This is a genomic window from Paenibacillus sp. GD4 (genome assembly GCF_030846225.1).
Taxonomy (GTDB): Bacteria; Bacillota; Bacilli; order Paenibacillales; family NBRC-103111; genus Paenibacillus_G; species Paenibacillus_G silviterrae.
Map to the genome: position 1 here is coordinate 1,614,801 of NZ_JAVCYK010000002.1, position 430,739 is coordinate 2,045,539.

320 protein-coding genes, 7 pseudogenes and 1 riboswitch are annotated in these 430,739 nt (G+C 49.7%); of the genes and pseudogenes, 251 read left to right on the plus strand and 76 right to left on the minus strand.

What is annotated here, in order from left to right; all coding sequences use genetic code 11:
- Window positions 1–254 precede the first annotated feature (254 nt).
- The 6 genes from RAC89_RS30005 (at window position 255) to RAC89_RS30030 (ending at window position 18,400) form a co-directional block, all read left to right on the plus strand.
- Window positions 255–1,772, plus strand: a complete 1,518-nt coding sequence (locus tag RAC89_RS30005; protein WP_306617328.1) for a malate:quinone oxidoreductase — start codon at window positions 255–257, stop codon at window positions 1,770–1,772.
- A 214-nt stretch (window positions 1,773–1,986) separates the two neighbouring features.
- On the plus strand, window positions 1,987–3,579 hold the full coding sequence (locus tag RAC89_RS30010) for a sensor domain-containing diguanylate cyclase (protein ID WP_306617329.1): 1,593 nt from the start codon (window positions 1,987–1,989) through the stop codon (window positions 3,577–3,579).
- A gap of 58 nt (window positions 3,580–3,637) precedes the next feature.
- Window positions 3,638–4,444: a LysM peptidoglycan-binding domain-containing protein gene (locus RAC89_RS30015; protein WP_306617330.1), complete on the plus strand. Its 807-nt coding sequence runs from the start codon at window positions 3,638–3,640 to the stop codon at window positions 4,442–4,444.
- Window positions 4,445–4,541: 97 nt separating this feature from the next.
- A complete protein-coding gene (locus tag RAC89_RS30020; RefSeq protein ID WP_306617331.1) occupies window positions 4,542–7,457 on the plus strand; it encodes a family 78 glycoside hydrolase catalytic domain in 2,916 nt (971 codons plus the stop codon).
- 205 nt (window positions 7,458–7,662) lie between these two features.
- Window positions 7,663–16,191: a fibronectin type III domain-containing protein gene (locus RAC89_RS30025; protein ID WP_306617332.1), complete on the plus strand. Its 8,529-nt coding sequence runs from the start codon at window positions 7,663–7,665 to the stop codon at window positions 16,189–16,191.
- Between the two features lie 169 nt (window positions 16,192–16,360).
- On the plus strand, window positions 16,361–18,400 hold the full coding sequence (locus tag RAC89_RS30030; RefSeq protein ID WP_306617333.1) for a LuxR C-terminal-related transcriptional regulator: 2,040 nt from the start codon (window positions 16,361–16,363) through the stop codon (window positions 18,398–18,400).
- A 461-nt stretch (window positions 18,401–18,861) separates the two neighbouring features.
- On the opposite strand, the gene RAC89_RS30035 is transcribed toward RAC89_RS30030, so the two are convergent.
- Genes RAC89_RS30035 through RAC89_RS30045 form a run of 3 tightly spaced genes read right to left on the minus strand, consistent with a single transcriptional unit; the run spans window position 18,862 to window position 20,265 of the window.
- Window positions 18,862–19,587, minus strand: coding sequence for a DUF4386 domain-containing protein (locus RAC89_RS30035; protein WP_306617334.1), 726 nt, complete (start codon window positions 19,585–19,587; stop codon window positions 18,862–18,864).
- 2 nt (window positions 19,588–19,589) lie between these two features.
- Entirely contained in the window at window positions 19,590–19,817 is a 228-nt protein-coding gene (locus RAC89_RS30040; protein ID WP_306617335.1) for a helix-turn-helix transcriptional regulator, read from the minus strand.
- A gap of 1 nt (window position 19,818) precedes the next feature.
- Window positions 19,819–20,265: a hypothetical protein gene (locus tag RAC89_RS30045; protein WP_306617336.1), complete on the minus strand. Its 447-nt coding sequence runs from the start codon at window positions 20,263–20,265 to the stop codon at window positions 19,819–19,821.
- A 236-nt stretch (window positions 20,266–20,501) separates the two neighbouring features.
- On the opposite strand from RAC89_RS30045, the gene RAC89_RS30050 reads away from it, so the two are divergent.
- The 6 genes from RAC89_RS30050 to RAC89_RS30075 all read left to right on the plus strand — a co-directional run bounded on the left by RAC89_RS30050 (window position 20,502) and on the right by RAC89_RS30075 (window position 28,380).
- Window positions 20,502–21,161: an ester cyclase gene (locus RAC89_RS30050; protein WP_306617337.1), complete on the plus strand. Its 660-nt coding sequence runs from the start codon at window positions 20,502–20,504 to the stop codon at window positions 21,159–21,161.
- A 128-nt stretch (window positions 21,162–21,289) separates the two neighbouring features.
- Complete coding sequence (locus RAC89_RS30055) at window positions 21,290–22,504, plus strand: lanthionine synthetase C family protein (RefSeq protein WP_306617866.1); 1,215 nt, start codon at window positions 21,290–21,292, stop codon at window positions 22,502–22,504.
- Between the two features lie 17 nt (window positions 22,505–22,521).
- Window positions 22,522–22,692, plus strand: coding sequence for a class I lanthipeptide (locus tag RAC89_RS30060; RefSeq protein ID WP_306617338.1), 171 nt, complete (start codon window positions 22,522–22,524; stop codon window positions 22,690–22,692).
- 88 nt (window positions 22,693–22,780) lie between these two features.
- Window positions 22,781–26,020: a lantibiotic dehydratase gene (locus RAC89_RS30065; RefSeq protein ID WP_306617339.1), complete on the plus strand. Its 3,240-nt coding sequence runs from the start codon at window positions 22,781–22,783 to the stop codon at window positions 26,018–26,020.
- Window positions 26,010–26,231, plus strand: coding sequence for a hypothetical protein (locus RAC89_RS30070; protein WP_306617340.1), 222 nt, complete (start codon window positions 26,010–26,012; stop codon window positions 26,229–26,231). The genes RAC89_RS30065 and RAC89_RS30070 overlap by 11 nt, the downstream gene beginning before the upstream one ends.
- The gene (locus tag RAC89_RS30075; protein WP_306617341.1) at window positions 26,224–28,380 is read left to right on the plus strand and encodes a peptidase domain-containing ABC transporter; all 2,157 of its coding nucleotides are present in this window, start codon (window positions 26,224–26,226) and stop codon (window positions 28,378–28,380) included. The genes RAC89_RS30070 and RAC89_RS30075 overlap by 8 nt, the downstream gene beginning before the upstream one ends.
- 247 nt (window positions 28,381–28,627) lie before the next feature.
- Here RAC89_RS30075 and RAC89_RS30080 read toward each other — a convergent pair whose 3' ends face one another.
- From RAC89_RS30080 to RAC89_RS30095, 4 genes are all read right to left on the minus strand, one after another.
- The gene (locus RAC89_RS30080; RefSeq protein ID WP_306617342.1) at window positions 28,628–29,053 is read right to left on the minus strand and encodes a hypothetical protein; all 426 of its coding nucleotides are present in this window, start codon (window positions 29,051–29,053) and stop codon (window positions 28,628–28,630) included.
- A gap of 281 nt (window positions 29,054–29,334) precedes the next feature.
- The gene (locus tag RAC89_RS30085) at window positions 29,335–29,514 is read right to left on the minus strand and encodes a small acid-soluble spore protein H (RefSeq protein WP_306617343.1); all 180 of its coding nucleotides are present in this window, start codon (window positions 29,512–29,514) and stop codon (window positions 29,335–29,337) included.
- 88 nt (window positions 29,515–29,602) lie between these two features.
- On the minus strand, window positions 29,603–30,055 hold the full coding sequence (locus RAC89_RS30090) for a DUF441 domain-containing protein (RefSeq protein ID WP_306617344.1): 453 nt from the start codon (window positions 30,053–30,055) through the stop codon (window positions 29,603–29,605).
- Window positions 30,056–30,074: 19 nt separating this feature from the next.
- Window positions 30,075–30,779, minus strand: a complete 705-nt coding sequence (locus RAC89_RS30095) for a PIG-L deacetylase family protein (protein WP_306617345.1) — start codon at window positions 30,777–30,779, stop codon at window positions 30,075–30,077.
- A gap of 234 nt (window positions 30,780–31,013) precedes the next feature.
- Between RAC89_RS30095 and RAC89_RS30100 the strand changes: the two genes are divergently transcribed.
- Window positions 31,014–31,883, plus strand: a complete 870-nt coding sequence (locus RAC89_RS30100) for a YitT family protein (protein WP_306617346.1) — start codon at window positions 31,014–31,016, stop codon at window positions 31,881–31,883.
- 182 nt (window positions 31,884–32,065) lie between these two features.
- On the opposite strand, the gene RAC89_RS30105 is transcribed toward RAC89_RS30100, so the two are convergent.
- Together RAC89_RS30105 and RAC89_RS30110 are read right to left on the minus strand one after the other, a co-directional pair.
- Complete coding sequence (locus RAC89_RS30105; protein WP_306617347.1) at window positions 32,066–33,136, minus strand: sensor histidine kinase; 1,071 nt, start codon at window positions 33,134–33,136, stop codon at window positions 32,066–32,068.
- Window positions 33,133–33,825: a response regulator transcription factor gene (locus RAC89_RS30110; RefSeq protein WP_306617348.1), complete on the minus strand. Its 693-nt coding sequence runs from the start codon at window positions 33,823–33,825 to the stop codon at window positions 33,133–33,135. Before RAC89_RS30110 ends, RAC89_RS30105 begins: the two co-directional genes overlap by 4 nt.
- Before the next feature lie 193 nt (window positions 33,826–34,018).
- Here RAC89_RS30110 and RAC89_RS30115 point away from each other — a divergent pair, with 193 nt between their 5' ends.
- From RAC89_RS30115 to RAC89_RS30140, 6 genes are all read left to right on the plus strand, one after another.
- Entirely contained in the window at window positions 34,019–34,660 is a 642-nt protein-coding gene (locus tag RAC89_RS30115; protein ID WP_306617349.1) for a DUF2306 domain-containing protein, read from the plus strand.
- A 59-nt stretch (window positions 34,661–34,719) separates the two neighbouring features.
- Window positions 34,720–35,316 carry a nitroreductase family protein gene (locus RAC89_RS30120; RefSeq protein WP_373430118.1) on the plus strand — a complete coding sequence of 199 codons (597 nt, stop codon included), beginning with the start codon at window positions 34,720–34,722 and terminating at the stop codon, window positions 35,314–35,316.
- Window positions 35,317–35,404: 88 nt separating this feature from the next.
- Entirely contained in the window at window positions 35,405–36,535 is a 1,131-nt protein-coding gene (locus tag RAC89_RS30125) for a low temperature requirement protein A (protein WP_306617350.1), read from the plus strand.
- A gap of 27 nt (window positions 36,536–36,562) precedes the next feature.
- Window positions 36,563–37,369: an AraC family transcriptional regulator gene (locus RAC89_RS30130; RefSeq protein ID WP_306617351.1), complete on the plus strand. Its 807-nt coding sequence runs from the start codon at window positions 36,563–36,565 to the stop codon at window positions 37,367–37,369.
- A gap of 81 nt (window positions 37,370–37,450) precedes the next feature.
- The gene (locus RAC89_RS30135) at window positions 37,451–38,419 is read left to right on the plus strand and encodes a proline dehydrogenase family protein (protein WP_306617870.1); all 969 of its coding nucleotides are present in this window, start codon (window positions 37,451–37,453) and stop codon (window positions 38,417–38,419) included.
- Between the two features lie 132 nt (window positions 38,420–38,551).
- A complete protein-coding gene (locus RAC89_RS30140; RefSeq protein WP_306617352.1) occupies window positions 38,552–39,229 on the plus strand; it encodes an SIMPL domain-containing protein in 678 nt (225 codons plus the stop codon).
- A 140-nt stretch (window positions 39,230–39,369) separates the two neighbouring features.
- Here RAC89_RS30140 and RAC89_RS30145 read toward each other — a convergent pair whose 3' ends face one another.
- Window positions 39,370–43,281 carry an S-layer homology domain-containing protein gene (locus tag RAC89_RS30145; protein ID WP_306617353.1) on the minus strand — a complete coding sequence of 1,304 codons (3,912 nt, stop codon included), beginning with the start codon at window positions 43,279–43,281 and terminating at the stop codon, window positions 39,370–39,372.
- 234 nt (window positions 43,282–43,515) lie between these two features.
- On the opposite strand from RAC89_RS30145, the gene RAC89_RS30150 reads away from it, so the two are divergent.
- The 14 genes from RAC89_RS30150 (at window position 43,516) to coaW (ending at window position 62,629) form a co-directional block, all read left to right on the plus strand.
- On the plus strand, window positions 43,516–45,357 hold the full coding sequence (locus tag RAC89_RS30150) for a sensor histidine kinase (RefSeq protein ID WP_306617354.1): 1,842 nt from the start codon (window positions 43,516–43,518) through the stop codon (window positions 45,355–45,357).
- Complete coding sequence (locus tag RAC89_RS30155) at window positions 45,329–46,801, plus strand: response regulator transcription factor (protein WP_306617355.1); 1,473 nt, start codon at window positions 45,329–45,331, stop codon at window positions 46,799–46,801. Before RAC89_RS30150 ends, RAC89_RS30155 begins: the two co-directional genes overlap by 29 nt.
- 269 nt (window positions 46,802–47,070) lie before the next feature.
- Complete coding sequence (locus tag RAC89_RS30160; RefSeq protein ID WP_306617872.1) at window positions 47,071–47,931, plus strand: ABC transporter permease; 861 nt, start codon at window positions 47,071–47,073, stop codon at window positions 47,929–47,931.
- Complete coding sequence (locus RAC89_RS30165) at window positions 47,925–48,785, plus strand: carbohydrate ABC transporter permease (RefSeq protein ID WP_306617356.1); 861 nt, start codon at window positions 47,925–47,927, stop codon at window positions 48,783–48,785. The genes RAC89_RS30160 and RAC89_RS30165 overlap by 7 nt, the downstream gene beginning before the upstream one ends.
- Before the next feature lie 33 nt (window positions 48,786–48,818).
- Window positions 48,819–50,348 (plus strand): type 2 periplasmic-binding domain-containing protein, encoded by a 1,530-nt coding sequence (locus RAC89_RS30170; RefSeq protein WP_306617357.1) that lies wholly within the window; start codon window positions 48,819–48,821, stop codon window positions 50,346–50,348.
- A gap of 11 nt (window positions 50,349–50,359) precedes the next feature.
- Window positions 50,360–52,306 carry an FAD-dependent oxidoreductase gene (locus RAC89_RS30175; RefSeq protein ID WP_306617358.1) on the plus strand — a complete coding sequence of 649 codons (1,947 nt, stop codon included), beginning with the start codon at window positions 50,360–50,362 and terminating at the stop codon, window positions 52,304–52,306.
- 17 nt (window positions 52,307–52,323) lie between these two features.
- Entirely contained in the window at window positions 52,324–53,568 is a 1,245-nt protein-coding gene (locus tag RAC89_RS30180) for an FAD-dependent oxidoreductase (RefSeq protein WP_306617359.1), read from the plus strand.
- Window positions 53,569–53,741: 173 nt separating this feature from the next.
- Window positions 53,742–54,314, plus strand: a complete 573-nt coding sequence (locus tag RAC89_RS30185) for an undecaprenyl-diphosphatase (protein ID WP_306617360.1) — start codon at window positions 53,742–53,744, stop codon at window positions 54,312–54,314.
- Window positions 54,315–54,532: 218 nt separating this feature from the next.
- Entirely contained in the window at window positions 54,533–56,338 is a 1,806-nt protein-coding gene (locus tag RAC89_RS30190) for a sensor histidine kinase (protein WP_306617361.1), read from the plus strand.
- Complete coding sequence (locus RAC89_RS30195) at window positions 56,328–57,848, plus strand: response regulator transcription factor (protein WP_306617362.1); 1,521 nt, start codon at window positions 56,328–56,330, stop codon at window positions 57,846–57,848. The genes RAC89_RS30190 and RAC89_RS30195 overlap by 11 nt, the downstream gene beginning before the upstream one ends.
- A gap of 283 nt (window positions 57,849–58,131) precedes the next feature.
- Window positions 58,132–59,007, plus strand: a complete 876-nt coding sequence (locus tag RAC89_RS30200; protein ID WP_306617874.1) for an ABC transporter permease — start codon at window positions 58,132–58,134, stop codon at window positions 59,005–59,007.
- Window positions 59,008–59,023: 16 nt separating this feature from the next.
- Window positions 59,024–59,908 (plus strand): carbohydrate ABC transporter permease, encoded by an 885-nt coding sequence (locus tag RAC89_RS30205; protein WP_306617363.1) that lies wholly within the window; start codon window positions 59,024–59,026, stop codon window positions 59,906–59,908.
- A gap of 113 nt (window positions 59,909–60,021) precedes the next feature.
- The gene (locus RAC89_RS30210) at window positions 60,022–61,671 is read left to right on the plus strand and encodes an extracellular solute-binding protein (RefSeq protein ID WP_306617364.1); all 1,650 of its coding nucleotides are present in this window, start codon (window positions 60,022–60,024) and stop codon (window positions 61,669–61,671) included.
- Window positions 61,672–61,828: 157 nt separating this feature from the next.
- On the plus strand, window positions 61,829–62,629 hold the full coding sequence (coaW, locus tag RAC89_RS30215) for a type II pantothenate kinase (protein WP_306617876.1): 801 nt from the start codon (window positions 61,829–61,831) through the stop codon (window positions 62,627–62,629).
- Here the strand turns inward: coaW and RAC89_RS30220 are convergent.
- Complete coding sequence (locus RAC89_RS30220; RefSeq protein WP_306617365.1) at window positions 62,622–63,068, minus strand: GNAT family N-acetyltransferase; 447 nt, start codon at window positions 63,066–63,068, stop codon at window positions 62,622–62,624. The two genes, coaW and RAC89_RS30220, sit on opposite strands and share 8 nt — an antisense overlap.
- Before the next feature lie 224 nt (window positions 63,069–63,292).
- Here RAC89_RS30220 and RAC89_RS30225 point away from each other — a divergent pair, with 224 nt between their 5' ends.
- Window positions 63,293–65,689: a YcdB/YcdC domain-containing protein gene (locus tag RAC89_RS30225; protein ID WP_306617366.1), complete on the plus strand. Its 2,397-nt coding sequence runs from the start codon at window positions 63,293–63,295 to the stop codon at window positions 65,687–65,689.
- Between the two features lie 58 nt (window positions 65,690–65,747).
- Here the strand turns inward: RAC89_RS30225 and RAC89_RS30230 are convergent, their stop codons facing one another.
- Window positions 65,748–67,001: an S-layer homology domain-containing protein gene (locus RAC89_RS30230; RefSeq protein ID WP_306617367.1), complete on the minus strand. Its 1,254-nt coding sequence runs from the start codon at window positions 66,999–67,001 to the stop codon at window positions 65,748–65,750.
- Between the two features lie 222 nt (window positions 67,002–67,223).
- On the opposite strand from RAC89_RS30230, the gene RAC89_RS30235 reads away from it, so the two are divergent.
- A complete protein-coding gene (locus tag RAC89_RS30235) occupies window positions 67,224–67,583 on the plus strand; it encodes an SHOCT domain-containing protein (RefSeq protein WP_306617368.1) in 360 nt (119 codons plus the stop codon).
- Window positions 67,584–67,654: 71 nt separating this feature from the next.
- Here RAC89_RS30235 and RAC89_RS30240 read toward each other — a convergent pair whose 3' ends face one another.
- From RAC89_RS30240 to RAC89_RS30250, 3 genes are all read right to left on the minus strand, one after another.
- A complete protein-coding gene (locus tag RAC89_RS30240) occupies window positions 67,655–68,431 on the minus strand; it encodes a hypothetical protein (protein WP_306617369.1) in 777 nt (258 codons plus the stop codon).
- An 82-nt stretch (window positions 68,432–68,513) separates the two neighbouring features.
- A complete protein-coding gene (locus RAC89_RS30245; RefSeq protein ID WP_306617370.1) occupies window positions 68,514–68,852 on the minus strand; it encodes a hypothetical protein in 339 nt (112 codons plus the stop codon).
- A gap of 15 nt (window positions 68,853–68,867) precedes the next feature.
- Window positions 68,868–69,221: a cold-shock protein gene (locus RAC89_RS30250; RefSeq protein WP_306617371.1), complete on the minus strand. Its 354-nt coding sequence runs from the start codon at window positions 69,219–69,221 to the stop codon at window positions 68,868–68,870.
- Between the two features lie 147 nt (window positions 69,222–69,368).
- On the opposite strand from RAC89_RS30250, the gene RAC89_RS30255 reads away from it, so the two are divergent.
- Window positions 69,369–70,118, plus strand: a complete 750-nt coding sequence (locus tag RAC89_RS30255; RefSeq protein WP_306617372.1) for a class I SAM-dependent methyltransferase — start codon at window positions 69,369–69,371, stop codon at window positions 70,116–70,118.
- An 80-nt stretch (window positions 70,119–70,198) separates the two neighbouring features.
- Here the strand turns inward: RAC89_RS30255 and RAC89_RS30260 are convergent, their stop codons facing one another.
- On the minus strand, window positions 70,199–70,357 hold the full coding sequence (locus RAC89_RS30260) for a hypothetical protein (RefSeq protein ID WP_284645038.1): 159 nt from the start codon (window positions 70,355–70,357) through the stop codon (window positions 70,199–70,201).
- A 193-nt stretch (window positions 70,358–70,550) separates the two neighbouring features.
- Between RAC89_RS30260 and RAC89_RS30265 the strand changes: the two genes are divergently transcribed.
- The 11 genes from RAC89_RS30265 to RAC89_RS30315 all read left to right on the plus strand — a co-directional run bounded on the left by RAC89_RS30265 (window position 70,551) and on the right by RAC89_RS30315 (window position 80,032).
- The gene (locus RAC89_RS30265) at window positions 70,551–71,258 is read left to right on the plus strand and encodes an AAA family ATPase (protein ID WP_306617373.1); all 708 of its coding nucleotides are present in this window, start codon (window positions 70,551–70,553) and stop codon (window positions 71,256–71,258) included.
- 49 nt (window positions 71,259–71,307) lie between these two features.
- A complete protein-coding gene (locus RAC89_RS30270) occupies window positions 71,308–71,808 on the plus strand; it encodes a GNAT family N-acetyltransferase (RefSeq protein ID WP_306617374.1) in 501 nt (166 codons plus the stop codon).
- 18 nt (window positions 71,809–71,826) lie between these two features.
- Window positions 71,827–72,810: a phosphotransferase enzyme family protein gene (locus tag RAC89_RS30275; RefSeq protein ID WP_306617375.1), complete on the plus strand. Its 984-nt coding sequence runs from the start codon at window positions 71,827–71,829 to the stop codon at window positions 72,808–72,810.
- A 50-nt stretch (window positions 72,811–72,860) separates the two neighbouring features.
- On the plus strand, window positions 72,861–73,313 hold the full coding sequence (locus RAC89_RS30280) for a GNAT family N-acetyltransferase (RefSeq protein ID WP_306617376.1): 453 nt from the start codon (window positions 72,861–72,863) through the stop codon (window positions 73,311–73,313).
- Window positions 73,314–73,339: 26 nt separating this feature from the next.
- Window positions 73,340–73,828, plus strand: a complete 489-nt coding sequence (locus RAC89_RS30285; RefSeq protein WP_306617377.1) for an 8-oxo-dGTP diphosphatase — start codon at window positions 73,340–73,342, stop codon at window positions 73,826–73,828.
- A gap of 221 nt (window positions 73,829–74,049) precedes the next feature.
- Window positions 74,050–75,219 (plus strand): sulfite reductase subunit alpha, encoded by a 1,170-nt coding sequence (locus tag RAC89_RS30290; RefSeq protein ID WP_306617378.1) that lies wholly within the window; start codon window positions 74,050–74,052, stop codon window positions 75,217–75,219.
- 156 nt (window positions 75,220–75,375) lie between these two features.
- Window positions 75,376–75,879, plus strand: coding sequence for a YoqH family protein (locus RAC89_RS30295; protein ID WP_306617379.1), 504 nt, complete (start codon window positions 75,376–75,378; stop codon window positions 75,877–75,879).
- Between the two features lie 245 nt (window positions 75,880–76,124).
- On the plus strand, window positions 76,125–76,550 hold the full coding sequence (locus tag RAC89_RS30300) for a DUF6843 domain-containing protein (RefSeq protein WP_306617380.1): 426 nt from the start codon (window positions 76,125–76,127) through the stop codon (window positions 76,548–76,550).
- A gap of 146 nt (window positions 76,551–76,696) precedes the next feature.
- A complete protein-coding gene (locus RAC89_RS30305; RefSeq protein WP_306617381.1) occupies window positions 76,697–78,394 on the plus strand; it encodes an alpha-L-rhamnosidase-related protein in 1,698 nt (565 codons plus the stop codon).
- A gap of 23 nt (window positions 78,395–78,417) precedes the next feature.
- The gene (locus RAC89_RS30310; RefSeq protein WP_306617382.1) at window positions 78,418–79,350 is read left to right on the plus strand and encodes a glycoside hydrolase family protein; all 933 of its coding nucleotides are present in this window, start codon (window positions 78,418–78,420) and stop codon (window positions 79,348–79,350) included.
- Between the two features lie 25 nt (window positions 79,351–79,375).
- Complete coding sequence (locus RAC89_RS30315; RefSeq protein ID WP_306617383.1) at window positions 79,376–80,032, plus strand: hypothetical protein; 657 nt, start codon at window positions 79,376–79,378, stop codon at window positions 80,030–80,032.
- 92 nt (window positions 80,033–80,124) lie between these two features.
- Here RAC89_RS30315 and RAC89_RS30320 read toward each other — a convergent pair whose 3' ends face one another.
- From RAC89_RS30320 to RAC89_RS30335, 4 genes are all read right to left on the minus strand, one after another.
- Complete coding sequence (locus tag RAC89_RS30320; protein ID WP_306617878.1) at window positions 80,125–80,313, minus strand: IS3 family transposase; 189 nt, start codon at window positions 80,311–80,313, stop codon at window positions 80,125–80,127.
- A 94-nt stretch (window positions 80,314–80,407) separates the two neighbouring features.
- Entirely contained in the window at window positions 80,408–80,767 is a 360-nt protein-coding gene (locus tag RAC89_RS30325; protein ID WP_306617384.1) for a helix-turn-helix domain-containing protein, read from the minus strand.
- Window positions 80,768–80,907: 140 nt separating this feature from the next.
- The gene (locus RAC89_RS30330) at window positions 80,908–82,797 is read right to left on the minus strand and encodes a cache domain-containing sensor histidine kinase (protein ID WP_306617385.1); all 1,890 of its coding nucleotides are present in this window, start codon (window positions 82,795–82,797) and stop codon (window positions 80,908–80,910) included.
- Window positions 82,724–83,476 carry a response regulator transcription factor gene (locus RAC89_RS30335; protein WP_306617386.1) on the minus strand — a complete coding sequence of 251 codons (753 nt, stop codon included), beginning with the start codon at window positions 83,474–83,476 and terminating at the stop codon, window positions 82,724–82,726. The genes RAC89_RS30330 and RAC89_RS30335 overlap by 74 nt, the downstream gene beginning before the upstream one ends.
- 278 nt (window positions 83,477–83,754) lie before the next feature.
- Here RAC89_RS30335 and RAC89_RS30340 point away from each other — a divergent pair, with 278 nt between their 5' ends.
- From RAC89_RS30340 to RAC89_RS30435, 20 genes are all read left to right on the plus strand, one after another.
- On the plus strand, window positions 83,755–85,098 hold the full coding sequence (locus RAC89_RS30340; protein WP_306617387.1) for an ABC transporter substrate-binding protein: 1,344 nt from the start codon (window positions 83,755–83,757) through the stop codon (window positions 85,096–85,098).
- Window positions 85,099–85,232: 134 nt separating this feature from the next.
- Window positions 85,233–86,117, plus strand: a complete 885-nt coding sequence (locus RAC89_RS30345; RefSeq protein WP_306617880.1) for a carbohydrate ABC transporter permease — start codon at window positions 85,233–85,235, stop codon at window positions 86,115–86,117.
- On the plus strand, window positions 86,117–87,007 hold the full coding sequence (locus tag RAC89_RS30350) for a carbohydrate ABC transporter permease (RefSeq protein ID WP_306617388.1): 891 nt from the start codon (window positions 86,117–86,119) through the stop codon (window positions 87,005–87,007). The genes RAC89_RS30345 and RAC89_RS30350 overlap by 1 nt, the downstream gene beginning before the upstream one ends.
- A gap of 541 nt (window positions 87,008–87,548) precedes the next feature.
- The gene (locus RAC89_RS30355; RefSeq protein ID WP_306617389.1) at window positions 87,549–87,776 is read left to right on the plus strand and encodes a hypothetical protein; all 228 of its coding nucleotides are present in this window, start codon (window positions 87,549–87,551) and stop codon (window positions 87,774–87,776) included.
- A 207-nt stretch (window positions 87,777–87,983) separates the two neighbouring features.
- On the plus strand, window positions 87,984–92,624 hold the full coding sequence (locus RAC89_RS30360; protein WP_306617390.1) for a family 43 glycosylhydrolase: 4,641 nt from the start codon (window positions 87,984–87,986) through the stop codon (window positions 92,622–92,624).
- Between the two features lie 201 nt (window positions 92,625–92,825).
- Window positions 92,826–93,782 (plus strand): ABC transporter permease, encoded by a 957-nt coding sequence (locus RAC89_RS30365; RefSeq protein ID WP_306617391.1) that lies wholly within the window; start codon window positions 92,826–92,828, stop codon window positions 93,780–93,782.
- A 19-nt stretch (window positions 93,783–93,801) separates the two neighbouring features.
- Window positions 93,802–94,674, plus strand: a complete 873-nt coding sequence (locus RAC89_RS30370) for a carbohydrate ABC transporter permease (protein ID WP_284645074.1) — start codon at window positions 93,802–93,804, stop codon at window positions 94,672–94,674.
- A gap of 41 nt (window positions 94,675–94,715) precedes the next feature.
- The gene (locus RAC89_RS30375; protein ID WP_306617392.1) at window positions 94,716–96,356 is read left to right on the plus strand and encodes an extracellular solute-binding protein; all 1,641 of its coding nucleotides are present in this window, start codon (window positions 94,716–94,718) and stop codon (window positions 96,354–96,356) included.
- 102 nt (window positions 96,357–96,458) lie between these two features.
- Window positions 96,459–97,583 carry a glycoside hydrolase family 88/105 protein gene (locus RAC89_RS30380; RefSeq protein WP_306617393.1) on the plus strand — a complete coding sequence of 375 codons (1,125 nt, stop codon included), beginning with the start codon at window positions 96,459–96,461 and terminating at the stop codon, window positions 97,581–97,583.
- A 198-nt stretch (window positions 97,584–97,781) separates the two neighbouring features.
- Complete coding sequence (locus RAC89_RS30385; RefSeq protein WP_306617394.1) at window positions 97,782–99,512, plus strand: cache domain-containing sensor histidine kinase; 1,731 nt, start codon at window positions 97,782–97,784, stop codon at window positions 99,510–99,512.
- A complete protein-coding gene (locus RAC89_RS30390; RefSeq protein ID WP_306617395.1) occupies window positions 99,509–101,041 on the plus strand; it encodes a response regulator transcription factor in 1,533 nt (510 codons plus the stop codon). The genes RAC89_RS30385 and RAC89_RS30390 overlap by 4 nt, the downstream gene beginning before the upstream one ends.
- A gap of 126 nt (window positions 101,042–101,167) precedes the next feature.
- A complete protein-coding gene (locus RAC89_RS30395; protein ID WP_306617396.1) occupies window positions 101,168–103,414 on the plus strand; it encodes a helix-turn-helix domain-containing protein in 2,247 nt (748 codons plus the stop codon).
- Window positions 103,415–103,680: 266 nt separating this feature from the next.
- Complete coding sequence (locus RAC89_RS30400) at window positions 103,681–104,643, plus strand: ABC transporter permease (protein WP_306617397.1); 963 nt, start codon at window positions 103,681–103,683, stop codon at window positions 104,641–104,643.
- 16 nt (window positions 104,644–104,659) lie between these two features.
- Complete coding sequence (locus RAC89_RS30405) at window positions 104,660–105,535, plus strand: carbohydrate ABC transporter permease (protein WP_306617398.1); 876 nt, start codon at window positions 104,660–104,662, stop codon at window positions 105,533–105,535.
- Between the two features lie 87 nt (window positions 105,536–105,622).
- Window positions 105,623–107,260, plus strand: a complete 1,638-nt coding sequence (locus RAC89_RS30410) for an extracellular solute-binding protein (protein ID WP_306617399.1) — start codon at window positions 105,623–105,625, stop codon at window positions 107,258–107,260.
- A 110-nt stretch (window positions 107,261–107,370) separates the two neighbouring features.
- Window positions 107,371–112,806: a glycosyl hydrolase family 28-related protein gene (locus RAC89_RS30415; protein WP_306617400.1), complete on the plus strand. Its 5,436-nt coding sequence runs from the start codon at window positions 107,371–107,373 to the stop codon at window positions 112,804–112,806.
- Window positions 112,807–112,843: 37 nt separating this feature from the next.
- Complete coding sequence (locus RAC89_RS30420) at window positions 112,844–114,418, plus strand: S-layer homology domain-containing protein (RefSeq protein WP_306617401.1); 1,575 nt, start codon at window positions 112,844–112,846, stop codon at window positions 114,416–114,418.
- A gap of 32 nt (window positions 114,419–114,450) precedes the next feature.
- Entirely contained in the window at window positions 114,451–116,688 is a 2,238-nt protein-coding gene (locus RAC89_RS30425; RefSeq protein WP_306617402.1) for a heparinase II/III family protein, read from the plus strand.
- A gap of 30 nt (window positions 116,689–116,718) precedes the next feature.
- Window positions 116,719–119,856, plus strand: coding sequence for an alpha-mannosidase (locus tag RAC89_RS30430; RefSeq protein ID WP_306617403.1), 3,138 nt, complete (start codon window positions 116,719–116,721; stop codon window positions 119,854–119,856).
- 226 nt (window positions 119,857–120,082) lie between these two features.
- Window positions 120,083–122,977 carry an FAD-dependent oxidoreductase gene (locus tag RAC89_RS30435; protein ID WP_306617404.1) on the plus strand — a complete coding sequence of 965 codons (2,895 nt, stop codon included), beginning with the start codon at window positions 120,083–120,085 and terminating at the stop codon, window positions 122,975–122,977.
- A gap of 367 nt (window positions 122,978–123,344) precedes the next feature.
- On the opposite strand, the pseudogene RAC89_RS30440 reads toward RAC89_RS30435, so the two are convergent.
- Window positions 123,345–123,547 (minus strand): annotated as a pseudogene (locus tag RAC89_RS30440) (transposase); the annotation flags it as partial.
- 247 nt (window positions 123,548–123,794) lie between these two features.
- Here RAC89_RS30440 and RAC89_RS31815 point away from each other — a divergent pair.
- The 4 genes from RAC89_RS31815 (at window position 123,795) to RAC89_RS30455 (ending at window position 128,020) form a co-directional block, all read left to right on the plus strand.
- Window positions 123,795–124,031 carry a DUF6199 family natural product biosynthesis protein gene (locus RAC89_RS31815; RefSeq protein WP_373430090.1) on the plus strand — a complete coding sequence of 79 codons (237 nt, stop codon included), beginning with the start codon at window positions 123,795–123,797 and terminating at the stop codon, window positions 124,029–124,031.
- Between the two features lie 814 nt (window positions 124,032–124,845).
- Window positions 124,846–125,655: a VOC family protein gene (locus RAC89_RS30445; RefSeq protein WP_306617405.1), complete on the plus strand. Its 810-nt coding sequence runs from the start codon at window positions 124,846–124,848 to the stop codon at window positions 125,653–125,655.
- A gap of 230 nt (window positions 125,656–125,885) precedes the next feature.
- Window positions 125,886–126,434 carry a GNAT family N-acetyltransferase gene (locus RAC89_RS30450; RefSeq protein ID WP_306617882.1) on the plus strand — a complete coding sequence of 183 codons (549 nt, stop codon included), beginning with the start codon at window positions 125,886–125,888 and terminating at the stop codon, window positions 126,432–126,434.
- 458 nt (window positions 126,435–126,892) lie between these two features.
- On the plus strand, window positions 126,893–128,020 hold the full coding sequence (locus RAC89_RS30455; RefSeq protein WP_306617406.1) for an IS110 family RNA-guided transposase: 1,128 nt from the start codon (window positions 126,893–126,895) through the stop codon (window positions 128,018–128,020).
- A 1,151-nt stretch (window positions 128,021–129,171) separates the two neighbouring features.
- On the opposite strand, the gene RAC89_RS31820 is transcribed toward RAC89_RS30455, so the two are convergent.
- On the minus strand, window positions 129,172–129,273 hold the full coding sequence (locus tag RAC89_RS31820) for a DUF6463 family protein (RefSeq protein ID WP_373430091.1): 102 nt from the start codon (window positions 129,271–129,273) through the stop codon (window positions 129,172–129,174).
- Window positions 129,274–129,385: 112 nt separating this feature from the next.
- Window positions 129,386–129,850, minus strand: coding sequence for a MarR family winged helix-turn-helix transcriptional regulator (locus tag RAC89_RS30460; RefSeq protein WP_306617407.1), 465 nt, complete (start codon window positions 129,848–129,850; stop codon window positions 129,386–129,388).
- A gap of 120 nt (window positions 129,851–129,970) precedes the next feature.
- Between RAC89_RS30460 and RAC89_RS30465 the strand changes: the two genes are divergently transcribed.
- From RAC89_RS30465 to RAC89_RS30475, 3 genes are all read left to right on the plus strand, one after another.
- Window positions 129,971–130,498, plus strand: coding sequence for a hypothetical protein (locus tag RAC89_RS30465; protein WP_306617408.1), 528 nt, complete (start codon window positions 129,971–129,973; stop codon window positions 130,496–130,498).
- A gap of 521 nt (window positions 130,499–131,019) precedes the next feature.
- Window positions 131,020–131,997, plus strand: coding sequence for a glycoside hydrolase family 43 protein (locus tag RAC89_RS30470; RefSeq protein ID WP_306617409.1), 978 nt, complete (start codon window positions 131,020–131,022; stop codon window positions 131,995–131,997).
- 415 nt (window positions 131,998–132,412) lie between these two features.
- Complete coding sequence (locus RAC89_RS30475) at window positions 132,413–135,265, plus strand: endo-1,4-beta-xylanase (RefSeq protein ID WP_306617410.1); 2,853 nt, start codon at window positions 132,413–132,415, stop codon at window positions 135,263–135,265.
- A 124-nt stretch (window positions 135,266–135,389) separates the two neighbouring features.
- Here the strand turns inward: RAC89_RS30475 and RAC89_RS30480 are convergent, their stop codons facing one another.
- The gene (locus RAC89_RS30480; protein WP_306617411.1) at window positions 135,390–136,697 is read right to left on the minus strand and encodes an ABC transporter substrate-binding protein; all 1,308 of its coding nucleotides are present in this window, start codon (window positions 136,695–136,697) and stop codon (window positions 135,390–135,392) included.
- Window positions 136,694–138,436, minus strand: a complete 1,743-nt coding sequence (locus tag RAC89_RS30485; RefSeq protein ID WP_306617412.1) for a sensor histidine kinase — start codon at window positions 138,434–138,436, stop codon at window positions 136,694–136,696. Before RAC89_RS30485 ends, RAC89_RS30480 begins: the two co-directional genes overlap by 4 nt.
- Before the next feature lie 463 nt (window positions 138,437–138,899).
- Here RAC89_RS30485 and RAC89_RS30490 point away from each other — a divergent pair, with 463 nt between their 5' ends.
- From RAC89_RS30490 to RAC89_RS30525, 8 genes are all read left to right on the plus strand, one after another.
- Window positions 138,900–144,053 (plus strand): cohesin domain-containing protein, encoded by a 5,154-nt coding sequence (locus RAC89_RS30490; RefSeq protein WP_306617413.1) that lies wholly within the window; start codon window positions 138,900–138,902, stop codon window positions 144,051–144,053.
- A gap of 74 nt (window positions 144,054–144,127) precedes the next feature.
- The gene (locus RAC89_RS30495; RefSeq protein ID WP_306617414.1) at window positions 144,128–145,783 is read left to right on the plus strand and encodes an S-layer homology domain-containing protein; all 1,656 of its coding nucleotides are present in this window, start codon (window positions 144,128–144,130) and stop codon (window positions 145,781–145,783) included.
- A gap of 345 nt (window positions 145,784–146,128) precedes the next feature.
- On the plus strand, window positions 146,129–147,445 hold the full coding sequence (locus RAC89_RS30500) for an ABC transporter substrate-binding protein (RefSeq protein ID WP_306617415.1): 1,317 nt from the start codon (window positions 146,129–146,131) through the stop codon (window positions 147,443–147,445).
- Window positions 147,446–147,507: 62 nt separating this feature from the next.
- Window positions 147,508–149,499, plus strand: a complete 1,992-nt coding sequence (locus RAC89_RS30505; RefSeq protein WP_306617416.1) for a hypothetical protein — start codon at window positions 147,508–147,510, stop codon at window positions 149,497–149,499.
- A 35-nt stretch (window positions 149,500–149,534) separates the two neighbouring features.
- Entirely contained in the window at window positions 149,535–151,601 is a 2,067-nt protein-coding gene (locus RAC89_RS30510; RefSeq protein ID WP_306617417.1) for an alpha-glucuronidase family glycosyl hydrolase, read from the plus strand.
- A gap of 180 nt (window positions 151,602–151,781) precedes the next feature.
- Window positions 151,782–152,741 carry a carbohydrate ABC transporter permease gene (locus tag RAC89_RS30515; RefSeq protein ID WP_306617418.1) on the plus strand — a complete coding sequence of 320 codons (960 nt, stop codon included), beginning with the start codon at window positions 151,782–151,784 and terminating at the stop codon, window positions 152,739–152,741.
- A complete protein-coding gene (locus tag RAC89_RS30520; protein ID WP_306617419.1) occupies window positions 152,738–153,580 on the plus strand; it encodes a carbohydrate ABC transporter permease in 843 nt (280 codons plus the stop codon). The genes RAC89_RS30515 and RAC89_RS30520 overlap by 4 nt, the downstream gene beginning before the upstream one ends.
- A gap of 100 nt (window positions 153,581–153,680) precedes the next feature.
- Entirely contained in the window at window positions 153,681–155,417 is a 1,737-nt protein-coding gene (locus RAC89_RS30525; protein ID WP_306617420.1) for a cache domain-containing sensor histidine kinase, read from the plus strand.
- Between the two features lie 24 nt (window positions 155,418–155,441).
- Here RAC89_RS30525 and RAC89_RS30530 read toward each other — a convergent pair whose 3' ends face one another.
- The gene (locus RAC89_RS30530) at window positions 155,442–156,731 is read right to left on the minus strand and encodes a molybdopterin-dependent oxidoreductase (RefSeq protein WP_306617421.1); all 1,290 of its coding nucleotides are present in this window, start codon (window positions 156,729–156,731) and stop codon (window positions 155,442–155,444) included.
- A gap of 271 nt (window positions 156,732–157,002) precedes the next feature.
- Here RAC89_RS30530 and RAC89_RS30535 point away from each other — a divergent pair, with 271 nt between their 5' ends.
- From RAC89_RS30535 to RAC89_RS30560, 6 genes are all read left to right on the plus strand, one after another.
- Window positions 157,003–158,622, plus strand: coding sequence for a response regulator transcription factor (locus tag RAC89_RS30535; RefSeq protein WP_306617884.1), 1,620 nt, complete (start codon window positions 157,003–157,005; stop codon window positions 158,620–158,622).
- Window positions 158,623–158,922: 300 nt separating this feature from the next.
- Window positions 158,923–159,330: a family 43 glycosylhydrolase gene (locus RAC89_RS30540; protein WP_306617886.1), complete on the plus strand. Its 408-nt coding sequence runs from the start codon at window positions 158,923–158,925 to the stop codon at window positions 159,328–159,330.
- A gap of 61 nt (window positions 159,331–159,391) precedes the next feature.
- Window positions 159,392–160,279 (plus strand): ABC transporter substrate-binding protein, encoded by an 888-nt coding sequence (locus RAC89_RS30545; protein WP_306617422.1) that lies wholly within the window; start codon window positions 159,392–159,394, stop codon window positions 160,277–160,279.
- A 179-nt stretch (window positions 160,280–160,458) separates the two neighbouring features.
- Complete coding sequence (locus RAC89_RS30550; RefSeq protein ID WP_306617423.1) at window positions 160,459–161,133, plus strand: class I SAM-dependent methyltransferase; 675 nt, start codon at window positions 160,459–160,461, stop codon at window positions 161,131–161,133.
- A gap of 19 nt (window positions 161,134–161,152) precedes the next feature.
- Window positions 161,153–161,647, plus strand: coding sequence for an NUDIX domain-containing protein (locus RAC89_RS30555; RefSeq protein ID WP_306617424.1), 495 nt, complete (start codon window positions 161,153–161,155; stop codon window positions 161,645–161,647).
- Window positions 161,648–161,660: 13 nt separating this feature from the next.
- Entirely contained in the window at window positions 161,661–162,287 is a 627-nt protein-coding gene (locus RAC89_RS30560; protein ID WP_306617425.1) for a copper amine oxidase N-terminal domain-containing protein, read from the plus strand.
- 93 nt (window positions 162,288–162,380) lie between these two features.
- Here RAC89_RS30560 and RAC89_RS30565 read toward each other — a convergent pair whose 3' ends face one another.
- On the minus strand, window positions 162,381–163,571 hold the full coding sequence (locus tag RAC89_RS30565; protein ID WP_284645119.1) for a cytochrome P450: 1,191 nt from the start codon (window positions 163,569–163,571) through the stop codon (window positions 162,381–162,383).
- Window positions 163,572–163,757: 186 nt separating this feature from the next.
- Here RAC89_RS30565 and RAC89_RS30570 point away from each other — a divergent pair, with 186 nt between their 5' ends.
- From RAC89_RS30570 to RAC89_RS30615, 10 genes are all read left to right on the plus strand, one after another.
- Window positions 163,758–164,564, plus strand: coding sequence for an NUDIX domain-containing protein (locus RAC89_RS30570; RefSeq protein WP_306617426.1), 807 nt, complete (start codon window positions 163,758–163,760; stop codon window positions 164,562–164,564).
- Between the two features lie 17 nt (window positions 164,565–164,581).
- Window positions 164,582–165,349, plus strand: a complete 768-nt coding sequence (locus RAC89_RS30575; protein ID WP_306617427.1) for a cysteine hydrolase family protein — start codon at window positions 164,582–164,584, stop codon at window positions 165,347–165,349.
- A gap of 24 nt (window positions 165,350–165,373) precedes the next feature.
- Entirely contained in the window at window positions 165,374–166,804 is a 1,431-nt protein-coding gene (locus RAC89_RS30580) for a nicotinate phosphoribosyltransferase (protein WP_306617428.1), read from the plus strand.
- Between the two features lie 19 nt (window positions 166,805–166,823).
- Complete coding sequence (locus tag RAC89_RS30585) at window positions 166,824–166,979, plus strand: hypothetical protein (protein ID WP_284645122.1); 156 nt, start codon at window positions 166,824–166,826, stop codon at window positions 166,977–166,979.
- Between the two features lie 94 nt (window positions 166,980–167,073).
- Window positions 167,074–168,201: a cytochrome P450 gene (locus RAC89_RS30590; RefSeq protein ID WP_306617429.1), complete on the plus strand. Its 1,128-nt coding sequence runs from the start codon at window positions 167,074–167,076 to the stop codon at window positions 168,199–168,201.
- Between the two features lie 171 nt (window positions 168,202–168,372).
- Complete coding sequence (locus RAC89_RS30595; RefSeq protein ID WP_306617430.1) at window positions 168,373–168,888, plus strand: GNAT family N-acetyltransferase; 516 nt, start codon at window positions 168,373–168,375, stop codon at window positions 168,886–168,888.
- 237 nt (window positions 168,889–169,125) lie between these two features.
- On the plus strand, window positions 169,126–169,452 hold the full coding sequence (locus tag RAC89_RS30600) for a PadR family transcriptional regulator (RefSeq protein WP_306617431.1): 327 nt from the start codon (window positions 169,126–169,128) through the stop codon (window positions 169,450–169,452).
- Between the two features lie 3 nt (window positions 169,453–169,455).
- Window positions 169,456–170,076: a DUF2812 domain-containing protein gene (locus tag RAC89_RS30605; protein ID WP_306617432.1), complete on the plus strand. Its 621-nt coding sequence runs from the start codon at window positions 169,456–169,458 to the stop codon at window positions 170,074–170,076.
- A gap of 16 nt (window positions 170,077–170,092) precedes the next feature.
- Entirely contained in the window at window positions 170,093–170,872 is a 780-nt protein-coding gene (locus tag RAC89_RS30610) for an ABC transporter ATP-binding protein (protein WP_306617433.1), read from the plus strand.
- Window positions 170,854–171,036 carry a hypothetical protein gene (locus tag RAC89_RS30615; RefSeq protein ID WP_306617434.1) on the plus strand — a complete coding sequence of 61 codons (183 nt, stop codon included), beginning with the start codon at window positions 170,854–170,856 and terminating at the stop codon, window positions 171,034–171,036. Before RAC89_RS30610 ends, RAC89_RS30615 begins: the two co-directional genes overlap by 19 nt.
- Window positions 171,037–171,564: 528 nt before the next feature.
- Here RAC89_RS30615 and RAC89_RS30620 read toward each other — a convergent pair.
- The 5 genes from RAC89_RS30620 to RAC89_RS30640 all read right to left on the minus strand — a co-directional run bounded on the left by RAC89_RS30620 (window position 171,565) and on the right by RAC89_RS30640 (window position 176,917).
- Entirely contained in the window at window positions 171,565–172,041 is a 477-nt protein-coding gene (locus RAC89_RS30620) for a NanQ anomerase/TabA/YiaL family protein (protein ID WP_306617435.1), read from the minus strand.
- 54 nt (window positions 172,042–172,095) lie between these two features.
- Window positions 172,096–173,187, minus strand: a complete 1,092-nt coding sequence (locus tag RAC89_RS30625) for a mandelate racemase/muconate lactonizing enzyme family protein (protein ID WP_306617436.1) — start codon at window positions 173,185–173,187, stop codon at window positions 172,096–172,098.
- Window positions 173,188–173,237: 50 nt separating this feature from the next.
- Window positions 173,238–174,749 carry an ABC transporter substrate-binding protein gene (locus RAC89_RS30630; protein ID WP_306617437.1) on the minus strand — a complete coding sequence of 504 codons (1,512 nt, stop codon included), beginning with the start codon at window positions 174,747–174,749 and terminating at the stop codon, window positions 173,238–173,240.
- Between the two features lie 118 nt (window positions 174,750–174,867).
- A complete protein-coding gene (locus RAC89_RS30635) occupies window positions 174,868–175,749 on the minus strand; it encodes a sugar phosphate isomerase/epimerase family protein (protein ID WP_306617438.1) in 882 nt (293 codons plus the stop codon).
- The gene (locus tag RAC89_RS30640; RefSeq protein WP_306617439.1) at window positions 175,742–176,917 is read right to left on the minus strand and encodes a Gfo/Idh/MocA family protein; all 1,176 of its coding nucleotides are present in this window, start codon (window positions 176,915–176,917) and stop codon (window positions 175,742–175,744) included. The genes RAC89_RS30635 and RAC89_RS30640 overlap by 8 nt, the downstream gene beginning before the upstream one ends.
- 300 nt (window positions 176,918–177,217) lie before the next feature.
- On the opposite strand from RAC89_RS30640, the gene RAC89_RS30645 reads away from it, so the two are divergent.
- The 11 genes from RAC89_RS30645 (at window position 177,218) to RAC89_RS30695 (ending at window position 195,801) form a co-directional block, all read left to right on the plus strand.
- The gene (locus tag RAC89_RS30645) at window positions 177,218–178,744 is read left to right on the plus strand and encodes an ABC transporter substrate-binding protein (protein ID WP_306617440.1); all 1,527 of its coding nucleotides are present in this window, start codon (window positions 177,218–177,220) and stop codon (window positions 178,742–178,744) included.
- Between the two features lie 351 nt (window positions 178,745–179,095).
- Window positions 179,096–181,399, plus strand: a complete 2,304-nt coding sequence (locus RAC89_RS30650; protein ID WP_306617441.1) for a glycoside hydrolase family 2 protein — start codon at window positions 179,096–179,098, stop codon at window positions 181,397–181,399.
- A 424-nt stretch (window positions 181,400–181,823) separates the two neighbouring features.
- Window positions 181,824–182,786 (plus strand): ABC transporter permease, encoded by a 963-nt coding sequence (locus tag RAC89_RS30655; RefSeq protein WP_306617442.1) that lies wholly within the window; start codon window positions 181,824–181,826, stop codon window positions 182,784–182,786.
- A gap of 14 nt (window positions 182,787–182,800) precedes the next feature.
- On the plus strand, window positions 182,801–183,682 hold the full coding sequence (locus RAC89_RS30660) for a carbohydrate ABC transporter permease (RefSeq protein WP_373430093.1): 882 nt from the start codon (window positions 182,801–182,803) through the stop codon (window positions 183,680–183,682).
- Between the two features lie 18 nt (window positions 183,683–183,700).
- The gene (locus RAC89_RS30665) at window positions 183,701–185,572 is read left to right on the plus strand and encodes a sensor histidine kinase (RefSeq protein WP_306617443.1); all 1,872 of its coding nucleotides are present in this window, start codon (window positions 183,701–183,703) and stop codon (window positions 185,570–185,572) included.
- Entirely contained in the window at window positions 185,569–187,173 is a 1,605-nt protein-coding gene (locus RAC89_RS30670; RefSeq protein WP_306617444.1) for a response regulator, read from the plus strand. The genes RAC89_RS30665 and RAC89_RS30670 overlap by 4 nt, the downstream gene beginning before the upstream one ends.
- 345 nt (window positions 187,174–187,518) lie before the next feature.
- Complete coding sequence (locus tag RAC89_RS30675) at window positions 187,519–188,523, plus strand: D-2-hydroxyacid dehydrogenase (protein WP_306617445.1); 1,005 nt, start codon at window positions 187,519–187,521, stop codon at window positions 188,521–188,523.
- Window positions 188,524–188,688: 165 nt separating this feature from the next.
- Window positions 188,689–190,881 carry a malate synthase G gene (locus RAC89_RS30680; RefSeq protein WP_306617446.1) on the plus strand — a complete coding sequence of 731 codons (2,193 nt, stop codon included), beginning with the start codon at window positions 188,689–188,691 and terminating at the stop codon, window positions 190,879–190,881.
- A 25-nt stretch (window positions 190,882–190,906) separates the two neighbouring features.
- Window positions 190,907–193,051, plus strand: a complete 2,145-nt coding sequence (locus RAC89_RS30685; protein WP_373430119.1) for an alpha-glucuronidase family glycosyl hydrolase — start codon at window positions 190,907–190,909, stop codon at window positions 193,049–193,051.
- A 374-nt stretch (window positions 193,052–193,425) separates the two neighbouring features.
- Entirely contained in the window at window positions 193,426–194,163 is a 738-nt protein-coding gene (locus RAC89_RS30690; RefSeq protein ID WP_306617890.1) for an SDR family NAD(P)-dependent oxidoreductase, read from the plus strand.
- Between the two features lie 201 nt (window positions 194,164–194,364).
- Window positions 194,365–195,801, plus strand: a complete 1,437-nt coding sequence (locus RAC89_RS30695; RefSeq protein ID WP_306617892.1) for a DHA2 family efflux MFS transporter permease subunit — start codon at window positions 194,365–194,367, stop codon at window positions 195,799–195,801.
- 23 nt (window positions 195,802–195,824) lie between these two features.
- Here the strand turns inward: RAC89_RS30695 and RAC89_RS30700 are convergent, their stop codons facing one another.
- A complete protein-coding gene (locus tag RAC89_RS30700) occupies window positions 195,825–196,484 on the minus strand; it encodes a Crp/Fnr family transcriptional regulator (protein ID WP_306617448.1) in 660 nt (219 codons plus the stop codon).
- A gap of 508 nt (window positions 196,485–196,992) precedes the next feature.
- Here RAC89_RS30700 and RAC89_RS30705 point away from each other — a divergent pair.
- The 4 genes and pseudogenes from RAC89_RS30705 to RAC89_RS30720 form a co-directional block, all read left to right on the plus strand.
- A complete protein-coding gene (locus RAC89_RS30705; protein ID WP_306617449.1) occupies window positions 196,993–197,709 on the plus strand; it encodes a DMT family transporter in 717 nt (238 codons plus the stop codon).
- A gap of 713 nt (window positions 197,710–198,422) precedes the next feature.
- Window positions 198,423–198,968 (plus strand): TniQ family protein, encoded by a 546-nt coding sequence (locus tag RAC89_RS30710; protein ID WP_306617450.1) that lies wholly within the window; start codon window positions 198,423–198,425, stop codon window positions 198,966–198,968.
- A gap of 28 nt (window positions 198,969–198,996) precedes the next feature.
- Window positions 198,997–200,364, plus strand: a complete 1,368-nt coding sequence (locus RAC89_RS30715; RefSeq protein WP_306617451.1) for a hypothetical protein — start codon at window positions 198,997–198,999, stop codon at window positions 200,362–200,364.
- Between the two features lie 642 nt (window positions 200,365–201,006).
- Window positions 201,007–201,380, plus strand: a pseudogene (locus RAC89_RS30720) (IS4 family transposase); the annotation flags it as partial.
- A gap of 59 nt (window positions 201,381–201,439) precedes the next feature.
- Here the strand turns inward: RAC89_RS30720 and RAC89_RS30725 are convergent.
- Window positions 201,440–201,910, minus strand: coding sequence for a GreA/GreB family elongation factor (locus tag RAC89_RS30725; protein WP_306617453.1), 471 nt, complete (start codon window positions 201,908–201,910; stop codon window positions 201,440–201,442).
- A gap of 206 nt (window positions 201,911–202,116) precedes the next feature.
- Window positions 202,117–204,102 (minus strand): beta-galactosidase, encoded by a 1,986-nt coding sequence (locus tag RAC89_RS30730; RefSeq protein WP_306617454.1) that lies wholly within the window; start codon window positions 204,100–204,102, stop codon window positions 202,117–202,119.
- Between the two features lie 122 nt (window positions 204,103–204,224).
- On the opposite strand from RAC89_RS30730, the gene RAC89_RS30735 reads away from it, so the two are divergent.
- The 15 genes from RAC89_RS30735 (at window position 204,225) to RAC89_RS30805 (ending at window position 226,280) form a co-directional block, all read left to right on the plus strand.
- Window positions 204,225–205,097, plus strand: a complete 873-nt coding sequence (locus RAC89_RS30735; protein ID WP_306617455.1) for a helix-turn-helix transcriptional regulator — start codon at window positions 204,225–204,227, stop codon at window positions 205,095–205,097.
- Window positions 205,098–205,145: 48 nt separating this feature from the next.
- On the plus strand, window positions 205,146–207,110 hold the full coding sequence (locus RAC89_RS30740; protein WP_306617456.1) for a beta-N-acetylhexosaminidase: 1,965 nt from the start codon (window positions 205,146–205,148) through the stop codon (window positions 207,108–207,110).
- A 225-nt stretch (window positions 207,111–207,335) separates the two neighbouring features.
- The gene (locus RAC89_RS30745) at window positions 207,336–208,184 is read left to right on the plus strand and encodes a helix-turn-helix domain-containing protein (protein WP_306617457.1); all 849 of its coding nucleotides are present in this window, start codon (window positions 207,336–207,338) and stop codon (window positions 208,182–208,184) included.
- A 121-nt stretch (window positions 208,185–208,305) separates the two neighbouring features.
- Window positions 208,306–209,808 carry an ABC transporter substrate-binding protein gene (locus RAC89_RS30750; protein WP_306617458.1) on the plus strand — a complete coding sequence of 501 codons (1,503 nt, stop codon included), beginning with the start codon at window positions 208,306–208,308 and terminating at the stop codon, window positions 209,806–209,808.
- Window positions 209,808–210,710 (plus strand): carbohydrate ABC transporter permease, encoded by a 903-nt coding sequence (locus RAC89_RS30755; protein WP_284645179.1) that lies wholly within the window; start codon window positions 209,808–209,810, stop codon window positions 210,708–210,710. Before RAC89_RS30750 ends, RAC89_RS30755 begins: the two co-directional genes overlap by 1 nt.
- Window positions 210,707–211,531 (plus strand): carbohydrate ABC transporter permease, encoded by an 825-nt coding sequence (locus tag RAC89_RS30760; protein ID WP_306617459.1) that lies wholly within the window; start codon window positions 210,707–210,709, stop codon window positions 211,529–211,531. Before RAC89_RS30755 ends, RAC89_RS30760 begins: the two co-directional genes overlap by 4 nt.
- Before the next feature lie 52 nt (window positions 211,532–211,583).
- Window positions 211,584–212,975 carry a sulfatase family protein gene (locus RAC89_RS30765; RefSeq protein ID WP_306617460.1) on the plus strand — a complete coding sequence of 464 codons (1,392 nt, stop codon included), beginning with the start codon at window positions 211,584–211,586 and terminating at the stop codon, window positions 212,973–212,975.
- A gap of 97 nt (window positions 212,976–213,072) precedes the next feature.
- Window positions 213,073–215,316: a helix-turn-helix domain-containing protein gene (locus RAC89_RS30770; protein WP_306617461.1), complete on the plus strand. Its 2,244-nt coding sequence runs from the start codon at window positions 213,073–213,075 to the stop codon at window positions 215,314–215,316.
- Window positions 215,317–215,555: 239 nt separating this feature from the next.
- Entirely contained in the window at window positions 215,556–217,175 is a 1,620-nt protein-coding gene (locus RAC89_RS30775) for an extracellular solute-binding protein (protein WP_306617462.1), read from the plus strand.
- 105 nt (window positions 217,176–217,280) lie between these two features.
- On the plus strand, window positions 217,281–218,240 hold the full coding sequence (locus RAC89_RS30780; RefSeq protein ID WP_306617463.1) for an ABC transporter permease: 960 nt from the start codon (window positions 217,281–217,283) through the stop codon (window positions 218,238–218,240).
- A 9-nt stretch (window positions 218,241–218,249) separates the two neighbouring features.
- Window positions 218,250–219,143 carry a carbohydrate ABC transporter permease gene (locus RAC89_RS30785; RefSeq protein WP_284645186.1) on the plus strand — a complete coding sequence of 298 codons (894 nt, stop codon included), beginning with the start codon at window positions 218,250–218,252 and terminating at the stop codon, window positions 219,141–219,143.
- Between the two features lie 174 nt (window positions 219,144–219,317).
- Complete coding sequence (locus RAC89_RS30790) at window positions 219,318–221,315, plus strand: carbohydrate binding domain-containing protein (protein ID WP_306617464.1); 1,998 nt, start codon at window positions 219,318–219,320, stop codon at window positions 221,313–221,315.
- Between the two features lie 135 nt (window positions 221,316–221,450).
- The gene (locus RAC89_RS30795) at window positions 221,451–222,722 is read left to right on the plus strand and encodes an ABC transporter substrate-binding protein (protein WP_306617465.1); all 1,272 of its coding nucleotides are present in this window, start codon (window positions 221,451–221,453) and stop codon (window positions 222,720–222,722) included.
- Window positions 222,723–222,749: 27 nt separating this feature from the next.
- A complete protein-coding gene (locus RAC89_RS30800; RefSeq protein WP_306617466.1) occupies window positions 222,750–223,982 on the plus strand; it encodes an alpha-L-fucosidase in 1,233 nt (410 codons plus the stop codon).
- A 78-nt stretch (window positions 223,983–224,060) separates the two neighbouring features.
- Complete coding sequence (locus tag RAC89_RS30805) at window positions 224,061–226,280, plus strand: alpha-L-fucosidase (protein ID WP_306617467.1); 2,220 nt, start codon at window positions 224,061–224,063, stop codon at window positions 226,278–226,280.
- Here RAC89_RS30805 and RAC89_RS30810 read toward each other — a convergent pair.
- Window positions 226,262–227,032, minus strand: coding sequence for an AraC family transcriptional regulator (locus tag RAC89_RS30810; RefSeq protein ID WP_306617468.1), 771 nt, complete (start codon window positions 227,030–227,032; stop codon window positions 226,262–226,264). The genes RAC89_RS30805 and RAC89_RS30810 overlap by 19 nt on opposite strands.
- Before the next feature lie 225 nt (window positions 227,033–227,257).
- Between RAC89_RS30810 and RAC89_RS30815 the strand changes: the two genes are divergently transcribed.
- Complete coding sequence (locus tag RAC89_RS30815) at window positions 227,258–228,610, plus strand: ABC transporter substrate-binding protein (protein WP_306617469.1); 1,353 nt, start codon at window positions 227,258–227,260, stop codon at window positions 228,608–228,610.
- A 60-nt stretch (window positions 228,611–228,670) separates the two neighbouring features.
- Here RAC89_RS30815 and RAC89_RS30820 read toward each other — a convergent pair whose 3' ends face one another.
- The gene (locus tag RAC89_RS30820) at window positions 228,671–230,482 is read right to left on the minus strand and encodes a cache domain-containing sensor histidine kinase (protein ID WP_306617470.1); all 1,812 of its coding nucleotides are present in this window, start codon (window positions 230,480–230,482) and stop codon (window positions 228,671–228,673) included.
- A gap of 4 nt (window positions 230,483–230,486) precedes the next feature.
- Window positions 230,487–232,094 (minus strand): response regulator transcription factor, encoded by a 1,608-nt coding sequence (locus RAC89_RS30825; RefSeq protein ID WP_306617471.1) that lies wholly within the window; start codon window positions 232,092–232,094, stop codon window positions 230,487–230,489.
- Window positions 232,095–232,323: 229 nt separating this feature from the next.
- On the opposite strand from RAC89_RS30825, the gene RAC89_RS30830 reads away from it, so the two are divergent.
- The 14 genes from RAC89_RS30830 (at window position 232,324) to RAC89_RS30895 (ending at window position 247,542) form a co-directional block, all read left to right on the plus strand.
- On the plus strand, window positions 232,324–233,691 hold the full coding sequence (locus tag RAC89_RS30830) for an ABC transporter substrate-binding protein (RefSeq protein ID WP_306617472.1): 1,368 nt from the start codon (window positions 232,324–232,326) through the stop codon (window positions 233,689–233,691).
- A 78-nt stretch (window positions 233,692–233,769) separates the two neighbouring features.
- Window positions 233,770–234,666, plus strand: coding sequence for a carbohydrate ABC transporter permease (locus RAC89_RS30835; protein WP_306617473.1), 897 nt, complete (start codon window positions 233,770–233,772; stop codon window positions 234,664–234,666).
- Between the two features lie 10 nt (window positions 234,667–234,676).
- A complete protein-coding gene (locus RAC89_RS30840; protein ID WP_306617475.1) occupies window positions 234,677–235,564 on the plus strand; it encodes a carbohydrate ABC transporter permease in 888 nt (295 codons plus the stop codon).
- Between the two features lie 207 nt (window positions 235,565–235,771).
- The gene (locus RAC89_RS30845; RefSeq protein ID WP_306617477.1) at window positions 235,772–237,550 is read left to right on the plus strand and encodes a sensor histidine kinase; all 1,779 of its coding nucleotides are present in this window, start codon (window positions 235,772–235,774) and stop codon (window positions 237,548–237,550) included.
- A complete protein-coding gene (locus tag RAC89_RS30850) occupies window positions 237,544–238,692 on the plus strand; it encodes a response regulator (RefSeq protein ID WP_306617479.1) in 1,149 nt (382 codons plus the stop codon). Before RAC89_RS30845 ends, RAC89_RS30850 begins: the two co-directional genes overlap by 7 nt.
- A 182-nt stretch (window positions 238,693–238,874) precedes the next feature.
- On the plus strand, window positions 238,875–239,762 hold the full coding sequence (locus tag RAC89_RS30855) for a carbohydrate ABC transporter permease (protein WP_306617481.1): 888 nt from the start codon (window positions 238,875–238,877) through the stop codon (window positions 239,760–239,762).
- 12 nt (window positions 239,763–239,774) lie between these two features.
- Window positions 239,775–240,605 (plus strand): carbohydrate ABC transporter permease, encoded by an 831-nt coding sequence (locus tag RAC89_RS30860; RefSeq protein WP_306617483.1) that lies wholly within the window; start codon window positions 239,775–239,777, stop codon window positions 240,603–240,605.
- 87 nt (window positions 240,606–240,692) lie between these two features.
- The gene (locus RAC89_RS30865; protein WP_306617485.1) at window positions 240,693–242,012 is read left to right on the plus strand and encodes an ABC transporter substrate-binding protein; all 1,320 of its coding nucleotides are present in this window, start codon (window positions 240,693–240,695) and stop codon (window positions 242,010–242,012) included.
- A gap of 14 nt (window positions 242,013–242,026) precedes the next feature.
- Window positions 242,027–242,509 (plus strand): NanQ anomerase/TabA/YiaL family protein, encoded by a 483-nt coding sequence (locus RAC89_RS30870; protein ID WP_306617487.1) that lies wholly within the window; start codon window positions 242,027–242,029, stop codon window positions 242,507–242,509.
- A 180-nt stretch (window positions 242,510–242,689) separates the two neighbouring features.
- Complete coding sequence (locus RAC89_RS30875) at window positions 242,690–243,610, plus strand: dihydrodipicolinate synthase family protein (RefSeq protein WP_306617489.1); 921 nt, start codon at window positions 242,690–242,692, stop codon at window positions 243,608–243,610.
- Window positions 243,611–243,639: 29 nt separating this feature from the next.
- Complete coding sequence (locus RAC89_RS30880; RefSeq protein ID WP_306617491.1) at window positions 243,640–244,320, plus strand: N-acetylmannosamine-6-phosphate 2-epimerase; 681 nt, start codon at window positions 243,640–243,642, stop codon at window positions 244,318–244,320.
- Window positions 244,321–244,342: 22 nt separating this feature from the next.
- On the plus strand, window positions 244,343–245,308 hold the full coding sequence (locus tag RAC89_RS30885; protein ID WP_306617493.1) for an ROK family protein: 966 nt from the start codon (window positions 244,343–244,345) through the stop codon (window positions 245,306–245,308).
- Window positions 245,271–246,026 (plus strand): SGNH/GDSL hydrolase family protein, encoded by a 756-nt coding sequence (locus RAC89_RS30890; protein WP_306617495.1) that lies wholly within the window; start codon window positions 245,271–245,273, stop codon window positions 246,024–246,026. Before RAC89_RS30885 ends, RAC89_RS30890 begins: the two co-directional genes overlap by 38 nt.
- Before the next feature lie 139 nt (window positions 246,027–246,165).
- Complete coding sequence (locus RAC89_RS30895; RefSeq protein ID WP_306617497.1) at window positions 246,166–247,542, plus strand: ABC transporter substrate-binding protein; 1,377 nt, start codon at window positions 246,166–246,168, stop codon at window positions 247,540–247,542.
- A gap of 94 nt (window positions 247,543–247,636) precedes the next feature.
- Here the strand turns inward: RAC89_RS30895 and RAC89_RS30900 are convergent, their stop codons facing one another.
- Window positions 247,637–248,542 (minus strand): ArsR/SmtB family transcription factor, encoded by a 906-nt coding sequence (locus RAC89_RS30900; RefSeq protein WP_306617499.1) that lies wholly within the window; start codon window positions 248,540–248,542, stop codon window positions 247,637–247,639.
- A gap of 149 nt (window positions 248,543–248,691) precedes the next feature.
- Here RAC89_RS30900 and RAC89_RS30905 point away from each other — a divergent pair, with 149 nt between their 5' ends.
- The gene (locus tag RAC89_RS30905) at window positions 248,692–250,458 is read left to right on the plus strand and encodes a glycoside hydrolase family 2 protein (RefSeq protein WP_306617501.1); all 1,767 of its coding nucleotides are present in this window, start codon (window positions 248,692–248,694) and stop codon (window positions 250,456–250,458) included.
- Between the two features lie 129 nt (window positions 250,459–250,587).
- Here RAC89_RS30905 and RAC89_RS30910 read toward each other — a convergent pair whose 3' ends face one another.
- Window positions 250,588–250,977 carry a DUF6223 family protein gene (locus tag RAC89_RS30910; protein WP_306617503.1) on the minus strand — a complete coding sequence of 130 codons (390 nt, stop codon included), beginning with the start codon at window positions 250,975–250,977 and terminating at the stop codon, window positions 250,588–250,590.
- A 263-nt stretch (window positions 250,978–251,240) separates the two neighbouring features.
- On the opposite strand from RAC89_RS30910, the gene RAC89_RS30915 reads away from it, so the two are divergent.
- Window positions 251,241–251,927, plus strand: coding sequence for a response regulator transcription factor (locus RAC89_RS30915; RefSeq protein WP_306617505.1), 687 nt, complete (start codon window positions 251,241–251,243; stop codon window positions 251,925–251,927).
- Window positions 251,924–253,075, plus strand: a complete 1,152-nt coding sequence (locus tag RAC89_RS30920) for a sensor histidine kinase (protein WP_306617507.1) — start codon at window positions 251,924–251,926, stop codon at window positions 253,073–253,075. Before RAC89_RS30915 ends, RAC89_RS30920 begins: the two co-directional genes overlap by 4 nt.
- Window positions 253,076–253,275: 200 nt before the next feature.
- Here the strand turns inward: RAC89_RS30920 and RAC89_RS30925 are convergent, their stop codons facing one another.
- Entirely contained in the window at window positions 253,276–253,836 is a 561-nt protein-coding gene (locus RAC89_RS30925) for a helix-turn-helix domain-containing protein (RefSeq protein WP_284645225.1), read from the minus strand.
- A 32-nt stretch (window positions 253,837–253,868) separates the two neighbouring features.
- A complete protein-coding gene (locus tag RAC89_RS30930; RefSeq protein WP_306617509.1) occupies window positions 253,869–254,885 on the minus strand; it encodes a homoserine dehydrogenase in 1,017 nt (338 codons plus the stop codon).
- Between the two features lie 61 nt (window positions 254,886–254,946).
- Window positions 254,947–255,052, minus strand: a riboswitch (SAM riboswitch).
- A gap of 226 nt (window positions 255,053–255,278) precedes the next feature.
- Between RAC89_RS30930 and RAC89_RS30935 the strand changes: the two genes are divergently transcribed.
- The 4 genes from RAC89_RS30935 (at window position 255,279) to RAC89_RS30950 (ending at window position 260,191) form a co-directional block, all read left to right on the plus strand.
- Window positions 255,279–256,469: a glycine C-acetyltransferase gene (locus RAC89_RS30935; protein WP_306617511.1), complete on the plus strand. Its 1,191-nt coding sequence runs from the start codon at window positions 255,279–255,281 to the stop codon at window positions 256,467–256,469.
- A 13-nt stretch (window positions 256,470–256,482) separates the two neighbouring features.
- Window positions 256,483–257,448, plus strand: coding sequence for an NAD-dependent epimerase/dehydratase family protein (locus tag RAC89_RS30940; protein WP_306617513.1), 966 nt, complete (start codon window positions 256,483–256,485; stop codon window positions 257,446–257,448).
- Between the two features lie 153 nt (window positions 257,449–257,601).
- Window positions 257,602–258,654 (plus strand): LacI family DNA-binding transcriptional regulator, encoded by a 1,053-nt coding sequence (locus tag RAC89_RS30945; RefSeq protein ID WP_306617515.1) that lies wholly within the window; start codon window positions 257,602–257,604, stop codon window positions 258,652–258,654.
- A 244-nt stretch (window positions 258,655–258,898) separates the two neighbouring features.
- Window positions 258,899–260,191 (plus strand): Gfo/Idh/MocA family oxidoreductase, encoded by a 1,293-nt coding sequence (locus RAC89_RS30950; protein WP_306617517.1) that lies wholly within the window; start codon window positions 258,899–258,901, stop codon window positions 260,189–260,191.
- Between the two features lie 69 nt (window positions 260,192–260,260).
- On the opposite strand, the gene RAC89_RS30955 is transcribed toward RAC89_RS30950, so the two are convergent.
- The 3 genes from RAC89_RS30955 to RAC89_RS30965 are packed head-to-tail and all read right to left on the minus strand — an operon-like array spanning window position 260,261 to window position 263,708.
- Entirely contained in the window at window positions 260,261–261,793 is a 1,533-nt protein-coding gene (locus RAC89_RS30955) for an extracellular solute-binding protein (RefSeq protein WP_306617519.1), read from the minus strand.
- Window positions 261,794–261,838: 45 nt separating this feature from the next.
- The gene (locus RAC89_RS30960) at window positions 261,839–262,714 is read right to left on the minus strand and encodes a carbohydrate ABC transporter permease (RefSeq protein ID WP_306617521.1); all 876 of its coding nucleotides are present in this window, start codon (window positions 262,712–262,714) and stop codon (window positions 261,839–261,841) included.
- A 34-nt stretch (window positions 262,715–262,748) separates the two neighbouring features.
- Entirely contained in the window at window positions 262,749–263,708 is a 960-nt protein-coding gene (locus RAC89_RS30965; RefSeq protein WP_306617523.1) for an ABC transporter permease, read from the minus strand.
- A 204-nt stretch (window positions 263,709–263,912) separates the two neighbouring features.
- Between RAC89_RS30965 and RAC89_RS30970 the strand changes: the two genes are divergently transcribed.
- Entirely contained in the window at window positions 263,913–266,228 is a 2,316-nt protein-coding gene (locus RAC89_RS30970) for an AraC family transcriptional regulator (protein ID WP_306617525.1), read from the plus strand.
- A 103-nt stretch (window positions 266,229–266,331) separates the two neighbouring features.
- Here RAC89_RS30970 and RAC89_RS30975 read toward each other — a convergent pair whose 3' ends face one another.
- The 4 genes from RAC89_RS30975 to RAC89_RS30990 all read right to left on the minus strand — a co-directional run bounded on the left by RAC89_RS30975 (window position 266,332) and on the right by RAC89_RS30990 (window position 272,369).
- Window positions 266,332–268,737, minus strand: a complete 2,406-nt coding sequence (locus RAC89_RS30975) for a helix-turn-helix domain-containing protein (RefSeq protein WP_306617527.1) — start codon at window positions 268,735–268,737, stop codon at window positions 266,332–266,334.
- Window positions 268,738–268,782: 45 nt separating this feature from the next.
- Window positions 268,783–269,658, minus strand: a complete 876-nt coding sequence (locus tag RAC89_RS30980; RefSeq protein ID WP_306617530.1) for a carbohydrate ABC transporter permease — start codon at window positions 269,656–269,658, stop codon at window positions 268,783–268,785.
- 13 nt (window positions 269,659–269,671) lie between these two features.
- Window positions 269,672–270,643: an ABC transporter permease gene (locus RAC89_RS30985; RefSeq protein ID WP_306617531.1), complete on the minus strand. Its 972-nt coding sequence runs from the start codon at window positions 270,641–270,643 to the stop codon at window positions 269,672–269,674.
- A gap of 82 nt (window positions 270,644–270,725) precedes the next feature.
- On the minus strand, window positions 270,726–272,369 hold the full coding sequence (locus tag RAC89_RS30990) for a type 2 periplasmic-binding domain-containing protein (RefSeq protein ID WP_373430097.1): 1,644 nt from the start codon (window positions 272,367–272,369) through the stop codon (window positions 270,726–270,728).
- Between the two features lie 340 nt (window positions 272,370–272,709).
- Between RAC89_RS30990 and RAC89_RS30995 the strand changes: the two genes are divergently transcribed.
- The 3 genes from RAC89_RS30995 (at window position 272,710) to RAC89_RS31005 (ending at window position 281,666) form a co-directional block, all read left to right on the plus strand.
- Entirely contained in the window at window positions 272,710–274,452 is a 1,743-nt protein-coding gene (locus tag RAC89_RS30995) for a DUF4091 domain-containing protein (RefSeq protein WP_306617533.1), read from the plus strand.
- Window positions 274,453–274,461: 9 nt separating this feature from the next.
- Window positions 274,462–277,563: a glycosyl hydrolase family 95 catalytic domain-containing protein gene (locus RAC89_RS31000; protein ID WP_306617535.1), complete on the plus strand. Its 3,102-nt coding sequence runs from the start codon at window positions 274,462–274,464 to the stop codon at window positions 277,561–277,563.
- A gap of 221 nt (window positions 277,564–277,784) precedes the next feature.
- Complete coding sequence (locus tag RAC89_RS31005) at window positions 277,785–281,666, plus strand: polysaccharide lyase family 8 super-sandwich domain-containing protein (RefSeq protein WP_306617537.1); 3,882 nt, start codon at window positions 277,785–277,787, stop codon at window positions 281,664–281,666.
- A 110-nt stretch (window positions 281,667–281,776) separates the two neighbouring features.
- Here RAC89_RS31005 and RAC89_RS31010 read toward each other — a convergent pair whose 3' ends face one another.
- The 5 genes from RAC89_RS31010 to RAC89_RS31030 are packed head-to-tail and all read right to left on the minus strand — an operon-like array spanning window position 281,777 to window position 287,081.
- The gene (locus tag RAC89_RS31010) at window positions 281,777–282,877 is read right to left on the minus strand and encodes a GerAB/ArcD/ProY family transporter (RefSeq protein ID WP_306617539.1); all 1,101 of its coding nucleotides are present in this window, start codon (window positions 282,875–282,877) and stop codon (window positions 281,777–281,779) included.
- A gap of 5 nt (window positions 282,878–282,882) precedes the next feature.
- Window positions 282,883–283,986, minus strand: coding sequence for a GerAB/ArcD/ProY family transporter (locus tag RAC89_RS31015; protein ID WP_306617541.1), 1,104 nt, complete (start codon window positions 283,984–283,986; stop codon window positions 282,883–282,885).
- Between the two features lie 26 nt (window positions 283,987–284,012).
- Window positions 284,013–284,246, minus strand: a complete 234-nt coding sequence (locus RAC89_RS31020; RefSeq protein ID WP_306617543.1) for a hypothetical protein — start codon at window positions 284,244–284,246, stop codon at window positions 284,013–284,015.
- A 16-nt stretch (window positions 284,247–284,262) separates the two neighbouring features.
- The gene (locus RAC89_RS31025; protein ID WP_306617545.1) at window positions 284,263–285,453 is read right to left on the minus strand and encodes a Ger(x)C family spore germination protein; all 1,191 of its coding nucleotides are present in this window, start codon (window positions 285,451–285,453) and stop codon (window positions 284,263–284,265) included.
- 17 nt (window positions 285,454–285,470) lie between these two features.
- A complete protein-coding gene (locus RAC89_RS31030; protein WP_306617547.1) occupies window positions 285,471–287,081 on the minus strand; it encodes a spore germination protein in 1,611 nt (536 codons plus the stop codon).
- A 316-nt stretch (window positions 287,082–287,397) separates the two neighbouring features.
- On the opposite strand from RAC89_RS31030, the gene RAC89_RS31035 reads away from it, so the two are divergent.
- The 11 genes from RAC89_RS31035 (at window position 287,398) to ilvD (ending at window position 299,316) form a co-directional block, all read left to right on the plus strand.
- Window positions 287,398–287,805, plus strand: coding sequence for a VOC family protein (locus RAC89_RS31035; protein WP_306617896.1), 408 nt, complete (start codon window positions 287,398–287,400; stop codon window positions 287,803–287,805).
- A gap of 41 nt (window positions 287,806–287,846) precedes the next feature.
- On the plus strand, window positions 287,847–288,725 hold the full coding sequence (locus RAC89_RS31040; RefSeq protein ID WP_306617549.1) for an aldo/keto reductase: 879 nt from the start codon (window positions 287,847–287,849) through the stop codon (window positions 288,723–288,725).
- A 615-nt stretch (window positions 288,726–289,340) separates the two neighbouring features.
- Window positions 289,341–290,102, plus strand: a complete 762-nt coding sequence (locus tag RAC89_RS31045) for a DeoR/GlpR family DNA-binding transcription regulator (protein ID WP_306617551.1) — start codon at window positions 289,341–289,343, stop codon at window positions 290,100–290,102.
- Between the two features lie 97 nt (window positions 290,103–290,199).
- Window positions 290,200–291,294, plus strand: a complete 1,095-nt coding sequence (locus RAC89_RS31050; protein ID WP_306617553.1) for a zinc-binding dehydrogenase — start codon at window positions 290,200–290,202, stop codon at window positions 291,292–291,294.
- A gap of 113 nt (window positions 291,295–291,407) precedes the next feature.
- Entirely contained in the window at window positions 291,408–292,460 is a 1,053-nt protein-coding gene (locus RAC89_RS31055) for an ABC transporter ATP-binding protein (protein ID WP_306617555.1), read from the plus strand.
- On the plus strand, window positions 292,453–293,331 hold the full coding sequence (locus RAC89_RS31060; protein WP_306617557.1) for a carbohydrate ABC transporter permease: 879 nt from the start codon (window positions 292,453–292,455) through the stop codon (window positions 293,329–293,331). Before RAC89_RS31055 ends, RAC89_RS31060 begins: the two co-directional genes overlap by 8 nt.
- A 57-nt stretch (window positions 293,332–293,388) precedes the next feature.
- The gene (locus RAC89_RS31065) at window positions 293,389–294,198 is read left to right on the plus strand and encodes a carbohydrate ABC transporter permease (RefSeq protein ID WP_306617898.1); all 810 of its coding nucleotides are present in this window, start codon (window positions 293,389–293,391) and stop codon (window positions 294,196–294,198) included.
- A gap of 52 nt (window positions 294,199–294,250) precedes the next feature.
- Window positions 294,251–295,588 (plus strand): ABC transporter substrate-binding protein, encoded by a 1,338-nt coding sequence (locus tag RAC89_RS31070; RefSeq protein WP_306617559.1) that lies wholly within the window; start codon window positions 294,251–294,253, stop codon window positions 295,586–295,588.
- Between the two features lie 30 nt (window positions 295,589–295,618).
- Complete coding sequence (locus RAC89_RS31075) at window positions 295,619–296,407, plus strand: glycerophosphodiester phosphodiesterase family protein (RefSeq protein WP_306617560.1); 789 nt, start codon at window positions 295,619–295,621, stop codon at window positions 296,405–296,407.
- Entirely contained in the window at window positions 296,404–297,477 is a 1,074-nt protein-coding gene (locus RAC89_RS31080) for a phage baseplate protein (protein ID WP_306617562.1), read from the plus strand. The genes RAC89_RS31075 and RAC89_RS31080 overlap by 4 nt, the downstream gene beginning before the upstream one ends.
- A gap of 147 nt (window positions 297,478–297,624) precedes the next feature.
- Window positions 297,625–299,316 carry a dihydroxy-acid dehydratase gene (gene ilvD / locus RAC89_RS31085; RefSeq protein WP_306617564.1) on the plus strand — a complete coding sequence of 564 codons (1,692 nt, stop codon included), beginning with the start codon at window positions 297,625–297,627 and terminating at the stop codon, window positions 299,314–299,316.
- 75 nt (window positions 299,317–299,391) lie between these two features.
- Here ilvD and RAC89_RS31090 read toward each other — a convergent pair whose 3' ends face one another.
- Window positions 299,392–300,738, minus strand: a complete 1,347-nt coding sequence (locus tag RAC89_RS31090; protein WP_306617566.1) for a hypothetical protein — start codon at window positions 300,736–300,738, stop codon at window positions 299,392–299,394.
- A 385-nt stretch (window positions 300,739–301,123) separates the two neighbouring features.
- On the opposite strand from RAC89_RS31090, the gene RAC89_RS31095 reads away from it, so the two are divergent.
- Both RAC89_RS31095 and RAC89_RS31100 read left to right on the plus strand, forming a co-directional pair.
- A complete protein-coding gene (locus tag RAC89_RS31095; RefSeq protein WP_306617568.1) occupies window positions 301,124–302,767 on the plus strand; it encodes a stalk domain-containing protein in 1,644 nt (547 codons plus the stop codon).
- Window positions 302,768–303,214: 447 nt separating this feature from the next.
- A complete protein-coding gene (locus RAC89_RS31100) occupies window positions 303,215–304,510 on the plus strand; it encodes an ABC transporter substrate-binding protein (protein ID WP_306617570.1) in 1,296 nt (431 codons plus the stop codon).
- Here RAC89_RS31100 and RAC89_RS31105 read toward each other — a convergent pair whose 3' ends face one another.
- The gene (locus tag RAC89_RS31105) at window positions 304,511–305,317 is read right to left on the minus strand and encodes an AraC family transcriptional regulator (protein ID WP_306617572.1); all 807 of its coding nucleotides are present in this window, start codon (window positions 305,315–305,317) and stop codon (window positions 304,511–304,513) included.
- 136 nt (window positions 305,318–305,453) lie between these two features.
- Between RAC89_RS31105 and RAC89_RS31110 the strand changes: the two genes are divergently transcribed.
- From RAC89_RS31110 to RAC89_RS31155, 10 genes are all read left to right on the plus strand, one after another.
- Window positions 305,454–307,736 (plus strand): TIM-barrel domain-containing protein, encoded by a 2,283-nt coding sequence (locus RAC89_RS31110; RefSeq protein WP_306617574.1) that lies wholly within the window; start codon window positions 305,454–305,456, stop codon window positions 307,734–307,736.
- A 392-nt stretch (window positions 307,737–308,128) separates the two neighbouring features.
- Entirely contained in the window at window positions 308,129–308,581 is a 453-nt protein-coding gene (locus tag RAC89_RS31115; RefSeq protein WP_306617576.1) for an acetyltransferase, read from the plus strand.
- Between the two features lie 31 nt (window positions 308,582–308,612).
- Window positions 308,613–309,203: a hypothetical protein gene (locus RAC89_RS31120; protein WP_306617578.1), complete on the plus strand. Its 591-nt coding sequence runs from the start codon at window positions 308,613–308,615 to the stop codon at window positions 309,201–309,203.
- Window positions 309,204–309,590: 387 nt separating this feature from the next.
- Window positions 309,591–311,024, plus strand: coding sequence for a DHA2 family efflux MFS transporter permease subunit (locus RAC89_RS31125; RefSeq protein ID WP_306617900.1), 1,434 nt, complete (start codon window positions 309,591–309,593; stop codon window positions 311,022–311,024).
- A 64-nt stretch (window positions 311,025–311,088) separates the two neighbouring features.
- Window positions 311,089–311,631 (plus strand): GNAT family N-acetyltransferase, encoded by a 543-nt coding sequence (locus RAC89_RS31130; protein WP_306617580.1) that lies wholly within the window; start codon window positions 311,089–311,091, stop codon window positions 311,629–311,631.
- 269 nt (window positions 311,632–311,900) lie between these two features.
- Window positions 311,901–313,166 (plus strand): hypothetical protein, encoded by a 1,266-nt coding sequence (locus RAC89_RS31135; protein WP_306617582.1) that lies wholly within the window; start codon window positions 311,901–311,903, stop codon window positions 313,164–313,166.
- Window positions 313,167–313,233: 67 nt separating this feature from the next.
- Window positions 313,234–313,956 carry an ABC transporter ATP-binding protein gene (locus RAC89_RS31140; protein WP_306617584.1) on the plus strand — a complete coding sequence of 241 codons (723 nt, stop codon included), beginning with the start codon at window positions 313,234–313,236 and terminating at the stop codon, window positions 313,954–313,956.
- Window positions 313,943–314,695: an ABC transporter permease gene (locus RAC89_RS31145; protein ID WP_284645261.1), complete on the plus strand. Its 753-nt coding sequence runs from the start codon at window positions 313,943–313,945 to the stop codon at window positions 314,693–314,695. The genes RAC89_RS31140 and RAC89_RS31145 overlap by 14 nt, the downstream gene beginning before the upstream one ends.
- A 23-nt stretch (window positions 314,696–314,718) precedes the next feature.
- Complete coding sequence (locus RAC89_RS31150; RefSeq protein WP_306617586.1) at window positions 314,719–316,152, plus strand: sensor histidine kinase; 1,434 nt, start codon at window positions 314,719–314,721, stop codon at window positions 316,150–316,152.
- Window positions 316,153–316,171: 19 nt separating this feature from the next.
- A complete protein-coding gene (locus RAC89_RS31155) occupies window positions 316,172–316,867 on the plus strand; it encodes a response regulator transcription factor (protein ID WP_306617588.1) in 696 nt (231 codons plus the stop codon).
- Window positions 316,868–316,981: 114 nt separating this feature from the next.
- On the opposite strand, the gene RAC89_RS31160 is transcribed toward RAC89_RS31155, so the two are convergent.
- The gene (locus tag RAC89_RS31160; protein ID WP_306617590.1) at window positions 316,982–317,854 is read right to left on the minus strand and encodes an AraC family transcriptional regulator; all 873 of its coding nucleotides are present in this window, start codon (window positions 317,852–317,854) and stop codon (window positions 316,982–316,984) included.
- A 117-nt stretch (window positions 317,855–317,971) separates the two neighbouring features.
- Between RAC89_RS31160 and RAC89_RS31165 the strand changes: the two genes are divergently transcribed.
- The 4 genes from RAC89_RS31165 (at window position 317,972) to RAC89_RS31180 (ending at window position 322,044) form a co-directional block, all read left to right on the plus strand.
- Complete coding sequence (locus tag RAC89_RS31165) at window positions 317,972–318,922, plus strand: DUF1861 family protein (protein WP_306617591.1); 951 nt, start codon at window positions 317,972–317,974, stop codon at window positions 318,920–318,922.
- A gap of 58 nt (window positions 318,923–318,980) precedes the next feature.
- Window positions 318,981–320,291: an ABC transporter substrate-binding protein gene (locus RAC89_RS31170; RefSeq protein WP_306617593.1), complete on the plus strand. Its 1,311-nt coding sequence runs from the start codon at window positions 318,981–318,983 to the stop codon at window positions 320,289–320,291.
- 457 nt (window positions 320,292–320,748) lie between these two features.
- A complete protein-coding gene (locus RAC89_RS31175; protein WP_306617595.1) occupies window positions 320,749–321,378 on the plus strand; it encodes a TetR/AcrR family transcriptional regulator in 630 nt (209 codons plus the stop codon).
- 231 nt (window positions 321,379–321,609) lie between these two features.
- On the plus strand, window positions 321,610–322,044 hold the full coding sequence (locus RAC89_RS31180; RefSeq protein WP_306617597.1) for a DoxX family protein: 435 nt from the start codon (window positions 321,610–321,612) through the stop codon (window positions 322,042–322,044).
- A 584-nt stretch (window positions 322,045–322,628) separates the two neighbouring features.
- On the opposite strand, the gene RAC89_RS31185 is transcribed toward RAC89_RS31180, so the two are convergent.
- Window positions 322,629–322,796 (minus strand): substrate-binding domain-containing protein, encoded by a 168-nt coding sequence (locus tag RAC89_RS31185; protein ID WP_306617902.1) that lies wholly within the window; start codon window positions 322,794–322,796, stop codon window positions 322,629–322,631.
- A complete protein-coding gene (locus RAC89_RS31190; RefSeq protein WP_306617599.1) occupies window positions 322,781–323,662 on the minus strand; it encodes a LacI family DNA-binding transcriptional regulator in 882 nt (293 codons plus the stop codon). Before RAC89_RS31190 ends, RAC89_RS31185 begins: the two co-directional genes overlap by 16 nt.
- Window positions 323,663–323,972: 310 nt before the next feature.
- On the opposite strand from RAC89_RS31190, the gene RAC89_RS31195 reads away from it, so the two are divergent.
- Both RAC89_RS31195 and RAC89_RS31200 read left to right on the plus strand, forming a co-directional pair.
- Window positions 323,973–325,226: a nucleoside hydrolase-like domain-containing protein gene (locus tag RAC89_RS31195; RefSeq protein WP_306617601.1), complete on the plus strand. Its 1,254-nt coding sequence runs from the start codon at window positions 323,973–323,975 to the stop codon at window positions 325,224–325,226.
- 72 nt (window positions 325,227–325,298) lie between these two features.
- Complete coding sequence (locus RAC89_RS31200) at window positions 325,299–326,699, plus strand: DUF1593 domain-containing protein (RefSeq protein WP_306617603.1); 1,401 nt, start codon at window positions 325,299–325,301, stop codon at window positions 326,697–326,699.
- Window positions 326,700–326,950: 251 nt separating this feature from the next.
- On the opposite strand, the gene RAC89_RS31205 is transcribed toward RAC89_RS31200, so the two are convergent.
- Complete coding sequence (locus RAC89_RS31205) at window positions 326,951–328,012, minus strand: LacI family DNA-binding transcriptional regulator (protein ID WP_306617605.1); 1,062 nt, start codon at window positions 328,010–328,012, stop codon at window positions 326,951–326,953.
- Between the two features lie 200 nt (window positions 328,013–328,212).
- Here RAC89_RS31205 and RAC89_RS31825 point away from each other — a divergent pair, with 200 nt between their 5' ends.
- The 13 genes from RAC89_RS31825 (at window position 328,213) to RAC89_RS31265 (ending at window position 345,710) form a co-directional block, all read left to right on the plus strand.
- Window positions 328,213–328,296, plus strand: a complete 84-nt coding sequence (locus RAC89_RS31825) for a DUF5060 domain-containing protein (RefSeq protein ID WP_373430121.1) — start codon at window positions 328,213–328,215, stop codon at window positions 328,294–328,296.
- 654 nt (window positions 328,297–328,950) lie between these two features.
- Entirely contained in the window at window positions 328,951–330,384 is a 1,434-nt protein-coding gene (locus RAC89_RS31210) for an L-fucose/L-arabinose isomerase family protein (protein WP_306617607.1), read from the plus strand.
- Window positions 330,385–330,398: 14 nt separating this feature from the next.
- Complete coding sequence (locus tag RAC89_RS31215; protein ID WP_306617610.1) at window positions 330,399–331,244, plus strand: transketolase; 846 nt, start codon at window positions 330,399–330,401, stop codon at window positions 331,242–331,244.
- 2 nt (window positions 331,245–331,246) lie between these two features.
- Window positions 331,247–332,182, plus strand: a complete 936-nt coding sequence (locus RAC89_RS31220; RefSeq protein WP_284645278.1) for a transketolase family protein — start codon at window positions 331,247–331,249, stop codon at window positions 332,180–332,182.
- A gap of 10 nt (window positions 332,183–332,192) precedes the next feature.
- Window positions 332,193–333,698, plus strand: coding sequence for a glycerol kinase GlpK (gene glpK, locus RAC89_RS31225; protein WP_306617613.1), 1,506 nt, complete (start codon window positions 332,193–332,195; stop codon window positions 333,696–333,698).
- Window positions 333,699–333,719: 21 nt separating this feature from the next.
- Complete coding sequence (locus RAC89_RS31230; protein ID WP_306617615.1) at window positions 333,720–335,219, plus strand: extracellular solute-binding protein; 1,500 nt, start codon at window positions 333,720–333,722, stop codon at window positions 335,217–335,219.
- A gap of 121 nt (window positions 335,220–335,340) precedes the next feature.
- Window positions 335,341–338,367, plus strand: a complete 3,027-nt coding sequence (locus tag RAC89_RS31235) for a family 78 glycoside hydrolase catalytic domain (RefSeq protein ID WP_306617617.1) — start codon at window positions 335,341–335,343, stop codon at window positions 338,365–338,367.
- 153 nt (window positions 338,368–338,520) lie between these two features.
- Complete coding sequence (locus RAC89_RS31240) at window positions 338,521–338,667, plus strand: hypothetical protein (RefSeq protein WP_306617619.1); 147 nt, start codon at window positions 338,521–338,523, stop codon at window positions 338,665–338,667.
- Window positions 338,633–340,975, plus strand: a complete 2,343-nt coding sequence (locus RAC89_RS31245; RefSeq protein WP_306617620.1) for a helix-turn-helix domain-containing protein — start codon at window positions 338,633–338,635, stop codon at window positions 340,973–340,975. The genes RAC89_RS31240 and RAC89_RS31245 overlap by 35 nt, the downstream gene beginning before the upstream one ends.
- Before the next feature lie 224 nt (window positions 340,976–341,199).
- Complete coding sequence (locus RAC89_RS31250; protein WP_306617622.1) at window positions 341,200–342,165, plus strand: ABC transporter permease; 966 nt, start codon at window positions 341,200–341,202, stop codon at window positions 342,163–342,165.
- Between the two features lie 13 nt (window positions 342,166–342,178).
- Window positions 342,179–343,057 carry a carbohydrate ABC transporter permease gene (locus RAC89_RS31255; RefSeq protein ID WP_306617624.1) on the plus strand — a complete coding sequence of 293 codons (879 nt, stop codon included), beginning with the start codon at window positions 342,179–342,181 and terminating at the stop codon, window positions 343,055–343,057.
- 20 nt (window positions 343,058–343,077) lie between these two features.
- Window positions 343,078–344,667, plus strand: coding sequence for an extracellular solute-binding protein (locus RAC89_RS31260; protein ID WP_306617626.1), 1,590 nt, complete (start codon window positions 343,078–343,080; stop codon window positions 344,665–344,667).
- 119 nt (window positions 344,668–344,786) lie between these two features.
- A complete protein-coding gene (locus RAC89_RS31265) occupies window positions 344,787–345,710 on the plus strand; it encodes an aldo/keto reductase (RefSeq protein WP_306617629.1) in 924 nt (307 codons plus the stop codon).
- Between the two features lie 186 nt (window positions 345,711–345,896).
- On the opposite strand, the gene RAC89_RS31270 is transcribed toward RAC89_RS31265, so the two are convergent.
- The gene (locus RAC89_RS31270) at window positions 345,897–346,514 is read right to left on the minus strand and encodes a helix-turn-helix transcriptional regulator (RefSeq protein ID WP_306617631.1); all 618 of its coding nucleotides are present in this window, start codon (window positions 346,512–346,514) and stop codon (window positions 345,897–345,899) included.
- A gap of 343 nt (window positions 346,515–346,857) precedes the next feature.
- On the opposite strand from RAC89_RS31270, the gene RAC89_RS31275 reads away from it, so the two are divergent.
- The 14 genes and pseudogenes from RAC89_RS31275 to RAC89_RS31335 all read left to right on the plus strand — a co-directional run bounded on the left by RAC89_RS31275 (window position 346,858) and on the right by RAC89_RS31335 (window position 358,840).
- Entirely contained in the window at window positions 346,858–348,144 is a 1,287-nt protein-coding gene (locus RAC89_RS31275; RefSeq protein ID WP_306617634.1) for an IS110 family RNA-guided transposase, read from the plus strand.
- A gap of 634 nt (window positions 348,145–348,778) precedes the next feature.
- Window positions 348,779–349,516: a UMP kinase gene (pyrH, locus tag RAC89_RS31280; protein ID WP_306617636.1), complete on the plus strand. Its 738-nt coding sequence runs from the start codon at window positions 348,779–348,781 to the stop codon at window positions 349,514–349,516.
- Window positions 349,517–349,707: 191 nt separating this feature from the next.
- Window positions 349,708–350,469: a GNAT family N-acetyltransferase gene (locus RAC89_RS31285; RefSeq protein ID WP_306617638.1), complete on the plus strand. Its 762-nt coding sequence runs from the start codon at window positions 349,708–349,710 to the stop codon at window positions 350,467–350,469.
- 222 nt (window positions 350,470–350,691) lie between these two features.
- On the plus strand, window positions 350,692–351,669 hold the full coding sequence (locus RAC89_RS31290) for a phosphotransferase enzyme family protein (protein WP_306617640.1): 978 nt from the start codon (window positions 350,692–350,694) through the stop codon (window positions 351,667–351,669).
- Window positions 351,670–351,975: 306 nt separating this feature from the next.
- On the plus strand, window positions 351,976–352,143 hold the full coding sequence (locus RAC89_RS31295) for a hypothetical protein (protein WP_306617642.1): 168 nt from the start codon (window positions 351,976–351,978) through the stop codon (window positions 352,141–352,143).
- 323 nt (window positions 352,144–352,466) lie between these two features.
- Complete coding sequence (locus RAC89_RS31300; protein WP_306617643.1) at window positions 352,467–352,889, plus strand: hypothetical protein; 423 nt, start codon at window positions 352,467–352,469, stop codon at window positions 352,887–352,889.
- 205 nt (window positions 352,890–353,094) lie between these two features.
- Window positions 353,095–354,081, plus strand: a complete 987-nt coding sequence (locus RAC89_RS31305) for a phosphotransferase (protein ID WP_306617645.1) — start codon at window positions 353,095–353,097, stop codon at window positions 354,079–354,081.
- 162 nt (window positions 354,082–354,243) lie between these two features.
- Window positions 354,244–355,263 (plus strand): serine hydrolase domain-containing protein, encoded by a 1,020-nt coding sequence (locus RAC89_RS31310; protein ID WP_306617647.1) that lies wholly within the window; start codon window positions 354,244–354,246, stop codon window positions 355,261–355,263.
- Between the two features lie 231 nt (window positions 355,264–355,494).
- Window positions 355,495–355,785 (plus strand): transposase, encoded by a 291-nt coding sequence (locus RAC89_RS31315; RefSeq protein WP_218094447.1) that lies wholly within the window; start codon window positions 355,495–355,497, stop codon window positions 355,783–355,785.
- On the plus strand, window positions 355,767–356,669 hold the full coding sequence (locus RAC89_RS31320) for an IS3 family transposase (RefSeq protein ID WP_306617904.1): 903 nt from the start codon (window positions 355,767–355,769) through the stop codon (window positions 356,667–356,669). Before RAC89_RS31315 ends, RAC89_RS31320 begins: the two co-directional genes overlap by 19 nt.
- Window positions 356,670–357,202: 533 nt before the next feature.
- Window positions 357,203–357,673 carry a pentapeptide repeat-containing protein gene (locus tag RAC89_RS31325; protein ID WP_306617649.1) on the plus strand — a complete coding sequence of 157 codons (471 nt, stop codon included), beginning with the start codon at window positions 357,203–357,205 and terminating at the stop codon, window positions 357,671–357,673.
- Between the two features lie 181 nt (window positions 357,674–357,854).
- Entirely contained in the window at window positions 357,855–358,091 is a 237-nt protein-coding gene (locus RAC89_RS31330) for a DUF3977 family protein (protein ID WP_306617906.1), read from the plus strand.
- Window positions 358,092–358,324: 233 nt separating this feature from the next.
- Window positions 358,325–358,408: pseudogene (locus RAC89_RS31830) on the plus strand (hypothetical protein); the annotation flags it as partial.
- Window positions 358,409–358,441: 33 nt separating this feature from the next.
- Complete coding sequence (locus RAC89_RS31335; RefSeq protein WP_306617651.1) at window positions 358,442–358,840, plus strand: NUDIX hydrolase; 399 nt, start codon at window positions 358,442–358,444, stop codon at window positions 358,838–358,840.
- Between the two features lie 392 nt (window positions 358,841–359,232).
- On the opposite strand, the gene RAC89_RS31340 is transcribed toward RAC89_RS31335, so the two are convergent.
- The 5 genes from RAC89_RS31340 to RAC89_RS31360 all read right to left on the minus strand — a co-directional run bounded on the left by RAC89_RS31340 (window position 359,233) and on the right by RAC89_RS31360 (window position 363,595).
- Window positions 359,233–359,382: a hypothetical protein gene (locus RAC89_RS31340; RefSeq protein ID WP_306617653.1), complete on the minus strand. Its 150-nt coding sequence runs from the start codon at window positions 359,380–359,382 to the stop codon at window positions 359,233–359,235.
- Between the two features lie 167 nt (window positions 359,383–359,549).
- Window positions 359,550–360,659 (minus strand): Ger(x)C family spore germination protein, encoded by a 1,110-nt coding sequence (locus tag RAC89_RS31345; RefSeq protein WP_306617655.1) that lies wholly within the window; start codon window positions 360,657–360,659, stop codon window positions 359,550–359,552.
- Window positions 360,656–361,756: a GerAB/ArcD/ProY family transporter gene (locus RAC89_RS31350; protein WP_306617657.1), complete on the minus strand. Its 1,101-nt coding sequence runs from the start codon at window positions 361,754–361,756 to the stop codon at window positions 360,656–360,658. The genes RAC89_RS31345 and RAC89_RS31350 overlap by 4 nt, the downstream gene beginning before the upstream one ends.
- Window positions 361,753–363,303, minus strand: coding sequence for a spore germination protein (locus RAC89_RS31355; protein WP_306617659.1), 1,551 nt, complete (start codon window positions 363,301–363,303; stop codon window positions 361,753–361,755). The genes RAC89_RS31350 and RAC89_RS31355 overlap by 4 nt, the downstream gene beginning before the upstream one ends.
- 136 nt (window positions 363,304–363,439) lie before the next feature.
- Window positions 363,440–363,595: a hypothetical protein gene (locus RAC89_RS31360; protein ID WP_306617661.1), complete on the minus strand. Its 156-nt coding sequence runs from the start codon at window positions 363,593–363,595 to the stop codon at window positions 363,440–363,442.
- A 725-nt stretch (window positions 363,596–364,320) separates the two neighbouring features.
- Here RAC89_RS31360 and RAC89_RS31365 point away from each other — a divergent pair.
- Complete coding sequence (locus RAC89_RS31365; RefSeq protein ID WP_306617663.1) at window positions 364,321–364,614, plus strand: Ger(x)C family spore germination C-terminal domain-containing protein; 294 nt, start codon at window positions 364,321–364,323, stop codon at window positions 364,612–364,614.
- A gap of 32 nt (window positions 364,615–364,646) precedes the next feature.
- On the opposite strand, the gene RAC89_RS31370 is transcribed toward RAC89_RS31365, so the two are convergent.
- Together RAC89_RS31370 and RAC89_RS31375 are read right to left on the minus strand one after the other, a co-directional pair.
- The gene (locus RAC89_RS31370; protein ID WP_306617665.1) at window positions 364,647–365,570 is read right to left on the minus strand and encodes a DNA-binding domain-containing protein; all 924 of its coding nucleotides are present in this window, start codon (window positions 365,568–365,570) and stop codon (window positions 364,647–364,649) included.
- A gap of 4 nt (window positions 365,571–365,574) precedes the next feature.
- Window positions 365,575–366,849: a sensor histidine kinase gene (locus RAC89_RS31375; protein ID WP_306617667.1), complete on the minus strand. Its 1,275-nt coding sequence runs from the start codon at window positions 366,847–366,849 to the stop codon at window positions 365,575–365,577.
- 210 nt (window positions 366,850–367,059) lie between these two features.
- Here RAC89_RS31375 and RAC89_RS31380 point away from each other — a divergent pair, with 210 nt between their 5' ends.
- The 15 genes and pseudogenes from RAC89_RS31380 to RAC89_RS31445 all read left to right on the plus strand — a co-directional run bounded on the left by RAC89_RS31380 (window position 367,060) and on the right by RAC89_RS31445 (window position 381,406).
- Window positions 367,060–368,325, plus strand: coding sequence for a cation:dicarboxylate symporter family transporter (locus RAC89_RS31380; RefSeq protein ID WP_284645310.1), 1,266 nt, complete (start codon window positions 367,060–367,062; stop codon window positions 368,323–368,325).
- Window positions 368,326–368,349: 24 nt separating this feature from the next.
- Complete coding sequence (gene aspA, locus RAC89_RS31385) at window positions 368,350–369,774, plus strand: aspartate ammonia-lyase (RefSeq protein ID WP_306617670.1); 1,425 nt, start codon at window positions 368,350–368,352, stop codon at window positions 369,772–369,774.
- Window positions 369,775–369,824: 50 nt separating this feature from the next.
- Window positions 369,825–371,240 carry an NAD-dependent malic enzyme gene (locus tag RAC89_RS31390; protein ID WP_306617672.1) on the plus strand — a complete coding sequence of 472 codons (1,416 nt, stop codon included), beginning with the start codon at window positions 369,825–369,827 and terminating at the stop codon, window positions 371,238–371,240.
- A gap of 566 nt (window positions 371,241–371,806) precedes the next feature.
- Window positions 371,807–372,612: pseudogene (locus tag RAC89_RS31395) on the plus strand (ABC transporter permease); the annotation flags it as partial.
- A 50-nt stretch (window positions 372,613–372,662) separates the two neighbouring features.
- A pseudogene (locus tag RAC89_RS31835) lies at window positions 372,663–372,788 on the plus strand (ABC transporter permease); the annotation flags it as partial.
- 22 nt (window positions 372,789–372,810) lie between these two features.
- Window positions 372,811–373,209 (plus strand): gamma-glutamyltransferase, encoded by a 399-nt coding sequence (locus RAC89_RS31400; protein ID WP_306617674.1) that lies wholly within the window; start codon window positions 372,811–372,813, stop codon window positions 373,207–373,209.
- Window positions 373,210–373,582: 373 nt separating this feature from the next.
- A complete protein-coding gene (gene gap / locus RAC89_RS31405; protein ID WP_306617676.1) occupies window positions 373,583–374,620 on the plus strand; it encodes a type I glyceraldehyde-3-phosphate dehydrogenase in 1,038 nt (345 codons plus the stop codon).
- On the plus strand, window positions 374,596–374,763 hold the full coding sequence (locus RAC89_RS31410; RefSeq protein WP_306617679.1) for a GapA-binding peptide SR1P: 168 nt from the start codon (window positions 374,596–374,598) through the stop codon (window positions 374,761–374,763). The genes gap and RAC89_RS31410 overlap by 25 nt, the downstream gene beginning before the upstream one ends.
- Window positions 374,757–376,361 carry a phosphoenolpyruvate carboxykinase (ATP) gene (gene pckA / locus RAC89_RS31415; RefSeq protein WP_373430101.1) on the plus strand — a complete coding sequence of 535 codons (1,605 nt, stop codon included), beginning with the start codon at window positions 374,757–374,759 and terminating at the stop codon, window positions 376,359–376,361. The genes RAC89_RS31410 and pckA overlap by 7 nt, the downstream gene beginning before the upstream one ends.
- A gap of 236 nt (window positions 376,362–376,597) precedes the next feature.
- Window positions 376,598–376,906, plus strand: coding sequence for a hypothetical protein (locus RAC89_RS31420; RefSeq protein WP_306617681.1), 309 nt, complete (start codon window positions 376,598–376,600; stop codon window positions 376,904–376,906).
- Window positions 376,907–377,302: 396 nt separating this feature from the next.
- Window positions 377,303–378,157, plus strand: coding sequence for an ABC transporter ATP-binding protein (locus RAC89_RS31425; RefSeq protein WP_306617683.1), 855 nt, complete (start codon window positions 377,303–377,305; stop codon window positions 378,155–378,157).
- Between the two features lie 25 nt (window positions 378,158–378,182).
- On the plus strand, window positions 378,183–379,151 hold the full coding sequence (locus tag RAC89_RS31430; RefSeq protein ID WP_306617685.1) for an ABC transporter substrate-binding protein: 969 nt from the start codon (window positions 378,183–378,185) through the stop codon (window positions 379,149–379,151).
- 53 nt (window positions 379,152–379,204) lie between these two features.
- Window positions 379,205–380,230, plus strand: a complete 1,026-nt coding sequence (locus RAC89_RS31435) for a FecCD family ABC transporter permease (protein WP_306617687.1) — start codon at window positions 379,205–379,207, stop codon at window positions 380,228–380,230.
- Window positions 380,227–381,204: a FecCD family ABC transporter permease gene (locus tag RAC89_RS31440; RefSeq protein WP_306617689.1), complete on the plus strand. Its 978-nt coding sequence runs from the start codon at window positions 380,227–380,229 to the stop codon at window positions 381,202–381,204. The genes RAC89_RS31435 and RAC89_RS31440 overlap by 4 nt, the downstream gene beginning before the upstream one ends.
- Window positions 381,205–381,250: 46 nt before the next feature.
- Window positions 381,251–381,406, plus strand: a complete 156-nt coding sequence (locus tag RAC89_RS31445) for a DUF1540 domain-containing protein (RefSeq protein ID WP_284645317.1) — start codon at window positions 381,251–381,253, stop codon at window positions 381,404–381,406.
- A gap of 98 nt (window positions 381,407–381,504) precedes the next feature.
- Here RAC89_RS31445 and RAC89_RS31450 read toward each other — a convergent pair whose 3' ends face one another.
- The gene (locus RAC89_RS31450; RefSeq protein WP_306617692.1) at window positions 381,505–383,577 is read right to left on the minus strand and encodes an iron ABC transporter permease; all 2,073 of its coding nucleotides are present in this window, start codon (window positions 383,575–383,577) and stop codon (window positions 381,505–381,507) included.
- Complete coding sequence (locus RAC89_RS31455) at window positions 383,574–384,587, minus strand: ABC transporter substrate-binding protein (RefSeq protein ID WP_306617694.1); 1,014 nt, start codon at window positions 384,585–384,587, stop codon at window positions 383,574–383,576. The genes RAC89_RS31450 and RAC89_RS31455 overlap by 4 nt, the downstream gene beginning before the upstream one ends.
- A gap of 228 nt (window positions 384,588–384,815) precedes the next feature.
- Between RAC89_RS31455 and RAC89_RS31460 the strand changes: the two genes are divergently transcribed.
- The 3 genes from RAC89_RS31460 to RAC89_RS31470 all read left to right on the plus strand — a co-directional run bounded on the left by RAC89_RS31460 (window position 384,816) and on the right by RAC89_RS31470 (window position 387,091).
- Window positions 384,816–385,634: a (2Fe-2S)-binding protein gene (locus tag RAC89_RS31460; RefSeq protein WP_306617696.1), complete on the plus strand. Its 819-nt coding sequence runs from the start codon at window positions 384,816–384,818 to the stop codon at window positions 385,632–385,634.
- Window positions 385,635–385,771: 137 nt separating this feature from the next.
- The gene (locus tag RAC89_RS31465; protein ID WP_306617698.1) at window positions 385,772–386,149 is read left to right on the plus strand and encodes a VOC family protein; all 378 of its coding nucleotides are present in this window, start codon (window positions 385,772–385,774) and stop codon (window positions 386,147–386,149) included.
- Between the two features lie 204 nt (window positions 386,150–386,353).
- On the plus strand, window positions 386,354–387,091 hold the full coding sequence (locus RAC89_RS31470; RefSeq protein WP_306617699.1) for an MBL fold metallo-hydrolase: 738 nt from the start codon (window positions 386,354–386,356) through the stop codon (window positions 387,089–387,091).
- A gap of 66 nt (window positions 387,092–387,157) precedes the next feature.
- Here the strand turns inward: RAC89_RS31470 and RAC89_RS31475 are convergent, their stop codons facing one another.
- The gene (locus RAC89_RS31475; protein WP_306617700.1) at window positions 387,158–388,276 is read right to left on the minus strand and encodes a GntR family transcriptional regulator; all 1,119 of its coding nucleotides are present in this window, start codon (window positions 388,274–388,276) and stop codon (window positions 387,158–387,160) included.
- 184 nt (window positions 388,277–388,460) lie between these two features.
- Between RAC89_RS31475 and RAC89_RS31480 the strand changes: the two genes are divergently transcribed.
- Window positions 388,461–391,610 (plus strand): alpha-mannosidase, encoded by a 3,150-nt coding sequence (locus RAC89_RS31480; RefSeq protein ID WP_306617701.1) that lies wholly within the window; start codon window positions 388,461–388,463, stop codon window positions 391,608–391,610.
- A 118-nt stretch (window positions 391,611–391,728) separates the two neighbouring features.
- Here RAC89_RS31480 and RAC89_RS31485 read toward each other — a convergent pair whose 3' ends face one another.
- Complete coding sequence (locus RAC89_RS31485; RefSeq protein ID WP_306617703.1) at window positions 391,729–392,595, minus strand: carbohydrate ABC transporter permease; 867 nt, start codon at window positions 392,593–392,595, stop codon at window positions 391,729–391,731.
- Between the two features lie 31 nt (window positions 392,596–392,626).
- Window positions 392,627–393,583, minus strand: a complete 957-nt coding sequence (locus tag RAC89_RS31490; protein ID WP_284645326.1) for an ABC transporter permease — start codon at window positions 393,581–393,583, stop codon at window positions 392,627–392,629.
- A gap of 210 nt (window positions 393,584–393,793) precedes the next feature.
- On the opposite strand from RAC89_RS31490, the gene RAC89_RS31495 reads away from it, so the two are divergent.
- From RAC89_RS31495 to RAC89_RS31545, 11 genes and pseudogenes are all read left to right on the plus strand, one after another.
- Window positions 393,794–395,941: a helix-turn-helix domain-containing protein gene (locus RAC89_RS31495; protein WP_306617705.1), complete on the plus strand. Its 2,148-nt coding sequence runs from the start codon at window positions 393,794–393,796 to the stop codon at window positions 395,939–395,941.
- Window positions 395,942–396,090: 149 nt separating this feature from the next.
- Window positions 396,091–397,599 carry an extracellular solute-binding protein gene (locus RAC89_RS31500; RefSeq protein ID WP_306617707.1) on the plus strand — a complete coding sequence of 503 codons (1,509 nt, stop codon included), beginning with the start codon at window positions 396,091–396,093 and terminating at the stop codon, window positions 397,597–397,599.
- A 25-nt stretch (window positions 397,600–397,624) separates the two neighbouring features.
- Window positions 397,625–399,610 (plus strand): rhamnogalacturonan lyase family protein, encoded by a 1,986-nt coding sequence (locus RAC89_RS31505; protein WP_306617709.1) that lies wholly within the window; start codon window positions 397,625–397,627, stop codon window positions 399,608–399,610.
- Between the two features lie 567 nt (window positions 399,611–400,177).
- Window positions 400,178–400,409: pseudogene (locus tag RAC89_RS31875) on the plus strand (transposase); the annotation flags it as partial.
- Between the two features lie 370 nt (window positions 400,410–400,779).
- Complete coding sequence (locus RAC89_RS31515) at window positions 400,780–402,492, plus strand: extracellular solute-binding protein (protein ID WP_306617711.1); 1,713 nt, start codon at window positions 400,780–400,782, stop codon at window positions 402,490–402,492.
- Window positions 402,493–402,562: 70 nt separating this feature from the next.
- A complete protein-coding gene (locus tag RAC89_RS31520; RefSeq protein ID WP_306617713.1) occupies window positions 402,563–403,465 on the plus strand; it encodes an ABC transporter permease in 903 nt (300 codons plus the stop codon).
- 51 nt (window positions 403,466–403,516) lie between these two features.
- A complete protein-coding gene (locus RAC89_RS31525; protein WP_306617911.1) occupies window positions 403,517–404,407 on the plus strand; it encodes a carbohydrate ABC transporter permease in 891 nt (296 codons plus the stop codon).
- 116 nt (window positions 404,408–404,523) lie between these two features.
- Window positions 404,524–406,257 carry a sensor histidine kinase gene (locus tag RAC89_RS31530; RefSeq protein ID WP_306617715.1) on the plus strand — a complete coding sequence of 578 codons (1,734 nt, stop codon included), beginning with the start codon at window positions 404,524–404,526 and terminating at the stop codon, window positions 406,255–406,257.
- A 1-nt stretch (window position 406,258) separates the two neighbouring features.
- Complete coding sequence (locus RAC89_RS31535) at window positions 406,259–407,875, plus strand: response regulator transcription factor (RefSeq protein ID WP_306617913.1); 1,617 nt, start codon at window positions 406,259–406,261, stop codon at window positions 407,873–407,875.
- Window positions 407,876–407,895: 20 nt separating this feature from the next.
- Window positions 407,896–409,416 carry an alpha-N-arabinofuranosidase gene (locus RAC89_RS31540; RefSeq protein WP_306617718.1) on the plus strand — a complete coding sequence of 507 codons (1,521 nt, stop codon included), beginning with the start codon at window positions 407,896–407,898 and terminating at the stop codon, window positions 409,414–409,416.
- A gap of 106 nt (window positions 409,417–409,522) precedes the next feature.
- Window positions 409,523–410,635, plus strand: coding sequence for an SGNH/GDSL hydrolase family protein (locus RAC89_RS31545; protein ID WP_306617720.1), 1,113 nt, complete (start codon window positions 409,523–409,525; stop codon window positions 410,633–410,635).
- Window positions 410,636–411,053: 418 nt separating this feature from the next.
- Here the strand turns inward: RAC89_RS31545 and RAC89_RS31550 are convergent, their stop codons facing one another.
- Complete coding sequence (locus RAC89_RS31550; RefSeq protein WP_306617722.1) at window positions 411,054–413,327, minus strand: helix-turn-helix domain-containing protein; 2,274 nt, start codon at window positions 413,325–413,327, stop codon at window positions 411,054–411,056.
- Between the two features lie 295 nt (window positions 413,328–413,622).
- On the opposite strand from RAC89_RS31550, the gene RAC89_RS31555 reads away from it, so the two are divergent.
- The 10 genes from RAC89_RS31555 to RAC89_RS31600 all read left to right on the plus strand — a co-directional run bounded on the left by RAC89_RS31555 (window position 413,623) and on the right by RAC89_RS31600 (window position 427,509).
- Window positions 413,623–414,555 (plus strand): ABC transporter permease, encoded by a 933-nt coding sequence (locus RAC89_RS31555; protein ID WP_284646676.1) that lies wholly within the window; start codon window positions 413,623–413,625, stop codon window positions 414,553–414,555.
- A gap of 15 nt (window positions 414,556–414,570) precedes the next feature.
- Window positions 414,571–415,458 (plus strand): carbohydrate ABC transporter permease, encoded by an 888-nt coding sequence (locus RAC89_RS31560; RefSeq protein WP_306617724.1) that lies wholly within the window; start codon window positions 414,571–414,573, stop codon window positions 415,456–415,458.
- Between the two features lie 40 nt (window positions 415,459–415,498).
- On the plus strand, window positions 415,499–417,133 hold the full coding sequence (locus RAC89_RS31565; protein WP_306617726.1) for an extracellular solute-binding protein: 1,635 nt from the start codon (window positions 415,499–415,501) through the stop codon (window positions 417,131–417,133).
- Window positions 417,134–417,211: 78 nt separating this feature from the next.
- Window positions 417,212–418,234: a ComEC/Rec2 family competence protein gene (locus tag RAC89_RS31570; protein WP_306617728.1), complete on the plus strand. Its 1,023-nt coding sequence runs from the start codon at window positions 417,212–417,214 to the stop codon at window positions 418,232–418,234.
- 29 nt (window positions 418,235–418,263) lie between these two features.
- Entirely contained in the window at window positions 418,264–422,331 is a 4,068-nt protein-coding gene (locus RAC89_RS31575) for an FIMAH domain-containing protein (RefSeq protein WP_306617730.1), read from the plus strand.
- A gap of 17 nt (window positions 422,332–422,348) precedes the next feature.
- Entirely contained in the window at window positions 422,349–423,323 is a 975-nt protein-coding gene (locus tag RAC89_RS31580) for a Gfo/Idh/MocA family protein (RefSeq protein ID WP_306617732.1), read from the plus strand.
- Between the two features lie 8 nt (window positions 423,324–423,331).
- On the plus strand, window positions 423,332–424,315 hold the full coding sequence (locus tag RAC89_RS31585) for a Gfo/Idh/MocA family protein (RefSeq protein ID WP_306617916.1): 984 nt from the start codon (window positions 423,332–423,334) through the stop codon (window positions 424,313–424,315).
- A gap of 785 nt (window positions 424,316–425,100) precedes the next feature.
- A complete protein-coding gene (locus RAC89_RS31590) occupies window positions 425,101–425,859 on the plus strand; it encodes a DUF2087 domain-containing protein (protein ID WP_306617734.1) in 759 nt (252 codons plus the stop codon).
- Window positions 425,860–425,879: 20 nt separating this feature from the next.
- Complete coding sequence (locus RAC89_RS31595; RefSeq protein WP_284645342.1) at window positions 425,880–426,227, plus strand: GIY-YIG nuclease family protein; 348 nt, start codon at window positions 425,880–425,882, stop codon at window positions 426,225–426,227.
- Window positions 426,228–426,282: 55 nt separating this feature from the next.
- A complete protein-coding gene (locus tag RAC89_RS31600) occupies window positions 426,283–427,509 on the plus strand; it encodes an MFS transporter (protein WP_306617736.1) in 1,227 nt (408 codons plus the stop codon).
- A gap of 62 nt (window positions 427,510–427,571) precedes the next feature.
- Here RAC89_RS31600 and RAC89_RS31605 read toward each other — a convergent pair whose 3' ends face one another.
- Together RAC89_RS31605 and RAC89_RS31610 are read right to left on the minus strand one after the other, a co-directional pair.
- A complete protein-coding gene (locus RAC89_RS31605) occupies window positions 427,572–429,089 on the minus strand; it encodes an extracellular solute-binding protein (protein ID WP_306617738.1) in 1,518 nt (505 codons plus the stop codon).
- Between the two features lie 503 nt (window positions 429,090–429,592).
- Window positions 429,593–430,737: pseudogene (locus RAC89_RS31610) on the minus strand (IS3 family transposase).
- Window positions 430,738–430,739: the final 2 nt, after the last annotated feature.

Below are 430,739 nucleotides of genomic sequence, written 5' to 3' on the forward strand. Positions count from 1 at the left end.
GCCCCGCAAGCGGCAAAACCGGTCTCGGACGAGGCCGTTTTTTTTATATAAGGGATAATAAGAGTGAAAACAGCCTGCCTGCGGACTTCACACTTTTTACTAGCTTTTAAATAGCTTCTAACTATCGTATAATAGTAAAATAAATATTAAAATGTATAGGGTTAATTGATCCAGAGAAGGCGTTTGACTAGGTCAAGCCTTGGCTGCCGGCTTACTCCTTTTCTGCAAATCTTAGGGTATAAGGACGGTTTAAAATGAGTAACAGACAAACTAGAACAGACGTTATCTTAATCGGTGCCGGAATTATGAGCGCGACTTTGGGGTCACTGCTGAAGGAACTAGTGCCGGACTGGAAAATCACTGTGTTCGAGAAACTCGGGGGCGCAGGAGAGGAAAGCTCTAACGAATGGAATAATGCGGGAACGGGACATGCTTCCCTGTGCGAGCTTAACTACACTAGCGAAAAACCGGACGGATCCGTCGATATTAGTAAAGCCATTAAAGTCAACGAAGAGTATCAGGTTTCCAAGCAGTTCTGGTCTTATCTTGTTAACAGCAAGCTGATCCAGAATCCGCGGGACTTTATCGTGCCTCTGCCTCATATGAGTTTAGTTCAAGGGGAAAAAAATGTATCGTTTTTGAAAAAACGTTTTGAAGCGATGTCCGCCAATCCCTTGTTCCAAGGGATGGAATTTTCCGATAATCCCGATAAATTAATGGAATGGATTCCGCTTATTATGAAAGACCGGGCACTGAATGAACCGATCGCGGCGACCAAAATCGATTCCGGAACGGATGTCAACTTTGGTGCTTTAACGCGCCTATTGTTTGATAACCTAAAGAACAAGAGCGTTGACATTCGTTTCAAACATCAGGTTGATGATATTAAACGTACCAGCGACGGTTTATGGGAATTGAAAGTACGCAATGTCGACAGCGGTTCTGTCGAGCGCCATACGTCCAAATTCGTCTTTATCGGCGGCGGCGGCGGAAGCCTCCATTTGCTTCAAAAGTCCGGTATTCCGGAAGGACGGGGTATCGGCGGATTCCCGGTAAGCGGCATTTTTATGGTTTGTCAGAAGCCGGAGATTGTAGCGCAGCATCATGCCAAGGTTTATGGCAAAGCTCCGGTGGGCGCTCCTCCTATGTCGGTTCCGCATCTTGATACAAGGGTGATCGACAAGAAGAAGCTGTTGTTTTTCGGTCCGTTTGCCGGCTTCTCGCCTAAGTTCTTGAAAACCGGCTCGATGTTTGACTTGATCACTTCCGTCAAGCCGGATAATCTTGTTACGATGTGCGCGGCAGGCCTGAACAACATGTCCTTGACGAAATACTTGATTAAGGAAGTCATGCAATCGAAGGAGCAACGCATGGAAGCGTTGCGTGAGTTCGTCCCGAACGCCAAGAGTGAGGATTGGGATTTAGTGGTGGCGGGCCAGCGTGTCCAAGTTATTAAAGATACGGCTGCCGGCAAAGGAACGCTTCAATTCGGCACGGAAGTAATCAGTGCTGCTGACGGCTCCATAGCCGCATTGCTCGGCGCTTCTCCTGGGGCTTCTACCGCTGTCTCCGTCATGCTGGAGGTCATCCAGAAATGCTTCCCTCAGCATATGAAAGCGTGGGAACCGAAGATCAAAGAGATGATTCCATCCTTTGGCGTATCCTTAATGAAGAATCCGGAGCTCATTCACGAAATTCATAACTCAACAGCACGGACGCTTGGCTTAAGCGATAATCAGCCGGTTCAGACGGCTAACCGGACGGTATCCTAAAATTTCGCTGTCTTGACTGGATAATCAAGCTTTGTCTTACATGATTTCCATAGATGCGGTTATGTATTCAATAAGGGGTTCGCAGAGATGCGACTCCTTTTTTTTAACATTAGAATTACGGAAAAAATGCATTTTCCCTTTCTACCCATTGTAAAACAATGTATAATTAAGTAGATTAACGTCGAATTTTGTTGTTTTATATAGGGGGCGGACCGTGAGGAATCGGCTGCATAAGCAAAAAATAAAATTAGCTACCTTACTTGCCGCTCTAGTAACCGCTTCCGTGGTAAGTACTCTTATTGTTTTATTGATTTCATCCTATCATTCGCAGAAAGAATCGTTGGTACATACGAGTCTTTCTTTAAATTACTCGAAGTCGAAAAATCTCAGCAGTACGATTGATTCCTTGTTCAAAAACATGCGAAGCAGCTTGGAGAATACAGCCAATTATCTCGGTACCGGCGAAGAACGGTCGGCTGAAGATATCCAATTACAATTAGAAATTTTACAATCGACGAGCCGATATTTTAATTCCCTTTCTTGGGTTGATGAAACAGGGGTGGTACAACATATCGCCCCGATTAGTGTTGGTCTGAAGGGCCAAACCGTTACTTCCGGTCCGACGAAAGAAGCACTGAGCTCAAGAAAGCCGTCTCTATCGCCGCCTTATTATGCTGCTTCCGGACGACTAATCGTACTAATGAGCCAGCCTATCTACGACAAGAATGGGAACTATAAAGGGATTATCGGGGGAAGCATTTATCTTCAAGAGAAAAATATATTAAATGAAATTGTTGGAAATAATGAGATTGACTCCATAGGCTCTTATTATTATGTGATAGGACCTAAAGGAGATTTATTATTTCACCCGGATAAACAGCGTCTGGGGGAAGTGGTAAGCGCAAATCCGATAGTGAGCAAACTCGCTAAAGGTAAGAGCGGCATGGAAATAATAGAGAACACAAAAGGGGTTCCCATGTTGGCTGCCTACACCACTGTCCCTGAAATCGGATGGGGAGTCGTACAGCAAACGCCGGTGTCATCAGTTAACGTTATGTTAATGGATCATACCAAAAAGCTAATCCTATATACGCTCGCTCCCTTCATAATGCTATTGCTATTTTCCGTATTTATTGCCCGCAAGCTTGCATCCCCTTTTATGAATTTAGCAAATCTTGTGAACCGGCTTTCAACAGGTGAAACCATCTCCATTCCGAAAAAGCACTCTCATTGGAACCGAGAGGTGGATTTACTCACGAAGTCCGTTATTATTGCTATTCAAACGGTTCAGAAGAACACTCATTTACTAAAACGTGACGCATATAATGATCAATTGACCGGTCTGGCGAATCGAAGGTCGTTAGATGAAACGCTTCAATCATGGTCTAAGGATAACAGAACATATTCCATTATTGTATTAGACATAGATCACTTTAAAAGTGTAAATGACACTTACGGACACCAAGCAGGTGATGAAGTACTAAAACACTTGGGGGTGATCGTAAGCGGCAAGGTAAGAAGCGAGGATCGTTGTTTCCGTTTCGGAGGAGAGGAGTTTGTTGTTCTCTTACCTAATACTACAGCGTCTGAAGCATTCATTATCGCAGAAGATATCCGGGCGGCTGTAGAACATACCATAAGTCCAATCGGTAAAGCAATTACGATTTCCCTAGGTATTGCCGAATTTCCGGTTCACGCAGAATCCCATGAGGAGCTTTTTCGTGCTGCCGACAGGGCTCTTTACGAATCGAAAACTAGTGGAAGAAATCGCACTACCTGCATTAGTGATAAAATAGATTCACATTAGCGGACAGAAACGGCATATGATGGGTATTAACCTACTTAAAAAGAGGAGTGGCGTACCCATGCCGATTTCACCAGGCACCCACTTGCTGTATACCGTTCGACCCGGTGACACCCTGTATACGATAGCAGAACAATTGGGCACCAACGTACCGTCGCTAGTGCAAATGAATGCATTATATCCGCCGATAATGGATCCCGATCGAATCTATCCGGGGCTGGTCCTGCTGGCAAGACTACCGGGTATGGCGGAGCAAAGCTCTGTGATATACCAGGTTCAGCCCGGAGATACGCTATATCGGATTGCCGAACGGTTCTCCGTAAGTGTCGACATGCTGGCCGGATTGAATCAAATACAGCAGCCGGACATTCTCCGTGTCGCTCAACTGCTTTACATTGCGAGCTTCGTATACGAAGTAGAGCAAGGAGACACATTGTACCGGATCTCCCGGCGCTTCGGCACATCGATGAGCGAATTGATTCGGGCTAACCGAAATCGGCCGGGTTTATCGTCTGATGTCATTTATCCCGGATTTCGCCTGGTTGTGCCGCTTCCGTCCTCGACCAATATCGTCGTATACCAGCCGTTGCCCGGAACGAGAGTTGCCCCCGGACAGCATTTGACAGGCAGCGCCCGTGCATTCGAAGCGACGATAAACTACCAAATTCTCGATTCGATGGGGCAGACTGTAACGCAAGAAAAGGCTGTCATGGCTTCCCAGGGTGCTCCGGCATTCGGAACATTCGACGTACCGCTCCAGTTCGATCAGCGTCCTACCGTCCCAAGCGGGGTAGTCATGGTGTACACACGCAGTGCTCGTGACGGCAGCATTCAGGATTTGGTGGAAATTCCTGTGATTTTCGTCTGATTTGACCTACTAATATGTCCGATCGAACACCCTATTCAACCTCATACCTCCTTTATAATAGGTTTCAGAAGATGTTAGACAAGGAGCTGAGTTGGAAATGGATACGATGGACGACAACATGACCTGGAAAGCCAGGTGGATATGGACCGGTGAAGAAGAAAGTCCCCGGAACGAATGGCGCTGTTTTCGCAAGCAGTTTCGCTATGCGGACGAATGTGCTTCGAGGCAGGCCAGGATCCGAATCACGGCGGACTCTCGGTACGTTCTCTATGTGAACGGTACGCTGATAGGACGGGGTCCTGTCCGATCCTGGCCGTTCGAGCTCCCTTACGACGAATTTGAAATCGGCCATTTGCTTACCGCCGGGGAGGACAATACGATCGCCGTGATGGTCATGCATTACGGAGCTCCGACGTTCCAATATTTGCGCGGCCGCGGCGGTCTTCTCGCCCAAGTCGAGAGTGCTTGCGGGGATCGGTGGGAAGTCATTGCCGCGACCGATTCCAGCTGGGCTACAGCTGTTCACGCCGGCTACGATAACCGTTCTTCCCGCATATCCTGCCAGCTGCCTTTTACCGAGGTGATCGATTCGAGACTCTGGGACGAGGCTTGGACACGGAACGGATCCGCAGGAGCGGGATGGGGGAGGGCAACCGAGATCGGCGAGGTCGGCATGGAGCCGTGGACCAAGCTTGTGCCGCGGGATATTCCGGCCTTAACCGAGGAACTCGTGTATCCTGTTCGTGTGGAATCTTTAAGCCGCGTTACGCCGAGATCGTGGGGCGTCGTGCTCGATCTGCGCAATCATTTCGTTCCCGGCAGCGAGTATCATGCGAACAACATTAGGCTTTACGGCTATTTGACCACTGTCATTCGAGCGTACGGCCCGGCCCGCGCGACCATCGGCATCGTGGACGGAGGCCGTTTGTCCGGACCGCTCAGCCTGAACGGCGCTTGGTTCGATGAGAACAGGGAGTACGGAGACAAGCCGGAGCGGTATTTGGACGTCGAGCTCGCAGAAGGGGACAACCTTCTCATGGTGGAGGTCAGGGGGGTTACCCATGGACACGGCTTCCATTTCGGCATCGATTGCAAGGAAGCTTTCGAGGTGGTTTCACCGCTCTACAATGGCGAGGGTAGCGGCTGTGGTACTCCTTTCGCGACGCTGGGACCGTTTGATGCGATCGAGCTCATCGATCACCAGCCCGAGCCGTCGTTTCAAGATAACCACCCGGACTATCTTCGGGCCAAACGGATAGCCGTGCCGGCTGATCTGGACGAATTCGCCTCGTGGCTGAAGCCGGTCGATCCGCGTCATGTAAGCCGTGATGATGTTTTCAGCCGATGTGTATGGAAAAGACAATCGCAGCCTTTGCCGATCCCCTATGCACTGCAAACTGCCGTCATTGCCAATGACGCAGCAGCCGTTGTACCCGTCTACCCTGGAGAGGACACGGAGCTGGTCATTGACTTCGGCAAAGAGTATTCCGGTTATCTCTCCTTCGAAGCGGAAGCGTCCGACGGAACGATCATCGACTTTTACGGATTGGAATACATGAGGGATGGCTGGAAGCAGATCACCTATGGTTTGGACAATACGCTGCGGTACGTATGCCGGGAAGGGCGCCAATCGTATACTTCACCCGTTCGCAGAGGATTCCGCTATGTCATGGTTGTCGTGCGAAACGCGGATAGGCCGCTCAAGCTTCACCGTGTGACCGTGCTGCAAAGCAATTACGCGGTTGCGGAAATCGGCAGGTTCCGCTGTTCCGACCCGCTGCTGAATGACGTCTGGGAGATCAGCAAGCATACGACGCGGCTGTGCATGGAAGATACGTTCGTCGATTGTCCGGCGTTCGAACAGGCATTCTGGGTAGGGGATGCCCGCAACGAGGCATTGGTGAACTACTATGTTTTCGGCGATGATGCGATCGTGAAACGGTGTCTGCGTCTTGTCCCCGGCTCGAAATTTCAATCTCCTTTATACTCGGATCAGGTTCCCAGCGGCTGGAGCAGCGTAATACCGAATTGGACCTTCTTTTGGGCGATTGCCTGCCTGGAGCTATATCGGTTCAGTGGGGACAGACAGTTTGCCGAGCAAATATGGCCGCATGTAAGTTATACGCTTGACCATTACATGCAGAAGCTTGACGAGAACGGGCTGCTGAACATGAAGGGATGGAATCTGCTCGACTGGGCGCCGATCGAGCAGCCGAATGACGGCATCGTTACTCATCAGAACCTATTTTTCGTTCAGGCGCTTCGCTCCGCCGCTTTCCTGGCGGACGAATTCGAGCCGGAATGCTCCGAGCGTTATGCTGCAAGTGCCGACCGTCTGCAGCTGGCAATCAACACCTTCCTTTGGTCGGAGGAGAACCAGGCTTATGTGGATTGCATCCACAGCAACGGCACGATTTCCCGTTCCTTCAGCATGCAGACGCAGGTAGTTGCCTATTTGTGCAATATTGCTGACGGAGAGCGATTACAAAGGCTGGAATCTTACATTGTGTCTCCGCCGCGGCATTTCGTACAGATCGGCAGCGCCTTCATGTCCTTCTTCTACCATGAATCGCTGGCCAAGCTCGGCCGGTTCGATATCATGCTGGACGATATTCGGGCACGATACGGGGAGATGCTCGAATATGATGCGACGACATGCTGGGAAATGTATCCAAACCCTCCGGAGAACAGAACGCATCCGAATATGCTGACACGCAGTCATTGTCACGCTTGGTCGGCAGGTCCGGGCTATTTCCTCGGTGCCTTTGTCTTGGGCGTGCGCGGCATGGACGCCGGCTGGTCAAAGGTTGCTATTGAGCCGCAGATCGCGGACCTTACGTGGGCCCGCGGGACGGTTCCGCTTCCCGGCCGAGGCAGAATCGACGTATCCTGGCGTGCCGACCGTCCTGGAGGCAAGCTGTATATAAGAATCGAGGCGCCTGCCGACTTGGAGCTTTCTATTGAACCTCCGGCGGGGCTCGAAGCCGTCGTCGAGCGAATCGTGCTCGGATGAATAAGAATGGACCGAAAGGTGCTATCCGCTGGCCGCTTGCACGGCCTCGGATAGCACCTTCTTTTTTCTCCGTTCTGACATTTGTTAAATTTTACACACTTTGGGGGATAAACCCTAAAAGTATCCTTTTGGATACTTATTCGCTCCTAAGGCGATGTGCTAAGCTGAACCTCGTGCATAATGAGCTGAAGGAGAGGAAGGAGAAATGATGAAATACGGCATGATGAGGAAGCCCCATCACAGGCGATGGCTGCATTCCCTGCTCGTGTGGGTGCTGGTCGTAACCTCGGTGCTGCCAGCCGCAACGGCAGGTGCTGCCGAACCCGTGACAGACTACGTAACCACCGTAGCCGCCTCGGAATCGCAGGTGCAGCCGGGGCAAGCGGTCGGTTTGACGGCTTCAATTACCGCGGCGGTCAGCCGATCGGTGCTGGTGGACCTGGAGGTATTCGGCCCGAACGGAGCGAGGGTTTTCCAGATGGTCGAGAATGGGCTGTCCCTTACAGCGGGTGAAACCAAAAGCATTCCCTTCGAGTGGAAGCTCGAGGAGACCCTCCCGGAAGGGAAGTATACCGTTAGCATCGGGATCTTTAAGCCCGATTGGGGGGTGCAGTATGCCTGGCATGCAGGCGCAGCCGTCATCACGGTAAGCAAAGCGGCAGGACCGAGCGTAAGCACTTCGGTTACCGTAACACCAAGTGCGGTTCGCGCGGGGGAGCCTGTGGAGATTTTGGCCAAAGCCAGCAGCTCTACCACGCTCGAGACGCTGGTTGAGATCCAGTTGCGCAGCGCGGAGGGTGCGGTTGTTGCACATCAGGAGTTTCCAAATCGGACACTCAACACAGGCATGGAAACCTTGTTCCCGTTAGCCTGGAATGTACCGGCAGCGGCTCCGGCAGGGCAATACGCTGTGGAAATGAGCGTCTTAAGTCCTGACCGCACCGTAACTTATGTCGATCGGTCGAAGCGGGCCGTGATTAACGTCCTGCCGGCCACGGCGAACGGCGAGCCGGGCGGAAAGGCGGAGTACACGTCTAGCGCGACGGCAACGCCTTCACAGGCGGCTCCCGGTGAGAAAGTCGATCTGAAGGTAGAGGTCAGCAGTACGAAGAAGGATACGGTGCTCGTGGATGCCGAGATTTATAGTCCTACAGGCGAGAAGGTGCATCAGCAGTTCCTGGACCTTCAGGAGCTACGCGCCAATCAAGTCCACACCTATCCGATGTCATGGCAGGTGCCTGCCGGAGCGGCGGAAGGCGACTATACGGTACGTATCGGCTTGTTTAAGCCGGGCTGGGGAAAGCTGTATCACTGGAATTCCCAAGCGGCGGTTATCAAGGTACAGGAGTCCGCGGATGTCACTCCGCCGGCAATTCCTGCCGGTTTATCTGCAGCAGCAGGCGATTCCAAGGTGTCGCTCACTTGGCAGCCGGTAGGTGACAGTGATCTGGAAGACTACAAGGTCTATATCTCCCACGACGGAGGAAGTACTTGGTCGTCCGCGAAACCAACGGGCAAGCTCACAAGCTATACCGCCGAGGGCTTGACGAACGGAGTCGCCTATACCTTTGCAGTGACAGCGACAGACGTGTCGGGGAATGAATCCGCCAAGTCTGTTCCCGTGCAGGCTACTCCGAGTGCTCCGGCCTCCTCCTTGCCGGCGCCGACAGGAATCCAGGTCCACTATGCCGGAGAGACCTCCCGCGTGGTCAGCTGGAGTGCGGTGGAGAATCCGGCGGTTGCAGGCTACAAAGTTTATGTATCGGAAGACAGAGGCATCACTTGGAGAGACCCCATTGACAATGGCTTAATGCAGTTTTATATGGTGAACGGACTGGTCAGCGGCCGCGGCTATACTTTTGCCGTAACGGCCTATGAGAGCAATGGCTCGGAGTCCGCCAAATCGGTGCTTTATCATGTATTCATCGGCAAGCCTCAAGCGCCCGAAGGACTAACGGCGCAGCCGCTCGAAGGAGCCGTGAAGCTAAGCTGGAATGCCGTGACGAATAACAGCGAAGTGACGAACTACCGGGTGTATGTCTCCATGGACGGGGGAGCCACTTGGGGCTACGGTCAGCAGGCCGGGAACGAAACGAGCTACACGATGACCGGTCTAACCAATGGCACCGTCTATGCCTTTGCCGTCACAGCCATGAACAACCGTGGAGAGGAATCGGATCGCTCGACGCCTGTTCAAGCGACGCCGCAAGGGACGCCTCCGGCCATTCCGCAGGGATTGACCGCGTCGGCTGGGGATGCGCTTATTAAGCTCCAATGGACGGCCGTGACCGATGCCGACCTCGCAGGGTATAAGCTGTACCTTTCCCAAGACAACGGCAATAGCTGGAGTCTCGGAGCCGAGACAGGGAAGGTTACGGAATATACGCTGACAGGACTTACGAACAACGTCGAATATGCTGTAGCCATCTCAGCGGTGGACGGAAACGGGAACGAGTCCGCGCGATCGGCTGTCGTGAAGGCTACGCCCAATAACGATGACATTGTGCCGCCGGCTGCGCCGACTAGTCTGAAGGCTACCGCCAAGGATTCAGCGGCCATCCTTCATTGGAAAGCGGGCACGGAACCGGACCTCTCCGGCTACCAAGTCTATATGTCGCAAGCTGCGGAGGGTCCGTGGTCGCTGCAGGCCTCCATTCAGGGAACGGCTTACTATGCCGGCGGCCTGACCAACGGGACGACGTATTATGTTGCAGTCAAAGCCGTCGACCAAAGCGGCAATGCCTCGGAGCTTTCGGCTCCTGTTGCAGTAAGCCCTAAAGCGCCGGTCATTCCGGCAGATCCTGCTGCCTCGGCGCCGCAGTTATCCGCCACCGGAACGACGAGCTTCGCCGATGCGACAGACTTCCTATATCAGGGAAGCAGTCCTGTTCAGTTTGGGGTGGAGCCTGGAGCTCTGGATGAAGCACGTATGTCCGTGCTTCGAGGTAAGGTACAGGATCGCGCAGGAGCGCCGCTATCCGGAGTGACGATTCAGGTGCTGAACGAGAGCAAGCTCGGTCATACGGTCAGCCGCGCAGACGGCGCCTTCGATCTTGTGATCAACGGCGGCGCAACGGTGACCCTTCAGTACGAGAAGCTTGGGTATTTGACGGTTCAGCGGAAGGCTACCGTGCCTTGGAACGATTATCTCACCGTACCGGACGTAGCAATGACTCCGTATGACAGTAACGTAACGGAGATTCAGCTAAGCGGTGCGGCAGGCATTCAAGTAGCGCAAGGCAGTCCCGTAACAGACGCAGACGGAAGCCGTCAGGCTACGCTGCTGTTTACGCCGGGAACGACAGCTCAGATGAAGCTGATCGATGGAACGCTGAAGGAGCTTCCGGCCCTTCACGTACGAGCTACCGAATACACCGTAGGCGAGAACGGGCTTAAAGCGATGCCGGGTGAGCTGCCGGCGAATGTCGGCTACACCTATGCCGTGGAGCTGTCTGTGGACGAAGCCGTAGCGGCAGGGGCGACAGAGGTCCGCTTCAATCAGCCGGTTCCCGTTTACGTAGATAACTTCCTTCAATTTCCTACGGGAACCGTTGTGCCCTTAGGTTACTACGACTATAAGGCCGGAGGATGGATCCCGTCTCAAGATGGGATAGTCATCAAGGTACTTTCCGTGAACGGCGGCGTAGCGTCTATCGATGCGAACGGTGACGAGCTGCCGGATTCGGAGGCGGACCTGGCCTCACTTGGCATTACGGCCGAAGAGCAGGCGAAGCTCGCTGCCCTATATCCCGCAGGCAAGAGTTTGTGGCGTGTGACAGTGAAGCATTTTACCCCGTGGGATGCAAACTGGCCTTACGGACCGCCGGAGGATTCGGAGAACCCGCCGCAGCAGGAGGATGAGTGGAAGGATAAGTTCAAGATGAAGCTCTGTAACAAACAGAACTCCATCATCGGCTGTCAGGATCAAACGCTCGGCGAAACGATTCCGATCGAAGGCAGTGCGCTTACTCTCAATTATCAAAGTAAGCGAACGCCGGGTTACATGGAGAAGAGCCGTATTACGGTGCCTGTCACCAAGCCGACGTTCAAGCCCAGCACGTTTATACGCAGTGTGGAAGTGAAGCTGCACCTTGCCGGCCGTACGATCGAGAAATCGTTCCCTGCTTTTCCGAATCAGACGTTTGAATACGATTGGGACGGCAAGGACGTATATGGTCGCGACATGATCGGAGATGTGAGGTACTCCGTTGATATCCGTTATGTATATCAAGCCCAGTATTATGCGATGCGAGCGAGCTCCGGCGGTTCGAGCAGCGGCGCAGCCAGCAGCTTCGGCCGGGTAGCGGGCGTCAAGCATGTGCTGATGAACCGCAGCTTAAACCAGATTACCCTTGGTGAGACATGGAGCGGCTCCGTGCTAAGTCCGATCAATCCGTATCAGGAGACGGGCATCGCCGGCTGGAGCTTGGATAACCACCATATGCTGCTCACCGACGAATTGCTGAAGGGAGACGGCACCTCCGAACGGAAGCGGGCAGCCGTCGGTCAAGAAATCAACTTCCGGGGCAGGGCCGATGTGCCGGGCAGTCTGGTGCTCGAGAACGGGAGAAACACCGAGACCGGAGTGATTGGTCCCGACGGGCAATACTATTTTGTCAAAAAGACCAATGACTGGCCTTGGGGGTATTCCAGCACCCATACCTTCTACCGCGTGGATCATGAAGGGGCGGTCCGGGAGCTGTTCAGCTACGAACCGAATACGTATCTGGAGGTTCCGAATTACCCTGACCGTCTTGCTGTAGGAACGGACGGAACCATCTACGCTGTGATCATCAAAGAGACGATCATGTACATTGTGCGCCGTTCGCCCGGCGACTCGGATTGGACGGTCATTGCGGGCGGTCAGCCGAGCAGCGGCATCTACGACCCGATACCTGACGGAACGCACGGTCTGCAGGCGAAGCTTCACAATCCTTACCGTTTGAGGGCCGGAGCGGACGGCAGTCTGTATTTCCTGGACGGCAATGCACTGCATAAGCTGAATGCAGACGGCTACATTATGACCTATAATCACCGGGGCAGCCGGTTTGAGGCGAATCCGACGGACGATGGCCGCGCTACGCCGGAGAATATCGGCCGGGTGAATGATTTTCAGGTAGGCTCGGACGGAAGCATTTATCTTCTGGATATCGGAGGCAGGAATAGCGATGAGAGCCGCATTCGCGTGATTCATCCTGACGGTACGATGTCGAAGCTGATCGGTAAGGCCTTCACCGATGCCCCAGGCGAAGTGAAGGTAACCAACATCATGACGGGAGTGAAGCCGGAGGAAGCGGTATTCCATACGGACCGCATCTACGTGAGCCCTGTCGGTGTTGTGTATTTTAAAGAGCTGGAGCAAGGCGTCTTCTACAAAATCAATCTTGACGGTTTTATTGAAGAGGCCGAGCCGCAAGTGTTTCTGGGTATGGCTAAGCGCGTGCGCGAAGAAGGGTACGATCAATCAGGGAGAGTTCCTATGCAGCTGTTCGGGATCGGTCCGAACGGAGAGCTGTACGTCAGAATTACGCTGAAGTCCACGTTGCCGACAGGAGAGAGCTTTTATCACTATAGGGTAAAAGAGGGCGTCAATGCCATCCTCCCGGACGAAACGGGGACGGTCGCTTACGAGCTCGATAAAAAGAACGGACGGCATTTGACGACACGAAGCGGATACACCGGTCAGGTGCTCATGAATATGGAATATGATCCTGCGGGAAGATTGATCGCGATGCGTGATCCTTTCGGCAATGTAACGACTATCGTTCGGGATAGCGCGGGTAAGCCTGAGGAGATCATCGCTCCGAACGGGCAGCGAACCCAGCTGAAGGTAGAGAATGGACAGCTGGTTACCGTAACGCATCCGGGCGGCAAGACGCACAAGATGGTTTATGACGATAAGGGACTATTAAAGCAGTTTACCGATACGAGCGATTATGTGCGCGACTATGGCTACACCCCGCGGGGAATGCTCATTCGTGCGGAAAATCCAAAGGACGGTGTAAAGCAGCTCGAGGCGATTCCGCTTGAGAACGGAGTCAGGGTGCAGTTTACGAACCCTGACGGTAAGGTCACTCAATACGAAACCTATCCGGGCGACAAGAGCATGACTACAGCGACCATTGAGCCTACCGGTGAGAAAACGTCGGTGGTACACAAGCTTCATGGACCGGAGGAGACTACGTTCCCGGACGGCTCCAAGCTGATCAAGCAGCTGGATGCGGATCCGCGCTGGGGAATGGATGTGCCGGTAGTCAGGCAGTTCCAATACACCACCCCGAAGGGGCAGGTGTCGCACTATTCCGAAACGAGGAAAGCCGTACTGGCGAACTCGCTTGATCCTTTCAGTCTGCAGTCGCTGACGATACAGAACAAGACGGGGAATGACGTATATACCGTGCATTATGACCGGGCGACGCACAGCATCCTGGAGACGAGTCCGGAAGGCTTGCAGCGACGCACGTACATGGACGCCTACGACCGTGTGACTAAGCAAGAAGAGGTCGGTCAGGCGATCGCGCCTGTATTATACGAGTATAATGAAAAAGGACTGCTCAAGCGCAAGTTGCAGGGGGATCAGTACCTCGACTATACGTATGATGCGTTCAATCGACTGGAGACCGTAACGGATGCCTATGGAGCTCAGAAGGTGTTCGGCTATGACGGATTAAACCGGATTACGAGCGTAAAATCACCGGAAGGCAAGCTGATTCGTCAGGAATATGACGACAACAGCAATCTTACCGGGGTGATCACGGCGAATGGAGACAGGTACCGGCAGGACTTTGACCAAGACGATCTCTACGTCGGCTTCCGCCAGGAGGGTGCTGCGACAGGGATCACGATTCAGCGCAGCCTGGACGGAGATATGCAGCAATCCACGCTCCGCAGCGGACGTGTCGTGCAGTACAAACAAGAGACCGACACGGGAAGAATTCATCAGGTGATCGATCCGGATGTAAGCCGCACTTATTCCTATTTTGACGGGGATTCTACGGACCGGGTAAGACTGATTGAAAGTGTGACCTCTTCTACTTACGGAGCAACGGTGACGGGGGCTGCGTACGGATTACGCCAGGCGATCGAATTCACGTACGACGGAGATCAGGTGCAGTCCGCTGCATGGTCCGGGCAAGCGAACGGACGATTCGGCTACCAGTATGACAGCCAGTTCCGTCTGACGAACATCTCGACCACGGTAACCGGAAGCGTCTATGGAGGCACATTCCAGGCAAATGCAGCTTTGAACTGGAACAAGGATAACCAGCTGATTCAGTATGGCAAGTTCTATTTTGACCGCACAGGTCCCGGTAAGCGTGTAGGTACGATTCGTGACGACCGCTTGCAGGTGGGCATGACTTACGATAACATGGGCCGTGTGAAGCAGATGCAATATACCTTGGCGGGCAAAGAGGTTTACCTTGTCGACCACGAGTATGATGTGAGAAGTTTGCTGATCCGGAAAACAGTGACGACATCAGAGGGTTCTGACGTGTATGTCTATGAGTATGATAAGGATCATCAGCTTCGCAAAGTCACTCGCAGCGGCGTAAGCGGTGTGTATGTGGAAGCGTACGATTACGATGACAACAAGAACCGCCGCAGCCGTGAAGTCACGGGCGCTGAACAGCAGATCAGCACCTATGGCAGCTACGACCTGCTGAAGCAGATCGGTCAGACGGAGTATCAGTTCGATATCGACGGCTATTTAACGCAAAGAGGCGGCGATACGTTCCGCTACGGCGTGAAGGGTGAGCTGCTGGAGGCAACCGTCCAGGGAGAAACGATCCGGTATGCTTATGACGGCATAGGAAGACGTACCTCCAGGGAGGATGCGAGCGGTAAAACGCAGTATCTCTATGGCGATGTGAACGCGCCGCTCACGGTAACCGCAACAGTGAATGCCGCAGGCGTCGTCACTCTTTACCAGTATGATGAGCGCGGCTTGCTGCTTGGTCTGGAGCGTGAAGGCAGCAGCTACTATATCGTTAGCGACCAGGTAGGCACTCCGCTGCAGGTGCTGGATGCTGAGGGCACCGTGGTGAAGGCTATGCGTTATGACAGCTTTGGCGTGCTGCTATCGGATTCGAACCCGGCGTTTGAGCTTGAAATCGGCTATGCCGGCGGCTTAAAGGATGAGAAGACGAAGCTGCTTCGCTTTGGCGCGCGGGATTACGATCCGGCCTCCGGCCGTTGGACGGCGATCGATCCGATCCTGTTCGAGGGACGCCAGGCGAACCTGTATGCCTATGTAGGGAATAATCCGGTCACCCTGCGCGATACCTGCGGACTGTTCTGTATCGGAGCCTCCTACTACCAGGGTGTTGGCGGCGGAGCCCGATTCTGTATTGACAAGGACGGCTTCGGCGCATGTGCGGAAGCGGGCTTTGGCGTCGGAGCAGGCGTTGAGGTCAGCCCAACCGAGAGCATACCGAATAGCGGGGTTACCCTAGAAGCTACGGTGAAAATCAAAGGCGGTCCTGCGTCCGTTACACTGGGCGTGCAAGGATTTGCACCGTTTGGGACCGGCTGCCGCGAGGTGAAGCTCGTGGATAAATTCAGCATCGGCTCCTATGAGGGGGACCTCACGGATCCGACGAAGTCGAAGGCGAAGACCAAGAAGCTTACAGACAAGAAGTTCCAATCTCCTGCGGATGCGATCCGCAACGGGAAGCCGGGCTTCGGGTTTGAAGCGGCATTGAAGGCAAAAGGCTGTTATTCTAAGAAATGGTAACGTAACGGCAAGCTGTCCTCTACGGAGGGCAGCTTTTGTTGTTTGGGAAGCGAGATCTGTTTCCCGCTCTCGGTCTATTTTCCTACCAATATGTGTAAAGTTTCACATTGTTATGAAAACAATCTTTGTATATGATGGAAGGAGGAAACCATAGGTCAATTTGGAGGATATGATGCCAATCGTGGATACGTTTGAGCAGCTGGAGGGACAGTCGCTCGTGGGACGCCGCGGGGAGATAGCAACCTTCGAGAGGCTTCTCCTTGGGCGCACCGGCATAGAGAAAATCATTTCCATACACGGCACGGGGGGAACAGGCAAAAGCACTCTTCTCGCCGAGCTCGGCCGCAGGGCAAGAGCGGAGGGTTGCATCACGCTATCGATCAACGGTTTGGGGCTTCACCCCGAGCCGTTCGAAATCTACTCCTCGATTTTGCAGCTCCTCCAGGATCAGTATTACATACAGCGGCTCACAGCGAAGCCGACCGAGGAACTGTGTACGGAGGCGCTGAATGAAATGGCCCGTCATGACCGCGTCGTGCTCTTTATCGACCATTACGAGCGGCTGGAGGCCCTGGACGATTGGTTCCGGTGCTCGTGGCTGCCGGGTTTGCACGAGAATCTGCTTGTTGTGATTGCGGGAAGAAGGCCTCTTGCCGAGCCATGGATGCTCTCCGGCTGGCGGCACCTGATTGTGTCGATGAGGCTGACGGAGCTTACGGCAGAGGACGTTCAGGAATATTTGCATCGCTGCGGTTATACGGATCGGGAACGTTTTGAGTACATATGGAGACATAGCAAGGGTCACCCGTTGATGATGTCCTTGCTATGTGCTTTACCATCTTCGGGTGCGGGGAGTCCTCAAGCCGGCTCCTGCAGCGATGCTTTTGCCTATGTTGTGCATCAATGGCTTCGAGAGGTGCCGGACGAACAGCTTGTTCCCTTCATCGAAGCGGCCTGTGTGCTTAGCCGGTTCAATCAGGACAGTCTCTCCTTTGTTGCAGGCCGGGAGATTAGCGCCGCTAAGTTTCGACAGCTCGTGCGCTGCTCTTTCGTTCGCAGGAGAACCCCCGGCTGGGAGGTGCACGAGCTGATGCGGGTGGCGGTTGTGCGGGAGCTGAGGGACAGATCACCGGAGCGCTTCGCGGGCTACATGAAGCAGGCTCTCCTTCACTATTATCATAAGGTACAGAGAAGCCCCAAAGGGTCGGTTGTATCCTGGGAAGCGGGAGAGCTGGCGTATTACCTGGGCGATGGCATCATTCGCGCTTTGCTTCATAGTGTCAATCCATGGACACGACCCTTCGTGCCGGTAGGAGCGGAGGCTTTGGCCGAGCTTGAGGCGTATGTGGAGCGAAGATGGCGGGAGGCGCGACCGGCGAAGCTGCTGCTTCAGGACCCCTTCACGGAAGAAGCCTATCGCTTTGAGCTGACGGCGGAGCAAACACTGGCCACGCTAAAGGGAATTGACTTCACAGTCCTACTACCCTTGGGAGATGACGTGATCCGGGTTGTAAGGGATGAGCAAGGGAGAATAGAGGCATTTGCCGCCGTCATCCCGATTCATGAAGGGACGCTCTCTTACCTAAGGACATCTCCAAGATATCAAGCCTATTTTGAGGCGTTGTCCAAGGAGGAATGGGAGCGCTTATCCGCCCCAGCAGCGGCTCCTGCAGGCTATTGCATTGAAACGATCGACTTTCAGGATCTGGGAGGCGTGCGGGATTCTTTGGGTCATTTCTTTCTCAGCTTGATGTTCTCGGACTACCTTGTGATCAATTCACCGCCGCCTCATCCGCTCTTTGAGCTGCCGCATCGGAGCATGGGGTTCGAGATAGCAGCTGAGGGCGAGCACACTTTCTATGATGGGGTCACTCCAGCGCCTGTGTTTGTGTTGGATCGCCGAGCCGGTTCTCTTGAAAGCTTCGTGCAGCGGATGCTGGAGAAGATCGGACAGCAAGAGATTCTTCTGACGCGGCCCGTCTCAACGACAACGGTAACGGAAGCGCCCGTCCTGACGGAACGTGAGCAGGAGGTATTGTCATTACTCCTTGAGGGACTGACCAACGGGCAAATGAGCGAAAGGCTGTTTCTCTCCGAGGTGACCGTGAAGAAACACCTGCGCTCGCTGTTTCACAAGTTCAACGTGAAGAGCCGTACCCAGCTGTTAAGCCGAACCATGGGTGCTCACGATTCCCATAGATTGTTGTAGGAGCAATGAAGCTTCGTAATAAGATAAACGGGGCTTGATGTGGATCCGATGAATAATAAGGTACGCGAAAAACAAAAAGCAGCATTACGGCCTTGATGTTATATTTTGAATGGTGTAGGATATAAATAAATAGAGGCCGTGCGGCAAACACGACCTCCAGTGCAACAACCGCTAAGCGGTCGGCTGTACTGCATTGGTGACACGGTAGACCGCGACCTTGCGAGGGTGGGCGGTCTATTTCCTATTCAGGAAAGACAAAATCACAATCAGCATTAACCCAAAGGCTAACATTTCTTGTGTTGTCATTGGCATCATCCTCCTTTCACAGAGGATTAGCCGACCGCCCTACAGCGTGCACGAACCATATTATAGCATAATTTACTAGAGTCTCCATATAGCGACTTTTCTTTTCTTATTGCGGGCGTAAAGCTAGAGGTCGATAAGGTCACTTCCTTAAAATCTTAGGTGTAGGTTTCTAGAGCACTTTGACCTGAATACTCCTCTTTCATTTTGGGGGCTGCATTGAAGCCTTTTACGAGCAGCCATACCGCCAGCGTCATTTCATACAAGGCTACCGGTATTGCCAACACGGCTCCCCATGCTGAGAGCTGCAGGATGACACCATACATTTCCAGCAAGGCTGCAATAAAAATGAGCACCGCTCCGGTTAATCCCATATAGGAGATGAATCGGGGCACAAGCCTAGATTTGTAGAGTAAATAGCTGCACATCATCGTATTGATGCCCAACATGAAATTAGGCCCAAGCATAAAGGTCCAGTCATGTATTGCTGTTAAAAGGGTCCCTGACGCTCGATAAGAGGAAGCGTCGGGGGCCGGCGCATTTACGAAATCCTGACTTAAGGTCAATAGGGCTAATACGCTCAGAACACCAACCGTGATAAGAACAGCCTCGAGAAATCGGAAGCAAACATACCCCAAAGCGATGGTTTCACTATGCTTTCTGAATAAGGGATACAACATAATCGAGGTGCCGATCGCCGAACAGACAAGAATTAACTCAAACAGCGCTCCACTGATCACTTGATTTTTATTGGCATACCCGTTCGTAAGGTAATCGGGATGATGTAGTATAGGATCGTATAAAAGCAGTCCTATAACCGACGTAACCGCCGCTAGTATGAATAAGACTCCCACAATCTTTGCGGTCGTTTGATTCGCACTCATCTTCATTCTCCTTTCTCTTCTTCCCCATAAAAAAATACCTCTTCCAACGGCAAATCGAAGGCGCGGGCAATGCGAAAAGCCAACTCCAGAGACGGAGAGTAGTTACCTTTCTCCAGAGCCACGATGGTTTGTCTTGTAACGCCTACCTTGTCAGCCAGTTGCTGCTGGGTCATTTCATCATGGTTGAAACGTAGTTTTCGAATGTGGTTGCCGACAAGATTTTTGCCCATCTTATACTCCTTTCCGGTAGTGATAAAGTTTGGTGACGGAGCCGGTAACCTCGGACATGAATCCGGAGGCGATCAGAATCATGAACATCGCTTGGGATGGCTGATCCACTACCAGCGAACCCATGGCAGCTAGAAAGCCTAGGACAAACACGTAGAAGGAATTGCGAGTCGCTTTCAGGTCAATAAGCTTATCCAGTTCATCCGCAAAGCCGGGCTCCTTCTCTCCTGTCGTAATTCGATAGACGATGTTGAAAACGATGCTGATCATGATATGCGCGACAATGGAGACCAAAACCAAGGTAAGCACGAAGGACCCCCAATAGCGAAAGGTTTCCGTTGACTCCAGCCCTCCTGCGGGTTGCTGCGGATACATGTACAAGCAATAAGTCCCAAAGATGAGTATGACGCTGATCAATGAAACGATGCTTTTCTTCTCTTGAAAGGTCATGGATACACTCTCCTATATATTAACTTTTACATAATGTAAAGTATTCTATACATAAATTATCCAATATTTATAATAATGTCAAGTTTAATTTACATTGATCGGTGCAATCAGACTGTTTACCTATACATGACCAACTAGTGACTAATACATGACTAATATGCTCCATATGAAGGTTGTGGGGAGGTAAAATTTTACATAAAGTAATACGTAAATGATCGTAGATAGGTGGGTTTCTAATGGTATGCAAAAATGCAATCGTAAATCGGTTTTGCAACGAATTATTCAGCCCCAATCATTCCGTTGTAAACGAAATTCTTCATTTCACCTTTACGGCCCAGCTCAATACCGGGCTAACGATGCAGCGCAGTGAGGTTTTACATTTCGTCGGCAAGGTAAGGAAAAGCTTCTCCAACTTGAAATTTCAGATAGAGGATAGCGTTTCGGATGGGGACAAGGTGGCGGTGCGGGGCACGTTATCCGGCGTACTTGAAGAAGGCTTTTACCGTTTCCCCGCAACCTTCAAATCGTTCTCCATGCCCATTCAGGCTTTTTTTGATTTTTTGGACGACCGGATTTCATCCTTGTGGTTTATGGTAGATCAGCAGCAATTTATGCGGCAGCTCGGATTATGGAAGGTTTCGGAAGCAGCTCCGATGGAATCCAATATACCGGCGACACAGGCTTTACAGGCCGATTGCACTCTGTTCACAGAACGTGAACTGGCTATTATTCGTTTCGTAAGCAATGGATATACTTCGAAAGAAATCGGTACCCATTTGCATTTGAGCCCAAGGACAATTGAAAAATATGAAGAGCATATTCGCCTGAAGCTTCACGTACCCAATCGGGCCGGGGTTATTGCATGGGCAGTCCGCAGCGGTCTCCTGGACGGATAAAATACGTATTTTTACTACGTAGGTTTGCCGTAGTGCAGCGATAAAGTACCCCATATAATTATATCTGTCAGTGGTCAATTCCGTAGCTTCACAATCAATCGTCTCGTACGAAGGGGGCTCAGCGCTTGATGTCTTGGGAACCGATAGTGGACGATGAGCTTCGCAAGAGCGCCTTGGGAACCGTGCAGGCCATCGCTGCTCGTCTAGAAAACCATGAAATGGATGATGCGACGATAAGCGGAGGCTTAGCCGGGGTAGCGGTATTGTTTCATTACCTTGACAGAGCCGGTCTTGGGGATGGGTATTCAGCCAAACGGTTTCTTGACCGCGCGATGGATGCAGTCGCTGAGACCCCGATGTCGGCTTCACTCTATGAGGGCTTCTTGGGCATTGCCTGGGCGATTGCGCATTTGAGCGAAAAGTCCGGAGACGACGATCTATTGTATGAAGTGGACTCATTGCTTCTGGAGCTTCTTCGCAAGCCTTGGTATGGAGACTTCGACCTTACCAACGGTTTGGTCGGCATCGGCGTGTACGCTCGTGAAAGATTTCCCTCCCCAGCGGCTGAAGAAATGCTTACGCTGGTGATTCGTCAGCTCGATGCGGTTGCAGAGAAAGGACCGCACGGTACCACTTGGTTCACACGTCCCGAGCTGCTGCCGCCCGACACAAGGAGCTACTACGCGCCGGATGGCTACTATAATCTGGGGATGGCGCACGGTGCCCCGGGTGTGATCGCCTTGCTGAGCCACGCCTTTGCACTTGGCGTGGAGAAGAGCAAGGTACGTCGGTTATTGGACGACGCGATTCCCTGGTTGCTCGCAAGGCGAATCGAAGATCATGGATTTGGTCAATTCCCCCGATGTATCGGACCGGGAATTGAGCCGTCCCCAGCCCTTGCCGCATGGTGTCATGGTGACCCCGGTGTTGCGGCAGCACTCTTGGCGGCCGCTAAGCATGTGGGTGAATCGAACTGGGCGGATACAGCCATGGCGATTTGCAAGCCTTCAGTTCTGCTGCAGGACGATGAATCTCGCGTAGCGGAAGCCGGCTTCTGTCATGGTGCCGCCGGTCTGGCACATCTCTATAATCGGTTCTACCAGGCTACTGGCGAAGAGCTTTTTAAGGAAGCAGCTTGTCATTGGGTGCGAAGGACTCTGGACATGAGACGAAGGGATCAAGGAATCGGCGGGTACTTGGCGCTGACAGGATCACACGGAAGGATGGTTTGGACACCCGAACCGGGCATGCTGATCGGTTCGGCAGGAATAGCCTTGACTCTACTGGCTGCGTCTACATCTATAGAACCGTTGTGGGACCGCATTTATTTACTTTCAAAATGAGATGGGAGAGATTGAGAATGGATGATTTCAAAAAAGAAAAGGCTCCAGAAACAAATGAAGTAAAGAAGCTTGTGCTGCACAAAGAAACCGTACGCGTTCTAAGCGACGAAGAGCTTAAGAATGCAGCAGGCGGAAGGCCTTATGTTACCAAGTGGTGGAGCGGCTGCGGCGGAACCTGCTGGATCTAAGCGGATTTGACCTGACTGTATGGTAAAAGTGCGCCCCCGGAAACATGCTGTCCGGGGGCCGCTTGATGTAATGTAGGAGGAGGGAATCATGAGGGGGCACAGCATTTCATCTATGTTTCAAAGCTCGGGATTCTTCGCCATACGAACGCCATTATTGCCAATAGAAGATCTCATCCATTGGAGTCAAGGGGCGGAGTCATCCGCTGCTCTTACCCCAAGCGAGTTAGAGGCGGCCGTGAAAGCGGATCGATTTCGTTTCCGAAGCCGGTTAGCCGCTATTTTTGAACGCCCCGCAGTACGCGAGGCATTATTCCTTGCGTCTCCCGATCTGGAAAGCAAGCTATCCGTATGGTTAGATAGCCCGGAGAGTGAGCAGGGGGAGAAAATCGAACGAGCACTGGTCCGATATTTTGAACGAATGACTGTACGACCGACACCTTTTGGTCTTTTTGCCGGTGGGTCCGTAGGAACCATCGGCGATCAAACGAAAATTCGTCTTGCGGATCCAACCTCGTACCGTCGCCATACCAGGCTCGACATGGATTATGTATTTGCATTGTGCGAAGTGATTACAAGTGAGAAATCTCTTAGGAAGGAACTCATATACCGGCCGAATTCGAGTCTCTATCAGATCGGAGAGCACATTCGTTACGTTGAAGCAAAGCAGCAGGAACAAATTCGAAGCCATCATCTGGTGTCTGTCGCAAGAACACATTATGTAGATCAAATTGTATCGAATGCCAAGTCGGGCGCCCACCTTACGGATCTAGCTCTAGCGCTGACAACAGAGGATCCGGAGATATCGTGGGAGGAGGCTGAAGCCTTTCTGCACGAATTAATTGACCATCAGCTGCTGGTTCCTGTATTGTCTTCCAGCGTGTCAGGGAGCGAAGCCGTCGTACATCTGCTGCAGCATTTGGAGGAATCGAAGCATGCCGAATCCGTAAGCGGGCAGCTGCGTGAGTTGAAGTCCGAACTGGAGCGTCTCGACAGGGAAGGGGTCGGCGTCAACACGGAACGTTATCGAGCCATCGGTCGTAAGCTGGAGCATTTACCTGCACAGGCTGAGCTTTCCAAGCTGTTTCAAGTGGATCTCATCAAGCCCTTGGATGAGGCTGCATTAGGGCATGAGGTGATAGAAGAAATCTTACAGGGCGTGGAGGCTCTGCACAAAACGGCTCGAAAAAAAACGCAATCCCACATGGATAGGTTTCGCAGAAATTTTCTGGAGCGGTACGAAGGCAGGCAGGTGCCCTTAACCGAGGTCCTCGACGATGAGGCGGGCATAGGCTATGGCGGTACGGATGTGTTCGTTGCTTCATCGCCTTTATTGGCCGGTTTGCCATTCCCTGCAGCGGAGGGGGAGGAGAAAACGTGGGGTAAGCGTGAGACGCTGCTGCTCCGCAAGCTGAATGATGCCATTTCAATCGGTACAATGGAAATTCACTTAACGGAGCAAGATCTAGTGGCTCTATCGCCCGACCCCATCCTGCCGCTGCCGGACACCTTCGCTGCAATGGTACGGGTTGCCGCCGGATCGGAGGAGGCTTTACACCGGGGCGACTTTCAAGTGCTGCTGCATGATGTTTCCGGTCCTTCCGGCGCTCGTCTGTTAGGCAGATTTTGTCATGCTGACGGTGATCTGCACGGTCATGTCACAAAACATTTGCGCTCGGAAGAGGCGCTTCACCCGGATGCTGTTTTTGCGGAGATCGTCCATCTCCCGGAAGGTCGGGTCGGTAATTTGGTCGCCCGTCCGGTGCTTCGCGATTACGAAATTCCGTTTCTGGGACAATCCGGGGCTCCGCTTGAGCAGCAAATTCCTATTGCCGACCTGTTAGTTTCTGTTGTCGGCAAGGAGGTCGTTTTGCGGTCGGCAACGCTGGGAAAGCGTGTAATTCCCCGCCTTACCACAGCCCATAATTATTTTCACGGTATCGGACTGTACCGTTTCTTGTGTGATTTACAGGGGGACGGGCGAGCCGATTATCTGGCCTGGGACTGGGGACCGCTATCAACCGCGTCATTTCTGCCCCGTGTGGTGTTCGGGCGTACTGTGCTGTCTCGGGCCGTTTGGCGCATTTCGAAGGAGGAGCTGACCGGCCTTGGCCGGATGAAGGGCGGTGACCGGTTTCGGTCTGTACAAGAGTGGCGCACGAGAAGAGGGCTTCCGCAGGTCTTTTTGTTTGCTGAAATGGATCGTGAGCTGCCTGTGGATTTAAATAATGTGTTAAGTATCGATACGTTTATTGAGATGGCCAAAAACCGCTCGGAGGTGCGGATTACCGAATTTTTCCCTTCTTTGGAAGAGCAGGTGGTCCGGGGACCGGAGGGGCGGTTCGTTCACGAGCTCATCGTGCCCTTCGAACGGACTCTTTCCGAGGAAAACACCGTGTCCCGGACTTCCGCAACGAGTGTAAAAAGCAAAAATACCCGAAGAGTCTATCCACCCGGGTCGGAGTGGTTGTATGCAAAGCTTTATGCAGGACCTGCTGCTGTCGATACCCTTCTTCGAACGGAGGTACGCCGCATCGTATCCCATGCCATGCGGTCTGGAGCTGCGGAACAGTGGTTTTATATTCGGTACGGGGATCCCGACTGGCATCTACGGCTTCGGCTGAAGGGTGTTCCCGAACGGCTTCTGGGGGAAGTACTTCCGGAGTTGAAAAATACCCTTCTGCCCAAGCTGCAGGACGGTACGATTTGGCGTTTCCAGGTCGATACTTATATGCCGGAATGGGAGCGCTACGGCGGATCGAAAGGTATGAGTCTCGCAGAGGGACTCTTTCATATAGACAGCGAAGCGGTAATGAACCTATTGGAGACGCTCGAAGGCGATGCCGGATTCGATGACCGCTGGCGGCTCTCTTTAATCGGGGTCGATCGGTTCCTATCGGATCTTAGGTTTCCTGCCGCAGTCAAGTACGACATCGTGAAAAAAGCCCGGGACGGGTTTGCCGCGGAATTTGGGGTCGATGGGGCATTCCGCCGTAGCTTGGGAGATCGGTTTCGGAGAGAGCGGGCTCGCCTAGAGAGTTATTTCCGCGCAATGCCGTCCGGCCAAGATCGGCTGGCCGCGGGGCATGCGATATTACAAAGGAGATCGGGCCGACTTGTACCGATGGTGGATGCCTTGTGGGAGGCGGAAGGGTCGGGGGAGCTTACCGTACCCCTGGAGCAGCTGGCGGCGAGTTATATCCATATGCATGTGAACCGAATGCTCCGGTCGTCGCATAGGGCCCATGAGCTCGTTATTTATGATTTTCTGGCCCGTCTTTATGACGCCGAAAGCGGCCGAACACGAAGAGGTGAACCAAATGACGAATAGGGAGCCTGATCTTTTTCGAAAAGAAGCGCTGGACAGCTTGTTGCCCGTAACCAACAAATCCTCCGTGCTCCGTCCTGTTCCTGTATGGCTTACGGTTGCCTTCTGGTTTCTTCTTGGCAGCTGCATCGTAGGGGGGCTCGCCGGACGCCAGTTTGTCTTCGTACTTGTTGAAGGGCTCTTCGGCACGTCAGGGGGCGGGGCGAATGGGTAAGCTGCTCCTTCAATCGCGCAAAATTGAAGTGATTCGGCAGATGGAGGTAGCCGACTGCGGCGCAGCTTGTCTGGCGATGGTCCTGGCCTATTACGGCAAGCGAATCCCTCTGGATGAAGTGCGACAGGTGACCGGGGGAGGGCGGAGTGGCTTGGACGCGCATGTTCTTCTGCAAGCGGCAAGATGGTTCGGCCTTGAGGGGCAAGGAGCCGCCTTTGATTTAGATCATCTGCCCCGCCTTCAAACCGGAGCGATCCTACATTGGAAGTTCACGCATTTTATTGTCTTCGAGCGCTGCTCCCGCAAGGGCGTATGGGTCGTTGATCCCGAATGGGGGCGGAGACATATTCCTTACCGGGAATTTAGTCAAAGCTTCACGGGGATCGGCCTCATCCTCACTCCAGGGCCGGCCTTCCAGCCTACTGCCGCTTCGGCAAACCGCCCTTCTCCCTGGAGGCATGTCAAACAGATGGTCCGGTTCCCAGGGATGCTGTCGAAAATATTCGTCACTTCCATTTTGATACAACTATTCTCCATGGGACTCCCTTTACTTACAGGAGCCTTGGTGGATCAAATATTACCCCAAGGTGACGTTTGGCTTTTATATTATTTTGGAATCGGCCTTATTGCGATGACATTATTTCATTTCCTCGGGTCGATGGTACGCTCTCATCTCTTGTTATATTTAAGGACGCATGTGGATCATAAAATGACCGTCCGATTCCTTACTCACCTGACACAGCTCCCCTATATGGTGATTCAAGCGCGATCCTCCGGAGATCTCCTTGCCAGAGTGAACAGCAACACGAAAATTCGCGATATGCTCACAACCGGGGTACTCTCGGGATTGCTTGACGGGGTGACGGTAGGTCTGTATCTCGTCCTGCTGTTACTTACCAATCCGTTCATTTGTGGAATTGCCGTGGGCCTCGGCCTGCTGCAGGCATGCATTTTTCTCTTGTTTCGCCATCGTTATTTGGTTCTCAATACACAAGGGCTGGAGGCGCAAGCCAAGTCGCAGGGATTTTTGGTGCAGGTGTTGTCCGGTTTGGAGACGTTGAAGTCCACGGGTGCCGAACAACGCGCTGTAGGACAGTGGACGGATTTATTTGTGCAAGAGCTTCACGCAGCTCTGCGTAAAGATCAGCTTGGCGCCACCATGGATGCTTTATTAACGGCCCTCCGCGTGGGCTCTCCGTTAGTGATCCTTTTTGTCGGAGGAATACAGGTTCTGAACGGAAGCGCAAGTCTAGGTGCGATGCTGGGACAATGTGCTTTGGCGGGCAGCTATCTCGTTTCCTTATCGGGGCTTCTCTCTACTGCTGTTCAGGTGCAGCAAATCTACGGTTTTCTCGACCGGATTAACGATATATTGGATAAGCCGGAAGAACAGGAGGGGGAGAAATATACTCCCGTTCCTCGTCTGCAGGGGCAGGTGGTCCTGGAGAATGTATCCTTCCAGTACTCACCGGTGTCTGCGTCTGCGGTAAAGAATGTTTTCGTCAGGATTGAACCGGGGGAATTTATTGCTATTGTCGGACCTTCCGGCTCTGGAAAGTCGACGCTTGCCGCACTCCTGGCGGGACTGTATGAGCCTAGCTCGGGGACTATTTTATATGACGGCTACGACTTTCGAAAGCTGGACCTGAAGTGGGTTCGCGGTCAAATCGGGGTCGTTCCTCAGCACCCCTATTTATTCGGTATCTCTATTCGCGAAAACTTGGCTCTCGCTGACCTGGAAGCCCCTCCAGAGAGGATAAAGCTTGCTGCTGAGCTCGCAAATATTCATGAGGATATTATGGCCATGCCCATGAAATATGCAACGATTCTGGGGGAGGATGGAGCATCGCTCTCCGGAGGGCAGAGACAAAGACTCGCCTTGGCGCGGGCGCTTGTGAACGATCCGGTGATCCTGATGCTGGACGAAGCCACAAGTGCCTTGGATACGGTGACCGAGCGTCGTGTACAGGAAGCACTCTCCAAGCTGGAATGTACGAAAATTATCATCGCCCAAAGACTAAGCACCATCATGGAAGCCGATCGCATCTTTGTAATGAACGGCGGCCGCATCGTCGAGCAGGGAAAGCATCATGACTTGCTGCGAACGGGAGGGGTGTACTCTGAACTGGTCAGAGCTCAAAGTTTATAAGAGCGAGTCAGGACTAGGATAGGTGTGTGTAGTGGCGGAATTGCGAGAAGGCGGGTGAGCCGGTCGGTATTTGGTGCGATTGGGATCGTGTAATGGCAGATGTGCCATTACTGGTGTCCTGAGGACCGGGATAGGTGTGTGTAGTGGCAGAAATGTGCTGATTGCAGATCGGTAAAGCCCTGTCCGCTGACGGGGTTTTCTAGTTCAAGAAGGGGACCTTCAGCAAAGTAAACCGGCGCTGGGGGATTCAATTTTTTCCTGGTGAAAAGCTTGTGCTATCAAATAATTCAGTTAGTATGGTGTTCAATCGATCATTACTGGAAAAAAACAGATGATTTACACTGTTATTGCTCAAATCCAATTTGAGTTCGCTATCCTCATACAATAATACTCTGTGGATATAACCGATTGTTTCCTCATTACTCGGCGTCAGCTCAATATCTTTCATGACCGAGACTATTCGCTTGACCTTGTCTTGACTCGTAATTGTCTTACGCGCCCCATTCCTTCCGTCCACCAACACAACCGATGTAGCCTTCATGATATCTCCGGGGTAGATTTGAGAGAGGGTGAAAGTTCTAGCTTCCTGCTGCTGAAGCTCTTCGTATGCTGAAAATTCAGTATGGCTGTACTGGCCTAAGACGATAAGCAAAATAAGAAGAATGTTTGCCACGATAATCACTCCCCGATATGACATCGACTTCACGTTATAGACAGCACTACGACCGGAAAAGTTCCACACTCCTGCAAACAAATTTTCGTATTTTGGGGATACCGCGGCCGTTCTAAAAAAATGCAGACTAACTCCGTGCTGGGGCAGTTATTTTATCCGCAGCCCGGAGAGGTTGAATTTACTGATGACAATGGATCCGCATGATCGCGCAAGATCAAATCAAGCCCAATAAAAAGCAAGCTGCCCACTAGCGACAGCCTGCTTTTATCAATGCCACGATTTCAATGTTCAACCAAGGCACGGACGGGAACCTCTTGCTCGTGCTCCGGTTGGTTGAGCGGATAAATTCTCGCCATTTCCGTCGTTTCATCGACATGCTGAATGTAAATGGCACTCCCGTCCCACGTGACGTTCGCCATCACGGGGGATTCCGAAATTTCCTTTGCACGCTGAATGTTCATTTTGAAATGGCCTCCTGTTTTTGGAATAACAATTCTAATGTGTTCATTCGCTTGGGCAATTATGTAATTGGGCGGAGGATGTGACAGTTTACGTTTTGCCGATGAGGAGGGACAATATCCCCGCGGCGATGAGCGGCCCTACAGGCACACCTTTCACAAAGGCGACTCCAAGAACGGTGCCCAGCATTAATCCGGCGACGACCGTAGGTTGATTCGTCATAAGCGTGACGCCTCTTCCGCCCAGATAAGCTACAAGTCCACCCACGGCGACAGCCGCCAGAGATTTCCAATGAAACATGGAGCCATACCATGCTTGTATATCGATCTTGCCACTTGCGATGGGGGCAAATATGCCGATCGTTAAAATAATAATGCCAAGGGAAAGTCCGTATTTTTCAAGCCAGGGAAATACCTGATGAAGCTGCATCACCCTTAGCAGCAGCAAGAAGACGGCGGCAATGGCAATTGAGGAATTACTTCCGAGGATTCCTAACGCCGCTAAGATTAGCAGCACAACGGATGGCAGATCAAGCTGTGGCATACGTTCTTCCTGTGCCCCCTTACTTTAATTTAAGATCTTTAAGAGCCTTCTCTTCCGAAATTACCGGCCAGTGCCTCCCTCGTTCCCAAGCCAAAACAAAGGCCTCATATCTTCTTTCTTCAGGAAATTCGTGAAGCTTACCGAAGTATCTTTCGATAGCAAGGATTTGAGAATCATGCGCTCTTAAAGCATCCGCTTTCACATTCCAAAGCGGCTTCGTATCAATCGTAAAAGTCGGACGGTGCCCCTCTTTCGCTAACGTATCCGATGACATATAGTATAGCTGCGCCACGCTAGGACAGCTTCCGCCCACGACAGCCTTTGTTGTCACCCGGGATATCGCCATATGATCCGGGTGAAAGTTTCCGCCGTTCGGAGGGAAGGTAAATACTGCCGCCGGTTGTAGGCGGTTAATAAAATTTACGACATGGTTCAGGAATAAAGTTTCATCCGCCTCTGACAGCTTCCCGTCAGGAAGCCCCAAATATTCCACTTTGCCCAGGTGCAAGACTCTTGCGGCAAGCTCCATTTCCTTTTCTCGCAGCTCTCCGAGCTCTGCCCTGGATAGATGTGTGTAAGCGCCGTTCTTGTTTCCCGCATCGCCTCTCGTGGCGAGCAACAGTGCAGGAGGATGGCCGCGGTCTGCCAGCATACGGATGAGGCAGCCGCTAAGAAAGGTCTCATCATCCGGATGGGCATAACAAAATACTACATGCGCATTCATGTTTATCCCTCTTTCACATTCGAATATCCTATTATTCCCTTGCAACGGGTGGCTATACCCAAGAAATGGCATGCCCTTCTTATTGTAATTCGTAAGTCATGGCGAAATAAAGTATCTTCTTACCCCCAGGACTTCTAGCGGCCGGGATGAACGCGGAATCATTGTACGTTATAATGGATGAATCGGGTCGTTCACGGGCCTGCCGTAATGTTATATAGGTGAAGGAGAAGAGAGATGAAGGAACACAAAGAAAACCATACCGTTGACCACATTCGCAGCATTGTCATGATCGTCATCGGCGCAGTCATTGCTGCGTACGGGCTGGAGGCCGTCCTGATTCCTAACGATGTCGTGGATGGCGGCGTTACCGGAATAGGCATGATGGGAGCCTATTTATTCGGAGTTCCATTAGGAGTACTGCTATTCGTCCTAAATATCCCTTTCGTATACTTGGGTTATAAACAAGTGGGGAAGACGTTCGCGATCCGAAGTACCATAGGGATCGCCGCCTTATCCGTTTCGACGTCCTTGCTGCACCACGTTGAGACCATTCTGGGGCGGGAAGACCCTCTGTTGATCGTGCTTGCGGGAGGAATCTTGCTTGGTGTCGGCATTGGAGTCGTGCTTCGGAACGGCGGAGCCTTGGACGGCTCTGAGGTATTGGCCATCCTGGTGTCTCGCAATATTCCTTTCTCGGTAGGTGACGTGATCCTTTTTATCAACGCGTTCATCTTCGTCGGAGCCAGCTTCATTTATGGGTTGGAGGGTGCGTTGTACTCCGCCATTACCTACTACATCGCGAAAAACGTTATCGATATCATCCAGGTGGGCTTGGAAAAATCGAAGTCCGTTCGCGTCGTCAGTCCGAAATCGGACCTGATCGGCGAGGCCATCCAAGCTCGTCTGGGCCGAAGCGTTACGTATATGCAAGGGCGCGGGGGCTTCTCGAATGAATCGACGGAGATCTTAAATTGCGTAATCAACCGGATGGAAGAAACCAAATTATTGTCCATTATTCGGGATATTGACGAAGGCGCGTTCGTTGTCATTTCGGATGTTTCCGAGGTGCGCGGAGGGAATTTCCGGAAACGTGACATTCACTGATGGACGGGCAAGAGCATACATACCTATATACATAAGCACAGAAGAAGGCTGCCGCGGGCAGCCTTCTTATAACATTAGAATCTATAAGTTTTGAGCGGAGCTCAAGGATTCTAATGTTTCAAGAAAAGCTTCCTCTTGATCACGAATGTACATCCTCGAGAGGTCTTCGATAGAAGCTTTTCTTACCGGTTAGCGGCAGGAATCCATCCTGACAGGATGGCACCCCCGTCCGGATGATTGCAAGCCGCAAGCTCGCCTCCATATTGGCGCAGGATTCGCTGCGATATCGTGAGCCCCAACCCGGCGCCCCCGGTCGAACGATTCCTCGACTGCTCTCCTCGATACAGCGGCTCGAAGATTCGCTTGAGCTCCTCCGGCGCAAAGCCCGGTCCCGAATCGTGAATGGTGAAGGCCACTCGCTCTCCTTCCCTGCGGCATTGGACGGCTATTCGACCATAAGCAGGTGTGTACCGCACGGCATTATCCAACAAATTGCTTATAGCACGCTCCACTAAATGCGAATCGGCTCGAATCACACAGTCATCCGCAGAGGAAAAAACAGCAATTGAGATGTGTTTTTGCTGCGCTTGCAGCTCCAGACTATCAATTGACTTCTGTACAATAACGGCAAAGTCATCCGTGTTATCACTTATCCCCGTTTCCAGGTACTCCATCCTCGTAAAAGTGAAAAGATCCTCGACCAACCGGTCCAATTGCGCCGATTTCTCCTTACAAACCGCCACATACTTTGCGACTTGGTCCGGTGTTCGTGCGATGCCTTGCTCAAGCCCGTCCAAATAACCGCGCAGAGCAAATAACGGGGTCCGCAAATCATGCGCGACGGCGGCGATAACGAATCTTCGTTCCTCCTCCAGCTCCGCCTGCTTCCGGTGAGAGCTTTGAAGTCCGTTCACCATGACTTCAAATCCGTCCCGAACCTCGGCGATCTCCCAGATGGCGGATTGGGGCAGCTGAACGTCCCAATCGCCTGCAGCAATGCGCCGCGCTGCCTGACCCATCCTCTCCAGGGGCACGAGAAGAAGTGTTCTCATTCGAACGCCTACAATCAGGAATGCAAGCAGCAGCCCTGCGGAGGCGGCAGCCCATTGAACCGTATACGAATTCGGCCGCTCGGCGCCAATATCCAATGATTGAGTTGTGATGAGATGTGCAGCCACAAAGAAAAGCCAAGGCATCAGCAGAAGGAGCACCAAGCTGAATACAAAATACGTTCGAATTGTAGGTTTCCTCATACGACAAGCCCCTCAAACCGATAACCGACGCCCCATACGTTGGTCAAATATTGCGGCTGATCCGGATCGAGCTCGATCTTCTCGCGAAGACGGCTCATATGGACGCGGATCGTATGCTTATCGCCGATGCCGTCCCAGAACCTCGCGAGCAGCTGGTCGTAGGTAAACACATGTCTCGGATGCTCCGCGAACCATCGCAGCAGCTCATATTCCTTCGGTGTGAGCGAAACGTTCGTTCCATCGACGAGTACCTCTCTTGTAGCCAGATCCAGCTTGATGCGGCCATAGTCCAACACTTTGACCGAGCTTGCTTGCTCCGTGCCGGTACGCCTCAAAACGGCCTTCACGCGGGCAACGATTTCGCCGGGTGAAGCGGTTTTGACGATATAATCATCGCCGCCAAGCGTCAGTCCGCGGATTTTATCCACATCATCGCCACGGGCACTTAAGAACAGGATGGGTACGTTGCTCTCCGTCCGAACGCGCCGGCATAAATCAAATCCGTTGTGTCCCGGCATCATAATGTCCAGGATCATACAATCAACCCTGCTTTGGCGAAACACAGTCCAGGCTTGGGTTGCGTCAGCAGCCGTTACGACCTGAAAATGATCATTCTCCAAAAAATCCCTCATAAGTTCAACGATGCTCGGATCATCGTCCACAACCAAGATCACAGGTCGTTCTTTCACTATATCCCGCCTTCCTACTTAGGATCCATCATATAAAGCCCATCTAACTGTAAGTGTATCATCTCTTTTGTAAAAACAAACGATTTCCTGCATATTGTGACGGATTGTTTATTGTTTTGTAACCTTTCTGCCACTTCATTTGAGAGCTTCTCCTGCTATTCTAATTATCAGAAAAAGAAAAAAGGAGAAAAGCATGGACAATCGCCAAGCCTTCTATAAGCTGATCGTATGTTTACTTTTGATTTACATGGGTTATGTCTTGGTCAGCAATTTCATTATTGATCCTGGCGCCGAGACATTTTTGAGTCGAAAAGCAGGTCTTGCGCGTGAGCTTAAGCCTTGGATCTGGTTAAAGGTCATGTACATTCACGTGGGGTTCGCCTGTATGGCGTTGGCATCGGGGCTCATCAACTTTTCAACGGGCAGTTATGAGAAGCGCCCTAGGCTTCATCGCATGAACGGCTACGTATATGTATCATCCGTGCTGATTGTCGTGTTGACTTCCGGATACATGGCGCCTTACGCAACGGGGGGAAAGATGAGCAGCATAGGATTTAATCTTCTCAATATCATCTGGCTAGCCGTGACGGCGATAGCTCTTATCCACATCTTCAAGAAACGGGTTCGCCTGCACCGTCAATGGATGATACGGAGCTATGCTTTCTGCTTTACGAACGTGCTGATCCATCTCTTTACCTTAGTGCTTCACAAAATGATCGGCATCCCTTACGCGACCAGCTACACCCTCGGGCTTTACGGCTCGATCGTGCTGCTGATGATTGCCCCGGAGGTGCTTATTCGAGGTAAAGGAAACACAAGGCCGTTTGTTAAATGATTTGATTCAATGACGATTCAATGGTAAATTTAGCCTATACCCTTGATGGAGGATCAACAATGATGAATATAACAGATATACGAAAACCGAGCTTCGAAGTATCCCCACAATTTATCGATCGGTGGTCACCGAGGTCTTTTTTGGAGAAGGAGGTCCCTGATGAGGTTCTTTACAGTGTGTTTGAGGCCTCGCGCTGGGCGCCGTCCGCTTCGAATCTTCAGCCTTGGAGATTCATTATCGCCCGGACAGAAGAAGATCGAGAAGCATTTTATTCCTTTATCGTACCGGGCAACCTTGTATGGTGTAAAAGCGCACCTGTCTTAGCGGTCGTCTTGTCCCAGACAACAACGGAACGCGGACCGAATGCTTGGCATGCTTTTGATGCGGGAACAGCTTGGGGTTATCTTGCTTTAGAGGCAAATCGGAAAGGTCTTATCACCCATGCGATGGGGGGATTCGACAAGGAGAAAGCGCGTGATGTATTGCATCTTCCCGACGAATATGAAGCTCATGCCGTCATTGCCATTGGATATCAAGGCGAACCCGAAGCTCTGCCGGAGAATCTGCGGGAGCGGGAACAACCGAGCAACCGACGTTTATTGAAAGAATCTCTTTTCGAGGGCGTTTTTGGTAAAAATACACTTGATGATCACTGAACCAGCTGACTAGGTCAAGGGAAGCACACCTTTCCATTAGCGATAGGTGTGTTTCTTCCTGTTCACTCTAAAGCAAAGGGGCACATTTGTGAGTAAACATGCAACGGGATTCCAGCACAATGCGGCATTTGCCGAGAAGAAAGTAACGTGGCTGGAGCTTTTTTACGATCTTCTGTTTGTAGCGGCGGTTTCCAAGGCAAGTCATGTCCTGCTACATGTACATGACGGCTTTATTCCGCTGGAATACTTAATGAAATTCGTTCTAATCTTTGTTCCGATTTGGTGGGCCTGGGTAGGGCAATCGCTCTTCGTCAACCGGTTCGGACGGGATAACCTTTCTCACCGTATATTTCTGATTCTGCAATTGTTTTTTGTCTTAATTATGACGGCAAGCCTGTCCGTTGATTTTGATCAATACTACATTCCATTTTTGACAGGCTATCTTGGGTTAAGGGCTATGACGGCCATTCAATACCTTGCGGTACAGAAGAGAGAAGAAGCGGACAGACGGAGCACTGCCCGGTTTTTGGGAAGCCGCTTTTGGATTGGTTTGGTGATATCCGCTTCATCGCTATTCTTTGACTCTTGGATTCGTTATGCCGTTTTGTATGCGGGAATTGCTGTGGACATCTTGCTCCCCTTACTAGGTCGGAAATATTTGGTGAAAAGCCCGATAAATACCCACCATTTATTAGAACGCTTCGCACTGTTTACGCTTATTCTACTTGGTGAATCCGTAATAAGCATACTAGCCGTTTTGCATTCCAGCCATTGGACGTGGCAATCGATTCTATTTGCATCCCTCACTTTTTTGCTGATTATCTTCATATGGTGGCAGTACTTTGACAATGTAGAAAAGAAAGTGGACAAAACGATAGCGACTGCCGGTCAAACGATCATTTACGGCCATTTATTCATTTATTTATCCATGTGTATGATCGCGGCTTCGATTCAATTGATATTCCTGGAACAATTGCATTACTCATTTATGATAAGCTTTACTCTCGGATCCGTACTGCTGTACTTTGCTTCAACGACGCTGGTATTCCACCAATACAGACATAAGCATCTAAGATTGGGTAAATCTCATCTGGCGTTGTTTATAGGATTACTTGGTGCTTTTTTTGCAGTGGATATGTTGTTCATCATGCCAAATTACATCATTATCGGGGAAGTGATGTTGTTCTTTGCTTTATATGCGAAAGTAACGACTTCATAAGCCATATTCGATTTCGGAGGTTTATCTATGGAGGAAGTGGCCTTTTACCGGGACGACTCGCTGCCTTTTCTGGAAGCGAAGCGATGCCGGAAGAACGACCTGGCGTATCAGAAGCATTTTCACGAAGAATACTCTATCGGTCTCATCGATGAAGGCGAAACGCAGGCATGGTGTGAAGGCGTCTTATGGCGTGTAGAAAAGGGGAGAATGATCAGCTTTCCTCCACATATGCTCCACGCTTGTCAGCCTGCGGATGCTGCTAAGTGGGCATACAAAATGCTGTTTCTGAAGGCGCAATGGTTCGATCATCTTGAACTGCCCGAGATGAATCGGCTAGAAATGCCTTTTTTGCTCGAAAAGGGGAGAAATGCCGCCTGCAGCATGCTGCTTAATCGTACCATGGAGGGGCTAACGGAAGGCGGCTCGCCGCTCGAAATCGAAACGGGGTTAATCGAATTGGTGCATACGCTCGTAACCAAGCATGTGTCCGATTTGGCGCATGAGCCTTACGGATCGCTGGAACAGAATTACGTTAAGCGAACCAAGGAGTATATCCATGCGCATTACACGGATCGGATCACACTTGACATGCTGGAGCGGCAAACCGGGATCAGCCGGTATCATCTCATTCGCATGTTCAAGAAAAGCACGCATCTGCCTCCTCACGCGTATCAAAATTTGCTTCGTATCAACCATGCCAAGAAGGAATTGAAAAATAGGCGACCCATTGCCGATATTGCCGTGGATACCGGTTACTATGATCAAAGTCATTTCTCAAAGGCCTTTGCCAAAATTGTCGGGGCGACACCTCAGGCTTACGCCATGTCCGTCTGACAAAGCGCAATTTTTTACAATCCATTCCTCTTGTCCGATTGTACACTGAATTTATAAGACAAGAGGAGGGACCAGTTGATGATGACTACGAAGAGTGTGGAGCAAACCTTTGCCGATGCGATGAAATCGATTGCCCGACGGGCCGATCTGAAGACTTATGTTGAGGAGACTCCGGCCATCTACCGGCTGCTGCAGCGTGCGGCGGCAAAGTATGTGACGGGAGAAGAGAGGCAGGATGGCCTTGAGGCCGGACACCGGCTGGCGGATAAAGGGTACGCTGTCTCGCTTGAATATATCGGGGAAAATACGGCGGATGTCCGTGCCTGCGAAGCCGCGGCACAGGAGCTGTCGATGCTCATTCAAACGCTAGCGGAGCGCGAGCTGCCGGCACGCGTCTCATTCGATCTTTCCCACATCGGCTTATCTCTGGACGGCGAGCTGGCGTATAAGCAGCTGACGGAGCTTGCCGCGCAAGCCCAGCGGCACGGCATCGAGCTGTTTATCAGTATGGAGGAATCGGCTAAGACCGATGCGATATTATCGATCTATGAAAGAGCGGCAGCTGTATATGAGAACATAGGCATCACGCTGCAGGCGCAGCTGAACCGGACGGCGCAGGACTTGAACGGCTTACAGAACAGTCCCGGTAGGGTCCGCATCGTTAAAGGGGCATACCAGGAGCCGGGGCACCTGGCGATACCGCGTTCGGCCGCCTTGAACGAGCGGTATTTGACTCAAGTAGAGAACGCCATCCGCAAGGGGCATCGGGTGTCGATTGCCACCCATGATGAGACCATCGTTGCTGAGGTAATCAAACGGGGATGGATCCATGAGCCGGGCGTTGAGTTCGAATTGCTGTATGGCATTCGGCCGGATTTGAGCAGCCGATTGAAGAAGGCGGGTTATCCGGTTCGCGTTTATTTAACCTATGGCCATGAATGGTATTTGTACCTTTGCCACCGGATCGCCGAGTATCCGCCCAATCTCTTTCAAGCGTTGATAGACATGACGGGCGCCGGAAAGGCAGATCCCGTGTTGGAGTATGAGTAAGTCTTGGGATTTGGACCATGTAGAATAGTCTACTTGGTTCTTTTTGTTTTTCGCCAGAGTGAGAACCCAATGAATCATGGACGAAGAGGTGAAATACATTAGTTGTAATACCAAATGAACAGGAGGCAGCCTATGTACTATCCGCCATGGTCTCCGCAGCCACACATGAATTCGGCCGTTATTTCCGGCAATGGGAATACTATTGAAGTCACCGGTGAAGGAACGGTTTCTGCAGCGCCCGACAAAGCGATTATCGTCCTTGGTGTCATTACGGAGCATGTAAGCTTAACGGCAGCCCAGAAGGATAATGCCGACGCGGTTGCTCGTATCGTTGAAGCTTTAGGAAGCCTGGGTATACCCAAGGAAAACATGCAGACGACGCAATACAGCATCAATATGCAATATAATTACGAAGACGGTAAACAAATCTTTCGCGGATACCAAGTAACTCATTTGCTCCAAGTCACAACGGAACAGATCGACTTGACCGGACTGATCGTGGACACGGCCGTCAAGAACGGTGCCAACACGGTGTCGAACATACAGTTCGCATTGAAAAACCCCGAAATCGCTTATAACCACGCTCTATCGAAAGCGATCCGAAATGGCCAAATCAAAGCCAAAACGATGGCTCAGACCTTAGGCGTAACACTCCATGACGTTCCTATTCTAGTACAAGAGCTCCCCCGCACACCGGAAGCCATTCCGTATCTTACCGCTTCAACGTATAGCAAAAGTGAAGCCACCCCTATTCAGAAGGGGGAACTGATGGTTTCGGCATCCATCAAGGCAAAGTTTACTTATCATTGATGAAGAACGGACGTTCAGCCGAGGGGCTGGACGTTTTTTTCTAAGCAGGCTGCCCTTAGGGTTTGCCTGCTTTGTTCTATTCCCGCTCATACTTACTATTGCATATGGAAAAGACCGCCAAGAGGCGGTCTTTGTGTAACTCAGTTGATAAATTGCAATGACTGCAGCACACGCTTCAAAATCACGGCAGCTTGTGCGCGGGTAGCAGGCTCATCCGCAGCGAAGACCGTATCCGTCATTCCTTGAATGAGCCCGCCAGCCAGTGCCTGTGATATGGCTGCCTTCGACCATTCCCCGATATCCGAACGGTCTATGAACCTGTTCAATACCGAGCTGTCGGCCTGGGCTTCCTTGCCTCCGACTTTCATAGCCCGTATCATCATCGCTACCATTTGTTCGCGGGTAATGACCGCGTTAGGCTTGAAGCTGCCGTCTTCATAGCCGTTAATCAATCCGGCCTTGTACGCCGAGTTTACAGCCCCGGCAAACCAATCGGCGGATTGGACGTCAGCGAACGCGTTATTATCCTTCGATTCGACCAAGCCAAGCGAGCGAACCAGCATAGCCGCAAACTCGGCACGCGTAACCCGGGCCTCCGGCGCGAATAGCTGATCGGTAATACCGTTAAGAATCCATTTATTCGCAAGCAGCTCGATATCCGTTTGGGCCCAATGGCCGGCTACATCGCTAAACGATTTTTCGGACTGAATAACGGTATATACGCTGTTGTGCGGTGAACGGATCCTGATTTCTGAAGTGCCGTCCTTTGTTGTTACTACGGCCGGTACAAAATGCAGCTGGTTGTTCGAATCGATCCATACTGCCGTCAGCTTGCCAGGGTCAATCGTTACTGTGTCCAAGGTAATAGTGCGGTCAACATATATTCCGCCGAAGTCCGTGATTTCCGTACCGTTAACCGTAATTGTAAATTCAATCGGGTTCGAAATCACTTGCTTCGCGTTAAGATGATTAACCGCTGCATTAACATCATCTCCCGCCTTGCCGGATACTTCGGAAATCGAGACGCCTACGGTCGAATCCTTCTGAATATGGGCAAACAAAATGACAGGCAGCTCATAGCTTATCCCGTTCGATCGAATCACCAAGCTGCTTCGCAGATCCATCGCATGGAGAATGGCATTGCCCGGAAGCTCCACATGGATGGCAGGGTCGTTGCCTTTAACTTCAATAACGACAACCGGATGGGCTAACGCTTTCTCCAGTTTTTCCGCATCTACAGCGACTTTGGTTATCGTCCTGCCGTCGGCTGCAGTTTCTTTCGTTACTTTGGCGTCTTGCTCAAGATGGATGATGCCCGGATTACCCGATGAACCGCCAGACGGTGTCGGTGCCGGAGCGGATCCCTCTACCGGTCCCGATGAAATTGGTGTTCCCGCAGAGTCCTCCGATCCATTGCCTTCATCCGGCAAAGTGATCGTACCCGGCGTAACGGTAACGTTAGCCAATGCCCTATACGTAGTGCCGGTAACCGTTCCGTTGACGGCAAAGTTTCCGGCAATCGCATACTGGGATGGGCTAATGGAATCCCATACCACAGGCAGCCTTTGAGTCGAGCTGTCGCTGTATACGGCGGTGACTACCGTAGGCATCATCGGCGCTGTTCCCGCTGTGGTAATGATGCTTTCAGGTGTAATGCTCACAATGACACGCAGCTCGGCATGGGGGCGGGAAGCTTGCCCGATAATGTTGAAGACATTGCTTTTGATTCCGCCGGCATTGCTGTCTAACGTGAGATCTGCAACAAGCAGCACATACTGGGCATCCACCGTATCGGCCAGCGTAAGATCGGCCTTCTCGTTGTTGCTGAGAGCTGTTGCTTTCCCTGCACCGGGGATCATGATCCAGGAGGACCCGTGGTCTGTTTCAAGCGGCTTCCTGGTTGCCTCCGAGGTTTCCGAGAGGGAGCCTCCCTCTTTCAGCTCGTCGTATGCCGCAGCATCGTTGGAATAATACAGCTGGAAATTTTTCAAAAACTTACTGTTGCTGGTCCATTCAAGCTGGATTCTGCTAACCTGAATTTTCTTTTCCAGTTTGACGGCCGCCCAGTATTGATAGCCTGGCGTCTTAGCCAGCGTGCTATGAGCCTGCCAGGAAGTATCCGATTTGTCGTCGATAAAATAGTTTTTGGAGCCTCCGCTTTGGGAGACTACCTTGATTTCCGCACCGGGAGCAACCGCCCAGTTTTTGATACCGGAAATGTTGACGTCTATATAAGGCTTCATATTTTTGCTGTTCGTAATGCCTGTACCCGTAAATTGTCCGTAAATCCGGTAAGTACCTGTAACATCCGGATGATAACCTTCCGGGCTCCAGGTCACGTCTACCTTTTCGATCTTGCCCGTACTCAAGGTTACATCCAACTGCGAAGGCAGCCCCAAGCTGTCGAAGGCTGTGCCTGGCGACTCCGAAACGACTGTAGGCCTTGCCCATGCCACAATATCCTTGGTCTGGCTGTTAGGATCCCAGCCGTCAGGGAACACATAGGTGTTGTTATCCCTTTTGATTAAGTAGATATCGGACAAATACATGGTTGCAGCCTGGAATTCATCCCCGTAGACCGATTCATTCACTGTGTTGTACATCCCGCGGTACAGACCCCATTTGGAACGGTTTTGCTGTCCCGGTACAGCCGGCAAATCGACTCGTTCCCTTTTGCCCGTTTCAGGATTCAGGACTTCCGGGCGTCTTAAGGTTTCTGCCGTCATGCCGCCGCTCGCAAGCACGGCGTTACTTTCCACGTCGACAAGCTTGCCGTAAACATAGCCCTTGTCGGCGGTCAAAATCGTCACTTCCATATCCAGCCAACGGTCCACAACCTGCTCCAATGGAATCGTAAACAGAGGCTTGATCCGGTCCGCAGCTTGCCCGTCCGGATTGTTTCTGAATTCCAAGTGGCCTTTTCCATTGACCGAGACTACCGTAAGGGTTGTGACCGGCTGACCGGCTTCATCCCCCTCTATAGCTTTCAATTGGAAGATATGGAAAAAGCGGCGGGGAGCAATCAGATCGCCGGCTTTCTTTTCCGAGGTATCCATCTGATACTTTAACGTTTCCGAAGGGAGCATCAGCTTCCAGTGATGGGTCATAATGTCGCCGCCCACACTGTTGGCATCGATATTGGACGAGCCGGTATTGCTCTTGATCTCGAGCCGCTGGCGATCGCTTCCCATTGCACCACGGTCACCGTCATCCCGGCTTACTCCGTCCGGTGTTTGGAACGGTAAAAATTCATGAAAACGCAAAATGTCGTTGCCCAGCTTACCGAGACCGGCGCTAGTCTCTATTCCGTACTTCGTAAGCGCATTCACATCGGATATGCCAATGGTCTGCAGGTACATATTATCCCCCAGCCAGGAGTCGGGGACCGTCTGAGCCGCCGGATAATCTCCGGATCGGTCGTAGATCGATTCAAACCAATCTTTACCGCTGTAGGATGACGCCTTTCCGGGTCCTTCAATAGAACCTGTGGTGCTGCCAAAGCCGATCTTGGAAGCGCCCAGAACATCCCATGCATGTTCGCCCGCTTTAATATTCAGCGGAGAATATTTGTCATTAGGTCCCACAGAGTCTGCTATAGAAGGCGGCAAATCCTTCTCAACAGTAACTGTAACGGTGTATTTCCGACTGGAGCTGCCGTCATTCTTATTGGTTAGCACCAAATAATACATTGTTGTTCCTGCCGGAGAAAACTGGTCCAGCTTGGCATCGCCCCGATTGATGCCGCTTGTGGCAAACGGAATTGCCGTCATTTCATCGCTTCTGTATACCGTCGCCGTAACTCCCGGATTCGTCGTTACGTTCAGCATTTGGTAAGAGGTGCCGTAAGGCAGCGAGATCCCAATGGCTGCATTAGGAACGTCAACTGCAGCGTTTACCGGCTTGTTCACTTTGACTTCAAACAAACCTAACTCATCTCCCTCTGCGGCATATGCCGCCGATAAAGGAAAACCAAGAGGATTCAAAAGCGAAAGTACGATGGCAAATGGTAGAACAAAGCTTATAACCTTCTTCAGAGCCTGTTGCGTGTGCATTCTGGAGCCTCCTTAATAGTTGTTTCGAAACATTATGCATGCGGTAACGATGAATCAAGACATTCCTCCTCTGTTTATATCCAAGCAACACCTTCACTCTATTGCCGATAGGGCAAAGAAACAATGGACTTTATTATGCTGGTATGTGTTTTTTTCCGTTTTTGCGTGTGGGAGGACTCCAAATATTGTATAATGTGGCATACATAACGTTAGTAACTCGAGGGGTGAAGTCCGTTGACCCGAATCCTGCGTTTCCTTCAGCCATCCACATTGAAAAATCGGCTGTTTCTAGCTTTTCTTCTTCTCATTATTCTACCATTCTTCGTTATGCAGCTTCGCAACCATTACCAAGTAAAGAACCTCTATGAGCAGCGGATTAGCGAGCAGAGCCATTACCAGCTGGATCAGGTGAAGCAGTCGTTCGAGGTCGTGAAGAGCGGGATGCTGATGACGGCGCTTCGGCTCGAGAAGGACCGTGACGTCTTATCCGCCTTAGCGTCTGACAAGCAAAGCACGACGATCGATGCATCCATTGTGAAGCCGGATGCGGCTGGTAAGCTGCATCCGATTGTAAGCGCATTCCAAAGTGTAAAGAACCAGCAGCTGCCCGACGGGGATTTCCTGCATTATACGTTAAGCGATCTGCAGAGCCGCTTGTATGCATCCTTCGAATCGACGAGGACGGGGAAGTTCACCTACACCGGCTTTATGGAACTGCCGGCTGTGCAGAAGCTTCTTCAGGGACAAGAGCCCTACGTTTGGACGACGGAGGATACGGATGCGGGCCTCACTTCCGGAGCCCAGCCGTCTAAGGCGGTAAATCTGTATTTGACACTGAAGGATACCGCCGGACAGCCGATAGGGCTGCTCCGAATCAGCTTTGATTATCAGCAATGGCTGTTGAAAAATATGAAAAGCTTCCTGATCCAGCAGCATTACTATGTGCTCGACGGATCAGGCAGCGTTCTCGTAACAAGCCCCGGAAGCGTAATGCCCGACGGGCTGCCTAAGATAGCGGAGAAGCTGCGGTATAGCGGTCCGCTGAGCTATGAGGTGGACGAAGCCACTTCCTCCATCATCAGCAGCACGTATTTGCCTTCCATGGGCTGGTTTTTAGCCGCGCAGTTCCCGCTTGAGGTATTCTTCGGCGATATTCGAGCGATGAACCGGCAATTTTTGATTACGTTCATCCTGTTCACACTGCTGTTCATTGTGATCACCTTCTTCATCCTGTCGGCCATCACCCGTCCATTGATGCTGCTTAAGAAGAAGATGTCGGAAATTATTGAGAAAAATTTCTTGACGTATATATCCACGGATTCCTATAAGGGAGAAATACTGGACATCGCCAATACCTTTAACAACATGGTTAAGGATCTTCTTCAATTAATCGATCGGCTTAAGATGGAGGAGCGGCAGAAGGAGGTAATCCGGTTTCAAATGCTGCTGCAGCAAATGAACCCCCATTTTCTGCTCAATACGCTCAATACGATCAAGTGGAACGCCCTGTCCAAGGGAGATCAAGCCAGTGCCGAGATCTGCATGTCCCTAGGCAAGCTGCTGGAATCGAGTCTTAATTCGGAGGCGGATTTGATCCACCTGTACGAGGAGCTGGAGTTGGTTCGCGCCTATGCCAGCATCCAGAATTACCGGTATGATCATCGTTTCGAGGTTCAGTATGACTTTGAGCCAAGACTGGGCTATGCCCTCGTGCCGAAGCTGTCGCTGCAGCCCTTGGTGGAAAATGCGATTCAGCACGGCTTTGCCAAAATGAAATCAGGGGGCACTATCATCATCCGCATCTATACGAACGGAACGAGTGTATTAATTTTGGAGGTCGAAGATAACGGCAGGGGATTGCAGCCGGTAGAAGCGGCCATCCCAAGAAGACGCAAGCCGATCGGTATGAAAAATTTGCGGGAGCGTCTGCATTTGCTGTTTAAGACAGGAGCTGGGCTGGAGCTTGAGGGTCTCCCCATTGGTGCGAGGGCTCGGATGCACCTGCCGCTGCTGCTGTCTCCGCCATATGAACAAGGAGGGGCTGCCGATGTGGAAAGCACTGCTCGTAGAGGATGAGCCGTTCGTCAGGCGAACCATCATACAGCTGCTCGATTGGGAAGCCATGGGCTACGAGATTGTAGGAGAAGCCGACGACGGCGAAACGGCGCTGGAGCAGATCGAGGCCCATCGGCCGGACTTGGTTATTACGGATATTATGATGCCGAATATGGACGGCCTCGAGCTGCTTCGCCGGGCCAAGAGCTCCGGTTTCGAGGGGGCATTCGTCATGCTGACCTGTATGAACGAATTTGAATATGCAAGGCAGGCACTGGAGTACGGTGCGAACGGCTATTTGCTGAAGCTGTCCATGAGCCCCGATTCGCTCAAACAGGTGCTCGACAAGGTCAAGGCGGAGCTCGTACGCAAGGAGCTTGAAAAATCAAGACTTGATTATCACAAGGGGTACGAGGAGGCGTGGAGCGCGTACGCGGCCGGTGTACCGGAAATTGCCGAGCAACGGGGTGCGCGGCCCTGGGTGAATAGCCGGCTTCCCTACGTCGGCATAGGCGCGATTCTTCATGGCTCGCAAGCTAAGGATATCCCGTCGTTCATCCAAAGCTGGTTTGGTTCGGCGGCCGATTCGAACGCCGTCATACATTCGTTCACTTCACATGGCGTGACGAGCATCTTCTGCTGGTCTACGAGTCTGCGTAATCTAACAGAACGGGGAGCGGCAGGCTTCGCGGTATTCACCGGGCCCGTGCCGGTGGATCGTTTTCCAGCCGTATGGTATGACATCCTGCAGCAGTTGACACCCTTTTGGTATGGGGAGAAGGATCTTCCTCGTACCCGACACCAGAACAAAGAGAATCCTGCGGGTGGTCTAAGCTGGAAGAAGGAGAAGGAGCTGTATCGGCTTGTAGAGGAATCCAAGGCGGATGCCGCCCTTACGCTTCTCAACGACGCGTTCGCCTTAATGGAGCAGGAGCAGACCGACTGGCTGACAGTGAAGGAAACAGCCGCCCGTATCGAGAGATGGCTTAACCAGCAGCTGCCCGAAGCATTGGAGGCGAGGCACTACAAGGCAATCGATACCGCATCACACCATGAACTGCTGGCCCTTATGACGGAAAAGGTCAACCGTGTAATCGAAAGGCAAATCCAAAGCAGCGGCGTGACTACCGACCACCCCGAGGTGAATGCGGCGATCGCCTACATTCACCGGAATTACGGGCAGCAGATCACTTTGAAAACCTTGGCGAAGCAGATCAATATCGATGAGAAATATTTGAGCGGCCTGTTTGTAAAGAAAACCGGTGAGCCGCTCATTCAATACCTGCAGCGTGTCAGGGTGGAGAAGGCGAAACGGCTCCTAATGGAAACGGACCTGACGGTCCAAGAGATCGGAGAGCAGGTGGGCTTTGTCAATGCGAATTATTTCTTTAAAATTTTTAAACGCTGGTCCGAGGTGACTCCAAACGATTTTCGAAGGCTTGGCGCACGCGGCACCAAGGAATAAGACATATGCCCAGCCCGGTCGGCTGTCCTCGTCGGACGGCTCCCGGGCTTTTCTAAGTAGAGAAGAAAATGGATTTTGTTCACTGAGATGCAGGATTATGTTCCTTTGATGTAAGCGGTTGCGACGGTAAAGTAGAGGTATACCGCAAACAAAGGAGGTGGCTTACCTTGGATCACCCGACAACACGCGCCGTACCGGCTGTTTCCACTTCATCCGTGAGGCTCAGAGGCTACTTCAGATTGTTATGGCGCTTCAAAGCCTTATATTTCATGCTGCTGCCGGGGGTCATCTACTATATCGTATACCGATATATCCCCATGTATGGCGTTGTGATTGCATTTAAGGATTACGACATCCTGGAGGGCATTCTGAACAGTCCTTGGGCGGACCCTTGGTACAAGCATTTTAAACAGTTTTATGATTCCCCTTATTTCGGAAGCCTGCTCACGAATACGATTCTCATCAGTGTATATAAGCTGATCTTCGGGATGCTGCCGCCGATCGCATTGGCGCTGCTGCTGAACGAGTGCCGGGTCTATTGGTTCAAATCGCTGGTGCAGACACTGAGCTACATGCCCCATTTTCTCTCGTGGGTCATCATCTATGGGATTGCGCTTGTGCTTTTCTCCGAGAGCTCGGGAATTATTAACTACTGGGTGGTAAACAACGGGGGGCGAGCCATCCCGTTCCTAACCTCTACGGAATGGTTCCGCGGGCTGCTGGTCGGCTCCGAGATCTGGCAAAACCTGGGCTGGGGGGCCATCATTTATTTGGCGGCGATGACGGGGATTGACCCTACGCTGTATGAAGCGGCACGCGTAGACGGCGCCTCACGGCTGCGGATGATCTGGCACGTGACGTTACCCGGCATCCGGCACGTTATCGTCATGCTTCTCATTCTGAAGCTGGGCCATGTCATGGATGCAGGCTTCGAGCAAATCTACATTTTCTACAATATTCACGTGTACCCTGTGGCCGATATTCTCGACACGTGGGTGTTCAGGACGGGACTCGAGCAGCTGAACTTCAGCCTCGCTTCAGCCGTCGGCTTATTCAAATCGGCGATCGGGCTGGTGCTGGTGCTGGGCTCGAATTGGCTGGCGAAGAAATGGGGGCAGGGCATATGGTAAGAGGCATCGAGGATCGGCTGTTTAACACGGTGATTTACGTCATTCTCGGGCTGGTAGGTTTGGCCGCCGTCGTCCCCATTCTTTATGTGGTGTCCGTCTCGTTAACCCCGTACGCCGAGGTGCTGAAGAACGGCGGCTACGTGCTGATCCCGAAGGAAATCACCTTCCAAGCCTATGCCAAAATCTTATCGTCGTCGAACATCTGGGGCTCGTTCAAAGTGACGCTATTCGTCACGGTCGTGGGAACAGCAATCAATCTACTGCTCACGATGCTGCTCGCTTATCCGATCAGCCGGAAGGGGCTCCCGCATCGCAGTATCTTTCTCTTCATGGTTGTCTTCACGCTGCTGTTCAGCGGAGGCATCATCCCGACCTACCTCGTGGTCAAAAGCACCGGGCTTCTCGACACGGTATGGGCGTTGATTTTGCCTAATGCCATTTGGAGCTTTAATGTGCTGATCATGAAGAGTTTTTTCGAGAATCTTCCGGAGGAGCTGTTCGAATCCGCCCGGATGGACGGAGCCGGAGAATTCCGTATTCTGTGGCAGCTCGTCGTGCCGCTCTCTCTGCCGTCGATTATGACCATCGGGCTGTTCTATGCGGTAGGGCATTGGAATCAATTTTTTCAAGCGATCATGTATATCACGGATCGAACGCTATTCCCTCTGCAGGTCATTGTCCGGGAGATGCTCATGCTCTCGCAGCAGACGATGGAAAGCGCCGAGAACATGGTACCCACCGTCACCATGCAGATGGCTGCAGTCATTGTAGCCAGCATCCCCATCATTGTGGTGTATCCGTTCCTGCAAAAGCATTTCACCAAAGGCATGCTGCTTGGCTCAATTAAGGGGTAATTTGAAATGACTTTAAGGGAAGAAGGGGTATGTATGCAAAAGAAGGTATGGCCCATGCTGCTCAGCAGCGTCATGTTAGCTACAGGTGTACTGGCGGGGTGTTCGTCCGGTGACGGTAAGCCGGCAGCGGGCGGGCAGGACGCTGCGAAGCCCGGTGAAAGCAAGCAACCGATGAAAATCAGCATCACCGTGGAGGGCTCGGGACTGCCGACGCCGGAAGAAGATTGGATCAAGAAGGAGCTGGATAAGCGCCTGAATATCGATGTTTCTCTAACGGCGATTCAAGGATCGAACGATTATCTGAATCAAATGAAGGTCCGCTCCGCCGCCGGCAATATGCCCGACTTGATGATGGTGGACCTGGTGACGTTGAATGATTTTGCCCAGAAGGGACTGCTGCTGGATCTGACGCCTCACTTGGATACGAAGCTGAAGCAGGCCAAGGATTTCATGGGAGCGAGCCTGCTGAAGAAGGGCATGGTGAACGGCAAATACTTTGCGATTACCCGGATTCCCGACGTTCCGTTCTCCTCCTTCTGGATTCGTCAGGATTGGCTGAATACGCTGGGCATGAAGGCGCCGACAACCTTGGATGAGCTTTACGCGGTAGCCAAGGCATTCACGGAGAAGGATCCGGACGGCAACGGCAAGAAGGATACGTACGGATTTACAGGAACGGAATTACCTGCCTTCGCGCCGATCTTTGGAGCTTATGGCATGGGTGCTCCGGGAGCGGGAAATTTCTATCTAAAGGACGGCAAGCTGTTCAACACCTACTACGATCCCAATATGACAGCGGCGCTGGAATATATCAAGAAGCTGATCGCCGAGGACCTTGTAGACCCTCAGTTCATGACGAATAAAGGCACGATGGCGCGGGATCAGGCGTTCCAGGGGAAAGCGGGGATCATCTTCAGCGGCTGGACGGATATCGGCAAGCAGGAGTTCATCCAGCAGTACAAAACCGTCAATGCGAAGGCCGATTGGGTGCCCATCGAGCCGCCGAAGGGTCCGGGAGGACAATACGACAGCGCCTTCGATGCGGAGAAACCTTCCCGTCTGTTCGTCATCCCGAAGTCGCTGGAGAAAAATCCCGAGAAGCTTCAGAAAATATTCGACCTGCTCAACTACATCTCCGGCAAGGAAGGGAATCAGCTCGTGATGTACGGGATTGAGGGCAGACATTATAACTTGAAAAACGGCAAAATCGAGCTGACCGATGCAATGACGAAGGAAGGGAACTATTTCCACTACTATCAAATGACCGGCCGTCCGAATGAGGAGTATTTGACGGCGAAGTTTCCTAAGGAAGAGCCTTATATCAAGTTTGCCCTGAAGCTTCCAAGGCTTACCAGCATGGACAGCGCCATCATTCCACCGGCCGGCTACAATGCCGCGGATGCGGACCGTTATGCCAAGGAGGAGCTGGTGAAATTCGTCTATGGCAAGCGTCCGCTCTCGGAATACCCGGCTTTCTTGAAAACCTTGGAGGATACGTTCAAATACAAGCTGCTGCTGGATGAAGCCCAGAAGCGGGCCAAAGAGCTGGAATTGATCAAATAGGGGGCGAGGACGTGAGTGTGGAGAGGAACTTTGATGTGGCGGTATACGGCGCAACCCCCGGAGGCATCGGTGCGGCTCTAGGCGCAGCCAGAAGGGGGCTGCGCACCCTCCTGGCCGAACCGACGGGCCATTTCGGCGGGCTCATGACGAGCGGACTCGGGCGAACGGACATTATATCCAGAGAAGCCTGCGGCGCTGTCTTTCGGGAGTTCGCCGACGCTGTGCTGGACTACTATGCCGGCACATATGGCTCGGATTCCGAACAGGTAAAGCAGTGTAATCGGGGGCTATTCTTCGAGCCCTCGGTCGCTATGCGCATCCTGAAGGAGATGGTTGCCCGGGAAGAGCTGATTGAGGTAAGGCTGCAATGTGAGCTCTCTCGGGCGCATGTTGAGCAGGGCTGTTTGCGGCGGATTGATCTCACCGATGCTTCAGGTAGCGGGCAGAGCTTTGCCGCAGGCGTCTTCATCGACGCGACCTATGAAGGCGATTTAGCCGCCATGGCCGGGGTGCCGTACCGGCTTGGCCGGGAATCCCGGGACGAGTGGAACGAGGAGTATGCCGGCCGCTTGTACATGAACTTTGATCCGACGAAGGAGGTGTTTCCGGGCAGCACCGGGGAAGGCGACGACCGGATTCAAGCCTATAACTTTCGTCTGTGCCTAACCCAAAATCCGGAGAACCTCGTGCCGATCAAGCGCCCGTCCTCCTACAACCGTGAGGATTACGTCAGCTTGCTCCGGGACGTGGCGGAAGGACGGGTGAAGTCGATTCGGGATGTCAGCAACATGCTTCCCGTTCCCAACGGCAAAACTGATTGCAACAACCATCATTACTGCATGTGCTCGACGGATTTGCCGGAGGAAAATACGGCCTACGCGGAAGGCAGCCGGGAGATGAGGGAGTCATTCATCGCGAGGCAGCGGTCGTATATTCAGGGGCTGCTCTGGTTTGTGCAGCACGATGAGGGGCTGCCGGCGGCCTTCCGGGAAGAGGCGCTAACCTGGGGTTATGCGGCGGATGAATTTCAAGACAGCGACCATTTTCCCCCGCAGATTTATGTTCGTGAAGCCCGGAGGATCGTGGGAGAATACACGTTCACGGAGAATGATGCCAGGCTGTCTCCCGGTCTGGAGCGGGCGCCTATTCATCACGACAGCATCGCCATCGGCGATTATCCAATCGATTCCCATGCGACCCGCAAGCGTGAGCCGGAAGGGCAGGACAAGGCGCTGGAGGGGTTCCTCGGCTTAGGGTGGCTGACGAAGGTGTACCAGATCCCTTACGGCGTTATCGTGCCTAAGGGTGTCGATGGACTGCTCGTTCCGGTAGCGGTATCCGCTTCCCACATGGGCTTCGGGACGATCCGCATGGAGCCTTGCTGGATGCAGATCGGTTTCGCGGCAGGTATCGCTGCGCAGCTTTCGATAGCGCGTGGGGTGACCGTGCGCGAGCTGTCCGTCGATGTGCTTCAAGATACCCTGCTCGCGGAGAACCAACGGATCACCTACTTCGACGACGTTGACTGGGCGGATCCCGCTAGGAAAGCGGCGGAGTACTTCGGCACCAAGGGCTTCTTCACCTCCTATCATGCCTTGTTGTCCGAGCCGGTAACGGTCACGGAAGCCTCGCTGCTGGCCGCACGGATTCGGTCGCTGCCGGGCTGCGGGGCAGTCCCTATGCTGCCCGCTTCCTCCCAAGTGCTGCCGGCCGGGGTTGATATGGGACCGAGGCTCCCTAAGCAGGAGGCGCCGCCGAATGAGTATTGGTCGGCGCAGCCCTACCTGCCGGCCGCCATGGCTGAGCGCTGGCTCCAAGCGGTGGCAAGAGCTTTGCATGTGCCGAGCGGAGCGGCAACGGTGGAACGCCCCGGTGACGAGGCATCGGCGGCGATGACGCGCGGAAAGCTTCTGCAAGGGCTATATGAATTGCTGAGTGCTGCACGATCCTATACTTAACAAGGGAGGCTAGACCCATGACCCGATATACTTTTCAAAGAGAGCTTAGCGTCTACGAAAGTACGGACATTCTTGTGATTGGGGGAGGGCCCGCCGGAGTAGCTGCGGCGATCGCGGCTTCGCGATGCGGGAAGAAGGTCATTCTGCTGGAGCATTCCGGTCAGCTTGGAGGCATGGGCACGCTAGGCAACGTGAGTGTATTCATGGGTGTCGGCAATGTGACCGGCATTTACCGTGAAATGATCGCTGAGACGATGCCGGATAAGCTGCCTAAGACGCATACGGAGTCAATTTGGCCGCAGTATAACCCTTTTGTCATCCGCCATTACTTAAACCAGAAGCTGGAGAAGGAAGGAGTCAGGGTATATTACCATGCCAACTGTGTCGGTGTCATCGGTCAAGAGAACGGCGTTCAGGCCGTTGCCGTAAACACGAGAGAGGGGCTGATTGCCCTCGAAACCCGAGTGCTGATTGACTGCACCGGCGATGCCAAGGTTGCAATCGATGCGGGGGCTGAGTATCACTCCGGACGCGATTCGGACGGTTTGACGCAACCGATGACCCTAATGTTCATGATGCAAAATACGGGCAAGCCTGTGAAGCCCTATTTACCTGAGGATGGCTACTATTACGAGAAGGTGTCGGATTTGCCGCAGGGACGCCATCTGTTCTGGGAACGCGGAGACGAGGGGACTCTGCTGGTGAACATGACCCGGGTTAAGGGAAACGGGGCGAAGATCGAGGACATCAACTATGCGGAGAAGGAAGCGCTGCGGCAAGTGTTTTCTGTTGCACATTATTTGCAGCGAAACGGCTTCGAGAACTATGCGTTGACCCACATTCCCGGGCAAATCGGTGTGAGAGAGACCAACCAAATCGTCGGTATGTACACGCTGACGGAAGAGGATGTCACCTCCGGGCGTCGATTCGACGATGTGGTTGCCCAGACCAACTACGAGATCGACATCCACAGCCCGGACGGCAAATCCGGCACCGATGAGCGGAAGGTCAGCGGCTATGACATTCCGTATCGCTGCCTGGTGCCGAAAGGTGTGGAGGGCATCCTCGTAGCGGGCCGTGCGATCTCGGCCACGCATGTAGCCATGTCGTCCATGCGCGTGCAGGCGACCTGTTACGGGTTGGGGCAATCTGCTGGCGTGGCTGCGGCGCTGGCCGTCGAAAGCGGCTGCAGGCTGGCTGAGGTGGATATGGCCCAAGTGCATGAACGTTTACGTGAGCAGGACGTTACGTTTTTGAAATAAGCAGAGGAACAGGCGCTTGGATAAACGCGTCTGTTCCTTTTTTTTATTGGACGTTTGCTCCCCAGTGACAAATTTGTAAGACGCAGTCCAACATTGTAAGAAGAATCGATGGGAAAATTCATGGCTGCTCTTTTATAATAACAACATATTAATTGACATAAGGGGAGTAAGCAATGGCATTATCTGAATGGAATATCCTGTTGTTTCGATGGATGAATGACCTAGGGAAGCATTACGAACACTTGAATCCTGCTATGATCTTCATTGCCGAGAGATTGGTGTTTTTCTTAGTTATCGGTATGATTGTACTGTGGTTTTCCAGAGACAAGCTCAACCGCATGATGGTGGTCTGCGGGGTCATGGCATTCGCTTTCGCTGAGCTTCTGGGGAAGGCTGCAGGCATGATTCACTCTCATCACCAGCCTTTCGCCGAGCTTCCGGATGTGAATCGGTTAATAGAGAAAGCGGTGGATAATTCCTTTCCCAGTGATCATACGATCTTGTTTTTTTCCTTTGCGATAACCTTTTGGCTGTTCAGAAGGAAGTCCGGTGTAATCTGGCTAAGCGTAGCTTTTCTTGTAGGGTTTTCCCGGATTTGGGTGGGGGTTCATTACCCGGTTGATGTACTTGCCGGGGCGATGATCAGTGTCGTCTCTGCTTTGATTGTATACTACGCTATTCCTAAGGTAAGCTGGGTAAATGGGTTGGTAATGAGTTATGAGAAGGGGGAATCCCCATCACGATAAACGATTGTACAAATAATAAAATTAATAAGATTATTATAAGTAGTAAAAATATTATTAATAGTACCCGCGGCTTCTCGGATTCCCGGTCATATGCCGCTGCAGAAATTACCGAACCGCATCTCTCACGAATGAACCTCTTGAACAAACCCGGAATCCGATGGTACGATTTACGCAAACAAGGTGTCTTACCCAGCTGACGAGGGAGGGGAGGCGTAGGAATGCTGCGTCCTTGGCATCGGCAAATCAGCTTTAGAAGCAAGCTGCTCATCGGGGTGTCGGCCATTATTTTTTTTACGGTGAATTTAACCGGCTTGATCTCGTATCAGACACATCTTCGGCTCTTCGAGAAGGAGGTTACGGGCCAATACGTGAAAGCAAGCGAGCAAGCGATGACCCAGCTGGAGCTGCGCATTCAAGAGCTGTATCGGATTTCCAACTACATTGTATTCCATCCGACCATCGAACGGATTATTACCAAGCTATCCAACTCATCCGAAGAACTGACGCCGGCGGACCGGCATTTTGAGCAGGAACTCATCTCCGAACAGCTGAGACAGGTCAAGTTCGATGCACCGCAGCTGCTTTCGCTCTACTTGTACGATTTGTCCGGGACGAACTACTACCACCATCTCATGAAGGAAGCGGTCGAGCCCTTAAGCCCGGCTATTTTCGAAGAGGTACGGGGTATGGTGGGCAACTCCAAGGGGGATCTTGTCTGGATGCGCAAGACCATTCCCAGTCAAATTGAGCAAAGCGGATTACGCAGCGTCATCATCGGCTCTCGTTGGATGCGCGGTACCCAATCGGGGGTGTACGGATTGATGGTCATGGTCATCGATGAGGAATTTCTGACACGATCGTTCCGGGAAATTGGCGGGGGCGATGGCGGTCGAGTCTACTTATATGACGCACTGCCCAAGCTTCTTTATACGAACGGCACGGAGCCGGGGACGCCGGAGCTCAGCCGCTACTTAAACGGCACGAACCAAAGCGGAATCGTGAAGGAAGGGGACAATACCTATTTTTACAGTGCCGTGTATTCCAAAAATATATGGTTCACGCTAATCAGCCGCGTCTCGTTGTCCGACATCCTGAGGGAAAGCCGGCAGATCCTCGGCACAAGCTTATGGCTCGGTCTGTTGAGTATAGGCCTTAGCGGCGTGATGATCGTGCTGCTGAGCGGAAGATTGCTTGCTCCGCTGAGAGAGCTGGTTCAAGCAATGAGGACGATGCGGGAGGGCAACTTCAGCATTCGAACCAGGCCCCGTACGCATGACGAGCTCGGCTTTCTGGGAGAAAGCTTCAATTCGATGGCGGCCAACGTACAGGAGCTGATTAAGAAGGTGTACTTGAGCCGGATTAGCGAGCGGGAAGCGGAGCTAAAGGCGCTTCAGGCTCAGCTACATCCTCATTTCCTGTACAATACGCTCAACGGCCTGTATTGGAAGCTGTATTTGCAGAACGATCTCGATTCGGCGAATCTGGTGTTCTCCTTATCCAGCCTGCTTAAGTATTCTCTCGTTCGGCTGAAGAAGAGGACTACATTGCGGGAAGAGCTGCAGCAGATCGACAACTACTTGCGTATCCAAGCAGCCTTTCTGGAGAATGGCGTTGAGGCACGAATCGAAGCGGATGACGATGTGCTCGATTGCAGCATGCAGCGGCTGCTGCTCCAGCCGCTGGTCGAGAATGCCTTCGTCCACGCATTCCGTGACCAGATGACTCCCAAGCGGCTTGTCATTCGCGCCTATCCCTTTAACGAGATGCTGAAAGTCGAAATTGAGGATAACGGCTGCGGCCTAACCCCGGAGCAGCTTGAGCGGGTTCTCAGTCCGGAGAGTGCAGCCGAAGGGGAACAGGAGAGGGAGTCGCTCGGGGTAAGAAGTGTTATCAAACGTATCGATCTCGTTTATGGTCCGCCGTACCGGCTTGGCATAACAAGCACACCGGGACAAGGGACGACGGTTCATCTTTATTTGCCGCTGGAGAAGGAAACCGACAAGGGGGACTACCATGAGGGGTAAGCTGCTGCTGGTAGAGGATCAAATATTTTTCCGTAAAGGGCTTCGCAAAATGATCGAGGATCATTCGCTGGGCTGGGAGGTCGTCGGCGAAGCGGAGAACGGGCTGGAGGCGTTGGACCTAATTGCGCAAATAAAGCCCCATCTCGTGCTTACCGACATTCGAATGCCGGGTATGGACGGGATTGAGCTGGCCGAAAGCATTCAGCGGCTGTACCCGGGCGTTGACGTCGTCATCTTGACCGGCTACGACGATTTCAAATACGCGCAGGCTGCCGTCCGCTTCGGAGTGATCGACTTCTTGCTGAAGCCCTGCAATGATCAAACCCTCATGGAAGTGCTGCAGAAGGCGCAGGAACGGCTGAAGTCCGCCGAACGGCAGCGAGAGGAGCTGGCCGCCAGTCAGCGCGTGAAGGAGGAGGCGCAGCTGCGCGGGATGCTGCTGAGACTTCCGGTTGCTCAGGCCGACGAGCTCCATTCGCAGCTGCTGGGCAAGAGGCTGCTGCTGATCGCGGTGGCGGATTTCTACCCGGCACATAAGTCGTATCGACCGGAGGATCTCAGTCTGCTCCAATTCGCGCTCTTTAACATCATCGCGGAGCTCCTACAGCAGCAATCCGTCCCTGGCCGACTCATTGCACTGGAATTCGATAGGTATGCCGTGGTGATCGGCGGGCAGAATGCCGACGGAATGGAGCGACAGCTGTCGGAGGCCGTTCGACAGTATCTCGGCATCGAGCTGTCGGCCACACTGACTCCGGCGATCTCGAGTTTGCACGAGGCTACCCGGATCTGCGATGCTTTCCTGAAGAGGCATGCGTCCAACCAAGCAACGCCTCCGACGGAGCCGGTAAGCGGTGCAGCGGGAGGGCAAAGGGTGAAGGAGCTGCAGACCCAGCTGACCGGCTGCATCCTCCTTGGCCAGAACAAGCTCGAGCAGAAGCTGGAGGCGCTGCTGTCCCCTATGGCTGGGCAATCGACGGAGGATGCCAAGATGGAGGCGCTGGCGTTGGCCTTCGCTCTGCACCAAGTCGCTAAGCAGCAGCTGGAAATCACCGCGGAGACGTCCGGGTTCGCCAATCAACTAGAGCAGCTCCAGTTGATTGCAACCGCGGAGGCAGCCCAGCTGTGGGCGCGACGGGAGGCCGAGAAGTTCCTATCGTCATACGAGGAGTGGAGGCAGCGCAATAACGAGAGCATTGTCAACCGGGCGCTCGATTACTTGGATCAGCACTACATGGAATCCTGCTCATTAACCGACACGGCAGAGATGTTCCACGTCAGTCCGGCATACTTCAGCAAGCTGTTCAAAAAGGTGACCGGCGATAACTACAGTGCTTACCTGACCAAGCTTCGGATGCAGAAGGCGGTGCTCCTCTTGGTTAACACCGATATGAAGATGTTCGAAATCGCGGCAGCGGTCGGCTATGACGACCCGAATTATTTTACCAATGTGTTCCGTATGCTGCATCAGATGTCCCCCAGCGATTACCGCAAGCAATACAAAGGCTAATTCAACGCTGAATACCGTTTCTAGAGAATCGCGTTCTAGAGACGGTATTTTTTTGTGCTGTAGTTCAAAAAATTACAGGTTTTGATCTTGAAATTCAAGGTGACGATCATGGAAAAACCTTAAGATAAAGTCATCAGGGCTCCACCGACAGAGACAGCGGCAGCGGCAGCTCAATTCCACAGATGAGGTGATAAACGTGACAGTACCATCGAGCCTGACGGACCCGGTGCACGAAGCGAGGGAGCGCAAACGGTTTAAAGCGAGCACCGTGAAGCTGATCAAAATGAACATCCCGCTCATGATTATGTTTTTGCCGGGACTGTTGTATTACATCATATTCAAGTACGCCCCGATGGGCGGCATCGTCATTGCCTTTAAGGACTTCAACCTGAGGGAAGGCATCTGGGGCAGTCCCTGGGTCGGCTTCGATCATTTCGCCATGCTGTTCAACCAAGCCCAATCTCTCCAAATTATTCGCAATACTTTCCTGATCAGTATTCTGGGGATTGTCGTCGGTTTCCCGGTGCCGATCATACTAGCCATCCTGCTTAACGAGGTACGGAAAATGTGGTTCAAGCGAGTGGTCCAAACGCTGGTCTATCTGCCGCATTTTCTATCTTGGGTTATCGTCGGAGGCATCGTGCTCTCCCTCTTCGCGCTGGAATCGGGGACGATCAACCGCTGGCTGGAAGGCATCCTGGGGGAGCCGTATCCGTTTATGTATGAGAAGACCTCCTGGCTGATCATCTACCTCGGCTCAGGCATCTGGAAGGAGATGGGCTTCGCCGCCATCATTTATTTGGCCGCCTTAGCGGGCATCGATCCGCATCTGTACGAGGCGGGAAGCATCGACGGGGCTAACAAATGGCAGCAGATGTGGCACATCACGCTTCCCGGCATCAGCACGACCGTCATCCTGCTGCTTATTCTATCGGTGGGCAAGGTCATGGACGTAGGCTTCGATCAAGTCTATAATCTGCAAAATGCCGTCGTCTCCGACGTGTCCAATGTCATCAGCCTGTACATTTACCAAATCGGGATTCAACGGGGACAATACAGCTTGACTGCAGCGATGGGGTTGTTCGAGAATTTGGTCGGCTTCGTGCTGGTTCTGACGGCAAACTACATCGCTCGCAAATTCAATCAGGGCTTGTGGTGAAGGAGGGGTATCACTCATGAAAGCATCCATAGGGGAAAAAATCTTTTACGGCATCAACTACTTCGTACTGCTCCTGCTGGGCTTAAGCTGCCTGCTGCCCTTGGTGCATATCCTGGCACTATCGCTCAGCGATGCGCATTCCATCCTGTCCGGTCACGTTTCCCTATGGCCTGTCGGCTGGACCTGGGAGTCCTACCAATCGCTGTTTCGGGGGACACGCATGGTCGATTCCTTCAAGAACAGCGTGATCATTACGGTTGTCGGGACGATGCTGGCGATGATCGCTACCGTGCTGACGGCTTATCCGTTGGCACGAAAATATTTTATCGGCAAACGGTTCTTCCTGCTGGCGTTTCTGTTCACGATGATGTTCGGCGGGGGCACCATCCCTTCGTATCTGGTGATGAAATCGCTCGGGATCATTAACACCTACTGGGCGCTCTGGCTGCCGGCTCTCGTCAATACGTACAATCTGCTCATTCTCCGTACGTTTTTCCTGGGGATTCCAGAGGAGATAGAGGACGCGGCCCGTATTGACGGATGTGGAGAGTGGAGGCTGCTCGGGATGATTATTTTGCCCCTGTCCCTCCCGGTGCTGGCTACTCTGACGCTCTTCAATGCCGTAGGGTTCTGGAATGCGTTCCTGTCGGTGCTCATCTACATTAATGATACCCACAAGTACAATCTGACGGTGCTTGTCCAGAACATGATTCAAAGCCAGACGGTGCTGCAGGAGGTGGTTGCCTCGCAGATGATTCAAGCGGACGACACCGCCCAAATTACGCCGGAGGGCATTAAAGCTGCGGGGATTATCACGCTGATGGCGCCGATGGTCATCGCGTATCCGTTCTTACAGAAGTATTTTGTCAAAGGTGCGCTGTTGGGTTCTGTAAAGGGATAGGCGCTCGTTACGGTATACCTTGAGCAGGAGGGATGCGAATGAGATAATAAGGAACAACCCGTTCTTGCCAGTGATTGAAAAAACAATAACTTGATCACAAGAGGGGAATGTCTATGACTAAAGGAACAATGAAACCGTGGATCACTGGAGGCGCTGCGCTGCTGCTGACCACCGGACTGGTGCTGGCCGGCTGCTCCAAGGAAGAAAAGCCGCAGGCCGGAGGAAACAGCAACACACCGGAAGCCAGGAAGGATATTACGGCGACGATCTACGATCGGGGCTCGGTGCCGGCTGCGGAAGGGACTATCGAAGAGAACCGCTGGACCAAGTGGCTGAATGAAAAGGGCCCTGTGAACGTCAAATTTACGGCGGTGCCCCGCTTCGAATCGCAGCAGAAGCTGAACGTCCTGTTTGCGTCGGCGAGCGCACCGGATCTGATTTTCGAATATGCGCCTCATATCAAAAATCCGCTCGTCGACCAGAAGCTGCTAATGCCGATCGATGAGATGGTCGAGAAATACAGCACGACCTACAAGCAGATGCTGAAGGAATACCCTTCCCTTAAGAAGGTAGGCATGAAAGCGGACGGGAAGCTCTACGAATTCGCGCGCTTGGCTGAGGTATACCCGATCCATGCGCTTCTGATAAGGGAGGACTGGTTGAAGAAGCTCAATCTGCAGGCGCCGCAAACGACAGAGGAGCTATATCAGGTGGCCAAAGCGTTCGCCGAGAACGATCCAGACGGCAACGGCAAGAAGGACACCTACGGGATGGCGATCAGCCTGCAGTCCGGTCAGGTCGTGGATCAGATCTTCCAAGCCACGCGCTGGGTGGTGAAGGATGGAGCCGTCGTGCGCAACTGGGACAGCTTCACAGCTGTGACGGATTTCAAGAAGAGATTGTTTGACGAAGGCATCATCGATAAGGATTTTCTCAATGATAAGAACGGAGCGAAGGCGCGCCAAGACTTTGTGAACGGCAAGATCGGTATTTATCCGCTTCAAATTAACTGGGTGAGCTTCGCTCAGAACGAGCTGACGTCGCTCAAGAAGAATGCGCCGGAGGCGGTCGTAACGCCGATTCCTTATCCGAAGAGCCCGGCGGGGCAGTTCAACCCGGCGTTCTCCAACCCGGTGCAGGCGACAGCCGTGGTGAATGCGAGTACGAAGAACCCCGATGCCGTAATGAAGTTCATTGATTTCCTGGTGAAGCCGGAGACTGCCAATACGCTGAAGAACGGAATCGAAGGCGAGCATTGGAAGCTAGGAGCAAACGGCTGCCCTGAGCCGATCAGCGCGGATAAGCGCAAGCAAGAGGTGTCCTGGAACATCGACTTCCAGATGATGAGCAGCAACGTGCTCGATGCGAAGTGCGGCAAGCTGGCGGTCTCCTTCAATCTGAATGATCCGATTCAGAAGGAAGGCTTCGAGATGTATAAGAAGGCCATGCAGATCTATACCGATCCGAACAAGCCTTATGTAGAAATTACACATCCCGAGCACATGCCTCAGCATCCGAAGGATATTGAAGCGTTGTCCAGCCCGATTACGAAACCGATCGACGACACGTATATCAAAGCGATCCTGGGCGGCAAAGCATATACTCCCGAGCAGGCGTCGAAGGAAGCGAAGGACATTTGGGACAAGGGCAATGGCAAGAAAATCGAGGAATGGTACAAGAACTGGTATGAAAAGGACAGCAAAAACGCTTTCCTGGCCAAGGACATCTATGAGGTTCTAAAGCAGCAGCTGTCGCAGAAATAAAACCATAAAGAGTATAGATACAGATAAGAGCGGCTGAGTTCTGGCGGCTCTTTTTTCTTTTTTTCGAAAAATAGCTTTATTTACGAAGGTATCATGATAAAATAGATAACGTTTGCATAAAACAGGTGAGCATTTTACAAGGTAGAGGCGATTATTGATGAACATAGGAATCGATGCCGGCGGCACATTGATCAAAATAGCTTACAGGAAGCAGGACCGGATTGAGTTCAAAAGCTTGCCTGTATCCAAGCTGGAGGAAGTCACGGCATGGATCAACCGTTTGGCTGAGGCGAAGCTTTGTATTACGGGCGGAAGAACAGCCCAGGTGAAGGCAGCTCTACATAAAGAGGCATCCGAGATTGTGGAATTCGAAGGGACCGTTCGAGGGGCGAAGTATCTCCTGCAAAGCGAACAAATCGACCCAGGCTCTTTCATATTGACGAATGTGGGAACAGGAACGTCCATCCACCGCGTTCAGGAGCAAGGGCATGCTCGAGTGGGAGGAACCGGGGTTGGCGGGGGCACGCTCATGGGGCTTTCGCAGCTGTTAACGGGAATTACGGATTATGAAGCTATTGTTTCCCTCGCCGCTTCGGGCGACCGGGATCGGATCGACCTGAAGGTGCGTCATATTTATGAAGGAACGGAGCCGCCCATCCCCGGGGATCTTACCGCCAGTAATTTCGGCAGGTTGACGGCTAATGTCCATCTGCTGACGAAGGAAGAGCTGTTGTCCTCCGTCGTCGGGTTGGTGGGAGAAACCGTAGCGACGGCCAGCGTACTGGCAGCCGGGCAGTGCGGATCCTCCTCGGTCGTATACATCGGATCCTCTTTCTTGAATAATGAGCCTTTGAAAGAAGTTGTCCGATATTACACGGACCTACGGGGGGCCCGCCCCATTTTTCTGGACAATGGCCAATATTGCGGTGCCATCGGCTCCCTGCTGAGTATTAACTGATCGAGTAGTTGATCCAATTCCCCTGAAGGCTGCCCATTTGAGCAAAGAATCGTTGAGCCCGTTCATTCTGGGCAGCCGTAATCCAAGACATGTAAGCAAAGCCATGGTCTTGCGTGTAGGTTTTGCAATGCATAAACAGTGCAGCTTCCACTTCCGTATCGCGGTAAGGCTCCAGGAGAAAGAAATCGTTCATGATCGTAATTTTGCCGGCCCTCATCGTACTGAATGTGAAATATAATGTGGCGAAGCCGATAAGGTGCGCATCCTGCTCTACGACGAATTGAATCCCGTCTTGCTTTTCCAGCAGGGTTTGGATTAGCAAGTGAATTTTCTCATCCGACGGCCAGGGATTCTTATAAAATCCAACGATGTATTCATGCATGAGTTCTGTAATCCGCGGGATGTCGGAAGGTGCGGCATTTCTAATGGTATAGGACAATGGCAGATGCCTCCTTGCAGTTATGATTGTATAAATATACATCAATAATTATATATATTCAATAAAGAGTACTGCTGTAAAGAAATATTTGCTGCAATCCCTTTGCCCCATGATGCCATCGGTCATCCGATTTTCCATGAAAAGGAAACCTTTCCGCCTATACGGCGTATTACCTATGGGACTTTTTGTCAGCCATGTAACTATAGGTATAGGGAGATGAAGATGTGAAGTATGATCGCATATGGAGAAGAGCCGGCGTAACCGTCATTGCGGCTGCCCTTGGAACGAGCTGGGTACCGGCAGTCTCAGCCAATTCCATCACGGTGCCGGTTGTATCTGTTGCTTCGGGCTCGGGGCCGGCCCAGTTGATGCCGGCAGGCAGCATGATGACTGCCAACCCGGAGGAGTCGCTTGAAGCGAAGTTCACGAAGGAACAGGCGATAGAAAAGACTAGAGCGCTGTTCCCGATGCTTAAGGAAGCGGAGGTGCAGAACGTTGAGCTCGGGAGCGGCAGGCAGTATCCTCCTGCGCAGACGGCTGCTGTGTGGTCCATCACGTGGCAGATGCAGTATGGAAGCGGCAGTTACGGTTTCCAAAGTCAGATGGATGCGACGAACGGAGATTTGCTGCAGATTCATATTGGGGGGCCGAGTCTATCAGAGGATGACGAGCCGTATTATCCGCCTAAGCTAACCCGGGAGCAAGCCGTAGAGGAAGCAAAGTCTTTTATTGCCAAGGCCGCAGGCTCGATGAGCGTTTCTGATTTGAAGCTAAACGAACAAAAGCAGCCGCGACGCACTTCCCTCTTTGGACCTATCGAGTACCAGTTCCTATTTACTCGCCATGTCAATGGGATTCCCTCCGGCTCCGAAAGCGTAGGAATCAGCTTGAACGGGAACGGCCAGGTCACCAGCTTTTACCTTCAAGGAGGTTCTGCCGTATACCCGTCGCCAGTTCCAGCCTATAGTGCAGAGGAAGCACTCAAGCGGTTTAAGGAGCAGTTCCAGCTGCAGCTCGCTTATATTCCCAAGGGCCGATGGGGAATGTCTCCGACAACCGAATACTTCCTGGGCTGGCAGCCGGTGAATAAGGAAATTTATACCCTGGATGCACAGACAGGAGATTTCCTTCAGATGACGGGAGAGGCGAAGCCGGCTTCGAGCGTGCAGGGCTTCCAAGCGGTTCCTAAGCAGGGAGCTGTCTACACGGCAGCGCCTGGAGAGCTGACCAAGGAGGAGGCCGAGGAACGCGTTCGTCAGCTGAAGCTGATTCCGGAAGAGATGCTTCTCTCGAAGGAAGCCTCCTCTGCGCAGGAGCACTATCCGACAGGCCGTAAGTCATGGCGGCTTCACTGGTCGGAGGACGGCAAGCCGGTCTTTGCGGATAACACATGGTCCGCCGTTGTTGATGCTACAAGCGGTCAAATTATGGAGCTGCGTAAAGAAATTTATTCTTCCTCCGTGATGATTCCAGGAGAGAAAGCAGTGGAGCAGCCGAAGACGCCATCCATTACAGAAGAAGCAGCCAAGAGCAAGGCTTTCGATCTGATTAATCAGCTGTATCCGAATGCCGCTGATGAATTGAAATGGATGAAAGGTTTCTCGTACGGGCCATCCTCCAATGACCACGCGTTTCAGTTTACGTTTCAGCGCTACGTTCATGATATCATGGTGGTCGGTAATCAAATTCATATGACTTTGAACGGCGACGGTCAACTGGCCAGCTATTTCGTGTCGGGTATGTCGGAGCCGAGCTCCGTACCGAAGCTGGAGCCTGTCGTTACGGAGGAGCAAGCCCGGAAGCAATACGAGGAGAAGCTGGAAATGGAGCTTCATTACCAAAGCTTCCATCCCGATATGGCTGCCGGCGTGCAGGCAAAGCCTATTGTGAAGCTCGTCTATAGTCCGAAGCTTCGCGGTCACGAGGACGGGATGGGGACTGTTATCGATGCGGTGACGGGGGTGTTCCGCAGCATGTGGGAGTCTTCATTATCAGAGGGAAGCTCAGACAGGAAGCCTGCCGATGTGGAAGGCCACTGGGCTGAGAAATCACTCCAAACGCTGGTGGAGTATCAACTTCTGAAGCTGGATGCGGAAGGCAATGTCGATCCGAGCGGTACTGTTCGCACAGGGGAATTTATGACCATGATGGCGCAGGCGCTCTCCCCCTACTTTGAGCCGATGTATGCTGCAGGCAATCCCAGAGACGCCAAGCTGGACGAGAAGCTGCAAAAGAGCCCCTATGCGGGAGCGATCAGCTATTTCCTCGAACAAAGACTGTTGAAGCGGGAGGAGCTTACCGCGGGATTCGATCCCGAAGGGCTGCTTACGCGGGAAGCCCTCGCCGGTTGGCTTACACGCCTTGCCGGCTATGAGAAGCTTTCCACACACTTGACTTCCGATTCATCGGTTATGAGCCTTAAGGACTATGATGACATCGCTGATCCGGGCTCCGTTGCCGTTGCTTTTAAGCTCGGTCTAATGAATGCGGCTGAGGAAACGTTCCGTCCGAAGGATACGATTACACGGGCTGAGGTGGCGGAGGTCATGATGCGGCTCGTATACCTTCAGGGGAAGACGGATAAGCGTATCGGCAGCGGTCCCGTGAACGGCTGGAGATAGGAGAGGATGGCGAAGAACCGTTCGGATCACCGAACGGTTCTTCTGTATTCGCACCCTTTTAGTGGGTTTTCTCAACAATGGAGAACGTGAGTGCCTTACCGGCCCCATCCAACCGCGTTTCCACGGAATAGCCGCCAATTTCGACAGTTGAGGTATCCAGCTTTCCGTTCTGCTCCACTGTACGGTAGGCTTCCAGGAGAGCTTGCCGGAACAGCTCCGCGTTATAGCCGAAGATGTGATTCGTGAACATACGGATCGGCTCTTCATTGCGTGCCCAAGTGTCGTTACCCACCTTCAGCGTTACGCCATAGGTCTTATAGGCCGGCTCAAGCCATAAGGCGGCCTCCTCATAACCGCTGAGCACTCCGGCCGTACCGCCTAGGGCGATCGCCTTGCCCTTGTCCTCTTTATCTTTATAAAGGCGGGCAAAGGTTTCCACCAAATCGTAATTCGTTCCGCGCAGCTTGGCGGCTTCCTGCATCACATCATAGGCATCGAGCATATGGCGGGACGGAAAAAGCACCGGCTTGTAGCTGCCGTCCTTCGCCGGAACAACCCTGGACAGCTCAGGCATGGAGGGGCTGTTCCTCTGAAGCGGAACCCGTTTCTCTTTGGCTGTAATACGATCCAGCATGGTAAGCGCCTCCGCGCGGGTAACCGTTCGTCCTACGCCAAAATAGCCGTTCGGGTAGCCATCCATAATCCCTTTGACATAGGCTTCCGCAATAAAACGCTGCTCCCGGGAGGAAGCGCTGAGCAAATCCCCGATGCCTGAAGCATAAGCCATGCTAAAGCCTTCATCTTCAACGTACTCCAGCTGCCGCAAAGTATAATAGATGATTTCAGCTGCATTCTCCCGCTTCAGCGGAGCCTTCACATCCGGAAATCGAGCCTTACTGATGAAGCTAAGGTCGCTGGCAAGGTCGATATAAGGCTTGGCCCAGTAGCCTACCGGACTTGCCTTAAAGGTGAAATTGCGGTAATCCTGGGCAAGAATATCCCGGTTTTCGGGACTTAATGCCTGGAGAAAGTCCTTCTTCCAGCTCCGCTCTCCATTCTGGTGCTGATTGGAATAGGAGAGCAGCAGCATTTTGATATACTGATCGATCTGAATCGGCTCATCCGGTCGGAAGGTTCCGTCGGGATAGCCGTCGAGAATTCCTTGCTCCGCTAAATGTTTAATGCTTGTCTCGGCCCAATGCCCTTGCACATCGGTGAAGGAAACCCCCGCGGCAGCCTGTCCTGTACCCGGCCCGGCGATCGAACCAGCGAGCAGCGCAGTAATGATCCCGGTAATTATCGTTCTTTTCATAGGTGACCTCCCATACGCCTGTCGATGACGTCGATATTTGTCCGTTATGACCATTATTTATCAAAACATATCGAACCCTCGTTTGAGTATTGTCCGAAATACCCAAATCGCCTGATAACTTCGACCTAATTATTCCGTACCTTGGTGCAAGGTCAGACCTAGTGCAACAATTTTCTTTGCATTACGTATATAGTTGTAACATAGGCAGGGAGGCGGATCCGCATGTTCATGAGAGGACGAGTCAAGCCGAGCAAGGGAGCCTCATTATTGGGGATGATCGTAGGCGCCGGTTTTGTTATCTTTGGAGTGACGAGCGTGATTCCAAGTGCGCCCGGATTCTTCGGTATTCTGTGGGTTTTGGTGGCACTCGGGATTACCATTACGAATGGGGTCAATTTCTTCACAGGCCGCGGGGTATCACAGTGGGAGGTAGATGTGGAGCCCATGCCGCGCGTGGACTCCACACAGGGGCCGGATTTTGAAACGAGGCTGCGGAAGCTGGAGAGATTGCGGCAGGACCGGCTGATTACTGAGGAGGAGTATCTTAAGAAAAGATCGGAAATTCTCAAGGATCAATGGTAACATATCGAAAAGCTCCGAGTGAACGGACGGGTTCAAGGCCAACCGTTTCACTTGGAGCTTTCTCTTTTGCCTCAATACTGTCTTCGAGTACTATGATAATCCTCCATAAAGGCGAGCTGCAGTCCGGCCATCGTCAGGTCATACGCAACCAGTAACACAAAGAACAGGAACGGCATCCACATCGCATTAATCAGCAGCCCGGCCACGACATTGATCACAAGTGCTACTGCGACAAGCGGCAGGGTGTAGGAGGTACGCCTGCGAAACGCTTCAAGCGAACGGGGGAAGGCTTCCCCTATAGAGCAATCCTCAGCCACCAGAGTGAATTCGAGATAAAGAAAAACAATCCTTACGCTGATAAAAATGAGCATGAACAGGATGACGCCGGGCATTCCCATAACACCGGTGAAAATGCCCCCGACCAGAAACAACAAGGCCATTACGAGAAGATTTAATAGGAAGAAGCGTCCGAAAAAGCGCCTCCCATAGGCGGCAAACCGTTCCAACGACAGCCCGCTCCCACCGGCCGTATCATGGAGCAGCCCGATATATCCGCCCTGCAGGAAGGCCTGTACCGTGAGAAATGCCGCGAGCAGCAGCAGCACACCGAGCATACTGCCCGCATGAATACCGCTGCCTACCTGAACCGATCCGAGCATGAACGTCTGCTCCGTCACGGCGGCGATCGAGGGTAAGCCCATCTGTATAGTGAGCTTGAACGTAACATGTGGATCTCCGTGAAAGCCCCGCAACAGCATCCCCAGCAGGACCGATATGCCGTCCACTGTCAAGGGAATCAGCGCAAGCAGCGGAAACATCGGCAGCCTGCGGTAAGCATCGAGTAACATAGAAGCTCCTCCTTCTTAGGTAGCGCTCCTTTCTATACGTGGAAGAACTTGGAATAGTTGCGGCCCGATCGTATATTTCTCCTTAATCCAACGCTCTGTCCGCAATAATCTCATAGGTCGAGATAAAATGATGAGGATGCGTCAGCTTGTTGATGGTAAGAGAAGGCAGTGAGCCCTCCACGCCATACTCCCGCATCAGATCGGACAGCCTCTGCTCTTCAAGGGAGAGCTCCTGCAGCCTTTTCTTGAGATCCGTAAGCGCATTGAAATAGGCGGTCTTCGCCGCCTCCATCTCCTCCAGCAGCTTCTGCAGCTCCGACGAGTTCGCCTCCGCAAGATACGCATGGTACTCCGTAACGGCTGCCGCGATCGAAGCCTTAGCGCTTTCCTCCGAGCGTTGATCGATGTTTGGTATAAACATGCTTCATCCTCCTGTTTAAGCGTTAATAAGCTCGACCTCCGCAGCGGAGAGCTTACCGCTTTTTCTCGTTACCGGCACGAAGGCCACACGGTCTCCTCGCCGCAGCCGTTCAATTCCCGAACGCTGTAATTCTATAATATGAACGAACACGTCCGAATCTTCCTGTAATCCGTCCGGCTTGAGAAATCCAAAGCCCCGGTCCTGGTTCCAGCGGATAACGGTCCCCGTTACTTTAGCTGGCGAATTCGATTCCGGCTTGCGCGTTATATGAAATCTTGGACTTCGGGCGATCGACGGACCGAGCCAAGTGATTTCGTCCCCCGTCCCGGCTCCGCCGCTCCAGACATTGGATTCTACAAATTTACTCATCGCAATCCCTCCCTGTTGTTGTGTTACTATTTACCCTGCTCCAATCCTTTTGCGGCTTGTCCTCGAAAAAATATTTTCAGAGGGCGGCAGAATTTGGTATAGTAGCCTAATCAGCTATCAGAAATCAATGATTAGGGGTAAATGGATGTGAACGAACGGGAATATCAGCATTTTTACGATCGGGTGGGTGCATGGAACGGTTGGGATTTCAGTAAAGTGAAATGTAAGTCCGAAGGGGCTGCATGGGAGCTTTTTCATGAGGTCGCTAAGCGGTGCACGAAATCGGATCTGCTTCTGGACATAGGTACCGGTGGCGGGGAAACATTGTTATCCGTTGCCGATGCGGTTTTGCTAGCCGTTGGAATCGATAATTCCGAGGGTATGATGAAAGTCGCACACGCTAATGCCGAGGCCTCCGGGAAAACCAATGTTCGAATGATGTTAATGGATACCGCCGACATCCGGTTTCCCGATAGCTTTTTTAATGTGGCATCTTGCCGTCACGCCCCGTTTCACGCTCAAGAGGTAGCAAGGGTTCTTGCCAAGGACGGCCTATTCCTTACACAGCAGGTAAGCGAGGAAGATAAGCTTAACCTCAAACAGGCCTTCCGAAGGGGACAGTCCTTCGGTACTCCGGACGGGACGCTCAAGCATCGATATATAACAGAATTAAGGGAAGCAGGATTCACGGAGATCCAATCCTTTGAATATGATTCGCAAGAGTATTACGAAACCTTCGAAGATCTCCTTTTCGTGTTGAAGCATACTCCGATCATCCCGGGCTTTGGGGAAGAGGAACAGGACTATTTGCTATTGGACCATTTTATTGCTAAGAACACGACAAGTAAGGGAATAATGACGAATTCCAAACGTTTCGCGATCATAGCAAGAAAATGAATGGGGCTGCGCAATGACAAGCGGCAGCTTTTTCAATTTGGACCGAGAGTGTTTCTTACAATTAAAAAAGCGACGAGGATTCACTCCTTGTCGCTTTTTATTGTAAACTTTGAGATAACCTTACGAGAGGCAAGCTCCTTCAAGGCCTTTTTGAGCTGGTCAGGGGAAGGATTATTAATCCCCAGCTGTTCCTTTAGAAAGGCCAGCTCCTTCTCGTTATCTTCTTTTTTCGAATTCATTCGGTTCACCTCACTGCGTCTATTATTCCCACAAATGTGACTTATCACAATCTCATATTCAGAGGGCCGAGGCCCTTGCATAGCAAGCGGCTTAATCATGTTGAACTCTTGCAATGGAATGGGTATATTTAGAAAAACACTCTAAACCGGGGATGCGCTCGCTTGTCCGGATACGGGAACAGGGGTTTGTCGTATGTACCTTAGAAGCGTTGAATTATTGTATGACACTGTGGAACACCAGAATCGATATCCCTTCGATATTCCCTCAGTGAAATCCCTTAGAAAGCTGGAATTCAAAAATAACATTACTTTTTTTGTAGGCGAGAACGGTTCGGGTAAATCGACACTGCTTGAAGGAATCGCTCATCAATGCGGGTTCAATACCGCCGGTGGCGGGAGGAACAATTACTACGAGGTGGATGCTTCGGGCTCCGCCCTTGGTAAGTATTTGCGGTTATCCTGGCTGCCCAAAATTTCGAACGGTTTTTTTATGCGATCCGAATCGTTCTACCAATTCGCATCCCATATTGACAATATCGGCGCCCAAGAGCATTATGGCGGTCGTTCCTTACATGAGCAATCCCATGGGGAATCTTTTTTGAATTTGTTTACGAACCGGTTCCATCGCAAAGGGCTCTATTTGCTCGATGAACCCGAAGCGGCTCTGTCTCCCGCCAGGCAGCTGTCTTTGCTCAGAATTCTTCACGACTTATCGGATACCTCGCAATTTATTATCGCGACCCATTCTCCCATTTTATTGGGCTACCCTGGCGCACACATATTGAGCTTCGATAACCAAACCATATCGGAGATTGCTTACGAGGATACGGATCATTATCAAATCACCAGAACCTTTCTGGAAAACAGGAAGCGTATCCTCAAAGAACTGTTTCAAGATTAATACAGCTCCCGGATGGGCAACTAGTCATAAAGGAAAGAGAGGAAGCAATATGCTGGAATCGGAAAGACTACTACTTCGGCAATACACTTGGGAGGACCTCCCGGTGCTGCACGCTTTATTATCGAACCCTGTCACCATGCAATTTTGGCCTGCACCCTTCACTCTTGAGCAGAGCCGCCAGTGGATACAGCGAAGCTTGGAGCAGTACCCGACAGGCTTCGGACGTTTCGCTCTCATTCATAAGCATACGAATGCTTTGATCGGGGACGCGGGTCTGCTGCTGCTGGAGGTCGATGGTCGGAAGGAGAACGACCTGGGATACATTATCGATTGCGAATACTGGAAAGGCGGGTACGGGACGGAAGCGGCCGGGGCCGTCATGCAGTATGGACTGGATCGTTTGCGCTTAAAACGGATTTGTGCCAGCATGCCCGTTGACCATGTCGGTTCGCGGAAAGTTGCGGAGAGGCTGGGCATGAAGCTGGAGAAGCAGTTTTTGAATAAGCGGAATCGGGATATCCCAACCTGTTTGTATGCAAAGGAAACATAGAAAAAGGAGTATGAGGATTTGGACAAACAGGCTGCAGAAATTCGAGGGCATCTGAACCAATTGTTCGGCCTGACCGTAATCGATATGGTGCCGATTGATAAAGGCTGGCTGAATGTGAAATGGAGAACGGATACGGACCGGGGGCCGCTCTTTGTTAAGTACTATCATCCGGATCGATACAAGCTGCATTCGCGTCCGGAAAGAAAAAACAGCATCGAACAAACACTCCGAATCCAGAATGGTCTGAATACGGCAGGGATCCCTTGTCCTAAGGTTCATAGCTACAAGGGTCAGCATATCCTTGAGACACCGTCGGGTTCATACTATACCGTATTGGATTGGGTGGATGGACATACCGCTCAGGCGGGATGCCTTACCCGTTCTCAAATGTATGAGTTGGGTCTCGCTACCGGCCGAATGCATCAGTGGCTGCGCTCGGTGCCGATGCCGGATCAGCCTGCCTGGAAGCCGGATCAGAATGCTTATTGGCAGGAATGGAAGGTCAATCAGGCCAAAGCTCAAGAGGCAGGAGATGAGGTTGTCCTGGAATGGCTAAGACGTTCGCAGGAGATTGTCAGGTCAATGGATATTCAGATGTTTGCTGCAGCCCCGACAGGTTGGCTGCATTGGGATTTATGGGTGGATAATATCGTGCTGCATGATCAGGGAGTGGCCGGTATCGTAGATTTCGACCGAATGACGGTGGCGTATCCTGAGATTGATGTGGCCAGGGCTATCTTATCCGGCTCACTGAAGGACGGCCAGCTCGTACAGGAGACTGCAAGCGCATTTATGGAAGGCTACCGAGTGTATTCGGTAACGCCTGACGGTTTGCTCTACCGGGCTATGAGTATGCTGTATCTTATTGAATCGCTCTGGTGGCTGCGGACGGAGGTGCGCGCAAAAAGCGAGCTGCGCGGATTGCTCGGCAGGTTTGTGGAGGAAATGCATTGGATTGAGAATCATTGGACGTCTTTACCCGACCGGTTGGCTTGTCTTTAAATGAGCTTTCCCATGGCAAGTAGGACATATCGGCATGAAGGGGTGATGGAATGGCTAACATTCGTATTGCTACATTAAACGATGTGGATGAACTGATTCGAATGCGCTGGGACTATACGTTAGAGGAGCAGCCGAATGCTGCTTTTGATGAGGTGGAGTTCCACCAAATATGCCGTAATTTTTTGGAGAGAGCCCTGTCCGGGGGAGATTGGCATATCTGGATTGCCGAAACGGAAGCTAAGATTGTATCCCACATGTACCTTCAGCTTATCCACAAGGTTCCGAGACCCGGAAAGTCTGCGGACCCTTATTTCGGCTATGTGACCAACGTCTATACTCGCCCTGCTTATAGAGGTCGGGGGATCGGAACAACAATCCATACGGCCATGGAGCAGTGGTCTAAAGAGAATCATGTAGAGTTTCTGGTTCTTTGGCCAAGCGCCGATAGTGTGCCGTTTTACTTGAGAAACGGCTTCTCTCCAAGGCTGGAAAAACATTGGTAATTTGGTTCGGGTAGAGGGGGATGACCATGCCGGTTAAAAACGACTGCGGTTTATATACGATGTGTATTGTGCAGGATCAAGACAAGATTTTATTACTAAATCGTCCGAATGAGCTGGGGTTCCCGGGATACTTGGGTCCAGGGGGCAAGATAGACTTTCCTGAGAGTATGACCGAGGGGGCTGCCCGGGAGCTTAGGGAGGAAACCGGCTTAATCGTGAAGCCGGAGAATCTTATTTTTAAAGGGATTGATGAGTATCTCGTTCCAAAAACGAAGTATCGGTACATCGTGTTTAATTATCTTGTCCGAGAGTTTGAGGGAGAACTGCTGTCCAACCCGCCGGAAGGAGAATTGCAATGGGTTACGATTGACGAAGCTTTCCGGTTACCTATGCAGCCATGGTTCCGACGCAGGCTTCCTCTCTTTTTTGAGAAGGGGACCTTCGAAATATCCGTTGTGTGGGATGAGGATAGTCAAAGCCCGTTGGAGGACAAGGTTAGAATGCTAGGCTCGTGAACGTTTTCCGGTGAAATGTTTCATCTTTTATGTGGTAATACAAGCAACTGAGCTCATACAATATTCAAAGAAAATTGATGTATCATGACGAAATAAAGCGGCAGGAAAGTTTCATTTTTGCAACAAATACGATATTATGTGGTATATGTGCGTGAAAAGACACATTTGATTGTTTCATCATGTGATATGCTAGATGTATACAACTTGTTGAGGTGAAGATTATGCTTACCGAGAATACAGTCGATAACTCAAAGGGGACACCATTATTCTCTAGAAACAATCCGTTTCAAGCGAAGGTACTTAAGAATGTCAATCTCAATGGTGCCGGGTCGAGTAAAGAAACGAGACATCTTGAGCTTTCGTTGCAGGGCTCGGAGCTCTCCTATGTGCCGGGCGATTGCCTTGGAATTTATCCAGAGAATGATCCGGAGCTAGTGGCTGCCCTTCTTGAAGAGATGAAGTGGGACCCGGAACTACAGGTTACGGTTAGTAAGCAGGGCGATACACTCCCGTTAAAGGAAGCTCTGTCATCTTACTTTGAGATTACCTTATTGACCAAAAAAATTATGCAGCAGGCAGCGCAATTATCGGATAACGAGGAGCTGCAAAAGCTGGTATTAAATGAAAACGCCAATCAGCTGAAGGAATATATCGACGGGCGCGATTTGCTTGATATGCTGCGTGATTTTGGCCCGTGGAAAGCGTCTGCCCAGGAGATTGTGTCTTTGCTGAGAAAAATGACTCCGCGGCTGTATTCCATTGCAAGCAGCTTCGCGGCGAATCCCGGCGAGGTGCATCTGACGATCGGTGCGGTTCGTTACACAGCTCATGGACGCGTACGCAAAGGGGTTTGCTCCGTGCAATGTGCGGAACGTCTTCCCGAGGGAGATACACTACCGGTTTTCATTCAGCAAAATAAACACTTTAACCTGCCGGAATCCCCTGAAAAGGACATTATCATGGTAGGTCCGGGTACCGGTATTGCTCCGTTCCGTTCCTTTATCCAAGAGCGTGCCGTGACCAAAGCGCCGGGCAGAGCATGGCTGTTCTTTGGTGACCAGCGATCCGCCACGGATTTCCTATATCAGGATGAGTTTGAACAATATCAAAAGGATGGCGTTCTTACCAAAGTAGATACGGCGTTCTCCCGTGATTCGGAGCAAAAGGTATACGTACAGCATAAAATGCTTGAAAGCAGCAAAGAATTGTTTGCATGGCTGGAAAAAGGGGCATACTTCTATGTTTGCGGAGATAAGCAGTACATGGCGAAGGATGTTCACAACACCTTGATCAGCATTATTGCAACAGAGGGCGGCATGACGCAGGAAGCAGCGGAAGCCTACTTGAACAACATGCAGGAGCAAGGGCGTTACCAACGCGACGTATATTAAAAGGAAAGAGCGTCTTATTCCGCTTATTGCGGGGGTAAGGCGCTTTTTGTCAGTATACACGGTTATCTAAGCTCCTCGGGCTTTTAACAGTTTGGCGGCGGATGCAAAAGGGAGAATCTGGATACACTATCCTCATCTTTGAGGAGGTGTTGCACCGTGAGAACATGGTTCGCGCTGGGGATCGTTCTGGCTTTGCTGGCTTCGAGCACGCATAGAGTGCAGGCACAGCCTCAGGCTTCTTACCCGTGCAGCGTGGTGCTTCGGGCTACGATGAAGGAAATTCCTAATGCGCAAGGAGTTGCACTAATTACCAAGGTGAGAAAACCTTATGCCGAGAGCGCGACGAGCCCGGTAAGGGAGAGACAAAGTGTGGGCATTTATGCGGATTGGCTTCCGTCACCCTCCGTCTTTGGCGAGTATGACCGGTACGAAGGCTTTGCCCAAGTCCCCGGTGAAATCAGCTGGCGCTTTACGATGCATCCAGTGAAGGAAAACACGCCTAGCTGGTTCGGCGGGACCCCTTGGGTAGGAAAGTTCGATGAAATATCTCAGGAGCTTCCCTTAATTACACGAGTAGAAGTACGGCTATCGAATACGGGGACGCAAGAGCTAGGACCGGTAGTTTTGCAAAATACGCTTCAGGCGTGCGGATCTAGCTGAAAGGGTGAGTGGCTTGCGTGATCATGTCCTGATAATGATCGTATTACTGCTTGTTGTAGGTAGTCTGTTGTTCAAGAAATCAAGGCGAGCTCCAAGAAAATCGTCCGTCGGGTGGACCGGCCTTGCTTTGATGTTTATGAGTGCTATTCTAGGTGTATTTGTCATCATCATGTATTTTGCTGAAGCATCTCATGGATATGGACACTAGCTTAGCGATAGACTGCATCTATTGGGGGTAGATTCCATTGAGAAATAAAACGGGCTTGCCGAAATCCGTTATCGTAGCCTTAGCGATTCTACTGCTTGCCATTCTTTTTCTCATCCTAACCGTCAACAGAAACCCGTTGCATATATACTTACTCCCCGAAAACTTCGTCGGACAGGTGCAAACGATATTTGAACAGCCGGATGCCCCGCCGCTGGCCAAGGAAAATAACAACACCTATATTTATCATGTTCCTGCGTCGGGTACATTGAAGACATCCTCCCGTATGGAGAGCGGACCGGTTGAAGTCTATTATATCGACAGTCAAGGCAACCGGAGGAAAGTGGAGCACGAAAGGTTTCACGGGGTATCTACCCGAAGCGGCGGTCCGGAAAACATAACCGTCTCGGAATTTTTCATCGGCAGTGAAGAACAGTACGATAGCTTTAGAAACAGCAACAAATGAATACTAAACAGAAGGCCATTCGGGGGACGGAGGGCCTTTCTTTGTTTCTTCAGGCCAAAATAGTGCAAATTCCATAAAAAAGTCTGATTGCCGGAAAACCGCGTATTCGTTACTCTTGTAGTAAAAAAGCGAAAGGAGCTTGCAGCATGTGGCAAGCCTGGCGTAACGCGCGGGTTCAGCAGGATCCACGAACCCGGTATTATATCGATCCGGTCAGGATCATTTGGCAATCGAAGGAAGACAGTTCCCGGCTGGAAAGAACAGAGCTGCTTCTCGCAGGTCGCGACGGACAATCCGTGTTAAGCTCACCGATGGAGAAGGCATGTATCCTCCGTCATGAAGGGAGTGCGCCGGGCTTCTTGCTTGACTTCGGTACGGAGCTGCATGGAGGTGTACAGATCTGTATTGCCGGAGGAAGCAATAAAACGACGAGAACGGCAAGGCTGCGCGTCCGCTTCGGGGAATCGGCGATGGAGGCGATGAGCGAGCTCGGAGGAACGACGAATGCAACGAATAATCATGCCGTGAGAGACGGTATGTTCGAGGTCAGCTTCATGGGAGCGGAGGAAATTGGAAACACCGGCTTCCGCTTCGTTCGGATCGATTTTCTGGATGAAGGCCACTTCGTACAGCTACTCAGCGTCCGTGCCGTTGCGCTTATGCAAGATGTGGAATATCAAGGCAGCTTTCGATGCAATGATGAACTGCTCAACCGGATCTGGGAGGCAGGAGCGTATACGGTTCATTTGAATATGCAGGACTATTTGTGGGATGGCATCAAGCGGGATCGATTGGTTTGGACGGGAGACATGCACCCGGAGATATCAACGCTTCAGGCGGTTTTCGGCTATCATGATGTCGTGCCTCGGAGTCTGGATTTCATCCGGGATCAGAGTCCGCTGCCGGGCTGGATGACGACCTTCCCTACCTATTCCATTTGGTGGGTTCTCGTGCATCACGATTGGTATATGCAGAACGGTGATTTGAGCTACCTGAAGGAGCAGAAGCCTTACATGACCGGCTTACTCCGTCAGCTTGCGGCATGTGTCCGCGAGGATGGCAGTGTGGATATTCCCAATCCCTTCCTTGATTGGCCTTCCTCCACGAATCCCGAAGGAGTAAGGGCGGGAGCGCATGCGCTGTTTATTTGGAGTATGGAGGCCGGGGGAAGACTCTGTGAGCTGATGGGGGATTCCGAAACCGGAGAGCTGTGCCGTCGTATCGAGGCCCAATTGCGCAAAGTAACGCCGGATCACAATGGCAGCAAGCAGGCTGCTTCTCTGCTGGCTCTTGTAGGGCTGCTTGATCCGCGGGAGGCGAATCAAGAGGTCATTGCTCCCGGTTCTCCGAAGGGGTATTCCACCTTTTACGGCTATTACATACTAAAGGCCCGCGGCGAAGCTGGAGATATCCTGGGAAGTCTGGACAGCATCCGTTCCTACTGGGGAGGCATGCTATCGCTTGGAGCAACGACGTTCTGGGAGGATTTCGATATCGACTGGCTAAACAATGCGGCTCGGATTGACGAGCTCACACCGGAAGGCAAAACCGATGTGCACGGCACTTACGGCGGCTATTGCTACCAGGGCTATCGTCACAGCCTGTGCCACGGCTGGGCGTCCGGTCCGACGGCTTGGCTGTCCGAATATGTGCTGGGCATTCGTCCTGTTGAGCCGGGATGCCGGGCCATCCGGGTCGCGCCTCAACTAGGTGATCTTGTGTGGGCGGAGGGTACTTACCCCACGCCGTACGGCATCGTGAAAGTAAAGCACACAAGAGAGGCGGACGGATCCGTGCATTCCGAGATAGAAGCACCTGAAGGTGTACGGGTAATAAGGAATTGATTACAGATGAGGAGACCATGAGCATGAAAGCACCTTTATTTCGTGATCCTATTTTTGATGGGGCTGCGGACCCGGTCGTTATTTGGAACAGAAAATGCCAAGAATGGTGGATGATTTACACGAACCGGAGAGCTACGGCGGAAGGTCCCGGCTTTGCCTGGGTGCACGGTACGGATCTGGGTGTAGCATCTTCCCGCGATGGAGGAGCTACCTGGGTGTACCGGGGGACGCTGACGGGTCTCGACATCGAATGGGGCCGCAATACGTTCTGGGCACCCGAGATCATTTGGCATGAAGGCTTGTACCATATGTACGTCAGCTACATTCAAGGGGTACCTGTTCAGTGGGCAGGTCATAAACGGGAGGTGCTGCATTATACCAGTCCGGATCTGCTTGCTTGGACATTTGGCAACAAGCTCGAACTCAGCTCCGATCGTGTGATTGATGCCTGCATTTATCCATTGCCGGACGGGGGATTCCGGATGTGGTACAAGGACGAGGCCCATGGGTCGCATACCTACGCGGCGGACAGCGTGAACTTGTACGATTGGCAAGTGGCGGGCCCGGTAATCACCGGACGTCCGCATGAGGGCCCTAATGTGTTCCGCCTGAAAGGATGCTATTGGATGATTGTGGACGAGTGGCATGGACAAGGGGTGTACCGGTCGGATAATCTGACGGACTGGGAGCGAAACGGTCTCATTCTCGATACCCCGGGGCAACGCGAGGATGACGGAACGATCGGCTTGCATGCGGATGTGGTTGTGCAGGAGGATGAGGCATTCATTTTTTATTTTACTCATCCGGACCGGGATGGCGCATTGAATCAAACCGGTCAAGAGCAGACTTATGCTGCGCGAAGATCCTCCATTCAGGTGGCCAGGCTGGATGTGGCGGACGGGAAGCTGGTATGCAACCGCGATGAGGACTTCGTATTACAGCTGAAGCCGGAATGATCTGAAGAAATGAGGTTGAACGGACATGATTCTAAGAATGATCTATAGAGCAGCTTGGCAAAAAGGGCAAGAGGAAGCGGGCCTACTCGCCTTGAAAGAGAGTGAACAGGCGAAGCAACTCGTTAAGCAAGGGCGCTTGATGACAGCGGCAGCCTTTACTTGGAGAAATAATTTGTTTCTCTACTACGAATGCATCGGACAGCCGGTTGAACCCGGTGAGGTGGCTGGAGCCGCGCTGCCTTACCTGGCGGATTGGCCGGGGCAGACCGAGTTGCGCAAGTGGATTCAGATGGTAGATGTATTTCACTTCAATGAGCCTGCCGGATATGAGCATTGGCTTCGAAAGCAGCCGGTGGAGAGGCGCGGGGGACGAGTCGCCCATCTGAAGCCGGAGATGATGAGCAGCTACATTTACTATCATTATCAGCTGCAGGAGGAGCGGGCCTTCGGGGGAGACAAGTACGAGATCATCGCCATGCATGAGAATCTTCTGTTCGGCTATCAGGAATTTCCGAAGGTCGTCGAAGATCCTGTGGTTCCAGGGCGTCTCTCCACGAAGGGAACCCCGGAGAACTGGACCGATTCGCGAATGGATCTCCATTTTCAGCCGTGGGACGATGACGGATACCTGTATTTCAAGCCGGTTGATCAGGTGTTTGCTTATTATATCGGTGAGATGTAGTATCATGAGTTTTATAAGCAGAAGCTGTAAATAAATTTAACGTTAAGTGAACTGCACCCCGTCAAGTAGACAGTACAAATAATAAAAATCAATTAAGCGGCCTTGGTCCTGTATTCCATAGGACTGAGGCCGTTTAGTTTTGCTTGTAACCGTTCGTTATTGTAAAAGTGGATGCAGGCCTCAATGTCCCTCTTACGCTCCTCAAAAGTATGGTACGTGTGCAAATAATACTTCTCACATTTTAAGGTCCCCCAGAAAGATTCCATTGGACCGTTCTCGATGTACCGCCCGCTGTCTTTTGGTAATCATGTTGATTGGTCAGGCAATACTGGACAATCTCGATCCGTTCTTGCAAAGACGTAGAACGACCTTTTGTCATAGCTTTTGCTCCCCTTTATAGGATTTTAAGCTGCTATGACCATTATACTTGTAAATCCAATTGAAACGCTGTCTCGTACTAGCAATCTTGTATTTATCGATGATCTGGTATTGGGACAATCCTCCCTCAAGGTAATATTTCACCGCTCGAAGCTTAAGCTCAGCACTGTAGCTTTGAAGATGCGTACGGCGCTCTAGCACTTCATAACCGTACGTTCTGTACCGACGCTGCCATTTCATTAAAGTCGTCTTGTTAATGCCATATTTCTTCGCAGCTGCCAGAAAACCAATTTCCCCATTAGATACTTCCTCAAGAATGGCGAATTTCTCCGAAGCATTATATTTTCCTTTAGACATGAAAAAGCTCCCCTCACAGTAGCAGGCTTTTTATTATTTCACCTGTCTACCGTATGGAGAGCATATCATTCTGTCCAAGACTGCTGCTGTTTGTTTTTTGGGGTCAGTCTAACACTTATTTTTAGAAATCTTGCTACCCCTCACTTCAATCCTTCCTGGGGAAAGGTCAGCGTAATCGCCGTCCCGAGCCCGGCCTTGCTCCGCACGCGCAGCAGCGGGCTGCGGCCATAATGAAGTGTGAGCCGCTTGCTCGTGCTCGCCAGCCCGAGATGCTTGCCGGGCGCAGCGTCGCTGTACAGCGACTCGTGGATCCTTGTGAGCCGTTCCTTGCTCATGCCGGGGCCATTATCGATGACGGTCACGAGCAGCTGATCTCCGCGCAAACGGCAACGGATCTTGATCATGAGCTCCTGCTGGGCTTCGAGACCGATGTGGATGCTGTTCTCGACGAGCGGCTGAAGGCTGATCTTTACTACGCGACATGCTTCGGCCCCTTCGTCTACCTCCCACAGCACCTGCAGCTTCTCAGCGAAGCGTGTGCGCTGGAGCTCGATGTAGCCGCGGACGTTCGCCAGTTCATCCTTGAGCTGCACGGCGTCGTCCGAGCCTCGCAGCGCATACTCAAGCAGATCGCTGAGCTGCTCGATCATGGCGCAGGCATCGTTCGGGGAACGCGTCAGCTGGAACGCTTTCCAGTAGATCGAATGCAGCGTGTTGGACATGAAATGCGGATTCATCTGAGATTGCAGTGCTTTGAGCTCAAGCAATTCCATCTTAACTTGCCGCTCGGAGAGCTGGATGCGCAGATACTTCTGTTCAAGGAAAGTATCGAGGATGTTTCGTACGATCAGCTCATACACATCTTGAATCGGACTAGGTCCAGGGCCAGGGGTGCTTGTCTCTTTATCCTCCGCCTGATCGGCCGCATCCAGAACATGGATGATCTGCGAGATTTGGTGGTAGTTTTTGCGCGTGATCCAGAGCGCATACATTGCGCTAAGCAGCAAGGAAAGCAGTGCAAGCCCTACAGTCATTAAGACAATCGTCCGAGGCAGGCTGTAGAGCGCAGCCGTTGGGATGATGGAGACGGCCTGCCACTGCAGCCGCGGCGTCTGCATAACGCTGACCCAATTGTCCTGATGGGCAAACCGTTGCAGGCTGCGGCTGCTATCCGTCATGGCAGCGTTCATTTCGGTCATAGGCAAGGGAACACCGCCTCCGAACGGATCCGAATGCATCAGCGGCATCCCCCCTGCGTCGGCGATGTAGTGATAGCTGCCTGTCCAGCTGCTCAGCTGCTGGAGCGTCTTTTTGAAATAAGCAGGCAGCACGTTCATCGCAATCAAACCGCGGTAGCCGCCCTCGACGGACAAGGCGAAAGGCATGTAAACCGTAAGGACCTCGACGGAATGATTAGTGCTAAGGTTCTGAGGAAGCATACGGCGCTCCGTCTTCAGCTCCTCCGGAGCAAAGCTCTGGGTGCGGAAGAGCTCGAACCAGTGCCGGTCCAGCGCAGTATCCAGCTGTGCCACGCCGTCGCGTGAGCTGAGAAAGCGACCGTACGGGTTATCGTAATAGACGTAGATCGAATGGATAAAAGGCTTGGAATTGGCCGGGACGTCAATGACGTTGCGAAGATAAAAAAGCGCTTCCAACTCCTCGAACGAGAAGGATTCTGTATTGAGAATAGCCTGCAGGCTTGTCTTGATCTTCGGATCCTTCTCGAAGCTCAAGCTTAGGGAATCCAGCTCCGCAGGAATCACCTGCGTCAGCTCGCTCAACTGGGTTAATTGACTTTCGCTGTTCTGCTCTACGGAGTGCCTTATGTACCGGTCGGCAATAAAGATGGAGAGCGAGCCTAGCACAGCCAGCGGAATCAAGGACAGAACGATGATGCGGCGCAGATTGTCCGAGAAAAATTTACGTGCCAGGGTACTGTCGCTCTGCTTGACATATCTAATGTTCGTGTTTGTACCTACCCGGCGTTGTCCCGTAATACTGCTTAAAAGCGCGGATAAAATTTTTCGCATTAGCGTATCCCACCATTTCACTTACCTCTAATGCCTTCCAGCGGTGCTCCTGCAGCAGTTCGGCAGCCTTGCGCATACGAATCGCATGGACGTAATCGGAGAACTTCTGGCCGGTGATTTTGCGGAAAAAGGAGCTGACATAGCTAGAATTCATGTGCACAAGCTGAGCGACATCTTCCAGCGTTACCGTCCGGTAGTCGGCTTCAATATAATTTAGTATGCGCTGAATGACCGGATGCTCGATACCTTGAATGTCCGGTCCAGAAGCTTCGGATTCGGTCGCAAGGCAGCTTCGTTTCGGGTCGGCATCAAGTTCCTGCTTCAGCGTCGACAGCACGGATTGCAGGTCGTTATATTTCGCCGGCTTGACGAGATAATGCCGCACGCCATAGCTCATTGCTTGTCGGGCCAGCTCGAAATCACGCAGCCCGCTCAGGAGGATAACATGAATCGGCAGCTTGCGCTCATAGATTTCCTTAGCCAGTTCAATGCCGTTCATGAGCGGCATCTTGATATCGCAAAGGATGGCGTCGGTCTCGTGCTGCAGTAAGTACTTAAGTGCTTCCTTGCCATTGCTGAGCTGTGCGGTGATCTGGAAGCCAGCCTGCTCCCACGGGTAACAACCGCAGAGCGTGTCGCGTGTGTGCGACTCATCGTCGATAACAGCGAGTCTATACATGAGCTTCACCCCCGGATCTATTATATCGCAGCCGCCGGAGCAATAGGAATAAAGATAGGCAAATCGTCAAAAATCGACTATTATCCAAAGAAATGATACTTTTTCAAAAGCAGGCAGGATGGAGATCCGAAAGCCCCAAAGTGAAGTACCTTTTTTGGTAAAGCGTTTTCATGTAACGTTGTTAGTGGGCGCCACGATAACAAAGTGAATGAAAGCTGCAACATAACCATGACATCAAGTCAGACGGCGTAAACAATATACACTTGAGGGGGATTTCTATGAAACAAAAACTACGTACTGCGGCGGGATTCGCAGTGATAAGTTCCATGCTGCTGGCCACGGCTTGCACCGGCGGCCAGGCGGGCTCGGAAAATCAAACGGCGGGAGGCAACTCTCCGGCAGGGAATGACAAGTCCGGCAAGCCGGTCACGCTCCGCTTCTCATGGTGGGGCAACGACCCGCGCCATAAGGCGACGCTGGCTGCCATCGACGCATATATGAAGCTGAATCCGAATGTGAAAATCGAGGCCGAGTATATGGGCTTTGACGGTTTCAATAAGAAACTGGCGACACAGTTCGCCGGGAAGACGGCACCGGATATTTTCCAGTTCTCGTACGAGTGGAGCGTCGACATGAATGAGTTCCTGCTCGACCTGAACACCGTGAAGGGTAAGCTGGATTTGTCGAAAGTGCCGGAAGGGGTGATGAAGGATTTTGGATCGTACAAGAGTACTCCGGTGCTGGCTCCAGCAGGGATGTTTGCGGCCGCGACCATTGTAAATCAAGACTTTATGGCAAAGTTCGGCATTCCGGCTGATACGGTATGGACATGGGATAAGCTCATCGAGGAAGGCAAGAAGATTCGCGACAAGGATAAGAGCTCCTACCTGCTGACAGCGGATATCGACGTGCTGAACAAGCTGATCCTACAGCCGTACATCATGCAGAAATCGGGCAAGGGCTGGGTGAACGACGACTTTACGCCGGGCTTCGATAAAGCGCAATTAACTGATGGCCTCACTTACTTGTCGAATCTATATAAAAGCGGCGCGGTCGAGCCGTTTGGCGAGAGCACGGCCTTCGTCGGCAAGATCGAGCAGAATCCGAAGTGGGTCAAGGGCGAAATCGGTTTGCTTATCGACTATGTGCAGGCGCTGGATAAATACAAGCAAGCGATTCCGAATGCAAAGATCGGCGTCAGCGCCTTCCCTGAGAATCCGGGCGCGAAGCAATCGGGCAACCCGGTCATCGCAGGGGTCGGCTTCTCGATTTGGAAGGAGTCTCCGAACAAGGAGGAAGCGGCGAAGTTCGTTAACTATCTGATTAATGACAAGGAAGCGGCAACCACCTTGAATACACAACGGGGCATCCCGGCTTCAACGCCGGCACGTCAGGCGCTGCAGGATGCCGGCAAGCTCAGCGCGGACATTTCCAAGGGACTGGATCTGGCTATCGCCAAGCCGACGGTCGCTCCGAACGTGATCAGCACGAACAGCGAGCTGGCGCAAATCGTCAAGGATATGGTTCAAAAGCTCATCTATAATCAAGCCACGCCGGAGAAGGCAGCGGATGATATACTAAAGGATTTCACTGCCAAGCTAAATGAATTGAAAGCGAAATAAACGCGAGATTTTTAAGCTACGCAATTGCAAGGGTGAATGCTCTTAAGCTGACGTCCATGTTCGCTTAGGCGGGCTGGGCGTCGCCTTTATCATCGCCCCTTCCCTACGGAAAGGAGCAGCTGACTTTGAAAAACATGTATCGACGTAACGCCTTATGGGGCTTGCTCTTCGTCTCTCCCTGGATTATTGGGTTTCTCTGGTTTCAGCTCTACCCGTTGGTGCTGTCGTTTTATTATTCGTTCACCGATTCGACCGTGGTGAAGCCCGGCAAGTTCATTGGCCTTGACAATTACGTGAAAATGATGACGAATGACAAGGATTTCTTCCAGTCGATCAAGGTCACGATTATTTATTCGCTCATTGCAGTACCGGCCAAGCTCGCGTTCGCGCTGTTCATTGCACTGGTGCTGAACATGAAGAGCAGAGCCGTAAACTTCTACCGGACGGTGTACTATTTGCCCTCGATTCTCGGTGGCAGCGTGGCCATTTCCATCCTGTGGCGCTTCCTGTTCATGAAGGAGGGCGTCGTTAATCAAGTGCTGTCGTCACTGTATATACCGCCGATTAACTGGCTGGGCAGTCCGCAGATCGCGCTTGGTACGATCAGTCTGCTCGTCGTCTGGCAGTTCGGCTCTTCCATGGTGCTGTTCCTGGCCGGCCTCAAGCAAATTCCGCATGAGCTGTACGAAGCGGCGATGGTAGACGGCGCAGGCCGGCTCCGTATGCTGTGGGCGATTACGATTCCGCTGCTAACGCCGATTATTTTCTTTAACCTGGTGATGCAAACCATCAATGCTCTTCAGGAATTCACCGCAGCCTTCGTTGTCACCAACGGCGGACCGCTCAAGTCGACATACCTCTTCGGTCTGAAGATCTACGACGAGGCGTTCCAGAACATGAAGATGGGCTACGCTTCGGCACTGTCCTGGCTCCTGTTTGCGATGATTCTGATTCTGACCCTGTTCATCTTCCGTTCGGCAAGATCGTGGGTTCACTATGAGGACGGGGGGAAAAACTAATGTCGCTGCCAGCATCCACATCCGCGCCTATGAGTGCAAGCACGAGAGCCTCATCGGCTTCGCTACGCCGAATCATCAAACATGCGGCGCTTCTGCTGCTCGGCTGGATCATGGTCTACCCGATGATTTGGCTGTTCTTCAGCTCCTTCAAAACGAATGCCGATCTGTTCGGCTCGGTCAGCCTGTGGCCAAGCGAATTCGTCTGGGACTCATATGTGAAGGGCTGGGGGGGGACAGGTCAATATTCATACCGTACGTTCTTTTTCAATACGTTCTTACTAGTGGTTCCTACGGTGCTGCTGACCGTGGCTTCGAGCGTACTCGTCGCCTACGGCTTCGCCCGATTCAAATTCCCGCTGCGTAACCTGATGTTCATTCTGATGATTTCGACATTGATGCTGCCGCACACTGTCGTCCTTATACCGCGGTATTTGATCTTCCGGAACCTCGGTTGGCTGGACAGTTACTGGCCGTTCATCGTGCCGGCGGCGTTCGGGTGCTTCCCGTTCTTTATCTTCATGCTGGTACAGTTCTTCCGGGGGTTGCCGCGCGAACTCGATGAATCCGCCGTGATGGACGGATGCAGTCCTCCGTCGATCTTGTTCCGCATCCTGCTGCCCCTCTGCTTACCGGCACTGATCTCGGCGGGGATTTTTCAGTTCATCTGGACGTGGAATGACTTTTTCAATCCTCTTATTTTTATCAATAGCGTGAAAAAGTTCCCGCTCTCCCTCGCGCTGCGCATGTCCATTGACTCGACCGGGGGCAATGTGGAGTGGAACCAAATTCTTGCCATGTCCATGCTCGCGATTCTGCCGCCGGTGCTGTTATTCTTCTTCTCCCAAAAATATTTCGTTGAAGGGATTGCTACGACAGGGATTAAGGGGTAAGGATTTTAAAGGACGCCCATGTAAGAGTTTAATTAAACAGCGGATGTCAAGGGCACTATTTGTCCAAGACTAGCGCTGTTTTTTTGTTAGGGCCAGTTCGCTTTTCCGAGCTTAGTCTGAAATTCTGCGCAAAACAAAAAGTACTCATTTCATATATCCTCCCTTCCTGTCGAACCGGAACGGGAGGGGGAGGCGTTCGATTAAAGGCCTTCTGGCCAATGATCAAGCCTGCTTCAACCTTCGCGCGACATGAAGTCTCCTACTCGATCACCCGCAGTTGGACAGTCCTTTTGAAGGCGGATTTAGGTAAATAACAAAAATAGTACAGAAAGACCTAAAGATTCTTAAGGCTAGGAATGGAGGGATAACAGTACAGTGTAAGCATCCATGGAGCGAAGTTTTTTGTGAGAAGGAAAGCGTTTTTTTTGCTAGAAATCATTTTCTTTCTGCCAAACAGCTCCAAATAAAATTCCCAAAGGAGGAATTGTTGTAATGGGGGGAGTTGATTTGTTTTGCTGTGTCCCTGGCGGTACTACTCGTAATGCTGCTGACCAATATCGCCTATGCTGTATCATCAGATTATCTTAACTCGCTGATGAAAGGAGCCAACCCTGCTTTGATCGGTAAGACAATGAGTAATGCTGAATTGATACGGCATGAAACCATTCTTAGCGAAAGTATGGAAGTTACCGGAGGATCGCCTGACTCCCTGGGCCAGTCAAGCGAAAGGGCTGCAACTGTAGGTTTGCGGAGACACGGCTATCCTTGACTTGCGAAGGGTGCCGATGGCGACCTAGAGCAAGTGGGTTATGCAGCCAAATTGGAAAACGGTTACAAATAAATTGAGGGAATGGGCTCATGAGGGCTGAGAGGCGGTGCTTCTTCATTTCGTACCGCGGGGAATCTATTGACTTCTGCAAGTGAACATGGACGCTATTAGGCAAACAGGGTGATATGATTCTAAGGAGGATTGCACATGGTAAGAAAAAAATTCAGACATCTGCTGCTTTGTCTCGCACTGCTGCTGATGCTGCCACAATGGAGCGTAGTGGCTGCAGCCGCAGAACCGTCGCCGGCTAAGCCAGACCCGGCGTCTGCACAGGAGGGGAAGAATGTGTCGGATTTTTACAATGTCATCATGCAGACAGGAGCCGATCCTTGGGTTTACAAGCACACGGACGGCTTCTATTACAATGTATTTGTCAACTCCAGCGGCATCATGATCCGCAGATCGAAGACCATCACAGGCATTGAGGCGGGCGAGAGGCGCCTGGCATGGACACCGGTTAAGGGCACCATGTACAGCTCCAATGTTTGGGCGCCGGAAATGCACTATCTCAAGGATACCGACGGCAAATTCAAGTGGTATATTTACTTCGCGGCTGACAACGGAACCAACGCAAACCACCGTATGTACGTGCTGGAGAACGCCAGTGAAAATCCGTTGACCGGCACTTGGGAGTTCAAAGGGAAGATAACCGATTCTACCGACCGTTGGGCGATCGACGGCACTGTGCTGACTGTAAATGAAAAACACTATTTCATTTGGTCCGGTTGGGAAGAAACGGACGGAAGCTTCCAGAACTTATATATTGCGCAGATGAGTGATCCTCGGACTATCAGCTCGGAGCGGGTATTGCTCTCAACGTCGGAACATGATTGGGAATCGTCCCCGGCCAGAATCAATGAAGGCCCGCAAGTCACGATAAAGGGCGATACGATTAATCTGGTCTATTCCGCAAACGGGAGCTGGACAGACAGTTATTGCCTCGGGCTGATCACGGCCAAGATTGGCGACGATTTGATGAATCCGGGCTCCTGGGTGAAAAGAGACACGCCGATCTTCTCAAGCGCCAATGGCGTTAACGGCCCGGGCCACCACAGCATCGTCACGTCTCCTGATGGCACGGAGGACTGGATCATCTACCATGCCGCCCGCTGGCCGGGATCGGGATGGACCCGTAAAGTCTACACGCAGAAATTCACCTGGAATACAGACAATACGCCGAACCTGGGAGCGCCCGCTGATCCGAACATTCCGATTGCCAAGCCTTCGGGCGAGCCGGTACGCAAGCGTTATGAAGCGGAGCACGCCCTGTTGGCGAAAGACCCCAGCGGCGCAGCCGGTCCCGCTGTCCGGCTGGAAAGCACCGCATCCGGCGGGATGAAGATCGCCAACGTCAAGAACGCCAAAGATTTTGTCCAGTTTACCATAAACGTGCCGGAGGCGGGATTTTATATGCTTTCCGTGCGCAATGCCAACGGTTCACCCAATGCGGCTGATGCCTCCCATATCTTGTCGGTCAACGGGGGCTCCGGATCTAATCTGAACATCGTCTATTCCGGCGAGAATCGTTGGGGACTCTCCACGGCGAAGGTCCATCTTAGGGCAGGCAGCAATATCCTCCGCTTCTCGAAGGGGAACAATTTTGCCGACATCGACAGCTTAGATCTATTTAAGCTGGATGCATCGGAATTGTTATTCGATGCCCCGGGGTACACGTTGGGGTTGGGTGAAATCCGCAGCTTGCCCCTGTATACCGTAACAGGCACTACCTATACCGCTGTTGACACAGGAGCAAGCTTCAGTTCTTCCGATACGAAGGTCGCCGTTATTGACGGAGGGGTTAGGGTGAAGGCCGTAGGTGCGGGCAATGCCACAATCACTGCCACATATAACGGGAGAACGGCCACAGCTGCAGTGACCGTTGCCGCGGAGCCTAAAGCAGTGCAGTCCGTTGCCATGGAAGGATTAAACCGCATCCTGACCAGCGGGCAGACAAGCGGGCCATTGCAGGTAACGGCACGCTATAACAACTATGAGGTTCAGAATGTCACATCGGCTGCCCAGTATACCAGCAGCGACCCCGGGGTGGTCGGGATTGATTCGGATTCTGTGACCCAATCCGTGTATGCCGTTAAACCGGGCACAGCTCTTATCACAGCCGAGTACAACGGTAAAAAGGCAGCACTCAACGTGACCGTTATTGCAGCTTCCGATGCGGTTCAGGTTGCTTCCGCAGTAAGGATTCCTTCCGGAGTAACCCCTAGGCAGCCCAGCGTTGTTGACGTTGTCTACAACCGCCAGTCAAAGAAGGCAGAGGTTGTCAGCTGGGAGCCGGAGGGACTTGACTTCAACTCCCTTGGTACGGTTCAGGTGCCTGTTACCCTGAAGCTGGATGGCCGTAACTTTCCTTCTACTATTGCCGTCAACGTGATTCCGGGATGGGGCCTTGATGAGATTGTGAATCAACTCCGCAGCAAGCTGGCGAGCTTCTCTTATCCATTGGGCGATGGGCTGGGCAACTATAGCCAATCCAAGTATGATGCCTTCGTGGCTGAAGTGAACAAGGCGGAAGAGATGGCCGCAAACGCCGATCTGAGCAAAGAGCAGTTTGACGAGGAACTGGATAAGCTTGCTCAAGCGGAAGCCGCATTGTTAGGTTCGCTGAACAGCATTCAGGACGGCGTAATCTATAACGCTTACCGTGATTTCTCCGGCGATACGGTCGGCAAGTACCCTTACGGCATCACCACCGAAGCTCTGACCAATGGCGCTACCGCCACTGTGCAGGAAGAGGCCGGGAATCAATTCCTACGGCTGACCACAACCGCTACTTCGGGCAAGGCCAACCTGTTCCTGCCGTATGCAGGCGAGGTAAAGTCTGAGTTGGATCAGAGCATTGTCATCGAATACCGCGCCAGATTAAACACCAGCTTCCAGTATGCCAATGGCGCTATGATGCGAAATGACAGCGGTACAGGCAATTATTCCATGGTCACGGCTTTTGATATGGGGAAAGTTGTAGTCCAGAATGCGTCAACTAAGATCAAAGTCAAAGACTTTCAGTACAATACATGGTACAACATCAAGATGGTGGCCAACTGGGTCGCCAAGACTTATACCGTCTATATAGACGATGTTGTGGTGGCCACTGACTACAACTTCCGCCACACAGGCGGCGACAAGCTGACCGGCCAGCTGTTCGGCATCGATGGCTATGCTAACGCCTCCATCGATTTTGACGATTTCAAAGCATTGGTTACCGGAGGACCGAAGGCTGCACCCGAGGGGCTCGAGATCACCAATGAAACAGCGGTTGGGGCCAATGATGGACGCATCACCGGGGTTAGCCCTTCCATGGAATGGTCCTCCAACATGGGGAGCACCTGGTTGAGGGTCGAAGGGGATACCATTGCAAATCTTTCTCCCGGGACTTACTGGGTCCGTTACCCTGAGACAGATACCCATAAAGCCAGTCCCCATGTGGAGTTGACCATTAAACCGGGGACTCCGCCGATCCATGTGACGGGTGTGAGCTTGAACCAGACCACCGCCCAACTTTATACCAACCATGGGGCTTCGACTGTCCGGCTTACCGCCCATGTGCAACCCGCTGGCGCAGCTAACAAGACGGTCGCCTGGAGCAGCTCCAAGCCGGCTGTAGCTACTGTGGATGGAAATGGGCTTGTGACGGTTCATGCCCCCGGAACAGCCGTTATTACGGTAACCACGGAAGACGGCGGCTTCACAGCTTCTTGTATTGTAACTGTGGGTGTATATGATAACGACAGCGGTGAAAGCGGCGGAGATTCTCAAAGTGGCGGCAGCAGTCCCCAGGGTGGCGGCAGCAATCCTGTCGTACCAACTACGCCGCCTACCGGGGTCAAGAATGGGGATGGCAGCACGACCACCAGCGCCACCGATCAGACAACCGGTACGGTGACGGAGACTACTGTCTGGCCGAATGGCGACCGTGAAGTGATAACGAAAGAACGCAATGGTACAATTACGGAGGTTGTCACCAAGCAGAATGGAAGCAAGCGCGAGACCGTGAGCAAGCCCGATGGAAGCAGCCGCTCTGTCACCACGGATACGCAGGGAGTCAAGGTTGAGGCAGCCACGAGTTCTCTGGGGGAAGTAACTGCCACTGTCCATTTGCCCGGAGGCGTAGCGCAAGCGAGGGTCACCATTCCGTTCAAGAATGCTTCTGCTTCCACAGTGGCCTATGCGGTTCGGGAAAACGGAACCAAGGAAGTGATCGGAACGGTTATCACCGAAGCGGGATTGAGCTTTACAGCCAAGGGCAATATGACGGTGAAGCTGATCGACAATAAGGTTGTTTTCCGGGATGTGCCTGGCAGTCATTGGGCTGCGGAGGCGATTGCCTTCACAGCAAGCCGCGAATGGCTGCTCGGAACGGAGCAGGGAGTCTTCGCTCCCGATGTATCCTTGAGCCGCGCTATGCTATTTACCGTGCTGGCCCGTTTCCATGGCGTTGAGACGGAAGGCGGGGAATATTGGTACAGCAAGGCGAAAGACTGGGCTATCGATTCCGGGATCAGCGATGGCAGTACCCCTGAAGCCTCCATTACCCGGGAACAATTGATTACTGTCCTGCACCGTTACGCCGGACAGCCTGCTGCAAGCAGCACTGGCAAGAGCTTTGCGGACAGCGGCGAGGTGTCCGTCTGGGCGAATGATGCCATCGATTGGGCGGTATCGGCAGGTATTCTTAACGGCAAATCGGGGAATCTTCTGGAGCCTGCCAGTGTTGTCTCCCGGGCGGAAGTATCCGCCATGCTCGCGCGCTTTATAGCGTGGCGCAGCAACTAAGGCGGCCCAAGTGGATTGCAGGTAAACAAACCAAGGAGCCAAGCGGGAATCCGCCCGGCTCCTTGTTTTTCTTGCGTCCCGCGTGAGAAACAAAAATCGCACAGAAAGACCTAAAGATTCTTAAGGCTCGGAATGTACGAACCGCGGTACATTATAAGCATCACAAATAACAAAACTTTCAGCAGGAAAGAAGGGGGAGCCATGAAAACAACGCCTGCCGCCGTAGGAACGGATAGAGCACCGGCGGCCAAAGAGGCTTTTTACCAGACAAAGCGGTTTCGGCAAAATATTCCGCTCTTTGTCATGCTTATACCGGGAGTGCTTTATTATCTGATATTCCGCTACTTGCCTATGGGCGGTCTTGTGATTGCTTTCAAGAACTACAATTTTCACGATGGCATATGGTCAAGTCCTTGGGTGGGGCTGAAATATTTCGAGGTTTTATTCCAGTCCAATGTCTCGCTGCAAATTATCTGGAATACCCTTACCCTGAGCGTTCTGAACCTGATCTTCGGGTTCCCTGCGCCGATTATTATTGCCATTGCCTTGAATGAGGTCCGGAAGAGCTGGGTGAAGCGCTGGATTCAAACCATTATTTATCTGCCGCATTTTTTGTCCTGGGTTATCGTTTCAGGCATTATCCTGACCGTGTTCTCCATCGACGGCGGTACCATCAACAAGCTGCTGGGGCAGTGGGGGATGGAGCCGGTGCCTTTTCTGTACCGCACAGACTCATGGACCGCTATCTTTATCGGCTCCGGCATGTGGAAGGAGATGGGCTTCAGCGCTATTATTTATCTCGCCGCTCTCGCCGGCATTGACCCCAGCCTTTACGAGTCCGCGGGAATGGACGGCGCAGGCAAGCTTAGGCAGATTTGGCATATCACCCTGCCGGGCATCCGTCCTACGATTATCCTGCTGCTGATTCTTGGTATGGGCCGTCTGATGGAAGTAGGGTTTGATCAGGTTTACAATTTGCAGAATCCCACGGTCCTGCAGAAAGCGGAGGTCATCAGCACCTACGTGTACAAAGTGGGGCTGCAGCAGGCCCAGTTTGGCCTGACTACAGCTATGGGCTTGTTTGAATCCTTTGTCGGATTGGTGCTTGTGCTGTCGGCAAATGCGCTGGCCCGTAAATTCGATCAGGGATTATTCTGAAGAAAGGAGGGAAATCCTCTTGAAGGAATCCACAGGCGGAAAGATATTTGTCATTTTTATTCATGTGGTATTGATCATCATAGCGCTCACCTGCATCCTGCCTTTCCTGCATCTGATGGCGCTGTCCGTAAGCTCGGGGCATGCGGTTGACCTGGGTCAAGTCTGGTTCTGGCCGGTAGGGCTTGATTTCACCGTGTATAAGTACTTTTTTGAGAATACGCCGGCCTTGCGCGCTTTTAACAACAGTGTGATCATTACCTTAGGCGGAACTTCCTTAAGCATGCTGGCCACGGTGTTGACGGCCTATCCTTTATCCCGCCGTTACCTTTACGCCCGCAAGCCGATCACAACGGCCGCATTGTTCACCATGCTCTTCAGCGGAGGCATGATCCCTACTTATCTGGTCATGAATAGCCTGCATTTGACCAATACTTACTGGTCCCTCTGGTTTGGCGGGCTGATCAGCACCTATAATATGCTGATTATGAAAAGCTACTTTGAGAGCATCCCGGGAGAAGTGGTGGATTCAGCCCAGATTGACGGCTGCGGAGAAGTCCAGCTGCTCATGCGCATCATCCTGCCCTTGTCTCTTCCCATGCTGGCTACGCTGACGTTATTCTACGGAGTGGGCTACTGGAACATGTTCATGAGTGTTATTCTTTACATTAATAAGACGAATTTGCAGAATCTTACGGTCATCGTTCAGGGGATGCTGCAAATTCAGGGGAACTTCAATATGTCGGCCATGGATATGGTGCAGCAGCAGGAAATGGTATCCGAAAAGCTGAAAGCGGTTGGGGTTATGGTTATGGTTGCGCCCATGCTTGCGGTATACCCGTTCCTGCAGAAGTATTTTGTCAAAGGCATTATGCTCGGCTCTATCAAAGGTTAGCGGCAATAATGAAATGAATCATAGATTGAGGGGGATTCCACATGTTTGGACAAACATCCGGAAAAAGAATGAAGATGATGCTGGCACTGGGATTGTCGACGGTTATGGCAGCAGGGGCAGCCGGCTGCAGTCAGAAGGAAGAGGGGTCAACGGGGCAAGCCGAAGGAAAAGCCACAATTACCGTTTCCAACTATGACAGGGGCAATATTCCCGCAGCGGAGGGGACGGTTGAGGAGAACCGTTGGACCAAGTGGATCAACGAGCATTCTCCCGTTACGGCCAAGTATGTGCCGGTGGCCCGGGCAGAGGCAGTTAAGAAGCTGAATGTGTTGTTCGCATCGGGCAGTGCGCCGGATATTGTCAATGATTATGATACGGGGTTCCGGAATTCCCTGTACCAGCAGAAGCAATTGATGCCTCTGGACGATTACTTGAAATATGCGCCTGAATACGAGAAGCTGCTGCAAAAGTACCCTCAGCTTCGCAAAATAGGCACCAAGCCGGACGGCAAGCTGTACGAAATCGGCAAAATTAATGAGCCCCATCTGCAGAGTGTAGCCTTTATCCGGATGGATTGGCTAAAGAAGCTGAAGCTGGAGGTTCCGAAAACCACCGACGAGTTGCTTGTCGTTCTGAAAGCATTCGTTGAACAGGATCCTGACGGCAACGGGAAGAAGGATACGTATGGAACCAATATGAGCTACACCTCGGATGGCATGGTGGATTCCATGTTCGGCTCGTACGGCTGGAAAATCTCCAGTGATGATAGGATTATCAGGACTTGGGATAATACGCTGGAGTCACTTAAATTCAAGAAAAGGTTATTTGAGGAAGGACTTATCGATAAGGATTACCTGGCCGATAAGAATGGAGCCAAAGCCAAGCAGGATTATCTGAACGGAAAAGTAGGCGTGTATCTCCCTCCTGCTATCACCAACTGGTTTGAGAGTACGGTAACGGACATCCAAACGCTCCGCAAGGTGGTTCCGGGGGCGGAAATTGCGCCGATGGCGCAGCCGAAGTCGCCCATGGGTCAATTCGTTCATCATGTGGTCAATCCGGTTCAAATGACGACGGTGATCAATGCCGCTGCCAAAAATCCGAAGGCTGCTATGGAGTATATTAACTTCATGATCAAGCCGGAGAACGGTTTGATTTTGAAAAAAGGAATGGAGGGAGAGCATTGGAAAAAAGGTGCGGACGGTTTCCCAAAAGTCATTGACCCTGCGAAGAATGCCAAGGAGCTGGATTGGGCCATGGACTACTCCATGTTCTACTCCATCCCGGAGAATCCGCTTCTGATTTCCACCACGGCGTTCGACGTGAATAATCCCGACCAGAAGGCAGGTCTCGACATGCTGAAGAAAGCCGACGAGTTTCTGCTGAATCCCGAGGCCCAGTATCCCGCTCTGAGTCACTATGAGCATATGCCTACCCTGCCGAGCGACCTGGTAGTGATCAATACCAATGTCGACAAGGAAATAAAGGACATTTATACCAAAGGCATTATCGGCGGGGCCCAATATACCCCTGAGCAGGCCGTTGCAGATGCCAAAGCTGCCTGGGAAAAAGGCGGCGGTAAGCAGATTGAGGAATTCATGAATACTTGGTACAAAGAAAACAAGAAGAATGCCTTCCTGGGTAAGGATATTCTGGAGCTGGTCCGTTCCCAACACAAGTAAGGGCTGAAGGGCCTGCAATACGATGAGTGCGGACTTGGTTCGGCAATGGCCGGGCCAAGTTTGCTTTCGGAACATTTTATAGGAATAGGAGTAGGTAGTATCATGACCAATGAAATGCTGCTTCAAAATATTGGATTGGTAGTGGACAAGCTTATGAATCTGGGCGGCAGCGACTATGAAAAGGATAAAACCGTGGTCCAGGCCGATACAAGAAAAGGGATTGTCCAGCGGGATTTCGGTATAGAAGAATGGGACTGGCCCCAGGGAGTAGGTCTTTATGGTCTGTACAAGCTGCAGACGTATTACAGCGATCACCGATTTCAGGAGTTTTTTCAGAGCTGGTACTCCCGCAATTTGGAGGTAGGTCTGCCGTCCAAAAACATCAATACGACCGCCCCATATCTGGCTATGGTTCTGCTCCTGGATCAGCTTGAGCCTTCCAGTCAGCTGGAACAGCTATGCCGAGATCACGCGGACTGGCTCGTTCAAGAGCTGCCCAAAACCAAAGAAGGCGGCTTCCAGCATACCGTCACTGCTATTGGCAACCGGGATGGAATCCACCTGCACAATGGGCAGTTATGGATTGATACGCTCTTTATGGCGGTTCTGTTTCTGAACCAGGCGGGGCGCAAGTTCAACCGGCCGGAGTGGGAGCAAGAAGCAGTACACCAGATTCTGCTCCATATCAAGTACTTGTACGACAAACATACCGGACTGTTCTTCCACGGCTGGAGTTTCGAGCGCAATGATAATTTCGGCAGCATCTTCTGGTGCCGCGGCAATTCCTGGTTCACCTACGGCCTCGTCGATTACCTGGAAACATGCCAGGATACGATGAATCCAGGCGTCCGTCAATTTCTGGTTGATACGTATAAGGCTCAGGTCAATGCTCTGGCTCCGCTCCAGGCCGATTCCGGTCTCTGGCACACAGTCCTGCTAGACCCTACCAGTTATGAAGAGGTATCCGGATCCGCTGCAATCGCCGCAGGTATCCTAAAAGGCATAAAAGCGGGTATTCTGGATTCCTCCTATCAGGCTGTTGCAGACAAGGCTATCCAGGCGGTTTGTCAAAATATCAGCGGGGATGGAACCGTGCTGAATGTGTCGGCCGGAACCGGTATGGGTATGGATAAAGACCATTATAAAAACATTGCCATCAAGCCGATGGCATACGGACAGTCCCTTGCACTTATTGCCTTGTATGAAGCCTTAACAATATACGGGTAAACCGGATCGGAACATGACGCGCTTCCTTCCTATGTAGACAGGTAAAATGAAAACCTTGTTTGCTTGGAAGGAAGCGTTTTATAATACATATGAAATTCAAGGGAGGGGAGCCGACTGCATCCGACAAGCTGGCCGGGTTATATAGCCGGAAAAATAAAGGGCAGCTTCAAGATCAAACTGATCGTGCTGCTCTCGTGTATGGTAACACTTGCCTTTGCCGTGGCAGGCTGGATGGTTTACCAGTCAAATATCCAGTTAATGGAGGATGAAATCAGCAAGCAGTTCTCCATTGCCAACGAACAGGCTTTGGCCAGACTGGAGATGTCCTTCCAGGAAATCAACCGGGTATCCCAATCCATTATCCTGAATCCGTCCATCGAACAGTTCCTTAGGGAGAACATCTTCCCTGTAAGCGATTCCTACACCGAATTCAAGAACCGCAAGTATGTGGAAGAGCAGTTGAATATGCTGCTCGTGGATGCGCCGTCCATCCGTTCCGTGTTCCTGTACAATGAGAACGGGGAAATGACGGTTCTCTCCAAAACCGGTGCTTCGGGAGAGCCGGGAACGGAAGACTTGAACAGGATGATGGAAAAGCTTAAGCCCCATCGGGGGAATATGGTCTGGGGCCGGGCCGAGGCGGCCAGCAGCATTGATCCGGACGGCCGCAGAACGGTTCTGGTTGCTGCCAGACGAATGCTTAATGAGAAGCTGATCCCGTACGGCACTATGGTGCTGGTGATGGAGGAAAGCCTGGTATCCAAGGTGCTGCGGGATCTTACAGAGAACGGCAGCGGCAAGGTGCTGCTGCTGGAGCCTATGGGCGGTATGCTCTACTCCAATACTGACCAGAGTGAGATGGAGCAGCTCTTGCAGCTGACAGGAGCCAATTATCCCCGTTATGTCAAAATGAATGGCATCACCTATCTGTTTGTCCGCCACGAGCTCATTCCGGCCGGTTTTACCCTATATGGAGGGGCTTCCTTGCAGGAGATACAGAGGAAAAATAAAGACATCATCCAGGTACTGGCCTTTGCCGGCATCGGTGTGATCCTGCTCAGTGCACTGTTGATTACGATTTCCACCCGGACGCTCCTGACTCCTCTGTCCCATCTGATGCAGGGACTGCGTATGCTGCGTTCCGGCGATTTCACAGTCCGTGTCAAAGTGGATTCCGGCGATGAGCTGGGCTACATCGGAGACAGCTTCAACAGCATGGCGGAGCAAGTGAGCGAGCTGATCAATAAGGTTTATTTGGCCCAGATCAGCCAGAGGGAATCAGAGCTGAAAGCCATCCAGGCCCAGCTGAACCCCCACTATCTGCACAACCTGTTCAATGAGCTGTATTGGAAGCTGTACAGCAACGACCAGGAGGAGACGGCGCTTCTGATCAACGCCATCTCGGAGATGCTGAAGTATTCCCTTAAATCTGTCCAGACGGACACGACTCTTGGTGAAGAGCTGCATCAGATCCGCAATTACATCAAGATCCAGACAGAGCTGTTCACCGGTGAGATTGAAACGATTATTCAAGCGGAGGAGTCCCTGCTGCATCTGCGGATGATGCGTTCCCTCCTGCTGCCGGTGGTGGAAAATGTTTTTGTACACGCTTTCCGTGATATGGAGAAAGATCGGGTGCTAAGGATTAAAGCGTTCCTGTTCCATGAGGCGCTGCATATCGAGGTGGCTGACAACGGATGCGGCATGGATAAGGAAACCCTAAAAATCTTGACGGAGGCGGAGAGTGTGCTGTCGGACGGCAATAAGACGGGAATCGGCTACAAAAGTGTGCTGCGGCGTATTCAACTGGTATACGGACCCGCATATGGCGTGGAAACTACAAGCAGTATAGGGAAAGGAACGGTTGTTCACATGACGCTTCCTATTCAATCCGGGACAATGGGGAGTCATGAGGAGGGGAACGAATGAAGGGCAAGCTGTTTATTGCAGAGGATCAGCCCAATTTCCGCAAGGGGCTGCTGAAGCTGGCGGGGAAGCGCTCCGCCGAGTGGGTGGTGACGGGGGAAGCGGCCAATGGCCGGGATGCCTTGCTCATGATGGAGAAATGTGTTCCGGATCTCTTGCTGACCGATATCCGGATGCCCCATATAGATGGGCTGCAGCTGGCAGAGGAAATCAGAAGCCGCGGCTGGTTGACGAAGATTGTGATTATAACCGGATTCAAGGATTTTTCGTATGCCCAGTCCGCCGTCAAGTTCGGGGTGCTGGACTTTATCACGAAGCCATGTGTGGAAACGGATATATTAAGCGTACTCGACCGGATTTATGTGCAGCTGATTGAAGAAAGCCAGTCCCAGCACTTGGTGGAGGGCTGGAAGCGCCAGCATGAAGACAGCGAGCTGCGCTCGGCTATTATGGGCATGCCCTGCAGCGGTGAAGAGGTGGAGGCTCTGCTGAAGCGGATGAAGCAATGCGAGCTGCATTTTCTCCGAATTCCTACCTATTTCCCCCCGGAGAAGCATTATTCCGCCCAGGATGTGCCGCTTTTGCAGTTTGCTTTCGCCAATATTGCAGGAGAGCACTTGAATAAATGGTTTCCCGGCGGCTTTCGCCTGTTTCCCTTGAACGCATCGGAGTGGGCTTTATTGGTGGACCGAAGTGCTTCCCGGCCGGATACATCCCCCTCATGGCCGCAGATCCTCACCGATTCGGTCCATCATTATCTGAAGCTGGCTCTTGAATGCAGCGGACAAGGACTATGCGCCAGCACGGAGGAGTTGCGCGAGAGCTACAGACGGTATCGCCGGGAAGGGGACAGGGACCACGGTATTGCCAATGAATCGCTGCTCAACCAGACGGCGCTTTACGAGAAGGAGAAGGAAATTGTAACCTGGCTGATGTCGGAGGATAACAGCAGGCTGAGCCGGGAGCTGCAGGAGCAAACCGTCCGGATCAGCCATTTGCCCCCGCAAACCGCCAAGATTGAAGCGCTGCTGCTGGCTGCCGCCATTCTCCGGCTGGTGCAGGTTCAGTTTCCCGAATGGCAAATGGCCGTGCGCCCCATAGAGTGGGATTCTGTCTACAAATGCGCGACACCGGAGGATATTGTGGCATGGCTGCAGGGATACATCCATGAATTCCTGCAATCCCACAATAACTGGCTTGCTAGTAAGAATGATAATCCGGTCAAGCAGGCCATCCGGTTTATTGAAGAATCCTACATGGGGGTATGCGGCTTGGCCGAGGTGGCAGCTCATGTTCATCTTAACCCCAGCTACTTCAGCAATCTGTTTAAAAAGGAAACCGGGGAAAGTGTAACCGGCTATATTCAGAACCTGCGCGTACAGAAAGCGAAGCTTCTTCTGAAAAGCACAGATATGAAAATATTCGAAGTTTCTGAGGCCACCGGCTTCAACGACTCCAATTATTTCACGCATATGTTCAACAAAATAGCGGGAGTCTCCCCCAAAGAATACCGCAAGCAGATGGGCCAGTGACACCTTTAAATCGGGCGCAATTGCATGTCGGCCAAGTCGTTGACGAGATAGCCCGGTTTTTCTAACGATTGCAGGAAACATCCAAAGTGGGTATGATGGGAATAGGACAGGAAGGAGTAGATGCTTGTGGCAACAAGCTGGTTCAACCGATTGCTGATCTCCTATATTCCCATCTTTATCTTCGTGCCTGCGATTCTTCTTGTCATCTTCATGCTTGGCTCTGCCGAGCTGTCTAAGAAGGAAACCGCCCGTGCCAACGAGGTGTTCTCCAGTCAGGCCCTGCAGTCACTGGACTTTTCTCTTCGTGCCATCAACGAGCTGATGAACCGTGAGATTATTTCCAATGAATTCGATCTCTTCTTCTCCAATGGAGGCAATCCGTATATTACTGCTAACGAAGCGGCGCTTCGTTTACACCAGCTGAAGCTCTCGAACCCCCTCATCGATTCGCTCTATCTATACCGAATTTCCGATCGTGTCGTCCTGAGTCATCAATCCATGCAGCCGCTGGAGCAGTTCTTCGATAGAAATTACATTGAGCAGGTGCTCAATGGGCCTATGAGACCCGGGTGGTCCGACCCGAGAGAGATTCGTGCTTTTAACGAGAATGCCCGAAATGTAGTAACCATCACCCGCAATATTCCCTTGATCACAGGTGAAAAGGGCATCATGGTTGTGAATGTGTCCGTCTCTTCCCTTCGCGAACTGTTGAAGAATATGATCGGAACCGAAATCAGCTTCATCCGTCTCTACGATAGATCAGGCGCTTTCTGGCTAGGCACAGAGGGAAGTATACAGGAGAGCACGGTAGAAGTGGACCAGAATGAAGAATTGTCAGGCGTTGTATCCACCTACACCGGCTGGGAGCTGCGAAGCGGCATGGTTGGTGGGAGCTTCCTCAATATTTTGGGGCGAACTTCTTATCTGTGGATCATACTTATGGTCGTAACGATTGCGTTAGGCCTCGCTTGGCTTATATTCGTATCCCGAAAAAACTACAAGCCGGTGGAAAGTATTATGCGACGGCTGAATGCTTATTCAGGTCAGAACGAGGGCTCCATGCAGGTCTCGTCACCCGGCAAAGATGAATTTTTGCTCATCGAATCGACCCTCAGCCAGATTATCCAAAAGTCTGACGAATACCGTAAGCTAAACAAAGAAGATATCGTGTTTAAGCGGAGGCATTTCTTCCACGAGCTCATTGAAGGAAGCCGCAGGATCGAGCGTGAGGAATGGGAGAGAGAGCTCGAACGCTTCGGCTTCGCTACCCACTACCGGCATTTCATCGTCGGACTTGTTGAGATTGACAAGCTTTCGGGCTTCAGCCAGATGTATACGCACCAGAGCCAAGAGCTATTGCGTTATGCATTAGGGAATGTCATAGAGGAGCTGGCACAGAAGCATCACTCGATTCCCGTCTGGCAGGAATGGGTAAGCAAGGGGCAGCTTGGAGTGTTGTTTATGTTTGAAGAAATCCCACTGCAGGATTCCGGTGAGAGCCAGGTGATCGACATCGGCAGGGATATGACCCGCTGGGTGGCCGCGAATCTGAAGTTTACAGTAACGATGGCGGTTGGCAGTGCCGCTTCTACGGTTGCGGACATATGCCGCAGCTACGATGATGCGATGGAAGCGATCAAGTACAAGTCCGTGCTAGGAGGCGATCGGGTCATCGCGCAAAGTGATCTGGCCGGCAAGGCAGAAACGGAGCTGTACCAAGGGCTTCAAATCATCCGTATGCTATCTCAATCGTATCGTCTCGGCGAGAAGGAGTGGCAAGAGCTGTTCGATGCGTTGTTCGAGGAGCTGCGAACCGGACTGCTATCAAGGGACGATATTATTAATTTGATGAACTACTTAATCTATTATCTATTCCGCGAAATGATGGAGCTGCCCACGGAGATTCAAGATCACTGGAAGCATGAAGTCGTACCGGCCTTGAATGAGCTGTTGGAAACCTTCGATACACTCGAAGAGCTTAGGAAAGATGTAAATCAACTCCTGGCGGATAACGCGATGAAGCTTAAACAGCTTCGTGAGAGCAGAAGCAACCATCAGATGATTCAAGAGGTAAGAAAATTCATCGCAGAGCACTTCGTTGACTCGAATATGTCGTTGTCACTGCTAAGCGAACGATTTCAGATGAGTCCTAGCTATGTGAGCCGTCTATTTAAGGACGAATTCGGAGAAAACTTTGTGGACTATGTAGCAAAGGTCCGAATCGAACATGCTAAGGGGCTGCTGCGAGAGACGAACGAATCCATACACGAGATCGCCACCCGGGTAGGGTACACCAACTATATGTCCTTCAATCGCGCCTTTAAGAAAATAACGTCAACTACGCCGGGGGAGTTTCGCAGCCAATCGACGTAGTCCAGGTCACCGAACACAGTCCGTTCTCATGGAGAACGGGCTTTTTACCATTTTCCGGGGGGATGATAAAAAACGCAAGTCGCTCAAAAAATGTTATACCCCTTGATAGAAGCGGGTTTCAGGCCTGTTGCAGCTTGGGATTCAAAATATGTTACAGGGCTCAAATCCTGAGAGTTGCCGGGAGGAGCACGAATCGGATACATTGTGGATGCAGCAGCCAAGCGAGCAGCAACCAAGCTTGGGTGACACAGACTGGAGGTGTAGGAATGAACACAACGGAAGGAGCTCAAACCAAAATCAACAACGTCCGCAAATCCGGTACATCCGTATTTTCCGGCAGAAGATGGAACTTGAATAAACCGCTGCTGCTCATGTTCGCACCGGGTCTTGTATTCTTTATCCTATTCAAATATATCCCGATGCTGGGAATTGTAATCGCCTTTAAGGATTACAACTTTGCAGACGGTATTCTAGGGAGTCCCTGGGTCGGTTTAAAGAATTACGAATTTTTATTTAACAACCCGCGAACCGTGGAAATTATAAGAAATACGTTTGTGCTGAGCGCGTTGAATGTTTTCGTCGGATTTCCATTTCCCATTATTTTGGCTATTTTGCTCAATGAAGTGAGAAAGTCATGGTTTAAACGGGGCGTGCAAACACTGCTGTACTTGCCGCATTTTCTCAACTGGGTTATTGTCGGCGGCCTTGCGATTATGGTATTTGCCATTGAAACCGGTGTCGTCAATCAATTTTTAACCAAAATCACCGGGGGAGAGCCCTATCCTTTTCTATTCAAGGAGGGCACGTGGATCGCAATTTTTGTAGGCTCCAGCATCTGGAAGGGTGCCGGCTGGGGGGCTATCATATACTTGGCCGCGTTAACAAGCATTGACCCGAGCCTATATGAAGCGGCCAACATCGATGGGGCCAACAAATGGCAGCAAATTCGCCACATTACTCTTCCCGGCTTACAGCCTACTATTGTTTTAATGTTTATCCTTAACATCGGGAACGTAATGGATGTCGGCTTCGACCAGGTGTATGTGCTGCAGAACGCCGTAGTCATCAATGTAGCGGAGACGATCAGCACCTGGAATTACAAGGTAGGATTAGGCTCAGGACAATTCAGTAATGCAACGGCAATGGGACTGTTCGAATCGTTGATCGGTCTGGTTCTGGTCCTTTCGGTTAACCAAATTGCCAGAAAATTCGACCGAGGTTTGTGGTAGGAGGTGAATCGAACCGATGAAGATGTCAATGGGTGAAAAATGGTTCTATGGCGTGAACTATATCATTCTGTCTCTCGCCGCACTTAGCTGCATTCTGCCGATCTTCCATATTGTGTCGCTATCGCTCAGCAGCAGTGAAGCCATTACCTTGGGGCAGGTAGGGTTATGGCCGGTACAATTTTCACTGGAAGCATACAACAAGCTGATCACGGGGACCGATGTGCTCGGTGCCTTTCAGAACAGCCTGGTCATTACCATTGTCGGTACAGCTTTGAACATGCTCTTTACCATTCTTACAGCGTATCCGCTGTCACGCAGTTATTTCTACGGAAGGCGCTTCTTCACTCTGGCGATTGTATTTACGATGCTGTTTACAGCGGGGTTGATTCCCAATTATTTGCTCATTAAGTCTCTGGGACTCCTGAACTCTTACTTTGCTCTTTGGCTTCCGGCGCTGATTAGCGCTTACAACCTCCTGATTCTGCGAACGTTCTTCGAGAGCGTCCCGGTCGAGATTGAGGAAGCGGCCCGTATAGACGGCTGCGGGGAATGGCGCATTATTATCCAAATCATTATGCCCTTATCTCTGCCAGTCATCGCAACCGTTTCGCTCTTCTACGGTGTCAATCATTGGAATGCTTTTTTCAATGTACTGATCTATATTAATGATCCAGCCAAGGCCAATTTATCTGTGCTTGTACAAAATATGATACGCAGTCAATCGCTGCTTGCCGAGATGGCGATGCTCGATCCCGATGCGTTCCGCAGCCTGACACCGGAATCAATCAAATCCGCAGGAATTATCGTTATGGTCCTTCCGATGCTCATCGTGTACCCGTTCCTCCAGAAATATTTCGTTAAGGGGGTGTTAATCGGCTCGGTGAAGGGATAGCTTGAGCTGCTCTTCTGGCAAGTGTATGCTAATCGAAAGAGAAATAGGCACGGCATTTGTATTTCACGACCATTTGGAGGGGATCGCATGTCTAACCAAAAACAAAGCAAGAAGGGCGTCGTACTGTCACTCGCCGCCGTTATGTCTCTCGCGACTGTTGTAACAGCCTGCTCCAGCACAGGCAATCAGAACAAAGCAGGCGAAAGCAATAACAATGCTTCGGAAGGGAAAAAGAGTAACATCACCGTATCCATCTATGACCGGGGCCAGATTCCGAAGGAAGAAGGTACATATGCAGAGAATCGCTGGACGAAATGGGTGAACGCGAACGGCCCGGTCAACGTCAAGTATATCCCTGTGCCGCGTAACGAGTCCCAGCAGAAGTACAGCATGATGTTCGCCGCCGGCGAAGCGCCGGATCTGATTCTGGAATTCGACAATGCTTTCGTGAACACCCTATGGGGCCAAAAGCAGCTGATGCCTCTAAACGATCTAATCGAGAAGCACAGCACGGAATACAAAAAGCAGCTGGAGAAATTCCCGCAGATCAAGAAGCTGGCTACCAAGCCGGACGGTAAGATGTACGAATTCAGCCGGATTACCAAACCGGAGGTTCTGGCAACGATGGTGATCCGGAAGGATTGGCTGGATAAGCTGAACTTGAAGGTGCCGGAAACGGTTGAGGAGCTGTATGCAGTAGCCGACGCCTTCGCCAACAAGGACCCGGATGGCAACGGAAAGAAGGATACGTTCGGAATCAACCTGAGCCAATCGGCCTCCTATTACGTTGATGCGATGTTCCAGAATGAAATGTTCATTATCGACAAGGGCGAGCTGATCCGCCAATTTGACCGGATTAAGCCTGCTTATGATTTTAAGAAGAAGCTGTTCGAAAACGGCATTGTGGACAAAGACTTCTTGACGGACAAAAACGGACAGAAGGCGGAGCAGGACTTTGCCAGCGGCAGACTGGGTATCTTCCTCGCTTACAATACTGTAGTGAGCAAGAACTTCGATACCTTGAAAAAGGCCGATCCGAACGCGCAGATCGTAGCCATGCCTTTCCCGAAGAGCCCATTCGGTCAATTCGGTCCTGAGATTAACCCGGCCTTGCAGCTGACGGCATCCGTTAATGCGCAAGCAAAGGATCCGGCTGCGGTGATGAAATATGTTGACTTCATGGTAAAGCAATCGACCGTCGAAGTATTCACGAACGGAATCGAGGGAGAGCATTACAAGAAGGACGCTAACGGCTGCGCACAGCCGATTGACCCGGCCAAGAACAAAACCGAGCTAAGCTACATTAATGACTACAAATTGTTCATGCCGTTGTATCTTGTGAAGAACTGCCTCGTGGGTGGAAGATCCGAATACTCCACGAACCCGCTCGATCAGGAATGGATCAAGATCGCTAAGGAAATGGATAAGATTTATCTTGATCCGGCACGCCCGCACCCTGGCTTCACTCATGCCAAATTCCGTCCATCCCTGGATAAAGAGTTAAACACGATTTTCAATGACGGATGGAACACGATGAACGATACGATGGCCAAAACGATTGTCAGCGGCAGCTCATACACGGTGGACCAAGGAGTTAAGGATGTAAAGGATGCCTGGGATAAGTCCGGAGGCAAGAAGCTGGAGGACTGGTACAAAAACTGGTACAAGGAAAACAAAAACAGCTGGCTCTTCATGGACGATGTCTACAAAATGAAGATGGAGTAGACGTTAAGATAAGCTCAGCTTGCATGTGTTTACGGACTACCCGGAATGACCGTCTGTCGTCGGCTCGTTCCGGGTAGCTTTCCAGTTCGATGAATGAAAGGGGTTTTGTTGTGAACAAAGGGAAGAAGAAGATTTCTCTGCTCCTCATCATCAGTATGCTGCTAACTTATCTGATCCCGGCAGGGGCCGCTTATGCGAATGAGACACCCACAAGTACAACGTACACCGCTTCAACCGGGTTCAGCGACGCTCAGGGAGGAAACGCCTGGAGCTATCAACGCCTGTTTGAAGGAAGCTATAACGATTTACCTCACTATGATGCGGTCAATAAGCGATGGCAGCAATCCGCTACTTCTCCTGTCTATCCTTGGGTCAAAGGGGGAGAGATGCATCCGGCCAATAACGGTGATGCCATTCGGAAGTGGACTGCGCCCGGGAACGGAACGATCGCAATTACAGGCGGCGTACGTAAAGGGGACAACAACGGGGACGGCGTGAATGCCTCGATCAAAAAGAATGGATTGCCTCTTTGGAGCTCCCTGATTCAATCGGCGACACCGGTGCAGCCTACGGAAGTAAACGCTGTCACTGTAGCGGCCGGCGATGCCATTACCTTCGAGGTGAATCGGGTCGGTTCGATCAACAACGACCATACCTTCTGGAACCCGGTCATCGTATTTACCCCGGCACCGGCAGTGCCTTCAACGTACCTGATCACGGCTGCCGAATCGGTGAATACGCGAGGTGGATCGAGCGGGGGGACGAACCACGCCGATACCAACCAGCTGCTGCGCGTTCCCGTACCCAGCCCGGATCCCGCAGCAGGCACCGAGTTTTGGGTGAAGGCACGAATGGTGAACGGCTCACCCGATCTGGTAAATACTCGTCAAGGCTACGTTAAAATCGACCTGACACAGCAGTATCCTCACTCCACGGCAAGCCGTGTTACGCTTAGTGTCTACCAGAGCGTCTATTTGGCCAAGGACGTCCCGGTAACCGTGAGAGGCATTACGGACAATACCTGGTCGGAATCGACCATAACCTGGAACAACGCACCGCAAGAAGAGGGAACCGTACTGGACACCGAAGTCGTTCGGGCAAGCGGCTGGTACTCGTTTGACGTTACGGATTATGTCAATAGCCGGCTCGGGCTTGGGGAGAAGATCGTTTCCTTCCGATTGACGGACGATAGTGCACAGGACTTAAACGTACAATTCAGCTCTACCCGGGCATCCCAGAATAAGCCTTATCTTGAGCTTAAGCCGGGCGTGCCCCGCATTGCAGCGGTAACTGCCCAACCAGGGCCAGGGAACGTCATTCCGGGCACTCACATTTCTTTGGCTACGGCTACCGCAGGTGCGGCGATATATTACACCGTTGACGGCAGTGATCCTGGCACGAACGGGATCCCCTATGCCGCTCCTTTTCCTTTGAATCAAGCGGGTACGGTGAAGGCTGTGGCCAAAAAGGCCGGCTACGAGGATAGTCTCCTTGCAAGCTATACTTACACCTTTGCCCAGCTGCCGGTTGGAACCGTTCCGAATCTGCCGGACAGCTTCTACCAGCGGCCTGGACTCGAGAGTATGCCCCGATTGGATTATGCCTCCATGCGCGTCGCGAACGTGAAGGACTTCGGCGCGAAGGGCGATGGAGTAACCGATGATAAAGCAGCCTTCGACCAGGCGGTTGACGCACTTCATGCCGTTGGAGGCGGGATCGTTTACATGCCGACCGGCCGTTATTACTTTGCTCCGCCGCCTCCGCCGGGCACTACGCCGGAGACTCGCCGCTTCTGGGACCGTACCGGGGACCGGTCGCTGAACAATATCCATTTCGTCGGTGACGGCGAGTCCACGGTGGTTGTGTTTCGTAATCCGGGTATTCATGCCCTTCAGGAGGGTCAGGCGTATCATAATGCTAACGGCGCGTATGCAGGCGGCCGCCCTTATGGCTGGAGGCTGCATGGGACGAATTACTCCCTGAGGGGGTTTAGTACATCCTGGTCTACGCGGATGGATATGCGTTCAATCAACGGCCCTTATAATTTGGGGCTTTCGGGAGAAGACATTCAAGTATCTCAGCTCAATATCGATCAGGGCGGCATCGGCGTCGTCTTCTGGCAAAACTCCAAGCGGATTTGGGCAGTAGATAACATCGTACGCAATACAGGCGCGGATGCTATTCATTTTGCTAATACCGTAGATGTAACTGCCGCTTATAATCTGGTAGAGAACAGCAATGATGATGCGATCGGCTTCGTGTCCGATGCGCCCGGCGCCAACAACTGGCCGATCTCCACCAATAACTTCGCCCTGCATAACACGATTATCAAGACGACCTGGGGCCGTGGGATCAGCGCCGGCGGTATCGGGCATCGGATCGAAAATAACTGGATCGAGAGCTCGCTGCTCTCCGGTATTTTCACCAATTCTCTGGGCCAAGGCGGGGTGTCCGGGGTTCCGGTCAAGGATGTGGCGATTCGTAACAACACGATCATTCGCTCGGATCAGAACAACCGTCAAGACAATAATCATTACCCTAGCTCCGTATATCGCGGCTCGATCGCAATGAATAATAATGCAACCAATGTAACTATTGAGAAAAATCGCATTTACGCTAACCCGGGCAACGGGATCCTGTTTAGCGCATGGAGCTCGGCATTGCAAGGCAGCCAGCTTGCCGTTAGAGATAATGAAATCTCCGCTTCCAAGGAGAGTGCCATTAAGGTCAACAGCAATGCGGTGATCGACGGTCTCGAAATGACAGGCAATACGCTGCTGGGCAATGCAAACAGCGTCTTGCTCGGAGGCACGTTAAGCGGCACCCAGACCTACAGCAACAACAAGGTCTCCCAGCCGACGGTTCCGGTGAAGGAAGGCTTTGCTGTCGTGACGGAGGAGCCAGCCTTCCGCGATGCATATGCTGGCATCGCCTCGGAGAACTCTGAGACGGATTGGACGCAGCGGCCGGAGGTCAACGTTCCGGCGAATGCGATCAATGTGAAGGATTTCGGAGCCAAGGGAGACGGGAGCGGCAACGACACCCAAGCGTTCCAGGATGCGCTGGCTGCGATTCCACCGACAGGCGGCGTTCTCTATGTTCCTTCCGGTGTGTATAAGCTCAGTCCGCTAGCAAACAAGGACTCTTATCCGTTCACCGCGATCAAGCACCACCTTTTGTTGACGGGAAAGAGCAACGTACACATCAAGGGTGATGGGGATTCAAGTGTGCTGAGGTTTACCTCTAAGCATCATCAGGGGCTGCGTCTTATGGACGTAACCGGAGCAAGGGTCACGGATCTGCAGCTGGAGCTCGAGGAGCAGCCGACGCAGCGGTATAACCGGGCATTGCTCGATATTTCCGCCAGCACAAATGTTGAGGTCTCCCAGGTGGCGGTTCGTAACGCCGGCGGTCCTGGTATTCTTGTGGATTCATCCACACGGGTAGCACTCGCCAATAATCGGATATTTCATGCAGGAACAGCGGGCATGGAGCTGCTCGCCAGTAGGCAGGTGTTTGTTGAGGCTAACCGAATCGAGGCTTCCAGAGACAGCGGCATCCATCTGAACAAGCTCGGGACGATTGCACGCGAGCCGCAATATATTCGAATTCAGAACAATCAGATCGAGGGCTCTCGCGACTATACAGGCATGGGTATTGCCAGCGGCACCCATGTCGAGGTCTTGAATAATACCATTAAGGATACGCACTTATCGGGAATTCATCTGTATTATTCAAGCGAAGCTTATTTTCTCGATAAAGTAAAGATCTCCGGAAATACGCTGCTTCGCACCAATCAAGGTCAGGACACCTACCACTACGGGGCCATTACGGTGCTGCGAAGCATGAAGGGGGATATCGAAATCTCCGGCAATACGATCGATACGACTCCTTTATCCGGAATCGCGATCGACCAGAGCACGCTCACGAAGCTGCAGCTTGGCCAAAACACGTTTAAGGCGGTATCCGGACCGCAGGTTCGCCAGGTAGGAACCACCATTGCCAGCTTCATTGACCTGGATCGGCTGGTCAATGTGATTTCGATGAAGCCGAAGCTTATGGAGCAGGGATGGGGCATTGATGTTGAGCTGGAAAACCGAAGCAGCAGTCCGATTCAAGGTACCGTGCGCTTGGTTGCACCGTCCGAATGGGCAAGTACCGCTCAGCCTGCAGCATTCAGCGAGCTTCCCGCAGGAATGAAACAAACCGTGACCATTGCCGTACCGCAGCCGCCGGCTACCGGGGCAGTACCCGTTGAGATTCGGGTAGAGCTGCCGAATGGAGTTACGGTTCCGATGAGCGCCTCACTTAATTTTATGGCGGCAGTCAAAGCAAGCACCCCGCCGGTGATCGACGGACAACTGAGTGAAGAATGGTCAGACGCCATGCCGTTCCTGCTGAATCTTGAAAATCAATATAAGCGGGTTAACGCAGGGACCGTTCCGTGGGGAGGTACGGAGGACCTTAGTGCGGTGGGATATACGAAGTGGGATGCAACGAATTTCTATCTTGCTGCTGTGGTCAACGATAATGTGCATAAACAAGCAAGCTCTGACGGCGCCGCATGGATGGGCGACAGCCTTCAGTTTATGATCGACCCGGGCCGATTGAAGGGTCCAGGCAGCGGAGGATACAGTGAGCTTCTGTTTGCCTTAAGCGATACGGGCCATACGGTGAAATGGAGATGGGCGGCATTATCCGGCAAACCGATCGGTGAACTGACGGCAAGTCAGGCAGGGATTGTACGCGATGAAGCACTGGGAACGACCACCTACGAGATCTCCATCCCTTGGTCGGAGCTGCTTCCGGGAACTGAGACGGTACCGCCTTCTCTGATCGGATTCTCCTTCCTTGTCAACGATGACGACGGTCCGGGCCGACACGGCTGGCTGGAATATATGAGCGGAATCGGCAACGGCAAGAATCCGTCCTTATTCGGTGAGCTGCTCCTATCGAATACGGCAGGGCAGAGTCATGCGGATCGAACACCTCCGACATTGACACTTAAAGGCGAGGCCACAATGGAAGTACACCGCGGCAGCGTATTCGCAGATCCGGGAGCGACTGCTCTGGACGATAAAGACGGTGATCTCACAGCACGAATCATCGTAACCGGAACGGTGAATACGATGGTTCCCGGCGAGTACATGCTCAAATACAACGTAAGCGACAATGCAGGCAATCCGGCCGTTGAGGTCGTTCGGACGGTGAAGGTAACGGAGCAGCCTGCAGCATTCACTCTGGAGAAGAAGGGGAAGCTGGACAGAACCTCCGGTATCTCTGCTTCGGCGGTGGTGAAGCCAACGGAAGGCGTGAGTCATGCTGGGAACGAGGTCGTTGTCTTCCAACTGATGAAGGGGAATATGCCCATCAGCTATGTTGCAATAACCAAGGATTTCACGGGTGCCGAGGAGGTTACCGGCCATTTCGATGTGGCGGATCCGGAAACGGCAACCTACAGGGTCAGCGTATTCGTGCTGGATCGATTGACATCAAGCGGAACCCAGCTGCCGACACCCTTATCCGATAAGGTGACGATTCATTAGCAACCAACCGTTGTATTGAAAGGGAGGAACAGCAACCTTGAGAACCTGGCTCGTAGGTTTCATAATGGGGGCGGCTCTTACCTTCGGCAGCATGCAAGCGCATGCTGCCGAAGCCGGAGTCTCGCTGAACACGGTCACATCGGCGGTACCCGGGGGGCAGCTGCTTGTGAAGGGAGACACGACGCTCGATCAGCTAGTTGTGCAAGTATTGCGCCCGAATCGGACCCTTCTTTGGACCGATGTCGTCACACAGTCCGAGTTGCGCGAGGGAGTATCGATCACGCTGCCACCGTCCTTGCCGGTGGGCACGTATACGCTGCTGGCAGGCGCTGGTACCGTACAGACGGCGACCGCGATCACAGTGGCTACCGTTTCAAGCGATGACAGCTCTGAGTCGCCGGCTCATCCCGCGCCGCCGAATCCTCCTGCCGGACCGTCTCAGGATAACCGGGTCGTGAAGGACGGTATTAAGCTGGATGCAGGTGTACCGGATGCCACGGGGGCTGTCAAGGCTTTCATAACGAAGGAGATGCTGGATACTGCCAGGCTCGCAAGCGGGAGCACGAGGCTAAAGATTGCGATCAGTGAAGCCTCCGGGGCACGTTCCTATGAGCAGGTTTTCCCTGCCGAAGCTTTCACCGCTTCCGCACCAGACGGTGTCTTTGAAATCATGACGCCCCTCGGTACCGTTCACCTTCCACAGAATGCCTTAGAAGGAATAAACATGAGTGAGGCTTCGGAGGTGTCTCTAGTCGTCCAGAAGGGCAACACGGATTCCATGCCTGGCGAGCTAAGAGCTTCATTAACGGAAAAGCCGGTCATTGATCTGCTTATTAAGGTTAATCAACGACCTATTCGTTGGAGAAATGAACGGATCTCAATAACGGTAGAGCTAGATTATCAGCCTCTGCCGCCAGAGCAGGCGAACCCCGAGCTGCTTACGGTATGGTACATCGACGATGCCAACCGGATAATTCCTGTGACGAACGGCCGGTATGATGCGGCGTCAGGAAAGATCACCTTTCGCACGAAGCATTTCAGCACCTTCGCCGCAGCATATTCCCCCAGAAGCTACCGGGACCTGAGCGGATATGAGTGGGCAAGAACGCCGATCGAGGTGCTTGCGGCCAAAGGAATCGTGCAGGGAACCGCATCGGACAGCTATTCGCCGGAACGAAGCATTACGCGTGCAGAGTTCACTACTTTGCTGATCCGGACTTTGGAGCTTACGGCCACTGCCGTGGAGCCTTTCGAAGACGTAAGGCCTACGGACTATTATTATGAGGCCGTGGGCATTGCAAGAAAGCTCGGTATCAGCGAGGGACTCCCCGGTAATCGCTTCGAGCCGGGCAGGCCCGTCAGCAGACAAGAGATGATGACACTCACGGCCCGAGCGCTATCGCTCACGGGCAAGCTGAAGAAGGATAAGGATGCGGCTGAGCTTGACAGCTTCACTGATGCAAGGGACATAGCCCCGTATGCAAGGGATAATGTCGCGGCCTTAACGGGCAGCGGATTGATTGAAGGCGCAGGCGGTCAGCTTCAGCCGCATCGCCAAGCCACAAGGGCGGAAGCTGCCGTTATTATGTACCGAATCTACAATATTCAATAATCCATTCGATAAAGGGACGGGAGAAGGAGCTAATGAGCTTTTATGACTCGGCATCGCTGAAGAAGTTGAGCCGGCTGATCCAAACGCAGCCGGAGGTAAGCCGGGGCTGGAATTGTATGGCGGCCGCCATGGGCTATATCAATCCGGCGTATCTGGAGGAAGTTAAGCAACAGCTGGAGCAGATGCGAGACCGGGTTAGAGAGTTTGGGGGAAACAAACGGTTTACGTTGGGAAATTATGTCCGCGAGAAGGCAAAGGAAGCGCATACTCTGGCTTTCTATTACCACATGAAGAAAAATCCTGAAACCGCCGAGCTTGTGAAAGAGCTCATCCTGCTGCTGTGCGAAGAGGAAGCCTGGGTATATCAGGGGGGACGCCGAAATTCGGATTTATGGACGGCGGATATCGGGTTCCAATTGGCTGTCGCCTATGACACGGTGCGTGAAGCACTCGATTCTACGACACGAGATATGGTAGAAAACCATCTTTATCAAAAAGCCTTCTTACCACTCTATGAGGATTGGCTTCACCCAGTCAAGAAGCTCCACGCGCTGGATACGATGGGTCACAATTGGTGGAGCGTTTGTGTAGCCGGTGCGGGGATGATCATGCTCGTGCTTGGTCAGAGGGTAAAGGATTACTCCCATTATCTTCATGCTGTGGTGGAAGGACTTCGGGAATGGTTCGACTATCCGGGCAACGTGCTGCAGAACAAGAAAGCGAACTTCGGGACTGACGGAGATTATATCGAGACCATGAGCTACCTCGATTATGCGCTGGCTAGCTTCGTTGCGTTCGAGGCCTATTATCGCAGGCAAACCGGTAGTAACGAGCTGCTGCAGCTTCCCGTACTCGAGCATATCCCTAATGCTTATCTGCGTACGGTATACCGTATGGACGGACGCCTTCATTCCTTCGGCTTCGGAGATGTTGGTGACAGGTACAGTCACTCCCACGTTTGGCTGATGCTGGCCGATCATTTCCGACGGGGGGATATGCTTACCTTCTTCCACGCATGGAAGGAGGAGCCCGTTTCGCCGCTTGAGCTTTACTTTTACCCGGAGCAGTTAGAGCGGGAGCCTATCCCTGCGAAGCCGGAGTTGGCCGTGCTGCACCATAGCGGCTATGCTGTCATTCGTTCCGATGCAGACACGGAGGAAGGCACCGTCTTCGCGATCAAAACGGGAGAAAGCTGGAATCATAATCACCTCGATGTGGGGTCCTTCCTGCTCTTTAGCGGTGGTCGGGAATTCATCATCGACTCTGGCTATTGTGTTTATTCCAAGCCTTTATATAACGCGTATTACCGCCAGTCTCACGCGCATAATGTGATCTTGCTGGACGGGGCCGGTCAGCCGCCAGACATGATTGAATTCGGGACCAAATTTCAAGGAGAAATCCCGGTACACTTGGACACGCCGAATTACAAATATGTACTCGCTGATTGCACAGGGCCTTACATGCACTTATATCACCGGTTTTACCGGCATATCATTATGCTCGACTCTCTCTTGGTCATGGTGGATGATTTGTTCGCGAATCGGGACGGGGCTTTCGAGTGGCTTCTGCACTATGACGGCGAAGCTGATGCTTCAGAAGGGACGATCACGATTTGCAATGAAGGCAAAGAGCTTCGCATCAGCCAGCTGTATCCTGAGACCAAGGAATATATCCTCGAGAAGGGCTTCAAGAGCTCCTTCCACCGCAGCACAGGGCGCGAGGATGAATTTCCGGAGGCGAGTTACTTAAAAATCCGTACGGAATCGGAGGGCCGGCGTACGAAATATATTACTCTCTTTGAGCTTCCGGGAGGGGGGGATCGTCCGTTATCGATTTCTAAGCTGCAGAATGAACAATTTCAAGGCTTACGGTTCATCGAGCCATCCGGCGGGTATACGGACCTCCTGTGTAATCTCCATGCTGACGGACGCGTGATGCATGACAATTCTCATGGCGGACTCGCCGGAATCGAGACAGACGCTTTCTTATGCACCGTTCAGTATGATACGGAAGGCAATGTAGAACGCGTCAGCATGCATAACGGCAGTTACTTGAGAGTGGGCGGAAGCTGCTTATTCAGCTCTCTCCTTAAGTCCGATGTGCTGATCGATTATTCTAGCGGGCTGGACTGCTGGACTTCCCTTTCGGCCGACGCTTGGTGTTCATTCGCCTATTCCGGTGCGGCACCCGACGGCTTGATGCTAGACCCGACCACGAATTTATGGAGAAAAAAGCTGGAGAAGGGCAATCGGCACTTCCACCTTATGTAACCTAAGTTAAGCAAATCGGAGGTAAACCACATGTTTTTTACAGAGGAAAAATTAAGGCAGCGCATTGAAGAAATCGGAAACCTGCGTTATCGCACGTTCCACACTTTCGAGCAGCTTGGCTTTCAACAGGACAACGGTGAGATTGGGGCTACCCCCCCGGTAAACGGTGAATGGGGAACGTTTAGGCTGGGAGATCATTGGAAGGGCCGGGATCTTTATATCTGGCTTCAGATCCGTGCAAACGTGCCGAAAGAGGTAAATGGGCACCGTATAGTGGGAAGGTTCGATTATGGATGCACCCACCACGGGAATAGTAAGGGCTTCGAGTCGCTCCTGTTTATTGACGGGAAGCCTTATCAGGGAGTGGATACGAACCATCAAGAGGTGTTCCTGGACCCTTGGTCCGACCGCTCGGTCACGCTGACATTTCGCTTGTGGTCCGGACTGGAAGGCGGAGGGGAGCCGCAGCATCAGGAGCATCAGATCAAACGTGCTGAGCTTTGCTTTCTGCATGCTGCGGCGGACGATCTCTATTACACGGGGCGTGCCGTTCTTCAAACGATTCAAGTGCTGTCTTCGGACTCCCCCGAGCGCCAGCGATTGCTGAGCGGTCTGAACCGGGCCTTCCGCTGTTTGGACTGGGCTAGTGTGGGTACGGATGACTTTTATGAATCCGTCGCATCGGCACTGAAGGTGCTGAAGATGGAGCTAAAGGACATTCCCGCTAATCATCCGGTGAAGGTTCGCTGTATCGGTCATACGCATATTGACGTCGCATGGCTATGGAGACTAAAGCATACCAGAGAGAAGGTTGCCCGATCCTTTTCTACCGTTCTGCGGCTGATGGAGCAATATCCGGATTATGTTTTTCTGCAAACACAGCCGCAGCTATACGAGTATATAAAGCAGGATTACCCGGAGATCTACGCTGAAATGAAGAAGCGTATCCAGGAGGGTGTCTGGGAGGCAGGGGGCGCTATGTGGCTTGAGTCCGACTGCAACCTCACCTCGGGGGAATCTCTCGTTCGCCAGCTGCTGTTCGGAACGCGGTTTTTCCGGGAGGAATTCGGCTCGGAATGCAGGTATCTCTGGCTTCCCGATGTATTTGGCTACAGCTGGGCGCTTCCGCAGATTCTGAGCAAGTCCGGCATTACCTCCTTCATGACGACCAAGATCAGCTGGAGTCAGTATAACCGGATGCCGAATGATACATTCCGTTGGCGCGGGATCGATGGCTCCGAGGTACTGACCCATTTCATCACGACGCCGGAGATTGAATTTCCGAAGGAAACCTACTATACCTATAACGGTTATGTCGTTCCCGAAACGGTGGAAGGCATATGGCGTACGTATCGGGATAAGTCGCTGAATCAAGAGCTCCTGCTCTGTTACGGCTATGGAGACGGCGGCGGCGGCGTCAACCGGGATATGCTGGAGATGCGCCGACGCCTGGAGAGCATGCCCGGACTTCCTCAAGCGGTGACAGGCCGAGCCGATGAATTTTTCGAAGCGCTGGAGAACCGGGTGGCGGCATCGGACGAATACGTCCATGTATGGGACGGCGAGCTGTACATGGAAAACCATAGGGGCACGTATACAAGCCAAGCTTTCATTAAGAAAATGAATCGGCGCCTTGAGCTTGCCTTGAGAGAGACTGAGCTATTGGCCGTCCTCGCCGGCTCACTTGGGGCCTATGACCTGAATCAAGGACAGTCGGCATTGAATGCCGCTTGGAAGATCGTCCTTCGCAACCAGTTCCATGATATTATACCGGGCTCCTCCATTGCGGAGGTTTACGAAGATGCGCGTGAGGAATACGCAGATGCGGAGCGAATGATTACGGAAACGCGTGAGGAAGCACTAGGGGAGATCGCATCCGCCGCTTCTCCGGACACGGCACAGTCGTATGTCATCGTGAACGGCGCAACCTGGTCGCAGAGAGGACTTGTTGAATTGCCGGTTGACCAACAGGCGGATGCAGGTACTTGGCGCGATGCGCAGGGCAATGAGCTGCGGGCTCAACGAAACGATGACCGTTGGCTCATTGAGCTCCCCCAGGCTCCGCCATTGGGCTTCACCTCGATAGCCTTCGAACCCGGAGCCGCCGCCGCAACAGCGGAAGAGGAAGCGTTCCAGTGGAACGGAAGCAGCATCATCACACCGCATTATGTGATCGAATGGAACGAAAGCGGACAGCTGACTCGTCTGTATGATCAATCGAATGAACGGGAGGTTCTCTCCCCGGACGGACTGGGAAACGTGCTGCAGGTATTCGAGGATAAGCCGATGCAATTTGATGCTTGGAATATTGATTTATTTTATCAGGAAACCATGCATCCCGTTACGGTCTTGAAGCAGGTGGCTCTGAAAGAGCTGGGACCGCTGCGGGCGGTAGTCGAACTGGAATGGACCTACCGGAATTCCGTGATCCTTCAGGAAATGATCGTTTATTCTCATAGTCGGCGCATCGATTTCCGCACAAAGGTGGATTGGCATGAGCAGCACCAGCTGCTGAAGGCTGCCTTCACCGTAGATATCCGTGCGACGGAGGCCACCTACGACATCCAATTTGGTAACGTTAAGCGGCCGACGCATTGGAATACGAGCTGGGATTATGCCCGTTTCGAAACGGTGGGACATCAGTGGGCTGATCTCTCCGAACGGGGATATGGCGTTAGCCTGCTGAATGATTGCAAATACGGCTATGACATCAAAGATAACGTCATGAGACTCAGTCTCATCAAATCCGCAACCTATCCTGATCCTCAGGCCGATCAAGGCCAGCATAGCTTCACCTACTCTTTGCTGCCGCATAGCGGCGATTGGTCCACGGGCGGTACGGTACAGGAGGCCTGGGAGCTGAATCAACCGATGCAAGCGATTCGCGGAGCGGCGGAGCGAAAGGAATGCTCCCTTCTCCATGTATCCGCGAAGCATATTACCGTAGACGCCGTCAAGAAGGCTGAGGATTCGGACGCGTGCATTGTACGCTTCCATGAGCATGAGGGCCGCAGAGGGAAAGTACGAATTACCTCGGATCTGGGGATACAGTCGTGGGAGGAAACCGATTTGATGGAAAGACCGATCGGTGAGGTTCGGGAAGGGGATTTAGCGTGTATGATGAAGCCGTACGAGATTAAGACCTTCCTCGTTCATTTTACTCAATAAGCATGAAGAAAGGGCTGTTTTTTGGGCTCTTTCTTTATTCAATCCACTTTAAATAGGATCAGAATGACCTATGCCGGAATGCAGCCAACCGCTTTCCTCGCCTGACGGGCGGCAGAACCGGTGTATCGGTTGATCGCAGTTAAGCGTAAGGGTAGGGGGTACAGGCGGGTGCGCCATAAGGATAGTGCCCAAAGAATAACCAAAGGATCGGCAAAGGGGAGGGCTTATGAATTACCGGGATAACGTAGTGGAAACCGACGTACTCGTTGTCGGTGGGGGAACGGCGGGCTGTATAGCCGCGCTTTCCGCCGCACGCGAGAGCGTGAAAGTGCTGATCGTCGAGAGCGAATCGGCCCTGGGGGGCGTGGCCACTAGGGCGGGAATTCATCGCTATTATTACGGCTCTCCCGGGGGAATGCAGGAGCAGATTGACCGGGAGACGACCGAATTGGCTCATATATTGGGGGGCCGAACCATGGGCTTCCACCCGGAAGCCAAAAAGCTTGTTTTGAGCAGGCTGTGCAAGGAAGCGGGTGTACGCGTTCTGCTCGACAGCACCGTCTATGAGGTGCTAAGGGAGGGACAAGAGGTTACGGGTGTCAGAGCCGCAACCCGCGAAGGCGTTATTACGATTCATGCTGCCGTCACCATCGATTCTACGGCTAACGGCAGTATCGTATATTTGGCCGGCGGCCGGATGAGGTTTGGCCGTGATCAGGACGGTGTGTATCATAACTATTCTCTAGTGCCCCGGAGATTGAGGGACGGCCTGATCGGCTATGATAATTTGGATGCGGGCTGGGTAGATCCCTACGATCCGCGAGATGTAACCAGAGCATTTTTGAAGGGCAGAGAGTGGATCTGGCAGGCCTATCAGGAAGGGCTGCACTATTATGGAATCTCTTCCTCTCTAGGTTATCGCGAGGGAGCCTTAATTGTGGGGGAGAAGCTCCTCACCATCCATGATTACATTGAGGACACCTCTATGCCGGACGTGATTGCAAGAAGCTATTCCCATCTGGATAACCATGGCTTCGACACCGGAAATGAGAGTGAGTTCAGTCAGCTATGGATCTCGATCTTGGGGCTGTTTGTGAAGGGGTTATGGTGTGATATCCCTTACGGCAGTTTATTGCCGGTTGAACTTGACCGAGTTCTTGTCGCTTGCCGCGCATTGTCCGTTGGTCGTGACGTTTCCATGGGAGTAAGAATGCAGAGGGATATGCACAAGGTCGGTGAGGCGGCTGGACTCGCGGCAGCGATGAGTGTAAGAAACGGGACGACTCCGAGAAGGCTTCCCGTTCCCGAACTGCAGCAGCGGCTTCTAGGGCGCGGTGTACTGGAGGAAGGCGACCTCCATCGAAAGCACTCACGCAACCTTAGCTTTCGGCACGGTGCGCTGGCAGGCGTAACCGTACTGCCGGAGCAAGCTTACATGTATGTGAAGGAACTCATCTCCTACTTTGGCAGTGAAGAGCAATGGAAGTCCATTTGGTTGTTGGCCAAAAGGGTAGATGCGGTCCATTCGGCAGAGCTGTTAAAACATGAATTAGCATCGTCATCGACCCCGAGAAGGCTCTGTACGGCTATTGTCCTGACGCTGCAAGGCGAGCAGGTGCAGGAACCGTTCCTGCTCAATCTGTTGCGGGAACGAGATCCGTCACGGTTTAACGACCACCCCAAATGTCAGCCCTTCTGGGTGGCTGCTCTTATCCTGCTGCGCATGATGCGCAGTACGGCTGCGACGGGGGAGGCGCTTCAACTTTTGAGCGAATCTCCCTCATCGGTAGAATCCGTGTTTATTCTCTCTTATCTCAGGGAGTCGATCGGCTTGCTGCCGGATCTACTTCGGGAGTCAACCGCTGAAGCCGTTATCCGTTTCGTGCGGAGACCTGAGCTGGGGGGCGACTACCGGATGCATGGTGAGCGAAACGAATCGCTGCGGTGGAGCCTGGAGCTTCATGCTGCGGAGGTACTGGCTCATAGCGGACACGAGATGCACGAAGCATGGATCCTACCGTACGAAGCCGATGCTCGAGGCTATGCACGAAGCGCTGCCCGAATGCTGAAGCAACGGCTGCAGGAGCAGGAGGGAGAATCACCGGTAAGGCCAGAGCCGTTTAAGGATGAAGAGTATGACGTAGTGGTCGTTGGCGGCGGAATTGCCGGTGTGGTGAGTGCCGTTGCACTTGCCCATCAAGGAAGACGTATTCTACTGGTAGAGAGCAGTGCTTGCTTGTTAAACGAGGTGACCCGTTCTCGAATGACCCGCTGGCAGGTACCGCCCGAGCTTAGTCAAGACAGTACGGCGGCGGAACTGACGAGCTGCTTGGAGCGAGTGGGGGCACTGCGTGAGGGCGAGGTGGAGCCAGTCCTGGCCCAGTTAGCTGTTGACCGGTTCATAATCGAGGCCGGAGTAACGGTGCTGTTCGAGGCACACTGTTTGGAATTACGTCAGGAGCCCCTTAGCGAGGGTCGCTCCGTACTCAAACTGGCCTTAAGGACGGGGAGCACCGAGGTACGCGCGCAAGCCTTCGTCGATTGTTCGCCGGAAGCGGTGCTGCTTCGCAAAGAGATACAACTTCGGTCAGACGACACTCGGGAGACCACATACACTTCAGTTCTTGTGCAATGCAGTCTCGAACAAGAAGTGCACCAACAGCTCGATTTCGGGACACATCAAGTATACGTCCGAATTCGTCCTACTCTCTACAGCTATGAGTCATACTTAGATGTAACATGGGTGAATATTTCTGATGAGAAAGAACGAGAGGATGGGTTATTCCTACTTGATGCTGTGCTCACTCAACTGAGGTCAGATGGGGTCCTGCCTGCTGAGGCTGCGTTAGCCTATATCGCCGATAGTCCATGGTCTCTTCCGGCATTCACCGTTGAGACGGGTGGTTCTGGCTCCAATGTCGTTTCGAATGGCGGGACGATCCTCGGCGCGGGGTTATGGAATGCTCCAGTGGTTGACATGGTGAAGCGTACTGAGCCGTGGAAGCGGGATGTTCTTGTTTCTGGCCAGCTTCTGCTCGCAGGAGAACAGGCCGCTAGGGCAATAAGCGATTTCACAACAGTGGGCAGTCCGGATCTTAATGGCCGCAAGAAGAGTAATTGAGGAAGCTGACTACTCGCTGTGAATGCATTAACTGTCTGGAAGTGCTGAACCTGAACGCAAACAAAGCTTTATAAAACTAGTTGGTTGTCATGAAGCGTAAACCTAAAAGAACTTACTGACTATAAGAAAGTGATATGAGCAGTTAGGGTACTGATACGGGACCATACAGTCGAGAAGAAAAACTACTAGGGATAAACAATTCGAAATACGGTAATTTTGGTATTACCCTTGTTGGAAAGGAGCTAGTCAAAAGTGACTGCTCCTTCTTTTTCATTTTTATTACGTAAGTCGAGCCGGCTAAGCATTTTGTACATGGTCATACATAAAACAACAAGAGGTGGATTAAGTGTTGCGTTTAATCGGTTTTTCTTAGACCGTACAGTACAGCCGGATATAAGGCATGACGAGGATTCTTAGAAACACGTTTCGTAATGCGTTGGTTGTCGCAGTGATCTTACCTGAAGAATACACACCAGGATCAATTCCCGTGAAAGCAATCAACTTTTTTGCATAATCAAACCGATGGATTTCCCCGATCTCAGACAGAGTTGCAGCGAGTTTGCTACCTAAAGACTTGTCCATCACTTTTTCCTTTCCGATTTGCCCCGGCTACCGAGAAAACACGCTGTAACCTAAAATGCTTCGTAGCTCTAAACACCACTAAAAATGAAAAGTGGTCAACCAGTAAACACTGGCTGACCTCATATTTCTGTCGTGGTAGCTGCTCCAATTTTTCATCGAACGGGCGGTTATGCTAAATGCATCCCAAATTCCCCCAAATACGTAGTATCTATAAACACGGAATATAGGAGGCGAAATGGGAGTGCCAACGGAAGTGAATATTATAACTTGGGTTATTTTTACATTTCTGTGCCTTTGGATTGGAATTGCATTGTTTGTAATGATAAATCCTTATTATTTATGGAAGCTAACACAAAGTTGGAAAGCTCTCAGAGAACCGTCAAGGTCTTATTTTATAATTCAAAGAATTGTTGCAGGTATATTCGCCCTTATTGGATTATCAATATTGTTGCTTCCACATTTATTACGCTAAAGGGACGTTAGCAGAATAATCAGGGAGAAGACCGCCGTAGCGACTGCCACCTGTTCTCGTTGAAGTATCTGAAGTTAAACGAAACTATAAGTTATTGGGGCCCGTCCTAATGGTTTGGGCTATAGTATACTTCAGAGTAAAGGGGGAAAGCGGTGATACGGACAAAGTTAGCAATAGGGTTATTAATAGTCATCATTGGGGCATTAGTTGTTAACCTAGCTTCTAATAAAAACGATCTTGAAAGAGATGAAATTATACTTCATCGATTCGACCGAGTGGAGATAGAACGTTTGAATGAGTTGGTAAAACGCCATCAGGATGGTAAAGGAGACTATCTTATGCTCATTCCCCCGATAATTGACGGAGGATACTGGATATATGATGTGCATTCAAACGGGAAAGAGATAACATGGACCATTGACAACACTCGGGATGGAATGAGTTCTGATCGTGGAAAGCAGGTTTACCGTTGTAATAGTATAAGAATGCACGAGACAACAGAGCACTTCGTTTATACACTCAATGAATGCGAGAATCAGGTTGATAAGAGTCTTCCAATTTTTAGTGTCCTCAAGGATAACACATTACTACGCTACGTTGAACAATAGTTCAATAACCACGACGGCAGCCGGCCAACTGAACGGCTGCCGTTTGCCGTTGAAATTACGGGCAGCAGTAATCTTCAATGCAGGTGAGGATTTGTCTATAGTTATTTCCTATAGATAATACGCTAAACATATATTGGACCTATATAATTTTATTATATACAATTAATTTACTAATAAATGTAATTTCTGAAAGGGGCGCAGAATTAATGATAACTCACTTCTCACAACTTCGGTTAAATACGGTTTCAGTGCAAGGTGTTAAACAATTTTATCATGACCAGTTGCGTTTCCCTATTGTTTACGAATCTGATAATGAAATATGTTTCCAGCCGACGGAACACTTTTCATTGTCTTTTATAGAAGCTTTAATACCTCTAGCTCCAGTCCATTTTGCCTTTGAAGTTCCTTATTCTGAATTTGAAAATGTAGTGACTTGGCTCCAAAGTGCAGGAGGTATTTCCCTTCTAAAATGGTCGGATGGCAGAATTATTGACGATTTCCAAACTGGAATGAATGTTTACTTCCGGGATGGAGATGGAAATTTATTAGAAATTATTACTCATCATTACATCAAGGAAGGAATTCTACCCCCTATTGGCGAGTTGAAACTATTGTATCTTAGAGAAATAGGGTTTCCAGTTGATAGTGTGACTCATTTCAGGGAGTTGTTAGTTGATATTTTTAATTTTAAACTTGATAAGGTATCCGACAACTTTACTTTTGCTATTAGCGGGACATCACACGCTGTTATTCCTTCCAAAAAACGAAAGTGGATTCCAATTGCAATGGCTGCTTTACCACCGACGATGGATGTAGTTTTTGGGGTAAGTAGTTCCAATTTTATTGAAAAGGTCAAAACAAAATTATCTTCAAAAGGCATAGATTATGATGAAAATAAACATGATTGTCAACTTCAGTTTAGAATAAATGAGTACAGCTTTTATTTAAGACTTACAAAGTTTCCTGAAGAAGTACCTAAGCTTTTAAATCTACCTTATTCAAGATTACAATCCTAAAGTTACTAAACTAACGAAGAACGATGACACAATTAGAGGTAGAAGGCAGCCGGCCTGTACAACGGTTGCCTTTTCTCAACTAAAGGGCAGTTGAGGACAATTGTGACAGGGATCAATTGCCGGTAAATTCTGGATTAAGTGAAATTCAGGTGCTATCATGGAGTTGCTTTAAAAAACTTAGCAGGTACACTAGTCGCGGAATGACCTAAACCATGGCTGAAGGAGAAAAAATGTCCCACTTCCCCGTATTAGAAACAGAAAGATTTGTACTTAGACAGATTAAACAGGATGATTCAAAAGACATATTTCGATATTTTTCTATGGATGAAGTTACGAGATACTATGATTTGGAGCGTTTTACGAATATTGAGCAAGCAGAAGAATTAATTCATAGATGGAATCAGAGATATGAAAATAATCAAGGATTTCGTTGGGGAATCACTTTGCGTTCGGAAAGTAGAGTAATTGGAACATGTGGATTTCATGGTTGGGCGAAACATCATTATAAAGCTGAGATTGGATATGAACTAACACCAGAATATTGGCAGCAAGGTTTTATGACTGAGGTGATTCCGAAAATAATTGAATTCGGATTTAACAACCTTGGATTAAACCGAATTGAAGCATTTGTAGAACCTGAGAATATTGGGTCAAGAAAGGTTCTCGAGAAAGTTGGATTTAGAGAAGAAGGGACGTTGAAGGAACATTTTTATTGGAGGAATCGGTTTGTTGATAATGTCCTGCTTGCCTTACTTAAGAAAGACTATAAAGTGCGTTAAGTAGGAATGGAATCATCGCATAAACCCGGATGATAACTGCCACTGTCGAACCTGATTCTTATGTCGGGAAGCAAGCAATAAATCATAGGAGAATGCAAATGACCATCACTTACGTAAAAGGCCTTGCCTCTTGCTCATGCTTGCTTTGATCAACATGCATGCGGGTAAAATTACGTATTCGTTCCTCATGGTGAATGAGTTCCCCGGAATCCTCATTCGTTTGGGTGAAGGAATTCAATATGTTTATTCTTTTGCTTATCGAGATCATAAGATCAAGCGATCTATAATGTCGCCAATCCGGATTAGTCGAGACATTTGAATGGTTGATTAGCGTGGGAACGTTAGTCATAATGAACGAGGCGGCCCCTATTCGCTTATCGTAGGTTACATTTGGTAACAATGTGTAGTGGATTCTACTAAAACCAAATGCAGAGCTACATTCGAAAGGAGCCGCTACTATGAAGGATTACACAAAATATGTAGGTTTAGACGTATCAAAAGATTCAATTTCTGTTGCTGTTGCAGATATAGGGCGTGGTGAGCCACGTTTTCTCGGTAACATTCCGCATACACCCGAAGCGATTCGTAAGTTGATGAAAAAAATAGGAACTCCTGAGCAATTGCATGTATGTTACGAGGCAGGACCAACAGGATATGGTCTTTTCAGATTTCTCATCTCCCTAGGAATTGACTGTGTCGTTGTAGCTCCAACACTTATTCCAAAGAGAGCTGGCGACCGGATTAAAACAGACCGCAGAGATTCCTTGAAGCTTGCAAAGTTGCTTCGATCTGGTGAACTTACACCGGTTTGGACTCCTGATGAAGATCATGAAGCATTAAGAGATCTCGTTCGCGCTCGTCATGATGCTAAGGAAGACTTGCAGCGAGCTCGCCTTCGTCTTGTCCAATTTTTGCTTCGTCATGATCTGCGTTCTCCACAAGGAACTCGAAATTGGTCGGTTAAACATCGCGAATGGTTGAACAGTCTGCATTTTGAAAAATCTTCATTACGGATTGTTTTTCAAGAGTATCTTCATGTTATTGATGAAGTGACTGACCGAATGAAGCGTATCGAAGCTGAAATACATGAGCAAGCCACGACCAGTGTTCATGCCCCTGTCATCCAAGCTCTTCAAACCATGCGTGGTGTCGCAGAAGTAACTGCGACCACTTTGGTAGCCGAAATAGGAAGGTTCTCTCGTTTCTCAAGCCCCAGGCAATTAATGTCTTACGCTGGGCTTGTTCCTAAAGAATATTCAAGCGGGGCTACCAGGTGGCAAGGGTCCATCACCAAGGTTGGAAATGCTCACATTCGTCATGTCATCGTAGAATCCGCCTGGGCCTATCGTCATTCCCCTTCCTTAAAAGGGCAACTCCTTGCTCGTCAGAAGGGACAAGATCCTGAAGCCCAACGCATTGCTTGGAAAGCTCAGCATCGCTTGCATAAGAAATATCAACAAATCACTTCTCGGGGTAATGCTGGAAAGAAGGCCGCTGTTGCTGTTGCTAGGGAACTCATGGGATTCATTTGGGCTATTGGTTGTGAAATTGAAAAGAAGCAATCGGAAGCTGTTTGGGCAGCTTAACCATCACACTACATCAGAAATCGCATGGGTTTAAAAGATAATTTGAGGTTTTGGCTCGGAGGCAAAGCTCCTGGTAAGGAGAACCCTCATGTTGAACTATGCACTAGGTCTGTTTGAATAACCGAATGTGCGCCGTTAGTCCGAGGCAGCTCCGCGACGGATGGATTGAAATGCGGTAACCAACCCGCGCATATCAGACTGTTAACCACCGTCAACTACTTTGCCTTCGTGCCAAGATCTTAAAGCATTCTCTTTTTCAGCGTGGCCCATTATATCCTTTCTCTCCGTTCGATTGTCAAGGCGCAAAGTCACCGTCCTTGACAATCACTTCGCGAAAGAATCTTTAGGTTTACTAGGCTGAAAAAAGGAATGTAAAGGCAAAAGAAAACCATCCAAAAAATCGGGTGTTGACCGCCTCGTTCATATCAGTTGAATGAAACAGCGACAGTCTCGGACTTTATGTTCTCGTCCTTAGCTGTCGCTGTTGTAATTTCTAGGGTCAGTCTAACAAGTATCCTTTAAAAAGCTGACGATTTTCCAACTCCAAAACCGCGTCAAATCAACAACTGTAGTCACTTTATTTTATTCGGACATCTCGCTGCACGCTCGTCTTTCCGGTCTGGGTTTTATTGCCCTCTAGTTTGGGTTGATGTGAGTCGTTGCCCGCGGGGCGCTTTTGCTGAGGATAAAAGGAATTTTACGTGATATGATGTTGTTAGTACGCTGAGCTGATCAGAAAGGACAGAAATGGATGTGGATTGATGAAACACAAAGTACTGAGTACACTGCTATTTGTCTTGGGCGGCCTACCGGTCTTGCTAACGCCGGTTGTCTTGATGGCGAACGTCATGTCACTTGCTGGACATCGTAGTGGGGATGAGAGTAAGTATATAATGCTCATTGTATATTTATTTGCTATGGTGTCGAGCAGCTACTTTATCACGTATCTCATTTGCTTGTTTTATAGATTTACGAAGAAGGGCAGCAACAAGGCAATGCTATTATCCATCCTGCCATTAATTCATCTGGCTGTGGCTGTCATCCTATTCAGTTTATGGTCGCGATACGAATAAAACTGAATCGATGAACCGGGAAGAGCCTGACTCCCTGCTGTCCGAATGATGGTGGGGGGCAAGGCTCTATGTCATTGACTAAGACCGCGATAGCATGATCCATACCTGCGGCAGGACTAACCAGAAGCCAGAGACAGGCATTAAGATAATGCCAAGGACAGATATAATCAGAATTTTCAATTAGGCCATCCTCTAGAGGATGGCCCGCCTTGATTGTCACAATGATTCGCATGGTGGCTGCCGCTTCACGCCAGGCAGCTAATGCACCTTATTGTAAAAATTGTTTCGTTTTTTATTTTTTGAGCTTCAAAGTCTCAGTCTGGATAATATCCCGACTCCTTTCGAAAAAGTTAAAGAGGAACTTGATTTGTTCGTTATCATACTGCTCGAGCATTGCTTTCATCGACTGTCCGAACGATTGCAAATGCGACATGATTTCGCTCTCAGCCTTTTTTGTGTGGACCCGGATAATCACTTTTCTGCGATCTTCCTGATCCTTTTCACGGAAAACATAACCCGTTTTTTCGAGGCGGTCTATGACTCCTGTAACAGTTCCTGTCGTCAGCCCTGTCAAATCTGAGAGCATCCCCGCCGTTATCGGTTGATTCCTCAATATAATATCCAAGCATTTATGGTCCGTCGAATTTAATCCGAGCCTTTCGGCCACAGCTTGATGAAACAAGATGGTATCCGTGCTAAAATGCCGCAACTGTTCATTGAAAATGTGGAGCAGATTTTCCCTTTCGCTTGTTGACACGAGAGAAACCTCCTGTATATAATTATCTTATCTCGCGAGATAAATTATTTATTTCGAGAGATAAATTTCATGGTCTTATTATAACACTTTTCGGCTGAGCCGAAAAAAGGAGTTTGAGACATGTCCAAAAAATTAACGCAAAATCAAAAAAGCTGGTGGCTCATTTTCCATCTGCTATTTACCGCAATGTGGATTGGAGGAGGCTTTACCCAAATTGTAATGATTGTTCTGATTTACTTGACTTCAAGCGGAGAGTTTCTGTATGCGGCTCATTCTTTCATGCATATTTTTGACCTGGCTCTCATTATTCCAGGCGCATTGGGAGTGGTTATTACGGGGATTGTCCTGTCCATGCGGACTCATTGGGGGTTAACGAAATATTATTGGATTATTTCTAAAGAAGTGATCGCGTTGATACTTATCGCATCAGGAGGTGTGCTCAATATTTGGGTTCAGGATGCAATTAATATTACGCTTACCGAACGTCTGGATGCTCTTAACAACTCTGTTTATTTGCATGATCGGCTTATGCTGCTACTTTTCGGTGCAGGCCAATTGATTTTATTGGTAACAGTAGTATTGATATCGGTCAAAAAACCATGGGGCAAGCGGAGAACAAACGGTTTCGCCGAAACTGCGAGCCAATAATCGAGCTTCATGACAACAGGCTGCCAACACACCATCGGCAGCCTGTTGAGCTATCTGGCAGGATAATGGAGTTAAAAATATATGTCTGAAATTTAACCGGGATGCCTACCTCTTGTACCGATAAAGACCAAAGCTGAGCCTGCTGACGTGCAAGCCATAACAGGAGGAGAGCTATCCCCCATCCAAAGGCCGTAAGCGCATGCCAGGCAAAATGCAATCACCCTTGGACTTAGATGGCGCGAGAGTCCTTTAACGCACCTCGAATTTATTCTCTTGCGATTTGAATTGGGAAGTCATTGGGGATTTTGACTTTGATATCATAGAAGAAGCAAGGAAGAGCGCGAGAATAAGTCAGAGAGGAAGAGAATAGACAGTCTTCAATAGGTTCCAGTTACATCCCTTGGAAATACGGATTATATTGAAACAAATCGTGCAATTGTCTTATATCGAAAACGTTAGGCAACTGTTACTATTAACTTGGTTTATAGAACCTAGAAAATTTTAGCTAAGGAGAATGAGTCATGAACAATGCGCTAAAGCCTAATGAACCGTTAGTATCCCATATATTCACCGCCGATCCGTCTGCGCATGTATTTGAAGGGAAAATATATATATATCCATCCCATGATCTTGATCATGACGGCCCGGATAATGATAACGGTGATCAATATGCCATGGAAGACTACCATGTTCTTTCGTTGGAAAATTTCAATTCTCCAGTCGTTGATCATGGTCAAGTCCTTCATTTAAACGACATCCCATGGGCATCCAAACAATTATGGGCACCGGATGCTGCCTTCAAGGATGGCATGTACTATTTATTTTTTCCAGCACGTGATCATGAGGGGATATTCCGAATCGGGATAGCTACAAGCGCATCGCCGGCAGGACCATTCACACCGTATGAGAATTACATTGAGGGAAGTTTTAGTATAGACCCTGCTGTGTATGTTGATGATGATAACAGCGTATATGTTTTTTTCGGCGGTCTTTGGGGAGGTCAGTTGGAAAAGTGGCAATCGGGAACGTTCAATCCCAATGCTGAAGGTCCAGCTCCCAATGAGCCTGCCTTAGGGCCGCGCATGGCTTTAATGAGCGATGATATGCTTTCGTTTCAAGCTACTTGGGAAATCTCTATTGTTGATGAGGAAGGAAAGACAATACTCGCTGGAGATGAGGAACGCAGGTACTTCGAAGGACCATGGGTACATAAGTATGAAGGTCTTTACTATTTATCATACTCAACAGGTACAACTCACAAGCTTGTGTATGCCGTAAGTCAGAATCTGAAGGGACCGTATACGTTCAAGGGCACGCTTTTAACCCCGGTCATCGGTTGGACTACTCATCACTCCATTGTTCAATTTGGGGATAAATGGTATCTATTCTATCATGATTGTTCCTTATCTGACGGCGTGAATCATAAGCGCTGCGTGAAATATGCGGAACTCAGCTATAACGAAGATGGGACTATTCGGACGATAGACCCCTATAAGTAAAGCAAATGGGGGGAGGTGAACAAAGGAGCCAATATGCCTCCCCTGCTTTGACTTCTCGCTGAAATATGCCAAAGAAGCTGTTGGTACCTTTGAGACTATAACCCCGCTCTTACCTCCGAAGTCCAGCCGAGTTTCACATATAATCGTTCTATTTTATAAAAAATCGTGCATCATTCATATATCAATCCTTTACCCTAGTTGTTACGATAATAAATGTAAACGCCATCATTGCTGCTGCTTTATGAAAATAAGGATGTGAGAAACGGAGGGATATTTGTTGGTCAATTCATCTTAAAAAAGCAAAATCTTCAGCCTAAACCACATTCTCATCAGTAAAGTTGTAAAAAATCCCCCCAATTGGGCGACTTTAAAACGAGATTTTAGAGGTTGCCTTAAGAAAAGGAGCAAAACTTAGATGAAAGGTGAAAAGCTCTTAATCAACGTTTCCCGCCTCCTCGCAGTCATCGTGCTGTTCTCCGTATTCGCGTTTGCCCCCGTCCCGGCTGCCGCGGCCGAAAGCGAACGGACACTTGTCTGGAATGGCGACGCCGACAAAGATGTAGCCCTGAAAGTCGAAGGTGATGCGAACTTAACCCGCGTCAACGCTTCCGGACCCAAGATTACATCTAACGCCAATAGCAGCGATTTCCCCGGCATCTATTTCATTTTTGATGCAAAACAGAAGGATAAAGGCTTCTTGAAAGTCGATGCCAAAGTATTTAAGAAATTTGTGAGCTTCACAGTAACCACAAAAGAAGGCAATGCTTACACGGATTACTTGATTGCCCCCGTATTTGGTCAGAAAAAAACCAGCGACGATTGCTATGTGTTCTTCCTTGATAACGTAGCGTCCGCCAGAAATATCAACATGGTTTTCATCGATGACGCCATTCTGACTCCTCTTGAGAGCGTTCCGTATCCCGAAATTATGGTTGAATTGAACAACCTCATTGCACAAGCCGAAGCTTTAAAAGCCGGCAACAAGGAATTCCCGCTCCAGATTAGCTATACTGACAACGGATCCGATGTGAACAAAGCTTTCCCTTGGGTGTACGCAAACGAACTCGAGGGTCTTGATAACGCGATTAAGTTCGCGCGCAATGCACTCATTCCCTGGGCCGGCGAGGCCATAGCCAGTCTTAAAGAAGCAATAGTGAATTTCACTGGAAAGATCAAAGCGGACGGTTCAAATCCCTATTTCCGTCTTGATCCGGGTCCTGGTAAACAGGCTATAGAAATTACCGCACCCACTAATGTCTGGACAGCAAGAACACCGCTAGACAACCGTGTCCCCGCCAACTTTGCTGGCGGCACATTCGCAATGATCCCGTATCCTTTTGCAGATTCCGCAGGTAAAGCTGATGTGCTCCAGATCAATTACGCCCATAACGGAACAAGCGTGTTCGGCGGAATCAGCCTTCAATCTCCGTTGTCCAAGACTGTAAATGTCCCCATCGGCTCAAATATTGAGTTTGATGTGTACTATCCCAAGAGCGCGCAGGGAAAATACATGAGGTGGAGAATCAGAAATGCCAACTCAGACATCGATACTTACCTCAGGGAATACGAGTACAACAACCTTAACCCCGACTGGGTTGGCAGCTACAACGGTGAAACCTGGTTGATGAAGCACACCAGCATTACCGCCACAGTAGGCACTTCCTCAAACTTCATTCTTGAGCTCCATGGCGAGAACGGCCGTCCCGCAGAAACCGGTATGCTTCTTGTGGCCAACATCAGAATAACCGCGCCCGATCCTAATGGAGTTGCGCTTCCCAACGTTGAAAACAAGGAACACCAGAGTGTCGTAGCGCCTTTAAAGAGTGTTTATAACAGGGAAAACGGCCTGTTCATGGTCGGCGCGATCGGTACCGGAGCAGTAACCGGAACCAGAGCCCGGCACTATGAAATCTTTGTCGACGGCAACAATCTCAAGGCCGACGGAACACATCCCCGCGGCCCGAACTGGCTGAAAAACGTTAGTGGCCAGGCCCTGAGCGGCGCAGCCACCACCCCTGGTTTAGGTGAATACAGTTTTCCGACTAACTCTTATCAAGCGATCAGGGATTCCGGAACTCCCGGACAATACAAGGCTCACGGCCATGTTTTGGCATGGTACAACCAAGCCCCTGCATGGATGAGACAGATTGCTCCCGCGACCCTTTCCTTGGGATATAACGGCACAACCGATTATTACGGATTGGGCAACGGTGTTACTACCACAGTTAAGGTAGATAAGGAAATGGCCAGAAGAGTGCAGTTTAACCACACCATGTATGTGATGCGGCACTTCCTGACCACAGATACGAAATATGGCTCAAGCGTATCCCGCGGAGTAATCCCCTTCAATTCATGGGACGTACTCAACGAAGAGGTTCACGAAAGCCGTCACAGCGAAACCATCCCTGCGAATCCGAACAGCTGGAGACAGACCCTCAAAAACACCAACTGGCTTGCTGCAATGTCCGATGATCTAATAGGCGGCGACATCTCCGAGCATTACATTTACTTGCTCTTCAAATACGCCCACATCGCGGCCCCCAACGCCCGGATGGCGGCGGCTTACAAAGCCAACTACGCAGGCCTTCCGGAATACATGAAGCGCGACGGACACGACAATGCCGGCAGCATTGATGCCTATATCGTTGACACTCCTCCGAAACTGACCTACAACGATTACGACATTTCTAATCGCACCAAAGCGAGGACTGTATACAACATGGTTCGCGCAATGAACACCGCCTGGCTCTCCGATCCGCTGTATGACGGAAGACCCCTTATCGAAGACATCGGTATACAGGGACACGATTCGATTGGAAAGACCCTTGCAAGCGATAACCAATATGCCATGGCCCTCTATGCCTCACTCGTTGACCAGGGCCTTCTATCGGGTATTGCCTACTCAGAACTTGACCTTAAGGTACCGACTACCACCCCCGGCGGCGGCGCGACCGCTCCCGCAGTGCTCAATGTCAGACAGTCTGACGCCCTTGGTTATCAGTACGCGCTGATGTACAAACTGTTCACCAAGTTCGCCCCGTACATCGATCACATCATCAGCTGGGGCGTATCCGGTTCAGGATGGCAGGGAAGCTATGTGCTGTTTGACAGTCAGAGCAATGCCAATGCCGGCTACTACGGCGCCATGAATCCGGACAGATTCGTTCTTGGACATTCATACCTAGATGATTACTTTAAAGGCGACTACGAGAAACTCCAGAACGGCTATCAAATCGACCTTGGCGATCTTGGAATCTATACACGCTGATTCCTATAATTTCAACTCGCTAAAACTTCGAGCAGCGCCGCTGTCTCAGGCTCCGGGGGATTACCCTCTTCCCGGAGCCGAGGCGGGCGGTCTCTGCATACTCACATTTAATCGCGGCCGCTCATCACCGAGGGGCTACGAAAGAGGCTTTCTTATAACCATTCGCCGCGGCTCTCAATTTTTCAAAGGCTTCCTCCGGTGTAATTTTGGAGAATATCAGTTGATCCCGAATCATTGTGTAATCTTTTTCAATATATTCCGCGAAGCCTTGGGGTTCCGGACTGTACATTTGTCCATCTTGTAAGGTCGCATAGTAAAGCTGCATCCCAATCTTATCCCCTCGGCTAAGATAAGCTTGAATTGAATCAGCAATCTCGGAGTTAGCAGGTACCCCCCTGGTGGTTCCAAGAATTTGCGCGGCTTCAGGATCGTTTAAGAACCAATTCAGAAACTTTATCGATTCCACCTTCTGATTAGAATGAGCTGAAACGCCGAAGTACATGGAAGGCTTGAACCATCCGCCCGCTTCGGTACTGCGAGGTGCCGTGACCAATTCAAACGTATTTGGATTGCCTCTGTCCCAGCTAATAAACTCGCTAGTATACGCATCACGGATAAGGATTTTACCGTTACCCAACAAGTCGGCAGCGCCTCTGTCGGTTAGGTTTAATGCCTCGGGGACGACAATGCCATCTTCTCGCAGCTCCTCGAATTGCTTCGTCCACTGAAGAAACGTCTGTTTGTCGATATTAAACAATCCGTCTTCGGTGATGATAGGACCTTTGCCTTGTGCATATTGATATGCACTGTACATGAAGTAATCACCGGCATAATACTTAGTGAAATATTGGCCTTCTTTGGCCACTTCCTTAAAGCTCCGCGCCAGTGCAAAGAAATCCTCCCAAGTCCATCCATTCCTAGGCAGAGGCAGGCCAAGATTCTCCATTGCCTTTTTGTTGTAAATCATTCCGTAGGCTACCGATCCCAAAGGAGCGGCATACGGTATATCATTACGTTTTCCGATGTCCAGAAGCTTAGGATCTACTTTGCTTAGGTTTACACTTGATAAATCGGCCAACAAGTTTTTTGATGTCCAATCGGCTATCCAACTCGGATCCAATTGAATAATATCCGGTGCACGTTTAGCCGCTTCAAGAGAAGAGAGTTTATCCAAATAACCTTCAATGCCCGAATACTCCGTTTCGAACGTAACGTTAGGATGAATCCTTTTGTACAACTCCAAAGCCTTTAAAGTAGCATTATGTCTAGGTTGAGAGCCCCACCACATAATTCGCAATTGAATAGGTTCAGACAGCGATGAAGGATTGTTTAAAGAGCCGGTATCTTCTATTGTTTTTTTGCAGCCAACCACTAATACCAACAGAGACGCAGAGATAAGAATATTTGTAAATCTTCTCAATAAAATAGTCATGATTGATCGCCTCCATTTGGGCGTTTACCCATCTTAGGCATTTGGATCATAACTAGGGTACCTCCACCTTCTCTAGGTGAAACGATAACCCCGCTCTTATCTCCGAAATAGGCGTTAAGCCGGTCTTTTACATTCCGTATCCCGTAACCACCGCCAATATGATGTTTCTTTGGTTTTTGTGCTTCAGGTGTAAGCCCGACCCCGTCGTCGCAAATCATAATTTGAAGAGCATCGTTATTGGATGTAAACGTAATATCTATACAGCCGCTGCTTCTGGAATACAAACCATGAATTACAGAATTCTCAACAAATGGCTGCAGGGTCATTTTCGGAACATACAGCATGTTCAACGCATCTTCTACTTGAATCGAATAATGTAGTCCGTTTTCCAATCGCAATTGCTGGATTTCCAGATAAGATTCGATATGCATAATCTCTTCTTGAACGGTTATGAAGCTTTCGCCATTAGATAAGCTTATTCGAAACATTCTTCCCATAAGCTCCAGAATTCGACTCATATTGTCTTGTCCGGCCGAAATAGCCATCCAGCTTAACTGGTTCAGAGTATTGTAAAGGAAATGGGGGTTAATATTAGCTTGTAGCGCCTCAAGCTCGGCTTTCCTCTGTTGATCGTATCTTATCTTCAAATCACGATATAGTTCTTCAATTCGTTCTTTCTGTCTCCGGTATCCGGCAAACAAGTAGCCAAACTCATTCTTATAGTCTTTAGGAAGTTCCGGTTGAGCTTGACCGACGGTATACGAATTCATTGCGTCTACTAATAGTTTGATCGGCTTTGTAAATAGCTTACTTAGCCAAAGAGTCAGGGCTACAGCCAGCAAAATAGCCACAACGCCAACGATGCCGATGTTAAAGGCCAGCTTCTTACTGCCTTCTGTTATTTGATCCCATGGGGTAATTTCTACGATCGCCCAGCTGGAATTCTGAGGCTTGGAATACACGATAAGCGGTTCGGCTTCTCCGCCGAATGCAGAGTTTCTGATAACGCCGGACTTCTGTTGCATAGAATTCAACCACTCTGTAAATCTCATATGATTGGGTACATTTCCTACAGACAAAATTTCTTCACCCGTTGAATTGAGCATCATCCTTGCCGCCGTACCGGAACGATCCGATAAAATAGTGCGAATTTCCTCTGCCTTGATGTGAATAACAATAACACCGCTGTATTGATCTCTATAGTTCATTTTTCGTGAAAAACTAATGACAGGTACGGGACCTTTAACGCTTATTATAGTATGCTCACCGGACCAGGCAAAATCGCTATGCTGTAATAATTCAAACCATTGCTCCTTGATCATGCTTTCGATGGGCCGAAAATGAATGTACTTAACCTTTTCTTCCAGGAAGGGGTCCTTACTATAAAGCGAAACCGCTTGAACCATGGACATGGAATAGGTTAGATTGGTCAGCATTTGCTCGATTTGTTTGGTTTTGCGGTACTTATCGTATGGCTCTTTGTCAGGCTCCAAAAAAGAGAGTATCTCAGGATCTCGCGAGATAGAAAGTGAAATTTGTTCAATCATACCGAGCCTTGTTGTAATTTGATTATTTAATTCGTCTAAAAGCCGTTGTTGGTAGCGAGAGCTAGTCTGTGCAATGACTGCGGATGAAGTTTGATAACTGACGAGAATCGTGATACCCAAAATCGTAACAATCAATAGTAAAAAAATGTAGAAGAAGAGACGCTCAATTCGGTAAGTTTTAATGAGTTTCACTGCCGCCTCCTCATGATAGGTAAGTAAATCAAGGATGATAGATGTGGAGCTTCTTACAATTTTAGCAGAAATTTGAGCCGTACACGATAGATTTATACAAAGCGATTCTGTATTCGCCATAAGCCTTTGGATATCGGATTGCTTATCCCCAGTTATGCTTCTATTGATTATTATATAATCGTTCTATTTTATAAAAAATCGTGCATCATTCATATATAAATCCTTTATCCGAGTTGTTACTATTAATAACAGGCAGGGCAATAAATTACAGTAGGGGGAAGGGATACGGCAAGCTATTGTCTACCAAGAGACTTGCTTAATCAAACCTTACCGGTTGAAAACTTTAGTTAAAAAGGGGAGGATAGCGGAATAAACAACAAATTCGCAGTTCTATGAAAGCGTATTCAAAAAGTGGGCAGTCAACGATGTTAAGTAGATGAAGGCTAAGGGAGGAAAGCGTAGAATGAGTAAAAAGATCTGGCGAAAGACCCTTGCGATTAAGATGGCCGGCGCGCTCTTGCTGTCTGTCGTCGCACCGGTTTCGATTTCAAGCCCGGTACAGGCCGCCAACCCAGCGGCTCCGGTAACGGCGAATTGGTACTCGACTTATCAAACTATGGATGGCGTAGGCGCTGCGTATGCATATACCGATTCCGTCCATATGCTGCAGCTGGCCAGTGCAGGCTATCAGGATAAAGTAAGACATCTCCTTGACCTGACGTTTAGCGAAAAGGACGGAACCGGCCACGATATCGTACGAGTCATTATCGGCGATAACGGCGGGCTTACCACGACCAACGCCAATGCAAACAGCCCGGGCTTTAACCCTGTTACCGGCTTACTTGCCGATGTCACCAACCCTGGTTTTGACGTCCAGGGGAATCCGATTCCCAAAAGAGGATCGGCGGGCCAATACGGCTATAAAATTGAAGCGGAAAATCGATACTATGACGGCAATACCGACAGTATCTGGCCTAACGAGCCGGAGCATGCCCCGGGGACACTGGTGCCTGTAGAGGGATTCGTGTGGGATTTCCCATCATGGAATCAACCGATTGCCAACGACGTGGGTGGACCTACCAACCTGCTTAGTGCAAAGGGCAGCGATCCCGTCGTAATCAAAAACGCTCCGCGCACCCGAAAAGAGCTGTTCGACGTGGATCAGGTGTGGACGATGCGTCAGGCAATGCAGTACGGGGTAACGCAATTCTATGCGTGCACATGGACAGTACCGTACTGGATGAGCAATTCATCCAACAATACCCCCAACAAGATTATTCGCGGCGACACAGCTACGATCGACGGTAAAATCGTAAAAATTTATTACCAGGCTTATGCCGATTATCTTGTCAATTATATTCGAGGCATGTGGGAGCAGTGGGGCATTCCGATCACCCATATCAACCCTTTTAATGAGGTTGACCTTGCCGGCGGAACCGCTGCTTATGTCACAGAGCTCATCAACGAGTATATTGGTCCGACTTTGAAGAAATCGATGCAGCCGGGCGGCGCGCTCTATGACATCCAGAACCCGGACGGTAAGACCATTGATTTTATCCCGCAGCTTGCAGCTGTAGACGGCACGAATCTGAGTGCATCCCTAAGCAGGGGCGGTCAAGCGTTCTCTCAAACCGACCCGGATAACGCGCTGGACAAAAATCCGTACCTCGACGTGTTTACGACTCACCTGTACGGCACCGTCGGCATCGGCACGGATGAAAACAAGCTGTACCATACCGGCGATTTTTCCCGGGCTCCTTTGGATTACACGAAGGATGGCTCCAAATATCCGGAATATTTGACAAAGTATAAGCTATGGCAGGCGGAATTCATGAATCAGGATACGGCTGACGGTTCCGCCGGGGCCTATACGCAGCGTTACGGCAATCAAAATATTAATGATTCCGTGCGCTGGTCCAACCTGCTGACAAACATGTTTACCAGTAATCCGGGCTTCAACGGCTTCGTTTGGTGGAGTATGTGGGACAGCAACGGTGCCGATGGCTCCGACCTGATTCGTTTCGTAACGACGAACTCTCAGCAGGAGCCTGGGCGCATCAGCACGTTAACCGGCGAATACCGGCTGTTCAAACGCTTCTATGGCTATGGACATTTCTCCCGCTTTATGAATCCGGGCGACGTACGCTTTGATGTAACGCGTGTGCCTGCAGAGGATATGAATGTCGTCGCCTTCAAAAATCCGAAAAATAACGATTTCGCTATCACGATTACGAACGCCAAAAATGATGACAGTGTTCAGCCTTTGGAATTTACGCTGAAGGACTTCCCGGCAGGTACTTCGAGCGTAACGGTGTTCCGTACATCGGGAAGCGAGAACCAGAAGAAGCTGGCTGCGATCCCAGTAAGCAACGGTAAGTTTGTAATTGATATTCCTTCGGCAAGCACCGTCACCGTCGTACCGTCCCAGGGAAGATTTGCTACCTTTAACGGTCTTGACGGAGAACGCGATATTTTCTCCACCCTTGAGGCGGAAGGCAATGACAACGGCGTGGCAGGAAACACAACAGGAAATGCAGGCCGTATGAATGAAGCTGTTACGCTCTCTAACGGTGGTTACCTCGCATACAAGAATGTTAACTTTGCCGATGGCTCCGCGAATGGCGGCGTTGTCCGCAGACACCTGTTATATTTGACCGCGCAGACCAAGTCGGCCAAAGGCGGATATCTTAACGCTTATGTGCTACCGGTGGGCACCCCTGTGAACGGCGCTGCCGATATCGTATCAAAGGGTACGCGTGTTGCGGATGTTTTCGTTCCAGCCAACGATAAATACGGCAAATATCAGGACATGGTAGATACGGGCGACCTTAGCGCATACGGCCATAAGGACTTCTATATCGTAGCTGAGACGAACGGGGCCGGCGAGACCATCACAGTCGACCGCTTCCTGTTTGGTGCAAACGATTCCGACTGGAGTACGGCAGCTAACAACTCGACGGTATCGATTCCGGGCAACATTTTGCTCAACGGTGACTTTGACACGACCACAGCAGCTAGTGCAAGCAATTGGTCTGCAGGTCGATACAACCAGGGAACCTTTGTGCAATCCGTTACTGGACCAACCTTAACGGCGGATACCATTCAAAGCTACTCGGGCATTTCCCGCTATTTGAAAAACAGCTCTACATCCAGGGTTGCCGGATCAGCTAAAATTTCCGGAAGGATCGATGCGGCCAACCAGTATGACGGAATGTGGCAGGATGTCACCGGCAAGCTCACGGTGGGCGAGAAATACAATTTCAAGGGATATTTCCTTGCCATGAAGAGCCGACCGGAGAGCTATGACTTAGCTGCCGAGAACCCTGGCGACGTGGAAGTCGCGCTTGTATATTACGACAGCAACGGAAATCAGCTTGGCATGACTCCGGTCAATGGCCGTGACATGCCTGAACCGTATGCAGCCCGCGAAGCAGGCGATCCAGCGTACTGGAACGCAAGCGGTCAGTTTATCGGACGCATCCTTGAGGGCGGACCGATGACGTTATCGTCTTTCCAGCCTGTTTCCGTTAAGGTAGCCGACTGGCATGAGACTCCGAACCAGCCGTTTACTTATAACGAACCGGCCGGCACGTCCAAGGTCGTCTTGGCGCTGTATGCTAAGGATTCCAACATTCTTTACGCAGACCAGCTATCGTTGACGCCTGAAGTCGTACCGTCTTACAGCATCTTCATTGACGGAAACCAGCCTTCCGATTTTGCTCCCGGAAAGACGGAGTATACTTATACGGTAACTGGTAACTCCATCCCTGTAGTAACGGCATCTTCGAGCGATAAGAATGAAATCGTAAGCATTTCCCAAGCGGATAGCATTCAAGGTACGGCTGTCGTGCGCTTTATTAAAGGCCAAAATGTAAAGACGTATAAAATTGCTTTCAGCACTACTGAGGTCATCAGCTTTGCAAACGGGCTTCCGGCCGGATGGCAGGTAGTTAACCCGACGGACCCTCAAAGCCCTGAAGGTGCTGTAACTTACAGTGCATCGGGCGCATCGGTTGCTACCAAAAAGGCGGGTACGGATTATCCTGGCAGTGATAATATCCTGCAATTCCCAGGCTCGGCTACTGGAAACTGGACGCTTTCAGCCAAGCTCACCGTGAACAAAGCTTTAAGCGATGCAACATTTGCTGAGAATACGCAAATCGGCCTCGGCATGAGTCGACCGTCCACCGGGGAGTTCTTTAGAATCAATGCAAGAAAAAATGGCACTACGATCAAAATCAATAACTCGGATAAGGTTGGCAGCACTCCGCATTCCAATACAACGGGTCAAACGACCTTAAGCGGAACCGATTATTATCTGCGTATTGTGAAGACCGGAAATGATGTGCAGGGGTATTATTCAAGGGATGCGGGCTTAAGCTACTCGCCTTTAGGCAATACTTCGTCTAACGTGGCAACGACTTTCCCGGCCGAGTTCTTTAATGAGGCAAAAATTCAATTATATGCTGTAAACTTTAGCCCTTCAACGGATTTGCAAGCTACATACTCTAATGTGACATTGGTGAAGACACTAGGAGAAGCAGGAGAGGTTGATGCGGACCAGCAGGCAGTAGAGCAGGCGGCAGCAGCCATCGGCGGCACGATTACAGTTCCGAATGCAGCGGGAGACGACGCAGCAACCCTGAGAACGAAGGCTCAAAATTTGTTGAATAACGATGCAAATCTAAGCTCGCTGGGGGTTACTGCAACGATTACCGGCACGGATGGTAACTATGGACTGAGCATTTCCAAGGGAGCTTCAACAGCTACTGTCCTTTCGGTATCCATTACTGGCCAAGCGGGCACAAACGAATTCTCAGCAACGTTAACGGGGACAGCTAGTATTACTTCCGGCCAGTCCTTTAACGTAAATTATGGCTTGGTTAACGTAACGCAAGGCGTATATGCCCAGGATCTGACCATAAATTATAATGCCTCCCAGCTCAATCTCGAAGATGTTCAATCCTTGAAAGCAGGATTTGCCGTTATTGACAAGCAAGTAGTGGCACCCGGTTTAGTGCGCATTCTGGCATATTCTCAAGGCGTACAAAACGTGGTGTATGGCAGCGGAGACCTTCTTCAGCTTCAGTTTAAGGCGCTTCCTACGTCCAGTACGGTCACCAGCTCCGTGTACTTGACGAATGTAAAGGTTTCTGACGGCAACGGGACCGTTTTGAATGTGAGTGCCGGCTCCGCCTACAACGTGGTCATAAGCGCTATCACAGTCGATAAAGCAGCTTTGAACAGTGCCATTCAAGCTGTAAACGCGATTCTCGCCGATGCTAGGGAGGGTACGCTGTGGGGGCAGTATGCCGCAGGCTCCAAGGCAGTCCTGCAAGCGGCGGTAAATGCCGCACAAGCGACGGCCTCGGATAACTCAGCGAGCCAATCACAAGTAGACCTCGCGGTTTCACAGTTGAATATTGCACTGCAAGCCTTCAATAACTCGATCCAAACTCAAGCTACCATCGGTGACTTGGGAGTCCTGGCCAACTATTACAACAAAACCTCGGCTTCACCGGATTGGAATCTCATTAAGCGTTACGACAGCAATCACAACGACCGGATCGATATCATCGATCTGGCGTACATCGCAAGACTGATTCTGAATTACTAAAGCGTACAACCATAACCGAAAGGAAGGTATGTCTTACCTTCCTTCCGGTGTTTGGTGGAGAGGACGATGCAGCTATGCCTAGAAAAAAAGGCTTGATGGGAAAATCGCTTGCTGTCATATGCTTAGCCACTATGAGTCTCGGTTTCCTGCCTTCAGCACATGCTGACGGCTTACCCCAAGTCATTTTGACGACAAGCACTGACACGACTGCCGTTGGCGGTGAACTCAAGGTAAGGATTAAAGGCTTACAGCTTGAGGATGTATACGCCAATGAAATAAACCTGGTTTACGACTCGACGAAGCTCAGGTTCAATAGCGCCGTTAGCGATTTATCCGGCGGCTTTACAGTAAGCCCGGTACTTAATGGGAATATGCTCCAGCTCGCGCATACAAGTGTAGGGGACAAACCGGGAGTGAGCGGGGACAAGGAACTGTTTACACTGAGCTTTACCGGAATCGCCTCCGGAACAGCCGATATCGGGCTTGACACCATTACCTTGGTCGATTCCCAATTGAACGCTGTGAATGCGACAGGCGGAGGACATAAAAGCGTTTCCGTTGTGAATAGCGGCTCCGGCAGCGGGAGTGGCAATCCCGGCGGTTCAGGCGGAGTCAATCCCGCCCCGCCCCCGCTCCCGTCTCCTGCTCCAATAAAGATTACGGATGACGGCAAGGGTAAGAAAACGGTTGAGCTTCCGCCTGCTGCAAGCGTGGTGAAGGTTGCGGTAAGTCAACTTGGCGTGGACTCGGGGAGCCGTCTAGAATTCAAAAAGGACAAATTTAGCGTGGAAATTCCTCCTGAAGTGTTGACGCAGCTGGTCGGAAGCCTATCCGGCGAAGAACGGAACCGCAGCGCGATCTCCTTCGCCATGAACCCGCTGTCCTCCAGCGATGCCAATACGCTGATCGATCGGGTCCAGAAGCTGCATAATGTCGGTCTTAAACCGTCCGGGGACGTATACGATTTCAACCTGCAATTGATCACAGGGGAAAATCAGACCGTTTCCTTGACTTCGTTCACAAAGCCGCTCACGTTGCGGATTAAAGTAGATCCTTCATTAAATGCCAAGCTGGTCTCTATTTATCATATAGCCGATAACGGAGTGCTCAATTTTATAGGCGGAACCTACGCCAATGGGGAGATTTCGGCCGACATCCATCAACCTGGCCGGTACGCAGCCTTGGAATATAGTAAAACGTTCGCAGATGTTCCAGCTCATCACTGGGCCAAAGATGTCATCACGGAGCTTGCTGCCAAACATATTGTCACAGGCACAAACCATTCGGACTTTGAGCCGGAACGGCAGGTCACCCGCGCTGAATTCACCGCTTTGCTGGTGAGAGCCCTGCAGCTTACTGACAAAGCAAGCGTTAGCTTCTCGGATGTATCGGTTTCGGACTGGTTCCACCCCGAAATTTCCATTGCGGTGCAAGCGGGAATCATTAATGGAAAGAGCGAGACGTCTTTCGCGCCGGAGGCATCGATTACGCGTGAAGAAATGGTCACCATGCTTGTGCGTGCTTATCCAATGCTGCACCCTGCAGCGGAACTACCTTTTGCAGATGCATTTGACGACGAAGACGCTGTATCGGCTTGGGCGGCAGCAAATGTCAAAAGCGCGAGAGCCCTCCGGCTCATCGAAGGTCGAGAAGCCAACCTATTTGTACCTCAAGGGCTCGGTACTAGAGCTGAGGCTTCGCAGCTTATTTATAACATCAGAATTCATTAGTTTTGAGCGGAGCTCAAGGATTCCGATGTTCAAGAAAAGCTTCCTTTGGGGCACGAATGCACTTCTCCGAAAGGGCTTCGATAGAAGCTTTTCTTATAACATCAGAATTCATAAGTTTTGAGCGGAGCTCAAGGATTCCGATGTTTCAAGAAAAGCTTCCTTTGGGGCACGAATGCACTTCTCCGAAAGGGCTTCGATAGAAGCTTTTCTTATAACTTCCGAGAGCTCTAAGATTCGGTCGATTTTATAACAAATCGTGCATCCTTCATATACTAATCTCATTCTTGAATTGTTACTATAATTACAGGCAAGTAAATAAAAAGGGGATATTCAGGAGGGGTAAACATGTCTAGTTGGAAACGTTCTCTGACTGTTTTGGCTACAACAACCGCATTGATGGGATCGCTGGTTGCATGCGCCGGCGGAGGCAGCAAGGAAACTGCAGGCAGTACCGCGCCTTCTGCCGCACCGTCGGCAGGGGCATCCAAGGAGCCGGTTAAGCTGCGCATCATGTGGTGGGGGGCGCAGAATCGTCACGATGCGACCTTGAAAGCACTTGAATTGTACACCAAGAACAACCCGCACGTAACCTTCGAGCCGGAATACTCCGGTATGGACGGTTATCTTGATAAATTGTCCACACAAGCGGCTGCTAATAATGCGCCGGATATTGTACAGCTTGATCCGGGCTGGACTCCCGATTGGGCTGCCCGTAAGCAGCTGGCCGAATTGACTCCGGCAGTCGATGTAAGCAAGTTCGATACGAAGCTGATGGCAGGCGGACAATCCGGCGGCAAGCTATATGGTATTCCCCTTGGCTCCGTTGCCTTCGGTATGATCTACGACAAAGCGGCGATGGATAAGCTTGGGATCAAGAACCCGGCAAACGGTTGGAGCTGGGATGAATTCTTTGCTCTAGCCAAAGAATCTAAGGCGAAGCTGCCTAGCGGAACTTATTTCACCAAGGATTACGGCGGCAATTACTTCGTATACTCCGCTTATCAATACGCTAAGGGGAAAGGGGCAGTAGTATCTCCGGAAGGTAAATTTAACGTAGATCAAGCGACCTTCCTGGAATGGACCAAAAATTTCGAGGAGCTTCGTAAGGAAGGGCTAGTTCCTCCGGCCGACGTGAACGCTTCCGACAAAGAAAACGACCCGAAATTGGACCTGATGGTTTCCGGCAAAATTCTGGTGCGCTATGCCTTCTCCAATGGCTACGGCACGTATGACAGCTTGAAGAAAGGCGCCTACGCTCTGGTAACGATGCCTCGTTCTTCCCAAGCGGGCGGCTGGCTTAAGCCTTCCATGTACCTCGCTGTCAGTGCGGGCTCCAAGAAGCAGGAAGAAGCCAAGAAGTTCGTAAACTGGTTCGTTAATGATACGGAGGCGGCCAAAATCTTGGGAACAGTACGCGGGCTGCCAGCGAATAAGGATATTGCGAGTCTCCTTCAAGCTAGCTTAAGCGATGCTGACAAGATTGGCCTTGAGCTTCTCCGCGCAACGGAGAAGGATGGCCAAACGTGGGATTCGACAAGCGGCTGGACCAATTTTGTCGACAAGGATTGGGCTCTAATCGGCGATCAGCTTGTCTTTGGCAAAATCAATCCGCAGCAAGCGTTTGACCAGTTGAAGTCCGCTTCGAAATCTTACGAAAAGTAATTCATGCCAGGTGCCCTGGAACAAGTCCTGTTCCGGGGTATCTTTTAATTTTGGAGGATGTTATGGAACTGATACTATCGGCGAGAAGCAAGACAGGGGAAAGCACGGATTATACCGGATTGGAGAAGCATGGCTTGAGCGCTTCGGTTCAATTGACAGGTGGAACCGGTGGTCCTAAGGAGCCTTTCCTGGCCACGGTTACAGTACGCAATGATGCCAGCACAGCATGGACGGGGGTGATCCATGTGGAAATGCCGTTTCCGAAAACAGCGCCTCGCTATTTCCTGCCGGCCTTCATGTACGGCACAAACCGCGGGGAGGCTCCACTCAACGTGTCTAAACAATTTCCGCGATTGAGAGACGGAAATCCTGCGCGCCCCGCTTCTCCATGGTGGATGGTAAGGAGCGATCGACTATCCCACCCGGCCGCATTTGTTTATGATAATGGAATCATATACGGACTAAGTGCCAGCCCCTACTTTATCCGTAAGGATGGAAGGAAGCAGCAGTGGAATCCTGACAACGAAGGGGTATTTTATCAGTATGGAGGCTATAGCTGCTCCCTATCCAAGGGGACTGTCGGCTATACGCTCGGCTATGAAAACGCCCCATGGTTGTTCATTAAGGCGACACTGGTTAAGGAGCGGGCGCCGCTTGAAGACAATTGCTTCGAGCTGGCTGCAGGAGAGGCTGTGTCGTTTGCGCTGGAGTTGTATGAATACGAAGCTGAATCGGAATTGGGCGTCAACGCCGCCATGCAAGAGATCTATTACCGATACCACCAAAGCCCGAGAAAAGCCGGCGATCCAAGAACGGCAGTGGCGGATTTATCTCAGGCCATCTATCGGTATGCGTGGCTCCCGAAGGAGCTCAGTTATTCCGGATTTGTCATTGAAGACAAAGCCAATGGCGGATATCGCTATAACAAAATTTTTTCCCTCTCCTGGACTAATGGACTATCGGTGGCGGTTCCGGTCCTGATGGCCGCTCTTCGACTTGAAGAAGAATCGATGCGCCAGCAGGCGCTCATCTGCATCGACAACATGGTTGAGCATTCCTTGAACCCCCAAACGGGGCTTCCCTTTGAAGCCTACGATAATGAAGGTATATGGTCCAACCGCGGATGGTGGTTTGACGGCATGCATACGCCGGGGCACAGTTCTTATCTGATCGGGCAGGCGGCATATTATATTCTCAAGGCTTACGATTATGAAAAAAGGCTGAAGCAATGCGTCCATGACGATTGGCTCGATTTTGTAACGAACATTCTTGTAAGGATGGAGGAAACCAAAAACACGGATGGCGAATATCCCTACATCTTATCGAATAAGACGGGCGCCGGCCTAGAATATGACGCATTCAGCGGTGCATGGTGCATGGCGGCCATGGCATATAGAAGCTGGCTGACCGGCGACAAAACTTATCTTGAAAGCTTGCGCCGAAGTGAGAAGCATTATCATGAGGCTTATATCCAACGGATGGAATGCTATGGAGCTCCTCTGGATGCAGACAAGGCCGTAGACTCCGAGGGGATTCTTGCTTATATAAAGGCCGTCCGGTACCTGCATGCTTTGACGGGCGACCAGCTTTATTTGTCCCATATGAGGGATGCGATCGATTACGAATTCACCTTCAAATTCTGCTATAACTCACCGGTCAAAATTCCACCGCTGAGCAAGGTCGGCTGGTCGAGCAGTGGGGGCAGTGTCACCTCTACCGCCAATCCTCATATCCATCCGATGTCCAGCAACATCGTTGATGAGCTGCTCTATTATGTAGAAAATACAGGCGACCCCTACGTACGCAGCCGAATGAAGGATACCGTCGACTGGGGATGCCAGACCTACAACAGATATGATAACGAATTCGATTATGGCAAAAAAGGCTGGATGTCCGAAAGATTTTGTCATTCGGAAGGGCTGGTTACGGAGGTCTACAGCGACGGGTCGCCGGCCAGTACGTGGTTTTGCCTGATGCCGTGGGCAAGCGGATGTATCATCGAAAGCTTGGCCGGCGACCTTTGGGAATACGAGCACCTTCCTTTAGAAGAATAGGACTTGAACGATTTCGCTAGGAGGACGATTCGAACATGGACAATGTATCTGCATCTCAGGCCGGCATAGGCTATCAGGCATGGCTGGGATACCGCCGATTGGCCTCAGGAGAGCGCCATAAACAGTATGCCGGCTTTAACCGCATTAACGTAAAGGAAAACGACGAGGTTATCCAAACCGCCGTACATGAATTGATCAGGGGACTGGAAGGGATCCTGAGTGTTGCGCCGGGCATAACGGACCAAGAAGAACGGGGCATTGCCCTTGGAACGTTCGGCAGCCATCCTCTAGTAGACCGAATCATTGGGGCGGAGAACATCCCACGGGTCGGGGCGGAAGGCTACGCGATCAAAACCGATAAAGATCGCGCTTGCATTGCTATCGGAGCCGCATCCGCCAGTGGCGTGCTGTACGGCGTCTTCCATCTGCTACGTCTGTTGAACACAGGCATGTCCGTGGACGAGCTGGATTTAATTGAAAATCCCGTCAATATGCTGCGAATGATCAACCAATGGGATAATATGGACGGCAGCGTGGAGCGGGGCTATGCCGGGAATTCGATCTTCTTCAAGGACAACCGGATTACTGAAGATTTGGACCGTATCCGGGACTACGCAAGAATGCTTGCATCCGTAGGGGTGAACGCAATCGCCATTAATAATGTGAATGTTCACCGGGAGGAAAGCAAGCTCATTACGGAGTTTTTGCAGGACGTGGCGAGGCTGGCCGCTATTTTCCGCCGTTACGCAATGAAGCTGTTTCTTTCCGTTAATTATGCCGCTCCGATCGAAATAGGCGGCCTGGAAACGGCCGACCCTCTCAACTCGGAGGTTTGTGAGTGGTGGAAGGAACAAACGGCTGGCGTTTATGCGCTTATTCCTGATTTCGGCGGATACCTCGTTAAGGCGGATTCGGAAAATCGTCCGGGACCGTTTACTTACGGCCGGGATCATGCAGACGGCGCCAACATGCTGGCTGAAGCGCTGAAGCCGTTTGGCGGCATCGTGATTTGGCGCTGCTTCGTATACAATTGCCAGCAGGATTGGCGCGACCGCAAAACGGACCGCGCGCGGGCCGCGTATGACCATTTCAAGCCCTTGGACGGCCGATTTTCGGAAAACGTCATATTGCAGATTAAGAACGGCCCCATGGATTTTCAAGTCCGGGAGCCTGTTTCGCCTTTGCTTGGCGCAATCCCGTCCACAAACCAGGTGCTCGAATTCCAGATTACGCAAGAATACACGGGACAACAGCGTCATCTGTTTTATTTAATTCCACATTGGAAGGAAATTCTTGAATTCGATACGTACGTCAAAGGGGAAGGCTCCACCATCAAACGTATTGCCTGCGGCAGCGTTCATGGTAAACGGCTTGCAGGCATTGCTGCGGTGTCCAATATCGGCGATGACACCAATTGGACGGGGCATCTGCTGGCGCAGGCAAACCTGTACGGTTATGGAAGATTAGTATGGAACCCGGACCTGACATCCGAGGAAATCGCCGAGGAATGGATCAGGCTCACCTTTGGCGAGAGCGAGGAACTGGTCGCAGTGATTCAGAGGATGCTGCTCAGTTCACCGGCCATTTACGAGTCTTATACGGCTCCGCTTGGAGTCGGATTTATGGTTACTCCCCACTATCACTATGGCCCTGATGTGGACGGCTACGAGTACTCCAAGTGGGGCACATATCATTATGCCGATTGGCAAGGGGTTGGTGTCGATCGAACGGTGGAAACGGGTACCGGATATACAGCCCAGTACAACACACCGAATTTCGAGCGCTATGAATCCGTCGCGGATTGCCCGGATGAATTGCTGCTCTTCTTCCATCATGTTCCTTATACCCACGTCCTTCATTCCGGCAAAACGGTTATACAGCATATTTACGACTCCCGGTTTGAAGGTGCGGAACAGGCTGTGCGATTAGCGGAGCTTTGGGACAGTCTGGCCGGAACAATGGACGAGGGCTTGCACAAGCAGGTCGCCGAACGTCTCGCAGAGCAAGCGGAGCACGCCAAGGAATGGCGGGACCGGATTAATACGTACTTCTATAGAAAAAGCGGGATTGCCGACATGCGGGGACGTATCATTTACTCTTAATCAGTTTTCCCGATCAGCATAATCTATCCGAATTTAACGAGGAAGCATCCAGCCGGCTTCTTCGTTTTTTCGTTATATTTTATAATAATTCGGTTATTTCCCTACTTTAGACCAAAGAATATGACTTATATAATAGAGCTATAATCTTAGACTATAAGGAAAGTGCAGAGGTGATCGTATTTGAACCATTCTACTGTTGTAGCTGCGAACGCCGCTGAAGCGAAAAAGAAGCGCAAGTTTCTCAGCCGTTGGGACGCCCCCGTAGCCGGGTATTTGTTCATTTCCCCTTGGTTGATCGGTTTCTTTGGGTTGACGGCGTATCCCATGTTCTTGTCGTTGTATTATTCGCTTACCAATTATACGCTGCTGGAGCCAATCAAATGGGTTGGTCTAAGGAACTATACCCGCATATTTACGGACGATACGAGATTTACCGAATCGGTCATTGTCACCTTTAAGTATGTCTTAGCGTCCGTTCCGTTGAAGCTGGTCGCGGCCTTGCTTGTAGCCGTGATCCTGAATAAGGCTTTAAGGGGAATCTCTCTTTACCGCACGGCTATTTATTTCCCTTCGCTTATCGGCGGGAGCATTGCCGTATCGATTTTGTGGCGCAATATTTTTGGCGTTGACGGAATCTTCAATGAAATTCTTTCCATGTTCGGTATTGTGGGAAAGGGCTGGATTACGAGCCCGGGTACTGCGCTATGGACACTGATTCTTCTGACGGTATGGCAATTCGGCTCAGCTATGGTTATTTTCCTTGCAGGCTTAAAGCAAATTCCGAACGACCTGTACGAAGCATCCTCCGTAGACGGTGCAAACAAGCTTGTACAGTTTTTCAAGGTTACGCTGCCGATGCTGTCTCCGATTATTTACTTTAATTTAATCATGGGTGTCATCAACTCCTTTCAAATGTTTACCTCCGCTTTCGTCATTACAAACGGCGGTCCGATGAATTCCACCTACGTATATGCGTTATATCTGTATGAACGGGCCTTCAGCCGTTATGAGCTCGGTTATGCATCCGCTCTGGCGTGGGTCATGCTCGTCATGATCGTCATTGTGGCGCTCATCATTGCCGGCACTTCGAAGTATTGGGTCTTCTACGAAACGGAAACAGGGGGGAAGAACGGAAAATGATCGTTAAATGGAACTCTATTGTCCGCCATATTCTTATGATCGTCTTCAGCTTCGTGATGGTCTATCCCTTGATCTGGTGGGTTGGCGCATCGCTTAAAACGAATGAGGAGCTCGGATCGCCAGGCATATTCCCTGCCACTCCGAAATGGAGCAACTACACGGACGGATGGAATGCAATTCCCGGGCGTACCTTCACCGACTTTTATTTGAATACGTTCACTCTTGAAGCTATGGTACTGATTGCAACGCTGCTATCCACCACTGTGGTGGCATTTGGGTTTGCACGGCTCGATTTCCCGTTAAAAAAATTCTGGTTCTCGATTCTCATGATGACTTTGATGATGCCCGGTCAAGTACTGATTATTCCGCAGTATGCCATGTTCCACCAGCTAGGCTGGGTAAACACCTATCTTCCGTTTGTCATCCCGCACTTGGTAGCGAGTGGTGCGGGAGGTACCTTTTTTGTCTTCCTGCTGATTCAATTTATTCGGGGGATCCCAAAGGATCTTGACGAGTCCGCCAAGATGGACGGCTGTTCCTGGTTCGGCATTTTCTGGAGAATGGTTCTGCCTCTGACCAAACCGGCGATCGTAACGACGATGATCTTCTGCTTCCTGTGGAACTGGGACGACTTCCTCGGCCATCTGCTGTACCTGAATTCGGTTGATAAGTACACCGTTGGCCTGGCGCTGCGGATGATTAACGATGCCCAATCCGCTCAGGAATGGGGCCAGCTGCTGGCCATGTCTCTGGTTTCCATATTCCCCGCAACCTTGGTGTTTATGTTCCTGCAGCGTTATTTTGTTGAGGGCATTGCAACGACAGGCATTAAAGGGTAAGATGATTTCGAATAAGCAAAATCGAAAACGGTAAAGCGACGAATTCCCTTCTCGCTTTACCGTTTCTTGCACACAAATCCAACATTAGGGGGCGCTCCGGATGACGAACCCTTTCAAAAAGTTCCGCATAGACAGCTTGTTTTTCCGCAGCTTTTTCGTTCTCATCGTGGTGGTACTCGCCTGCATAGCCTGGACAAGCTACAATATTTCCTCCAAAGCGTTAGTTAAGACGACCTCCCATTACCAGCAGCAATTACTCGACGAATTGAATAATGAAATTTCAACGCGGCTTACGCTGATCGAGCAAATTTCCTTGTCCACTTCACGCGACAACGAGTTGATCAGACTTCTTCGAAATCTTCAGGATGAATTCGATCGGCACCGGCAAGCCGACAATGTCCATAACGCAATGGCGAATTTGACTTATTCCATTCCGCTCATTCAGGGCATCGATTTATATATGGAGCGTCCTTTCCGGCAAGAAGAAAACAGCTATATTCAGTTTTGGGATATGAGAGACATTACGAGGGAGGGCTGGGACGCGCATTTAGCCAAAAATGATTATGCATGGATCGGAGAGCACGACATTCCCAGCTTTCAGGGCTATGTTCCTGTAATCAGCTTTGGACGGAAAATTTTGTTTAACGATACTTTAGTGGGCGTTGTAGTGATTCATGTGAAGGCTAAAGAAATCCGGGCTCTGCTGTCGGGGCATTCGGCCGAATCCAATCGGATCATGACGGACAGCAACGGCAGGGAGTTCGTAAAAATCGGAGAATCGCTTGATCAGCTTGAGCTGAGCCAATGGGTGAATATGAAAACCGAGCAATCCGGCTTTGTTCACATCCGCGGAAACTCGGAGTTGGAGGATTCGCTCCTGGTATATTCGAAGCTGGGGAATTCCAGCTGGACGCTAGTGGAAATGACATCATGGAATCAAATTATAGCCGACAGCTTACACTTGGCGGAAGTCATAGTAATCATCGGGATCGCAGCCGTTATACTGGTGCTGCTGCTGACCCTGTACTTAAGCAGACAATTTACAAAGCCGATCAACATGCTGGTCTCCGCTATGAGCACCTATTCCATAGGCGGCAAAAATATGCAGCTGCCGAGAGATTACGAGAACGAGTTTGGCTATTTATTTGCCGGCTACCGGAAGCAGAACGAGCGGATCGAAGAACTATACATGTCGCTCGAGCGTCGTTACGAACAGCAGCGTAAGGCTGAAATTGAGGCGCTTCAGGCAAATATTAACCCTCATTTTCTTTATAATATGCTGGATCAGTTGAACTGGATGGCTATTGAGGCAGGACATGACGAGCTGAGCCGTATTCTGGAGCTGATGGGACGCATGTTTCGGATCGGTTTATCCAATGGCGACAGCTTTATCACAATCGAGAAGGAATTGGAGCATATCCGCTGCTACCTGGAAATCCAGCAGATTCGCTGGGGGGATGGCCTATCTTATAGCATAGAGGCGCCGTCCGACGTCCTGGAATTATATATTCCCAAGCTGACCTTGCAGCCCTTCGTGGAAAATTCCATCGTACACGGGTTTAACGCAAGGCTTACCGGCAACGTCCAAATCCGGGTGAGCTGTATCGGGAACTTGCTTCGGATCATGATCGATGATGACGGCATCGGGCTCCGGCAGGTGGGGGAGAATCAGAAGAAGCGTCATACCGGAGGCTACGGCATTCGCAATGTGAAAGAAAGGATTTCCGGATATTTCCGCGACAGTTACGGCGTGGAGCTGTCCGAGCGGGAAGAGGGGGGGACTCGGGTTGACATCTGCCTGCCGTTGTTGACGGAACCTCCGGACAATGAACCTTGAAGCCTATCGAATGCGTTACTCGCATCACATAGGCTTCACCCAGATCCAGGCGTCCTTGGCATAGCCCCGCTGCTCCCAGTAGCCGGTATGGTCTTCGCCGATCAGCTCGATCCGGTTCAGCCATTTCACTGATTTGTAGGCATACATTTGCGGTACCACCAGCCGAACCGGCCCTCCCAGGTCTCGGGGAATCAGCTTGCCGTCCAGCATCAGCACGACCATCACATCCTCCATCCAGGTCTGCTCTATGGTGATGGAGTCTGTATATTCACCGTCCGCCGAATAAAACTTTACCATTTTCACCCCATCCTTAACACCTGCATGCTCCAGCAGCCGGTTCAAAGGAATTCCCTCCCAAGTGCATTTATATACGGACCAGCCTGTAACACAGTGAAAATCGCTGACCTGAACCTGACGGGGGAAAGCGAGGAATTCATTCCAGTTCCATTGGATAGGCCTTTCCACTAAGCCGTCGACGGTAAATGTCCATTGCTCAGGAGATAATTTAGGAATGTCGGTTACCGTATAGATCCGGAAGCTGCCCTCAGCCCCGCCACCTATTGGCGGCAAAGAATCCGACAGGGGCGCCGGTGTCGGAAAACGTGCGGCAATGGCTTCCTCGTCCTGTACCTTGGATAGATTGGAGCCGCCGGAAACCGAGCTTAGCCAACGGATAAACAAGGGGATGGCGGCAGCCGCCAAAACCACCCCAACACCCGCCCTGACGAAGGCTCTGCGGGAAACACTTCTGAATACTTTGCCGCTTGACGGCTCGTAAGTGCCGAGCTCCATGACTTGAGCAGGCTTGACCCGAAAGGAGGAGCGGGTATGGCCGACTCCTTCATGTATCGGCCGGATATATGCGGCTTCTCGACCTGCTTTGCTCATCCAGCGCATTCGTGTGATGGAATGGTACATTGCGTACGGAACGCCGAGCCAAGTGAGCAAATCATGAACCAGCAGAGCCGTGTTGTTCCAGGATGGAGGAAACATACGATACAACCATAAGACAAGGCCGGACCCAATCCAGCCTGTCGACAGGATAAGTACTGCCATCAAGTTACCCTTCCTGGCACTTCTTCCGGCCATCATTCGAAGATGCTTCAGCATGGAAGGAAGATACAGGATAAGCACTGCCAATGAGACAAGCCCGGCTAAAATATGCAGCTGCTTCAGCCAAACCCGGCCTTCGCCTAACCAAGCTCGCATCGGCGGAAGAAACAGCAAAATGCCGCTCAGCGTCAGAAGCAAGAAAATCCAAGCATTAGCGGTATGCAGCCTGCGGAGCCTTAGGCCTAATCCGATTTTTTTCATTTGTCTTCCCCCTCGTGAAATCGCTTTCTATAGGTATTATTATACAAGGTTTTTCGCTGGATTTATATTCAGAAAACAAGGATTTGATAACGTTTGCCGAGCCATGATGGCGGCTCAAAAAAATACGTTAAATTTTATAATAAATTGTGCATTGTTCCTATTTCTATTTTGTAAATGGGTAGGTAATATGTAGGTGATAGTAGCCTGGGATGCGTCCGGGCTTACGTTGATAGGGTCATCCATCTTGTTGTAGCTAATGGAGGTAAGTATGGTGTGGAAAATTGCCATTATTGACGATGAACGCCAGGTGCTTCAAGGAATGAAGCGTGCCATCCCTTGGGAGGAATTGGATGCGAAGTGGGTTGGAGAAGCCTTAAATGGAGCTGAGGGGCTAAATATGATCCGGACGGCAAGGCCGGATATTATCATTACAGATATTTATATGCCGATAATGAACGGCTTGGATATGATTGAACAGTTAAGAAAAGAAGGCTTTAACGGCAAAATTATCATACTGAGCGGATATTCCGATTTTGAGCATGCTAGGCAGGCTTTGAGGCACAACGTAAGTGATTATGTGTCCAAGCCGATTAGCCTTCCAACGCTGAAGGTGATTTTGAGCAAAGTGATTCAAGAGCTGGTGGATGAGGATGAAAGACGGATGAAGCAGGGCGAGCTCGAACAAAAGCTGATGCTCTACGAGCCGTTTATTGAAAAGGAATGGGTGCGTTCGGCAGCAATAGGTACATTGGACAGCTCTTACCGGAACGGGGAGCTTCTGCCCCAGCCGTTTCGATTCTGGTCTGATACGAGTCATGCAGTGATCGGGATCGAGCTGGTTCGCGATGAGCGGGCTCGTAAATACTCCGTGTCAGACTGGAATCTGTTCCGCTTTGCCGTGAGCAATATTGTTTATGAGCTGGCCAGCAAGGTATTTCCTTTCGTGGAATATACGGACCTTCACAGCACGCGAGCTGTATTGATTATACATCCGGAAGGGGACAACGAAGAACGGGTTTGTAAGGCGATGGAAGCCTTGGGCATCCGTATCATTGAAAGCGTTACGAAATACCTGAAGCTGGTGAGCCGTGTCGGAATCGGCGGCATTAAGTCCGATTGGACCCAAATTCCAGATTCGACGGAAGAAGCGTTCCGTGCGATCGATATGAGGCAGCTGCGCGTTTCCCCTCCCTTGGAGTTGTTTACTTATCAAGGGGAGGCGACGAACGAGGAGGAGCAGGTCGCCTTGTTTCCGGTCAAGTTTTCCTATGAGCTGGCGAACGCCATGAAGACGGTTCAAGAATCGAAGGCGCAGCAGCTAGTCGCCGATTATATCGGAGAGCTGGAGTCCCACACGGGAATAACGCCGGATTATGTTCAAATGCTTGGCAGCGAGCTATGGGGGATTATCTCATACTGCCTTTATGAAGCAGGGTATGTGCTGGACGATCTCTTTACGAACGACCAGATTGCCAAGGAGCTCAAGGGCTTGGTTCAGCCTGATCAGCTGAAGAGGTGGCTCATGGACAAAATTTCCATTATTTGTGTCAGCAGACAATGGAAGGGCAGCAGCAAGCATCGGCAAGTGGTGGATTTCATGACCAATTACATTCACGAGCATTATGCAGAGGATCTGACGCTGGCTGATTTGTCGGACAAGGTGTTCATTTCGCGGAATCATTTATCCATCATATTTAAGAATATGACAGGTGAAACCTTCAACACTTACTTGACCCGAGTTCGGATTGAAAAAGCCCGTGAGCTTCTCCTGGAGCGGAATATGCTGGTCTATGAGGTGGCAGAGAGCGTCGGCTATAAAAATATCCCTTACTTCAGCATCCTCTTCAAAAAAATGACCGGCATGAACCCAACGGATCTTATTAAACAGTGAGTGCCCGGACTTTGCGTAATTGGTTCTCGGAGTCTGATTGATTTGACAAAGCTCGCGGCGGCGGGGATAGGGGCTTTTAGGCGAAACCGCCGCCTGCAGCGTGTTAAGAAGCCTTTTAAAAAAGAAAGTACATCGAGATTTTACAGTAAGACGGATATAATAAAGGCAATATCAAACAGGGAGGAGTTATTAAAGCGCTAACATTAACATTAATGGCAGGTACACCCACGTCGAGATGCTGAAATTTACATTGAGCAAGAATGGGAGGAAGCCAAAAGCATGTGTAAAAGGTTAATGGTTATGGTATTGGTTTGGACATTATTAATCGGCAGTCTGCCGGGCAACTCTACCCATGCTGCCGAGACCACTGCCCAGAACCCCATTATATGGGCGGATGTACCGGATGTTGCCGTTACCAGGGTAAATGATACTTACTTTATGACCAGCACTACAATGCACATGAACCCCGGTGTCCCTATTATGAAATCCAAGGACCTCGTAAATTGGGAAATTGTCAATTATGTATATGATATTCTCGCGGCTAGTGACAAGCAAACTCTCACCAATGGGCAAAGCATATACGGGCAAGGCTCATGGGCCAGCAGCATTCGATACCATAACGGCAAGTTTTATGTGGTATTAATCTGTTTTACTCTCCGGAGTTTTTCTCGATTAAGATTCGCGATGGGCATTTATATGTACGGATGAGAAGCAGCGCCCGGCCAAACTATCGACGACAGAGCCTGATACTAAATTGCTATCCGCACCGGTGCAGAGAAAAATAACCATGGGCTTCTCACAGCTGGGCTCGGAAAGCGAGTGGAGGAAGGCGAACACCGCCTCGATTCAAGAGGCTGCCAGAGAAGCGGGTATCGATCTATTGTTCGCAAACGCAGAGCAGTCGCAAGTAAGCCAATTTGACGCGATAAGGTCCTTTGTCGAGCAGAAGGTAGACGTGATTGCGATTGCCCCGGTTGTTGAGAAAGGATGGGAGCCGATCCTTAGGGATGTGAAGCAGGCGGGAATCCCTGTCATCATCATCGACCGATTGGTCGAGGTGTCAGACCCAACGCTGTATGTTTCTTTTATCGGTTCCGATTTCTACGAAGAGGGCAAAAAGGCAGGCAAGTATGTGCTTGATAAAATTGCCAAGCTCCCGGGTACTGTCGGGATGGTTGAATTGAAGGGAACGGAAGGCTCGACGCCATCGATTGCCAGAGGCTTGGGCTTCAGGGATGTAATCGAGCAACGGACCGGCATCCATATTCTTCAGAGCGAATATGCAGGCTTTACCTTTGAAGAGGGAAAAACAGTCATGGCGTCACTATTGCAATCCCGCGGAAAAAAGATACAAGTACTTTACTCGCATAATGATGATATGGCCATCGGTGCCATCGAAGCCATCGAGGAATTCGGGTTAAGGCCGGGGAAGGATATTATTATCGTATCCGTTGACGGTACAAGAAGGGCGCTCGAGAAACTTCTGGAAGGAAAAATCAATAGTGTAGTCGAATGCAGTCCGCTGCTCGGACCTAACCTTGTTCAGGCGGTCAAGGAGCTTATGGATGGACGTATTTTGCCGAAACGAATCGTAACGCCAGAGACCATCTTTACGGGTGCAACTGCTGAGAAAGAGATTGCAACCCGAAAGTACTGATAAAGGCATGCATGCCAAGGGCCGGGTATCCCTTGATGAATTTAACAGCCTGTCTGCCCAATTCAATCAATCTCGTATCGAGAACGGTTTGTTCTAAACGATATATTTTTCATATGGATTCCAATCCTTTACACTAGCGTTATAAGGAAGTATATTCCATATAATGGGGGATGGATTCCATGCTGAATTACGATTCGTTTGCCGAACAGTACGATGCGATGGTCAAACAAGGCGGTCCGAGAAAAGTTCATAAGTACATTGTGGAACAGGTAAGCAAGGAGATGGATTTGAGCGGCAAAGAGCTCTGTGATTTGGGCTGCGGTCAAGGTGAGCTCGCAGATCGATTGCATCGTCTTGGCGCCAGGGTTACGGGTGTTGATTACAGCCATGCGATGCTCGACCTGGCGAGAAAGCTGACAGCAGAAGTGCTATGGGTCCGGGATGACGCCATGACCCTTCGGACGCTGCAGGATGAATCGTTCGATGTGGTCGTCTCGAGCATCATGCTGATGGACCTTCCGGACCATGAGGCGGTGTTTCGACAGAGTCACCGCATTCTGAAGCATGGAGGGATTATGATCTGGCTGGTTATGCATCCTTGCTTCCAGTCCCCCTTCAGTCATCCATTGGATGACGGTGCCAGAAAGGTATATCAATATGCTCCGCAGTTTTGGAAATCTCATGGGACCGGCACGCTGCGCTCAACGCTGGGCGCTTACCACCGGCCGGTTGCCGAATATCTCAACGGCTTCATGGGAGCAGGCTTTGCATTGAAGCGGGTGCTGGAGCCCGGATATGAGACAGCAAACGATTCCGTTATCCAGCATTTTGGCGCGATAGGTTACAAAGTATGAATACCGGAGGCGAATTCATTTGGAGAAAATCAGACTGCGTGCCTGTGCGCTCATCATTCAGAAGGGAGCTATTCTGCTTATCGAATATGCGAATGATGACGATGACGGCGTGCATTACAATTTGCCTGCCGGCGGGGTAGAGCCTGGAGAAACCTTGACTGAAGCAGCAATACGGGAGGCGCGGGAAGAGGCTTGCGCCGACATCGAGGTTGGCCGTGTCGCCTTTGTCTACGAATATCAACCGGTCAAAAGCGATTTCATCTACGGTGATACGCATTCCGTCGGGATTACCTTCGAGTGTAAGCTGAAGGCAGGCTCCCGCCCCCAGCTTCCGAAGAAGCCGGATCCGAATCAAATCGGAGTGAAGTGGATCCCTGTCTCCGATCTGGAAGGGATCCGGCTCTATCCCGAGATCAATCAAGACATTATCGATTATTATCACGGCAGAGCCTATCGCAATTATGTGGAAGAGCAGCAGATCCAGCAAAGCAAGAAGGCTGCCGGGCCTACATGAAGGAGGATCCTGGTTGAAAAAACACATCGTCGGGGTTGCGGGCGCGGTTGTCTTGTTAGCTGCGACAGCAGCATATGCGTCGGACACGATACAATCGGTTAGGCAGGTGCTGGTTCAAGGGGAACCGCTGAAAACCGATCTTCAGGTAACGGAAGACGGTACGACAATGGTATCGGCAAGAGCTCTTGCCGAGGCCCTCGGAGCCAAGGTGGAATGGAACGAGACTGATAACAAGGTCGATATTACGAATTCATATCGTGAATTCGTAGCTGCACTTCTGAATGGGAAATACAATCTTACTTATGAGGTTATTGCTAGTAAGCCGGATACGACGATCATCTACTCTAAGGGATACCAAGAGGTGCCTTCTAATACCGATTTTCAAAAGCTGTTTTTGTTGCTGCTTGTAGAACAGTTGGATCCACAGATACAAACGAAGCAAATCGAATTCTGGTCCGATAAGGAGCATGCTCTCTCGTTTGCCGCGGGGACTTTCGTAGAAGATGGTTTGGAAGGCTGGACCGGAATGAATTCACGATTTGCCGTGTTGGCGAAGAAAGGGGAGCGGGTGTCCCTCTCGCATATTCTTAGCGTACATGAGCGTGACTGGATCACCATTGGCAAATACAATCAGCCTTAGGGATTAGCAAGCTATACGTACATGGATGAAGAAGCTCTCGCTAAATCTCCCTAAGGAGCGAGAGCTTCTTCATAATGCTTACGGACATTGAGGCTAGCTACGTTGAAACGAGATCGGATACTGCTTCATCCCGAAGACGAACGAGCTTGGGATCGGGGGAGTGGGCTTGCCGGGAATTTGACGAATGTCTCGGATGTGCCGAAGCAGAAGCTCAAAGGCAATCCGGCCCTCCAACCGTGCGAGCGGCGCGCCTAAGCAGAAATGAATGCCAAAGCCGAAGGAGATGTGCGGATTCGGCTTGCGGTGAAGATTGAATTGCTCGGCTGCTGTAAACTTGGCTTCATCCCGGTTGGCTGCCCCGACCCAAGAGATGACCTGCTCTCCCGCCTTGATCGTATGTCCTCCAATCATCGTATCCTTGGCAGCAACGCGTCCGATGGCTACGATTGGTGGGTAGAATCTCAGTACTTCTTCGACGAACCCGGGGATCAATTCCAGGTTGTTCTCCAGCTCGGTTTGGAGCTCCGGCCGCTCTGCCAACAGCCTTACGCCGTTCGTAATGAGATTGGTGGTCGTCTCATTGCCCGCAGCCAGAAGCAGAATACAGAAGTGTATCAGCTCCCGCTCCGACAAACGCTCGCCCTCAATTTCCGCCTGAAGCAGGGCCGAGATTAGATCGTCCTGCAGCTGCTGACTACGCTGCTCCAAAATCCCCTTAAAATATTGGCTTAGCTCCATGACGACTTGAATTCGCTTCTCGTTCAGCCGCTGGAATGCCTCATCGGATACTCCCTCTGCGCTTTCAACCAGCGAATCGGACCAGCGCTTAAACAGCTGCCTGTCCTTCGACGGCACACCCAGCAGCTCGGCGATGACGATTACGGGCAATGGTGTTGCCAGCTCCGCAACGACATCCATCTCCTCTCCGGTTATCGCAGCCAGCAGCTCCTCGGTAACCGAGCGAATTCTTGGGGCCAAGCCCTCTATGACTCGGGGGGTAAAGGCTTTATTGACCAGATCGCGCATCTGGGTATGCTTGGGAGGATCCATGAACAGCAAATTTTGCCCGCCTGCATTGCTTCTCACAGAGGAGAAGGTAGCAGCATCCTTGAGAATTCGGTGAACCTCTTCGTAGGTGAATACGTCCCAGCAGCTTCTTACGGGATCGTAACGTACGGGCGTTTCTTTCCTGAGCTTGGACAGAAGCTCAAAGGGGTTGAGACGCTTTTCCAGCGTATCCAGCTCCGGCATGCTTAAGTTATTGGCATATTTAGTTGGATTCATCGGCTTGCTCCTTTTCAAACAATGGAATAAATTCACGGTTAGCATTTCCACTTTTGCTAACCAGTATTAGGAAAATAAAGCCCGTTTTCTTAAATGTCATAATGAAAGTATTGACTTGTTGTATCTGCTGGAATATAATCCAAGTAATTAGTGAAATACTAAATACAAAAAAAGGGAGGCGCTGCCTTGACCCATGTAGAATCGGAAACGAAATGTCCGGTGAACGACAAGATGAGAAAGTATAGGACACCGGACGGATATACGAGTGACATTGCCGTATTTACGATCGTATCGGATAAACAGGGAGAGCATAAGCCTCCAACGTATACATTAAAGCTGATGCTCATTCGAAGAGCCCAATCCGATCAGAACGGCAAGCCGAATATTGAAGGAGGCAAGTGGGCGCTGCCCGGCGGGTTTGTCCATGAATACGAAACGGCATTGGAAGCGGCGCACCGGGAGCTTGCTGAGGAAACAGGCGTGAACGGCATCTTTATGAAGCATTTCGCCGTTTACGACAAGCCGGGACGGGATCCTCGGGGATGGATTATTTCCAATGCATTTTATGCGATTGTAAGAGAAGAGGTACTGCAGAGACGCAGGGCAGCAGATGACGCCGAGGACGTGGAGCTGTTCACAGTTCATGAGCTTGACGAATCCAAGCTCGCCTTCGATCACGCGATGATCATTCAGGAGGCCGTGGAGGTTATTCGCCGCGAGCTGCTCCAAACGACGATGTTCAAGGAGTTTCTTCCCGAGGAGTTTACGCTTTCGGAGCTGCGCAATCTGTTGCTGCTGGTCGCTCCCGAGGACCCGGCCATCAAGATTGAGTCTACCTTCTCCGCTAACGCGAGAAAGAAATACAAGTTTTTGGAAAACGTAATGGAAGCAAAGGATGGCGTGCTGCGGCCGAAAACGACCAAACGAACCTCGCATCGTCCTGCAGAGCTGTTCCGATACAAGGAAACGAAAGTGAACGCCACGATTTTCTAGCCTAAAGGAGGGTTACCATGACGAATCCCCGAGTGTTTACTTTGCTCATCGATTGCCAGGAGGATTTTATGGAAGGCGGGGCGCTTCCGGTTACAGGCGCCAGGGCGGATATGGCTCGGCTGGCCGCATTTATTGCTAAGCACCGACATACGATAACGAGAATCGGCTATTCGCTGGATACGCATCAGCCCATCTCGATCTTCTTTCCTTGCTGGTGGCGGAATGCCTCCGGGGAGCATCCTGCTCCCTTCACCTTGATTACTAAGGAGGAGGTGCAGGAAGGCCTGTGGATGCCTATTTACGATAGGGAACAGTCTATGGCCTGCCTTCATCATCTCGGAGCCGTCATGATCTGGACGTACCACTGCCTTCAGGGGAGCGCCGGCGCGGCGCTGGAAGGAACCATTCAGCAAGCGGTGACGGAGCATGCCCTGGCCACGCAAACGAACCCGTATGTACTGACCAAGGGGTTGGACCGGGTCAGCGAAATGTACGGAATCGTCCATCCCGAGCACAATCCGCACGGGCTCACCCACCGAGAGCTGTTGGATGAGATTGCCCTTTATGACCGGACGATCATTGCCGGAGAGGCCGCCTCGCACTGTGTGCTTACATCAGTAAGACAAATATGCGAAGGCTTAGCCGACCTTGAGTTGACGAAACGGATTACCTTGCTGACCGACTGCATGAGTCCGATTGCCGGCTTCGAGGAGCAGATGACCGCCGGCTTTGCCGAGCTGGAACGGAAATACCGCATTCAACTTGTGAAGTCAACGGAAGTGTGACGGGAAAGAAGGAGGACGGAGCAAATGTACCAAGACGACGGTTATGCACTTCACACGGATTTATATCAGATTAATATGGCAGAGGTGTACTGGAACGAAGGAATGCAGGAGACGCCGGCCGTATTTGAGCTGTATTTCCGCAAAATTCCCTTCGGGAACGGCTTTGCCGTATTTGCAGGCTTACAGCGCGCAATCGAATACATTCAAGCGTTCCGGTTCAGCGAGAGTGACTTAGCCTACCTCGAAGAGCAAGGCTATGATCCTGCTTTCCTTTCCTACTTAGCCGGCGTGCGCTTTACGGGGACCCTTCGCGGAATGAAGGAAGGGGAGCTCGTTTTTGCCAACGAGCCTATCCTTCGGGTCGAGGCGCCGCTTGCGGAAGCACAGCTGATCGAGACCGCGCTTTTGAACATCATCAATCATCAGACGCTGATCGCAACCAAGGCCGCACGCATACGGCAGGCCGCCGGGGAGGATCCGCTGCTCGAGTTCGGGACTCGCCGCGCTCACGAAATGGATGCGGCTCTGTGGGGTGCCAGGGCGGCCATCATCGGCGGGTTTGACGCTACCTCCAACGTACGGGCCGGCAAGCTGTTCGGCGCCCGTATTGCGGGAACTCACGCGCACGCGATGGTGCAGTCGAAGCAAAGCGATTATGAAGCGATGCTAATGTACGCGAAGCGGATGAAGGAAGTGGACCGCAGCTGCGTATTCCTAGTGGATACGTTCGATACGTTAAAATCCGGTGTGCCCGCGGCCATTCGCGTAGCCCGGGAGCTGGAGCTCGGCCCCTTGTTTGACGGCATCCGTTTGGATAGCGGGGACCTGGCGTACTTGTCCAAGGAGGCCCGGAAGCTTCTTGACGCGGCTGGCTTCCCTCAAGCCAAAATTTATGCAAGCAACGATCTGGACAGCAATACGATCACCCATTTGAAAATGCAGGGAGCCTCGATCGATGCATGGGGCATAGGCACTAAGCTGATCACCGCCTACGATATGCCTGCCCTTGGCGGAGTTTACAAGATGGTGCAGATCGACGGACGGGACACGATCAAAATTTCCGGCAATCCGGAAAAGGTAACAACTCCCGGACTGAAGAAGGTATACCGGATCATTAACAAGGAGAACCACAGGGCTGAAGGCGATTATATTGCGCTTCAGGATGAGAATCCGCAAGATGAGGCCCGGCTCAAAATGTTCCATCCCGTTCATACCTACATCAGCAAATTCGTTACGAACTTTGAGGCCCGCGATCTGCATCACGATATCTTTGTAGAAGGGAAGCTTGTGTACACGCTGCCCCCGCTAAACGAGATTCAAGCCTTTGCTAAGCAAAATTTGGAGTTGTTATGGGATGAGTACAAAAGAAACAGCAATCCGGAAGAGTACCCGGTCGATCTGAGTCAAAAGTGCTGGGATAATAAGATGAGGCTGATTGAAGCAAGCCTCAAATAACCGTTAAGGAGCAAAGCGGATGAAAGTAATGATTACGGCCAATGAGGCGATGGAAAAAGGGATCTGGGCGGAAATCATGAGCATGTTCGGCCGCCGCGAGGAGGATGAAATTTGGCCGAATGAGGAATTTATTCTGACGGAAGCACAAGCTAGAGAAGTCGGGCTGCTGAAGTAACGTCCCGTTCCGCATAACCAAATCCTTCCTCACACATACTAAGGGATATGTCGTAATTGGGAGGATACTCTTGAACCCGCTATTATCACCAGATGTGTTACGAAACCCTTATCCGTTGTATCAAATGGTCCGAAGCTCCAACCAATCCGTTATCTTTCTGGAAGCTGTGGGGTTGTGGGGGGCCTTCGGTTATGATCAGGTCAAAACCGTTCTCTCCGATCATGCCCGTTTCTCCTCCGGCCAAGGCGGCGGATTCAGTCTGATCACAACGGACCCGCCGCGGCATACGCAGCTTCGCTCGCTGGTCAGCAAGGCGTTCACTCCCAAGGCAGTAGCCGCGCTAGAGCCTCGCATCGAGCGGATCGCAAACGAGCTGCTGAATCAAGTCTCCTCCGCCGGGCGGATGGATCTGATTCAGGATTTTGCCTACCCGCTGCCGGTTATCGTGATTGCCGAGCTTCTTGGAATTCCCTCGGAGGACCGGGAACAGTTCAAGCGATGGTCGGATCGGGTCGTCGCTTCCGCCGATGTCGTCATCGGAGGAGGAGCGCAGGGCTCCGGCACGGCATATATGGAGATGAGCGCCTACTTTCGGGATATTATTCAACGCCGCAGGTTGGAGCCGCTTGACGGTGATTTAATCAGTGCGCTGATCCATGCCGAAGAAGAGAATATCCACTTAAGCGAACAGGATATCCTGGGCTTCTGTATTTTGCTGCTTGTGGCGGGAAATGAGACGACAACCAACCTGATCGGCAATGCCGTATTATCGCTGCTGGAGCACCCTGAAGCCTATCAGGAATTGATGGATGACCCGGACCTGCTTCCTTCCGCGATCGAAGAGGTGCTTCGGTACCGGTCCCCCGTTCAGGCCATGTTCCGTACGACAACACAGGAGACGGAGCTTGGGGGGCAGAGGATCCCTGCCGGAAAACGCGTGATTGCCTTCATCGGTTCGGCGAACCGGGACGAAGACAAATTCGTCGATGCGCAGCGCTTCGATATTCATCGTAATCCGAATCCGCATATTGCCTTCGGGCACGGAGTCCACTTCTGTCTCGGTGCGCCGTTAGCCAGGCTGGAAGCCAAGATCGCCCTCTCGGCCGTGCTGAGCCGTCTGCGTCGGCTTGCCCGAGAGAACGATGAACCGCTGCCGCCGGCTGAAGGCTTCATCGTTCACGGTTATAAAAGCATGCCACTGCGGTTTGAGCCCGAAGTGTAAATTAGATAAGGCAGCTGACGTTAGTTAAGTCAGGCTGCCTTTTTGCATACAGGTAAATTTCATTATAATCAAACGATCTTATTGTCAAATGAGGCGGACGGACGTAAACTCGGAAGTAAATGAGCTGTCATCAACGGCGAAATAAATGCGAGTGAAAGCAGGTAGGTACCCATGATTACGATACATCAGGTAGAATATGAACAAAAGTCGATTCTAAGAAATCTCTTGGAGCTCTATAAATACGACTTTAGTAAGTTTGAACCGGATGACGTGAATGAGTACGGTTTATACGAGTACAAGTATCTGGACCATTACTGGACGGAGGCAGAGAGGCATCCCTTTTTCATCAAGGTAAACGGAAGGCTGGCCGGATTTGCCTTGGTGCGGGAGTTGGGCAGCACTGAGCAGAATGAGACAATCTATTCTATGGCCGAGTTTTTTGTGATGAAGAAATACAGAAGATCCGGGGTAGGCAGGCACGTCAGCATGGAATTGTTTACTCGCTTCAGCGGGCTCTGGAAGGTTGCACAGGTGGAAACGAACGAGCCGGCACAGCGATTCTGGAGAAAGACGATCGGAGAGTATACCCATAACCGCTTTCAGGAGCGGAGAGAGGAAGGGTGGGATGGACCTATCCAAGTCTTTTCTACAGGGAACAAGGACGAAGTACCCGAGCTGAACGGTTGATAATGAGCAGCTGGAAGAGATGGAATTCAAGTAGATGGAATCGGAAAGGTGCAAGAAAAAGACATAGGCTGCCGGATCATGTCCGGCGGCTTTTTTTTTGCGAAATTGGCAGATGTCGAAAAATAGATTCCAAAAGTGAGTTGCATTATTCAGTTTAACTGTATATAGTATAACTATATAGTGATTCTTTATATAACCGTGACCGTGATTCAAAATGCTTTATGCCTGGAGGAAACTATGGGAAGAGATAAACATTTGCCTTTGACCGAAACCGTGTATTACATTCTGCTCGCTCTGGTGGAGCCTGCGCATGGTTATCTGATTATGCAGAAGGTAGAGGAGCTCAGCGGAGGGCAGGTCCGCATGGCTGCAGGTACCCTGTACGGTGCAGTGGAGAATCTGGTGAAGCTGAAGCTCATTCAGCCCGTGGCCAGCGAGGATAGCCGCCGCAAGGTGTACGCCATTACCGACAAGGGATTGGAAGTTTTGCGTCTTGACTTTGAACGGATGAAGCACATGATGGACGTGACGAAAGAACGTCTGACCAAAACGGAGGAGGAATAAGGAATGAAGAAATACAAATTCTTTAGTAACTTCGACGAGGAGGAACGCTGGCTGCGTGAGATGGCGAGGCAGGGCTGCCGCTTTACACGCAAGACGGCGTTCGGCTACGAGTTTAAACCCAGTGAGCCGGAGAATACGACCATTAAGATAGATTACCGTACCTTCAAAAGGAAGGAAGATTTCGAGGATTACCGTGCCTTGTTTGAAGATAGCGGCTGGGAGCATCTCTCGGGAACGAAGAGCTCGGGCTATCAATACTTTAGGAAGATAGACAAACAAGGTAGTGAAGAGATCTTCTCCGACGTAGACTCCAAAGCGGGGAGGTATAAGAGGCAGTCGGAGATGTGGGCTGCGCTGGCTTGGGCGTTTATTCCCATCATGGTGGTGTTCATTACCAATGACACTATCCATCCGGAAGCAATCCTGGATCCCCAATCACTGTATTTGACCCCGGGACTTTGGGATAAGAGCGGCTCCGACTTCTGGAGAGCGTTTCTCTTTGAAACCCCTTTTGCCTTCTTTCGAGGCTTCTTCTGGCTGTTCTTTCCGGTCTTAATCGGGATCTATGCTTACTTCGCATCGAAGGCCAATAGGCAGTACAAAAAATTCAAAGAAAATGAATAAAGAAAGGATAAGCGACATGAAAGAAGTAATTCGCCTTGAGCAGGTTTCCTACCGAAGAGAACAGAAGGAGATCCTTAGAAACATCAACTGGACGGTAAACAAGGGAGAGCATTGGGCGTTACTCGGTTTGAACGGCTCGGGAAAGACGACCATTTTGAACATGATCAACGGATATTTATGGCCTACGCAAGGGCAGGTTTCCGTGCTCGGGGAGCTGTACGGGACGGTAGATTTGAGAGAGATGCGCAAGCAGATCGGCTGGGTCAGCTCGTCCTTGCAAGAGAAGCTGTACACCAATGACAAAACGCAAAATATCGTGATCAGCGGCAAACACGCCTCCATCGGTCTCTATGAGAAAACCTCAGAGGAAGAAATGGACAAAGCTTTATCGCTAATGGCACAGCTGGGCTGCAGCCACTTGGCGGATCGAACGTATCAATCCTGCTCTCAAGGGGAAAAGCAAAAGCTATTAATAGCGAGAGCGCTGATGGCTTCGCCTAAGCTGCTCATTTTGGATGAAGCGACCAATGGGCTTGATTTTATTTCCCGGGAGGCACTTCTATCCAGCGTACAACAGCTGGCGAATCAGTCTGACGCACCGACGATCCTATATGTAACACATCATATTGAGGAAATTGTGCCGGTCCTAAATCGGACCCTGCTCATTCGTCGAGGCGAGGTATTTGCTCAAGGTCCCAGTCAAGAGGTCTTGCAGAAGGAAACGTTATCGGATTTTTTTGAGATGCCGGTAGACGTGCAGTGGCAAAACAAGAGAGCGTGGTTAACGCTGTCTTAGGATTGCTCGAACCGGCATTGCAGCTGACCTTCTTCCTATTACTGAGAAGAATGAGAATCGGCTTCACCTTTGTGCAGCCGGCTACCCAAAGCTTACTGCGATTAACGGCGAGCACGAAGCTTGCCCTTGGACTGTTCATTTGCGGATTCTCTTTCTACTGCTGATCTTTCAATATATCGCGTATTAAAGAGAAGTGGTTGAAGATTAGACAAGACCCCTTGCACATCGTGTTGTGCTGCTGCGGGTCTTTATTTTTTGAACGCAAAATAGGGATCCCGCCGCTTCCGGTGAGATCCCTATCGTTCTGACGTATTCAATTGTAAACTCCTTCCCCGTTAGTTCGATATGTACCCGCGTTCTTCACGCTTCGCCTTACGCTACCCCATTGGACTATCCCCTTCCGGATCAAGTTCTCTGAGTACCTGTCCGTTCAGTCTTGAACGGCTTCGCCTTACGCTGCCCCATTGGAATCCTTCTCCCTTCGGTTTACGTTGATGGTTGATCTTGGCTAAGGTGGCATCGTGATTACCTCCGTTTCTTTTGATGTACCTATCATAACACATTGTCTATTAATTCGCAATATTCTGACAATTACTTTTTTGCTAGTAAGAGGATTATTATTTTATTTTAACTATTCAAAGGCGGCCATAGGAAAAGGCCTGTTCCCGAAAAAGGAACAGACCCTACAGAGCTTAGTAGAACAGCAGCGATTTATGAATTTTTATAACGACCTTGCGGAGCGGCTTATCTTCGGTCACGCTGCAAACCGGAAGATGAACATCACCGGGATAAAATACGGCAAACGAGCCAGGCTGAAGCAGGAGCGACGTTTCCGGGCCGACCTTGCTGTAGAAAGCGAGATCTCTTTCCTCGAAATAATCGTTACTGATCACTTCTTCACCAGTCAAATGAGCCACGCGGATCATCTCTTCGCCTTCGATCAAATACTGAATGTCGGTATACGTTTGATGCGATTCGGGCTGTCGCGTCTGCCAAGACGTCGTTGTACGCTCTTGAAGCATCGCGAACATTAGATTGCCTGCGATTTCATAGTTACCCGGCTTCATGGCGCTGAAGTCGGTATTTTGTATGTACTCTAATCCGCGGTTAATCGCTTTCGGATATACTTGCTTTTCACGCTGCCAATTTTTCAAATCGCTAAAAATCACGTTTTGACACCTCCAAGAAATGATTTCGACCTGCAATGCCTCTCTTACAATCGCCTATTGGAGTTGGCTAATCCGATAGTGAGCTTTCTCAAGCCATTCCGGCCGGACCGTTACGCCCCAACCCGGTCCGTCGGGAATCATGACCTTGCCATCACGAACCTCAAAACTCGAGGTAAACAACTCTTCCGCCCACGGAATGGATTCTACACAAAATTCCATGAATGGGCCAGCGTTCGGAATTGCCGCAACCATGTGCATCGTGAACACAGTTACCATCGATAAGTTGGCGGCATGCGGTGTACATGCCATACCCGCTTCCTCTGCCATTCGAGCGACTTCAAGTGCTCTACTGAGTCCGCCAATATAGCAAATATCAGGCTGCACAACGTCGACGGCCCGCATTGATATCATTCGCTGAAACTGAGCCAAATCCGTATCCTGCTCACCGCCTGCAACTGCAACATCAAGTGCATCGGCAACTTGTTTCGTCCACTCCAGCCACGGATAAGGACAGGGCTCCTCGTAATGCACAATACCATGCTGCTCCAGTAACCGTCCCACCTCAATAGCTCGAGCAGGCGTAAAGCCGCTGTTCGCGTCGGCATACAGCAGCGTGTTATCGCCGAGTGCCTTGCGTACCGCCGGTATAATCTGTTCCGTACGACCATTGAATACATCGACGTCGTTACCGAAGCTTTTACCGATTCGAAACTTGAAGGCATTATATCCGTGTTTATCTTGCAGCCGCTTCAATCGATCCGCTTCGTCTTCCGGACTGATATCCCGTTTCATACTGGAACCGTAGACATCAATTGGACGTCGATCCCCACCTAGTAATTCGCAGACGCTCTTGTTAAGCCGCTTTCCCTTCAAATCCCAGAGTGCCGTATCAAGCCCGCCTAGAGCTCTGCACACGTAAGAACCTGGATATTTATGTTCTGCCCGGATGATCAGCTCCCCAAGCTCTTCAATTAGGTCGGCATCCTTTCCGAGGGCATGACGAGATATCTGTTGATGAAGCACAAGAGCAGAAATGTTGGAATGATATGGAGCGATTTGTCCAATTCCCTCCTGTCCGTCATCCGTTTTCACGCGCACAATGCATACGTAACCAGAGTCGAACGTTTCAATACTTTTTATTTTCATATGATACCTCCGTAATTGAGTAAAGAGAGCAGATCATATCACTCAAATGACTATTTATTAGCGGCCGCCCACTCGTTGAGTTGTTTTTGCTTTTCCGCAATGACTTTATCTAAACCAGCCGCTTTCAGTTTAATATTAAATTCGGCAAGCTTTTGAGTCGGGTCCATGGTACCAGTATCCAGAGCCTTCTTATACTGCTCGATAACCGCATTGATCGCAGTAATTTCGTTCTTGACCGGTTCTGAATTGTAGGCAAAACCGAATGCTTTCGATTTTGTAACCTTCTGATTGAACTCGATAATTTGTTTGCGAAGATCTGGAGCATCTGTTTTAAATACGTAGATAATGGATGTATTGCCGCCCATATAATCTGAGATGCCATACTTTACGTTAGATTTGTCGACACCATCCGGATAGTCAACCTGAGTCTCCGATACCTTCACGTAATGCTTACCTTCGATTCCCCACACAAATAAGTTCGCCAGCTTCTCGTTCGTGTACAGCAGGTTAAGGAACATCATCGCGCGCTCCGGGTTTTCTGATTGGGCAGCAATCGACCACAATCCATTGAGGACATCACTTGTAGTGGAATAAGAATAAGGAAGCAACTTTGCGCTGACCAATTCCTTACCAGTTTGAAGCATTTGTGATCCCAGTTGACCTGGTTTGTCACTGTAGATGTAAGAAAATGCCTTGTTAGATTTGACCAGATCTTGAACTGGGGTCTTGCTTGTTGCTGCATCTTTGTTGATATAACCTGCCTTGAACCACTGGTGCATCAGACCAATATTTTTCTTATAGCTTTCCGTCTCAAACAGGTTCTCAACCTTGAGTCCATTATCAAATCCAGTCAGAATGCCTACACGATCCCCAAGACGGTCATAGTCGCGGTAATGATCTAGCGGAGTGGATAGACCACTTGCCAATGGAACGATCCCCGGTTCATTATTCTTGATCTTCTCAAATACAGGTCCCAAATCTTCAAGGGATTTGATCGAATTGATATCGATATTATGCTTCTCGACCAAATCCTTCCTCATCACAATTACGGATTGGGAACCATATGCGGTGTAGTAGGGTGCTCCATAAGTTTTTCCGTTAATTGAAGCCGCTTTCAAGTTTTTCTCACCTAGAGCCTTGGTGATACCCTGCCCATACTTATTAAGCAATTCGTCTAATGCTAGAATTTTCCCGGCTGCCACATCATTCGGGTAACCCGGACCAAACTCATATAACAGATCTAGTTTTTCGCCACTAGAGGCCATAAGATTCATTTGCTGAGCCCACGCACCAATGCTGATTGGCAGGATGTCGATAGTAGTATTAATCTCCGCCTGTGCAATTTTGTTCATCTCGGCTTCTACTAGTTCCAAATCCGCTGGAACAGCACCTAGAACAGGCAAAGCCATCTTCAGTTGATACGGCTTGCTGTTGCTCGCTTGGTCGCTATTACTTCCCGGAGTTGTGTTGCCATTGTTTGAGGAACATGCTGTAAGAATGACTGTGTTCAGAACTAAGCCGGTTATCGCTAGCTTCCTGATTTTTTTAAATGAAGATTTCATTCTTTACCCCCCATGTGGTAGTGTGTGACTCTATGTTAAATCTACCATGTAAAAAGTGGTTTGACTAATATTTACACGACTTATCCGGTAGCGTTTTCACGACTTTTCTGATTTCGTTTCACTCGTCGGCGTTATCTAATGAGAACCATTCCGAGTAACCCAATGCTCTTAGATGGTCGCCGGACACTCTCAAGCAGTCGAACGGATCGCGGCCATATAGGTCGTCTTGCTCTACAAAGAAATACTTTGCTCCGCTTTCAAGGCTGGCATCGATAATTTGCTTGAAATCCAAACTACCCTCGCCAAGTTCCGCAAACTGGATGATGTTGTGGAAGTTTTCTCTAAACTTACTCATATCGCCGGTTTGTAAAAAGTCCATGTTTACAGGTCCGATACGGTAGTCTTTTAAGTGAATCAACGACACACGGCCTGCGTATTTTCTAATCAACGCAGCAGGATTTAACCCACCCCTATAAATCCAATGTACATCCATCTCGAATCCAAGGTGTGTCGTATTGTCTTTAATGATATCCAATAAATACTTTCCATCATATTTTTGGAATTCCACATGATGATTATGGTAATACAAAGCAATATCGTTTTCTGCCAGCCTGCCCGCCAATTCGTCTGCTTTTTTTACGAAATCCAAGATTTTTCCTTTGTCCCCAAGGGAGGTGAATGGCAGTATGCCGATTCGTAAGAAGCGGCAGTTTAATGTTTTACAATCCTGTACGATTTTGTCAAAGTCGTTGGAAAGCGTCTCCCCCTGCATACGGGGAGTTACAGGTTCAACGGCAGCGGTTAAGGCGGCGATATGTATTCCGAAGTCCTCGGATGCCCGCTTTAATTCAGATACATTATCGCTACTCATCGCGAGTTGCGATACTTCTACGCTTCGGTACCCGAGTTTGCTCACTTCATGCAATGTCGCGTATATGCCGATCTCATCAATCTTTCCTTTGAGCATCATCATCTGAACACCGATTTGCCCTTTATTCATTCGTAGTTACGCCTCCCATCGAACCAGCCTTTTCCTCTTCAATCCGCTTGTTCAATTCAAACAGGAACAAGTCTTCATCGAACGGAATTTCGATCTCTTTTCCCAGCCAACTAGAAAGATGAATCGCATTGGCCAGTGTCACTCCATGAATACCCTCACTACCAGGCGCGATGAGTGGTGTTCCTTCCAGAATATTCGCCGCAAAATTTTCCAAGACCGCAATATGCTGGGTACCCCATTGGCTTCCAAATTCCAATACTTCTTCAGTGAAAAGAGCCGATGGATTGGATCCCATAAGTACCTGTCTGACTTCCTGCATACTCATTGTGGAGCTCAATTCGTTTTCGGTTTTCTGTAACCGCTTAATTGATACCTTCTTGCTATCTTCAACGATGATTTTACCCTTATCTCCTACAATTTCGAGCCGGTCCGTTCCAAGTACATCGTGCGTGCATGTGACGAATACGCCTGTTGCGCCGTTGCCATAATCGAGGATAGCGGTCACATCATCCTCTACGGCGATTTTCCTTTGATAGCCGTATTTCACATTCGAGTATACCTTTTTCGGCATGCCACAGAGCCACTGAAGTAAATCGAGCTGATGAGGCGCTTGATTCACAAGAACGCCGCCACCTTCTTCAGTCCACGTCGCTCTCCAAGCGCCTTGGTCATAGTATCCTTGTGGTCGCCACCATGTTGTGATGATCCAATTCGTGCGGCGAACAAGACCGATTTCACCATTAGTTATCAGTTGCTTAAGCTGCTGATACAACGGGTTCATACGCTGGTTGAAGAAGAGGCCGAAGGTCAAATGCGGCTTGGTGGCCGCGAATTCGTTCAGTTCGCGAACCTGTTGGGTGTAAACTCCGGCAGGTTTTTCAACCAATACGTGAATGTCACGCTGCAACGCATCCATACCCACCTTCGGGTGTAAGTAATGTGGAATGCAGGTCACGATGGCATCGACGTCGCCGCTTTCCATCATATCGATATAGTTGTCATAAAAGGGTACAGCTGGGTATTTCTGCGCCACCTCGATGCGCTTCGCAGAATCAGTATCACAGATGGCGCCGACCGTCATATTTTTCACTTTACCCTCGGTTAAAAATGTAGCGTAAAATCCACCCTGAGCCCCAAAACCTATGATTCCCAAACGTACTTGCTTCATCTTAGCACCCCTTATGAATGGTTTATAAGCTCCATGAGATGATTGCTCACAATTTTTTCCTTCTATACTACCTTGCTCTCGATCCTCCATTCCTTGTATACTTCCATTGCTTGCTTTTTTATTTTATAACAATGATGTTTCTAATCACTAATAGTCTGACGACTTCTTGACTAGCATAATTAAGACTTTTGAAATAGTCGAGATATCATTATTAAAAAAGTCGGCAAAGTGTTAGTTGCCCCATTAGCGGAGTTGATATGATTACTACGTAAGAGAAAATTATTTCTAGGGGAGAACAAAATGTCAGAGAAAACAAAATTCATCCGATTATCTCTTGCCTCTGTATTGATAACAGGACTATTAGCCTCGTGCGCGTCAACAGGGAAGGGAGGTAGTGATTCCGGAGCCCCTTCCGACGGGCAGACTGCGAATAATGCAACGAAAGATGCCTTTGAAGTTACTATGGCTATGCCGGCGCTCGGAGCTATCCCTAAAGATATGCAATTGGTTCAGGACGAGATCAACAAAATCACGAAAGAGAAGATTAACACAACAGTCAAAATTCTTCCGATTAGTATCGGTGCCTGGCAGCAACAGATGAATCTGATGAGCTCCAGCGGAGAGAAGCTGGATACGTATATCGCAATAGGCAGCACCTATCAGAACGATGTTGCAGCGGGAAAAGTGATTGCGCTCGACAGCTTGTTAGACAAGGAAGGTAAAGATGTGAAATCGCTGTTCGATGCTGATTACCTGAATAGTGCTAAAATTAATGGGAAAATCTATGGCGTGCCTCCTTTGAAGGATTATTCAACGGGGACTCCCGGGATTGCTATGAGAAAAGATTTGGTGGATAAGTATAAAATAGATGTGACTTCCATCAAGAACATAAACGATTTGGATAGAGTGTTCAAGACGATAAAGGATAATGAACCTACGATAACCCCACTTGGGGTAGGTATCGCCACAGCGTCCGAGCAGTATTTTACTTATGATAAGCTGGGAGACCGGTTTGGAGTCCTTCCTGGGTTTGATAACAACCTGAAGGTCGTCAACTATTATGAAACCAATGAATACGAGGATCTTTTGAAAAAGTTTAATTCTTGGTTTAAGGCAGGCTACATTAACAAGGACGCCGCTACAGTTCAGATAAACAGCCGTGAGCTTGTAAAAGCAGATAAAGCATTTTCATTTTTATTTTCGAATAGAATCGGAGCTTTAGAAGCTGAAAGTCGTTTGATTGGAAAAGAAATGGTGTTTGTACCGCTGATTCCAAACGCCTATGCAACATCCAGCGATGTTCTCTCAGGTCTATGGACCATTTCAGCCAATTCCACGAATCCGCAAAGAACGATGTTGTTCTTAAATCTGATGTACACCGATCCAAGAATTTCCAATCTGCTCCTGTGGGGGGTCGAGGGAAAACACTATGTACTGGGAGCAGACAACACTGTAGACTTCCCACCTGGTATAGACGCTAAGACGGTTGGCTATTCGAATGTGGAGTGGCTGATAGGCAATGGATTCATTACTTATCTTCACAAAACAAGTCTGGCCGATAGATGGAAGTTAACGCAAGAGTCGAATAAAAAGGTAATAAAATCAAAGGCGCTAGGCTTCACCTTTAATTCGGAGCCGGTCAAGAACGAAGTTACCTCCTTGAACAACGTGATATCGCAGTATAAACGAGCTTTGGAAACAGGCACGATTGATCCGGCCGAAAAACTTCCGGAGTTTAGAAGCAAACTAAAAGCAGCGGGGATCGATAAAGTGATTGCTGAGAAACAAAAGCAATTGGACGCATGGGCAGCTGCAAATAAAAAGTAATATTGCCGGCCGGGTCTACTCATAACCCGGCCGTTTCTATATGCTCCAAGAGCAGAAACATGTGAAAAAATGAACGAAGATATTCGCCGTTCCCCGAAAGGTTGATCATGCCATACTTGTCGTTAGTTTGCTCGTAAGCAAATACAGTGGATGAAGTCGGTAAAGTGCTATTCATATGGTCGGCATATTGGTAGTCCAGTTTGAGTTCTTAAGTTTACAATGAATTTGTATGAATGAACCGATGGGGGGGATCCAGCAAACTAAGGTTGCAATATCGTAGTAGGCAGTGCAAGAGCGTGCGTTGATGAAGGATAGGTAATGGGAGAGTCAATATATAGGAGGTAATTTCTAGTGAGGAACATTATAAATATAAATAGTGGATGGAAATTTACAAAGCAAGACGAAATACAAGCTTTACATAAGTCTTACAATGATGAGAGCTGGGAGAACATTCATTTACCCCACACTTGGAACGCAATCGATGGTACCAATGGATTTCACTATTATACGGGTGCCTGCTGGTATAGAAAAGAATTTATGGTTGATAGTTTAGCACAAGGAGACAAAGTATATATTGAGTTTAATGGTTCAAACAGCATTACTGATGTTTATGTAAACGGTAAACATATGGGACAGCACAAAGGGGGATATTCTACCTTTAGGTTCGATATTACCGAAGTAGTAGAGTTTGGTAAAACAAATCTATTAGCAGTTAAAGTTGATAATACAGTTGTCGACGATGTTTACCCTCAAAAAGCTGACTTCACCTTCTTCGGCGGTATTTACCGAGATGTGAATTTGGTTATTGTAAATCATGTGCATTTTGATCTTCTGGACTATGGCTCAAAAGGGGTTTATATCGTACAAGAGGAAGTAAATGAAGAAAAAGCTTCACTTAATATCAAAGCGAGAGTAACCAATACAAATGAAGAGGACTTCAAAGCGAGGGTTTGGCTTGAAATCTTTGACGCTGCAGGCCGTTTAACGACTTATCGTGCAAAAGAGGTGATTGTGTCCGCAGGTGGAACGACGGAGGTAGAACTACCTGCGATGATTGAAGCACCAACTCTTTGGAATGGGCCCCAAAATCCTTACTTATATGAAGCGAAGATATCACTTCAAAGCTTTAATGATACGATTGATGAGCTTTCGATTCCATTTGGGGTTAGATATTTTTCAGTTGACTCCGAAAGAGGCTTTTTCTTGAATGGAGAACGCGTGTTGGTAAAAGGTGTGGCGAGACATCAGGACAGTAAAGATTTAGGCTGGGCTATTACCGAAAAAGAGCAGATAAGAGATATGGAGCTAATCAAAGAGGTTGGAGCCAATTCGATCAGACTTGCTCACTACCAGCATGATCAATTTTTCTACGATTTGTGTGATCGGGAGGGCATGATTGTTTGGGCTGAAATCCCGTTCATTTCGCAGATGTCCCAATTTGAGCTGGAAGGGATCAACGCCAAACAACAAATGTTGGAGTTAATTAAGCAAAACTATAACCATCCATCGATTATGCTCTGGGGCGTACAGAATGAAATCCAAATTGGCGGGGAAAGACCCGAAGCGAGAAGACTGGTTAAGGAGCTGAATGAACTAACTAAAAAAGAAGACCCAACCCGCTTAACAACTATGGCTCATACATCATTCGTCGATATTGATGATCAATACAACTATATTTCCGATATCGTAGGATATAATAAGTACTATGGCTGGTATGGAGGTACACCTGAATATTTTTCCGAATGGATTGATGAGTTTCATCATACCAATCCTGGTGTTAGCCTCTGCATATCGGAATACGGTGCGGAGGGAATCGTACAATATCACAGCAACACGCCACAAGTAAAGGACTACACGGAAGAGTACCACGCTCTATTTCACGAAAAGCTATGGAAAATATTTGAGCAGAAAACGTTCTTAATGGGAACCTATGTCTGGAATATGTTCGATTTCGGAGCCAATGTTCGAGATGAAGGTGGAGTCAAGGGCAGGAATAACAAAGGTTTGGTGACCTACGACAGAAAGATAAAAAAGGACGCCTTTTATATGTATAAAGCTCATTGGAGTGATGAGAAGTTTGTACATATTACTAGCAAGCGTTTTGTCGATAGACCAGAGGAAACCATTACTGTAAAGATTTATTCCAACTGTCATGATGTCACCCTTTATGTGAACGGCCATGAGCTGGAATCTCAAACGAGTGATGATAAAGTCTTTATTTTCAAAAATGTGCAATTGCAAGAAGGAACAAATATTGTCAAAGCAGTGAGCCGTGAGACAAGTGGTCTGCTAGAGGATATTGCTGTGTTCAATAAAGTGGCTGAACCTAATCAAAGCTATGAATGCCCAGACGGTGGTGTAGGGCAGGCGGTAGCTAATTGGTTCACAATGCCTGATTTCAGTGATGTTGAGATCAAGGAAATCCACATTACGGATGATGTGTATTCGACAAGGTGCAGCTTCGGAGAACTTAAAGATAATAAAGAAGCCCATGCGGTGTTAAGAGAGTTTCTTGGTGCTTATGATGAGCACCCTATGTTTAATATGAAACGAAATATGACAATTAATCAGGTATCAAAAATTGCGAAAGATGTTTACCATGATAAATTGATGTATAAGCTGAATGAGAAATTAACCAAGATAAAGAAATCCTAAATGCAAGGTTAGAGGGGATGGGGTTGCCCCATCTCCCAATATCGTCTGGTCAGCATCATGAAAGCCGCTGTAATCGGCTTAATGATGCTATTTTTGCTGCTTTCAAAGCAAGTCGAAGCTCTTTCCAGACGACGTAGAAGCGCAATGGAGGGGCTTTTATTCTCATGTGTAAAAGCGTCATAAAAGTCGTAAAAGTTATATTCTATTAGTCGCCAAAACGTTAGTCGGCTTTTTCGTATTCATTTATTATGTAACTAAGGTCAGCAGTTATAATTACTTACCAAGCTTATGGGAGGGATCATCTTAACTCGCATTGGAAGGAAAGAAATGTAAGGGAAGATCGTTATGTGATTCATTGGCCACGGGTCTTATCTCTTTAGATAAGGTTAAGGAAAACAAGCACGATGACTAGGAGGATTTCCATATGGAGCAAACCGCAACGGCAGCCGCAGTGCAGGCCGGAGTTAAAAGCAAGAAAAAGAAAAGCAAATATCTCGTACATGCACCGCTTCTGATCATGATGATACCGGGACTCCTCTATTTGCTTCTCACCAAGTATCTTCCCATGATAGGTATTGTTATCGCCTTCAAGAAAGTGAATTTCGCTAAAGGCTTTCTGGCCAGCGAATGGGTCGGACTTGCCAATTTTGAATACCTATTCAAGACCACCGATGCATTCATCATTACGCGAAATACGATCCTCTATAATTTGGTTTTTATCGCGGTTGGTACCGTATTATCCTTGGCCTGCGCGATCCTGCTGAATGAGATCAAGAACAAAGTCTTAGCAAAGGCTTATCAAAGCATCATTACGCTGCCGCATCTTATATCCATGGTCATTGTTAGTTACCTAGTATACGCCGTGCTCAGTCCGGAAACGGGGTTCATGAACAATAAGGTGCTCCCGTGGTTAGGGATAAGTGACATTTCGTGGTACAGCGAAGATAAATATTGGCCTGTTATCCTCACCGTGGTGCATTTTTGGAAAGACGTTGGTTATTCGAGCATCGTGTTCTTCGCTGCGCTGCTGGGGATCGATGAGGAATACTATGAAGCGGCAAGGCTCGACGGAGCGAGCCGTCTGAAGCAGATTTTCCATATTACGTTACCGATTCTGACGCCGGTCATTATCATGTTAACCTTGCTCGCCGTTGGACGAATCTTCTATTCAGACTTCGGACTGTTCTACCAGATTCCGATGAATTCAGGGGCACTATTCAACACGACCGCTACAATCGATACTTATGTATTCAGAGGTCTGATGGGCAGCGGAGACATTGGAATGTCCACCGCCGCGGGCGTATACCAATCTATTGTCGGCTTCTTGCTCGTATTAGTGGCGAACTATTCAGTAAGGCTCTACAACAAAGACAACGCATTGTTCTAAGGGGGGGAATCAAATTGAAAAATGAAAGTAACGCCCTATCATGGTTTAGTAATATTTCGATGCTCCTATTCGCAGTGCTTTGTCTGCTGCCCTTCGTCCTGCTCATCTCTGCATCGCTGACATCGCAGGAATCCATCATTGCACATGGGTACTCATTCATCCCCGAAACATTCAGCACGGCCGCTTATACGTATCTGCTTGAAAGGGGTTCGGACATCGTCCGCGCCTACGGGGTAACGATATTCGTCACTGTTGTCGGTACGGTTGTTGGTTTGTCTATGTCGACATTGCTGGCCTATCCGCTGTCCCGGAGCGTGACACCGCACCGCAATCTGATTATGTTTATCGTCTTCTTCACCATGCTATTCCACGGAGGCCTTGTGCCTACGTACCTGGTATTTACGCAGCTCTTCCACATCAAGAATACGATATGGGCGTTAATCCTGCCCATGTTGATGAATGGGTTCTATATCATGCTGATGAGGACATTCTTCCAGACGACCATTCCCGCTGCATTGCTTGAATCCGCGCAGCTCGATGGGGCAGGCGAGTTCCGGACTTTATGGTCGATCGTACTTCCGCTTTCAACACCAATTCTAGCGACAATCGGTTTGTTTTCCTCAATATTGTATTGGAACGACTGGCAGTTAGGGATGATCTATATAACGGATCCTAAACTTTTCAGTATCCAAAATCTTTTGAACCGGATCATGCAGGACATTGATTTTATTCATACGAATATGAGCTCAGATGCAGGCGACGCTTTAGAGCAAATGCCTAGCGATTCGGTCAAGATGGCCATAGCCGTAATCGGAGTGCTGCCTATTCTTGTGGCGTATCCATTCTTCCAGAAGTATTTTATTAAAGGGATTATGATTGGTGCCGTAAAGGGGTAAGCCAATGAATCAAAGCAAATGATAAATCCGGGAGCGCCACAACTGTACGATAATAGTTGTGGCGCTTGCGCTTTCATTTCGTGTATGATGAAAGCATACAACCATGAAGAGCCCAAAGGAGCAGATGCCATGAACTTTCGTATAAGAAATTGGCGGCATAAGTCCTTGCGATTTAAGTTAATATCAAGTGTATTACTCATGACGCTTCCGCTTGTCGGCATGCTATTGTATAACAACTTTTATGCCATCCATACGGTCCGTGGACAAGTAGCCGAGTCCTATGAAAACCTTTTGAAACTATACATGGGCCAAATTGATGACGGTTTGAACGATGCGGATGCTTACATTCGTACATTGATAGACTCTGGATATGACGTGATATCGCTGGGAACGGCTGCAACAGATACGGATTATTACAGCGCGAAGGTGTATTTGTTTAATAAGCTCAACAAGGATATTTCCTTGCACAACACAATCAATTCTTTTTTTGTTTATGTCGATAATCGGCAGGAGTATATGAGTGTTACCAGAAACAATGATTTCGCACTTGAGGAAATGGATAGCATTGAGCACCAGATGATTGATATGATTCATTCCCGCCCCATTCCCAAAGGAAGCGCTTCGAAAAGATGGATTTATACCCAAATCGGCCAAGATAACTTCCTATTCACGTATGTGCAGGCCAATAACGTTTATGTGGGTGCATGGGTTAAGACGAACCATCTGCTCAAACCTCTTAGCACCCTTCAAATAGGGGAGGGGGGGGCTGTGCTGTTATCGAATAACCAAGGGAAGCCGATCACTGCTGCGAACATCGTTGATGAATATGAAATTGAGCTGCATTCAAACCATAATGATTATTATTTGTCAGGATCAACCGAGAAATTTCTCGTCTCAGGCGCCTCTTCCAAGAGAGGGGAATTCAATCTTGTAGCTCTTATCCCTGATGATTATATATTGGCAAAGCTGCCCTATCTTCAATCGATTGTCTGGTTTATTACAGTCGCATCCATTCTTTTTATACCAATTGGCCTGTACTCGATGAAACAGACGCTATTGGTGCCTTTTTTTAAAGTGCTTCTCACGATGAAGAAGGTCCGCGAAGGCGACTGGAGCAGCAGGGTCGTGTTAGAAAAAACCTCCGATGAATTTATGCTGCTTGGAGAAGCTTTCAATTCTATGATGTCGGAGATCGAAAGGCTTCGCATTAATGTCTACGAGGAACAGCTAAATAAGCAAAGGGAGGAGCTCCAGCGTTTACAGCTGCAGGCGAACCCCCATTTTTTCCTAAATACTTTGAACATTGTTTATAATCTTGCCAAAGTTAAGAATTACGAGCTTGTACTGGAAATGACCATGTCCTTGATTCATTATTTCCGATTTATGTTCCGAAGTAATACTTCTTTAGTGAAACTGAAGGACGAGCTTGAGCATACCCGCAATTATCTTAAAATCCAGAGCTTGCGATTCCATGGTCAATTAACCTGGACCATCGATGCTCCTGAGTATGTAACGGATACTCCCATTCCGCCTCTTATCATTCAATCCTTTGTTGAGAATTCAATTAAATATGCGGTGACTATGGATGAGCCCACCCATATTTCTGTAGAAATTGATTTTCTGGATGAAGAGACGGATTCCCAAATAAAAATATGCATAAAAGATACCGGGTCCGGCTTCAGTGAACAGGTACTGCGAGAACTGAAGGCAGGCAGAAGTGTTCAGAATGAACTGGGAGAGCAAACGGGGATTTGGAACGTAGAGCGACGCTTGAGACTTATGTACGGGGACAATGTAACGATACAATACTTCAACGACGAACTAGGAAGCGGTGGAGCCACTGTAGCAATCATTTTGCCTGCAGACCCGTCGAAGGAGGAAGAAACATGACTTATCGATTGCTTCTTGTTGACGACGAAATTCATGCCATAGAGGGTGTGAAAGCAGATTTGAATCTTAACAAGCTAGGTATTTCAGGTTTGTTTACGGCTTATAATATCAGGCAGGCTAAAGAAATATTCGAAAGGGAGAGCATCGATATTATGCTTTGTGACATTGAGATGCCACAAGGCAGCGGTCTGGATCTGTTAGCCTGGGTAAGGGGTCATCATCCCAATACAGCGACGATCTTTCTAACCAGTCATGCCGATTTCAAATATGCCAAGGAAGCATTGCAGTTGGGAAGTCTCGATTATTTGATGAAGCCTGTAATGGTTCAAGATCTAGAGCAGGCCATAAGGAAAGCGCAAAGCGTCATTGACCGAAATTCCGAAGCGAACAGGAACAGAATCTCCCATCAATTATGGATGAAACACCATTCCTTTATCATAGAGCGATTCTGGCTTGATTTGATCAACCACTCCATCCCGAGTCAGCCGGCCGCAATTTACGAACACATCGATAGGCACCATATACCGATCACAGACGACTCTTATTTTGTTCCCGTCTTGATCTCTGTCCAACACTGGAAGAAAGCGTTGAAGCGCAGGGATGAAAGAATATTGGAATATGCTCTCAAGAATTGTGCGGAAGAGATGATCATTAGCAACCATGGCAATGGCATTTGCTTTCAGCTTGATCGTGGAATTCTGCTGGTCATTCTTCACGGAGATAAGGAAGCGGTCTCGGAATGCGGTGAGCAAATGGAGGTCTATAGTCAATATCTACATGCCTGCAATCGTTATTTTTATTGTGATTTATCCTGCTTTGTCGGTGGAACCGTTCAAGTGCATGAGATGGCGGGAATGGTAGCGAAGCTAAGAACCCGTGATCGGAACAATGTTGCATTTCTGAACCAAGTGTTCCCGTATGACTATCAGGAGCTAGCGGAACAACCTGCTCAACTACCGGCACTAAGTGTGGTTTCCAGCCTTCTCAAGTCGGGAACGAAGGACGCCGTCTTACAGGAGATAGAAAAATATCTTGGTGATCTAGTGTCTAAACAAGAAATGGATGCCAAGATATTGCACCAATTTCACCAAGACTTTATGCAAGTGCTGTATTCATTTTTAAATATTAAAGGGATTCAAGCACATCAGTTGTTCGGTGATGAAGAATCCAGATCGATGTTGGAAGCCGCGGGACATTCTGTTTCCAACATGCTTGCTTGGGTGCAGCATTCCCTGGGAAAGGCGATGTACCAAACCGAGGTGGTTAAAGAGACGGATACGGTCATTCAATCGGTCAAGAAATATATCTCTTTGAACATTGACCAGGATTTATCAAGGGAAACGATTGCGGAGCAGGCTTTTCTGAATCCTGACTATTTGTCAAGAATATTCAAGAAGGAAACGGGATATACGATATCGGAGTATGTTTTGTATGAGAGAATTAAGCTAGCGAAGGAGCTTTTATCTCAAACTAATGTTCCTATAAGCTCCATTGCTTCCGCCGTAGGCCACACCAACTTCTCCCATTTTACAAAAATATTCAAGAAATATGCCGGAGTAGGTCCTACAGAATACAGAAATCAGTTCGGAAAACGCAGCTGACAAAAATGAACCTTACCTGGCCATTTATCAAGAAAAATGCAGAGCTGCAAAAGAGGCAGTACCCTCAAGTGGATTTTAAACTACTTTTGGGACGTCTCTTTTTTTTGGATACCCGGCCCTTTCAAATGGATTAAAAGCATGAAGTCGTAAAAACGTTACATATAAAGTCGTCAAAATGTTAGATGAGAGTGAAGGAGTTCGTTACGATGTACATATATAGATATCTCCAATGCAATAAATGATTGGGAGTACGGTATTCTATACAAAGCTGCCGATTCGAAATATTCACTGCACCGTTGTCGTCGTACGTCATCTCGTAACCCAAAGCCTAAGGAGGATATAAAGATGAATGAAATTCGTTCCGTCCTTACTACCGTTTACTATGATGAGAAAAATTTCAAGAAATTAGCCGAAGCTTTTGCTCCGGCCACCGTCACTCGCTTTCATAGAGACGATCACGAAGGCATACAAGAGGGGCTTAAAACCGCCGATGTGGCTGTGCTCTTAGGAGATCTAGATGAGCGATTCTTACAGGCTCCGTTGCTTAAATGGATCCACTGTGATCAAGCCGGATTAAACAAATGTGCCTGGCCGGAGATATTCGAGCGTGGATTACTTGTAACGAGCTCGGCGGGGCGGTCGGCCCCGGCGCTTGCGGAGCACGCGATGTTTTTCATGCTGGCCTTGGCATACCAATACCCGAAGTTTCTTGAAGCTCAGCAGTCCCACCGCTGGGGGGTACCCGGACAGCACGACCTGCGCGGATTGTATGGACGTACGGTTGGGATCATAGGTTTGGGACATACCGGCAGCGAGCTGGCCGTGCGTGCGAAGGCGATGGGTATGAATGTTCTAGGGTATCGCAGAAGCAGCGCTCCAACGCCCCCGGGAGTCGATTTGCAATATTGCGGTGAAGACGGGGATACAATTGATGAATTGCTTGTGAATAGCGATTTCGTCGTGTTGGCTCTGCCGCTGAGCAATGCAACTCACCACATGATTGGCCGACGGGAGCTCTCACTTATGAAGCCCTCTGCTTACCTAGTTAATATGGCCCGCGGAGCGGTAATTGATGAAGAAGCATTGACGGAGGCGCTGTATGCGGGACAGATAGGTGGAGCCGGCCTAGACACATTCACGAAAGAACCGCTACCTGCGGATAGCCCATTGTGGGATGCACCAAATACATTGATTACACCGCATACTACGCCTCAGGTACCCGATCGTATTGGCCGCTCTATAGATATCATCAAAGAGAATATAAGACGATATCGCGCAGGGGAGCCGCTGCAAAATCAATTGCGTCCGAGTGATGTATATACGCCGGACTTACATGCTCAAAGAATGTAGCGACTCGCAATGTAACTAGAGACTAACAATATCTGCTCAAGGCTCCGATCGTTGTGTTTCCTGATGGGAGCGGACAAGATTTTTCCGAAACCTCCGCAGTGTGTAGAAAGTGAAGAAAAATATAGCTAGTCCAAGGAATAGAACTCGATTGGGAGGAATTTTACGATGGAACAATACGTCAAGGTAGGCAATCTTCAGGTTGCAGTCGAGCTTTATCGGTTTGTGAACTCGGAAGCATTGCCTGGAACCATGGTAGTGGAAGGACAGTTTTGGTCAGATTTCGAACGACTGATCTCTGATTTGGTGCCTAAAAATAAAGCGCTGCTAGCAAAGCGAAATGAGCTGCAAAAATTAATCAACGATTGGCATCGGCAAAACCGGGAAAACTTCGATTTTAGCGAATACAAGTCGTTTTTGCAGGAAATCGGGTATTTGGAGCCGGAAGCGGCAGATGTTCAAGTAACTACCTGGAATGTGGACGATGAAATTGCACAGCAAGCCGGCCCGCAGCTTGTCGTGCCGGTCAATAATGCCCGCTACGCGCTGAACGCAGCTAATGCTCGCTGGGGAAGCCTGTACGATGCTTTGTACGGGACCGATGCGACGGATGATGAGGGTGGAGCGCAAATCACTGCTGCCTATAACCCCGTTCGCGGTGGAAAGGTGATCGCGTATGTTAGAGCGTTCCTGGATCAAGTGCTGCCGCTAACGGAAGGCTCGCATGTTGACGCTGCTGCATATACGATTGATGAAGGAGCACTATTTGTAACGCTTAGCAGCGGCGAGAAAGCGGGAATGAAGGAAGTCTCCAAGCTGGTAGGTTATCAGGGACAACCGGAAGCTCCGAGCGCGATCCTGTTTATCAATAACGGATTGCATTTTGAAATCCAAATCGACCGCAATCACCCGATCGGGAAATCAGATACAGCGGGAATTAAGGATGTCCTGATGGAATCGGCGCTTACGACGATCCTGGACTGCGAAGATTCGGTTGCGGCAGTAGATGCCGAAGATAAGGTGCTGGTCTACCGCAATTGGCTGGGACTCATGAAAGGAACCTTGTCCGCAACCTTCACGAAAGGCAGGCAGTCGATCACCCGAACGCTCCAGCCGGATCGTAAATACTCGTCGCCATCTGGAGAAGAGCTCAGCCTGCGCGGGCGTTCGTTGCTGTTTGTTCGCAATGTCGGACATCTAATGACCATTGATGCCGTGTTGGATGCCAACGGTGAGGAAATGCCGGAAGGCATCCTGGATGCGGTGATGACGAGCCTTATTGCCAAGCATGATCTGTTGAAGAATAGCGATTATACCAATTCTTCCAAGGGCTCGATCTACATCGTGAAGCCGAAAATGCATGGATCAACCGAGGTTGCTTTCGCAGGCGAGCTGTTTGACCGGGTGGAAGACATGCTTGGCTTGGAGCGACATACCGTGAAGATCGGGGTGATGGACGAAGAGCGGCGTACTTCGCTTAATTTGAAAGCCTGCATTCGCGAAGTGAAGGATCGAATCGTATTTATTAATACCGGTTTCCTTGACAGAACAGGGGACGAGATTCATACATCCATGGAAGCAGGCCCGATGATCCGTAAGAACAGCATGAAGTCGGCGAAATGGCTGCAGGGCTACGAGCAATCCAATGTAGCCATCGGTCTGGCCTGTGGGTTGCAAGGCCGCGCCCAGATCGGCAAGGGAATGTGGGCGATGCCTGATCGAATGAAGGAAATGTTGAAGACGAAGTTTGTTCAGCTGGAGGCCGGATGCAATACGGCATGGGTGCCATCCCCAACAGCGGCTACGCTGCATGCGCTACACTATCATCAAATCGATGTAAGAGCGGTGCAAAATAAATTGAAGTACAACAACCGAGACTACAGGGATGACATATTGGATATTCCGCTAGAAAAGAGCTGCAATTGGACGCCCGAAGAGATCGCACAGGAGCTGGACAACAACGCTCAAAGCATCCTTGGCTATGTCGTTCGCTGGGTAGATCAGGGCATCGGATGCTCCAAAGTGCCTGATATCAGTAATGTTGGACTGATGGAGGATCGGGCCACGCTGCGTATTTCCAGCCAGCACATGGCGAATTGGCTGCATCACGGAATTTGCAATAGGGAGCAAATCATGGAAACGATGAAGCGTATGGCTAAAGTCGTTGATGAGCAGAACGCAGCCGACCCGGCGTACCGGCCGATGTCTGAGGATTACGACCGTTCTGTAGCGTTTCAAGCGGCCTGCGAGCTGGTCCTCGAGGGCTACAACCAGCCAAGCGGCTATACCGAGCCGATTCTTCACCGTAGACGCAAGCAATTCAAAGCTATGAGAAAATTCCAAGAAGCCATTTTTGATTAATAGAGCAATAATAATTTGTTGGTAGATACGGCCCAATAATAGAAGGAGGTTTTCAGAGATGCCCATTGTCATAGCGTTTGGGGAAAATTCTCCGCAGTTGATCTTCGCGGTCGGGAAGTTGAAAGAGGCGATTGAGAGGACCGGGGAAATCGCAGAATATATACAGCTAGAGCAAGCCGCAGCGAATGCAGACATCATTATCGTTACAGGTGCCGACGAAGCCGCCACATTCGATGGAATAAAGCCAAATGGTACCCTGGGGCCAGAGGGCTTTGAAATCTATCGGTCGCTATACCAAGGGAAATCGACGCTGTTCGTCATGGCATTAGATGAATCAGGAGCGATGTACGGAGCACTGGAACTGGCTGAACAGCTTCGGCTCCACGAAGGAATTGAGCGCGTTTCGAATAGTGTAAGGAACGCACGATTTCCTTTTCGAGCGATCAAATTCAATCTACCCTGGTCCAGCTACCGGAAGAATGAATGCTTTACTAATCAGGTGGACACCGTTCGCGACCTTGCATTCTGGCAAAGGTTTTTAGACATGATGGCGGAAAACCGCTACAACGCATTAACACTTTGGAATTTACATCCATATCCCTTTATGTTTCGTTCGAAGAATTTTCCTAAAGCCACGCCTTTTTCAGATGAAGAGTTAGGGGGGTGGAGGGAGTATTGGACATCACTGTTTCGGATGGCCAAAGAACGTGGGATCGAAACGTATTTGGTGAATTGGAATATTTTTGTATCGGAGGCTTTCAAAGACCACTATGAACCTGAGGCAATTGATGATCAGCAGTATCATCACGGTGATTTCTATTCCAGCGAGCAAATTAAAAGATATACGCGCGAGTGCGTAACGCAACTCATGGAAGAGTATCCCGATCTTACTGGGATCGGCATATCGGCGGGTGAACGTATGAAGGGTATGTCCCCCCAGGAGCAGCAGGATTGGATCCATGAAGTGTATTACGAGGGGATAAAGCGGGCCAACCGGCCGGTTAAATTAATTCATCGAGCGCCTTTTTCGGTTGATCCCGCCATCGCGAGGAAAGTGATCGATAGCCAAGAATTTATACCAGAGCCTGTTTGGGTGGAAGTCAAATTCAATTGGTCACACGCGTATTCTTCCCCTAGGCTTCTGTTAACGCATGGGGGCTCCAATGGTATGGAGGGGTACTGGAATCCTCCCCCGGAAAAACACAAAATTACCTGGATGGTTCGAAACGAGGACTTCTTTACACTTCGTTGGGCGCAGCCTGAATTTATCCGGGAACATATCGCCATCAACGGGCAAGATTATGTGGGAGGCTATTATATCGGCTCAGAGTGCTTTATCCCTGGCAAGGATTATTCCCATGCCTCAGGATGTCCGCATGTGACTTGGACCTATGCCTTCGAGAAGCATTGGCTGTATTATATGTTATGGGGAAGATTGCTGTATGATCCTGCGACGCCTGATAGTGTGTTCACGTCGGCTTTGGGCTGTCGCTATGGCAAACAGGCAGGCGAGTCCTTATTAAAGGCGTATTCACTTGTTTGTGAAATGCCGAGGACGCTGGCTTCGTTCATCAGGTTTACATGGGATTTTACGCTTTACGCAGAAGGATTTATCTCCACTGACAAATCCGAATATAACGGGGGCAAGGCGTTTATTTCCTTACAGGATCTTCTTGCGAATCCTACATCTGATCCGACGTATTTGTCGATCAAAGCATACGTGGATCGGGTTTTGACAGGTCAGACCATGGACGGGTTTATCACTCCGCTTCAAGCTGCCGCTAAGCTGGAGGTGAATGCTAGGGAAGCCCTAGCGTTGCTGGACTCCATCCCGCGTACTGCTCCAACGACGCTTGATTGCGAGAAGGCCGATGTCGAGGCGTGGGCTCATCTGAGTCTCTACTTCTCGGATAAGCTGCGTTCGGGCGTTTGCTTTGAAACGTATCTAAGAACCGGAGATGAAGCGGAAAGGCGCAAAGCAGTTGAGTGGTTAAAAGCGCCGCATGCAGCTGGCCATTGGGAAAACTTGATTGCGGTCACGAAATCTCATTATGTCGAACAGCCCTTAATGCATTTGGGCAAAACGCCGTTTACTTGGGAACTCTTCCGCCCAAATCTTGCTGAGGATATCGAGTTTGCCGAAGGGAATCGTATTGAAAGTGCTCATTAGATAGTGAGAACGTTAACTACTACCCAAGATTTTAAGGCGCGGAAATTTCCGGTAATGTGATGGAAAATTCAACGAAAAAACCGTATAAAATCTCACTTTCATTACCTGTAAGAGGAGTAGTTGATAAGGTTATCCCATTTACTCAAGAAGAAATTAATAAGGTTACGAAAGCGGAAATCAACACTTCAGTCGAGTTGAAATCCGCGGGTATCATAAGCCCTCACGGAGTCAGCTTGTTCTTTTTTGGCTTCTTGCTTATAGGATAGAAGTCGTAAAAGCGCTAAACCTTAAGTCGTCATAATGGTAGTCCCTGGTACGGCCCGATGTTTATTATTAAGTAGTAAATTAACATGATCAACAAAAGGGAGAAAATTATGGGACGAGTGCATGGGAAAATTGTAGTAGTTACTGGAGCTGCAAGTGGTATAGGGAGGGCATGTGCAATCCATTTGGCAAAGGAAGGTGCTAAAGTAGTATTAACGGACGTTCAGACGGACAAATTGAACGCTACAGTCGAAGAGATCGTATCCAATCATGGTGTAGCGATTGGCCTTTCGCATAATGTTGCGGCAGAAGAAGATTGGGATTCCGTTATGAAGAAGGCCGTTGCAACGTTTGGTACTGTTAATGTACTTGTAAATAGTGCAGGTATTGGTAACAAAACAGATACAATCGAAGAATGGAATCGTGTCCTAAGCGTTAATTTAACGGGAAGCTATATAGGGATGAAGCACGTAATTCCAATCATGAAAGAAGCCGGGGGAGGATCCATTGTGAACATTGCTTCCCTTGCGGGCCTTGTCGGAGGTGGTTTTAACGGATATGCTGCCTCCAAGGGCGGGATTCGAGCCATTTCTCGAGCGGCTGCTGTGGATTACGCAAGAGATAACATCCGCGTAAATTCCGTTTACCCTGGCCTGATTATTACCCCTATGACGGAAGGGATTCTTCATCATGAACAGATGAAGAAGCATTTTGAGGAGAGAACTCCACTGCCTCGTTTCGGTACAGGGGAAGACATTGCTTATGGCGTGTTGTATTTGGCATCAGACGAGTCGTCATATGTCACGGGTACGGAGCTGGTCATCGATGGAGGCACTACGGCAAAGTAATATCCCAGCAAATTGATGAAAAATCCAGGGACTCAATCGCTGGAACAGGTGAGGTCCAATAAGAGTTCTGCCACTATTAGGAGCGAAGGAAGGGTAGGTGCCTTCCTTCGCTTTATTATCTAACTTGTTAGTTGAAAGGAGGGGTCAAAGTTGAATCACGAACAAGCTACGAAGGGACTTACCGTACAAAAAGGCACCATTATGCTTATTTTGATTCTGGGCGCCTTCCTGTCCACACTAAATCAAACCATTATGAGTGTAGCCATTCCAAAGCTAATGAATGCCTTTACTATTTCTGCTGCAACGGCCCAATGGCTGACTACAGGGTATATGCTGGTTAATGGAATATTGATCCCGATTACAGCCTATCTCATGCGGCGGTTTACTACCAGGCAGCTATTCTTGACATCCATGAGTATCTTTCTAGCCGGCACAGTCATAAGCGCCTTTGCGGCAGTCTTTCCTGTGCTTCTAACTGGACGCTTGATTCAGGCCGCGGGTGCCGGAATGATCATGCCGCTGCTTACTCAGGTTGTCTTGACCATGTACCCAAAAGAAAAAAGAGGAGCAGCGATGGGTATGGTAGGTTTCGCTGTCATTTTCGCTCCAGCACTTGGCCCAACAATAGCTGGCTACATTCTTGAAGCCTATTCATGGAAAGCTATATTCTACGGTATGATTCCACTTGCCGCCATCGTTGTCATTGCGGGGTTTATCTATCTAAAGAATGTATCGGAACCTATCAAGCTAAAGATAGATACGTTTAGTGTGATTTTATCCACCATTGGCTTCGGCACATTATTGTATGGCTTCAGTTTGGCGGGCAACAAAGGCTGGTCGAATGGTGAGGTCTTGGTATCGATTAGTGTTGGGATCATAGCATTAGGGATTTTTATATGGAGGCAGTTGAGCTCAGCAAGTCCACTATTGGATCTAAACGTATTCAAATTTAACATGTATTCCCTAACAACGGTTATTAATATAGCTGTCACTATGGTTATGTACGCGGATATGATCCTTCTTCCACTTTACCTTCAAAATGCACGTGGCTTTACCGCTTTAGAAGCAGGTTTTCTCCTTCTGCCGGGTGCCCTTATTATGGGCTTTCTAATGCCTGTGACTGGAAAATGGTTTGATCGCTTTGGTGCGAAATGGCTGGCGATCATCGGATTGTCCATTACGATCATAACTACAGCAGGCTTTGTTCAACTAACAGATTCGACCAGCTACTTGTTTCTTCTCATCATGAGTACGGGTCGTCGTATAGGAATGGCATTACTGATGATGCCTGTACAAACCGCCGGTCTAAACCAATTGCCGTCATCTCTGCATGCCCACGGGACGGCTATTTCCAACACCATTAGGCAAGTGTCTGGAGCAATAGGGACTTCGCTTCTAGTAACCATCATGACTGCTCGGACTAAAGTTCATCTGAATGAGTTGACCTCTGGAGTTGATATGAAGGATATTTCGCAAGCTCATTTGATGATGGAAGCCTCGATTCAAGGTATTAACGATGCATATCTTGTCATTGTAGGGATTGGTATTGTGGGGGTGCTGCTCTCATTATTTATTAAACGTACGGAGACTTCACCTGAGCGCGTAGGTGACGTAAAACCTGTACCTCATCGGTCGTAAAAAGTATGGATAAGGAATAACTACTATTTAACAAGGTAATGACCAACGACATGTCCGTCCTCATACCCGATGATGTCATCCTTTTTAAGATCACTCAGCATCCGGTTGACGCTTTCTCTTGTGACGCCGATCATATCTGCCATTTCCGTATTATTGATTTTCAGATCGATGAAAATTTCGTTCTTACGATGTACCCCGTAGGAGTTAGTTAATCGAATCAGCAGCGAGCAAAGGGCACCGGTTTTTCCGAACATCATCAAATCGCGGAATTTGGTTTGCGTCTGGCGGTGCATCAGCCCCATCCACTTCATAAACTCTACCGCCAGATCCCCGTGTTGCCAAAGCAGAATCTCGAGGTCTTTACGCTGGATGACGCCGACTTTGCTGTCTTTCATCGCTTCCGCGCTAAACGTGTGAACGGAATCCTTGAATGGGTCCATTTGTCCAATCAAGTCGCCTGATAAATGCAAATACATCGTAAGGCTTTTCCCGCTGTCCGTTGTTTTTGTCGTCCGAACCTGTCCGTTCATGATAAAGTAAAGCTTATCCGCCTGCTCCCCTTCCCAGAAAAGATAAGAACCCTTCTCAATCTCTTTCATGTACATAATGCCCTTAAGTTTATCGAAACTTTCTTCCGAGATAATATCTAAAATTCCGTTCACTTGCTGTGCCGCTGCTGCCATTGTCGTTTCCCCCTCAGGTGATTTCGTTACACTAATCATATAACGGATGTGATCTTTCTCACATCGGGGCATCTATATCAGGGAGTTCCCTTATTTGCGTCCGACTTCGATGGATATTTCAACACTATTACGTTAACGGGTAACGTTAGAACAATAATCAGGGTACATTAAGTTACAGGGCTGTTCCTGATGTACATAAGTACATTGAATGCTGAAAATATTAGTGCATATTGGAACGCAATCAAAGAGAACGGTAGTTGAATAAGACTACACGGCGGCCGGTCAAGACGATCGGCTGCCTTTTCCACGTTAACAGGCAGCATTTATGGTGTAGTTTGGGATTACATCTTATTGTTACATAAAAATCGTGTATGGTAGCAAGATACGTCAACAAGTGAGCAACGCACGTAGAGCGGCTAATAATTTTCTATGATAAAGTTAATATCGTTAAATTTTTCAACAACCAGATACTAATAGATAAGGAAGCGGATATTTTGAAGGACAAGAAATGGCATACCGATTGAAAAACATCGGACAGCTAAGCATCCTTGGTGCTGCTCAGACTACAATACATTATGCAATCTTTTATATTGGCGTATCTAATACGACTGGTATGAAAGGTTCGATTATGAATGCCACAACCGCGTTTTTCGGCGTCGTACTTGCTCATTACGTTTATAAGAACGATAAGCTCAGCCCGAGCAAAGCCATAGGCAGTATCATTGGATTTATAGGTGTCGTAATTGTTAATTTCAGTGCAGATTTACTTAACTTCTCCTTTCGTTTTATGGGGGAAGGTTTTGTGGTAATCGCGGCGTTTATTTTTTCCGCTACTGGCATATATGCCAAAAAATTGACTAATACGACGAATGTAGTTCTTATCACTAGTTATAGCCTTTTAATAGGTGGAATAGCGCTAACGTTACTTGGCATGATCCTGGGAGGTAAGGCAAACCATTTTACATGGGAGTCTTCATCTTTACTTCTTTATTTGGCCCTGTCATCCTCTGCATCCTTTTACCTTTGGAACAGGCTTCTGATATACAACAAGGTTGGCCGCGTATCGGTGTATAACTTCCTGGTTCCCGTTTTTGGCGCCGCATTATCGTCTATTTTCTTGGGAGAGACGGTTTTGGAAATAAAGAATATAATTGCCCTTGTTCTTGTTTCTTTTGGGATATGGATGGTGAATAAAGAAGACAAAGTACGTTCACGATTAAACTAACGCAGAACGTTAGTGTAATGAGGCTGGCTTTAAGCAATATTTCCTTTTTACAAACATGGGTTAGGAAACTTCTGAATAGTAACGGAAAACCCTATAAGCGCAGGCCCTTGACACATAGTTGCCCAGGAAGCCAAATGATTCTCCGATGGAAATACCGACATATCTGTACCAAACCCCGCAAGAATGTCCGCTCCTGCCTACTCTTTCACGCTAAGAATGGTCATCAGCAAGTCGATCTCCTCTCGATGTAGCTCGAGTAAACGCCCCATCCCCTACACTAGCGTTTGACGAACACGTCCATACAGAGCCTAGATCAGTTCAGAAATCTTCTTATTGAGTTAAATATCATGACTTTGATAGAGTCCGCATCGAGAACTCTTCCATTGACCAGTGTTTCCAGCAATGCAAACCGGATTTGCCAAAAAGGCCGGAAACATAAATTTGAATTTTTTCTGACGTGACTTGAATTTGAAGCTCTCGGTGATACCGCGTTAAGTCCCGAAGATCGCGAATATCTACTCGGGGCACAAAGCTAGGCTCAATGAGTAATTGGTGCAACTGCGGTTAAAGGCCGGCAGCCTCCATTACGTTAAAAGGGTGTTTAGTTCAGGAAGGAAATGTAGACATTATGTTGGGAGAAAACCTATTATGTATATTCATTTGTTTTAAAGGGTAATAATGGAATAAATACAATTATAGAGGAGTAAGCTTAAGTGGTTACCTTAGCTAAAAGACCCAAGCTATTTTCAGAAGAGAGTTTCACATCGTACTTAATGAGAATTTCTAATATGAACCATACTTCATCAATGGAAGTTTGTAAATTAATCTCAAATCAGAACAAGGTTCGTTATATGTGGAAATATGATTTGGATCTAACAAATCTTATAGATCAAGAGAAGGTGCAACAGTTATTCGGTAAGACAGCCAATGAATTAGGAACTTTTTCAATCATTAAAGATAAACTATTAGAGAAATATGACATGGGATTAAATTACTTTGTCGGGAATTTACTTGAAAAAAATGGAAAGTATTGCCCAATCTGTATCCAAGAATCATTGCACTATAAAATATTATGGCAGGTAAAGGATATCAAGATTTGTGATGTTCACGAGATATCTTTATTGAATATATGTGGAATATGTTTGATGAAGCTGCCATATACCCATGAATTACTTGGTCTAGGGATCTGTCCTAATTGTAATAATTCCTTAACTAATAAATGTAAGCATATTGATTTTTTTGAAATCAGAAATAGATGATCAGCATAAATTATATCAAAATTGGCGAATGTTATTGGAAGATAATGGGAACTTTAAGGAGCTTCCTAAAGGGGTAGAATTAGCTCAATTATTAATTTATGTTGCTCAAGGTCAATATCCCTACCTAAAACGAGAGAGGATAACAGGCCTAACGTCTGATTCAATATCTAGGTTATTAAAATATATCAAGGAAGGGGACAGTTCTGAAGGGAAAATATATAAAGTAACATTGTTATTTATTCTTAGAGTTATAAACTTGAAAAATATGACAATAGGTCAGTTTCTAAGTATAACCACTCCTGAAGATTTTATTATTAGTATTTTTAATGAAAATGAAGTAGGTTGTTGTTTAACTCCTTGGTGTCGTTCTAATGGATCAAAAAAAAAAATGAAATTGGTAAGAGATGCCAAATTGGGTTATTTTCAATTCACACACGTACATATTTGTTTAGATTGTGGAGTAAGATACGGTCGTGGCACATTAGATAGAGAATGGGGAGAAGTTGAAAATTATAATAGTTTTGTCTATGAAATTATTCGTAAAGAATTTAATTCAGGAAAAAAGAGGTCTCAAATACAAAAGGAGTTTAACCTAAGCCAATTTATTTTAAACAAAATGTTGGCTTTTCTACTTAGGCACAAACTACTAGAGAACGATCTTCAAAGAAAATATGATTACAAATTTACAGAAATTGATTATGAACACAAATTTGTATTATTAAGAAGTATGGATGGAAGAAAAATTACTAATGCTGCTGGACTTTTCAATTGGGGGCATTTAGAGTATTTTTATTATTTTTTTGACCCCAAAATTCAGGAGAAGATATATGAAGTTTCAGAAAAGGACTTGTTATCAGAGAATCAGTCATTTTTACAAATAAAAAATAGAAAGACATCAGCTTTAAAGCAAATTTCTAGTGAAGAATGTGCAGAGTTTTGGATTAGAGCAAAACAATATATAATCGAACATTCTACTAAAAATATGAATCCTCGAAAGCAAGGTTTTTACGACTTTCTAGGAAGAGGATTCAAATGGTTAAAGGTTAATATTCCTGAAATCCTAGAATGGTTTCATAATCAACAAATACTTGTGGAAAAACAAAATACTGTTCAAAAAGAACTGGAACGAAAGGATAAAATAATAAGAACTTTAATCCTTCAATATAAAAGAGGAATGAATAGCTCGATGGCAAAGCTGGTGGAAGAGTCGGGGGTGCCGAAGAAATATTTACGATTACATAATCTTATTCCTTCAATAAAAATAGTTATGGAATCACTTATTAATGGAGTGTACTCAATCGAATGGTTAGAGAATGCGGTTAACCGTGTAGGTACAGATAATAGGTTACTCCAATTAATTGAGGATAAAAGGGGGAGTCGATGCAACTTGTACTAGCTTATTCAAAGCAATTCATTTAGGTAGCTTTCGATTAGGTTACTTACTAATGCCGTTATTGGCGGTGTAATCTGATCCGCGGCAGTCAACATTGAAAATTCCGGAAAAGTCCTATGGATGCTTCGATTCATTCACTGTCACGTTGACTTTATCCTTCATATCTATGAGAGACTAATGGGTTAATATTCTACATTTGGGGTCGGTCCACTGATCCAGGCATCTTATCTTAGGTCCTTTAAAGCAATTCAGGTTTGGGTATCCAATCTAACCTACAGTTATGCGATGCTTGCAATATAACTCTGTTCGCGGCAGTCAAAAACAAACCGTAATTCCTGAAAAGCCCTTGAATAATCAAGGGTTTTTCTTTTTTTGAATCAAGGGAATCTTTTCGCCATTTTATGTTACAGTATGTGCCCTTTTTACATTACATTACATCCTGGATATTAATGAATTAAACGACAAAATAAGTTACAATTCACATTTTTTAACTTTTTGGAGCTTCCCCCGTACCTAGCCATGTTGATTGATATAGGTTAGGGATATTACAGGCATTTCTTCAGATTTTCTTTAGAAAATTCCCCATAGGATCCTTAGATTTATCAACTCAACTTTTGCACCTAATAAATCAGCGTAAGATTACGTATGGACTGGATTTGTGATGATCAACTGCCATCAGAAATTAAGCCGGCTTTCCAGGAACTGAAGGTCATCAAACACTTGAATGACGCTGGTTTTAGAAAGAAATTCGGCTTTACCTGTGCTGCGTTGTTTCGAATCATCTTTGTACTCTTGTTCCAGCAGAAAAATTGGTTTCGTCTGCTCGAAAGCCAACAGGGCGCGGATTATCCAGGAAAGATGCGGGTTATCGCTTTCTCAATCACGGCGGTTACGCTTGGCGCCGCTTTTTGACACGAATGAGCCTTGAGACGGTTCATCGCATGGAGCGCCTGACCTCTGACAGGCGCGACGATCGTATTATTTGCAAAGATAAATATGAGCCATTGAACGGAAGCCAATGATGTTGTCCATGATACGGTTCTAGCCATGTTGGCCCCCTTGTTCTAACCCTAATCCATCATAGCTTGCTTCGAGGGCGGCTGGCGGCATCCAATAGAAATTCGATGCCCGTGATCGTACTCGTTTCATGACCCCCGGATAAAACGTGATTATGAACCTTACCTCCGTAAGGACGCAGGAGCAAATGGATGCCGGTGGGAGATAAGAAGGAAATCCACCCTATCTCAGGATTGGATCTATCCGGAAAACAAAGCACGATATCTGCCTTGTTCTCACCGGAAATGGAAGATTGCAGTGAGACTTTGGAACCGATAAATACCATTTTACCGCTATCCGGATTCAGTCTGGAGGTCATACGCTTCAGTTCGATGATGTAAGCAGCCATTAAGTGAGCAGCGGCTGCTCTAAACTCCTCGGGAGCCTGACCGGTTGAAAGATGCTTCTCCAGGAACGATTCCCAATGGCGTTCGAAATAATCCAGCTGATCCAGCAGCGAAAGGATAAAAGGAGAAGCCCGCCTACGGTTCATGGAACAAACATCCCAGACGAATCATGTGCCTGAACAAACCTACGTTTCCCATACAGAATACCTCCATTAAATGTAAAATATCCCTAAAAAATACAATGAGACACCCGTTTGAGAAAACGGAATGCCTCGGTAGATTAACGATACCATTGCACTTTATTTATGTCAATGGATACCAAATGATGACTTATTCAGACTTAGTTCTCTGTTCATTCTATTAGCACCCGAACCTGATAAGGTTTCAGCGTAAAAGAATCCTGTACCTCCTCTTGATTCCAAAGGTCCGTCATCCTCTCCGGTAAGCTCATTTGGACGGTTTCCGCCGTCCCGTTCAGCACAAACACATATCGGGTGCCGTCCTGCTGCTGCCTCATGGCGATTTCAATACCTTCCGGCGGCGATGTGCTCAAAATGGGGGAAATCCCGATTTCCCGGCACAGCTTGGTGATAAAATCCGTATAAAATGCCTCTTCGGCATAGGTAGCGATAAACCAGGTCTGACCTTTGCCGGTCCATTGCCGAGTGACAGCGGGATACCCTTTGTACCATTGCTCGGTAAAAGAGCCCATCGCCAGAGCGGTTTCAAGCTTGACCAGCTCCTGGAATACGCCGCCTACATACTGGCGTCCCTCCCATTCGAAACCGACCGGACTGTGCGGCCCGGAGGTAGCGGTCTCTGCTGTTCTTGAGCCTAACAGCCGAATCATATTCGGATGAAGTCGGTCAGGGAAATAACATGCATCGGAATTTTTGATGCCGCTCATCGGATGAAACACAAGCGTGCCCCCGGCTTCCGCATAATGCTGCAGCTTCGCTACGAGATCGTCGTCGACTATAGGCAGCATGGGTATTAAGAGCAGTTTGTAGGCGGTGAAATCGCCGGTTCTTCCTACGGCATCGCAATTGTATCCGAGCTTGCGCACCGTAAGGAACAGCATGTTAATCTGCCGTTCGTAAACCCCGTTATCGCCCGTCCAAGCGGATCGGTGCTCCATATGCCAGCGGCTTGGAAAATCGTAGAGAACGGCGATGTCGCTTTCAACCTGCGAGCCCGCAATGAACGGAGCCAGCGTCTTTAGCCGTTCGCCTATCCGGCGGCATTCGGCATACATCCGGGTCGGCTTGCCGTCGAAGTCGGTCAAGGCACCATGGTTTTGTTCGCTGCCAAAGGGGAATCGTTTCCACGGGAAATAAAAAACGCCATCTGCTCCGTTTGCGATCGTGTGCATCGTCAACCGTTCCAGTTCCCCTGGCGCGGGCGTGTTGTCTGCAGCACCTAAGATCGCATGTCCTTCATTCCGCAGCTCATATACATGAAACGGCGCTTTCTTGAAGCTGCGGCTGGCGGCCAACCCGAAGGAGAGCACACGATGTCTGTCCCCGTAAGGGGGGTAATAGTTTGTTCCGGCGATATCCAAATGCTCCGCCATCTTGTAATAGTCGGTTCGTTTGCTCCAGAACATTTGGTTGTTGGTAGTGATGTATTGGTCGTTATCGCCAAGCTGGGACCGGACGGCTTCGGCTAACAGCCTGACGGCTTCAATATTGCAATCGCTGCGATATTCACGCCAAGACTGGAGAAAGGCAGGATTGTAGTCCGCCTTCGTTATCCGGGGCGTTGGGATTTGACCGAAATGGTCAAATTCCAAAGACCAAAAAACAGTTCCCCATGCGTGATTCAGCGCCCGAATCGTACCGTACTTCGCCTTCAGCCATTGCTGCCATTGCGATTTGCATCCCGGGCAATGACAATCGGGCTCGTCGCCAATCTCGTTGTCCAAATGCCAGCCGATCACGTGGGGGCTGTTTCCGTAACGGGCGGCCATTACGGCTGCGAGCCGAGCGGATTTTTCCCGGAGCAAGGGGTGATTGATGCAAAATGTATAACGGCTTGCATATTCAAGACTCACTCCTTCTTCGTTTACGATCATTAGGTTTGAATCTTTTTCGGCCAGCCATGCGGGAATCGTACGCATCGGAGGGCAAAGCACAAGGCCGATTGAATAGTTACCTGCAAGCTGAACGAACCGGTCCAACCAGGCAAAATCAAAAGCCCCCTCAGCCGGTTCCATTCGTTTCCAAGAGAACTCACCGATCCGAAGCGCATTAAGTCCAGCCTGCCGCATAAGATGTAAATCCTCTTCCCAGCGTTCGGGATCTCTATGTTCAGGATAGTAGCATGCACCATATAACATTATGAATCCACTCCTATTGATGTTGTCCAATATCTGAGTTAATATTAAATTAAATCGGACATTAATGGAATCGAAGGTTTTGAAACTGGATATAACAAATTGAATATTTGTGGAGGGGTTTCATGATGGACGTTCGTTTGATCCGGCTGTTCAGACCGCCGGCAGTACCGATGCCGTTATTCACCCATACGGTCGGCTACAATAGACAAAATCCCATGGCGCGGCCGGAGGGCTTCTCAACGCATCAGCTGCTATTTGCACGCAACGGGCAAGGGTGCGTTCGAATACCGGGCCAGGAGGAATTCACTTTCGGGCCAATGCAATATATGTTCATCCCCGCCGGACTCCCGCACGAGTATTCTCCGGTGTCCGATGAACCGTGGGAGGTTGGATACATATCGTTCTCAGGTACGAAGGTCGAGCCGCTTTTGGAGCATTTCGGTCTGAAGGCTTGCAGGCCGCTCGCGCTCACGGATGCCGAGGCGGTATGGTCTGTTCTTGATGAGCTGTGGGAGCTTGCCGACGGCAATGAAGACGGTGCCGAATGGGAAGCAGCCGGTATGCTGTACAAGTTCCTGCTGAATTTACATAGAATGAATTCAATCGAAGCAAGGAGGGGGCGGGAACCCGACATTCACTTTAGCGAAGATGCAGCCAAAGCAGTTGTACAGCAAGCGGCAACCTATTTGAATGAACACTACAATGAGAACATTTCGTTATCCAACGTGGCGGATTCACTTGGCTATACCCATCAGTATTTAAACCGTTTGTTTCACAAAACATACGGTGTCAGCATGCTCCAGTATGTGCAGCGAATTCGTCTGGAGAAAGCAATCGGCTTCATGAACACGAAGGAAACCATTACCGTCAAAGAAATCGCCAGCTATGTCGGAATGGAAACGAATTATTTTATCCGGACGTTTCGAAAGGCTACAGGGCAAACCCCCGATCAATACAGGAAGACATCTGCCGCTTCAAAAGGAAATAGGGGATGAACGGCTTGTATACGAGGGAGCAAATAAAATTAGAGTGGAGATGTTCAGATGCATGTTAAGCTGAGTGGGGATTTTTCGACGCTTCAGGAAGGACTCCTGCTGATTGCCGGAAGATTAGGCGTCCAAGTACTGTCGAAGCCGGAGGATGAGGAGCTCCCATTGCGTTGGGAGCGGCATAAGGGCCAGCTTGAGGCGGAGTGGGATGGAAAGCAGGGAACGATTCGATACGACGAACGGCATCATGGATTTCGCGCTTTTGGCCTATGGGTGGAGAAAATGCGTGCCTGTCGTACCGACGAGGGGCAGTATGCCCCATTTCATGTACAAGAAACGCCGCAATTCACCACGGTAGGCGTGATGTTCGATGCCTCACGAAACGCGGTTCCGAGCTTGCCGGCACTGCATGAAGCCTTCATCACTCTCGCGCTTATGGGTATGAATCAGGTCATGCTTTATACCGAGGATACATACGAAGTCGAGGCTTACCCGTATTTCGGTTATATGCGTGGAAGATATACGAATGGCGAGCTTAAGCAGATCGACGACTGGGCCGCCGATCTTGGCATTGAAGTTGTTCCTTGTATTCAGACGCTTGCGCATTTGGAGGAAGCGCTGAAATGGGAATTTGCGGCTCCGATCAAGGATACCGGCGATATTCTGCTTGTCGGCGAGGAGAAAACGTATGCCTTCATCGAAAGCATGATTGAGGCGGCATCGGCGCCGTTCAGAAGCCGGCGTATTCATATCGGAATGGATGAGGCGCACCAGCTGGGGCTAGGCAATTATTTGAAGCGCAACGGCTTCAGGAATCGTTTTGACATCATGAATGAGCATCTGCATCGTGTTGTAGAGATTGCAGAGCGCCGCGGGCTGATTCCGATGATCTGGAGCGATATGTATTTCCGATTAGGCTCGAGGACAGGCCATTACTACGACCTGGAGGCGGAGATTCCGCAAGAAGCCGTTCAAGGGATACCGCAAGGGGTTACCTTCGTATATTGGGATTATTATCATGACCAGCAACAATTTTACGAAGCTTTTATTCAAGAGCATTTTGATTTGGGGCGCCCCGTTGTGTTTGCAGGAGGCATCTGGACCTGGAACGGCATCGCCCCGAACACAGGGAAAATGCGGGCAACCACGGAGCCGGCCCTCATGGCCTGTAAGTCGCTGGGCGTACCTGAAGTCGTGGCAACGATGTGGGGCGATAATGGGGCCGAAACGCCTTGGATGAGCGCGTGGCTTGGGTTGCAGCTTTATGCGGAGCATGCTTATGCGAAGCAGGTGGATGAGCAGCGGCTTCAGGAGCGGTTCGCCTTATGTGTAGGCGGCGATCTTCATGATTTTCAGGCGTTGGGACAATTTGATGAAACGCCAGGTGTGGCTCAAGGCAATCCACAGACCTCCAATCCGTCTAAGTTTTTGTTATGGCAGGATGTGCTAATAGGTTTGTTCGATGCGAATATAAAGGACGTTCCTTTAGCACATCATTACCAGCGGTTGGCGAAGAGGTTAAGCAATGCTGACACAAGAAACTCCGCCTTCCGCCCGATGTTCCGTTGGTATACGGCGTTAGCAGAAGTGTTGGCTGCCAAATGCGACCTCGGCGTTCGGTTGAAAACGGCGTATGATCAGTGCCAGCATCGAAAGTCGGAGTCGGGAACTGCGGGCTATGAGGAAACGCTGCAACAGTTGAATACAATTGCGGACGAGCTGGTCCTATTGCGAGCTTCCATTGATTCGCTTCGTCGTCTCCACCGGGAGGTATGGTTTGCTGCCTTTAAGCCTTTCGGATGGGAAGTCATGGATATGCGGTATGGGGGTCTGCTCGCAAGATTGGATACGGCATTTGACCGAATCCGGCAATACACTGCTGGAGATGTTGAGTCGCTGCCGGAGCTGGACGCCGAAAGGCTGCCATTCGACTCGGAGTTCGGGTATCGCAACGGAACCTTGGGTCGAGCGGCGTACCATAGTATCGTAAGTGCAGGCAGCTTATTCAAGCCTGTGTAACAAACAACATATAAAGCACGCTATGTGAGAGTGAAAGGAGTACAGCGATATCATCGCTCTGCTCCTTTTTTTGGTTTGATTCATAATATCGTTCGGCTGTCAAGGGCTCATTTTTTAGATGATAGGAATGCCAAATGGATCAAAACAGCATGATGTTCAATCGACGCACATTCAAATATAATAGGGAAATTAAGTATAGGGACCTTCGCCGAGGAGGAATCATGCATGTCACTAATAGTAAGCGATCATATGGATATCACGTTATTTGATGTAAAAAAAGTACAATACCAATCGAGAGTGATTTTTGATTACATTCAATCGTGTTATACCGTTTCTTTCATTAAACAAGGGGAGGTCATTACCACCTGCGAGGGAAAGGAATATGTGGCCAAATCAGGCGACGTCATGATTCACCGGCCTCATACTCCGTTTAACGTAATTTCCCGAACGGATGGAATTCACTACTTGTTTAACGTTGACCTAAAGGTGAAGGAAAATGAGGATTTTTTTCAGATCTGCCCTATGGACAAAGTGATCAAAATTCGCGATCCCCAGCTGTATGAAAAAAAATTCGACGAGCTGCGCAGCATATGGCTGCAGGAAATCGACGAGCTGCGAACCGCGCAGTCCGGTTTCTTGGCGCTTTTCCTGCTGCATGAAATCATCGAAAGCTCCAAAGTAGAGAGGCGTTCCGCCAGAGAGGCTTTCGAGATTGACCGCTTCAATAAAGCGCTTCACTATATGGAAAAAAGATTGGATCAAAATATTACTAGAGAAGAGCTGGCTAATCTTTACCATATGAATCCTGTTTATTTCAGCAGAGCCTTTAAAAAGATTTACGGAATCACACCATCGAGAATGCTTCATAAATTGCGGCTCTTGCATGCCAAACGGATGCTTGAGGACCCTGAGCTTTCCATCGAATACATCGCACAGAAAAACGGCTATTACGATGCCGCTCACTTTAACCGGACATTCCAAAAGGCATTTAAAATGTCCCCCAATAAGTTTCGCAAAAGTATCAAATATACAAAAAGTAGAATCGAGCCTACCTTGTTTGGTGATGTCGAATAATTTAACATTAGAATCAAATCAACGGTTCATGCAGTGATTGAGAGCGCTCCCAACAAACTGTTATTATGCAAAGCCGTTGATCCTTAAGACAATACGCTACTAAAGCTATGGGGGGATTTCTTTGATCAAAGGATGGAGAAGCCTGAGCATCGCATGTCTTGCGGCACTAAATGTACTAGCCGTTACAGCATGCTCCGGCACAAATTCCGGGAAAGCTCCGGCACCCGATGCCGGAAACGGGCAAACGGCCGAGGCACCGAAGACGGATAAAATTACACTTCGTGTCATGGATTGGGCGGACAGCGAGAAGCCTTACCGGGAAAAGTTCATTAAAGATTTCGAAGCGAAATATCCTAACATCAAGATCGAATATACTCTGCTCACCTCAGACCAATTTCAAAATACGATCACTACGGCGATCAAATCGGGAGACGCTCCGGATTTATTCCCGATTCCCGGGAATATGTCTTTGAGCATGGCCGTCAAGGGAGGCTGGTACCAGCCGATCGACCCTTACATCGACGATGAATTCAAGAACCGGTTCGTGGACGGTATCTTCGTAGAAGGGACAACGATGCTGGACGGCAAGATTTACTCGATCCCTGCACTCTCCAGCGTACCGAACACCCTGGTCTATTACAATAAGCAGCTGTTTCGGGATGCCGGCCTCGACCCGGAGAAGCCTCCAAAAACGTACAGCGAATTCCGCGAAGCGGCGAAAAAGATTACGGAAGCGGGCAAGGGCAAGGCATACGGGATCATCGAAGGCGGCAAGCAGATCGGGAGGTGGAAGCTCGCTGCGATGGATTGGTCCGCGCTCGGCGGAAGCGGCTTGAACCAGCACTCCCCGATCAGTCTCGTTACTCACAAGGCAAGCTACGACTCCAAGGCTGTGCTTGATGTTTTCGGCTTGTTCAAGGGACTTAAGGACGACGGCAGCTACCATCCGAAGACGATGAGCATCTCGGCGCCCGAGGCACGTGCTCTGTTCGGCGAAGGCCAAGCCGGCTTCATCATTCAGGGGGAATGGTGCATCGGTGTATGGAGACGGGACAATCCGAATCTGGACTTCGGCGTGATGGCTCCTCCGGTGCCGGATGACGGTCAGAAGGGCTTCCTGCCTCAATCCAACTACAGTCCGTGGATCGGCATTTCCCAAACGACGAAGCATCCGAAGGAAGCGGCGCTGTACTTAAAGGAATACTTCAGCAAGGAATACCAATCCGTCCTGGTTAAGGCAGGAGACCGGTTCTCGATCCTGAAGGGGGTTAACGAAAGCTCCTCGGATATTCCGCAGTTCAAGCAATACTACGATATTGTTCAGAAAACAGCGAGATTGGTACCAAGTCCGCAAATCCGTAACCCGGAGCTTACTTCCGTCTACGCAAATTATAAAGATATTCAGCCGGGCATCGGCGACATTCTACAAGGGGTCGTTTCCGGAGCTGTCAAGGAACCGGCCGCTCCGCTCAAGCAGCTGTCGGATGGGGTCGATAAGGCGCTCGATGCGGCGATTGCCAAAGCAAAATCAGAAGGTGCCAAGGTGGATAAGAGCGATTTTGTGTTCTCCAATTGGAGCGCCGATAAACACTACAAAGCGGAAGACTACAAGGCGTTAAAATGATGGCGAAATGGAAGATTCAAGCTTGGTGCTGGGCGTTTTTGTTTCCTACCATGGCATTATTCGTCTTGTTTCAAGGCTGGCCCATCGTGGCAAGCCTGTACTATGCGACGCTGGATTGGTCGGGTCTGACTTCGGACTCGACCTATGTAGGGCTGCAAAATTTTATCGACGTTGCCAAGGATCCGTATTTCTGGAACGCGTATAAAAACAGCTTCAAGTTTATGCTGGGCGTCGTTCCTCTTCATCTGATCGTGCCGTTGATTATTGCCGTCCTGCTGAATCAGCCGAAGCTGCGCGGGGCAAGCATTTACCGGACACTTATCTTCCTCCCGGTCGTCACCACGACCTCAATCGTGGGCATCATCATGGTGTTTATTTGGGGAAGCGATGGTGCGGTTAATGATGCGCTCGTGAAACTCGGACTGCTCGATGTGCCGATCAATTGGCTGGGCGATGCCGAATGGGCCATGTTCACCGTTGTCATTATTTCCGTGTGGAAGAACCTCGGGATCAATATGGTTTACTGGATGGCCGGATTGCAAGGCATACCGAGGGAGCTGTATGAGGCGGCGGAGGTCGATGGAGCCAGAGGCTATAAGCTGTTTTTCCATATTACCGTCCCGCTGCTGGTGCCCATCGGGGCCGTCATCCTGCTGCTTAATGTCGTGAATTCCTTGAAGGTATTCGATTTGATCAAAACGATGACGAACGGCGGGCCCTTCTTCGCGACCGACGTCGTATCCACATATATTTACCGTTATGCGTTTTCCAGCGAGATGGGGCTTCCCCAGCTGGGATATGCATCGGCGGCGGGTTTGTTCTTCGCGGTAACGATCATTGTGCTCGCGATCATCCAGTCCGTTTTGAATAAGCGAATAAAAGGCAGTGGTAAAGCCGTATGAAGCTAGCTAAGAAAACGTTATTCCATGTCGTCATGACCGCTTTTTGCTTCGTTTGGATTTATCCGTTCTTATGGATGGTTTCGGCTTCTTTCAAGACGCAAAACGAATTTTTTGCCAACGGGTTAAAGCTGATTCCCGAAAGTCCCAGTGTGGAAAATTTGATTCGCGCATGGAATGAAGCGAATTTTGAACGTTATTTTATTAACAGCGTTGCGCTATCCGGCAGTACGATTCTTATCGTGCTTCTCGCGACTGCCACATGCGGTTACGTTTTGGGACGATATTCCTTCAGGGGCAAGAAGCTCGTCATGGCCCTTCTAATTGCGAGCATGTTCGTGCCGATGGAGTTTGCCATCATTCCAATTTACGATTTGATCAAGGGTATGGGGCTATTAAACAGCTTGTGGGGAGTGATCCTTGCGGAGGCCGGTGGGACACATATTATTTTCATCCTGCTGTTCGCCACCTTCTTCAGTCAAATTCCTAAGGACCTGGAAGAAGCCTCTATCATGGACGGCTGCGGTTTTCTCAGAACCTTCCTTACGATTATGCTGCCCCTTTCCAAGCCGATCGTCGGAAGCGTCACTATTATGCAGTTTATCTGGTCATGGAACTCCTTCATGGTTCCGCTCATTTTGACGCTAAGCGAGCCGGACTTGCGGCCGCTTGCCGTCGGTTTGTATGCTCTCAGAGGCGAGAACGTCGTTGACTGGACGGGAATCGCCGCCGGGGGGACTATTGCCATCCTACCAATTGTTATCGTGTTTTTGTTTCTACAGCGCTATTTTGTCGATGGCATCGCCGGAGCCGTGAAAGGCTAGACTCCAAGGCTGAGCAGGCACTTTACCCCACATATAAGGCAGGTTTAACAAGATGAGAATCATTTATTTGGATCTGGACTCCTTGAGGCCGGACCATCTGGGCTGTTACGGGTATCACCGTAATACCTCGCCGCATATTGACCGTATTGCGGAGGAAAGCGTGCGGTTCACAAACTATTATTGCTCGGACGCTCCTTGCATGCCGTCGAGAACCGCACTGATGTCCGGCAAATTCGGCATTCATAACGGCGTTGTCGGTCACGGTGGCACCGCTGCGGATATGAGGCGTGAAGGGGCAAGCCGGGGCTTCAGCGATCGGCTGGGAAGGGAAAGCTTGCCTGCCGTCCTTCAGTCCATCGGCTATAAGACAGCCTCTATCAGCACCTTTGCCGAACGGCATTCCGTTTGGACGTTCAATGCCGGATTTAACGAAATTTTCAATAACGGACAACGAGGCCACGAAACGGCTGAGCAGGTATTGCCAGTCGCCCTCAAGTGGCTGGAAGATAATGCCGGGGAAGAGAAGTGGTTTCTGCACTTAAACTTTTGGGACCCGCATACGCCATACCGTACACCAGAGGAGCTCGGCAATCCGTTCGCGAACGACCCCATGCCGTCATGGCTTACGGAGGAGGTCTTCCAGCTCCACCTGCAAAAGCAAGGGCAGCACAGCATTGAAGACATGAATAAGCTTGCCAAATCTCATTATTACAAGCATCCGAGGCATGGGAAGGCTATTGTGGAGCATAACGATCTCCGAATGATCATCGACAATTACGACTGCGCGATCCGTTATTTGGACGATCACATCGGCCAGGTGATCCGTAAGCTGGAGGAGCTGGGATTATGGGAGGATACCGCAATCCTTATCAGCGCCGATCATGGGGAGAATATGGGCGAGCTCGGCATTTACTCGGAGCATGGGACAGCGGACCAAGGCACCTGCCGCATCCCGATGATTATTCGTTGGCCGAATGGTGGATTAAAGGGAGCGGTAGATGACGGTCTGCACTACCAGCTGGATTTGGCTCCGACGCTGGCCAGCTTGCTGAATGCACCTGCTCCGAATAGTTGGGATGGGTCCAGCTATGCTGACAGCCTGACCTCCGGGGCACCAACCGGTCGTGATTACCTGGTCGTCTCCCAATGCGCTCATGTTTGCCAACGAAGCGTTCGTTTCGAGGATTGGCTCTATATTCGGACGTTTCATGACGGGCATCACGGATTCCCCAAAGAAATGCTGTTTGATTTGAAGCATGATCCCTACGAGCAGCACAATTTGGCCGAGGAGCGGCGAGATATTTGCATGAGATCCGTTTATTTGTTTAACGAATGGCATGACGAAATGATGTCTACGATGCCGCATGACAATGATCCGCTGTGGACGGTGATGAAAGAAGGCGGTCCATTGCACGCAAGAGAGTATAAAACTTGGCAGGAGTAAGAGGTGAAAAGTCGTGGTTTCTCTGCAATGAAGAGGAATTGCGGCTTTTTTGTTATAGGAACCCGCCGTTCCAAGGGAAAGGGGCAATACAATCAATATGTTTAAACGATGGAAAATCCCGCTTTTCTACCGGTACTTATTGTCCTATGTTCTCGTTCTAGGGATCCCAATCCTCGTCATCGGGTTAACTTTATATTCGCATATCGTCAACTTAATGAGGGAGCAGGCATTTGAAGCGAACCGCAAGGTTCTGACCCAGATCAGCGATATTGTGGATTCCAAATTTCGGGAATTCATGAGTATTGCAGGCACCATTTCGAACTCCTCGGATTTCAGCACGAAGCCCCCGCAAAATCCTTACGAGATTTCAATGGTGCGTAAACGCTTGAATTATGAAATCGGCAATAATTTCATTAGAGAGCTGTTGTTCTACCCTCACGGTGGAACGTATATTTTCTCCAATTCCAGTAGTTATACGCTGCCGTTCTTTCATAAGATTTTCCGCTTTGAGGAGTGGCAGGAGCCCGATTTTGAGCGAACTATCGGCGACCTGAAGCATCCTACTCTGACGCTGGCCACTAGGGATGAAGGTTCGGGAAGCTACACCACGCAGTTTGTGTACATGGTCCCGATTCCCCTCAACAGTATGAATCCGAAGGGAACCGCTCTATTTACCGTAGATGAAAAATCAATTTTAGATTTATTCCAAGCGTTGATGAAATACCGTGACGGCAACACGTTCGTGATAGACGGACAAGGAAGGATCCTGACCTCCCTTCAGCCTATCGGTGCTAAGGACGGTGTCTTTATTGAGCGGATCCTTCGCTCGGACATGGAAGGAACCGAAACGGTAAAAACGGATGGAAATAAATATTACGTCTCGTACGCCAAATCGAGAACGATTGGCTTGACCTTCGTTACTATCGTTCCCGATAAGGAATTAATGCAGCCTGTCAATGAGATCAAGAACAAATCCGTTGTTTCAGCGGTGCTGATCCTGTTGTTTGGCGCCGTTTTCATATATTTTGGGATGCGATTAAACTACAGGCCGCTGCTCAAGCTGATCCGTCATGGTGAAGCACGATGGGGGGCTGCCATGCAGCATGCGCACGGTTTCGACAAAATCAAGGCGATTATGGAGTATGCCGAGCACATGCAATCCCGTTTGAACCGCCATGAGGAGCATGCGCAGCCGGCAATGCGGCAGGATTTGCTGTCCGGACTGTTAAAGGGCCGATTTAAAACAAAGGAGGCCTTCCATGAAGCTGGGCAGACGGTCGGTCTTAAGCTGGGCCAATCCGCATACCAGGTAGTGATTGTTCATTATGATCCGCATATAGAGGACGGGTCCGATCTCAGAGACCGGTTGTACTCCCGATTGCAAGAACGCATGCCTGATGATGCGGAGATCTATTTCGTAAACATGGTGGAAGAAGGGAAAGAGGCATGTATCATCTCGGTCAACCCAGGCGGGTTATGGAATGAGGAAGCATGGTCCGATGTCCGGCAATCGCTGGCGGCAGAGCTGAGCGGTCCCGTGACGATCGGGATAGGCAATGCCTACACAGGGCCCGGCGAGCTTTACAAATCGTTTATCGAAGCGTCAACGGCAATTCAATACTCCGCGGTCAAAGGCAAGAACAGGGTTATTATGTTTCACGAGGCTTCTGCTGCGAGAGTAGAGCAAGTCTGGTACCCTGCATCGGAAATGCAGGAGCTCAAGGAAGCTCTGAAACGGAAGGAGTCCGCTGAGGTGATGCGCATAGCAGGGCTCTTGGTAGATAAAATTCGGGATAACAGCACGACCCTATTTATGGCGACTTACCTGTGTACGGATATTACGAATATGGTCTGGAGAACGATGCAGGAAACCTGTGGAGGCAAATATCAATCCGGCCCGAATCTGGATGTCATGGCACTCACGCAGCTGGGGAGCTTCGACGAGTATGTGCAGGTTGTTATGGACGTTTGTTCGTTTGCGGCCGGTGAGTTCGAAAATAGTCATTCCCGCTCGGCGGAGCAGGAGCTGTACCAAAGCATGCTCAAATATTTGGAGACTCACGCATTGGACTATCATTTCTCCGTTCAAGGAATGGCGGAATCGTTCTCGTGGTCCGCTTCCCATATCCGCAGAGTATTTAAGGAACGAAGCGGTGTCACGATTTCCGATCATGTGCATGAGCTGCGAATCCATAAAGCGAAGCTCCTTTTAACGACAACAGATATGTCGCTGCAGGAAATCGTCGTAAAGATCGGATATTCGGATGTATCCAGCTTTATCCGAAAGTTTAAGCAGCATACCGGCATGACACCGCGTGATTACCGGAAAATGGGATGGTAGAGGATCCATAAGTCAATCCGCCATTGGAATAAATATGGGCCCAATCAACAAAGACAACCGTCAGATAGATGAAAAGGGGGCGGAAATACTGCCCCTTTCGGAGGTTTTTCCGTTTCGCATATTCTTGTTGAATCGGCTGATTGTAGAACCCGGCGATTCATTGCTATAGTAAAGCGGCCATGAGTGGTAGCGCTGTCATTGGTGGTAAACAAATTTACTGACAAAGGGAGAGTCACGCAATGAAGGTGAAAAAGTGGGGGACCGTATCGCTGTCTGCGTTCCTTGCCGTATCTGCCGTGCTGGCAGGATGCGCGGAAGGGAACGGCGGCGAAGGGAAGTCCGGAGAGCCTAACGCGGCCCAAATCAGCAAGGAAGTCAGCTTTCCGCTGAAGGAGCAGATCAAGCTGCGGATGTTCGCTCAGAAAAACCCCGTAGTCAAAAAAGACTACAATGAGATGAAATTTTTCAAAGACATGGAACAGAAGTCGAACGTGAAGATCGAATGGTCTTACGGGACGGCAACCGACACGGTAGAGAAAATGAATCTCTTGTTTGCCAGCAACGATTTGCCTGATGCCTTCTTTGGTCCTTATCTGATGGGTACCAATGATATTGTCCGGTACGGTTCTGAGGGGCAGATCATCCCGCTGGAGGGAATGATCGACAAATATGCGCCAAACATCAAGGCATTGTTCGAGAAACGGCCGGAGTACAAGAAATACGTGACTGCACCGGACGGCCATATTTATACAATCCCGATGATCTCGGAAACGCTGGAGAATACGACGCCGGACACCATGTTTATTAACAAGAAGTGGCTTGACAAATTAAATTTGAAAATGCCGACGACAACCGATGAACTTTATGAGGTATTAAAGGCATTCCGGGATCAGGACCCGAATGGAAACGGCAAGAAGGACGAGATTCCGTTCAGCGTGCTTGATATGAAGAACCCGATTCAGGGTCCTTTATCGCTTGCCGGCGCCTTCGGCAAATCATTCCCGAGCGGGAACGCCTCCTTCTTCCATGTGGAGAACGGGAAGCTGACGTTCGCCCCGCTGCTGCCGGAAAATAAAGATTTCCTGGTATATATGAATAAGCTTTATAAGGAAAAGCTGCTGGATCCGGAACTGTTTACTCAGAATGCGCAGGTGTACCAGGCGAAGCAGAAGAGTAATCCGGCCATCGTCGGCGTACATTTCGTATGGTCCAACTCCGCGATCTTCGGCAATGCGACGACCGACTACGTTGCCGTGCCGCCGCTTAAGGGACCGGGCGGCAAAGCCGGCTGGAACCGGCAGGGTCCGAATAACACCCCGCATGGTTTCTCGATCACGAAGGAAAATAAATATCCGGAGGCTACATTACAATGGTTCGATCTGATCTATGATCCGAAGACAAGTATGGAAGCAACTTGGGGGCCATTCGGCATTAATTTGAAGGAAGAAAACGGCATGTTCGAAATTCTGAAGGCGGAGGGCATGTCTGATCTCGATTTCCGCTATTCCGAGAGTCCGGGTGCTCAAGCGCCGGGTGCCGTATTGAAGGAAACCTTTGATAAGATGAAGCAGAACGAAGGAGGCAAGGAGAAGGCGGATTACATCAAAATGTATCAGCCTTTCCAGCCGAAGGAAATTTTCCCGCGTGATGTCATGCTTAACAAGGAAGATGCGGAAAAAGCAAAACAATTCGCCGTTGATGTTACGCAATCCAAAGGCTACTTGGATCAAGCCATTGCCAAGATTATTTCCAGCGATAACCCAGAGGGGGAATGGAAGGCGATGGTGGAGCAGCTGAAAAAGTACGGGATCGATCAATATACCCAAATGATGCAGAGCTACTACGACAAATTAAAATAATAGCAGTAACCGGGCAGGGCGCAACGGAGACCTCGTCGTTCGGGGTGCCCGCCCGTATCTTCCGGCCGGTATTGTAAACAGCCGTATCATGAAGGAGGTAGCAGCATGTCCGCTGAAATCGGTCATACCAGGGCAAGCAGTGTGCGGACGGGATGGAAGGCTAGGAATCGAACCTTTGTCAAGATCGCTCAAAACTATCAATTGTATCTTTTATTTTTTCCGACGCTATTGTATTTCGTCATTTTTCAGTACGGGCCAATGTACGGCTTGCAAATCGCCTTTAAAAACTTTAGTCCGAGCAAAGGCATCTGGAATAGTCCTTGGGTTGGGCTTCAGCATTTTGAAAGATTTTTCGATTCCGCTCAGTTTACGATCACATTGAAAAATACGCTGTTGATATCGTTATACGAGCTTGTTCTGTTTCCCATTCCTGTCCTTCTTGCCTTGCTGATGAATCAGCTGTTAAGTCAGAAATATAAGCGGATCGTACAAACGATCGTGTATGCTCCGCATTTTATATCGATGGTCGTGCTTGTCGGTATGCTGTATTTGTTCTTGAATCCGCGCAACGGCTTGATCAACCAAGGGCTGGTTGCCTTGGGGCTGGACACGGTCCATTTTATGGCTGATGCGGTTTGGTTCAAATCCATCTTTGTTTGGTCCAATGTGTGGCAGAATGCGGGATGGGGCACGATCATCTACTTGGCTGCATTGACTTCGATTAATCCGGAGCTGCATGAAGCGGCGATTATGGACGGAGCGAGCAAGCTTCAGCGGATTCTACACATCGACATTCCCGGTATTATGCCCACCGTTATGATTCTGCTCATACTGAATATGGGTTCTTTCATGACCGTTGGCTTCGAGAAAGCTTACTTGATGCAGAATCCGATGAACGCCCAGGCCTCGGAAATCATTCAAACCTATGTGTACAAAACCGGGCTTGTCGGAGCGCAGTTCGGCTATTCCGCCGCCATCGGATTGTTTAATAATGTTACGAATTTTATTATTCTGATCGCTATGAATTCTTTAGCTAAACGGCTGAAGCAGGCGAGCTTGTGGTAGGGGGATACGATGAATCAGATTTGGAACCGAAGCAGAGGCGATAAGCTGTTCGATTGGATGAACAATCTATTTTTCGTCGTAGTCTCCCTGGTAATCCTGTACCCGCTTTACTTTATGGTGATCTCCTCCTTCAGCGACCCGGATGCCGTCAATTCAGGGTTAACGTTTTTCCTCCCGCAGGAGATTACCTTTGAAGGGTACAAACGGATTTTTACCGACCCCAGGATTATGTTGGGTTATAAGAATTCGCTTATTTACACGCTTGCCGCCATGATAGTGAAGACGGCGATGACCATTACAGCCGGGTATGTTTTATCACGCAAAGACTTGGTTGGTAGAAACTTCTTCATGATGATCATCATCTTCACGATGTTTTTCCAAGGCGGCTTGATCCCGACTTATTTACTTGTGAAGGATCTCGGTATGCTGAATACCATGTGGGCACTTATCATTCCGGGTGCGGTAAGTGTTTACTTACTTATCATCGTTAGAACCTTTTTCCAACAGACGATTCCCGACGAGCTCTTCGAAGCGGCTTCGATCGATGGCTGCAGCAACATCAAGTTTTTTACCGGCATTGTCTTACCGCTTTCGATGCCAATTATCGCGGTCATCGCTCTATTCAGCGCCGTGCAGGAGTGGAACGGCTATTTCCAAGCGCTTATTTATCTTCGCGATCAGAAGCTGTTCCCGCTGCAAATGATTCTGCGGGACATCCTGATTCAGAACGAAGCCCAGGATTCGATGCTGGAGGTCTCCATGGAGGCGCTGCAGCGTCAGAAGGCGGCGGAGCAAATCAAATACGGCGTTATTATCGTTGCTTCCGTACCAATGCTTATACTGTACCCGTTCTTGCAGAAGTATTTTGTCAAAGGAGTTATGATTGGTTCTGTAAAGGGATAAGGTTATGCAGGAGAGCCGTGGAGAGGATTCGCGGCTTCCTTCCCTCCGAAAATATAAGCGTTGTCTTATGCCGGGAAAGGGGGTGGTGCCGTAGAATAGGCCAAAGGATGGAAGGATGTTAACAAGATGTTCTGACGAGGATGGGACAAAAACAAATTCGAAGGAGGCAACGTTATGAAGTGTAGAAATTGGGCTTTTTCGGGTCTCGTGCTGGCCTGCTGCTTGGCTTTTGGGGGCGCCGCACACGCGGACAATACGACCTATTATGTGGATGCATCGGCTGGCAGCGATACGAATGACGGACTTACGGCTGCGAAGGCTTGGAAGTCGTTGGATAAGGTGAATACGGTGACCTTTCAGCCGGGGGATCAAATATTGCTGAAAGCGGGGGAGCGCTGGACCGGTACGCTGCATCCTCTCGGGTCGGGGGCGGCGGGCAATCCAATCGTCATCAGCCGGTACGGAACAGGTTCGAACCCTTTGATCGAAGGGCAAGGGGCCAGGAATGTCGTCATGCTCTATAATCAGGAGCATTGGGACGTCGGTCACCTCGAAATTACGAACAAAACGGCAACCCAAGGGACAACAGCGCGAAGCGGGGTCGAAGTGATCGGCGAGGACTATATGGCCGGGCCGGTAACGGACATTACGAATGTGGCGACGCTTCATAATATTCGTTTGCACGACCTTTACATTCATGACATTAACGGACAGCATATCAAGACGGTGAATGGAAGCGCGGGTATCAATGTCGTCGTCAAGCGCAGAGGTGACGGACAGCCCAATCGTGTAACCAAGTTTGATCAGGTGCTGATTGAAAATAACAAAATCGAAAATGTAACCCGTACCGGAATCATGGTCAACTCGGCCTGGGGGAGCCGTGCTCAGCAGGGCGGGACGGTTAATCCGCAAATACCGTGGACACCGGCAACGAATGTGGTCATTCGGGGCAATCAGGTGCTGCATGTGAGCGGAGACGGCATAGTGCCCCATGTTTCAACCGGAGCACTGGTTGAATACAACAGAGTACATGGCTTTAACGAGGCAATGGTGGATTATAATGCGGGTATGTGGACCTACAACGGGGACTATACGCTTTACCAATACAATGAGGTATCGGGCGGAAAGACAATCAAGGACGGAATGGCATTTGATTTTGACAACGGAACGAAAGGTCTTATCTTTCAATATAATTACAGCCATGACAATGAAGGCGGAACGGTGCTGATTTGTCAGAATGAAACCAATGGCTCTGTTTCGGATGGAATTTTCCGGTATAACATCAGCCAGAATGACAAGTACCAGATGATCACGGTTTGCGGCGGCAGCAATTATACGAACATGCAGTTCTATAACAACGTATTCTACGTCGGCAGCGGTATAGCGAATAATATGCTGATCAATAACAACGGAAATGCTCCCGCAGGCAACGGACAGGTGTGCTTTAAGAACAATATCTTCTACAACCTGGGTACGGGCTCGTACGCGGCGAAACAAACCTGGACCTATGACAGCAACGTCTTCTTCGGCAACAACAAGCCTACGACCTCAACGATTCCGGATGCGAACATGATTACCGCCGACCCGCGATTCGTAAATCCCGGCACCGGGACCGGCATCGATGGACTGGACGGCTATAAGCTCATGTCAGGCTCCTCCGCGCTTACCAACGGGGCAGTCATTGCGAACAATGGCGGTAAGGATTTCTGGGGCAACCCTGTTTCGGCCGCGAACCCTCCACATCGCGGAGCATATAACGGATCGCCGGAGCTGCTCGGCAACCCGGGCTTCGAAACGGGAACCGAAAATCCTTGGTATCATTGGGGCAGCGCGCTGTTAACGACGAACGCCAGCGAAGTCCGCACGGGCAAAGCGGCCGCCAAGGTCGTTCCGAACTCGGCCTTCGAGCAGTGGGTAACCGTGAAGCCTAACACTACTTACAAGCTAAGAGGCTACGGTAAAGTTTCCGGAGCTGGGGAAACCATATCGATCGGAGCCAAGCTCTATGACGGCAATAAACAGACGGCAGTCCAAATAACGGACACCAGCTGGTCGCAGAAGGAGATTACCTTCACGACGGGGCCTTCGACGACGACGATGCGCGTATTTATTTACAATCCATCTGCCTCCGGCTATGGGTTAGCGGATGATGTAGAGCTTTACGAGCAGTAAGAGAAGGAATATTGTACAAAACTTGCCTGGAATTGTTCAATTCCATCCTCTTACGTCCAAACTATGGGAATGCTTTCAAGCCCGTGTTAAGATGATTGCGGTTGCATGAAAGTAAGTACAAGGGGAGGAAAGTCAATGAACAAAGCTATGAAAGCATTGCTAATTTCCATGGTGGGCATTTCGCTTGCCGGATGCAGCGGCACCCCCGCCGCACCGGAAACGAAATCGGGTCCTGAAGCTGAACCGGTTGTCGACAATAAGCCGGTTACGCTGACTATCGTTGTTCCGCCTTATGCCGACGGAAATTTCAAGGAGTATGTTGAAAAGCCTGTCGCAGCGAAATTTCCGAATATTACCTTCGAGAAAATTGCCTCGAACAACTGGGAAGAAGTGATGGCTTCCGGCGCCAAGCCGGATTTGTACATCATCGGGCAGGATAAGTTTCCTCAGATGAAAAATCTCGGGATCATAGAAAATATGGACCCGCTTATTAAGAAATTCAACATGGATATGAGCCGGTTCGATACGCAATATCTGGATTCCATCAAATCGACCAGCGGTGAAGCTTTTCTGCCGGCACTGCCTTTTTACTCCGGCTTTTACGTTACGTATTACAACAAAGATATATTCGACAAATTCGGCGTGGAGTATCCGAAGGACGGTATGACCTGGGATGAGATGATCGAGCTCGGCAAGAAGCTGACCCTCATGGAGAACGGTACGCAATATCGGGGGCTGCTTCCTGTGAACGGGCCTCAAATCCCCGCAAGCCAGCTGGAGCTCAAATTTTTCGACGACCAGAAGAAGCCTGCCGTGAATAACGAAGGCTGGAAGCAAGTGCTGGAAACGATGCATAACATCTACAGAATACCGGGTAACGAAGAAATTGTCTTTGACAATAAGGCGATTGATCAATTCTTGAAGGAGCGGCGGGTAGCGATGCTCTTCGGATCGAACCTGTTCTCATCGCTTAAGGACGCCGCCGATTTGAATTGGGACGTCGTTACTTATCCGGTTCACAAGCAAGCTCCCGATAAAGGGACGGAGGCCCTTGCGATTGTGCTCGGCGTCACTTCCATGAGCCAGAACAAGGATGCGGCCTTCCAAGTGATAACGGCTGCTCTTTCGGATGAAGTGCAGGAGGAGCTTTCCAAGAACGCCGGGATCACTGTGCTGCAAAATGGCAAAATTCAAGGTGTGTTTGGTCAAAACTTACCGTATTTAAAAGAGAAAAATACGAGTGCCGCGTTCAAGATCAATCGGGTGAAGGGTTATCAGAATTATGGTGCGGCAGGGATCATGATTACGGCGTTGCAAGAAATCGTCAAGGGCAAGGATGCCAACACGGCCTTGAGAGAAGCGGAAGAGAAGCTGGTCAAGCACATGGAGAAGCTGATCGTTAAATAGAACGGCACGGAAGGGAGGCGATCCGCAATGTTGGCAACACCTACGTTCGAACAGCTGAGATGGCAGGATATGGAGCTTGGCATGTTTTGCCACTTCGGCATCAACACGTTTACGGGCCAAGAATGGGGTGATGGTACGGATGACCCGTCGCTGTTCCATCCTACAGAATTGGACGCAGGACAATGGGTGCACACAGCGAAGCAAGCCGGGTTCAAGTATTTCGTGTTGACCGCGAAGCATCATGACGGCTTCTGTCTTTGGCCGACCCGCACTACCGATTATTCCGTCCAATCGAGCCCGTGGAAACAGGGGAAAGGCGATGTAGTAGGGGAATGCGCAGAGGCTTGCCGGGCCGAGGGCATCGGCTTCGGGATTTATGTATCCCCATGGGACCGCCATGAGCCATGTTATTCCGATGAAGCGGCCTATAACGACTTGTACGCAGAGCAGCTGACGGAGCTGCTCACGCAATACGGTCCTCTTGTGGAGGTATGGTTCGACGGTGCGGGCTCCGAAGGACGGGAGTACGATTGGCGGAGAATCATGAAGCTGGTAAAGACACATCAGCCGGAGGCCATGATCTTCAACATGGGAGCGCCGACGATCCGCTGGGTAGGCAACGAGGACGGCGTTGCCCCCTATCCGTGCTGGAACACGGCGGAGACGGCGAGAACCAGCATGTTTACGAAGAGCATGCTGACTTGGCTGCCGGACACTTCGGCCTGGGTGCCCGCTGAGTGCGATGTGCCGATCCGTAAGGGGCGATGGTTCTGGCGGCCGGACGATGAAGATCGTCTCCGCTCGATGGAGGAGCTGGTGGACATTTATTACCGCTCCGTAGGGCATGGCACCGTACTGCTGCTCAACGTCGCTCCCGATGTGCGCGGTTTGTTCCCGGAGCCTGATGTACGGCGCGTACTGGAACTCGGCGACGAGATCCGGCGGAGGTTCTCCTCCCCGATTGCGGAAACCTCCGGTCAGGGGGATGCCGTTGAGCTTGCTTGGACAAATGAGACCGAAATCAATCATGCGATCTTGATGGAGGACATCGCCCATGGGGAACGAATTAGGTCTTATATTCTCGAAGCGCATCAGGGCGGCCAGTGGGTGGAGCTGGTTCGCGGCAGCGCCGTCGGGCATAAGAAGATCGACCGTTTTCCGGTGATCCGTACAAACCGGATGCGACTTCGGATAACGGAGTGCGCAGAGAAACCTCTCATTCGCAAGCTATCCGCTTTTAATGTAACGGAGCAGCCGTAATTCAGCCCTCCCGCCATCGTTCCAATGGCGGGAGGCTTTGCCTTTTATACGTGATGATGGACGGAAGGAGGAAATCAATTGATCGGGCAGAATGCACAAGAAGAGACTCTCATCCGGAGCTATTTCGACCAGATGCAGGTCGATATTTCTGCGGCGGATTGCACCAAGGTTTCTCCGAATTGGCGAAGCATGAACCAGATTCCGAATTACTGCCGAATGTATTTTATTGTGGATGGGGAAGGCTGGATCAAAATACGCGGAAAAGAATATTACCCTGGACCGGGGCAGCTGTTTATATTGCCTGCGGGGGTGGTGCAATCGTTCGCTTCCGTCAATGACAATACGTTTACGAAATATTGGTGCCACTTCACGGCCAAGGTAGGAGAGCTGCACTTGCTTCAGCTGCTGGACGTGCCCTTTTATGTACAAGTTCCCGATACCGTCTATGTGGAGCGCCTATTCCGGACCCTATTATCCGCTTATCGCAGCCATGAGCCGTATTCCCCGCTGCAGGCCAAGGCTGCATTCCTTGAGATCTTCTCTTATTATGTCAGGCATTGCAAACCGCAGAGCATTCAGCTGTCGGTGTCGCCGAATGCGACCCTTCTGAACCAGCTTTTGTCCTATATCGACGTGCGGCTTGGAGAACCGCTTACGGTGGAGGAGTTAGCCAAGGTAGTTAACTATACGCCTAACTATTTCAACCGCTTTTTCAAAAAAATGCTGAACATGACGCCCGTGCAATACATTCTGAAAGCCCGAATGGAGAGGGCAAAACGGTTTCTGGCGACGACGGACCTAAGTCTCAAGCAAATCGCTGGTGAAATCGGCATGGATATTCATTATTTTCAGCGCATGTTCAAGCGAAGCTTCGGATCAACACCCAAGCATTACCGGGAATCGAACCGGCATCAGCCGCAGCAGAGGTATCATATGCTGAGTGACCAAGCGGAGCTCGATGTGGAGACAAACCGTTATTGGGAAGCATGGATCCGTCCCGATGGTGAGGGCGAAACAGAGTGGCCAAGGGTGACTCTGGAGGAGTCCCCTTTGCAAGTTGCAGGTAAGTGGGTGCCTCCGCCTGTCGATTCTAGCCCCAACAGGCTTGCCCTGCCTTCGCCAAGTCAAATACGATGGCATGATTTGGAGCTGGGGATGTTTTGCCACTTCGGACTGAATACGTATACGGAGAGAGAATGGGGGGACGGCACCGATCCGCCTTCCTTATTTCATCCGGAACAGTTTGACGCCAGGCAGTGGGTTCGGGTAGCGAAACGGGCCGGGTTCCGTTATCTTGTGCTGACGGCCAAGCATCATGACGGGTTCTGCCTGTGGCCGACCCGAACGACCGACTATTCCGTCAGGTCGAGTCCCTGGAGGAACGGGAACGGCGACGTCGTTAAGGAGGTGGCGGAGGCCTGCAGGGAGGAGGGTCTTCTGTTCGGCCTGTATTTATCTCCTTGGGACCGGCACGCTCCTAGCTACCGGGATCAAGCCGCTTACGATGACATGTACGCCGAGCAGCTTACGGAGCTGCTGACGGGCTACGGACCAATTGCCGAGATCTGGTTCGACGGTGCCGGCTCGGAAGGCAGGACCTTCGACTGGGAGCGTTTCACGGCGCTGATGATCCGATATCAGCCGGAAGCGATGCGGGTGAACATGGGGAAGCCGACGGTTCGTTGGATCGGCAACGAACTGGGTGTCGCACCGTACCCGTGCTGGAACACGATGGAATCGAAGCATCAGCCCGGCGGCTTGGAATGGGTTCCGGCGGAATGTAATGTTCCGCTCCGCAAACGGCGCTGGTTCTGGCATCCAAACGAAGAGAGCAAAATTCATGAGCTAGGCGAACTGTTTGATATGTATTACCTGTCCGTCGGAAACGGCTGCAACCTGCTGCTGAATGTCGCTCCGGATGCGCGGGGGCTGATTCCTGAAGCGGATGCCCGGCGTGTTGCCGAGTTTCATGACGAGTTACAGCGAAGATTCGCAAAGCCGTTGGTCGATCTATCCGGCCAAGGCAGCGAAATGACTGTGAACTTCTCCGGGCCAAGGATGGCAGATCATGTCATCTTAATGGAAGACCTTCATTACGGCGAACGCGTAACATCGTATGTGCTTGAAGCGGAGTTCGCCGGAGAGTGGATCCCGATCGTCCGAGGCAGCGCAATCGGCCATAAGAAGATCGATCGATTCACCCCGGTCCGAACGGAAAGGCTTCGGTTTCGAACACTGCAATCGACCGGCACGCCGGTGATACGAAAATTTGCTGTATTTCACTCGGCTGAAGAATGAGGATCTGGCTCCCCTGCCGGATCCTTTTCCTTTTCGCACAAGGCAATAAAGGCGGAGGGAGATAGAGAGGTTTCCTTTTTGAAGGTCCGGTAAAAGTAGGAGCTATCGTAAAAGCCGAGATACTCGGATATTTCGGCAACGGTCATCGCCGTGTTCAAGAGCAGGCTTCGGGCTTCCGTGATGCGCAAATGCCGCTGGTACTGGACGGGGGTTTGTCCGGTTACTTCTTTGAACAAGGAAATCGTATAATTCGTCGATCGTCCAATTTGCTCGGCCAGTTCCCTTGCATGTATCGTGCGGCGGTAATTGGCCGTGATGTATTGTTGAATCTTGCCGGATTGCTGCCACTTCATGGGCGATATTTCTCCGGTTTCAACGTCACGGCTAGCTATCCCGATCAGTTCCTGCAAAATGCCGGAGCCGATAAAGCGATGCATCGGTTTGCCTTCCAAATGTTCGCGATGCAAAGCCTCGAACCGCTTCTTGATATACTCGAAATTTCTTACTTTGGCTTTCGTGAAAGCAGGCTTGTCCAATAAGGGAACCGTTCCCGAAGGAATGGTGTGATGGAACAAGGCCGAAAATTTCTGATGGGGCTCCTTCATGTAGTTCTCCGCACCGCGATAGGTCCCCTTCGGAATGAAGACCAGGTCGCCCTTCTCGGCAATCAATGTGGCTTGGTTCATCGTATACTGCAGCCTGCCTTGAACCACAAGGATTAGGATATTCTCATTTACGGTTTGCGGCAGCATGCGCCAGTTCGGAATTTGATCGTCGAAATACGTGATATACTGCGTAATCAGGGGGATACCTCCCTCGCAGGAAATTTATTCTATCTCTATCGTATCACGTAAACTGCTTCGATTTCCAATGATATTATCCCTAAAATTGGTGAATTATACATGGCTTGCAAAGGTCGGCATTACGTATAATTCCCTTATGAATGCGCTTGCATTAAAAAAGGAGGGTATCATTTCATGAGAAAAATAGGTAGAATCTCCGTCTTGTACAGCGTCTTACTGGCGGTGTCTATCGCGGGCTGCAACGGCGGTGCGGACACGCTCCAAAACGAATCCGGCATGAAGCCGGAATTGGCGGGCAAAGATCCGTCAGGTACCGGTTATAACAATGAGCCGGTCAAGCTGGGCATTTATGACTATCAGGCGGGCATCAACGAGCGCGAGCTGGAGACGCACATCCTGAAGCCAATCCAGGCCAAGTATCCGAACATAACCTTCGAGCTGCTCAAAGCCAAGTCGGCCGAGGAGCTGACCGGCTCAGGCATCGTTCCTGATTTGGTTGTTACCAGCAATGTATTTGTAAAGCAAATGCTTGAGCTGGAGCTTGGCGAAAATCTACAGCCGATGGCCAAAGCGGCCAACTTGAACCTGGAACGCGTCGAACCGGAGGTCATGAATGCGATCAAGGCATTCGGCAGCAAGGGTGAGCTCTACGCTTTGCCTTTCTCGATGAATTATGGTGTGATGCTGTACAACAAGGAGATTTTCGACAAATTCGGGGTACCTTATCCGAAAGATGAGATGACCTGGAACCAGACGCTGGAGCTTGCAAAGCAGGTGACCCGGACAGAGAACGGGACGAATTACGTCGGCGTTTCCATGGGTGCCCCGCAGCCTCTGGTGCGGCAATATTCGCTTCCGGTCGTGGATGATAAGCAGGAAAAATCGATTATTGCAGCTTCGGAGGGCTATAAGAAAATATTTACGCTGCTGCGCGGGCAATACGATATGAGCGGTTATCTTGGGCCCAATAAGGAATTCAGCTACGGCATCAACGAATTTCTCAAAACGCAGACGCTTGCCATGCATCCGAACTGGATTGCAGGCGTGACGGATAGCTTAGTTCAGCTGGAGAAAGAGGGCAAAGCCTTCCATTGGGATATCGTCTCCTTTCCAACCTACGACGATCGGCCTAAGCTGGGGAGACAGGTTGATTTTCATTTGTTCATGGTTCCCCCGACAGCGAAACATAAAACGGCAGCATATGAGGTGATCCGGATGCTGCTGCAGGATGAAGCTCAGGTGGCCATGAACAAGGCCGGAAGGATGACGGTGCTGAAGGATCCGGCGCTGAAGAAGGATTTCGCCAAAGATTTGAAGGTGTATGAAGGTAAAAATTTGGCGGGCATATTTAAAGTGACTCCAGCTCCCGCCCCAGTCAGCACGGACTATGACAATAAGATTTATGCCATACTTCAGGAGTCGAACAAAGAGATGGCACAGAACGGCATGGACGTGAATACGGCACTGCGGCTTGCCGACGAGAAAGCAAACAAGCTGATTCTGGAAATGAAGCAGCAGCGCAAATAACGTTTGGAGATCAAGGGAATTCAACGGGAGCCGTCTCAAATTTTGAGACGGCCTGTGCTCTTAATTTTGTCTGGCTGGAACTCGGAGTGTAATGTTCGTCCCTTCCCCTCGTTTGCTGCTAATCTCGACCCCGTAACACTCACCGAAATAATATTGAATCCGGTCATGGACATTCTTAATCCCGATATGCGCTTCGTCCAGCGTATTGCTTGGCTGGGAAATACGATCTCTCAGGTGCTGCAGCTGCTCTTCACTCATACCGCCCCCGCTGTCTTTGACTTGAATGAGCATATCGTCGCCAACGATGGAGGTGGTAATTTCCAGCACTCCGCCGCCGGCTTGCCGTTCTAATCCGTGTACGATGGCATTCTCAACAATCGGCTGCAGCGAGAAATGCATCACATGGATAGATTCCGTGCCCGGTGACAGCTGCTCTCTATACGTAATTCTGTCTCCAAAGCGCATTTGCTGCACCTGAATATAGAGGCGGATCAGCTTGAGCTCTTCCTCCAGAGGTACGGTTTCCTTGCCGGTTTGGATATGAAAGCGGAATAACCGGCCGAGCAGCCCGATCATTTCCGCAATATCACGCTGGCCTTGTATGATGGCTTTCATTTGGATGGATTCAAGTGAATTGGCCAGAAAGTGAGGGTTGATTTGACTCTTCAGGGCACCGAACTGTGCGACCTTCTGCTGAACCTTAGCCATGGCGGAGCGTTCGATATAAACCTGCAGATCCTGGACCATTTTTTGTATCCCGCTGTATAATACACCGAACTCATCCTGCCGGTCACTTCGAATATTGACATCAAAATTCCCCATGCCTACCAGCTTGACTTGTCTGCTTAAGTAGATGATTGGCTTCGTGACGCGTTTATACAGGATCAACATAAAGAGAAGTGCCATGCCAAACGATCCGAAGGCAAGAGCAAGCGTGATAATGCGAAGCAGCTCGGCCGGCTTTGTCATTTCGACTTCATCAATGTACTGAACAACCTTCCACCCGGAAAAAGGAGAAGTAACAAAATTAATATATGATTTGTTACCGTCTATCGGCGCGTAGAAGCTGCCCAGGTGATTGCCGAGTACTGTATGCAGAACAGCGGAATCCAGTTGAATTTCCTCTGATTCGCTGCTGTCCGGAGCGGAATTGTAAATGATCCCGCCTTGCTCGTCCATAATGATAAAATTGCGGTTGCTGTTTTCAGACAGCTTCAGGATTTCCCGTAAGGAGTCCAGACGAATATCCAGCAATATGACACCGAGGGGATTTCGGCTGCCTACTTTGTTAATGACTCTCGCAATGGAGATGACCGGCTCACGCGCGTTGACCCGATGATAAGGGAGATGCGTACCGATCAGAACGACTCCGCCCCGCTGCTCGAGAGTTTTTTTGTACCAGGGCTCTTGTGTAAAATCTTTAAACACATAGTCCGACGGGTTAAAGTTGGCGGAGTAAAATACTCGGTTGCCTGTATAAATCTGGACACTGTCCAAATTTTTGATCGTCATTTCGATGGAGCTGATGAAATTCTCAATGGAGTAGCGGTATTGCAGCTTTTGATCCTCCAGATTATCGATGGCCTGGAAATTCCACTGCTCTAAAGCCTCCAGAAGCTGTCCATCCATCTGTGCATTCAAGGTTCCTTTCTCAATGCTCTGCAAATACTGGTCAATGTTGAAGGAAAGGTTGTTAAGAATCAGATTCGAGCTGCTTTGATATTCGCTTTTGACCGCATCCAGAGAAAATACATAAAGTATGGCGGATATCACCATGAGCGGAATCGTGATGGTTGCAATCATGAGGACGAATATCTGATGATTGACGTGCTTTAACCGGAACCGATTCGTGAAAACTTTGAGTTTTTTCATTTTCTCACAACCCCAGCTGCTTTCGATACTCGGTAGGCGTCATATTCGTTACGCTGCGGAATGTTTTTACAAAATGCTTATAGCTTTTATACCCGCACATATTGCATACGTCCGTGATTAGATAGTGGGGCTCCGCCAAGCATTCCTGCGCATAGCGGATACGGAGCTCCGTAATGAAGGTCATGTAGTTTTTGTTTAGCTTCGCTTTAAAAAGCCTGCTTAAATAAGACGGATTGTAAAAAAAGCGATCGGCCACCATCTGCAGGGTAAGCTCCTGATCAATATGCTCCCGAATATACGTTTCAATCTGTTCAAAAATTTGCGTTTCTTGCGAGCCTGCTTCCGAAGCAGCCCGGTAAACGGAGCTAATATGGTTCATCCATCCGGTCAGCCATGCGAACAACGCCTCTATGGATTGAAACTCGTCGACACATGACAGAGTGAGCAGCTTATCGCTATACATGCCTTCTATGAAAATGCCGTTCCGGTTGGCGAAGCGAAGGGTGAGGCTGATGATCTCCTGAAGCAGCGCAAGCCAAATCTCCGGTGGGGTATGCTCCAGCCGATCGCTAAGTCTTATGGCGATTTCATTCATCAGCTTCACGGTTTGAGCTGCGTTTCCATGCTCCAAACAAGCCAGGATTTGATTCTTCTCTCTTTCGTCCAATGGTAATGTCTGCTTCCTGCTGTCCGAGGGTTCACCCTGAACATTGCCAAAGAATAATCGCGATCCGGGACGGGAAAATCGCTGATACAAAGCCTTCTCCGCTTGCCGCAGGCTGGTGCCGAACTCTTGTAATTGCCGCACCGGCTTCCCCACAGCAAGAAAGAGCGTTTCATGGAAGGGGAGGGCAAGCGCCGTTCCCGTCGATTCGGCTGTTTGACCAGGCATTATCGTCATTACATACATTTTGGATTTAGACAGATAGGTGAACACCCGCTGTGGTGTATCCTTTCCATACATCCATTCGATCGCTTGGTGCACCAGATTCTCAGCCTCTAATCTCCACCGGCGTTTGGTTGGCAGCGATTCCAGATTGCTGGGGATATAAGACGCAACGAAAGATTGAAAGAGGTACGTGTCCCCTAAATCCGAACACAGGTACTTGATGATATCAAGCGGCGGGGGCTCCTCGTCCTCCATGAGCATTCTGACAAGCTCACTGCCTTTGAGTTCCACGTTTTCTCTTACGTCACGCTCCAGTTCCGCACGTTCGCGTAAATCGAGCCGCTTCGCTTCGATGATACGGATCGCTTCCTTGATAGCGGAAAGACTTTCCTCATATTGTAACGGCTTTAATAAGTAAGCATGTACATTGCCAAGTCGGATGGCCTTCTGGGCGTAGGAGAACTCGTTGAATCCGGATAACAGGATAAAGACGGTATCCGGAAGCTTCGGCCGAAGCTGCTCGATCATCTCCAATCCGGTAAGCTCCGGCATGCGAATATCCGTAATGATCATATCGGGCCTCTCCCGTACCGCAATATGGTACCCCTCCAGACCGTTCTCCGCCTCGAGTATCTTATGGAAGCCCAGCTCATCCCAGGAAAAATAATAACGGAGACCCGTTCGAATCAGAGGCTCGTCCTCTACGATTAGTAGTTTATACATTCACTGTGCCTCCTTGAGCCTGGCGTTGATCTACTGCCGAATTGTAATCAGTATACTACTAAAATGACATCCGTTGTTGTGAAAATCATCGAATAGCCGTGATATGTCAAAATAAGACCCTGCAAGGTAAAAGCTAAGGTATTTTGCAAAGTTTTTGTATCCCTTATCATTTAATTATAAATGAAAGCGCTAAACTTTTCATTTAGAAACCATACTAGGGGGTATTTTTGTGGCAGCTTTGAAAAAAGGGCTCATGACCGCAATGAGTATCGCGCTTGTCGGAACACAACTCGCAGCTTGTAGTTCAGAAGCGCCTAAGGCTTCAGAACCGTCAACAGACGGAAAGGCGCCGGCAGCGGCGAAACCGGTTGAAATCACTTGGTGGAACTTCCCGAACTTCCAGCCGCTCGATGGCGAGGTGGGCAAGTATGAGAAGCAGATTATTGCAGCGTTCAATAAGAAATATCCTGAGATCAAGGTAAACCTGGAAATGATTACTTTCGAGGGCGGACCGCAGAAGCTGAATGTAGCGATCGCCTCGAACACCGCTCCTGACGTCATTTATGATGCTCCGGGCCGAATCATTGACTGGGGTAAGAAGAAGCTGTTGGCTCCTCTGAACGATATGGTTTCGAGAGAAGTGCAAGCCGATATTTCCCCGGCTTTCTGGAAGCAGTCTATGGTAGGCGACCAGATCTATATGTACCCACTCAATACCGCGCCGTTCTTGATGGCTGCCAACAAGACCGTCTTCGAAAAAATCGGTGCCTTGGATTTACTGCCCTTGAACAGGCCGGATCGGACATGGACGGTGGCGGAATATGAAAAAGCACTGCAAGCCGTTAAAGAGAAGGCGCCTGATGTGATCCCTTCCGGTTTCTTCGCGAAGAGTACGGCCGGCGACCAAGGGACGCGCGCCTATATTGCCAATCTCGGGGTTTCCAGATTCCTGAGCGAGGATTACAGCAAAGTGGCTATCAATACGGAGCAAGCGGGTAAAGCGCTGGACTGGATCGTACAAGCAAGCAAGGATAAATTAGTTGTGCCGGGAGCCGCTTCTCTAGCTGCAAATGATGTGAATGACTTGTTCCTGCAAGGCAAGCTGGCCATCACGCTCAATTATTCTCCTGTGCTTAAGGCACAGAACAAGCCGCTCAAGAAGGCGCAATTTGAAGAAGTACTGCTTCCGTTCCCGACACCGGACGGCTCGAAGCCGAAGCTTGAGCCTTATCTTGGAGGGATGGCCATTTTCGATAACAAGGATAAGGATAAGATCGCCGCTGCGAAGAAGCTGATCGACTTTATTGCTAATGATGCAGAATGGGGCAAGAAGAACCTGATCCAAACCGGCGGTTTGTCCGCACGCAACTCGATTACAGGACTTTATGACGATGCCGAGTATAAATATGCCGAGCTTGCCCGTCAGTTTATTACTGATCCTCCGACAGTAGCCGACGGCTATGCGGATATTCGTCCCCTGTGGTTCCCTGAGCTGCAGCGTGCATTGACAGGACAGGCAACAGGTAAAGAAGCGTTGGATTCCTTCGCTGCTAAGGCGAACGAAGCCATTGCCAAGGCTAAGGCTCAAGCGAAATAATACACAAAACAGTTGTAAGGGAGCGGCGTTAGGCGGTTTCGCTGCTCTCTTACATTACGGATAGGATGGGGAGAGCTAATGCTAGCATCATTACGCAAAACGAGAGGCTACGTAATTCGGGACTGGCTGATGAGCTACTTGTTTATCTTGCCGGCGCTTGCATTTTTTCTGTTGTTTGTTGCATACCCGATGATTAAGGGAATTTACATTAGCTTTTTTGAATACACGCTAAGAGATTTTGAATTTGTAGGCTTTGGTAACTATGCAGAACTGATGCACAATGAAACCTTCCTCAAATCGATGAGAAATACCATTATGCTGGTTATTATTACCGTACCGGCCGTAATTATATTCTCTATCTTTGTAGCCGTTACCATCTATAAGAAAAATGAATTTACTAGGTCATTCTTTCGCGGCGTGTTTTATTTGCCTGCGGTATCCTCAGTCGTTAGTATCACCGTTGTATGGGGCTGGATCTACCACCCGAATTTTGGAATCTTGAATTACATTACAAGTCTCTTCGGCGCGCAGCCCACGGCATGGTTGGGGGATACAAAGACCGCTTTATTATCTGTCATCGCCGTTCTGCTCACAACCTCCGTCGGACAGCCGATTATTTTGTATGTTGCCTCCCTTGGCAATATTCCCACCTCCTATATAGAGGCGGCCCAAATCGACAGGGCTACACCTATGCAAATATTTGTGAAAATAATCTGGCCGATGCTGATGCCAACGAATTTATATATCATCGTCATTACAACGATTAATACTTTCCAATGTTTTGCATTGATCCAATTGCTGACTTCCGGCGGTCCGGTATACAGCACGTCGACCGTCATGTACGGCGTATATGAGCAGGCATTTCATTTAGGCCAATTCGGCATGGCTTCAGCTATGGGAATTTTGTTAGCCATTATAATCGCAATCATTTCTACCATTCAGTTCAAATACTTCGGCAGCGATGTGGAGTACTAGGAGGGAACCGATGAAAACCTATGCGCAGATCAATTCAAACGTGAGACCGGGCAAATCGAAAGGTCGATCCTCCCTTTTCCAGAAGCTGACGATTTCCAAAGGAATAGCCAATATACTGCTGGTGCTTTCGACCGTGGTCTTCATCTTTCCTTTCTATTGGATCGTAACGGGGGCTTTCAAAATTCAGACAACGGCTACAGCCATTCCTCCCGAATGGATTCCGCTCGAGCCCACTTTGCAGAATTGGGTGGATTTATTCAAAAATCCGGCATGGCGATGGACGTTTAACAGTTTCTTCATAGCCTTCGGCGAAATGATCGCGGTTTGTGCCGTTGCCTCCATGGCAGGTTATGTTCTTGCCAAAAAACAGTTCCCAGGCCGTAAAATCATTTTTACTTTGTTTGTCGCAGCTATGGCATTGCCTAAACAGGTCATCCTTGTTCCCTTGTTTACCATGCTGGCGGATTTCGGATGGGTCAATACGTATCACGGTTTGATTCTACCGGCCATAGGCTGGCCCTTCGGCGTATTCTTGATGAAGCAGTTCGCTCAAACCATTCCGGGTGAGCTGATCGAGGCGGCTAAGATTGACGGCTGCTCGGAGGGACGGTTATTTGTAACTATCATTTTGCCGCTTCTGAAGCCGGCGGTAGGTGCGCTCGCAATCTTTACCTTCATCGGCGGATGGAATGACTATTTCAGCCAATTGATTATGACCCGAACCAGCAACATGATGACACTGCCTCTCGGCATATCGACTCTACAGGGCGATATTGCCACGAATTACGGTGTACTTATGGCAGGAGCGGCATTGGCATCCATCCCTATGATCACGATCTTCCTGGTATTCCAGAAAGCCTTCACACAGGGAATTACGATGGGGGCGGTGAAGGGATAACCGGATCAAAAACTAAACGAATTCTTAGCGGCAGGCACATATTGTGTCTGCTGTATTTATGTGGGTATAACCAAAAGAACAGGTAAAGTTACAGGGATGTGAGGTAAAAATTGAGGGATATCCACCGTCCAAGTCACCCTCTAAGATAGTAATAGAAAGACCTCCGTCAACAAAATGAAGCCAGTATTCTAAAGGGGGACATAGATAATGAAACGGTGGAATGCATCCGTTCGCAGGTGGAATTCAATTCATAATCAGTTTTTATTCTTTATCCTATTGTTCTTAATTATACCTCTATTTCTCAGTATGTTCTGGGTCTTTAAGCCGCTCGAGAAGGTTATTGAGCAAAAGATCGGAAAAGCAACGGAAGAGGCTTTATACCAGGTCGATTTTCATATCGAACGATTCCTGCATGAGATGCTGAAATCAGCCGTGGATATCTCTACCAATTCCAATGTCATTTCCATGCTTCAGTACCCTAACGAACTGTCATATTACGACAAGCTAAGATTGACGGATTCCGTCATTAACAAGCTATATACCACCTATTTAACCGAAACCCAGATTACTCTTCTGGATAGAAAAGGGAATTGGATCAGTAATAAGGTCATCACTACACAATTATATGATCATATTGTCTCATCCGATTGGTATAAGGAATTGATCAAGGAGCCGATGGGGATCCGTTGGATTGCGAATGATGCGTCGAATTACATTTACTTGGATAAGAAGCGTATGGTGACCTTAGCCAAAACGATCACCAACCACCAAACCAATGAAAATATTGGTATCGTTCTGATAAGTGTAAATGAAAGCGATATCAATTCATTCTTTGAGAAGCTGGAGGGAGAAGCGGCCATACTAAACGAGCAAGGCGGTTTTGTGGCGGGAGCGTTAAGTGAAGGGTTATTGATGCCGGGCACGGAGGATTCGGACGATATATGGGGGAGCATGAAAGGGCAATTCATCTCACAGAAAGGCAACAGCAAATCCATTATTAGCTACGACACGATTACCGCAACGGGCTGGAAGCTGATCCAAGTCATTCCACATGATAAGGTATTTAAGGAAATATTCGATATTCGAAGAACGAGTCTTCTTACAACCGGATTCATTGTCTTAGCATTTTTACTTCTCGCCGTATCCATAGCCTATAGTGTCTCCAAACCGTTAAAGCTTTTAAACAAACGAATGCAAGAAATTGAAAAGAACGATTTTAACAGCTCACTTTCTCTTTCCGGACCTAAGGAAATTTCCACGGTAATCGAATCTTACAATCATATGGCCAGACAGATCAGAGAGCTGCTCGGACGGTTAAAGGATGAGTATGAGCAGAAGGAGGATATGAGGTTTCGCGCATTGCAAGCGCAGATTAATCCTCATTTTATCCTGAATACGTTAAATAATATCAAGTGGATGGCCTATATTCGAAATGACCGCGAGGTCGGGGAAATGCTGTCCAGCCTGGGAAGTATGATGGAAGGAAGCATCGGCAGAGGAGATAAGCTCATTACGCTGAAAGAGGAAATGGAATATGTGAAACACTACATTACCTTAATGAAGCTGAGATATAACGAAAAATTATCCGTGGACTTCGCGATTCCGGAATCATTGTACCACCACGAAGTGATTAAATTTATGCTGCAGCCGATTGTTGAGAACAGCATCATTCACGGGATTGAACGGCTGGAGCGTAACGGCGTTATCCGAGTGGAAGCGGAGGCGACGGAAGAGCGGCTTATCATCCGAGTGATAGATAACGGATTGGGGATAGAAACCGAGCAGCTCTTAGTACTGCAGCAAAGTCTTCTTAACGGAGTGACAGATTCCAAGAGCATCGGGGTTCGTAATGTCCATGAACGGATTCGTTTGCAATACGGAGAAGGGTACGGACTGCGTTTTGAGAGCACATACGGAGAAATGACGAAGGTAGAATTGGAGCTCCCATTAAGATCAACAGAAGGAGGGGGTGGGGTGACATGCTGAAGGTAATGGTGGTAGATGATGAATTTTTGGTACGATTGGGGATTAAATCTTTAATTGATTGGGAACAGCATCAATTCCACTTTATCGGTGATGCGCAGGATGGGTTAGAGGCTCTGAACTTACTGGAGAAGCAACAGGTGGATATCATTCTTACGGATATTGTCATGCCGAGGATGAACGGGATTGAATTGATCGAAAGGGTAAAATCCGAATATCCGGAAACACATATTGTTGTTCTAAGCAGCCACAATGATTATGAATATGTAAGAAAAGCCATGAAGCTGGGTGTTGACGATTATATCTTAAAGGCGTCGCTGACTCCGGAGGAGCTGCTGCAAATGCTGCTGGAGGTCTCTGCCAAGATTGCAGACCAGCGTTCTGCCTCCGGTTTCTCGCATGCGGCTGCTGCTTCTTACGGCACCTTGCAGCAGATGCCGCAGTATCCGTTTGAGGACCAGCCCGCTATTTTGCTCTTAGTGAGACCGGATACAAGGCTGTCATCCGATCTTACGAAGGACTCGCTCAAATTGCTGAATCTGATTGAGATCCAGCTGAAGCGTAAGGAGGGTGGCTTCCTATATTCCGTCAAGCAGGATGAAATCGTGATCCTGCTTCCTGTAGTTGACGACTCGGAACGATCGAAGGAGGAGGCGCTTGCCTTCGGCCAAGAGGTAGCCGCGGCAGCCAAGCGATATATCGATCTCCCCGTGGTAGTCGGAATATCCGGGGATTTTCAAGGGGAGGAGCAATTGGAGCCGGCGTATGCCCAGGCGGAGGAGTCGCTTCTGCAAGCCATGTCCGATAGCAAAGATAAGATCTATCGGGAAGACATTCAACAGCTGATGTCATTTATCCATGAGCATTACACGGAGGAGCTCAGCTTAAAGCGCGCGGCCGAAATGATTCGAATGAGCGAGAATTACGTAAGCTATCTCTTTAAGAAGGAGACCGGGTTCGGTCTGTCGGAGTATTTAAATCAAGTAAGGATTCGCAAGGCGGAAGAGCTGCTGCTGGAAACAAGACTTCCGATCTACTTCATTGCGGAGCAAGTAGGATATGAGAATATTAATTATTTCGGACGGATTTTCAAGAAATTGAAAGGTGAAAGTCCACAGCAATTTCGGTCTAAATATCAAAAGTAAAGCCGGTTATGTTTGGGATTGTAAATTTGTGAAGATAAATCGTAGAAAAAGAATAGCATCGACCAAACATCCGAGTTTTGTGAATAAAACGCGAAGATCCGTTCCTGTATCCCCTTCCTGAGCCGTTATATACTAAGAATGTAAGCGCTACAACATCTTAGATAGGAAGGGTGGTCATAACCTTGCGAACGACACCGGTATCGCGTTCCATCAAAGGGGAAATGTGGGGACTCTTCTTCATTGCTCCTTTCGCCATTTTGTTTTTGTTGTTTGAGATTTACCCCATTATGAATGCGTTTTATCTTAGCTTTTTTGACTACGGATTGGGTAGGAAAAATTGGATCGGCTTGGATAACTACACCAAACTGCTGTCGGACGATGTGTTTCTGAAATCTATCATGAACACGTTCGGCTTTGTAGTAGGCACTGTACCGCTTACCTACCTGTTTGCAGTTTTCGCGGCGGTACTGATATTTGGTAAGCACAAGCATCTTGCTTCTTTTTTTCGTGGCGCCTTTTATCTACCCATCATATCCTCTCAGGTAATTCTGTCATTGATCTGGGCTTGGATTTATAACCCTGTGAATGGGATCGCCAACTACTCGCTCTCCAAGCTGGGTCTCGGACCGATCATGTGGCTGTCGGATGAACGATTTGCCCTGCTGGCACTGATCGTGGTGGTCGTTACCTTTAACGTAGGACAACCTATTATTCTGATTCTGGCTGCTCTCGGGAATATTTCTCCCGATTATTATGAAGCCGCGGATTTGGACGGTGCCTCTTCCGTCAGAAAATTCTGGCATATTACGCTGCCGCTGTTAAAGCCGACATCCCTTTACATTCTGGTGATGTCAACGATCTGGGCATTCCAAACATTTGTCGTTGTACAGCTACTCACAGGCGGCGGTCCTAACTACGCGACATCCACGATCATGTTTTTGTTATACGATACTGCTTTTGTATACGGACAGCTTGGTTTGGCCTCTGCGATGGGCATTATTATTACCGCTTTAATCTCCGTGGTAGCCATCGCTCAGTTCAAATTAATGAAGTCCGATGTACAGTACTAGGAGGTGAGCTGGATGAAGAATGCGGCTTTCCTCATGGTGAAGGGTGTCGGCAATGTATTATTGTATGCTCTCGCAATGATGTTTATCTTCCCGCTTTATTGGATGATCACGGGTGCCTTCAAGAATCAAAGCTCGACGGTGAAAGTACCGCCGGACTGGATCCCGACAGCCCCGACGACACGAAACTTTATTGAGCTGTTCGAGGACGGTTCGATCTTCTCTTGGCTGTATAACAGTGTGTTCATTTCAATCGTAGCTACGATCGGGGTATGCCTTGTTGCCTCTATGGCAGGCTACGCCTTGACCAAGAGAAAGTTTAAAGGTGCGGAGCTTTTTTTCACCCTCATCCTGATGGCTATGTTCATACCAAGACAGATTACTTTGGTTCCCTTGTTTTCCATGATGCGTGACTTCGGACTTGTGAATAACTTGGCTAGCGTCATCCTGCCGGTTCTGACCATTCCTTTCTCCGTTTTCATGATGAAGCAGTTTAGCGAATCGATTCCGACCGAGCTTCTTGAGGCCGGAAGAATTGACGGGTGCTCCGAGCTCGGACTATTCTTTCGAATTTTCCTGCCAGTGGTCAAGCCGGCTATCGGCGCATTAGCCATCTTCACCTTTACCTATGCGTGGAATGACTATTTGTGGCAGTTAATTATGCTTAGCGAGAAGGAGAAAATGACGGTCAATGTGGGAATTGCCACTCTAGTATCCGAATATGTGGCGAATTACGGTCTGCAGATGGCAGCGGCAACGCTCGGGTTTATCCCGGTGTTTATCATTTTCCTTATGTTCCAAAGCTATTTCGTGAAGGGCATAACACTCGGCGGCGTCAAAGGCTGATGCTGCTCCCATGAAGGGGGGTGAGACACTTCTGGGTGTTACGCAGGGCGAAATAGGTAAAAGACTTTCAACTATGGAGGGGTTCATATGAAAAAATCCACACTTTCGATTCTATCCATTATGCTGGCGGCAACAGCAGCGGCAGGCTGCGCAAAAACAGAAGAGCCGAAGCAGGATGCCAAAGCGCCTGCAGCTGCCAAAGATCATGTTCAATTGACCTGGTGGGTCGATACTCGCGGCGATGTGCAGCAGGCTTATGAAGAAATGAAGCAAGGCTTCGAGAAAGCGAATCCGAACGTCAAGATCAATATTGTCAAAACCCCGGATGACCGTATCAATGAGCGGATCAGCATTGCGGCGAACACGAATGAAATGCCGGATATTCAGCAGGGCTCGTTCTTCTGGCCGCTGTCTTACGCGAAGAAGGGGCTGCTGGTTCCGCTCGACGATATTGTGGATAAGCAGGACTTTGAAGAGAAAACCCTAAAGAATGTCTCGGTGGACAATAAGATATACATTTACCCGAACAGCACGGTTGCGATCGGTTTTCTCGTTAACAAAGATTTATTCAAGGAAAAAAATGCACTTGATCTGCTGCCTAAAAACATGGAGCCATGGACCTTCGATCAGTTCTTGAAAGCGGCTAAAGCCGTAACCGATCCAGGAAAGCAAGTGTATGGCTATGGACTATACGCAGGTGATACCGGCGGCGACCAAGCGACCCATTCCCTGCTCTGGGGATTCGGTGCCAAGACATGGAATGATGAGAATAACAAGGCGATTCTGAATTCTCCGGAAGGCGTTAAGGGAGTGGAGTTCTTAACCCGTTTGATCGATGAAGGCGTAGTTCCTCCCGGAGCTCCGGGGTTGAAAGCAAGCGCCCTCATGAACGATATGTTCGTTCAAGGGAAGCTCGGGATGGCGTTCGGAAACATCGGCAATCTGCCTACATTAAACAAGGCTTTCACGGAAGGGACCGCGAAGAAATTCGAGGTGGATATCGTTCCTTTCCCATCCGTAGACGGCAAGTCGTCGAATACTGTCTTGTTTGGGTACGGAACCTGGATGTGGAATACCAAAGACGAAACAAAGATGAAGTGGGCTAAAGAATTTATTAAGTATGCGAATAGTCAAGAAAATATGGCGAAAATGGCGAAGGCCGAATCCGTTCTCATTGCACGCAAATCCTTAGCGAAAACTTACGCGGAAGGAACACTTCAATACAAGACGACACAGCTGTTTAAATACGCCGGCAACATCGGTCTTTCCGTGCCGGGATATCCGGAAACACGCAGTGCGTTCTACCCTGAGCTGCAGGCAGCGTTCACGAAGAAGAAGACAGCTCAGCAGGCATTAGATGATTGGACAAAAAAGGCGAATGAAATCATTGCTAATTCTTCCAAGTAAACGGAGCTGAAACCATGCTGCTGGGCAGAAAAGAACGTTGGATGTCGGATCGTTCCTTCATGCATCCTAAGCTGAGGGAAGTTATGGACATGATGCTGAGAACAAACTTCTCTGAGCTTCAGGAAGGCAAGTATTCTTTGCAGGGCAATGATGTGTACTATACGATTATGACTCTCGAGACCAGGGACAGGAAGAACACCAAAGCGGAGAAGCACGAACAGTATATCGATATTCATTACCTGCTGGAAGGTACTGAAACCATAGGCTATGCATGCGATAACGGCATGAATGGGGTAGTGGAGAGCAATTTGGATAGTGATTATGTATTGTATGAGAACGTGCAGGGCGAGCAGTTCACTACTTTGACGCCGGGGATGTATGTGGTTTTGTATCCTTCGGACATTCATAGACCGGGATTAACGGGATCATCAGCTGAGCCCATTTCGCAACACATTCGGAAAGTGGTTTTCAAGGTAAAGAAGGAGATTGTTCAATAATGTACGGGAAGCGCTTGGTGACATGAAGCCGAGCGTTTTTCCTTCATGCCGCGGTGAATCGTTCCGCTTGGTCGATATGTCAGAATCGGACCAGACAGCATGTAAAAAGTAAGGGATTCTACATGGACCAAGGAAGTTTTAAGATAGAAGCAAGATCGATCTATTCCAAAAGGAGAAACGATGATGACAGCATATGATATTAACAGATTCAAAGGAATTACTGTAGCTATGTACTCTGCCTATGACGAGAACGGTGAAATCAGCGAAGCGGCTGCAAGGCAGCTGGCTCGTTACTATGCGAACACGGGTGTTTCCGGACTTTATGTAGGCGGAAGCACGGGAGAAGGGATGCTTCAATCCGTAGAGGAGCGGAAGCGTACACTAGAGGCGGTCATCGCTGAAGTCGGGAACGAGCTGACGATTATTGCTCATGTGGGTGCACCTTCCACACGGGATAGCGTAGAGCTTGCCATTCATGCAGAGCAAGCAGGCGCTCATGCGGTATCGGCTGTACCGTCCATCTATTACCGCCTATCCCCGCAAAGCGTGGAGCAGCACTGGCTTTCCATTATCGACAGCACGCAGCTTCCTTTCATCATATACCATATTCCGCAAACAACCGGATTTCACTTGTCCAAGGCGCTCTTGACGAAGATGGCTGCCCATGAGAAGGTCATCGGAGTTAAGATTTCTGCGGAAAGCACGTATGAATTGCAGCAATTCAAAGCGGCCGGAGGGAAAGATTTCCTTGTACTGAACGGACCCGACGAGCAATACCTGGCAGGCCGCAGCATCGGTGCTGACGGCGGTATCGGCGGTACGTATGGCGTGATGCCGGAATTGTTCCTGAAGATCGAAAAGTGTTACGTGGAAGGGGATATGGAGGCTGCGAAGGAGTGGCAGTTTATTACGAACGAGCTGATTTCGGAGCTGCTCTCCTTCCCGTCATTGTATGGCGCTTGTAAGGCAATCATGGAGCTTCGCGGCTTGCCATGCGGAGGCGTTCGGATGCCGCTGCTTCCGGTCGGTGAAGAGAATATGGATCGTCTGAAGGCATTGAATGATAAAATGCTTGGTCTTATCGCCAAGGCTAGCCTGTGATGGCAGCAGTAGAAAGGTGCGTACTTTTTATGGAAAAGACGTTGAAGAAGCTTCCCAAGAACGGATTGATCGTATCCTGCCAAGCGCTGGAGCACGAACCGCTGCATGGCGGCGATACCATGGCCAAGATGGCCAGAGCGGCTGTGCAATCCGGAGCCATCGGCATTCGTACCAACGGCATTGACGATATTATAAGAATTAAACAAGAAGTGGACGTTCCTGTTATCGGTCTTATCAAAAGAGATATTCCGGGATCTGACATCTTTATCACACCGACGCTGGAAGAAGTGAAGGCTATCGTCTCTGCCGGCGCAGATATCGTAGCATTGGATATAACGGATCGGGAAAACCGTCTGGAACAAGTAGTTCCTCTAATTGAATATGCACACTCCCATGGGGTTTCCGTGATGGCGGACATATCCACCTTCGAAGAGGGGATTGCTGCAGAGCGTTTAGGTGTGGATTTGATCGGAACGACGCTCTCAGGGTATACCCCATATAGTCCCCAGCAAGAGGAGCCGGACTTTGAATTGCTTGCAAGGCTTTGTCAATCGGTGAAGATCCCTGTTGTAGCGGAAGGGCGGATCTGGACACCGGAAGATGCCGCCAAAGCAATGGCTACGGGAGCTGCATATGTCGTTGTAGGCAGCGCGATAACGAGGCCGCAGTTGGTCACGGCCCGATACGTGAAGGCATTGAGTAACATATAAGGCCAGGGAAGGAGGGATGGCGATGAACTGCTTATTATTTGATCCGTTTTCCCTATACGCCATTGGGGTCGATGTAGGCGGTACCAAAATTAACGCCGGTGTCATCAGCAGTAAGGGTGATGTGTTACATTCCTTCAGCTTAAGCACACTAGCCGGAGAGGTAAATACAGCGCTTCGCATACAGGAGGCGGTACAAGGGCTATTGACTGAAGCCTTGCAACAACGGCCGGATCTCCGTTTCAAGGGGATCGGTGTAGGGACGGCAGGCCAGGTTGATCGCAACGACGGTAGTATTCGCTTCTCCTCGGATCTCATTCCCGGGTACATGGGCACGCCGTTAAAGAAGCTATTGGAGGATCGGTTTCAGCTTCCCGTAGAGGTCGATAACGATGTAAACGTACTTGCATTAACGGAAAAGAAGCTTGGCGCAGGCAAGAACGTACAAAATATGATTTGTCTGGCCGTGGGTACCGGTGTTGGAGGCGCGATTCTGGTGAATGGCCGCCTTGTACATGGGGCATGGGGCGGAGCCGGAGAGCTTGGACATATGTCCGTCGACTTCAAGGGAGAAACCTGTATCTGCGGGGGGATAGGCTGTCTAGAGCACTACGCGTCAGGCACTAGCATTGCACGCCGTATGAGGGAGCGTCTGGCAGCGAACGGAATGCCCCAAGGCAGTATCGATACAAGGGAAGTTATTGCCCGTTGGTACAGTGGGGACCCCGTAGCTGCAGAAATCATGCAGGATGCTCTCGCTGCGTTAGGTGCTGCCATCGCTACATTAATACACACGTTTAATACGGAATTAATTGTCATTGGCGGAGGTGTAGCGGAGGCGGGAGAAGCCCTATTTGAAGGTTTACGGCAAGAGGTGGACAAGAGAACGATCTCATCCCTGAAGCAAGGGGTACAAATAAGGCCCGCTTACCGTGGCAATTGGGGCGGTATGATTGGAGCCGCATTGCAAATTTGGGAATATAACGAGTAAAAACAAAGACAATATCGTCCCGCGTGCAAAAGAGATTGCATCGGGGCGATTTTATTATGGCAAAGGAGAGACACCAATGAAAAAAATGATCTTATGTTTTGGAGATTCCAATACTTGGGGCTATAATGCTGAAACGGATTCAAGGTTTGATGAGGAAACAAGGTGGACAGGTCTTCTGGCCAATCTGCTCGGCAGCTCTTATCGGGTTATAGAGGAAGGTCTTCCGGGAAGAACGAGCGTATTCGAGGATCCTTTGTTTGAAGGCTTATCCGGGTTCAACTATATTTATCCGTGCATGATGTCTCATTCGCCTTTGGACATGGTCATCATTATGCTGGGGACGAACGATACGAAGCAACGCTTCGGTGTAACTTCATACAATATCGCTCAGGGTATCACCAGACTTGCTGTGAAAGCAAAGGGGATTGCCGCAGGAAGAAATGGGAAGACACCTGAGGTTCTTGTAGTTTGTCCGGCCCCAATCGGCCCGCAATACATAGACAGTAAAGTGGGTAGTGCCATGGGATTAAGCTGCAGCGAAAAATCAGAAGGCCTTTCAAGTCATTTGGCCGTTTTGCTTGAGGGCAGCGGCATTCATTATGCTGATGCGAGGGATCAAGTTGTGATGAATGAAATTGATTATATGCATCTGGATGCGGAAGGACACCGAAAAATGGCAGCTTTCATGTTTCATCAGGTGAAACGAATTGTTTCTTAATAAAGGGTCAATAAGCGAGTTAACACACACGGCAACCATGTCGAAGAAAGCAGAATAATAAAATGTCCATTTCTCCTTCCGTATAGTATGCTAAACGTAGGTGATATTGCAGCATAAGGAACTCACGGAGGGGAATTCTATGTCAGCTTATTATAAGTGCTTCGCTTCCCTTGTAAGTATCGGACTGATTAGCTTGTCACTAGCTGCCTGTACGTCAAACCAGGGGCCGTTAAAAAACGGAGATATCCGCTTAGAAGCAGGGGCATCTACGACGTTTAAGCCTATTGAGATTACATGGTGGAACTTTCCGAATTATCAGCCTTTGGACGGTGAAGTCGGTAAATTTGAGAAACAGCTTGCTGCCGCCTTTTCCAAGAAACATCCGGATATTAAAGTTCGCATCGAGATGCTTACCTTCGAAGGGGGACCGCAGAAGCTGAATGTGGCTATAGCCTCCAATATGGCTCCCGACGTTATATACGATTCGCCCGGGCGGATTATCGACTGGGGCAAAAAGAAGCTCTTGGCACCTCTAAATGATATGATCAGCAATGAAGTGAAGGTCGATATTTCGGAGGCATTGTGGAAGCAGTCGAAGGTGGGCGATAACATTTATATGTATCCCATCAATACGACGCCTTTCATGATGGCGGTAAATAAAACGGTATTCGAGAGGATCGGCGCTGTGGACCTGCTCCCTCTGCAACGTCCCGACAGAACCTGGACCTTTGCTGAATATGAGAAAGCGCTTAAGGCAGTTCGAGATAAAGCACCTGATGTGATCCCCTCCGGCTTTTACGCCAAAAGCACAGCAGGGGATCAAGGTACACGCGCATATATCGCCAATCTCGGCCTATCCCGATTTTTGTCGGAGGATTACAGCAAGGTTGCGATCAATACCGAACAGGCGGGACATGCCTTGGATTGGATTGTAAAGGGAACGAAGGAAAAGCTGGTAGTAACCGGTGCTGCCTCCCTTGCGGCTACCGATGCCAATGATCTGTTTCTTCAGGGCAAGTTGGCCTTCAGCATCAATTATTCCGCTGTGCTTCGAGCGCAGAATGCTCCGCTTAAGAAGGTGCCGTTCGAAGACGTGCTCCTGCCTTATCCGACGGCAGACGGCTCGAAGCCCAAACTGGAGCCGTATCTGGGCGGGATGGCGGTGTTCGATAACGGCAATCCGGAGAAAATTGCCGCCTCGAAGAAATTCATTGATTTCATTGCAAACGATCCCGAGTATGGAAAGAAGAGCTTAATACAGACCGGTGGCATATCGGCAAGAAATTCGGTGGTAGGACTTTATAATGACGCTGAGTACAAATATGCCGAGACGGCACGTCAATTTGTAACGGACCCGCCTACGATCGCAGACGGATATGGTGAGATTCGTGCCCTGTGGTTCCATGAGCTGCAAAGGGCACTAACATTGGAAGCAACGGGGAAGGCCTCACTAGATTCCTTCGCTGCGAAAGCTGATGCAGCCATCAAGAAAGCTAAAGCGCAAGCGGATAAATAATAGTAGAGAAGAGCAGCGTTCAAGGACGCTGCTCTTCTTAGTCAACCCAGTGAGACCGGTATGGTTCCGGGATCGATCGTTTACTGCACTGATCTCAGTTGGTAATGGTAACCTGAATATCCTGCGGATAGTTGCCAAAGCCCTTGCCGAACAAGCTGACACCGCCGCAATTGACGGCCGTTTCGGGACATTGGATTCGGAATAAGATCTCCGAGCCGACTCGGATACCGAGCTGGTCTATGCGAACATCAGAGCTGCGTACTCCGTCAATGAATGAGCCCTCCCGTGTTACGGATATTGTCTTGTGAAGCCCATACTGGGTATCTCTCCACCAACTCGGGGTATACTGGCCTCTCTTGCTGCCGAAGTCGCCCGGGCAGGTCCACGTGGCTACATCCACGTTGTTCAACGTAAACGTAATATCCGAGGGCCAATTCTCGTTATAACTGGGAGCCTCCGAACAAATCTCCAGGGAAATGGCGATACTTGAGGCTTCCTCGCGACCCACCAAATAATTAGGAATGCGGTATTCCACATAACCGCTTGCGAACCACAGATGCTCTGCCTTCGTGTGCTCAGGATCGTCGAAGTATCGAGGGTCGTCCATCATTCCTATTCGCTTCTCCGAGGAGGCCAGCCCGCAGGTAGGCTTCACCTCATAACGGGAATACTGCCCGATAGGCAGCTCCACCGTATATCGGTTATGGTCGGCGGCTTGTTCCATAGATTCGGTTCGAAGTACTAATGTTAGCTGGTCAACCTTCAAGGAGCACCGCTTCTGGGTGCCCCGCTTTCCCACCAGGCTCTCTGTGAGCACAATTCCCGCCTCTTCGAGCTTCTGAATGTGCTTGGTAATGATGGCGGACGAGAAGCCTGTTGCCTCTGCGAGCTCACCGATATTATATGGGCGAGCATTTAAAAGCTCGATGATCCGAACTCGGGTTTCGGAGGAAAAGCACTCCAATACGTTCATATTCTTTGTTGTTACGTCAAGCTTCAATGTGTAATCACTCCCGTCAGCTATGATTATATAACTTATATGTTAACATATCAACATTTTGGTTGACTTTTGGGATATCACGCTCTATTATTTAACTGTGCAATAATTATATTAACAATAAGGTTAACTCATCGAGGGGAGAGTTTTCTATGACAACGGAAGTCATGCGTCCGGAATATCCGCGTCCGCAGCTTGTGAGAGAACAATGGTTGAATCTTAACGGAGCATGGGAGTTTGAATTCGATGATGACCGAATGGGTGATGGAGAGCAATGGGGGCTGGGAGCCCAAGGCTTCTCCAAGAAGATTCAGGTTCCTTTTGCCTATCAGAGCAAACTAAGCGGCATTGGAGATACAGACTTTCACGACCTGGTTTGGTATCGCCGCAGCTTCACCGTTCCTGCCGAGTGGACCGGCCGACAAATCCTGCTTCATTTCGGTGCCGTTGACTATGCGGCAACAGTGTGGGTGAACGGTCATAAGGTTGCTTTCCATGAAGGTGGGCATACGCCGTTTCATGCCGATATCACCTCGGCGCTCAGGTCAGGTGACAATGTAGTGGTGGTTCGGGCGGAAGACTTCAGTCGTGATGTTACGCTGCCCCGCGGGAAACAGTACTGGAAGGAAAATTCCGCTTCCATTTTCTATACAAGAACTACAGGGATTTGGCAAACGGTGTGGTTAGAGCCTGTGAATGAGCTTTACATAACCAAACTCAAATTCAAGCCGGATATCGATAGGAACGAAATTCAAATCCGGACCTTCTTGAATCAAGCACCGGCGGGAAGGAAGGTAGAAGCCCGAATCGATATTCGGTTTAAGAACGAATATTCCACAAGCACTACATTTAGCTTCACTCATGCGGAGGAGACAAGGAGCATAGGTCTGCATGATTTCAACGATCACGGGTTGGGCCGCTGGTGGACACCTCATAAGCCGAATCTTTACGATGTGACGATCACGCTGCTTGTGGACGGCAAGCCGGTCGATACGCTGGAAAGCTACTTCGGCATGCGGAAAATTACGGTCGAAGCCGGCAAGGTGATGCTGAACAACCGGGTTTATTTCATGAGGCTGATCCTCGACCAGGGCTACTTCCCCGACGGCATTCTGACGGCGCCTAGCGATGAGGCGCTAAAGCAGGACATCGAGCTGGCTAAGGCTATGGGCTTTAACGGTGCTCGTAAGCATCAGAAGATTGAGGACCCTCGCTTCCTGTATTGGGCGGATAAGCTGGGATATCTCGTCTGGGGCGAAATGGCCAACGCTTACAGCTACTCGGAGGACTACGTTCGCAAAGTGACGCAGGAATGGCAGGAAGCGATCGAAAGAGACTATAATCATCCGTGTATTGTGGTCTGGGTACCGATCAACGAGAGCTGGGGCGTCCCTAATATCCTCGTTGACAAGCGTCAGCAGCAGCACACGTTAGCCATGTATCATATGACCAAGTCGCTGGATGAAACCCGTCTTGTCGTCTCTAACGATGGATGGGAAAATATGAGCACCGACCTTGTCACCATCCACGACTATGCTTGGAAAAGGGAAGATCTGGAGGAGCGTTATTCCACTTTGGAGAAGACGCTTGGGACGAAGCCTCATCGCCGTGAAGTGCTTGTTGGAGGGACTGCCTATGAGGGTCAGCCGATTCTGGTTACCGAGTTCGGCGGGATTGCCTTCAAGAAGAGCGATTGGGAGGGCTGGGGATATTCCGGTGCGGAGAACGAAGAGGACTTCCTCAAGAAGCTGCATGACGTAGTAGAGCCGTTCCTGCAGTCCCCGTATGTTCAAGGTATCTGCTATACACAGTTAACGGACGTAGAACAGGAAATCAACGGGCTGCTAACGTACGATCGCGTGCCGAAGGCACCTTTGGAGGAAATCAAGAAAATCTTTAATGGACCGGTGAAATACTAAGTTGCCTTAGCGGTAAAGCGAATGTAACAAGAAAGCCACTTTCCCCGAACTAGCTTCGGTGAGGTGGCTTTCTTATATATATAACCGGCACCTGCACCCGCGAAGCTTGCCCGCGCAGGGTAGGGAGGATCAGCCGGCACGGCGGGAGCGGGCAAAAGATAATCCGGCAAGGAGCATGCCGGTCAGCCCCACCACGATGGCTACGATGGCCCCGGCTCGCCCGTTGCCAGTGCCGAAACCACCCGAGGAAGTGGCCAGATGCAGTCCGGCGAGGATTATGGCGATAAGTCCCAGCACCGCGGCTGCGATGGCTCTGGCTCGCCCGTTGCGGTTGGAGCGGGCCAGAGACAGCCCGCCGATGACCACGCTGACCAGCCCCACTACCGCGGCCGCGATGGTTCTGAGTCGCCCGGGGGTTAAACCGTAACCGATATTACCGTCGGTCACTTCAGCAGAGGCAATCGCCGGCACAAGTAGAAGCGTACAAAAAACTAAGAGTGAAAGCAGCTTCATTTTCATTTGTTACATTCTCCTCTTTTTCGTTTTGTTAGGTCAGAAGATTCAAGTTGCATCTTCATCGTGACAACGTAACGCACCCTGATAGGGGCCATGCTTTCTCCTCCTTTCACAGCCAAGTTTACACAACAAATATCGAGAACTTATGCAGATCTTCCTCTCTTTCCATGGATTTCTTTTAGAACCTAATAAATCGCGGTATAATTTTGGGTAAGCGATATAGGTCTCGTCAATGGAAGCAGACTAAAGGGAAAGTTGTGATGGGAATGGAACCGAAGCTGTTGCTTGTGGAGGATGAACAGGGCATGCTGGAGGAGATGCAGACTTATTTGCAACGGGAAGGGTTCCGGGTATTGACCGCTCGTACCGGTAAGGAAGCGCTCATGATAGCCCGGTCTGAACGGCCGGACCTCGTTGTGCTTGATTGGATGCTCCCCGAGAAAAGCGGAATCGACGTATGCCGCGAACTAAGGCAAACCTCGCAATGCGGCATTATTATGGTCACGGCCCGGTCGGATGAATCAGATAAAATTGTCGGCCTGGAAATCGGCGCAGATGATTATTTGACGAAGCCGTTCAGCCTGCGCGAGCTCGCCTCGCGCATTCGAGCTCTACTTCGCCGCTTACGCGGACCTGAAGACAGGCCGATTTTTTTGGAAAGAGATAACTTGATCATTTCCGAGGCCAAATGTCAGGTATTCAAAGACGGTCAGGAAATCCAATTGACACCTACTGAATTCAAAATTTTGTTCACACTGGCGGGTCGTCCCGGTATTGTCTTTAGCCGATTGCAATTGTTAAAGGCTGCTTTGGAGGACGAGTTCATGGGATACGAAAGAACAATGGATTCCCATATCCGGAATCTTCGCCGCAAACTGGGAGACGATCCTGCCGATCCTCGATATATTCAAACGGTATATGGTTTCGGTTATCGATTCGGTGAACGTTCATGAAGATGACGGTCCGCATGAAAATATTTGCCTGTATGGGACTGCTCGTGTTCATTGTAAGTATCACGTTTTCCCTTACAACGCAATTCTACGCAGCCGGTTTGTTCGATCAATTTCAAAGGGAGCAAATCGATGCCAATTATTTACGTGCTGCGCCCGAGGAGCAAATTGAAATCTTTAAGTCTTTTTTCCTGGAAAATATGCAGCTGAACGCGCTGTTTCAAGTCACACACGGCGTGCGCTTGTTCTTTTTTGTTGCGATCGGGTTGTTATTCAGTTTTTGGATATCAGGGGTGCTGACCCTCCCGCTCAAAAAGCTAATAGCCGCTATAGAGCGCGTGGCGTCGGGTGATCTAGACGTCAAAGTACCTGTAGACACAAAGGATGAGTATGGGAAAGTCGCCCGAACGTTCAATGATATGACGTTTCGCCTGCGAGAAGCCGAGGAAGCCCGCAGAAGATTGGTGGCCGATGTTGCTCACGAGCTTCGCACGCCGTTGTCCGTTATGCAGCTTAAGCTGGAAAATTATCAGCAGGCCGGACATCATGTCCCTCCGGAAATGCTGCTTCGGATTCATGATGAAGTAATCCGAATGAGCCTGTTAGTAGATGATCTGCATGTCTTGTCGCTCGCCGAAGCAGGCCGGTTGTCGCTCGATCGTAAACCGCTCGATCTGACGGTACTCCTGGAACGAATCGTAGACGACGTGAAATACGAAGCGGAAGAAAACGGATTGGACATTCGCCTTCGCCCAATTTCAAAGCCGGTTACCGTTATGGTCGACGTGAGAAGGATCACGCAGGTTTTCATTAATTTGCTGACGAATGCAATTCGTTACACGCCTGACGGGGGGATGATTACGGTCGAACTGAAAGACAGGGTCATTGAACGGGATGCGTTCTTTGCAAGTGTCTCGGTGATCGATACAGGCATCGGAATAAAGGAGGAAGAGCTGCCCCACCTTTTCGATCGATTTTATCGTGTAGACGAGGCACGCTCTCGGCATACAGGCGGTACGGGGCTCGGATTATCCATCGTTCATCATTTTGTAAGAGCTCACGGCGGTTTCATCCGCGTTGCGAGTCAGCCTGATGAAGGCACTATATTTACCGTATATCTGCCGAAAGGCAATGATAAGTATATGGAGTGAACGACAGGGACGGCAGCTCGGATAAACCTCCCGCGCCTTCGCGTGGGCCGCTCGCACTGTTTGTTAAAATATGGAAATCGAAGGTGTGGTGATAACGCAGGTGGCCGAAAAAACAAACAGAGGTGTCCCAAGGGCCATGAAATGGCTGAGGGGCACCCCCGGTTTCTGCGAAGTATTCGAATCAGACTCTTACACGGACTTCAGGACGGGTAATAAATAATCGTTTGATAAACAGCCTTATGGCGGGAAGTATTGCTGTAAACATGGGGCTTATCCGCTACAAAATGAAGCGCGTCACCCGCATTCAGATGGTACGATTCCTCTTGAATGGTAACGTGAAGCTGGCCCTGGAGGATCACAATATACTCTTCCACCCCTTCGTTATGGGGTTCCGAGTTATGCAAGCAGTCGGGATCCATCTCAACAATATAGACCTCGAATTTTTTTTGTTGATCGAACGGGATGATCGGATAGGCGCGGTACAGCCCCTCTTCCTCTCGAAAAGGCTCCATCTCACCGTAACGAATCAGCTTCACTTCCGGTGATTCCTCTTCAATCAGAGAAGTAAATGAAATGCGAAGCCCGTTAACGATCTTCCATAGGATGGAAATGGTCGGATTCGAATCACCGCGTTCGATTTGCCCTAACATCGCTTTGCTAACGCCGGTTAATTCAGCTGCCTGATCCAGACTGAGCGATCTCGCTTTGCGGATGTTCAGCAGGTTTCGGCCGATTTTCTTATGAATCTGATCTGTTTCCACGTTACAGTCTCCTTACTCATTCATACTTAAGCTTACGATATGTTAACCGGATCGGCGTTGATCGTCTCAGGGGAATGGTTCATCGCGTAGGCTAAATCCTCTAGGATTGCGCTGGAGGTAGGCATTTCACCGGCACCGCGTCCGCTGAACGTAAGCTCGCCCACGAGGTTGCCGGATAAATGCACGGCATTGAACTCATACATCACTCCGTATAACGGATGTCCCTCCGGGATAAGTCTTGGCTCGACGGTTAAATGCACGGTTCCGTCCTCGAGTTTCTCAGCGGAGGCGATTAATTTCCAGCGGGCATGTTGTTCTTTAGCATAGGCGATGTCATTGGAGGTCAAGTGGGTGATACCCCGGCGAACCACCTTGTCAGGCGTTGTATCCACACCCCAGGCTAGCCGAGCTAGGATGATCAGCTTATACATGCTGTCGTAGCCCTCCACATCCGACGTCGGATCCGCTTCGGCGAAGCCCAATGCTTGTGCCTCGGCTAACACCGTATCGTAATCCAGCGATTCGAGCATCATTTTGGTCAAAATGAAATTCGTCGTGCCGTTCAATATCCCTGAGATACGTTCGATTTTATTATAACGGAGAAACTGGGAGAGCACGCCGAGAACCGGGATCCCTCCGCCGACGCTGGCTTCATACAGCAAATGAACGCCCATCTCCTTGGCCAACCGGAGCAATTCCGAGCCATGTTTGGCCATAAGCTCCTTATTCGCCGTAATCACATGTTTCTTGGAACGGAGTGCTTCTTCTATATACGTTTTGGCGGGCTCGACGCCTCCCATCACTTCTATAACAACTTGAAGTCGACGATGGGAAGAGAGTTGTTTGTAGTTATCGAATAAAAGCTCCGGATGAATGTCCACGCTTCTCGGCTTCGACAGATCTTGAACCAAGACACCGCAGAGCTCAATCTTTCCACCGAAGCTTTCTTTTTGCCTCTCGGCATTGCCGGTCAATGCTTTCACCACGCCGCTGCCTACCGTACCTAAGCCGAGTAAGGCGATTCCGATCGAATCTCTCGTTTGCTCCATAGCCATCCCCCTTAAAATAAAAAAACCTCTTCCAAGAAGAGGTTAGAACGGAATCGTCCTCTTCTTATCTTTCGGAACCTCGTTCCGATGGATTTAGCACCTTATCCCATTGATGGGCCGGTTGCCGGGTTTCATAGGGCCAGTCCCTCCACCTCTCGCAATAAGAAAAGCTGTTTATACAGCCGGATATGAAATTATTGACTTTTATTGTATTGGACTTCTTCCGGATTGTCAATTTATAAATGTTCGTTAGCGGATAAGTTAGGTAAAATATGTATTTACATTATAGCATACGAGTGTATAATATAACATATAAGTACACTAAAACGCACATTTATTTCACTATAACATACATTCTTGTAGTGTAGCTCCCACCCTAAGGAGGTCATATTCATGACGAGCCAAACGTTTGCCTTATATCTTCGGCAGCAGCTTGCCGAGCTAAAAGCCCAAGGACTGTTCAATACGATTGAGCCTCTGGAAAGCGCGAACGGCCCTATCATTCGTATGAACGGCCGCAGCTTGATCAACCTTTCTTCCAACAATTATTTGGGGCTGGCATCGGACACCCGTTTGGTCGCGGCGGCGATCGAAGCGACGCAAGCGTTTGGCGCAGGCAGCGGTGCCGTCCGGACGATCAACGGTACCTTACAGCTTCACGCCAAGCTTGATGAGAAGCTCGCGGCATTTAAGCAAACCGAAGCGGCGTTGAGCTTCCAGTCGGGTTTTAACTGCAATATGGCTGCCATTTCTGCTGTCATGGGTGCGGATGACGCGATATTATCGGATGAACTGAACCATGCGTCCATTATCGATGGCTGCCGTTTAACCAAATCAGCCGTTATTCGTTACCGACACTCGGATATGAACGATTTGCGTGCCAAAGCGAAGGAGGCCAGGGAGTCCGGCAAATACAAGAACATCATGGTGATTACCGACGGCGTCTTCTCGATGGATGGAGATATCGCCAAGCTGCCTGAAATCGTGGATATTGCCGAGGCTTTCGATCTCATTACTTATGTGGATGACGCCCACGGTTCGGGGGTGCTTGGCGGTGGAGCGGGCACAGTAAAGCATTTCGGCTTATCCGCCCGAATTGACATTCAGATCGGGACGTTATCGAAGGCGGTCGGTGTCGTAGGGGGGTATGTGGCCGGGTCGCGCGAGTTGATTGAATGGTTAAAGGTACGCAGCCGTCCGTTTTTGTTCTCTACTGCGATGCCGCCGGGCTCCGTTGCGGCTTGTATCGCGGCGATAGACATTTTACAGGGCAGCAAGGAGCTCCAGGACCGGTTATGGGAGAATGCCGCCTACCTGCAGCGCGGTCTTAAAGAGCTCGGCTTCTCTATAGGGCACACACAAACCCCGATCACGCCGTGTATTCTCGGAAATGAGGAAGCGACGCAGCAATTCAGTACCAGGCTGTACGAAGAGGGCGTTTATGCCAAAGCGATTGTTTTTCCGACCGTGCCGAAGGGGTCCGGGCGTATCAGGAACATGCCTACGGCGGCGCATACGAAAGAGATGCTCGACCAGGCGCTTGCCGTTTATGAGAAGGTCGGTCATGAGCTGGACTTGATATAAGGAGGTGCTTACCATGAAGCGAATCATGGTGACCGGAGCCCTGGGCCAGATCGGTTCGGAGCTGGTGGTACGGCTGCGCGATATTTATGGAGAGGATTCCGTTCTGGCGACGGACATCCGGGAGGGGCAGAGCGAGGCCGCCTTATCCGGCCCATTCCGCATCCTTGATGTGTGCAATGGGCCGTTGATCCTGGAGGCGGCCAGGGAGCACCATGCGGATACGATCATTCACCTTGCGGCACTGCTTTCCGCAACAGCGGAGATCAATCCTGTATACGCATGGAATTTGAATATGGGCGGATTGGTTAATGCGCTCGAAGCGGCGCGACAGCTCGGGTGTCAATTTTTTACGCCTAGCTCTATTGGAGCATTCGGAGCGGGCGCCCCCAAAAAGGGCACGCCTCAGGATACGGTACAGAGGCCTTTGACCATGTACGGGGTCAACAAAGTGTCCGGCGAGCTGTTGTGCGACTACTACTTTCATAAATTCGGCGTAGATACGCGAGGGCTGCGCTTCCCGGGATTAATTTCTCACTGTACGCCTCCCGGGGGCGGTACGACGGATTATGCCGTCGATATGTATGTGGATGCTGTTCGAACGGGAAGCTATACCTCCTATTTGAAGCAAGGGACCTTCCTGGACATGATGTATATGCCCGACGCGATTGACGCGGTGATTCAATTGATGGAATCGGATGCCTCCCGGCTGAAACACCGCAATGCCTTTAATGTAACCGCCATGAGCGTCGATCCGGAGCGCATAGCCGCAAGCATCCGAAGGCATCTGCCGCAATTTGAGCTCAAGTATTCCATCGACCCGGTCCGCCAAGCGATTGCGGAAGGATGGCCGGATTCGATTGATCCGACAGCCGCAAGGGAGGAATGGGGCTTCCGGCCGCAGTACGACTTGGAACGAATGACCGACGATATGATGATCAAGCTCGCAGCCAAGCTGAACTGCAGCAAAATGATAAGCTGATTCGTGCAACTGTGCTGATAAGGAAAAGGGACTCGAAGCTCCTTCAATAGAGTGCTTTTCTTCGTTGACAGAGCTTCTTTGGTTTGCTATCCTGAATTCAGGAAAACGTTTGGGCTTGTTTTCTTGCGAAGAACCGGAAGGAGCTGCTTGCGATTGACCACCTTGAAGGACATAGCTACATTCGTAGGCGTTTCCATTTCCACCGTATCTCGGGTTATTAACAACGATACGAGCAGACACATCAATCCCGATACAGCCGCCAAAGTCTGGCATGCGGTCCGTGAGCTCGGATATGAACCGAACGAATCCGCTCGTACGCTGGTGAAGAACGGCAGAGAGAAGTCCCGGCCTTCCAAGCAGATCGGATGCCTGGTATCAGGTCCTCATATTCGTGACGGCCATCCTTACTTTTCTCCTATCATCTCAGGTATGATGAACCGCTTGAACGAAACCGAGTATTCACTTGCTTTCGTCCATACCCCCGAGGAAGCAACAGCTGAAACGGCGCTAACCAGAATGATTCTCGAGCACCGAATCGACGGCTTGATCGTGATTGGCTGGATTAACAATACCCTAATCGAATATATAAAATCGACGACGCTGCCTGTGGTTGGCATCAGTGCGTCGGGCTTGGATATTCCCCTTGTCGATTACGACCGGACGGCAGCCGCTAAGTCGGCCGTGGAGCATCTTCTCCACGCCGGTCACCGCAGCATCGCTTTCGTAGGGGGCGGCGGCCATAACGGAGCGCTGGATACCGAGGAACGCTATCAAGGCTATAAGTATGCGCTGTTTGAAGCGGGGATCCCTTTGAATACTTCCTGGATCATAAACACCCACTGGAATATAGACAACAGCTTCAAATTCGTAAGCGAGCTCATTAACCGGGAGCGCGGTTCCCTGCCGACGGCGTTATTCGCGGCCAGTGACCAGCTCGCCATTCCCGCCATGCGCGCCGTCATTGAGGCCGGCTTGCGAATCCCGGCAGACATGGCTGTGATGTCAATGGATAACATCGATATCGCAAAATATACGACACCGCCGCTTTCTTCGGTACACGTGCCTAAAGCCGAAATCGGGATGACGGCAGTAAAGACGCTGCTGGATCAAATTCAAGCGGATTCGCCCCAAGCATCGAAGGTGCTGCTGCCTTACCGGCTCATAATTCGCGAGTCATCAAGCCCCGTGTCCCTTACACCTACATAATGATAGTCAAGCTTAGTCTTGACTACTTTTTTTGCTTATTAGGATAACGTTTTCCTGATTTGGGTGCAAACATTGCCGGCTTCGAAATAACATATATTCTTAAGGAGGTGAGGCCGCAAGTATAACAGCCGCATTACAAGCTTCGTGTACATCCGCTTTGATTTACATATTGTTAAAGTAAGCAAGGGCACTCTTATCGGTTCCAAAGCGTAGATATACCCTAACTGAGAGGAGAAATCAACTTATGAAAAAAGTGACTGCCGTCTTAATCGGTGCCGGAGACCGTGGCTCTTACGCCTACGCTCCTTACGCTTTGCATTATCCCCACGAGCTGGCGTTCGTTGCGGTGGCTGAGCCGAACGAACAGCGCAGGCAAGCCTTCGCGGAAGCGCATGGCTTATCCTCAGAACAGACATTCGAATCGTGGCAAGAGCTGCTGCAAAGTCCTTCTGTCGCCGATATTGCCATCATCTGTACCCAAGACCGCATGCATCTCGAGCCGACGCTGAGGGCCCTTGAGCAAGGCTATCATGTCCTGCTGGAGAAGCCGATGTCGCCCGATCCGAAACAATGTGTAGAGATGGAGCTTGCGGCAAAGAAGCATAACAGGATGCTTTCCATCTGTCATGTATTGCGGTACACGCCCTTCTGGCAAACGGTGAAACGTGTCATCCGTGAGGGTAAGATCGGCGACATCGCTTCCGTTCAGTTGAACGAGAACGTGGGCAATCTTCATATGGCGCACAGCTTCGTCCGCGGCAATTGGAACAACTCCGACGTCTCAAGTCCGATGATACTGGCCAAATCTTGTCATGACATGGACATCCTTGCCTACGTCCTCGACAAGCCATGCCTTCGCGTCAGCTCGTTCGGTTCGTTGATGCACTTCAAGGAGGAATGCGCTCCGGAAGGCGCTCCCGAGCGCTGTCTGGACGGCTGTCCTGCGGAAGCGAGCTGTTCCTATTACGCCCCGCGATATTACCTGGGCGAAGGCAGCGGCTGGGCCCGGAAAATTACTGGGGATACGAGCAAGGAAGGGATACTGCATGCGCTGCGTACCACGCCGTACGGTCGATGCGTATACCGCAGCGACAATAACGTAGTCGACCACCAAGTGGTGACAATGGAATTTGAAGGCGGAGCCACGGCGATGTTCAGCATGTGCGGCTTTACGCATGACAATACGAGAATCGTTCAGATTATGGGCACCAAGGGCGAAATTCGCGGCAATATGGAAGAAAACCAGATCACGGTATACGATTTTGTTACGAGGGAACAAAGCGTGATCCGGCTGCATGATTCGAAAGTAGGTCATAACGGCGGCGATGTAGGTATCATCCGTGATTTTCTTAATCAAGTGCGCGGAGAGAGCAAGGGAGAAAGCTTAACCTCCGCGTCCGTATCCGTTCGAAGCCACTTGATGGCGTTTGCTGCGGAGGAATCCCGCTTGAAGGGCGGAGCTCCGGTGGATATTACGTTATTTCACGAGAGGCTGACCGAGGGTCTGCATTCCGGCAAGGAAGAAAAGTCCCTGTAATAGGACTGGAAAACATAGAGGCTGACCAAGCTAAGATCCTGGTCAGCCTTTTGCGAAAGCGATGGGAATTTATTTATTCTTCTGAGCCAAGGCATCGTTCATTTCCTTAGTAATTTTCACTAGGTTCGCATCATTTTTCAATGCGGTGATGAATGCATCATAAGCCTCTATTTTTTCTTGGCCAAGGATTACTTTTACACGCATGTCATCCACCTTTTTCTTCAGATCCGGCATCAGCTTGGTTTGGGCCTCGGAGAAAAGGCCAATGGACGGGTCCTTAGGTGCAGCTTGCTCTCGTTCGGCGTAGATTTTTTTGTTGAGCTCGTAAAACTCTTTAGGAATACCGGGAGATACCGTTACCAGGTCGATATTGTTTTGAATCCAGACCCCTTGGAAATTACCGTTAAGCAGGTCTTGGTTAAACCTTTCCGTTGTCTTCTTCTGTCCGTCTGCTTCCGTATAGTGTACATCCTTAATGCCATAGTTGGCCAAGTTGTTCCCTTCAGGACTGTATCCGTAGTCCATGAATGCGAGGATCTTTCGAACCTTCTCCTCGGGAACCTTCTTGGGAATGCCGAAGGCACCGTAGTAGCCCGCCGTGGCAATGGTAAATTTGTTGCCTTTCGGACCCTTTAGGTAGGAGAGAGGAACGATGGCGGCGTCCGGCTTCGTTTTGCGCAGCTCTTCCGTAAATCTCCACCCGTTATTCATGGAATAGCCCGCGGCTCCCGCTTTTCCGCTGTTTAACGCTTCATTAATATTAGACAGCTTCAAAACGGAGAAATCCGGCGAGATGAGGCCATCTTCGTACAGACCTTTAATATAGAGCAGCGCTTCCCGGGAGGCCTCCTCCGTCATAATAGGAACAAGCTTTCCATCCTTTAGCTTCCAGTCTCCATTGGTGTCGTTGTAAAGATTATAGAAGAAGGATAGGCTTCCCAAGGTGGCGGCATAACCGGTGGTATCCTTTTGCCCGTTTCCGTCAGGGTCGTTGCCCACGAATGCTTTCAATACGCTTTTGAAATCGTCAACGGTTTCCGGCATCTTAAGATTCAGTTTATCGAGCCAATCCTTGCGGATGAGTGGGAACAAACCGCCTCCGACAATGGGATAAGGTCTGGGAATGACATAATTTTTACCGTTGATCTTGGTGTTCTCCCATGCATAAGCAGGAACGTTCTTAAAGTTGGCGTAATCCTTAAGGAAGGGCGTTAGATCCCAGAATGCGCCCTGAGACACAGCGCTTCGAAACTGGGCTTGATTCAGGTCTTCCATATACAAGAGGTCGGGAATATCCCCGGAGGCGAGCGTAACATTCGTTTTCTCGATGATGTTGTTCGGCGAAACCCAAGTGACATTCAGCTTCGTGTTCGTACGTTTCTCGATTTCTTTCCACATAAAGTTGTCTTTATCTGCGAATTGGGTTCCATAGTTAATCACCATAATGCTGATGTCCGTAGGTTTGGCGTTTCCGCCGGCTTCGGGCCTTTTGGCCCCGGGTGCTTCCGTTCCCGCAGAGCTGCATCCGCTTAAGAGCGCGGTGCCCATTACTCCGAGGGCGGTTAGGGAAAGCAGGGTTTTGCTGCTTTTTGTTCTGATCATAGATAAACCTCCTTAAAATAATGTACATCCAATAGCTGTATACGCTTACCCCTTAACAGAACCCACCATTGCCCCTTTGGCAAAATGCTTCTGAAGGAAAGGATACACACACATGATCGGTACGGTAGAGATGATGACAGCCGCCATTTTCAACGTCTCGGGAGGCATGCGTACCTCCGAAGCGATCTGCGTGGAGGTCCCTCCGACGGCGGTTGTCGGATCGATGAGCATTTGCTGCAGCAGGACCTGCAGAGGCCATCGGGTATGGTCGTTCATATAGATGACGGCGGTAAAGAAGGTGTTCCAATAGCCCACGGCGAAGAACAAACCGAAGGCCACAAGGGCAGGCAGGGACAAGGGCAGGATGATCCGGAAAAAAACGCTCAGCTCCGTGCAGCCGTCGATTCTTGCCGCTTCCTCCAGGCTGTCGGGAATACTATCGAAAAAGCCTTTCATTAAAAGGATATACCAGCCCCCGGTTAAGGAGGGGATGATGAGGGACCAGAGGCTGTTCAGCATGCCCAGCCCTTTCACGATCAAATAAGAAGGAATTAAGCCTGCTTGCAGGATGGTCGTAAGAAAGATCAGCAGCATCAAACTGCGGCGAAATCGTAGCCTCTGCCTCGAAATGGCGTAAGCTATTCCGGAGCTGACGATCAAGCTTAGCAGGGTGCCCACTGTAGCCAGAAAACCGCTGACCTTCGCAGCGTTCATAAAATTGGGTGTTGATATCAAATACTTGTAGGCTCCTACTGTCCAGTTGTCCGGAAACAAAACGAACGGCTTCTGATAATATTCCGTGGGATCGGTGAAGGAAACTACGGTAATATAGTAAAACGGAAACAAACATATAAGGCTGAGCAGGGATAGGAACAGGATGTTGAATGCGTTAAATAGTTTTTCACTGAGGGAAATACGCATAGCGAACCACCTTTCATTAAGGCTGCGGATTCTTTTAGAAGACCCCTTCATCACCCATTCGCTTAGCAACGTTGTTGGCGAGAAGGACAAGCAGAAAGCCTACTGCCGACTTAAATAAGCCGACTGCGGTGCTGTAGCTGAAATCGCCTTGCTGAATCCCTTTGCGGTAAACATAGGTATCGAAAACATCAGCAACCTCGGATACGGCGCCGTTCATCATCAGATAAATCTGCTCGAAGCCGACATCCATCACGTGCCCCAGACGCAGAATCAGTAAGATAGCGATTACATTTCGAATCGAGGGTAAGGTAATATGCCAGGCCTGACGCAGCTTGCCTGCACCGTCCACCTTGGCTGCTTCATAGAGCTGGGGATCGACGGAAGCCATAGCAGCCAAAAAAATAATCGTTCCCCAGCCAGCTTCCTTCCACATGGATTGAAAGGTAAGCAGTATCCAGAAATAATCAGGTTCGGTTAGGAAGGCGATCTTAGGGCCTCCGTAATAGGCAATGATCTTATTGATCAAGCCTTCTGACTGGGACAGCATGAGGAAGGTAAGTCCGATGATAATGACCCAGGATAGAAAATGCGGTAAATAAATAATAGTTTGTACCATTCGTTTGAACATCATGCTCCGCAATTCATTTAACAAAAGTGACAAGAGAATTGGAAAGGGAAAGAAGAAAGCTAAGTTGAGCAGACTAATCGCCATGGTATTGCGGAAGATCATCCAGAAATCGTCATCGGTGAACAAGGTTTGAAGATGATCGAGCCCGACCCAAGGACTTTGCAGCATCCCCATATAGGGAGAATAATTTTGAAAGGCGATGATCACTCCGCCTAGCGGGATATACTTGAAAATCACTAAGTACAGGAGTCCCGGCAAAGCGAGCAAATACAAGTACCGGTCCCTTACGAGATCGCTTAGGACTGTATTTCTCAACTTTGTTTTCTTGGGTATCGCAGTTCGTTGCTCGGCAGGAATGGTTGTCATAGGAGGCCTCCTGACAAATTTGTTATGAACTTTACGATAAAGAACGTTAGGATTTCAGGCAATAGCAATCTCTTTCGCTTTCCCATGGGATTCTCAAAACACTTGCGGAACCGGCAGGGATGGCCGTTGCACTCTCTTGCAGGGAAGAATACGGAGAAATAAAGTGTTATCAAGACTGCGTAAGCAAGGAAGGGGAGGTGGAAAATGGGCTTCTCTCGCTATAAAGGGGCTTTCTACAGAAAAAGCCTAATCACGATTCTGCTGATCACCTGTATCCCTATTGCCTTAATGGGCGTTACTTTATACGCAATGGGCACGGGCCGCATCGTTAAAGAGTTGAACGGTTCCCATCAGAAGCAGGTGAATCAGTCAATCCAAAGACTGGATGACTATATGTCCCAATTGGAGTTATTCGTGGCACGGCTTAGTATGGAGCCTTCGTTCAACAGCTCGCTGGAGGACACGAATTTCATTCAGCAGTTTGACAAAACGAAAGAAATCGACCGATTCTTAACGCTGATGCGGGATACGAACCCGTTGATTCAGGAGGTGGCTCTGTACATAGAAAAATCCGATACGTTTCTCAGCAACGATGCCGGCTACAGGCAAATTCGTAACGAGGCGGAGAGTGCCGCTTTTCGAGAATTGCTTCGTCAGGATAAAGATATCGCTTGGAATAATGCCGTCCCTTTTCCGGCACGTTATCAGAGCGGGCATGCCGTCATTGTGAAGCTGAAGACGAGTATTTACGATACAAAAGCCTATGGTGCGTTTATTGTTTATATCAACCAGAAATTTATTAATGATTATTTAAGTCAAGTCACGGTGGAGGATGCACTAACGCTGCTGATGGAAAAGGGAGGGCCCCTAGTCTCGCTCTCTTACAACAGCAGCCGGGGGCCGCTGAACGAAGCGATGCTGGAACAGATAAAGGCCTTATCTCTAGAAAACACGGTGAGCACCATGAAATATCATAACGAACAATATTCGGTATCCCATGGATCGCTTTCGCGGTTCGGCAAAAACTGGAGTTATTTATCCGCTGCGCCATTATCCGCTATCATGAAGCCTGTGCAATTTATTTCCACATTGATCCTTTTGGTTAGTGCGGCAGGAATCGTAAGTGCGTTGATTTTGTCATGGTTTGCTTCGGAACGGATTTATAAGCCGTTTCGTCAAGTACTCGGTTTGTTCCAAAAGGAGTTCGATTCAGAGGGGACCGATGAAGCCGTTTATATTGAAAAACAGTGGGTTAAGCAGCTGAAGCAGCAGCAGGTACTGGAAGCCAAGGTGAAGCAATCCATCCCATCCATGAGGGAGAGCTTCCTCATGCAGCTGCTTCAGGGACATCTGTATTATTTTAATGAAGAAGAAATCATGGCCAAACTTCATTTACTGGATTGGGATTTGGACAATCACCGGTTTTCCTTCCTAGCTTTTCAGCTCAGCGGGGCGTTCGATAAGGTGTCTTTCTCCAACAAGGACGAACAGTTGATTACGTTTGCCCAGTACAATGTCGTACAGGAAATCTGCTCCACCCGCTTTGACAAGCATTTTGTGATTAATTATCAAAACTTATCCGTCGGAGTAATGATTGCTTTCTCGTGGGATATGGCGGACGAGGAAATTCAATCCGGCCTAAGGGAGCTGGCGGAGCAAATCGTGTCGTCGCTTGCGGCTGTTTTGAAACGGCGGGTTACGGCTATCATCGGCAAGACGGCCGACTCCATTATGGAAGCCCCGGATTGTCTGGAGGAAGCAAGGAATGCGCTGCAGTATAGGGATCTTAACGAAAGCAATCAAATTTTGCTCCTTGATGAACTGAACCCTAAGGAGGGGAGAACCATAGCCTATCCTTTTGAAATCGAGAAGGGAATTATCCACGCCCTTCGCTCCGGAAACGTCGAAGAAGCAGGGAACGGCTTGCGATTGTTCATGAAGAATGTTCACAGTCAAACGGGATTGCACCTTGTCATCCAAAACGCGCTTGTGAAGCTGTTGGGTTCTGTCCATGAAGCGCTGTTGAAATCCGGGGTGAACATGATAGAGCTGTATGAGGGCTCCAACCTGTATCAGGACTTAATGGGTTTGAACGAAACCGACGAGAAAGTGGAATGGTTTGAACAGAAGGTGTTCGCTCCTTTCTTAACCGCAGTCCACAGCTCTCAAGAGCTTCAGATGCAGAATATGATACAAAAGGTGATTCAATATTTGGAGCAGCACTACACGAAGGATCTCACTTTCGAGTCTATTGCAGATGAATACGGGGTCAGTATGACGAAGCTAAGTCGAGCGTTCAAATCTGTGACCGGCTGCACCTATACGGATTATTTGACCCGGCTTCGCTTGGAGAAATGCAAGGAGCTTCTTATGACTACCGACATGAAGGTCAATGATATTGCAGAGCTTCTTCGATATCAGCCGGCTTATTTGATCCGAATATTTAAGAAAGCGGAACAGATGACTCCGGGTCAGTACCGCGAGCAGCACAGCTCTTCTGCGGCCGGGGGCCTTAAATGAGCTTGAGGCGAGACAACGATTGTGCCAATAAGAAAAAGCCTGCCCTCAGCGATGGTGCTAAGGCAGGCTCGTTTGCGTTATGGTTGTAGGGCTAGGGGAGGGTCTACCTATCGGAGCCGGTTTTGGCCTCCGGCATACTCTCGCGGTATTTCCCCGGCGGAATGCCTTCCAGCTTTTTAAAGGCTCGGATAAATACGACGTGGGTCGTATACCCGACCATCTGTGCGATCTTGGCATTCGTCAAATCTTTATTCTCCATCAGACGCTTCGCCTTGTCGATCCGTTTGCGTGTGATGAAATCAAGCAAGTTGAGTCCGTTGTTCTTTTTGAAAAACATCGAAATGTACTGCGGCGTCATTTGCAATCGTTCGGCAATCATCGCAAGACCCAGATTCGGATCGTCCAGGCTGCTCTCCACCAGCCGTATGATTTCCTGGAGCAGCTGCGTACTGTGGTCGGTCCGATCCGCCTTAAACGAGCGGGCGAGCGTTTCATACAGCTCGATGGTTTTGCGGTACATCCCTTCGGCCGTCGGATTGCTGAACACCGCCTTAATCGGATCGAAATCGGGTCCCAGCCATTCCTCTTGCACCATGTTCGTGGAGTTGACGATTTTCAAGAAGGTGCTTGTGATGTTGAAAAATAAACATTTGCCAAGCTCCGGCGTAATATGGCTGGAGTCGAAGTTCATGGAATAGATTGTGCCGAGAAGCTTCAAGGCGCTTTCTGCATCGCCGCTTCGCACAAAATTGACAAGCTGCACTTCGATCTCAAGCGGATAATAGTAATGCTGTTTGACGTCGGTAATGTCCTGGAAATGGATAACGACGTTCCTTCCTTTAATGATTCTATAATCAAGCGCCGCCAGGGCTTCCGCATAGCTGTCACCGATTTGCTTTTCACCGTGATGAACGCCTCCGACGGCAACGGTCACGTCGATTTTGAAGCGCTGCTGAATCACTTGATGAAGCGACTCGGCAATGTCCCGTAAATAGTCCGCCTCCTGCTCCGACTGCTCCGCGGGCAGATTGATCAAGAGAGCTATCCGGTCCCGTTCCAGCTCTACGGCGAAGCCCTTGTGATGAGACCGCACCAAATCGACGCCGATATTCGAAATAATGAAGCGGACCAGCGCCCACTGCTGTTCGGACTCCGTTGAGGTAAACCGGGACATGTCCTCGATCTGAACAATTATAACGGCGAACCGGTCGCTTACAAAGGAAATATCCATGAATTGGAGCGACTTCTCGCTTTCCGGGGAGCCGTCAATGTCCGCATAGCCGCGAATGAGCCGGGATAAATAGTTGGCCCGGATGACCGGCGTCTGCTGAGCCAGAAGGCTGCGCAGGTTGTTTTCTTCGTGCAAGGAGCCCTCGAAGGTTTGCCGGATTAACTCGTATTCGTTGGAAGGCTGATGTCCGCTGAGCTGTTTGCCTCCCAGGATCGCATGGATCGTTTTTTGGAGAGGGCGGTAGTTACGGTAGGCCGCAGCATACACAGCAAGCAGACCTGCTGCTACGCAAATGGCGAAGAGCCATAAGGCCCAAGTCTGGATTTGGTTGACCTGCTTCATAAACACATTCTTCGGGGTGACGGAAACGTATTTCCAGCCCTCCTTCAGCGACGGGGTGAAGGATACCATCTGATCCACGCCCGCGAGCGGGTAGGCGAAAGGCTCCGCGCTTTCGTTCATGCGCGCCAGCAGCTCCTTCGGCAGCGGCTTATTGTCCGTACCCATCACGATTCTTCCCGAATCATCAATAATATAGATGGCGCTTTGGCTCGCATATTCGAGCTGTGCGAACATTTTCTTGATTTGGCTTTGATCGATTAATACGACGAAGCTGCCGAGAATATCCTGCGTGGAACGGATCGGCAGCGACTGGACGTAGGTGACGACGTCCGTCGGCCCGGAATCGATGCCTGCGGCCGATTGTCCATCCGTTCCCTGCTTCAAAGGAGCGGCAGGAATAAACGTCGCCGGATGGAAACGGGTCAGCTCCGTGTGCCACTTGTCGTATGTCATATCTTCATAGCTGTAAAATAAGCTGTAGAAGGTTCGGGAATCCGTCACCAGGTCCGGTTTGACAATCGTATCGCTGCTTGCGAAATAAACGTAGTAATCGAATATGAAATTACTTGTCAAGCTGCGGTAACGGCCAAGCGAATCACGCATGAATTCGATAAACAGGAATTTGTCGGAAGCGGAAGCGTCGGAAGGAATCTTGAGCAAGTAATCCAGCTTCGGATTCAGCGCAACCTGAACCATCAAATTATCCACCTCGGTCAGCTTGCTGTCGAGTGAATACCTCAGCTGCTCGAGCATCGCGATGTTCGAGCGGTTCGCCCCCAGCTCCAAGCTCTTCTCCACCTTGGTATACAGGAACAAGCCCATGGCAAGCGGAACCATCAGAATGACCAAATGGGAAACGAACATTGTCATAAGCGCACTTTTACGATTGCCGATCGGAAGCAGGCGCAGCAGTGTTTTCATAAGCGTCACGTCCATTTTCAATTAGCTTGACACAATTGTAACAGATATGACCCCCGGAGACTATTCCTTGATCGCGCCGATCATTACGCCTTTGACGAAATATTTTTGCAGAAACGGATACAAGCAGATGATCGGCAGCGTCGAAACAATGATCGTTGCGTATTTGATCGTCTCGCCAATCGCAAATTTATCGTCGCTCGCAACGCCCGTCATCATCGAATCGGTGCTGTTGGCGATCAATATTTCACGCAAAACGAGCTGAAGCGGGTACATCTCGCGGTTGCGCAAATAAACCAAGGCGCTGAAGTAGGAATTCCAATGACCCACCGCGTACCACAGAATCATAACGGCAATCACGGGCATGGAAAGCGGAAGCACGATTCGGAACAAGATAGTCCATTCGCTCGCTCCATCCATTCGCGCGGACTCCTCCAAGCTGACAGGCACACTTTGGAAGGAGGTGCGCATAATGATCATATTAAACGTGTTGATTGCACCTGGAATGAGCAGCGCCCACACGGTATTCATCATGCCGAGATCGTTCACAAGCAGATAGGTCGGGATGAGTCCACCGTGAAATACCATCGTAATGACGATGAAGAACATCATAATGTTTTTAAAATATAATCTAGGTCTAGATAACACATAGGCGCCGATGGCCGTCATGAAAAGATTGATTGTCGTGCCTAATGCAACATAGAACAAAGTGTTCTGATAACCCTTCATAATCATCGGGTTTTTGAACACGGCCTTATATGCTTCCAGATCGAAGCCGACCGGGCCGAGCAGCAACCCGCGATGCTGAAGAAACGAAGATGCATTGCTGAGCGAGGCAAACAATACGTAGATGAATGGATACAAAGTAACCAAGCAAAGCCCGATCATGAGAACGGTGTTGAATAATCCGAACGTTTTTTCGCCGGCGGTTGGTTTCATGCGTTACGCCTCCTTACCACAGTTTGTTCTCGCTAACCCGCTTGCTGATGCTATTGGCGGCGATAATCAGTATGAAGCTGACGACGGAGTTGAAAAAACCAACGGCGGCGGTAAAGCTGTAGCTTGCCTCCAACACGCCTTTGCGATATACGTAAGTCGAAATGACATCGGCCGTCTCATAAGTCAGCGGGTTGTACAGCAGGAGCACCTTCTCGCTGCCGACCGTAAGCATGCTGCCCATGTTCAGGATGAACAGAATGACGATCGTTGGCATAATGCCGGGAATCGTAATGTGCAGCGTTTGCTTCCATCGGTTGGCGCCATCCATGCGGGCCGCCTCATACAATGTCGGGTCGATGGTGGCAATCGCCGCCAAGTAGATGATCGAACCCCAGCCGATGCCTTGCCAAATGCCGGAAGATACGAACAGGAAGCGGAACCAATCCTGTTCCTTCAGAAAGTCGATCGCCTCGATCCCGAAGGGAGCCAGCAATTGGTTAACGAGGCCGTCGCGGCTTAAGAAATCGACCATCATGCCGGCAACGACGACGATTGAGATAAAATGGGGCAAATAGGAAATCGTTTGCACCAATCGTTTAAACAACGCATTGCGAATCTCGTTCAGCAGCAGCGCGAGCACTATCGCCGCCGGAAATCCGAACAGAAGCTCGTAAAGGTTGATCAGCAGTGTATTTTTGAGCAGCCGCCAGAAATAAATGCCGTTAAAGAAGCTTTCGAAATGCTTGAACCCTATCCAGGGACTGCCCAAAATCCCTTTCGCGGGGGCAAAATCTTTAAAGGCTATTTGCAGTCCGTACATCGGTCCGTAGTGGAAAATGATGTAATATGCGATAACAGGCAGCGCCATGGCATAAATCGCCCAATTGCGTTTCACGTCGGTACGAATCGTTTGCCACACCTTCGGGTCGCCGGATGCTTTGATTCGTTTGGTGGCCGTTAGAGGACTCCCGGTACTTTGTGCCATTGCCGTCACCCTTTCCTAATATTCTTGAAACAATTGCAACAGGGAGATGAACCGCTTCATCTCCCAGTCCAATCGCTTCGTATTAGCGCTTATTATAACGTTCAAGCGCCGCCTGTTGAATTTTGACGGCATCTTCGATGCCCATGCTTTGAATGCGTTTTACATATTTGTCGAAGTTATCGATCGGCTCCGCACCCATGATGAATTTCAGCAGCATTTCGTCACGGTACGTTTCAATGTCGGTCATTATCGATGCGAACTTGCTGCTTTCGTCCTTTGTCGGCGTTACCAGCGGCATTTTGCGTTCGGCCGTCGGTGCGGACCAGATGGCAAGCGCGTCCTTTTGAATTGGCAAAGCAAGGTATTGCGTTTGGAAGTTGTCACTCAGTACGTAAGGACCGCTCCAGGTCGAGCGGTTATGCTTGGCGAAGGACTGCTGCAGGCTTACTCCGCTCGGCGGATTAAGCACTTCCGGCAGGAATACCGCCTTGCCGTTCTCGAGCTTGTAGCTGACGCCTTCCTTGCCGTAGTTGAAGAGCAGCTCGCCTTTCTCGCCGTAAGCATAATCAAGCCATTTAACCGTTTCGATCGGGTTCTTGTTGCTTGTGGTGATCGCGGCTCCGACGCCGTTGCTTGCGAAGTCCTTCTGGCCCCAAATCGGCTTGTCGCCCGGCTTCAGTACCGGATAAGGAGCCGCTGCAAGCTTAAAGTTCGGATCCTTGTCTTTCATCAGGTTAGCATACTTGCCGATGCCCCCGCCGTTGTAGAAGACCGAAGCGCCGAGCAGGTTGGTCGTCATTTTGTTGTCATACAGCTTGTCGTTCGGAGCCGCAAAGTCCTTGTCAAGAAGTCCTTCCTTATACCACTTGTTCATAGTAGAAAGGAATTCCTTATACTCCGGCTGAATGGGGCCGTAATTCACTTTGCCTTTATCTTGATAGAAGCTGTAGTTGACGCCCCATGCGCCAAGGAATGGAGCATCCACACCAATCATCGCTTTGTCGATATAAAACGGGATTTCATCCGCCTTGCCGTTTCCGTTCGGATCTTTCTCTTTAAACGCTTTCAAAACGGTGTACCATTCGTCGATCGTCGTCGGCATCTTTAGTCCGAGCTTGTCGAGCCAATCCTGGCGGATGCCGGGGCCGAAGAACACTCGTACCTTATCCCCGCCGCGCAAGAACGGGAACGAGTAGATGCTGCCTTCGTCCGTCATGATTTGTTTTTTCCAATCCGGATGTTCCGCCAGCAGTTTCTTCAGGTTCGGCGCGTATTTATCGATATAATCGTTCAGCTTAATAATTTTCCCGTCCTGAATCGCTTTCTCCGGACCGCCCGGATAGTTCGACGTCCAGATCGTTTCGATCACGTCCGGCAGCTGGCTCGAAGCCATGACCAGGTTAAACTGTTCTTTGGCCTGCTGCGCATCAAGCGGGGGATGCTGGAAATCAACTTTGACCCCCGTGATTTTTTCTAATTCTTTGTAGGATTCCATTTCGGCATAGGTCTTCATTTGCGCTGCCGCCGCACTGTGATTGGCTACCCAGTACGTCAGGTTTGTCAGCTTCGGTGGTTGCGCATCGCTCCCCGGCTGTGGAGTAGCTACAGTACCTGTGCCTTCTCCTCCGCTGCAAGCGGCAACCGATATGGCGAGCGTAGAAGCAAGTAAGATGGTGCCCGTTTGTTTCATCTTTGTCTTCAATGCAAGAGCCTCCTTTTTATCCATTCAAGATAAGGTCCTTGGGTCAGCCCTCCCTGAGGGGGCTACCTGTGAGATTTATTGTAGCGTGTCAGGGGAGCCGTTGGATACGTTCACCTTTTCGCAAACGTAGTATTTTCGTAAGATTCCGGGATTGACGATATTTCATCACCATTGACCGATTTCAATCTCCAGACTTGTACCGGCTCGTGCAGGCGCTGCAGCGGCGCAGGTGAAAACGAGTCATCTCATATTAAAAACCGTCTATGTACCCAAAGGCTCAGTATTGATATAGTTGGTGCAACGGACGCAACGGACTGTATGCGTTGATCGATTCACCATTTTACACAAAAGTGAGGCATGAGTCATGAATGTCGGACTGCAGAGCATGTTTTACAAGTATGTCTGGTCGTCGAATTGGTGGAAGCAAGGCCGAAACGATACTTCTGTTAAGCATATGGATCTTCACTGCCTGAAGCGGGATAGTGCCGCCTTTCAAGCGCTGCTTCACTCGGATGAAGAGGAGATGCTGGTCACACTAAGCCGAGATGCCCTTCTGTGGAAGGGAGGACCGATCACGATCGTCAGATGCGAAGTGGAAACCGATGCCCCGGTCAAGGTGGAGCTCCGGTGGATCGGCTTGATCGAGGATGACCATCGCGTCCCGCGGTCCGATGTGCTGCTGGAAGAATCCCATTTGTACGTCCCGAAACGTAAAATTCAGCCCGCTTGGGTTGAGCTTCATGCGGACGAATCCGCCGCGCCCGGGACATATGCAGGGAAAATAAGCTTTTATACGCATACCATGTTTGAAGAGGAGACCCTGGAGCATGAGCTGACCTTTAGTCTCACGATACATGATGAGATGCTGCCGCCCAGCAGCGAATATTCCTTTTACTTGGATCTGTGGCAGCATAACTGCAATATTGCAAGGAAGTACGAAGTCAATTACTGGTCAGACGCTCATTTCGAAATTCTGGACCACTATCTGGAAAGCTTGGGGCAGCTCGGGCAGAAGGCTCTGTCACTGATTGTATCCGAAGAGCCGTGGAGCGGCCAGCGCACCTTTATCGACGTGGAGCCATCGGACTTGAACGAATACAGCATCGTACCGGTTGTGAAATTGAGGGACGGACGATTCCAGTACGACTTTTCGCACTTGGACCGCTATGTGGCAGTGGGTGAAAAGCACGGGATTACGCAAGAAATCGAGGTTTTCGGGCTGATTAGCATATGGAGGCACGATGACGAAGGCTATACGGGGATCGTGGAAGGCTACCCGGATGCGATCAGGGTCCGGTATTTCGATGAAGCTGCCGGGTGCTTTAAGTTTATCCGAGATCCGGATGATCTGACCTCGTATATTCAGGCCTTGGAGCGTCATTTCATGGAAAAAGGCTGGATAGAGCGAGTACGTGTCGTAGCCGATGAGCCGGCGGACATTCCGTTGTTCGAACGGAGCTTGAACTATTTGCAATCCATTGCGCCCCATTTCCGGTATAAAGCGGCTGTCAATCATACCTCCTTTATCCAAAAGGAAATCGAAGGCATCGTGGATTATGTGCCGGATCTTGAATGCGCCGCAGAAGAGTTCGACCAGCTGATGATGCTAAAAAAAGAAATCAAAGGTACGATGGCCTATTACGTTTGCTGCAATCCGGATAAGCCCAACACCTTTATCAGCTCGCCTTCCATCGAATGTCGTGTCATACCTTGGCTAGTGGAGAAGCTGAAGCTGGACGGATTTTTACGTTGGAACTATACCGTCTGGCCGGATGACCCTCTTCATAAGCTCTCGTATCGGCCTCTGATCTGGAAGGCGGGGGATACTAACTTCGTATATCCCGGCAAACGGGGAGCTCCCTTGCTCTCCCTCCGGTACAAGTGGCTGCAGAGGGGAATACGCGACTACGAATATATGCAAATGCTGAAAAAAGAAGGGTATGCCGAGCAAGTGGACCGCTTGCTGAAGACTGTGTTCCTGTTCGGTCAGCCGAGCGAGCTGGCTCCCGGTTCAGGAAAAACCGCCGGTCAATTGTACAGTCTTCAGGAAGAAGACTATGACCGGCTGTATGCGCTCAAGGGGGAGCCTTTTGATCTTGCTGAGTAGGAGGGACGTATGAGAAGCATTACATTCGACAACGCCACATGCGGGTGGAACGAAGCTTTGCCGCTTGGCAACGGACATTTCGGCGGTATGGTATTTTTCGAGGAGCATCGGCTTTCGATCGCTCTGAATCATTATGAGGTTTATTATCAGAAGCTTAACCGGTACTCGAAAAAGTATAGAGCCGGAGAAGGCCCCGATTTATCGCGCCAATACGGATATACGTTTGAAGAATTGAAGGAGCATGCGACTGATCTATACCGGGATCCGGGCGGCGGCCCGATTTATTTATACGGTGATGCCTTGAACCCGAACAGCATGTTTAGAAAATACGGAAAACCCGCAGGCGGCTCGTCCCATTATCCGACAGGGGAAATTCATTTACATCCCTCCGCGGTGCTGGCCGAACCGGATCACTACTCGCTACAGCTCGATATGGACACAGCAACCGTACACTTCCGTACGGAAAAAGCGGGTAACAAGCTTGATGTGAAAACCATCGTTTCCCAAGATGGAGATTACGTGATCACGAAAATCAGGCAGTCCAATGCTTCCCTGTTAGAATCCATTGACTTGACGGTTCCTTCCAGGAGATATGCGGAGATGGATGTCGTGTATCATCAGCTGAATGATACGGCATTTTATTATCAAGGCTCCTTCTATCCGGACGGCGAGGATAGAGAGCGGTTTGAGCCGTTCAGGTTTATTGTAATGATGCGGCTGGTCGGGGCCAATGGGGCCGTTGAGGCATTGGATGACTCCATCCGGATTCGTCCCCTTGATGCAAAGGAAGACATCACATTACTAACAACGGTCGTAACGGAGGAAGTAACCAAGGACCTGCTTGCCGAGGCAGTACGGAGGTTAAATACCGCCGTGGAACGGGTGGAGGAAATGATGGCGGATCACCAAGAGCATTGGCGAAGCTTTTGGCAGCGCTCCTCTATTACCGTACCGGACAAAATGATCGAGGATTTATGGCATCTAAACCTATATGCGCTTGCATGCTGCAGCGGCCAAGGCGGTAACATGCGCGAGCAGGCCTGCGGCTTGAACGGCTTATGGGATATTAAGCAGCCTACCAAGTGGGGCAGTATGTGGTATTGGGACGTTAATATTCAAGCGGCTTTCGCACCTCTTTATACGGCTAACCGGCTTGAAATAGCGGAGGTGTTTACCGACGGTTTGCTCTCGTATACGGGTCTTGCCGAGCGAATGGCTCAGCAATTTTACGGTCTGAAGGGCATTTCAGCGGATTACCCGCATGCTTTATATATGAGTATATGGCCGTGGTGCGCTCAATTTTTATGGGACTATTACCGGTATAGCATGGACATGGACTTTTTACGAGAGAAAGCGTATCGCGTATTTAAAGGGCTTGCACAGTTTTTTGAAGGCTATTTGCAGATGGATGCCCATTCGGGCAGGCTCTGCGTTTTCCCCGATATATCACCGGAACAAGGGCCGATAACCCGAAATTCGACCTGTTCGTTGGCAGCTATCAAGTATTTACTGAATATCGCCTGTGAAGCAAACGAGCTATTGGGAGAATCGGAAGCCGACCGCAGGAGATGGAAAGAGATGGCTGAGCTGCTCACGGATTACCCTTCAGGTGAAGCTCCCGGTTACGGCGAAATATGGCTGGACTCGGAGTGGGCGCCCGCGGAGCTGCATTTACGTCACCCGTCGCTTCTCATGCCCATATATCCGGTGGGAGAATTCAACAAAAATAGTGAGCCCCCGCAGCGGAAACGAGCGGAAAATACGCTTCGCTATGTAGAGAATCATATCGAATACGGCGTATTCCAGTTCGGTTGGCTCTCCTGTGCCGCCGCCAGGCTGGGAAAAGGAAACACAGCCCTCCGGCTGCTTTACGAGCACGGCATTGATTTATCGCTTCGAAGCAACGGGTTGTTTGCCGAAGAAACGGAGCGCTGGATGAATTACTGCAACATCACGAACGAACCGTTATACCATCCGCATATGACAGAAGGCTCCGGAGGCATTGTCGCCGCTGTCAACGAAATGCTGCTGCAAAGCTATGACGGAGTGATCGACGTATTTCCGGCGGTGCCTTCAGGAGAGAGTGAACCGGAACGGACGGTCGGTATGTATGAGCATCATCTTGAACATAAGGTTCGTTCCTACGAAAGATGGGAGAATTGCGCATTTCACGGATTATTGGCCGTCGGGGGCTTCGAAGTAAGTGCCGAAATGAGGGATGGCCGAACCGTATGGGTTCGAATGAAAAGCAGGGCAGGCGGAAGGATAACGATTCGCAATCCTTTTGGAAGGGATGAGAAGATCATTGCAGTACACATAGAAGGGGCTGAGCGTTCCGAGATAGAGTACAGCTTGGAGGATGATCTGATTTCCTTTCTTACGAAACCGTATGGGGAGTATGCGATATATCCGCAAGCCGTTTCGGACTCACTTCTCTCGTATAATCCGCAGCCTATAGAGGGAGAGGGCTATCCCCGCACTCATGAGGCTCATACGTTCAGAAGAGTGTTTCTTGGCAAAAACAAGGATACGCAGTATTACCGGATGCTCGATCATTTCACATTTGATTATTATGCCGGCAACAGCCGGGAATCGAGGCTTGCGGCCTTCCGGCTCGATTGCGGAGTGAATCCGGCTATCCTGGATAAGGATTACAGGAACGTACTGCCCAGGCAAGTGCATAAGGAGGGGATCCTCGGACAGACGTTCCGCAAAATCACAACGGAAACCGTATTTACACCGTATTCAGGAATCGGATGGTTACGTGCCGAGAAGCTTATCTCGCTTGACCGCGGGAACCCTGATGAGCTTCGAAGAGATTTTATTGGAGGGGCTGAAGAAGCGACTTTTATTATTGAGTTACCGAAGGGAAGATACGACCTGCTTTTCGTAACAGGAGACAGCGCCGTACCGTCTTACACAGAGATCGGCATTCCCGGGCAAAGCGCATGGAAGCCGGAGAAGGCGTTGAGGGCGGGGGAATTCCATACGGATATCTTAACTATTTCGCAAAAGCAAGATGGCTTTCTGAACATACATTTTCGCAGCATGGCCGATTTGCAATGGAGAGTGAATGTACTGGTTATCAATAAAAGCTACACCTATTTGTAATTGCTTCTTTATAGCAGGAGCACGTCATAAATGTGCACATAAAGGGCATAATATTACACCTTCAAATAGTGTGCATCGCTTACAATGGACAATGAGAACTTAATGAGGTGGTGGTCTGGTTATGAGAGAAGACGGAGGGGCAGTTCCCTCGTCTTTGTAAGCGCTTTTCTGAAACGGGAAGGGATGCAATCCAGATGTGTTTATAAAGGAGCGTGCCTATAGTGTTCAAGAAAAATGTCTTTAAAACCATCCACGTTGCTATTATTATTGCGATGCTGTCATTTTTAGTAATACCTTCCTTTGCTGTAGAAGCCATTGCAGCGGAAGAGACGAATCTCATCTCGAATGGCGGATTCGAGACGACTGTGACAACGACGCGGAACAAATGGGTGGGTAACATAGAACCTGTCGGTTGGACGGAATGGTATGCCAGCGGAAGCGGCAAAGCGGCTATCGATCGCACGATTGTTCACGAAGGAAGCAATTCCGTTCGAATCGAGCATGCCTCAGCAAGCCGAACCGCCATAAGCGGAACGTTCACGGTTACGCCGGGACAGCGCTACAAGCTTGGCATTTGGATAAAAACCGATAACGTCGTTGCCGCGAACGGGGTGTTCGCAAGGACGCAATATTTGGACAGCAGCGGTAAAAAAGTAGGTGACGGTCCCGCTACAGCCAAGCTGTCGGGAACGAACGATTGGATTCTCAAGGAAACGTTTATGACGATACCGGCGGGTGCAGCAAAGCTGAAAATTGAACCGTTCTTCGAAACGGGAACAGGAAATGTATGGTTTGACGAGGTGACGCTTGTGAAATGGGACGGGTTGACCGGTCTTGATTTGGACCGCGACTTCATATCGATCGGAAAGGATCAGTCGATTAAGCTAAATCCGATCTATACACCCGCAGATGCTCCAGATAAATCCGTGAACTGGACGTCTACGAATCCTGATGTTGCCGTCGTGGCGGACGGGGTCGTTACGGGAAAAAGCTACGGTACGACCGTTATCAAGGTGGCGACGATGGACGGAAGGCTTACGGCCCAATGCGTGATCGGCGTGGAATCTCCCGACATGCTTCAAGCCTATGACACATTGAGAGGAATTTGGTATGACAAGCTGGTAGGAGGCGGCCGGGCGAATACCGCCGACCCTGACATCGCAGCCTATGTTACTGCGCTTGCGGCCGCAGTGAGCAACCCGGAACGTACCGGCCGCTGGGATAGGCTGAACCAATCAGCGGATCGGACGTATTTATGGAGCGATTTGACCAGCGTGACCGATTCGGCGCAAATATCGACCGCCTATGGCGCTTTACGGACGATGTCGCTCGCGTACTCGATTCCAGGGTCGCCCTTATACCGTAATGAATCACTCCGCAACGATATCGTCGGAGCGCTCGATTGGATGTATGCGAACCGATATAATGAGAAGAAGACCGAATACGGTAACTGGTGGGATTGGGAAATCGGAACACCCCAGATTGTCAACGACATTATGGTGCTCATGTACGACCATTTAACTGCCGACCAGCTCAACAACTATATGAAGCCGATCGACCGGTTTGTACGAGACCCGAAGGTGCGGGCAATCAACGGCGTTAAGGAAACGGGAGCCAACCTGCTCGACAAGGCTTTTGTCGTCAGCCTTCGGGGAATCATCGGCAAGCTGAGCGCCAAAATTGTTCAGGGACGCGACGCGATCGGGCCCGAGTTCGTCTATGCGACGAAAGGAGACGGCGTATACAAGGACGGTTCGCTCGTCCAGCATTTCAACATCGCGTATACGGGCGGGTATGGAGCGGTATGGCTTAATCGTGCCGCCGATATGATGCTGTTGCTGAACGGCTCTCCATGGACGGTGAGCGATCCGAACGTAAACAACGTGTACGATTGGGTGGCCGATACCTTCGAGCCGATCATATACAAGGGCCAGCTGATGGATATGGTGAACGGTAGAGGCATTTCCCGACAGACGGCAGGCAGTGCCCGAGGCATCATTATGACGATTCTGCGTCTGGCCGAGAGCGCTCCGGCGGATAAAGCGGTCTCCATCAAACGGATGGTCAAGGAATGGATCCGCTCGGACACAACCTATATCAATTATGTAGAAGGGCTGCCGATCTACGAAATGAGCCTGGTCAAAAAGCTGATGAGCGATTCGTCGATCGAGCCGAGAGGGGAGCTCGTCAAGCATCAAGTGTTTGCCGGTATGGACAGAATCGTGCATTTACGACCCGGGTTCGGCTTTGGCATCAGCATGTTCTCCGACCGGATCAGCGCCTTCGAATACGGCAACGGGGAAAATGGAAAAGGCTGGTATACGGGGATAGGCATGACTTCACTGTACAATAACGATTTGACCCAGTTTCGTCAGGACTTCTGGCCGACCGTCGATTCGTACCGGCTGCCGGGAACGACGACGGACGGATCCTACAAGACGCCGAAGGATTGGGCTGCCTACATGAACCCGAAGGATTGGGTCGGAGGATCGTCAATCGACGGCTTGTACGGCGCCGCCGGGATGCACTTCTCGCTCGAGCAGAGCACGGGAAGCACATTGCAGGGCAAGAAATCGTGGTTTTCCTTCGACGATGAAATCGTCGCGATCGGAAGCGGCATTACCGGTACGGACAACCGAAAGACGGAAACGATTGTAGAAAACCGGAAGCTGAACGGTATCGGCGACAATGCGCTCACGGTGAACGGAGCGAGGAAACCGGCTGAGCCGGGTTGGTCCGAAAAGATGGATAACGTCAAGTGGGCGCACCTATCGGGCAGCGAAGCCAATTCCGATATCGGTTACTATTTCCCGGAAGCGACAACCATAGCGGGACTTCGCGAAGCCAGAACCGGCGCATGGAAGGACATCAACTCCGGTGGAAGCCCAGCCCCCGTTACGAGAAATTATTTAAGCTTGGCATTCGATCACGGGGTGAATCCGACCGACGCTTCCTACGCCTACGTGCTATTGCCTGGGAAGGATGCCGCATCGACGGAAGTGTACAGCGAAAGTCCGAACATCGCGATTCTTAGCCAGACACAAGACGTGCATGCCGCGAAAGAAGCGGGGCTCGGCATTACCGCCGCGAACTTCTGGAACGCGGGTACTGTTGACGGACTGACCGCCTACAGCCCGGCGTCCGTTATGCTGAAGGAATCGAACGGAACGGTCACGCTCGCCGTTTCGGATCCGACGCAAAAGCAAAGAGCAGTAACGATTGAGTTGAACAAGGCGGAGCTGTCCGTCGTGGGTCACGACGCCACGATCGAAGTAGTGCAAACGTCGCCTACGATGAAGCTGGTCGTGAATACGGCAGGTTCCATTGGTAAATCGCATGTCATTACGTTCAGGGACTCGGTCGCTCCCACTACAACGGACGATGCCAAAGCCGGCTGGCAAGCTTCGCCGCAAACGGTGAAGCTGACCGCAGCCGATCATGGCAGTGGCATCGCTGAAACGTTATACCGTGTTAACCATGGAGTTTATGCAAAGGGCACTACGATCAGCCTCGGTACGGAAGGTGTCCACTCTATCGAGTACTACAGCGTCGACCGCGCCGGTAACCAAGAAACGATCAAGTCGGCTACGGTAAAGCTCGATATGTCCGGACCGACGATCGAGCCGACGGTATCGCTGGCCGTCTATCGGACGGCTTCCGCACTGATTCGCTTCGCGGTGACTGATTCGTTAAGTGGAATTGCGAACGTCTCGTTCAAATTGGACGGAGCGGAAATGAGCGAGCCTTTGATGGTAACGCCGTTATCGCTTGCATCCGGAAGGCATACGATTCAAGCGACCGCATCCGATCAGGCCGGAAACGTTACGGCTCGCGAGTTTACGCTTGAGGTGATGATGGATATCGACCATTTGGGTGAGTTGATCCGTTATGGAGGAGAGCAAGGCTGGATCGGGAATCCAGGAGTATCGAACAGCTTGCTTTCCAAAGTCGATCATATTCATAAAGCCCGGTCCGATGCCGAGCAGGTACAGAACGGGCTGAAAGCCTTGCAGAATGAGATCGAGGCGCAAGCCGGTAAACATATGGATGCCTTGTTTGCACGGAAGCTGTTGGATGATATCGCCTATTTGAAGAAAAAATAATACTGCTAATGTAAGGAGAGACACTGACGATGTTGCGGTTAGTGTCTCTTCTCTAATGGAGGAGCAAGTGATCGGGTCGGCGCAATAGCAAGCATCCGGTCCCGCTCTGGCTATCGTAAACTTCCGGACCTTATTCTGACGAATCTTACTGCGAGCAGCAGCAGAGGCAGCCCAAGACAGAACGTAAAATCAAAATATGGCCAGTAATTGTCAATAAGATCGTTGAAATATGAAACGTTCGGAAACGCAGCAATGGAGGAAACGAGCAGAATCATGCCGAGCGGAAGTGCCAGCGTCTTCGGTTCCTTTAGCTTCGTCAAATCAGACAATCCGAGCATGAGAGCATAAAAATAAAGCACCGCCTTGAAAAATGTAGACATGATCCACATGATCGCCAGCATGGCTTCAATCCGCTCCAAAAAATTGCCGATGCTGATCTTCTTGGCAAGAGCATAGCTGGGATACATTTGATAGGCTGTGATTGGGGCCCCCAGCACCACAATAGTCAGAACGATCACCAGCTCCAGAATGATTCCGCCTATCAATACTCCGATCAGTATGTTTCTGGCAAGCGGCTTGCTCTGTTTGACCGATGGGAGAATCACCAGCATGATGACGTTCTCCGCGAATGGAAACGTGGTGGTCGTAAGCGCCCCCCTAAGAACCGGTGCGATGCCGTTGTCCAGGATCGGAAATATATTCCGAAATTCGGCTTCCGGCACCAGGCAGACGGCGAGAATCGAGAAAAGCAGGAAAAAGTGAGGAATGAAAATTTCTCCTGCCCGTGCGATGGTTTCAATTCCAAGGCGGGCACCGACCACTAAGGTAAGTAGAAATAAAAGCATAATCGATTGGATGGGAGTTTCCGGCATGATCTGCGTCGTCATAAAATCACCGATCTCCCGTACTTGCGAGGATACCATCAGGAAGAAATAATAGATAAGAAGAAGGGTAGCGAATCGGCCGATCCACTTCCCGAACAATTTCCGGTTATATTCGAAAATAGTCAACCCGGGGTACAACTTGCCGAACACGGCGAAAAAATAAATGAAAAGCAGTCCCATCATAAGGCCTATCAGTCCGGATATCCAGGCATCCTCTCTGGCGTGCAGGGCGGGGATCGACGGCAGAACCAGAATGGAATCGCCCACCGTGCAGAACGTTATAAGGATGATGAACTGCCGGACGCTGATGGTTTGTTGACTCTGCAAGACGATCACCTGCTTGTGGGATAGTATCCTTTGCGTACCCAAGTGATTATGAGCAGCAAAAGAGGAATGCCTGCTTGAAACGGTAGGTGAAGATACAACGGAACGAGCTTGAGACCGATGTCGATATGTTCCGTATACCCGTCGGCGATGATTTCGGAAGAGACCAATAGCGGCAAACCGAGCCATAAGGCAAGCTCTTTCCGCGTCCCGACTTGGAACAGTTCGTGAGCGCCTTTTACCGCAGCATAATAAAAGATCGTAATTTTGAAAAAACCGCCGATAATCAGAGTGACGATGGCAATCGCCTCCAGCCTCTCGATAAAACCGGCCAACCGGATTTTGCCGATCGTTCGGAGTAACGGAAAGGTTGAGTTCTCTGCGTTGTATGCCGTTAACACACTGATGTTAACCGCGATGATGAAACTCAGAATAAGACCGCTGATTAAGATGGCAACAAGACCGAGACGTCTTGCGTGAAGCGGATTATTCAAATACGGGAGAAGCATACTGAAGGCGACGATTTCTCCGAAAGGAAACGTCATGGTTTGCGGGAACACCGTCTGCAGAACAGGCTTCCATCCATGCTCCAGTGGCGGCTTCAAATGCTCCCAATGTATAACGCCTGATGCGGTGAGGAGGAAGATAGCCAATACTGCAAGCATGAGTACGATCGACAGGAAGATTTCACTAGCTCTTCCGAGGGCTTCGATTCCAAGCGAACAAGCGTATACCGCGGCCAGCATCATAATCATATTGACAACCAGCATCGGGGTGAGGGGGAGTGTTGAGCTTAACAGCAAGGCTCCGAAATCCCTCAGCACTCTCGCAGCGATATAAAAAAAGTAAACGATGTACAGAAAAGCAACCGCCCGGCCGACCCACTTCCCGAGGATGATCTGCAAATAGCCGATCAAGGATAGGCTGGAATGATGCCGGTACAAATAGTCATAGATGAGAAACAGGATGAAACCGGCCGCCATACCGATCAGAATAGCCATCCATGCATCTTGCTTCGCTTGCATGCCCAGCCCGACAACCACGGCGCTTCCTATCTCGAATAGCAGCATCAGCGCAACGAGCTCCGATGCGTTGATTTTCGCCTTTTCCACTGTTTCCGCCTCTTCCTAGTACATGATTACAGTAAGCTTGTTATGACATGATGGACCGGCTTATACACAACAATGAGCAGATCCGACGGGTTCGGCAGTTCCAGATGCGTAGCAAACTCGATGATGCTTAGGCCGGTGCCGAGCAGGAGAAAAACGGAGAATACTATGAAATCCCGTCTTGGCTGCATTTTTCGAATCCTCGGGCCATCAATCGCGAGAATAGCTAGAGAAGCTGCAATGATCCCAATTGCAGTCCACACTACCGCTTCACTCCTTTCAATGCTTGAATATTGGATTGGTTACTGTCCCGAGCCTTCGGATTTGGTTCTCCGTGTTGACTTGTACCGTCATTTCAGGGAATAGCTTGTCCCAATCCTCCTTGATCTGTTTCCAGCCCTTCGGATCCGAACGGCGAATCGTATCCCCGAAGCCAAAAATATCGGTTTTGTAGGTTTTCTGTACCGAATTAACTGTTTGTAACACGATTTGCTTCAATCGCTCATTGGCAATGCTCTCCAGCTCCGTGATCGTTTCCGGCTTCGTCAAATCTACGTTGCATTGCACCTCTCCGATACTTCCTTCACTGCGGATATCGATTCGGATCTCTGGCTTGCCGTTAACGACTCTGCCTTTCGTCTCGGTTTTGGTTCGAATGATTTCGAGGTTCAGCTTTCCCCCGTCGGGGCACGTGATTCTTCCAACGGAATTCGCCACTTTATCGATGAGAAAGGAATACCCTTTACTTTGCTCCTCGTCCAGCCAACCGATCAGCTTATCCTTTCTGAACACAGCCAGCCCTGAAAGCTTGATTCGCGTTTGCGGATCAGGCGTCTGGTTTGTTTTCATCTGTGGGTTCGAACCCTTACTGATGAGCTTAACGGAGGTTAGCACAGGGTTCTTTCCTTCGCTGACCAAATCTGTAATCAGCTTGTCGAGCGTCACCGTCACCGTGGGAGCCCATGATTTCTGGGACTCGTACATCGAGGTGAACAGTTTGTTCGCGGGGATCTCCTCAATGGAGGTCTGCACTTTAAGGATTTCTTCCGCACGCGCATCCTTGGCGACAACGATATAGAAGTCGGTACGCAGTTCATGATCCCTGGAGAGGTAGTCCAATACAGGACCGATTCCTTGCTTTGCCAAGCTTTCTCCCAGAACGAGAACACGCAGGTGCGACATGTAAAGTCTTCGCGGACTCTCCTCTGTAATTCTCCTGATTGCATCGAAGATGGTAACTCCTGATGCTTGATACGTGGTCACTGCAGACTCGCCCCCGCCTCCTTCTTTTGCTGCCACTTCTCTAGGATTGACCACTTGTGCCGTGATTCGGTATTCCTTGCCGACTTTGTCAATGCCAAGGCCCATGTTGACAGCAAGCTCGTTCATTTCCCGCCGATTCCAGCAGCCGGACAGGATGAGAGCGATGCAAGCCAGCGGCAAGATCAGCTTATGTATTCGCTTGCCCAAATGAATACCCCCTGTCATTAATTGGAGCCTCGGGATTTCGGAGCGGGCGCCGGCTGCTCCCGAACCATATCTTGCTCACTGACCAGTCTCGGCCGTGTACGCAGCATCCAGCGCGGCAGCCGGAGGATGGCATCCTTCTGGTCCTCGCCTATGAAGGGGGCAAACGGACTCATATAGGGAACGCCGAAGGAACGCAAGCTGCACATATGCAGAATCAATATAATCGTGACGATGGTGATGCCGTACAAGCCGAAGGAGGCAGCTAAACCCATCAATAGAAAGCGAAGCATGCGAATGCTAATGGAAAGGTTATAAGCGGGAATGACAAAGCTGGAAATCGCCGTAATCGCAACGACGATGACCATCGCAGCGGATACGATTCCGGCTTCCACCGCGGCCTGGCCGATAACGAGCGTGCCTACGATCGAGATGGCCTGTCCGACGGCTCTAGGCATGCGGATTCCGGCCTCCCGCAAGATTTCGAATGTAATCTCCATGATCAACGCCTCGATAAAGGCGGGAAATGGCACCCCTTCCCGCTGTGCCGCCAAGCTCAGCAGCAGCCGGGTAGGGAGCATCTCCTGATGGAACGTCGTTATAGCAATGTAGAGCGATGGCGCACTGAGAGCGATAATTAAGGCGATAATTCTCAAGAAACGCATCAATGAACTGATATCTGCGCGCTGATAATGATCTTCCGCAGCTTGGTAGAACTGGGTGAACAGAGCAGGAACCATTAGCACGAAAGGGGATCCGTCTACCAGAATGGCGATTCGTCCTTCGAGCAGCCCGGCGGCAATAACATCCGGCCGTTCCGAGTTGAACACGGTCGGAAATGGCGTCCAAGTACTGTCCTCAATCATTTCCTCGATATAGCTGCCCTCGAGAATGCCGTCCAAATCGATGCGGCCAAGTCGGCTCCGGACTTCTTCGACGATTTTTTCGTTGGCCAAGCCTTTGACGTACATTATCGAAACGGATGTTTTGGTAATACGGCCGATGGATACGTTTTCGAGCCAGAGCCTCGAGTCTTTAATCTTACGCCGCAGCAGTGACGTATTGGTCCGCAGTTTTTCCGTGAAGGCCTCTTTCGGTCCGCGAACGACGGTCTGCGACATCGTCTCCGATACGCCCCGGTCCTCCGACTTGCTCATGTCGATCGCCAAGGCTTGCGGGTAACCGTCCACCAGCAAAATGACATGCCCCGACAATAGTGAGTCCAGCAAGGTACCTCTATCCGCAATATCCTGGATGGACCCTGCCGACAAAACGAGTTCCTTCAGCCCAACCACCAGAAGATTGCCCATCGAGAGCAGCTTGTCTAGTTCAGATTGACCTACACGGTTCATCAAGGGATCGATAACAAATTGCTGAACCGATATGATATCTGTCAAACCGTCGGTAAACAGAATGCAGGCATTGATTTGCCCGTCCGGCCCTGCCCGAAACGATCGAGTGACAATGTCATCACTTGTCCCGACAGCATGGAGAATATCATTAATATTTTCCGCAATACTGGAGGACAGGGGTTGCTTGAGCTGATTGACAGCGGGAGGAATCTTCTGTTTTCTTATTTGGGGATTGTGTTTTCCTTTCTTGAAAAAGAGCATAGCCGGATTGTCCTTCATTTAGGATATATGCAAAGTTAGGATTACCAATAATATACTACTTATGCGTTTATTGGTATGCCCAAGCGGGGAGGTTCTTATAAACGTTAAAAAGCCAGCCCCCCAATAGCTATTGAAACAGCACTGAAAAATAACACGGCAGGGCCGAACACGGAAGGAGTAGTGTTCACCTCCGGGGTTATTATTGTTGCTTAAGGATCAAGTATTCACTCTCTAACTAGAATTGGATGATGGAGCATCGTAAGGCTTCGGGATGTGTTATATTGGAAATGCGACCGGCAATCTGATATAAGATAAGGAGATGAATGCCTTGGCTTTGATCAAACGGTTAGGACATCTTGCATTGATTGTAGAAGATATGGAACGATCGCTTCATTTTTATTGCGATATCCTTGGATTGACCAAAGCATTCGAGCTTCATAAGGACGACGGCAGTCCATGGATTGTGTATGTCAAGGTATGTGAAGGACAGTTTATCGAGCTGTTCTACGGCGGGCGGCATAAGCCTGAGACGCAGCGGGGACAGATTGGGTTCGATCATCTTTGCTTGGAGGTGTACGATATTCATGAGGCAACCGCCCATCTGAGATCGAACGGAATTCCTCTTGATGTGGAGCCGAAGCAGGGGAAGGATACGAATTATCAGTGCTGGGTCCGGGATCCGGACGGGAATCGGGTGGAGCTGATGCAGCTGTCGCCGGGTTCTCCGCAGATGAATAGTTAAATCATCCTAATTACATACGAAATAAACGGGAGGCATTGTCAATGATCAAGCGGACCTTAGGAAAAATCGGTCATGAGAGCTCTGTGGTGATGTTCGGTGCCGCGAGTCTGGGGAACGTAACACAGGCCGAAGCGGACGAGTCCATACGTTATGCTCTGGAGCACGGTGTGAATCATTTTGATACGGCCGCCAGCTATGGAGACGCAGAGCTGCGTATGGGTCCGATGATCAGCCAGGTACGTAATGACATTTTCCTGGCAACGAAGACAGGGATGCGAACGAAGACTCAGGCGAAGGAAGAAATTTATCGCTCCTTGGAACGGATGCGGGTCGACTCGGTAGATCTGCTGCAGCTTCACGCAGTAGGCACCTTGGAGGAGCTGGACAAATGTACGGCCCAAGGCGGAGCCTTAGAGGCTGCGGTGGAAGCGAAGGAGGAGGGGATCGTTAAAGCGATCGGCATAACGGGTCACGGACATCAGGCTCCGGTCACACATCTGGAGGCATTAAAGCGCTTCCCCTTCGAGACTGTGCTTTTGCCTCTCAATTACTACATGTATTCCTTGCCTGAGTATCGTGAGGCCCTCGATGCCTTAATGGAAGAAGCGGAGAAGCAGCAGGCCGCGGTTCGCGCAATCAAGGCGATAGCGAAGGGACCGTGGGCGGAAGGTCAGCAGCGGTCTTATGCAACCTGGTATGAGCCCTTCGATCAGCAGCATGTCATCGATGCCTGTGTACATTTTATTCTTTCGTTCCCTGGATTGAAGGGCTTCGCTACAGCGGGAGACATTCACCTATTCCCCAAAATCGTTGACGCGGCGGAGCGCTTCGGCTCGATGACGGATGAAGAAGCGGAACGGGTCCTGAGCTCGATCAGCGGATACACTTCGATTTTTGGCGCACCTACGTCCATAGCGTAAGATTTTTGGATTGAACCGTCAGGATGTATTCCTGACGGTTTTTCGTGCGATAGCTTGTTTAGACACGAATGTACTTCTGGGAACCGGCTTTACCTAGGGCTTCAATGCTGCTAATGTGCATAAATCGACGAACCCAAGAAGGGCTCAGAACGAGATTTATGAGAATAAGCATCTTTGGGAGAGTGCAACGGGTTAGAACGAGGCAAATGGTCTAGGAATGTTGTTAATACGCAGAAATCTTTTGATTCTGATGGAAAGCATCGGGAGAAAGTTGCGCATTTGCACAATTAAAATGCTCCCAAATGAACAGACTCCCACCTCTGGCCGGAATGTCTTAGGAAAAAGCAAAGTAGAAACAAGCAAGAAGTAGCACAAAGAGGGAATGGTGTGGGGTTTAAACCTCTGAAGCCAACGAACAAAAATAAACAATTCCGTGTGCGAAGTGTAAGATATATGCGTGCTTATGCAAATTAAACGTTTGGTTTTACTTTTTTTTATCAAACATATTGACAGAAAGGGCTTTCAAAGGTAACCTTAAGATATTAAAACGAGCAATTATAAACATTTAGTGAACATATATGAGCAATTATTACGTATTCGGGAGGAGGATTTTCGATGTTACCTGCTGAACGCAAATTAAGAATCGTAGACTTTGTAAGGCAGCATCGTGTCGCTTCCGTGGCTAAGCTGGCAGTGGAATTCGATGTCCACGAAGCGACCATCCGCAGAGATTTGGCGGAGCTTGAGCACGAGGGGTTATTGAAAAGAACGCACGGCGGTGTCATTGTAGAGCAGCTGACGCATAACGAGCCTTCATTTAATGAGAGATCTAACGTGCAGCTGGATCAAAAGATGCGCATTGGGCAGCTGGCGGCAAGCATGGTGGAGGATGGGGAGAACATTATCATCGACTCCGGCACAACCACATTACATATCGCCAAGAACCTGGTGCACCGCTCGAATTTGACCGTGGTGACGAATGATATCAACGTCGCTGCCGAGCTAAGAGATGCTCCGGGCGTGAAGGTGACCGTTACCGGAGGCGAGCTGTATCCGTCCAGCTTCATGCTAAACGGGATGTTTACCGATCAGGTGCTCCGGTCGCTGCATGTATCCAAAGCGTTCATCGGGACGCCGGCGATTCACCCGAAGCACGGACTCATGCATCCGGAGGCGCAGCTCGTCACCGCGAAGCAGGGGATGATCCAAGCGGCTCAGGAAGTGATTGTTGTAGCCGACGATTCAAAGATCGGCAAGCTTTCGCTGCATAAGGTCGCTCCGAACAGCGCTATTCACACGCTAATTACCGGTAAGGAATTGGCGGAGTATGAACGCAGGCAATTTCAGGAAGCCGGTGTGAATGTGCTGCTTGCCTAGCTTGCCTAACCCGACCAGGGTGACTCCTTCGCGGCTGCCTCTATGGGCCGTGGAGTTCACATAAATAGCATGAAATTTGATGGAGGTGTTACCATTCGTGTTACATTCACGAATAGGCAATGTACAATCGCGTACTTTGCGGCTGACGAAGCCAAGTGAAATTGAGGAGCTTCTTATCGAAAGACCGCTTCGCAGAGGGTATGTGGCCATAGAGCCGACGATGGCCAGCATCTGCCACGCCGATCTGCGCTACTTCGGCGGAATGAGGAAGCCGGAGGTATTGGCCAAGAAGCTTCCCATGGCATTGCTGCACGAAGGCATCGGAAGAGTGGTCGAAACCAACGAAACGAAGCTTACCGTAGGGCAACGCGTAGTCATTGTGCCGAACTTACCAGGCTATCTGCTCCACGAGCTGGAGCGAGAGCAATGCTGTCCGGCATGCAGGAACGAAATCGAAGACAACTACTGCTACCGCTCGGAATTTTTGGGTAGCGGCACAGACGGAATCGCCCAAAGCCGGTTAGTTCTTCCCGAGCCGTGCGCCATACCGATTCCTCCCTCCGTCCCGGATGAAATTGCCGTGCTTACAGAGCTGTGCAGCGTTTCCTACCGGGCGGCCAGAAGCGTGAGCCATCTGTTGAATCGGGCGAAGGTAGCCGTGTTCGGAGACGGACCTGTCGGATATTTGACGGCAGCGATTTTGCACCATGCATTCGGGGTAGACAGCGACCGGCTTATGGTATTCGGAGCGATTCAGGAGAAGCTGGATCAGTTCTCTTTTGCCGAGACGCACATGGTTCAGACCTATGACTTCCATTCCGGCGAGAAGGCGGACATTGTCTTCGAATGCACAGGGGGCCGCTTTAGCGAAAGCGCAGTGAATCAAGGGATAAACCTTCTGAAGCCCGGTGGACATCTGATTGCCATGGGAGTGAGTGAGGAACTGGTACCGATCAACACGCGGGATGTGCTGGAGAAAGGGATTACGATTCACGGCAGCAGCCGCAGCTCGATACAGGATTTCCAGGATGTGCTTCAGGTGATGAAGAGGCAGGAATGTCAAGACACATTAAGAAGATTGCTTCCGGGGAAATTTACGGAGGTGAGCAAGGCAGAGGACCTCGCTGGCGCTTTGGAATCTGCCTTATCTCACAGGGACTGGAAAAAAACAATCCTGGACTTTCACTGGTGACACAGTGGAAGTCTTACCTAGGATTGTATCACAAAAGCCCGGCAGTTAACATCCGAAGTTTTTGGAGCGGCTTGTAAGCGCTTAATTACAACTAAAGATAAGGAGGCTGGCTCTTGGCATCGATTGAATTCGTGAAAGTGACGCAGTCTTTTGGCAATAACGTGATCATTCAAGACTTGAATCTCAAGATTGAAGACGGCAAATTTACCGTATTGGTAGGTCCGTCAGGGTGCGGGAAGACGACCCTTCTGCGCATGATCGCCGGTCTTGACCCGCATACCTCGGGGTCCGTTCTGATCAACGGCAAGGATGTGACCCGAACCGCTCCAGGCCAAAGAGGGGTGGCGATGGTGTTTCAAAACTATGCGATCTACCCCACGATGTCGGTGAGGGAGAACATAGAATTCGGCTTGAAGAATAATAAGGTGCCGAAGGAAGAGAGAACTCGTCTGGTGGATAGCATCAGTTCTACTGTTGGATTGTACGATTACCTTGACCGCAAGCCGTCTACCCTGTCCGGCGGGCAGCGCCAACGGGTTGCCTTGGCACGTGCTATGGTGAAGAAGCCATCCGTGTTTCTCATGGATGAGCCGCTTTCCAACCTGGACGCCAAGCTCCGGGTCCAGATGAGGATCGAGCTGATCGAGATGCATAAGAAGCTCGGCACCACCTTTGTCTATGTGACGCATGACCAAGTGGAGGCCATGTCGATGGCCGATACGATCGTACTCATGAATAAAGGGAAAATCCAACAGGAAGCGGCGCCGGAGGTGATCTACCGCGATCCGAGCAACCTGTTCGCGGCGCAATTCATCGGGGTTCCGCCAATGAACGTGGGGGAGCTTGGCACGGATGGGGCGAGCTTCGGATTTCGCCCGGAAAGCGCAGTTTTGTCTGCGGAGCAGGGAGAGCAGCATTATTCGATTCGCGGACAGATTGTCACCAGAGAGATGCTGGGCTCGGAAACAATCTACCAAATCAGGTCGGAGCGCCATTCCTTCATGGTGAAATGTACGGAAGACCTGTATTCCTCCGGTCAGGAAGTATATTTGGGTGTGGACGCCGACAAAATCTATTTCTTCGGGGCAGATGAGCAGCGAATTCGTAAGAACGACCCTCGCCATGACGACTATTTGAAAGCGCTTAGAGGACAGTGTCATGGATAAGAGAAGAATGTGGGAGCTGATCCGTCCTTATCTCATGGTCCTGCCCGCTATGACCGGTATCATTCTCTTTGTCATCTATCCTGTCATTTATTTGATCAAATTAAGCTTTTATAAATACAATCTGCTCAACAAGGATAAAAGCAAATTTATCGGCACGGACAATTTTACGCAAATCTTCACTCGTGAGGATTTCTATGCAGCACTCACCAATACGGTGGTTTATACGGTGGGGGTCGTTGCGCTGACCATGCTCTTATCGCTGCTCATTGCGGTGTGGCTCAATAAGAAGACTCGCTTGAATGCGTTGGTGCAGGCCGGGATTTTTACCCCGCACATCATCTCCATCGTATCGGTTGCATTGGTATGGATGTGGCTGATGGAGCCGAATTACGGGATGCTGAATTACTTGTTCAAGGCGATCGGTCTGCCGCCGTCGCAGTGGCTGCAGAGCTCCAAGACCGCGATGATTTCCATTATTATCGTTTCAGTGTGGCAAAACATCGGATACTACACATTAATTATCGTCGCAGCGCTGCAAAGCATACCGCCTACCATCTACGAAGCGGCTGCACTCGATAACGCCAGCAGATTCAAGGTATTTTATAAAATTACGCTGCCGCTCATTTCTCCGCAGCTGTTTTTTATCCTGATTATTATGACCATCGGTTCGTTTAAGGTGTTCGATACGGTGAAGATAATGACCGCAGGCGGTCCGAACGCGGCTACGACAACGCTCGTTTATTACATCTACGAATTCAGAACCAACAGTATTGGTTATGCTTCCGCTACCGGAGTGGTGCTGATGGCCATCATCGCACTGCTGACCTTCGTCTACTTCCGGTTACTCTCCAAAAAGGTGCATTACCAATAAGGAGCTAAGCTTGAATACGACAAAGGGGGGTAACCGTTGACTTTTGATTGGAAATACATGAGATCGGCCTTGGACGTTGTGTTGAAGGCTGCCATTCTGATGATATTCGTTTTTCCGTTCTTATGGATGATCTCCACCTCGCTTCAGACCTTCCAGGAGACAATGGCTTTCCCGCCGACCTGGATACCGGCATGGCCGCAATGGATCAACTTCGTAGAAGCGATGAGGGCCGGCCCTTTCTTAACCTATGCGCAAAATTCGGTCATCGTCACCTTCACGATCATTCTCCTGCAGCTGATCGTCATGGTCCCGGCGGCTTATGCGTTTGCCAAATACCGTTTTGCCGGGAAAGAGATTTTGTTCTCTATGGTGCTGCTGGCATTTATGATTCCCGGGCAGGTAACCTTCATTCCGGTCTACCTGATGTTAGCCGATTGGGGGATTATCGACACTCTGCTTCCGCAGATCATTCCGTTCATGTCCAATGCCTTCGGGATCTTCCTGCTGCGCCAGTATTTCATGCAGGTACCGCAAGAAATTATCGAATCGGCAAGGCTGGATAACAGCTCGGAGTTCAAAATCATATGGAAAATCATGATCCCGATGTCGATGCCCGCCTTGGCGACCATTGCTTTGTTCAGCTTCGTCAGCCATTGGAACGACTATTTCTGGCCGCTCGTCATGACCGACTCGGCTGCAGTCAGGCCGCTTACGATGGGAATCGCCATGCTCCGGGAGACGGAAGGCATCAGTAACTGGCACATTATTATGGCCGGGAACGTTGTGCTGGTGGTGCCGATTCTGATCGTATATCTATTCGCATCCAAGCAGATTGTAAGGGCGTTTGTGTACTCAGGAATTAAGTAAAACATGTTGGATTTCAGTTATAAAACTACTCATTGAGCGGAGGTTTTGATCCATGAAGAAAAAGTTTTCGACGGTTTTGATGGCAACGACGATGATATCCACAGTGCTCGCCGGCTGTTCCGGCGGGCAGCAGCAGCCGACTGGCTCTAGCGGCAGTACACCTGCCGCACCCGCTTCCTCAGCGACCCCTGCTGCTCCCGCTGCAGGCAGTAACGGCAAGATAACAGTGAACTTCTGGCATTCCCTTGGAGGAAAGAACGGGGAATATACTGACGCCATGATCAAACGCTTCAACGAATCGCAGAGCAAGATTGAGGTCGTAGGTACGTTCCAGGGGGGCTATGACGAGACCGTTACCAAGCTGCAGCAAGCCGTTGCGGCCAAGACGGCACCGGACGTGGCGATGCTGGAGCGAGCTTACGTTCAGCTTTTCGCCGACTCGGATGTGTTGGAGGACATGAACCCGTACTTCAAGAAGACCGGCATGAGCGTGGATGAGTTTACGCCGGGACTGATGGGGCATTCGACCTTTAACAAAAAGCTGGTCTCGCTCCCGCTCAACCGTTCCACCCCGATCCTTCATGTCAACAAAACGATGCTGGATGAGAAAGGGCTGGCCATTCCTAAGACGTGGGATGACTTGAGGAAGGTCGCGAATGCGCTTGTGATTAAGGAAGGCAATGAAATCAAAAGGTACGGCTACAGCATGCCTTACGATACGTGGTATCCAATCGCGATGATCAGCCAGGCAAAAGGCAAATTCTTCAACGATGCCGGAACGTCGATCGGCTTTACGAATGGCGAAGGGGTGAAAGCCTTCAAATTCCTCAAGGAGATGCAAGCCTCCGGAGGACTGTATTATCCGCCGCAGCAGGATTCGGGTAATATCGTCAACCAAATGTTTACAAGTGGTAAAATCGGCATGATGTTCCAGTCGACAGGTGTGATCGGCAGTCTTACCAGTAATGTAAAATTTGACTATGTCACGGCGTTCTTGCCGATGGACCAGGTATACGCCAACCCTACGGGCGGAGCGAACGTATCCCTGATGGCGGGCTCCAAGAACAAGGATGCGGCCTTCGAGTTTATTAAGTGGATGATGCAGGATCCGAAGGGCGGCCAGCAGTTCGTGCTGGATACCGGGTATTTGCCTTTCACCAAGAAGATGGTTGAGTCGCAGCAGATGAAGGATCTTTGGGCGAAGGAGCCGAACCGCAAGGTAGCATACGATCAGCTTCAATATGCCGTCGATACCAATAAGCACGTAGCTTGGCCTGCCATCATGCAGGAGTTTTTCAAAGGAATCCAGGCGATTATGTACGATAACAAGAACATCGAGTCGACTCTGGATACGTTCAAGAAGGAAGCGGAGCGTTTGCTGAAGCAGTAAGAGCCGGAAAAGGAAAGGATTGAGTTGACTATGATCAATCGTCTTGAGAATAAGAACTCCATCACCATTGCGGCACATAGAGGTCTGAAATGCGAATATCCGGAGAACACGCTCCTCGCTTTCCGTGAGGCGCTTGAGCTCGGAGTAGATATGCTGGAGCTGGATTTGCGGATGTCCAAGGACGGCGTCGTGATGGTCATCCACGATGCCACATTGGATCGGACAACGAACGGTTCAGGTCAAGTCAGCGACTATACGGCGCAAGAATTGAAGCAGCTGGATGCTGGCGGCTGGTTTCATCCCGTATTCGAAGGGCTCAAGATCCCTACCTTCGAGGAGTTCTGCGGCCTGCTTGCAGACTATCCGGATGTGCTGCTGAATGTGGAGATCAAGCCAAGCCCCGATGCCCGGGCGGTGGCCGATCAGGCGATTGCCATGCTTGAGCGTCACGGCTACCTGCCCCGATGCGTGTTCACCAGCTTCGACGCGGACATCGTCGCCTACATCCATGACCGGTATGGACTCAAAACCCAGGGCTTTCCGGGGGAACTGATGTCCAATTTTGCAGAGGGTCCCGATGGTACGTATTCGAAGATGTGGGCGGTTGGGATCAGTATGAAGCTGCTGAGTTCGCAGCTCGTGAAGCAATTTGAGGAGATGGGGATTCTCGCTTGGTCGTATTGCCCCGATCAGGATCAGCAGGTGTATGACTCGCTCGGATGCGGCGCCAACCTGATGACTGTGAACAACCCGTATCCGGCCATGAGCATTCGCAAGCAAATCGCGGCGGAAGCCGTTAATAACGGAGGTGCAGTATGAATTTTCATACGAAGAAGAAGCAAGGGAAACGGCGTTTGCTACTCTCCATGGTGCTAGGGCTGACAGCGGTAAGTTTGCTGCCTGTTGCGGCATCGACCAGTTTGGCGGAGCGCCCTGCGCTGGAGTCCAAGATGTTCGTTCTATCGGGGACGGCGAACGAGCTGTTCCGTGACAAGGCGCTTCATAACGGCACGGTGCTGCAATCGTTCGCCTTCGATAACGTGAACCAGCATATTTATGTCGTGCAGCTAATGGCAGGCGGACAGCAGCTTCCGGGCGAGACCGCACCGGTAAGCGGTGCCAACCGGGACAAGAACGGAGATTTGACGTTAACACAGCTGGATATGGAAGGGAATAAGCTCGGGTACATGTTCCTGAAGGGTTTTGGCCATGGTGTCCAGATCGGAGTGGAAACAGTAGGCGATAAGGCATACTTATGGACGGAAACGGATTCCGTAACGGAGGGCAGCAGCGGCTGGGGGACTCAGATTGCACGGTTCCCGTTCGAAAACGGCAAGATTCTCACTCCGAGCTCGCCTGAGCTGGAGAAGCACCGTTTAGTGGAAGGGGCGGACCGGACTACGGTCAATATCGATGCGGCGACCGGCCAGCTCACGATGCGCTATCGCAAGGACGGCTCCTTCCGCTTCGGGGTGTATCCCCTGGAGGAAGTGAAGAAGGGGAATTACACGCCGATAGCCGATGTGCCTCAGCCGACGGTCGGTACCTTCCAGGGCTTTGCGTCCTACGGCGGGTATCTGTATTTGCTCGAGGGCAATGCTTACGGCTCCAGCGGCTCCGTTGCACCGGAAGGGAATACTTACATTACAGCGGTGGATTGGAAAACGGGCGAAGTGCTCGATAAGGAACTGATGACAGCCGGCCAATCGCTCACCTTCAGAGAACCGGAAGGGATGGCGATCCGTATCCCGGATCTTAGACATCCCCACAAGGCGGAGCTGAGCTTCGGATTTGCTACCAACTTTACGCCGAACCGGTGGGCGAGTATCTACACATTAGATGAACTTCTGCCGGCGGAAGCGATCATTCACCGCAAGAGAGGAGACTGAGGCTAAGGGAATACTTGCCTCTTCCATAAAGGACAGCTGCCAAGCTTCACATATGGCAGCTGTTTTTTTATTTTCAAAACCACTTGCACAAAATATTTATATGCGATATATTGCATATAACATATTGCGTATAGGAGTGAAGCGGTTATGACCGAGAAGAAGGATTTGCGGATTCGGAGCAAGGTTATCAGCGAGGGGGTGAACAGAGTACCGAACAGGGCCATGCTGCGAGCCGTCGGCTTTACTGATGATGATTTTCGAAAGCCGATGATCGGCGTAGCCAGTACATGGAGTGAAGTGACCCCGTGCAATATGCACATCAATGAGCTGGCCGTGCAGGCGAAGCAAGGGGTTCGGGAACATGGCGGAGCGCCGCTTATTTTTAATACGATTACGGTATCCGACGGCATTTCGATGGGGCATGGAGGGATGCTCTTCTCGCTGCCAAGCCGTGAAGCTATCGCGGATTCGATTGAGATTGTTGCCGGAGCCGAGCGTTTCGACGGGCTCGTTGCCATCGGGGGCTGCGATAAGAACACCCCGGCTTGTTTAATGGCCATCGGCCGGATGAACCTTCCCTCCGTCTATGTCTACGGGGGAACGATTCAGCCGGGCCGTCTTGACGGCAGGAACGTCGATATCGTTACGGCTTTCGAGGCAGTCGGCCAATATCATGACGGGAAAATGACTGAAGAACAGCTCCATAAGATTGAATGCAGTGCTTGCCCGGGACCAGGCTCGTGCGGCGGGATGTATACGGCGAACACCATGGCTGCTGCCGCGGAAGCGATGGGGATGAGTCTCCCGGGGTCCTCTTCGACCCCGGCGATTTCTTCCCTGAAAGCAGCGGAATGTGCCGAAGCCGGGAGGCAGGTCTTGGCTTTGCTTGAGCAGGAAATCTACCCCAAAGACATTATGACCAAGAAAGCCTTCGAAAATGCGATTACATTGGTAATGGCCTTGGGCGGATCGACGAATGCCTTCTTGCATCTGCTGGCGATTGCGCATTCGGTTGGGGTGGATGTAAGCTTGGACGATTTTGAGCGAATCCGTTTGCGGGTTCCCCACCTTGCCGACCTGAAGCCGAGCGGTCAATATGCCATGCAGGATTTGAATGAGATTGGCGGTGTGCCCGGTGTGATGAAGCTGCTGCTGGCGGAGGGTCTTCTTCATGGGGAATGCCTTACGGTAACCGGCAAAACCTTGGCGGAAAATTTGTCCGAGGCTGAATCGCTTCCTGATGGCCAAGAGATCATACGTCCCTTAGGTCAGCCGCTTAAGCCGAGCGGACCGCTCGTCGTGCTGAAAGGAAATCTTGCTCCTGAGGGGGCCGTTGCGAAAATGTCAGGTATGAAGAAACAGCGTTTCGTCGGTCCGGCCAAGGTATTTGACAGTGAGGAAGCGGCAACGGAGGCGATAGTAAAGAATGAAATTCAAAAAGGGGACGTGCTTGTCATCCGTTACTGCGGGCCGAAGGGCGGACCGGGTATGCCGGAAATGCTGTCGGTCACAGCCCTTATCGTCGGCAAAGGACTAGGGGGAGAGGTTGCGCTGATCACGGACGGCAGATTCTCCGGCGGCTCCCATGGGTTTGTGGTGGGTCACGTCTCGCCGGAAGCACAAGTAGGCGGGCCGATCGCCCTGTTGAAGAACGGGGATATTGTCACCATCGACAGTGAAACGCAGCAAATCGCGTTTGATGTATCGGAGGAGGAGCGGGAGGCGCGTGCGAAAGCATGGGTGCAGCCTCCGCTGAAGGTATCCTCGGGAGTACTGGCCAAATATGCCCGGCTCGTCGCTTCCGCGTCCAAAGGGGCGGTCACGGATTTCATTGAATAATCGAATATATCCAAGGCCGCCGACTACCGGCAGCCTTGGACCAAATGATGCTAAAATGATACTCCGTAACAATAACTAGAACTCCTCGCTGTCATCCTCTTCCTCGATTGATTCTTGCTCGTGGGGAAAGCTCAGCTTTTCATCGTCATCCTCATCCGGCACCACCTGCGCCCATTCGTGCCATGTATTGATGCTATTGATAATCAAAGGAATAAGGTCACCCGATACCGGGTCTACATCCTTAGATTTCTTTTTCTTCTTGTCTTCCTTATTGGTCGGCATTGATGCGAATCTCGCTTTCAAATAAGCGGTGACCGATTCCTCAGAGCCCATGTTGCTTTGCTCGAACGCTACCGGATATGCCTCCTGCATCGTCATCAGGTGCTGGGCAATGACCAGGCCAACCCGCTCGGCCAGCTCTTCGTTAATCCCTTCCTCTTGCTCCTCGGTCAACTCCTGAGATTCTTCATCCATCTCATCCTCATTCAGCATGCCGTCGACGATCCGAATCCCGGGCTCGCTGTCCGGATCGTTATTATCAAGCAGGAACTGGATCACCGAATAATCGAGTAATCCCCACATGCTTTGGAGCGTTTCCGTTCGGTTCAGATTCGGAGCGGCCCCTTTTCCCGACCATGTGGTGTTACCGCTCTCCACATACCGAACCTTGGCCAGCTTATCGGGCTCCCCGCTCCCTTTCTCCATCCCTTTGCCCCTGTAAACGGCTGAGAGCGGCATCGTATTGCGAAATTGCAGGTAAGCGGCGACCCCGCCTTGAAAAATGCTTAGTGACATCATCGTCAGCTGGTTCTGCTCAAGTCCAACCAAAGATTCCACCAGTGCCTTCTTCGTTTCGAGTACCGTATTCGCTTCCTGAAAATTGGTTTTGGCAATCCCTTGCAAATCGTCTGTTCGGGAGTTTGTAGGAAGCCGATCCACATTATCCATCAATTGGTACAGGATTTCGCACGCCTCAAGAAAGGGCTTGCCGACCAGCTTCTTGCGCACAAGATCGCAATAAACCTCCCAGGAGGTGGCATGGCCACCGTCCTCGTTGCCGAATATCCCTTTCGGCCGATCGCCGATATTCAAGCTGGCCACCTTATCGACCATTCCATTGCCCGTGTCTTCTTGAATGAGTCCGGCCTGAACGGCGAATATCCCTTGAATCGGGGCTTGCTCCGAAGAAGGCTGGTTACTCCCGGTATGGTCATTCTCCAGTTTATCCGAGTCGGTCAGACGGACGGACACGCCAGCAACCTCGCTCACATGCCGTTTCAGCAGCTGTATCGCGGACCGGTTGCCGATCATTCGTTGTAAGGCATGGATTCCCCCCGACGCTTGACGGCTTTTCCCCCCTCTTGCCACCGCTTGCGGTGATGCTGCGGCAAATTTGCCGCGTTCTCTTCTTTCCTCAAACAAAGGATCGTCTCCTTTCCTGTGGCATGCAACAACTACTTCCTTATATTAACATATCATTCGAAAGATTCCATATCACAGCTTGAACTACTCTGTCACACTTATTGCTTCGATTTGATGGATACTATCATATAAAAAAAGGGAAGCTCGAAAGAGACACGCAGGAAATACGTATTGCATTTAACAGTTTTATCCACTAAAATTAGTAGTGAAACAGTAGTTGTACTAAATGAAACCGCTTCCTGTAATTCCTGCCTCTGAACTGCCGCATTGATTCAACGCCAGATGATCCCTAACGAGCTCCTTTACCTTGTTTTTTACTCATCAGCACTACAATGCGTAGTGGTGATGTTGCCAATCATACACCCATTTAAGGAGGCTTATTGTAATGAGCAGAAAAAAATGGTTATCGACCGCCGCTGTATTGACATGCAGCCTGATGTTTTCTACGTCGGTCGGATGGGCAGCAGGGTCAGTCAAATCGGATATGCCGGTTAAGGTAAACGGGAAAGACGCTTCGTTCGCAAGTCAAGCAATCTTGGTAGAGAGCAGCCTTTATGCTCCCTACGAGGCTGTGGCGAAGCAGCTGGGAGCCGAAGCGAAATGGGATAGCCGGACAAGCATGCTAACCTTTCAGAAGGAAAGCAATATTTTGGAGCTTACGGCAGGGAAGGCCTATCGGGTGAACGGTTTGGAGAGAGTAACCTCCACACCGCTGCAGGTCATAGACGGGGCTGTTTTTGTTCCTGTACGCCTGGCGTTTGAAGCCTTCGGTTATCAAATCGGATATGAATCGAAGACGAGGCTCGTCCAGATGAGTGCAGCCACGGATGCGAAGCCGGCTATTAAAGTGCACGGGATTACTCCCGGCGGGTACGTAGTCGGTAACGAGCTGAAGGTATCGGTATTCGCTTTTAACCATCTCTTGAAGGATTTCAATGTTGTCAAAGAAGCTAAGGCGGGTGAAGGCCATGTTCACTTGTGGCTCGATTCCGAGAAGCTCGATGCTCCTTCTGCAGTGAAAGCTTATAAGAATGAGGCGATTGTATTTAAGGACTTACGCCCGGGAGAGCACACGCTGACGGTTCAGTTAGTCGGCAACGATCACAAGCCGGTTGTGCCCGAAGTGAAGCAGGTAATCAAGTTTAACTCCGTGGATGTTTCCATCGCAGCGGACCTTGATCCGGAGAAAGCGACCGGAATGCGAATCGAAGGAATCATTGCGGACGACCAGCATCGAGTCTTTACTGTCGAGATGGACTCGAAGAAGCTGTACCGCATTATGGGAGAAAGCGGTAAGGTGGAAGTATTAACGGAGCTGCCCCGGATGGCTACGGGCATGGCTTTTGACGCGGCTGGCAATTTGTACATAGCAAGCGGCGGTATGGAAGGGGTTATTTTCAAAGTTAACAAACAAGACCTCATAGGCGATGCATTCGACACCTCTAAAGTCGAAACGTACGCAAGCGGCGTACAAGGCGCTAACGGTTTAACCTTCGATGCCAAAGGGAATCTTTATGTGAGCGGAGGGGCGAACGGAAATATTTATAAGGTCACGCCGGATGGCAAGGTAAGCACCTACAAAAGCGGATTGACTGCAGCCCGCTCCGTACAGATGATTACCGTTAACGGCGTAGCCTTCGGAAAGGACGGCAAGCTTTACGTGGCTAATACAAGCTCAGGCGAGGTGAGCCGGTTCGCGATCAACGAAGACGGCTCCCTGGGTGCTTCGGAGCTGGTAGCTCAAAGCGAGCTGTTATATGGTGCTGACGGTTTGACGATCGGTCCGGACGGGGATGTATATGTCGCGGCGAACGAACGGAACGCCATTGTTCGCGTCTCGCTTGACGGCCAAGTGAGGGAGGTAGCTCAAAACGGAAACAAAGGTCCGCTGGAGTTCCCGGCGAGCTTACACTTTGTCGGAACTACGCTGTATATCAGCAACTTTGACCTGCCGCGCGGGGAAAATCTCCCTAACGAACCGGGAATCGGATCTTCCGTCGCCAAAATCGAGTTCGCCGAAAAAAAATAAGCTGAAGAGAGTAAGGCATTCAAACCGATAATCGTCCTGCCGGACGCCGTTATCGGTTTTTCTATGTTTTGAGCGGAGTTCGAGAAGTTCCGCCGGAAGGGCGTCACATGTCCCCAACCAAAAGGGGCAAAGCTGCTAAAGTGCAGAAATCCACGGCCCCAAGTGAGGTTCAGAACGAGATTTGTGAGAATAAGCATCTTTGGGAGAGTACAAAGGCTGGAACGAGGGAAATGGTCTTGGAATGTTGTATATACGCAGAAATCTATATATCCCGAGAATTACAAAGGAGTCCATGGAGAGCCAAGCAAGGAGTGGATCCGAAAGTTTAATTTTTATACAACAATGAAATAGAGTGCAAGTCGGCTGATAACTCCGTGCATTAAAAACGGATGGTATATAGTGTAAATTGAAATAGAAAGATCTTATTTATACATTAGGAGGGGGCTTATGAAAAATATGGGCAAAGCATTCGTTGGTTCTTGTATTGCCGGCTCGATTCTCCTTTCGGGCTGCTCCGGGGGTCTGCCTGCGGCGGAAAACGCTAAGAACAATCCAGCTGCTATCAGCACAGACCCAGTAACCATCACGATGAGCATGGACACCAACATTGATGAAGATTTGATCACTCACATTCAAGAGCAAGTGAAGAAGAAGCATCCTAATATCACCCTGGAGCTGATCAAGCCCGGCAAAGGAACCAGTCTGGCTGAATTAATCACAGCAGGTCAAACGCCGGATCTTGTGCTTACCTACAACGGCAAGCTCGCTTCCTACCAAGACATGGAGCTGCTTTACGATATGACGCCGTTAGTGAAGCAGCATAATGTCGATTTAAGCCGGTTCGAGCCTTATATTTTGGAGGATTCCAAGATCGCCTCGACCAAGGATGAGCTTTACGGCCTTCCGATCAGTTTAAATTACCATGCTTTGTATTACAACAAAGATATTTTTGATAAATTCGGCGTTCCTTATCCGACGGACGGCATGACTTGGGATCAGGTGTTTCAGCTGTCCAAGAAGGTGACCGGTATGGATAACGGCACGCAAATACGAGGTTTTGATCCCGGCAACAGCGTCATCTGGGTTTCCCAGCCGTTAGGCATCGCCGCGGTCGATCCGAAAACCGATAAAGCCACCATCAACAACGATCAGTGGAAGCAAGTGTTCGAAATGGTGAAAGCGTTTTACTCCATCCCGGGCAATGAGCCGAAAGGCTCGGGGAAGGATGCCTTCCTGAAAGAGAAAACCGTCGCGATGTACACGGATTTGAGCATCATCAACGATTTGGAGCTAGCGTCAAAGAACGCATTGAACTGGGATATGGTGCAGTACCCTAGCTATCCGGAAAAACCGAACGTCTATGGAAATGCCAGCGTCAATATGCTGATGATTACGCAAACGAGCCGGCATAAGGATCAGGCGCTTCAGGTCATCAATGTAGCCATCTCGGACGAAGTTCAGCTAGAAAGCGCTAGAAAGGGGCGAGTCACTCCTCTGAAGGACCCCAAATTCAAATCTGAATTCGGCGCGGCCCGCGAGGTGCTTAATGGCAAAAATGTGCAGGGCATCTTCAAAAGCAAGCCGGTGAAATACCCGATAGCCTCCAAGTTTAGAGGAAAGGCGGAGAATATGGTCCGAAACAAATTTACCGAATATCTGAGCGGGAAAATCGACGTGAATACCGCTCTTTTCCAGCTGGAGGAAGAGATCAATAAAATGGTGCAAACCGAGTCGGTGAAGTGATTACAATTGATGAGTCCTGCGGTAGAGCGAAGGGCTCATCTTTAATTTTTTGGAGAACAGCCTGCTTAGGTAATAGCCGTTCTCGTAGCCGCATTGCTCGGCCACCTCTTCCACGGTAAGCGAACCGGTGATCAGCAAGGTACAAGCCTTCTGAAGACGAATGCGGGTAAGATACTCGCTCGGGGTCGTCCCGAGGGCAGCCTGAAATCTTCGAGTGAATTGCACAGGGTTCAGACCGAGTGAATCGGACAACGACTTCATACGGAAGGGCTCGGAGGCTTTCTGTTTGATTAAGGCTACGGCGTGTTCCATGAGCGGATCGCGGCGCAGAGGCTTTTCGATCTGAGGCTGCCCGGACTCGAAGCAGTACAAGTACAAAATGTCCTTCAGGTGAAGGGAAATCCAAGCCAAATGAAAAGGGTCTGTAAGGTCAGGCAGCTGCTTTATGCGATAATAATCCGAGGCGAGCCTGCGGGTATCTCTGATCGTAATTTTACCGACAGGCATCGATTCGTGGAAAGGCACGATAGGGTCACTGCCATTCATCCATTGAAACCGGAAGAAGAAGAAAGAAAGCGGTGTCAAGACTTCCCGATAAAAGGGAGCGCCGGGCGGGCAAACGACAATATCTCCGAATACGGCCGTTCCCGAATGCTGCATGATTTCGTACTCAAAAGCGCCGTCCTCGACGGCAAAAATGATCCATTCATTATAGGTATCCACCTTATACGAGAATTGCTGTTTTTGATCCCAATAAGTACATTGAATCAATTGGGGATGGAAAGACCAGAACGGTGATAAGGCCATCGTCACAACCCTCCAGCTTTGTTGAATTTGAAATTTTGTATTGATTATATATAAATACAGTGCATTTTAAAAGAAATATTAATTCTGTATAGTGAAAATAAAGATAAATTAATAAACAGGTTTGGAGGCGGAAGCCATGGATCGCAAAGAATCCCGTTTAGCGGAGTGCTTTACCCTGAAGGAGGAGCCGGGCAGGCTGATTATTGGTACGGCGAAGTATTTGATGCAGGTGGATACAACCGGATGCTGCTTTTCCTTTCATTCACCTGATCGTGAAGTCATTGCTGCGGCACATGAGATTTCGGGAATCCGATTTTCCTCTCCAAACGAAGAGGAGGTTCACGACGCGTTATCCGCTGCGCTGGTTTCCTTCAACGAGAGTCAAGTGCAACTCTGTGTGACAAATCGAAAAGGGGATCAAGCGGACGTTCGGATCGAGCCCTCCTCCAGCTTTGTTAAGCTGCAGGTGCTCCCCCGGACGGAGGGAAGGTATACCATTGACGCAAGGACGGCGCCGCTGCAGCCGGTATACGGGCTTGGAGATCACGGAGGCTATGGAGACAGCACGGACGTATTCGGTATCACCGACAATCACTTTTTGAATGCGAACGACGGTAAACGCTTCGTGTCCAATTTCGCCGTGTTTCCGGCGGCAGGCTTTGCACAGGTGCTTTTTGAAGAGGGCATAAAGCGGGTGAGAATCAACGGGGAAGAAAACGCGCTGGGGGCGTCGGGCGTCAGGGCGGTGTCCGGTCTTTACTATTTTATCGGGCCGCTGGAGCAAATGTATATGGATTATAAGCTGGCGCGACATCGGGAAGGATACCCCGACCTGAAGCCGAAGTACGATTTTTTCGAGGTTGGTTATGAAGCCTTCGGGTCATTGGGGTGGAATACATATCAGCAGTCCGTGCTGGAGGACCTTCAAGCATATATTGATAAAGGTTATCGCTTAAAATGGGCCGTCATCGGCTCCGGATTTTGGAAGGGAGACCGGCAAGCGGACGATCAGGGGGCTACCACCAGCTTCGGAATATGGGATGATGAACACGAGGAAGGAAGAGCGGACGGGCTGCCCAATCCCAGGTATCCGGACAAGGAGGCGTTGAAGGAGTTTTTCCACTCCCGCAGGATGAAGCTGATTCTTGGGCTGCGGATTAGCTTTAAGGCACTCCCGGAGCATGGGGGACATTACAACGCATTGCATGACGGTGAATTTGTTCAGGAAGGACTGGAACGGGGTTATTTCGTAACCGATGAGAAGGGGAGCCCGATCACGTACCGGGTTCAGTTTCCGAAAGGGGCCGTTTATTTGTTGGACGCCCGGAAGCCCGATGCGGTGAATTGGTATTTGTCTCTGGCAAGGCTTTGGGGGGCCGACGGCTTCAAGGAGGATACGATGCTGAAGGACGGCGCGCTGCTTCGAAATGATGCCAAATGCAATGCGACAAACGCCAAGCTGATGGAGGCCGGATATTATTCGATGGTTCGTAATGCCGCCTATTCCGTGCCGGGGGAAATTTTGCGGCTGGAGGATACGATGTACGGCATGGATCAGGACCGCCCGGCCATTAACGGGCTGAACTACGCGGCGAGCGGTGCTTCGAACGTCTATGTAGATATCATTGCGGGTAAATATTTGAAAACCCCGTTGACGGAGGATCAAAAGATCTACTTTGTGCGCAATGCCATGTTTGCTGCCGTGTTCCCGGCGATGTCCGTAGGACTCGGACCATGGAAAATGAATCATGAAGCCTACGAGGGTATTGTCAAAAAAGCCTGTGATTGGCATTCGGCTATGGCGCCTTACATTTATAGCGCAGCTTTGGACAGCTTTCATACAGGATATCCGCATACGATGACGCCCCTTCCGATTGCATATCCCACGGATACGAACACATACGGATTGGCTTCGAAGCAGACGAAGCAATATGAGTGGATGCTAGGCCCTTCCCTTCTGGCTGCTCCGGCTTATGGCAGCGATTACGCTCAGGTGATGGCGCGAGACGTGTATTTGCCGGAAGGAAAGTGGATCGATTATGAAACGGGAGCGGTCTATTATGGCCCGGTGACCTTGAAAGGTTACGAATTGCCGCCGGTCAAAATTCCGGTATTTATCGGCGGGAAGGGAGTTATCGTCGTACGAGATGAAGAGGACGGCCGGTTATACGCCGAGGTGTATCCTATCCGGCAGCAGGGCTCGCAGTATAGGTTCCGTTATCCTGACGGCAAGCAAACTTCTTGTATCACGAACGATAATACAGGGTGGAATCCCGATACCTTAGAGATTGTTGAGTTGGAGTCCGGGGACAAAGTATCGTTCCGCTTCAACGCCGTAACAGGTGCCTGTCGCTTCCGTTTACGCGAGGGGGCCAACTACCGGTTGGTAGGAGGAATGGAATGCAAAATGCAGGAGTAAATATTCCCGATGCTGTCATGACGCGAAGCCGGAACAACTTTCCGGCTTTTTTTATGCAACTAAAACTGGAAATTTCCGTCTAATAGATAGCTGCGGAAGGCGAAAGGGGGATTCGGGAAGAAAGTTGAATCGGCTGCCTATGAGCCACTCAACTTCGTAGTTTACGACGAGAACGGGGGGCTTATTGCCGGGCTGCTGAGTCACAGGTTTGGCGAGGTTGTTTCTTTGGACATTCTATGGGTCGAGGAAGCATGGATACCCGTGATTTTCAGGCACCGATTTTTACTTGAAGCAAGGATACGTTATCTTCGGCACCTTGGAGAATACACCTCTTCACGGGGGGGAAAAGGCTTTTCATGCAAAAAAGAGTTGATAGAGACGGAGAGTGAACCATGACACACGCGGTTGTTCCATATCAAGAGGACCATCATGATACATTAGTCGATATATGGTATAGGGCCGTTGTTCGCACCCATACCTTTTTGGCTGCAGAGGATATAGATTTTTACCATCAGATGGTGAAAAGCGGGGTGTTGAGAGAAGTGGAGGTTTGGGTCGGTCTGAACGATAATCAAAAACCTGCCGGATTTATTGGACTGGACGGTACGAAAATAGAGATGCTGTTCGTGGATCCGAATGAACACGGGAAAGGGATCGGCAGCCGATTAATCCGGCATGCGGAGCAAATCAAAGGAAGCATCCTGCAGGTTGATGTGAATGAGCAAAATGAGGGGGCACATGTCTTCTACAAACGACTGGGCTTCGTACAAACCGGACGTTCGGAGCTTGACGGTTCAGGGCGGCCCTTTCCCTTGCTGCATTTTGAATATCGGGGGTCCAGGTGAAATAGTCTGCTCTTGTCGAAGGAGGCCGGGAATGAAGGCATTGAAGGTATCGATAGTTGTTATTATGGGTGTATTCGTATGTGTCGCAGGAGCAGCCGCTATATTGATGTTTATCGTACTTCATAAACCTGATATCGGACCGTTTAACGTCAATGATATTTCTTCGGACGAAACTTCCCTCAGCATTGCCACGGATTTAAGTACAGGGAAAGGAACGCGTCTTATCACCAAAACGAATATAGACGGATACTTGATTTCAATGTTTACCGTGTATCCGTATGACGGGGAGTTTGGCATAGCGAAATTCGAGCCTCTTAGAAAGAAAGACAGATACAAGTTTGGCTCAGCAGTGTTCTCCAAGGACCCCATTCAAGTAATAAGGTTTCGTACCAAAGAAAAGGAGATGCTTGCGATCGGGATTCGAAGGGAATCAAGACTGCAGAAATTGATTGTTAGGAGGGGAGAGGAGAAGGTAGAAAAAACGTGGGATACGGAGCGGGATGTGTTAGAGGTGATTCACTTTAGTTCACGAGGGTCCACTGATGAAATCATTCTAACCGGCTACGACAGTCAAGGACTAGAGCAGGCTAACGTGAGAATCCCTCCCGAATCGGGAAAATAACCATAATCATGATGAAGGGAGCTGAGAGACTTACGTAGGACGCTTAAAGAAAGGGCATCATAATCACCAACGTTCATGTGAATAATAAAATCAAGTATTGATAGTGAGATAGGAAAGTTAGATATAAGCAAAAAATCCTTTGCTCATCCTTGGCGGACACGTTAAAGTTATAATGGAAGAAGACTCTGCCGATTCGTCTGCGCATCCATTCGATCTCCCGCGGTGCATTTCCGCATGGCAGGAACAAGCACTCTCTCATGGATTTACAAATAAATTACGCGAAGGGTATTGACTTGTGGAACTGTAAACACTATTGTAACAGATAGCAGACCGAATCCAGGGTCTCGTACAGACAGATATTTATAGGAGAAGGAAGTGGAATTGAGAATGAAGCAATACAATACGCGTGCCATCATGGCTTCGCTGCTCATCTGCGGATTTGTCGGGATGTTCAGTGAGACGGCGCTCAACATTGCCATCAGCAATTTAATGGTCGTGTTCGGCATCACCGCGGCTACGGCACAATGGTTAACCACAGGGTTCCTGCTAACGCTCGGGATCCTGATGCCGATGACCGGTCTGCTGCTGCAATGGTTCACCACAAGACAGCTTTTCATCGGCTCGCTTGCAAGCTCGATTGTCGGCACGTTGATCGCGGCGCTGGCGGTGAATTTCGAAATGCTTATGGTCGCACGGGTTTTGCAGGCGGCCGGTATGGGTCTGCTGATCCCATTGATGTTTAATACGATCCTTGTCGTCTATCCTCCGGAAAAGCGGGGCGCAGCCATGGGCTTCGTCGGTCTCGTGATCATGTTCGCACCGGCAACCGGTCCGACAGTGGCGGGTCTCCTGATCGAATATTTAACATGGCACTATATTTTCTGGTTATCTCTTCCGTTCTTAATCATCGGGTTGTTGGTTGGACTGAAGTATTTGGAAAACGTCTCAGAGGTGACAAAGCCTCGCATCGACCTGCTGTCCGTCATTCTTTCCACCATTGGCTTCGGTGGCGTCGTCTTCGGCTTCAGCAAGGCGGGCGAAGGCGAGGGAGGCTGGACCAGCCCTGTTGTCATCGCAACCATTATCATCGGACTGGTGGCGCTTCTGCTGTTCGTGCTGCGCCAACTGTTCATGCGTGAGCCGATGATGAACCTGCGCGTCTTCAAATACCCGATGTTTATTGTGGGTTTGCTATTAGTACTCTCCTGTATGATGATCATTCTATCGAGTATGATTATATTGCCGATGTATCTTCAGAAAGGGATGAGTTTGTCTGCCTTCACTGCAGGACTCATGCTGCTGCCGGGCAGTGCCCTGAACGGCATTTTGTCGCCGCGCATGGGACGTCTGTTCGATAAGTACGGCCCGAAGTGGCTCGTAATTCCCGGTTTGGCGATCGTTGCGGCGATGCTGTGGTTCTTCTCCGGCATTACACCGGCATCTTCGGTGGCGTTCATCGTCGCGCTGCATATCGGCCTGATGGTGGGTATCTCCATGGTATGGATGCCTGCGCAGACCAACGGCTTGAACCAGCTGCCACCGGAGCTGTACCCGCACGGTACGGCTGTCATGAACACGCTGCAGCAGGTAGCCGGTGCCATTGGCACAGCGGTAGCCATCAGCATTCTGACAAGCGGCATGGAGAAGTATTTGCACGGGTCCGCGGCTCCTAACGAGCTGGCCGAGATGTCCAAAGCGATGACGTTCGGTTCGCAGAATGTGTTCTTGTTCGCAATGACCGTGACCCTAATCGGCCTGGCCATGGCGTTCTTCATCCGCCGTGTCGTTGTCAAGCATGCAGCAATGAATCCGATGCATTAATTTTAGGAGGGGGCCGAATAGGCTCCCTTTTTTTCGAGAACATTGGGAATAGGAGCCGTTATTTATGAATTTCTTCATTAGGCAGGAAATGCCGGACGACTATGAACAAACGGAGATCGTTGTAGAGAGTGCATTTGCAGCGGCACAACACAGTGATGGTAATGAACATAAGCTAGTGTCTCGGCTCAGGAAATCGGACTCTTTCATTCCTGAATTATCTTTAGTGGCGGTTCATAAAGAAACCGGGCAGGTAGCGGGGCATATCCTTTTATCTAAGATCAGCATTAACGTTGGGAATCAAGCAGTCGAATCCCTAGCTCTTGCGCCTCTTTCGGTCTTACCTGCATATCAAAATAAAGGCGTAGGCAAACAGTTAATTCAGGAAGCGCTGGCTGAAGCCAAAAGGCTCGGGTACCATTCTGTTGTCGTCTTAGGCCATTCGGCATATTATCCGAGGTTCGGTTTCAAAAAAGCATCGATATGGGGAATCAAAGCTCCGTTTGAAGTGCCCGATGAAGTATTCATGGCGATTGAGCTTCATGAAGCTGCGCTTGCTCAGGTTTCGGGGGTTGTGGAATATCCCAGCGTGTTTTTTATGAATGGCTAAGGCTTGGCGATTGCTGCGAATCGGCACAACATTTTGCTCATTTGGTCGAGCTTTACAACTAACTACCTGTCCCCAGAAATGTGTTAAACTAGAATCGCTCACGTTCACAGGCAATCGCCCGCGGCAAAGCAAGCAGCAAATCCCATCCGACTTCCCGTAGATGGACTTTATACATTGTTAATATCTTATTTAGAAAATTTCAAGAGACCTGCTCTATACTGTAATAGAAGGAAACGCGTTTCCCTATCAAGATGAAGAGGAGATCCATTATGAGATTTGGTAAAAAAAGCATGACGGCAGTCGCATTCACGGTTGGAGCCTGCGTCTTTCTATCGACCGCCTTTGCCGATGCGATGCTGGGATCCGGTTACGACCAGTTGAAAGGTACGGCCAAGAATACCGCGGCGCAGATGGAAAAGGGACTAAACAATTACACGGTTGAAGCGTTGATATCGCTAAAGGATAACGGACAATCCTTGTTTCAGGTTTCCAACTTCAGTAAAATTGATACCGAGAAGCAAGCAACCGAAAACACATCCACAACGCAGTATTCCAATGGCGAAGCAAGATCCAATTTTTCTTATTTAGACAAAAAGTATTCCGTCTATAAGAACGAAACGGATAACAAATATTACGTGAGCGAAATGCCGGAGAGTATTGAGAGAGGCAACAGTTTCAGCAACCCTTTTAACGAAAAGGGAGCGCCGGAGGTCGAGAAGATTGTGGACGCCATCGTCGGCAATCTGAAGGATTACGTTCAGGCGGAGGAACGCCCTGAAGGGGGCAAGGCTTACTCGGGGAGCTTGTCCGAAGCCCAGGTGCCCGCTGTGGTGAATGCGGTAGCGTCCTTCGGCATCAAGCAGATGATTAACGAGCGGGGCCGCATGGAGAGAAATTCGAACATGCCGGATATCGAAAGTGATATCTATGTAAAGAAAGTAACAGGAACTGCTTTGGAAAACAAAGCAGGATTGCTGGAGAGCCTGACGGGAGACGTCATCCTGACCGGTAAAGACAAGAATGGGGCGCAGCACGATCTGTCGCTTAGCGTTATCTTCAAGCTGTCCAATATTGGAAGCACGAAAGTGGCTATGCCTGACTTAACGGGAGCCAATGTAGAGCGCGTTAGTCAAAACGGCGGCTTCAGCAGCAAATATGTCGGTAAATATTCGAACAACGTTATCAAAGAGAAGGACGGCAAATTCGTCAAAATCGGCGAAAGAACGCTGGAAATTTTAAGTATCAGTGAAGATAAGGTGACCGGTAAGTACTATGAAACTGCGAAGCCGGGCTTTGAAGCCGAATTCGGCGCGGCAGACAGCTTCCAGTTCGAATATAATCTGAAGCAGAACGGTAACGGCATGAATTTCTTCAAGTACACGAACGCGAAGGGTGAACAGAAGAACGGACAGCTGCATGCCAGCGGCTCGGGTAAGCTCTACCTTGAGCTGGATATCGAAGTCCTTGACAGCAATTCGTTCCGCTCCCAAAGTCCTGACAATTTCGATAGAGAATTCAGCCGGGTATTTGAGTAGTAGGATATAGCTGAGGGAAGCCGCTTAGGCGGCTTCCTGACCATTTTTTGGGGAGATGTTGGCATTCATGGATAAAGCAATGGAGATCACCGGGTTAACCAAGGTATATCCTAACGGCCGCGGCATCAGTGATCTAAATTTGACGGTAGATCAAGGAGATATTTTCGGCTTTCTCGGGCCTAATGGCGCGGGGAAGACGACGGCCATGAAGATGATGGCGGGACTCATGAAGCCGGATCGCGGCGATGTGAAAATTTTTGGCGCCAGCGTCCTGGACGACTATGTCAATGCGATGAAGCATGTTGGCTGTATTATTGAAACGGCGGAGTCCTATCCGTACTTGACGGCCAATGATAACCTGAGGTTATTCGCCAGGTTCTATCCGCATGTGGACCAGCGAAGGATCGACGAATGTCTTGAGATAACGGGCATGCTCAAGTACAAGAACGAAAAGTCCAGAAAATTCTCGCTTGGAATGAAGCAGCGTCTGGGGGTAGCGGCTGCCATTTTGTCCAAGCCGAGGCTTTTGATTATGGACGAGCCCTTGAACGGACTCGATGTCGAGGGAATGCTGGAAATGCGGAGGCTGATCAAGCAGCTGGCCCTGGAAGGCACTACCTTCTTTATTTCCAGTCATCTGATTCACGATGTGGAGCTGACCTGTAACCGAATCGGAGTCGTTTATGGAGGCAAGCTTGTCAACGTAGACTATACGAGCAGCATTCTTGCGAATTACTCGTCGCTGGAAAATTATTTTGTTAGTGAGGTGGACCGCAATGGCAGGGTTTAAAGCCGCATTCTTGAACGAAGCCGTCAAGCTGCTGAAGAAGAAGAAGCTGATTGCGGCAGTCATCTTGTCCATCCTCGCTGTCATCGTGGGGCAAATTGCCGTAACGGCCATTAAGCATGGGCTTGGACTTCGCGTCGTCGGAAGCACTGAATTTCCATTGGTGGTCCTATCTATTTTTTCCTATACAATCCTGCCTTTATTCGCCACCTTCGTAGCCATCGATATGTTTAACGGCGAATTTTCGTCCAACACGATGAAAATTACGCTCACGAGACCGGTAACGAGGTTTGGAGTGTTTAGCGCCAAGGTGCTGAATATTGCGCTATTCATTGCGGTGAACCTGTTTTTTGTGATGGTGCTTTCCTTGCTTGCAGGGTTCTTGTTTAATATGTCTTCCTCCGGCGTGATGGGAGTCGTCCGGGTCATTCTTTCCTATCTGGCTACGTTCCTTCCGGTATTTGTCTTTTCCTTGCTGGTAGTGCTTTTGTCGAATATATTGCGCGGCGGTCTGGCGGTCTTTTTCCTTTCTGTCATTGCTTTCGTCGGTCTTACCTCTCTAGGGATCGTGTTCTCAAGCTATTCCAGCTTTTTCATCACGCCGATGTTTGACTGGTACACGCTGTGGATTTCGGAATCGATGAATGTATTCAAAATCTTCCGCCAGCTCATCATTATGTCCGGATGTGGTATGATGTTATTTGCAGCGGGCTTTTATGTATTTGATAATAAGGATCTGTAGGATATAGTAAGCGAGGAAACGACATGCAGTTAACCAAACGGTTTTTCACGATGAATGCACTGACTGTATTGCTTTCCATTGGTTTAACGGCATTGGCTGCAGTGATCTTTATTGCCGCGTATACGAAGGTTTTTGGCGGTGAGGCGTATGTCGACGGATGGAAAAGGGTGTACGAGGTCAGAACGGGCTTAAGCGAGCTCAAGCGGGAAGCGATGAACCTCGAATTCGACCAGCTCATGAACAAATCCTATCAGCATGAATTGTTTGAACGGGTAAAAGCGCTTGGGGGCAGTGCCATTCTATTGAAAAATAGGGAGGTGCTGCAGTCCACAAGAAATTTCAGTGACATAGACATCGAAAGAAGCCTCATGCTTACAGGCGGCACACCGAATCAGGATACCCTTGAGCTTGACGGCAAGGTGTATTTGTTTGCCCGGGCTTCGTACCAGCTAAGGTCCGGCGACGAGGGGATCCTGCTGATGCTCGCTCCTGTGCAGCTCAACACCGATTTCTATATGCTGCTTGGGATCTTTACCGTCTGTTTTTTCCTTATCGTCTTTCTCCTGTTGAATTTCTGGGTGTCTTACCGGTTCTCCCGCGGCATCATACGGCCCGTCTCTAGATTGCGGGATGCAGCGGTGAAAATTAGTGAAGGCGACCTGAGCGGCGGAATCGCGGAGGAAGGCGAGGGCGAGGTCCGCGAGCTCAGCAGAACGCTGGAGCTGATGCGAATCAAGCTGAAGGAATCGGTGTATTTGCAGCAGAAATACGATGACAATAGAAAATTCCTGGTGTCTAGCATCTCTCATGATTTGAAGACGCCGGTTACATCGATAAAAGGGTATATCGAAGGGATCATGGACGGCGTGGCCGGCACCCCTGAGAAAATGGCGGCGTACTTGGAGACGGCCCGTTCGAAGGCCATTCTGGTCAATACGATGATTGATGATCTGCTCTTGTATTCCAAGCTCGATTTAAACCAGCTGCCCTATCATTTTGAAAAGACCGATCTCGCCAGTTATTTTGAGGATTGCGTTGCGGATTATCGTTATGAGTATGAGAAGGCGGGTATCCGTTTAGAGCTGGTAAACCAGCTCGAAGGAACGGTTTGTGCGTTAGTGGATCGTGAAAGGCTCAAGCGGGTGATCCAAAATATACTGGATAATGCCACGAAATATTCGGACAAGGATGATGGCAGGGTGACTATTTTTCTTCGGGAAACCCGTACATCAGCGATAATCGAGATTAAGGACAACGGCAGAGGCATCCCTCAGGAGGAGCTTCCGCATATTTTCGATCGGTTTTACCGGGTCGATTCCTCTAGAAAAAGCGCGGACGGCAGCGGTCTTGGACTGGCGATAGCCAAGCAGCTCGTGGAGGGTCACGAAGGGAAGCTATGGGCTAGAAGCGCAGTTGGGGAAGGAACCAGTATGATAATATCTCTCAAGAAGCTATAGGTATGGGCGGGAGGATGCAATGAAACGGATTCTTATCGTGGAGGACGACCAAAGTATCGCCAATCTGCAAAAGGACTACCTCGAGCTAAGCGGCTATTCGGTCACCATCGTGAGCGGCGGCCAAGAAGGTTTACAGGCTCTGAAGCAGGAGGAGTATGACCTTGTCATCCTGGACATTATGCTGCCCGGGATGGACGGGTTCGAAGTGCTCAGAACGATCCGGGAGCAGGATGACATCCCTGTGCTCCTGGTATCCGCAAGAGCGGAGGAAATTTATAAAATCAACGGGTTGGGTCTCGGTGCAGACGATTACATTACGAAGCCGTTCAGTTCAGCAGAGCTGGTCGCGCGGGCGAGCGCCCATCTGAAGAAGTATGAGCGGATGAAGGAGCGCTTCGGCAAGGAAACGACGGGTACGAAGCTTCAAGTCCGCGGCCTTGAGATTCACAAGGATTCCCGAAGAGTATTCGTGAACGGCAACGAAGTGATGCTGGCGCAGAAGGAGTTCGACCTGCTCCTGTTCCTGTTTGAGCATGCGAATCGCGTCTTCGGAAAGGAAGAGCTGTTTGAGCGAATTTGGGGAATGGACGCGCTTGGCGATACCTCAACGGTGACGGTTCACATTTCCAAGATTAGGGAAAAAATTGAGGAGAACCCGTCCAAGCCGCAGTATATCGGCACGGTTTGGGGATCGGGGTATCGATTTATCGTGTAACGGGTTGGCAAGGACCGGGCTGTCGTGCCTTGCAATAAAGGCTGGGTAGGTGGAATCGCCGCCTGTGGTGCAGTATTCGTTATGGACGCGGAAGGATATAATGTTTACGCCAACCTAGTACTTTAACGTCTTCATTTTGCGGTATTTTGACGGCGAGACACCTTTAATTTCTCGAAAAATCCGCGAGAATGTATTATAAGATCCGTAGCCAACCTCCAGTGCGATTTCAGAAACGCTCATCTCGGTTGAAACGAGAAGGCTGCACGCATGGCGGATGCGAAGATCTTGCAGGAAGTGGACGTACGATTGGCCGGTAGCTTTTTTAATGATTTCACTGATTCTGGAGATGCTCAGAGAGAAATTCTTGGCAATTCCCCCCAGAGTCAAATTCTCCTGATAATTGCAATTTATATAGTGGATGATCGGCCAGGCGGCTCCTGCTGATTTGCCTGAGGCGGGCTCCCCATTCGGTGTCGTACCATTCTTCCTCCGGTAGCGGTCGAACCGGATGAGAAGCTCCTTCAGCTTAACCTGCAAATAGCTGTTCCGCCATAGTTCGCTGCCGGCGTATTCCTCGATCATTTCCTCAAGCTGGCTGTCCATCCACACTTTCTCCTTCCCCTCAAACTGAACGAAGGAAGGCAGTCCTTCGATACCATTCACCATGCCGTTCATCAGCTCTTCTTGATTCTGCTCCGTCAGCAATTCCATACTGAATCGACAATTGTACAGAATGAGCTCCGATCCCGGATCGGTGAACAATTCATGAATTTGGTACGGCAGCAAAAAAGAAAACGTCCCCGCCTCCATGCGATGCTTTACCCCATTGATCGTTTCCCAGCCTGTCCCGCTCTTGACGTATGAAAATTCAAGGTAATCCTGCCGGTGGGAAGGGTAGCCTTTCTTCAGTCTATTAATCAGGAGCTCGAACTGGAACGGGCTATCTTTAGTCGTATAGCCTTTCAAGTATCTTGGGAAATGTGACATATTGGCTGGTCCCCTCAGAAATTATGGGATAATTATCGAAAAACACGTTAGGTTTTTTTCCTTTGTTTATTTTACCATAAATAAAGTAAGTGAGTGCTTATAATAGGGGGGAACAAGTTGAACCGGAGGGCGCAGCGAGTTGAATTTGAACAGACTAAACAAATCTATGAGAGTGAGACATTGGTATTTCATGGGGTGGACGGTTTTGATGTCTACAATATTTCGATTCCGTTTACACGGGAAGGGAAGCGCTATTTGTTCGGGCGGGTAGAGCGCCGCGAGGAATGGGCTCGCTCCTGGGTCCGCCTGTTCGAGGAGACGGGACAGGATGAATGGACTGTTGTGAAAGACAGCATGATTTATACGCTGGAAGACCCTTACATCACGGAGCTCGGTGAAGAGCTTGTGATGGGCGGGACACATGTACAATATCAATCTGGAAAATACAGCACGTTTTTTGGATATTTTTATCGGGGCACCGACTTCAACAATTTATACTATTTCACTACCGGACCTAACAAAATGAAGGATATTCGTCTTGTTCCGTTGTCGGATGGCAAGATCGGCGTCTTCTCGCGTCCGCGCGGCGCGGGGATGAGAGGCAAATATGGAAGCGAATCAATGATCGGCTTCACGGTCGTAGACAGACTGGAGGAGCTGACTGCGGACGTCATCGAGAATGCGCCTTACATCCACGGCATCTTCGGGGAAGGCGAATGGGGAGGCGTGAATCAGGCATATCTGCTCGACAGCGGCAAAATCGGCATCATCGGTCACATTTCCTATAAGGATGAGGATACGAACGGAGGGGAAGTGAAGGTATACCTGAACATGGCCTTCGTTTTTGATCCAACCACTCGCGAGTCCATGGACCTTCATTTGATTGGAAGCCGTACCTGCTATCCGCCTGGACATGCCAAGGCGCCGCATTTGGTCGACTGTGTCTTCGCTTCGGGAATTGTGATGCGTTCGGACGGCAAGGCCGATCTTTACAGCGGCATTGGAGATTGCCAGGCGGGACGTATTACGATCGACTATCCGTTCGAGGGACATGGGCGTATTGTCTAGAGGTTATCCCGGAGTCATGATTCTGGGGTACTTACCAATATTGAATGGGGGAATCGATATGAAAATGAATCGAATGGCCGCACTTTTACTAGTATTATTTGCAACCGCTTGCAGCAGCGGTAATGACGGTAAATCGGCCGGTGAGCAGTCCGCCGTTGAGAATAATGCTCCGCCTCAGGTTTCGACAGAGCCTGTCACGATCAAATTCGCGCTGAGCATGGGATGGCTTGGACCTGGCGAATACCAGAAGTATGTAGAGGAGCCGGTGAAAAAGCGGTACCCACACATTACGATCGAGCCCATCGATTTGTCCAAACCGGAGAACGGCTTCGATAAGCTTATGGCCGCAGGCAACATACCGGATTTGGTGATGACCGCTTCACCGATTATTTACCGGTTTGTAGGGACCGGAATGGAAGATAGTATCGAACCGCTGATCAAAAAATTCAATTTCGACCTTTCCCGGCTAGACCCGATTGCGGTAGAATCAGTGAAGTCGGCAAGCCTGCAAAACAACTTAATCGGTCTTCCATGGACGATGCACTTCAGTGCTCTCTACTATAATAAAGATATCTTCGACAAATTCGGTGTACCGTATCCGAAGGACGGCATGACCTGGGAGGAGACCAGAGAGCTGGCCAAAAAAGTGACACGCAGCGAAAACGGTGTGCAGTATCGGGGCTTGGAGCCGGATAAGTCGACCCGCCTGGCCTCCGTGCTGTCATACGGCCTTGTCGATCCGGTAACAGAGAAGCCGACCGTGAATAATGATAATTGGAAAAAAATATTCGAGTTGCTCAAGAGCATCTACGACATTCCTGGAAACAATACACCCCGTTTGGCTGGCGGAGGTACGGATCAGTTTAAGAAAGAACGGACTCTCGCTATGCTGGCTTCCAATAATAACCTACCGAACTTGAAGGATGCACAGGATTTGAACTGGGATTTGGTCCAGTACCCGTCATTCAAAGAACGTCCTAACACCGGCATGCAGGTAGATGAGTGGATTCTTCACGTCACGGCGCAGAGTAAGTACAAGGATCAAGCGTTTCAAGTCATCTCCACGATTCTATCCGATGAGGTACAGACGGAAGTAGCCCGCAACGGTAGGCTGCCGGTAGTGAAGTCAAGCAACATTGAGCAGGAATTCGGCAAGAACTTGGATTACTTGCAAGGCAAAAATCTGAAGGCGGCCTTTATGTCCACTCCCGCAAAAGCGCTTCCGGTAAGCAAGTACGATTCGTTCGCTGATGGTTATATGTCCAATGCCATCGTCCCAATCGTCAAAGGGGAGAAAGATATTAACACGGCACTGAGAGAAGCGGAAGAACAAATTTCGAAAAATATTGAAACGAACCGGCAAAAATAACTCGGCAATAAATGGAAGAAGAAGGTGAGCCTGATTTGCGTTAAGCTATAGGCGAACTATAGCTCAATAACCATCATGAAAAGGCACGCTGGTAGTTCCGGCTGCCTTTTTCCACGTTAACGGGTGATAGTTTAATACAAACTTGGATTGGTTTCTGAGTGTTCGATAACAACACTTAATTTTGAAAGTGAAAAGTTCAAAATGTAGGCGAACGATAGGAGTTCCATATGTAACAACTTTTTTCTGACCCGGTCCGTTCGAAGGTCGGGTTTGTAGCTCCTTGGTCGCGTGGGATCGGTAGCTCATTATAGAACCTGTTGGCATAGCATTGGAGTGTCGCTAACAGGCCCCCGTGATGAGGTGGGCGGACGATCTAAAACAAATTTGTTTACAAACCGATGGTCGGTATATATAATGGGTATCAGCAAACCAATTATTGCTAAGTGGGGGACTAGTTTTGAAACAAGAGGAACGTAGGCAACAAACCATAAGACTGTTGGTCGACACGACAAGAGAATTAATAAGGGAAAAGGGCTGCCATAGCATTACAATGCAGGATATTATGGGCAGATCCGGCCTTTCAAAAGGGGCAATCTTTCACTATGTGAAGAGCAAAAACGAAATCTTTGTTTGGGTTCTGCAAGAGGGTCTCGAAGAAACAAACAAACGCTTCATGAATGAAGTTGAGCAAGGGCGCCGAAATTTCGAGGAGCCGATGCAGAAAATCAAAGAGAGTATCATCACTTACGAAAATCCACATAACGTTACGAATAAAGTACTGTTGTACTTGCTTGGAAAAGAAGAAGAGCCTGCGGTCGCGGAAGCGTTGAGACAGTATTACGAACGGTCGGTGTATTTATCCAAGGTATGGATTGAAACCGGTCAGTTGCATGGAGTGATTCCTAAAACAGTTGAGGCAGAAAAAACAGCTGAAATGTTCGTAATGATGACATTCGGTTTGCGGGTCCGCTCCAGTATTCCGTATACAAATGCGGCTTTTAAAGCTCAAGATGTAACGGAGTTTATTATTGATATTTTAAACCCTGCAGCGGATGGGACCAGGGAGCAGAAGGATGAGGTCATGTGAAACTCTGGTTCGTTGTTATATTAATGGCCGGAAATATCATCACAGTAATACGGGCCGACTTGACCGGAAATCCATTGATCATTTCACCATGCAGCGAGGAACTTCAAGCTCGCAGACTATGTTTTTACCATTCGGCGTGGCCGCTACTTTACTCCCAATCGTTATTCTTTACCTTATGGTGATGAAAGCACTCTAAAGTCGCTTGCAATACATCGGAAAGGGGAGATTCAGTTGATTCCGCTTTATGTGCTTATTGGGGCATTTCTGTTTTTTCAAATGTTGGGAGTGCTCGGTTTGAGTTATTTCGAAGATTGGCATACTTCGCTTCAGGGAGCAGTGTCGGTAATGCTGCTCGTTACTGCATCCGCACATTGGGGGAGCATGCGCCCCGACCTGATCCGCATGGTGCCTAGGGCACTCCCAAGAAAGGATTGGATCGTGACCATAACTGGGGTGTTTGAAATCTTCGGGGCAGTCGGAATCTTGTTCCCCGCAACCTCAAGAACGTCATCCATCTTATTAGCTTTACTACTCATAGCAATGTTTCCAGCCAACATAAAGGCGGCTAAGGAAAAATTGACGATTGGCGGACGACCTGTTCCCAGGCTGCTGTTGCGTACAGTTTTGCAAATCGTTTTTCTATCGGCGATTCTTTTGGCCGGTTAAGCAGGAAAGACTAACTCGTCTTCCAACAGTAATGAGTAGATTTCTTCCCTGTTTGGGGAATTTCATTCTGAGTGAATTAATCCAAAGTAAAAGCCGGTGCTGGTTGTCACTTTGAATGATTCAGCACAAGCCCGCGTCGTGCACGGGAAAAACGGGATCATGATTGTGTCGTCCGACACCTTTGCACTCCATTTATTACGGCATCGTGGCGTAGGTACGGGTACCAAATGCAGGAAAAACTAAGAGCTGTTCAGCAACACTCTTGAATACTTGCCAGTATTTTGGACATCCGGAGTATTGAATAAACGTTACTGAGAATGTCAGAACAATAACTAAAACGGAGAGGCAGACGATTTGAAACGGCTGCCATTTCCACTTTGGTTTATGAATTTCCGGTACACGACGCATTCAGCAGTCCCACGGCTACCCCGTGCAGTTTGGCAGAGTCTGTCAAGTTTTCACTTCTCTGTGATCCACTTCTCCTCCACATGCAGGCGTATCCACTATCTTCATTGGTTTTCCAATGTCCAATTAGATTGCAGGGTTTTGCTTTATGAATTTTGGGATCATGGAAGTTAGACCAATTAGCTGGAGTGGGCGCAGGTAGAATTACGAACGATCAATTTCGTATCAATATGAATTTTTGAGGTGATAGAAGCCCCTTCATTCTCTTTTAATTCAATCAGCTTGGAAACGGCAGTTTCCGCAATGACCTCCGTCTCTACATGTACTGTCGTTAATTCAGGAGAGATGACGACTGCTTCGTGAAATTATCGAAACCGATTACAGAAATATCCTGCGGTACTCGAATACCCAGTCTCATGAAAGATTTAATTACACTAATAGCGATATAATCGCATTCACAGAAAATCGCTGACGGCAAATCCCCATTACGATCACGTATAGCTGAGGTGAACTCCTCTTGTGGTGAGACAATAGTAGGGGATGCAGTAAACAAATCTTTCTCAGTTACTGCCAAACCCAATTCGCCAAGAGCATGAATAAACCCTTCCTTACGAGCGTTAAAATTATGCATACGAACATTGGACTGTACGTATCCAATCCTCTTATGACCAAGGCTTACTAAATGCCGAACTGCTTGGTATGTGCCTAGCTGGTTATTCATTAAGATGAAATGGGTGTCGAGTGTGTTGTGGCATGTATCAAGGACGACGAGGTTTTGGTGTCGAGCAGCTATCATTTCAACATTCTCACGGGATAGATTCGTACCAAGTAATATAATTCCCCCAGATTCATACTCATGTTCAAGTTCTTCAATCTTTCCTTCCGGTTCGGCAGAAGGTACCGAATTAAACAATAAAACAAGCCCCCGTTTCCTGCATTTTTCCTCTAAGTAGTGAATGAGCTCCATGAAAAAAGGCTGCTGATTGTAGTGCTCCAACACGATTCCTTCGTGGACGCAGGCAACAAAGCGAACCATATTCCCGAAAGTCGGCATCTTCTCTGTGCGAGTCGACCGTGGGGTATAACCTTGGTTCCTGACAATATCTAAAATTCTATTACGTGTATCCCGGCTTACTCCCGGTTTTCCATTGATCGCTAAAGAAACAGCGGACTTGGAAACATTGGCCAGTTTAGCTATTTCCTCAACTTTCATGAGATCGTTACCTCCGATTATTGAATAAAACAGCATGATTTATAGAATCGCAATACTGTACATTGATATAAAAAACAACTAAAAATAGTATTTATATCGATTTACAGCCTAAAATATGCTGAAAACAGCAAGTTTTTTTTGATGAAACAACTAAACAAATATCTACAATTTATATAAAACAGTAATTGACAATCAAAAATACAAAGTGTTAACATTGTTCTATGAAACGATAGTGTTTTTGTGTTTATGTAGGTGAAAACAAATGATTTTACAAGAATATGAGCTTTTTTACTCTTAAGGAGAGAATCGGATGTCACAATGGAATAAAGGCGCTTTATTGGGCGATCGGTACCGGGTGATTGTTTCAACAGATATCGGCGGGAGTGATCCGGACGATTTTCAATCCATGGTACATTATTTATTGTATTCTGATTTATTTGATACGGAGGGACTCATTTCGTCCCCATGGGCACAAGGCCGTAAGGAGCACATATTGGAGGTCATTGACGAATATGAGAAGGATTTCGAGAACTTAAAATCGCATTCCGAACATTACCCTGACCCCGATTACTTACGGTCCGTTACCAAGCAAGGTACAGTAGATTTTGCACCGTACAAGGGTTACGATAAACCGACTGAGGGATCGGATTGGATTATCCAGTGTGCCAAAAAGCAGGATGACAGACCTCTGTATATTTTGATTTGGGGTTTGCTGGAGGACTTGGCTCAAGCCCTTCATGACGATCCGAGTATCGAGGAGAAGCTGCGGGTTTATTATATTGGCGGGCCGAACAAAAAATGGGGTCTCAATGCTTACGAATATATAAGAACTCATTTTCCAAACTTATGGATTATTGAGAACAATTCCACTTACAGAGGGTGGTTTGTCGGCGGGAATCAGGATGGTGACCTAGGTAATGAGTCATTTGTTGCACAACACATCAGTCAACATGGTGCAATGGGGGATTATTTTGCCAATGTATTAAGCGGGAAAATAAAGATGGGTGATACCCCGTCTGTCACGTACTTGCTTAAGGGAGACCCGGAGCAGCCGGAGCATCCGAGCTGGGGAGGCAGCTTCACCAGAGTCAGGAATCGCCCTTTATTCGTATTTGATCGAAATACAACGAAAGAGGATATTATCGAGGTGTTCGGCATTCTCGAGCTCGTGTTTCGCGGACCGGTTCTGGATTCCCCAAGTGATGTATGCGTATTTACGCTAGTTGTTGAGGGGCAAAAGTTTGAAGGCTTTTATCTTGGTAATGGAGAATACCGCGTTCGCTTTATGCCCAAAGCGACCGGACACTGGTCGTATGAGACCAAAAGCGATATCGCCGAGTTAAACGGACAAACCGGTGAGTTTACTTGTATAGAGGAATCCGCGGCGAGACTAGGGTATGACGCCGCTTATCCGAATTGGTGGTCGGATGTATTGGATACCGACTTGCAAGAGGATTCGCATAAAGGAGCAAAGACTGTGAGCATGTGGAGAGAAATGTTCCTGCGTGATTTCCAAGCTCGAATGGATCGCTGTCTTCCTAACGGGGAGCGGACTCCGTCTTAAAGCAGCCCTTATCGCTGTAAAACGGCTATAGGTACAGCCTTAGTCCGAACGTTTTGGACCGAGGCTGTTCCAATGATGACGATTCGATCGGAGGATGTAACCATGAACTTATACGAAGCAAATGTGAAGCCTCGCGTCCTTGTCCTGACCGACATTGAGAATGAACCGGACGATGCCATGTCGTTGGTTCGTTTTCTTACCTATTCCAACCAATGGGATGTTGAAGGTCTTGTCGCAACGACCTCAATTCATCTGAGAGATAAAACCGCCGCGTGGCGTATTCGCGCGATTGTAGAAGCCTACAGTCAAGTCCGTGATAATCTGGAGCTGCATGAGCCTGGTTATCCGGATGGAGAGTATTTATTGTCAATCATTAAAGAAGGTCTTCCTCTTTACGGCATGGAAGCCGTCGGTGAGGATAAGGACTCCTCTGGCTCCGAACTACTGATCGAGGCTGTCGACCGTGACGACCCACGCCCGCTATGGGTGCTTGTATGGGGCGGTCCTAATGTGCTGGCTCAAGCGTTATGGAAGGTTCAGGCTACGCGCTCGGCTGAAGAGCTTACTACCTTCGTCTCCCGTCTACGTGTGTATGCCATCTCTGATCAGGATGATTCCGGTCCATGGATGAGGAAAACATTTCCCCATTTGTTCTATATCGCCAGTCCCGGCTTCCACGCCGGCGGAGCGTATCATTTTGCCACCTGGAGCGGAATTAGCGGCGACCACTTTCATGGTCGTTTCGTCGGGGCTGATTACAGCATCGTCGACAATCCTTGGCTTGATGAACATATTCGCTGCAAGGGACCACTTGGCGCTCAATATCCACAAGCCACTTTCCTCATGGAGGGTGACACGCCTACGTTCCTGTATCTCATCAACAATGGACTCAGCAGTCCCGAGCATCCGAATTGGGGGAGCTGGGGAGGTCGTTATGAGTTATTTACTCCGCCTACTCAGAAATGCTTCCTTGAGCCGGAGACAAGACCCTTCTGGAGTGATGCCGCGGACGAAGTGTTTGGTGTGGACGGGAACTGGCACACCAGCAATAAGGCGACGATATGGCGATGGCGTTCGGCGTTTCAGAATGATTTCGCGGCTCGTATGGACTGGACCGTCAAGTCTTATGCTGAGGCCAATCATCCGCCCGTTCCGAGGCTTGCTCACCCTGCCATGTTGACTGCCAAACCAGGCGATCGAGTTGATCTTAGTGCCGAAGGCTCCTATGACCCGGACGGAGACAAGCTTTCGTATCATTGGTTCTACTATGGGGAGGCAGGTACCTTCACCACATCGTTGGCACGTACCGGAGACCCGGTCCCGATTGAGAATGCCGACCAACCGCAGGCATGGTTTACCGTTCCGACTCAGCGCGTTCTTCGCAATGGCACCATGCACATCATTCTTGCCGTCACCGACAACGGTTCGCCGGCGCTGACCCGTTACAAACGAGTGATCGTGAACGTCGAATAAGAAAAACAAACTTGACACCCACGTTACGTATATCATTTCAAAGCTTTAGTTAAGGATCTTGACGTGCTGGGAAGACGGCCGATTCGACTTGAGGTTGCATTGAGGGCTGAGAAATTAGGGGCGACCAGGGTACTGTGAAGAGCACCGGAGTCGGGAGAGTATGTGACATACCTTGCTCCTTGAACTGCGGTAGCACTTCCAGTAAATCCTGTTGTATTCAGCGTCTAATTTAGTACGCACATTCCGTATATTCATTGTTTAGTAAGAGATTGTACCGTGGAGTTGGAGAAAGAACTGGTGGAATTACGAACAACAAGCCTTGTATCTATATGAATTTTGGTGGTGATAGAAGAGCCTTCATTCTCCATCAAATCTAGCAGCTTGGAAACGGCAGTTTCCGCTATGGCTTCCTTTTCTACATGTATTGTAGTTAATTCTGGAGAGATCACGACTGCTTCGTGGATGTTATCAAAACCTACTACTGATATATCGTGTGGTACTCTTATGCCTAGTTCCATGAAAGATTTGATTACGCTAATAGCAATATAATCGCATTCACAAAAAAGGGCCGACGGCAAATCCCCATTGCGGCTGCGAATGGCCGAGGTGAACTCTGGTTGTGATGAGACAATAGTGGGTGATATAGTAAACAAGTCTTTCTCAGCTAAGTCCAAACCCACCTCATGAAGAGCGTTAATAAACCCTTCCTTACGAGCGTTAAAATTATGCATTCGAACATTGGACTGCACGTATCCAATACTCTTATGACCAAGGCTGACCAAATGCTGGGCTGCTTGGTATGCACCCATCATGTTGTTCATTACGATGAAATGGGCGTTTAGTGTATTGTGGCATGTATCCAGAACGACAAGGTTTTTGTGGCGAGCGGCTATCATTTGAACTTGTTCACGGGATAGATTCGTACCCAGTAGTATGATTCCCCCGGACTCATGCTCTTGTTCAAGTTCTTCTATCTTGTCTTCCAAGTCAGCAGCAGGTACCGTGTTAAATAATAAAACAAGCCCCCGCTTCCTGCATTTTTCCTCAAGGTAATGTATGAGTTCCATGAAAAATGGTTGCTGATTGTAGTGTTCCAATATGATTCCTTCGTGTACGCAGGCAACAAACCGAATCGAATTTCCGGTAGTCGAAATCTTTTCCGTTCGCGTCGATCGCGGAACATAACCTTGATTCCTAACAATATCCAAAATTTTATTACGTGTTTCTTCGCTAACTCCGGGTTTCCCATTGATAGCTAAAGAAACGGCAGATTTTGAAACATTGGCCAATTTGGCTATATCCTCAATTTTCATGAAATGGTTCCCTCCGATTATTGACCAAGACAGCATAATGAACACTTAAATATTACAATAAAAAGAGATTAAAAATCAAATAAATTTTATAAACAAATTCACTAAAACAACTAAAAAAACATTTTTTTGGAACAGTGCAAAGGAAAGTATAATATGTGTTTTGAATAGGAGGAGGGATATCCGCATGATGCACAGATTCATTGAATAATGGGGAAGGCTTCTATGATGGGGATGGAGTCTATATTGTGCGTTTCACGCTTGATGAAGCGGGAGAATGGACATAAGGGAAACTTCTGCTGTACGGAGCCGCTCGCATGCGTCAATTAACAATAGAGGAGACCGGTATCACCTTCAACAAAGTTAGGATGTGCATTTTTCCGAAGCATTATCCATTTAATGCTACGGAAAACGGACGTCTGGTGGTCATTAACCAATGAGGACCTTTACGGCCAACGACTAAACTTTACACGATTCCATTGGGATTACGCTTATTTATGGACTCCTCAGGTGACTCCTCCTGGGGTTCTCTGTTCGCCATGTCTGTGCTGTCACTCATTCCAAGTCTTATCATTTTCTTTAGCTGCCAGAAATACTTCGTTGAAGGCATATCCACCACAGGCATTAAAGGATAAAGATATGATGTAAACAAATGAAATAAGCCTTAGTCCGAAATGTAACGGACTGGGGCTATTTTAGTTATTTTTAGTTGTTTATCGGAGGAACGATCGTAGTTAAGTGAGCAAGCCATCCTAGTTTATGAACTAAATAAATACTATATTTATATAAATAATATTATAAATACAACTAAAACATAGATTGACTAATTAATTATTCCCATGATAACATGAAATTAAACATGGTTTTTCTAAATTTACGTTATAAAAGTTGAGTTATAAGTTTAGGTGATGCGGCAGTTACAATCATTTGGAGGTGCAGCGATGAAAAAATTAAAGCTTGGATATGCCCCTACACGAAGATTTGTGTTTAGTGCGGAGGACGCCTTTAAGTACAAGGTAATGATAAAAGAAAAGATCGAAAGTTTCGGCCTTGACATCGATATCGTAGACCTGGAGGGGATCAATAACGAAGGACTCCTCTATGATGATAACATTAATGCGGACCTGATTATTGATAGATTCAAGAAAGAGCAGGTTGATGCCGTTTTCTTCCCGCATTGTAATTTCGGAACGGAAGATACCGTGGCCCGAGTCGGCAAAGCAATGGGGAAACCCGTGCTGCTGTGGGGACCTCGGGACGAAGCGCCTCTTGAGGATGGCATGCGTCTTCGCGATACACAGTGCGGATTATTTGCAACCGGCAAGGTATTGCGTCGATTCAACGTCCCTTTCTCTTACATAACAAATACACGGGTAAACGATCCGGTATTTGAAAGGGGATTCAGAAATTTCGTTGCAGCGGCTAACGTGGTTCGCCAATTCCGCAATCTTCGTATCCTGCAAATCGGTCCGCGTCCGTCTTCCTTCTGGACCATGATTTGTAACGAAGGCGAACTGCTCGAACGGTTCGGGATTGAGGTTCATCCGATTACACTTGTTGATATCCAGCGTGCGGCGAACCGGATTGAAAAAGGAAATTCCTCCGAGCTGACGGAAGCCATTGACTACATTAAAGCGAAGCTCGATTGGTCGGAAGTGACGGAGGGCGATGTGAAGCGCATTGCCTCATTAAAGGTAGCCATGAAGCAATATGCCAAGCAGACAGGCAGCTCGGCTATCGCCATTCAATGCTGGTCTTCGTTACAGGATGCCATGGGAATTATGCCTTGCCTTGCGAATGCGATATTGACAGACGAACAAATTCCCGTAACTTGCGAGACGGATATCCACGGTGCGATTACCTCCGTTATGGTTCAGGCCGCTTCCATGAATCAAGCGCCGACCTTTTTCGCCGATCTGACGGTGCGCCATCCCGAGAACGCGAACGGGGAGCTTCTGTTCCATTGCGGGAATTTCCCGGTATCGCTGTCGGTTGAGAATAAACCTAAGCTTCGTAAGCATTTCCTGTTCGATGACCATTCACCCGGCACGCACGAAGGTGAAATTAAAGGCGGCGAGATGACGCTTGCGCGTTTTGACGGCGATCATGGCGAATACCAGCTGTTCCTTGGACGTGCTAGAGGCATCGAAGGACCTTACACTCGCGGCTCTTATGTTTGGGTTGAAGTGAACGATTGGCCGTTATGGGAAGAGAAGCTGGTGAAAGGTCCTTATGTTCATCACTCCGTTGGAATTCACGCCAATGTCATTCCTGCTTTATACGAGGCGTGCCAATACATTCCGGGACTGACGCCGGACCCTGTGGATCCGACCGAAAGTGAAATTCAGGCATGGTTGAGAGGCAAAGGCCTGTAATAAAAGGAGGACATATGGAAATCAGAGAGCTTCAGATGAAAGCTGCCCAAATCCGTAAGGACCTGCTTACGATGATCCACCGCGCCAAAACAGGCCATACCGGCGGCTCGCTCAGCAATACGGATATATTGACGGCATTATATTATCGTGTGATGAATAATAACCCTAGCAATCCGAAGGACGCTAATCGGGATCGCTTTGTATTGAGTAAAGGTCATTCCGTCGAATCGTTATGGGCCATTCTGGCCGATCGGGGCTTCTTCCCTAGAGAGGAGCTTCTAACCTTCAGCCAGTTCGGGACTAAGTTCATTGGTCATCCGAACAATAAGGTGCCAGGGATCGAGATGAATACAGGTGCCTTGGGCCATGGATTGGCCGTTGCCGTTGGAATGGCGCTAGCCGCGAAACGCGATGGCAAGGCTTATCGTGCTTATTGTTTGATGGGAGACGGCGAGCAAGCCGAAGGCTCCGTATGGGAAGCGGCGATGGCCGGAGCCCATTACAAGCTGGATAATTTGATCGGAATTATTGATCGGAACCGGCTCCAAATTAGCGGAACGACCGAAGAAGTCATGGGACTGGAGCCGCTCGAAGAGAAGTGGGCCGCTTTCGGCTGGAACGTTATCTCCATTAACGGCAACGATATGAATGAGCTGGTACGGACCTTCGAGGCTATCCCGACGGTTGCCGGCAAGCCGACACTCGTTATGGCCAATACCGTGAAAGGCAAAGGGGTATCTTTCGCAGAAAATGTAGCCCATTGGCATCACCATGTGCCGAATGACGCGGAGTTGGAAAAGGCCTTAAGCGAGCTCGACGCGCTTATAGCAGCTTATCAACAGGAAGAGGAGGTGCGCTAAACATGAATACGATTCCGAATCGTCAAGTAATCTGTGAGACCTTGCTGAACCTCGGCAAAACGGATCGCGATATTATGGTGCTGGCAAGTGATTCCCGCGGTTCAGCCGCCATGGCCCCATTCGCTAAAGAACTGCCGGAACAGTTCGTTGAGGTGGGTATCGCCGAACAAAATATCGTTGGGATCTCGGCGGGCCTTGCGCACAGCGGGAAAAAACCCTTCGTTACCTCGCCGGCTTGCTTCCTAAGCATGCGCAGCATTGAGCAGATCAAAGTGGACGTCGCTTATTCGCAAACCAACGTAAAGCTGATCGGTATCAGCGGAGGCGTGAGCTATGGAGCTCTAGGGATGTCCCATCATTCCGTACAGGATCTCGCCGTAGCACGTGCGATCCCGGGACTTTCCGTCATTCTGCCTGCCGATCGACATGAAACGAAGCGGATGACGGAGGCGCTCGTCAAGCACGAAGGCGGCGTTTATGTGCGCATCGGTCGTAATCCTGTAGAGGACGTATACGAGTCCGATGACTATGAATTCGTCATCGGGAAAGCGGTGACGATGCGAGAGGGTACGGACCTAACCATTATAGCAGCCGGGGAAACGGTTCGGGTTGCTCTTGATACCTGTGAAGCACTCAAGGAATCAGGAGTGTCCTGCAGGGTGCTGAATATGCATACGATCAAACCATTGGATGAGGAAGCAATCGTGAAGGCAGCCAAGGAAACAGGTCATATTATCACGGTGGAAGAGCATAGCGTGCTTGGGGGACTGGGAGCAGCCGTAGCAGAGGTAGTTGTCCAGCATCAACCTGTACCTGTGCGAATCCTCGGCATACCGGACGAACCGGCCATTGCAGGGAAAACGTCAGAGGTCTTTAAGCATTACGGTATCAGCGCGGAAAACATAAAGCGCGTTGCACTCGAACTTCTTGGTAAGTAGGGGCGCTTGTATGAACAAAGAATATATACTGGCGATTGATCAGAGTACATCGGGTACCAAGGCACTTATCTTCGATCGCTGCGGAAACATTGTAGCGCGCTGCTCGGCACAGCATCAACAGTTGTATCCCGAGCCCGGTTGGGTAGAGCATGACCCTTTGGAAATTTACAACAATGTAAAGCAAACGGCTCTTAAGGTGCTGCAGCAGGCCGGTATTCAACCTGCAGAGCTTGCAGCACTGACCATAACAAATCAGCGTGAGACGGCTGTCATGTGGGATCGTACAACGGGACTACCTGTTTATCCTGCGATCGTTTGGCAATGTCAGCGTACCGCTGATCAATGCAATTCATATAAGATAGCCGGATTAGAGGATGAGGTACGCTCGAAAACGGGATTGATGTTAGATCCGTATTTCTCTGCAACCAAATGGGGCTGGATTCTAAACAATGTGGCAGGTGCAAAGGAGAAACTTGACGAAGGGAAGCTGATGGCCGGTACAATCGATAGCTGGCTCATATGGAAGCTTACTTCGGGAAAGGTTCATGCTACGGATTATACAAACGCCAGCCGTACCTCATTATTCAATATCCATACGCTTTGTTGGGATGAAGTGCTTTGTAATCAATTTGGAGTTCCATCCGAGCTTTTGCCCAATGTGAAATATTCCGACGATGAATACGGTTATACGGAAGACACAAGTCTATTTGGAGACATACGTGTTCCGATCACAGGCATTATCGGTGATTCGCAAGCAGCTTTATACGGCAATCAGTGCTTTCAACCGGGTATGGCGAAAGCCACCTATGGAACAGGTACCTCATTACTGATGAACGTTGGGGAAAGGCCTAACGCTCCCGGAAATGGGCTCGTTACCGCGGTCGCATGGGGTATCGGCGGCACAGTTACGTATGCGATGGAGGCTGTGGTTCGTACCTCGGGTGACAGCCTGAAATGGGTTCGTGACAATTTGGGTTTATTCAGTACATTCGCAGAGATGGAACAACTGCTTGTGCAAGCTCCAACGAATGAAGGGGTATATCTCGTGCCTGCTTTTGTCGGGCTCGGAGCGCCCTACTGGGATGCGTATGCGAGAGCTTCTATCATCGGGATGAACAGGGGTACGGGGAAGGCGCACATTATTCGTGCCGCATTAGAGAGCATTGCCTATCAAGTAAGCGATGCGGTTCAGTTAATAGAGAAGGAAACCGGGATCATTCTAAAAGAGCTCCGGGCGGATGGCGGAGCCTCCGACAATCAGACCTTGATGCAGTTTCAGGCTGATATGTTGAATTGTCCGGTTCTCAAATCGGAGGTAAGCGAGCTTTCGGCGATGGGAGCTTATTATTTGGGCGGGCTTGCCGTAGGGTTTTGGTCTTCTACGGATGAAATTCGTTCGCTGAGTAAGGAGTATAAGAGATATGTTCCACAAATGGCGATGGAAGATTGCAATCGCTTTCGTGAAGGTTGGTTGCGGGCGGTCAGCTCTGTATTAACCACAAAATTATCACAGTAATTATTAACGGAGGGTCATTCAATGAAAACGAAAGCAACATGGACAAGACTTGGAAGCATTACGTTAGCGGCATCCGTTCTTTTGGCAGCCGGTTGCAGTAAAAGTGAGAAGGCTCCTGCAGCAAGCACAGAAAACGGGAATCAGCCTTTGAAAATCAGCATGATGGTTTCCCTCCAAACACCGGAGGTTCCCTCTGAAGATCTGAAGAAATTGATCGAGCAGAAAACAAATACCCAGCTGAACATCCAATTTGTACCGAGCGGTGCCTATGAGGAAAAGTTCCAAGCGGCCATGGTTACGGATTCTTTGCCTGAAATCAGTTATCTAGGCAATCAGAACAGCTTTATCAATTTTAGAGATGCCATCAAAAACCAGCAGTTTTGGGAGGTTGGACCTTATTTAAAGGATTATCCGAACCTGAGCAAGCTGAATCCGGATGTGTTAAAGAATACAGCTGTGGATGGTAAAATATATACCCTTTATCAAGAGGTTCCTTTGACGCGTCAAGGCATAATTTATCGAAAGGATCTCGCGGATAAGCTGGGGATTACACCTCCCAAAACAACGGAAGACATCTACAACATGCTCAAAAAATTTAAAGAATCCGGAGTTGCCATTCCATTAGCAGACAGAAACGATTTGGTCTACGGTTCTTTTAAAACGTTAAGTTCCTGGTTCGGCACACCGAATAACTGGGGGCTGGAAAATGGCAAGCTAGTTCCGGAGTTTATGACTAAGCAGTATATGGACACCATGAATTTTATGAAAAGGCTTCATAAGGAAGGTCTCATTAATCAAGATTTCCCTGTAACGAGTAAGGCGGATCAGCAAAATATGATGTATAGCGGAAAATCCGCGGTATATATCGGTTCGATGCCTGATGTCCAAACCATGCACGCCAAGACCCAGTCGACGATTAAAACTGCTGAGTATGATGTTACGAATGCAATTGTGAAACCCGATGGAAAGAATGGAGTTTGGGCAGTACCGGGTTATAGCACGGTTATCGTGTTTCCTAAGACAGCCGTCAAGACGGAAGAGCATCTAAAGAAGCTTTTGGCCTTCTGTGATAAGCTGTTTGATCCGGAAATCGCGAACCTCATGCAGTATGGTGTAGAGGGTACGCACTATAATTTGAAAGACGGAAAAGTAGAGCCGATCGCCGACGTGAAAAAGATTGAAAAGGATGTAAAGGCTTACTGGGGACTATCGTTGTCTCGAGTTACGAATATTAAACCGAAGGTTTACGACTTACCTGTTGCTGAAAAAGCAGATCAGCTCGTAGCGGATGCGACGAAGTTTGCTATTAACGATCCTACGGCACCGTTACATTCGGCAACCTATACGGAAAGAGGGCCTCGACTGCAGGAAATCATCAAAGATGCAACCTATAAGTATATTCTTGGCGGCATGGATGAGAATGGTTTCCAGGCTGAAATTAAGAAATGGCAGGAACAAGGCGGAGCAAAGATTATCGAAGAGTATAATGCTTCATTAACGCAAAGCAATACCCAAAAATAAGCTTTCTACTATAACAGCGGATGCGATTCACGAATCGTTGTCCGCTTTTTGCGTAAAATATGTACAGTGCTTAAAGTAACAGTTATCATTCATATTATAATCAACCGGAGGAGGAATCAGTTTGAATAACCGTGTAAGAATTACAAAACTGAGGGTTGAAAATAGGTGTAATCCAATCGGCATTGATGCCGAAGCTCCCCGCTTTAGTTGGATCATGGAAGCTGATGAACGCGGGCAAAAGCAGACGGCTTATCAGATTCTAGTAACCTCTGAATTGTCAGGGGATTCGGCAGATGTGTGGAACAGCGGAAAAGTCTTGTCTAACGAATCGGTTGCGATCGTTTATACAGGAGAAGCCCTGCAGCCTTCGACCCGTTATTACTGGACTGTCATGGTATGGGATAAGGATGGTCAAGTCTTCATAGCTGAGGAGCAGGCATATTTTGAAACCGGAGTGAGAAGCACAGACGGTATTACCGGTTGGAGTGGAGCCAAGTGGATCACGATGAATGCCAAAACACCGAAAAGTCCTGGGGCCCCGATGTTCAGAAAAGAAACGAAACTGAGAGGGAAAGTCAAACATGCCAGACTTTATATATCGGCGCTGGGTGTATACGATGCCTATCTTAATGGGCAAAAGCTTGGGATCGTCATGGATGATGGCCGCCGCGTTTACGAACACATGCCTCCCGGATGGACGAATTTTGATCGGAACAATACATACATGACCTACGATGTTACATCCTATATGAAGGACGACGTAGCCGTGCTCGGGGCCATACTAGGGAATGGCTGGTGGAATGGCCGCATTTCCAAGGCACCGGGATCTGAGAAACAAACCGTGTATTACAACGATGAAAAAAACGAATTGGCGCTGTTTTGTAAGTTATTGATTACCTATGAAGATGGGTCCACCCAAGCTATCGTGACGGATACGGACTCCGGCTGGAAGGCAGCCGATACAGGCCCGGTAAGGGAAGATGATATTTATGATGGCGAAACGTACGATGCCACGATGGAAATCGAGGGCTGGGCAGAATCAGGATTTAATGATGCACAATGGCAGGAGGTAAAGGAACATCGTTACAGAAAGGACTTTCCGCATGCAAGCGTAACCGCTTACCATGGGGAAACGGCGCAGATTGTAGATGCGCTGGATCAAGTCCCGCAGGCAATCACCACATACACTGATATTATCGCCGAAGAAGAAACCGCCAATGGCCGGGGGAAAATTAAAGTTGATCCCGCACGCACCATTACCGACACGGAGGCCGCTAGGCGTCATGTGATAACGGTTTTATCAGGTGATACGGTCATTTATGACCTGGGACAAAACATGGTCGGTGTACCACGTGTAATCGTTGAGGGTCCGAAAGGGACGCAAGTAAGGATTCGTTATGCGGAGATGTTGAATGATGAGAGCAAAGGGGCAGACGGTCCTGTAGGCTCGATATATGTGGCAAATCTGCGAAAAGCGGATGTAACTGATTATTATACGTTAAAGGGAGCTTCGAACGGAGAAACGTATCAACCTGCCTTCACCTATCACGGGTTTCGATATGTAGAGATCACCGTTGCCGCGGGTGAGTCCGTGACGATTCACGGCCTAACGGGTAAAGTGGTCAGATCTGCGATTCCTGAGACTGGGAGTATAGAAACTTCACACCGTGATGTCAATCAGCTCTTTAGCAACATTATGTGGGGACACCGCGGCAATTATTTGTGGATTCCCACGGATTGCCCTCAGCGAAATGAACGTGTTGGCTGGTCGGGTGATACGCAGCTTTTTGCTAACACCGCTTTATATAATATGGAAGCAGCTCTTTTTCTCGAAAATTGGATGGATATGTTCGTACAATGTCAAGAAACGTACGGAAACGGTGCGTTTACATCGACAGCTCCGAGTGGAAGGTATGCGAATTTCAGAGGGTTTGTCGGCAATGGCGGCTGGGCTGATGCAGGCATCGTCGTGCCATGGACGGTTTGGCAGATGACAGGCGATACGATGATTATAGAAAAAAACTACGCAGCCATGAACCGATTCATGGATTGGATCTATGATCAGACCGGCGAGACATACCGAGGTACGGGAAGCATTGGGGACTGGTTGAATTTTCAAGGGACAGACCGGCAGCTCATGAGCGATGTTTATTATGTTTACGATGCCATATTAATGGCGGGCATGGCTGGAGCTATCGGGAAAACGGCTGATGTGCGGAAATATGAAGCACTACACGAAAAAATTAGACAAACGTTTATCAAACATTACATTCATGTAGATGAAAATGGAGCTTTGACAGTCTTGTCTTCAGGTGGTTATAAGGCTTTGGAATATGATGATAACCCGGATCAAGTCGGTGTTGAGAACATCAAGATGGAAGATAACAGCCAAGCTTCGCTCTTATGGTGCTTAAAGCTGGGACTTTATGAGAATGAGGACCAGCGACAGCAAATGATTCATTTATTGACTGAAAATATCAAAAACAGTGAGGCTTATAAAACGGCTCATCCGGAAAGCTCACGAGTAAATTATGCCGAAAATACGTTGTCTGTCGGATTCCTGGGCGTCAATGTCATCGCCCCGGTTTTGTCGGATGTAGGTCAATCGGAGCTGGCCTATAAGCTGCTGCTGCAAGATGCGATGCCATCCTGGTTATATTCGGTCAAAAATGGGGCAACAACGGTTTGGGAACGCTGGAATTCCTACTCGGTGGAAGATGGGTTTGGCGATGTGCGCATGAACTCCTTTAATCACTATGCTTATGGCGCAATTGCCGAATGGATGTATAAGTATATGGCCGGGATTGCCAACGACCCGGCGCAACCTGGGTTCAAACATATCATATTGAGGCCCGAAATAGACTTAAATGAACAGATCACTTGGGTAAAAGGATCGTATGACTCTGTTCGCGGAACGATTCGAAGTGAATGGAAAGTGAAGGGCAACAATTTGTCTTACGCCGTTACGATCCCAGCAAATACGACGGCCACACTTTATCTGCCGTCAAATCATCAACAAAATGTGAGTGAGGGCGGAAAACCGGTTCAAGAGGCGGAAGGAATTCATTTTATCGCTCATAAGAACGGCAAAGCTATCTATGAGCTTGGTGCGGGAAGTTATACGTTCGAATCTGTTCTTAAACCCTAAATATCGATTATAAAGACTTTCGGCGACAGCTTAGTGACGGGGGCTCGACATTCGGGCACCACTATGACAGAGAGAATTAAATGTGTGAGGAAGTAAGGGCTACTCCAAGATCATCCTAGATGACTTTTGGAATAGCCTCTTTATGGTTTCTGTATGAAGGATATGGATGATGCACCAGTAACAAGTCAGAAATTCGGACAATTTCAGCAGCATGTTTGTGTTATCATGATGGAAAGTAGTCTGATTTTTCAGGGAGGAGAACAAGGTGCTTCCGCAAACATTACGGATCTTCAAGCATAAAAGCGTTTTCATTAAAATGCTGCTCCTCTTTAACATCTTCGTCGTGATGATGATTCTGGCTTTCGGGTACATCTCGTACACCAAATCGGCTTCTCTGCTGATTTCGGAAGTGGTGGAATCCAACAATCAATATTTGGAGCTGGCCCGCAGCAACATTGATAACACACTGGTTTCATTGGACACGTTGTCCTTACAAGTCACCCTCCAGGACGATATATGGCGCTCGCTCTATTTGTCGGAACAGACTTGGGACCTAGATCAGCTGCTCTTCGTAAATATTATCCAATACCTCAAAAGCGTTAAGCTCTCCAACCCGATGATTTCGGATCTATGGCTGCAGTATTACCGTTACCCCGTCGTGATAAATCACGAGTCAAAATATAATCAAGAACATTATTACAATCAGATTTACGTAACGAAACCCGCTCAGCTATGGCAGGAAAGGCCGAAATATCACAGCATATCGTATCTGGGTCCCATGAAATTGTCTGCAGCAGGCGACGGCCGGGAAGTGCTCACTTTCGCGCGTACCGTACCTTTCAGCGATATATCACCTACCGGTATGCTCTATATGAATCTGGATACCGAGAATCTCTCGCGAATACTGCAAAACGGAAGCGATCCGTACCCTGCTTTTATGTATGCCATTGATCGGGATGGAAGACTGTTGTTTAGCAGCGCAGTGGAAAATGAGCAGGATCAAATTCTCCTATCGACGAGCGGAACGATTACGCAAAAGGTAATGAGTTTATCGGCGAAAAACGGGCACCTTGAGGAGAACGTATCTGGAAGCGATTATCAAATCGTCTTTACCTCATCCCGTGTGAACGACTGGACCTACATCAGTGTTGTTCCTACTGCGTTTATCAAGGCAAAGGCAAATCAATTCCGGGAATTTACTTGGCTTGCGGCAAGCTTGTGCCTGATCGGTGGGCTCATCCTATCTTATTTCCTGATTAATCGGATGTATCGTCCGATTAATAAAATTGTCAGCTACATTGATCTATTCGGCCGTAAGCATCCGGAGGAAAATAGGCGTTCCGCGGAGGATGAGCTCGGGTTTATCGACCGGATCATCAATTACGCCTATTATGAGGTCCATCATTTGAGAGACACCTTTGAGAAACATGTACCGAAGCTTCGGCAGAATTTCCTTTATGATTTACTGGAGGGCCGTTTATCGGCGGCGAATGTCAAAGAAACCGCCGAAGAGCTGCAGCTTCCGTTTCATTACGATATGTTTCAGATTATCGTGTTCGAGACCGTTGACTTCTCATTGGATGATGCCATAAGCACATTGGGACACGATATGACCGCCTTATTCGATGAATTGGCCATGGGAATTGGAGGGACTTCGATCCGATCGATTCGAAAAAGAACCGATAAGATGGTTTCCATCCTTAATTTACATTACGAGCATCCGAATCCGGAAGCGGCTAGCGAATATATCAGCAAAGTGCTGGTTTACTTTAAGCATACGTATAGCCGCACCTTTACCGTGGGGGTTGGCAAGGTGTACGGACGGGCAGAGGAGATTCCGCTTTCTTACGTGGATGCCTTATCCTCGCTGCAATATAAGGTAGTTAAGGGCCAAGGCAGCATCATCTTCGTTGACGAGGTCACGAAGCTGCCGGAAAGCTCCTTTCACTATACCTTCGATATGGAGAAGCAGCTTATCAATGCGATAAAAACCGGCAATGCCGAGAGCTTAGCGAGATTGCTCGACATCATTTGGACAAAGAATCTGGAGGGGACGGTCCCAACGCTGGAAATCATCCATAATCTGTTTCATGCCTTGGCCGGTACGGCCATTCGTACCATTTATGAGCTCGGAGCGAATTCCGGAGAAATTTTCGGGGAAGCCTTCGATCTTTACCGGGAATTGAATCAACAATCGAGTGTCGCGGAGAAAAAAGCGTGCATCGAGCGTGCTATGTCCATGATTTCCGATTGGATCACGGCTAAGCAGCAGGGGCAATATGCGAAGCTGCTGAACCAAATCAAGCTATTCGTAGATTCCCGTTACCGACAGGATTTGTCCCAGTCGATGCTGAGTGAGCATTTAGGGTTATCTTCATCTTATCTCAGCAGCATTTTCAAGGAGGTTACCGGCTTGAATTTCGCTGATTATGTGAATTCGCGGCGGATCGAACAGGCCAAGGACTTACTCCGCCAATCCGACGTATCGATTGTGGAAATCGCTGAGAAGGTAGGCTTCAGCAATTCCAATACATTTATTCGTGTGTTCAAACGGCACGAGGGGATCACTCCCGGACAATACCGGCAGCTCGAACACTCCGTTTCGTAGCTGACCAAGCCCTTCGCAAGGAGGGCTCTTTCTTTTTGCAAGGCACCGTAAAACTTATCGATGCATCTAAAAATACGACGATGAAACATCGTGAAATATCAACACGTTTCTAAGAAAGGATCGATTGAAATATTGAGCGTTACCGTTTAGATTTGAGCTGTGACCTGCATCACTGTTAAGATGCTGCCCGTCAACACATTACCAAAGAAAGGGGCACCGGTATTATGGCCAATCAAGACACGGCGGCTTTGACGAATCCTATGGCAGCCGCTTCAAAACCCGGAACGGGCTGGAGAAGGACGATGAAACGGTACCTGCCATTTTATCTCCTTTTTCTTCCGCCGATGTTGTATTATCTTATCTTTAGGTACGCACCTGTGGTAATGGCGCTGACCATTTCATTCATGGATTACAACATCTATAAAGGAATTCTCGCCAGTCCATGGGCCGGATTCAAACACTTTATGGACTTCTTTAACTCGGTTTACTTCTGGAGGGTGCTGCGAAATACACTTGTTATCAACTTGTTGAACGTGGTGTTCGTTTTCCCGGCGCCGATTATTTTCGCTCTCATGCTTAATGAAGTGCGTAACACAATCATCAAAAGGACCGTTCAAACGGTCAGCTACCTGCCGCATTTTATATCTACTGTCATCGTAGCGAGTATGGCGGTGACGTTCCTTTCCCCGTCGGTTGGTCTAATAAACAACCTTCTAGAGAAGCTCGGATATGAGCGCACAAGCTTTCTGCTGCAGCCCGAATACTTTTGGGCCATCTATACGGGGATTGATTTGTGGAAAACGCTCGGCTGGTCCGCCATCCTGTATTTCGCGGCTTTAACCGGGATCAACACGGAGCTCTACGACGCTGCCAAGGTGGACGGGGCCAATCGGTGGAAGCAGACTCTGCATATCACGCTGCCCGGCATCGCACCGACAATCATCATTCTGCTTCTGCTGAAGATAGGTGATATGCTCGAGGTCGGGTATGAGCTTATCGTCCTGCTCTATAATCCGAATACCTATATCACGGCAGACGTAATCGGTACCTATGTATACCGTCGCGGTATTTTGGAAGCCAACTTCAGCTTCGCTTCCGCTGTAGGCCTGTTCCAATCGGTTGCGGGCTTGGTGCTGATCATCATTGCCAACAGATTGGCCAGAAAATACTCGGAAACAAGCCTTTGGTAAAGGGGGAGCAACGATGCCTGTTCTTCGCATGGGACCGGGGAAGCTATTGTTTATCGCGATAAACACATTATTTCTGGGGGCTGTCGTTACAGTCACCTTATACCCGTTCCTCTATATTTTCGCCGCCTCCATAAGCGACCAGCTGTATATTCAGCAGGGACGTATCAGCATTATTCCAATGGGACTTCATTTGGATGCCTACCGGCGTGTGCTCGAGTTCCCGATGCTGGGAAGAGCATACCTCAACACCGTAATCTATACGGTCGTAGGCACGGCCATCAGCATGATATTGACCGTTTGCGCCGCTTATCCCATCTCGCGAAGAGATTTACCGGGGCGTAAGCTAATGACCGGGTTCATTCTGCTCCCGATGCTGTTCGGAGGGGGCTTGATACCTACGTACCTTGTAGTCAGCGCACTCGGTATGCGCAATACGATCTGGTCTATCGTGATTCCGGCAGCGATCGCTTCCTTCTATGTTTTTATCCAACGAACCTTCTTCGAGCAAATTCCGTCGGAGCTGGAGGACGCCGCAAAGATGGACGGCTGCTCGCAGCTGCAGTGTTTGTACCGAATCATCCTTCCGCTGTCGGTGCCGTCATTGGTAACCATTGGGTTGTTTTACGCGGTCGGCCAATGGAACAGCTTTTTTCCTGCAATGATATATCTGAATAACGAAGAGATGTTTCCCGTCCAAATTTTGCTGCGTGATATCGTGATCCAGAATCAGACGGATCAGATGCTGGTCGATGTCTTTGACGACAAGAACCTGGTGAGCGAATCAATCAAATATTCGACCTTAGTAATCGCAACTTTACCTATTCTTGTGGTGTATCCTTTCATTCAAAAATATTTAATCCAAGGCTCTATGATGGGATCGATTAAGGGGTAAACAAAAAGGAGGATTAGCCAATGAAAAACAAGACTGTCAAAAGAAAATTGGCCATTGCAGTTTCTGCTTTAGCTGTAGTGGTAGCGGGCTGCTCGGGGAACGGCGGCTCAGGTGCAGGTGAAGCCCCTGCTCCAACGGGTGACGCAGCCAAGTCATCTGCAAATGGCAAGGTACTAGACAAGAAAATCGAAGTTAGCGTTTATATGAGACCCAGAACCGAGTCGGTGGAGTCGAACGAGCTGCCTTGGATGAAAGCGATCGTGGAGAAGACAAATGTGTACTTTAAGTGGCTGAAAGCGCCGAACGACAATAACGATTATATCCAGAAGTTTAACCTGACACTGGCCGGCGGAGATCTCCCCGACCTGATGGAAGCGACGCCCGACCTCCTGAATAAAGGAGGAGAGAGCGGTGTTTTCGAGCCTCTGAACAAGCTGATCGATGAGCATATGCCGAATTTCAAGAAGCTCGTTCAACAAAACCCCAAAATTTTGAAGGATATTAAATCCGATGACGGCAATATATATTTCTTTCCGCAAATTTCGGCGGTCAAGACAATCAACCTGAATATTTTCCGCCAGGATTGGCTCGATAAGGTTGGCATGAAGGCGCCGACCACGACGGATGAGATGTATCAGGTTCTCAAAGCGTTCAAGGAAAAGGACCCTAACGGCAACGGTGCTAATGATGAAATTCCGTTTACCACACGGAACAAGCTGAAGGGACTGCTGCCCTTTATCGAGCCGTTCGGCGTCTCACTGGAGGAAGAATTCTATGTAGAGAACAACCAGGTGAAATACTCCTTCACCAACCCGAAGCTGAAGGACGGACTGGCCTTTGCGGCCAAGCTTTACAAGGAAGGCCTGATCGATAAAGAGTATATTACCAATGATCAGAAGATTTGGGAATCCCGGTTTACGAATCAGGTTTCGGGCTCTACCTTTGATTCCTTCCCCCGGATCGAATATTTGGAGAAGCTCGTCGTCAAAGCGAATCCAAATGTCAATATGACAGGAAGCATCCCGCTCAAGGGACCAAGCATGGAGGCCTACACCAAGAGCCAGCAGACACTGATTAAGAACGGTTTCGCTATCAGCTCCAAGTCAAAATACAAGGTGGAGCTTGCCAAAATGCATGACTGGTTCTACAGCGAGGAAGGTCAGCTTGCCCATAACTTCGGGGTACTCGGTCAAACCTATATCATGGAGAACAATGTTCCTAAATATACGGATTTGATCATGAAGGATCCAAAGCAGTCTCCACTGCTCAAAATGTATGAGCTCGGCCACCGGGAATTTGCCTATCAGTGGGATATCCGTTATGAGAACGCGATGGTTACACCGAAGATTGAGAAAATCCGCGACTCGATCACCCCGTATATCAAGGACCGATACCCGCTTACCTTATCGTTCACTCAGGCGGAACGCGATGTGCTGAACTCAAAGCTTACGGAAATTACAACATACAAAGATGAAATGATGAATAAATTCATTATGGGTGCGGAATCCTTGGACAAATTCGATGAATTTGTTAAAAATATCGAGAAAATGGGTCTGGATCAAGTCCTTAAGATTCAACAAGCCTCTTACGACCGTTATCTGAAGAGATGAACAAGAAATCCTGAGGGGTATTTGGAACAAAGTGCCCCCCTCAGGACATGCAAAAACATATGACAGATGAGGTATAATATGGTAGTTATGGTATAAGGCCTATTAAACAAGGAGTGTGGATGATGATTTACCGAGGGTTCGGCAGTACGGGCTGGAAGGCTTCTGCGATTGGCTTGGGTACCTGGAATATTGGAAATCAGTGGGGAGAGGTTGACGATGAGACCGCTTACGCAACGATACGTGCTTCGTTAGACCAGGGCGTGAATCTGTTCGATACCGCCGAGTCTTATGGAATTCCAAACGGCTTATCGGAGCAACGACTGGGCAAAGCCTTGAGTGGCTTAAGGCATAACACATACATCGTTACGAAAATCGGACATTTCGGCAAAAGGACGGGCCAAGGTGTGCCATTGACCACACCGGACATGATCAGGCTTTGTGCCCATGCTTCCCTGCACAGGCTGCGAACCGATTGGATCGACGTGCTGCTGTGCCATATCGGAGATATTCAGGATCCGTCGGTTTTCCTAGAGGGCTTTGAGATCTTGAAGCGGGACGGAGAAATCAGGGAATATGGAATATCCACCAACAGCCTGGAGGTACTCAAAAGGTTTAATGCAAACGGAACCTGCCGTGTGGTCGAGGTTGAATATTCTCTCTTGAACAGGCAGCCCGAAGAAGAGTTCTTGCCTTATTGCGAGGATAATGGAATCGCCGTGCTGATTCGGGGTCCGCTTGCAATGGGACTGTTATCCGGGAAATATTCGGAAGCCTCTGTCTTCACCGACAGTGTGCGTAACAGTTGGAATACGGATGGCGCAGGACGAAAGCAGTTCGAAGAACGCGTCCAAAGGGTGAAACAGCTCAAGCAGAGGCTGGAGCAGGATGAAGACATGGCGACAACCGCGCTCCGTTATGTGATCTCCCACCCGACGGCTGCAGTTGCCATACCAGGCGCAAAATCCCCCGAGCAGGCAGCTGCAAATGCCAAGGCAGGGGATCGACTGTTAACGGCTCAAGAGCTTGGACGGTTAAAACAATAGAATTTGTTTATTTGAAATGACCTGAGGGCCGAGTCTCAGGTCTTCGTGTGTCGAGCACAACAACTTTCTTATTGTTGTAGTGTAGAGTCCAACGACATGAAATTCCGAACAAAGAAGCCTTGCGAAATCAGGGCTTTTTTCGTTTTGTCCGGATATTCTTGTCATTACACCGGAACCTATAGAGCATTACTTACACACAGAGGAGGGCGGGTATCCCTTGATTGATTTAAATACATTACTAAAGTAGGAAATGTCATGAAATCCACAACGTTCTGCGACCTCGGTTACAGAAAAGCCGCCGGTAGATAACAACATCTCGGCCTGATTGATACGCAACTGGTTCAAATATTCCTTAAATGATATGCCGGTGTTGATTTTAAATAGTTTTCCGAGATAAACCGGGTGAAGATTGACGATTCCGGCCATCTTGGATAAGTCCAACTCCTCTGAGTAGTGGTCCATGACGTACTCCAACACTTGGTTGACCCTTTTATCTGATGAAATAGCGGCCTCTTTCCTATAGAAATTGGTCATGACCTGATGCATGATCAGCATGAAAAGTGCCCCCGATTGCATGATATATCCCGGCTCTCTCCTCATCCAGACGTGATTGAACTGTTTAATGTAATTTAAAATGTCACTCGTAATGATGTTTTTCGTCACGACTTCAAGAGGAAGTGCATCCGGGCTGCCGGCAGGCAGCCAATTGAAATTGAACGCATAAGAGTGCATGGGGAATTCTTTTATCGTATGTGCCTCTCGTTCACAGCCTAATGGGATGTAGATGACGTCACCGGCTTCCACCGTGTATTTTACACCGTTGACGTAGTAATTTGATTTACCTTCAACAACGAAGGTTAGGTCGTGGAATTTGATCGTATCTTTTCAAAGCTTCACCGAAGCGCAGCATTTTTCTTTAGACAGAAAAAGCTCCCCTTACCGTAGCAGGTTTTTTATTATTCACCTGTCTACCTTAAGGGGAGCTTATCTTGCGGCAGCTGCTCCTAATTTATTAAAGTAACGGGCAGCATTCCTATTATGAAGAATTACGAAGTTTGAGAAATAAAAAGACTCCTTGGTATGATGTTAATGGGTCCACGATGCTGGCCAGCGACCGGATCCAAAAACAAACCAAGGAGATTACAAGATGAATTCTACTCAAAATGAACGCATTAATCAAATTACTTCTTCTACCTTAGTTGTCGGAGTCGACATTGCAAAATTCAAACATGTGGCTCGAGCACAAGACAACCGTGGAGTCGAGTTCGGGAAATCCATCTCGTTTGAAAATAGCCGAGAAGGCTTTGAATTGTTCGTTAGCTGGTTCAAGAAGATTGCGACGGAGCAAGGGTTCCAGGACGTCATAGTCGGTATGGAGCCGACCGGCCACTACTGGCTGAACCTCGCGTATTACCTGGGAGAACAACAAGTTTTATGCGGCGTAGTTAATTCGCTGCACGTGAAGAAAAGCAAAGAATTAGACGACAATTCGCCGACCAAGAACGACATTAAAGATGCCAAAGTCATCGCCCAGCTTGTTAAAGATGGAAGATACGCCGTACCTAATCTTCCCCAAGGCAAATATGCCGAACTAAGGGAAGCGATGAAAATTCGCGATCATCTGTCAACCGACCTGCGAGTGGTGCAAGGCCGGGTTCATAATTGGTTGGATCGGTACTTTCCAGAGTTCCTCACGGTATTTAAGGATTGGGAATGCAAGTCCGCACGCCAAATGCTAAGCCTTTGCTTGTTGCCGCATGAATTGGTTACTCAGTCAGAGGAAGCATTGCTAAGGCATCTTAGAGAGGCGGCTAAGCGAGGTCTCGGTATGGAACGTATTAGGTGTTTGAAAGCAGCTGCAAGTCGTTCTGTTGGCATACGAGAAGGTACAGAATTAGCAAAACTCGAGCTTAAGCTGCTGTTAACACAGTATGAGTTGCTTGAGAGTAAGTTTGCAGAACTTGAAGCAAAGCTGGACGAGATCCTGAAGCAAATCCCTCATGTGAAGTCACTACTGGCCATTAAAGGAATTGGCCGGGACAGTATTGCTGGTATCCTCGCCGAAGTTGGCGACATTGAGCGTTACCGGCATCCTAAGCAAATTATTAAGCTCGCGGGTTTGAATCTAAAAGAAAACACGTCAGGGAAACACAAGGGACAGACAAAGATCACGAAGCGCGGCCGAAAACGATTACGAGCACTGCTTTTCCGCGTCATGATGCCATTAGTGGCAAAGAATCGTGCATTTAAGGCGCTACACCAGTACTACACGAAACGGCCAGCCAATCCATTGAAAAAGATGCAGTCGCTCATTGCGCTATGCAGTAAGCTGATTCGAATACTCTTTGGTGTCCTGAAAAAGGGGCATCGATTTAGTGAGGATAAGATGTTGCAGGATATCCCTCGGTTCACAGAAGTGTCGTTAGCAGCTTAGATACAATCTTTTCATAGATGACGAACGCAGATAACGAAGTACAGACAACTGAAGCACGGATGAGTCGGAACAACACTAACATACGGACGAAGGTCCTGTCGGGCAGCATATCCGACCTCCACCTCATGGACAGGTTGAATGAAGGAATGTGGGAGCGAAGACTCTGTGAGACATGGGAGGGTTGACCTCCATGAGGCGATGTGGAGATCCAAAGGTGCGACCATAAATCTCCAGAATGTCCACTTTTTAAAAACAGGTGGTCTGGGTGGATGTGTTTTTGCGCTTTCTATCTTCTACAAACTTGTTCCATACAGTGCTTGTCTCGTACGAAAGAAAAACGTTCAGAATCTAAGAAAACAAGCGTATTTAAGAGGAAAACGATTCTCCATAGAGGGAGAATAGTTGAATAAGCATTAAAAAGAAAAAGGAAATGATTAGTAATTTCCTTGCTTGTAGCAGTTGCATTTTACTTTTATTCAGTATAAAATAAATGGAAAATAACGGGAGGAGTGGGGATATGGGAAAAAAACAGAAATATCGTGATACATCGACTGTTTCAATCCCATATTTACGCTCAATTAAAACACTAAAGCATATATTGCTTTAGTGTTTTTTATTGGATGGAGGGTATAAATTGACAAGGTACAAAAGGGTTCTTATTAAACTAAGTGGTGGGGCAGTCGCTGGAAACACAGAATTTGGTTTTGAACCAGAAAGATTGGATCATATCGCAAACGAAATTATGTCAGTAGTTAACCTTGGAATTGAGGTGTCTATAGTTATAGGTGGGGGGAATATATTTCGTGGCAATATGGCGGAAAGCTGGGGAATAGAGAGAGCGGAAGCTGACAACATTGGCACACTCGCAACTGTTATTAATAGTTTAATGCTTCGAGGTGTTCTTAAAGCCAAAACAAACAAAGAAGTTCGAGTAATGACAGCGATACCTATTAGTTCAGTTGCAGAGCCATACATCAGATTAAGGGCTGTTCACCATCTGGAAAAGGGATACATTGTAATCTTTGCAGGAGGAAACGGGCAACCCTACGTTACAACAGACTATCCTTCAGTACAAAGGGCAATTGAAGTTAATTGTGAAGCACTGTTAGTTGCTAAACAAGGTGTCGATGGTGTTCTGAGCGCAGATCCTAAGAAAGAAAAAGAAGCAAAGAAGTACAGATCCCTTCACTACAACGATGTCTTGAAACATAACTTAAGAGTAATGGATCAGTCAGCTTTCATCTTGGCCCGAGATTACAATCTGCCAATGCATGTGTTCAATTTTGATAAGCCGGGCTCAATGAAAGAAATTTGTGAAGGTAAAAATAACGGGACAATAATTAGTGGGGACTCAGTTTTAGAATTGGAATAGTGCAAAGTCTGACGAGTTGTGGTCAAAAAATAATCTATAGATAAATTACAACGATATTTAATGATGAACCGTTCAACTAACTGGGAACGTTAGCTCAATAACCGCATGACAGCAGCCGGCCAGTTGTCGGATCGGCTGCCGTCGTTGCGTTAACTGGTAGAAGAGTTCAATCAACTGGAACGGGGTGTGTAATGATTGCATCTGCCAGAAAAGTAGCCTTACAAACTGTAAGAACTGTGTTAGCAGCCGACCTCGCTTGTAGTGACACTGATTTCCTGTTCGACAAGGTCACAGTAAATAAAGCTGAAATAAGAGAGGGTCGTTTTCGTTTTCCGCTACGTGAAAAATCTTTAAGCATCGTGACGATGGGAAAAGGGGTAATAGCCTCTTGTAATCAAGAACGAGTAGAGTGGGTAAAAAGAATTCTTGGAAATCTGGCACGTGGGCAAATTTTTTCCATTCAAACAGTTGCTAAATTGGAGGATTACGTAAAAAAGGATAATCAATTTATTGCTGGTCCTGATCAGAAATATATTTGTTCAGTCGATGATCTTGCAGAGTTTTATATTCCACAGGGTGTCAAAGTATCAACATATACTCAAAAAAATGTGGTAGAGCTATATGAACATATGAGCTTTAGACATGCACTATCATATCGTTCAGACAATGCCAGACCAGATATGTTGGCCACGATAGCCGAATGTGACGGGAAGATTGTCGGTATAGCTGAAGCGTCTGGAGATTGTGAACTAATGTGGCAAATAGGTGTGGATGTCTTGCCCGGATATCAAGGAATAGGGATCGGAAAAGTAATAGTCGGTACCTTAACAAAGGCTATCCTTGATCAAGGGATTCTCCCGTATTATTCAACTGAAGTTAGCAATCTACAGTCGCGTCAATTGGCAATTAGTCTGGGTTACTGGCCAGCTTGGGTACAAATATACGCCCGTTAAAATAATGATCACCATAAACGAGAGTAAAAAAGTAAATCGTATTAGCATTTGTTAACTGATACGCTAGCGGAATAACCAGGGAGCACACTTCCGCGGCAGCTGCTCCCTGGTGTCGTTGAAGTAACGGGAGGATAGTTTATTTCAAGACGTTTTTTATTAACCTCAATCAATTAATTTAGATTACAATAAGATTAAATTACTTTTGAAGGGTGTCAAAGTAATATGGAGAAAAAGATTAAACAACTATTCACTCAAGATATATTGAGCCAAGCAGCGGAGCGTTATGGGATTCACAAAGACTCAATGAACGAATTAAATGGATTTCAAAACTTCGTTTATTCTGGGATGAACGGAGATTGTGAAGTTATTCTAAGAATTGCTCACATCACACATCGGAATGAAATACTAACAAATGCTGAATTAGACTTTATTACGTTCTTGGCGGAATCTGGTGTAAACGTACCTAGACCGATTAAGTCAAAAACGGATGATATTCTTCACATCATTGACAACGCTTTTGTTGTAACAGCCTTTGAAAAAGCTCCAGGAAGAAATGCAAAGATTGCCGAAGAGAGCAATACCTTTTATGAGAATATAGGAAAAATAGTTGGAAAAATACATAAGCACTCAATTCAATTTGCACCACAACTTTTACGCTATGAATGGAATGACAATGCTTTATTAGTTTCATTTAAAAAATATTGTCCGTCAGAAATACATGACAGTTTCGACCGTTTAATCAAGGAAGTTAGCGCTCTTTCCAAGGACAAAGATACATACGGACTTATTCACGGCGATGTCAGCTGCGGCAATTACCTAAACGATGGGGATAATGTCCATATTATCGACTTTGACGAGGCAGAATATAGCTGGTTTGTGTCAGATATTGCCACGCCATTATTTTACGAAGCTCCTATCCCGTGGGTTGTGGATGGAGAGGTACGGAAAAAGATTGCAAAACGCTTTTGTTCCAACTTCTTAAATGGCTATTGTAAAGAACATACCATAAGCCAAGAGTGGTTAAAGAAAGTCCCCTTATTCATCGATTTAAGGCAAGCTAGAGTTTTATCCGCGCTATATAGAAGCAGAGATTTTAATGCCCCTGATTGGAGTGAATGGAATGAACAAGCTCGACGCTTCTATTTTTCCAACCTACTGAATAACACACCATACATTGATTTGGACTTTTCAAGAATATAATATTGATTCTTCGCTATCTGGGAACGATAGCACAACAACCAGGGAGCAGTCCGCCGCGCGGCATCTGCTCCCTTCTTCATTAAAGTAACGGGCAGCAGTTTAACGCAACTCTTTCATACAAACTTCGTCTAAATTGTTTCGAATGGAGGGAATCGAAAATTAGTCAACTAAAGGGGAATTCAATAGGTTATTTAGGACTTTTGTTGTGTGGAATGTACTTGTTATATCAAGTGACTTTGCCTTGGAACCCAATGGCTATACAAAAGCATACCGTTTCATTCCTGAGAGCAGTTCAGGAGCAAAATTATGAGAGAGCAGCTGAACTGTTTGGCTGGGAAGGTCGAAAAACCGAGGGTAGCAAGGCAAGCTCTTGGCTGCGACTTTTTGAAGAAAAAGGTGTTCGGTTACTATCTTTTAGTAACGTTCGGGCTGAATACGACGATGGTTGTTATTGTAAGGGACATGCAGATTTGATCTTCGAGGTGAATGAAAAACCTTTGGAGGTTACTGCTGTGATCACGTTTGGAGTAGGTGCAAAGCCAAAACAAATTTGCGCGATTACACCCTCGGGAATACAGGCTGGATCCATTCCCCAGCTTGCAGCGTGGAATTCATTGGCATGCGGGAATAGCTCGTTTTAAGTGACTGAACTATCTGGGAACGTTAATGCAATAACCAGGGAGCAGATCGCCCACATTGGCTGCTCCTTGGCAGTGTTGAATTATCGGGCAGCATAGTGCAACATTCATATTCTCTTTTAGCGTCCTAACTTATGGATATTAAAGGGAGGGATATGCGTGAGGTCAGTGATGTTTATTTTTTTGTTAATCACTTTCATTTCAAGTGGTTGTACTATTCGTGTAAGTTCAAAAGATGAAGTCATTATTACATCAGAACAGATTAAACAAGCATTTGCGGCGTATAATATACCCTTATCTGATCCACAAGGGTTAAGCCCAAATAATGTATTTATTCGGATCTTGAATGGTGTCAAACCAGAAGTTTATGCAATTAGTGAAGATAAGTTAATCAGCTTCTATGTCTATTCCTCCAACCAAGAGGCTAAAAAAGGATTAAGTGAATTTGAGAATATTCCAGCGTCTTTTGTAATGCATAGCAAAAATCAAATAGCGAATATTTTACTTTTTTATATTGCGGAGGACGCATCAACAAATGTACGTATTAATGAAATTGTGAAGGGATTGCTTGTCACGAAGTGAGCTTTTTCATTGTGCTAACGGTGAACGATAGTTAAACGATCTAGGAGTAGTTTGCTGTGGCAGCTGCTCCATTTTTTCATTGAAGTAACTAACAGTTTACGTTAACCCAATCTTCCATCGGAAAGTCTAATGGTCTATAATTTGAGTGATCTTTTTCGCCCGCACATCAGACATAAATTGATGTTAAAGGGATGGGGTTAAACCAGTGGGAAATGAAGCCATTAATGATTTACTGATGGACGAGATTACGGCGGATATGAAAATCAAGTTTGGGATCACTGTAGATTCAGCAGTGCCAATTGGCTGGAACCATGGGAATGTTTGTTGGCTTATGATGTCCGATCGAGGAGAGCTTTTTGTTAAAGTGCATGATAAAGTACGAAATAAACGAACAATCGAAGGGACTCGTCAGGCATTAAAGATTCAAAATCAGATGTACATTGCAGGAATCCCATGCCAGCCTGTAATGTCCTACAACGACGAATGCACATATTCCACGGCAAGAGATGTTGAATACACCATAACCGGTGCAAGCCAGGGAAGGCATATTCAGGCTGGGCAAGCGAATTCTTCCCAGATGTTTACGCTAGGGAAAGCAACTGGGTATATGCATAAATGGATGAACACCAATTTACCAAAACTTGAATCCCTCCATTGGAAATTACCTTCAAAAGAAAGCATGTATAGAAGACTTCAGACAAACCTACTGGAAACATCGTCAGCTGAACATAAACGGTATACGGAAGCTATTGAATGTCAGATGGATATTTTAAAACATATTGATCTTAATGAACTAATGGCCTGTACTCATGGATGGGCACATTGGGATATGCATATCGATAATTTATTGTTCGATGATAACAGAATAGTGGATATTATTGATTTTGATCGAGTTAGTTACGTTTACACCGACTTTGACATATCAAGAGCATTGCTTTCCTGTACGCTTACCTCCAATGGTCTTCCAGCAGAAAACATAAAGGCTTATATCGAGGGTTATTCGGAACACGAGATTATAACGACTGATCGAATAGTCAAATCACTAAAATTAACGTGGTATAAGGAATGCAAATGGACACATGCAAAGTATAGGAACAATCGACCTATGAGTCGGTTTATAGAAGAATTAATCTGGACCGGAGATAATTGGACAAGGTTGGACGAATATGTTAAAGATATTCTTTTACGCTAACGTAAGAACGTTAGTTGAAACAGACACCGCGGCAGCCGGCCACTCCCTTGGCTGCCTTTTATTAAGCTAAAGGGCAGAATATCGAATGGTTTACTTTTCATAAATTACCAAAATTGTTATTATCAAAATGCGAACAAATATTCCTGTATTGGTGTGATGCGTATGGGTCTCTTTGACGATCTAGATCGCTATACAAATCAAATTAAAGATCGTATTTCTGCATCAGCAGCAGCCGTATGTATAATGAAAGACAATAAAATTATACATGAAAGGTATTCCGGTTATCATCATTTCCATAAAGGTGCCAGGAAGGTGGATGAGTTTTCCCAGTTTAATGTTTACTCCACGAGGGTTACATATGTTGGGCTTGCCGTTGCTATCGCTATAAATGATGGTGCAATAAAAAGCATAGATGATCCGATTAGCAATTATCTAACGAATTATGACAATAATGTTCTCGGTAACACGACAATAAGGCATCTAGTTACGAGAACAACAGGGTTGCAATTTCAAGGTAAAAGCGTTGTACGTAAGTTTGAAGAAGGTACATCATTTGAAGGGAAAAAACCTGAGGTACTGGCTGCGATTATTAAGAATGCTACAGGGAAAACAGTCGCTGAAACCATTAATGAACGAGTCTTTAAACCGTTAGGACTAACCCAGACGGAGTGGAGAACAGAAGGTAAAGAAACCCTAGTTTGTGATATAAACGATCCTAATAGTTATCCTACCTTAAGACTCGAATCAAACGAAGGCAGTGACCGGAACCTATACATAACTGCTAGGGAACTTGCTTTATGGGGGAATTTACATTTGCACAAGGGGACTATGCAAGGTCAGCAGATTCTTCCTAGGGATTTATTTGAAAATGTGACCTCAAAAATGACTCCCAATACATTACCTGTCCAATTACCGAGGCTTGGTTATTTTTGGTGGATTCAAGATAAGAATGTTGCAAACTCTGAAATAGGCCCTGATCTTCCTGAAGGGACATATCAGATCCTCGGAGCATCGGGATGTTCATGCACCGTAATCCCTGAACAGAAAGCAGTGGTTGTACGGATGACGAATAGTCTGTGGACTTTTGGTGGTAAGAATGGATTTGATTACATTGCCGATATTCAAAGGTTTGGTAATATTGCTACTCAGGCTTTAAACCAGCACTCTTACGCCACCTTTTGATTAAGCTATCTGGGAACGTTAGTGGAATAACAGGAAGCAGACCACCGCGGCAGCTGCTCCCTAGTGTCGTTGAAGTAACGGGCAGCAGCGTAACTTTATTCGAATGTTTCACGTCTATGTGAATGAAAAAGGGGGTTTTACTTATATGAGAATTGGAGTGCTACTATAATTATGCAGTCGAAAAACACCCTCGTATGAAATAAAATGAAGATGACGAGGGGACGAGAGACAATGAAACGGTACGACAAAGTATTCAAAGATGAAGCAGTAAGATTGAGCGACGAGATTGGACCAAAGAAAGCTGCTGAGCAGTTAGGCGTAGCCTACCACACCTTGCAGGATTGGAGAAAGCGAAGAACTCTGCACGGCGACGGAGCGCATGTCGGAAGCGGACGTGCTTACCCATCTACCGAGAAGACTGCCCGTGAAATCGAATTGGAAAGAGAAATAGGCGAGTTGCGCCGCGCAAATGACATTCTCAAGGACGCACTCGGTTTTTTCGCATTAGACCGGAAGCGGTAAAGGCGTGCCAGCTCTATGCTTACATCCGTGAACGACGTGGCCGTTGGACCGTCAAGGAGATGTGCGAAGTACTGGCTGTCAGCGAATCGGGCTATTATCGTAGCTTGAAGCCAAGACCCAAACAGGAGCGGCAAGAACGCCTTCTGGTCAACATTAAAGAAATCATCGGGGAACATGAAGACAACAATAATTACGGTGTCCAGCGTATTTTGCTGGCGCTGTCACAAATAGATATTAAGACCAGCTACAGTACCGTCCGTCGGATTATGAAGATGCACGGCCTGCTGAAGAAAGTGAAGCGTCATCCAAATGGCATTACTCGCGAGGATGCTGCAGCTCAAAAGAGCGAGAGCCTGATCAAGAGAGATTTCGGTGCCTCAGCCCCCAACCAAAAGTGGCTATCAGATATCACGGAGATTCCTTGTTCAGACGGCAAGTTGTATCTATCCGCCGTACTGGATTGTTTCAACGGAGAGATTGTAGGCATCGCCATGGACGACAACATGCGTAAGGAATTATGTATCCAAGCTTTCGAGAACGCCTGCAGGGCAAGAAGTGCTCGCGGAATGATTTATCATAGCGATCGCGGTAGTCAATTCACAAGCCGCGCTTTCCGAGAGAGCCTGGCTAAACGTGACGCCGTGCAAAGTATGAGCGGCACGGGGCGTTGTTATGATAACGCACGAATGGAAAGCTTCTTTGCTACGCTCAAGAAAGAAAAGCTGTACAAGATCAAGACCGAGTACTATCCGATGGCCTACATTAAATCGATCATCTTCAGATACATCATGGTCTACTACAATAGACGGCGGATCTACACCTCTAATCCGGGGGGCTGGCCGCCATCCATTTATCGCGAAAGAATGCTGTCGCAAGCAGCCTAGTAACGGGATGCCTGTATGAGTGTGTTTTCAAACTGCACTTTTATTGACAACTCCAAACGTAGATAACGAAGTACAAACAACTGAAGCACGGATGAGTCGGAACAAAACTAACATACGGACGAAGATCCTGTCGGGCAGCATATCCGACCTCCACCTCATGGACAGGTTGAATGAAGGAATGTGGGAGCGAAGACTCTGTGAGACATGGGAGGGTTGACCTCCATGAGGCGATGTGGAGATCCAAGGTGCGACCATAAATCTCCAGAATGTCCACTTTTTAAAAACAGGTGGTCTGGGTGGATGTGTTTTTGCGCTTTCTTCTCCCCCATATATTACATCTTCTACAACCTTGTTCCATACAGTGCTTGTCTCGTACGAAAGAAAAACGTTCAGAATCTAAGAAAACAAGCGTATTTAAGAGGAAAACGATTCTCCATAGAGGGAGTTTAGTTAAGTGGATAATAAAGGAAAATGTGGAGTGCATGTCGAAGTTACGCAGCAGATGAATTTATAAGTTGAAGGGAGATATGAGAATGAGCTTAAAGGTGGAACCTTTGGATTTACTAATGGCAGACATATCGGGGTCTAAGTGGCAGGAGGTCAGAGCCGAGGAACTTAATATTGACAATGTCAGCTTGGCGAAGACGAAAATTAATAACGCAAACATGAGTCAAATGTCTTTGAATGATGTTAATATGGGTGGAATTAAAATCTCGAATGCAAACTTGTCAGGTATAGGTATTCAGCATGCGAACTTTAGCCACGCTGTTATTGACCATGTCCATTTAGTTGGAACGGAATTTCATAATGTGGTTCTTCCTATGGAGGGGGATGGAAATTACAATTCCGATGGTCACTATAAACCATTAAGTTTTCATAACTGTAACCTTTCCAATGGACAAATAAGGAATTGTGATTTATCAAATGTTGAGATAACTGATTGCGACATTACTGGATTGAAAATTAACGGAATCTTGATTTCTGATTTAATCAAGAACGATTAAAGGACAAATGACACGTTGTCTGCTTTCGCAGCCATATAGCTCAATATACCATCAGGACGAAGTTCGTTCGTCATGAAACGGCAGCCTTATTGAGCTATCTGGGAACGTTAGGTTAATGGCTGCCGGGAATACTACGGCAATTTTTTCTTCAAACTGGGTGGCTCCTATGGAGGTAATGAATCTGAAGTACATTGAATTTGGTCTAGGTAACAGATGGTTTATCAGAACTGAAACAGAACTAGATGATGGAACAGAATTTGAAGAGAAAGGTATAGCACGACCGATAAGGTTCCAATCGGTTTATATTAGGATTTGGATTTGTAAAACCGTATTAATCCTAGATTTAAAACAAGGCTTCAAGTTCAGTAAAAAAGGTAGATTTGCACTTAAATTTATATTTGGAATAACGAGCTCTTAAGCGTTGGTCATTGAGAGTAATGAGGAAGGATAGCGCAATAACCAGGGAGCAGATTGCCACGGCAGTTGCTCCTTGGCCGCGTTGAAAGGGCAGGATACCCCATAACCGTCTACCCATTTTCCTTGATCGCATAGCGAGAACAAATTCTTCGCAAACATGTATTGGAGGGCCTGGCTGAAGTAAGATACAATCGGAGCGAAGAAGGACTTCCTTATAATGGCGGTGGATTGCTGATGAGATACAACTATTGTCCCAAATGCGGGGGTTCCCTGCGACTTAACGAGAAAAAGAGGCCCGTATGCAGCGTGTGTGGGTTTGTTTTTTATCAGAATCCTTCTGCAGGTGTAGCTATGATCCTCATCCGGAACGGCAAGGTGCTGCTTGGTCGAAAGCGGGGGCGTTACAGCGGGCAATGGTGCGTGCCATGCGGTCATGTGGAGTGGGGAGAGGACGTGTATGAGGCGGCGAAGCGTGAAATGTTGGAGGAGACGGGGCTGTGCATAGAGCTTACCTCCCTCTATACTGTCTGTTCCCTTTATGGTGAGCCGTACGTAGGCACTGAATGGTATAATCCCGAACAGCAAAGCGTCATGATCTGGTTTATGGTTAAAGAAACCGGCGGCGAGCTTAGTGCGGGAGACGAAATCGACCAAGTGGGATACTTCTCTTTCGACGAGCTCCCTCGGATCGCTTTTCCCGCACACGAAATCGTGATTCGCAAATTGCATGACGAGCAGATCATATGCTAACCGCAACTGAATATCTAACCACATATCGAGATTTTTTACGCGCCGGCTTTACGCTAACTGGGAACGATAGCGCAATAACCAAGGAGCAGATCGCCACGGCAACTGCTCCTTGGCCGCGTTGAACGAAAGGGCAGAATACTTCAATTATGTGCTAATATTGATTGTAACGTAAAGATCTGATACTGGGGGCTTTAGGCAATGACTAATATAAACTTTCTGGAAACAAAATTAGCGAGCAGATACGGAGAAGATGTTTCAAAAGATGGCAACAACGCAGTATTTGCTGACTTAATCATTGATTCGTTACCGTTATGTCAAAGGCTGAAAGAGTACGACTTTGTACCTGTCTTTGGCTGGGGCAATGATGAGCAACAGCAGACAGCAGTTGACAACTACTGGTGGGCACTCATTTTTCCACGCAAGGCTAGCTCGAGCTCTTCTTTCTTTTTCTTCAGTGTTCGCCTTGCGAAGGCAGCTAGCTTCTCCGGATCTTCTTCGCCCTCGATCATGGCATCCATCATATCGCGACTGCTCACCCCCATGATGTCAGAGACAACAGCAGAGAGGAGAAGGTGCTCTAATGGATGGTCGAGGGCGGAAATAGGCACCTGAAGAGTTTGACAAATCCAATGAGATGGAAGCCCCGTGAACTAAATTGACGGTGCCGGTCAGGGAAGAAAGGACAAGTGATTGCGCGGCAAGGTTTAGATTAATGGATAGGCCCCATTGCACCGATTTTAATTTTGACGTTCACGTTCACGTCCGCCTCCGAAAAAGCATCTCCCCAACGATCCTGAACTTTCTTCCATTCATCGTATGCAAAGGCCCGAGCGTAAAGACCGTATCCAAACGGGTCGATTTTGGCAGCTCGCGCCTTGCCGATCAGCCGCTCGAAACGCGATTTCAATATTTCCGCCATTTCGCGCTCCAATCTCGGCGCTTCTTGCCGTACATCGATCTTGAAATGACGATCGGTCAAGACGGCTGTCATATTGATCTCAATATCGAATTTGAGTTTGCCGTCTTTATGGCTTACCTTAGTTTTCGCAGATATGCCGGAGGCTGAGAAGGAAAAGGCGCCGGGCTTGAACATGTTGCTGGCTGCTTTCACGGGATGGGTCAAGGTAAAGCTAAACACACCTTGCGTTTTATTTTGCAAAATGTGCAGCAGCTTGGTTTCCTCCCCGTCGATGGAAAGCACATGCTTGCCTTTTTGATCGAGCAGCGCGGTTCCGGTGATCACCACTTCCTCTTTTTTTTGCATTTGGGTGATGCTCGCCGTTATTCCTTTTTCAATCATTTGCCTCCGGAGTTCCTGGAGCGATGTTTTTACGGTTAAGTTGCTGTAGTACACCGTTCGAATCAGCTTTGTCATATACATGGGGAGACGTGGTTTGTTTTTGGGCAAATAGCTTACGATGTCGTATACCGTTCCGTCTACCATGACGACTGTAGCATTAACGGTATTCCGTGCATCCCGGTAAAACACGTCGAGCAGTGGGAACCAATCTTCATGCTCGAGCACCCTTTTTCCGATCATGATCACCTGCGTTTTCGCTGCCGAAGGCAGCGCCGAGAAGACCTTGTCGAATTCATCGCGGGATTGGCGGAGCGTCATCGCCTTTACTTGATAAAACTCTTCCTTAACCGTCGCTTCTTTGTTAAAGACAGGGCTGGATGCGGAAATGAGCAAATCGTTATTTTCGTCCAAATCAATGCCTACGAGCAGAACAAGCGAAACGTCCTCAATGTTCCTTTTATCGATGCATCCTGTTAAGAAAACCATCGTAACAAACAAACATATCAAGCTTCGTCTCATGAGACGCGTCTCCCCCTGAAAGCTTCCAATACGCGGACGTAGATGTATAGGACGACGGGCAGCAGGTAAATGAAGAACGAACCGAAATACGCATGAAGCTTCGCCCACCGATCCGACATATTCCATGTGGGGTGTACCAGAAAAACGGCAACGATGCAAGCGAACAGGTACCAAGCACTGTGGGGCGTATGGTCCTTTTTGCCTATCAGATGGCTTGTACTGAATACCGCACAAAAAATGTACGGAACCCATGACCGTGAAACGACGAGTAAAAATAACGCCAGAAACACCATGTCGAAACGTTCCAAAAACCGGAACTCGATCACTTGAAGCAAATTCAGCACCGGCTGGTTATATTGCGTTATGTCGTCCGGGGCGAAATAGACGAAGCAGACGACCGTCACGTACAAATAAAGCAGACCTGTAAGCCCGTTGGCAATCATGAATCCGCGCAGGGCGTATTGTTTTTTTTGCAGGAACGGATAGATAAAGTAAAGCACTTCAATCCCCAAAAAGGAAAGCAGGGTCGTAGGCACGACATTGATGATTGGCTTGACTCCTTCCTTGAACAGAGGCAGTAAGTGAATCCAGTGCCCTTTCCACAATAGAAATATAAGGAATATCGGCATCCACACCGTAAGGTAGAACGCGATTTCATTATATCGGCCCTGCACGCGCAGCCCGTTGCGCGCAATCATGAAAACGGGCACGACGAACAGCAGCATGACGATATAATCTGGCGTCATCGGCAAAAACCAAGCCTTGATATACAGCACTCCCCGAACCATACTAGTCCAGTTAAAAAAGAGAAAATAAGCGATCACCGGAAGAAGAGCCAGCTTCCCGATCCATTTCCCGAACAGCCGGCACAGCAAATCAGGAAGCGTATCCTCCGGAAATCGTTGTAACGTTAGCAGGGTTAGGAAGCCCGCGAAGGAATTGACACCCCAGGCGATAATGATGGAGATCCAACCATCGGTCCCGCTTTTCGCCGCCAATTCTCTCGGAAGCGAAAGAATGCCTGTACCAACTTGCGCCCCGAATAAGATTAATATATATTGCATCAAGGTGATCTCGTTAAATTTGTATTTCTTCACGGAGCGCCTCCTTTCGGATCATCAGGCTCTTTACGGATGAATTGAACGGGTCTGGCGCTTTTGGGCCGCTTGAACATGCTCCATAACGGCAGTCGGACGAACGTATCCTTCATGTCCGCCCAACGGAACGGGGCCAGCGGGCTCCCGTAAGGGGTTCCTAACGATTCAAGCGACACCAAATGGGCAATCAGCATCATTAACCCTACAACGATGCCGATAATGCCGAACAGAGAGGCGATCAGCATCATCGGGAAGCGCAAAAGACGGATGGCTGTTCCCATATCGTAGTTCGGGATGGTAAAAGACGCGATCGCGGTGGACGCGACCACTATGACCATAATGTTGCTGACGATGTGGGCCTGTACGGCGGCCTGTCCGACGATGATGCCACCTACCATTCCGATGGATTGTCCTATGGGGGCGGGCAGCCGTATGCCTGCCTCCCGTATCATTTCCAGCATGATCTCCATCAACAGCGCTTCCAGTAACGGAGGAAGCGGGACGCGTTCCCTTGATTCGGCGATCGACAAGAAAAGCTCCAGTGGTATGACTTCATGGTTAAACGAGATGAACGCGATGTAAACGGCCGGCAAAAAAACGGCGATCGTAAAAGCCACAAACCGAAGAAGCCGCAGAAATGAGCCGATTAGCCAACGAGAATTGTAATCGTCCACGCTTTGAAAAAATGAAATGAACGCCGCTGGGGCGACTATGACGCTTGGCGAGCGATCCACCACAACGACATATCTTCCTTGCAGCAGCTGAGATACAGCGGTATCCGGCCGTTCGGTCAAAATAAATTGTGGGAACGGGGAGAAGGAGTTATCCTCAATTAACTCAGCCAATTCGCCGGTATTGACGATCGCGTCGATGTCCAACTGCCGGATTCGATCCTGCAGCTCCTGCAGCACTTCCGGATGGGCGACGTCTTGCAAATACATGATCCAGATTTTTGATTTGCCGCGCCGTCCTACGGAATGCTCGGCGATTCGGAGCTCTCGGTTTGGAACGTACCGGCGAATGAGCGCAATATTTTGCATTCCGGTTTCCACGAAGCCTTGGTGCGCGCCCTTCAGTGAGCTTTCCAGCTGTGGATCTTCGATCGCACGCTGCGGCCAACCCTGGGTGTCGTAAACCCGGGCTACCTGATCTCCCTCGATGAACAGGACGCTTTCGCCGGAAAGGACGGCTTGTTCCACATCTCCCCAAACGGTTACATGGCGAACGCCGCTGATCGTGGGGACAGGAATGCGATCGTTCCCCTCAGGGGCCTGATTCATCAACGGGCGCAAAACGTTGTTATTGATCGAATTTTTATCGGTCAAACCGTCCAAATAGACCAAAACCGCCGGAATTTCCTGCGGACCTGCGAAAAAACGATACACGGCCAAGTCGGGTGAGGCAGGGAATAAACGTTTGATTTCTTCGATATTTTGGGTAATTTCGCGATGGAGCGGGCGGGAGTCGATATTCAGCTCCTTCGGACGGTTTGCCGCCGACGACTGGGCGTTCCGTTTTTTGTTGAAAAAGCGCATGAACAAGAACATTACCAACCACACCTTCCCGACCGTACATTCTGCTTTGTAACTTAAGATGGATAAAAAATGAAAATTTATTCAGACGGCCGGGTTCAGATAAATAATTCGTAGACACGTCCTGAGAAAATATTAGGTCGGGCCTACATCACCAGCGCCCATCGCTGCCTCTGGTCATGGATCCGTCAAGGTTCCCTTCGGCGCCTGTTCCGGAAACCGAGCACTGCCCGGAAGGAATCCACCGCCGCGAGGCAATGACTTTTGAATCTCCTGTGGCCGCCGCGTAGCCATTTCCACGAGGCAAAACCTTCCCGAAACACTATCTCCAAATCAAGGACCATTCCTGAAAAAATCCAGTGTAGAGTAAAACCCCAAACATGAAAGCACAGAGAATTACACAAACATACGGACGAGAGATCCTGTCGGGCAGCTTATCCGACTCCACCTCATGGACAGGTTGAATGAAGGAATGCGGGAGCGTAGACTCCGTGAGACATGGGAGGGTTGACCCCATGAGACCACATGTGTAGATCCAAAGGTGTGACCACAAATTACCATTTTAACCGCTTATAAGAAAACAGGAGATTTTAAGAGAAAATAGATTCTCCATAGAGGGAGGATAGTTACAATATATGGTAAAATAAGATGAGTAAATTGAAAGGGTAGTTTGGAGGGAAAAGAAGCGTCAATTAATTACGTTTTTCCCAGTCATTGTGACTGGGAACATGGTGTAATCCTACACATCAAGAAGCTGCCGCCGAGAATGACTGGCAGCTATATTACGTTAACCGGCTCTTATCTTCATCAATTAACTGCATGATGTGGTACAATATGTAATTATAATTATGAGGTACAAGGTGAATAGAATGAATGCTAATGTAAGGGTAAGACGGGCAGTTTTAACCGAGCCACACGGAGAAATTACCGAACTTTATTGGTTTTCGAAATCCGAACGTTGAAAAGCAGAATCAGCCCCCAAGTCAACGGCGATACCGTCTACTTTGCGGTAGAAATCGCGACAGAAGGTAATTGAGGGAAGATTGGGTTTACCCGGGCGAAGCTTTTGAAAAAGACTTCATACATCGAGCGGAACAAGCAACGGTTGAGGCTATCCGGAATGCGACCGAAAAGGTGCTTTCCAAAATGCAAAAGGATCTCAAGGTGGACGTAGCGGGCTTCGGAAAAAAAATCAGCATAAAATATCCGCAAATGTGGAAAAGGATGAAAAAAGATTGGGACCGGAAATTTAGCGAGATGCAGGTGGATGTTAAAGTAAACGTGAAGATCCAGGAATTTGGAACCAAAGGAGCGAAAAAGGGGTAGCTGCAGCACAGGTAACGATGCCGGCCTCGCAGCTATTCCATGAGCTTTTTCGATTCCAGATATAGCACCTGAATAAACTTTTTTATATTATGGCGGATCAAGCCGGGAGAGGAAGCTTGCTCGCTTTCCAGCTCCCTCATTTTGATTCGTATATCGCTTAGGTCGAAAAACTTGGTAGCGTACTGCTCGAACTTCGGATTCGAATAATCGATCAAGCCAAGGGAGGCCAGATGGGTCAGCGATTGGTTTACCGACCGTCGAACCCGTTGTTCGGCCGCTTTGATCTCTTTTTTTATGCCGGCTGCGGTAGCCGAGGGACCTAACTTTTTCCGGGCGATTTGCTGATAGATTTCCAGCAGCTGTGGGAAGCCCTGCTCTAATGGGTTGCTGCTTTCGTACCGGTATAAATAATCGAGTATTTCCAGCAAGTCTTTGACGCCGGCTTCACCGATCAACCCGAGGTCCGATAGCACGTAGTTTCCGCAGGACACAATGCTCTTTTCGCCTGCGGAAGGCTCTTTAGCCGGTGCCGCGCCGCTTAAGCCGATGGCATTCAGCGTTTTCTGGATATCTTTAATGGAGTGCTGCAGCCGCAGCCGTTCCGTCACCTTACGAAGAACGGAAATCACTTCCAACCGGTTGATAGGCTTTGTAATGTAATACTCAACTCCGAGCGAATATGCTTTGCCTATCAGCTCCTTTGACTCCACTTGGGAAATCATGACGATCTTCCCGTCGAAGCCTCCGGACAGCTCGCGTACGGTCTCGATGCCGTCACGAACGGGCATTAGCAAATCGATCAGCACGATATCGACTTGCTTCATGGCAAGTAAAGCGATATCGATTTGCGCACCGTCTTCGGCTTCCCCCGCAATCGTTCCCAAATCCTCATCCTCAATAATTTGCTCCAGCATGGAGCGGACGGCCGGGTCGTCATCGACAATATAGAATCGCATCGCGCTATTCCACCTTCTTTGCTATTTGATCGAGAGGGAGCGTTATGGTGAAGACAGCGCCTGTCCCTCCGCCGGCGGGGCCGGCTTGTATGGTGCCGAGCATTCTCTCGACCTCTTGCTTGACGTAAGCCAAGCCGATACCTGTGGAAGCATTACCGGATTTATCGTATTTCGTAGTAAAGCCGGGAAAGAATATTTTTTCCACGTGCTTGGAGGCAATGCCCGGCCCATTGTCGGCTACGCTGAAAATGACGGTATTGTGATCCCGCTTAACTACAATTCGGATACTGCCTGTTTCTTTTATCGCCTCAACGGCGTTGGCGACCAAGTTATTGAGAATTGACAAGGTTGCGTAGACATGACACGGGGGAAAGACACCATCCATGTGCAAGTCGAGCCCGATCTTCTTACCGAGCGAACGGGCATACTTTCGATTGGAGCGCAGAACGATTCCCGCCAGTTCTTCCAGCGGCAAATATTCGCTTTCATGCGAGATCAAACCGGATAGTCCTGCATAAATCCGTTGGTTGTCTTTTTTAATCTCGTGGACCTGCCCGGCGATCCGGAGTGCCTGCTGAGCGAGATCTTCCCGAAGCAGATGCTGGTTGTCCTTTAAGGATTGATAAAGCCGGTAGCTGTCCTGGGCGATATTTTCCGCATTGTGCAGCGTTTTATTCAATTGGATCGTTTCCTCATAAAGCTCGGAAATCAGCACGAGCATCTTCTCTTTTTCTTTGCGCTGCTGTTCTTCGGCAGCTTTGGATTGTCTCAGCTTTACCAGATTGAAAAAACCGAGCACAAAAAAGCTCCGAAAAAAAGCGATAAGCGCAATTTGCTTCCAAGTGGCTAAAGCAGTCAGCGGCGCTGCCGCCGGGCTGCGCAGCAGCAGCTCCACCGAAGTCGCGGCGATTTCTATCGTCACGCCCAATACGCCGAGCAGAAGCGGCCGGTGATGATGCCGGTTCATTCGAACCGCCGAGAAGACGATCGCATAGGTCAAGTAATAAAAAAATACCGGATAGTGATGCTGAAAAGCAGCTTCCCAGTCCCGAAGCGGCCCGAGCGTCGTCTCCAGTCCCATGCGGAAGATCGTAACCGCGGCGCCGACCAGCAATCCCGAGACAAGCGGAGAGACGGACCGAAGCCATAACAGGAACAGAAAGAAGGCGGGGGTTCCCAGACTAACCCGAAAATCATTTTGAAACGGGTAAAAATTCAATTCGCCCGCAATAGGTACCGTAACGATCATCAGCATGAAAGTCAACCATTTTTCTTTCAACGCGGCGCCCGGCCTCCTTTCCAAATCGACGTAAAGTCTTTCGACATCGTTCGTAGTATTCCTTCCTTGGCCGATTCTAAAAAAAAATAAAGACCAAAAAGTAGATTTATATAGATTTCTATAGAATCCCCATACAATTAGACTCATCCAAGGCAGCAAGCTTTCATGAAAAGAAAGCGCTTAACAATGAAGAGAAAAGGGGAGTCTGCAGTGAAAAAATTTGGTTTGGCTTTTCAAATCCTGATTGGCCTTGTATTGGGCGTGGCGGTAGGGGCTGTTTTTTATGGAAACCCGGCTATCGAAAGCTTCTTGAAGCCGGTGGGAGATATTTTCATTCGTCTGATCAAAATGATCGTCGTTCCGATTGTCGTTTCCTCTCTGATCGTCGGCATTGCGGGTGTTGGGGATATTAAAAAGCTTGGCAAGCTCGGTGGCAAAACGATTCTTTATTTTGAAATTGTGACGACGGTCGCCATTATTTTCGGTCTGCTCATAGCCAATGTATTCCAACCCGGTGCCGGTGTCAATATGGCCGGACTAGCCAAGTCGGATATTTCGAAATATGTTGAAACGACCGAGAAGGTGACCAGTCACAGCTTCACCGATACCTTCGTCAATATTGTCCCGAAAAACATTTTCGAGTCGTTCGCGGCAGGCGATATGCTGGCCATCATTTTCTTCTCGGTATTTTTCGGCTTGGGCATTGCCGCCATCGGCGACAAAGGGAAGCCGGTGCTGGCTTTTTTCCAAGGCGTTTCCGAGTCGATGTTCTGGGTAACGAACCAAATCATGAAGTTTGCGCCGATCGGCGTATTCGGATTGATCGGGATGACGGTATCGAAGTTCGGGGTCGGTTCCCTGCTTCCGCTCGGGAAGTTAGTGTTAGCCGTATACGTGGGCATGTTCCTGTTCGTGGCCATCATCCTCGGCCTGATCGCCAAGCTGTGCGGCACCAGCCTTATGGCAATCGTTCGCATTTTAAAAGACGAGCTCATCCTTGCTTTCTCGACGGCAAGCTCGGAAACGGCTCTTCCCAAGATGATGGAGAAGATGGAGCGCTTCGGCGTTCCGAAGGCGATCACCTCCTTCGTCGTACCGACGGGGTACTCGTTTAATCTGGACGGCTCTACGCTGTATCAAGCCATAACCGCTTTATTTATCGCGCAAATGTACGGCATCCATATGCCGCTCAGCTCCCAAATCATGCTGGTGCTGGTCTTGATGCTTACCTCGAAGGGAATTGCCGGTGTGCCGGGCGCATCGTTCGTCGTACTCCTCGCTACGCTCGGATCGGTCGGGATTCCGCTGGAAGGTCTTGCTTTTATCGCCGGGATTGACCGAATTCTGGATATGGCCCGGACCGTGGTCAACGTCATCGGCAATTCCATAGCTGCGGTTGTCATGGCGAAATGGGAAGGACAGTACGACCGGAAGAAAGGCGAGTTATATTTAGAGTCCGTCAAACAAGCTGCATAAGTCGAAAAATAGGGGGAAACGACGATGACAACAGCACAGCTCAGGGTGGAAATAGATTTTCTCGGCTCCAAGGAAGTACCGGCCGGCGCCTATTACGGCATTCAAACGCTGCGCGCCGTTGAAAATTTTCCGATAACCGGATACCGCATTCACGAAGAACTGATTCGTGCGATGGCAACGGTTAAACATGCAGCCGCTACGGCGAACATGGAGATCAGACAGCTGAATCCGCAGATCGGGAATGCCATCGTGCAAGCGGCCCAGGAGATCATGGACGGCAAATGGCACGATCAGTTTATCGTCGATCCGATCCAAGGCGGAGCCGGAACCTCCATCAATATGAATGCCAACGAGGTGATCGCCAACCGGGCGATCGAGATTCTTGGAGGAACGAAGGGAGATTATTTTCAAGTCAGTCCCAACTCCCATGTGAATATGGCTCAATCGACCAACGACGCGTTTCCGACGGCGATTCATATCTCGACGCTTTCTTTAATTGAAAAGCTGATCGTGACGATGGAGGAGCTGCTTGCCGCGTTCCGCAAAAAAGCGGTACAGTTCGACGGGATTATCAAGATGGGACGGACGCATCTGCAGGATGGCGTACCGATCCGCCTCGGTCAGGAATTCGAAGCTTACAGCCGCGTGCTGGAGCGCGATATCAAGAGGATCAAGCAAACCCGCGGGCATTTATACGAAGTCAATATGGGCGCAACGGCCGTCGGAACCGGTCTGAATGCCGATCCCCGCTACATTAAGCGGGTCGTGGAGCTGCTTGCCGAGCTCACGGGACTGCCGCTAATTAATGCGGATCACCTGGTGGACGCTACGCAAAATACGGACGCTTATACCGAGGTGTCCGCGGCGCTGAAGGTTTGCATGATCAACATGTCCAAGATCTCGAACGACTTGCGTCTGCTCGCCTCAGGCCCGCGTACGGGACTCGGGGAGCTGAACCTGCCTGCGCGCCAGCCCGGTTCGTCGATCATGCCGGGCAAGGTGAATCCGGTCATGGCGGAGGTCGTCAATCAGGTAGCGTTCCAGGTCATCGGCAACGACCATACGATATGTCTCGCTTCCGAAGCCGGGCAGCTAGAGCTTAACGTAATGGAGCCCGTGCTCGTGTTCAATTTGCTGCAATCGCTTAGCATGATGAATCAAGTGTTTAAAGTGTTCCGCATCCATTGCCTGGAAGAAATCGAAGCGAACGTTGAGCGCTGCAGAGAGTATGTGGAGAAAAGCGTCGGGATTATCACTGCGCTCAACCCACATCTGGGTTATGAAGTCGTAGCGAGAATTGCGCGCGAAGCGATTTTGACGGGGCGTTCGGTACGCGAGCTGTGCCTGCTTTACAATGTTTTAACGGAAAAGGAGCTTGAGCTCATTCTCGATCCTTACGAAATGACGAACCCCGGAATTGCGGGGGCGGAGCTATTGGACAAGAACTAAAGAGCAGATGCAGCAACCGTTTCACCTAATTAAAGGAGTTGTGTAAAAACATGTCAGCCAGCACCTATATGATCTATCGTCTTCAAATCGATAAAGAACAAACCTCGCTCGGCGATATCGCCGCTGCGATCGAAAGGACAAGCGGGGACATCGTAGGGATCGACGTCATCTCGTCAGGCCGTTCAAGCACCGTCCGCGATATTACCGTGAATGTATCCGACCAGATGCACAGCGAGCAGATCGGCGAATCGCTTCAAAAGCTAAAAGGCGTGAAAATGATTAACGTCTCCGACCGTACGTTCCTTGTGCACTTGGGCGGGAAAATCGAGATCGCCTCCAAAATTCCGGTGAAAAACCGCGACGATTTGTCACGGGTCTACACCCCGGGTGTCGCCAAAGTGTGTACGGCGATTGCGGAGCAGCCGAGCAAAGCCTATTCGCTGACGATCAAGCGGAATACGATCGCCGTTGTATCCGACGGAACGGCCGTGCTCGGACTTGGCGACATCGGACCGCTCGCGGCCATGCCGGTAATGGAAGGCAAAGCCATGCTGTTCAAGGAATTCGCAGGCGTGGATGCTTTTCCGATATGCCTGGACACGAAGGACCCGGACGAAATCGTCCGCATGGTAAAGGCCATGGCCCCGGCCTTCGGAGGCATCAATCTGGAAGACATTTCGTCGCCTCGCTGCTTCGAAATCGAGGAGCGCTTGAAGCGGGAGCTCGATATTCCGGTGTTTCACGACGATCAACACGGAACGGCTGTCGTCCTACTGGCCGGTTTGTTGAATGCGCTCAAAATTACAGGCAAACAAATGTCTGATATTAAGGTTGTTGTGAACGGGATCGGCGCTGCGGGCATCGCTTGCTCCAAGATGCTGCTGGCCGCCGGCGTACGCAATTTGATCGGTGTGGACCGTGATGGCGCCATTCATCGGGAAGCGCATTACAACAATCCTCATTGGACGGAATTTGCCCGGATGACGAATCCGAATCTGGAAACCGGCAGCTTGTCCGAAGTGATCAGGAATGCGGATGTTTTTATCGGCGTGTCGGCTCCGAATATATTGAAGGTGGAGGACGTCCGGTCCATGGCGAAAGACCCGATCGTCTTTGCGATGGCGAACCCGATTCCGGAGATCGATCCGGAGCTGGCCAAGCCGTACGTTAGAGTCATGGCAACGGGAAGGTCCGACAAGCCCAATCAGATCAACAACGTGCTTTGCTTTCCGGGCATTTTCCGCGGCGCGTTGGATTGCCGGGCGAGCGAAATCAACGAAGCGATGAAGCTTGCGGCTGCGCAGGCGATCGCCTCCGTCGTAACCGATGAGGAATTAAACGAAACGTATATCATTCCGAGCGTGTTTAATCTGAAAGTAGTGGAAAAGGTGCGAGAAGCGGTGATTGAAGCGGCTTACCGTACCGGGGTTGCCCGAAAAATGCAGAGAGAATCCAATAAAGAGTAAGGGAACGCTGCTTCTTTTAACACGTTAGGCAGGGTGCTGCCTTAACGGACTGAGCGGACGTTATTTGGTATTATTTCTATTTTTTTGACATTTTAGGAGACGATAGGACCAATAAAGCAGTTAATGAATTCATACAGTTACACCTCTGATGAATTTATTGATAGGATACCCAATATAAAATAAAAACTCCGAAAAATGGAGGCTGTCCCAAAAGTCATAGTAATGACCTGGGATGGCCTTTTGTAAACAAAAAGAAACCGTTCCTTGGTAAAATGGAGGTACCACCATACATTCCCCCACCTACAGGGATACCGGTATTTGTCGCTGAAATTTCGGCAGGCTCAGGCAGATCTTATCTACGGTGTATCTGTTCTCCAGAGCAACTCCCCCGTAGGAGAGGTTGGGCAGTTCCGGTGCTCGGACCAGCTCCTGAACGACATCTGTCTTTGTATTTTAGGGCATCCTCTGCGCCGTGGCCGCGCCAGGTTTGGGAGGTCAACTACGTTACGGACGGACCTTTCCTTTGGGAAGATGGACAAGGAGGCTTGCTGATGTTCTGGTCCAGGCTTCCTGAGAATGCAACAGATGCCGATCGCGATGCGTTAAGGGAAGCTCTATATTTGGATCGTCCCTTCTACATCCAATACGCTGCATTTCTTTGGGGTGTCGTTCAGGGTAACTTTGGCAAATCCTATTACTACAGCCAAGAGGCTTTGCCTTTCGTGCTGGAGAGGCTTCCGGCAACGTTCGAGCTGGCGGCGGCATCACTCTCATCGCCGTTCTGATCGCGGTTCCATTCGGCGTATGGTCCGCTACCCACAAGAACAAATGGCTGGATGTCATCATTAGCGGCATTGCCGTATTGGGGAAAGCCATGCCTAACTTTTGGTTCGGCATTATGCTGATCATGCTTTTTTCCGTTCAGCTCCGCCTGCTGCCGGTTTCGGGTAGAGGCACAATGGAGCATCTGATGCTGCCGGCCGTAACGCTTGGCTTTGGCGTCGCCGCCCAAATTACCCGATTAATCCTATCGGCAATGCTTGAAATTTTATAGCAGGATTACATTCGAACCGCAAGAAGCAAGGGGCTCATCGAAACACTCGTCATTTACCGGCATGCCTTCCGTAATGCATTGATTCCCGTGGTGACCATCGTCGCCATGCAGGCCTCGACGCTGATCGGCGGCGCGGTAATCACCGAAACCGTGTTCCCCTGGCCCGGACTCGGCCAGCTGCTGGTCCAGGCGATCAGCCGCAAGGATATGGCGATCGTCCAAGCCTCCGTTTTTATTATTACGCTGGTCGTCATCCTTTCCAATTTGCTTGCGGACATCATATATAAATGGTTGGATCCGAGAATCAAGTACAAATAATAACGTAAGAAAGAGCGATTCATATGAAAACTATTAGTTTTCGACGCGGGATGTCGCTTTTGCTTCGTAGTAAAACGGGAACCCTCGGCATGATCATCGTGGCCACGCTGATCTTCATTGCTGTTTTCGCCCCTTGGCTCGCTCCATATGATCTGGCGAAGGTAAATCCGTCTGCCCTGTTGAAGCGGCCTTCGTGGGGTGACGGAGGAAGCAGCCAGTATCTTTTGGGAACGGATTGTTTCTCCGACGCTTCTGTTCAAGCAAGGCAAACCCTTCTTTACATTGGGCTCATCGGGGGGGAACCGGGTTCCGACCATACTCACACGCCTGTTGATTCGTTTCCTGCAGAACAAGCTCAGCCTTGAGGAAGTGGTTAGACTGCCCCGCTTTTACTTGGACGAGAGACTGATATTTCTGGAAGAAGATTTGGACATAAAGGAAAAGAACAAGCTTCTTCATCTCGGTTATCGTTTACAGCATCATCCCGTGCCGATTCGATATGGGGGCATTCATGGGATGGTTCTGGGGGAGCATGGTGCGATGTATGGTGTAGCAGACCCGCGCAGGAAAGGGAAATGCATCATCAAGCGAATGTAGATAAGCTGACAAATGACGGTGACCAGACTTAGGGGGGAATCGAGTGGAGCATTGCTCATTTTGCAAGCTATGCTGTTGGGTAACGGGTAACATCTCCCTGAATGAGGAGATCTGTGAGGAATGTCTTGATCTGCTGGAGTTTGGGTACTTGTCCTTTCCTACGTACCGTTTAAAGGAACAACATACAAATGATAGAGTGGAGAAGCCCGCATTAAAGGGAAGTACTTAATATATATTACGTCAATAACAAATATGTTAGGTCATATTAAAATATTTAATACACAATATATCTTATTTAGTATGTACAATTTAACGTTTATTATGTACAATATAAACGAATACCAAGATTATTCTGGTTAGGGGAGGGATCCTGTTGAGCCTAGGTATCGCAGTGAGTGGAATGGGAAGAATCGGGAGACTTGTCGTAAGACAGCTTTGTGACGTGAGTCGTAGGGGGTTCAAGCTGCTTGCGATCAATTGCATTTATCCCGTTGAAACCGTGGCGCACCTCTTGAAATATGACACGGTGCACGGCAGATGGGATGCTGACATTTCCGTGAACCATGGCATGCTGGTCATCAACGGACATAAAATTCATGTTACCTTCGAACGCGACCCGGCAAATATTTCATGGGGGAGCCTCGGTGTCCAGCTGGTTGTTGATGCAACAGGGAAATTTAATGATCGAGATAGAGCAGCTATGCATCTTTCATCAGGAGCATCTCATGTATTGATTACCGCACCAGGCAAGCATATGGATCTTACGGTAGTGATGGGTGTTAATGATCATCTGTATGATCCGCATAAGCATCGGCTGCTGTCGGCGGCCTCCTGCACAACCAATTGTCTTTCCCCGGTTCTGCATATTTTGGATCAGGCCTTTGGGGTTGAGAGCGGTTGGATGACGACAGTGCATTCCTATACTTCCGATCAGAAGCATTTAGATAATCCGCACAAGGATCTCCGCCGAGCCAGGGCATGCACGGAGTCGATCGTACCTACAACCACAGGGGTTGGCCATGCGCTTGCCGATGTACTTCCGCATCTTGCATCCCGCATCCAGGGTATCTCACTACGTGTTCCGACACAAGACGTTTCGCTAATTGATTTAACCGTGAAGGTGAGTCACAGCACTACGATTGAACAGGTCAAAGCTGTGCTCAAAGCGGCGTCTGAGGGCAGGGGCTCCCGTTATGTCGGGTATACAGATGAGCCTCTAGTATCGGCCGACTACATCGGCAGCTCCCAGTCGGCTGTGGTTGACGGACCGTCAGTGATGGTCATGGGGGATCAGATTAAGGTATTGGCTTGGTACGATAATGAATGGGCGTACGCGAGCCGGGTCTCCGACCTGGTTCAGCTCATGGCGGAAAGGATGGAGCAGGTATGGACAAAGACGCTGCTCGCGTAGAGCTTGGAGTGATTCTGTGCAAGTATTGTCACACCGTGATCGGCACCTTTGATGCGGAAAAAGTAACTACGTACTATTCGGACTGCCAAGAGCAAGATTGCTATGAGGTGCGGCTCAAAAGGGAGGCAGACGCACAATGTTAAATTCTCCGGAGGGTATAATTGGCATGAAGGGCGGAGGGAATCTGCAATTAAAGGCAGGCATCACTCATTATAATTTACCTGTTTCGCAATTACTCGAGCGAGCACTGGAACGTAAGGAAGGCGTTCTAACCGGGAATGGTGCTCTGCAGGTGTTTACCGGTAAATATACCGGCCGGTCCCCAAAGGATAAGTTCATTGTCGATGAGTCTTCTGTGAGAGATCGCATCGACTGGGGGGCCGTTAATCAGCCGATAAGTCAGAGGAAGTTCGACAGGCTGTTTCAGAAGGTACAAGATTACATGGTGGAGAAGGAATTGTTCGTCTTTGACGGCTTCGCAGGCGCCGACACGGAATATAGGCTTCCCATCCGGATCGTCAGTGAGTATGCATGGCATAGTCTGTTCGTTAAGCAGCTATTTATTCGTCCTTCCCAGGAGGAGCTGCTGAAACACAAAGCCGAGTTTACAGTCATAGTCCTGCCGGGCTTGCGAGCGGATCCTACACTGGACGGCACACGGTCGGAAACCTTTATTTGTATATCCTTTGAGAGAAAAACCGTACTCATCGGGGGGACGGAGTATGCGGGAGAAATCAAAAAGTCGATTTTCAGCGTGCTGAATTACCTGTTGCCGCTGAAAGGCGTGTTGCCAATGCATTGCTCTGCAAATATAGGCGATCAGGGCGAAGTGGCCCTCTTCTTTGGTCTATCTGGAACAGGGAAGACTACGCTCTCTGCAGATCCGACTCGTCGCCTCATCGGAGATGATGAGCATGGATGGACGGATCGCGGCATTTACAATTTCGAAGGAGGGTGTTACGCGAAGTGTGCAGGCCTGTCTCAAGATAAAGAACCCCAAATATGGCAGGCGATCCGCTACGGAGCAGTGCTTGAGAATGTCATTATAGACCCTGTGTCGGGAATGGTCGAATTCGGAGATACGTCCATTACAGAAAACACGCGCGCTGCTTATTCACTGGAGTCCGTTTCGCAAGCGGTGATCCCTAGCACGGCAAAGCATCCTAGCGTCATTGTTTTTCTGACAGCGGACGCCTTCGGTGTGCTTCCTCCGATCTCGAAGCTAACGAAGGAGCAGGCGTTGTATCACTTCCTATCTGGTTACACCTCAAAGCTTGCAGGTACGGAGAGAGGGGTCACCGAGCCAGAAGCCACCTTTTCCGCCTGCTTCGGTGCGCCGTTTCTTCCATTGCGGGCTTTGGATTATGCACACTTGCTCGGACAGAGGATCGACGAGCATCAATCCCGGGTGTACTTGGTGAATACCGGTTGGACCGGCGGTCCCTACGGAGTTGGACGCCGAATGGATTTATCGTTTACTAGAGCGATGATTGCCGCAGCATTAAACGGCTCGCTTGAGCAGGTGAGTTATACGATGGATCCGATCTTTGGACTTCATTGCCCCGCTGCCGTACCAGGTGTTCCAAGCGAGGTATTGCAGCCCCGTAATACGTGGGAAGATCAAGCGGCGTATACAGCGTCTGCGAGAAAATTAGCTGACCGGTTTATCCAGAATTTTAAAAAATTCGCCAACGTCGGCGATGCGGTTGTCATGGCCGGACCGCTTCAGGATAAATCCTAGCTACGGGGGACTTACGAGATGGAAACGACGTTGATCATAATAAAGCCGGATGGGATCCGAGGACTCGCAAGAGGGAAAAGAGGAAGCCGAGTCTCGCGTGTATAGACGAAGGACACGGTGCCTTGAGCTCGGAACAACAGTGAAGAATCCTCCGGCGTAAGGGGATCGGCATGGTATAAAAGAGGATGCAGTGAACTGGGGAACCCTCCTTCATTATTGGACTAGTAGCTATATCTATGATGATATATTTGTTGTTCGAATGGTTAGGTGAAATTACTGAAAAGCAATTAAACAAAGTGTTGCCGTCTTTGTACTCTGTTTTACCGAAATTCTGCATATGGATTTTTGGATTTTCTGTTTATTTATCTGTTCTTGTCCTGTTCCTAGTTGGGTTTATCAAGACCTATCCAAGCCATCAGGTTACAATGACGATTGTAAGTGCCCAATCAAATCTATTCACCCAATTTGGGGTAGTTGTCCTTTCAATCATCATTGAGGGCAAAAGTCTCCACATCATTTTTATTGGTTATGAATCTGCTCAGTAGGGCTTGAAAACAAGCTTATTTCTTACTGGTACCAATGAGTTTAGTTTTCTATTTACTTTACATTTTTCTGTTACGTTAAATGGAATCGAATCAGCATCTCGCTATTAAGTAATATTACTTATATTCTTTGAATTTTGAAGGCCATGGGACAAATTGTCACCTGGCTTTTTTTGCCGTTATCGCACTTTTCAGAAAATGTCGCAGGATAAGACGTTAGATGGAACAACTTTCTTTTACTTTATGTAGGAACATTTGTGTCGTCAGATTTCCGGCAATCATTATTGCCTTTATTTGTTGAAGCAGACGGGATCCTGAGAAATAATGGTTGACAGCTCTAATTGATAACGATTATCATTATTAACAGGAAAAATAATCCGGTAAGGGGGCAGTAAGGAAATGACATTCCGACTGCATACGGAACAATTGGACATTGCCTATGAGGAGCGTCTCATTGTCCGGCAATTAAATCTGTCGATACCCGATGGGAAAATTACGGCTTTAGTAGGAGCCAACGGGTCCGGGAAATCGACCATTCTAAAAACGCTGGCCCGCATTATGAAGCCAAAGGCCGGCAGCGTCATTCTTGACGAGCAATCCATTCATCGCCAATCCACGAAGGAGGTAGCCAAGCAGCTTGCCATTCTCCCGCAGAATCCTACCGCTCCGGAAGGGCTTACCGTGAGCGAGCTGGTGTCTTACGGCAGGTTCCCCCATCAGAAGGGTTTCGGCCAGTTAGGTGCGGAGGATAAAAGAATGATCGAGTGGGCTATCGATGCCACAGGCATGTCGGCGTTTCGGGAGCGCCCGGTGGATCAGCTCTCCGGAGGACAGCGGCAGAGAGCTTGGATCGCCATGGCTTTAGCGCAGGGAACCGATATTTTGTTCCTGGATGAGCCCACCACCTATCTCGATATGGCTCACCAATTGGAGGTTCTGATGCTGCTGGAGGAGCTGAACGCCGCTTCTCAGCGAACGATTATTATGGTCGTGCATGACTTGAATCACGCTTCCCGGTATGCTCATCATATGGTAGCGATTAAACACGGCAAGGTTATCAGCGAAGGGAGCCCTCTTGATGTGATGACCCCGGAAATGCTTCAAGATGTTTTCGCAATAAAAGCCGATATCATTGCCGATCCTCGAACGGGCGTCCCGTTATGCTTGCCGTACGAGCTCGTTTCCTCAACCAAGTCGGCAACGGTTCCCGTGCAGCAAGAATCGAAGCAAGAACCCGCGCTAGTAGGAGTATAATAAATCATTTGTAAGGGGATTGAACATGAAGAGGCAAGCTTGGATTTATCTTTTTTTATCTCTGTTTATCGTATTGGCGGGCTGCGGTAAGTCCGTGGATACTAACGCTAAAGGAGGCGCTGCACCGGCTGACCCGGCGAAAGCCGGTAATCAAGAAGTGCGTACGGTCAAGCACGAGCTGGGAGAAACGAAGCTGCAGGGAGTACCGAAGCGGATTGTCGCTCTGGAGTTCTCCTTTGTGGACGCTCTCGCAACCTTCGGCGTATCCCCTGTAGGGGTGGCGGATGACGGAGATGCGAACAACATTATTGAACCGATCAAGCAAAAAATCCAAAAATATACCTCATTAGGCTCAAGATACGAGGTGAATTTCGAGCTGATTGCTTCCGTTAAGCCTGATCTTATCATTGCAGATGTCAGCCGGCACAAAGAGGTGTACGGCAAGCTGGAGCAAATCGCTCCTACGATTGAGCTAAAGAGTTTAGGCTCGGATTACAATGAGAATATGGCATCCTTTCACGCGATTGCCGACGCTTTAGGGATGAAGGCTGAGGCTGAGAAAAGGCTTAAAGAGCACCAGGCTGCGCTGGAACAGCTGAAGAAGCAAATTCCTGCCGGGGAAAAGCGAACTGTACTGCCTGCGGTAGTCACCGCAGCCGGATTTTTTGCCCACACGTCGAAGGCTTATGCCGGATCGGTATTAGAGCAGCTCGGGCTGAAGGATGCTATCCAAAGCAACGATGCCTATCCGAAAATTACGCTGGAGCAGCTTGTTTCCGCGAACCCTGAGGTTTTGTTCCTGATGGTGAATGCAGGAGAGAAGACGGTGCTGGACGAGTGGAAGAAGAATCCGTTGTGGTCTCAGATTCCAGCTGTAAAGAATGGACAGATATATGAGGTAGACAGGAAAATGTGGTCTCTTTCCAGAGGTTTAATCTCTGCCGAGACCATTGGCGGCAATGCCATTCAACTGCTATACGGACAGAAGAAATAGGGGGAAGCGGGAGAGGACTCCCGCTTTTCGCTTGTCTTGGGGGAAAGCGATTCATGAGCACTGTGACAATACATAAGCATGAACACAGCGGTTTGAAGCATTTTGTTATTTGGTTAGCCATAAGCTGCATCTTGGGCGCTATTGGCTTTGCAGCCAGCATCAAGCTGGGCTCTTCCCACATCCGATGGGAGGATCTTTGGTATGGTCTCATAGGAGCTCAAGAAACGAAGGAGCAACTGATCGTCCGAACCCTTAGGCTGCCGAGAGCTCTCGTAGCCGTCATGGTTGGATCGAGTCTAGCCGTTGCGGGTGTGATTATGCAGGCGGTTACACGGAATCCGCTGGCTTCTCCGCAGATTTTCGGAGTTAACTCCGGTGCCGCCTTGGTCGTGGTTGCTTCTATCGTTTTTATCCCTTCGCTCACGCCTTCCCAGCTGGTTATTTCCGCCTTTCTGGGGGCTGCGCTAGGCGGATGGCTTGTGTACACCATGGCATCCGGCGGCGGGAAATTTACACCTGTGAAGCTCGCGCTGGCCGGAATGACCGTCAGTATGCTGCTCTCAGCGGTGACGGAGGGCCTTATCGTATTACATGACCAGAAAACACAAAATATTTTATTCTGGATGGCTGGAGCCGTCGACGGCAGCGATTGGAACGACGTTTTCCTCATGCTTCCTTGGTGGCTGATAGGGATATTGGGGGCACTAATACTTTCCGGGTCTTGGAATGTGTTGAATATGGGAGATGACGTGGCCCAAGGCTTGGGCCTGCATATCCGCTATGTTCGTTCAGCAGCAGGAATCTTAGTTATTGTATTAGCCGGGGTCTCGGTTGCGGTTGCGGGTCCCATCGGCTTTGTCGGCTTGGTCGTTCCCCATATCGTACGTGCCTTGGTTGGAACGGAGCACCGCTTTGTCATCCCTTTATCTGCATTGCTAGGGGCGTCTTTGCTGCTCTACGCCGATATAGGGTCTCGTTTTATTTCGTACCCGTTCGAAGCTCCTGTAGGGATTGTGACCGCAGCGGTCGGTGCCCCCTTCTTTCTTTACTTGGTTCGCAGAGGGAGGCGAGCGGAATGAAACGTACGCTGGTCATAGCCGGAGGGCTTCTGCTTATGCTTGTTGTTTGTTGGATAAGCGCAGGAGTGGGCGCGGTATCCATCCCGATGTCCGGGATCGCCCAGGTCCTGCTCGGGGGCGGGGAAGAACAGCATCAATTCATCTTGATGGAATACCGCTTACCAAGAATTGTTCTATCGGTCCTCATCGGATCGGGCTTGGCAGTGGCGGGCGTCCTTCTCCAGGGTATCATCCGTAATCCGCTTGCCTCTCCCGACGTGATTGGTCTCACCAAGGGTGCGGGCCTGGCGGCGGTTCTCTTCATTGTGCTTCTTCCGAAGTCTCCGCCGGGAGTACTGCCCTTCGTCGCTTTCTTGGGCGCCGGGTTGGCCGGAGCCATCCTGTTCATCTTATCGGCGGGCATCCGCATGGGACCTTCCGGTTTGGCGCTTTCCGGGATAGGGATCAGCGCGCTGTTTACGGCAGGGATCCAATACGTTACCGTCAAACACGCCGTTGATGCGAATACCGCCTTATTATGGCTGGCCGGTAGTCTTTGGGGGAGAGGCTGGGAGCATGTGCTTTTACTTTTTCCTTGGATCGTGATCGTTACGCTCATTGCGCTCTATTACGCTAAACAACTGGATCTCCTAAGCCTAGGTCAGCAAACAGCCGGCTCCTTGGGGGTTGCGGTCGGCCGTGTTCAGACGGTCGTACTGCTGCTGGCCGTTCTGGTGACAGGGGCATGTGTGGCTGTTTCGGGCTCGATCGGGTTCGTAGGGCTCATAGCCCCGCATATGGCAAGGAGGCTGGCAGGGCCCAAACACTTTGGACTTCTTCTCATGGCGGGCTATTTGGGTGCTATGCTCGTTCTGTTAAGCGACCTATTGGGCCGGTGGATTATCGTACCGAAGGAAATCCCTGTCGGCATTGTATGCGCAGTTCTTGGAGCTCCGTACTTCTTGTGGCTGCTGAGAAAAGAATCGAAAGGCTAAAAGGAACGTGAAAAGGCCATACTGATCTCAGGGAGGTGAGATCAGTATGGCTAAAGACGTATTATGCGAAGTCAATTCCTGCAAGTATTGGGCTGCAGGCAATCAGTGCAACGCTTCCTCTATCTATGTAGTAAGCCACAGAGGCAAGAAGGCTGCCCATTCAGAGGAAACGGATTGCAAGACGTTTGAACCGAAACTGTAAAGAGGGGAGGGGGCAGCGACGACTGCCTCCTTTTCTTTTACCTTCCTAGTATATCCCTAATTGATAATGATTATCACTATTGAGACGATAAAATGTGATTATTTTTTTGCCGTCGGTCGCATCAGCCATAAAAAGTAGAAGGCTCCGATGACCGAAACCACAAGACCGGAGGGAATTTCTTTAGGTGCGAACACGGTTCTTCCTACAAGATCGGCTAAGGCAAGTAATATGGCTCCCAGCAAAGCGCTGACTACAAGCAGCTTGCGATGCTGATGACCGACCAGCAGACGCGCCGCATGCGGGGCCAAAAGACCGACGAAGCCGACGGTTCCCACCGTAGAGACGGCTGCAGCGGCAAGGGCCACGCCCATCAGTGCAAGCCATAGCCGGCTTCGGGTAATCGGGAGACCTACTCCGGCTGCCGAATCGTCCCCCAGCGCAAGAATATCAAGCCTGCGCGCTTGCAGCCAAGCGATCGGCAGCAGCAAGAGCGGCCATGGCAGAAGCCGGAGAAGATCGCTCCAGCCGCGTGCGTAGGTGCTGCCTGCAATCCAAGCCAGCGCGACGGCGGCCCTCAGCTCCGCTTTAATCACAAGCAATTGGATGGCGGCCGATCCCATGGCGGAAACAGCGAGTCCGATCAGCGCTAGCATGGCGGGCTGCAGACCGCCCTTGGCAGCGAAGAGGAAGACAACGGCGGCACAGGCTACAGCTCCCGCAAAGGCGGCAAGCGGCAGCCAGTAGATCGGAAGGTCCGGCCATAATAGCAGCGATAGCAGACCGCCGATTCCTGCACCGGAGGTGATCCCGATCAGGGATGGGTCTGCTAACGGATTGCGAACAACCCCCTGCAGTAGAAGGCCGCTGACGGCCAGCGCGGCACCGGCGACAGCCGCTACCAGCATCCTTGGGAGCCTCAGGTTTAGAATGATGTTGTGATGCAGATCGGAGCCGCTGCCTATGAGCAGCTGCCAGAGCTCATTTGTATGAATGCGAAGCCCTCCCAGCATCAGGCCTGCTGCCATAAGCAATCCCAGCAGGATGACAATAGCGAGCACCAGCATGGAATAGGGAAGCTTCATCGTACGGGTACGCTCCCCCATGGAGATGGCACCCGCAGAACGCAAGCTTCCCCGACCGGCTCTCAGCGCCAGCCAAATGAGCCACGGGCCACCCAGCAGGGCTGTAATAGCACCCGCAGGCATTTCGTAGAGGGTGAAATAGACCATTCTGGAAAGGGTATCCGCTCCTACGAGCAGGGCGGCACCCCAGATTGCTGCCGTCGGCAGCAGCAGGATATGCTTCCGGAGCCCGATCAGCCGCATGAGATGGGGGGCAATCAGGCCGATAAAGCCAATCGGTCCCACAACGCTGACGGTAACAGCTGCCAGCACCACAGCGACGGCCAGCATGGCAAGCCGGTTATTACGAACACGGATGCCGAGAGCTTCCGCTACTTCCTCATCCAGCGATAATACATCGAGTCTGCGGGCGAAGAAAAGGGCTGCTGCAATACCAAGCGCAGTCCAAGGCAGTGCATAGTAAACGCCGTCCCAGCCGTTCTGAATGAGGGAGCCTGCGCCCCAAAGAAAAAGCTTGGAGGCTTCATTTTCATAAATGAGCTGGAAAGCTGCCGTCACACCGGCTAGTGACATCGTGACGGCCATGCCTGCCAAGGCTAGCCGGATCGGCGAACTGCGTAACCCACCGGAAAGGGCGAATACGAGCACGGCTGCAGCGATGCCGCCCAGCAGGGCGGCAGGCAGCGAACCGCCCCATAGCAAGGCAGGAAAAAAGATTGTCATGATCGTGACGGTTAAATAAGCTCCGGAGCTGATGCCAAGTGTTCCGGCAGATGCCAACGGGTTGCGGGTAACCGTTTGGAGCAGCACCCCCGCTACAGCCAAGGCTGCCCCCGCAATAGCACCGATGACCGCACGCGGCATCCGCAATGATCGCACAATGTGGTGCGCAGACTCGTCCGCCGGTTGAAATACGGCTTGAAAGACTGTACGGATCGTAAGCTCAGCCTGACCTTGCGTGATATGTACCGTTAGCAGGACGGCGAGCAGAAGGACTCCCATGAGTCCGATGCCAACGGCCCGCAGCACAAGGGACGGAAGGACGGTAACTGTGGTGACAGTTCCGTCCTGAAGAATTGTATTTCTCATTTGGCAAGCAAGGTAGTTACTTGATCTACAAATACTTGTGCGGATATCGGTCCGCCAAACAGCCATGTTGCGCCGCCAAGGGAATAGGTCCGGTTCTCCTTCACAAAGTCAAGACCTTTCCATACCGGATTATCCTTGAGCTGTTTAGTGAAAATATTATCCTCTTCGGTAACAACATAGAAGAAGTTAGCTTTTTGAACCGCCGGCAGCGCCTCAACGTTCGTCGTAGCAAACCCGTATGCTTCGAATTTGGACGACTTATACGCGTTTTTCAAACCGATTTTGCCCATAATCTGCGAAGCCATGGAATTTTCGGTAAAGGCGCGAATCGTGGGTACGTCCTTCGAGCTGAAGCCTTGAACAAGAACAAATTCCGTTCCGTTTTTGCCCGCTTTTTTCAGCTTCTCCCCTGCTTGAGCATAGCTGTCGTTCAGCTTCTTCAATACATCCTGTGCTGCGGTTTTCTTGTCTACGGCATCAGCGATCGTCAGGAAGGTTTCCTCCATCTCCTGGTACTGATTCGGTCCATTCTCGGGTGGATAGGGCTCGAACATAATTGTCGGAGCAATTCCTTTCAGCTTATCGTAGATGGCTTTATGCCGGAAGCTTACGCCGATGATCAAATCAGGCTTAATAGCGGCAATGGTTTCCAGGTTAGGCTCCTGCCGTGTCCCTACATCGACTACACTGGCTTCCAGAGCAGGCTTTACGTTAACGGACTTTTTGTAGCCTGCAATATCCGCTACACCGGCGGGCTGAATCCCTAGAGCAAGTAAATCCTCCGCATACACCCACTCAAGAGCGACAATCTTCTTCGGTGCAGCCTCCAAATCCGTTGTCCCTAGAACGTGCTTAATGGTGCGTTTGGAGGCCTGTGATTCCTTCTGCGTCGCTGCGGAATCAGCGGGCTTTGAGGCGGAATTTGCGGGAGCGGCGCTATTGCCGCAGCCTGCGATCAGCAGCACAATTGCAATCAATAAGGCAATCGGCTTGAAATGAAAACGTAACATCTGTACTTGGACCTCCCAATATGTAAATGATAATGACTCTCAGTCAAGGAAAATTCTATTGCGAATGAGAATCGTTGTCAATAACTTTTTTGAAATATGTTCCAGGGCACTAGTAGATATGCATTCATTGAGTGCTCTTACGGAAAATGTTGACATCTTTGATGAGAACGATTATCATCAATTTGATATTGAGAATCGTTATCACAAATTGTGCGAGGAGTGTAGATCGTGAACAAGGTGTTTGACTGGGAGCTGCTGGAACGTCATTTTTATGTAACTGCAGCACACCGTACCGATACCCTTTACTCTATCAACGCGAAGGAGCTGCTCCGGAAGGAAGAGGCAGATAAGTTTGTTGCCCTCTATGGTGAACGGATCAAGGCGAAGGTTCCCGAAGCCGCTTGTACTTACTTCAGCGGTTTTTTGGCCGGATTATGCTCTGCAGTTCAGTTCCTTTTGTCTCATCATGATGTCGCACTGGATTACGGATTGCACAATCTAACGATTCAGCTGTATTTAAACGATCAGCAAAAGCCGTCTTTCTCTTTTGTCCTGCATGACTGCACCTGCGAAACTGCATCGGCGGAAGGAGATAGAACGATATGGAGGGAGGCGGTGCTGTCGAAGCTGTACGCGGAAACCGTCAGACCGATCGTAGAGGCGCTCGCTGAAGCGGCGCACTCGGATGCGTCGACCTTATGGAGGGTCCTGCCCACAGGGGTATACTACCGATATGAGGAGATACTGCTGCAGGCTGCCCATCATCCTGCACTTTCGGAACAAATCAAGGATGATTTTGCATTTTTAGTACACGGTATTCAAGGCGATGTGTTCGGTCGGAAAAGGAATCCGTTTGATATCAAGCTTAAAACAATCCCCAGCTGGAAAAATCCCGATGAGCAGCTTCGCCAAAAAACAGGCTGCTGCTTATATTATCAAACCGAAGGCGGTACCTATTGCTATACATGTCCTCGGATCGATGACAAGATGAGGGAGCAGAGGAAGCAGGAGCTGCTGGCACAATATGGGTTACTCAAAGCCACATAAGCAAGGATGAAACTCATACCCCGCCTTATCGATAAAGCGGTGCATGTCCGGTTTTTACTATTCTCCTGTCCGAAAATAGAGTAACCTATGATTTGAAATGATATCGTAAGTCACTAATTCATATGGGAGCTGAGCGAATGGGACTGAAGCTGGATATGGTAGGCATTGTCGTAAAGGATATGAAGCAGGCATTGGCTTTTTATCGTGTGCTGGGGCTCGATATACCGGAGAGCGCACATAATGAGAAGCATGTTGAAGTTGCTCAAGAGGGCATTCGGCTTGCTTTTGATATGCAGGAGACGATCAAGGAGATTTATGGCGGCTGGGACGAGCCGGTAGGCCACCGGATTGAGCTGGCGTTTCTGTGCGAAAGTCGAGAAGCGGTAAATGCGTTGTTCCGCAAAATAACAGAGCAAGGCTATACAGGATACCGCGAGCCTTGGGATGCTTTCTGGGGACAGCGCTACGCGATCGTTCAAGATCCGGATGGCAATTTGATCAGCCTTTTTGCATAAGTGGAGAGACATAGGGAAGCGGTAGCCGGGAGCCTTTTATCCTGGCTGCCGCTTGTTTGCGATTGTGCGAGAATATACACATACATGCCATTGACAAAATAATATTTTTGTGATATAATAATAAGTTCTACTGTTGTGTCATACTCCTTCTTGTGATAAATAATAAGAGGTCACAGACTCTTATTAGGCAAAGGAGTGAGGGGTATGAACTTTTCGAAAGGCTTTATCATGCTGCCGCTGGAATCGGAAGGCTTTGGCGGAAGTGCGACACTATACCCAACGTTGATCGGAGATGGAGAAACGGCGGTATTAATCGATACGGGAATGCCTGGAAATGTGGAAAGGCTCGTGGAGGCAATTGAAAGGACGGGCATGTCCATGAAACACTTGCAAAGTGTGATCCTAACGCATCAGGATTTGGATCACATTGGCTGTGCACCGGACTTAGTTGAAGCCAGTGGAGGTCGAATTCAAGTGCTTGCTCATGCAGAGGATGTGCCTTATATCGAGGGGAGGCTTCCCTTGATCAAGACGACCCCGAAGGCAATGGAGCCGATGCTGCAAAAACTTCCCGATTCCGTACGACAAGACGCGCTGCGTCTATTGGAAAATCCTCCGAAAGTAAAGGTAGACCGTACTGTGGAGGATGGAGAGCGACTGCCGATGTACGGCGGTGTTCGTATTATACATACCCCTGGGCACTCCGCCGGCCACATCAGTCTGTATCTGGAGCAGAGCAAGACCTTGGTGGCTGCGGATGCGCTAATGATCGTTCGTGGCAAGCTGCACGGTCCCGTGCCCCACACGAGCTTGGATATAGAACAGGCTTTCGGATCCTTAAAGAAACTTCTGGAGCTCGATATCGAACGAATCATCTGTTTTCACGGCGGAATGCTTGAAGAGAATTGCAAAGAGCAGCTGGCAGAACTGTGCAGAGGCTAGGAATAGGTAAGAAATAAAGACCACTTTGACCCCTACGGCAGGGGCTTCGAAGTGGTCTGTTCTATTTTAAAGGGACCGAACGGAAGCCCGTTCAACCAAATTCACCGGAAGCATGATCCTTCTGCGCTCCATAGAGGGGTTCTTAATCAGCTCCAGCAGGAGACGGGCCGCTTCCCCGCCCATGCGGCGGAAGGGCTGAACGACAACCGTGGGCGGCGTCTTAAAGAGGTCCGGGTGCTGATAGTCGTCAAAGTTGATCACGGACAGGTCATGCGGAATCCGGATTCCAAGCTGAGCAGCCTCTTTCATGACATGATAGCCGTGGACGCTATCGAAGCTCAACACAGCGGTTAAGGAACGTCTTTCCGCTAAGAACCGGGCGATCGATGCGGGGCTCGCTTCGAGAAGTCTCTCCGTATGATCAACAGGAATTTGATATTCGGCCAACGCTTCCTCATAACCGCGTAGACGATCCTCGAGTGAGGTTGTCCCTAGTACCGGAGAAGAGATGCAGCCGATATGGCGGTGACCTCTTTGGATCAAATACCTGGTTGCCTGATATGCTCCCTCACGATTGTCCGAACAGACGCAATTGGTATCCACTCCCCGGAGATAGCGGTCAATAACAACAATAGGGTAATGGTTCATCGTCAGGCGAAGCACTTCTTCGTTGTAGCTTACGCCATGCACCGGGAACAGGATAATCCCCGACGCACCGCCGTCGGAAGCTGAGGACAGAAGCTCAAGCTCTCGTTCCTTGGAATCGTTCGCGTTCATAAAAACCAGGTGATAGCCGGCTTCCGATACGGTCTCTTCGATGCCTAACAGCAATTCGGAGCACATCGAATCCAGCGTCCTTTGAATGATGAAAGCGATGGTCGGAGGCGAAGCGGTGGACAACCCGGTCTTCGGCACCGACGGCAGCTTGGGTACATGCTGGAAAGAGTGTGTGGACACGTTCTCAGTAACGTAGGTCCCGCGACCTTGGATGCGGTATACGATTCCTTCCTCGATCAAAATGGATAGGGCTTGTTTCACGGTAATTCGGCTGCCTCCGAATTCGCGCGCCAAGTCCATTTCGGATGGCAGCCGGTCGCCAGGCTTCCACTTGCCCTCGCGGATCCCTTGGAGCAAATAAGCACGGATCTGCTGGTAAATGGGAGTACGTTTGGAAGATGATTTCATCACAATGACCTCTATAGAAAATGATGTAAGTGTATGTATACCAATATACAAGTTAGATGGCTGTAAGTAAAGAATTTGAGATTATAAATAACTGTTTACTTGCTGATATGTAGCGGATATAATTTGTTAAAATACCAATATACATATAAATATACAATTATACATGTAGGGAGGCCTATTTTACATGCCGCAATCCAAACGGATACAACGATTTATTCAAATGCTGCTTGAGCGAAGATTCAGTGAATCGCTTGAGCTCCCGCAATGGACGTGTAAACGCGCTGTCTATATTGAAGAAGGGGAATATGCTTGGAAGGAGGGAGTGGAGCTAGTTTCTCCCGGAACACTATCCAGTGTTCCGGGGGAGACGCTCTTTCTGGAGAACAGAATCACTGTACCATCGGGCTGGAAGGGGAAGAAAGCTGCACTCCTTCTCCAAACCGGTGGCGAGGGGCTGCTATCCATTAACGGTGTACCGTATCATGGATTGGACCGTAACCGGCATCAGATTCCACTGCCGGAGAAGGTGTGGGAAGCCGGTGAGCTTCATCTGACGGCAGAGGTATACCACACTCCTCCGCTGCCCACAGATGAACTGAACGGACAAACCGAGAATTCTGCTCCACCTGTACATTTTGCCGAAGCTCGATTGGTGTCAATTGATGAAGCCATTGAGAGCTTATATTTTACAGTACTGACCTACTCTGAAGCTATGAAACAGCTTCCGGCCGGGGGAGTGGACGGCATCCTGCTCACGGACAGCCTTATGGAGGTTGTTCAGGAGCTATCCGGAGGTTCCATCTTAGATCAAGCTCAAGTACGGCAGGCGGAGAAGAAACTTCGTACCGTTCTGGCAAACCGCTCGAGCTCCTCGTCCGGGGGCACCATGCATATGATTGGACAATCTCATATCGATGTCGCCTGGCTGTGGCCGTTGAAGGAGACGGTAAGAAAGACAAGTCGAACCTTCTCGACCGTATGCACACTGATGGATGAATATCCCGGGTACCGCTATTCACAAAGCCAGCCTCAGCTTTATGCCTATGTGAAGGAGCGTTATCCGGAGCTGTATGAGCGGATCAAGCAGAGAATTGCGGAAGGACGCTGGGAGCTGGTTGGCGGCATGTGGGTGGAGCCGGATCTGAATATACCGTCGGGGGAATCCCTGGTTCGGCAATTGCTGTACGGACGCCAATTTTTTCGTGAAGAATTCGGGCTAGAGCCTCGGGTCGAGTGGCTGCCGGATACCTTCGGGTATTGCGCCTCCTTGCCCCAGATCCTCAAAAAATCGGGAATCGATTATTTCATGACCTCCAAGATGAACTGGAACGATACGAACCGGTTCCCGTACGATCTGTTTTACTGGAGGGGGATTGACGGTACTTCGATCCTTTCCTTTCTGAATCACGGACTGAATGAAAACACGCTGCCGAAGGATGTAGCCGAGCACTGGCAAAGCTTCAAGCAGAAGGGCGTTCATCAGGAGCAAATGCTGCTGTACGGATATGGTGACGGCGGGGGCGGGGTCACCCGAGAGATGCTGGAGGTTCTTGAGCGCTCCGAGGCGCTGCCGGAATTGCCAAGCTGCCGGTATAGCACGGCGCATGAATTTTTCGACGGGGTCGCACGGAAATCCCCGAAGCTTCCGCAATGGACGGGCGATATGTATCTTGAGCTGCACCGCGGGACGTATACGACTCACGCTGCGAACAAGCGAAAGAATAGAAAGTCGGAGGTTTTATACCGGGAAGCGGAGCTGTGGAATGCGATGGGCGTGCTTTCCGGATTAGCCACACTTGAGCAGGCTTCCGTGCTGCAGCAAGGGGAGCTGAAGGAAGGATACAAGATACTGCTTTTGAACCAGTTCCATGACATTATTCCCGGCACTTCGATCCCGGAGGTATACGAGAAATCGAACAGGCACTATAAGGAAGTTGAATCGTTAGGGCGGAAGGCGTTGGACTCCGCGCTGAAACGTCTGGTTGGAGCGATTGATACGGAAGGGGAGGGGCAGCCGGTTCTTTTGTTCAACAGCCTGTCATGGGATCGTAACGACCCTGTGGAGCTTCGCGGAGGACGAGAGTTTGCCGGAATGGCCATATACGACCGCAATGGCAGGAGACTGGAGTCGGACTTGCTGAAGGATGGCGAGGACGCCTATATCCTTGCGTTCCATGCAGGCATGATCCCTGCAACAGGTTACAAGACCGTGTGGCTGCGCAGCGCCGCTTCGGATGCAGAAGAGTTCAAGCCGTCCCGGCAGCTTGTAAACGGGTTCTGGGAAACGGACTTCTACCGTATCGAGTTCGATCAGTCCTGCCGAATCGTCCGACTCTTGGACAAACGTGCCGACAGGGAGCTTGTGGAGCCGGGCGAGGTCATAAACGAGCTTCAGCTGTTTCATGATACGCCTACTGTTTGGGATGCGTGGGATATTGATCCCCAATTTGATCAGCAGCCTGCGGGAGAGGCCGAGCTGGTAGAAGCGGAAGTGGTGCTGCAAGGGCATACCAAGGATATATTGCGATTCCGGTGGCGCTTGAACCAATCGCTGATTACGCAGAATCTAGTTTTGTATCATCAATCGTCCAGAATCGATTTCCAGACTAACGTGGATTGGCAGGAGGAGCATAAGCTCTTGAAGGCGGCCTTTCCGGTTGCGATTCTGTCCGATAAAGCTACCTACGAGATTCCGTTCGGCAGTGTGGAGCGGCCGACGCATACGAACACAAGCTGGGAACAAGCTCAATTCGAGGTGTGCGGACACCGATGGGCCGATCTCTCGGAGGGCGGCTTTGGAATCAGCTTGATGAACGATTGCAAGTATGGATATGACATCCGCGGAAACCGAATGCGCCTGACTCTTCTGCGCTCTCCCCGTTGGCCGGATGCAACCGCAGATGTTGGGAATCATGAATTTGTGTATTCGCTATTTCCACACGAAGGGGATTGGCGAGCCGGTAGTGTAGTTCGTGAGGGTATGCAGCTGAACCACCCTGTTATTGCTGCAGCGGCCGCGGCGGGAAGCGGAACCCTTCCGTCCGAGGCATCGTTCCTGCGGCTGAATGGCAAGCAAACCGTGCTGGATACCGTAAAAATTTCCGAGGACGGGCAGGGCATTATCTTCCGCTTGTACGAAACCTCCGGCGGGCGGGAACGATTCTCGCTTGTCGGGGCAGAAGGCAGCAGTGCGGAGGTAAGCTGGGAACGGATGGCGGAAACTGACCTTATGGAGAGAGCAACCGATGTGAAGGGGAAGGAGAGCGGGACCGTCACAGTCCGCTCCATACATCCGTACGAAATCGTGACACTGAAATTACCGTTAACCGATTGATCGGAAATCCGAAGCCAACAGCGGCAGTAGAGGACGCCAGTGTTTCTCGTCCTTACTTGCCGCTGTTGGTTTTTTATGCTGAGGACTCTACTTCTGGGGCCCTTTGAAGCGGGTCTGCCTATCCTTTCACCGCACCAAGCATAACCCCTTTAACGAAATACTTCTGAATAAACGGATAGACAATGATAATAGGCAGCGCCACCAAGAAGATCGACGCCGTCCGCACAGACAAGCTGGATGTATCATTCAGCACACCCATATCGCCTAACACCGTCGCCATCTCCATCTGTACGACCATATCGCGCAAGAAAATTTGCAGCACCTGCAGCTTGGTGGAGTTGATATAGATGACAGCATCCATATAGGAGTTCCAATGCGTCACGGCAATGAACAAGCCGATCGTCGCAACGGATGCCGTGGACAAGGGAACATAGATTTTATAGAAAATCGTCCAATCATTGGCCCCGTCTATTTTGGCGGATTCCTCCAAGCTATCGGGGATATTCTCAAAGAACGACTTCAGCAAAATGACGTTCCAAGTGCTGATGGCCGTCGGGATGACAAGCGCCCAGATCGTATTGATCAGCCCGGTTGCCTTGACGATCAGGTAGGTCGGAATGATGCCTCCATGGAAGAGCATGGTAATAATAATATACAGCATGAGCAGCTTTTGCCCGGGCAAGTACCGCTTGGATAACACATAAGCGAAGGTTAACTGAAGGGCAAGATTGCTCACAACGCCAATAACCGTCCGATTGATGGTATTAATGAAGGAAGTAATGAAACGGTCATTATCAAGAATGATGCTGTAGGCCGTCAGATCGAAGCCCTTCGGCCATAGAATAAGCTGGCCTTCACGTACGAGATGCGGATCGCTGATCGAGGTCAGAATTACATAATAAAAGGGCATAAAAGTGATCACTGCGAAAACAAGCAGGATCGAGCCGATAACGGTATTTCCAATAGAAAATTCACTCTTTTTCATTTAAATCTCCTCCTTCTGTTCGAATCAACGCCTACCATAGCGAGTTATCGCTGAATCTTCTGGCTGCCTTGTTAGCACTCCATATCAGAATAAAACCGATCACAGACTGGAATAAGCCGATCGCCGTCGTTAAGCTGAACCGGGCATCCTGTAAGCCGACCCGGTAAATGTAGGTGCTCAGCACGTCGCCGACATCATAGACGGATGGATTGTACATGACATAGATTTGTTCAAAGCCGTAATCGAGCATTGTCCCTATTTTCAAAATTAGAAGAATAATGACCGTGTTCCGAATACCCGGTAAGGTAATATGGAGCATCTTCTGCATGCGGTTCGCCCCGTCAATGGTCGCCGCTTCGTATTGCTCGGGATCAATTGCGGATAAGGCGGCCAAATAGATGATGCATCCCCATCCGCTTTCCTTCAGAATTAAGGAGAGTATGACGACGGGACGGAAATACTCCGATTTGACCATGTAATGAATCGATTCGAGCCCGAAGACCTCCCTGATCTGATTCACCAGTCCGTCGTTCGGGGACAGGAGCTGGATGACGATTCCGCCGAAGACGACCCAGGATAGAAAGTGCGGAAAGTATACAACGGTCTGAATGGACCGCTTGAAGAGAACGCTCCTCAGTTCATTCAGCAGCAGGGCAAGAATGAGTGGAGCCGGAAAGGAAAAGAGCAGCTCGTAGACATTCATCAGAATGGTGTTTTTGACAATGCGGTAGAAGTCCGGATAGGTGAATAGGAACTCGAAATGCTTCAGACCTACCCAAGGGCTGCCCCAGATGCCTTTGGAGAAATTGAAGTCCTTGAAGGAAATGATCAATCCGTACATGGGCAAATATTTGTAAATGAAATACCAGATAAAGCCAGGTAAAGCCAATAAATAGAGGTACTTATATTTGTTTAAGTTGCTCCAGAACACTCCCAGCGGCTTCGTCCGTTTGCGGGCCGCGGTGTTCAATGGAATCGATGCTTTCATAGGATTTCCCCCTTTGAGCTGTGCTGGCTCTAATTATAGGAGGGAGGGTAAGGGCGAGGATATGTTTACTTTTTTGGAGTGTGTATAATTTTTGTGGAGGGGCATGGACAATTCATCGGAGGATGAATAGTATTTATATTGTACTGATGGCACGGCGAGCGATGGGTACAGGATAGCTAACAGATCAGGCTGCAAGGAGGTGAGGACCGTATGTTACGCATGATGAACCAGCTGAAGGATCGGTCTGTATTTATGCTGTCTCTTCTATTTTTATTGACGGTTTTCGCTGGTTTTCTGCTGTACGATTACAATGTCCGTTCGAATTATGCTAAAGAAAGAACGTACTATTTTCAGCAGCATCACGAGAAAGCGTTCTCATCCCTGTATTTATTTTCGGATAAAATTCAATCCATCTACCGTCAAATGCTGCAAAACCGCGATTTGCGGGAATGGCTGACCATTCCGGGCGAGATTGCTCCGGAGATGTACAGGCTGAGCCAAATCCAAAGCTCTTTTTTCGATGTCATCAATAGTCACTCCGGGATCGCTTCGATTTATTTGCATAATAAAAAAAACAACATGATTTTGTCGACGCCGTTCATGTTATCGGAGCTGCCCCAATTCCCAAACCGTTCTATCTTCGAACAGTACGATTACAGCGATGCGACGCAGTGGAGCTGGTCTGTACTCCCTAACGAAATGAAGGATAATCCCGGAAGCTCGGCCATCATATCCATGACGGCAGGCATTCCTTCAAGAAATAAGACCGGGGCGTTGGCCATCAATTTGAACCAAGCCTATGTCGCCGATACGTTGATGAAGGACAATGCGTATGTATTGTGGCTGGACCCGAACGATCAGGTGCTTTTGGCTAAAAACGAAGAGACGAAGGATTTCTTTCTCAAATTTGCGGAGCACATCCTGTCCGTGAAACAGGCTCCTTACCTTTATAAGGATCATCTTGTGCTGAGCTCCGCCTCCGATATCGGCGGGTGGAAATTGATTACGATCATCCCGCAGGATATTCTGGTTCAAGGACAGCCCGGCAACCCATTGTATAAATATTTGATTTTGCTGGTCTGTTTTGCTTTGGGACTGCTGCTGTTTTTGTATTTCCGGTATACGCGCCGGGAGCAAGAGAAGCTTCATGAGGTACGAGTCAAACAGAACATGGATGATTTTCAAAAGGGGCTTATTACGGACCTCCTAACCGGCAAGCCGCTGCCGGAGGGTCAAGAGCAGAAAGCGAAGGCCTATGGCCTGAACCTGAAGGGCGTTGCCTATCAGGTAGTCGTTTTCGAGATTGACGATTATTACAATTTCTTGCGGTCAAAGTCGGACAGTGAACGTTTTTTTATGAACAAAATTTTATACAACGCCATTAAATGGACCTTCGTACTTCGCTTTAATGCCCATCCTGTGAATTCCGGTCTCGACAGAGTAACGGTGCTGCTCTGTTACGACGAGCTGAATGATGAAGTTCGGGACGAGCTGGAGAGGACGATACGGTACATTCAGAACGATATCAGGGATAATTGCGGACTTACCGTCTGTACGGGAGTCAGCAATGTAGTCCGGGAACTGGAGCAGGTGCATTCCTGTTATGCGAATGCAGCCATGGCCGTGGAGTATAAATCGATCTATGGCAAGCACTCGGTTATTTATTATGACAAGCTTGGACTGACCGGAGCGACCTCGTTAATGAAGTTCTCCAAGGAGATTCATAGGATCCATGATTATTTAAAGGCAGGCAATGTAAGCAAAATCGAGGAATCCCTGCATTCGATACTGGATGAGCTGATCCGCAATGAGCAATTTACGCTGGAATGGATTCACGCTTTTTTTGCTAACATTATGGCCTCTATCATGAAGTATGCGTTCGAGAACCGGATCGACATCAATCACCTCTGCAAGGAGGATGTGTTCATTACGCTGTACAGTTATGAATTTTTGGAGGAGAAAAAGGCGTATATTCTGAAGCTTTGCTCCGTTATGATAGAGCAGATGCGCTCCAAGCCCGAGGAGGCCAGCACAACGGGGAAGGTGATTATCGAATATATCGACAAACATTTTGACAAGCCGATTTCGTTAAATATTCTCGCCGAGAAGCTTGCACTGAGCCCTTCTTACTTAAGTGTGTATATCAAAAACCAGCTTGGCGTCGGGTTTGTGGAGTATATCAGTACCTTACGAGTGCAAAAGGCGTTAAAGCTGATGGACAACGAAAGCTTGACGATACAGCAGATCGCCGAACAATGCGGTTATGATACGGTTCATACCTTTATCCGGCAGTTCAAGAAGGTTCACCAGCTCCCGCCTAATGAATACCGGACCCAGAGACGTAATAAAAAAATGTAAATCAAGAAATGTACACTCGCGGATCCCAAAATCTATACATTCCTCAAGGTATTATTCATTGCCATTTGGAGCTGACAAACTAGAATGAGTAATATCCAGCGCCGGTGCCGCCGGGAGGGATACTAGTATTCAATGGGAGGGTCTAAACCATGTCTTGGAAACGCAAAACGAAAACGCTTCTTATTGTAGGGGCAGCTTCAGCAGTTGCCATCAGCGGGTGCAGCACGAAGGCAGAAGAAACGAAAGGAAATGAAGGCGCTTCAACAAAGCCGCCTACCTTCAAGGTCATGTTCGATTACAACGTGGATACGAAGGGGATGTCTCTTACCGACAATGAATACATCAACTATCTTCAGGAGAAAACGGGCGTTCGCGTAGAGCTGGAATCTCCGGGGTCTGCCGGGTACTTGGATAAGCTGAACATCCTCATGGCTTCCGGCGAGTATCCTGACGCCTTTATGGTGAACGATAAGGATAAGAACAAGCTGCTTCAATTCGCGGCGGATGGCCTGCTTACCGATATCGCTCCGTATTTGGATAAATACCCTAATTTAAAAAACGTAATGCCGAAGGAGGCTTGGCTGCCTGTAAGTGACGGAGGGAAGATTTGGGGGATTCCGTACAACCGTCATGACGGCTTTAACCAGGTTGTGTATATCAATAAGGAGTGGCTGGAAACGCTGAAGCTGGACATTCCCCGAACCATCGATGATTTCTACAAGGTAATGAAGGCCTTCACGGAGCAGGACCCGGACCGTAACGGCAAGAACGACACGTTCGGTTTGATCGCATTGAATGACATGCTGTATGGCGGGAAAATGTTCCAGGCGGCCTTCGACGCCGAGACGTGGAAATTCCGAGGCGGAGAGCTGCTGCCGCCGGAGCTGACCGATGAGTATAAGGAATACTTGAAGTTTATGAACAAGCTGATAGAAGAGAAGATATTGGACCCGGAATGGCCAACTACGGTAGGCACGATCTTCCGTCAGAAGGTCGCAACCGGCAAATACGGCATGTTTAATAACTTCTGGCATTTCGCCAGCGGCGCCCAGCTCGCTCCGGGTACAGCCGAGCGGTATATCGCTATCGAGCCGCCGATACGTGCAGACGGTAAGCCGACGATGTTCACCTATAACACGACCAACCGGCATTATATCGCCATTCCGAAGGATACGAAGCAGGCCGACCAGCTGCTTAAATTCCTAGACTGGTCATTATCGCCGGAGGGTACGCGGTTCAACTTCCTGGGGATTGAGGGCAAGCATTACACGAACAACAACGGAAAGTTCGAGAAGACCAAGGAAGAGAGAGCCGGCCTGCATTGGGCCTTTGCGCTGGTGAAGCACGGGTTGCTGAACGATGAGGTGAAAAGCTTGATGCAAGCGGATTATGCGGACCATGTCGTTCAAAATCTGTCTCTGGCGCAAAAGTTCGGTCAGCTGGATAAGATAGCGGCCTCCCTGCCTTATTATCCGGAGCTTGTGCCTTACAACCTGCCAAAGATCACGCAGGAGTATACGGCCAAAACGATTCTCGGAAACGAGAAGGTCGATGCCAGCTGGAACGACTATGTGAAGAAGTATCGCGCATCCGGGGGAGACAAGGCAATTAAACTGTGGACCGAATGGTATAACAAGGAAGGCGTCAACTTAAAGTGAATCTTGAAGCCGGAGGTAATTGCCAATGATTACAGTCATGCAGGATAATTTCTCACAGTTTGCCATCGGGCCGTTCCCTTACGATCCGAAGCACTCCGCGATAGGCGAATACCATTATTACCCGCCGGAGGGAAATAGGGGAGGCTGGTATGATCCGGTCGTTTACTACGGCTGGCTCGGGCCGACATGGATCGTTACGGAGGATAAAGGCAGAAAGCTCATGGAACAAACCCGCCCTCAGGCGGCGATTACAGCCCATTGGCCGTTACTTGTCAAGGGCGAGGTCAGCTGGAAGGACTACACCCTGGAGGCAACCGTCCGTCCACTCTCCACTCGCTCTCATACGGGAATCGTGTTCCGTTATCAGCACGGGCGCCGCTATTACTTTCTCGGCTTCGAGGGCGGCGAGCTGAAGCTATTGAAGCGCGATCAGGACCAGTTGGTCACATTGAGCGCAAAGACATTTGAATACGATGTGGACCATGAATATAGGTTAAAGGTGGAATGTATCGGCAATCGCATTACCGCTTCCGTGAACGATACGGTAGTACTGGAAATCGAGGATGACTCCTACGATGGGGGCAAGATTGGTCTATCCTCCCGCATGCCCGCCCAATATGCGGACATTCAAGTGACGATGACCGAGGAGCATCATGCGGCTTGGATCGCGGCCTGCCGCGATACGGAGCTGGAGCTCGCGAAGCTTCGTACGGAGTACCCGCAGCCTAGGCTGTGGAAGACGATTGACTTCAAAAACTTCGGAACGGCGAGACAGATCCGCTTCGGTCATTTGCTGGGTACCGATGAGGTCCAGATCGTCCTGGCGCAGCATCAGAAGCGCGGACATAAGGATGCGTATGCCCACATCAGCTGCTTGACTGCTTTATCGCTCGACGGCGAGGTCCTGTGGCAGCTCGGCGAGCCTAGTACGCTGACCGACCATGCATTATTATCGGCGGATCTGCCCTTTCAGATTGCCGATATAGACGGGGATGGCTTCGATGAGGTCGTAGTGGCGCGCAATTTCGAGCTGATGATTCTGAATGGACGGACAGGTGAGGTCAAGCGCAAGATTCCTACCCCGCTCTGTACGGAGCCGACCGGCACATTATACAACGTACCGTTCCAGGAGTATGCCTTCGACCGATTGAATGTAGACTGCATCCGCATTTGCAATTTCTCGGGGAAGGAGGAACCAACAGATATTCTTATTAAAGATCGCTACAGCAGGGTATGGGTGTATGATAACGATCTGAATCTGTTGTGGCAGTTTCACGAGGGAATAACCGGTCATTTCCCTTATACCGCTGATATGGACGGTGACGGCAAGGATGAGATGTTCATCGGCTACCACTGGGTAGATCATGATGGTACTTTGCTGTGGACGCTGCCTGTGCCGACAGACCATACGGATGAAATCTTAATCGGCCACTGGGATGTCAGCCGGCCGGACCCGCTAATCGCCATTGCCTCCGGGGAAGAGGGCTTTATGGTCGCCGACCTGCACGGCAATTTGATCCACAAGCACATGATTGGTCACGCCCAGCGGGTTAGCGTAGGCAATTACCGCCCGGATTTGCCCGGATTGGAGCTCTGTGTGACGACCTTCTGGGGAGAGCAAGGGATCGTCTACTTCTTCGACAGCCAAGGGAGGCTGATAGAGCAGTTCGAACCGACAACAAACGGGACGGTCATTACCCCCGTGAACTGGACTGGAGACGGCAGGGATCTGGTGCTGATCAACGGTAATACGGAGCATGGCGGCCTTGTGGACGGCTGGGGACGAGTGGTCGTGAAGTTCCCGCAGGACGGCCATCCGGACTTATGTGCGGAGGTCATCGATATCACCGGGGACGGGCGTGATGAAATTCTGCTTTGGGATGCCCAGCGGATGTACATCTATACACAGGATCAGCCGGCTGGGGTGGACCCGGTTGTGATGCCGGACAAATATCCGCACAGCTGCTTCTCAAACTACCGCGGGGAGTTTAATTATCCCAAGAGAGGTTAGCGGCAAGTACAATCTCTTTAGGGTAGCGCTAAAAACAAATACAGGATTTATACGATGAGGACTGTCCCATAAGTCCGTGAAAATATGGCCATCTTATCGTTGGTCGTGGGAAAATACCTTCAGCCTAAGCTCAAACACTTGGTTGCCGTCAATAGATTAGATGTTATGGAAATGACGGCAATCCAAAACTCGCGCTGAAGCTATTTTCCCACTGACTCGCAGATGAGTCTTATTTTAAGGAACTGGGCCAGCCCTTTATTGTCTATGAGACGGACGCTCTCCGCCATACTGGCGTCGCGCCTATAACGCGATTTTATCACCTTACGATCGCAGTTGAACTCAAACTTGGTACATTAAGGTGATTTCGTAACTTTACAGTGAGTGTTTCCAGGCCGCGATAGGCACTAGAAGCCCTGTAACGTTATTTTTTCACCTTACGATCGCAGTTGAACTCAAACTTGGTACATTAAGGTGATTTCGTAACGTTACAGTGAGTGTTTCCAGCTTTGTTAGGCATCAGACGCCAAGTAACACGCTTTTTCCTATGTCTCTAGTGTTTTCTTAGCGATTTACCGGCTCTTTCTTCCGCATTCGCTAGGAGAGCTGATTCCGGCTAACCATGTGGTTCGCATTGTCAACGAAGCCATTGAACGGTTGGACGATCGTCTATGGGTATACTTAGCGACTGTATTCTACACGCCTCATCGCAAAGGCCGTCAGAGAGGACATTCCGTTCATGTGGCTCGCGGCTATGCAGCAACCGGACTTCCGAACCATTAACCGGTTTCGCTCCGAGCGAACGGTTTGGAAGAAATGAAATTTAGTTCCACACAAAGAAACGGGGTGTTCCCTCAAGTAGAATTTCTACTTATGGGACACCCCTTGCTTTTATTGGGAAGGCTTAGTAAAAATGGTCCGTCCCACCAAAAACAAGAGTCCAGATGATTACCGGATTTTGGAACAATGAAAAATGAAGTATAGTTATAATATGTCAAGCTTTACGGGACAGGTACTGGATCAATAGGAAAATATAGCGCTTACATTTGTGTCAACAACGGGTAACTAAGTAAAAAGATGCACATTGTTAGGTGATTTTCCCAAACCTATAATGAAAACATACACAGCGCTAGTGTGTTAGGCCTCAAAAATCTACGATGTGGGGGTTGGACATGAAAGGGATAAAGAACGGATCAACATTATTCTTAGCTTCAATTCTGTCACTCGCTACTGTACTGTCGGCTTGCAATGACCAAAGCGGTTCAACAAGCAAGGGGCAGGAGGATGGCGGAAAGAACGAAGCGGTGAATACCGTAAATGCAGACCCGCTTGGTAAATACGATCCGCCGATCGAGGTGTCGTTCGTACGGAATCTAAGTAATGTCGTAGAAAATAACGTACTCGGCGTCCTGAAGGGTGAAACGCTTGAAGACAACCGATGGTCCCGCATATACAAGGATCAGCTGGGTATCAACATTAAATATAACTGGGTCGTTAAAGGGGACGTAAGCTCCGACCAATACTTGCAAAAAATCAATGTGACACTTGCTTCCGGCGACCTTCCGGATGTGATTCCGGTGAACGCGACCCAGCTGAAACAGTTGGCAGATTCCGGCCAAATTGAAGACATGACGGAATTATACAAGAAATATGCTACCCCGCTGACTAAAGATGTCATGTCGCAGGAAGGGACCAGTCCTTTCGATGCCGCTACGTTCGACGGTAAATTGATGGCGATTCCGCAGCTCGAGGCCTCGATCGAACGGGCGATGTTTATCTGGATCCGAACAGACTGGCTGCAGAAGCTGGGATTGCAGCCGCCGAAGACGATGGCTGACGTGCTGGCGATCTCCAAGGCTTTTACGGAGCAGGATCCGGACGGCAATGGCAAGAAGGATACCTATGGCCTTGCCATAACCAAGACTTTGTGGGGCGGGGCGATGGGGCTCGAAGGGTTCATGGCCGGATATAATGCTTATCCGAATATGTGGGTGGAGGATGCTTCCGGGAAGCTTGTTTACGGCGGCATTCAGCCGGAAGTGAAGAAAGCGCTTCAAGCACTTCAGAACATGTCGAAGAACGGAGAAATTGATAAGGAATTCGGCATTAAGGACGGCGGCAAGGTATCCGAGAATATCGCAGCAGGACAAATCGGTATGGAATACGGCGAACAGTGGAATTCCATCTATCCGCTTCAACTTAACAAAAATAACAATCCGAATGCACAATGGCAGGCATTTCCGATTGTTTCGGAATCCAGCAATACGCCCAAGGTGCCGCTCAAGTTCAGCACGACCCGCTTCTTTGCGGTGAAGAAGGGAGCCAAGCACCCTGAGGCGGTCATTAAGCTCTTCAACCTGCACCTTGAGAAAAACTGGGGTACAACGGCAGAATTTGATAAGTACTACGCTCCGCCGGAAGCGGAAAGCGTATGGCAGCTGTCTCCGGTGACGCCATACCCGGCTAAGAAGAACGTGGAGGCATTCAGAGCGATCGATGCGGCCCGCAAAGCGGGGGATACTTCTAAGCTGACGGGTGAAGCCAAGACGATTCAAGGCAAGCTGGAATCCTTCGCTTCAGGATCGAAGGAAGGATTTGCGCTGTGGGGATGGGAGCGGATTTACGGCAAGGAAGGCTCCATGGGGGTTGTTGACCAGTACGACAAAAGCAATCAGTTCCTAATGGAGAAATTCGTTGGGTCGCCTACTCCTACCATGGTTGAGCGTAAAACGACTCTGGATAAGCTGCAGACCGAGGTCTTTGTAAAAATTATTCTGGGTCAATCCATCAATGAATTCGACAAATTCGTGGAAGACTGGAATAAGCTCGGCGGCGATAAGATGACTAAGGAAGTAAACGATTGGTATGCATCAAAGAAGAAGTAACAACGGGCAGAGGATGGAGTTCACCTTCCTTCCTCTGCTTCTTTAAGTTCGAAGCTGATGGGGGATGGATATGGGAATCAGGAAACTGCGGAGAGAGCTTCCATTGCATCTGATGATTGTGCCGGGACTACTTTTGATTGTTTTATTCTCTTATGTTCCCATGGCCGGTATCGTTATCGCTTTTCAAAAGTTTATTCCCGCGAAGGGACTGTTCGGTGATCAGAAATGGGTCGGTTTGGATAATTTCAGATACGTCATGAGTCTGCCGAGCTTTACACAGGTTCTATGGAATACGCTCTTTATTTCAAGCCTTAAGCTTATTTTGGGGCTGATCGTGCCGATTGCGTTTGCCGTTCTGCTCAATGAATTAAAGAATGAAGCGATTAAGCGGTCTGTGCAGACGACTATTTATTTGCCCTATTTCTTATCCTGGGTCGTCCTGGGCGGAATATTAATCGATATTCTCTCGCCGTCTGAAGGTATTGTTAATAGTTTGCTCAGCTCCCTCGGCTTTGAGAAAATTTTCTTTCTTGGCGATAACCAGTGGTTCCCAGCAACTCTTATAGCTTCGGATATATGGAAAAATTTTGGGTACGGGACGATCGTTTATTTGGCGGCCATTACGGGCATCGATCCCGGTTTATATGAATCCGCAACGATCGACGGTGCTAATCGCTGGCGGAAGATCTGGCATATCACCATCCCAGGTATGCGTATGGTTATCGTGCTGATGTCCGTTCTTAGTCTTGGACAACTGCTGAATGCCGGATTCGATCAAGTATTCAACCTGTACAGTCCTCAGGTTTATGAGAGCGGCGATATACTGGATACCTTCGTTTACAGGATCGGGTTGCTGGATGCCCAGTACGGCGTGGCGACGGCAATCGGGTTTTTCAAATCGGTGGTATCGCTGATCCTGATTTCAAGCTCCTACTTTATCGCTTATCGTTTTGCAAGATATCGAATTTTTTAAGAGGAGGGGAAGCGATTGTCGCAGTCATCTACGAGACTAACGGCGGGAGGCTTGACCCAGTCGCCTGTCAGGCGCAGACGGTTCGAATGGTTTTCCGTAGTAAATACTTCCTTTCTCATCCTGGTTTCACTACTATGCGTGCTTCCGCTCGTTCATGTCGTGGCGGTTTCGTTCAGCTCAAGCGCTGCAACTGCAGCAGGCTACGTGAAGCTATGGCCGGTTGATTTCACACTGGCATCCTATTCGTATACGGCCAGCCGGGGAGCGTTCTGGCAATCCATGCTTGTTTCTTTGGAGCGTATCGCCATAGGAACGCCATTAAATTTGTTGCTAACGATCTTGGTAGCTTATCCTTTATCTAAGGAATCCCATATGTTCCGATTTCGGATTGTCTACGCTTGGATATTCTTTATTCCCATGCTTTTTCACGGCGGACTGATCCCTTGGTATTCCACGATTAAGCAGTACAATCTGCTCGACTCGATCTGGGCTCTTATCCTGCCGCACGCGGTGCCCATCTTTAGTGTAGTATTGCTGCTTAATTTCTTCCGGGATCTGCCGAAGGAGCTTGAGGAGGCGGCTCTCATTGATGGCGCAAGCCACTGGACGACACTTTGGAAAATTTATGTTCCGGTTTCCAAGCCGGCACTTGCAACATTAGCCTTGTTTTCGATGGTCGAGCATTGGAACAGCTGGTTTGACGGCCTTCTTCTTATGGGAGACCCGGCCCATTATCCGCTGCAAAGCTACATCCAGACGATCGTGATTCAGCAAAATATGGCGAATATGTCACGTGACGATTTACTAAATCTGGCGCTAATTTCCGACCGGACGCTGAAAGCATCGCAGATTTTCCTCGGCTCTCTTCCCATTATTCTGGCGTATCCATTCTTGCAGAAATACTTCGTGAAAGGTATCGTACTTGGCAGCGTGAAAGGATAACAGGCATAGCTGTGCGGTTAAGTTCTTAACTAACCGTAGCAGGGTTTCTGCCATTCAAGTTATAATGGTGGAAAACGCTGGGGGCGCACATGTTGTTCAATCGTTTATCATTCTCCTTGCGAAATACCATATTTCTTCGACTGATCGTCACCTTTTTGCTTATTATGCTGCCTATTATTCTGCTTGGCGTCTATTTGTATCATTGGGTCGTAAAGACGGCAAGTGAAGACATTTCCAAAACGGCGGTTTCTCAGATCACCTTCTATCTGACCGATCTGGGGAATGAAATCGAACGAATGAAGCTGTTACAGTACGGTCTTCTGGAGGATGAAGATCTCAATGAGCTTGCGCTGGTCTGGGAACATATGGACACAATTAAACGCACGGAAGTAATCAACATGGTAAGGAAACGTCTCTACACCATTCAAAACAGCAGTAAGTATATCAAGAATGTGAATGCTCACATCCACCTCAATTCGAAAACCATTTCGTCTGCAGATGGGGTTTATGAGCTTGATACGGCACGTTATTCCGAGATTAGCTCCGTTTTGGGCGGCCGGAACAGACAGGTTATTGATTGGCAGGGTGGACTTTTCTTGAACGCGGCCAAGCTGGGGGGGATCAAGGGGACCGACCCGGTGTTTATTATCGAAATCGAGCTGGATACAAAGAAGCTGCAGGAGGCGCTGGAACAATTCAACACGTATGCCGGAAGCGGGACCTTATTATTCTCGGATAAGTCCGGCGTCATTCTTGCGAGCGGTTCCTCCCAACATTTTCAGAAAGAAACGATCTCTCTCATAGTACAAGAAAATGATACTCCGGATAGCCATGACGGAATCTATGAAATCTCGGGAAGCCGATATTATACCGCTCATGCGAGCTCCGATTATCTCGATATGTCCATTTACCGATTCATTCCCGAAGAAATCGTCCGGAAACCGCTTGAAAAGTTTTATATATTGGCATGGCTGTTTGCAGCAGCCGCTTTCGGGATTATTGGCGTCTATGCTTTATCTACCTACAAATTTATTCACAAACCGATGTTCACGCTTGTTAAGAGTTTTCGTCGTATGGAGAACGGAGATCTGGACGTAGTCATCGCACATGGGGCTAAGGACGAGTTCGGGTATTTATATAGCCGATTTAACCAAATGGTCACCAATCTTCGATTTTTGATCGATCAAGCCTATAAGCTGAAAATCATGACGCAACGGGCCGAACTGAAGCAGCTTCAGTCACAAATAAACCCCCATTTTCTATATAACAGTTTCTTTATTCTCAGTACGATGGCGAAGACGGGGGATGTAGAACGCATCGAGCAATTTACGAGACAGCTGGGTGAGTATTTCCAGTTTGTAACCCGCAATGCTTCAGATGAGGTCACGTTGAAACAGGAAATTCATCATGCCAGAATGTACACCGAAATTCAGGAGCTGCGCTTCTCGCGGCGGATTCGGGTACAGTTCGAGTCCCTCCCTGTGGAATTTGAGTCGGTTTTGGTCCCCCGCCTGATTGTACAGCCTATTATCGAAAACGCTTTCGAGCACAGTTTGGAGCATATGGCTCATAGCGGATTGGTTGTCGTCCGATTCGAGCGGGTTGAGACGGATATCCGCATTGTGGTCGAAGATAACGGCGATCGTCTGACAGATGAGGTACTACATCGGATTGAGGCTTCTCTGGCAAACGAAGATGATCGGACGGAGACGACGGGTATGGTCAATATTCACAGACGCATAAAGATCATGTTCGGCGAAGGATATGGGATAGAGGCATCTAGAAGCGGCCTTGGCGGATTAAAGGTGACCACTACGTTTCCCTTCAAAGGAGGTGATGCCCGTGTATAGAATGCTGATCGTTGATGACGAAGAGATTATAACGGACGGGTTGTTTGAGATATTCAACAAGCTGGATCTCGGCCTGGATCTATATAAAGCTTACTCCGGACGGGAAGCGTTGGACTTGATGAACCGGACGAGGGTGGACATCGTGTTATCCGATATCCGTATGCCCGGTATGGACGGGCTGGAGCTTATGGAGAACATTCGGCGCAATTGGTCGCATTGCAAGGTCATTTTTTTGACAGGCTTTAACGAATTCGACTACATCTATCGGGCGATTCAAATGCCGGGTGTAAGTTATCTGCTCAAGAGCGAAGGGTACGATAAGGTAATTAATGCAGTGCGTGAGGCTATCAAGGAATTGGAAAACAGCCTGAGGATCAACAACTTGATTCAGAAGTCAAGGGAGAATCTGACCACGCTTGAGACACTGGCTCAAGGAAACTATTTCCAGCATTTGCTTCATGGTGCGCGAGCCGCGGATGAGCTGGAAGAGGACTTTCGGAGGCTGGATATCCCCCTTGATCCTTCCTTGCCCGTCCTTGTAGCGCTTGGCGACCTGACGCAGAAGGGTATCCATAATTCGTTCGCCGACAGACAAGAGGCGGCACTAGCAGTCAAGTTTCTCGCGGAAACGTTCCTCGCGGAAAGAACGATAAGCCTTGGTATGATCGATCGTTATGGTGACCTCTTCTGGCTAATTCAGCCGTCTTCAGAATCCGGGATACCAAAGGAGGAAGCTTATACTCGAACCGTAAGGTTTCTGGAAGGTGAATTCGAGCTTATCCAGCAAGCCTGCACGGAATCCTTGGATCTGACAGTTGCCGTTACACTGGGAGGCAAACCGTGTGAGTGGAAGCTGCTATCAGTCTTCTACGATAAGATAAAGCGTCAGCAGCATTTGCGAGCGGGGGACGGCGCCCAGATGGTGCAGACGGTGAACATGGAGACTTCCGAGCCGTCCTTGCCGTCAAGAGAACGATCACCGCGTGATAAAGCAGAGGCACTAACGGCATACCTGGAAGGGGGGAGGAGGGAGGAGTTTCTCAAGCTCCTGGATGAACTGACGGAGCCGGCGCTCGATGGTCGGGGAACGGGAGGGTCCTTCCTGACGGAGCTGTATTACATGATAGCACTTATCCTGTTGTCTTATATAAACCGCTGGGAGCTTCATGAAAAGGTTGTTTGTGTCGGCCTCATGCAGAGTGATGGGCATGCATCCTGGCGTGAGGCGTTTGCCTTTCTGCGGCGGACGGCGGACTCGCTGTTTGTCCTCAGGCGAAGCGGGGAACGGAACAGGGCGGCTGCAGCCATTGATAAGGTCCGTTCTTACATTGAGGAGCATATTGCCGAGGATTTGTCGCTCGTACGTCTGGCGAATGTGATTCATTTCAATCCCTCTTATTTATCGCGTCTTTTTAAACAGGAGTGCGGTGTCAATCTTTCCGAGTATATTGAGGAAGTAAGAGTGGGTAAAGCCAGGGAGCTCCTCAAGCAAGACGAGTTGAAGATTTCAGACATCGGCATCCGAATCGGTTACGAGGCTCCTCATTCCTTTACCCGATTCTTTAAGAAAATGACCGGAGTAGCGCCTTTGGAATATAGGGAATCTCTGCGGAGATAAGAAAAGGAGCGTTGATTTGGATGAACGAGGGTAATGTGATCAAGAAAGACAGAGATAGTTTGAAAGCGGTTCTTAAGGCGGGCAAGGAAACAGGAACGATCAATCGCAACATTTACGGGCACTTCGCTGAGCATCTCGGCCGCTGTATCTATGAAGGTATTTGGGTAGGGGAAGATTCTGTAATCCCGAATACTAATGGAATTCGAAACGATGTACTGGAGGCGCTTAGGAACCTTGCCATCCCCGTGCTCCGTTGGCCCGGAGGATGCTTCGCGGATGAATATCACTGGAAGGATGGGATCGGGCCCCGTGAAGAACGGAAACGGATGCTGAACACCCATTGGGGCGGTGTGGTCGAGAACAACCATTTCGGTACCCACGAATTCATGATGCTTTGCGAGCTGCTTGGCTGTGAGCCATATATATGCGGGAATGTTGGCAGCGGAACGGTTCAGGAAATGTCCGAATGGGTCGAGTACATCACTTTTAACGGTGAATCCCCTATGGCTGAAGCACGTAAACGGAACGGACGCGAAGAGCCATGGAGCCTGACCTATTTCGGCATAGGAAACGAAAGCTGGGGCTGCGGAGGCAATATGCGGGCTGAATATTATGCCGATGAGTATCGCAGGTACCAGACTTATGTACGTAATTACGGCGATAACAAAATATTCAAAATTGCATGCGGGGCGCCTAACGACAGGTACGAATGGACAGAGGTCCTGATGAAGAATGCGGCATCCTACATGGACGGTCTCAGCCTGCATTATTATACGATTCCGGGTACATGGAAGAGTAAAGGATCGGCAACGGATTTTACCGAAAACGAATGGTTCATCACGATGAAGAAGGCATTGTTTATGGAGGAGCTCATCCGAGAACACGGCGCGATTATGGATAAGTACGATCCCGATCAACGAATTGGCTTGATCGTAGACGAATGGGGTACTTGGTTTGATGTCGAGCCGGGGACGAATCCGGGGTTCCTCTATCAGCAGAATGCTCTTCGCGATGCCCTTGTGGCCGGAGTTACCCTACATATCTTCCATGATTTCTGTGACCGGGTACAGATGGCCAATATTGCGCAAACCGTAAACGTTCTGCAGGCGATGGTCCTGACTGAGGGGCCGAGGATGATTCTGACCCCGACGTATCATGTATTCGAAATGTTTAAGGTTCATCAGGATGCGAAGCGACTCGATCTTGATTACAATAAGGGCGTATATGAATGGGAAGGACAGACGATTCAGCAGATCAGTGCATCGGCCTCTAAGGATGCGTTCGGTACCATTCATATGAGCTTCTGTAATATGGATCCCCGCGGCTCCGCTCATCTTGACATCCAGTTAGAGGGCATTGCGGGTAATGCCGGTATTACGGGAAAAATCCTGACGGCTTCGGACTGGGGCGCGCATAATACCTTCGAGCAGCCTGAGAATGTAATCCCACAGGAGTTCCTTGACTTCGAGCTTGCGGATGAACAGCTCTTGATAAACCTGCCGCCAATGTCTGTTGTCGTTATGACGGTTAAGGAACAATGAAGCCGATGCATTCAGTAACTGAATCCGGAGTATAGATTTATAACCAAACTTTCCCATGTACCGTGAGTAAGCTTAAATAACGTCAGCCGAAAAGGAGAAATGGCCCATGACCGGGAACAAGCAGCAAGATGTAAATGCTCTTCAGTGGGACGCCAATATGATCGTTCCAGGAGCCGCAGGGGATGGCTTGACCTGGTATGCTGCGCTTGCGGATCCGTTTCAGGTTGCCGGATTCGCTTGGCTAGCGGCGGATCAGACGTACCGGAGGCTTCCCGTTCGGCCCGAATATCCTGTATCCGACGCCGTTGACAGCCTAGCCAACTGTACCTCGGGAGGGCAGATCCGGTTTCGGACAAACTCCAGGAGGGTGGCTGTAAGAGTGCGGCTGAGCGGCACTCCGGGCATGTATCACATGCCGGCAACCGGCGAAGGCGGCGTCGACGCCTATATCGGCCTGCCGGGTAGCATGGTTTATGCCGGCACAGCCCGCTTTCCTTCGGGACAGGATGCATATGAAAGTGAGGTCTACGCCGGAACCGATGAAGAGCTTCGTCAATTCACCTTAAACCTTCCCTTGTATAAAGGGGTGAAGGAGCTGTGGATCGGACTGGAGGACGGGGCAACGGTTACGGGGCCCATCCCATACGAATCGCCAAAGCGGGTCATCTTCTATGGCACCTCCATTACACAGGGAGGGTGCGCTACACGCCCCGGAATGAGCTATACGAACTTGTTAAGCCGCAGAATCAATCTGGAGTGTATCAATTTGGGTTTTTCCGGTAACGGAAAAGGGGAGCCGGAGCTGGCGCGGTTGATTTCCGCTATTGCAGACCCGGCCTGCCTTGTGCTGGATTATGAAGCCAACTGCGATACGGAGCGCTACTGCCGTACACTTCCTGAGTTTATAAGCATTTACAGGGAAGCTCATCCGTCGGTTCCTCTGGTTGTGGTTTCCAGAATTGTGCACGGGGGAGAAGTACATAGGCCCGAATTACGCAAGAACCGCTTGGAGCGGCTGCATTTTCAAAGGGAGCTTATCCGGAAGCTGCAGGAAGCGGGGGATACGCAGCTGTTCTTCGTTGACGGCTCCGATTTATTGGGAGAGGAGCCCGCAGAGGCCACAGTGGATGGAGTGCACCCTACCGATCTGGGCTTTCTGCTGATGGCGAATGGGCTCGAGCCAGTGCTGCGAAATGTACTTTCGAAAGGCGGTCTATGACCGTCTTTTTGTCACTTCTGTGAAAGGGCTTCGCCAAAAAGTAAAAGTATGGGATGGGGTACCCTCTGATGATTTTTAGGCCTCTCCAGCCCTTTTTCAAGATTGGTTTGGTGTCGCCTATGGGAAGCCGTCAAGAGTTGGGCAAGGGATGCAATGCTGCTATAGTGCAGAAATCCACGATCCGAAACGAAGTTCAGAGCGGGATTTGTGGGAATAGGCATCTTCGCGGGAGTGCAATGGCTGAAGACCAGGCAAATGGCCCTGAAATCAAATCGAAGGTAAGAATAGGAACGGATTCCGAGCACGAAAAAGAGAAGTAGAGCCAGGCAAGAAGTGATCAAAAAGGGAATGGGCATGGGGTGGAGCGGCAATCTCGGAGTTAGTCTTTCTACGGATTGCCGCTCTCTTATTATACCCCCTACTGAATCGGTTCCCCTTCCCTTAGAAGGGTGTGCTGCTTCCGGTACTCTCCCGGGGCCATACCCGTCAGCTTCTTGAACATCCGGTTGAAAGAAGTCACGTTGCGATATCCGATTTGCAGCCCGATATCGTTCATATTCAAATCCGTCTCGACCAGCAGCTGTTTGGCCTTGCGTACCCGGACCTGGTTGATGTGATCGCTAAAATTCATGCCGGTCTTCTCTTTAATATACACCGACAAGTAAGCTGCGGACATATTCAGCTTATCAGCCAGCAAATCGAGCGAGATATCCTCCGCATAGCGGTTCTCCACGCTGTTCATGATGAATTCAAGTGTATCGTCCTTATCGGCCTTGAAGCGGTTCACAATGGCCGCGCATTCCGAGAAGAGCATACGGTAAAACTCCTTAAATTGCTGAACCGAATAGCAATCCTTCAATTGCCGGTTCAGCTCCTCCTGCAATGCCGCCATGTCCTCGTGGTAGCCGAATGATCCTTGGACCCTGCATACTCGCTCCACCATTCCCTCTCCGATCCTGCGGTACTGCTGTAAGGAAGCGTCCTTCTTGGCCATTTGGTCGAGCACCCGTTCGATAAGCAGCATGCAGGCCCGCTCATTGCCCGCCAGCAGCGCTGCATTCAGCTCCTGCTCCTGAGACGGGGTTAACAGGAACAGCCCTGAGCCGTTATGGAGCGTGGTAATCAGCTGCGTTTCCTCAACCGGTCTTGCTTGCTCCAGCATTTGAAGAACGATACGATATGCCTCATTGAAGCCGGAGGAATGGCGATAAACCGGACTAACGGCAATCGTTACAAGCAAGTACTGGCGATCGCGGTCCAAGATTTGCTTCAGCTGAGCGAGCGCGGAATCGAGTACATGGGGATTCTCACCCATCGTGACGAAGGACAAAATCTGATTATTCTCGATCTGAAACGTATGGGACGACGGAAACCGCTCAGACATCAGCACCCGGATATATTCACGAATATAATAGGCCGCCTTCTCGGGTACGATGGCAGGCTCGCCGCCGGCCGGTGCGCTGCGAAACTGAAGCTGATACATAATAATAACGTAGGGCTGGTCCGTCGCCAGGACATCCTTCCAATCGTTAATATCCGAATTGATTGCTTTCAGCTTGTTGATGTAGCCGTAGCTCGTCAAAAGCGAATTTTTACTCAGCATCTCCGTATGAATTTCCTCCTTCTCACGGATCAGCTCGTGCATCTCCCGGTGGATTAGATCGAATTCGTGGATGGCGTTGTCCACGCTTCCCGGATTTCGGTGCAGAATGGACGCTACGATCTGCTTCAAAGGACGATTGATGCCGCGGCTTAGCAGCCAGGATACGGTAATGCCGATGGCGACGGAGATGGCCAGGATGATATACATGGTCATGTTCAGCTTCGACACTTGGGATGAGATATAAGAATAAGGCACAGCCGTAACGAAGGTCAGCTGAGCTTCCTTATCCTTCACGGCAAAATAGTAGAAACCGTTCTTCAGCTGATAATCCTCATTCCGATCGAAAAAGGGCAAGCCTTCCGTCGATATTTCTTGAGACGAACGGTAAAGCAGGCTGCCGTCCGGATTCAAAATCATAAATCGGGGGTCCTTCTCCTGACTATGAAAGGCCTTAAGCATTTTGGCGGCATCCAGCAGGGCGATGACCCGGTAATTTTTGCCGGGCATCTGGAAGGAGATCGGGAGCAGCTGCGTATTCTGATCCGAATTTAGGCCGGTTACACGGAATTCCTCCGCCGGATGAAGCAAGTAGATGCCGGATTGCTGCGACAGCTTGCTCCAATAATCAGCGGTATAGACCGGACTTTGATAAAACCGGGAAAAAAACAGGTCCGAATCGCTCGTGCCTTCCTTCTCAATGACAAACGCCGGACGGGTAAAAAGGATGATCAGGTTATCCAAATAAAACATCGGGTTGTAGGCATGGGAACGCACCTCCTTGAGGGGCTCCCCGGCCAGCCAATAATTCGTTTCCGCATCCGGCCTGGAGACAAGCTGACGGTTGAAGGCTACGAGCTTCTCGTCATGGTAAAGGCTGAAAAGAAGCGTCTTGATCCGTGTGAAATGTGTCTGGTAGCGGTCGGCTGTATTTCTCAAGCTGAGCTGGTTATGCTGAATGATTTCCGTCTGGATTCTGTCCGTAAAAAACTGAAACGAAATCATATGAAAGGATACAAACAACAAAATAATGGTTAAGAAGCTAAGAAAGATTTTTACGAAAAGCGACTGACGCTTCATTAGGGTCCACATTAGTGCCTGATTCTCCTTTATGTAAGGGGTAGTATAAGTCAGCGGACGTAAAACGGGTTTCTACTTATATTACACGAAGGGCTTCCATTACGGAATTATCATTTTCTTTTATCCTTATCCATTTCTTATATAACCAACTTCCCGCTAGGGAACAAAGAATAAGTCAATTGCCGCAGAGCGCCTGGCGGAATATGATCGAATCACAACCGAAACCAACTAGGACTGAAGCAAAGGCAGGTGAACGAATGTTTTGAAAACGTCTGAAGCGGCATCTATAGAATCAGCCGGTCGTGTGATGGCACAGACGAAGCGGAAAGGTGCGCTGGTGTCCCTCGGGAAGCGCATGAGACGCAATTGGCAGCTTTATCTGCTTATCTCTCCGGTGCTGGTGTTTTTCTTGGTATTTGAATATGTACCGATGTACGGAGTGCAAATTGCGTTCAAAAATTTCATTGCTACCAAAGGAATATGGGGGAGTCCCTGGGTCGGGTTCCGGCATTTCGAACGCTTTTTTGAAAGCTACTACTTTTGGCGGCTGATGAAAAACACGCTGGGTATCGGGATCTACCAATTGGTTGTAGGGTTTCCGATTCCGATATTGCTGGCGCTGATGCTCAATGAAGTCCGTTCGAAGAAATTCAGCCGTTTCGTACAGACGGTGACGTATGCTCCCCATTTTCTATCGACGGTCGTTATGGTAGGGTTAATCATGATCTTTCTCTCACCGGAGACCGGATTGCTCAACCGAGTGGTGACGATGTTCCGGGGAGAACCGATTCCCTTCATGACGGATCCCGCGTGGTTCAAGACGGTATATGTCCTGTCAGGCGTCTGGCAGCAGATGGGATGGAGCTCGATCATTTATTTGGCGGCGCTTGCCGGAATCGATCCTCAGCTTCATGAAGCGGCGCGTGTAGACGGCGCCAGCCGTTGGCAGCGAATCTGGCATGTGAATTTGCCGGGCATCATGCCGACCATTATCATCCTATTGATTCTTCAGGTCGGATCGATCGTAGGCGTCGGCTTCGAGAAGGTATTCCTGATGCAGAATCCGCTCAATATGTCGGCCTCCGACGTTATCTCTACGAATGTATATCGCAGCGGTATTATCGGGGCGCAGTACAGCTATTCGGCGGCTGTCGGTTTGTTCAATTCCGTAATCAATTTCATCATGCTGGTGACGGTTAACCGTATTGCCCGTAAGGTCAATGAAACCAGCCTATGGTAAGGAGGGAGGAGCTTTATGGGACTGCTGCAAAGCCGGGGAGATCTGTGGCTTGAGCGTAGTATTCTCGCTGTTCTCTCGGTCATCACCGTTATTGTTCTGTATCCGCTGTTATTCGTCCTGGTCGCGTCGATAAGCAGTCCGGAAGCGGTCATGCGGGGCGAGGTATGGCTATGGCCCAAACAGCTGACTTGGGTCGGCTATGAGAAGGTGTTCGAGAACAAAGATGTCTTGACAGGTTATATGAACACGATTCTTTATACGGTGGTAGGTACGGCAGTGAATCTTGTCATGACCGTAGCGGCGGCCTATCCGCTGTCGCGTAAGGATTTTGACGGCAGGAATGTCATTACGGCCCTCATTGTGTTTACCATGTTTTTCAGCGGCGGAATGATCCCGACCTATCTGCTCGTGAAGCAGTTAGGCATGCTGAACAGCTTCTGGGCGTTGATCATTCCAAGTGCGGTCTCCGTGTGGAACATCATGATTATGCGGACGTTTTTCCAAACGGGGATTCCTTACGAAATGCAGGAGGCGGCTGCGATGGACGGCTGCTCCAATTTCAAAACGCTGACGCGCATCGTGCTTCCGCTTTCGCTGCCGATTTTGGCGGTCATGGTCCTATTTTACAGCGTTGGCCACTGGAATTCGTATTTTAGCGCGATGATTTATTTAAACGATCGCGATAAGTACCCACTGCAGCTGTTTCTGCGGGAAATTCTAGTACAGGGGCAGATGAACGAGATGATTGGCGTGGGTGACGATACGCTGTTAAAGACCATGATGGATGCGGAGGCTGTGAAATACGCCATCGTGATCGTGGCCAACCTGCCGATTTTGACCCTCTACCCGTTTCTCCAGAAGTACTTTGTCAAAGGCGTTATGATCGGTGCGATTAAAGGCTGAGATTCCGATATTTTGCAAATATGATCAGGAGGGTTTGTCTATGAAAAAGCGTAAATGGGCGGCAGCTACTCTAGCTGTTACCATGTCGACAGGCTTGCTTGCTGCGTGCAGCAGCGGAGCCGAAACGCCGGCGGCAGAAGGCCAAGGAGCGAAGAAGGAGGAGGTTGCCGGCTTGAACAGCACCGGCTTTCCGATTGCGAAGGAGCCGCTCACACTCACCTTCTTTACAGGTAAGGCGGCAACCAACGGCAATAACTTCGAGGAAACGCTGGTCTGGAAGGAATACGCCAAGATGAGCAACATCAAGGTGAATTTTCAGCTGGTTCCTTTCGAAAACTTAACGGAGAAGAGGAATTTGGCTTTGGCGAGCGGAGACTATCCGGATGCTTTCTACTCCGCAAGGGTGAGTGCCGCCGACCTGATGAAATACGGAGCTCAGGGCACCTTCGTCAAATTGAACGATTATATCGACAAGTACGCACCGAATTTCAAAAAGCTGCTTGATAAGTATCCCGACCTTCGAAAAGGTTTGACCATGCCGGACGGAGGCATTTATTCCTTCCCATCCTTCTATGATCCGGGCTTCCTACCGATGCTGATCGGTACGCCGCTCTGGATTAAGCAGGATTTCCTGACCAAGCTGAACATGAAGGAGCCTACCACGACCGAGGAATTCTATCAATATTTGAAGGCGGTCAAAGAGAAGGATCCGAACGGCAATGGACAGGCGGACGAGGTGCCTTATGCGGGCGGCGGCATTAACCCGTTGATCGAGCAGCTTCGCGGGGCGTGGGGCTTCGGGAACCGCGGTCTCGGCCATAAATTCGTCGATATGGACCCTGCCAAGCAAGGGGAGCTCCGCTTCTTCCGTACCGATCCGAAGTACAAGGAAGTGATCGAGTATGTTCGCAAGCTCTATGCCGAAGGTCTGATCGATAAGGAGATCTTCACGGTGAAGACCAGCGCGCTCTACGCGAAGGGACAAACCGGGGTGTTCGGGGCGACGATCAATCCGAACCCGACGACACAGATGAATCAGACAGGGTACGTAGGGCTGGGGGCACTGAAAGGGCCGCACGGCGATCAACTTTACACGCATCTGAAGGTGCCGATGGTATGGCCGGGTGCGTTCGTCATCACGGATAAGAACAAGCATGTAGAAGCAACGGTCCGTTGGATCGACTATTTCTACGGCGATGAAGGGGCTACCTTCTACTTCATGGGCTTGAAGGGCCAAACCTATAAGGAAACGGCGGACGGCAAGCTGGAGTTTGTGGAAGAAATCACGAAAAATCCAAGCGGCTTGACGATGGACCAGGCGCTGGCGAAATATATCACGTGGCTCGGCGGAAGCTATCCGGGTTACGTGCAGGAGAAGTATTTCAAGGGCTCGGAGACGCTGCCGGAATCGGTGGCTGCGGGCAAGAAGGCAGAGCCGCATGCGCTGAAGGAAATCTGGAATGCCTTTAACTTTACGGAGGAGGAAACGGAATTCATGTCTTCCGTAGGCTCCGATATTCATACCTACATCGGGGAGATGGAGGCGAAGTTCATTACCGGTGCCGAGCCCATGTCCGAATGGAATAAGTATGTGGATACCGTGAAGAAGATGGGAATGGATCAGTACATGAAGATTTACAAGCAAGCGTACGACAGATACAGCAAGAGCAAGTAACGACAGAGAGGCGGCTTTGTTAGCAAAGCCGCTCTTCTCAATTATTGTGCGCATTTTCAGAGAAAGGAGTTGCATAGGTTGGCGGCTTTTAAGAGAAAGCAGATCGTAGGGCTGGCAGGAGCCGGGGCGGTTGCATCGCTACTGGTGCTTGCAGCCTGTACGGAGGTTACGCTGGAGGATGTACCGGCAAAGTCGGCTCCTTCCGTAGCTCAGCCGTCTCCGCAGGAGAAGCCGCGGACGGATCAGGTGTTCGATAAGGAGAAGTATAAGGATCAGCTTACGATCCGCTATTTCTATCTGGAGGGCCCGGAGATGACGGGAGACAGCATCCTGATTCAATCGCCGGACGGAAAAAGCATGCTTATCGATTCGGGACTGCCCGGGGTCGGGTCACAGGTAGTAAGCTATCTGGATAAGCTAGGGGTCACGAAGCTGGATATCGCCTTGAATACGCATCCGCATACGGATCACATCGGCGGTTTCGCCACCGTTGCACAGAAGAAGGAGATCGGCGTCTTCTATATGGAGAACTTGCCCTATCCCAGCTCGGCGTCTTACAGGAATGCAATCGCCGCCCTGGATGCCAAGCAGGTGCCCAAGGAAATTCTTGAAGAGGGCTCCACCTTCAAGCTGGGAGAGGAGGTGAGCTTTGAGGTTTTAAGCCCGCCGAAAGGAGAGCTGCCGGGAGCTATCAAAACCTTCTCCGCACCGGAGATGAATGATTACTCCATGGTGCTGCGAATGACGTTCCGCGGCCAATCTTACTTAATCACGGGCGATATTTACAAGCACCGGGAGATGGAGCTGATCGGCTCTCCTTTGGCGGAGAAGCTGGATGCGGATTCGCTGCATGTCCCGCACCACGGAAGCGAGTCGACGTCATCCTCGGAGCTGTTCATGCAAGCGGTTACTCCTAAGTATGCCGTCATGAGTCAAAATTTGTTTCAGAGTCCCAATCTGATGGAGCGGTATCAGAAGAAGGGGGCGCAGGTATTTTCGACCGGTCTGCACGGCAATGTATTGCTTATTCTAGATGGGAAAGTCATACGTACGGTTACCGAGAAGGATTGGGCGCCAAGGTCCGGCGCCGCTCAGAAGTAGAGTGATTCTATCATTCCAAGGAGGATGCTATGAAAGAGAAAAGAAAAGGTAAGCTTCAACGACCGATATGCTCTCTATTGCTCTCCCTAAGTATGACGGTAAGCGCGGCTCTGCCGCTCCATGGGGCTGCGTACGAGGCGCATGCTGCCACCGCCGCGGCGGTGGTGCCTCCGGTTCTTATCACGGAGCTTGTTCCCGATACGACGAATGTAAACGGAGCCGACGGGTACGAATTCATTGAGGTATACAATAACACGGATCAGCCGATGAATTTCAAGGACTACAAAATACTATATCGTTATTTGGAAAGCGAGACCGTATGGGTTCCCGTACCGGAGGATGTCGTGATCGAACCCGGGAAAACACTGGTTCTATGGATCATTAACACCTATAACGGCGCGGCAACCGTGGCGGACTTCAACGCCAATTTCCAGGTGAATCTGGTAGAAAATAAAAATATTGTCCGGATCTACTCAGGAGGTATGGCGAACAGCCGAATGCGCGAGGTTGTCGTCATGACCAATACGGGACATGAGCTTGTCTCGGCCTTCTACAACGAGGGAGAGGAAATCACGGAGCCGGATAAGGGCATTATTTATCGTTATCCGCAGGACGGAACGAACAAAATGGCCCTCATCAGCGGAGGGATCCAGCCTGGGACACCGGGAAGAGTGGAGCCTGAGCAGGTACCGGCTGTGCCGGTTTCGATAACGGACATCTTGCCGCCTGTCATTAGGGACAAGACCGGACTCACGGCAAGTGATCCGACGGAGGAGCTGCTGATCACCGCCGAAGCAACGGACGATAGCATGGTGAAGACGCTGACGCTGCATTATCGAATGGACGGGCAAGCATCCTTCCTGACAGCTCAGCTGAAGAAGGGTGGGGAAGACGGCATCTATCACTACAAGCTCGGAGTGCTGGAACTGCTCGGAAGCCCCGGTTTGGAATATTATTTCACGGCTTCTGACGGCTACAATGAAGCTCAAAGCCCGATCAGCCGGATCCAGCTGACGAATCCCGTAAGTCCGCGAATGAACCTTACGGAGGGGAGTATGGTTAGCGGAGAAACCTTGGTGAAAGCGGCCGTGAACGGAACCGATCCGTCACAGCTGCAGCTTGCCATCGACGGGAAGCCAGTCAGCGGCGGAGAACGGGCTATGGAGAAGAAGGCGTTCTTCGTTTTTGAAGGGCAAGGCATGAACGGGAAAAATGCCATTACGATGGGCAAGGACATTTTGTTTATGGCCGATAAGGTCGTGAACAATTTCGATACGGTCATTGCGCCTATCGAGCCCGAGCGGCTGAAGCAAGGAGAGAACATCATTGCACTGCGGGCCGGCTCATCTGTAAGGCCGTATTTTGAAGACAACCCGGAAACGAATCTGGACGATTACGATATTCGGAACGTTCGACTCGTATTGGCGGACGGTACGGTGCTGAGATCGAAGGAGTATGCCAATACGAGCCAGCTGATCGATGTGGGGGATAACGGCAGGTTCTTGCCTGTTGTGTACTTTACGTTCGACATCGCTCCGGAGAAGCTGAATGCGCTGGTGTATCGCTGGCCTACGAACGCAATGCAGGACGGGCCGCATACCGTAAGCGCGGTAGCGCCTAACCAGGGTGAGGCTCGGGTCCGAGTAAACGTCGATAATACAGGACCTGTCCTCACGACCAATATGGCAGAGGGCCAGCGGTACAAGGGAAGCTTCACGGTGGAAGCGGCCGCATCCGATGCGGTTGCAGGCATCAAGAGCAAGACGGTGAAGCTGGACGGCCAAGACATCGTCGTACCTTACGCTACCTCGTCCACTGCCTTAGCGCCGGGTGTACATACCCTGCAGCTGACGGCAACGGACAACGTAGGGAATCGAAGCGAAAGAACGATTGCGTTTACGACGCCGGAGGAGCATCCGTATAAGCCCGTTCTTATCTCACCTGAGAACGGGCAGCACGATGTGAATGCCGATCCGGTGCTGAAGGTCTCCGTCAGCGATCCGACGAGCGATGAGCTGAACGTGTCGTTCCGCCAGGGATACGTATACGATGCCGAGGCACCGCAGCTGCAGCTGTTCAAGCATGCAACGGCTTGGGAGCCGCCTTCAGCTGCAAGACCCATTGGCGAAGTAAGGCTTACCCCGGAGGAAACAGCGGATTTGGCCTCTTCGGATGGCCGTTATGTGACGGTAGATTCCACTCTGCAATTTCCTTACCTTCGATTCGAGGTGCAGCTGAAGGAGGAGATCTCGGCAGGAGATCAAGTGGAAGTATTCTGGGAGGGCAAGTCGCTGCCGGACCGGAAGGTGACGATGTATGCATGGAACCACAGCAGCGGAAAGTGGGATGCGGTCGATTCCTTCGTTCCGTCCACTGAAGAGGATTTTGAACTGACCGGGTTAGTCTCCGGTGAGCATTATGTGAAGGACCGGGTCATCCAAGTGATGGTCCAAGACCAGATTCCGGCTCGGGGGGATTATGATTACACCATCGCCTGGATGTCGGATACCCAGTTCTATTCCGAGCTGCATCCGCATATCTACGAATCCCAGGTGAAATGGATCCGGGATCAAGCCGCTGCGATGAACATCCGGTATGTCATCCATACGGGAGATCTGGTCAACGAGCCAACGGCGAGGTATCAATGGGAGCGCGCGAGCCAGTATATGCAAGTGCTGGAGGATGCGGATCTCCCCTATGGCGTGCTCGCGGGTAATCATGACGTGGGAACTACAGATTCCGATTATACCACTTATGAGCAGTATTTCGGCGCAGGACGTTTTGAGCAGGAGCCGTACTACGGGGAGAGCTATAAAAACAATCGCGGGCATTACGATTTGATTTCCGCGAGCGGCAATGATTTTATTTTTCTGTACATGGGCTGGGGTGTGAATGAAGAGGATATGGCCTGGATGAACCAGGTGTTATCGGAGCACCCTGATCGGATTGCCGTGGTCAGCCTGCACGATTATTTGCAGCCGAACGGTACCAGATCGATTACAGGAAACAAGGTGTATCAGGACGTTGTTTTGAAAAATAAGAACGTTGCGGCGGTCCTCAGCGGCCATTATACCGGCAGCGCGCTTTTAACGGATGAGATCGATGACAATGGCGACGGTGCACCCGATCGCAGAGTGTATCAGATGCTGAACGATTACCAAGGCTTCGAAGAAGGCGGCATGGGGTATATGAAGCTGCTGCATTTTGATACGGAAAGCAATACGATTTATGTTAATACGTACTCTCCGTATAAGAACGATTACAACTATTACGATCCGTCCGAATATCCCGGGAAGGATGAGACGACACTGGCCTTGGAGCTGACTCCCCGCCTGAAGCGCGTGGCAACGGATTATTTGCAGGTGCGCGTGTATACGGATAAGGTGATCGGTAAAGCGCAGCAGGTTCCAAGCGGAGGGACGGCGGAAGAGAAGTGGAACGGACTTGAAGAGCTGCAGAACTACTCCTGGTATGCTCTGGCGGAAGATGCTTTCGGCGGCAGAACGGTATCGGACATTTGGAGCTTTACGACCCGCAATGAGATTGATAGTCCGGCCAATTTACGAGCACTTCAAGTTACGGATGTATCGGCTCAATTGGCATGGAACCGAGTCCGTGATGAGCACGCGGAGCGAATTTCGTATGATCTTTATAGGAACGGCAGCCTGCTGACCTCCGTGACCGAATCCGTGTATTCTACAGTGGGCGATGCTGTGTATCGAGTGGATGGGCTTTCACCGGATACCCGCTATGAATTTTATGTTATTGCCAAAGACGAGAAGGGAACGGCTTCGAAGCCAAGTCCTACGCTTGTCGTCACGACGCAAGTAAATTTACCTGTTATCCAGGGGCTGCTGCAAGGGTACATCGCGTCGGGTGAGGTGACCGGACCATTGGCGATGCAGCTAAGTAATCGGATGGAGCAGGTCGCGCATCATTACGAAAAAGGCTCTATCGCACAAGCGGCGAAGCATTTGCAGGATTTCCTGAAGCAGTTGGGCAATTCTTCCCTGCAGGGTCGGGTCACGGCTGAAGCTAAGGCCACGCTGGAGCTGAAAGCGGGAGCCCTGCTTGGGCAGTGGAGTAAGATCGAATAAGGAGGATTGCTGAGTTTATGATCAAAATCGGTTTGGTCGGGGCGGGGTTTATGGGCCAGACCCATCACAAGGCGTACCGCCAGTTCGAGGGAGCGGCGGTGACAGCCGTGTGCGATCTCGATGCGGAGAAAGCGATGAAGCTGGCAGGGGTTTGGAACGCAGAGATCTTTACATCATTGGAGACGATGCTGGAGCAAAGCGATATTGATGCGGTTGATGTGTGCCTGCCCACGGATCTGCACCGATGGGCGGTGGAGCGGGCTGCGGCCCATGGCAAGCACGTCTTTTGCGAGAAGCCGATCGCAGCCTCAACGGAGGATGCCGAAGCCATGATACAAGCGTGCCGGGCGGCCGAAGTGATTTTCATGGTAGGGCATGTTGTCCGGTTCGATCCGCAATATCGTGCAGCCAGACAGCAGCTGCTTGCAGGCAGGCTGGGTACACCAGGTGTCGTGCGAACGGTACGGTCGGGGGCTTTTCCCGCATGGTCGCCTTGGTTTGCAGACTATGCCAGAAGCGGGGGGCCGCTGATCGATTTGGCCATTCACGATTTCGACTTCCTGCATTGGTGCTTCGGGCCAGTACGACGTGTATTCAGCAGACAAGTAACCCGGGAGCAGTTCGACCATACCTTAACCCTGCTGAGGTTCGAAAGCGGCGTTATGGCTCATGTGGAAGCTAGCTGGGCGTATCCTCAGGGAGCTCCGTTCCAGACTTCCATAGAGATAGCGGGCACCAAAGGCTTGGTCCAATTTGACCGAGGAGCAGCCGCAACCATTGTACAATTTGGAGGAGCTAAGGGTGTGGCTGCGGAGAGTCCCACCTTTAAGAGCCCGTACGCTCTGGAGCTTGAGCATTTCGTGGAATGTATCCGGAACGGTGCGGTGCCGCTTACTTCCGGTGAAGAGGCACTGGAGGCGCTGCGAATCGGATTGGCCGCAGCGGCATCCGCCTTACGGCAGAAACCGGTGGAGATGGGGGCGGGGCGCTAATGAAAACCATTCGTTTAGGGATGATCAGCTTTGCTCATATGCACGCCTACAGCTACGTCCGGTCCGTGCAGCAGCTACCGCATGTGGAGCTGGTTGGCATTTATGACGAGGACTCGGAGCGGGCGCATGCTGCGGCGGCACGAAGCGGTGCGAAGCACTATGAAGATGTGAGCCTGCTGCTGAAGGACGTGGATGGGGTTATTATTTGTACGGAGAACCGCAAGCATTTCGGCTATGCAATGGCCGCCGCGGAAGCGGGAGTACACATTATGGTGGAGAAGCCGATCACCACCGTGGGAGAGGAAGCTCGCGAGTTGATCGCGCTTTGCAGCCGAAAGGGGGTAATCCTGCAGACGGCATTCCCGGTTCGCTTGAACACATCCGTGCAAAAGGTAAAGCAGCAGATCGACAATGGTTCCGTCGGTGAGATCGTGGCTATCGCCGCTACGAACCATGGGCGTATGCCAACGGGATGGTTTATCGACCCCGAGCTCGCCGGTGGAGGAGCGGTGCTGGATCATACGGTGCATGTAGCGGATATCATGCGTTGGCTGCTTCGCAGCGAGGTGACGGAGGTCTATGCGGAGGTTGACACCCTGCTTCACGACGTGCCTGTGGACGATTGCGGGCTGTTGTCTCTTCGCTTCGAGAATGGGGTGGTTGCAACGCTGGATACCAGCTGGTCCAGGCCGTCCACCTTCTCGACCTGGGGGGACGTGACCATGCGTATCGTTGGAACGAAGGGCGTTCTCCACCTCGACGCCTTTGGGCAAAACGGTTCCCTTTGGGAGGAAGGAGCAATCCCTTCGCATCGGTATGTTGGATGGGGGGACAGCTCGGACGGCGCCCTAGTCGGCGAGTTCGTGGCGAGCATTCGTGAAGGCCGAAGCCCGTCGATTACAGGTGAGGATGGACTGCGCGCGGTGGAGGTCGCTTGGGCCGCCTACGAATCCGCCAAAACGAACCAAGCGGTTCAAGTGAAGCGATATTAAAAAGGATTTGGAGAGCCCGCCGGGATAACCGGCGGGTTCTTTTGGCTGAGAGGGCCACACCTGACTTGCCTGATGGCATGAAAATGATGAACAAGGCGGCCGCTCTAATCGCATATATGCAATTACCGGCATCATGTGGAATTGATTCACCGTGTAGTTGCAGATTTGCGATTACCTAAGCTTGAAGATAGCAAAATAGGGTGAGCGGGATCCGTTTATTGCAAATGTGCGATTACATTTGCTCAAGAGCATGAATTCGACTACCGCAGTTGCAATAATGCGACTACCTAGGCGGAGGGCAAGAATAGCGCGCTTTAATGAAAGAGGGGATGCAATTCAATGGAAACCCGGCGGGCATATCGATGGCTGCTGGCATTTGATTTATATACCAATATATGCCATAATTAAGGAACAAACGTTCGTTTTATTCGGCGACTTCCTAATATTGAGAAAGAGTTTACGAATCAAGTGAACATCCTAGCCGGTTTCATCGTCATTGAATATAGCTAAGGGAAGGGCCGGCTCGGCGGGCAATGTCCACCAAGCAGCCAGAGTGTGCACAGTCGTAATGGCTGGAGCCGCTGCGAGCATTCGGGCAAGCTATAGATGTGAGGCGTATGAGGGAACATGCCATGGTGGCCTCTGAGTGCATGATTAGACTGAACAAGTACTTACCTGATAGCTGTTGACAAAACGCCAACATTCTAATAAGATGTCTATGTAAATGGCAAACGGAATTATAAAATGTTTGGTATTTAACAAACGCTACAAGGAAGTGTTGTATCATGAAGGTTTCCGAACGATTCTGGGAAGCATCCGTCGAGGAGCTCAAGAAGGGCTATATCCAGGAACGCGACTATTACATGTGCCTGCTTTGCGGCAGAACCTTCGAGCAAGGAGTTATTTATCAGGTGGATGGGACGTTATACGAAGCGGAGAAGTATACCCGCGTTCATATTGATAAAGCACATCATTCTGTTTTCGACTACCTGATCTCGCTGGATAAGAAGCTAACCGGATTGACGGAGCACCAGAACAGCCTGCTGAAGCTGTTTTATCAAGGCAAGACGGACGCTGAGGTGCAGAAGGAGCTCAATATCGGTAGCAGCTCCACCATTCGCAATCATCGCTTCGTGCTGAAGGAGAAGGAGCGCCAATCCAAGGTATTTCTTGCCATGATGGAGCTGCTTAAGGAGAAGGACCAGCATGCGCCCGCCTTTGTACCGGTGCATAAGACAGCGAAGATGGTAGACGACCGCTATAATGTGACCGAAGAAGAGCGCAAGGGGATTCTGGCGAAGTATTTTACCGAGGGGACGGACGGACCGATTACAACCTTCGAGATGCAAGAGAAGTCGAAGCTGATCATCCTAAGAGAGATTGCTTCTTCACGGTTCGATGCAGGACAGAGCTACAAGGAGAAAGAAGTGAACGAAATTTTGGAAAAGGTATACCACGATTATGTAACCTTGAGAAGATACCTAATCGAATACGGCTTCATGGACAGGGAGCCGGATGGAAGCAAATATTGGCTTAAAGTATAACGGGACAGAGGAGAAGAACCATGGATAAGAATCGGAAGAAAGAGCTCGCCGCACAATTTATGGAGCAGAAAACGATAGGCGGTGTATACCAAATCCGTAACACCGCGAACGGGAAGCTGTTTGTGGACAGCACACGGAACCTGAGGACGCTCAACGGAAAAATGGTCAGTCTGACCATGGGCACCCATATGAGCAAAAGCCTACAGCAGGATTGGAACACTTATGGCAAAGAGTCATTTGTTTTTGAAATATTGGAAGAAGTAGAAATGAAGCAGGACGATTTCGGGAAGTCTGCGGATCGGCTGAAGAAGCTGGAGGAACAGTGGCTCGAACGTCTACAACCTTTTGGTGATAAAGGATATAATTAGCATTGCGCGTTAAATTTAGTTGGTTTTTCCAATAAAGGAGTGTCGAAACAATCTCATGATTTTAAAAAATCGCTATGTGCAATCGATTTTGTTGTCTCATGTATTACTTCAGCTTGGAATATGGATCCGTAACTTTGCCATTTTGCTTTATGTCACGGACTTGACGAATAATGATCCGTATTATGTGTCTCTCATCTCGGTCGTTGAATTCGCGCCGATCTTCGTGTTCTCGATTATCGGCGGAACTTTCGCCGACCGCTGGAGGCCGAAACGAACAATGGTATGGTGTGACCTGTTGTCGGCACTTTCGGTGTTTGTCGTGCTGGTCACGCTAGTTTACGGTTCCTGGTACGCCGTATTCTTCGCTACGTTTATCTCGGCGATCTTATCTCAGTTCTCCCAGCCTTCCGCAATGAAGCTGTTCAAACAGCACGTAGCGGAGGATAAGCTTCAAGGTGTGATGGCCATGTTTCAATCTATGATGGCGATCTTCATGGTCATTGGACCGATGCTGGGTACGTTTGTCTATCAACGCTTCGGGATTGAGATTTCCATCGGTGTCATGGGGGCAATGTTCCTTGCATCCGCCTTGGTGCTTGCATTTCTGCCGCCGGATACGGTAACGGAAGACAATCAAACCGATAGGAATTTCAGCCGCGAGCTTCGCGACGGTATTCGGTATGTATGGAATAATCCTACACTCAAAACATTGGCGGGCATGTTTGCCGCAGCCGGTTTGGCTGTAGGTCTCATTCAGCCGCTGATGATCTTCGTTACTACAGAGAATTTGGGCAAGAGCAAAGACTTCCTTCAGTGGCTGCTGATGGCGAACGGGGCAGCGATGCTGGTCGGCGGGGGCCTCGTGATGGCTGTAGCAAAGAAGGTTTCACCCGAGAAGTTGCTGGCGGCCGGATTGATCAGCAGTGTCATTACAACGATGGTCATCGGTTGGTCTACAAGCGCGCCAGTCACGATAGCGGCGCAGGCGATTGCCGGTTTGTTCTTCCCCTGCATTCACATCGGCATTAATACGTTGATGCTGAAGAATACCGAACAATCCTTTATAGGCAGGGTGAACGGGGTTATGAACCCGATGTTCATGGGCTTCATGGTTATCGGAATGTCTCTAAGCGGCGTCTTTAAATCGAATATGTCCCTGTTCGCGGTTTCCTGTATTGCAGGGCTTTTGTTCGCGGCGGGCGCGATCATGTTAGGTCCTCTGTTTAAGCAGGGCGCGAGCCACAAATCCCCTGCGGAAAAAGCGGACCCAAGCACGGTGTAACCAAGAGAAGAGAGGCTGATTTGTTAGCGATATGCTAACAAATCAGCCTTTTGTTTAAGGATTTATTTTTTATTTACAGCCTGGTAGGAAGCGGTGTATTCATCCATAATCTTTTGTCCGCCTTCCGCCTTCCACTTCTCGACTTCCTTCTTAAAGCCTGCTTCATGGATGCCTCCGAGAATAAATTTGTAAGTAGCGTCTTTGATGATTTCCTGCAAACGTAAGCCCTTCTCCGTATAGGTTTTGGAATCGAGCGGAGGCGTCGGGTCATGAATCAGGAAGTTGTTGTTGTCCTTCACTTGCTGCTCCGCTTTGGCTCGAACCGGCAGGGTATAGGTAGGCTCCAGCATTTTGATGGTGCTCTCGCCGCCGATCATCAGTGCCTGATATGCCTTGACATCGCGCTCCCACAGCTTCACATCGGAGGTGACTTCGGCTTTGCCGTCCTTCAGTGTGTAATGCTTGCCCTCCATGCCATAGAAAATCAAGTTGGTGTTTTCCGGCGCCATCAGCTTATCGAAATAAGTCAGAATGGACTTGAGCTCCGCTTCGGTCTTCACAGCGGATTTAGGGAAAATGACCGCAGATATAAAGCCTGGAAGGGCCCATACCCCAGGTCCTTTAGGACCTTCTATCCGATTGAGCACATCCAATTCGAATTTCATGCCGGTACCGGACAGCTTCTGCTGCAGCGTTGTGACATCCTGCAGTGATCCTACATAGATACCTGCTTTGCCGGTGTTGAACAGGTTTTGCTGATCATTTTTACTAGTAGCCGGGAAATCCTTGTTAATCAGACCTTCCTTATGCAGCTTTTGGAACCACTTCAAGGTTTCCATGTAAGCCGGATCCTCGAATTCAGGAATAATTTTCCCGTCCTTCACAGCCCAGTTATTCGGTGTTCCAAAGTAGGAGGAGATAGTTTTGAAAGCGCCGTAGATGAGATCGTTACGATCCGTGAATCCGATGGTGTCATTCTTGCCGTTTTTGTCCGGATCCTTCTCGGTAAACGCTTTCGCCATGTTGTATAAATCATCGATCGTTTTTGGAGCCGGAATTCCAAGCGCATCGGCCCAATCCTTACGATAAATAATTCCTTGCTTAGACAGCGGACGCTCTTGGTACAAAGCATAGATTTTTCCATCGACCGATGTATTATTCAATACCTTCGGATCAAGATTCTTCAGATTGGGATAATCCTTAAGGTACGGTCCGATTTCCCAAAATTGATTGCTCCGGAACGCTTCTCGGAACAACAGTAGGGAGGTTTGATTCCGCATAAATACGGCTTGCGGGAGTCCGCCTGTGGCGAAGGCTGCGTTCAGCTTTTCATCGTAGCTGCCGTCCGGAACCCATTGAATGGTTAAATTCGTATTGGTTCTCTCCTCGAGCAGCTTCTCGATTTCTTGATTCGGCACCTCCGGCGTGTGCAGGTTGGCCATAATGGTGATTGGTGTCGGGCCTTTGGGAGCCTCGGTAGTTCCCTGGCTGCTTTGACTGCCGGTGTTACTGTTGGCACAACCAACCAGTAATGAAAACGCTACCGAGGTTGCCAATAAAGATGTAAGCGATTTACTCATAGATTACTCCCCCAAGATGTGTGATGAAATGGTCAGCGGCATCATCATATCGTCGGGACGAGCAGTACGTACATAATCATTGGATTTGATGTTCATAAAAGTCAGGCGCCACGCGGGTTTGTCTGCCGTTCTTGTATTACGCGGTAACATTTTCACAGCCATCCATCTATACAAAAACTGGATATTTTTACAAACGTAGAGTGATGTATTTTTATTCCAATCCTACCGAAAGCCGCGAGGTCGAGGAGCAGGGTCTGCAATTGCAAAAGTGCGATAAGAGGCGAACAAACGGGCCGCTGAACAGCGAACAGAATCGTCCAATCGCAGATTTGCAACTGATGGCACGAAGGAAGCGCGAAAAGGGGTCTACAATTGCAAAAGTGCGATAAGAAGCGAACAAACGGGCCGCTGAACAGCGAACAGAATCGTCCAATCGCAGATTTGCAACTAATGGCACGAAGGAAGCGCGAAATGGACCTCTGTCAAGAAAGTAGACACAGAAACTATGAAACCTGGTGTTGTTCATAGTACCTCTTCTCGCACTGATGCGGGGTGAGATAACCAATCGTCGAGTGGATGCGGATCCGGTTGTAGTCGAACTCAATGTACCGGTAAATTGCATCATACGCCTGTTTTCGGGTGTGAAACTTTGTTTGGTACACGAGCTCTTTCTTCATTACGCTGTGGAAGGACTCGATACATGCATTGTCGTAGCAGTTGCCCTTACGACTCATGCTGCCAATCATCTCATGCTTCGTCAGCCGCTCGCGGTATTCGTTTGAGGCATACTGTGAGCCTCGATCAGAATGGTGAATTAGACCTGGAGGAGGCTTTTGCCGTTCACAAGCCTGGTCAAACGCTTCCAACACTAGTTCTTTGGTCATTCGCTCCCCAAGCGCCCAACCGACGATTTTGCGAGAGTACAGGTCCATCACGCTCGCTAGGTAAACCCAGCCCTTAGATGTCCCAATGTACGTAATATCTGTTACCCATACCTTGTTCGGTGCAAGTACGTTAAAGCCGCGGTTTAACACATTGTCATACACCGGTTGATTATGTTTCGAGTTGGTGGTTGCTTTGTATTTCTTCACTGTGCAAGAGCGCAGCCCCATCTCTTTCATCAGGCGAGCCACTGTTTTCGTCGAGATGGTATCGCCTTCTTCACGCAATTTGGCTGCAATCTTATCACTGCCGTAACGACGCTTGTAGGCATAGAAATGATGCTGGATTCGCTTCATCCGTTTCTTGCGAAGCTTTTCCTGTTCGCTTGGCTTTCGGTTCAGCCACTTGTAGTAACCGCTTCGGGAAACGCCCATCACAGAGCACATCTTCTCAACACGAAACTGGAAGCGGAATTTACGGATAAACGCGTAAATCAGTCTCGGTTTTTCGTGAAGAAGTGCATCGCCTTTTTTAGAATCTCGTTCTCCTCTTGAAGTTCTCGATTCATCTCTTCGAGCTTTTTGAGTCGTTCGTAATCGACAAACAGTTGCGACTTTTCACCCGTGTTGGTAAACTGCTTTCTCCACGCTCGAATGCTGCTTACAGGGATATCCAATTCTTTGGACACTTCGGCTGGGGTTTTCCCACTCTCTTGCATGTGTTTTACGGTTTGACGCTTGAACTCTTCATCAAAATGCTGACGAATAT

What these genes read in the sequence shown, in the direction of transcription:
- RAC89_RS30005 (WP_306617328.1), top strand. Translation starts at nt 255, where the DNA reads ATGAGTAACAGACAAACTAGAACAGACGTTATCTTAATCGGTGCCGGA.
- RAC89_RS30015 (WP_306617330.1), top strand. Translation starts at nt 3,638, where the DNA reads ATGCCGATTTCACCAGGCACCCACTTGCTGTATACCGTTCGACCCGGT.
- RAC89_RS30020 (WP_306617331.1), top strand. Translation starts at nt 4,542, where the DNA reads ATGGATACGATGGACGACAACATGACCTGGAAAGCCAGGTGGATATGG.
- RAC89_RS30025 (WP_306617332.1), top strand. Translation starts at nt 7,663, where the DNA reads ATGATGAAATACGGCATGATGAGGAAGCCCCATCACAGGCGATGGCTG.
- RAC89_RS30030 (WP_306617333.1), top strand. Translation starts at nt 16,361, where the DNA reads ATGATGCCAATCGTGGATACGTTTGAGCAGCTGGAGGGACAGTCGCTC.
- RAC89_RS30035 (WP_306617334.1), bottom strand. Translation starts at nt 19,587, where the DNA reads ATGAGTGCGAATCAAACGACCGCAAAGATTGTGGGAGTCTTATTCATA.
- RAC89_RS30040 (WP_306617335.1), bottom strand. Translation starts at nt 19,817, where the DNA reads ATGGGCAAAAATCTTGTCGGCAACCACATTCGAAAACTACGTTTCAAC.
- RAC89_RS30045 (WP_306617336.1), bottom strand. Translation starts at nt 20,265, where the DNA reads ATGACCTTTCAAGAGAAGAAAAGCATCGTTTCATTGATCAGCGTCATA.
- RAC89_RS30050 (WP_306617337.1), top strand. Translation starts at nt 20,502, where the DNA reads ATGGTATGCAAAAATGCAATCGTAAATCGGTTTTGCAACGAATTATTC.
- RAC89_RS30055 (WP_306617866.1), top strand. Translation starts at nt 21,290, where the DNA reads ATGTCTTGGGAACCGATAGTGGACGATGAGCTTCGCAAGAGCGCCTTG.
- RAC89_RS30060 (WP_306617338.1), top strand. Translation starts at nt 22,522, where the DNA reads ATGGATGATTTCAAAAAAGAAAAGGCTCCAGAAACAAATGAAGTAAAG.
- RAC89_RS30065 (WP_306617339.1), top strand. Translation starts at nt 22,781, where the DNA reads ATGAGGGGGCACAGCATTTCATCTATGTTTCAAAGCTCGGGATTCTTC.
- RAC89_RS30070 (WP_306617340.1), top strand. Translation starts at nt 26,010, where the DNA reads ATGACGAATAGGGAGCCTGATCTTTTTCGAAAAGAAGCGCTGGACAGC.
- RAC89_RS30075 (WP_306617341.1), top strand. Translation starts at nt 26,224, where the DNA reads ATGGGTAAGCTGCTCCTTCAATCGCGCAAAATTGAAGTGATTCGGCAG.
- RAC89_RS30085 (WP_306617343.1), bottom strand. Translation starts at nt 29,514, where the DNA reads ATGAACATTCAGCGTGCAAAGGAAATTTCGGAATCCCCCGTGATGGCG.
- RAC89_RS30090 (WP_306617344.1), bottom strand. Translation starts at nt 30,055, where the DNA reads ATGCCACAGCTTGATCTGCCATCCGTTGTGCTGCTAATCTTAGCGGCG.
- RAC89_RS30095 (WP_306617345.1), bottom strand. Translation starts at nt 30,779, where the DNA reads ATGAATGCGCATGTAGTATTTTGTTATGCCCATCCGGATGATGAGACC.
- RAC89_RS30100 (WP_306617346.1), top strand. Translation starts at nt 31,014, where the DNA reads ATGAAGGAACACAAAGAAAACCATACCGTTGACCACATTCGCAGCATT.
- RAC89_RS30105 (WP_306617347.1), bottom strand. Translation starts at nt 33,136, where the DNA reads ATGAGGAAACCTACAATTCGAACGTATTTTGTATTCAGCTTGGTGCTC.
- RAC89_RS30115 (WP_306617349.1), top strand. Translation starts at nt 34,019, where the DNA reads ATGGACAATCGCCAAGCCTTCTATAAGCTGATCGTATGTTTACTTTTG.
- RAC89_RS30120 (WP_373430118.1), top strand. Translation starts at nt 34,720, where the DNA reads ATGATGAATATAACAGATATACGAAAACCGAGCTTCGAAGTATCCCCA.
- RAC89_RS30130 (WP_306617351.1), top strand. Translation starts at nt 36,563, where the DNA reads ATGGAGGAAGTGGCCTTTTACCGGGACGACTCGCTGCCTTTTCTGGAA.
- RAC89_RS30135 (WP_306617870.1), top strand. Translation starts at nt 37,451, where the DNA reads ATGACTACGAAGAGTGTGGAGCAAACCTTTGCCGATGCGATGAAATCG.
- RAC89_RS30140 (WP_306617352.1), top strand. Translation starts at nt 38,552, where the DNA reads ATGTACTATCCGCCATGGTCTCCGCAGCCACACATGAATTCGGCCGTT.
- RAC89_RS30145 (WP_306617353.1), bottom strand. Translation starts at nt 43,281, where the DNA reads ATGCACACGCAACAGGCTCTGAAGAAGGTTATAAGCTTTGTTCTACCA.
- RAC89_RS30155 (WP_306617355.1), top strand. Translation starts at nt 45,329, where the DNA reads ATGTGGAAAGCACTGCTCGTAGAGGATGAGCCGTTCGTCAGGCGAACC.
- RAC89_RS30160 (WP_306617872.1), top strand. Translation starts at nt 47,071, where the DNA reads ATGCTGCTGCCGGGGGTCATCTACTATATCGTATACCGATATATCCCC.
- RAC89_RS30165 (WP_306617356.1), top strand. Translation starts at nt 47,925, where the DNA reads ATGGTAAGAGGCATCGAGGATCGGCTGTTTAACACGGTGATTTACGTC.
- RAC89_RS30170 (WP_306617357.1), top strand. Translation starts at nt 48,819, where the DNA reads ATGCAAAAGAAGGTATGGCCCATGCTGCTCAGCAGCGTCATGTTAGCT.
- RAC89_RS30180 (WP_306617359.1), top strand. Translation starts at nt 52,324, where the DNA reads ATGACCCGATATACTTTTCAAAGAGAGCTTAGCGTCTACGAAAGTACG.
- RAC89_RS30185 (WP_306617360.1), top strand. Translation starts at nt 53,742, where the DNA reads ATGGCATTATCTGAATGGAATATCCTGTTGTTTCGATGGATGAATGAC.
- RAC89_RS30190 (WP_306617361.1), top strand. Translation starts at nt 54,533, where the DNA reads ATGCTGCGTCCTTGGCATCGGCAAATCAGCTTTAGAAGCAAGCTGCTC.
- RAC89_RS30195 (WP_306617362.1), top strand. Translation starts at nt 56,328, where the DNA reads ATGAGGGGTAAGCTGCTGCTGGTAGAGGATCAAATATTTTTCCGTAAA.
- RAC89_RS30200 (WP_306617874.1), top strand. Translation starts at nt 58,132, where the DNA reads ATGAACATCCCGCTCATGATTATGTTTTTGCCGGGACTGTTGTATTAC.
- RAC89_RS30205 (WP_306617363.1), top strand. Translation starts at nt 59,024, where the DNA reads ATGAAAGCATCCATAGGGGAAAAAATCTTTTACGGCATCAACTACTTC.
- RAC89_RS30210 (WP_306617364.1), top strand. Translation starts at nt 60,022, where the DNA reads ATGACTAAAGGAACAATGAAACCGTGGATCACTGGAGGCGCTGCGCTG.
- coaW (WP_306617876.1), top strand. Translation starts at nt 61,829, where the DNA reads ATGAACATAGGAATCGATGCCGGCGGCACATTGATCAAAATAGCTTAC.
- RAC89_RS30230 (WP_306617367.1), bottom strand. Translation starts at nt 67,001, where the DNA reads ATGAAAAGAACGATAATTACCGGGATCATTACTGCGCTGCTCGCTGGT.
- RAC89_RS30235 (WP_306617368.1), top strand. Translation starts at nt 67,224, where the DNA reads ATGTTCATGAGAGGACGAGTCAAGCCGAGCAAGGGAGCCTCATTATTG.
- RAC89_RS30240 (WP_306617369.1), bottom strand. Translation starts at nt 68,431, where the DNA reads ATGTTACTCGATGCTTACCGCAGGCTGCCGATGTTTCCGCTGCTTGCG.
- RAC89_RS30245 (WP_306617370.1), bottom strand. Translation starts at nt 68,852, where the DNA reads ATGTTTATACCAAACATCGATCAACGCTCGGAGGAAAGCGCTAAGGCT.
- RAC89_RS30250 (WP_306617371.1), bottom strand. Translation starts at nt 69,221, where the DNA reads ATGAGTAAATTTGTAGAATCCAATGTCTGGAGCGGCGGAGCCGGGACG.
- RAC89_RS30260 (WP_284645038.1), bottom strand. Translation starts at nt 70,357, where the DNA reads ATGAATTCGAAAAAAGAAGATAACGAGAAGGAGCTGGCCTTTCTAAAG.
- RAC89_RS30265 (WP_306617373.1), top strand. Translation starts at nt 70,551, where the DNA reads ATGTACCTTAGAAGCGTTGAATTATTGTATGACACTGTGGAACACCAG.
- RAC89_RS30270 (WP_306617374.1), top strand. Translation starts at nt 71,308, where the DNA reads ATGCTGGAATCGGAAAGACTACTACTTCGGCAATACACTTGGGAGGAC.
- RAC89_RS30280 (WP_306617376.1), top strand. Translation starts at nt 72,861, where the DNA reads ATGGCTAACATTCGTATTGCTACATTAAACGATGTGGATGAACTGATT.
- RAC89_RS30285 (WP_306617377.1), top strand. Translation starts at nt 73,340, where the DNA reads ATGCCGGTTAAAAACGACTGCGGTTTATATACGATGTGTATTGTGCAG.
- RAC89_RS30290 (WP_306617378.1), top strand. Translation starts at nt 74,050, where the DNA reads ATGCTTACCGAGAATACAGTCGATAACTCAAAGGGGACACCATTATTC.
- RAC89_RS30305 (WP_306617381.1), top strand. Translation starts at nt 76,697, where the DNA reads ATGTGGCAAGCCTGGCGTAACGCGCGGGTTCAGCAGGATCCACGAACC.
- RAC89_RS30310 (WP_306617382.1), top strand. Translation starts at nt 78,418, where the DNA reads ATGAAAGCACCTTTATTTCGTGATCCTATTTTTGATGGGGCTGCGGAC.
- RAC89_RS30315 (WP_306617383.1), top strand. Translation starts at nt 79,376, where the DNA reads ATGATTCTAAGAATGATCTATAGAGCAGCTTGGCAAAAAGGGCAAGAG.
- RAC89_RS30325 (WP_306617384.1), bottom strand. Translation starts at nt 80,767, where the DNA reads ATGTCTAAAGGAAAATATAATGCTTCGGAGAAATTCGCCATTCTTGAG.
- RAC89_RS30330 (WP_306617385.1), bottom strand. Translation starts at nt 82,797, where the DNA reads ATGCGAAAAATTTTATCCGCGCTTTTAAGCAGTATTACGGGACAACGC.
- RAC89_RS30335 (WP_306617386.1), bottom strand. Translation starts at nt 83,476, where the DNA reads ATGTATAGACTCGCTGTTATCGACGATGAGTCGCACACACGCGACACG.
- RAC89_RS30340 (WP_306617387.1), top strand. Translation starts at nt 83,755, where the DNA reads ATGAAACAAAAACTACGTACTGCGGCGGGATTCGCAGTGATAAGTTCC.
- RAC89_RS30345 (WP_306617880.1), top strand. Translation starts at nt 85,233, where the DNA reads ATGTATCGACGTAACGCCTTATGGGGCTTGCTCTTCGTCTCTCCCTGG.
- RAC89_RS30350 (WP_306617388.1), top strand. Translation starts at nt 86,117, where the DNA reads ATGTCGCTGCCAGCATCCACATCCGCGCCTATGAGTGCAAGCACGAGA.
- RAC89_RS30355 (WP_306617389.1), top strand. Translation starts at nt 87,549, where the DNA reads ATGCTGCTGACCAATATCGCCTATGCTGTATCATCAGATTATCTTAAC.
- RAC89_RS30360 (WP_306617390.1), top strand. Translation starts at nt 87,984, where the DNA reads ATGGTAAGAAAAAAATTCAGACATCTGCTGCTTTGTCTCGCACTGCTG.
- RAC89_RS30365 (WP_306617391.1), top strand. Translation starts at nt 92,826, where the DNA reads ATGAAAACAACGCCTGCCGCCGTAGGAACGGATAGAGCACCGGCGGCC.
- RAC89_RS30375 (WP_306617392.1), top strand. Translation starts at nt 94,716, where the DNA reads ATGTTTGGACAAACATCCGGAAAAAGAATGAAGATGATGCTGGCACTG.
- RAC89_RS30380 (WP_306617393.1), top strand. Translation starts at nt 96,459, where the DNA reads ATGACCAATGAAATGCTGCTTCAAAATATTGGATTGGTAGTGGACAAG.
- RAC89_RS30385 (WP_306617394.1), top strand. Translation starts at nt 97,782, where the DNA reads ATGGTAACACTTGCCTTTGCCGTGGCAGGCTGGATGGTTTACCAGTCA.
- RAC89_RS30390 (WP_306617395.1), top strand. Translation starts at nt 99,509, where the DNA reads ATGAAGGGCAAGCTGTTTATTGCAGAGGATCAGCCCAATTTCCGCAAG.
- RAC89_RS30400 (WP_306617397.1), top strand. Translation starts at nt 103,681, where the DNA reads ATGAACACAACGGAAGGAGCTCAAACCAAAATCAACAACGTCCGCAAA.
- RAC89_RS30405 (WP_306617398.1), top strand. Translation starts at nt 104,660, where the DNA reads ATGAAGATGTCAATGGGTGAAAAATGGTTCTATGGCGTGAACTATATC.
- RAC89_RS30410 (WP_306617399.1), top strand. Translation starts at nt 105,623, where the DNA reads ATGTCTAACCAAAAACAAAGCAAGAAGGGCGTCGTACTGTCACTCGCC.
- RAC89_RS30425 (WP_306617402.1), top strand. Translation starts at nt 114,451, where the DNA reads ATGAGCTTTTATGACTCGGCATCGCTGAAGAAGTTGAGCCGGCTGATC.
- RAC89_RS30430 (WP_306617403.1), top strand. Translation starts at nt 116,719, where the DNA reads ATGTTTTTTACAGAGGAAAAATTAAGGCAGCGCATTGAAGAAATCGGA.
- RAC89_RS30435 (WP_306617404.1), top strand. Translation starts at nt 120,083, where the DNA reads ATGAATTACCGGGATAACGTAGTGGAAACCGACGTACTCGTTGTCGGT.
- RAC89_RS31815 (WP_373430090.1), top strand. Translation starts at nt 123,795, where the DNA reads ATGGGAGTGCCAACGGAAGTGAATATTATAACTTGGGTTATTTTTACA.
- RAC89_RS30445 (WP_306617405.1), top strand. Translation starts at nt 124,846, where the DNA reads ATGATAACTCACTTCTCACAACTTCGGTTAAATACGGTTTCAGTGCAA.
- RAC89_RS30450 (WP_306617882.1), top strand. Translation starts at nt 125,886, where the DNA reads ATGTCCCACTTCCCCGTATTAGAAACAGAAAGATTTGTACTTAGACAG.
- RAC89_RS30455 (WP_306617406.1), top strand. Translation starts at nt 126,893, where the DNA reads ATGAAGGATTACACAAAATATGTAGGTTTAGACGTATCAAAAGATTCA.
- RAC89_RS30465 (WP_306617408.1), top strand. Translation starts at nt 129,971, where the DNA reads ATGTCCAAAAAATTAACGCAAAATCAAAAAAGCTGGTGGCTCATTTTC.
- RAC89_RS30470 (WP_306617409.1), top strand. Translation starts at nt 131,020, where the DNA reads ATGAACAATGCGCTAAAGCCTAATGAACCGTTAGTATCCCATATATTC.
- RAC89_RS30475 (WP_306617410.1), top strand. Translation starts at nt 132,413, where the DNA reads ATGAAAGGTGAAAAGCTCTTAATCAACGTTTCCCGCCTCCTCGCAGTC.
- RAC89_RS30480 (WP_306617411.1), bottom strand. Translation starts at nt 136,697, where the DNA reads ATGACTATTTTATTGAGAAGATTTACAAATATTCTTATCTCTGCGTCT.
- RAC89_RS30490 (WP_306617413.1), top strand. Translation starts at nt 138,900, where the DNA reads ATGAGTAAAAAGATCTGGCGAAAGACCCTTGCGATTAAGATGGCCGGC.
- RAC89_RS30495 (WP_306617414.1), top strand. Translation starts at nt 144,128, where the DNA reads ATGCCTAGAAAAAAAGGCTTGATGGGAAAATCGCTTGCTGTCATATGC.
- RAC89_RS30500 (WP_306617415.1), top strand. Translation starts at nt 146,129, where the DNA reads ATGTCTAGTTGGAAACGTTCTCTGACTGTTTTGGCTACAACAACCGCA.
- RAC89_RS30505 (WP_306617416.1), top strand. Translation starts at nt 147,508, where the DNA reads ATGGAACTGATACTATCGGCGAGAAGCAAGACAGGGGAAAGCACGGAT.
- RAC89_RS30510 (WP_306617417.1), top strand. Translation starts at nt 149,535, where the DNA reads ATGGACAATGTATCTGCATCTCAGGCCGGCATAGGCTATCAGGCATGG.
- RAC89_RS30520 (WP_306617419.1), top strand. Translation starts at nt 152,738, where the DNA reads ATGATCGTTAAATGGAACTCTATTGTCCGCCATATTCTTATGATCGTC.
- RAC89_RS30525 (WP_306617420.1), top strand. Translation starts at nt 153,681, where the DNA reads ATGACGAACCCTTTCAAAAAGTTCCGCATAGACAGCTTGTTTTTCCGC.
- RAC89_RS30530 (WP_306617421.1), bottom strand. Translation starts at nt 156,731, where the DNA reads ATGAAAAAAATCGGATTAGGCCTAAGGCTCCGCAGGCTGCATACCGCT.
- RAC89_RS30540 (WP_306617886.1), top strand. Translation starts at nt 158,923, where the DNA reads ATGGTATTGGTTTGGACATTATTAATCGGCAGTCTGCCGGGCAACTCT.
- RAC89_RS30550 (WP_306617423.1), top strand. Translation starts at nt 160,459, where the DNA reads ATGCTGAATTACGATTCGTTTGCCGAACAGTACGATGCGATGGTCAAA.
- RAC89_RS30565 (WP_284645119.1), bottom strand. Translation starts at nt 163,571, where the DNA reads ATGAATCCAACTAAATATGCCAATAACTTAAGCATGCCGGAGCTGGAT.
- RAC89_RS30575 (WP_306617427.1), top strand. Translation starts at nt 164,582, where the DNA reads ATGACGAATCCCCGAGTGTTTACTTTGCTCATCGATTGCCAGGAGGAT.
- RAC89_RS30580 (WP_306617428.1), top strand. Translation starts at nt 165,374, where the DNA reads ATGTACCAAGACGACGGTTATGCACTTCACACGGATTTATATCAGATT.
- RAC89_RS30585 (WP_284645122.1), top strand. Translation starts at nt 166,824, where the DNA reads ATGAAAGTAATGATTACGGCCAATGAGGCGATGGAAAAAGGGATCTGG.
- RAC89_RS30595 (WP_306617430.1), top strand. Translation starts at nt 168,373, where the DNA reads ATGATTACGATACATCAGGTAGAATATGAACAAAAGTCGATTCTAAGA.
- RAC89_RS30600 (WP_306617431.1), top strand. Translation starts at nt 169,126, where the DNA reads ATGGGAAGAGATAAACATTTGCCTTTGACCGAAACCGTGTATTACATT.
- RAC89_RS30605 (WP_306617432.1), top strand. Translation starts at nt 169,456, where the DNA reads ATGAAGAAATACAAATTCTTTAGTAACTTCGACGAGGAGGAACGCTGG.
- RAC89_RS30610 (WP_306617433.1), top strand. Translation starts at nt 170,093, where the DNA reads ATGAAAGAAGTAATTCGCCTTGAGCAGGTTTCCTACCGAAGAGAACAG.
- RAC89_RS30625 (WP_306617436.1), bottom strand. Translation starts at nt 173,187, where the DNA reads ATGAAAATAAAAAGTATTGAAACGTTCGACTCTGGTTACGTATGCATT.
- RAC89_RS30630 (WP_306617437.1), bottom strand. Translation starts at nt 174,749, where the DNA reads ATGAAATCTTCATTTAAAAAAATCAGGAAGCTAGCGATAACCGGCTTA.
- RAC89_RS30635 (WP_306617438.1), bottom strand. Translation starts at nt 175,749, where the DNA reads ATGAATAAAGGGCAAATCGGTGTTCAGATGATGATGCTCAAAGGAAAG.
- RAC89_RS30640 (WP_306617439.1), bottom strand. Translation starts at nt 176,917, where the DNA reads ATGAAGCAAGTACGTTTGGGAATCATAGGTTTTGGGGCTCAGGGTGGA.
- RAC89_RS30645 (WP_306617440.1), top strand. Translation starts at nt 177,218, where the DNA reads ATGTCAGAGAAAACAAAATTCATCCGATTATCTCTTGCCTCTGTATTG.
- RAC89_RS30655 (WP_306617442.1), top strand. Translation starts at nt 181,824, where the DNA reads ATGGAGCAAACCGCAACGGCAGCCGCAGTGCAGGCCGGAGTTAAAAGC.
- RAC89_RS30665 (WP_306617443.1), top strand. Translation starts at nt 183,701, where the DNA reads ATGATAAATCCGGGAGCGCCACAACTGTACGATAATAGTTGTGGCGCT.
- RAC89_RS30670 (WP_306617444.1), top strand. Translation starts at nt 185,569, where the DNA reads ATGACTTATCGATTGCTTCTTGTTGACGACGAAATTCATGCCATAGAG.
- RAC89_RS30675 (WP_306617445.1), top strand. Translation starts at nt 187,519, where the DNA reads ATGAATGAAATTCGTTCCGTCCTTACTACCGTTTACTATGATGAGAAA.
- RAC89_RS30680 (WP_306617446.1), top strand. Translation starts at nt 188,689, where the DNA reads ATGGAACAATACGTCAAGGTAGGCAATCTTCAGGTTGCAGTCGAGCTT.
- RAC89_RS30690 (WP_306617890.1), top strand. Translation starts at nt 193,426, where the DNA reads ATGGGACGAGTGCATGGGAAAATTGTAGTAGTTACTGGAGCTGCAAGT.
- RAC89_RS30695 (WP_306617892.1), top strand. Translation starts at nt 194,365, where the DNA reads ATGCTTATTTTGATTCTGGGCGCCTTCCTGTCCACACTAAATCAAACC.
- RAC89_RS30700 (WP_306617448.1), bottom strand. Translation starts at nt 196,484, where the DNA reads ATGGCAGCAGCGGCACAGCAAGTGAACGGAATTTTAGATATTATCTCG.
- RAC89_RS30705 (WP_306617449.1), top strand. Translation starts at nt 196,993, where the DNA reads ATGGCATACCGATTGAAAAACATCGGACAGCTAAGCATCCTTGGTGCT.
- RAC89_RS30715 (WP_306617451.1), top strand. Translation starts at nt 198,997, where the DNA reads ATGTTATTGGAAGATAATGGGAACTTTAAGGAGCTTCCTAAAGGGGTA.
- RAC89_RS30725 (WP_306617453.1), bottom strand. Translation starts at nt 201,910, where the DNA reads ATGAACCGTAGGCGGGCTTCTCCTTTTATCCTTTCGCTGCTGGATCAG.
- RAC89_RS30730 (WP_306617454.1), bottom strand. Translation starts at nt 204,102, where the DNA reads ATGTTATATGGTGCATGCTACTATCCTGAACATAGAGATCCCGAACGC.
- RAC89_RS30735 (WP_306617455.1), top strand. Translation starts at nt 204,225, where the DNA reads ATGATGGACGTTCGTTTGATCCGGCTGTTCAGACCGCCGGCAGTACCG.
- RAC89_RS30740 (WP_306617456.1), top strand. Translation starts at nt 205,146, where the DNA reads ATGCATGTTAAGCTGAGTGGGGATTTTTCGACGCTTCAGGAAGGACTC.
- RAC89_RS30745 (WP_306617457.1), top strand. Translation starts at nt 207,336, where the DNA reads ATGTCACTAATAGTAAGCGATCATATGGATATCACGTTATTTGATGTA.
- RAC89_RS30755 (WP_284645179.1), top strand. Translation starts at nt 209,808, where the DNA reads ATGGCGAAATGGAAGATTCAAGCTTGGTGCTGGGCGTTTTTGTTTCCT.
- RAC89_RS30760 (WP_306617459.1), top strand. Translation starts at nt 210,707, where the DNA reads ATGAAGCTAGCTAAGAAAACGTTATTCCATGTCGTCATGACCGCTTTT.
- RAC89_RS30765 (WP_306617460.1), top strand. Translation starts at nt 211,584, where the DNA reads ATGAGAATCATTTATTTGGATCTGGACTCCTTGAGGCCGGACCATCTG.
- RAC89_RS30770 (WP_306617461.1), top strand. Translation starts at nt 213,073, where the DNA reads ATGTTTAAACGATGGAAAATCCCGCTTTTCTACCGGTACTTATTGTCC.
- RAC89_RS30775 (WP_306617462.1), top strand. Translation starts at nt 215,556, where the DNA reads ATGAAGGTGAAAAAGTGGGGGACCGTATCGCTGTCTGCGTTCCTTGCC.
- RAC89_RS30780 (WP_306617463.1), top strand. Translation starts at nt 217,281, where the DNA reads ATGTCCGCTGAAATCGGTCATACCAGGGCAAGCAGTGTGCGGACGGGA.
- RAC89_RS30785 (WP_284645186.1), top strand. Translation starts at nt 218,250, where the DNA reads ATGAATCAGATTTGGAACCGAAGCAGAGGCGATAAGCTGTTCGATTGG.
- RAC89_RS30790 (WP_306617464.1), top strand. Translation starts at nt 219,318, where the DNA reads ATGAAGTGTAGAAATTGGGCTTTTTCGGGTCTCGTGCTGGCCTGCTGC.
- RAC89_RS30795 (WP_306617465.1), top strand. Translation starts at nt 221,451, where the DNA reads ATGAACAAAGCTATGAAAGCATTGCTAATTTCCATGGTGGGCATTTCG.
- RAC89_RS30800 (WP_306617466.1), top strand. Translation starts at nt 222,750, where the DNA reads ATGTTGGCAACACCTACGTTCGAACAGCTGAGATGGCAGGATATGGAG.
- RAC89_RS30810 (WP_306617468.1), bottom strand. Translation starts at nt 227,032, where the DNA reads ATGCTGCCGCAAACCGTAAATGAGAATATCCTAATCCTTGTGGTTCAA.
- RAC89_RS30815 (WP_306617469.1), top strand. Translation starts at nt 227,258, where the DNA reads ATGAGAAAAATAGGTAGAATCTCCGTCTTGTACAGCGTCTTACTGGCG.
- RAC89_RS30820 (WP_306617470.1), bottom strand. Translation starts at nt 230,482, where the DNA reads ATGAAAAAACTCAAAGTTTTCACGAATCGGTTCCGGTTAAAGCACGTC.
- RAC89_RS30825 (WP_306617471.1), bottom strand. Translation starts at nt 232,094, where the DNA reads ATGTATAAACTACTAATCGTAGAGGACGAGCCTCTGATTCGAACGGGT.
- RAC89_RS30835 (WP_306617473.1), top strand. Translation starts at nt 233,770, where the DNA reads ATGCTAGCATCATTACGCAAAACGAGAGGCTACGTAATTCGGGACTGG.
- RAC89_RS30840 (WP_306617475.1), top strand. Translation starts at nt 234,677, where the DNA reads ATGAAAACCTATGCGCAGATCAATTCAAACGTGAGACCGGGCAAATCG.
- RAC89_RS30845 (WP_306617477.1), top strand. Translation starts at nt 235,772, where the DNA reads ATGAAACGGTGGAATGCATCCGTTCGCAGGTGGAATTCAATTCATAAT.
- RAC89_RS30850 (WP_306617479.1), top strand. Translation starts at nt 237,544, where the DNA reads ATGCTGAAGGTAATGGTGGTAGATGATGAATTTTTGGTACGATTGGGG.
- RAC89_RS30860 (WP_306617483.1), top strand. Translation starts at nt 239,775, where the DNA reads ATGAAGAATGCGGCTTTCCTCATGGTGAAGGGTGTCGGCAATGTATTA.
- RAC89_RS30865 (WP_306617485.1), top strand. Translation starts at nt 240,693, where the DNA reads ATGAAAAAATCCACACTTTCGATTCTATCCATTATGCTGGCGGCAACA.
- RAC89_RS30870 (WP_306617487.1), top strand. Translation starts at nt 242,027, where the DNA reads ATGCTGCTGGGCAGAAAAGAACGTTGGATGTCGGATCGTTCCTTCATG.
- RAC89_RS30875 (WP_306617489.1), top strand. Translation starts at nt 242,690, where the DNA reads ATGATGACAGCATATGATATTAACAGATTCAAAGGAATTACTGTAGCT.
- RAC89_RS30880 (WP_306617491.1), top strand. Translation starts at nt 243,640, where the DNA reads ATGGAAAAGACGTTGAAGAAGCTTCCCAAGAACGGATTGATCGTATCC.
- RAC89_RS30885 (WP_306617493.1), top strand. Translation starts at nt 244,343, where the DNA reads ATGAACTGCTTATTATTTGATCCGTTTTCCCTATACGCCATTGGGGTC.
- RAC89_RS30895 (WP_306617497.1), top strand. Translation starts at nt 246,166, where the DNA reads ATGTCAGCTTATTATAAGTGCTTCGCTTCCCTTGTAAGTATCGGACTG.
- RAC89_RS30905 (WP_306617501.1), top strand. Translation starts at nt 248,692, where the DNA reads ATGACAACGGAAGTCATGCGTCCGGAATATCCGCGTCCGCAGCTTGTG.
- RAC89_RS30910 (WP_306617503.1), bottom strand. Translation starts at nt 250,977, where the DNA reads ATGAAAATGAAGCTGCTTTCACTCTTAGTTTTTTGTACGCTTCTACTT.
- RAC89_RS30915 (WP_306617505.1), top strand. Translation starts at nt 251,241, where the DNA reads ATGGAACCGAAGCTGTTGCTTGTGGAGGATGAACAGGGCATGCTGGAG.
- RAC89_RS30920 (WP_306617507.1), top strand. Translation starts at nt 251,924, where the DNA reads ATGAAGATGACGGTCCGCATGAAAATATTTGCCTGTATGGGACTGCTC.
- RAC89_RS30930 (WP_306617509.1), bottom strand. Translation starts at nt 254,885, where the DNA reads ATGGAGCAAACGAGAGATTCGATCGGAATCGCCTTACTCGGCTTAGGT.
- RAC89_RS30935 (WP_306617511.1), top strand. Translation starts at nt 255,279, where the DNA reads ATGACGAGCCAAACGTTTGCCTTATATCTTCGGCAGCAGCTTGCCGAG.
- RAC89_RS30940 (WP_306617513.1), top strand. Translation starts at nt 256,483, where the DNA reads ATGAAGCGAATCATGGTGACCGGAGCCCTGGGCCAGATCGGTTCGGAG.
- RAC89_RS30950 (WP_306617517.1), top strand. Translation starts at nt 258,899, where the DNA reads ATGAAAAAAGTGACTGCCGTCTTAATCGGTGCCGGAGACCGTGGCTCT.
- RAC89_RS30955 (WP_306617519.1), bottom strand. Translation starts at nt 261,793, where the DNA reads ATGATCAGAACAAAAAGCAGCAAAACCCTGCTTTCCCTAACCGCCCTC.
- RAC89_RS30960 (WP_306617521.1), bottom strand. Translation starts at nt 262,714, where the DNA reads ATGCGTATTTCCCTCAGTGAAAAACTATTTAACGCATTCAACATCCTG.
- RAC89_RS30965 (WP_306617523.1), bottom strand. Translation starts at nt 263,708, where the DNA reads ATGACAACCATTCCTGCCGAGCAACGAACTGCGATACCCAAGAAAACA.
- RAC89_RS30970 (WP_306617525.1), top strand. Translation starts at nt 263,913, where the DNA reads ATGGGCTTCTCTCGCTATAAAGGGGCTTTCTACAGAAAAAGCCTAATC.
- RAC89_RS30975 (WP_306617527.1), bottom strand. Translation starts at nt 268,737, where the DNA reads ATGGACGTGACGCTTATGAAAACACTGCTGCGCCTGCTTCCGATCGGC.
- RAC89_RS30980 (WP_306617530.1), bottom strand. Translation starts at nt 269,658, where the DNA reads ATGAAACCAACCGCCGGCGAAAAAACGTTCGGATTATTCAACACCGTT.
- RAC89_RS30985 (WP_306617531.1), bottom strand. Translation starts at nt 270,643, where the DNA reads ATGGCACAAAGTACCGGGAGTCCTCTAACGGCCACCAAACGAATCAAA.
- RAC89_RS30990 (WP_373430097.1), bottom strand. Translation starts at nt 272,369, where the DNA reads ATGGATAAAAAGGAGGCTCTTGCATTGAAGACAAAGATGAAACAAACG.
- RAC89_RS30995 (WP_306617533.1), top strand. Translation starts at nt 272,710, where the DNA reads ATGAATGTCGGACTGCAGAGCATGTTTTACAAGTATGTCTGGTCGTCG.
- RAC89_RS31000 (WP_306617535.1), top strand. Translation starts at nt 274,462, where the DNA reads ATGAGAAGCATTACATTCGACAACGCCACATGCGGGTGGAACGAAGCT.
- RAC89_RS31030 (WP_306617547.1), bottom strand. Translation starts at nt 287,081, where the DNA reads ATGAAGGACAATCCGGCTATGCTCTTTTTCAAGAAAGGAAAACACAAT.
- RAC89_RS31040 (WP_306617549.1), top strand. Translation starts at nt 287,847, where the DNA reads ATGATCAAGCGGACCTTAGGAAAAATCGGTCATGAGAGCTCTGTGGTG.
- RAC89_RS31045 (WP_306617551.1), top strand. Translation starts at nt 289,341, where the DNA reads ATGTTACCTGCTGAACGCAAATTAAGAATCGTAGACTTTGTAAGGCAG.
- RAC89_RS31060 (WP_306617557.1), top strand. Translation starts at nt 292,453, where the DNA reads ATGGATAAGAGAAGAATGTGGGAGCTGATCCGTCCTTATCTCATGGTC.
- RAC89_RS31065 (WP_306617898.1), top strand. Translation starts at nt 293,389, where the DNA reads ATGAGATCGGCCTTGGACGTTGTGTTGAAGGCTGCCATTCTGATGATA.
- RAC89_RS31070 (WP_306617559.1), top strand. Translation starts at nt 294,251, where the DNA reads ATGAAGAAAAAGTTTTCGACGGTTTTGATGGCAACGACGATGATATCC.
- RAC89_RS31075 (WP_306617560.1), top strand. Translation starts at nt 295,619, where the DNA reads ATGATCAATCGTCTTGAGAATAAGAACTCCATCACCATTGCGGCACAT.
- RAC89_RS31080 (WP_306617562.1), top strand. Translation starts at nt 296,404, where the DNA reads ATGAATTTTCATACGAAGAAGAAGCAAGGGAAACGGCGTTTGCTACTC.
- ilvD (WP_306617564.1), top strand. Translation starts at nt 297,625, where the DNA reads ATGACCGAGAAGAAGGATTTGCGGATTCGGAGCAAGGTTATCAGCGAG.
- RAC89_RS31095 (WP_306617568.1), top strand. Translation starts at nt 301,124, where the DNA reads ATGAGCAGAAAAAAATGGTTATCGACCGCCGCTGTATTGACATGCAGC.
- RAC89_RS31100 (WP_306617570.1), top strand. Translation starts at nt 303,215, where the DNA reads ATGAAAAATATGGGCAAAGCATTCGTTGGTTCTTGTATTGCCGGCTCG.
- RAC89_RS31105 (WP_306617572.1), bottom strand. Translation starts at nt 305,317, where the DNA reads ATGGCCTTATCACCGTTCTGGTCTTTCCATCCCCAATTGATTCAATGT.
- RAC89_RS31110 (WP_306617574.1), top strand. Translation starts at nt 305,454, where the DNA reads ATGGATCGCAAAGAATCCCGTTTAGCGGAGTGCTTTACCCTGAAGGAG.
- RAC89_RS31115 (WP_306617576.1), top strand. Translation starts at nt 308,129, where the DNA reads ATGACACACGCGGTTGTTCCATATCAAGAGGACCATCATGATACATTA.
- RAC89_RS31120 (WP_306617578.1), top strand. Translation starts at nt 308,613, where the DNA reads ATGAAGGCATTGAAGGTATCGATAGTTGTTATTATGGGTGTATTCGTA.
- RAC89_RS31125 (WP_306617900.1), top strand. Translation starts at nt 309,591, where the DNA reads ATGAAGCAATACAATACGCGTGCCATCATGGCTTCGCTGCTCATCTGC.
- RAC89_RS31130 (WP_306617580.1), top strand. Translation starts at nt 311,089, where the DNA reads ATGAATTTCTTCATTAGGCAGGAAATGCCGGACGACTATGAACAAACG.
- RAC89_RS31135 (WP_306617582.1), top strand. Translation starts at nt 311,901, where the DNA reads ATGAGATTTGGTAAAAAAAGCATGACGGCAGTCGCATTCACGGTTGGA.
- RAC89_RS31140 (WP_306617584.1), top strand. Translation starts at nt 313,234, where the DNA reads ATGGATAAAGCAATGGAGATCACCGGGTTAACCAAGGTATATCCTAAC.
- RAC89_RS31145 (WP_284645261.1), top strand. Translation starts at nt 313,943, where the DNA reads ATGGCAGGGTTTAAAGCCGCATTCTTGAACGAAGCCGTCAAGCTGCTG.
- RAC89_RS31150 (WP_306617586.1), top strand. Translation starts at nt 314,719, where the DNA reads ATGCAGTTAACCAAACGGTTTTTCACGATGAATGCACTGACTGTATTG.
- RAC89_RS31155 (WP_306617588.1), top strand. Translation starts at nt 316,172, where the DNA reads ATGAAACGGATTCTTATCGTGGAGGACGACCAAAGTATCGCCAATCTG.
- RAC89_RS31160 (WP_306617590.1), bottom strand. Translation starts at nt 317,854, where the DNA reads ATGTCACATTTCCCAAGATACTTGAAAGGCTATACGACTAAAGATAGC.
- RAC89_RS31170 (WP_306617593.1), top strand. Translation starts at nt 318,981, where the DNA reads ATGAAAATGAATCGAATGGCCGCACTTTTACTAGTATTATTTGCAACC.
- RAC89_RS31190 (WP_306617599.1), bottom strand. Translation starts at nt 323,662, where the DNA reads ATGAAAGTTGAGGAAATAGCTAAACTGGCCAATGTTTCCAAGTCCGCT.
- RAC89_RS31195 (WP_306617601.1), top strand. Translation starts at nt 323,973, where the DNA reads ATGTCACAATGGAATAAAGGCGCTTTATTGGGCGATCGGTACCGGGTG.
- RAC89_RS31200 (WP_306617603.1), top strand. Translation starts at nt 325,299, where the DNA reads ATGATGACGATTCGATCGGAGGATGTAACCATGAACTTATACGAAGCA.
- RAC89_RS31205 (WP_306617605.1), bottom strand. Translation starts at nt 328,012, where the DNA reads ATGAAAATTGAGGATATAGCCAAATTGGCCAATGTTTCAAAATCTGCC.
- RAC89_RS31210 (WP_306617607.1), top strand. Translation starts at nt 328,951, where the DNA reads ATGAAAAAATTAAAGCTTGGATATGCCCCTACACGAAGATTTGTGTTT.
- RAC89_RS31215 (WP_306617610.1), top strand. Translation starts at nt 330,399, where the DNA reads ATGGAAATCAGAGAGCTTCAGATGAAAGCTGCCCAAATCCGTAAGGAC.
- RAC89_RS31220 (WP_284645278.1), top strand. Translation starts at nt 331,247, where the DNA reads ATGAATACGATTCCGAATCGTCAAGTAATCTGTGAGACCTTGCTGAAC.
- glpK (WP_306617613.1), top strand. Translation starts at nt 332,193, where the DNA reads ATGAACAAAGAATATATACTGGCGATTGATCAGAGTACATCGGGTACC.
- RAC89_RS31230 (WP_306617615.1), top strand. Translation starts at nt 333,720, where the DNA reads ATGAAAACGAAAGCAACATGGACAAGACTTGGAAGCATTACGTTAGCG.
- RAC89_RS31240 (WP_306617619.1), top strand. Translation starts at nt 338,521, where the DNA reads ATGAAGGATATGGATGATGCACCAGTAACAAGTCAGAAATTCGGACAA.
- RAC89_RS31250 (WP_306617622.1), top strand. Translation starts at nt 341,200, where the DNA reads ATGGCCAATCAAGACACGGCGGCTTTGACGAATCCTATGGCAGCCGCT.
- RAC89_RS31255 (WP_306617624.1), top strand. Translation starts at nt 342,179, where the DNA reads ATGCCTGTTCTTCGCATGGGACCGGGGAAGCTATTGTTTATCGCGATA.
- RAC89_RS31260 (WP_306617626.1), top strand. Translation starts at nt 343,078, where the DNA reads ATGAAAAACAAGACTGTCAAAAGAAAATTGGCCATTGCAGTTTCTGCT.
- RAC89_RS31265 (WP_306617629.1), top strand. Translation starts at nt 344,787, where the DNA reads ATGATGATTTACCGAGGGTTCGGCAGTACGGGCTGGAAGGCTTCTGCG.
- RAC89_RS31275 (WP_306617634.1), top strand. Translation starts at nt 346,858, where the DNA reads ATGAATTCTACTCAAAATGAACGCATTAATCAAATTACTTCTTCTACC.
- RAC89_RS31285 (WP_306617638.1), top strand. Translation starts at nt 349,708, where the DNA reads ATGATTGCATCTGCCAGAAAAGTAGCCTTACAAACTGTAAGAACTGTG.
- RAC89_RS31290 (WP_306617640.1), top strand. Translation starts at nt 350,692, where the DNA reads ATGGAGAAAAAGATTAAACAACTATTCACTCAAGATATATTGAGCCAA.
- RAC89_RS31295 (WP_306617642.1), top strand. Translation starts at nt 351,976, where the DNA reads ATGAGAGAGCAGCTGAACTGTTTGGCTGGGAAGGTCGAAAAACCGAGG.
- RAC89_RS31310 (WP_306617647.1), top strand. Translation starts at nt 354,244, where the DNA reads ATGGGTCTCTTTGACGATCTAGATCGCTATACAAATCAAATTAAAGAT.
- RAC89_RS31315 (WP_218094447.1), top strand. Translation starts at nt 355,495, where the DNA reads ATGAAACGGTACGACAAAGTATTCAAAGATGAAGCAGTAAGATTGAGC.
- RAC89_RS31325 (WP_306617649.1), top strand. Translation starts at nt 357,203, where the DNA reads ATGAGCTTAAAGGTGGAACCTTTGGATTTACTAATGGCAGACATATCG.
- RAC89_RS31335 (WP_306617651.1), top strand. Translation starts at nt 358,442, where the DNA reads ATGATCCTCATCCGGAACGGCAAGGTGCTGCTTGGTCGAAAGCGGGGG.
- RAC89_RS31340 (WP_306617653.1), bottom strand. Translation starts at nt 359,382, where the DNA reads ATGGGGGTGAGCAGTCGCGATATGATGGATGCCATGATCGAGGGCGAA.
- RAC89_RS31345 (WP_306617655.1), bottom strand. Translation starts at nt 360,659, where the DNA reads ATGAGACGAAGCTTGATATGTTTGTTTGTTACGATGGTTTTCTTAACA.
- RAC89_RS31355 (WP_306617659.1), bottom strand. Translation starts at nt 363,303, where the DNA reads ATGTTCTTGTTCATGCGCTTTTTCAACAAAAAACGGAACGCCCAGTCG.
- RAC89_RS31370 (WP_306617665.1), bottom strand. Translation starts at nt 365,570, where the DNA reads ATGCGATTCTATATTGTCGATGACGACCCGGCCGTCCGCTCCATGCTG.
- aspA (WP_306617670.1), top strand. Translation starts at nt 368,350, where the DNA reads ATGACAACAGCACAGCTCAGGGTGGAAATAGATTTTCTCGGCTCCAAG.
- RAC89_RS31390 (WP_306617672.1), top strand. Translation starts at nt 369,825, where the DNA reads ATGTCAGCCAGCACCTATATGATCTATCGTCTTCAAATCGATAAAGAA.
- RAC89_RS31410 (WP_306617679.1), top strand. Translation starts at nt 374,596, where the DNA reads ATGGACAAAGACGCTGCTCGCGTAGAGCTTGGAGTGATTCTGTGCAAG.
- pckA (WP_373430101.1), top strand. Translation starts at nt 374,757, where the DNA reads ATGTTAAATTCTCCGGAGGGTATAATTGGCATGAAGGGCGGAGGGAAT.
- RAC89_RS31420 (WP_306617681.1), top strand. Translation starts at nt 376,598, where the DNA reads ATGATGATATATTTGTTGTTCGAATGGTTAGGTGAAATTACTGAAAAG.
- RAC89_RS31425 (WP_306617683.1), top strand. Translation starts at nt 377,303, where the DNA reads ATGACATTCCGACTGCATACGGAACAATTGGACATTGCCTATGAGGAG.
- RAC89_RS31430 (WP_306617685.1), top strand. Translation starts at nt 378,183, where the DNA reads ATGAAGAGGCAAGCTTGGATTTATCTTTTTTTATCTCTGTTTATCGTA.
- RAC89_RS31435 (WP_306617687.1), top strand. Translation starts at nt 379,205, where the DNA reads ATGAGCACTGTGACAATACATAAGCATGAACACAGCGGTTTGAAGCAT.
- RAC89_RS31440 (WP_306617689.1), top strand. Translation starts at nt 380,227, where the DNA reads ATGAAACGTACGCTGGTCATAGCCGGAGGGCTTCTGCTTATGCTTGTT.
- RAC89_RS31445 (WP_284645317.1), top strand. Translation starts at nt 381,251, where the DNA reads ATGGCTAAAGACGTATTATGCGAAGTCAATTCCTGCAAGTATTGGGCT.
- RAC89_RS31450 (WP_306617692.1), bottom strand. Translation starts at nt 383,577, where the DNA reads ATGAGAAATACAATTCTTCAGGACGGAACTGTCACCACAGTTACCGTC.
- RAC89_RS31455 (WP_306617694.1), bottom strand. Translation starts at nt 384,587, where the DNA reads ATGTTACGTTTTCATTTCAAGCCGATTGCCTTATTGATTGCAATTGTG.
- RAC89_RS31465 (WP_306617698.1), top strand. Translation starts at nt 385,772, where the DNA reads ATGGGACTGAAGCTGGATATGGTAGGCATTGTCGTAAAGGATATGAAG.
- RAC89_RS31470 (WP_306617699.1), top strand. Translation starts at nt 386,354, where the DNA reads ATGAACTTTTCGAAAGGCTTTATCATGCTGCCGCTGGAATCGGAAGGC.
- RAC89_RS31475 (WP_306617700.1), bottom strand. Translation starts at nt 388,276, where the DNA reads ATGAAATCATCTTCCAAACGTACTCCCATTTACCAGCAGATCCGTGCT.
- RAC89_RS31480 (WP_306617701.1), top strand. Translation starts at nt 388,461, where the DNA reads ATGCCGCAATCCAAACGGATACAACGATTTATTCAAATGCTGCTTGAG.
- RAC89_RS31485 (WP_306617703.1), bottom strand. Translation starts at nt 392,595, where the DNA reads ATGAAAAAGAGTGAATTTTCTATTGGAAATACCGTTATCGGCTCGATC.
- RAC89_RS31490 (WP_284645326.1), bottom strand. Translation starts at nt 393,583, where the DNA reads ATGAAAGCATCGATTCCATTGAACACCGCGGCCCGCAAACGGACGAAG.
- RAC89_RS31495 (WP_306617705.1), top strand. Translation starts at nt 393,794, where the DNA reads ATGTTACGCATGATGAACCAGCTGAAGGATCGGTCTGTATTTATGCTG.
- RAC89_RS31500 (WP_306617707.1), top strand. Translation starts at nt 396,091, where the DNA reads ATGTCTTGGAAACGCAAAACGAAAACGCTTCTTATTGTAGGGGCAGCT.
- RAC89_RS31505 (WP_306617709.1), top strand. Translation starts at nt 397,625, where the DNA reads ATGATTACAGTCATGCAGGATAATTTCTCACAGTTTGCCATCGGGCCG.
- RAC89_RS31515 (WP_306617711.1), top strand. Translation starts at nt 400,780, where the DNA reads ATGAAAGGGATAAAGAACGGATCAACATTATTCTTAGCTTCAATTCTG.
- RAC89_RS31520 (WP_306617713.1), top strand. Translation starts at nt 402,563, where the DNA reads ATGGGAATCAGGAAACTGCGGAGAGAGCTTCCATTGCATCTGATGATT.
- RAC89_RS31535 (WP_306617913.1), top strand. Translation starts at nt 406,259, where the DNA reads ATGCTGATCGTTGATGACGAAGAGATTATAACGGACGGGTTGTTTGAG.
- RAC89_RS31540 (WP_306617718.1), top strand. Translation starts at nt 407,896, where the DNA reads ATGAACGAGGGTAATGTGATCAAGAAAGACAGAGATAGTTTGAAAGCG.
- RAC89_RS31545 (WP_306617720.1), top strand. Translation starts at nt 409,523, where the DNA reads ATGACCGGGAACAAGCAGCAAGATGTAAATGCTCTTCAGTGGGACGCC.
- RAC89_RS31550 (WP_306617722.1), bottom strand. Translation starts at nt 413,327, where the DNA reads ATGTGGACCCTAATGAAGCGTCAGTCGCTTTTCGTAAAAATCTTTCTT.
- RAC89_RS31555 (WP_284646676.1), top strand. Translation starts at nt 413,623, where the DNA reads ATGGCACAGACGAAGCGGAAAGGTGCGCTGGTGTCCCTCGGGAAGCGC.
- RAC89_RS31560 (WP_306617724.1), top strand. Translation starts at nt 414,571, where the DNA reads ATGGGACTGCTGCAAAGCCGGGGAGATCTGTGGCTTGAGCGTAGTATT.
- RAC89_RS31565 (WP_306617726.1), top strand. Translation starts at nt 415,499, where the DNA reads ATGAAAAAGCGTAAATGGGCGGCAGCTACTCTAGCTGTTACCATGTCG.
- RAC89_RS31575 (WP_306617730.1), top strand. Translation starts at nt 418,264, where the DNA reads ATGAAAGAGAAAAGAAAAGGTAAGCTTCAACGACCGATATGCTCTCTA.
- RAC89_RS31580 (WP_306617732.1), top strand. Translation starts at nt 422,349, where the DNA reads ATGATCAAAATCGGTTTGGTCGGGGCGGGGTTTATGGGCCAGACCCAT.
- RAC89_RS31590 (WP_306617734.1), top strand. Translation starts at nt 425,101, where the DNA reads ATGAAGGTTTCCGAACGATTCTGGGAAGCATCCGTCGAGGAGCTCAAG.
- RAC89_RS31595 (WP_284645342.1), top strand. Translation starts at nt 425,880, where the DNA reads ATGGATAAGAATCGGAAGAAAGAGCTCGCCGCACAATTTATGGAGCAG.
- RAC89_RS31600 (WP_306617736.1), top strand. Translation starts at nt 426,283, where the DNA reads ATGATTTTAAAAAATCGCTATGTGCAATCGATTTTGTTGTCTCATGTA.
- RAC89_RS31605 (WP_306617738.1), bottom strand. Translation starts at nt 429,089, where the DNA reads ATGAGTAAATCGCTTACATCTTTATTGGCAACCTCGGTAGCGTTTTCA.